Origin of the sequence: Streptomyces sp. NBC_00076 (genome assembly GCF_045041235.1) — a bacterium.
Taxonomy (GTDB): Bacteria; Actinomycetota; Actinomycetes; order Streptomycetales; family Streptomycetaceae; genus Streptomyces.
The window spans coordinates 2,793,256-3,249,021 of sequence record NZ_CP108242.1; the positions used below are offsets into that span (position 1 = coordinate 2,793,256).

At 70.3% G+C, this 455,766-nt stretch carries 394 protein-coding genes, 1 tRNA gene, 1 other RNA gene, 12 pseudogenes and 3 riboswitches (2 of these 411 cut by a window edge); of the genes and pseudogenes, 208 read left to right on the forward strand and 200 right to left on the reverse strand.

What is annotated here, in order from left to right; genetic code table 11:
- Together OHA64_RS12775 and OHA64_RS12780 are read left to right on the forward strand one after the other, a co-directional pair.
- On the forward strand, positions 1–766 hold the 3' portion of the coding sequence (locus OHA64_RS12775) for an alpha/beta hydrolase (protein WP_405623954.1). It extends 14 nt beyond the left edge of the window; 766 of the gene's 780 nt are visible here — the last part of the coding sequence; its start codon lies off the left edge, out of view; it ends in the stop codon at positions 764–766.
- Positions 759–1,439, forward strand: a complete 681-nt coding sequence (locus tag OHA64_RS12780; RefSeq protein ID WP_405612271.1) for a hypothetical protein — start codon at positions 759–761, stop codon at positions 1,437–1,439. The genes OHA64_RS12775 and OHA64_RS12780 overlap by 8 nt, the downstream gene beginning before the upstream one ends.
- Before the next feature lie 54 nt (positions 1,440–1,493).
- On the opposite strand, the gene OHA64_RS12785 is transcribed toward OHA64_RS12780, so the two are convergent.
- From OHA64_RS12785 to OHA64_RS12810, 6 genes are all read right to left on the reverse strand, one after another.
- Positions 1,494–2,249 carry an endonuclease/exonuclease/phosphatase family protein gene (locus tag OHA64_RS12785; RefSeq protein WP_405612273.1) on the reverse strand — a complete coding sequence of 252 codons (756 nt, stop codon included), beginning with the start codon at positions 2,247–2,249 and terminating at the stop codon, positions 1,494–1,496.
- A gap of 162 nt (positions 2,250–2,411) precedes the next feature.
- Positions 2,412–3,365: an ROK family glucokinase gene (locus OHA64_RS12790; protein WP_405612275.1), complete on the reverse strand. Its 954-nt coding sequence runs from the start codon at positions 3,363–3,365 to the stop codon at positions 2,412–2,414.
- Between the two features lie 133 nt (positions 3,366–3,498).
- Complete coding sequence (locus tag OHA64_RS12795) at positions 3,499–3,996, reverse strand: DUF5304 domain-containing protein (RefSeq protein ID WP_405612277.1); 498 nt, start codon at positions 3,994–3,996, stop codon at positions 3,499–3,501.
- A 57-nt stretch (positions 3,997–4,053) separates the two neighbouring features.
- Positions 4,054–5,223 carry an ArsA family ATPase gene (locus OHA64_RS12800; protein WP_405612279.1) on the reverse strand — a complete coding sequence of 390 codons (1,170 nt, stop codon included), beginning with the start codon at positions 5,221–5,223 and terminating at the stop codon, positions 4,054–4,056.
- A gap of 59 nt (positions 5,224–5,282) precedes the next feature.
- On the reverse strand, positions 5,283–5,726 hold the full coding sequence (locus OHA64_RS12805; RefSeq protein ID WP_405612281.1) for an SRPBCC family protein: 444 nt from the start codon (positions 5,724–5,726) through the stop codon (positions 5,283–5,285).
- 125 nt (positions 5,727–5,851) lie between these two features.
- Positions 5,852–6,607 carry a metallophosphoesterase gene (locus tag OHA64_RS12810; RefSeq protein WP_405623955.1) on the reverse strand — a complete coding sequence of 252 codons (756 nt, stop codon included), beginning with the start codon at positions 6,605–6,607 and terminating at the stop codon, positions 5,852–5,854.
- Positions 6,608–6,993: 386 nt separating this feature from the next.
- On the opposite strand from OHA64_RS12810, the gene OHA64_RS12815 reads away from it, so the two are divergent.
- The gene (locus tag OHA64_RS12815) at positions 6,994–8,790 is read left to right on the forward strand and encodes an AMP-dependent synthetase/ligase (RefSeq protein ID WP_405612283.1); all 1,797 of its coding nucleotides are present in this window, start codon (positions 6,994–6,996) and stop codon (positions 8,788–8,790) included.
- A 22-nt stretch (positions 8,791–8,812) separates the two neighbouring features.
- Here OHA64_RS12815 and OHA64_RS12820 read toward each other — a convergent pair whose 3' ends face one another.
- Both OHA64_RS12820 and OHA64_RS12825 read right to left on the reverse strand, forming a co-directional pair.
- Complete coding sequence (locus OHA64_RS12820; RefSeq protein ID WP_405612285.1) at positions 8,813–10,399, reverse strand: GMC oxidoreductase; 1,587 nt, start codon at positions 10,397–10,399, stop codon at positions 8,813–8,815.
- Between the two features lie 137 nt (positions 10,400–10,536).
- Positions 10,537–11,679, reverse strand: a complete 1,143-nt coding sequence (locus tag OHA64_RS12825) for a glycosyltransferase family 4 protein (RefSeq protein ID WP_405612287.1) — start codon at positions 11,677–11,679, stop codon at positions 10,537–10,539.
- Positions 11,680–11,800: 121 nt separating this feature from the next.
- Between OHA64_RS12825 and OHA64_RS12830 the strand changes: the two genes are divergently transcribed.
- Complete coding sequence (locus OHA64_RS12830; protein ID WP_405612289.1) at positions 11,801–13,036, forward strand: glycosyltransferase 87 family protein; 1,236 nt, start codon at positions 11,801–11,803, stop codon at positions 13,034–13,036.
- A 26-nt stretch (positions 13,037–13,062) separates the two neighbouring features.
- On the opposite strand, the gene OHA64_RS12835 is transcribed toward OHA64_RS12830, so the two are convergent.
- From OHA64_RS12835 to OHA64_RS12855, 5 genes are all read right to left on the reverse strand, one after another.
- The gene (locus tag OHA64_RS12835; protein ID WP_405612291.1) at positions 13,063–14,256 is read right to left on the reverse strand and encodes a hypothetical protein; all 1,194 of its coding nucleotides are present in this window, start codon (positions 14,254–14,256) and stop codon (positions 13,063–13,065) included.
- A gap of 31 nt (positions 14,257–14,287) precedes the next feature.
- Entirely contained in the window at positions 14,288–15,319 is a 1,032-nt protein-coding gene (locus OHA64_RS12840) for an NlpC/P60 family protein (protein ID WP_405612293.1), read from the reverse strand.
- A gap of 236 nt (positions 15,320–15,555) precedes the next feature.
- Complete coding sequence (locus OHA64_RS12845; protein ID WP_405612295.1) at positions 15,556–16,593, reverse strand: NlpC/P60 family protein; 1,038 nt, start codon at positions 16,591–16,593, stop codon at positions 15,556–15,558.
- Positions 16,594–16,802: 209 nt separating this feature from the next.
- Positions 16,803–18,146, reverse strand: a complete 1,344-nt coding sequence (locus OHA64_RS12850) for an NYN domain-containing protein (protein WP_405612297.1) — start codon at positions 18,144–18,146, stop codon at positions 16,803–16,805.
- Between the two features lie 34 nt (positions 18,147–18,180).
- Complete coding sequence (locus tag OHA64_RS12855) at positions 18,181–18,420, reverse strand: hypothetical protein (protein WP_362442252.1); 240 nt, start codon at positions 18,418–18,420, stop codon at positions 18,181–18,183.
- Between the two features lie 293 nt (positions 18,421–18,713).
- On the opposite strand from OHA64_RS12855, the gene OHA64_RS12860 reads away from it, so the two are divergent.
- Together OHA64_RS12860 and OHA64_RS12865 are read left to right on the forward strand one after the other, a co-directional pair.
- Positions 18,714–19,457 (forward strand): rhomboid family intramembrane serine protease, encoded by a 744-nt coding sequence (locus tag OHA64_RS12860; protein ID WP_405612299.1) that lies wholly within the window; start codon positions 18,714–18,716, stop codon positions 19,455–19,457.
- The gene (locus tag OHA64_RS12865) at positions 19,454–19,735 is read left to right on the forward strand and encodes an Lrp/AsnC ligand binding domain-containing protein (protein ID WP_356776441.1); all 282 of its coding nucleotides are present in this window, start codon (positions 19,454–19,456) and stop codon (positions 19,733–19,735) included. Before OHA64_RS12860 ends, OHA64_RS12865 begins: the two co-directional genes overlap by 4 nt.
- A gap of 73 nt (positions 19,736–19,808) precedes the next feature.
- On the opposite strand, the gene OHA64_RS12870 is transcribed toward OHA64_RS12865, so the two are convergent.
- From OHA64_RS12870 to OHA64_RS12895, 6 genes are all read right to left on the reverse strand, one after another.
- Entirely contained in the window at positions 19,809–21,170 is a 1,362-nt protein-coding gene (locus OHA64_RS12870; RefSeq protein WP_405612301.1) for an aminotransferase class V-fold PLP-dependent enzyme, read from the reverse strand.
- A gap of 177 nt (positions 21,171–21,347) precedes the next feature.
- A riboswitch (SAM riboswitch) is annotated at positions 21,348–21,464 on the reverse strand.
- A 71-nt stretch (positions 21,465–21,535) separates the two neighbouring features.
- Positions 21,536–22,600: an anthranilate phosphoribosyltransferase gene (gene trpD, locus OHA64_RS12875; protein ID WP_405612303.1), complete on the reverse strand. Its 1,065-nt coding sequence runs from the start codon at positions 22,598–22,600 to the stop codon at positions 21,536–21,538.
- Positions 22,601–22,739: 139 nt separating this feature from the next.
- The gene (locus OHA64_RS12880; RefSeq protein WP_405612305.1) at positions 22,740–24,398 is read right to left on the reverse strand and encodes a cytochrome bc complex cytochrome b subunit; all 1,659 of its coding nucleotides are present in this window, start codon (positions 24,396–24,398) and stop codon (positions 22,740–22,742) included.
- Positions 24,395–25,462 (reverse strand): Rieske 2Fe-2S domain-containing protein, encoded by a 1,068-nt coding sequence (locus OHA64_RS12885; RefSeq protein WP_405612307.1) that lies wholly within the window; start codon positions 25,460–25,462, stop codon positions 24,395–24,397. The genes OHA64_RS12880 and OHA64_RS12885 overlap by 4 nt, the downstream gene beginning before the upstream one ends.
- Positions 25,459–26,268, reverse strand: a complete 810-nt coding sequence (locus OHA64_RS12890; RefSeq protein WP_405612309.1) for a c-type cytochrome — start codon at positions 26,266–26,268, stop codon at positions 25,459–25,461. The genes OHA64_RS12885 and OHA64_RS12890 overlap by 4 nt, the downstream gene beginning before the upstream one ends.
- Before the next feature lie 62 nt (positions 26,269–26,330).
- Entirely contained in the window at positions 26,331–26,951 is a 621-nt protein-coding gene (locus OHA64_RS12895; protein WP_405612311.1) for a heme-copper oxidase subunit III, read from the reverse strand.
- Between the two features lie 200 nt (positions 26,952–27,151).
- On the opposite strand from OHA64_RS12895, the gene OHA64_RS12900 reads away from it, so the two are divergent.
- Positions 27,152–27,553 carry a hypothetical protein gene (locus OHA64_RS12900; RefSeq protein WP_405612313.1) on the forward strand — a complete coding sequence of 134 codons (402 nt, stop codon included), beginning with the start codon at positions 27,152–27,154 and terminating at the stop codon, positions 27,551–27,553.
- 132 nt (positions 27,554–27,685) lie between these two features.
- Here the strand turns inward: OHA64_RS12900 and OHA64_RS12905 are convergent, their stop codons facing one another.
- The 4 genes from OHA64_RS12905 to coxB all read right to left on the reverse strand — a co-directional run bounded on the left by OHA64_RS12905 (position 27,686) and on the right by coxB (position 32,188).
- Positions 27,686–28,963 carry an Ig-like domain-containing protein gene (locus OHA64_RS12905; RefSeq protein WP_405612315.1) on the reverse strand — a complete coding sequence of 426 codons (1,278 nt, stop codon included), beginning with the start codon at positions 28,961–28,963 and terminating at the stop codon, positions 27,686–27,688.
- A 131-nt stretch (positions 28,964–29,094) separates the two neighbouring features.
- The gene (locus OHA64_RS12910) at positions 29,095–29,493 is read right to left on the reverse strand and encodes a cytochrome c oxidase subunit 4 (protein WP_405612317.1); all 399 of its coding nucleotides are present in this window, start codon (positions 29,491–29,493) and stop codon (positions 29,095–29,097) included.
- A complete protein-coding gene (ctaD, locus tag OHA64_RS12915) occupies positions 29,490–31,232 on the reverse strand; it encodes a cytochrome c oxidase subunit I (RefSeq protein WP_405612319.1) in 1,743 nt (580 codons plus the stop codon). Before ctaD ends, OHA64_RS12910 begins: the two co-directional genes overlap by 4 nt.
- Entirely contained in the window at positions 31,229–32,188 is a 960-nt protein-coding gene (gene coxB, locus OHA64_RS12920) for a cytochrome c oxidase subunit II (protein ID WP_405612321.1), read from the reverse strand. The genes ctaD and coxB overlap by 4 nt, the downstream gene beginning before the upstream one ends.
- 298 nt (positions 32,189–32,486) lie before the next feature.
- Between coxB and OHA64_RS12925 the strand changes: the two genes are divergently transcribed.
- Complete coding sequence (locus tag OHA64_RS12925; RefSeq protein ID WP_405612323.1) at positions 32,487–33,866, forward strand: cysteine desulfurase/sulfurtransferase TusA family protein; 1,380 nt, start codon at positions 32,487–32,489, stop codon at positions 33,864–33,866.
- Between the two features lie 104 nt (positions 33,867–33,970).
- Here the strand turns inward: OHA64_RS12925 and OHA64_RS12930 are convergent, their stop codons facing one another.
- Positions 33,971–34,945 (reverse strand): carbohydrate kinase family protein, encoded by a 975-nt coding sequence (locus OHA64_RS12930; RefSeq protein WP_405612325.1) that lies wholly within the window; start codon positions 34,943–34,945, stop codon positions 33,971–33,973.
- Positions 34,946–35,128: 183 nt separating this feature from the next.
- Between OHA64_RS12930 and OHA64_RS12935 the strand changes: the two genes are divergently transcribed.
- Together OHA64_RS12935 and OHA64_RS12940 are read left to right on the forward strand one after the other, a co-directional pair.
- The gene (locus OHA64_RS12935) at positions 35,129–35,338 is read left to right on the forward strand and encodes a hypothetical protein (protein ID WP_405612327.1); all 210 of its coding nucleotides are present in this window, start codon (positions 35,129–35,131) and stop codon (positions 35,336–35,338) included.
- Between the two features lie 150 nt (positions 35,339–35,488).
- Positions 35,489–37,678 carry a hypothetical protein gene (locus OHA64_RS12940; RefSeq protein ID WP_405612329.1) on the forward strand — a complete coding sequence of 730 codons (2,190 nt, stop codon included), beginning with the start codon at positions 35,489–35,491 and terminating at the stop codon, positions 37,676–37,678.
- Positions 37,679–37,788: 110 nt separating this feature from the next.
- Here the strand turns inward: OHA64_RS12940 and OHA64_RS12945 are convergent, their stop codons facing one another.
- On the reverse strand, positions 37,789–38,145 hold the full coding sequence (locus OHA64_RS12945; RefSeq protein WP_030794551.1) for an iron-sulfur cluster assembly accessory protein: 357 nt from the start codon (positions 38,143–38,145) through the stop codon (positions 37,789–37,791).
- A gap of 276 nt (positions 38,146–38,421) precedes the next feature.
- On the opposite strand from OHA64_RS12945, the gene nadA reads away from it, so the two are divergent.
- On the forward strand, positions 38,422–39,606 hold the full coding sequence (gene nadA / locus OHA64_RS12950; RefSeq protein ID WP_405612331.1) for a quinolinate synthase NadA: 1,185 nt from the start codon (positions 38,422–38,424) through the stop codon (positions 39,604–39,606).
- A gap of 439 nt (positions 39,607–40,045) precedes the next feature.
- A complete protein-coding gene (locus OHA64_RS12955) occupies positions 40,046–40,774 on the forward strand; it encodes a pectate lyase (protein WP_405623956.1) in 729 nt (242 codons plus the stop codon).
- A gap of 68 nt (positions 40,775–40,842) precedes the next feature.
- On the opposite strand, the gene OHA64_RS12960 is transcribed toward OHA64_RS12955, so the two are convergent.
- The 5 genes from OHA64_RS12960 to OHA64_RS12980 all read right to left on the reverse strand — a co-directional run bounded on the left by OHA64_RS12960 (position 40,843) and on the right by OHA64_RS12980 (position 47,238).
- Positions 40,843–43,947: an efflux RND transporter permease subunit gene (locus OHA64_RS12960; protein WP_405612333.1), complete on the reverse strand. Its 3,105-nt coding sequence runs from the start codon at positions 43,945–43,947 to the stop codon at positions 40,843–40,845.
- A gap of 159 nt (positions 43,948–44,106) precedes the next feature.
- Entirely contained in the window at positions 44,107–44,790 is a 684-nt protein-coding gene (locus OHA64_RS12965; RefSeq protein ID WP_405612335.1) for a response regulator, read from the reverse strand.
- The gene (locus tag OHA64_RS12970; protein WP_405612337.1) at positions 44,787–46,016 is read right to left on the reverse strand and encodes a sensor histidine kinase; all 1,230 of its coding nucleotides are present in this window, start codon (positions 46,014–46,016) and stop codon (positions 44,787–44,789) included. Before OHA64_RS12970 ends, OHA64_RS12965 begins: the two co-directional genes overlap by 4 nt.
- Positions 46,017–46,118: 102 nt before the next feature.
- Complete coding sequence (locus OHA64_RS12975; protein WP_405612339.1) at positions 46,119–46,397, reverse strand: hypothetical protein; 279 nt, start codon at positions 46,395–46,397, stop codon at positions 46,119–46,121.
- A 73-nt stretch (positions 46,398–46,470) separates the two neighbouring features.
- The gene (locus OHA64_RS12980) at positions 46,471–47,238 is read right to left on the reverse strand and encodes a PspA/IM30 family protein (protein ID WP_405623957.1); all 768 of its coding nucleotides are present in this window, start codon (positions 47,236–47,238) and stop codon (positions 46,471–46,473) included.
- Positions 47,239–47,534: 296 nt separating this feature from the next.
- Between OHA64_RS12980 and OHA64_RS12985 the strand changes: the two genes are divergently transcribed.
- Together OHA64_RS12985 and OHA64_RS12990 are read left to right on the forward strand one after the other, a co-directional pair.
- On the forward strand, positions 47,535–48,164 hold the full coding sequence (locus OHA64_RS12985) for a DUF3043 domain-containing protein (RefSeq protein WP_405612341.1): 630 nt from the start codon (positions 47,535–47,537) through the stop codon (positions 48,162–48,164).
- Between the two features lie 83 nt (positions 48,165–48,247).
- Positions 48,248–48,949, forward strand: a complete 702-nt coding sequence (locus OHA64_RS12990; RefSeq protein ID WP_405612343.1) for a methyltransferase domain-containing protein — start codon at positions 48,248–48,250, stop codon at positions 48,947–48,949.
- Between the two features lie 96 nt (positions 48,950–49,045).
- Here the strand turns inward: OHA64_RS12990 and OHA64_RS12995 are convergent, their stop codons facing one another.
- Positions 49,046–49,261, reverse strand: coding sequence for a hypothetical protein (locus OHA64_RS12995; protein WP_405612345.1), 216 nt, complete (start codon positions 49,259–49,261; stop codon positions 49,046–49,048).
- A 203-nt stretch (positions 49,262–49,464) separates the two neighbouring features.
- On the opposite strand from OHA64_RS12995, the gene OHA64_RS13000 reads away from it, so the two are divergent.
- Positions 49,465–50,667 carry a bifunctional adenosylcobinamide kinase/adenosylcobinamide-phosphate guanylyltransferase gene (locus tag OHA64_RS13000; RefSeq protein WP_405612347.1) on the forward strand — a complete coding sequence of 401 codons (1,203 nt, stop codon included), beginning with the start codon at positions 49,465–49,467 and terminating at the stop codon, positions 50,665–50,667.
- Here OHA64_RS13000 and OHA64_RS13005 read toward each other — a convergent pair.
- A complete protein-coding gene (locus OHA64_RS13005; RefSeq protein ID WP_405612349.1) occupies positions 50,656–51,366 on the reverse strand; it encodes a class I SAM-dependent methyltransferase in 711 nt (236 codons plus the stop codon). The two genes, OHA64_RS13000 and OHA64_RS13005, sit on opposite strands and share 12 nt — an antisense overlap.
- A 138-nt stretch (positions 51,367–51,504) precedes the next feature.
- On the opposite strand from OHA64_RS13005, the gene cobT reads away from it, so the two are divergent.
- From cobT to OHA64_RS13020, 3 genes are all read left to right on the forward strand, one after another.
- Positions 51,505–52,707, forward strand: coding sequence for a nicotinate-nucleotide--dimethylbenzimidazole phosphoribosyltransferase (cobT, locus tag OHA64_RS13010; RefSeq protein WP_405612351.1), 1,203 nt, complete (start codon positions 51,505–51,507; stop codon positions 52,705–52,707).
- Positions 52,708–52,856: 149 nt separating this feature from the next.
- Positions 52,857–54,686, forward strand: a complete 1,830-nt coding sequence (locus OHA64_RS13015; protein WP_405612353.1) for a phosphatidylglycerol lysyltransferase domain-containing protein — start codon at positions 52,857–52,859, stop codon at positions 54,684–54,686.
- Positions 54,687–54,735: 49 nt separating this feature from the next.
- Positions 54,736–55,422 (forward strand): hypothetical protein, encoded by a 687-nt coding sequence (locus OHA64_RS13020; RefSeq protein ID WP_405612355.1) that lies wholly within the window; start codon positions 54,736–54,738, stop codon positions 55,420–55,422.
- On the opposite strand, the gene OHA64_RS13025 is transcribed toward OHA64_RS13020, so the two are convergent.
- Positions 55,374–56,126: a hypothetical protein gene (locus tag OHA64_RS13025; protein ID WP_405612357.1), complete on the reverse strand. Its 753-nt coding sequence runs from the start codon at positions 56,124–56,126 to the stop codon at positions 55,374–55,376. The two genes, OHA64_RS13020 and OHA64_RS13025, sit on opposite strands and share 49 nt — an antisense overlap.
- Positions 56,127–56,262: 136 nt before the next feature.
- Here OHA64_RS13025 and OHA64_RS13030 point away from each other — a divergent pair, with 136 nt between their 5' ends.
- Entirely contained in the window at positions 56,263–57,039 is a 777-nt protein-coding gene (locus tag OHA64_RS13030; RefSeq protein ID WP_405623958.1) for an adenosylcobinamide-GDP ribazoletransferase, read from the forward strand.
- Positions 57,040–57,051: 12 nt separating this feature from the next.
- Here OHA64_RS13030 and OHA64_RS13035 read toward each other — a convergent pair whose 3' ends face one another.
- Entirely contained in the window at positions 57,052–57,840 is a 789-nt protein-coding gene (locus tag OHA64_RS13035) for an endo alpha-1,4 polygalactosaminidase (RefSeq protein ID WP_405612359.1), read from the reverse strand.
- A gap of 260 nt (positions 57,841–58,100) precedes the next feature.
- Here OHA64_RS13035 and OHA64_RS13040 point away from each other — a divergent pair, with 260 nt between their 5' ends.
- The 7 genes from OHA64_RS13040 (at position 58,101) to OHA64_RS13070 (ending at position 68,623) form a co-directional block, all read left to right on the forward strand.
- The gene (locus OHA64_RS13040; RefSeq protein WP_405612361.1) at positions 58,101–59,639 is read left to right on the forward strand and encodes a leucyl aminopeptidase; all 1,539 of its coding nucleotides are present in this window, start codon (positions 58,101–58,103) and stop codon (positions 59,637–59,639) included.
- A gap of 248 nt (positions 59,640–59,887) precedes the next feature.
- The gene (lpdA, locus tag OHA64_RS13045) at positions 59,888–61,276 is read left to right on the forward strand and encodes a dihydrolipoyl dehydrogenase (protein WP_405612363.1); all 1,389 of its coding nucleotides are present in this window, start codon (positions 59,888–59,890) and stop codon (positions 61,274–61,276) included.
- Positions 61,277–61,341: 65 nt separating this feature from the next.
- On the forward strand, positions 61,342–63,129 hold the full coding sequence (gene sucB / locus OHA64_RS13050) for a 2-oxoglutarate dehydrogenase, E2 component, dihydrolipoamide succinyltransferase (RefSeq protein WP_405612365.1): 1,788 nt from the start codon (positions 61,342–61,344) through the stop codon (positions 63,127–63,129).
- Between the two features lie 218 nt (positions 63,130–63,347).
- Positions 63,348–63,971 carry a GntR family transcriptional regulator gene (locus OHA64_RS13055; protein WP_405612367.1) on the forward strand — a complete coding sequence of 208 codons (624 nt, stop codon included), beginning with the start codon at positions 63,348–63,350 and terminating at the stop codon, positions 63,969–63,971.
- A 286-nt stretch (positions 63,972–64,257) separates the two neighbouring features.
- Positions 64,258–66,963 (forward strand): pyruvate dehydrogenase (acetyl-transferring), homodimeric type, encoded by a 2,706-nt coding sequence (gene aceE / locus OHA64_RS13060; protein WP_405612369.1) that lies wholly within the window; start codon positions 64,258–64,260, stop codon positions 66,961–66,963.
- Positions 66,964–67,056: 93 nt separating this feature from the next.
- Entirely contained in the window at positions 67,057–68,031 is a 975-nt protein-coding gene (locus OHA64_RS13065) for a helix-turn-helix transcriptional regulator (protein ID WP_405612371.1), read from the forward strand.
- A gap of 73 nt (positions 68,032–68,104) precedes the next feature.
- On the forward strand, positions 68,105–68,623 hold the full coding sequence (locus tag OHA64_RS13070) for a DUF4240 domain-containing protein (protein ID WP_405623959.1): 519 nt from the start codon (positions 68,105–68,107) through the stop codon (positions 68,621–68,623).
- Between the two features lie 3 nt (positions 68,624–68,626).
- Here the strand turns inward: OHA64_RS13070 and OHA64_RS13075 are convergent, their stop codons facing one another.
- Both OHA64_RS13075 and OHA64_RS13080 read right to left on the reverse strand, forming a co-directional pair.
- Positions 68,627–68,836, reverse strand: a complete 210-nt coding sequence (locus OHA64_RS13075; RefSeq protein ID WP_405612373.1) for a hypothetical protein — start codon at positions 68,834–68,836, stop codon at positions 68,627–68,629.
- 101 nt (positions 68,837–68,937) lie between these two features.
- Positions 68,938–69,762 carry a peptidoglycan recognition protein gene (locus OHA64_RS13080; RefSeq protein WP_405612375.1) on the reverse strand — a complete coding sequence of 275 codons (825 nt, stop codon included), beginning with the start codon at positions 69,760–69,762 and terminating at the stop codon, positions 68,938–68,940.
- A gap of 204 nt (positions 69,763–69,966) precedes the next feature.
- On the opposite strand from OHA64_RS13080, the gene OHA64_RS13085 reads away from it, so the two are divergent.
- Complete coding sequence (locus tag OHA64_RS13085) at positions 69,967–71,151, forward strand: MarP family serine protease (RefSeq protein ID WP_405612377.1); 1,185 nt, start codon at positions 69,967–69,969, stop codon at positions 71,149–71,151.
- Between the two features lie 66 nt (positions 71,152–71,217).
- Here OHA64_RS13085 and OHA64_RS13090 read toward each other — a convergent pair whose 3' ends face one another.
- On the reverse strand, positions 71,218–71,715 hold the full coding sequence (locus OHA64_RS13090) for a GNAT family N-acetyltransferase (protein ID WP_405612379.1): 498 nt from the start codon (positions 71,713–71,715) through the stop codon (positions 71,218–71,220).
- Positions 71,716–71,790: 75 nt separating this feature from the next.
- On the opposite strand from OHA64_RS13090, the gene OHA64_RS13095 reads away from it, so the two are divergent.
- Both OHA64_RS13095 and OHA64_RS13100 read left to right on the forward strand, forming a co-directional pair.
- The gene (locus tag OHA64_RS13095) at positions 71,791–72,687 is read left to right on the forward strand and encodes a TIGR01777 family oxidoreductase (RefSeq protein WP_405612381.1); all 897 of its coding nucleotides are present in this window, start codon (positions 71,791–71,793) and stop codon (positions 72,685–72,687) included.
- A gap of 158 nt (positions 72,688–72,845) precedes the next feature.
- The gene (locus OHA64_RS13100; protein WP_405612383.1) at positions 72,846–74,357 is read left to right on the forward strand and encodes an NAD(P)/FAD-dependent oxidoreductase; all 1,512 of its coding nucleotides are present in this window, start codon (positions 72,846–72,848) and stop codon (positions 74,355–74,357) included.
- 7 nt (positions 74,358–74,364) lie between these two features.
- Here OHA64_RS13100 and OHA64_RS13105 read toward each other — a convergent pair whose 3' ends face one another.
- On the reverse strand, positions 74,365–75,801 hold the full coding sequence (locus OHA64_RS13105) for a regulator (protein ID WP_405612385.1): 1,437 nt from the start codon (positions 75,799–75,801) through the stop codon (positions 74,365–74,367).
- Between the two features lie 254 nt (positions 75,802–76,055).
- Here OHA64_RS13105 and lipB point away from each other — a divergent pair, with 254 nt between their 5' ends.
- The 4 genes from lipB to OHA64_RS13125 all read left to right on the forward strand — a co-directional run bounded on the left by lipB (position 76,056) and on the right by OHA64_RS13125 (position 79,239).
- On the forward strand, positions 76,056–76,862 hold the full coding sequence (gene lipB, locus OHA64_RS13110) for a lipoyl(octanoyl) transferase LipB (protein WP_405612387.1): 807 nt from the start codon (positions 76,056–76,058) through the stop codon (positions 76,860–76,862).
- A gap of 133 nt (positions 76,863–76,995) precedes the next feature.
- Entirely contained in the window at positions 76,996–77,985 is a 990-nt protein-coding gene (lipA, locus tag OHA64_RS13115) for a lipoyl synthase (RefSeq protein WP_405612389.1), read from the forward strand.
- Between the two features lie 282 nt (positions 77,986–78,267).
- On the forward strand, positions 78,268–78,468 hold the full coding sequence (locus OHA64_RS13120; protein ID WP_405612391.1) for a hypothetical protein: 201 nt from the start codon (positions 78,268–78,270) through the stop codon (positions 78,466–78,468).
- A gap of 69 nt (positions 78,469–78,537) precedes the next feature.
- A complete protein-coding gene (locus OHA64_RS13125) occupies positions 78,538–79,239 on the forward strand; it encodes a DUF4191 domain-containing protein (RefSeq protein ID WP_405612393.1) in 702 nt (233 codons plus the stop codon).
- A 146-nt stretch (positions 79,240–79,385) separates the two neighbouring features.
- On the opposite strand, the gene OHA64_RS13130 is transcribed toward OHA64_RS13125, so the two are convergent.
- Positions 79,386–79,853, reverse strand: coding sequence for an RDD family protein (locus OHA64_RS13130; protein WP_405612395.1), 468 nt, complete (start codon positions 79,851–79,853; stop codon positions 79,386–79,388).
- A 198-nt stretch (positions 79,854–80,051) separates the two neighbouring features.
- On the opposite strand from OHA64_RS13130, the gene glnA (OHA64_RS13135) reads away from it, so the two are divergent.
- The 3 genes from glnA (OHA64_RS13135) (at position 80,052) to OHA64_RS13145 (ending at position 82,365) form a co-directional block, all read left to right on the forward strand.
- A complete protein-coding gene (gene glnA / locus OHA64_RS13135) occupies positions 80,052–81,461 on the forward strand; it encodes a type I glutamate--ammonia ligase (RefSeq protein ID WP_405612397.1) in 1,410 nt (469 codons plus the stop codon).
- Positions 81,462–81,609: 148 nt separating this feature from the next.
- Positions 81,610–82,140, forward strand: a complete 531-nt coding sequence (locus OHA64_RS13140) for a hypothetical protein (RefSeq protein ID WP_405612399.1) — start codon at positions 81,610–81,612, stop codon at positions 82,138–82,140.
- A 3-nt stretch (positions 82,141–82,143) separates the two neighbouring features.
- Positions 82,144–82,365 carry a hypothetical protein gene (locus OHA64_RS13145; RefSeq protein WP_405612401.1) on the forward strand — a complete coding sequence of 74 codons (222 nt, stop codon included), beginning with the start codon at positions 82,144–82,146 and terminating at the stop codon, positions 82,363–82,365.
- 24 nt (positions 82,366–82,389) lie between these two features.
- Here the strand turns inward: OHA64_RS13145 and OHA64_RS13150 are convergent, their stop codons facing one another.
- From OHA64_RS13150 to OHA64_RS13215, 14 genes are all read right to left on the reverse strand, one after another.
- On the reverse strand, positions 82,390–83,616 hold the full coding sequence (locus OHA64_RS13150) for a tyrosine-type recombinase/integrase (RefSeq protein ID WP_405612403.1): 1,227 nt from the start codon (positions 83,614–83,616) through the stop codon (positions 82,390–82,392).
- Positions 83,617–83,692: 76 nt separating this feature from the next.
- Positions 83,693–83,932: a helix-turn-helix domain-containing protein gene (locus OHA64_RS13155; RefSeq protein WP_405612405.1), complete on the reverse strand. Its 240-nt coding sequence runs from the start codon at positions 83,930–83,932 to the stop codon at positions 83,693–83,695.
- A 431-nt stretch (positions 83,933–84,363) separates the two neighbouring features.
- Entirely contained in the window at positions 84,364–85,839 is a 1,476-nt protein-coding gene (locus tag OHA64_RS13160; protein WP_405612407.1) for an ATP-binding protein, read from the reverse strand.
- A complete protein-coding gene (locus OHA64_RS13165) occupies positions 85,832–86,674 on the reverse strand; it encodes a bifunctional DNA primase/polymerase (RefSeq protein ID WP_405623960.1) in 843 nt (280 codons plus the stop codon). Before OHA64_RS13165 ends, OHA64_RS13160 begins: the two co-directional genes overlap by 8 nt.
- Before the next feature lie 5 nt (positions 86,675–86,679).
- Entirely contained in the window at positions 86,680–87,420 is a 741-nt protein-coding gene (locus tag OHA64_RS13170; protein ID WP_405612409.1) for a DNA methylase, read from the reverse strand.
- A gap of 88 nt (positions 87,421–87,508) precedes the next feature.
- Positions 87,509–87,970 carry a hypothetical protein gene (locus OHA64_RS13175; protein ID WP_405612411.1) on the reverse strand — a complete coding sequence of 154 codons (462 nt, stop codon included), beginning with the start codon at positions 87,968–87,970 and terminating at the stop codon, positions 87,509–87,511.
- A 238-nt stretch (positions 87,971–88,208) separates the two neighbouring features.
- Complete coding sequence (locus tag OHA64_RS13180; protein ID WP_405612413.1) at positions 88,209–90,386, reverse strand: FtsK/SpoIIIE domain-containing protein; 2,178 nt, start codon at positions 90,384–90,386, stop codon at positions 88,209–88,211.
- A gap of 14 nt (positions 90,387–90,400) precedes the next feature.
- Complete coding sequence (locus OHA64_RS13185; RefSeq protein WP_405623961.1) at positions 90,401–90,736, reverse strand: hypothetical protein; 336 nt, start codon at positions 90,734–90,736, stop codon at positions 90,401–90,403.
- Positions 90,737–90,738: 2 nt separating this feature from the next.
- Positions 90,739–91,056 carry a hypothetical protein gene (locus OHA64_RS13190; RefSeq protein WP_405612415.1) on the reverse strand — a complete coding sequence of 106 codons (318 nt, stop codon included), beginning with the start codon at positions 91,054–91,056 and terminating at the stop codon, positions 90,739–90,741.
- A gap of 2 nt (positions 91,057–91,058) precedes the next feature.
- The gene (locus OHA64_RS13195; RefSeq protein WP_405612417.1) at positions 91,059–91,406 is read right to left on the reverse strand and encodes an RRQRL motif-containing zinc-binding protein; all 348 of its coding nucleotides are present in this window, start codon (positions 91,404–91,406) and stop codon (positions 91,059–91,061) included.
- Complete coding sequence (locus tag OHA64_RS13200; RefSeq protein WP_405612419.1) at positions 91,406–92,506, reverse strand: conjugal transfer protein; 1,101 nt, start codon at positions 92,504–92,506, stop codon at positions 91,406–91,408. Before OHA64_RS13200 ends, OHA64_RS13195 begins: the two co-directional genes overlap by 1 nt.
- On the reverse strand, positions 92,503–92,949 hold the full coding sequence (locus OHA64_RS13205) for a Pycsar system effector family protein (protein ID WP_405612421.1): 447 nt from the start codon (positions 92,947–92,949) through the stop codon (positions 92,503–92,505). Before OHA64_RS13205 ends, OHA64_RS13200 begins: the two co-directional genes overlap by 4 nt.
- Positions 92,946–93,215 carry a DUF6284 family protein gene (locus OHA64_RS13210; RefSeq protein WP_405612423.1) on the reverse strand — a complete coding sequence of 90 codons (270 nt, stop codon included), beginning with the start codon at positions 93,213–93,215 and terminating at the stop codon, positions 92,946–92,948. Before OHA64_RS13210 ends, OHA64_RS13205 begins: the two co-directional genes overlap by 4 nt.
- 129 nt (positions 93,216–93,344) lie before the next feature.
- Positions 93,345–93,509, reverse strand: a complete 165-nt coding sequence (locus tag OHA64_RS13215; RefSeq protein ID WP_405612425.1) for a hypothetical protein — start codon at positions 93,507–93,509, stop codon at positions 93,345–93,347.
- A 352-nt stretch (positions 93,510–93,861) separates the two neighbouring features.
- Between OHA64_RS13215 and OHA64_RS13220 the strand changes: the two genes are divergently transcribed.
- The 3 genes from OHA64_RS13220 to OHA64_RS13230 all read left to right on the forward strand — a co-directional run bounded on the left by OHA64_RS13220 (position 93,862) and on the right by OHA64_RS13230 (position 96,286).
- Complete coding sequence (locus OHA64_RS13220; protein ID WP_405612427.1) at positions 93,862–94,620, forward strand: GntR family transcriptional regulator; 759 nt, start codon at positions 93,862–93,864, stop codon at positions 94,618–94,620.
- Entirely contained in the window at positions 94,617–95,288 is a 672-nt protein-coding gene (locus OHA64_RS13225; protein ID WP_405612429.1) for an AAA family ATPase, read from the forward strand. The genes OHA64_RS13220 and OHA64_RS13225 overlap by 4 nt, the downstream gene beginning before the upstream one ends.
- Positions 95,289–95,416: 128 nt before the next feature.
- The gene (locus tag OHA64_RS13230) at positions 95,417–96,286 is read left to right on the forward strand and encodes a hypothetical protein (RefSeq protein ID WP_405612431.1); all 870 of its coding nucleotides are present in this window, start codon (positions 95,417–95,419) and stop codon (positions 96,284–96,286) included.
- Positions 96,287–96,628: 342 nt separating this feature from the next.
- Here OHA64_RS13230 and OHA64_RS13235 read toward each other — a convergent pair whose 3' ends face one another.
- Positions 96,629–97,822: a PIN domain-containing protein gene (locus tag OHA64_RS13235; protein ID WP_405612433.1), complete on the reverse strand. Its 1,194-nt coding sequence runs from the start codon at positions 97,820–97,822 to the stop codon at positions 96,629–96,631.
- 391 nt (positions 97,823–98,213) lie between these two features.
- Between OHA64_RS13235 and OHA64_RS13240 the strand changes: the two genes are divergently transcribed.
- The 4 genes from OHA64_RS13240 to OHA64_RS13255 all read left to right on the forward strand — a co-directional run bounded on the left by OHA64_RS13240 (position 98,214) and on the right by OHA64_RS13255 (position 101,437).
- Positions 98,214–98,471 carry a hypothetical protein gene (locus tag OHA64_RS13240; RefSeq protein WP_405612435.1) on the forward strand — a complete coding sequence of 86 codons (258 nt, stop codon included), beginning with the start codon at positions 98,214–98,216 and terminating at the stop codon, positions 98,469–98,471.
- A gap of 147 nt (positions 98,472–98,618) precedes the next feature.
- Positions 98,619–99,539: a zinc metalloprotease HtpX gene (gene htpX, locus OHA64_RS13245; protein WP_405612437.1), complete on the forward strand. Its 921-nt coding sequence runs from the start codon at positions 98,619–98,621 to the stop codon at positions 99,537–99,539.
- Between the two features lies 1 nt (position 99,540).
- Entirely contained in the window at positions 99,541–100,125 is a 585-nt protein-coding gene (locus tag OHA64_RS13250; RefSeq protein WP_405612439.1) for a hypothetical protein, read from the forward strand.
- 127 nt (positions 100,126–100,252) lie between these two features.
- A complete protein-coding gene (locus OHA64_RS13255; protein ID WP_405612441.1) occupies positions 100,253–101,437 on the forward strand; it encodes a winged helix DNA-binding domain-containing protein in 1,185 nt (394 codons plus the stop codon).
- A 176-nt stretch (positions 101,438–101,613) separates the two neighbouring features.
- Here OHA64_RS13255 and OHA64_RS13260 read toward each other — a convergent pair whose 3' ends face one another.
- Complete coding sequence (locus tag OHA64_RS13260) at positions 101,614–101,928, reverse strand: hypothetical protein (RefSeq protein ID WP_405612443.1); 315 nt, start codon at positions 101,926–101,928, stop codon at positions 101,614–101,616.
- 175 nt (positions 101,929–102,103) lie between these two features.
- Between OHA64_RS13260 and OHA64_RS13265 the strand changes: the two genes are divergently transcribed.
- Both OHA64_RS13265 and OHA64_RS13270 read left to right on the forward strand, forming a co-directional pair.
- Positions 102,104–102,466 (forward strand): ArsC/Spx/MgsR family protein, encoded by a 363-nt coding sequence (locus OHA64_RS13265; RefSeq protein WP_405612445.1) that lies wholly within the window; start codon positions 102,104–102,106, stop codon positions 102,464–102,466.
- 136 nt (positions 102,467–102,602) lie between these two features.
- Positions 102,603–103,298, forward strand: a complete 696-nt coding sequence (locus OHA64_RS13270) for a hypothetical protein (RefSeq protein ID WP_405612447.1) — start codon at positions 102,603–102,605, stop codon at positions 103,296–103,298.
- Positions 103,299–103,519: 221 nt separating this feature from the next.
- Here OHA64_RS13270 and OHA64_RS13275 read toward each other — a convergent pair whose 3' ends face one another.
- On the reverse strand, positions 103,520–105,151 hold the full coding sequence (locus tag OHA64_RS13275; RefSeq protein ID WP_405612449.1) for an IS200/IS605 family accessory protein TnpB-related protein: 1,632 nt from the start codon (positions 105,149–105,151) through the stop codon (positions 103,520–103,522).
- A gap of 398 nt (positions 105,152–105,549) precedes the next feature.
- Between OHA64_RS13275 and glnII the strand changes: the two genes are divergently transcribed.
- From glnII to OHA64_RS13300, 5 genes are all read left to right on the forward strand, one after another.
- Positions 105,550–106,578, forward strand: a complete 1,029-nt coding sequence (gene glnII / locus OHA64_RS13280) for a glutamine synthetase (protein ID WP_405612451.1) — start codon at positions 105,550–105,552, stop codon at positions 106,576–106,578.
- Between the two features lie 370 nt (positions 106,579–106,948).
- Entirely contained in the window at positions 106,949–107,572 is a 624-nt protein-coding gene (locus tag OHA64_RS13285; RefSeq protein ID WP_405612453.1) for a winged helix-turn-helix domain-containing protein, read from the forward strand.
- A 131-nt stretch (positions 107,573–107,703) separates the two neighbouring features.
- Positions 107,704–108,981, forward strand: coding sequence for a sensor histidine kinase (locus OHA64_RS13290; protein WP_405612455.1), 1,278 nt, complete (start codon positions 107,704–107,706; stop codon positions 108,979–108,981).
- Entirely contained in the window at positions 108,966–109,619 is a 654-nt protein-coding gene (locus OHA64_RS13295) for a LuxR C-terminal-related transcriptional regulator (RefSeq protein WP_405612457.1), read from the forward strand. Before OHA64_RS13290 ends, OHA64_RS13295 begins: the two co-directional genes overlap by 16 nt.
- A 203-nt stretch (positions 109,620–109,822) precedes the next feature.
- Entirely contained in the window at positions 109,823–111,406 is a 1,584-nt protein-coding gene (locus tag OHA64_RS13300) for a DUF1996 domain-containing protein (RefSeq protein ID WP_405612459.1), read from the forward strand.
- A gap of 66 nt (positions 111,407–111,472) precedes the next feature.
- Here OHA64_RS13300 and OHA64_RS13305 read toward each other — a convergent pair whose 3' ends face one another.
- Positions 111,473–111,922: a hypothetical protein gene (locus OHA64_RS13305; RefSeq protein WP_405612461.1), complete on the reverse strand. Its 450-nt coding sequence runs from the start codon at positions 111,920–111,922 to the stop codon at positions 111,473–111,475.
- 136 nt (positions 111,923–112,058) lie between these two features.
- On the opposite strand from OHA64_RS13305, the gene OHA64_RS13310 reads away from it, so the two are divergent.
- From OHA64_RS13310 to OHA64_RS13320, 3 genes are all read left to right on the forward strand, one after another.
- On the forward strand, positions 112,059–112,559 hold the full coding sequence (locus OHA64_RS13310) for a tetratricopeptide repeat protein (RefSeq protein ID WP_405612463.1): 501 nt from the start codon (positions 112,059–112,061) through the stop codon (positions 112,557–112,559).
- A 49-nt stretch (positions 112,560–112,608) separates the two neighbouring features.
- Entirely contained in the window at positions 112,609–114,558 is a 1,950-nt protein-coding gene (locus OHA64_RS13315; protein ID WP_405612465.1) for a hypothetical protein, read from the forward strand.
- A 202-nt stretch (positions 114,559–114,760) separates the two neighbouring features.
- Positions 114,761–115,450, forward strand: coding sequence for a TetR/AcrR family transcriptional regulator (locus OHA64_RS13320; RefSeq protein ID WP_405612467.1), 690 nt, complete (start codon positions 114,761–114,763; stop codon positions 115,448–115,450).
- 36 nt (positions 115,451–115,486) lie between these two features.
- Here OHA64_RS13320 and OHA64_RS13325 read toward each other — a convergent pair whose 3' ends face one another.
- From OHA64_RS13325 to OHA64_RS13345, 5 genes and pseudogenes are all read right to left on the reverse strand, one after another.
- Entirely contained in the window at positions 115,487–115,840 is a 354-nt protein-coding gene (locus OHA64_RS13325; RefSeq protein ID WP_405612469.1) for a 5-carboxymethyl-2-hydroxymuconate Delta-isomerase, read from the reverse strand.
- A gap of 40 nt (positions 115,841–115,880) precedes the next feature.
- Entirely contained in the window at positions 115,881–117,503 is a 1,623-nt protein-coding gene (locus OHA64_RS13330; protein WP_405612471.1) for a SpoIIE family protein phosphatase, read from the reverse strand.
- Positions 117,504–117,674: 171 nt separating this feature from the next.
- Positions 117,675–119,369 carry a glycoside hydrolase family 13 protein gene (locus OHA64_RS13335; protein WP_405612473.1) on the reverse strand — a complete coding sequence of 565 codons (1,695 nt, stop codon included), beginning with the start codon at positions 119,367–119,369 and terminating at the stop codon, positions 117,675–117,677.
- A 157-nt stretch (positions 119,370–119,526) separates the two neighbouring features.
- A pseudogene (locus OHA64_RS13340) lies at positions 119,527–119,754 on the reverse strand (ABC transporter permease); the annotation flags it as partial.
- A 98-nt stretch (positions 119,755–119,852) separates the two neighbouring features.
- Positions 119,853–120,056, reverse strand: a pseudogene (locus tag OHA64_RS13345) (sugar ABC transporter permease); the annotation flags it as partial.
- Positions 120,057–120,058: 2 nt separating this feature from the next.
- Between OHA64_RS13345 and OHA64_RS13350 the strand changes: the two are divergent.
- Positions 120,059–120,543: pseudogene (locus OHA64_RS13350) on the forward strand (LacI family transcriptional regulator); the annotation flags it as partial.
- A 112-nt stretch (positions 120,544–120,655) separates the two neighbouring features.
- Entirely contained in the window at positions 120,656–121,588 is a 933-nt protein-coding gene (locus OHA64_RS13355; protein WP_405612475.1) for a phosphatase PAP2 family protein, read from the forward strand.
- Positions 121,589–121,672: 84 nt separating this feature from the next.
- Here the strand turns inward: OHA64_RS13355 and OHA64_RS13360 are convergent, their stop codons facing one another.
- Complete coding sequence (locus OHA64_RS13360) at positions 121,673–124,669, reverse strand: bifunctional [glutamine synthetase] adenylyltransferase/[glutamine synthetase]-adenylyl-L-tyrosine phosphorylase (protein ID WP_405612477.1); 2,997 nt, start codon at positions 124,667–124,669, stop codon at positions 121,673–121,675.
- Between the two features lie 160 nt (positions 124,670–124,829).
- Between OHA64_RS13360 and OHA64_RS13365 the strand changes: the two genes are divergently transcribed.
- Both OHA64_RS13365 and OHA64_RS13370 read left to right on the forward strand, forming a co-directional pair.
- Positions 124,830–125,426: a pyridoxamine 5'-phosphate oxidase family protein gene (locus tag OHA64_RS13365; RefSeq protein ID WP_405612479.1), complete on the forward strand. Its 597-nt coding sequence runs from the start codon at positions 124,830–124,832 to the stop codon at positions 125,424–125,426.
- Positions 125,427–125,475: 49 nt separating this feature from the next.
- Entirely contained in the window at positions 125,476–125,916 is a 441-nt protein-coding gene (locus tag OHA64_RS13370; protein ID WP_405612481.1) for a VOC family protein, read from the forward strand.
- A 12-nt stretch (positions 125,917–125,928) separates the two neighbouring features.
- Here OHA64_RS13370 and OHA64_RS13375 read toward each other — a convergent pair whose 3' ends face one another.
- From OHA64_RS13375 to OHA64_RS13395, 5 genes are all read right to left on the reverse strand, one after another.
- Entirely contained in the window at positions 125,929–126,423 is a 495-nt protein-coding gene (locus tag OHA64_RS13375; RefSeq protein WP_405612483.1) for a hypothetical protein, read from the reverse strand.
- Positions 126,424–126,503: 80 nt separating this feature from the next.
- The gene (locus OHA64_RS13380) at positions 126,504–128,549 is read right to left on the reverse strand and encodes an NAD(+) synthase (RefSeq protein WP_405612485.1); all 2,046 of its coding nucleotides are present in this window, start codon (positions 128,547–128,549) and stop codon (positions 126,504–126,506) included.
- Positions 128,550–128,897: 348 nt separating this feature from the next.
- Positions 128,898–130,838 (reverse strand): protease pro-enzyme activation domain-containing protein, encoded by a 1,941-nt coding sequence (locus OHA64_RS13385; protein WP_405612487.1) that lies wholly within the window; start codon positions 130,836–130,838, stop codon positions 128,898–128,900.
- 162 nt (positions 130,839–131,000) lie between these two features.
- Positions 131,001–131,618 carry a DUF305 domain-containing protein gene (locus OHA64_RS13390; protein WP_405612489.1) on the reverse strand — a complete coding sequence of 206 codons (618 nt, stop codon included), beginning with the start codon at positions 131,616–131,618 and terminating at the stop codon, positions 131,001–131,003.
- Complete coding sequence (locus OHA64_RS13395) at positions 131,615–132,295, reverse strand: DUF3105 domain-containing protein (RefSeq protein WP_405612491.1); 681 nt, start codon at positions 132,293–132,295, stop codon at positions 131,615–131,617. The genes OHA64_RS13390 and OHA64_RS13395 overlap by 4 nt, the downstream gene beginning before the upstream one ends.
- 339 nt (positions 132,296–132,634) lie before the next feature.
- Between OHA64_RS13395 and glnA (OHA64_RS13400) the strand changes: the two genes are divergently transcribed.
- Positions 132,635–133,996 carry a type I glutamate--ammonia ligase gene (gene glnA / locus OHA64_RS13400; RefSeq protein WP_405612493.1) on the forward strand — a complete coding sequence of 454 codons (1,362 nt, stop codon included), beginning with the start codon at positions 132,635–132,637 and terminating at the stop codon, positions 133,994–133,996.
- Positions 133,997–134,199: 203 nt separating this feature from the next.
- Here glnA (OHA64_RS13400) and OHA64_RS13405 read toward each other — a convergent pair whose 3' ends face one another.
- The 4 genes and pseudogenes from OHA64_RS13405 to OHA64_RS13420 all read right to left on the reverse strand — a co-directional run bounded on the left by OHA64_RS13405 (position 134,200) and on the right by OHA64_RS13420 (position 139,154).
- Positions 134,200–135,417 (reverse strand): MFS transporter, encoded by a 1,218-nt coding sequence (locus OHA64_RS13405; RefSeq protein ID WP_405612495.1) that lies wholly within the window; start codon positions 135,415–135,417, stop codon positions 134,200–134,202.
- Positions 135,418–135,520: 103 nt separating this feature from the next.
- Positions 135,521–136,481: pseudogene (locus tag OHA64_RS13410) on the reverse strand (endonuclease/exonuclease/phosphatase family protein); the annotation flags it as partial.
- Positions 136,482–136,825: 344 nt separating this feature from the next.
- Entirely contained in the window at positions 136,826–137,479 is a 654-nt protein-coding gene (locus tag OHA64_RS13415; protein WP_405623963.1) for a TetR/AcrR family transcriptional regulator, read from the reverse strand.
- Positions 137,480–137,570: 91 nt separating this feature from the next.
- A complete protein-coding gene (locus tag OHA64_RS13420; protein ID WP_405612497.1) occupies positions 137,571–139,154 on the reverse strand; it encodes an MFS transporter in 1,584 nt (527 codons plus the stop codon).
- Positions 139,155–139,335: 181 nt separating this feature from the next.
- On the opposite strand from OHA64_RS13420, the gene panB reads away from it, so the two are divergent.
- The 3 genes and pseudogenes from panB (at position 139,336) to OHA64_RS13435 (ending at position 141,970) form a co-directional block, all read left to right on the forward strand.
- A complete protein-coding gene (gene panB, locus OHA64_RS13425; RefSeq protein ID WP_405612499.1) occupies positions 139,336–140,214 on the forward strand; it encodes a 3-methyl-2-oxobutanoate hydroxymethyltransferase in 879 nt (292 codons plus the stop codon).
- Between the two features lie 139 nt (positions 140,215–140,353).
- Positions 140,354–140,521: pseudogene (locus OHA64_RS13430) on the forward strand (IS5/IS1182 family transposase); the annotation flags it as partial.
- A gap of 138 nt (positions 140,522–140,659) precedes the next feature.
- Positions 140,660–141,970: a hypothetical protein gene (locus OHA64_RS13435; RefSeq protein ID WP_405612501.1), complete on the forward strand. Its 1,311-nt coding sequence runs from the start codon at positions 140,660–140,662 to the stop codon at positions 141,968–141,970.
- 325 nt (positions 141,971–142,295) lie between these two features.
- Here the strand turns inward: OHA64_RS13435 and OHA64_RS13440 are convergent.
- Positions 142,296–142,605, reverse strand: a pseudogene (locus tag OHA64_RS13440) (ATP-binding protein); the annotation flags it as partial.
- Between OHA64_RS13440 and OHA64_RS13445 the strand changes: the two are divergent.
- Genes OHA64_RS13445 through OHA64_RS13455 form a run of 3 tightly spaced genes read left to right on the forward strand, consistent with a single transcriptional unit; the run spans position 142,580 to position 144,869 of the window.
- The gene (locus tag OHA64_RS13445) at positions 142,580–142,972 is read left to right on the forward strand and encodes a DUF397 domain-containing protein (RefSeq protein ID WP_405612503.1); all 393 of its coding nucleotides are present in this window, start codon (positions 142,580–142,582) and stop codon (positions 142,970–142,972) included. The pseudogene OHA64_RS13440 and the gene OHA64_RS13445 sit on opposite strands and share 26 nt — an antisense overlap.
- Before the next feature lie 56 nt (positions 142,973–143,028).
- Positions 143,029–144,054 (forward strand): ATP-binding cassette domain-containing protein, encoded by a 1,026-nt coding sequence (locus tag OHA64_RS13450; RefSeq protein WP_405612505.1) that lies wholly within the window; start codon positions 143,029–143,031, stop codon positions 144,052–144,054.
- A complete protein-coding gene (locus OHA64_RS13455) occupies positions 144,051–144,869 on the forward strand; it encodes an ABC transporter permease (protein ID WP_405612507.1) in 819 nt (272 codons plus the stop codon). The genes OHA64_RS13450 and OHA64_RS13455 overlap by 4 nt, the downstream gene beginning before the upstream one ends.
- Positions 144,870–144,921: 52 nt before the next feature.
- Here OHA64_RS13455 and OHA64_RS13460 read toward each other — a convergent pair whose 3' ends face one another.
- A complete protein-coding gene (locus OHA64_RS13460; protein ID WP_405612509.1) occupies positions 144,922–148,293 on the reverse strand; it encodes an AfsR/SARP family transcriptional regulator in 3,372 nt (1,123 codons plus the stop codon).
- Between the two features lie 208 nt (positions 148,294–148,501).
- On the opposite strand from OHA64_RS13460, the gene OHA64_RS13465 reads away from it, so the two are divergent.
- Positions 148,502–149,302, forward strand: coding sequence for a site-2 protease family protein (locus tag OHA64_RS13465; RefSeq protein ID WP_405612511.1), 801 nt, complete (start codon positions 148,502–148,504; stop codon positions 149,300–149,302).
- Here the strand turns inward: OHA64_RS13465 and OHA64_RS13470 are convergent.
- Both OHA64_RS13470 and npdG read right to left on the reverse strand, forming a co-directional pair.
- Positions 149,292–149,471, reverse strand: coding sequence for a hypothetical protein (locus OHA64_RS13470; RefSeq protein WP_405612513.1), 180 nt, complete (start codon positions 149,469–149,471; stop codon positions 149,292–149,294). The genes OHA64_RS13465 and OHA64_RS13470 overlap by 11 nt on opposite strands.
- Before the next feature lie 57 nt (positions 149,472–149,528).
- Positions 149,529–150,239: an NADPH-dependent F420 reductase gene (npdG, locus tag OHA64_RS13475; protein WP_405612515.1), complete on the reverse strand. Its 711-nt coding sequence runs from the start codon at positions 150,237–150,239 to the stop codon at positions 149,529–149,531.
- A gap of 154 nt (positions 150,240–150,393) precedes the next feature.
- On the opposite strand from npdG, the gene OHA64_RS13480 reads away from it, so the two are divergent.
- Both OHA64_RS13480 and OHA64_RS13485 read left to right on the forward strand, forming a co-directional pair.
- Positions 150,394–151,026 carry a hypothetical protein gene (locus OHA64_RS13480; RefSeq protein ID WP_405612517.1) on the forward strand — a complete coding sequence of 211 codons (633 nt, stop codon included), beginning with the start codon at positions 150,394–150,396 and terminating at the stop codon, positions 151,024–151,026.
- A 103-nt stretch (positions 151,027–151,129) separates the two neighbouring features.
- The gene (locus OHA64_RS13485) at positions 151,130–152,461 is read left to right on the forward strand and encodes an MFS transporter (protein ID WP_405612519.1); all 1,332 of its coding nucleotides are present in this window, start codon (positions 151,130–151,132) and stop codon (positions 152,459–152,461) included.
- Between the two features lie 8 nt (positions 152,462–152,469).
- On the opposite strand, the gene OHA64_RS13490 is transcribed toward OHA64_RS13485, so the two are convergent.
- A complete protein-coding gene (locus OHA64_RS13490; RefSeq protein WP_405612521.1) occupies positions 152,470–152,700 on the reverse strand; it encodes a hypothetical protein in 231 nt (76 codons plus the stop codon).
- A 58-nt stretch (positions 152,701–152,758) separates the two neighbouring features.
- Between OHA64_RS13490 and map the strand changes: the two genes are divergently transcribed.
- Entirely contained in the window at positions 152,759–153,616 is an 858-nt protein-coding gene (map, locus tag OHA64_RS13495) for a type I methionyl aminopeptidase (RefSeq protein WP_405612523.1), read from the forward strand.
- A gap of 97 nt (positions 153,617–153,713) precedes the next feature.
- Here map and OHA64_RS13500 read toward each other — a convergent pair whose 3' ends face one another.
- Complete coding sequence (locus OHA64_RS13500; RefSeq protein WP_405612525.1) at positions 153,714–154,358, reverse strand: PhzF family phenazine biosynthesis protein; 645 nt, start codon at positions 154,356–154,358, stop codon at positions 153,714–153,716.
- Positions 154,359–154,670: 312 nt separating this feature from the next.
- Between OHA64_RS13500 and efeO the strand changes: the two genes are divergently transcribed.
- The 4 genes from efeO to OHA64_RS13520 are packed head-to-tail and all read left to right on the forward strand — an operon-like array spanning position 154,671 to position 158,946.
- Complete coding sequence (gene efeO, locus OHA64_RS13505) at positions 154,671–155,813, forward strand: iron uptake system protein EfeO (protein ID WP_405612527.1); 1,143 nt, start codon at positions 154,671–154,673, stop codon at positions 155,811–155,813.
- 42 nt (positions 155,814–155,855) lie between these two features.
- Positions 155,856–157,118, forward strand: a complete 1,263-nt coding sequence (gene efeB, locus OHA64_RS13510; RefSeq protein ID WP_405612529.1) for an iron uptake transporter deferrochelatase/peroxidase subunit — start codon at positions 155,856–155,858, stop codon at positions 157,116–157,118.
- A gap of 3 nt (positions 157,119–157,121) precedes the next feature.
- Positions 157,122–157,994 carry an iron uptake transporter permease EfeU gene (gene efeU, locus OHA64_RS13515; protein WP_405612531.1) on the forward strand — a complete coding sequence of 291 codons (873 nt, stop codon included), beginning with the start codon at positions 157,122–157,124 and terminating at the stop codon, positions 157,992–157,994.
- Positions 157,954–158,946 carry a hypothetical protein gene (locus OHA64_RS13520; protein WP_405612533.1) on the forward strand — a complete coding sequence of 331 codons (993 nt, stop codon included), beginning with the start codon at positions 157,954–157,956 and terminating at the stop codon, positions 158,944–158,946. The genes efeU and OHA64_RS13520 overlap by 41 nt, the downstream gene beginning before the upstream one ends.
- A gap of 13 nt (positions 158,947–158,959) precedes the next feature.
- Here OHA64_RS13520 and OHA64_RS13525 read toward each other — a convergent pair whose 3' ends face one another.
- Complete coding sequence (locus OHA64_RS13525; protein ID WP_405612535.1) at positions 158,960–159,694, reverse strand: bifunctional DNA primase/polymerase; 735 nt, start codon at positions 159,692–159,694, stop codon at positions 158,960–158,962.
- A gap of 117 nt (positions 159,695–159,811) precedes the next feature.
- Positions 159,812–160,438, reverse strand: coding sequence for a TetR/AcrR family transcriptional regulator (locus tag OHA64_RS13530; protein ID WP_405612537.1), 627 nt, complete (start codon positions 160,436–160,438; stop codon positions 159,812–159,814).
- A 94-nt stretch (positions 160,439–160,532) separates the two neighbouring features.
- Between OHA64_RS13530 and OHA64_RS13535 the strand changes: the two genes are divergently transcribed.
- Positions 160,533–160,724, forward strand: coding sequence for a DUF6243 family protein (locus OHA64_RS13535; RefSeq protein ID WP_405612539.1), 192 nt, complete (start codon positions 160,533–160,535; stop codon positions 160,722–160,724).
- On the opposite strand, the gene OHA64_RS13540 is transcribed toward OHA64_RS13535, so the two are convergent.
- The 3 genes from OHA64_RS13540 to OHA64_RS13550 all read right to left on the reverse strand — a co-directional run bounded on the left by OHA64_RS13540 (position 160,725) and on the right by OHA64_RS13550 (position 164,649).
- On the reverse strand, positions 160,725–161,708 hold the full coding sequence (locus OHA64_RS13540) for a small ribosomal subunit Rsm22 family protein (protein ID WP_405612541.1): 984 nt from the start codon (positions 161,706–161,708) through the stop codon (positions 160,725–160,727).
- 425 nt (positions 161,709–162,133) lie between these two features.
- Positions 162,134–163,354: a serine hydrolase domain-containing protein gene (locus OHA64_RS13545; protein WP_405612543.1), complete on the reverse strand. Its 1,221-nt coding sequence runs from the start codon at positions 163,352–163,354 to the stop codon at positions 162,134–162,136.
- Positions 163,261–164,649 carry a multidrug effflux MFS transporter gene (locus tag OHA64_RS13550; RefSeq protein WP_405612545.1) on the reverse strand — a complete coding sequence of 463 codons (1,389 nt, stop codon included), beginning with the start codon at positions 164,647–164,649 and terminating at the stop codon, positions 163,261–163,263. Before OHA64_RS13550 ends, OHA64_RS13545 begins: the two co-directional genes overlap by 94 nt.
- An 86-nt stretch (positions 164,650–164,735) precedes the next feature.
- Between OHA64_RS13550 and OHA64_RS13555 the strand changes: the two genes are divergently transcribed.
- The gene (locus OHA64_RS13555) at positions 164,736–165,743 is read left to right on the forward strand and encodes a Gfo/Idh/MocA family protein (RefSeq protein ID WP_405612547.1); all 1,008 of its coding nucleotides are present in this window, start codon (positions 164,736–164,738) and stop codon (positions 165,741–165,743) included.
- A gap of 126 nt (positions 165,744–165,869) precedes the next feature.
- The gene (locus OHA64_RS13560) at positions 165,870–166,658 is read left to right on the forward strand and encodes an SDR family oxidoreductase (protein ID WP_405612549.1); all 789 of its coding nucleotides are present in this window, start codon (positions 165,870–165,872) and stop codon (positions 166,656–166,658) included.
- 268 nt (positions 166,659–166,926) lie between these two features.
- Here the strand turns inward: OHA64_RS13560 and OHA64_RS13565 are convergent, their stop codons facing one another.
- Complete coding sequence (locus OHA64_RS13565; RefSeq protein WP_405612551.1) at positions 166,927–167,958, reverse strand: aldo/keto reductase; 1,032 nt, start codon at positions 167,956–167,958, stop codon at positions 166,927–166,929.
- A gap of 58 nt (positions 167,959–168,016) precedes the next feature.
- The gene (locus tag OHA64_RS13570) at positions 168,017–168,343 is read right to left on the reverse strand and encodes a nuclear transport factor 2 family protein (RefSeq protein ID WP_405612553.1); all 327 of its coding nucleotides are present in this window, start codon (positions 168,341–168,343) and stop codon (positions 168,017–168,019) included.
- Between the two features lie 159 nt (positions 168,344–168,502).
- On the opposite strand from OHA64_RS13570, the gene OHA64_RS13575 reads away from it, so the two are divergent.
- The gene (locus OHA64_RS13575) at positions 168,503–169,060 is read left to right on the forward strand and encodes a DoxX family protein (RefSeq protein WP_405623965.1); all 558 of its coding nucleotides are present in this window, start codon (positions 168,503–168,505) and stop codon (positions 169,058–169,060) included.
- A gap of 146 nt (positions 169,061–169,206) precedes the next feature.
- Positions 169,207–169,563, forward strand: a complete 357-nt coding sequence (locus tag OHA64_RS13580) for a MazG-like family protein (protein WP_405612555.1) — start codon at positions 169,207–169,209, stop codon at positions 169,561–169,563.
- Here OHA64_RS13580 and OHA64_RS13585 read toward each other — a convergent pair.
- Positions 169,505–171,196 carry a PQQ-binding-like beta-propeller repeat protein gene (locus OHA64_RS13585; RefSeq protein WP_405612557.1) on the reverse strand — a complete coding sequence of 564 codons (1,692 nt, stop codon included), beginning with the start codon at positions 171,194–171,196 and terminating at the stop codon, positions 169,505–169,507. The genes OHA64_RS13580 and OHA64_RS13585 overlap by 59 nt on opposite strands.
- Positions 171,193–173,016: a flavin-containing monooxygenase gene (locus OHA64_RS13590; protein ID WP_405612559.1), complete on the reverse strand. Its 1,824-nt coding sequence runs from the start codon at positions 173,014–173,016 to the stop codon at positions 171,193–171,195. The genes OHA64_RS13585 and OHA64_RS13590 overlap by 4 nt, the downstream gene beginning before the upstream one ends.
- Positions 173,017–173,259: 243 nt before the next feature.
- Between OHA64_RS13590 and OHA64_RS13595 the strand changes: the two genes are divergently transcribed.
- Positions 173,260–173,700, forward strand: a complete 441-nt coding sequence (locus tag OHA64_RS13595; protein WP_405612561.1) for a hypothetical protein — start codon at positions 173,260–173,262, stop codon at positions 173,698–173,700.
- Positions 173,700–175,310, forward strand: coding sequence for a multicopper oxidase family protein (locus OHA64_RS13600; protein WP_405612563.1), 1,611 nt, complete (start codon positions 173,700–173,702; stop codon positions 175,308–175,310). Before OHA64_RS13595 ends, OHA64_RS13600 begins: the two co-directional genes overlap by 1 nt.
- Before the next feature lie 154 nt (positions 175,311–175,464).
- On the opposite strand, the gene OHA64_RS13605 is transcribed toward OHA64_RS13600, so the two are convergent.
- Positions 175,465–176,280, reverse strand: a complete 816-nt coding sequence (locus OHA64_RS13605) for a BTAD domain-containing putative transcriptional regulator (protein WP_405612565.1) — start codon at positions 176,278–176,280, stop codon at positions 175,465–175,467.
- 268 nt (positions 176,281–176,548) lie between these two features.
- On the opposite strand from OHA64_RS13605, the gene OHA64_RS13610 reads away from it, so the two are divergent.
- Entirely contained in the window at positions 176,549–177,157 is a 609-nt protein-coding gene (locus OHA64_RS13610; protein ID WP_405612567.1) for a DNA-binding response regulator, read from the forward strand.
- 168 nt (positions 177,158–177,325) lie between these two features.
- Here OHA64_RS13610 and OHA64_RS13615 read toward each other — a convergent pair whose 3' ends face one another.
- Genes OHA64_RS13615 through OHA64_RS13630 form a run of 4 tightly spaced genes read right to left on the reverse strand, consistent with a single transcriptional unit; the run spans position 177,326 to position 182,639 of the window.
- Complete coding sequence (locus tag OHA64_RS13615) at positions 177,326–178,513, reverse strand: sensor histidine kinase (RefSeq protein WP_405612569.1); 1,188 nt, start codon at positions 178,511–178,513, stop codon at positions 177,326–177,328.
- A gap of 36 nt (positions 178,514–178,549) precedes the next feature.
- Positions 178,550–180,145 carry a SagB family peptide dehydrogenase gene (locus OHA64_RS13620; protein ID WP_405612571.1) on the reverse strand — a complete coding sequence of 532 codons (1,596 nt, stop codon included), beginning with the start codon at positions 180,143–180,145 and terminating at the stop codon, positions 178,550–178,552.
- Between the two features lie 29 nt (positions 180,146–180,174).
- Positions 180,175–182,454: a TOMM precursor leader peptide-binding protein gene (locus tag OHA64_RS13625; RefSeq protein WP_405612573.1), complete on the reverse strand. Its 2,280-nt coding sequence runs from the start codon at positions 182,452–182,454 to the stop codon at positions 180,175–180,177.
- Positions 182,451–182,639, reverse strand: a complete 189-nt coding sequence (locus OHA64_RS13630; RefSeq protein WP_405612575.1) for a hypothetical protein — start codon at positions 182,637–182,639, stop codon at positions 182,451–182,453. The genes OHA64_RS13625 and OHA64_RS13630 overlap by 4 nt, the downstream gene beginning before the upstream one ends.
- A gap of 242 nt (positions 182,640–182,881) precedes the next feature.
- On the opposite strand from OHA64_RS13630, the gene OHA64_RS13635 reads away from it, so the two are divergent.
- The 3 genes from OHA64_RS13635 to OHA64_RS13645 all read left to right on the forward strand — a co-directional run bounded on the left by OHA64_RS13635 (position 182,882) and on the right by OHA64_RS13645 (position 185,392).
- On the forward strand, positions 182,882–183,238 hold the full coding sequence (locus OHA64_RS13635) for an SCP2 sterol-binding domain-containing protein (RefSeq protein WP_405612577.1): 357 nt from the start codon (positions 182,882–182,884) through the stop codon (positions 183,236–183,238).
- Positions 183,235–184,866 carry an acyl-CoA carboxylase subunit beta gene (locus tag OHA64_RS13640; protein WP_405612579.1) on the forward strand — a complete coding sequence of 544 codons (1,632 nt, stop codon included), beginning with the start codon at positions 183,235–183,237 and terminating at the stop codon, positions 184,864–184,866. The genes OHA64_RS13635 and OHA64_RS13640 overlap by 4 nt, the downstream gene beginning before the upstream one ends.
- A 100-nt stretch (positions 184,867–184,966) precedes the next feature.
- Entirely contained in the window at positions 184,967–185,392 is a 426-nt protein-coding gene (locus OHA64_RS13645; protein ID WP_405612581.1) for a DUF3291 domain-containing protein, read from the forward strand.
- Between the two features lie 122 nt (positions 185,393–185,514).
- Here the strand turns inward: OHA64_RS13645 and OHA64_RS13650 are convergent, their stop codons facing one another.
- The 9 genes from OHA64_RS13650 to OHA64_RS13690 all read right to left on the reverse strand — a co-directional run bounded on the left by OHA64_RS13650 (position 185,515) and on the right by OHA64_RS13690 (position 199,735).
- Positions 185,515–186,126 (reverse strand): hypothetical protein, encoded by a 612-nt coding sequence (locus OHA64_RS13650; RefSeq protein ID WP_405612583.1) that lies wholly within the window; start codon positions 186,124–186,126, stop codon positions 185,515–185,517.
- Between the two features lie 2 nt (positions 186,127–186,128).
- Positions 186,129–186,875: an SDR family oxidoreductase gene (locus OHA64_RS13655; RefSeq protein ID WP_405612585.1), complete on the reverse strand. Its 747-nt coding sequence runs from the start codon at positions 186,873–186,875 to the stop codon at positions 186,129–186,131.
- Positions 186,876–186,899: 24 nt separating this feature from the next.
- Entirely contained in the window at positions 186,900–187,757 is an 858-nt protein-coding gene (locus OHA64_RS13660) for a lysophospholipid acyltransferase family protein (protein WP_405612587.1), read from the reverse strand.
- A gap of 7 nt (positions 187,758–187,764) precedes the next feature.
- Positions 187,765–188,802, reverse strand: coding sequence for a tetratricopeptide repeat protein (locus tag OHA64_RS13665; protein ID WP_405612589.1), 1,038 nt, complete (start codon positions 188,800–188,802; stop codon positions 187,765–187,767).
- 98 nt (positions 188,803–188,900) lie between these two features.
- Positions 188,901–189,809 carry a hypothetical protein gene (locus OHA64_RS13670; protein ID WP_405612591.1) on the reverse strand — a complete coding sequence of 303 codons (909 nt, stop codon included), beginning with the start codon at positions 189,807–189,809 and terminating at the stop codon, positions 188,901–188,903.
- Positions 189,810–189,817: 8 nt separating this feature from the next.
- Positions 189,818–192,709, reverse strand: coding sequence for a beta-ketoacyl synthase N-terminal-like domain-containing protein (locus OHA64_RS13675; protein WP_405612593.1), 2,892 nt, complete (start codon positions 192,707–192,709; stop codon positions 189,818–189,820).
- Complete coding sequence (locus OHA64_RS13680) at positions 192,696–193,532, reverse strand: 4'-phosphopantetheinyl transferase family protein (RefSeq protein WP_405612595.1); 837 nt, start codon at positions 193,530–193,532, stop codon at positions 192,696–192,698. Before OHA64_RS13680 ends, OHA64_RS13675 begins: the two co-directional genes overlap by 14 nt.
- Positions 193,504–198,528 (reverse strand): SDR family NAD(P)-dependent oxidoreductase, encoded by a 5,025-nt coding sequence (locus OHA64_RS13685; protein WP_405612597.1) that lies wholly within the window; start codon positions 198,526–198,528, stop codon positions 193,504–193,506. Before OHA64_RS13685 ends, OHA64_RS13680 begins: the two co-directional genes overlap by 29 nt.
- A 16-nt stretch (positions 198,529–198,544) precedes the next feature.
- Complete coding sequence (locus OHA64_RS13690) at positions 198,545–199,735, reverse strand: aminotransferase class I/II-fold pyridoxal phosphate-dependent enzyme (protein WP_405612599.1); 1,191 nt, start codon at positions 199,733–199,735, stop codon at positions 198,545–198,547.
- Positions 199,736–199,980: 245 nt separating this feature from the next.
- Here OHA64_RS13690 and OHA64_RS13695 point away from each other — a divergent pair, with 245 nt between their 5' ends.
- From OHA64_RS13695 to OHA64_RS13705, 3 genes are all read left to right on the forward strand, one after another.
- The gene (locus OHA64_RS13695; RefSeq protein ID WP_405612601.1) at positions 199,981–200,556 is read left to right on the forward strand and encodes an RNA polymerase sigma factor; all 576 of its coding nucleotides are present in this window, start codon (positions 199,981–199,983) and stop codon (positions 200,554–200,556) included.
- 11 nt (positions 200,557–200,567) lie between these two features.
- A complete protein-coding gene (locus tag OHA64_RS13700; protein WP_405612603.1) occupies positions 200,568–202,064 on the forward strand; it encodes a DHA2 family efflux MFS transporter permease subunit in 1,497 nt (498 codons plus the stop codon).
- Positions 202,065–202,274: 210 nt separating this feature from the next.
- On the forward strand, positions 202,275–202,484 hold the full coding sequence (locus tag OHA64_RS13705) for an acyl-CoA carboxylase subunit epsilon (RefSeq protein ID WP_405612605.1): 210 nt from the start codon (positions 202,275–202,277) through the stop codon (positions 202,482–202,484).
- A gap of 108 nt (positions 202,485–202,592) precedes the next feature.
- On the opposite strand, the gene OHA64_RS13710 is transcribed toward OHA64_RS13705, so the two are convergent.
- Positions 202,593–203,102: a hypothetical protein gene (locus OHA64_RS13710; RefSeq protein ID WP_405612607.1), complete on the reverse strand. Its 510-nt coding sequence runs from the start codon at positions 203,100–203,102 to the stop codon at positions 202,593–202,595.
- Positions 203,103–203,787: 685 nt separating this feature from the next.
- Between OHA64_RS13710 and OHA64_RS13715 the strand changes: the two genes are divergently transcribed.
- Together OHA64_RS13715 and OHA64_RS13720 are read left to right on the forward strand one after the other, a co-directional pair.
- Positions 203,788–204,621, forward strand: coding sequence for a PIG-L family deacetylase (locus tag OHA64_RS13715; protein ID WP_405612609.1), 834 nt, complete (start codon positions 203,788–203,790; stop codon positions 204,619–204,621).
- A gap of 142 nt (positions 204,622–204,763) precedes the next feature.
- Positions 204,764–204,847, forward strand: a pseudogene (locus OHA64_RS13720) (cupin); the annotation flags it as partial.
- A 37-nt stretch (positions 204,848–204,884) separates the two neighbouring features.
- Here the strand turns inward: OHA64_RS13720 and OHA64_RS13725 are convergent.
- Both OHA64_RS13725 and OHA64_RS13730 read right to left on the reverse strand, forming a co-directional pair.
- Complete coding sequence (locus OHA64_RS13725) at positions 204,885–206,354, reverse strand: APC family permease (protein WP_405612611.1); 1,470 nt, start codon at positions 206,352–206,354, stop codon at positions 204,885–204,887.
- A gap of 142 nt (positions 206,355–206,496) precedes the next feature.
- Entirely contained in the window at positions 206,497–207,234 is a 738-nt protein-coding gene (locus tag OHA64_RS13730) for a FadR/GntR family transcriptional regulator (RefSeq protein ID WP_405612613.1), read from the reverse strand.
- A gap of 366 nt (positions 207,235–207,600) precedes the next feature.
- On the opposite strand from OHA64_RS13730, the gene OHA64_RS13735 reads away from it, so the two are divergent.
- Both OHA64_RS13735 and OHA64_RS13740 read left to right on the forward strand, forming a co-directional pair.
- Positions 207,601–209,067 (forward strand): amino acid permease, encoded by a 1,467-nt coding sequence (locus tag OHA64_RS13735; RefSeq protein ID WP_405612615.1) that lies wholly within the window; start codon positions 207,601–207,603, stop codon positions 209,065–209,067.
- A 348-nt stretch (positions 209,068–209,415) separates the two neighbouring features.
- Positions 209,416–210,360 carry a hypothetical protein gene (locus OHA64_RS13740; RefSeq protein ID WP_405612618.1) on the forward strand — a complete coding sequence of 315 codons (945 nt, stop codon included), beginning with the start codon at positions 209,416–209,418 and terminating at the stop codon, positions 210,358–210,360.
- 77 nt (positions 210,361–210,437) lie between these two features.
- On the opposite strand, the gene OHA64_RS13745 is transcribed toward OHA64_RS13740, so the two are convergent.
- From OHA64_RS13745 to OHA64_RS13770, 6 genes are all read right to left on the reverse strand, one after another.
- Positions 210,438–211,238 carry an aminoglycoside phosphotransferase gene (locus OHA64_RS13745; RefSeq protein ID WP_405623967.1) on the reverse strand — a complete coding sequence of 267 codons (801 nt, stop codon included), beginning with the start codon at positions 211,236–211,238 and terminating at the stop codon, positions 210,438–210,440.
- 91 nt (positions 211,239–211,329) lie between these two features.
- A complete protein-coding gene (locus OHA64_RS13750; RefSeq protein WP_405612620.1) occupies positions 211,330–211,542 on the reverse strand; it encodes a hypothetical protein in 213 nt (70 codons plus the stop codon).
- Positions 211,539–212,657: a radical SAM protein gene (locus OHA64_RS13755; RefSeq protein WP_405612622.1), complete on the reverse strand. Its 1,119-nt coding sequence runs from the start codon at positions 212,655–212,657 to the stop codon at positions 211,539–211,541. The genes OHA64_RS13750 and OHA64_RS13755 overlap by 4 nt, the downstream gene beginning before the upstream one ends.
- Before the next feature lie 134 nt (positions 212,658–212,791).
- Positions 212,792–213,160 carry a DUF6415 family natural product biosynthesis protein gene (locus OHA64_RS13760; RefSeq protein WP_405612625.1) on the reverse strand — a complete coding sequence of 123 codons (369 nt, stop codon included), beginning with the start codon at positions 213,158–213,160 and terminating at the stop codon, positions 212,792–212,794.
- Positions 213,153–213,656, reverse strand: coding sequence for a hypothetical protein (locus OHA64_RS13765; RefSeq protein WP_405612627.1), 504 nt, complete (start codon positions 213,654–213,656; stop codon positions 213,153–213,155). Before OHA64_RS13765 ends, OHA64_RS13760 begins: the two co-directional genes overlap by 8 nt.
- A 50-nt stretch (positions 213,657–213,706) precedes the next feature.
- Complete coding sequence (locus OHA64_RS13770) at positions 213,707–213,859, reverse strand: hypothetical protein (protein WP_405612629.1); 153 nt, start codon at positions 213,857–213,859, stop codon at positions 213,707–213,709.
- A 224-nt stretch (positions 213,860–214,083) separates the two neighbouring features.
- On the opposite strand from OHA64_RS13770, the gene OHA64_RS13775 reads away from it, so the two are divergent.
- From OHA64_RS13775 to OHA64_RS13800, 6 genes and pseudogenes are all read left to right on the forward strand, one after another.
- Entirely contained in the window at positions 214,084–215,439 is a 1,356-nt protein-coding gene (locus tag OHA64_RS13775; protein ID WP_405612631.1) for a tetratricopeptide repeat protein, read from the forward strand.
- Positions 215,440–215,474: 35 nt separating this feature from the next.
- Positions 215,475–215,972, forward strand: a complete 498-nt coding sequence (locus OHA64_RS13780; RefSeq protein WP_405612633.1) for an NUDIX domain-containing protein — start codon at positions 215,475–215,477, stop codon at positions 215,970–215,972.
- A 47-nt stretch (positions 215,973–216,019) separates the two neighbouring features.
- Positions 216,020–216,154: pseudogene (locus OHA64_RS13785) on the forward strand (IS110 family transposase); the annotation flags it as partial.
- 146 nt (positions 216,155–216,300) lie between these two features.
- Positions 216,301–216,720 (forward strand): hypothetical protein, encoded by a 420-nt coding sequence (locus tag OHA64_RS13790; RefSeq protein WP_405612636.1) that lies wholly within the window; start codon positions 216,301–216,303, stop codon positions 216,718–216,720.
- 224 nt (positions 216,721–216,944) lie between these two features.
- A complete protein-coding gene (locus tag OHA64_RS13795; protein WP_405612638.1) occupies positions 216,945–218,837 on the forward strand; it encodes a DNA/RNA helicase domain-containing protein in 1,893 nt (630 codons plus the stop codon).
- Between the two features lie 383 nt (positions 218,838–219,220).
- Entirely contained in the window at positions 219,221–221,287 is a 2,067-nt protein-coding gene (locus OHA64_RS13800; protein ID WP_405612640.1) for a DUF2075 domain-containing protein, read from the forward strand.
- Positions 221,288–221,332: 45 nt separating this feature from the next.
- Here OHA64_RS13800 and OHA64_RS13805 read toward each other — a convergent pair whose 3' ends face one another.
- Positions 221,333–221,470: a hypothetical protein gene (locus tag OHA64_RS13805; RefSeq protein ID WP_405612642.1), complete on the reverse strand. Its 138-nt coding sequence runs from the start codon at positions 221,468–221,470 to the stop codon at positions 221,333–221,335.
- 394 nt (positions 221,471–221,864) lie between these two features.
- Here OHA64_RS13805 and OHA64_RS13810 point away from each other — a divergent pair, with 394 nt between their 5' ends.
- Both OHA64_RS13810 and OHA64_RS13815 read left to right on the forward strand, forming a co-directional pair.
- Positions 221,865–223,295: a restriction endonuclease subunit S gene (locus tag OHA64_RS13810; protein ID WP_405612645.1), complete on the forward strand. Its 1,431-nt coding sequence runs from the start codon at positions 221,865–221,867 to the stop codon at positions 223,293–223,295.
- Complete coding sequence (locus OHA64_RS13815) at positions 223,292–224,833, forward strand: N-6 DNA methylase (protein WP_405612648.1); 1,542 nt, start codon at positions 223,292–223,294, stop codon at positions 224,831–224,833. The genes OHA64_RS13810 and OHA64_RS13815 overlap by 4 nt, the downstream gene beginning before the upstream one ends.
- A gap of 128 nt (positions 224,834–224,961) precedes the next feature.
- Here OHA64_RS13815 and OHA64_RS13820 read toward each other — a convergent pair whose 3' ends face one another.
- Positions 224,962–226,548, reverse strand: a complete 1,587-nt coding sequence (locus tag OHA64_RS13820) for an HNH endonuclease (RefSeq protein ID WP_405612650.1) — start codon at positions 226,546–226,548, stop codon at positions 224,962–224,964.
- A gap of 220 nt (positions 226,549–226,768) precedes the next feature.
- On the opposite strand from OHA64_RS13820, the gene pglW reads away from it, so the two are divergent.
- Both pglW and pglX read left to right on the forward strand, forming a co-directional pair.
- Positions 226,769–231,469, forward strand: a complete 4,701-nt coding sequence (pglW, locus tag OHA64_RS13825; protein ID WP_405612652.1) for a BREX system serine/threonine kinase PglW — start codon at positions 226,769–226,771, stop codon at positions 231,467–231,469.
- A gap of 71 nt (positions 231,470–231,540) precedes the next feature.
- Entirely contained in the window at positions 231,541–235,266 is a 3,726-nt protein-coding gene (gene pglX, locus OHA64_RS13830; protein WP_405612654.1) for a BREX-2 system adenine-specific DNA-methyltransferase PglX, read from the forward strand.
- On the opposite strand, the gene OHA64_RS13835 is transcribed toward pglX, so the two are convergent.
- Positions 235,267–235,875 carry an ATP-binding protein gene (locus OHA64_RS13835; RefSeq protein ID WP_405612656.1) on the reverse strand — a complete coding sequence of 203 codons (609 nt, stop codon included), beginning with the start codon at positions 235,873–235,875 and terminating at the stop codon, positions 235,267–235,269.
- 253 nt (positions 235,876–236,128) lie between these two features.
- On the opposite strand from OHA64_RS13835, the gene OHA64_RS13840 reads away from it, so the two are divergent.
- From OHA64_RS13840 to OHA64_RS13855, 4 genes are all read left to right on the forward strand, one after another.
- Positions 236,129–237,013: a helix-turn-helix domain-containing protein gene (locus tag OHA64_RS13840; RefSeq protein ID WP_405612658.1), complete on the forward strand. Its 885-nt coding sequence runs from the start codon at positions 236,129–236,131 to the stop codon at positions 237,011–237,013.
- Complete coding sequence (locus tag OHA64_RS13845; RefSeq protein ID WP_405612661.1) at positions 237,010–237,213, forward strand: DUF397 domain-containing protein; 204 nt, start codon at positions 237,010–237,012, stop codon at positions 237,211–237,213. Before OHA64_RS13840 ends, OHA64_RS13845 begins: the two co-directional genes overlap by 4 nt.
- Before the next feature lie 195 nt (positions 237,214–237,408).
- On the forward strand, positions 237,409–239,040 hold the full coding sequence (locus OHA64_RS13850) for a restriction endonuclease fold toxin-2 domain-containing protein (RefSeq protein ID WP_405612663.1): 1,632 nt from the start codon (positions 237,409–237,411) through the stop codon (positions 239,038–239,040).
- A gap of 27 nt (positions 239,041–239,067) precedes the next feature.
- Positions 239,068–239,502: a hypothetical protein gene (locus OHA64_RS13855; RefSeq protein ID WP_405612665.1), complete on the forward strand. Its 435-nt coding sequence runs from the start codon at positions 239,068–239,070 to the stop codon at positions 239,500–239,502.
- Positions 239,503–239,631: 129 nt separating this feature from the next.
- Here OHA64_RS13855 and OHA64_RS13860 read toward each other — a convergent pair whose 3' ends face one another.
- The gene (locus OHA64_RS13860; protein ID WP_405612667.1) at positions 239,632–240,726 is read right to left on the reverse strand and encodes a macro domain-containing protein; all 1,095 of its coding nucleotides are present in this window, start codon (positions 240,724–240,726) and stop codon (positions 239,632–239,634) included.
- 39 nt (positions 240,727–240,765) lie between these two features.
- Positions 240,766–241,524 (reverse strand): DUF4433 domain-containing protein, encoded by a 759-nt coding sequence (locus OHA64_RS13865; RefSeq protein ID WP_405612669.1) that lies wholly within the window; start codon positions 241,522–241,524, stop codon positions 240,766–240,768.
- Between the two features lie 195 nt (positions 241,525–241,719).
- Here OHA64_RS13865 and OHA64_RS13870 point away from each other — a divergent pair, with 195 nt between their 5' ends.
- Positions 241,720–245,646 (forward strand): phage resistance protein, encoded by a 3,927-nt coding sequence (locus tag OHA64_RS13870; RefSeq protein ID WP_405612671.1) that lies wholly within the window; start codon positions 241,720–241,722, stop codon positions 245,644–245,646.
- 49 nt (positions 245,647–245,695) lie between these two features.
- Positions 245,696–248,578 carry a BREX-2 system phosphatase PglZ gene (gene pglZ, locus OHA64_RS13875; RefSeq protein WP_405612674.1) on the forward strand — a complete coding sequence of 961 codons (2,883 nt, stop codon included), beginning with the start codon at positions 245,696–245,698 and terminating at the stop codon, positions 248,576–248,578.
- A 56-nt stretch (positions 248,579–248,634) separates the two neighbouring features.
- Here pglZ and OHA64_RS13880 read toward each other — a convergent pair whose 3' ends face one another.
- Together OHA64_RS13880 and OHA64_RS13885 are read right to left on the reverse strand one after the other, a co-directional pair.
- Entirely contained in the window at positions 248,635–249,684 is a 1,050-nt protein-coding gene (locus OHA64_RS13880; RefSeq protein ID WP_405612676.1) for an HPP family protein, read from the reverse strand.
- Between the two features lie 7 nt (positions 249,685–249,691).
- Entirely contained in the window at positions 249,692–251,500 is a 1,809-nt protein-coding gene (locus tag OHA64_RS13885; protein WP_405612679.1) for a DUF262 domain-containing protein, read from the reverse strand.
- Positions 251,501–251,739: 239 nt separating this feature from the next.
- Between OHA64_RS13885 and brxD the strand changes: the two genes are divergently transcribed.
- Together brxD and OHA64_RS13895 are read left to right on the forward strand one after the other, a co-directional pair.
- Positions 251,740–253,077 carry a BREX system ATP-binding protein BrxD gene (gene brxD / locus OHA64_RS13890; RefSeq protein ID WP_405612681.1) on the forward strand — a complete coding sequence of 446 codons (1,338 nt, stop codon included), beginning with the start codon at positions 251,740–251,742 and terminating at the stop codon, positions 253,075–253,077.
- Between the two features lie 20 nt (positions 253,078–253,097).
- Positions 253,098–255,203 (forward strand): DEAD/DEAH box helicase, encoded by a 2,106-nt coding sequence (locus OHA64_RS13895; RefSeq protein ID WP_405623969.1) that lies wholly within the window; start codon positions 253,098–253,100, stop codon positions 255,201–255,203.
- A 194-nt stretch (positions 255,204–255,397) separates the two neighbouring features.
- Here OHA64_RS13895 and OHA64_RS13900 read toward each other — a convergent pair whose 3' ends face one another.
- Genes OHA64_RS13900 through OHA64_RS13915 form a run of 4 tightly spaced genes read right to left on the reverse strand, consistent with a single transcriptional unit; the run spans position 255,398 to position 259,087 of the window.
- A complete protein-coding gene (locus OHA64_RS13900) occupies positions 255,398–255,790 on the reverse strand; it encodes a hypothetical protein (protein WP_405612684.1) in 393 nt (130 codons plus the stop codon).
- On the reverse strand, positions 255,790–258,258 hold the full coding sequence (locus OHA64_RS13905) for a DUF4132 domain-containing protein (RefSeq protein WP_405612686.1): 2,469 nt from the start codon (positions 258,256–258,258) through the stop codon (positions 255,790–255,792). The genes OHA64_RS13900 and OHA64_RS13905 overlap by 1 nt, the downstream gene beginning before the upstream one ends.
- Positions 258,255–258,704 (reverse strand): hypothetical protein, encoded by a 450-nt coding sequence (locus tag OHA64_RS13910; RefSeq protein WP_405612688.1) that lies wholly within the window; start codon positions 258,702–258,704, stop codon positions 258,255–258,257. Before OHA64_RS13910 ends, OHA64_RS13905 begins: the two co-directional genes overlap by 4 nt.
- Positions 258,674–259,087, reverse strand: a complete 414-nt coding sequence (locus OHA64_RS13915) for a hypothetical protein (protein ID WP_405612691.1) — start codon at positions 259,085–259,087, stop codon at positions 258,674–258,676. The genes OHA64_RS13910 and OHA64_RS13915 overlap by 31 nt, the downstream gene beginning before the upstream one ends.
- Positions 259,088–259,140: 53 nt before the next feature.
- Between OHA64_RS13915 and OHA64_RS13920 the strand changes: the two genes are divergently transcribed.
- From OHA64_RS13920 to OHA64_RS13950, 7 genes are all read left to right on the forward strand, one after another.
- A complete protein-coding gene (locus OHA64_RS13920) occupies positions 259,141–260,481 on the forward strand; it encodes a radical SAM protein (RefSeq protein ID WP_405612693.1) in 1,341 nt (446 codons plus the stop codon).
- Entirely contained in the window at positions 260,478–261,494 is a 1,017-nt protein-coding gene (locus OHA64_RS13925) for an aminotransferase class I/II-fold pyridoxal phosphate-dependent enzyme (protein ID WP_405612695.1), read from the forward strand. The genes OHA64_RS13920 and OHA64_RS13925 overlap by 4 nt, the downstream gene beginning before the upstream one ends.
- A gap of 198 nt (positions 261,495–261,692) precedes the next feature.
- Entirely contained in the window at positions 261,693–262,253 is a 561-nt protein-coding gene (locus tag OHA64_RS13930) for an RNA polymerase sigma factor (protein WP_405612697.1), read from the forward strand.
- A complete protein-coding gene (locus OHA64_RS13935) occupies positions 262,250–263,068 on the forward strand; it encodes a zf-HC2 domain-containing protein (protein ID WP_405612700.1) in 819 nt (272 codons plus the stop codon). The genes OHA64_RS13930 and OHA64_RS13935 overlap by 4 nt, the downstream gene beginning before the upstream one ends.
- Positions 263,069–263,100: 32 nt before the next feature.
- Positions 263,101–263,910, forward strand: coding sequence for an ABC transporter ATP-binding protein (locus tag OHA64_RS13940; RefSeq protein ID WP_405612702.1), 810 nt, complete (start codon positions 263,101–263,103; stop codon positions 263,908–263,910).
- Complete coding sequence (locus OHA64_RS13945) at positions 263,907–265,301, forward strand: hypothetical protein (protein ID WP_405612704.1); 1,395 nt, start codon at positions 263,907–263,909, stop codon at positions 265,299–265,301. The genes OHA64_RS13940 and OHA64_RS13945 overlap by 4 nt, the downstream gene beginning before the upstream one ends.
- Positions 265,298–265,873, forward strand: coding sequence for a hypothetical protein (locus tag OHA64_RS13950; RefSeq protein ID WP_405612707.1), 576 nt, complete (start codon positions 265,298–265,300; stop codon positions 265,871–265,873). Before OHA64_RS13945 ends, OHA64_RS13950 begins: the two co-directional genes overlap by 4 nt.
- A gap of 170 nt (positions 265,874–266,043) precedes the next feature.
- Here the strand turns inward: OHA64_RS13950 and rnpB are convergent.
- The 4 genes and pseudogenes from rnpB to OHA64_RS13970 all read right to left on the reverse strand — a co-directional run bounded on the left by rnpB (position 266,044) and on the right by OHA64_RS13970 (position 268,874).
- Positions 266,044–266,463, reverse strand: an RNA gene (rnpB, locus tag OHA64_RS13955) — RNase P RNA component class A.
- Between the two features lie 151 nt (positions 266,464–266,614).
- Positions 266,615–267,397 (reverse strand): annotated as a pseudogene (locus tag OHA64_RS13960) (DMT family transporter); the annotation flags it as partial.
- 18 nt (positions 267,398–267,415) lie between these two features.
- Positions 267,416–268,246, reverse strand: coding sequence for a helix-turn-helix domain-containing protein (locus OHA64_RS13965; protein WP_405612710.1), 831 nt, complete (start codon positions 268,244–268,246; stop codon positions 267,416–267,418).
- Positions 268,247–268,295: 49 nt separating this feature from the next.
- Positions 268,296–268,874 carry a Uma2 family endonuclease gene (locus OHA64_RS13970; protein ID WP_405612713.1) on the reverse strand — a complete coding sequence of 193 codons (579 nt, stop codon included), beginning with the start codon at positions 268,872–268,874 and terminating at the stop codon, positions 268,296–268,298.
- A gap of 164 nt (positions 268,875–269,038) precedes the next feature.
- Here OHA64_RS13970 and OHA64_RS13975 point away from each other — a divergent pair, with 164 nt between their 5' ends.
- Both OHA64_RS13975 and OHA64_RS13980 read left to right on the forward strand, forming a co-directional pair.
- On the forward strand, positions 269,039–269,803 hold the full coding sequence (locus OHA64_RS13975) for a MerR family transcriptional regulator (protein WP_405612715.1): 765 nt from the start codon (positions 269,039–269,041) through the stop codon (positions 269,801–269,803).
- The gene (locus tag OHA64_RS13980; RefSeq protein WP_405612718.1) at positions 269,800–270,402 is read left to right on the forward strand and encodes a hypothetical protein; all 603 of its coding nucleotides are present in this window, start codon (positions 269,800–269,802) and stop codon (positions 270,400–270,402) included. The genes OHA64_RS13975 and OHA64_RS13980 overlap by 4 nt, the downstream gene beginning before the upstream one ends.
- On the opposite strand, the gene OHA64_RS13985 is transcribed toward OHA64_RS13980, so the two are convergent.
- The gene (locus OHA64_RS13985) at positions 270,353–271,792 is read right to left on the reverse strand and encodes an RNB domain-containing ribonuclease (RefSeq protein ID WP_405612721.1); all 1,440 of its coding nucleotides are present in this window, start codon (positions 271,790–271,792) and stop codon (positions 270,353–270,355) included. The two genes, OHA64_RS13980 and OHA64_RS13985, sit on opposite strands and share 50 nt — an antisense overlap.
- Positions 271,793–272,165: 373 nt before the next feature.
- Between OHA64_RS13985 and OHA64_RS13990 the strand changes: the two genes are divergently transcribed.
- The gene (locus OHA64_RS13990) at positions 272,166–273,857 is read left to right on the forward strand and encodes an alpha/beta hydrolase (RefSeq protein WP_405612724.1); all 1,692 of its coding nucleotides are present in this window, start codon (positions 272,166–272,168) and stop codon (positions 273,855–273,857) included.
- Between the two features lie 222 nt (positions 273,858–274,079).
- On the opposite strand, the gene OHA64_RS13995 is transcribed toward OHA64_RS13990, so the two are convergent.
- A complete protein-coding gene (locus OHA64_RS13995; RefSeq protein WP_405612727.1) occupies positions 274,080–274,814 on the reverse strand; it encodes a phosphotransferase in 735 nt (244 codons plus the stop codon).
- Positions 274,815–274,999: 185 nt separating this feature from the next.
- On the opposite strand from OHA64_RS13995, the gene yaaA reads away from it, so the two are divergent.
- Together yaaA and eda are read left to right on the forward strand one after the other, a co-directional pair.
- Positions 275,000–275,782 (forward strand): peroxide stress protein YaaA, encoded by a 783-nt coding sequence (gene yaaA / locus OHA64_RS14000; protein ID WP_405612730.1) that lies wholly within the window; start codon positions 275,000–275,002, stop codon positions 275,780–275,782.
- 74 nt (positions 275,783–275,856) lie between these two features.
- A complete protein-coding gene (gene eda, locus OHA64_RS14005; RefSeq protein WP_405612732.1) occupies positions 275,857–276,546 on the forward strand; it encodes a bifunctional 4-hydroxy-2-oxoglutarate aldolase/2-dehydro-3-deoxy-phosphogluconate aldolase in 690 nt (229 codons plus the stop codon).
- Here eda and OHA64_RS14010 read toward each other — a convergent pair.
- From OHA64_RS14010 to OHA64_RS14020, 3 genes are all read right to left on the reverse strand, one after another.
- Positions 276,529–277,851 (reverse strand): bifunctional RNase H/acid phosphatase, encoded by a 1,323-nt coding sequence (locus OHA64_RS14010; RefSeq protein WP_405612735.1) that lies wholly within the window; start codon positions 277,849–277,851, stop codon positions 276,529–276,531. The two genes, eda and OHA64_RS14010, sit on opposite strands and share 18 nt — an antisense overlap.
- A 149-nt stretch (positions 277,852–278,000) precedes the next feature.
- A complete protein-coding gene (locus OHA64_RS14015; RefSeq protein ID WP_405623970.1) occupies positions 278,001–278,744 on the reverse strand; it encodes a zinc ribbon domain-containing protein in 744 nt (247 codons plus the stop codon).
- On the reverse strand, positions 278,741–279,655 hold the full coding sequence (locus OHA64_RS14020; RefSeq protein ID WP_405612738.1) for a Nif3-like dinuclear metal center hexameric protein: 915 nt from the start codon (positions 279,653–279,655) through the stop codon (positions 278,741–278,743). Before OHA64_RS14020 ends, OHA64_RS14015 begins: the two co-directional genes overlap by 4 nt.
- 187 nt (positions 279,656–279,842) lie before the next feature.
- Here OHA64_RS14020 and OHA64_RS14025 point away from each other — a divergent pair, with 187 nt between their 5' ends.
- A complete protein-coding gene (locus tag OHA64_RS14025; RefSeq protein ID WP_405612741.1) occupies positions 279,843–281,090 on the forward strand; it encodes a hypothetical protein in 1,248 nt (415 codons plus the stop codon).
- Positions 281,091–281,387: 297 nt separating this feature from the next.
- Complete coding sequence (locus OHA64_RS14030; RefSeq protein ID WP_405612743.1) at positions 281,388–281,540, forward strand: hypothetical protein; 153 nt, start codon at positions 281,388–281,390, stop codon at positions 281,538–281,540.
- 77 nt (positions 281,541–281,617) lie between these two features.
- On the opposite strand, the gene OHA64_RS14035 is transcribed toward OHA64_RS14030, so the two are convergent.
- The 3 genes from OHA64_RS14035 to OHA64_RS14045 form a co-directional block, all read right to left on the reverse strand.
- A complete protein-coding gene (locus OHA64_RS14035) occupies positions 281,618–282,556 on the reverse strand; it encodes a 3-oxoacyl-ACP reductase (protein ID WP_405612745.1) in 939 nt (312 codons plus the stop codon).
- Between the two features lie 9 nt (positions 282,557–282,565).
- Complete coding sequence (locus tag OHA64_RS14040) at positions 282,566–283,642, reverse strand: Zn-dependent alcohol dehydrogenase (protein ID WP_405612748.1); 1,077 nt, start codon at positions 283,640–283,642, stop codon at positions 282,566–282,568.
- A 64-nt stretch (positions 283,643–283,706) separates the two neighbouring features.
- The gene (locus tag OHA64_RS14045) at positions 283,707–284,588 is read right to left on the reverse strand and encodes a MaoC/PaaZ C-terminal domain-containing protein (protein WP_405612751.1); all 882 of its coding nucleotides are present in this window, start codon (positions 284,586–284,588) and stop codon (positions 283,707–283,709) included.
- A 509-nt stretch (positions 284,589–285,097) separates the two neighbouring features.
- Between OHA64_RS14045 and OHA64_RS14050 the strand changes: the two genes are divergently transcribed.
- Both OHA64_RS14050 and OHA64_RS14055 read left to right on the forward strand, forming a co-directional pair.
- Positions 285,098–286,549: a sensor histidine kinase gene (locus OHA64_RS14050; RefSeq protein ID WP_405612753.1), complete on the forward strand. Its 1,452-nt coding sequence runs from the start codon at positions 285,098–285,100 to the stop codon at positions 286,547–286,549.
- 84 nt (positions 286,550–286,633) lie between these two features.
- Positions 286,634–287,266 (forward strand): response regulator, encoded by a 633-nt coding sequence (locus OHA64_RS14055; protein WP_405623971.1) that lies wholly within the window; start codon positions 286,634–286,636, stop codon positions 287,264–287,266.
- Positions 287,267–287,498: 232 nt separating this feature from the next.
- Here OHA64_RS14055 and OHA64_RS14060 read toward each other — a convergent pair whose 3' ends face one another.
- The gene (locus OHA64_RS14060; protein ID WP_405612756.1) at positions 287,499–288,926 is read right to left on the reverse strand and encodes an MFS transporter; all 1,428 of its coding nucleotides are present in this window, start codon (positions 288,924–288,926) and stop codon (positions 287,499–287,501) included.
- Between the two features lie 261 nt (positions 288,927–289,187).
- On the opposite strand from OHA64_RS14060, the gene OHA64_RS14065 reads away from it, so the two are divergent.
- The 5 genes from OHA64_RS14065 to OHA64_RS14085 all read left to right on the forward strand — a co-directional run bounded on the left by OHA64_RS14065 (position 289,188) and on the right by OHA64_RS14085 (position 294,878).
- Positions 289,188–290,927 carry an MFS transporter gene (locus OHA64_RS14065; protein WP_405612759.1) on the forward strand — a complete coding sequence of 580 codons (1,740 nt, stop codon included), beginning with the start codon at positions 289,188–289,190 and terminating at the stop codon, positions 290,925–290,927.
- A gap of 140 nt (positions 290,928–291,067) precedes the next feature.
- Positions 291,068–291,721: a class I SAM-dependent methyltransferase gene (locus OHA64_RS14070; RefSeq protein WP_405612762.1), complete on the forward strand. Its 654-nt coding sequence runs from the start codon at positions 291,068–291,070 to the stop codon at positions 291,719–291,721.
- A 95-nt stretch (positions 291,722–291,816) separates the two neighbouring features.
- A complete protein-coding gene (locus OHA64_RS14075; protein WP_405612765.1) occupies positions 291,817–292,776 on the forward strand; it encodes an N-acetylmuramoyl-L-alanine amidase in 960 nt (319 codons plus the stop codon).
- A 158-nt stretch (positions 292,777–292,934) separates the two neighbouring features.
- On the forward strand, positions 292,935–293,753 hold the full coding sequence (locus OHA64_RS14080) for a DUF5336 domain-containing protein (RefSeq protein ID WP_405612768.1): 819 nt from the start codon (positions 292,935–292,937) through the stop codon (positions 293,751–293,753).
- A 114-nt stretch (positions 293,754–293,867) separates the two neighbouring features.
- The gene (locus OHA64_RS14085) at positions 293,868–294,878 is read left to right on the forward strand and encodes an LLM class F420-dependent oxidoreductase (protein WP_405612770.1); all 1,011 of its coding nucleotides are present in this window, start codon (positions 293,868–293,870) and stop codon (positions 294,876–294,878) included.
- A gap of 24 nt (positions 294,879–294,902) precedes the next feature.
- Here OHA64_RS14085 and OHA64_RS14090 read toward each other — a convergent pair whose 3' ends face one another.
- Genes OHA64_RS14090 through OHA64_RS14100 form a run of 3 tightly spaced genes read right to left on the reverse strand, consistent with a single transcriptional unit; the run spans position 294,903 to position 298,487 of the window.
- Positions 294,903–295,679, reverse strand: a complete 777-nt coding sequence (locus OHA64_RS14090; protein WP_405612773.1) for a hypothetical protein — start codon at positions 295,677–295,679, stop codon at positions 294,903–294,905.
- Entirely contained in the window at positions 295,666–297,246 is a 1,581-nt protein-coding gene (locus tag OHA64_RS14095; RefSeq protein ID WP_405612775.1) for a substrate-binding domain-containing protein, read from the reverse strand. Before OHA64_RS14095 ends, OHA64_RS14090 begins: the two co-directional genes overlap by 14 nt.
- The gene (locus OHA64_RS14100) at positions 297,243–298,487 is read right to left on the reverse strand and encodes a hypothetical protein (RefSeq protein ID WP_405612778.1); all 1,245 of its coding nucleotides are present in this window, start codon (positions 298,485–298,487) and stop codon (positions 297,243–297,245) included. Before OHA64_RS14100 ends, OHA64_RS14095 begins: the two co-directional genes overlap by 4 nt.
- A gap of 296 nt (positions 298,488–298,783) precedes the next feature.
- On the opposite strand from OHA64_RS14100, the gene OHA64_RS14105 reads away from it, so the two are divergent.
- The gene (locus tag OHA64_RS14105; protein ID WP_405612781.1) at positions 298,784–299,077 is read left to right on the forward strand and encodes a hypothetical protein; all 294 of its coding nucleotides are present in this window, start codon (positions 298,784–298,786) and stop codon (positions 299,075–299,077) included.
- A 90-nt stretch (positions 299,078–299,167) separates the two neighbouring features.
- Here the strand turns inward: OHA64_RS14105 and OHA64_RS14110 are convergent, their stop codons facing one another.
- From OHA64_RS14110 to OHA64_RS14120, 3 genes are read right to left on the reverse strand one after another with little or no spacing between them, the layout of a single operon-like run.
- Positions 299,168–300,238 (reverse strand): prenyltransferase/squalene oxidase repeat-containing protein, encoded by a 1,071-nt coding sequence (locus tag OHA64_RS14110; RefSeq protein ID WP_405612784.1) that lies wholly within the window; start codon positions 300,236–300,238, stop codon positions 299,168–299,170.
- Entirely contained in the window at positions 300,235–301,011 is a 777-nt protein-coding gene (locus tag OHA64_RS14115; protein WP_405612787.1) for a class I SAM-dependent methyltransferase, read from the reverse strand. The genes OHA64_RS14110 and OHA64_RS14115 overlap by 4 nt, the downstream gene beginning before the upstream one ends.
- A complete protein-coding gene (locus tag OHA64_RS14120) occupies positions 301,005–302,411 on the reverse strand; it encodes a glycosyltransferase family 4 protein (RefSeq protein ID WP_405612790.1) in 1,407 nt (468 codons plus the stop codon). Before OHA64_RS14120 ends, OHA64_RS14115 begins: the two co-directional genes overlap by 7 nt.
- A gap of 210 nt (positions 302,412–302,621) precedes the next feature.
- On the opposite strand from OHA64_RS14120, the gene OHA64_RS14125 reads away from it, so the two are divergent.
- The gene (locus OHA64_RS14125; RefSeq protein WP_405612793.1) at positions 302,622–303,239 is read left to right on the forward strand and encodes a TetR family transcriptional regulator; all 618 of its coding nucleotides are present in this window, start codon (positions 302,622–302,624) and stop codon (positions 303,237–303,239) included.
- Between the two features lie 9 nt (positions 303,240–303,248).
- Positions 303,249–303,424: riboswitch (TPP riboswitch) on the reverse strand.
- A gap of 80 nt (positions 303,425–303,504) precedes the next feature.
- Here the strand turns inward: OHA64_RS14125 and OHA64_RS14130 are convergent.
- On the reverse strand, positions 303,505–303,738 hold the full coding sequence (locus tag OHA64_RS14130; protein ID WP_405612796.1) for a ferredoxin: 234 nt from the start codon (positions 303,736–303,738) through the stop codon (positions 303,505–303,507).
- Positions 303,739–303,744: 6 nt separating this feature from the next.
- Complete coding sequence (locus OHA64_RS14135; protein ID WP_405612799.1) at positions 303,745–305,202, reverse strand: aldehyde dehydrogenase; 1,458 nt, start codon at positions 305,200–305,202, stop codon at positions 303,745–303,747.
- A 225-nt stretch (positions 305,203–305,427) separates the two neighbouring features.
- Here OHA64_RS14135 and OHA64_RS14140 point away from each other — a divergent pair, with 225 nt between their 5' ends.
- The 6 genes from OHA64_RS14140 to OHA64_RS14165 all read left to right on the forward strand — a co-directional run bounded on the left by OHA64_RS14140 (position 305,428) and on the right by OHA64_RS14165 (position 312,555).
- A complete protein-coding gene (locus OHA64_RS14140; RefSeq protein ID WP_405612802.1) occupies positions 305,428–306,456 on the forward strand; it encodes an MBL fold metallo-hydrolase in 1,029 nt (342 codons plus the stop codon).
- Between the two features lie 104 nt (positions 306,457–306,560).
- Positions 306,561–306,633: riboswitch (cobalamin riboswitch) on the forward strand.
- 128 nt (positions 306,634–306,761) lie between these two features.
- Positions 306,762–308,006, forward strand: coding sequence for a prenyltransferase/squalene oxidase repeat-containing protein (locus OHA64_RS14145; protein ID WP_405612805.1), 1,245 nt, complete (start codon positions 306,762–306,764; stop codon positions 308,004–308,006).
- Positions 308,003–308,674, forward strand: coding sequence for an SCO2322 family protein (locus OHA64_RS14150; protein WP_405612808.1), 672 nt, complete (start codon positions 308,003–308,005; stop codon positions 308,672–308,674). Before OHA64_RS14145 ends, OHA64_RS14150 begins: the two co-directional genes overlap by 4 nt.
- A complete protein-coding gene (locus OHA64_RS14155; protein ID WP_405612811.1) occupies positions 308,664–309,893 on the forward strand; it encodes an energy-coupling factor transporter transmembrane component T in 1,230 nt (409 codons plus the stop codon). The genes OHA64_RS14150 and OHA64_RS14155 overlap by 11 nt, the downstream gene beginning before the upstream one ends.
- The gene (locus OHA64_RS14160; protein WP_405612814.1) at positions 309,890–311,731 is read left to right on the forward strand and encodes an ABC transporter ATP-binding protein; all 1,842 of its coding nucleotides are present in this window, start codon (positions 309,890–309,892) and stop codon (positions 311,729–311,731) included. Before OHA64_RS14155 ends, OHA64_RS14160 begins: the two co-directional genes overlap by 4 nt.
- The gene (locus tag OHA64_RS14165) at positions 311,728–312,555 is read left to right on the forward strand and encodes an ECF transporter S component (RefSeq protein ID WP_405612817.1); all 828 of its coding nucleotides are present in this window, start codon (positions 311,728–311,730) and stop codon (positions 312,553–312,555) included. Before OHA64_RS14160 ends, OHA64_RS14165 begins: the two co-directional genes overlap by 4 nt.
- Positions 312,556–312,640: 85 nt before the next feature.
- Here OHA64_RS14165 and OHA64_RS14170 read toward each other — a convergent pair whose 3' ends face one another.
- On the reverse strand, positions 312,641–313,810 hold the full coding sequence (locus tag OHA64_RS14170) for a steroid 3-ketoacyl-CoA thiolase (protein ID WP_405612820.1): 1,170 nt from the start codon (positions 313,808–313,810) through the stop codon (positions 312,641–312,643).
- Between the two features lie 255 nt (positions 313,811–314,065).
- Between OHA64_RS14170 and OHA64_RS14175 the strand changes: the two genes are divergently transcribed.
- Positions 314,066–315,301, forward strand: coding sequence for a cytochrome P450 (locus OHA64_RS14175; protein ID WP_405612823.1), 1,236 nt, complete (start codon positions 314,066–314,068; stop codon positions 315,299–315,301).
- A 93-nt stretch (positions 315,302–315,394) separates the two neighbouring features.
- Here the strand turns inward: OHA64_RS14175 and OHA64_RS14180 are convergent, their stop codons facing one another.
- Both OHA64_RS14180 and OHA64_RS14185 read right to left on the reverse strand, forming a co-directional pair.
- Positions 315,395–316,975 (reverse strand): glycosyltransferase family 39 protein, encoded by a 1,581-nt coding sequence (locus OHA64_RS14180; protein WP_405612825.1) that lies wholly within the window; start codon positions 316,973–316,975, stop codon positions 315,395–315,397.
- 94 nt (positions 316,976–317,069) lie between these two features.
- The gene (locus tag OHA64_RS14185; protein WP_405612827.1) at positions 317,070–319,133 is read right to left on the reverse strand and encodes a bifunctional glycosyltransferase 87/phosphatase PAP2 family protein; all 2,064 of its coding nucleotides are present in this window, start codon (positions 319,131–319,133) and stop codon (positions 317,070–317,072) included.
- Positions 319,134–319,505: 372 nt separating this feature from the next.
- Here OHA64_RS14185 and proP point away from each other — a divergent pair, with 372 nt between their 5' ends.
- Together proP and OHA64_RS14195 are read left to right on the forward strand one after the other, a co-directional pair.
- Positions 319,506–320,867 (forward strand): glycine betaine/L-proline transporter ProP, encoded by a 1,362-nt coding sequence (gene proP / locus OHA64_RS14190; protein ID WP_405612829.1) that lies wholly within the window; start codon positions 319,506–319,508, stop codon positions 320,865–320,867.
- Between the two features lie 313 nt (positions 320,868–321,180).
- On the forward strand, positions 321,181–321,852 hold the full coding sequence (locus OHA64_RS14195; protein ID WP_405612831.1) for an O-methyltransferase: 672 nt from the start codon (positions 321,181–321,183) through the stop codon (positions 321,850–321,852).
- Positions 321,853–321,891: 39 nt separating this feature from the next.
- On the opposite strand, the gene OHA64_RS14200 is transcribed toward OHA64_RS14195, so the two are convergent.
- Positions 321,892–322,284 carry a hypothetical protein gene (locus OHA64_RS14200; RefSeq protein ID WP_405612833.1) on the reverse strand — a complete coding sequence of 131 codons (393 nt, stop codon included), beginning with the start codon at positions 322,282–322,284 and terminating at the stop codon, positions 321,892–321,894.
- An 89-nt stretch (positions 322,285–322,373) separates the two neighbouring features.
- Between OHA64_RS14200 and OHA64_RS14205 the strand changes: the two genes are divergently transcribed.
- Positions 322,374–322,784 (forward strand): DUF1992 domain-containing protein, encoded by a 411-nt coding sequence (locus OHA64_RS14205; protein WP_405612835.1) that lies wholly within the window; start codon positions 322,374–322,376, stop codon positions 322,782–322,784.
- 165 nt (positions 322,785–322,949) lie between these two features.
- Here the strand turns inward: OHA64_RS14205 and OHA64_RS14210 are convergent, their stop codons facing one another.
- The 3 genes from OHA64_RS14210 to OHA64_RS14220 all read right to left on the reverse strand — a co-directional run bounded on the left by OHA64_RS14210 (position 322,950) and on the right by OHA64_RS14220 (position 326,865).
- Positions 322,950–323,798 carry a hypothetical protein gene (locus OHA64_RS14210; RefSeq protein ID WP_405612837.1) on the reverse strand — a complete coding sequence of 283 codons (849 nt, stop codon included), beginning with the start codon at positions 323,796–323,798 and terminating at the stop codon, positions 322,950–322,952.
- Between the two features lie 5 nt (positions 323,799–323,803).
- Positions 323,804–324,526 carry a hypothetical protein gene (locus tag OHA64_RS14215; protein ID WP_405612839.1) on the reverse strand — a complete coding sequence of 241 codons (723 nt, stop codon included), beginning with the start codon at positions 324,524–324,526 and terminating at the stop codon, positions 323,804–323,806.
- A 236-nt stretch (positions 324,527–324,762) separates the two neighbouring features.
- Complete coding sequence (locus OHA64_RS14220) at positions 324,763–326,865, reverse strand: DHA2 family efflux MFS transporter permease subunit (protein ID WP_405612841.1); 2,103 nt, start codon at positions 326,863–326,865, stop codon at positions 324,763–324,765.
- Between the two features lie 603 nt (positions 326,866–327,468).
- On the opposite strand from OHA64_RS14220, the gene OHA64_RS14225 reads away from it, so the two are divergent.
- Positions 327,469–329,277 (forward strand): peptidoglycan-binding protein, encoded by a 1,809-nt coding sequence (locus OHA64_RS14225; protein ID WP_405612843.1) that lies wholly within the window; start codon positions 327,469–327,471, stop codon positions 329,275–329,277.
- A gap of 369 nt (positions 329,278–329,646) precedes the next feature.
- Here OHA64_RS14225 and OHA64_RS14230 read toward each other — a convergent pair whose 3' ends face one another.
- Both OHA64_RS14230 and OHA64_RS14235 read right to left on the reverse strand, forming a co-directional pair.
- Positions 329,647–330,315 (reverse strand): HAD family hydrolase, encoded by a 669-nt coding sequence (locus OHA64_RS14230; protein WP_405612845.1) that lies wholly within the window; start codon positions 330,313–330,315, stop codon positions 329,647–329,649.
- A gap of 340 nt (positions 330,316–330,655) precedes the next feature.
- Positions 330,656–331,243, reverse strand: a complete 588-nt coding sequence (locus tag OHA64_RS14235) for a TMEM165/GDT1 family protein (RefSeq protein WP_405612847.1) — start codon at positions 331,241–331,243, stop codon at positions 330,656–330,658.
- 447 nt (positions 331,244–331,690) lie between these two features.
- Here OHA64_RS14235 and OHA64_RS14240 point away from each other — a divergent pair, with 447 nt between their 5' ends.
- From OHA64_RS14240 to OHA64_RS14260, 5 genes are all read left to right on the forward strand, one after another.
- Positions 331,691–332,335: an HNH endonuclease family protein gene (locus OHA64_RS14240; RefSeq protein WP_405612849.1), complete on the forward strand. Its 645-nt coding sequence runs from the start codon at positions 331,691–331,693 to the stop codon at positions 332,333–332,335.
- Positions 332,336–332,524: 189 nt separating this feature from the next.
- A complete protein-coding gene (locus OHA64_RS14245; protein WP_405612851.1) occupies positions 332,525–334,198 on the forward strand; it encodes an alkaline phosphatase D family protein in 1,674 nt (557 codons plus the stop codon).
- Positions 334,199–334,502: 304 nt separating this feature from the next.
- Positions 334,503–336,437 carry an FAD/NAD(P)-binding protein gene (locus OHA64_RS14250; protein WP_405612853.1) on the forward strand — a complete coding sequence of 645 codons (1,935 nt, stop codon included), beginning with the start codon at positions 334,503–334,505 and terminating at the stop codon, positions 336,435–336,437.
- Positions 336,438–336,523: 86 nt separating this feature from the next.
- Positions 336,524–336,976: a DoxX family protein gene (locus tag OHA64_RS14255; RefSeq protein WP_405612855.1), complete on the forward strand. Its 453-nt coding sequence runs from the start codon at positions 336,524–336,526 to the stop codon at positions 336,974–336,976.
- A gap of 271 nt (positions 336,977–337,247) precedes the next feature.
- A complete protein-coding gene (locus tag OHA64_RS14260) occupies positions 337,248–337,874 on the forward strand; it encodes a DedA family protein (protein WP_405612857.1) in 627 nt (208 codons plus the stop codon).
- Between the two features lie 168 nt (positions 337,875–338,042).
- Here the strand turns inward: OHA64_RS14260 and OHA64_RS14265 are convergent, their stop codons facing one another.
- Positions 338,043–338,273 (reverse strand): DUF2277 domain-containing protein, encoded by a 231-nt coding sequence (locus tag OHA64_RS14265; RefSeq protein WP_405612859.1) that lies wholly within the window; start codon positions 338,271–338,273, stop codon positions 338,043–338,045.
- A 109-nt stretch (positions 338,274–338,382) separates the two neighbouring features.
- Between OHA64_RS14265 and OHA64_RS14270 the strand changes: the two genes are divergently transcribed.
- The 3 genes from OHA64_RS14270 (at position 338,383) to OHA64_RS14280 (ending at position 340,926) form a co-directional block, all read left to right on the forward strand.
- Complete coding sequence (locus OHA64_RS14270; protein WP_405612861.1) at positions 338,383–339,330, forward strand: ketopantoate reductase family protein; 948 nt, start codon at positions 338,383–338,385, stop codon at positions 339,328–339,330.
- A gap of 143 nt (positions 339,331–339,473) precedes the next feature.
- Positions 339,474–340,487, forward strand: coding sequence for an alpha/beta fold hydrolase (locus tag OHA64_RS14275; RefSeq protein WP_405612863.1), 1,014 nt, complete (start codon positions 339,474–339,476; stop codon positions 340,485–340,487).
- Positions 340,488–340,572: 85 nt separating this feature from the next.
- Positions 340,573–340,926 (forward strand): hypothetical protein, encoded by a 354-nt coding sequence (locus OHA64_RS14280; protein ID WP_405612865.1) that lies wholly within the window; start codon positions 340,573–340,575, stop codon positions 340,924–340,926.
- Positions 340,927–341,018: 92 nt separating this feature from the next.
- Here the strand turns inward: OHA64_RS14280 and OHA64_RS14285 are convergent.
- Positions 341,019–341,090, reverse strand: a tRNA-Val gene (locus tag OHA64_RS14285).
- A gap of 225 nt (positions 341,091–341,315) precedes the next feature.
- Here OHA64_RS14285 and OHA64_RS14290 point away from each other — a divergent pair.
- A complete protein-coding gene (locus OHA64_RS14290; protein ID WP_405612867.1) occupies positions 341,316–342,086 on the forward strand; it encodes a DUF4097 family beta strand repeat-containing protein in 771 nt (256 codons plus the stop codon).
- 74 nt (positions 342,087–342,160) lie between these two features.
- Entirely contained in the window at positions 342,161–343,663 is a 1,503-nt protein-coding gene (locus OHA64_RS14295; RefSeq protein ID WP_405612869.1) for a hypothetical protein, read from the forward strand.
- 95 nt (positions 343,664–343,758) lie between these two features.
- Here the strand turns inward: OHA64_RS14295 and OHA64_RS14300 are convergent, their stop codons facing one another.
- The 3 genes from OHA64_RS14300 to OHA64_RS14310 form a co-directional block, all read right to left on the reverse strand.
- Positions 343,759–344,907, reverse strand: coding sequence for an amidase domain-containing protein (locus OHA64_RS14300; RefSeq protein ID WP_405612871.1), 1,149 nt, complete (start codon positions 344,905–344,907; stop codon positions 343,759–343,761).
- A gap of 28 nt (positions 344,908–344,935) precedes the next feature.
- Positions 344,936–346,216, reverse strand: coding sequence for a hypothetical protein (locus OHA64_RS14305; protein WP_405623972.1), 1,281 nt, complete (start codon positions 346,214–346,216; stop codon positions 344,936–344,938).
- Positions 346,217–346,282: 66 nt separating this feature from the next.
- Positions 346,283–348,301, reverse strand: coding sequence for a transglycosylase domain-containing protein (locus tag OHA64_RS14310; RefSeq protein ID WP_405612873.1), 2,019 nt, complete (start codon positions 348,299–348,301; stop codon positions 346,283–346,285).
- 143 nt (positions 348,302–348,444) lie between these two features.
- On the opposite strand from OHA64_RS14310, the gene OHA64_RS14315 reads away from it, so the two are divergent.
- Together OHA64_RS14315 and OHA64_RS14320 are read left to right on the forward strand one after the other, a co-directional pair.
- Complete coding sequence (locus OHA64_RS14315; RefSeq protein WP_405612875.1) at positions 348,445–348,669, forward strand: zinc ribbon domain-containing protein; 225 nt, start codon at positions 348,445–348,447, stop codon at positions 348,667–348,669.
- A 60-nt stretch (positions 348,670–348,729) separates the two neighbouring features.
- Positions 348,730–349,407, forward strand: coding sequence for a DedA family protein (locus OHA64_RS14320; RefSeq protein WP_405612877.1), 678 nt, complete (start codon positions 348,730–348,732; stop codon positions 349,405–349,407).
- A gap of 51 nt (positions 349,408–349,458) precedes the next feature.
- Here the strand turns inward: OHA64_RS14320 and OHA64_RS14325 are convergent, their stop codons facing one another.
- The 3 genes from OHA64_RS14325 to OHA64_RS14335 are packed head-to-tail and all read right to left on the reverse strand — an operon-like array spanning position 349,459 to position 353,950.
- Positions 349,459–350,274, reverse strand: coding sequence for an HAD family hydrolase (locus OHA64_RS14325; RefSeq protein WP_405612879.1), 816 nt, complete (start codon positions 350,272–350,274; stop codon positions 349,459–349,461).
- Positions 350,274–352,745: a phosphoribosyltransferase gene (locus tag OHA64_RS14330; RefSeq protein ID WP_405612881.1), complete on the reverse strand. Its 2,472-nt coding sequence runs from the start codon at positions 352,743–352,745 to the stop codon at positions 350,274–350,276. The genes OHA64_RS14325 and OHA64_RS14330 overlap by 1 nt, the downstream gene beginning before the upstream one ends.
- A 38-nt stretch (positions 352,746–352,783) precedes the next feature.
- Positions 352,784–353,950: an HpcH/HpaI aldolase/citrate lyase family protein gene (locus OHA64_RS14335; protein WP_405612883.1), complete on the reverse strand. Its 1,167-nt coding sequence runs from the start codon at positions 353,948–353,950 to the stop codon at positions 352,784–352,786.
- A gap of 208 nt (positions 353,951–354,158) precedes the next feature.
- Here OHA64_RS14335 and OHA64_RS14340 point away from each other — a divergent pair, with 208 nt between their 5' ends.
- Positions 354,159–355,016 carry a TerD family protein gene (locus OHA64_RS14340; RefSeq protein ID WP_405612885.1) on the forward strand — a complete coding sequence of 286 codons (858 nt, stop codon included), beginning with the start codon at positions 354,159–354,161 and terminating at the stop codon, positions 355,014–355,016.
- A gap of 57 nt (positions 355,017–355,073) precedes the next feature.
- Here OHA64_RS14340 and OHA64_RS14345 read toward each other — a convergent pair whose 3' ends face one another.
- The 7 genes from OHA64_RS14345 to OHA64_RS14375 all read right to left on the reverse strand — a co-directional run bounded on the left by OHA64_RS14345 (position 355,074) and on the right by OHA64_RS14375 (position 360,044).
- The gene (locus OHA64_RS14345) at positions 355,074–355,811 is read right to left on the reverse strand and encodes a Tellurium resistance (RefSeq protein ID WP_405612887.1); all 738 of its coding nucleotides are present in this window, start codon (positions 355,809–355,811) and stop codon (positions 355,074–355,076) included.
- A 132-nt stretch (positions 355,812–355,943) separates the two neighbouring features.
- Positions 355,944–357,092, reverse strand: a complete 1,149-nt coding sequence (locus OHA64_RS14350) for a DUF475 domain-containing protein (protein WP_405612889.1) — start codon at positions 357,090–357,092, stop codon at positions 355,944–355,946.
- 169 nt (positions 357,093–357,261) lie between these two features.
- Positions 357,262–357,456 (reverse strand): hypothetical protein, encoded by a 195-nt coding sequence (locus OHA64_RS14355; RefSeq protein ID WP_405612891.1) that lies wholly within the window; start codon positions 357,454–357,456, stop codon positions 357,262–357,264.
- 120 nt (positions 357,457–357,576) lie between these two features.
- Positions 357,577–358,152: a TerD family protein gene (locus tag OHA64_RS14360; RefSeq protein WP_405612893.1), complete on the reverse strand. Its 576-nt coding sequence runs from the start codon at positions 358,150–358,152 to the stop codon at positions 357,577–357,579.
- A 99-nt stretch (positions 358,153–358,251) separates the two neighbouring features.
- On the reverse strand, positions 358,252–358,827 hold the full coding sequence (locus OHA64_RS14365) for a calcium homeostasis/redox stress adaptation protein (protein WP_405612895.1): 576 nt from the start codon (positions 358,825–358,827) through the stop codon (positions 358,252–358,254).
- Positions 358,828–358,940: 113 nt separating this feature from the next.
- Positions 358,941–359,399: a peroxiredoxin gene (locus OHA64_RS14370; RefSeq protein ID WP_405612897.1), complete on the reverse strand. Its 459-nt coding sequence runs from the start codon at positions 359,397–359,399 to the stop codon at positions 358,941–358,943.
- Between the two features lie 207 nt (positions 359,400–359,606).
- On the reverse strand, positions 359,607–360,044 hold the full coding sequence (locus tag OHA64_RS14375; RefSeq protein WP_356766479.1) for a DUF3052 domain-containing protein: 438 nt from the start codon (positions 360,042–360,044) through the stop codon (positions 359,607–359,609).
- Between the two features lie 400 nt (positions 360,045–360,444).
- Here OHA64_RS14375 and aceE (OHA64_RS14380) point away from each other — a divergent pair, with 400 nt between their 5' ends.
- A complete protein-coding gene (aceE, locus tag OHA64_RS14380) occupies positions 360,445–363,192 on the forward strand; it encodes a pyruvate dehydrogenase (acetyl-transferring), homodimeric type (RefSeq protein ID WP_405612899.1) in 2,748 nt (915 codons plus the stop codon).
- A 93-nt stretch (positions 363,193–363,285) separates the two neighbouring features.
- Positions 363,286–364,095 (forward strand): potassium channel family protein, encoded by an 810-nt coding sequence (locus OHA64_RS14385; RefSeq protein WP_405612901.1) that lies wholly within the window; start codon positions 363,286–363,288, stop codon positions 364,093–364,095.
- Between the two features lie 102 nt (positions 364,096–364,197).
- Here OHA64_RS14385 and OHA64_RS14390 read toward each other — a convergent pair whose 3' ends face one another.
- The gene (locus OHA64_RS14390; protein WP_405612903.1) at positions 364,198–364,503 is read right to left on the reverse strand and encodes a small hydrophobic protein; all 306 of its coding nucleotides are present in this window, start codon (positions 364,501–364,503) and stop codon (positions 364,198–364,200) included.
- A 336-nt stretch (positions 364,504–364,839) separates the two neighbouring features.
- Entirely contained in the window at positions 364,840–366,459 is a 1,620-nt protein-coding gene (locus OHA64_RS14395) for an MFS transporter (RefSeq protein WP_405612905.1), read from the reverse strand.
- 137 nt (positions 366,460–366,596) lie between these two features.
- Here OHA64_RS14395 and OHA64_RS14400 point away from each other — a divergent pair, with 137 nt between their 5' ends.
- From OHA64_RS14400 to OHA64_RS14415, 4 genes and pseudogenes are all read left to right on the forward strand, one after another.
- Positions 366,597–367,238: a TetR family transcriptional regulator gene (locus OHA64_RS14400; protein ID WP_405612907.1), complete on the forward strand. Its 642-nt coding sequence runs from the start codon at positions 366,597–366,599 to the stop codon at positions 367,236–367,238.
- A 90-nt stretch (positions 367,239–367,328) separates the two neighbouring features.
- Positions 367,329–368,546 (forward strand): alpha/beta hydrolase, encoded by a 1,218-nt coding sequence (locus OHA64_RS14405; protein ID WP_405612909.1) that lies wholly within the window; start codon positions 367,329–367,331, stop codon positions 368,544–368,546.
- Between the two features lie 66 nt (positions 368,547–368,612).
- Positions 368,613–369,227, forward strand: a pseudogene (locus tag OHA64_RS14410) (DUF4429 domain-containing protein); the annotation flags it as partial.
- 93 nt (positions 369,228–369,320) lie between these two features.
- Positions 369,321–369,464, forward strand: coding sequence for an SHOCT domain-containing protein (locus OHA64_RS14415; protein WP_405623973.1), 144 nt, complete (start codon positions 369,321–369,323; stop codon positions 369,462–369,464).
- Between the two features lie 64 nt (positions 369,465–369,528).
- Here the strand turns inward: OHA64_RS14415 and OHA64_RS14420 are convergent, their stop codons facing one another.
- Both OHA64_RS14420 and OHA64_RS14425 read right to left on the reverse strand, forming a co-directional pair.
- A complete protein-coding gene (locus OHA64_RS14420; RefSeq protein ID WP_405612911.1) occupies positions 369,529–370,545 on the reverse strand; it encodes an aldo/keto reductase in 1,017 nt (338 codons plus the stop codon).
- Positions 370,545–371,006, reverse strand: a complete 462-nt coding sequence (locus tag OHA64_RS14425) for a MerR family transcriptional regulator (protein WP_405612913.1) — start codon at positions 371,004–371,006, stop codon at positions 370,545–370,547. Before OHA64_RS14425 ends, OHA64_RS14420 begins: the two co-directional genes overlap by 1 nt.
- Before the next feature lie 95 nt (positions 371,007–371,101).
- Between OHA64_RS14425 and OHA64_RS14430 the strand changes: the two genes are divergently transcribed.
- Both OHA64_RS14430 and OHA64_RS14435 read left to right on the forward strand, forming a co-directional pair.
- Positions 371,102–371,581, forward strand: a complete 480-nt coding sequence (locus tag OHA64_RS14430) for a GNAT family N-acetyltransferase (RefSeq protein WP_405612915.1) — start codon at positions 371,102–371,104, stop codon at positions 371,579–371,581.
- 19 nt (positions 371,582–371,600) lie between these two features.
- Positions 371,601–372,416 (forward strand): serine hydrolase domain-containing protein, encoded by an 816-nt coding sequence (locus OHA64_RS14435; RefSeq protein ID WP_405612917.1) that lies wholly within the window; start codon positions 371,601–371,603, stop codon positions 372,414–372,416.
- A 21-nt stretch (positions 372,417–372,437) separates the two neighbouring features.
- Here OHA64_RS14435 and OHA64_RS14440 read toward each other — a convergent pair whose 3' ends face one another.
- Entirely contained in the window at positions 372,438–373,088 is a 651-nt protein-coding gene (locus OHA64_RS14440) for a pirin family protein (protein ID WP_405623974.1), read from the reverse strand.
- Positions 373,089–373,160: 72 nt separating this feature from the next.
- Between OHA64_RS14440 and fasR the strand changes: the two genes are divergently transcribed.
- From fasR to fabF, 5 genes are all read left to right on the forward strand, one after another.
- A complete protein-coding gene (gene fasR / locus OHA64_RS14445) occupies positions 373,161–374,363 on the forward strand; it encodes a fatty acid biosynthesis transcriptional regulator FasR (protein WP_405612919.1) in 1,203 nt (400 codons plus the stop codon).
- 89 nt (positions 374,364–374,452) lie between these two features.
- Entirely contained in the window at positions 374,453–375,409 is a 957-nt protein-coding gene (locus tag OHA64_RS14450; protein WP_405612921.1) for an ACP S-malonyltransferase, read from the forward strand.
- Between the two features lie 17 nt (positions 375,410–375,426).
- A complete protein-coding gene (locus OHA64_RS14455) occupies positions 375,427–376,458 on the forward strand; it encodes a ketoacyl-ACP synthase III (RefSeq protein ID WP_405612923.1) in 1,032 nt (343 codons plus the stop codon).
- Between the two features lie 81 nt (positions 376,459–376,539).
- Entirely contained in the window at positions 376,540–376,788 is a 249-nt protein-coding gene (locus OHA64_RS14460; RefSeq protein WP_057583001.1) for an acyl carrier protein, read from the forward strand.
- A gap of 98 nt (positions 376,789–376,886) precedes the next feature.
- Positions 376,887–378,167: a beta-ketoacyl-ACP synthase II gene (gene fabF, locus OHA64_RS14465; protein WP_405612925.1), complete on the forward strand. Its 1,281-nt coding sequence runs from the start codon at positions 376,887–376,889 to the stop codon at positions 378,165–378,167.
- Between the two features lie 84 nt (positions 378,168–378,251).
- Here the strand turns inward: fabF and OHA64_RS14470 are convergent, their stop codons facing one another.
- Positions 378,252–378,746: a DUF3145 domain-containing protein gene (locus OHA64_RS14470; RefSeq protein WP_405612927.1), complete on the reverse strand. Its 495-nt coding sequence runs from the start codon at positions 378,744–378,746 to the stop codon at positions 378,252–378,254.
- 315 nt (positions 378,747–379,061) lie between these two features.
- Here OHA64_RS14470 and OHA64_RS14475 point away from each other — a divergent pair, with 315 nt between their 5' ends.
- Both OHA64_RS14475 and OHA64_RS14480 read left to right on the forward strand, forming a co-directional pair.
- Positions 379,062–379,949 carry an SGNH/GDSL hydrolase family protein gene (locus OHA64_RS14475; protein WP_405612929.1) on the forward strand — a complete coding sequence of 296 codons (888 nt, stop codon included), beginning with the start codon at positions 379,062–379,064 and terminating at the stop codon, positions 379,947–379,949.
- Positions 379,950–380,024: 75 nt separating this feature from the next.
- Positions 380,025–381,014, forward strand: coding sequence for an aldose epimerase family protein (locus OHA64_RS14480; protein ID WP_405612931.1), 990 nt, complete (start codon positions 380,025–380,027; stop codon positions 381,012–381,014).
- Positions 381,015–381,125: 111 nt separating this feature from the next.
- On the opposite strand, the gene OHA64_RS14485 is transcribed toward OHA64_RS14480, so the two are convergent.
- A complete protein-coding gene (locus tag OHA64_RS14485) occupies positions 381,126–383,564 on the reverse strand; it encodes a beta-glucosidase (RefSeq protein ID WP_405612933.1) in 2,439 nt (812 codons plus the stop codon).
- Positions 383,565–383,668: 104 nt separating this feature from the next.
- On the opposite strand from OHA64_RS14485, the gene OHA64_RS14490 reads away from it, so the two are divergent.
- On the forward strand, positions 383,669–384,244 hold the full coding sequence (locus OHA64_RS14490) for a TetR/AcrR family transcriptional regulator (protein WP_405612935.1): 576 nt from the start codon (positions 383,669–383,671) through the stop codon (positions 384,242–384,244).
- Positions 384,245–384,382: 138 nt separating this feature from the next.
- Positions 384,383–385,633: a pyroglutamyl peptidase gene (locus OHA64_RS14495; protein ID WP_405612937.1), complete on the forward strand. Its 1,251-nt coding sequence runs from the start codon at positions 384,383–384,385 to the stop codon at positions 385,631–385,633.
- Here the strand turns inward: OHA64_RS14495 and OHA64_RS14500 are convergent.
- Entirely contained in the window at positions 385,584–386,411 is an 828-nt protein-coding gene (locus OHA64_RS14500) for an EI24 domain-containing protein (protein ID WP_405612939.1), read from the reverse strand. The genes OHA64_RS14495 and OHA64_RS14500 overlap by 50 nt on opposite strands.
- A gap of 252 nt (positions 386,412–386,663) precedes the next feature.
- On the opposite strand from OHA64_RS14500, the gene OHA64_RS14505 reads away from it, so the two are divergent.
- On the forward strand, positions 386,664–387,815 hold the full coding sequence (locus tag OHA64_RS14505) for a serine hydrolase domain-containing protein (RefSeq protein WP_405612941.1): 1,152 nt from the start codon (positions 386,664–386,666) through the stop codon (positions 387,813–387,815).
- 227 nt (positions 387,816–388,042) lie between these two features.
- Here OHA64_RS14505 and OHA64_RS14510 read toward each other — a convergent pair whose 3' ends face one another.
- On the reverse strand, positions 388,043–389,065 hold the full coding sequence (locus OHA64_RS14510; protein WP_405612943.1) for an NADP-dependent oxidoreductase: 1,023 nt from the start codon (positions 389,063–389,065) through the stop codon (positions 388,043–388,045).
- A gap of 94 nt (positions 389,066–389,159) precedes the next feature.
- On the opposite strand from OHA64_RS14510, the gene OHA64_RS14515 reads away from it, so the two are divergent.
- Positions 389,160–389,603, forward strand: a complete 444-nt coding sequence (locus OHA64_RS14515; protein ID WP_405612945.1) for a MarR family winged helix-turn-helix transcriptional regulator — start codon at positions 389,160–389,162, stop codon at positions 389,601–389,603.
- Between the two features lie 122 nt (positions 389,604–389,725).
- Here OHA64_RS14515 and OHA64_RS14520 read toward each other — a convergent pair whose 3' ends face one another.
- Positions 389,726–390,877 carry a hypothetical protein gene (locus OHA64_RS14520; protein ID WP_405612947.1) on the reverse strand — a complete coding sequence of 384 codons (1,152 nt, stop codon included), beginning with the start codon at positions 390,875–390,877 and terminating at the stop codon, positions 389,726–389,728.
- Between the two features lie 246 nt (positions 390,878–391,123).
- Here OHA64_RS14520 and OHA64_RS14525 point away from each other — a divergent pair, with 246 nt between their 5' ends.
- The 8 genes from OHA64_RS14525 to OHA64_RS14560 all read left to right on the forward strand — a co-directional run bounded on the left by OHA64_RS14525 (position 391,124) and on the right by OHA64_RS14560 (position 401,771).
- Positions 391,124–392,284, forward strand: a complete 1,161-nt coding sequence (locus OHA64_RS14525) for a mandelate racemase/muconate lactonizing enzyme family protein (RefSeq protein ID WP_405612949.1) — start codon at positions 391,124–391,126, stop codon at positions 392,282–392,284.
- Positions 392,281–393,285 carry a zinc-binding dehydrogenase gene (locus tag OHA64_RS14530; protein WP_405612951.1) on the forward strand — a complete coding sequence of 335 codons (1,005 nt, stop codon included), beginning with the start codon at positions 392,281–392,283 and terminating at the stop codon, positions 393,283–393,285. The genes OHA64_RS14525 and OHA64_RS14530 overlap by 4 nt, the downstream gene beginning before the upstream one ends.
- A gap of 112 nt (positions 393,286–393,397) precedes the next feature.
- Positions 393,398–394,366 carry a hypothetical protein gene (locus OHA64_RS14535; RefSeq protein ID WP_405612953.1) on the forward strand — a complete coding sequence of 323 codons (969 nt, stop codon included), beginning with the start codon at positions 393,398–393,400 and terminating at the stop codon, positions 394,364–394,366.
- Between the two features lie 145 nt (positions 394,367–394,511).
- Entirely contained in the window at positions 394,512–395,624 is a 1,113-nt protein-coding gene (gene chvE / locus OHA64_RS14540) for a multiple monosaccharide ABC transporter substrate-binding protein (RefSeq protein ID WP_405612955.1), read from the forward strand.
- Between the two features lie 41 nt (positions 395,625–395,665).
- On the forward strand, positions 395,666–397,216 hold the full coding sequence (gene mmsA / locus OHA64_RS14545; RefSeq protein WP_405612957.1) for a multiple monosaccharide ABC transporter ATP-binding protein: 1,551 nt from the start codon (positions 395,666–395,668) through the stop codon (positions 397,214–397,216).
- Positions 397,213–398,460: a multiple monosaccharide ABC transporter permease gene (gene mmsB / locus OHA64_RS14550; protein WP_405612959.1), complete on the forward strand. Its 1,248-nt coding sequence runs from the start codon at positions 397,213–397,215 to the stop codon at positions 398,458–398,460. Before mmsA ends, mmsB begins: the two co-directional genes overlap by 4 nt.
- Positions 398,461–398,599: 139 nt before the next feature.
- The gene (locus OHA64_RS14555) at positions 398,600–399,748 is read left to right on the forward strand and encodes an aldose epimerase family protein (protein ID WP_405612961.1); all 1,149 of its coding nucleotides are present in this window, start codon (positions 398,600–398,602) and stop codon (positions 399,746–399,748) included.
- Positions 399,749–399,932: 184 nt separating this feature from the next.
- The gene (locus OHA64_RS14560; RefSeq protein WP_405612963.1) at positions 399,933–401,771 is read left to right on the forward strand and encodes an aminotransferase class I/II-fold pyridoxal phosphate-dependent enzyme; all 1,839 of its coding nucleotides are present in this window, start codon (positions 399,933–399,935) and stop codon (positions 401,769–401,771) included.
- Positions 401,772–401,911: 140 nt separating this feature from the next.
- Here OHA64_RS14560 and OHA64_RS14565 read toward each other — a convergent pair whose 3' ends face one another.
- Together OHA64_RS14565 and OHA64_RS14570 are read right to left on the reverse strand one after the other, a co-directional pair.
- The gene (locus OHA64_RS14565) at positions 401,912–402,916 is read right to left on the reverse strand and encodes an arabinan endo-1,5-alpha-L-arabinosidase (RefSeq protein WP_405612965.1); all 1,005 of its coding nucleotides are present in this window, start codon (positions 402,914–402,916) and stop codon (positions 401,912–401,914) included.
- 198 nt (positions 402,917–403,114) lie between these two features.
- On the reverse strand, positions 403,115–403,408 hold the full coding sequence (locus OHA64_RS14570) for a hypothetical protein (RefSeq protein ID WP_405612967.1): 294 nt from the start codon (positions 403,406–403,408) through the stop codon (positions 403,115–403,117).
- Positions 403,409–403,555: 147 nt separating this feature from the next.
- On the opposite strand from OHA64_RS14570, the gene OHA64_RS14575 reads away from it, so the two are divergent.
- Entirely contained in the window at positions 403,556–404,341 is a 786-nt protein-coding gene (locus OHA64_RS14575; protein ID WP_405612969.1) for an intradiol ring-cleavage dioxygenase, read from the forward strand.
- A 78-nt stretch (positions 404,342–404,419) separates the two neighbouring features.
- Here the strand turns inward: OHA64_RS14575 and OHA64_RS14580 are convergent, their stop codons facing one another.
- Complete coding sequence (locus OHA64_RS14580) at positions 404,420–404,914, reverse strand: ATP-binding protein (protein WP_405612971.1); 495 nt, start codon at positions 404,912–404,914, stop codon at positions 404,420–404,422.
- A gap of 130 nt (positions 404,915–405,044) precedes the next feature.
- Between OHA64_RS14580 and OHA64_RS14585 the strand changes: the two genes are divergently transcribed.
- The 3 genes and pseudogenes from OHA64_RS14585 to OHA64_RS14595 form a co-directional block, all read left to right on the forward strand.
- Positions 405,045–405,884 carry a Scr1 family TA system antitoxin-like transcriptional regulator gene (locus OHA64_RS14585; RefSeq protein ID WP_405623975.1) on the forward strand — a complete coding sequence of 280 codons (840 nt, stop codon included), beginning with the start codon at positions 405,045–405,047 and terminating at the stop codon, positions 405,882–405,884.
- Positions 405,881–406,126 (forward strand): DUF397 domain-containing protein, encoded by a 246-nt coding sequence (locus OHA64_RS14590; RefSeq protein WP_405612973.1) that lies wholly within the window; start codon positions 405,881–405,883, stop codon positions 406,124–406,126. The genes OHA64_RS14585 and OHA64_RS14590 overlap by 4 nt, the downstream gene beginning before the upstream one ends.
- 16 nt (positions 406,127–406,142) lie before the next feature.
- A pseudogene (locus OHA64_RS14595) lies at positions 406,143–406,791 on the forward strand (transposase family protein); the annotation flags it as partial.
- 319 nt (positions 406,792–407,110) lie between these two features.
- Here OHA64_RS14595 and OHA64_RS14600 read toward each other — a convergent pair.
- Both OHA64_RS14600 and OHA64_RS14605 read right to left on the reverse strand, forming a co-directional pair.
- A complete protein-coding gene (locus OHA64_RS14600) occupies positions 407,111–407,437 on the reverse strand; it encodes a hypothetical protein (RefSeq protein ID WP_405612975.1) in 327 nt (108 codons plus the stop codon).
- Positions 407,438–407,518: 81 nt separating this feature from the next.
- Positions 407,519–412,666 (reverse strand): DUF6531 domain-containing protein, encoded by a 5,148-nt coding sequence (locus OHA64_RS14605; protein ID WP_405623976.1) that lies wholly within the window; start codon positions 412,664–412,666, stop codon positions 407,519–407,521.
- A gap of 506 nt (positions 412,667–413,172) precedes the next feature.
- Here OHA64_RS14605 and OHA64_RS14610 point away from each other — a divergent pair.
- Positions 413,173–414,087: a hypothetical protein gene (locus OHA64_RS14610; RefSeq protein WP_405612977.1), complete on the forward strand. Its 915-nt coding sequence runs from the start codon at positions 413,173–413,175 to the stop codon at positions 414,085–414,087.
- Positions 414,088–414,177: 90 nt separating this feature from the next.
- Here OHA64_RS14610 and OHA64_RS14615 read toward each other — a convergent pair.
- The 8 genes and pseudogenes from OHA64_RS14615 to OHA64_RS14650 all read right to left on the reverse strand — a co-directional run.
- Positions 414,178–414,247: pseudogene (locus OHA64_RS14615) on the reverse strand (PadR family transcriptional regulator); the annotation flags it as partial.
- A gap of 4 nt (positions 414,248–414,251) precedes the next feature.
- Complete coding sequence (locus tag OHA64_RS14620; RefSeq protein ID WP_405612979.1) at positions 414,252–415,175, reverse strand: phosphatase PAP2 family protein; 924 nt, start codon at positions 415,173–415,175, stop codon at positions 414,252–414,254.
- Between the two features lie 94 nt (positions 415,176–415,269).
- Positions 415,270–416,226: a hypothetical protein gene (locus OHA64_RS14625; RefSeq protein WP_405612981.1), complete on the reverse strand. Its 957-nt coding sequence runs from the start codon at positions 416,224–416,226 to the stop codon at positions 415,270–415,272.
- Positions 416,223–416,564 (reverse strand): PadR family transcriptional regulator, encoded by a 342-nt coding sequence (locus tag OHA64_RS14630; protein ID WP_405612983.1) that lies wholly within the window; start codon positions 416,562–416,564, stop codon positions 416,223–416,225. The genes OHA64_RS14625 and OHA64_RS14630 overlap by 4 nt, the downstream gene beginning before the upstream one ends.
- 120 nt (positions 416,565–416,684) lie before the next feature.
- Entirely contained in the window at positions 416,685–417,098 is a 414-nt protein-coding gene (locus OHA64_RS14635; RefSeq protein WP_405612985.1) for a hypothetical protein, read from the reverse strand.
- 82 nt (positions 417,099–417,180) lie between these two features.
- Complete coding sequence (locus OHA64_RS14640; RefSeq protein ID WP_405612987.1) at positions 417,181–417,831, reverse strand: DUF4360 domain-containing protein; 651 nt, start codon at positions 417,829–417,831, stop codon at positions 417,181–417,183.
- A 144-nt stretch (positions 417,832–417,975) separates the two neighbouring features.
- Entirely contained in the window at positions 417,976–418,893 is a 918-nt protein-coding gene (locus tag OHA64_RS14645; RefSeq protein WP_405612989.1) for a sulfite exporter TauE/SafE family protein, read from the reverse strand.
- Positions 418,894–419,024: 131 nt separating this feature from the next.
- On the reverse strand, positions 419,025–419,483 hold the full coding sequence (locus tag OHA64_RS14650) for an RrF2 family transcriptional regulator (protein ID WP_405612991.1): 459 nt from the start codon (positions 419,481–419,483) through the stop codon (positions 419,025–419,027).
- Positions 419,484–419,569: 86 nt separating this feature from the next.
- On the opposite strand from OHA64_RS14650, the gene OHA64_RS14655 reads away from it, so the two are divergent.
- Positions 419,570–422,620 (forward strand): glycoside hydrolase family 35 protein, encoded by a 3,051-nt coding sequence (locus OHA64_RS14655; protein ID WP_405612993.1) that lies wholly within the window; start codon positions 419,570–419,572, stop codon positions 422,618–422,620.
- A gap of 10 nt (positions 422,621–422,630) precedes the next feature.
- Here OHA64_RS14655 and OHA64_RS14660 read toward each other — a convergent pair whose 3' ends face one another.
- The 4 genes from OHA64_RS14660 to OHA64_RS14675 form a co-directional block, all read right to left on the reverse strand.
- Complete coding sequence (locus OHA64_RS14660; protein WP_405612995.1) at positions 422,631–424,145, reverse strand: alpha-N-arabinofuranosidase; 1,515 nt, start codon at positions 424,143–424,145, stop codon at positions 422,631–422,633.
- A gap of 111 nt (positions 424,146–424,256) precedes the next feature.
- Complete coding sequence (locus OHA64_RS14665) at positions 424,257–425,126, reverse strand: carbohydrate ABC transporter permease (RefSeq protein WP_405612997.1); 870 nt, start codon at positions 425,124–425,126, stop codon at positions 424,257–424,259.
- Entirely contained in the window at positions 425,123–426,064 is a 942-nt protein-coding gene (locus OHA64_RS14670) for a carbohydrate ABC transporter permease (RefSeq protein WP_405612999.1), read from the reverse strand. Before OHA64_RS14670 ends, OHA64_RS14665 begins: the two co-directional genes overlap by 4 nt.
- Entirely contained in the window at positions 426,061–427,410 is a 1,350-nt protein-coding gene (locus tag OHA64_RS14675) for an extracellular solute-binding protein (protein WP_405613001.1), read from the reverse strand. The genes OHA64_RS14670 and OHA64_RS14675 overlap by 4 nt, the downstream gene beginning before the upstream one ends.
- 196 nt (positions 427,411–427,606) lie before the next feature.
- Between OHA64_RS14675 and OHA64_RS14680 the strand changes: the two genes are divergently transcribed.
- The 5 genes from OHA64_RS14680 (at position 427,607) to OHA64_RS14700 (ending at position 432,158) form a co-directional block, all read left to right on the forward strand.
- A complete protein-coding gene (locus OHA64_RS14680) occupies positions 427,607–427,774 on the forward strand; it encodes a hypothetical protein (protein WP_405613003.1) in 168 nt (55 codons plus the stop codon).
- A gap of 33 nt (positions 427,775–427,807) precedes the next feature.
- The gene (locus OHA64_RS14685; protein WP_405623977.1) at positions 427,808–428,326 is read left to right on the forward strand and encodes a toxin; all 519 of its coding nucleotides are present in this window, start codon (positions 427,808–427,810) and stop codon (positions 428,324–428,326) included.
- Entirely contained in the window at positions 428,323–429,504 is a 1,182-nt protein-coding gene (locus tag OHA64_RS14690) for an MAB_1171c family putative transporter (RefSeq protein ID WP_405613005.1), read from the forward strand. The genes OHA64_RS14685 and OHA64_RS14690 overlap by 4 nt, the downstream gene beginning before the upstream one ends.
- Before the next feature lie 63 nt (positions 429,505–429,567).
- Positions 429,568–430,746 carry an MAB_1171c family putative transporter gene (locus tag OHA64_RS14695; RefSeq protein WP_405613007.1) on the forward strand — a complete coding sequence of 393 codons (1,179 nt, stop codon included), beginning with the start codon at positions 429,568–429,570 and terminating at the stop codon, positions 430,744–430,746.
- 14 nt (positions 430,747–430,760) lie between these two features.
- Positions 430,761–432,158 carry an NAD(P)/FAD-dependent oxidoreductase gene (locus OHA64_RS14700; protein WP_405613009.1) on the forward strand — a complete coding sequence of 466 codons (1,398 nt, stop codon included), beginning with the start codon at positions 430,761–430,763 and terminating at the stop codon, positions 432,156–432,158.
- 139 nt (positions 432,159–432,297) lie between these two features.
- On the opposite strand, the gene OHA64_RS14705 is transcribed toward OHA64_RS14700, so the two are convergent.
- Together OHA64_RS14705 and OHA64_RS14710 are read right to left on the reverse strand one after the other, a co-directional pair.
- Positions 432,298–433,146 carry an SMP-30/gluconolactonase/LRE family protein gene (locus OHA64_RS14705; RefSeq protein ID WP_405613011.1) on the reverse strand — a complete coding sequence of 283 codons (849 nt, stop codon included), beginning with the start codon at positions 433,144–433,146 and terminating at the stop codon, positions 432,298–432,300.
- Complete coding sequence (locus OHA64_RS14710; protein ID WP_405613013.1) at positions 433,143–433,916, reverse strand: IclR family transcriptional regulator; 774 nt, start codon at positions 433,914–433,916, stop codon at positions 433,143–433,145. The genes OHA64_RS14705 and OHA64_RS14710 overlap by 4 nt, the downstream gene beginning before the upstream one ends.
- Positions 433,917–434,220: 304 nt before the next feature.
- Between OHA64_RS14710 and OHA64_RS14715 the strand changes: the two genes are divergently transcribed.
- On the forward strand, positions 434,221–436,074 hold the full coding sequence (locus tag OHA64_RS14715) for a glycine-rich protein (protein WP_405613015.1): 1,854 nt from the start codon (positions 434,221–434,223) through the stop codon (positions 436,072–436,074).
- A 197-nt stretch (positions 436,075–436,271) separates the two neighbouring features.
- Here OHA64_RS14715 and OHA64_RS14720 read toward each other — a convergent pair whose 3' ends face one another.
- Together OHA64_RS14720 and OHA64_RS14725 are read right to left on the reverse strand one after the other, a co-directional pair.
- Positions 436,272–437,537, reverse strand: coding sequence for a PucR family transcriptional regulator (locus OHA64_RS14720; RefSeq protein ID WP_405613017.1), 1,266 nt, complete (start codon positions 437,535–437,537; stop codon positions 436,272–436,274).
- 3 nt (positions 437,538–437,540) lie between these two features.
- A complete protein-coding gene (locus OHA64_RS14725; protein WP_405613019.1) occupies positions 437,541–437,693 on the reverse strand; it encodes a hypothetical protein in 153 nt (50 codons plus the stop codon).
- A 175-nt stretch (positions 437,694–437,868) separates the two neighbouring features.
- Here OHA64_RS14725 and OHA64_RS14730 point away from each other — a divergent pair, with 175 nt between their 5' ends.
- The 9 genes from OHA64_RS14730 to OHA64_RS14770 all read left to right on the forward strand — a co-directional run bounded on the left by OHA64_RS14730 (position 437,869) and on the right by OHA64_RS14770 (position 449,277).
- Entirely contained in the window at positions 437,869–438,858 is a 990-nt protein-coding gene (locus tag OHA64_RS14730) for a DUF3068 domain-containing protein (protein WP_405613021.1), read from the forward strand.
- Between the two features lie 193 nt (positions 438,859–439,051).
- Positions 439,052–440,206 (forward strand): glycosyltransferase family 4 protein, encoded by a 1,155-nt coding sequence (locus tag OHA64_RS14735; RefSeq protein ID WP_405613023.1) that lies wholly within the window; start codon positions 439,052–439,054, stop codon positions 440,204–440,206.
- Positions 440,207–440,274: 68 nt separating this feature from the next.
- Complete coding sequence (locus OHA64_RS14740; protein ID WP_405623978.1) at positions 440,275–440,985, forward strand: class I SAM-dependent methyltransferase; 711 nt, start codon at positions 440,275–440,277, stop codon at positions 440,983–440,985.
- Positions 440,982–445,187: an alpha-(1->3)-arabinofuranosyltransferase family protein gene (locus OHA64_RS14745; protein ID WP_405613025.1), complete on the forward strand. Its 4,206-nt coding sequence runs from the start codon at positions 440,982–440,984 to the stop codon at positions 445,185–445,187. The genes OHA64_RS14740 and OHA64_RS14745 overlap by 4 nt, the downstream gene beginning before the upstream one ends.
- The gene (locus OHA64_RS14750; protein ID WP_405613027.1) at positions 445,184–446,548 is read left to right on the forward strand and encodes a condensation protein; all 1,365 of its coding nucleotides are present in this window, start codon (positions 445,184–445,186) and stop codon (positions 446,546–446,548) included. The genes OHA64_RS14745 and OHA64_RS14750 overlap by 4 nt, the downstream gene beginning before the upstream one ends.
- Positions 446,545–447,288 carry a methyltransferase domain-containing protein gene (locus OHA64_RS14755; protein ID WP_405613029.1) on the forward strand — a complete coding sequence of 248 codons (744 nt, stop codon included), beginning with the start codon at positions 446,545–446,547 and terminating at the stop codon, positions 447,286–447,288. Before OHA64_RS14750 ends, OHA64_RS14755 begins: the two co-directional genes overlap by 4 nt.
- A gap of 23 nt (positions 447,289–447,311) precedes the next feature.
- On the forward strand, positions 447,312–448,217 hold the full coding sequence (locus tag OHA64_RS14760; RefSeq protein ID WP_405623979.1) for a hypothetical protein: 906 nt from the start codon (positions 447,312–447,314) through the stop codon (positions 448,215–448,217).
- Entirely contained in the window at positions 448,214–448,447 is a 234-nt protein-coding gene (locus OHA64_RS14765; RefSeq protein WP_405613031.1) for a Trm112 family protein, read from the forward strand. The genes OHA64_RS14760 and OHA64_RS14765 overlap by 4 nt, the downstream gene beginning before the upstream one ends.
- Positions 448,444–449,277, forward strand: a complete 834-nt coding sequence (locus OHA64_RS14770) for an FkbM family methyltransferase (RefSeq protein WP_405613033.1) — start codon at positions 448,444–448,446, stop codon at positions 449,275–449,277. Before OHA64_RS14765 ends, OHA64_RS14770 begins: the two co-directional genes overlap by 4 nt.
- A gap of 32 nt (positions 449,278–449,309) precedes the next feature.
- Here the strand turns inward: OHA64_RS14770 and OHA64_RS14775 are convergent, their stop codons facing one another.
- Positions 449,310–450,524, reverse strand: coding sequence for an RNA-guided endonuclease InsQ/TnpB family protein (locus OHA64_RS14775; protein ID WP_405613035.1), 1,215 nt, complete (start codon positions 450,522–450,524; stop codon positions 449,310–449,312).
- Positions 450,525–450,576: 52 nt separating this feature from the next.
- On the opposite strand from OHA64_RS14775, the gene tnpA reads away from it, so the two are divergent.
- Together tnpA and OHA64_RS14785 are read left to right on the forward strand one after the other, a co-directional pair.
- Positions 450,577–451,005: an IS200/IS605 family transposase gene (gene tnpA, locus OHA64_RS14780; RefSeq protein ID WP_405613037.1), complete on the forward strand. Its 429-nt coding sequence runs from the start codon at positions 450,577–450,579 to the stop codon at positions 451,003–451,005.
- 172 nt (positions 451,006–451,177) lie between these two features.
- Positions 451,178–451,300, forward strand: coding sequence for a hypothetical protein (locus OHA64_RS14785; RefSeq protein ID WP_405624441.1), 123 nt, complete (start codon positions 451,178–451,180; stop codon positions 451,298–451,300).
- Here the strand turns inward: OHA64_RS14785 and OHA64_RS14790 are convergent, their stop codons facing one another.
- Complete coding sequence (locus tag OHA64_RS14790) at positions 451,301–452,212, reverse strand: RimK family alpha-L-glutamate ligase (RefSeq protein ID WP_405613039.1); 912 nt, start codon at positions 452,210–452,212, stop codon at positions 451,301–451,303.
- A gap of 157 nt (positions 452,213–452,369) precedes the next feature.
- Here OHA64_RS14790 and OHA64_RS14795 point away from each other — a divergent pair, with 157 nt between their 5' ends.
- The 3 genes from OHA64_RS14795 (at position 452,370) to OHA64_RS14805 (ending at position 455,127) form a co-directional block, all read left to right on the forward strand.
- Positions 452,370–453,446, forward strand: a complete 1,077-nt coding sequence (locus OHA64_RS14795; RefSeq protein ID WP_405613041.1) for a MerR family transcriptional regulator — start codon at positions 452,370–452,372, stop codon at positions 453,444–453,446.
- A gap of 73 nt (positions 453,447–453,519) precedes the next feature.
- Positions 453,520–454,035, forward strand: coding sequence for an ArsR/SmtB family transcription factor (locus OHA64_RS14800; RefSeq protein WP_405613043.1), 516 nt, complete (start codon positions 453,520–453,522; stop codon positions 454,033–454,035).
- 3 nt (positions 454,036–454,038) lie between these two features.
- Positions 454,039–455,127: a serine hydrolase domain-containing protein gene (locus tag OHA64_RS14805; RefSeq protein ID WP_405613045.1), complete on the forward strand. Its 1,089-nt coding sequence runs from the start codon at positions 454,039–454,041 to the stop codon at positions 455,125–455,127.
- A gap of 122 nt (positions 455,128–455,249) precedes the next feature.
- Here the strand turns inward: OHA64_RS14805 and OHA64_RS14810 are convergent, their stop codons facing one another.
- Positions 455,250–455,766 carry the 3' portion of a FadR/GntR family transcriptional regulator gene (locus tag OHA64_RS14810; protein WP_405613047.1) on the reverse strand. It continues 191 nt past the right edge of the window, so the window shows 517 of its 708 coding nt (coding positions 192–708); the start codon falls outside the window, past its right edge; the stop codon is at positions 455,250–455,252.

Sequence of the window (455,766 nt, forward strand, 5' to 3'; positions counted from 1 at the left end):
TGGAGCCGAGCCGTTCCGCCACGAGGGCGGGGAAGCGGGTGTCCTCCTCTGTCACGGCTTCACCGGTTCCCCCCAGTCGCTGCGCCCCTGGGCGGAGTTTCTGGCCGGGCGCGGTCTGACCGTCTCGCTGCCCCTGCTGCCGGGCCACGGCACACGCTGGGAGGACATGCAGCTCACCGGCTGGCAGGACTGGTACGCGGAGGTGGACCGCGAGCTGCGTGCCCTGCGCGAGCGCTGCTCGCAGGTGTTCGTGGCGGGCCTGTCGATGGGCGGCACGCTCGCGCTGCGGCTGGCCGCGAAACACGGGGACACGGTCAGCGGTGTCGTCGTCGTCAACCCGGCGAACCGTATGCACGGGCTGGCCGCGCACGCCCTCCCCGTGGTCCATCACCTCGTCCGGTCGACGAAGGGCATCGCGAGCGACATCGCCAAGGAGGGCAGCACCGAGCTGGGGTACGACCGGGTGCCGCTGCGCGCGGCGCACTCGTTGCGGTCGTTCTTCCGCCTCGTCGACGGTGAGCTGCCGCAGGTCACCCAGCCGCTGCTGGTCCTGCGCAGCGTCCAGGACCATGTGGTGCCGGGGGCAGACTCCGCGCGTGTCCTGAGTCGGGTCTCGTCCACGGACGTACAGGAGTTCGTGCTGGAACAGAGTTACCACGTCGCGACGTTGGACCATGAGGCGGACCGGATCTTCGAGGAGAGCTACTCGTTCATCAGCCGGCTCGCCCCCAGCATCGGCAAGGAAGGGACGGCCGCCCGTGGCTGAGCACGACTCCGATCGCGAGGAGCGCGAGGAGCGCGAGCCCGAGGAGCAGAGCGTCCCGTTCGACGAGGCCGCCGCGTGGGCGGCCATCGTCGCCGGATACGGCGAGGAGCCGCCGGACCCGCCGGGCGTCAAGCCCTTCAAGTCGGTCGAGGACCTGGCGCTGCTGGAGACCGAGACGAACGACGGCGGTCCCCAGGCAGCCGGGGACACCAAACGGACGAAGGAACCGAAGGAAACGAAGGGACCAAAGGAGGCGAAGGAGGCCGGGGCGGCCAGGGAGGCCACAGACTCCCCGGACTCCCCCGACTCCCGTGACGAGAAGCCCGCGAAGCCCCTCGGCGGCTCGGTCGCCTTCGCGCCCGGGGTGGGCCCGCGGGACTACAGCATGCCGGAGCCTGCCGACGAGGACCTCGGCGAGGACGACGAGGGTCACTTCGTACCGCCGGAGCCGCCCCCGCTGCCCGCCGCCGACACCACCGCGAAGTTCGCCTGGCTGGGCGTGCTCGGTGGGCCGGTCCTGCTCCTGCTGGCGGTCCTGCTCGGCTGGGAGATGACCTGGTGGCTGACCACGGTCGGCATCGGCGGTTTCCTGGGCGGCTTCGCCACGCTGGTCCTGCGGATGCGCACGGGCGAAGAGGACGACGACGACCCCGGGCGGGGAGCCGTCGTCTAGACCCCGGGCCGGGAACCGTCGTCCGGATCTCGGCCGAAGGAACTCCGCCAGGCCTCAGTTCGCTGGAATTCTGAGGGCGGCCAGGACCGGAAGGTGGTCCGTGGCCGCCCTCAGGTCGGTCTCCGTCACCCCGGGGTGGCCGAGCGGGACCCCGCAGCCCAGCACCTCGATGCCCTTCGTCGCGAAGATCGCGTCGATGCGGCGGTGCGGGTCGGTGCGGATCCAGGTGTGCTCGCTGCCCCAGGGGGCGGTCGCCCAGCAGTCCTGGAGACTCTCGGCGAGACGGGCGAAGGTGCGACCGCCGGGGCGTTCGTTGAGGTCGCCGCCCGCGATCGCGTGCTCCGCGCCCATTCCGGCGAGCCGGTCCAGGAGCATCCCGCCCTGCGCGTACCGCTCTTCCTTCTCGAGTGAGAGGTGGCAGCTCAGCACGCCGAGGCGGGCGCCGCCGAACCGTACGACCGCGGTCGCGAAGCCGCGCCGGTGCCGGCCCGGGGTGAGGGGGAGCAGGACGTCCTCGGTGCGTTCGACGGTGGCCCGGAGCGTACAGAGGATCGCCGGGCCCGCGGCCGTGCCGCCACCGGAGAGGATCACCTGACCGGACGCCGTCGCGAGGCGGGCCAGCTTCTTGCGCCAGCGGAAGAAGCGGGGCGCTTCCTGGACGAGGACCAGGTCGGGTGCGCAGGCGCTGATGACGCGGGCGAGGGCGGTGGTGTCGTCGCGCATCGAGCGGATGTTGTAGCCGAGGACACGGATGACGGCGGAACCATCGGGTTCGGTACGGGAGTTGGGGAGCAGGGGTGGCGTCACCATGCCGTCACGATACGTGGTGAGCGTGGGTGGAGGGGGCAGCGACAGGTCGTACGTCGGCTGCGGGGTTCGTGAGGGCTGTCGCGCTCACGCGGCGGAGCCGCACAGGGACACAGCCCCGCGCCCTGGAAGGACGCGGGAACTGCCGTACCTCCGAAAGGTGCCCTACATGATCGGGTCGGGCTCCCGGGCCAGGTCGGCCGCGCCCACCAGTCCCGCCTTGTTGCCCAGCTGGGCGGCGATGACGTCCGCCACCGGACGCCAGTTGCCGCCCACCAGCCAGCGCTTGTACGACTTGCGGATCGGGTCGAGGACCAGTTCGCCCTCGTCCGAGAGGCCGCCGCCGACGATGAAGGCGGAGGGGTCGAACAGGGAGGCGAGGTCGGCGAGGCCGGCGCCGGCCCAACGGGCCAGCTCCCGGTAGGAGTCGACGGCGACCGGATCGCCCTGACGGGCGGCCATGGAGATGTGCTTGCCCTCGATGCCTTCGGGGGTGCCGTCGCCGAGGCCGAGCAGGATGTCCGCGTTCTCGGGGGTGGCGTTGGCGCGCTGCTTGGCGTATCTCACGAGGGCGCGCCCGGAGGCGTACTGCTCCCAGCAGCCCTGCGAGCCGCAGCCGCACAGCAGCCCGTCCGGCACCATGCGGATGTGGCCGAACTCGGCGGCCACGCCGAAGTGGCCGCGGCGCAGCTTGTTGCCGATGATGATGCCGCCGCCGAGGCCGGTGCCGAGGGTGATGCAGATGACGTTGCGGTGGCCCTTGCCGCCGCCGAACTTGTACTCGCCCCAGGCGGCCGCGTTGGCGTCGTTCTCCACGACGACCGGAAGGCCCACGCGGGCCTCGACCTTCTCCTTCAGCGGCTCCTGGCGCCAGTCGATGTTCGGCGCGAAGTAGACCGTCGAGCGCTGACGGTTGACGTAGCCGGCGGCACCGATGCCCACGCCGACGATCTCGTGCCCGACCCGCGCCCCGTCCACCGCCGAGGCTATGGCGTCCACGATGCCCTCGGCCGTGCCCGGGGTCGGCACCTTGTGGGTCGAGAGGATGTTGCCTTCCTCATCGACCACGCCGGCCGCGATCTTCGTGCCGCCGATGTCGACGCCGATGGTGAGTCCCATGAATCCCTCAGTTTCGGTCGAGCCCCGCTATGGCCAACCGTACCCGAGGCCCTGTCGTCGGGTCCCCGTCGTCCGCCCGGTGGGCAGGCCCTCACTGGGCAGGCGGGAAGCCGGCGACAGGCGGTCCGAGGGCTCAGTCCAGGTCGATGCGTTCGCCCGGGCCGGGCTCGTCGCCCTTGCCGTCGCGGGGCTCGTCCAGGTCGCGTGGGTCGTTGTCCCGGGCAGTCCAGCGTCGCTCCTGGGCCTGGACGGCCGACCGGTACGCCGCTAGCAGCTCGTTCCCCGCGGCGGCGAGATGATCGAAGATGTCCGGGTTGCGCTCGATCACGGGTTCCACGGCGGACTTGGCCTGCTGGACGACCTGCTTCACGACCTGCTGGGCGGCCGGACCGGCGACGGCACCGAGCAGGGGGGACTGGAAGCCGGACAGCTTGTCCGCGACCGTGTCGACGAGCTTGCGCAACTCCTCGGCGGCCGAGCCCGGCGGCGGACCGTACTGGGTGCGTCGGCGGGCCTTCTCCGCCGCGAGGTCCTCGGCGCACGCCGTCGCCCAGGCGTCGGCGTCGGTCGCCCGCACCTCGTCGACGGTCTCGCGCCCGCCCTCCTCGGACTGGGGGAGCTCTTCGCTCATGACGGACTCCTGACTACGGTTCGTCTCTACGACGTTACCCGAACGGGCGTATCCGGTTCACCGGGTCCGCGGCCAGAGTTCCGGGTCCGGCGCGAACCGGATGCGCAGCTCGCCCTCGCGCAGGGCGGCGCCTGCGACGGTGCAGCGGCGCAGGGCGGACGGCAGCGGGACGATCCGGCGGCACCGGCCCGCGCTGACGACGAGTTCGTCGCCGCGCCGGATCAGGTCCAGCTCGTCGCGTATGGCGCCGGGCAGCGGGATGTGCCAGACCAGCACCCCGTCCTCGGCGAGCCGGTCGGCCACGGGCCACTCGACGGTGGAGGTCGTGTCGTTGACCCCGGGGACGGCGAGCGCGTCGAGGTCGTCGGTGCCCCGGGGGTCGTGGCCGAGATGGGCGACGGTCCGGACGTCGTACGCCGCCCGCCACTCGTCCAGGGTCTTGCGCTGCTGCGCGATCAGATGGGCGGACCAGGTGTCCTGCGCGGCCTCGGGCAGGACCCGGCTCGCGACCAGGACGTCGGGCCGCAGGCCGCGCAGGGCGAGGGCGAGTCCCGCGCCGCGGACGGCGTCGGCGCCGGCCGGGCCGGGTTCGGCTGCCAGCCGTACGACGGTGTCGCGGTCGGCGAGGACCGCCTCGACGGCCGCCAGCTCGACGTCCCAGCGGGCAGCCGTCTCGTACAGCCACTCCGAGGGCATGGGCACGCCGGCCAGCCGGCCGAGGACGGGGCGCAGGGCGCGGGCCGCCTGTCGCTCGCTCGGCAGCAGGCGGCGCAGGTAGCGGCGCAGCTCCTCGGGCAGCGCGAGGAGGGCGAGCGCCTGCGGGATGGGCGGGAGGTCGACGACCACCAGGTCGTGGGCCTCGCTGAGGACGGCGTCCCGCAGGGCGCGCAGCAAGGAGAGTTCCTCGGCACCGGGGAGGGGGGTGACCTCCTCGGGGTCCAGGGGGGAGGCGCCGAGCAGGTCGAGGGCGGAGGCGGCGCGGTCCTGGAACGCGGTCAGATCGTCCCGGAAGCGTTCGACCGCGTCCGGACGCCAGGCCGTGAGGTTCGGCGCGACCTGCCGGGGGGCCGGGCCCGTCGCCGTGCCGAGTGCCGCGCCGAGGGTGTCGGTGCGGTCGGCACCGAGGAGGATGGTGCGGGTGCCCTCGCGGGCGGCGGCGAGGGCGGTGGCGGCGGCGACGGTGGTACGACCGCTGCCGCCGGGGCCCGTGATCAGGATGGTGCGCATGGGGGTGACCGTAACCGAGGCGGGGGCGCGGCCGCGTCGGGCCGGTGCCCCGCTGCCGATCAGGCCTCCTTCGACTCCACCCGCTTCTTCAGCCCCGCCAGCGCCCGGTCGATGATGACCTTCTCCGCCTTGCGCTTGATCATGCCGAGCATGGGGATCTTGACGTCGACGGTGAGCCGGTAGGTGACCTCCGTCGCCCCCGCGCCCGCCGGCTTCAGGAGGTAGGAGCCGTCGAGGGACCGCAGCATCTGGGACTTGACGAGGGTCCAGGAGACCTCGTGGTCGCCCGTCCAGGTGTAGCCCAGGGTCTGGTCGTCCTTGATGGCACCGGCGTCCATGACGAGACGGACGTGCTCGGCGCGGCCCTGCGCGTCCGTCTTGAGGACCTCCGCCTCCTTCACCTCTCCGGTCCAGTCCGGGTAGCGGGCGAAGTCGGCGATCACCGCCATGACGTCGGCCGGTGGCGCCTCGATCGTGATGCTCGAGCTGGTGTGTTCCGCCATCGCCGTGGCTCCTCCAGATACGGGCCGGTACTGAGGTCGTCGTGCGCACGTGTGTGCAGCGTGAAGGCTACCGCGCAGCCGACCAGCCGCCTTCACCCCCGTCCGCCCCGGTCACCGGGAAACGCTCACCACTCCAGCGCCCACGGCTGTCCGCTGCCCGCGAAGTGCCCCACGTTCACGCATTCGGTCGCTCCGATCCGCATCCGCCGGGCCAGCGGCTGGTGGACATGGCCGAAGAGCGCGTACCGGGGCCGGGTGCGGCGGATCGCGTCCAGCAGCGCCCGGCTCCCCCGCTCGAAACGGCGCGCGACCGTGTCGTAGACCAGCTCGGGCACCTCCGGCGGGATGTGCGTGCACAGCACGTCCACCTCGCCCACCGCCTCGATCTTCGCCGCGTATTCCTCGTCGCTGATCTCGTACGGCGTCCGCATCGGCGTCCGCAGTCCCCCGCCCACGAAGCCGAAGACCCAGCCCCCGATCTCCACCCGCTCCCCGTCCAGCACCGTCGTGCCGGGCCCGGCGTACTGCGGCCAGAGAGTAGGCATGTCGACATTGCCGTAGGTGGCGTACGTCGGTGTCGGGAACGCGGCGAACAACTCGGCGTACTGCTTGCGCACCGCTTGCTCGATCACGTCCGCCCGGTCCCCGGCGACCCCCGCCCACAGCCGGCCCCCGAGCTCGCGCGCCTCCTCGAAGCGGCGGGCGGTGCGCAGTTCGACGAGGCGGTGGGCGTTCTCGGCGCCGAAGAGGTCGGGGAAGATCCCGCGCGAGTGGTCGGCGTAGTCGAGGAAGAGGACGAGATCACCCAGACAGATCAGCGCGTCCGCACCTTCGCCGGCGCGGGCCAGGTCACGGGCGTTGCCGTGCACGTCGCTGACCACATGGACGCGCGTCCTGTCGTTACCGGGCGGTGTGGGTGCCATGACGATCAAGGGTAAGGGTGTGCGGCAAACGTGAACAGTGGCGGCGGGCCTTGCGGTTACTGGCCAGTCAGTTAGTGCGTCGACTACTGTGCGCGAAGAAAGACAACGAAGAAACACCACGAAGAAACACCAATCCGTGTGACGCGACGAACATCTCGCCGGGCCCCCTGTCAAAGAAGCCATACCGGCGGGTAACGTCCGGGCAGTCCAGTCGTGCTCAGGATTTCAACCACCGAGCCCCCCACGGCCCGTGGTGAGGCCCTTGAGCACCTGCCCGAGCCTTGGACCCACACCGTCGCAGCACACAACGTCGTGGCGCCGGCGCCCTATGAGGAGCAGCAGTCTTGCGCGAGTTCAGCCTTCCGGCTTTGTACGAGGTCCCTTCGGACGGCAATCTCACCGACATCGTCCGGAGAAACGCCGCGCAGCACCCGGACGTCGCCGTCATCGCCCGCAAGGTGGGCGGCACGTGGCAGGACGTGACGGCCACCGTGTTCCTCACCGAGGTGCACACGGCCGCGAAGGGGCTCATCGCCTCCGGTGTGCAGCCCGGTGACCGGGTCGGTCTGATGTCCCGCACCCGCTACGAGTGGACGCTGCTGGACTTCGCGATCTGGAGCGCGGGCGCGGTCACCGTGCCGGTGTACGAGACCAGTTCGCCGGAGCAGGTGCAGTGGATCCTCAGTGACTCGGGGGCCACCGCCTGCGTTGTCGAGCAGGGCAGCCACGCGGCCACCGTCGAGTCGGTGCGCGAGAGCCTGCCCGCCCTCAAGCACGTCTGGCAGATCGAGGCCGGCGGCCTGGACGAGCTGGGGCGGCTCGGGCAGGACGTCACCGACGAGGCGGTCGAGGAGCGCTGCTCGCTCGCCAAGGCCGACGACCCGGCGACCATCGTCTACACCTCGGGCACCACCGGGCGCCCCAAGGGCTGTGTGCTCACCCACCGCAGCTTCTTCGCGGAGTGCGGCAACATCGTGGAGCGGCTGCGGCCGCTGTTCCGCACCAGCGACTGCTCCGTCCTGCTCTTCCTGCCGCTCGCGCACGTCTTCGGCCGGCTCGTGCAGATCGCGCCCATGATGGCGCCGATCAAGCTGGGCATGGTCCCGGACATCAAGGAGCTCACGGACGAACTGGCCGCCTTCCGGCCGACGCTGATCCTGGGTGTGCCGCGCGTCTTCGAGAAGGTGTACAACTCGGCGCGCGCCAAGGCGCAGGCGGACGGCAAGGGCAAGATCTTCGACAAGGCCGCGGACACCGCGATCGCGTACAGCAAGGCACTGGACACGGCGTCGGGCCCGTCCCTCGGGCTGAAGATCAAGCACCGGACGTTCGACAAACTCGTCTACAGCAAGCTGCGCGCGGTCCTCGGCGGCAAGGGCGAGTACGCCATCTCGGGCGGCGCCCCACTGGGCGAGCGCCTGGGACACTTCTTCCGCGGCATCGGCTTCACGGTCCTGGAGGGCTACGGCCTGACCGAGTCCTGTGCCGCCACCGCCTTCAACCCGTGGGACCGCCAGAAGATCGGCACGGTCGGCCAGCCGCTGCCCGGCTCGGTGGTGCGGATCGCGGACGACGGCGAGGTGCTGCTGCACGGCGAGCACCTGTTCAAGGGGTACTGGAACAACGAGGCCGCGACCGCGGAGGCGTTGGCCGACGGCTGGTTCCACACCGGTGACATCGGCACCCTCGACGAGGACGGCTACCTGAAGATCACCGGCCGCAAGAAGGAGATCATCGTCACGGCGGGGGGCAAGAACGTGGCCCCGGCCGTGATCGAGGACCGGATCCGCGCGCACGCGCTGGTGGCGGAGTGCATGGTGGTCGGCGACGGACGGCCCTTCGTGGGCGCGCTGATCACCATCGACGACGAGTTCCTGGGCCGTTGGGCCGCCGAGCACGGCAAGCCGGCCGACTCCACCGCGGCGTCGCTGCTGGCCGACGCGGACCTGAACGCGGCGATCCAGGCCGCGATCGACGACGGCAACGCCGCGGTGTCGAAGGCGGAATCGGTGCGGAAGTTCCGCATTCTCTCCTCCCAGTTCACGGAGGACTCGGGCCACCTCACGCCGTCCCTGAAGCTCAAGCGCAACGTGGTGGCGAAGGACTACGCAGCCGAGATCGAGGCCATCTACCAGAAGTAGCCCGGCCCGGCCCCACGACGGCTCATGGCGCGGTGTCCTCCACCAGGACCCGCGCCATCGTCCGTTCGGCGAGCGCGGTGATCGTCACGAACGGGTTCACCCCGATCGAGCCGGGCACGAGCGAGCCGTCGGTGACGTACAGCTTCGAATACCCCTTCACCCGGCCGTAGTTGTCGGTCGCCTTCCCCAGCACACAGCCGCCGAGCGGGTGGTACGTGAAGTCGTCGGCGAAGATCTTGTTGGAGGACCCGAACAGGTCGTACCGGTAGATCGTCGAGTTCGCCGCGTTGATCCGGTCGAACAGCTTCTTCGCCATGCCGACGGAGACCGCGCTCTGGGCGGCGGACCAGCCGAGCCGCACCCCGCCCGTGCCGCTGTCGTACGAGAACGACGCCCGTTGCGGGTTCTTGGTGATCGCCAGATAGAGGCTGACCCAGTGCTCCAGTCCCGCCGGCAGCGGGGCGATCTCGGCGAAGACCGGGTTGGCCGCGTTGGCCCAGTCGTCGATGCCCATCACCGGCATGGTCGACTGGTTGGCGCCGACGGTGTCCCACAGGTGGTTGGCCCGCCCGAGCATCACGTTCCCGTTGGTGCCCCAGCCCGCCCCGACGCTCGCGTCCAGCCTGGGCAGGGTGCCCGTCGCCCTCGCCCGGACGAGGAGTTCACTGGTCCCGACGCTGCCGCCGCCGAGGAAGAGGTACGTGCAGCCGTACTGCTTGGTCTCGACGACCGCGCCGGTGTCGTCGATGCGGTCGGCGGTGAGGACGTACGTTCCGTCGCTCGCCCGGCTGATCGCGCGCACCTTCTCCATGGTGTGGATGGTGACGTTGCCCGTGCCCAGCGCCTGCGCCAGATACGTCTTGTCGAGGCTGCGTTTGCCGTGGTTGTTGCCGTAGATGACCTCCCCTCCGAGGGCCGACTTCGTCGCCGTGCCGGCCGCCTCGCGCTGCATGTAGCCGAAGTCGTAGACGCTGGGGACGAAGGTGGTCTTCAGCCCGGTGTTCGCCGCGTGCTTCCGGGAGACGCGGGAGAACTGGTACCACTCGGTCGACTCGAACCAGGCGGGGTCGACGTTGTTGACGCCGAGCATGGCGCGGGCGCGCGGGAAGTACGTGGAGTACATCTCCGTCGCGTCGACGGTGGGGAACTGCTCGGTGAAGTAGGACTGGAGCGGGGTGACCGCCATGGAGCCGTTGACCAGGGAGCCGCCGCCGACCCCACGGCCCACGAAGACGGACATGTTGTCGAAGTGCACGCGGTCCAGGACGCCGGGGTAGCGGCTGATGTCCCGGTTGACGACGTCCAGCCACAGGAAGGAGGCCAGCGGCGCCTCGGTGCGGGTGCGGAACCACATGGACCGCTGGTCCGGGGCGGTGGTGGAGCAGAAGATCTTGCCGTCGGGACCCGGGTTGTTCCAGAGCCGGCCCATCTCGATCACGAGGGTGCGGATGCCGGCCTGGCCGAGTCGGAGGGCGGCGACGGCTGCGCCGTAGCCGGAGCCGACGACGATCGCGGGGGCGGTTTCCACCGCGTCGGGTTCGGCCGCCCGGGCCGACTCGAGGCCGACACGGGTGAAGCCGAGGGTGGCGGCGGTCTGCAGGGCGACCATGCCCAATATGTGACGTCGAGTCAGCTGACGTTGCATCAGTTTTGCTGTCATGTGCGCAGCATGTGCGGATTATCGCGTTCCGCCTAGTACCGCGGCAGGATTGGATCGGACCTTTGAAGGGCTCTTTGCGGAGTCCCTCACAGCAGAGCCCTCAGCTTCTCGGCGAGCAGGTCCCAGCGCCACTTCTCCTCGACCCAGGCGCGCCCCCGGTCCCCCATCCGCCGGCGCAGTTCGGCGTCCCCGAGGAGCACGACGATCCGCTCGGCGGTCTCCTCCACGGAGCCGCCGCGCACCACCCAGCCGCTCTCGCCGTCGAGGACCGCGTCGGGAGCGCCGCCGGAATCACCGGCGACGACGGGCAGCCCGGTCGCCGAGGCCTCCAGGTACACGATCCCGAGCCCCTCGACGTCGAGCCCGCCCCGCCGGGTCCGGCACGGCATCGCGAACACGTCCCCGGCGCCGTAGTGCGCGGGCAGTTCGGCCCAGGGCACGGAACCGGTGAAGCGGACGGAGCCGGCGACCCCGGTCCCCCGCGCCAGCCGGCGCAGATCCTTCTCGTAGGGTCCGCCGCCGACGATCAGCAGCACGGCGTCCGGCTCGGCGGCCAGGATCCGGGGCATGGCGAGGATCAGCGTGTCCTGCCCCTTGCGCGGGACCAGCCGGGAGACGCACACCACCACGGGCCGGTCGGTCAGCCCGAGCCGGGCTCGGACCTCGTCCCCGCCGGAGCCCGGGTGGAAGGTCTTCTCGTCTACCCCCGGCGGCAGCTGCGTCATCCGCCCGGCAGCGTCCGGCGTCAGCGCGGTCGCGATCCGCGAGCGGGTGTACTCGCCGAGGTAGGTGACGGTGTCCGTGGATTCGCCGATCCGGCGCAGCAGCTGCCGGGCGGCGGGCAGCTGCGCCCACCCGGCCTCGTGCCCGTGGGTGGTGGCCACCAGCCGCTCGGCGCCCGCCTTCCGCAGCGCCGGCGCCATCAGCCCGAGCGGCGCCGCCGCCCCGAACCACACCGACGTGCACCCGTGTTCGCGCAGCAGCCCGACGGCCCGCCGGGTCGCCCCGGGCGTCGGCAGCAGCATCGTGGTGGCGTTTCGTACGACGGTGAAGGGCTGCTCCGCGTCGAACGCGGCCGTCGCCTCGGCCCCCTCCCGGCCGCGCTTCCAGGTGGAGGCGTACACGACCAGCCGCTCGGGGTCGAGCCGCAGCGCCATGTTGTGCAGGAACGCCTGGATCCCGCCGGGCCGGGGCGGGAAGTCGTTCGTGACGACGAGAGTCTTGTGCATCGCGGCCGACCCTACCGAACCGGCCGCTCCCAGCCGCCCGTGGCCGTGCCTGTGGCACGCTCACAGCAGGGCGGGACATCATGTTCCCCTCAAGACAGGAAATCGAACGGCAGGGGATCACGTGGAGACGACGGGCGCGCGGCGGTCACTGACCTGCCTGCTGCTGACCTGGGGCGTGACCAGGCTGCTGCTGTTGCTCTTCGTGTTCAAGGTGTACGTCTTCCCCGGCCCGGACGTCACCAGCGACGTGTCGGTCATCTACCAGGACTGGTACGACGTCCTGCGCACCGGCACCTTCCCGCTGGACGACGTCACCTGGCAGTACCCGCCCGCCGCCGCCCTCGCGATCCTCTCCCCCGCGCTGCTGCCCGGCCTCGACTACGCCTCGGCGTTCTTCGTCCTCGCCTTCCTCGCCGACCTGGTCGTGCTGGCCCTGCTGGTGTACGCGGGCCTGCGTCCGGGCAAGCGGCTGCGCGGCGCCTGGGTGTGGGTGGCGGGCGTCCCCCTGCTCGGCCCGACCGGCTACGCGCGCTACGACGTGATGGTCACCGCGGTCGCGGTCGCCGCCCTGCTCGCCGGGTCCCGGCACCCTCGTCTGATGGGGGCCCTCGCGGGATTCGGGGCGATGCTGAAGGTGTGGCCGGCGCTGCTGCTCCTGGGCACCCGCGGACGCGGCATCTGGGCCGCGGCGGCGGTGACCGTGTCCGGGCTGGCCGCGCTGTTCGCCGTCACGATGCCGGGCGCCTTCGACTTCCTGACCTTCCAGCGCGACCGGGGTACCGAGGTGGAGTCGCTCGGCTCCCTCGTCTTCCATGTGGCCCGGCACCACGGCTGGGGCGGCGAGGTGCTGCTGAACTACGGCTCGGTCGAATTCCTCGGCCCGTGGGTGACCGTCGTGAGTACGGTCGCGCTCGGGCTGACCGGCATGGCCTTCGGCTGGCTGCTGCTGTGGCGGCTGCTGGCGACCCGGTTCGAGGCGCACACGACGGCCGACGCGGCGTTCGTGGCGGTGCTGATGTTCACCACCACCAGCCGGGTGATCAGTCCGCAGTACCTGGTGTGGCTGGTGGGCCTGGCGGCGGTCTGCCTGAGCTTCCGGGCGAGCCGGATGGTCGTGCCGGCGGCCCTGGTACTGGCGGCGTGCTTCGTGACCGTGCTGGAGTTCCCTCTCTGGTTCGCGCACGTCGTGGCGAGCGACCCGCTCGGCGTCGCCCTCCTCGCCGTACGCAACGGCCTGCTGGTGCTCGCCACCCTCGCCGCCGCCCGCGTCCTGTGGCGCGCGACGGTACCGAAGCCGACGACAGCCCTGGCCCCCGATCAGGCCGCCCCGGCCAAGGAGGCGTCCGCCTCCTCCTGAGCCGACCGGCCCGGACCGGACCGGCCTCAGCCCAACTCCGCCCGCAGATAGTCCCGCCACCGCACGGTGAACTCCTCCGGTGTCGTGTCGAGCACCCTGCGCATCGCGTCCTCGACCGCGCCCGCCCGCGTCTGACGCGTGCCCACGGCCCGGTAGAACTCGCCGAGCCGCGCCTCACCCCATTGGTCGGCGATCATCCGGCAGGCCATCCAGCCGCCCTCGTAGGCCTGCGCCAGACCGGTCGCGGCCCCGCTGAAGCCGAAGTCCCGGTCGGAGGGCAGGGCGTTCGGCACCTCGCCCCCGCTCACGGACTCCGACAGCTCCGGCGCGGCCTGCGCGGGCGTACGCCCGCTGTCGCGATAGCCGACCCAGTCCGCGTACCCCTCGGACAGCCACAACGGCGTCGCGGGCGTGGTGTCGGCGCGGGTGGCGACATGGGTGGTCTCGTGGGTGAGCACGACCTGCTTGCCGAGGGCGCCGAGCACGCCGTACGCCTCGGGGTTGACGATGATCCGGTCCGCGGGCGCCCGCGCCGGGGCGCCGGTCTCGCCGGTGGTGACGGCCGCGATCCCGCGGTACCCGGAGGCGGGCGAGCCGAGCAGGCCCGCCATGCCCGCCAGCGACTTCGGCACCAGGACCACGACGTGCCGGGACCAGTGCGTGCCCCACGCGTCCGACACGGCGGGCACCGCGTGGTCCGCCAGGTCCGCGTAGGAGTGCAACGCCTCACTGCTCTGCCCGACCCCCAGGACCAGGCTGTGCTCTCCGCGTACGGCGATCACCTCGCCCTGCTCCCACAGCTGCTGGGAGGCCTTCCGGGCGGGCCGCTCGGCGTCCACGTACCACTGTCCGCCCGCGTCCAGGGACAGGTCCAGGACGCGGGCGACGGTGACCGGGGCCCGGTCGTAGCCCTGGACGCGATAGCTGAGTTCGGCGGTGGCGGTGGCCGTGTCGGCGGTACGGTGCAGGGCGGTGACGCGGTAGGACCAGGCGGCGAGCGGGACCGCGCCGAGGTTCCCGAACCAGCTCAGCGCGCCGGTCCGCACGAACGCCGCCCGGTCCCGGTCGAGCACCGCGGTCGCCCGCCTGTCGAGGACCCGCTGCACCTCGGCCTTCGCGCTGTCGGTGGCGGGCCCGCCGCCACAGCCCACCAGGGCCAGCAGCAGCGCCAGGCACAACGCCACGACTCCACGTCCCGACGCCCGCCCTCGACCTGCCACGCTCCGATCGTACGGGGGCGTGGGCGCGCGGTCAGACCCGTGTGACGGTCGCGCCCGGAATCATGTCCACCGGGTCGTAGCGCACGGGGGCCCCGGGGTAGGGCGCGTGGATCACCTGACCGTCGCCCATGTACATCGCGACATGGCTGGCGTCGTTGCGGTAGGTGACCAGGTCACCGGGCTGGGCCTGGGACAGCGGGACCTGACGGCCCGCGAAACGCTGGGCCTGCGAGGTGCGCGGCAGGGAGACGCCGGCCTGCGCGTACGACCACTGCATCAGGCCCGAACAGTCGAAGCCGGAGGGCCCGTTGGCACCCCAGACGTACGGCTTGCCGAGCGCGGAGCGGGCCGCGGCGAGGGCGGCCTCGGCCCGGGACGAGGCCGGGGCGGCGCTCCCGAGGTCGGGCAGGTCGGCGCGGGCCGAGCGCCCGGAGCGGGAAACCCGGTCGTAGGCGGCACGCTCGTCGGACGGCAGGGAGCCGAGCAACTGCCGGGCCCTCGCGAGCTTCTTCTCGACGGTCCGCTTGTGGGAGGCGACGGCCTTGCGGCTCTTGTCCAGCTCGCCGAGCTTGCGGGTCGCCTCGGAGCGCTCCTGGGCGAGTTCGCGCATCGCCGTCTGGAGGTCCTTGAGCTCCTCGGCCTGGTGGACGCTGATCCGGTCGAGGGCGGAGGCCTTGTCGAGGTAGTCGTCCGGGTCGTCGGAGAACAGCAACGCGAGGGAGGGGTCGAGACCGCCGGAACGGTACTGGGCGCCGGCCAGCGAACCGAGCGTCTCCCGCAGGGAGTTGATGTGCTCCTGCTGCCGGGCGATCCGGTCCTGGGACCCGCCGACCTCCTCGCGGAGCGCGTCGGCGTTCTCGTCGGCCTCGTTGAAGGCCTCGGTGGCCTTCTCGGCCTCCTCGTAGAGGCGGTCCACCTCGGCACGGGTGTCGTCGTGCGGTGCGGCGACGGCCGAGGTGGCCGGGAGGACTCCGAGGGCCGCGGCCGCGGCTGACATGACACAGAGCGCTGCACCGGCGCCCCGGTCGAACCCGGACGGTGCAAGACGGCGATGGGACCCCACGGGAAGCCGCACTCCTTCCGACTGGCGGACAGGGAAACGCGGCAGACAGTAGCCCCGCGCAGGGGGCACCACCAAAGACCTCGGGGGACGAATAAAGCGACGCCCCGCCTCAGACGCAGGTCATGGGCGGGGCGCGGGGTCAGGTCACCTCACCGTGATTCGCCCGTTCGGGCGGCACGGTGTGTTGATCTTCCAGAAGTCCGAGAGGTCCGAGAAGGGCGGACCGGGCAGGACGGTCAGACCCGGACACCGAACATGAACGGGCCGCCGATGGTGCCCATCGACTCGTAGCGGACGACCGTGCCGGTGCGCGGCGCGTGGATGATCTGGCCGTTGCCGGCGTAGAGCCCCACGTGGTGCAGGTCGTTGAAGAAGAAGACGAGGTCGCCGACCTGGAGTTGGCTCTGCGAGTAGATCTTCGTCCCGATGGTCGACTGCGCCTCGGAGGTGCGCGGGATGCCGACGCCGGCCGCCGCGTACGCCCGCGAGGTGAGGCCCGAGCAGTCGTAGGAGCTCATGCCGGTGGCGCCGTAGACGTACGGCTTGCCCAGCTGGCTCTGCGCCCAGGCGTAGGCCGCGCCGGCCCGGCCGGAGGCGGCGGTGCCGGAGCCGAGGACCTCACGCCCGCTGTCGCGGCTGGCGCGTTCCTGCTCCGCCTCGAGCTTGGCCTTCTCCGCGGCCGTCAGCGAGTTGTAGAGCGTGCGCGCCTCGGAGAGCTTCGTCTGGACCTGCTGCTTCTTCTTGCCCAGTTCGGTGCGGGTGGAGGCGAGGTCCTTGAGCTTCTCGGACGCCTCGGAGCGCTCCTGGGCGAGCTCGCGCTGCTTCTCCTGGATCTTCTTCAGCGCCTCGACCTGCTGAGCACTCAGCTGGTCGGCGGTGGACGCCTTGTCCAGGTAGTCGTCCGGGTTCGACGACAGGAAGAGCTGGAGGGAGGGGTCGACGCCGCCCGAGCGGTACTGGGCGGCGGCCGCCAGGCCCATGGAGTCGCGCAGCTCGTTGAGCTCGTCCTGGCCGCGGGCGACGTTGTCCTGGATGGTGGAGATCTCCTTCTGGAGCTTCTCCTGCTTCTCCTTGGCCCCGTTGAACTTCTCGGTGGCCTGCTCGGCCTCCTCGTAGAGCTTGTCGACCTTCGCCTTGACCTCGTCCTTGCTCGGCTTCTCGCTCGGCGCGGCGTTGGCGGCCTGCGAGCTCAGAGCGACGGCAGCGGCTGCTGCTGTGGTCAGCACGGTCACGCGTGCACGGCTCGGTTGTTTGGGTCGACGATGGGACGCCACGGAGGTGAACTCCTTCTTTTGAGTGATCACCCGCTCGGAGGTTCGAGCCCAGACCTTAGTGACCCTCTTGTGATCAGTTCAAATCCTCACGAGAAAAACTTCGTCACACCCTGCATTCTTTGCACTCAATTCACATGGCGTTACGCTCGATTGACGCTACGTTGCGTGACAGAGCCGTCAATTCGGGCAATAGGTCCGCACGTTGACCTTCAGGACAGTCGCTTGAGAAGCACCACGGAAGCGACCGGCCGCGCCCCCGCCCGGGCCACCCCGTCGGCCACCTCACGGTCGGTCGACGCGACGATGACCGGACGCCCCGGAGGCTCCGCGCGCACCAGCTGGCGGATCAACTCGTCGGCGGTGACACCCGGCTTGGAGAACAGCACCCGCACCCCGCGCGGCGGCGCCAGCAGCACCGGCGCGGCCAGCTCGGCCCCGTCGAAGACACAGGTCACCTCGGCGCCGGTCTGCGCGGCCAGCTGCGAGAGCTGCCCGAGGAGCCGGAGCCGCTGCTTCTCCAGGGGCATCTGGGGATAGCCGGTCTTGGTGACGTTGTAGCCGTCGACGACAAGATGGGCCTGCGGAAGCGCGAGCAACTGGTCGAGGATCGCCGGGTCGTTCTCGGACAGCGCCCGCGCGGCGATGTCCTTCGGGGTCATGCGCCCCGGTTCGACCGCGTCCACGGTCTCCGCCGGCCGCACGGACACCGGCGGCAGCGCGAGCTCCCGGCGCAGCCCCTGGGTGGCGTCGAGCAGGGTGTCCAGAAGCAGCCGTACCCGCATGTCCTCGACGCTGCGCCCCTCGCGGGCCGCCCGGCGGGTGGCCTCCAGGACCGCCTCCGCCTCCCCGAGGCGCGCCTTCAGCCGTCGGGTCTCGCTCTCGGCCGCGGACAGCTGGGACTGGCCCTCGGAACGCAGGGTCTCCATCTCGCCGTGCACCTTGCGCAGCGCCGCCTCGCCCCGCTTGACGTCGCTCACCGCCGCGCGCAGTTTGCGGTGCAGCGAGTCGGCTTCCTTCTTGGCCGAATCCAGCTCGGTGCGCAGCCGCTCGGTCTCGGTCCGGGTATGCTCACGGGCCCGGTCGAGCTCCTCGCGCAGTCGCTCCAGCTCGGCCCGGTTCTCCTCCTCGACCCGCTCGGCGTCGGCCCGCTGCGCCTCCTCGCCGGCGGCCGTCACGAGCTTGACCCAGTCGGTGGGCCGCAGCACATAGGCCGCGGCCGCCACGTCGAGCGGGTCCGCGGCCGGGGGCGGCGAGCCGGAGTCGAGGGCGCCGGACAACTCCGGCTGCGCCTCTCTGAACTTCTCCCCGATGCGCTGCCGGAACAGCGGATCGGTCTCCAGGGCGGCGGCCATGGCATTGCCGGCGAACTTGGCGCGCCGGTTCGGCGCGAACCGGGCGTACTGCCTGAGCTGGGCCGGCAGCTCCGCGACGGTCAGCCCGCCGAAACCGTCGGAAACGATCTGCACGACCCGGCGGCGCACGCCGTCGGGCAGCGGACGGTCGAGCACCTCAGCGGCGCCGTCGGCCGGCCCCCCGCCCGTGCTCTCCACCATCGTCACCCCAATGCCTGTGCGGGGCCGGCTCCCGTCAGGAGCCGGCGCCCGGCCTGTCCACGAGTTCCACCTGGTCCACGGCGTTGCACCAGCGGCAACGCACCGACTCGATCGTCTCACTCACCACGTCACGCTCCTCGACCTTCGGCTCTCCGGCCAGATCGAGGTGGACGTACTCGACGACCTTCGACGAGCGGGTCACATCGAAGCGGGTGAGGTTGCCGCAGAGGGTGCAGCGCCACCGTGTCGTGGTGGTCGGCAGGGGAACCGTCATCGTGACTGTTCGCTTCCTTCTGGTGTCGGTACGTGTGGTGCCGGTGGTTCTGACGTCAGTACTTCCGAAGTCAGCACTTCCGATGTCAGTACTGATGTCAGTTCTGATGTCAGTTCTGATGTCAGTACTTATGGTGCCGGTATTTCTGGGTGCTTCCAGTGTCGACGACGCGCCGGAGTCTCCCGGTACGTGTGGCTCGTTACCCTACGGCCTGGCGAGGACTCGCCGCTCGGCCGTCCAGGGCGGCGAGGCGGTCTCTCCCGTTGTGTCCCCTTGCGTCATGCTCTGTGTCCATGATCAGAACCTGGAGCGAGACAGTCGGCAGGGCGCGCAGATCGGTCCGTAGGTCACCGGCACCGGTCACCTACGGGCTGATCGCACTGTGCTGTCTGCTCTTCCTGATCGGTCCGGCCGCCGGCCTGAATCCGGCCTACGGCTCCGGCGACACGCTGCTCACCGCGCAGCGGGCCTACTTCCACCGCTGGGGCGTGCTCCCCACCGAGCTGTTCGAGGGGTCACCGCGAGCCGCGCTCACGCCCGCCACCGCCCTCTTCGTGCACGGCAGCTGGGTGCACCTGCTGGGCAACATGCTCTTCCTCTACGTCTTCGGGGTGATGACCGAGGAGCGCATGGGCCACGTCCAGTTCACCCTCTTCTACGTCGGCTGCGGCTACCTCGCCCTGCTCGGTTACGCCGCCGCCAACGCGGACTCCGAGCAGTCCCTGGTCGGCGCGTCCGGGGCGATCTCGGCGGTCCTCGGAGCGTTCCTGTACCTGTTCCCCGGGGCCCGCGTGACCAGTCTCCTGCCTTTCCTTTTCTTCCTGCCGCTGCGCTTCCCCGCCTGGGTCGTCCTCCCCTTCTGGGCGGCCCTTCAGTGGCTGGCGGCGGGCCAGGCGGCCGGGGGGCCGGGGGTGGCGTACCTGGCCCACCTGGTGGGGTTCGGGCTGGGGTTCGGTTACGCGTGGGTGCGGTTCGGACGTGGGACTAAAGTGAGATCCGCCCCAGCTCCGGCTCCCGAGGGAGAGAACCAGCCGTGATCACCGCGATCGTGCTCATCAAGACCAGCGTGGACCGGATCCCCGAGATCGCCGAGTCGATCGCCTCGCTGGAGAGCGTGAGTGAGGTCTTCTCCGTCACCGGGACGTACGACCTGATCGCCATGGTGCGGGTGCGGCGGCACGAGGACCTGGCGGAGGTCATCCCCGGCCGGATCAGCAAGATCCCCGGCGTGGAGGGCACGGACACGCACGTGGCGTTCCGTACCTACTCGCAGCACGACCTGGAGGCGGCGTTCGCGATCGGGCTGGACTCCTGACCCACTGAACACCGCCTCACCGTCCCAGCGCCCCAGGCCCTACGGAACCTCAGGCCCCAGAGCGGAACGCTTCTCAGACGGCCGGCACGCAGCGGCCGTCCTCCGTCCGGTACCGCCACTTCGCGCCCTCCCGCACGAGCTCCCGCACCGCGGTGACGAAGCGCTCCACATGCTCGTCCGGGGTGCCCGCGCCGAAGCTCACGCGGATGGCGTTCAACGACTTCTCGCCGGGCGCGGCCTCGGGCGCGCCGCACTCGCCCTGGGTCTGGGGCTCGCTGCCGAGCAGGGTGCGGACCAGCGGGTGGGCGCAGAAGAGGCCGTCGCGGACGCCGATGCCGTACTCGGCGGAGAGCGCGGCGGCGAAGTGGGAGCTGTTCCAGCCGTCGACGACGAACGAGATCACGCCGACCCGGGGGGCGTCGTCCCCGAACAGGGACAGGACCCGGACCTCGGGCACCTCGGCGAGGCCGGTGCGGACCTTCTCGATCAGGTACCGCTCGCGCTCGACCAGGGTGTCGAAGCCGGCCTCCGTCAGCGCCTTGCAGGCGGCGGCGATGGAGTAGGCGCCGATGACGTTGGGCGAACCCGCCTCGTGCCGGGCGGCACTCTCGTGCCACTCCACGTCCACTCCCCCGTCCTCGCGTCGCGTGACCTTGCGGCTGGCGCCGCCGCCCGCGAGGTACGGGTCGGCCGCGCGCAGCCAGTCGGCCCGGCCGGCCAGGACGCCGGAGCCGAAGGGGGCGTACAGCTTGTGCCCGGAGAAGGCGATCCAGTCGACGTCGAGGTCCCGCACCGAGACCGGGTGGTGCGGGGCCAGCTGAGCGGCGTCCAGGACGATCCGGGCGCCGTGGGCGTGGGCGGCGGCCGCGAGCTCCCGTACCGGCCACAGCTCCCCGGTGACGTTCGAGGCGCCGGTCACGCAGACCAGGGCCGGGCCGTGCGGGTCCCGCTCGGCGAGGGCCCGCTCCAGGGTGGCCACCGCCTGCTCGGGGGTGCGCGGGGCGTCGAGGTAGCTGACCCGGGCGTGCTGCCAGGGCAGCAGCGAGGCGTGGTGCTCGGTCTCGAAGACGAAGACCTGACAGTCGGCCGGAAGCGCGGCGGCGAGGAGGTTGAGGGAGTCGGTGGTGGACCGGGTGAAGACCAGCTGGTCGTCGGCGCGGCAGTCCAGGAACTCGGCGACCGTCCCGCGGGCGTTCTCGAAGAGGTCCGTGGAGAGCTGGGACAGGTAGCCGGCGCCGCGGTGCACGCTGCCGTAGTAGGGCGCGTAGGCCGCCACGTCGTCCCAGACGCGCTGCAGGGCGGGCGCGCTGGCCGCGTAGTCGAGCGCCGCGTAGGTCACCTCGCCACCCGTGACGAGCGGAACGGTGACATCGCTACCCAGAACAGGCAGAGGGGCACAAACGGACTGGGCGGCGACAGCGGTGGGGACAGACATGGCGAACTCCCGTGAGTGGCAGCTGAGTTCCCACGCGAGCGGGTACGGCTCGAGCGTGGGTGAAGGTGAAAAAGGGGGTGCGGAGGCGGGGCTCTGCGGCCCTATCGCATTCGCTGGCTCACGGAAGGCTCCTCGACGACCAGGACCCCTGGTGCGCTCACTCGGAAGAGTGCGAGGGGTCCGCGCTTGCCGCAGACCTCGCTGCCTGCGGCCTGGTCTTCACCCGGGGCACCCCGCCACGGACGGAGGGTTGCCGGACAGTCGGCCGGGGCCTCATGACTGTCACTCATGACCTGGTGCAAAAACGTACGTGAGTGATCGTGGTCCCGCAACCCGTGTCCGGATCGCGGGACATCGCCACGTCGTCAGGCGTTGCTGGCCGCCGCCCAGCGCTCCAGCGTCCGCTTGGCCGCACCGGAGTCGACGGACTCCGCGGCCTTGTCCATGCCGGCCCGGATCTGCTCCGTCAGCGGCGCCCCGGTCGGCTCCAGCGCCGCCAGCGCCGCCGCCGAGTTCAGCAGGACGGCGTCCCGTACCGGCCCCTTCTCGCCGTCCAGGAGGCGGCGGGCGACCTCGGCGTTGTAGGAGGGGTCGGCGCCTCTCAGCGCTTGCACCGGCACCAGTTCGAGGCCGACGTGCCGCGGGTCGAAGGCCTCCTCGGTGACCTTGCCGTCGCGCACGATCCACACCCGGGAGGTGGCCGTGGTGGTCAGCTCGTCGAGACCGTCGTCGCCGCGGAACACCAGCGCGGACGAGCCGCGCTCGGCCAGTACACCGGCGATGAGCCCCGCCATCCGGGTGTCGAAGCAGCCGATCGCCGAGGCGGTGACCCGGGCGGGGTTGGTCAGCGGGCCGAGCAGGTTGAACGACGTCGGAATCCCCAGATCCCGCCGGACCGCGCCGACGAACCGCATCGAGGGGTGGAACCTGGCCGCGAAGCAGAAGGTGATCCCGGCCTCCTCCACCACCCGGGCCACGCCCTCGGGCGACAGGTCCAGGTTGATGCCGAGCTTCTCCAGCACGTCGGAGGATCCGCTCGCCGAGGACGACGCCCGGTTGCCGTGCTTGACGACCTTCGCCCCGGTGCCCGCGATCACGATGGCGGACATCGTCGAGATGTTGACCGTCTTGGCCCGGTCGCCGCCCGTGCCCACGATGTCGACGGCCGGTCCGGGGATGTCCAGCGGCTGCGCGTGCGCGTACATCGCGTCGACGAGACCGGTGATCTCCTCGACCGTCTCACCCTTGGCCCGCAGCGCCACCATGAAGCCCGCGATCTGGGCGTCCGTGGCCTCGCCACTCATGAACCGGTCCATGGCCCAGGCCGTGTCACCGGCGCTCAGGTCCCGGCCGCCGAGCAGCGCGCTCAGCACCTCGGGCCAGGAACGGCCCGCCGCGGTGCCGCCTCCAGCGGGGGTCACAGCGCTCATAAGCCGCTCCTGGTTCGGTCCCGTACGCCGGGACACCGTTCTTCTCGTCGGCTCCACCCTATCCAGCGCCGGGCACGGCGAAGGGCCCCCGTCCGAAGACCGGACGGGGGCCCTTGCCGTGGTGTGGCGACGCGGTGGATCAGTGGTGGCCGTGGCCGCTGGTGATCTCCTTGTACTCCTCGACGCTCGGCTTGGGGATCTGCCCCTCCTCGCCGTAGTACGCCTCGCTGAGCTTGGCGCGCAGCTTCTCGGAGCCCTTCACCTTGCGCTCCACGCCGTTCTCGTCGACCGTCGGGCCGATCTGGGCCGGCACGTACTGCTCGTGCGCGGTGAGCGTGTGCAGCTGCTCCTGGCTGAGCGGCTCGTGCACCTCGATGAACTCACCGTGCGGCAGACGCTTGATGATGCCCGACTCGCGGCCGTGCAGCACTTTGTCCTTGTCGCGGCGCTGGAGGCCGAGGCAGATCCGCTTGGTGGCGATGAATGCGAGGACCGGTCCGACGAAGAACGCGATCCGGACGAACCAGGTGATGGCGTTGATCGACAGGTGGAAGTGGGTGGCCCAGAGGTCGTTTCCACCACCGATCAGCAGGATCATGTACCAGGTGATCCAGGCGACGCCGAAGGCCGTACGCGTCGGGGCGTTGCGCGGGCGGTCCAGGATGTGGTGCTCACGCTTGTCGCCGGTGACCCAGGACTCGATGAACGGGTAGACCGCGATCGCGACCAGGACCAGCGGGAAGATGATCAGCGGGATGAACACGCCCAGGACGAGCGTGTGCCCCCAGAAGTTGATCTCCCAGCCCGGCATGACACGGATCAGGCCCTCGGAGAAGCCCATGTACCAGTCGGGCTGGGCGCCGGTCGACACCTGGTCCGGACGGTAGGGACCCATGGCCCAGATCGGGTTGATCGAGGCGATCGCCGCGATGGCCGCGATGACACCGAAGACCAGGAAGAAGAAGCCTCCGGCCTTCGCCATGTAGACCGGCAGCAACGGCATGCCGACGACGTTGTTGTTGGTCTTTCCGGGACCCGCGAACTGCGTGTGCTTGTGGTAGAAGACCAGGATCAGGTGCGCCACCAGCAGGCCGAGCATGATGCCCGGCAGCAGCAGTACGTGGATCGAGTAGAAGCGGGCCACGAAGTCGCCGCCCGGGAACTCGCCGCCGAAGAGGAAGAACGACAGGTACGTGCCGACGATCGGCACGGACAGGATCGCGCCCTCCATGAAGCGGACACCGGTGCCGGACAGCAGGTCGTCCGGGAGCGAGTAACCGGTGAAGCCGGTGAACATGCCCAGGACGAACAGCAGGAAGCCGAACAGCCAGTTGACCTCACGGGGCTTGCGGAACGCGCCCGTGAAGAACACGCGCATCATGTGCACGAACATGCCGGCGAGGAAGATCAGCGCCGCCCAGTGGTGGATCTGCCGGATCAGCAGACCACCGCGCACATCGAAGGAGATGTGCATGGTCGAGTTGAACGCCTCGGACATCAGCTGTCCCTGCAGCGGGACGTAACTGCCGTGGTACTCCACCTCGTTCATCGACGGGTGGAAGAACAGCGTCAGGTACACACCCGTGAGGATGATGATGATGAAGCTGTAGAGGCAGACCTCACCCAACATGAACGACCAGTGGTCGGGGAAGATCTTGCGCATGTTGGACTTGGCCAGGGAGTAGATCCCCAGTCGGCCGTCGGCCCAGTCGGCGACCTTCTCGCCGGCCGGTGCCTTCCCGCGGGAGCGGCTCGCGTCCCCCGAAGAGGGATTCGTGTTGCTGGCTGTAGTGCTCATCCGCGCTCCCAGAATGCAGGACCGACAGGCTCATCGAAGTCGCCGAGCGCCTCGAGGTAGCCCGCGTCGTTCACGCCGATGCGCAGCTGCGGCAGGGCGTGACCGGCGGGGCCGAAGATCACCCTGGCGCCGTCGGCGAGGTCGAAGGTTGACTGGTGGCAGGGGCAGAGCACGTGGTGCGTCTGCTGCTCGTAAAGGGAGATCGGGCAACCGACGTGGGTGCAGATCTTCGAGTACGCGACGATGCCCTCGTGCGACCACTCGAGCTCGCGCTTGTCCTTGATGTTGTCCGGCTGGATCCGGACGATCATCAGGGCCGCCTTGGCGATCTCGGTCTGGAACTCCTCGTCGTGCTCCTCCAGGCCCTCGGGCTTGGCGAAGGTCAGCGAACCGACCGCGACGTCCGACGCACGCAGCGGCTCGTTGGTGTTCATGTTGACGAGCAGCTTGCCCTTGGACCACAGGGTGTGGCGGAGCTTGGTCCCGGGGAGCGGCCCGAGGTCACGCAGGAGCATGACGCCGGACAGCGGGAACAGGGCCAGCGCGCCGAACATCGTGTTGCGGATCAGCTTGCGGCGACCGAGCGCGGACTCCTTGGCGCCTTCCGCGAAGTCCGCGTGGACCTTCGCGCGGACCTCGGGGGATGCCTCGATCGGGTGCCGGTCGTCCGCGACCTCCACGTCGGACATCAGCGTGCGGGCCCAGTGGACCGCCCCCGCGCCGATCGCGAACAGCGCCACGCCCAGCGTCAGGCCCAGCGCGAAGTTCAGCGCGTTGACGTGCCCGATCGGGAAGACGTAGATCGCCTTGTCGTGCGGGATCGTCACATACGAGGCGATGAAGCCGACGGTGGCCAGCATCGACAGCGTGAACAGCAGGGCGACCGCGCGCTCGGACCGCCGGGCGGCCCGCTCGTCGATGTCCTGGACCCGGTGCTCGTGGGGCGGCAGGCCGGGGTCGGCGAACGGGTTCTTCTCGTCCGCGACGCCCACCGCGCCGTGCTCGTGGTGTCCGGCGGAGTGCTCGGCCGGCAGGTTCTCTTCTGGAATGTCTTGGCTACTCATGACTTCTTGGCCTTTGCGGTCCGAGCGGCGACCCACACGGCGACCGCGATCAGCGATCCGAGGCCGAAGATCCAGCCGAACAGGCCCTCGCTGACCGGACCGAGTCCGCCCAGCTCGAGACCGCCGGGGCTCTCGGTGTCGTCACCGTTGACCGCGTCGAGGTACGCGATGATGTCCTGCTTGTTCTGCTCCGACAGCGTGCTGTCCGGGAAGGAGGGCATGTTCTGCGGGCCGGTCTGCATGGCCTCGTAGAGGTGCTTCGGGTCGACGCCCTCGAGGTCCGGTGCGAACTTGCCGTGCGTGAGCGCTCCACCCTTGCCGGTGAAGTTGTGGCACTGCGCGCAGTTGGTGCGGAACAGCTCGCCGCCCTTGGCGATGTCGGCGCCCTCGGGGCCGTACTGCGAGCTGGTCGGGACGGACGGGCCCGCGCCCAGGGAAGAGATGTACGCGGCGAGCTGGTCGATCTCGGCCTGCGTGTAGATGTTCTTCTTCTTCGGGATCTGCGCGCCTGGCTGCTGGGCCGGCATACGGCCGGTTCCCACCTGGAAGTCGACGGCCGCGGCGCCCACGCCCACGAGGCTCGGACCGTCACTGCTGCCCTGACCGCCGGTGCCGTGGCAGCTGGCGCAGCCGACGGCGTAGAGCTTCTTGCCCTCGTCGATGGCAAGCGACTGGGCGGTTTCGTCGGCCGCAGCCTTGTCCGTGGGTGCGAACAGGACGTACAGCCCCCCGGTGCATGCCAGCGCGAGGAGTAGTACGACGACCGCCGCCAGCGGATGGCGTCGTCGTGCGGAGAGCTTTTTCACGGATTACCCCGGTGTCAGGATCTTCTGCGTCGATGCTTCTGGAATTGCGGGAGCGGTCCCGGCTACTTGATCAGGTAGATCGTGGCGAAAAGGCCGATCCAGACGACATCGACGAAGTGCCAGTAGTAGGACACGACGATCGCGGCGGTCGCCTGCTCGTGCGTGAACCTCTTCGCCGCGTAGGTGCGGCCGAGGACGAACAGGAAGGCGATGAGGCCGCCCGTCACGTGCAGGCCGTGGAAACCGGTGGTCAGGTAGAACACCGAGCCGTACGGGTCGGAGGACAGCGAGATGCCGTCCTTCTTCACCAGCTCCGTGTACTCGAAGATCTGACCGCCGATGAAGATCGCACCCATGATGAAGGTGACGATGAACCAGCCTCGGAGCTTCTTCACATCACCGCGCTCGGCGGCGAACACGCCGAGCTGGCAGGTGAGTGAGGAGAGCACCAGGATCGTGGTGTTCGCCGACGAGAAGGGCACGTTGAGAGCGTGCGCCTGCTCCTTCCAGTGATCAGGACCCGTCACCGATCGCAGGGTGAAGTACATCGCGAAGAGGGCCGCGAAGAACATCAGCTCGGAACTCAGCCAGATGATGGTTCCGACGCTGGTGAGGTTCGGCCGGTTGACCGACGGGTGCGCGTGCCCGGTATCTACTGTCGTTGCTGTCGCCACGACCGACATTATGTCGGTCGCTTATCCCGCCCTCACTCCGGGGGGTGCCGTTCGGAGTGTTCGCAGCTCGTGCTGTGCCCGGAAAGTGCCCGGATGGACCATGGATGCGGCGTTCCGACAGGTGTTGACGAACTGCTCGAGGGAGTAGCATCCGCGGCATCGGGCTGAGCCCGTCTGGGTCCGTACGACGCCGATGTCACGGAGGAAGCATGCAGCCGACCGCCACCGTGCTGGTCTACAGCGACGACTCCAACACCCGCGAGCAGGTGCGGTTGGCCACCGGCCGCAGGCCCGCTCCGGATGTGCCCGTGGTGGAGTTCGTGGAGTGTGCGACTCCGGCGGCTGTGCTCAAGGAGCTCGACAGGGGCGGCATCGATGTCTGCGTCCTGGACGGCGAGGCCGTGCCGATGGGCGGCATGGGGGTCTGCCGGCAGATCAAGGACGAGGTCTTCCACTGCCCGCCGGTGCTCCTGCTGATCGGCCGGCCTCAGGACGCATGGCTGGCCACCTGGAGCCGTGCGGAGGCCGCTGTGACGTTGCCCGTGGATCCGGTGGAGTTCGCGGCGGCGCTGGCCGGGCTGCTGCGGGAGAAGAAGGCTCTGAGCGCCTGAGACCCGGCTCCGGGTGCGATGCGGCGGCCGGCAGCCGTGGGAGCTTGTCGCGCCCACGCGGCGGAGCCGCCTTCCGATACGGCGCGGAGCCCCTCTTGGTCCGCTGCCGCCGGGTCGGCTCTGGACGCGGCTCTAGACGCTCTGTGGCCGCAGTCGTGCCGCTTCCTCCGAGCTCGGGCCCTGCGGGTCGCCGGCCACCAGGGCGCTGCCGCCGCGCCACTTGTCCCAGTCGAGGTTCCACTCGCCGAAGCCGTTGCCGAAGGTCTCCATGGTGTTGCCGGCCGAGTTGATGACCTTCACCACGTCGCCCTCACGGACGGTGTCGAAGAACCACTCGGCGTTGCCGGTGCTCATGCCGGTGCAGCCGTGGCTGACGTTGGCAGAGCCCTGGGAGCCGACCGACCAGGGGGCGGCGTGGACGTACTCGCCGCTCCAGGTGACCCGGGTGGCGTAGTAGACGGGCAGGTCGTAGGAGTCCGAGGAGCCCTCGGAGATGCCGACGGTCGCACTGCGCATACGTACGAAGTACTCCTTGCCCAGTACGACCTTGACGCCGTTGCGGGTGTCGAAGCCGGGCTTTCCCGTGGTGACCGGGATCTCTTTTATGACCTCGTCGTTCTTGTAGACGGTCATCGTGTGTGACGCGGCGTCCGTCACCGCTATGACACTGTCGCCGGTGGTCAGCTTGAGCGGTTTGCTCTTGCCTCCCCACAGGCGGTCGCTGATCTTTATGCCCTCCAGGTTGCTGCGGACCTGGACGACGGCGTGGGCGGGCCAGTACTCCTTGGGCCGGTAGTGGAGTTCCTTGTCGTCCACCCAGTGCCAGGCGCCCTGCGCGGCGGGTGTGGAGTCCACCTTGAGGGCCCGTTCGACGACGGCGCGCTGCGCCTTGTCCCTGACGGGCTTGTTCAGCTTGGCGGTGATGGGCTGGCCGACGCCGTACTCCCCCGTCTTCGGCCCGAACGTCACGCCCAGGCGCTTCTGCGTGACGGGCTTGCCGGTGGTGAAGGTGAAGGTCTTGCGGCCGGGGGCCCCGTCCTCGTCCTCGGTGCTCACCCGGACCTTGTAGTGGGCGTTGGCGGCCAGCGGGGAGGTGCTGTGCCAGCGGGTGCCGTCGGCGGAGAGTTCGCCCGCCACATAGCGTCCCGTGGCGTCCAGGGCCGTCACGTCCGTGATGCGGCCGTCGTCGTCCTCGGCGGTGACTTCCAGGGGCTTGTCGGGGTCGGCTTTCTTGCCGTCCTCGTCGGGGCCGTTGAAGGCGATCTGGTCCGCCGCGTCGTACGGCTCGGCGGATAGCGAGTGGTCGTCGCTGCTGCAGGCGGCGACACCGACGCCCAGGGCGGTCAGCAGCAGTGTGCAGCCGACGGCCGTGCGCGCTCCTATGCCGCGAAAGGGCTCATCGTGGTTCATGACCTCAAGCTAGGAAGCTTTGTCAAGCACGGCGCGCTGGGTAACTCGGACGGGGTACCGATTGTGCTGCAAAAGCAGGAGCCCGGACGCTCCTCTACGGAGTGTCCGGGCTCCGGAGAGCTCGAGCTGTGCTACTGGGTGCGGTTCTCACCGCGGTAGTACTCGAAGACCCAGCCCCAGAGGCCGATCAGAAGCAGCGGCGCCGAGAAGTACAGCAGCCACCAGCCGATCGCCACGCCGAGGAAGCCCAACGCGCCGCCGATGGCGAGGGCGAGCGGCTGCCAGCTGTGCGGGCTGAAGAACCCGACCTCACCGGCGTCGTCCGCGACATCGGCCTCTTTGTTGTCCTGCGCGCCGGCGTCCACCCGCTTGGCCGTGAAGCCCAGGTAGAAGCCGATCATGATGGACAGGCCGAAGGCCAGGAAGAGGGCCGTCGTGCCGGCCGGCTCCTTCGACCACACGCCATAGACGATCGCCATGGCGAGGATGAAGACGCTCAGCCAGATGAACATCCTGCCCTGGATCTTCACTTGCCGGCCTCCTTGCCGCCGTTGCCGGCCAGAGCCTTGTCACCGTGACCGGCGTTCTCCAGCTGGTCGAGCGCGGCGATCTCCGGGTGGTGCAGGTCGAACGCCGGGGATTCGCTGCGGATCCGCGGCAGGGTGAGGAAGTTGTGCCGGGGCGGCGGGCACGAGGTCGCCCACTCCAGCGAGCGGCCGTAGCCCCACGGGTCGTCGACGTTGACCGGCTTGCCGTACTTGGCTGTCTTCCACACGTTGTAGAGGAACGGCAGGATCGACAGACCGAGCAGGAACGAGCTGATCGTCGAGATCGTGTTCAGGGCCGTGAAGCCGTCGGCCGCGAGATAGTCCGCGTAACGACGCGGCATGCCCTCCGCACCCAGCCAGTGCTGGACCAGGAAGGTGCCGTGGAAGCCGATGAACAGCGTCCAGAACGTGATCTTGCCGAGGCGCTCGTCCAGCATCTTGCCGGTCATCTTCGGCCACCAGAAGTGGAAGCCGGAGAACATCGCGAAGACCACGGTGCCGAAGACGACGTAGTGGAAGTGCGCGACCACGAAGTACGAGTCCGAGACGTGGAAGTCCATCGGCGGCGAGGCCAGGATGACACCGGTCAGACCACCGAAGGTGAAGGTGATCAGGAAGCCGGTCGCCCAGAGCATGGGGGTCTCGAAACTCAAGGACCCCTTCCACATCGTTCCGATCCAGTTGAAGAACTTCACGCCCGTTGGCACGGCGATGAGGAACGTCATGAAGGAGAAGAACGGGAGCAGGACGCCGCCGGTGACGTACATGTGGTGGGCCCACACCGTGACGGACAGGCCGGCGATGGAGATGGTGGCCGCGACCAGGCCCATGTAGCCGAACATCGGCTTGCGGGAGAAGACCGGGATGACCTCGGAGATGATCCCGAAGAACGGCAGCGCGATGATGTACACCTCTGGATGGCCGAAGAACCAGAAGAGGTGTTGCCACAGCAGGGCGCCGCCGTTGGCGGAGTCGAAGACGTGAGCGCCGAACTTCCGATCCGCCTCCAGCGCGAACAGCGCGGCGGCGAGCACGGGGAAGGCCAGCAGGACCAGGACCGCGGTCAGCAGCACGTTCCACACGAAGATCGGCATGCGGAACATGGTCATGCCGGGGGCGCGCATGCAGATGATGGTCGTGATGAAGTTGACCGCGCCGAGGATGGTGCCGAAGCCGGAGAAGGCCAGGCCCATGATCCACAGGTCGGCGCCGATACCCGGCGAGCGGACCGCGTCGGAGAGCGGGCTGTAGGCGAACCAGCCGAAGTCGGCCGCACCCTGCGGGGTGAGGAAGCCGCCGACCGCGATCGTCGATCCGAACAGGTACAGCCAGTAGGCGAACATGTTCAGCCGCGGGAACGCCACGTCGGGCGCGCCGATCTGAAGCGGCATGATCCAGTTCGTGAAACCTGCGAACAGCGGCGTCGCGAACATCAGCAGCATGATCGTGCCGTGCATCGTGAACGCCTGGTTGAACTGCTCGTTCGACATGAACTGCAGGCCCGGACGGGCCAGCTCGGCGCGCATGAACAGCGCCATCACGCCACCGATGCAGAAGAACGCGAACGACGTGACCAGGTACAGCGTCCCGATCGTCTTGTGGTCAGTGGTCGTCAGCCACTTGATCACCACGTTGCCGGGCTGCTTGCGCCTGACCGGCAACTCGTCCGTGTAGTGGGGCTCCGCCGCCGCGGCACCCTGGGGTTCGTTGAGGATGCTCACAGGTTGTTCGTCTCCCGGTTCTTCTCATGGGCCGTCTGCTCGATGCCCGCGGGAATGTAACCGGTCTGCCCCTTCTTGGCGAGGTCCTTGAGGTGCTGCTCGTAGCGCTCAGGGGAGACGACCTTCACGTTGAACAGCATCCGGGAGTGGTCGACGCCGCACAGTTCGGCGCACTTGCCCATGAAGGTGCCCTCCTTGTTCGGAGTCACCTGGAAGGCGTTGGTGTGGCCCGGAATCACGTCCTGCTTCATCAGGAACGGCACCACCCAGAAGGAGTGGATGACGTCACGCGAGGTGAGGACGAAGCGAACCGTCTTGCCCTTGGGGAGCCACAGGGTCGGGCCGGGGTTGCCGTTCTGCGGGTTCTTCGTGGCGGGCGTACCGACGTCGTAGACACCGCCGGCGTTCGCCGGGAAGGCCTCCTTGAACCTGTCCGGAATCGCGTCCAGGTTCTTGTCGGTCTTCGCGTCACCGGTGGAACCGGCGACGGGCTCGATGTAGTTGAAGCCCCAGTTCCACTGGAAGCCGACGACGTTGATCGTGACGTCGGGCTCCTCCTTCAGACTGAGGAGCTTCGACTCGTCGCGGGCCGTGAAGTAGAAGAGGACCGAGACGATGATGAGCGGGACCACTGTGTACAGCGCCTCGATGGGCATGTTGTACCGGGTCTGTGGAGGGACCTCGACCTTGGTGCGGCTGCGCCGGTGGAAGATCGCACTCCACAGGATCAGACCCCACACCAGCACGCCGACGGCGAGCGCGGCGGCCCATGATCCCTGCCACAGGGAGAGGATCCGCGGAGCCTCTTCGGTGGTCGGGGTGGGCATACCAAGGCGGGGGAAGTCCTCGTATGTGCAACCGGTTGCGGTAGCCAGGACCAGGCCCGCGGTCAGTGCCTGCAGCAGCTTCCGCCGCATCGGGCGCCGCGGCGAGCGGTCGGAGCCGTTGGGACTCACGTAGCGCCTTCCCGAGAGTCTCGCCCGCGCGGTCGGCTGCGGCCTTCTCGCTGGTCGGTCGCCGCCCTGCGTCGGGCAGGGGTTTGGATGTTTATGCGGACCAAACCCTAGCCGACGCCGTTCGGGGGTTCGCGGGGAGGGTGGCATACGCGCCGCGGGTCGCCCCGAAGGGACGGGACGCGCGCCTGATAGCTCGGGGATGCGGCTTGTGGTGCGGGTGCGGGTGGTTTGTGGTTCGTCGCGCAGTTCACCGCGCACCTCGGGGACATCGCACCGACCGGCGGCTTAGCGTTGCCGTGTGGCCTACTTCGATGCTGCTTCCGGCGCTCCCCTTCATCCCGTCGCCCGTCAGGCGCTACAGGCTTCGCTCGACGAGGGGTGGGCGGATCCCGCACGTCTGTACAGGGAGGGACGCCGGGCACGGATGTTGTTGGACGCGGCGCGGGAGGCCGCCGCCGAAGCCGTGGGCTGCCGTACGGACGAACTCACCTTCACCTCCTCCGGATCCCGCGCGGTGCACACCGGGATCTCCGGTGCTCTGGCCGGCCGTCGTCGCGTCGGACGCCACCTGATCGTGTCCGCTGTCGAACACTCCTCGGTAATTCATTCGGCCGAGGTGTTCGAGGCGGGCGGTGGATCGGTGACCGAGGTGCCGGTGCTGCGGACCGGCGCGGTGACCGTGGATTCGTACGAGGGCGCGCTGCGGGCGGACACCGCGCTGGCCTGTCTGCAGTCGGCCAACCACGAGGTGGGGACGGAACAGCCGGTGGAGGCCGTCGCCGAGGTGTGCCGGGCGGCGGGGGTGCCGTTGCTGGTGGACGCGGCGCAGTCGCTGGGGTGGGGTCGGGTGCCCGGTGACTGGTCCCTGTTGGCCGCGAGTGCCCACAAGTGGGGCGGGCCCTCCGGAGTCGGGCTGCTGGTCGTGCGCAAGGGGGTGCGGTTCGCTCCTCAAGGGCCCGCGGACGAGCGGGAGTCGGGGCGTGCGGCCGGGTTCGAGAACATTCCGGCGATCGTGGCGGCGGCGGCCTCGCTGCGGGCGGTACGGGCCGAGGCGGCTCAGGAGTCGCTACGACTGCGGGAACTGACGGAGCTGATCCGGTCGCGGGTGCCGCGGCTGGTGCCCGATGTGGAGGTGGTCGGCGACCCGGAGCGGCGGCTGCCCGGGATCGTCACCTTCTCCTGTCTCTATGTCGACGGGGAGACACTGCTGCACGAGCTGGACCGCTCCGGTTTCTCCGTCTCGTCCGGATCGTCCTGTACGAGCAGCACGCTGACGCCCAGCCATGTGCTGAAGGCGATGGGCGTCCTGAGTGAGGGAAACGTGCGGGTTTCGTTGCCGGCCGGGACGACGGCCCAGGACGTCGAGCGGTTCCTGGAGGTGCTCCCGGGGGCGGTGGCCGACGTGCGGGAGAAGCTGGGGGCGCCGGTCGCCACCGCGACCTCCGCACGGGCGGACTCCCTGGTCGTGGACGCCCTCGGCAGGCGGTGCCCGATCCCGGTGATCGAACTGGCGAAGGTCATCGGGGACGTACCGGTGGGCGGCACGGTCCGGGTCCTCTCGGACGACGAGGCGGCCCGGCTGGACATCCCGGCCTGGTGCGAGATGCGGGGCCAGGAGTATGTCGGTGAGGAGCCGGCGGACCACGGGACGGCCCATGTGGTCCGCAGGGTGACCTGACCTGACCGTCCCGGGGCGCGGGGACCGTGCGGCCTGCCCTCGCGGACCCGCTGCCCGGGGCGAAGGCCCGTCCGCCGGAGCGGACGGACCTTCGCCGGGCGGGATCAGGCCAGGTGCGTGCGGACCTCCGTCGCGGCCTCATCGCCGTAGGCCTTGGTGAAGCGGTCCATGAAGTGGCCGCGCTGGAGCTGGTACTCCTGGGTGCCGACCGTCTCGATGACGAGGGTGGCGAGCATGCAGCCGACCTGGGCGGCGCGCTCCAGGCCTACGCCCCAGGCGAGACCGGAGAGGAAACCGGCGCGGAAGGCGTCGCCGACGCCGGTGGGGTCGGCCTTGCGCTCCTCCTCCGCGCAGCCCACCACGATCGGGTCCTCGCCTTCGCACTCGATGCGCACGCCCTGCGCGCCGAGGGTGGTGACGCGGTGGCCGACCTTGGCAAGGATCTCGGCGTCGGTCCAGCCGGTCTTGGACTCGATGAGGCCCTTCTCGTACTCGTTCGAGAAGAGGTACGTCGCGCCCTCCAGCAGTATCCGGATCTCGTCGCCGTTCATCCGGGCGATCTGCTGGGAGAAGTCGGCGGCGAAGGGGATCGAGCGGGAGCGGCACTCCTCGGTGTGGCGGAGCATCGCCTCCGGGTCGTCGGCACCGATCAGGACCAGGTCGAGACCGCCGACACGGTCGGCGACCGTCTTCAGCTCGATCTGGCGGGCCTCGCTCATGGCACCGGTGTAGAAGGAGCCGATCTGGTTGTGGTCGGCGTCGGTGGTGCAGACGAAGCGGGCGGTGTGCAGCGTCTCGGAGATGCGCACCGATTCGGTGTCGACGCCGTGCCGGTCCAGCCAGGCGCGGTACTCGTCGAAGTCGAAGCCGGCTGCGCCGGCCAGGATCGGCCGGGTGCCGAGCTGGCCCATGCCGAAGGCGATGTTCGCGCCGACGCCACCCCGCCGGACATCGAGGTTGTCGACCAGGAAGGAGAGCGAGACCGTGTGCAGTTGGTCCGCGACGAACTGGTCGGCGAAGCGGCCGGGGAAGGTCATGAGGTGGTCGGTGGCGATGGAGCCGGTGACTGCGATGCGCACGGTGTTGACTCTCCTGTGAGATAAGCAGGGGCGCGCGATAGCGCTCAGTGGAGGGCGGGTTGCGGGCGACGGGAGGGCGGATTGACAGTTCACGCTACCGGGTCGGCGAGGGGCACTGAAGCAGCCGAAACTACCCGATAGTAGATCTTTCTTCGCAGGCGTGTGCGTGCCTACGGTGCCGCTATGACGAACCTCGAGCTTCACGCTCCCGCTCTGGCCGGCCTGGAGGGCGACCTGGCGTCGCTGCGCGGCGACTGCGCCCGGATGGTCCCCCACTGGTCGGCGCCCGACCGGATCGTCTCCCTCCCGGTCTCCCCGTCACTCATCCACGGCGTGACCGTGCCGTCGAGGTCGGCCCGGCTGCTGGACGCGATGTCGGAGTACGGCGACTGAGGCGGCGCTCTTCAGGGAACCGCGCGCTCCCCCGCTGCGTCCCATCGCTGTCCCCCGTAAAGGGGATGCGGGATACGACCCGGTGGCCGACCTTTTTGACAGGGTCGGGTCAGGGTCAAGGGACAGAAGCGCAGCCGAAGGAGCGATGCGGTGAACACCGAGCGACCCGACAACGACGACGCCGACGGCTCCGTGGAGGAGCGGGGCGCCGGTGGCTCCACCGAGGAGCAGGGCGCCGCGGAGACGAAGGGCGCAACTGCTGAGGCCTCCGACGCCGCGCAGTCTTCCGGAGCCGGCTCTGTCGAGGGCGGTGCGGAAGACGCCGGTGCGAGCACGGGCGGTGCTGAGGAAGCCGGTGCGAGCGCGGGCGGTGCAGGCGCGGCCGGTGCAGGCGCGGCCGGCGCGGCCGGTGCGGAAGAGGCTGGTACGGAAGAGGCCGACGCACGCGCGGCCAGCACGGAAGACGCCGGTGCGATAGAGGCCGACGCAGGCGCGGGCGGTGCGAGCGCTGCCGCTGCGGGTGAGGCCCACGCGGGTGAGGCCGGTGGTGAGGAGACCGGTGCGAGCTCGGCCGGCGCGGAAGAGGCCCGTGCGGAAGAGGCCCGTGCGGCGGAGGCCGGTGTAGCCGCGGCCCGTACGGAAAAGGCCGGCGAGGAAGAGGCCGGTGCAACCGCGGCCCGTGCGGAAAAGACCGGAGCCGGCGTGAGCCGCCCCGACGGCGCCGGTTTCGACAAGGCCCTTCCCGACGACGCCCGTGCCGAGGATGCGCGTCCCGACGGCGCCGTCGCCGAGGGGCCCGCGTCCGTCCCCTCCCTCGTTCCCCATGCCGAGATCCCCCGGGACCATGACGCCGAGGGCAGCGGCGGCGGAGTCCGCTCGGGGCGGCACCGTTCGCCCGCCGTCGTCGTCTCCGTCGCCGCCGCCGTGCTGCTGGTCGGGGGCGGTGGGGCGTACTTCGCCACGTCGGCCGCCGACGGATCCGCGGGCGCGGGCGGGCGTACGACGTCCGGGGCGTCCGGTGACGGCACTCCCCCGCCGCTCGCTCTGGACGGCTACTCCGAGGGCGGCGGCGGTACGAACGGCATCGCGCCCGGAGAGCCCAACCCCTACGGCGTCACCTACCGCGCCGACGGCACGCTCCCCGACGGCCCCGGCTCGGCGCCCGTGTACCGGACGCAGGGCCAGGTGAGCGAGGGCGAGGTGGCCGAACTGGCCCGGGCCCTCGGGGTCGACGGGAAGCCCGTGGCCACGGGGCAGGCCTGGACGGTCGGGGCGAAGGACAGTATGGGAGCGAGTCTCCAGGTGAACCGGCAGGCGCCGGGCACCTGGACCTTCCACCGCTACTCCCCCGGCACCGACAACTGCCAGGGCGCGACCACGTGCGCCAAGACCCCCGCCGATCCGAGCGGTGACCCGGTGAGCGAGGCGGTCGCGAAGAAGGCGGCCGCGCCGGTCCTGAAGGCGGCGGGTCAGGACGACACGAAGCTGGACGCGAGCCGGACCCTGGGCGCCCAGCGGATCGTGAACGCCGAACCCGTGGTCGGCGACCTGCCCACGTACGGCTGGACGACGGGTGTGACCGTCGACGCGCAGGGCCAGGTGCTGAGCGGCAACGGCCAGTTGAAGGCGCCGGTGAAGGGCGACACGTATCCCGTGCTGAGCGCGAAGGAGACGCTGGCGCTGTTGAACGCGGCGCCCGGGTCCGGCCACCGCATGGGCATCGGCGGCTGCGCCACTCCGGTACCGATGAAGGACCGGCTCGAAGCGCCCTGTGGCTCTTCCACCGCAACCCCGGCGAAGGAGACGCTCACGGTCGACAAGGCCGTGTTCGGGCTGGCCCCGCACACCGTGGACGGGCGTCAGGCGCTGGTGCCGTCCTGGCTCTTCGACGTACGGGCGGCGGGCGCCCAGAACGACTTCACGGTGACGTATCCGGCGGTCGACCCGGAGTACGTGACCTCGCCCACACTGTCCGCGCAGCCGAGCAGGCCGTCCACACAGCCGTCCCAACCGGGCGACCGGCCGACCGCCGCACCGGCTCCGCGGAACGTCCACGTGGACGGCTACACGGCCGAGGGGCGGGAGCTGACCGTGACCTTCACGGGCGGTGTGTGCGCCGACTACAAGGTGACCGCGAGCGAGAGCGGGGACGAGGTGACCGTGAAGGTGACCGAGACCCGGTGGCCGGACAAGGTCTGCATCATGATCGCCAAGGAGTTCCAGAAGACCGTGCAGTTGGACGAGCCGCTGGGCGACCGGGCGGTCGTGGGCTCGGACGGCAAGGGGATCCCGCTGCAGAAGGCGGGGGCACGACTGCCTCAGACGTCCGAAGCGCGCTGACCCGAGGACGTCCGGGACGGGACGCGACGACCCCGTCCCGGACATGCGCGAAGGCGGCGACCCTGTCGGAGGGGGTCGCCGCCTTCTCGCTGTTCAGCTGCCGGTGGGGGTCAGCTGAAGGAGTCGCCGCAGGCGCAGGAGCCGGTCGCGTTCGGGTTGTCGATCGTGAAGCCCTGCTTCTCGATGGTGTCGACGAAGTCGATGGACGCGCCGCCCAGGTACGGGGCGCTCATGCGGTCCGTGACGACCTTGACGCCGTCGAAGTCCTTGACCACGTCGCCGTCGAGGGAACGCTCGTCGAAGAAGAGCTGGTACCGCAGGCCGGAGCAGCCGCCGGGCTGAACGGCGACGCGCAGCGCCAGATCATCGCGGCCTTCCTGGTCGAGCAGGGCCTTGACCTTCGCCGCGGCGGCGTCGGACAGGATGATGCCGTCGGTGACGGTGCTGGTCTCGTCCGATACGGACATCTACATCTCTCCCGGGTTGTACGGAGACTGCCTTGCCGACGGTTGCAACCGACGGGGCCGCGGATTCATTCCGGGCCGAGGACTCGGATTCCCACTTCTTTCCTTTTCCTGTCATTCATGCTCGCACACCCGCGCTCATGCGAACAGCGGCCTCCATCCCCGGTGCCGGGATTCACGTCACATCGACGTTATGACCATCGTCAAAGTGACGTGAAGCGGGTTATCATAGATAACGTCAATTCGACGAAAAGTAGAGAAAAGTAGAGGGTTAGTGTCGTGACCACCGTCCAGACCCCGGAGCTCGACGTACAGCCGACTCCTCTTGCCCTGCTGCTCCTCGGCCGTGAGGCCGACCCGAAGAGCGAGCGGGGTGTCGAGTGTCCCGGCGACCTGCCCTCGCCGTCCGACCCGGACCTGGTCGAGCGCGCCCGCGCGGCCAAGGCGAAACTCGGCGACAAGGTGTTCGTCCTCGGCCACCACTACCAGCGCGACGAGGTCATCCAGTTCGCCGATGTCACGGGCGACTCCTTCAAGCTGGCCAAGGACGCGGCCGCCCGCCCGGAGGCCGAGTACATCGTGTTCTGCGGTGTGCACTTCATGGCGGAGTCCGCGGACATCCTGACGAGCGGCGACCAGAAGGTCGTGCTGCCGGACCTCGCCGCCGGGTGCTCGATGGCCGACATGGCCACCGCCGAGCAGGTCGCCGAGTGCTGGGACGTGCTGACCGAGGCCGGCATATCCGAGCAGGTCGTGCCCGTCTCGTACATGAACTCCTCCGCGGACATCAAGGCGTTCACCGGCAGGCACGGCGGCACGATCTGCACGTCCTCGAACGCCCAGCGGGCCCTGGAGTGGGCCTTCGAGCAGGGGTCGAAGGTGCTGTTCCTGCCCGACCAGCACCTCGGCCGCAACACCGCCGTGCGGGACATGGGCATGTCCCTGGAGGACTGCGTCCTCTACAACCCGCACAAGCCGAACGGCGGGCTGACCGCGGAGCAGCTGCGCGACGCGAAGATGATCCTCTGGCGGGGCCACTGCTCGGTGCACGGCCGCTTCAGCCTGGAGTCGGTCGAGGACGTGCGCGCCCGGATCCCCGGTGTGAACGTGCTCGTGCACCCCGAGTGCCGTCACGAGGTCGTGGCCGCGGCGGACTACGTCGGCTCGACCGAGTACATCATCAAGGCGCTGGAGGCGGCTCCGGCCGGCTCGAAGTGGGCCATCGGCACCGAGCTGAACCTGGTCCGCCGCCTCGCGAAGCGTTTCGCGCCCGAGGGCAAGGAGATCGTCTTCCTCGACAAGACGGTCTGCTTCTGCTCGACGATGAACCGCATCGACCTCCCCCACCTGGTGTGGACCCTGGAGTCCCTCGCCGAGGGCAACCTGGTCAACCGGATCGAGGTGGACCAGGAGACCGAGGCGTTCGCGAAGCTGGCGCTGGAGCGGATGCTCGCCCTGCCGTAACCGGCACTCGCTCACGGCGGGGCGGGCGTGGAGCGCCCGTCACCGCCGGGCCCGGATTTTTGCCAACGATTTCCAGCCACCACGGCAACCTTCGTGTCCTCGGTGGCGACACGGGGGGGGTAATCGGGCCTGCGAAGGGGACCACGTGAGCAAGAGAACAGCCGCCCCGCGCCACCGGCGGGGCGTACCGAGCGGTCGCCGTCGGCCTGTCCTGATCGCCGTACTGGCCACCGTGCTCACCGGAGGGGTGGTGCTCGGCGCGGCCCTGTTGGCGCGCCCCGGTGCCACCCCGGTGGTCGGGGCATCCACGCCGTCGCCCACGACGTACCGCACGCAGTCGTCGCCCACCGCAACCGAGCAGGCGTCCCCGTCCGCTTCCGCGTCACCGTCGGTCTCCGCATCACCGACGAAGCCCGCGAAGAAGCGGAGCCCGGTTGCGGTGAGAGCCTCCGGCCCGTCCACACCCCGCACCTCGTACGGCGCCTGGCCCACCGCCTCCGGTGAACGCGGGGTGACCGCGACCATCGAGGTCTCCGGCACCTATGACGGCGGTCTGAAGCGCTTTAGCGGCTCCGGCAGCCTCGGCACCGACGGCCAGTCCGAGGACCAGGGCCCCCTGTTCGAACTCGCCGACGGTGCCGTGCTGCAGAACGTGATCCTGGGCGACCCGGCCGCCGACGGCGTGCACTGCCTGGGCAGCTGCACCCTGCGCAACGTCTGGTGGGAGGACGTCGGCGAGGACGCGGCCACCTTCAAGGGCACGTCCGCCTCGGCCACGTACCTGGTCGACGGAGGCGGTGCGCGAAACGCGGACGACAAGGTCTTCCAGCACAACGGCGCCGGCACGCTGACCATCAGGAACTTCCAGGTGGCCGCCTTCGGCAAGCTCTACCGCTCCTGCGGCAACTGCGGCACCCAGTACCGGCGCCACGTCGTGATCAGCGGCGTGCGGGCGGCCGGCCCCGGCAAGGTGCTGGCCGGCATCAACGCCAACTACGGGGACACGGCCGTCATCTCGGGTGTGACGCTCACGGGCGGCGCCAGCCGGGACATCACCGTGTGCGAACGATTCCGGGGCAACGACAGCGGCGCCGAACCGACCGAACTGGGCAGCGGCCCCGACGGCACGAACTGCCGCTACAGCGCCTCGGCCGTCACCTACCGATGATCCGCGTCGGCAGCGCACGCACCGAACGAGGAGGGCCGGGTCTCGTACGAGACCCGGCCCTCAGTCACTCACACCCCGGCCGGCTCGGGTGTCTTCTCCGGCTCGGCGGCCTGCCTCTTCGCCGCCCGCTTCTTCGCCCGGCGCTCCTTGCGGAGCTCCAGCATCGCGTAGAGCGTCGGGACCAGCAGCAGGGTGAGCAGGGTCGAGGTGATCAGACCGCCGATCACGACCACTGCGAGCGGCTGGGCGATGAAGCCGCCCTCGCCGGTGACGCCGAGGGCCATCGGCAGCAGGGCGAAGATCGTGGCCAGGGCCGTCATCAGGATCGGGCGCAGCCGGTGGCGGCCACCCTCGACGACCGCCTCGACGACGCCGTATCCCTGCTTTCGGTACTGGTTGATCAGGTCGATCAGCACGATCGCGTTGGTGACCACGATGCCGATGAGCATCAGCATGCCGATCATCGCGGGGACACCCATCGGGGTGCCCGTCGCCACCAGCAGCCCGATCGCGCCCGTCGCCGCGAACGGGATCGAGACCAGCAGGATCAGCGGCTGGGCCAGCGAGCGGAAGGTCGCGACCAGGAGCATGAAGACGATCGCGATCGCCGCGAGCATCGCCAGGGCAAGGTTCTTGAACGCGTCGTCCTGGTCCTGGGAGACCCCGCCGATCTCGGCCGTGGCGCCCGCCGGGAGCTTGAGCGAGTTGAGCTTCGACGTCAGGTCGGCGCTCACCGCGCCCGTGTTGTCGCCGGTCGGCTTCGCCGTGATGGTCGCGGCGCGCTGACCGTCGATACGGGTCATCGCGACCGGGCCGTCGACCAGCTTCACGTCCGCGATGTCACCCAGCTTCACCGGACCCAGCCGAAGGTTCCGCAGCGCGTCCAGCGTCCGGGCCGGCTTCGCCGACCTGATGACGACGTCCCGCTCCGTGTCGTCCAGGATCGCCTGGGCCGCCGTGGTGCCCCGGACGGCTTGGCCGACGGCCGCGCCGAGGGTCTGGTCGTTGAAACCGGCCGCCGCCGCCTTGGAGTTGGCCTTGACCGAGATGCGCGGGACGCTCTGCGAGAGGTCGCTGGTGACGTCCGTGACGTCGTCCAGGCCGGCCACCGTCTTGCGGACCTCCTCCGAGGCCTCGCGCAGGACGTTGGCGTCGGCGGACTTCACGACCACGCTCAGGTCCTGGCTGCTGAAACCGTCACCGGCGGCGACCGTGGTGGTGCCGATGCCGGACAGCTTGTGCAGGCCGTCCTCGATGGCGTTCTGCACGTCGTCGAACGACGCCGAGTCGTTGAGCATCACCTGGTACGACGCCTGGTTGGTGTCCGTGCCGCCGCCGAAGGCCGCCAGGAAACCGGAGGAGCCGATGGTGACCTGGTAGTCCTTCACGCCCTTGGTGGCGGAGAGCAGCTTCTCGACCTTCTTCGCCTGGGCGTCGGTCGTGGCCAGGCTGGCGCCGGGCTTCAACTCCTGCTTGACGGTGAGGACTTCCTGCTCGCCCTGGTCGAAGAAGTTCGTCTTCAGCAGCGGCGCCATGCCGAAGGTGCCGACGAGGATGACGGCCGCGAGCGCCAGGCTCGTCAGACGGCGCCGGGTGGCGAACCGCAGGACGGGGACGTAGAGGCGCTGGAGCCTGCTCCTCGCCTCCTTCTCCTCGGCCTGGCGGCGGGCCTCCTCCGCGTCCTCGGGGGTGCCCTTCGGGACGCGCAGGAACCAGTACGACAGGACCGGGACGACCGTCAGCGACACCAGCAGGGAGGCCAGCAGGGCCGCCGTGACGGTCAGGCTGAACGAGCCGAACAGCTCGCCCACCATGCCGCCGACCAGGCCGATCGGCAGGAAGACCGCGACCGTGGTGAGCGTCGAGGACGTCACCGCGCCGGCCACCTCACGGACCGCCTTCAGGATGGCGTCCTGGCGCTCCTCGCCGTAGCCGAGGTGCCGCTTGATGTTCTCCAGCACCACGATCGAGTCGTCGACGACCCGGCCGATGGCGATGGTCAGCGCGCCCAGCGTCAGCATGTTCAGGGACAGGTCGCGGGTCCACAGCACGATCAGGGCCAGGACCACGGAGAGCGGGATGCTCACCGCCGTGACCAGCGTCGAGCGGATCGACGCGAGGAAGACCAGGATGACGAGGACCGCGAAGAGCAGACCGAGCGCGCCCTCGGTGGTCAGGCCCTCGATGGCCTTGGAGACCGCCGGGCCCTGGTCGCTGACGACCGTGACGGTGGCGCCGGAACCGACGTCCCCCCGCATGTCGGACAGCTTGTCCTGGACCGCGTCGGAGATGGCGACCGCACTGCCGTCGTGGTCCATGGTGACCGTGACCGCGAGGCTCGGCCTGCCGTTCGTCCGGGTGATGGAGTCGGCGACGGCCTGCTGCTGCTCGACCGCGGCCATGTCGGCGAGGCGTACGGGCTTCTTGGTGCCCTGGCCCGTGACCATCAGGTCCTGGATCTGCTTCAGCGAGGTGAAGCCGCCGCCCACCTGGACGGTGCGGTTGCCGCCGTCCTCGTCGAAGGAGCCGGCCGGGACGGTCGCGCCGCCCGCCTGGAGCGCCTGCGAGAGGTCCTGAGCGGTCAGACCCGCCTTCGCCAGCTTCGCGTCGTCGGGGGTGACGGTGACCTGGAGGTCCCGTACGCCGTCGACGGTGACCTGGCCGACGCCGTCGATGTCCTTCAGAGCCGGTACGACGGTCCGGTCGAGCCGGTCGGACAGGGCCTGCTGGTCCTGGTCGGAGGTGACGGCGAGGACGACGGTCGGGATGTCGTCCGTCGACCCGGCGACGACCTGCGGCTCCACGTCGTCCGGGAGCTGGACGCGGGCCCGGTTGACGGCCTGCTGGACGTCGGCGACCAGCTGCGGGGTGTCGATGCCGTAGTCGAAGGACGCCATGATCAGGGCGTTGCCCTCGCTCGCCGTGGAGGTGACGGACGAGATGCCGTCGACTGCCTCCAGGCTGTCCTCGATGGGCTCGACGACCTGCTTCTCCACGACGTCGGGAGACGCGCCCTGGTAGGGCGCCAGCACGGACACGACCGGCAGTTCGATGGTGGGCAGCAGTTGCTGCTTCAGCTGCGGGATCGCGATCGCCCCGAAGGCGATCGCGATGATGGACATCAGGCCTATCAGGGCCCGTTGCGCGAGACTGAATCTCGACAGCCAGGACATGGGGTGAGGGTCTCTCCTCTGGAGCGGCAGAAGTTCACGCGGCCGCACATGTGAGCGCCCGCCCCTACACCCTGTGCCATGCGGGGGTGCCGATCCGTAGGCCCCAGGTCCAGTTCCTTATGCGGCGCATACTCCGGGCGCAGTACGGCGAGGTCGAGCTCACTCCACCCTTGGACGTACCAGGCCCGACTCGTACGCGATCACCACCAGCTGGGCCCGGTCCCGTGCGCCCAGCTTGGACATGGCCCGGTTGACGTGCGTCTTCACGGTGAGCGGGCTGACCTCCAGCCGCTCCGCGATCTCGTCGTTGGAGTGCCCGCCGGCGACCTGGACCAGTACCTCGCGCTCCCGGCCGGTGAGCGCGGCGAGGCGCTGCGCGCGGGCGGGGTCCCGCTCGTCGTCCGCCGCGTCGCCCTGGGCGAGGAAGCGGGCGATCAGACCCTTGGTGGCCGCCGGGGACAGGAGGGCCTCGCCGCCGGCGGCGATCCGGATGGCGCTGAGGAGTTCGTCGGGTTCGGAGCCCTTGCCGAGGAAGCCGGAGGCGCCCGCGCGCAGCGACTGCACGACGTAGTCGTCGACCTCGAAGGTGGTCAGGATGACCACGCGGACATGGGCGAGGGAGGCGTCGGCGCTGATCATGCGGGTGGCCGCGAGGCCGTCCGTGCCGGGCATCCGGATGTCCATCAGGACGACGTCGGCGCGCTGTTCCCGGGTCAGCCGCACCGCCTCCGCTCCGTCGGACGCCTCGCCCACGACCTCCATGTCGGGCTCGGAGTCGACGAGCACGCGAAAGGCGCTGCGCAGCAGGGCCTGGTCGTCGGCGAGCAGGACACGGATGGTCATACGGGCTCCCCCGGCGTTCCGGTGACGGCTGTGCTGGTCTTGACCGGCAGGATCGCATGGACGCGGAAGCCGCCGCCGTAGCGGGGACCGGTGGTGAGGGTGCCGCGCAGGGCGGTCACCCGCTCCCGCATGCCGAGCAGGCCGTGGCCGCCGCCGGTCTGCGGGGCGTCGTCCTCGCCGGTCCCGTTGTCGAGGACGGTGATCTCGATGTCCGGTCCCACCCGGACGACGCTGACCTCGGCCTTCGCCTGCGTCCCGGCGTGCTTCTGGACGTTGGTGAGGGCCTCCTGGACGATCCGGTAGGCGGCCAGACCGACGGCGGCGGGCAGGGTGGTGCCGTGGTCGGCGCGGGCGACCTCGACGCGCAGTCCGGCGCTGCGGAAGGTGCCGACGAGTTCGTCGAGCCGGTCCAGGCCGGGGGCGGGTTCGGTCGGCGCCTCCGGGTCCCCGGACTGGCGCAACAGGCCGACGGTGGCGCGCAGTTCGTTGAGCGCGGAGCGACTGGCCTCCCGTACGTGGGCCAGGGCCTCCTTGGCCTGGTCGGGCCGCTTGTCCATGACGTGGGCGGCGACCCCGGCCTGGACGTTGACCAGGGCGATGTGGTGGGCGACGACGTCGTGCAGGTCACGGGCGATGCGCAGGCGTTCCTCGGCGACCCTGCGGCGGGCCTCCTCCTCACGGGTGCGCTCGGCCCGTTCGGCGCGCTCCCTTATGGCGTGGACGAAGGCGCGGCGGCTGCGGACCGCGTCGCCGGCGGTGGCGCCGATGCCGGTCCAGGCGAAGATCGCGAGGTTCTCCTGGGCGTACCAGGGGAGCGGGCCGGCGAGCATGGAGGCGCCGGTGAGGACGGTCATGGTGAGCAGTCCGGCGCGCCAGGTGGTGGGGCGGTCGGTGGTGGCGGCGACGGTGTAGAGGGCGATCACCGCGGACATGGCGACGGGGGCACGCGGGTCGCTGGTGACTGCCTCGACGAGGGAGACGGTTCCGGTGAGGGCGAGGACCGTCAGGGGGGCTCGCCGGCGGAACACGAGGGCGACCGAGCCGAGCACGATCAGGACCAGGCTGAGGGTGTCGGGGGTGCGCAGGCCCCAGCTGACGTCGCGCTCCGAGTGCGGGTCCACGAACGAGCCGGCCACCATGCAGACGAGGACGCCGGCTGCGATCGCCGCGTCCAGCGCCATGGGGTGCGCCCTGACGTGACGCCGGGCGCGGTCGAGGGTGCTCACGTCTGCCAACGGTACGGGGGCCCCGACGGGGGCGGAACGGGGGCCACCTGTACGTTTCCTGTCTGCCTCAGGTGCGGAGCCGGGCTTGCGGAAGGCGGGGGCTCAGCCCGGGATCAGCCCGTCGTCGCTCAGTAGTTCCTGGACGTCCTCCAGGGTCGCGTCCTGCGACGGGAGGATGAGTTCCGACGGTTCCAGGGAGTCGTCCGGGAGCGGCTCGCCCAGTTCGCGGACCTTGGACAGCAAGGCTTCCAGGGTGCGGCGGAAGCCGGGGCCGTCGCCGTTCTCCATCTCGGCGAGCAGCTCGTCGTCCAGCTTGTTCAGCTCGGTGAGGTGGCCGTCGGCCAGCCTCACCTGCCCCTCCCCCATGATCCGTACGATCATGTCGCCCTCCTCAGGCGTGGGCCCTACTGTTTGTCCCTGCTCGTCACACTGTGCGACTGCTTGTCACTGCTTGTCACTGCTTGTCGAAGCGGGGGGTGTCCTGCGGCTGCTGCTGGGACTGCTGCTGGCTCGTGCCACCTTCGAGGGCCTGCTGCCCGGAGGTGCCGCCGGCCAGCTCCGCCTTCATGCGCTGCAGCTCCAGCTCTACATCCGTACCACCGGAGAGCCGGTCCAGCTCGGCCTGGATGTCGTCCTTGTGCATGCCGGACTGGTCGTCGAGCGCGCCGGAGGCGAGGAGTTCGTCGATCGCTCCCGCCCGGGCCTGGAGCTGCGCGGTCTTGTCCTCGGCGCGCTGAATGGCCAGGCCGACGTCGCCCATCTCCTCGGAGATGCCGGAGAACGCCTCGCCGATCCGGGTCTGCGCCTGGGCCGCGGTGTACGTGGCCTTGATCGTCTCCTTCTTCGTACGGAAGGCGTCGACCTTGGCCTGGAGCCGTTGGGCCGCCAGGGTGAGCTTCTCCTCCTCGCCCTGCAGCGTGGAGTGCTGTGTCTCCAGGTCGGTCACCTGCTGCTGGAGCGCGGCACGACGGGAGAGCGCCTCACGGGCCAGGTCCTCGCGGCCCAGCGCCAGCGCCTTGCGGCCCTGGTCCTCCAGCTTGGACGACTGCGACTGCAACTGGTTCAGCTGGAGTTCCAGGCGCTTGCGGCTGGTCGCCACGTCGGCGACTCCACGGCGCACCTTCTGCAGCAGCTCCAGCTGCTTCTGGTACGAGTAATCGAGGGTTTCGCGCGGGTCCTCGGCCCGGTCAAGGGCCTTGTTCGCCTTCGCGCGGAAGATCATCCCCATACGCTTCATGACACCGCTCATGGGCTTCGCGCGCCCCCTTCTGACGGACTCCAGCTCAGCTGCTGCGACAGAACCCACAGTACGGGCCCTGCATCCATTACCGCACTGTTCAGGGACTGATGCGCTCATCCCCAAGGACGACTGCGCCAGGCCCCGCTCCCGCGTAAGGAGTAGGTGACCTTCAGGGTGAGCACCGGGTCACCGAGTGAGTATTGGGTCACCGACGTCCCCATCTGTCCCCAGTACAGACGACTGGTGTTGCCGGATCGTTCCCCACCGGGCTGGGGTCCATGCCCCCGCACCCCGTACCCTTGGTTTTTGTGTTCCGTAGCCGTGCGAAGGATGAGAAGGCCCCCGCCGCCGACAAGGCGCCGCTGACCGACTCCAAGCTGACCCGTGACCCGCAGGCCCCGAAGGGCCGGCCCACACCCAAGCGGAGTGAGGCCCAGTCGGTGCGCCGCAGCGTGGCCAACACGCCGACGACGCGCAAGGAGGCCGCCAAACGCCAGCGCGACGAGCGCCGCGTCCAGATGGACAAGCAGCGCCAGGCCCTGGCCACCGGCGACGAGCGGTACCTGCCCGCGCGTGACAAGGGCCCCGTGCGCAAGTTCGCCCGCGACTACATCGACTCGCGGTTCAACGTGGCGGAGTTCTTCCTGCCGATGGCCGTGGTCATCCTCGTGCTGAGCATGGTGCGGGTGGGTTCGCTGCAGAGCATCGCGCTGCTGCTGTGGCTGGTCGTGATCGTGCTGATCGTGCTCGACTCGATCCTCACGGGCTTCCGCCTGAAGAAGCGGCTGGCCGAGCGCTTCCCGGACCAGGGCCGTAAGGGCGCGGTCGCCTACGCGCTGATGCGCTCCCTCCAGATGCGTCGGCTCCGACTGCCGAAGCCGCAGGTCAAGCGTGGAGAGCGGCCCTGAGCACGACGCCGTTCACCGGGGGCGCGGCGGATGCCTGGCTGAACAAGCTGGGTGAGCTGCGGGATGTCGTACGACAGGAGCTGGTGGCCCGGCAGCTCGACGAGCAGATAGCCGGGCGGTTCCCGGTGGGGCGACGGCTGCGGGTACTCGACGTGGGGATGGGCCAGGGCACGCAGGCGCTGCGGCTGGCCCGGGCCGGGCACCAGGTCACCGGGGTCGAGCAGGATCCCCAGATGATCTCTGTCGCCAGGGAGGCGCTCGCCGCCGAGCCGGAGGGGATCCGGGCGCGGATGCGGCTCGTCCAGAGCGACGGCCGGGACACCGGGGTGCACTTCCTGCCGGGCAGCTTCGACGTGGTGCTGTGCCACGGCGTGCTGATGTACGTCGAGGAGCCGGATCCGCTGCTGGCGGGGCTGGCCCGGATGCTCGCCCAGGGCGGGCTGCTCTCGCTCCTCGTGCGCAACGGGAACGCGCTGGCGATGCGGCCGGGACTGTCCGGGGACTGGGCCGGGGCGCTCACCGCCTTCGACACCACCGCCTACCTCAACCGGCTGGGCCTCGACGTCCGGGCCGACCGGCTGGAGACGCTGACCGCGACGCTCGCCGGCATCGGGGCGCCTTTGCAGGCCTGGTACGGCGTGCGGGTCTTCACGGACACGGCGGCGGACGGGACGGATGTCCCGGACGACTTGTCGGATCTGCTCGCGGTCGAGGAACGGGCGGGGCGCTCGGACCCGTATCGCGGAGTGGCGGCCCTGCTGCATCTGTGCGGAGTGCGCGGCTGAGCCCATGCAGGCCGCCCCTGGCCGCCCTGGCCCCCCGGGATGTGACACCGGCGAGCAGTGAGAAGGGGCGACCGGTGCACGGCCGCCCCCGCCCCCCTATGCCTCTTCCGCCGCGCGCAGGCTCATCGGCCCGTAGATCTCCGTGGCGTCCTCGAACAGACGCACCTGTTCCGCGCCGCCGGCCAGCAGGTCCTTCCAGTACTCCCCGAGCCAGGACTCGGCGTCCCCCTGCGTGGTGAATTCCTCGGGCTGCACCGCGGGCTGGACCTCCGCCCCGTCGGCCGTCTCGAATCGCCACGTCCATGCCGCCATGTACGCCTCCCACGTCTGAGCACGAGCAGAGCAGGAGCCGGATCTTGGTCCGGCTCCTCTCCGCACCCTATTCGCTCCGCTGGGTCAGCTGTGCAGAACCGGGGGAGGTTCACGATGCGGCGGAGCCGCATGTAGCGGCGGTCCCGCGTCCCTCGGGGGACTCGGGCGCGCACGAGCAGCGGCGACCGGCGAGAATCGGGGCCGTGGAAGCAACTTTGCTCGGTACCGGCGCCCCCGCGGGGCTTCCCCGCCCCGACTGTCCCTGTGCTGTCTGTGCCACCGCCCTCGGGGTGGCCGCCCGGGCGGCCACCGCGGTGCTCGTGGACGGGACCTTGCTGCTCGATCTGACGCCCGGTGCGGCGTTCGCGGCGGCCCGGGCGGGGCATTCGCTGAGCCGGGTACGGCAGGTGCTGCTGTCGCATCCGCACGACGGGCCGGCGGTCGAGGTGCCTGCGGGGCTGCCGCAGCCCGGACGGGTGCCCGACGGGCGGGAGTTGGCGCTGCTGACGGGGCATCGGGTGCGGGCGGTGGCGATGGACACGCCGGGCACCGGGTACGCGGTGGCCGGGCCGGGCGGGCAGCGGCTGCTGTACCTGCCGCCCGGGGGTGCGCCCGCCGGACTGGAAGAGGGTGCCACGGAAACGTACGACATGGTGCTCGCGGATGTCGTGGGGCGGCCGGACGCCCTGGCGCGACTGCGGGCCGTGGGGGCGGTCGGGCCCACGACGGACGTGATCGCCGTGCATCTCGACCACGACGCTTCGCCGGGGCCCGAGATGCGACGCCGGCTGGCCGCGGCGGGGGCGCGGGCGGTGCCGGACGGGACGACTCTTGCGGTGGGCGTGTACGAGGACGTACCGGATGTGCCGCGGCGGACGCTGGTGCTGGGCGGCGCCCGGTCGGGGAAGTCGGTGGAGGCCGAGCGGCGGCTGGAGGCCTTTCCGGACGTGCTGTATGTCGCGACCGGCGGTTCCCGCAACGAGGACAGCGAGTGGGCGGCCCGCGTCGCCGCGCACCGGGAACGGCGGCCGGGGTCGTGGCGTACGGCCGAGACGTGCGACCTGGTGCCGCTGCTGAAGGAGGACGGGCCGCCGTTGCTCGTGGACTGTCTGTCGCTGTGGCTGACGGACGCAATGGACGCCGTCGGGGCGTGGGACGACGCCCAGTGGGCCGACGGCGGCGAACGGGCGTTGCGGGCGCGGGTACGGGAGTTGACGGAGGCGGTCCGCGCCACCGGGCGGACCGTGGTCGCCGTGTCGAACGAGGTGGGCTCGGGGATCGTGCCGGCCACCGCGTCCGGACGGCGCTACCGGGACGAACTCGGGCGGCTGAACGCGGCGTTCGCGAACGAGTGCGAGCAGGTGCTGCTGGTGGTCGCTGGTCAGGCGCTGGTGCTACGGGGCTGACGCATCGCGGCGGGCGATGAGTCGGTAGGTGTTCGAGAAGCGGGTGCGTCCGAGCAGGGGGGCCAGGGCGTGGTCCAGCGCCTTCGCCGCGGCCACCAGGGGGCTGGTCGCCCACGGGGGCAGATACCGGGGCAGGGACAGGGACAGCGCGGCCGACAGGTCGTGGGGGAGGTGCGCGGCCCGGCGGTCCGTCCTGACGATCGTGCAGCCCTGGGACTCCAGTTCCGTGCACAGGTCGTCCAGGGACAGCAGCCGCAGCCGGCGGGCCCGCGGGAGCCATCGTTCGCCGAGGAGTGAGGCGAACGCGCACTGCGGGTCGGGGGCTTCGAGCAGGAGGTGACCACCGGGACGCAGGACGGCCAGCGCCGCGTGGAGTTCCTCGCGGGGGTCCGGGGTGTGCGGCAGGTGGTGGAGCATGCTGACCACGTCATAGCGGGCGCGCAGCCGGGTCGTGATCCGCGGGTCCGTCAGGAGCCCCACATGGGCCTCCTCGACGTGCTCGGCGCGCCGGGCCAGCTCGACCCGGTGGGTGGCGTCCAGGCCGTCGAAAGACGTGTAAGGGAAGAGCTCCTTCGCCGCCTTCGGGAAGCGGGCCTCGCCGGTGCCGACGTCCAGCCAGCTCTCCGGCTCGGGGAACGGCAGTATCGCCCGGGCCGTGGAGCGCAGGCGCCGCGCGGAGAGGGCGGACGGTGCGGGCATGGGCGGCTCCCGGAGACGTATGACAATCCGCTGCAAAACGGAACGTATGGGATGGCGATCTGGAGCGCAACGACGTCGCTCCGTCGTCGTGGCGACATGACGCCGTCGTGTTCGATCGCGGCCGGTACTGTTCGGCGAATGAGCTCGCTTAATCTCGACGACTTCACCGATCTGATCGAGCGCCCCGACGGTGGTGTGCGCCGCGACGCCGAGGCGCGCCGGGAACGTCAGATCGTGCCGCCCGGAGCACTGGGCCGCCTCGACGAACTGGGTGAGTGGCTGGCCGCGGCACAGTCCGCCGTGCCGGTACGCACGGTCGACCGGCCGCGGGTCGTGCTGTTCGCCGGGGACCACGGGATCGCCGAACTGGGCGTCTCGGCACGACCCGCGGGCACCGCCGCGGAGTTGGTGCGGGAGGTCCTGGAGGGCGGCCGCCCGGTGTCGGTGCTCGCGCGGCGGCTCGGGGTGCCGGTGCGGGTGATCGACATGGCGTTGGACTGCGCGCCGGAGGCCCTGCCCGGCGAGGTCACGCGGCACCGGGTGCGGCGCGGCAGCGGGCGTATCGACATCGAGGACGCGCTGACCCTGGAGGAGGCGGAGGCCGCCTTCCGGGCCGGGGTGGCGGTGGCCGACGAGGAGGCCGACTCCGGTACGGATCTGGTGGTGCTCGGCGATGTGAGCGTGGGCGGCACCACGGCGGCGGGCGTGCTGATCGCCGCGCTGTGCGGGACGGACGCGTCCGTGGTGACCGGGCGGGGCGGTCAGGCCATCGACGACCTCGCGTGGATGCGCAAGTGCGCGGCGATCCGGGACGCGCTGCGGCGGGCCCGGCCGGTGCTCGGGGAGCAGTTGCAGTTGCTGGCGACGGTCGGCGGGGCGGACCTCGCCGCGATCACCGGGTTCCTGCTGCAGAGCGCGGTGCGGAAGTTGCCGGTGATTCTGGACGGGGTCGTGGTGGCCGCGTGCGCGCTGGTGGGGCAGCGGATCGCGTTCCGGGCGCCGGACTGGTGGCTGGCCGGGCAGAGCAGCGGGGAGCCGGGGCAGGCGAAGGCGCTGGACCGGATGGCCTTGGAGCCTCTGCTGGATCACGGCGTGACCGTCGGGGAGGGCGCGGGCGCGCTGTTGGCGTTGCCGCTGGTACAGGCCGCGGCGGCGCTGGCCGCGGAGCTTCCTGAGAAGCCGGAGTTTTCTGAGAAGCCGGAGGATTCGGGAGAGCTGGAGGGGCCCGAGGGACTGGAGAAGACCGAGGGGTTGGAGGGGTCCGAGGGGTTGGAGAACTCCGGAAAACTGGAGGACTCCGGCGAGCTGCGAAAGGACGGGGCACCGGGGAAAGAGGCGTAGCCTCCGGCCGGTTCGGCACCGTGGGACCACGCGGTCACGGCCGGGCACCGACGCGGCCGGGCGCCCTCACGCCCCGGCGCCGCCCTACGCCGCCGTACGCCGTCGTGGCTGAGCGTCACGGCGGTGGAAAACGGGCATGATCCCCATTCATGGGAGATGTCCGAATTGCCACGGAACAGGACCGGCCCCGCACCCCACCGGGTACGACGGCCCGACCGGGTACGTCGGCCCCACCGACCGTGCCGGACCGGCACGCCACGGTGGACCGGCGGTCCACGGCCGCTTCGCGGCGGGCCGCCGGGCTCGCCGTGTGGTACCTGCGTGCCGTCGCGTTCGTCAACTTCCTCAGTGCGGTGTGGGTCTCCCTGGGGCAGGACGTGCGCCGCCACAACCAGGAGAACTACTTCACGCCGTATCTGCTGACCGCCGGCTTCGCCTCCGGTGTGTTCACGGTGTTCCTCGCGATCACCATGGGGCGGCGGAAACGGGCGGCCTGGATCCTGAACCTCGCGCTGGCCGGGCCGTTCCTGCTGCTGTTCGGCTGGGCCATGGCGGCCCCGGAGGTGCGGCAGTACGCCCAGAACTGGATGTCGCTCGTCCTCACCTCCGCGTTCGTGGCCGCGCTGCTGGTCGGGCGGCGGGAGTTCTACGCCAAGGGCGACCGGTCCAACCCGAAGCTCGCCGCCGCCGTCGCGGTCGGCGGGCTGCTGGTGTCCTCGCTGCTCGCCGCGCTGCTGGTGACGGTCACCGACCAGGCGCCCGGCCCGTCCGCCTTCGCGGAGCGCTGGCGCTACGGCACCCTGCGGCTGGTCTCGGTCGCCGCAGACGACTCCCACCTCCCCGGGATCGCCCCGCCGAACTGGGTGAACGTCGTCGTCAACGTGCTCAGCACGGTCCTCGTCCTCGCCGTCCTGTACGCCGCCTTCCGCTCCCGGCGGGCCGTGGACCCGCTCACCGAGGACGACGAGCGACGGCTGCGGGCGCTGCTGGAGCGGCACGGTGAGCGGGACTCGCTCGGGTACTTCGCGTTGCGGCGGGAGAAGAGCGTCGTCTGGTCGCCGACCGGCAAGGCGGCCGTGGCGTACCGGGTCATCGGCGGGGTGTCGCTGGCCTCCGGTGATCCGCTCGGCGACCCGGAGGCCTGGCCCGGCGCGATCGAGCCCTGGCTCGCCGAGGCGCGGGCGCACGGGTGGATCCCGGCGGTGATGGGCGCGGGCGAGGAGGCGGGAACCGTGTACGCGCGGCACGGTCTGGACGCCCTGGAACTCGGGGACGAGGCGATCGTCGAGGTGGCCGAGTTCACGCTGGAGGGGCGGGCCATGCGGACCGTGCGACAGGCCCACAACCGGGTCGGCCGGGCGGGGTACGCGGTGCGCGTCCGACGGCACGAGGACATTCCGGCCGCCGAGATGACGTGTCTGCTGGAACGCGCCGACGCCTGGCGGGACGGAGCCACCGAACGCGGGTTCAGCATGGCGCTGGGGCGACTCGGGGATGCGGACGACGGGCGGTGCGTGATGATCGAGTGCACCGACGCCAGGGGCGAGTTGAGGGCCCTGCTGTCCTTCGTGCCCTGGGGGCCGCACGGGCTGTCCCTCGACCTCATGCGGCGCGACCGGAACTCCGACAACGGCCTGATGGAGTTCATGGTGATCGAACTCCTGCGCCGCGCCCACGAGATCCAGGTCACCCAGGTCTCGCTCAACTTCGCCATGTTCCGGTCGGTCTTCGAACGTGGCGCACGTCTGGGTGCCGGGCCGGTGCTGAGGCTGTGGCGCTCGCTGCTCAGCTTCTTCTCCCGCTGGTGGCAGATCGAGTCGCTGTACCGCGCCAACGCCAAGTACCGGCCCATCTGGGAGCCGCGGTTCCTGCTCTTCGAGAAGAGCGCGGACCTGCCGCGCATCGGCATCGCGTCGGCGCGCGCGGAGGGGTTCCTCCAGGCGCCGGGACTGCCGAAGCTCACGGCGACACGGACGTGACGAGGACGGAGAGGGGGACGGGGGCGGGGACGGAAACGGGGAGCACCCGATGAAGACGCTCACCCGCTGGGTCCGCGCCGAATGGGGGCTGCTGTACGTCACCGTGCGTGAGCCGCTGCTCCGGCGCGGGTGGCGGGCGATCCCGATGACGATCGGCGCGGTGTGTCTGACGGCGCTGCTGCACTACGTGCAGAACCAGTCGTGGGGTTACCGGTTCGTGCAGGACATCGGGGCCGTGCGCGCCGTGGATCCCCTGTGGCCGGCGCTGCTGCGCACTCCTCTCTCCCTGTTCGTGCCCGCGCTGGACCTTCCCGTGTGGGGTGCCCTGGCGCAGCTCCTGCTGGTGTTCGGGATCGCCGAGATCTGTCTGGGCCGGTGGCGGACGCTCGCTCTGGCCTACGCGGCCACGCTCGCCGGGACCCTCTACGCGCGCCTGGGCATCCGGCTGGGCCCCGACCACGCCCTGGGCCTGCCCGGCTCGGACGCGTACGTGGTGGACACCGGCCCGTCGGCGGCCGTGGTGGGCCTCGCGGTGTTCCTGGGTTGGCGCTACGGCGCCCGTGTCACCGCGGGCGGGGTGATCGCGGCGATGGTGGTCGAGGCGGTGGTGGCGGAGAACCTGGCCGGCAAGGAACATCTGGCGGCCATCGCGGTGGCCCTGGTGCTGTGCGGGGTGTCGGCCCTGCGTCACCGGCGGGCGACCACCGGGTCCGGCTTGCCGCCGATCAGGTCCTGAAGCCTGCGGCGGGGGCCCACCCAGCGGCGGTCGTGACGGTAGGCACGCAGGATCGCCTTCGCGCGGGCCCGCGGGCGACGCCGGTAGAAGCGCTTGGCCCAGAAGGAGCCGGGGCGGGCCAGGCGGACAAGTCCGAAGAGACCGACAAGGGGGATGATCACGCTGAAGATCGCCATGCGGACCTTGCCCTTGCTCAGCACGAGCAGGGCGAAGAGGAAGTTGACCACCACGCCGGAGATGACGCCGCCGCGGTCCTGTAGCTCCTCCTGCGACATGTCGTCGACGCCGAACGGCAGGAACCCGACGAGGGCCAGGCCAACGAGGGCCGCCGTGAGCACCACCACCTCGACGCTCTGCCGGCCGGCCTCGGTCCAGTAGACGTCGTCGAGGTGCAGGATCAGCGCGAACTCGTCCAGCACCAGGCCCGTGCCGATTCCGAAGACGACCGCGAAGGCGGACGAGCCGAAGCCGTGCCGATGGCTGGCGACCGCCCCGAAGCCGCCGAGGACGGTGAGGATGATCCCGGGGACCACGTGGTGGATGTGCACTCCCCCGGTGCTGACGTTGCCGAAGGGCCCCTTGCCCGCCCGGATCATGCGGGTGATGACCCGGGTGATCAGGAAGGTGAGGACGAAGGCGGTCAGGGCCAGCAACAGCGGGAGTTTGCCCGGTTCGACGATGTTGCGCTGCAGCCAGTGGCCCATGCTCCCAGTCTTCCTGGGGGCGGGGAGGGCCGCCCGGCGGATGTGGCGTCCGGGCTAGGACCGTGGCGGAGATGTTTGTGGGGCGGACGGGGCGAACATTGCCTGCCGCGGCACTGGCTAGTCTGCGGAGGTGTCCATGGTCCTGCCGCTCGACGGTTTCCGTTTCGCCTTCGGCACCCTCAGTGTGCTCCCCGTCAGGGTGAGCCGCTGGGACCGGGAGGCCGCCCGGGGCGGAATGCTCTGCGCTCCGCTGGTCGGAGTGGTGCTGGGGGGCCTCTCCGCCGCCGTCGGGCTCCTGCTGCTCCTCCTCGGTGCCTCGTCCCTCCTGGCCGCCGTCGCCACCGTCGCGGTGCCCGCCGTCCTCACCCGGGGTCTGCATCTCGACGGGCTCGCGGACACGGCGGACGGGCTCGGCAGCGGCAAGCCCGCCGAGGACGCCCTGCGGATCATGAAGCAGTCGGACATCGGGCCCTTCGGGGTGATCGCCCTCGTCCTCGTCCTGTTCGCGCAGGTGGCCGCGCTGTCGCAGCTGTACGGCGCCTCGTGGACCGGGGGCGCGGTGGCCGCCGTCGTCTCGGCGACCGCCGCACGCCTCGCGCTCACCCTGGCGGCCCGCGCCGGGGTGCCGGCCGCGCGGCCGGAGGGGCTGGGCGCGGCGGTCGCGGGCGTGGTCCCGGCGCGCGCCGCCCTGCTCACCGCCCTTGGCACCGTCGTGGCCGCCGCCGGCGCGGGCGCGCTCCTCGGGGCGTACGACATCGGTCGCACGGCACTGTCGGTCGTCGTCGCCGTCGGGATCGCCGAACTCCTCCTGCGGCACTGCACCCGGCGGTTCGGCGGAGTGACCGGTGACGTGTTCGGAGGGCTCGCCGAGACCGCGGCCACCACCGCGCTCGTGGTGCTGACGCTGAGGTGAGCGCCGGGGTGGTCAACAGGCCTCGCGCCACACCCCCAGTTCGTACTTCTTGAGCATCGAACTCAGCTTCAGGCGACGGGAGTCGGCGCAGAATCGGTCGGTCGGCAGTTCGTACTCGACGTGGAACACGGCCTTGTCCGCCGTGATGAAGGGCTTCAGGGCAGCGCATTCCCCGTACTGGGCGCACTGTTCGTTGACCGCGAAGTCGAAGTCGGCCACCAGCTGCGGGATCTGGTCGAGGTCGTTCTTCAGGCCCACGGCCAGACCGCGGTCGTGGGCCAGCTCGGCGACCAGCCGGTTGTAGCGGAGCTGGTCCGAGGCCGTCAGCGGGAAGCCGGTGCGGTTGCGGTAGCCGTCCATGTTGTCCGGCTCCACCGCGTCGAAGCCCTTCTCGCGGCACATGTCGATGCGGGCCGCCATCAGGGGCTTCAGAACGTCCGTGCGACGGATGTCGAGCCAGCGCTCCCCCTTCCAGCCGTTGCCCTTGCCCAGCACCGACCTGGGGAACTCGTCGGCGTCGGGCCGCCAGTCCTCCCAGGCCCCGGTCGAGAGGTAGCAGATCACCTTGCGGTCCTCGTCGTGCAGCGCGGCGACCGTCGCCCCGGACTGGTCGAAGCCGTCGATGTCGTAGACCGGGACGTCGACGCCGGTGTCGACACGGCCGCTGAGCTGCCACTGCCAGGCCACTCCCGGGTGCGGCCGCCAGCGGTCGCCGGCCTGCCCGCCGGCGTCCCGACCGGGGGCTGTCGTGCAGGCCGTCAGCAGCAGGAACAGGGCAGCGAACAGGGCGGGGCGTCTCACCGGGCGGGCTCCAGAGTGTGCGGGAAGTGGTGTTTCACCTCCAAGGATGATCTACGGGGCGGGCACGTTCCCCCGGGTCCGCCTTCGTAGAGCTCAGGACCCGTGTGAGCGGCAGCGGTCCCGAGCGTAGGCTCATGCCGGGGCTTTGCCCGCCCTGTCAAGACCGTTCCGCAGGAGGGCTCCAGGGTCGCTTGTCGGGCCCGGTCGACCCACCCGTGTTCGGCCACAGCACACTTCAACGGAAGCGAGATTTCACCACCGTGACTGCTCTCACTCTCAGTACCGCCGCGGCGCCCGGCCTGCGGGCCGACGCGATCGTGATCGGTGTTGCCAAGGGTGCCGAAGGCCCGGTCGTCGCACCGGGCGCCGAGGCCGTGGACAAGGCGTACGACGGCAAACTCGCCGGCGTCCTGGAGACCCTCGGCGCCGCCGGTGCCGAGGGCGAAGTGACGAAGCTGCCCGCACCGGCAGGCTTCAAGGCGCCGCTCGTGGTGGCGGTGGGCCTGGGCGCCGAGCCCGAGAAGGACTCCGGGTTCGACGCGGAGGCACTCCGCAAGGCCGCCGGTGTCGCGGCCCGCGCCCTCACCGGCACGAAGAAGGCCGCGTTCGCGCTGCCGCTCGCGGACGCCGCCGACGCCGGCGCGGTCGCGGAGGGCGTACTGCTCGGGGCGTACAGCTTCGACGCGTACAAGGCCGGCGCGGCCGCCAACAGCAAGGGCGCCAAGGCCAAGAACGGCAAGGCGCCGCTCGCCGAGGCCGCGCTGCTCGGCGGCAAGCCCCGCGACCGGGAGTACAAGGCGGCGCTCGAACGCGCCACCGCCGTGGTCGAGGAGCTCAACCGCGCCCGCGACCTGATCAACATGCCGCCGAACGACCTCGACCCCGAGGCGTTCGCCGCCGTCGCGCAGACCGCGGCGAAGGAGCACGGCATCAAGGTGCAGGTGCTCGACGAGAAGGCCCTGGTCAAGGGCGGCTACGGCGGCATCCTCGGAGTCGGCGCCGGGTCGGCGGCGGGTCCGCGGCTGGTGAAGCTGTCGTACACCTCCTCCAAGGCGAAGAAGCACCTCGCCTTCGTCGGCAAGGGCATCACGTACGACTCGGGCGGCATCTCGCTGAAGCCGGCCGGTCACAACGAGACGATGAAGTGCGACATGAGCGGGGCGGCAGCGGTCTTCGCCGCGGTCGTCGCCGCCGCGCGGCTCGGCCTGGAGGTCAATGTCACCGGCTGGCTGGCGCTGGCCGAGAACATGCCGTCGGGTTCCGCGACCCGGCCGGGTGACGTGCTGCGCATGTACAGCGGCAAGACGGTGGAGGTGCTCAACACCGACGCGGAGGGCCGGCTGGTCCTGGCCGACGCGCTGTGGGCGGCGTCGGAGGAGAAGCCGGACGCGATCGTGGACGTGGCGACGCTGACCGGCGCGATGATGCTGGCGCTGGGCAGCCGGACGTTCGGGGTCATGGCGAACGACGACGCGTTCCGCTCCGCGGTGCACGAGGCCGCCGAGGAGGTGGGTGAGCCGGCGTGGCCGATGCCGCTGCCGGAACACCTGCGCAAGGGGATGGACTCCCCCACCGCCGACATCGCGAACATGGGTGAGCGGATGGGCGGCGGACTGGTCGCCGGGCTGTTCCTGCGGGAGTTCGTGGGTGAGGGGATCACCTGGGCGCACCTGGACATCGCCGGGCCCGCGTACAACGACGGCGGCCCGTTCGGCTACACACCCAAGGGCGGTACGGGTACGGCCGTGCGCACGCTGGTCCGGCTGGCCGAGCTGACCGCGGCGGGCGATCTGGGCTGAGTCGTGGTCGGCGGGGCCTCGCGTGCGGGTGGTGCGAGGCCCCGCCGGCCGACTGCCCGGTGTGTGGTCACAAATGAGCGTGGTGCGTCTCACAGCCCGGCCCGGCGTCTCTTTCACCGGCGACAGGTGCGAAGATGGGGCTCGGCAGGACAGGGCCCCCACCGAAGGGCCGAAGAACGAGCGGCCGGACACCAGCCGCCGACCGGTCACTGGAGACCGGCGTGGCGCACATGCATGGAGGACGTGACGTGGCGAACGACGCCAGCACCGTTTTCGACCTAGTGATCCTCGGCGGTGGTAGCGGTGGTTACGCCGCGGCCCTGCGCGGGGCGCAGCTGGGCCTGGACGTCGCCCTGATCGAGAAGGACAAGGTCGGCGGTACCTGCCTGCACCGGGGTTGCATTCCCACCAAGGCCCTGCTGCACGCGGGCGAGATCGCCGACCAGGCCCGCGAGAGCGAGCAGTTCGGTGTGAAGGCCACCCTCGAGGGCATCGACGTACCGGCCGTCCACAAGTACAAGGACGGCGTCATCGCGGGCCTGTACAAGGGTCTGCAGGGTCTCATCGCCTCGCGCAAGGTGACGTACATCGAGGGCGAGGGACGTCTGTCCTCGGCGACCTCCGTCGATGTCAACGGTCAGCGCGTCCAGGGCCGCCACGTGCTCCTCGCGACCGGCTCCGTGCCGAAGTCGCTGCCGGGCCTGGAGATCGACGGCGACCGGATCATCTCCTCCGACCACGCCCTCGTGCTGGACCGTGTGCCGAAGTCGGCGATCGTCCTCGGCGGCGGTGTCATCGGCGTCGAGTTCGCCTCCGCCTGGAAGTCCTTCGGCTCGGACGTCACCGTGATCGAGGGCCTGAAGCACCTCGTCCCGGTCGAGGACGAGAACTCCTCCAAGCTTCTTGAGCGCGCGTTCCGCAAGCGCGGCATCAAGTTCAACCTGGGCACCTTCTTCTCGAAGGCCGAGTACACCCAGGACGGTGTCAAGGTCACCCTCGCCGACGGCAAGGAGTTCGAGGCGGAGGTCCTGCTGGTGGCCGTCGGCCGCGGCCCCGTGTCCCAGGGCCTGGGCTACGAGGAGCAGGGCGTCGCCATGGACCGCGGCTACGTCCTGGTCGACGAGTACATGCGCACCAACGTCCCGACCGTCTCCGCCGTCGGTGACCTGGTCCCGACGCTCCAGCTCGCGCACGTCGGCTTCGCCGAGGGCATCCTGGTGGCGGAGCGCCTGGCCGGTCTCAAGACCGTTCCGATCGACTACGACGGTGTCCCCCGGGTGACGTACTGCCACCCCGAGGTCGCCTCCGTGGGCATCACCGAGGCCAAGGCCAAGGAGATCTACGGTGCGGACAAGGTCGTCGCTCTGAAGTACAGCCTCGCGGGCAACGGCAAGAGCAAGATCCTCAACACCTCGGGCGAGATCAAGCTCGTCCAGGTCAAGGACGGTGCCGTGGTCGGCGTCCACATGGTCGGCGACCGCATGGGCGAGCAGGTCGGCGAAGCCCAGCTGATCTACAACTGGGAGGCGCTGCCCGCCGAGGTCGCGCAGCTCATCCACGCCCACCCGACCCAGAACGAGGCGATGGGCGAGGCCCACCTGGCCCTGGCCGGCAAGCCCCTCCACGCGCACGACTGACCCTCGGTCGACGAACTCCGCGACGAACACAGACTTCCGCAATTTCGTAAGGAGCAACCGAAACCATGGCGGTTTCCGTAACCCTTCCGGCGCTCGGCGAGAGCGTCACCGAGGGCACCGTCACCCGCTGGCTGAAGGCCGAGGGTGAGCGCGTAGAGGCCGACGAGCCGTTGCTCGAGGTCTCGACCGACAAGGTCGACACCGAGATCCCGTCGCCCGCCGCCGGTGTCCTGGCGTCCATCAAGGTCGCCGAGGACGAGACGGTCGAGGTCGGCGCCGAGCTGGCCGTCATCGACGACGGCACCGGCGCACCGGCTGCCGCCCCGGCCCCCGCGGCCGAGGAGGTCGCCGCTCCGGCTCCCGAGCCCGAGCCGGCCGCCCGGCCGTCCACCGAGCAGGCCGCCCCGGCGCCCGCTCCCACCGCGGAGGCCGCTTCCGGCGGCGGCAGCGCCGAGGGCACGGACGTCGTCCTGCCCGCGCTCGGCGAGTCCGTCACCGAAGGCACCGTCACCCGGTGGCTGAAGGAGGTCGGCGACTCCGTCGAGGCCGACGAGCCGCTGCTCGAGGTCTCCACGGACAAGGTCGACACCGAGATCCCGGCGCCCACCTCCGGTGTGCTGCTGGAGATCACGGTCGCCGAGGACGAGACGGCCGAGGTCGGTGCCAAGCTGGCCGTCATCGGCGCCCCGGGCGCGGCTCCGGCCGCCGCACCGGCCCCCGCCGCCCCGGCTCCGGCCCCGGCTGCCGAGGCCCCCGCTCCGGCTCCCGCCCCGGCCGCCCCCGCGGCCCCGGCGCCGGCCCCGCAGGCGCCCACGGCTCCGGCCCCGCAGCAGCAGACCACCCCGGCTCCCGAGCCGGTCCCGTCCGCTCCCGCGCCCGCGCCCGCCGCAGCTCCGGCTCCGGCCGCCACCTCCGGTGACGACGGCGCCTACGTGACCCCGCTGGTGCGCAAGCTCGCCGCCGAGAACGGCGTCGACCTGGCCACCGTCAAGGGCACCGGCGTCGGCGGCCGGATCCGCAAGCAGGACGTCACCGCCGCCGCCGAGGCCGCGAAGGCCGCCGCAGCCGCTCCGGCTCCGGCCGCCGCCGCTGCACCGGCCGCCAAGAAGGCGCCGACCCTGGAGGCCTCTCCCCTCCGCGGCCAGACCGTCAAGATGCCGCGCATCCGCAAGGTCATCGGCGACAACATGGTCAAGGCGCTGCACGAGCAGGCGCAGCTGTCCTCGGTCGTCGAGGTCGACGTCACGCGTCTGATGAAGCTGCGCGGCCGGGCCAAGGACTCGTTCGCGGCCCGTGAGGGCGTCAAGCTCTCCCCGATGCCGTTCTTCGTCAAGGCGGCGGCCCAGGCGCTGAAGGCGCACGCGCCGATCAACGCCAGGATCAACGAGGCCGACGGGACCATCACCTACTTCGACACCGAGAGCATCGGTATCGCGGTGGACTCCGAGAAGGGCCTGATGACCCCGGTCATCAAGCACGCCGGTGACCTCAACATCGCCGGTATCGCCAAGGCCACGGCGGAGCTCGCGGGCAAGGTCCGCGCCAACAAGATCACTCCGGACGAGCTGTCCGGCGCGACCTTCACCATCTCCAACACCGGTTCGCGCGGTGCGCTCTTCGACACGATCATCGTGCCGCCGGGCCAGGTCGCGATCCTCGGTATCGGTGCCACGGTCAAGCGTCCGGCGGTCATCGAGACGGAGGAGGGCACGGTCATCGGCGTCCGCGACATGACCTACCTGACCCTCTCCTACGACCACCGTCTGGTGGACGGCGCCGACGCGGCCCGTTACCTGACCGCGGTCAAGGCGATCCTGGAGGCGGGCGAGTTCGAGGTCGAGCTCGGCCTGTAGCCCCCAGCGGCAGCTGTACGGTGCCCCCGCCCGGAGTTTCCGGGCGGGGGCACCGCTTTTCCCGTCTCGGCCGAAGACTCCCAGCTGAGAGCGTGTAAGCCTCGTCTCACCTGCGCGAAAGCACCCCCGTGCGACCCTCCCGGACGTGTACTCGGCCGTATTGTCTAAACGTCAAACGCGCCAGGGGCCGAGGGGCGGCCCCTCCCTAAGGAGCTCTCATGACCGCGCCCGTCGTCCACTCGCTGCGCGAACAGATCCGCGAGCACATCGTGGAGGGGATCGTCAGCGGCCGCTGGCAGCCGGGCGAGCGGATCGTGGAGCGGCGGATCGCGACCGAGCTGGAGGTCAGCCAGACTCCGGTGCGGGAGGCGCTGCGCGAGCTGGAGTCGCTGCGGCTGATCGAGTCCGCGCCGAACAAGGGCGTGCGAGTGCGCAACCTGACGGCGGCGGACCTCGAGGAGAGCTACCCGGTCCGGGCCGGTCTGGAGGCGATCGCGGCGGAGCTGGCGGCGGTGCGGCTGGCGGAGGACTGCTCGGCGCTGGAGCCCCATGTCTCCGCCCTGTACGACGCCGACCGGGAGGCCGACGGCACGGCCCAGGTGCGGCACACGGTGGGTTTCCACCGGGAGCTGGTCCGCGCGGCCGGCAACTCGGTCCTGCTGCACACCTGGGAGGGCCTGGGCATCGAGGTGTTCACGGCCTTGTCGATCCGCTGGCTGGGGACGGTGCAGCAGTCGTACGCGGAGGAGCACGAGGAACTGGTGCAGGCGTTCCGGAGGCGGGACCCGAGGATCGCGGAGCTGGTGAAGGCGCACGTGCTGGGATGCGCGCCGCGGGCCTGACGCAGCCGAGCACACCCCTGCTCACCTGCGAAAAGTCCCAACTGGCCCGGCACGGCGTGCCTGGTCGAAAGGCACCCCGTGCCTACTTTCTCGTTATCAAGAAGTTTTACCCCGCAACCCTTTGATCGATCATCGATCAGGGAGTTAAGGTCACCGACGGGCCACGCGGCGCAAGCCGCAAGGTGTCACAGCACCGAGGCCCTCGCCCTGTCCTGCCAAAGACCAAGGGCAACCCCGAACCCTTACCGATGAGGGAACCCCCCTTTCGACGGAGGAAGGCGGCGACATGACCGACCCCCACGCCATCCAGCCGAGCGCGCTCGACCAGCTCCCGGACCGGGACCCGGAGGAGACCGCCGAATGGCAGGCCTCCCTGGACGCCGTCACCAAGGCGGCCGGGCCGCACCGTGCCGCGTACCTGATGCGGCGCACGCTGGAGCGTGCCGAGGGCAACGGCATCGCGCTGCCCAAGCTGCTCGAGACGGACTACGTCAACACCATCCCCACCGCCGGCGAGCCGTCCGTGCCCGGTGACGAGGAGATGGAGCGGAAGATCACCGCGTGGAACCGCTGGAACGCGGCCGCGATGGTCACCCGGGGCGCGAAACACGGAGTCGGCGGCCACATCGCCACCTTCGCCTCCGCGGCCTGGCTCTACGAGACCGGCTTCAACCACTTCTTCAAGGGCAAGGAATCCCAGGAATCTCCTGGGTCCGGCGACCAGCTCTACATCCAGGGCCACGCCTCCCCCGGCATCTACGCCCGCGCCTTCCTCGACGGCCGGCTGGACGAGTCGCACCTCGACAACTTCCGCCAGGAGGCGGGCGGCAACGGCCTCCCGTCGTACCCGCACCCGCGCCGGCTGCCCTGGCTGTGGGAGTTCCCGACGGTGTCGATGGGCCTCGGCCCGCTGTCGGCCATCTACCAGGCGCGCTTCAACCGCTACCTCACCAACCGCGCCATCAAGGACGTCTCCGCGTCCCACGTGTGGGCGTTCCTCGGTGACGGCGAGATGGACGAGCCCGAGTCGACGGCGGCCCTCGCGCTCGCCGCCCGCGAGGAGCTCGACAACCTCACCTTTGTCATCAACTGCAACCTGCAGCGCCTCGACGGCCCGGTCCGCGCGAACTTCAAGATCGTGCAGGAGCTGGAGGCCCAGTTCCGCGGCGCCGGCTGGAACGTCGTCAAGACGCTGTGGGGCACGGCCTGGGACGAGCTGTTCCAGCTCGACACCACCGGCGCGCTCGTACGCCGCCTGCGTGAGGTACCCGACGCCCAGGTGCAGACGTACCAGACCCGCGACGTCGCCTACATCCGCGAGGACTTCTTCGGCTCGGACCCGGCGCTCGTCGAGATGGCGAAGCTGCTGAGCGACGACAAGATCCTGGAGTGTTTCCACCTCTCCCGCGGCGGCCACGAGGCCCGCAAGGTGTACGCGGCCTACAAGGCGGCCGTGGAGTTCAAGGGCGCACCGACGGTCATCCTGGCGCAGACGGTCAAGGGCCACACCCTCGGCGAGGGCTTCGCGTCGAAGAACGCCAACCACCAGATGAAGAAGCTCTCGGTGGACGAGTTCAAGTCGATGCGGGACCTGCTCGAACTGCCCATCTCGGACAGCCAGTTCGTCGACGGCGTGGTGCCCTACGGCCACCCGGGCGCCGACTCCCCCGAGGTCCGCTACCTCCAGGAGCGCCGCGCGGCCCTCGGCGGCCCGGCCCCGGCCCGCCGCGTCCACCCGGTCGCCCCGCTGCCCGCCCCGGCGGACAAGGCGTTCGCCTCCTTCGACAAGGGCTCGGGCTCGCAGAACGTGGCGACCACGATGGCCTTCGTCCGGCTCGTCAAGGACCTGGTCCGCGACAAGGAGACGGGCAAGCGCTGGGTGCCGATCGTTCCCGACGAGGCGCGCACCTTCGGCATGGAGTCGCTGTTCCCGTCGCTCGGCATCTACTCGCCCAAGGGCCAGACGTACGAGCCGGTCGACCGCGACCAGCTGATGTACTACAAGGAGGCCAAGAACGGCCAGATCCTGAACGAGGGGATCACCGAGGCCGGTTCGATGGCCGACTTCATCGCCGCTTCGACGTCGTACGCGACGCACGGCGAGACGATGATCCCGTTCTACATCTTCTACTCGATGTTCGGCTGGCAGCGCACGGCCGACCAGATGTGGCAGCTCGGCGACCAGCTCGGCCGCGGCTTCCTGGTCGGCGCCACGGCCGGCCGGACCACCCTGACCGGTGAGGGCCTCCAGCACGCCGACGGGCACTCCCCCGTCATCGCGGCGACCAACCCCGCCGCGCTGTCGTACGACCCGGCGTTCGCCTACGAGATCGCGGCGATCGTGAAGGAGGGCCTGCGCCGGATGTACGGCGAGGCGGCCCCGGGCGAGGACCAGAACGTCTTCTACTACCTGACCGTGTACAACGAGCCGATGCCGCAGCCGGCCAAGCCGTCCGGTGTCGACGAGGGCATCGTCAAGGGCCTGTACCGCTTCAACACGGCGGAGTCGGCCGGGCTGTCCCCCATGGCCAACGCCCCGCGGATCCAGCTGCTGGGTTCCGGTACGGCGATCCACTGGGTCCTCAAGGCGCAGCGGCTGCTCGCCGAGGAGTGGGGTGTGGCCGCCGACGTGTGGTCCGCGACCTCCTGGACCGAGCTGCGCCGGGACGCGCTGGAGGCCGACGCGGACCTCCTGCGCGGCGAGGAGCGGATCCCGTACGTCCGTCGGGCGCTCCAGGGTGCCGAGGGCCCGGTGCTCGCCGTCTCCGACTACATGCGCCAGGTCCCGGACCAGATCGCGCAGTGGGTCGAGCAGGACTACTCGTCGCTGGGCGCCGACGGCTTCGGCCTCTCGGACACCCGTGAGGCGGCCCGCCGCCACTTCGGTGTGGACGCCGAGTCGGTCGTCGTGGCGGCCCTGGCCCAGCTGGCCCGCCGCGGCGAGGTCAAGGCGGCCGCGGTGAAGGAAGCCCGGGAGAAGTACGGCCTGTAGGGCATCGCTTCCGTTCGGAGGGGCACGGCGTTCTCGCCGTGCCCCTCCGTCGTGGGTGACGTCGGTGTCGGTGGCTCCCGGCATCATGAACGTATGCGTGCCGCCCGTCTCATCAAAATGGTGTTGCTGCTCCAGTCCCGGCCGTCCATGACCGCCGCCGAGCTGGCACGGGAGCTGGAGGTGTCCGAGCGGACCGTCACGCGCGACGCGCAGGCGCTGTCGGAGGCGGGGGTGCCGGTGTACGCGGACCGGGGGCGGGCGGGTGGCTACCGGCTGATCGGCGGGTACCGCACCCGGCTGACCGGGCTGGCACGCAGCGAGGCCGAGGCGTTGTTCCTGTCGGGAGTGCCGGGGGCGCTGCGCGAGATGGGCCTGGAGGACGTGGGCTCGGCGGCCCGGCTGAAGGTCTCCGCGGCCCTGCTCCCGTCGGTGCGGGACGCCTCGCGTACGGCGGCGCAGCGGTTCCATCTGGACGCGCCGAGCTGGTTCAAGGAGCCGAAGACACCCGAGTGGTTGCCGGCCGTCGCGGACGCGGTGTGGGACGACCGGCGGATCACCGCGCGCTACTGGCGCGGCGAGGGCGAGGTCGTGCGGGAGCTGGAGCCGTACGGGCTCGTCCTGAAGGCGGGTGTCTGGTACCTGTGCGCCCGGGTGGCCGGGCACGGGTCCTACCGGGTGTACCGGATCGACCGGTTCACGGCGGTGGAGGCGGGCGTGGAGCGGTTCGCGCGGGACGAGGAGTTCGACCTGCCGGGTTTCTGGGAGGAACGGGCCGAGCAGTTCGCTCGCTCCATCCTGCGCGCCGAGGTCGTCGTACGGCTGTCCCGGGACGGCTTGCGGGCCCTGCCGTACGCCGTCGACGGCCCGTCCGCCCGGGAGGCGCTGCAGGCCGCCGGTCCCCCGGACGCGTGCGGGCGGGTGACGGTGACCCTGCCGGTGGAGTCCGAGGAGGTCGCGCACAGCCAGCTCGCGTCACTGGGGCCGGAGGCGGAGGTACTGGCGCCGGAGAGTCTGCGGGCACGTTTCGCCAAGGACGCGATACGCCTTGCCGCCCTCTATGGGACATAGCGCCGTACGGGACATAACAATCCGTCGCACTCCACGTGCGCCCCACCCTTCCAGGGCCGATGCTGGACCCGTGATGGACGAGACGGAGTTCTGGGAGCTGGTGGACGCCACCCGCGAGGCCGCCGACGGCGACCCCGAGGAGCAGGCGGACCGGCTGGTGGACCGGCTGCTCCAGCTGGATCCGGACATGGTCCTCGACTTCGCCCGTCACTTCGAGGCCCGCTACAACCGCGCGTACACCTGGGACCTGTGGGGCGCGGCCTGGGTCCTGCTGGACGGGGCGAGCGACGACGCCTTCGACTTCTTCCGGTGCTGGCTGATCGGCCAGGGCCGCGAGGTCTACGAGGGGGGCGTGCACGTCCCGGACGCGCTCGCCGACCTCCTGAACGACTTCGACGAGGAGCTCGACGGCGACGGAGAGGAGCTCGGCTACGCCGCGGACGAGGCCTACGAGCAGCTCACCGGTGCCGTCGCCCCCGACCTGGGCATCCCGCCCGCGCCCTCGGAGCCGGCCGGGACCCCCGTCGACTTCGAGAACGAACGGGCGCTGGCGGAGCGCTACCCCAAGCTGTGGGAGCGGTTCAGGGACTGAGGGTTATGCGGTGGCCCGGCGGCGGGTGGGGTCCGTCGGGATGTACGCCTGCGCCTGGTCGGCTGTCGGGCCGACCCGCACCGCGTGGTGCATCGGCGCCTTGTTGGCCTGGTCGAGGGCGGACGCCGTGACGGCGGCCGGCCCCAGGACGACGGTCGCGACCGCGCAGACCACCGTCCACACCCGCCTGTTGCCGCTCATGCTGCTGTTCATGATCCCCACCTCCGGTCGGCTTCTGGTGAAGACCGTAGGGAGCGGATCTCGCAGGACCCTGCGCACGGGCTGTGCCCCTCCTGTGGATCTCGGCACCCGCCTCACGTCCTGCCCTGGAGCCGTGCCGCCAGTTCCCTGATCGCCTGCAGCCGGGCGTGGAGGGCCGCGCCGGGGCAGGTCGTCCTGTAGGCGTCGTCGTGGCCCGCAAGGGCGTGCAGCAGGGCGGGGGTGCCGGACGGGTACCGGCTGAGGCTGTTGCTGGAGACCAGGCGGACCTTCGCGCGGGGGTCGATATCGGCCAGGCCCAGCTTCCAGGCGGCCAGCGCGGCGATCGAGTCGGTCATCGCCTTCGGCACCGGAACACCGGCGGTGAACGTGCCGAGGGCGGCGATGCCCGTGGTGCGGTGGTTGAAGCCCTGGGTGTGGGCGCCGGTCACCGGCCGGCCGGGGCCGCCCGCGCGGCCCTCGTAGATGGTGCCGCAGCGGTCGACGAGGAAGTTGTAGCCGATGTCGTCCCAGTCCCGGGCGTCGGTCTGGCCCGCGTACAGGTAGCGGATGATGCGGGGCGTCTCGGCGCAGTCGTAGCTGTTGGGCGAGTCGGTGTGGTGGATGAAGACGGCGACGACCTTGTCGTCGTAGCGCGGCGGCGGCTGGGGGCGGCGGGTGTCGTCGTCCAGCCAGGCCGCGCGGGGCCTGATGGGCGGCCTGGTCGCGAAGTGCGGGGCGGCGGCCCGGGGGGTGACGGCGGTCTGCCGGGCGGCGTGGGCCTCGGCCGCGTGCTCGACGCCCCGCGCGCACAGCACCAGCGCGCCGGCCGCGGCCAGGCCGGGCAGGCAGCCCAGCAGCACGAGTGCGGCGCCCGGTATCCGGCCCGTGCGTCGTCTCCGTGCCCGCCGCTGTCGCCGCGGTCCTCGCGAGACACACATGCTCCCACTGTCGGCGGGATCCGGTGCGCCCGCGATGTGTGCTGTGCCACCCGGTGGAACCATCGTCCGGGTCCGCGACGTTTTTCCAGGTGCACGCACGCGTGGCCGGTTCCGGTGGCCACGCGCGCGCGTGACTGATCACTGGGACCGTCCCGCGCGTACTAGGAGAGACGCCCTCTGAGGGTCCGACAGAAAGGCGGCTCCGTGGACCTGCTCGACATCCTGCTGTTGCTGGTGATCTTCGCCTACGCGGCGTCCGGCTACCGGCGCGGACTGGTGGCCGGCTGCGTCTCGTTCGCCGGTTTCGTGGGCGGCGCGGTCATCGGCGTGTGGGTGCTGCCGTGGATGATGGACCTGGCCACACCGGGGACGACCGCGGCGACGGTGACCGCGGTGCTGACGGTGCTGGTTCCGGCGGTGGTGGGGCACGAGCTCGCGGGGCGGCTGGCGCTGAAGCTGCGCCGGGAGCTGGACCGGGGAGTGCTCAGGGCGGCCGACGGGGTCGGCGGGGCCGCGGCCAACTCGGTGGCGGTGCTGATCGTGGCGTGGGTGGTCGCGAGTGTGCTCGGCGCGTCCTCGTCCCCGCTGGTCACGACCGCGATCCGGGACTCCGCCCTGCTGGGCGCCGTCCAGGACACCATGCCGGACACGACTCCCGCCTGGTTCTCGCGGGCCACGTCCGCGCTCACCCAGGCGGGCTTCCCGCAGGTCTTCAACCCGTTCGAGAACGAGTCGACGGCCGAGGTCGCCAAGCCGACCGGCGACAGCGTCACGGCGAGCGCGACGAACGCCGCCAAGCGGAGCACCGTGAAGATCGAGGGCGTCGCGGGCACCCAGGGCCGCGAGGGCAGCGGCTTCGTGTACGCCCCGCAGCATGTGATGACCAACGCGCACGTGGTGGCCGGCATCGACAGTCCGAGCGTCCGAATCGGGGGTGTGGGGCGGACCTACGAGTCACGGGTGGTGCTCTTCGACCCGAACAGGGACGTGGCGGTGCTGTACGTCCCCGAGCTGAGCGCCCCGGTGCTGAAGTTCGACGGCAACGCCACGCGCGGCGACTCGGCGGTGGTCGCCGGCTATCCGCAGGACGGCGACCTGAACCTTCAGGCGGCAACCGTGGCGAACCGGGTGCGGGCCACCGGCCAGAACATCTACAGCGACGCGACCGTCACCCGCGAGATCTACTCGATCCGCTCCACCGTCCGCCCCGGCAACTCCGGCGGCCCGCTGCTGACCACCGGCGGCCAGGTGTTCGGCGTCGTCTTCGCCCGCTCCACCTCGGACGACGAGACGGGGTACGTGCTCACCGTGGCCGAGGTCGCCGGCGACGCGGAGCGCGCGGCGGACGCGACGGCACCGGTGGACACGGGCGACCTGGTCACGTCCTGAGGGCCGCGGATCCGTGGGGCGTCGCGCAGGGGCCCCGACGCCGTACGAGCGCCACCACCGAGCAGGTCAGAGCGTGCGGCCCATGAGCACGTCGTCGACGTAGGCGCCCTCCAGCAGGAACTCCTCGGGCAGGATCCCCTCCACCACGAAGCCCTCGGACTCGTACAGCTTGCGGGCGGGGGTGTTGTGCCCCAGCACGCGCAGGGTGAGCCGGCGCGCCCCCTGCCCCCGGGCCTCCTCCTGCGCGGCCCGCAGCAGAGCCCGGCCGACCCCCGCGCCGCGCGCCTCGTCGGACACGACGAGCCCCTGGATCTGGCGGACGTGGGCGTTGCAGGCGAGGGAGGTCGGGTATGCCAGCCGGATGTAGCCGACGAGGGTCCCGGCCAGTTCCGCGACGAGGTGGTCCCGCGGCCCGAACCGCTCGTTGTAGAAGGGGTCGTACGGCGGCCGGGGGCGCGGCTGGACGGAGTGCAGCGGGGACCAGGCCTCGCGGTCGAGGCGGCCCAGCGTCTCCTCGTCGTCGGGGGCGGCGCGGCGTATGTGGGGTGTGTGGGGTACCGGCATGACGGTCACCCTAAGTCGGAGCACCGACGGACCCCGATCGGGCCGGAGTGGGACGGCTGAGCGAGGATGGCGCTCATGACAGGTTCGCGAATCGCGGTGGCCGGTGCGTCCGGTCTGATCGGCGGTGCTCTGGTGCGGTCCCTGACCGCGGACGGGCACGAGGTGGTGCGTCTGGTCCGCCGGGCGCCCCGGACGCGGGACGAGGTCCGGTGGGACCCCGCGGGGAAGTACGTCGACCCGGCCGGGCTCGCCGGGTGTGACGCCGTGGTCAACCTGGCCGGGGCGGGTGTGGGCTCGCGCCGCTGGACGGACGCGTACAAGGCGAAGATCCGGGACAGCAGGGTGCTGGGCACGGCCGCCCTCGCCGAGGCGGTCGCGTCCCTGGACGAGCCGCCGCGGGTCTTCGTGAACGGCAGCGCGATGGGCATCTACGGCGAGACCGGTGACCGGCCCGTCGACGAGGACGCGCCGCCCGGGGAGGGTTTCCTGCCCGAACTGTGCGTGGAGTGGGAAGGCGCCACGGCACCGGCCCAGGAGGCGGGCGTACGGACCGTGTTCACTCGAACGGGTCTGGTGGTGGCCCGGCAGGGCGGGGCCTGGGGGCGGCTGTTCCCGCTGTTCCGTGCGGGGCTCGGCGGGCGGATGGGCGACGGGCGGCAGTACTGGTCGTTCGTCTCGCTGCACGACGAGGTCGCGGCGATCCGGCATCTCATCGACACCGACGGCCTGTCCGGGCCGTTCAACATCACCGCTCCGCGGCCGCTGACGAACGCTGAGATCACCGCGGCGATGGGGCGGGTGCTGCGCCGGCCGACCCTGTTCGCGGTGCCCGCGCCGGTGCTGCGGATCGCGCTCGGGGAGATGGCCGGGGACGTCCTGGGCAGCCAACGGGTGTTGCCGATGCGGCTGTTGGAGTCGGGGTTCACCTTCGCGTTCCCGGAGATCGAGGAGGCGATCCGGGCGGCCCTGTGACATCTGCGATCGAATGCGACCGTCGTGCGACCGTGCCCTGTCGATGCGCGACTGTCCCCGACCGATCACGGCCCTACCCTCGACCCGAACTCGGGTAATCCTGAAGCCAGTTGGAGGCAGGACGTCTCCACCGGCCGCGCAACCTCGAGGAGGGGCACGTGCTTGAGCCCGCGTACCAGGTGGACGTCGTGATCGTGGGGGCCGGCGTCGCCGGGCTCTCCGCGGCGCATCGACTGACCAGCGCCGGAGTGACGACCGCGGTGCTGGAGGCCGCCCCATGGGTCGGCGGCCGCATGTCGACGGAGAAGGTCGACGGCTTCCGGCTCGACCGCGTCGGACAGCTGCTGTCCACGGCGTATCCCGACCTACGGCTGACGCCAGGGCTGGACGCCCTGGTGCTGCGCCCGTTCGCCCCGGGTGTCCTGCTGCACAGCGACGGACGCCACCACCGGGCGGCCGCCCTCGCCCACCCTGGGGGCGCAAGGGGCGCACTCCATACGGTGCGCGCCCTGGCAAGCGCCCCCAGGCCGTCCGTGGCGCCGAAGGGCCGGGTACTGCCGCGGCAGGCCTCCGCGTCCAGGGACTGGGGTGATCCGGCGCCGGCCGCCGCGCCGCGAGGTCGGGGGCTTCCTCGGCCGGGCACCCCGTCGAGGGGCCGGGCGGGTTCTCGGCCCGTCGGCGCTCCCGGCGCCGTCCGCAACGCCCCCCGCGGCACGTCCCCGCTCGGCACCGCCGTCGACCAGGCACGGCTCGGCGCCGCGCTCACCCGGATCGGGGGGCTGCCGGTCGAACGGCTGCTGAGCCGGCCCGAGTTGCCTGCCGGACAGGCCCTCGCGGAACGCGGGGTGCCCGCCCGCACGATCGACGGCTTCCTGCGCCCGCTGCTCGCCGCCCTGCTGTGCGACCCGGAGCTGACCACGTCCAGCCGGTGCGCGGACCTCGCGCTGCGGGCCTTCGCCCGGGGGCGCCTGTGCGTGCCGGAGGGCGGTGCCGAGGCGCTGCCGGAGCTGCTCGCGCGGACGCTGCCCGCGGGCACCGTGCGGACCGGTGTCCGGGTCACCTCGGTCTCCACGACCTCGGTGAGGACCGCCGAGCACGGTGAGATCCGCTGCCGTGCGGTGCTCCTGGCGACCGACGCGCGGGCCGCGGCCGGGCTGCTCCCCGGCCTGCGGGTGCCGGAGTTCCACCCGGTGACGGTGGTGCACCACTCGGCGGACGAGCCGCCGGCCACGGGGGCGTCCCTGCTGCTCGACGCGGACCGGGGCGGCCCGGTCGCGCACACGGCGGTGGTCAGCCGGGTCGACCCGTCGCGCGCACCGGCGGGCCGCACCCTCGTCTCCTCGACGGTCCTGGGACGGCCCCCGGCCGACCTCGACGCCGCCGTACGCACGCATCTGGCACGCCTGTACCGCACCTCCACCCGGCGCTGGGAGACGCTCGCCGTCCACCACACCGCCGAGGCGGTGCCCGCCATGCGGCCGCCGCACGACCTGCGCCGTCCGGTACGGCTGCTGGCGGGCCTGTACGTGTGCGGGGACCACCGCGACACCAGCACGGTCCAGGGCGCGCTGCACTCGGCCCACCGGGCGGCGGCGGCGATCCTGGCGGATCTCGGGTCGGCCGGTTCACTGCACAGGGCCGACCCGCTGCCGACCGCCCGAGCCGCCTAGCGGGAGGTCAGCCGAGCGCCGCCACCTTGTCCCGGTAACCCCTCACCGGCGCCGCGTCCTTGTACGGCTCCAGCCTCCGCTCGAAGTCCCGTACGTACTCGATCGCCCGGACCGAGCGCATCTCGACCGCCGCGCCGGCCGCCTCGGCGCCGAGGGCGCAGGCCTGGTCGAGTTCGCCGAGGCCGAGGCGGGCGGAGGCCAGGACGACCCGGCTGAAGAGGCGGCTGCGGGCGTAGGTGGGGGCGCGCAGTTGCAGGGAGCGTTCCGCGTGCTGGGCGGCCGCGCGGAACTGCTGGAGGTCCCGGTGGCAGTGCCCGAACTCGTCGGAGAGCTGCGCCTCGTCGAAGAACCGCGCCCAGTGCGGGACCTCGTCGGCGGGGCGGGCGGCCTCCAGCGCGCGTTCGGCCCGCACCAGGGAGGCGGTACAGGACCGCACCTCGCCCAGGACGCCATGTGCGCGTGCCTCGACGGCGTGCAGCAGCGCCTGGACGAGTGGCGGGGCGTTGGTCCCGACGCCCTGCTGCGCCACCCGGGCGAGCTGCACGGCCTCCCGCCCGTGCCCGAGGTACACGGCCTGCCTGCTCATCGTGACCAGCACATAGGAGCCGTACGCCCGGTCCCCGGCCGCCTGCGCGAGGCGCAGCGCCTGCACGAAGTAGCGCTGGGCGAGACCGTGCGCCGCGATGTCGTACGACGTCCAGCCCGCGAGCCTGGTCAGGTCGGCGGCGGCGGCGAACAGCCGGCGGCCGGTCTGCTCGCCGTAGGTGCCGCGCAGCATCGGCTCGCACTCGTGCTCCAGGTAACGCACGAGGGCCTGCCGGGCGTGGCCGCCGCCGTACATGTCGTCGAGGGAACGGAACAGCTCGCCCACCGAGCGGAGGGCGGAGATGTCGCCGCCGGTGACCTTGTGGCCGGGGCCGCGCTCGGCATGGCCGCGCTGCCGCGGGACGGCCGGGCGGCCCTGCGGGGCCACCCGGAGGGGCATCTCGCCACGGGTCACCCGGTCGTCGGGGCGGCCGATCAGCCAGTCCCGGCTCGGCACCACCAGCCCCGCCGGGGTGAACGCGATCTTGCGGAGCTCGGCGTGACTGCCGGAATCCTTGCGCCACAGCCCGCTGACGATGTCGACGGCCTCCTCCGGGGAGGCCGCGAATTCGAGGCCCGCGTAGACCGGTGCACACGCGTCCAGCCCGAGGTCCTGGGCGGAGAGCCTGCGGCCGAGGCGACGGGTGAAGACCTCGGCGATCAGCGCGGGGGTGGTGCCGCGGGGCTGCTGCCCGCGCAGCCACCGGGTCACGGATGTCTTGTCGTATCTGAGGTCCAGCCCGTGTTCGAGACCGAGCTGGTCCACTCGCCGGGCGAGACCCGCGTTGGAGAACCCCGCTTCTGCGATGAGCGCGGCGAGCTGGCGGTTGGGAGTGCGCTGCGCGGGTCGTTCCGTCATCTGCGGTGCGGTCTCCTGCCTTCGGGCCTCGCGGCGGCCGCTGCGGTGCCTGCGTTGCCCGGATTGCCTGTGAGCAGCCCTTATGGCCTCTGCGAACGGCGCGAATGTAGCGGAGAGTGAGGAGTCGATCGCACACTTCGATGTTCGTTCATCCGATCGTGTGAGGATTGGCCATCGGGCTGACGTCCGGTTGCCGGTCGTACAGTGGCGTAGGCACGCCTCGTGCCTTACGACCTTCTAGGGAGGCGCTTGTCGTGAGTGGGTTGCGGTTCGTCCGCATGGGGTTCGGTGCGGACCTGGTCGACTACCAGGAGGCGTGGGACGAGCAGCGCCGGGTGCATGCCGCCCGATTCGCCGACGAGGTCCCCGACACCGTGCTGCTCCTCGAACACCCGCCGGTCTACACGGCCGGCCGGCGCACGGCGGACAACGAACGACCGCTCGACGGCACCCCGGTCGTCGACGTCGACCGCGGCGGCAAGATCACCTGGCACGGCCCGGGCCAGCTGATCGGCTACCCGATCCAGAAGCTCCCGCGTCCGGTCGACGTGGTCGCGCACGTACGACGTCTCGAAGAGGCCCTGATCCGTACGTGCGCGGAGTTCGGCCTGGAGACCACCCGCGTCGAGGGCCGCAGCGGGGTGTGGCTGCTCGGCGAAGCCCGACAAGCGGCAGCGCAGGGCCCGCAGCTCGGCGGACTGTCCCTGGACTTCGACCCGCGTCTGCACGACGAGGAGTTCGACCCCCGCATGAACGGCCCCGAGTACGCCCCGTCCAACGCGGGCCAGCGCCGCGAGGACCGCAAGATCGCGGCGATCGGCATCCGCGTGGCCAAGGGCGTCACGATGCACGGCTTCTCGTTCAACGTGAACCCGGACAACAAGTGGTTCGACAAGATCATCCCGTGCGGCATCCGCGACGCGGGCGTCGCCTCCCTCGCGGACGAGCTCGGCCGGGACGTGACGATCGACGAGGTGCTGCCCGTCGTCGAGCGGCATCTGAAGGACGTACTCGAGAACGCGGAACTGAAGCCGCGGGAGATCGAGAAGGCGACCGCCTGAGCCCGGGAATGGGCCCCGCAGTGCGGCCCCAGTCCTGGGGGCGGCCTCACGTGTAGGGCACAACAAGCACGGGCGTACGCTGGTGTACACCGAAGAATCGAAGATTACTCAGAGCAATCAGCAGGGAGCCGATGTGTCCGCAGTCGCACCCGACGGACGCAAGATGCTGCGCCTGGAGGTCAGGAACGCCCAGACCCCCATCGAGCGCAAGCCCGAGTGGATCAAGACCCGGGCGAAAATGGGTCCCGAGTACACCAAGATGCAGAACCTCGTGAAGAGCGAGGGCCTGCACACCGTTTGCCAGGAAGCCGGCTGTCCCAACATCTACGAGTGCTGGGAGGACCGCGAGGCGACCTTCCTCATCGGCGGCGACCAGTGCACCCGGCGCTGCGACTTCTGCCAGATCGACACCGGCAAGCCCGAGGCCCTGGACCGCGACGAGCCCCGACGGGTGGGCGAGTCCGTGGTCACCATGGACCTGAACTACGCCACCATCACCGGTGTCGCGCGCGACGACCTGGAGGACGGCGGCGCGTGGCTCTACGCCGAGACCGTGCGTCAGATCCACCAGCAGACGGCGGACCGCGAGACCGGCCGCACCAAGGTCGAGCTCCTCGCCCCCGACTTCAACGCCGTCCCGGAGCTGCTCCAGGAGGTCTTCGCCTCCCGGCCCGAGGTCTTCGCGCACAACGTCGAGACGGTCCCCCGGATCTTCAAGCGCATCCGCCCCGGCTTCCGCTACGAGCGCTCGCTGAAGGTCATCACCGAGGCCCGCGACTACGGCCTGGTCACCAAGTCGAACCTGATCCTCGGCATGGGCGAGACCCGCGAGGAGGTCAGCGAGGCGCTCCAGCAGCTGCACGACGCCGGCTGCGAGCTGGTCACCATCACGCAGTACCTGCGTCCGAGCGTGCGCCACCACCCCGTGGAGCGCTGGGTCAAGCCGCACGAGTTCGTGGAGCTGAAGGAGGAGGCCGAGCAGATCGGCTTCTCCGGCGTGATGTCCGGCCCGCTGGTCCGGTCCTCGTACCGCGCCGGTCGGCTCTACCGGATGGCCGTCGAGCAGCGTGAGTCGGCCGCTCCGCAGCGAGGCGCCTCCTACGTCGCCTCGCAGGCCGTGTGACCTGCGCGACAAACCGACGCCCACCCCTGCCCGGCAGCGAGTGAGGCAAGCGTGTGAATTCGCGCACAAGTAGCTACCGGCCAGTAACGGCCGATTCGACGCGGTCCTGACCGTTCTCGCAGATGAGGACGCCCATCAGGACCGCGTCGGCTTGCGAGGTCCACGCATCAAGGTTTCATTGGTGTTTGACCGGCTGGTCATGCCCTGGTAACACCAATCAGTGACCCTGTCTTTACACCACGTGCACCCGTACCCGAAGCGGTATCAAGGGGGACCTCCATCATGCAGGCCGCGCCCGTTCGCGCCACAGCGATTCCTTCGTTCACCGACGCGCTCCGCGTCGTCGAATCCCTGCTCATGAGCAGCGGCCAGCGCACCGCTCGCCGCAACGCCTGGACGTCCGTGCTGGAGGACCGCCGCCGCGCCAAGGACAGGGTCGAGGCGCAGCGTGTCCTGGAGCAGACCTTCGCCGTCCGTCCCTGACACACCCCTTTCGCCGTCCCGCGGGCACTGCCGTCGTCGGCGCTTGTGGGGGCACGTAGACTTCGTGCCATGGCGAGGAAGGACACGGCAGCGAACGCTGCGGACCCCGGGCGACTCAAGCAGATCGCTCTGACCTACAAGATGACTCGCAAGGCCGACAAGAAGATCGGTCTTGTACTCGCGGCTGTCGGAATCGTCACCTTCGGTGTCTTCCTCGCGATCGGTTTCTTGATCGGTCACCCCGTATATCTCGGCATCCTGGGCCTCCTGCTCGCCTTCCTCGCGTCGGCGATCGTGTTCGGGCGCAGGGCCGAGAGGGCAGCCTTCGGGCAGATGGAGGGACAGCCGGGCGCCGCGGCGGCCGTACTGGACAACGTCGGCCGGGGCTGGTCGACGACCCCCGCGGTCGCGATGAACCGCAGTCAGGACGTGGTGCACCGGGCGGTCGGCAAGGCCGGCATCGTGCTGGTCGCCGAGGGCAACCCGAACCGGGTGAAGAGCCTCCTGGCCGCCGAGAAGAAGAAGATGAACCGCATCGTGGCCGATGTGCCGGTGCACGACCTGATCGTCGGCACGGGTGACGGCCAGGTCGACCTGAAGAAGCTGCGCACGACGATGCTGAAGCTTCCGCGCGTACTCACCGGTCCCCAGGTCACCGCGACCAACGACCGGCTGCGGGCGCTGGGCGACCTGATGAGCAACATGCCGCTGCCGAAGGGGCCGATGCCCAAGGGCATGAAGCTCCCGAAGGGCGGGCCCAAGGCCCGCTGACTGCCTCCCACGTCAGAAAGGGGGCGCCCGGATCACTCCGGGCGCCCCCTTTGTCGTTCTGCTCGACCGTCCTTCTTGGTCGCTCTTCTTGCGTCCTTCTTGCTCGTCCTCCGCCATACGAGGAGTACGGCTGTCGGATACGACGGTCAGATCCGTACCTCGACCGTGCGGGCCAGCCGGTCGTGCAGGCCGCGGCCGTCGCGGTCCCAGATCAGGGCGGGGACGGCCAGGCACAGCAGGGCCGTGCGGAGCAGCCCGCGCCAGGGATTGACCCTGCCGGTGTCCTGGGCGACCACCCGCACGCCGAAGAGGCGCTTGCCCGGGGTGAAGCCGACGGTACCGACCGTGAGGGCACCCATCACGAAGAAGACCAGCAGCGCCCAGTTGGAGGTCGTCTGGTCATAGCTCTGAGTGATCAACTGGGATGCAATCAGGACGCTCATCGCCCAGTCCGCCACCAGCGCCCCGAGGCGCCGCCCCGGGCGCGCGATCGACCCCGGCCCCTCCTCCGGCAGTCCGAGGTCCTCGCCCCGGTATCCGAAGGCGACACCGGCCTGCTCGGCGGTCGCGCGGGGCCCCGAGAGCCACGAACCGATTGCTTCCCTCTTGTCCACGCGTACACCGTACTGCGCCCGTTTCGCGATACGGACAGGTGGGGTTGGAGTGGGCCGCGTCCGGTTAACTTGTGCGAAACAAATGGGTCACGCCTGAGAAATCACCCGTCCCTAGGGTCGACGACAGCGTGTGCCACCGCACTGGCCGCACGAACGAACTACCACCCCGGCTCGACCGTCGGGAGTAGGAGGAGCTGGATGTTCCAGAACGCCGACGAGGCCAAGAAGTTCATCGCGGACGAGGGCGTCAAGTTCGTCGACGTCCGCTTCTGCGACCTGCCAGGCGTGATGCAGCACTTCACGCTGCCCGTCGAGGCGTTCGATCCGGACGACGAGCTCGCCTTCGACGGCTCGTCGATCCGTGGCTTCCAGGCCATTCACGAGTCCGACATGGCGCTGCGCGCGGACCTGTCGACCGCCCGCGTCGATCCCTTCCGCCGCGACAAGACGCTGAACATCAACTTCTTCATCCACGACCCGATCACCGGCGAGCAGTACAGCCGTGACCCGCGCAACGTGGCGAAGAAGGCCGAGGCCTACCTGGCGTCGACCGGTATCGCGGACACCGCGTACTTCGGCCCCGAGGCCGAGTTCTACGTCTTCGACTCCGTCCGCTTCGCGACCAGCGCGAACGAGTCCTTCTACCACATCGACTCCGAGGCGGGTGCCTGGAACACCGGCGCCGTCGAGGACAACCGTGGTTACAAGGTCCGCTACAAGGGCGGCTACTTCCCGGTCCCGCCGGTCGACCACTTCGCAGACCTGCGTGCGGAGATCTCCCTGGAGCTGGCCGCCTCCGGTCTCCAGGTCGAGCGTCAGCACCACGAGGTGGGCACCGCCGGCCAGGCCGAGATCAACTACAAGTTCAACACGCTGCTCGCCGCGGCCGACGACCTCCAGCTCTTCAAGTACATCGTGAAGAACGTGGCCTGGCGCAACGGCAAGACCGCGACCTTCATGCCGAAGCCGATCTTCGGTGACAACGGCTCGGGCATGCACGTCCACCAGTCGCTGTGGACGGGTGGCTCCCCGCTGTTCTACGACGAGGCCGGTTACGCGGGCCTGTCGGACACCGCCCGCTACTACATCGGCGGCATCCTCAAGCACGCTCCGTCGCTGCTGGCCTTCACCAACCCGACGGTGAACTCGTACCACCGCCTGGTGCCGGGCTTCGAGGCCCCGATCAACCTGGTGTACTCGCAGCGCAACCGCTCCGCGGCCATGCGTATCCCGATCACCGGTTCCAACCCGAAGGCCAAGCGCGTCGAGTTCCGTGCGCCCGACTCCTCCGGCAACCCGTACCTGGCGTTCTCCGCGCTGCTGCTGGCGGGCCTGGACGGCATCAAGAACAAGATCGAGCCGGCCGAGCCGATCGACAAGGACCTGTACGAGCTGGCTCCCGAGGAGCACGCGAGCGTGGCGCAGGTCCCGACCTCCCTGCCGGCCGTCCTCGACCGCCTCGAGGCCGACCACGAGTTCCTCCTCCAGGGCGACGTCTTCACGCCGGACCTGATCGAGACGTGGATCGACTTCAAGCGCACCAACGAGATCGCGCCGCTGCAGCTGCGTCCGCACCCGCACGAGTTCGAGCTGTACTTCGACGTGTGATATCGCCCCAGGTCAGAGCGGGTAACCGTGCTCCTGGGCCGCCTGTGGGCCGTCGGCCGCTCCTCTCTCAGCGAAGAGGGGGGCGACCGACGGCCCAAACTACCTCGGCGGAGTCGCGGATGGGTGCATAGGTGGTCATTCTGGTCATATGACCACACCGCCCCCAGCGAACCCTATAAACCCAGATGTCACAAAGCGCGTGGAGTACCTCTGGGAAGAACTCCGTGACGAGCGCGCCAACCAGTACGCCAGCGTGGACGCCATCCATGTGGTGTGCACGGCTCTGGTGGGTTTCCAAAGTGTTCTGCTGACGCTCGTGCCCAGCGTCGGACTAGCGATTGGGTGGCGTCTGGCGTCAATGATCGCTCTGTCTCTAAGCGTCGCGGTCTTCCTCTGGACGCTCCTTAGGAGACCTCCTGGCGTCCCCAAGCAGTGGTGGCAAAGGAGTGGCGGAACCCTTACCACGATCGATCCTAATCACCTCGCGACACTGATCCAGAAACCATCGGACGATGTACTCCTGCGGCTCTACCGTGCGGAACGCGCAATGGTGAAACAGAACCTGCTGTGGCTGATCAAACCGAAGCGCGTACTGATGAACCTAGGCGCATACTTGTTCGTGGTGGCCCTCTTCATCTTGGGACTGGGTTCTGTCATCGAGTGGTCCGGAGGCAAGTAGAAAATGAGTACTCTGTTCACGATGCCAACACATGAACGCCGGCACTTCCGGGCAAACGCAGACGCCAGGGCCGAGCAGGCCGCAGAACAGCTTGACGCGGAAGCCACCGAGGAGCAGACCGAGTGGGTCACTCTCCCTGATGGCTCTCGAGAAATGCTCGTGCTGCCACCAGCAGACGACCTGATCACCTACCTTGGTGCCCCAACAAGCGACGACGATGATTAGACCGTCGCCGCGATCCATGCATCGCTACGCTTCACCCAGCGCTTGATCCACGGCCTTGCGCGCTCGCGCCTGGCTATTGGGCATGAGGTGCGTATACGTCCGCAAGGTGAACCCTGGATCGGCGTGACCCAGGAACTCGGCAAGCGCTTTCACGCTCTCCCCCGCGTCCAGAAGCACTGACGCATAGTAGTGCCGTAGGGCATGCATGCCGTGATCGCGTGACTGTGTGAACTTCTCACCCGGCAACCGCTCCGGAATAACGCCAGCGGAGACCAATGCCGGTTTCCACAGGTACATGTTGAAGTAGTTCCGGTTCAGCGCCTTACGCTCCCGCGAGTAGAACAGCAGCTTCGCTGTGACCGGTGGCCCGTCCGGGGTCTTCCACGGCAAGGTGACGTCGATAGGGGGCCGACGGGTGATGTGCGCGGCAAGCGCATCCGACACCACGTCGGGAAGCGGAACGTCTCGCAGCTTGCCGCCCTTGGGTGGGGCGAACACCATCTGTGGGCCGACCAGCTTGACCTGTCGCATGACGTGCACCACTCCCCCGACGAAGTCGACTTCGTCGACGGCCAACCCGAAGATCTCCCCCTGCCTCAGACCGCACCCAGCCCCGACGTCGACGGCCGTCGCGTACTGGCTCGGAAGTCCGCCCCGGACGGCGACCACCCGATCACGCGTCCACGGCTTGATCTTCCGCCGGTCCAGCTTGGGCGCCCGTACGGAGCCTGCACGGCAGGGATTCCGGGTCAGAATGCCGTCATCCACGGCGGCGCCGAACACGGCGGAGACGTTGGCGAAGACAGTCCGCTGATACGAGGGTGCCATGCCGGAGTCTGCGAGGGCCCGTGCCCACGTGCGGATATGGCCGGGTTGGAACGCGCTCAGGGAGCGAGAACCGATGTAGGGAAAGGCGTGCAGCCGGAACCTCAGCTCCATGTTCACGATGGTGGAAGGGTCCGTGGTCTGGGATGCCAGCCATTGAGTCGCGAACTCCCTGAACGTCTCCTTGCCGGCCGACGGGTCGATGTACTGGCCTCGGGTCATGTCAGCCGCGATCTGCGTCAGCCAAGCCTCCGCGAGACGCTTCTGTTTGTCCGGGAACGACTTGCTGCGCTCGCTTCCGTCCGGAGCGACGTAGCGGGCCCTGTAGCGCAAGCCCGTGCCGTAACGGTCGGTCTTTGTCCTGATCGTCTTGCCGTTGGATGCCGTCTCGGTCTTGTACCAACGGTCTTGGATGTGGCCAGCCATACGGCGGCGGTCCTCTCGACATGCAGCAGGGAGAGACACCCGCGGCGGCTCTCCCTGCTGTCTGGGGCGTGGTTGGCTACGCAGCGCCCTGGCAGGCGCTCTTGCGCTGCATGACGTAGGCGCGCACATCGGCTGGGTCGTAGCGGAGGTGCTTACCGATACGGAACCCGGGGGGTCCGGTGCGCTTCCTGCGCCACTGGTAGACGGTTTCGAGCGGCACGCCGAACATGTCGGCGATGTCGTCGGGGGTGAGGTACCGGTCGGGGAGGCCGCCTCGGAGAGTGGCGAGGGGCGCGGGGGCTATCGGCTTTGCCATATGGACTCCAGGGGGGAGGGCGAGGCCGCGTTGTCCGAGGTGCGGATTTCTGCGTCATTGCGTCATCAGCGTCATTTAGGCTTCTGACCTGCGACTTTGTGTGACGTAGCGGCTAGGGGGTGCGTCATCGCAGCGTCATGGTCTGCGTCATCGGATGACGCAGATGACGCAGGATGACGCAGACTCCGCCGTCTGCGTCATGCCTGTACCCGCAGGTCAGGGATCGTTTTTCGGCTTTCATGACGCAGATGACGCAGCGTCTTCCCTCTTAGGACAAGAGAGGGGGTGTCTGTTGCGGTGCGGTGCCGCCTCGAAGCGTGAAGAAGGAGCCGCTGCGCGGCGCGACCTTGGGCGGCGTTCCGCCGAACAGCAAGAGGAGCACGCATCGCCGCTGGTGCTCTTCTTGCTTGTCCGGGCGTGCGGATCGCGGGTTAGAGCATCCGCTTCTGCTCGTGTGGGGGCGGGGTGGCCGGGCGGGTCATTTCGAGGTAGCGGCCCTCGCTGGTGCGGCCCGTGTCGATGAGGACACCGCGAGCGGCAAGCGTCGGCTGGAGGCGCTTGAGCCGGTCGGAGAGGACTTTGCCCGTGGTCGGCCAGCCCTTGGGCAGGGGACGGCAGTCCTCGCCCGCGTAGAGGCGACTGAGGCAGTGCAGCCACTCGGTGGAGGTCATCCGCTGCGCCGCGCCCGGATCGATGGTGTCGGCATACTTGAGGACGGTCTGAGCGAGGAGATCACCCTCGATCACGTCGTCGTTCAGGTCGTCCAGACTGGCCCGGTACGCGGTGAGCGCCCCGAGGCCGGTTGCCGCGTCGAGCTGCGCGCACAGGTGGGCGAAGTCCGCCATCCGCAGGTCGGTGGGGGTCTCCGCCTCGGCTGCACGGACCTTGACCGTGAGATCGAGGAGAGAGCCGAGAACGACGGGCAAAACCTCCGCGTACTCCGCCCACAGTTCGGCCTCGGTACGCCGGACACGGGGCCGCTCCAAACGCAGCGGCAGAAGCCGTTCCGCCAGGTCGGGGCGGATGACGCCTACATCGATGCCGGTGAGGAGCAGGGGGCGGCGGTAGCCGACGCGGAACACGTCCCCGTCGGTGAACAGGGCCCGCTTGACGCTCTCTGCTCCCGTCACGATGCAGCACATCGCGTCGGACAGATCCGGCGTCATGTGGGAGAGGTTGTCCAGGGCGGTGACCCATCCGGCCGCCACCGCCGCGATCAAGTTCTCCTCATCCTTCGGCGCCCGCCGAAGGTCACCGCTCATGCCCTCGATGATCCGCACGAGCATCCGCCCACCCGTGGACTTGCCCGCGCCCTGCGGCCCCGTGAGGAACGGAGCCGGTACGGGCACGGACGGCCCGAGGCAGCCGATCAGCCATGCGATGGCCAGGCACTCGGTCTCCGCGTTGGCGAAGTTACACAGACGCATCAGCAGGTCGATGCCCTTGCCGTCGGTGTCCTTGGCCGGCAGGGGCAGTTCCCCGGTGAGCTGGGTGCGCCGCCAGCAGACTTCGCGCGGGTCGGGGGTGAGGATGTCCCAGCCGCTGGGGTGGATGCGAACGGACTGCCCGTCGTCGCGGCCCAGGTCCAGCCACGTCGCCCCGTCGAACCCGGGGGCGACGCGGATGTTCACGGCGTGCGTGTCCTCGTACAGCGCGAGCGCTTCGATCAAGTCCAATGCCTCCTTGAGCGCGGTCCCGTTGAACACGCCGACCCCGTCCCTGTACATGCCGACGATGAGTTCTTGGCGGTGGCTGCCCGTGGTGCCCTGGGAGCGCATCGGCCGGGCCACGGGGTGGCCGTTGCGCTGCGCGTACACGGTCCCGTCGGCGGTGCGGAAATAGCGGAAGTAGGCCTGCGCGTAGTCCGCGATGACTTCGCGGGCGGGATTCTTCTCGTCCTCAGACATGGCTCAGTCCCAACGTGGTCAGGGCGTTGGTCCACGCGTCGGTGCAGTGCCGGGCCGATTCGCCCTTGGCCTGCGCGGCGCTGAACAGCCGCGTGGTGTGCGCCTCGGTGAGGCAGCCGCACCGGCCGTGCGTGGAGAGCACGGCGAGGAACGTCCGGTAGACGGTGGCGTGCACCGCAGTAGAAGCCGCGGTGATGCGCTGCTCTGCCATGGCGATGCCACGGTCCAAGTAGGCGGGCGTGCGGTGAGGGCACTCCCCACCCCTGGCCATTGCGGGCACGGTAACGGCCGCCGGTCGGACTGCGGTGGGCTCCTTCACGGCCAGCGTGCGGACGATGTCCGGCAGGGCGGTCATGGTGCCGGTGCCGGGGCCCAGCCACCGGGCGTAGGACATGGTCGACTTGATGTCGACGCCGGGGCGGACCGCGTTGTGCGACGACATGGCGCCCCGGTAGATCCAGTGCTCACCGCGCGTCGTCTCCACGACCCGCGTGGCGGGCAGGGTCTCGCGGGCCCAGTCGACGGCCGCCACGTTGTCCAGGTCCACCACGATCAGCCCGGCGGCGCCGGGGTGATACGCCACGGTGACGGCTCGCCGCCATGCGGCCGTCCACGGCGGGGAGGTGAGGACGGCCGGGTCGGTGGTGGCGGCGGCCCAGGCGTGGCAGACGCCGGGGCACCGGCACGGACCCGCGCTCTTCATGTTCGGCCGGCCGCCGCACGCGTTGTTCGCGCACCGGTGGCAGTTGCCGAACGGCGCCTTGCCCGCACGTAGGGGCAGCACCGGCACCCCGTCTGCCGCCAGCGCCAGAGCGGTCTGCAGGGGTTCGGGCAGCGTGCTCACGCGGCCACCTCCAGCCGGGGGGCGAGGGTGGCGAGGTAGGCGCGTGCGATCCACTCGGTGTAGGCGGGCGGGAGCGCCTCCCGGAGCCTCAGGTGATCGGTCGACCAGTTGATGCCCTTGGCCGCGCGGATCTCCTCGACGGTGGCCTTGCCCCCGCCGGCGCCGTACGCGGCGACGTAGGGGCCGTCGCGGTAGACGCCGTGGCGCCAGCCGCGCACGTAGCCCCGGTGCTGGGGGTGGGCCGGCTGCGCGGTGGTCCAGCCGCCCAACTCGAAGTAGCGGTGCATGAGCACGCCCAGGCCGAACATCTCGCCGCACAGGCGCAGATCTTTGCGGACCTCGGAGCCGGCCACGTTCTCCATTACGTACGGCCGCCCCGTCGACTCCAGCGCGGCCCGGGTCGGGGCGATGAGCCGGGGGTAGGTCCGGCCGATGGCCGCGTTACGCGCCCGGTTGGTGCCCTTGGTCGGGGCGCCCTCCCCTTGGCACGGCGGGGAGGCGTGGATGAAGTCGAATTCGTGGCCGTGGGCGCGGATGTACTCGATCGCCTCGCCCTGGTGGAAGACGTCGCCGCAGTAGTCCGGCTGTGCCTGGATGTCGACGCCGGTGACGTGCACTCCGGGGATCGCGCGCTTGATGCCCTTGGTGGCGCCGCCGATGCACGAGTAGGCGTCCAGCACCCGGAAGCGCGGGAGGAACGTGTCCGGCACTCGCCGGATGATGGTGGGTTGCGTCATGCTGGGAGACCTCCAACAGGTCTGTTGCGGACGGGTTGGACAAGAGCGGCCCCGGACTTTGGCGAGACGGGGGCCGCTCTTGGCGTAGCTAGCCGTAGAACTTGTTGCGCTTGATCACGGCCTTGCGGATATGGAAGGTGTTGCCGCCCTGGTGGCCAGTGCTGAAGACCTGCACGGCGATCCATCCGCCGAAGATGACGGCGGCGAGGGTGATCAGTTGGGTGATGAACGCGGTGAGGGCCGCGATGAATGACGTGAGCAGCAGCAGTCCGCCGCACACGGCGAGGAATCCGACGCCCCCGAGGGCGACGTTCACCGCCGCCCGTGAGACGGGCGGCTTGGCCGCGAGCGGTTCGGGCTGGGCGGGGTTGATGGCGTAGCCGGTGACGACGCGGCCGTCCGGGAGGACGATGCTCGCCACCGCCGGAACGGCCTCCGGCTGCACGTGCACCATCGGCGTCGGCGTGGCCACGGCGCGTGGGAGCGGGGTGGGCTGGTGGACGGTCACGGCCCGTTCGGCGGGCGCGTGGCTGTGGTGTTCGGGGTACATGCGGGGTCCCTTCCGGTGCTGGGTCGGGGTGGCGGGGTGCGCCCTTGAGAGGGCGTTGTGGAGGGGGTTGGGCAGGGGCCGCGGGCCCCCTTTACCGGCCTTACCTTGCAGGTCAGAGCCCTCTACCTGCCCCTCTACCGGGGTAAAGAGCCCCCTCTACTCCGAGGCGTCTACGAAGAGCCACGGGCGGCGGGTTGGAGGGGGCGCCCGGTAGGGGGCGGGGTAGGGAGGGGGCCCTTTACCTGCCGGTGCTCAGCAGGACTTCGGCGGGCACGGCGGCTTCGATGTCGCGCCGCTGGTATCCGGCGCCGTTCGCGCCGCTGATCTTGACTTGCTTGCTGGTCCGCTTAACGCCGGCGCTCTCCAGTTCTGAGGCGAGGCGCTCGGCGTTGAAGTCGCCGTAGACGTCCTCATCGAGGTTGACGAGACCGGCGAGCAGGTCGGTGGTGAACATGCGCGGCGAGTGCCGCATGACCTCCAGCGCGTCGGAGACGATCGCGGGCACGGTCAGACCGGCCGCGTCGGCTGCGGCGGTGACGTCGCCGGCCGCGTCGCCGGTGAGCTGTCCGGCGGCCTCGCGCAGGGCGCGGCCCTTGCGGCACAGCGTGGCGAACGTGGGGCCGTCGAGGTAGTCGGCGCGCACGGTCACGTACGAGGCGGGACCGGTGACCAGCACGCCGACGCCCTTGTGGTCCTCGGACAGCACGGACGCATCGGCGCCCTGTGCGGCCTTGCCCTTGCCGAGGACCATGTCGGAGCTGGTGCGGTCGACGACCTGCGTCGAGTAGCGGATGGTGATGATCTCCCGCAGCTTCGACGGTACGGACTCCGCGTCGGGGCGCTGGGAGGCGAAGTTGGAGACGAACCCGGCGGCCGGACCGCGGCGGGCGACGCGGCACAGGTCGTTGATGACCTGCTCACGGTCCTCGCGCTCCATCGCGGTGAAGTACTCCTGCAGCTCGTCGATGGTCACGAAGATGACCGGCAGGTTGTACTTGACCATGATGTCCGGGGTGAGCTTGCCCTCCGGGCACACCGAGGTGGGCAGGTCCCGCAGCAGCGCGAAGCGGCGTTCCATCTCCGCCAGCAGCTCTTGCAGCATGGCCTTGAGCGCTTCGATCGCGTCGTCTTCGGCGCCCATGATCAGGCGGTGGGCGACGGACTTCATGGGCATCCAGTCGGCGCCGCCCTTGCCGTCCGCGACGTAGTGACGCACGTAGGCGTCCAGCAGACCGGCCGCGGTCAGCAGCCGCTGCGAGAACGTCTTGCCCCGCCGCGGCAGACCGCCGAAGAACATCGACTGCCACATCACCGGCACGCTGATCCGGTTGCCGCGGGCATCCTGCCCGAAGGGGACCGCGTCCCAGATGGAAAACTTCTCCACCTTCTCCAGCGGGGACGGGTTGAGCGGACCGAGGTAGGGGTCATCGTCGGCCACCCACATGGAGACGCGGCCGGCGTTGCCGCCCTTGGCCGCGCGGACGCGGGACATGATGACCTGGATCTCGTCGACTCCGAGTTCTTGCGCGATGACTTCCCGCTTGGCGAGCACGTCGGAGGCGGTTTTGCCGCCGCCGCGGGGCAGGTCGAAGATCACAGCCCAGCCGCGGCCGTCACGGACCGGACCCATGGTGCACGCCACCCGCGGAAGGTCCTTCTCGTCCTTGCCGGCGCCGCTTTTGAGGAGGCCGGCGGCCCGCAGGGCGTCGTTGAGCTGCTGCGCGGACATGTCCACCCGCAGCGGCGGCGCGGCCTGGTCGAGGAGGCGGGTTTCCTTTCCGCGGCCCAGGTAGGCCAGCGGGGTGACGACGGCGGCGGCCGCTCCTGCCTGAAGCAGCGGCGGCGCCAGCGCTATCCCGACGGCCGCCGCGGTGACCGCCGCGGCGGCGGCCCCGAACCGCCAACGCCGGGTCTGGGTACGGGCGTAGTGCGCGGCCTGCAACCGGGCGGCCAGGTCGATGTCTTCGGGCCGGGCCTTCACCTGCACGCGCAGGGCTTTGACGGTGGCGCTGTGGTCCTGCGCGGACAGCGTCGGCCACAGACCGGCTGTGGCCCGGAAGAAGCCACGCGCGGCCAACAGCACCGTCTTGACCAGGTACTTGGGGGTGCGGAAGCCGTGGTAGCGGGTGTGCCACCAGGTGAGGCGGACGAATGCTCGGGTGTTGGCGAGGACGGCCGCGCGTGAGCGTGCCCATGCGGGCAGGACGGGGGCGTCCGGGACGGTGAGCCAGTCGGCCAGCGGGTTGTCTGCCCGGTCGACGGCCTCACCCTCCGCCGGGGCGTCCGGGCTTGCCCGTACGGCCGCCAGGGGCGGCTTGGTGAGGTCGACCGGTGCCCCGTCGGTGCGGGGGGTCCGGTGGTCGTCGAGGTGGTGGACGGTTCCCATGTCGGGGCCGTCCGGGGCGAGTTCGGTCATGAGGGAAGGTCTCCTTACTGGCCCGAGGGGGCGGGAGAGGGGAAGGCAGGGCCGCGGTCGTTCCGGGCGCGGTTCTCGATCGCGCTGAGCTGGGACGGCTCGGTACGCGGGCCGTCGGCCCAGCAGAACGGGCGGATACCGCTCGCGGCCTTGTGCACGCGGATCGCGGCGCCGGGCGGCGCGTCGGGCAGGGCGTAGACACGGCCTCGTTCCAGGGAGGCCAGCAGCCGGGCGCCGTGGTGCTCGCAGCCGTCGGCCCCGGCGTTGTGGACGTCCAGCACGGTCACGGCGACCGGCCCGGCGCAGGGCGTCGGGTCCTCCGGGTGGGCGGCGGGGCAGCGGCGGTCCATGCTCACCACCAGCCCGAGGACTTCTTGGCGGCCTTGGCGGTGGCGGCCTCGGCCACGATCCGCCCCCGCTCCTTCTGCAACGCGGTGATCTCGGCCGTCAGCCGGGTCAGGACCGAGTCCCACACGGTCTCAAGCCGCCGTTCCTGACGGCCGGTGCTCTTGCCCCGCATCACGCGGTAGGAGCCACCTGCCAGAGCACCGAGGACCGCGCGGCGTTCGGCACCGGTCAGCGGCCACATCTCCTCACGGCGGACCGCTTCGAGCTTGCGCTGTGTGTTCTGGATCTCGCGGTCCAGACGGCGGGTGTCGGGCTTACCCATGGTCAAGCACTCCTCGGAGAGTCGGAGTTGTCGGGGAAGGCGCAGCTCCCGCACATGCCGAGCGATGGGGGGATGACGTATCCGGCATCCCGAAGGCACTTGGGGCAGGTGCGGCGCGCGGTATTGGCCTTGGCCAGCGCCGCCCACCGGCCGGGCGTCATGGGCCGGACCGGTTGGGCCAGGTCGACGCGGTAGAGGTAGGCGACCAGCGGCGGCCGGCGGCGGCGCGGCCGCTCCAGTTGAGCGGCCACGTCCTGACCACCGGGGCGCAGGTCCAGGGCGCGGAGTTGGCGGCGGGTGGCGTAGCCATCCGGGGCCAGGCGCCACCGGAACACCGGCAGCGCCCCCACTACGCGGCCTCAGCCGATGCGGCGCGTTCGGCGAGCAGGGTGTCCCGCAGCGATCGGGCGTTCGCCGGCGACGTGCGCACCGCGCGGCGAATGCCCTCGCCGGTCACCTTCTCGTCAGGCCAATCGGCCGTCACCTTGCGCGCTTCAGCGAGCAACTGATCCGGCGTGCGCTTCGGTCGACGCGGCTTCGCCGCATCCGGGACACGGCCCGTGGCGCGACGGGGGGAGGTCGACTCAGCGGCTACCGCGCGCCGCTCGATCGAGGCGACCGGGGCGGGGTCGACCGGGAGCGGCTTGAGCGGAGGAGTCGACTTGCCCAGGTCGACCGCGACCGGATCGGGCACCGTGAGCCGGGTGAGCGTGACGACCGGGTCCGGACTCGATTCGGGCAGGTCAGCCATAGACCGTTTCATATCGGTCTTGACTGATTCCTCCGCATTAGTGACTGGGGTGGGATCGAAGGCGATGCCGCCGAACATCGAGGCGAGCGCGGCGTCCGCACCGGCGGTGACGCGGTCGCGCTGCACGTCCAGCAGCCTCGATCCGAGCGCCACATCCCCGACCCCGACCTTGCGGGCCAGGCGCCACGATTTCCGCTCGGACCACTTCTTGACCCGGTCACTGGGGTGCTGGGTGGCGCGGGCACGATGGTAGGCGAGCGCCTGCACCAGATCGGCCGTGCGCCGCTCGTTCTCCGCGTCGCGGCCGTCGGTGTGCACCACGATCCGCCGGGCCAAAAACGCCATGCCCTCAGCTGAGACGGACATGCCCATCGGGGTCAGGGCGTAGATGACCGTCCGCCCGGGGTCGGGGGCGGCCATCGCTCCCATCACGGCGGCGGCGGCCGGCAGCGCCCACAGCCCGAGCCGGACGATGCGCGGGGAGGACTGGCCCAGCATGGTCAGTCCCAGCAGGACCAGGGCGAGCACGGCGGTGGCACCCTCACCGGCGGCGAGCGCCCCGAGCGCGGTGCCCTTGCCGTAGGCGTGGCCGATGTTGCTGTACGTGCCGATCCCGCCGAACACGCCCGTGGCCAGCATCGGCACGAACGCGGCCGTCAGGACACCGATCTGTACCCGGGTCAGTTTCGTACTGCTCATCGGGTACCCCCGGCGGTGAGCAGGGCGGCGAGGATGAGCAGGGCGCCGCCGGTCATGGTGAGGTCGACCGCACGGCGCAGGCACGTGAACTTCACGACCGCCAGCCGGGACAGGCCTGCGATGTCGGCAGCCAGGTCACGCGCGACCGCGTCGGTGATCTGCTCCGGCGTGAGGGTCGCCCACAGCGGGAAGCCATGTCGGCCACCCAGGTTGGGGCGCACCGACCGCAGCAGCAGACCGGCCGCCGCGACCAGCAGCACCAGACCGAGGCCCCCCGTGACGATGCCGGGCCAGTTCAGCGGCACATCGCGGGCGATCGTCCAGGCGCCGGCGAGGACCGCGCCGACGAACGCCAGCAACAGCGCGGTCTTGGTGTCGGTCCGCGTGATCTCCGCCTTCACCTCAGCGTGAGCGGCGGTCAGGTTCCTGTCGGTCGCGCTCATGCCGCGCCCCCGGGAAGGCTCGTGTCGGCCGCGCGGTTGACCAGCGCGACCCGGGCGGCGAGCGCCCGGCGGCGGGCCCGGCGGATGCGGCGGGCGTCCAGCTCGGTCGGGGTGCGGTCGAGGGTGAGGATCTGCGCGTCGAGCAGGTCGACGTCCGCCAGGATGACGGGCATCTCCTGCTCGATCGCGTCCAGCTCAGCGGCCGTCGGCTCCATGAAGTCGGCGAACGCGGTAACAGCGTCCTGAACAGTGACGATGTGCTTCATTGGGTCGCGTTCTCCCTCGCAGGTGGTACGGCCCGAAAGCGGCCCCGGAGTTGCACCTCCGGGGCCGCGCGCCGTTGATGATGGAAGGCCGCGTGAACCACACGCGGCGGTGAAGCATGGGGTGCGGTTCTACTCGCTGTCGGTGTCCTCGGTGCTGACGCCCTCGCCCATCACGACGTCGCCGTAGACGACACCGCCGGACACGCCCACCTGGTCACCCAGCACCACGGACCCACCGAAGGTGACGTCACCGTCACCGAAGTTGAAGACGGCTCCGCTCTTTTTGTCGCCCATGAGGGCCCCTCTCGGATGTGAGCTCGGGTCTTTCCCGGCTCCCCTCAGCGCTGCTCGTACGAGACGAGCAGCGGAGGCAACCGGCCGCAGCAGTCGAGCTGCGGAAAGGTCGAGTCGCGCTGTACTCGCACGCAGGGACAGAACCCCACGCACGCCGCCCTCTTGCTCGCAGAGGTGGGGCGGCTTCCCTCAGCACGCTGTTCAGTTCTCAAGGCACAAGCGCTCACTTCGTACTCACCCCACGGGGCGGGGCTTTCCTCCGAACACATCCTTAGGGTTCCCTAGGGTTCCCTGCGGTGTCAAGCAGTAAGCTAGGGAACCGCAGGGAAGAGCAGACAAGGGAGCTGACGAAATGGCCGGTCAGGCCGACAATCGGGCGCCGTACGCAAAGATTGCCGCCCACTACGCAGAGCTGATCGAGTCCGGCCAGCTACCGCCGGGATCACTCCTGCCCAGCATTAAGAACCTCTCGGAGGAGTGGGGCGTGAGCACCGCAACGGCCGAGAAGGCGCTACGCAAGCTGCGCAACGAGGGTCTAGTCAGGGGGATCCATGGGATCGGGACGGAAGTTCTGGACCGACCCGCTCCCATGTCCTCGGGATCTCAACGTCAGGACCGGGGCCGCCGTACTGGCTCAAGTTGGGGATCAGGCGAAAGGTCCGACTCGCACCAGGCCGCTGTAGTGCCTGCGCCTCCAGACGTGGCGCAGGCACTCGGCATTGAGCCGCGCTCCGACGTGATCCGCCGACGCCGGGTGTACAGGGACCGGCACGGCATCGTGGCGCACAGTACGTCTTGGATCCCGGCTCGGTACGGGAAGCTGATCCCGCAGTTGGCGGTGAGCGAGCGACTGACCGGGGGTACATCGCTCCAGCTCATCGCCGAGTTGACCGGCCTCCCGATCACTCATCGAATCGACACCGCCTCAGCGCGCCTGTTGACAGCGGAGGATGCGCAAGTCCTGGAGCTGGATCCTGAAAATCCGCCCACGGAACCCGTGGTCGTGATGACAGCGAAGTTCATCGACAGCGAGGGCAACGTCGTGGAGTACGGCGTCGACCTTGGAGGCCCCGGTCGCACCTGGCAGACAGAATCGGAAGTTTCCCCGTGACAGCCATCGACGACACGCTCATGAGTGTGCTGGAAGATCGCATGGGCACTCTGCTTGCCGCTCGCCGTACTGGCCAGCTCACCCCCGAAGCCGAAGCGGAGATGTCTGCGATCTCCCAGACCCTCACGAGACCGATGCCCACACGCCCTCCGTTCTGCGTCCTTATGGCCGGCCTCCCCGGTTCCGGCAAAACCACCCTCTCCCGCACCCTCACGGCGCGCGGGTTCCTGCGCCTGTGCCCGGATGAGGAGATGTACCGACGTCACGGGGTGTACGGGGTGGACTTCCCCCGAGGTACTTTCCCTACCCTAGAGCGTCCGGTCCTTGAGGACCTGGCGGTTGAGCTACGGGAACTACTTCGAGCAGGTCACGACGTCGTGGTCGACCATGGCTTCTGGACCCCGGACGACCGCAACCGATGGCGAGCCATGGCGACCGAAACCGGCGCAATCCCGGTGCTCGTCTATCTCGAAGCAAGCCACGATGAACTCTGGTCCAGGGTCAGCAAGCGCAATGAGGCTCACGCACACGATCCAAATTCGATCTACTTCTCCGAAAGTGACCTTCGGCGGTACCGCACCCGCTTCGTACCTCCTGGACCGGACGAACCACATCTCACGTACGACGGCGATCCTTCGGCCGTGATCGCTACGCTGGACGCCGTCTGACCCTGAGGCGCGCGTCCCCACCATGGCATGGGCCAGCAGCAGCCTCCGTGCACGGCTGAGCAAGGTCAGCGGCCGAGCGAGCACAACAACTCTCCCGGTCCGGCAGGATGTTGCGGCATCATCAGATCATGGACTTGCAGGGGATTGGCGCCGTCTCGGCTGCCACTGTCGCAGCCGTAAGCATTCCCATCACTGCTCTCGTCGGACGCTGGCAGATGCGAGGCGCCATGCGCGCCGCAGAGGAGACAAGTCGGGCAGCCGTCACCCAGGCCAACTCGGCTTACCGCGCCGCCCTTGACTCTGTCCGCGCGGAAGCATCCAACGCACATTCTCAGTGGCGTCGCGGCCTACGCCGCGACGCATACGCAGCACTCCTTCTTGCAGCTCATAACGTGGAGACCGCAGGCACCCTTCTCACGTCGGGCAACCTTGCATGGCGCGTCGAACAGAACGTGTTCGCCACTCAGAATGCTGCAATTTCCGAGGCAATGACTTCCGTGCGAGGAGCCGCACTCGTCGTGCAGCTAGAGGGTCCGGACACTCCTGCCACATACGCCGCTTCGCTGGTGAGTGCTTGCGGGCACTATGTCGATGTACACGTACAGAAGGCCGAAGCAGATCAAGCCGAGTACGTCATCCGGACTGAATGTGCCGCAAGACCCCCAGACGATCCACTTAACTCCTTCCTTGACATAACCAGCGAAATATCATCAATAGTCACCAGGTATTCGCCGGACGACGAGTCTCTAGACCATGACTTAGGCAACGAACTCGGACCATCGCGTCTACGTGAACTGCAGGACACTGCCTTAAGCCTCCTGCGCGAAGTGCCAGACTTTCGCAGTTATGGGATTGTGCTGCTTGTAAACGAAACGACGCATCCACAGGTGCTATTCGACTCGTTGATGAACAGCCACAGCACCCTGTTGCAGGCTCGGGGGGATTTTCTTGCTGCTGCGCGCGATGCTGTGGACAAAGCGTCTGACGGCACTAGCTGACGGCAACACCGGCGCACGTTGCTGTATTCGGGTGGCCAGCCGCACACGGGTCAGAGCAGGCAGAGAAAGCCACACCCTGATCACTGGATCACCCGGATGAACTCCTAAAACGGTGCCCCTACGACCGTCGGGCACATGCGGGCTATCGCTGCTTGGCTTCCTGCTCGACAGTCACTTGAACAGGAAGGTTCACCCTTACTCTTTCGAACTCGTCCGGCAGGCGACCGTTGGGGCTGCCTGCCGTAAGAGCACGGCTAGTCCCTTTAGTGCGACCGCCTGGCCGACTTCTCCCTCGACGCAACCACAGCAGTTGCAAGGTCGCGGCTCACAGGCAGACCTGGACTACTCACTGTCTGCGTCTTCTTCTGCCATCGCATCCGCCATCGCATCCCACTCGACTTGCTGACGTATCTTGGCAGCTCGCTCATCCTCAAGAAACTGCCTTGCGCTCTCAGGGCGGACCATGCGAGAGACCAGCGGAGTCACCTCTTCCAGCACTTCAGCCGAGGGGAGCTGTGGCGATTCAGACCTCAGCAATGACGGCTCCGCGCCCTGCTTGGTTGTGCTGATAAGGATGCGCGTCTGCCAGGAGCACACGATCAACCGCGGTCCCCGCCTGCGGAGGTCGGCGATGCCGACGAGGGTCCATCGCGCCTCCACCGAGGACCAGACGTGGTCCTCGATGCTGTGTGCCTTTGCCTCCCCGATCTGCTCCAGCGAGCCGAGCGGCTCGTTGATCCAGCCCCGGGCGATAGCGGGACCCTCATCGTCCGCTTCCGTATCGATGCACTCGAAACGGGCCCTCGTTAGGTTTGTGTGACGGAAACGCGAGCTTCGCATCCGCCTGAATGCCTCGCGCCCTATGAGGCGAGCAGTGTTTGGCGATTCAAGTACTGCTTTGACCGCGTCATTATCCGGTGCCGTCCCCTTAGTGAAACGATCGACCAGTTCGTTCATGTTCGTAAGATGAACAAACCGATCCTCTATCCCTGCAAGATCTTCATTCATTGGGTGCCGATAAGGGGCGCCGTTGCCAAAGTCGTGAGTGTTGGCACTGACGAAATAGATCGTCTCGTCGGGGTGAGCCCGCGCGTAACTGACCGCGGTGAGCCAGATTGCTGCGTCCCTCGCTCCAACCTTATGACCCTTGTTATCTGCATCGGCGCCTACGAGCTTGCACGGAGGTAGAACGTTCATCTCTCGGGCCAGCGCCTCGTCGAGGATGTCTGCGTCGGCCGCCAGATTGTCGGCAACTGACTCAAACCGCTGACGCCAGTGGCGGGCATACCGGTCGATGTCCACGCGGGGGAGTTCCTGCGGCAGGGACCACGGGGTGTCTTCGGCGATCTTCTTCCACGCTGCCGAGGCCGCCGCGTACCGTTCCCGATATGGGTTGACGCGCTGGGCCACAAGCTCCTCCAGCGCTACCGAGGGAATGCCCACCTTCTCTGCGCCCGCGGCCCGAATGGTCTTGAGCAGGTCTGTCGTGACGGTGTCTGGCCCTTTGAAGAGGATGTTCGCGTCCAGAATGATCAAGGTGAGTGGCTCCGCCTTCCTCGGATCGGGGTCCTACGGCCACACTCTCTCAAGATCTGACAGCCGGGCACAGCCGGTGGTCGAGAGTGGAAGCGGCCGAGCGGCTTCCCCCACATGAGCCATGCGAACCGCCGGGCCGTCTCTGGGCCGTCCGGGGGCGGCCAACGACTACCAACGACGACAGACAACGACCGCGTTCCCGCCGGTCAGAGCGACTCCGCGACCAGGGCTCCAAGGTAGCGGCGCCGCACCATCACTTCTTCGACGTGTGATCGGACCACGCCTCCCCGCGTGAGCCGTTCGGCGCCCCCGCTCCTGATTACTCAGGGCGGGGGCGTCGTCGTATGGTTTCCTGCACAGCTGTTCGAGACGAATGACGGGGGATGCGGGGATGCCCGAACAGGACGACGCGGAGCGGGAGTTCGACCTCAGGTGGGCCGACAGCGCCGAGCACAAGGAGCCTTCCGCGCGGGCCCGGATGCTGGCCGCGCGCTGGAAGGAGAACCCGCCTCGGCCGCAGCCGTTCCGCGCCGATCCGGATAGCTCGGGACCGCGCCGGTCCTCGTGGATCTCGACGGTCGTCGTGCTCGGGAGCGTGGCGGCGATCATTCTGCTGCTGGGGTACGCGAACTTCCGGGCGCCGTACTAGCCCCCCACCGGCTCCGTAGTCGGAGATTCCGGCCGTCACCCCCGACCTGAGCCTTTGCTGGTCCTAGAGCTGATCGCGACCGCTTCATGGCTGGGGCGGGTGCACACTGGGCTGTGGGACGAGTGCCTGAGTGCGGGGTGATGCGAGATGCAGAGCCGCTTTAGGAGCGACCGACGACTGACCGTGCGGATGACGGTCACCATGTTTCTGCTGGGGCTGCTGTACGTGGCCTTCGTCGTCGCGCTGATCGTGCTGCTGAAGTCGTGGCTGTTGGTCGTCGGACTGATCGCGGTGATGTTCGTCGCGCAGTTCTGGTTCTCCGACCGGATCGCGCTGTTCGCGATGCGCGGGCGAGTGGTGCAGCGGGAGGAGTATCCCGAACTGCACGCCGTGGTCGACCGGTTGTGCGCGATCGCCGACATGCCCAAACCGGTGATCGCCGTGTCGGCGATGGACATGCCGAACGCGTTCGCGACCGGCCGGAATCCCGACAACGCGGTCGTCTGCGTCACCACCGGTCTGCTGCGGCGGCTGGAGCCCGCGGAGCTGGAGGGCGTCCTCGCGCACGAGCTGTCGCACGTGGCGCACAAGGACGTCGCGGTGATCACCATCGCGTCCTTCCTCGGGGTGATCGCCGGGCTGGTCGTGCGGTTCGCCTTCTACTCGCAGATCTTCGGCGGCGGGCGCAGGGACCAGAACACGGCTGTGATCTTCGCCGCCGTGATGGGGGTGTCGGCGGCCGTGTACGCGATCAGCTTCCTGCTGATCAAGGCGCTGTCCCGGTACCGGGAGCTGGCGGCGGACCGGGCGGCGGCGCTGCTCACCGGCCGCCCCTCGGCGCTGGCGTCCGCGCTGACCAAGGTCTCGGGCGACATCGCCCGGATCCCGACCAAGGACCTGCGGACGGCGCAGGCCTTCAACGCCTTCTACTTCACCCCGGCGCTGGGTTCCGAGCCGGGCGTCGCGCGGCTGTTCTCGACCCACCCGAGTCTGGAGCAGCGGCTGGAACAGCTGGGCAGGATCTCCGGCGAACTGGGTGAGGCGACGACCCCGGGGAGGGCAGGCTGAGGTGGGGCTGCTGGACATCCTGCTCGGCCGTACGAAGCCGGTCGTGCCCGATCTCGACCAGCTCTTCGCGCTGCCCTCGGCGGCGGTGACGCTGGAGGCGACCACCTCCTTCACGGCGACCGGGCGCGGCGCGGTGTGCTTCGCCACCGTGGAGGGCGCGGCCTTCGAGCAGACCCACCGCGAGGTGCAGGCCCTGCTGGACGCGGACACCGACCGCGACGGTCCGCCGGTGGAACTGCGACGGGACGAGTACGGGTACTCGTGGCTGGTGTCGGAGCGCGCCCCCGACCAGCTGCCGCTGCTGGTCAACGATCTGCACGCGGTGAACAGCTCCATGGAGGTCAACGGCTTCGGGCCGCAGCTGCTGTGCTCGCTGGCCGGGTTCCAGGACCCCCAGGGCCGGTCGCTCGCGCTGGTCTACCTGTACAAACGGGGCACCTTCTACCCCTTCGCGCCACTGCCCGCTCAGGGACAGCGGCGCGACAACGCGCTCGAGCTGCGGGTGAAGGCGGCGCTCTCGAACGACGTGCGGATCGAGCAGGACCTCAACCGCTGGTTCCCGGTGTGGGGCGCCCCCGGTCTGTGACCGGGGGCCACGGCCGGGTACGGCGAACCGGGTGACCTCCCTTGACGGCCGTCGTGCCGCCCGATTGTCAGTGGTGTCGGGCAGGATGCCCTCACGGAGGACGTGACGGGCGAGGGCGGAGGCCGGCATGGGCGGCGGGGAGCGGTACATCGACGTGGCGGAGCGGCGGGCGCGGCTCGCGCTGCGGCACCGGCTGACCGCGGCGGCCCGGGCGGCGACCCCGGAGGAGGTGGCCGCCTCCCTGGTCGCCCTGCACGGCACGGATCCCGCGACGGTGTATCTGGCGGTGGGCGCACGGCTCGCGGACCCGGCGCGCACGGTGCGGGAGACCGGCCGGGCGCTGTACGAGGATCGCGCGCTGGTCCGGATGCACGGCATGCGGCACACCGTCTTCGTGTTCCCGACGGACCTGACCGCGGTGGTGCACGCCTCCACCGGGCTCACGGTCGCGGCCCGGGAGCGGGCCGCGCTGCTGAAGCACATGGCGACGGCCGGGGCGCCGGACGCGGCCTGGCTCAAGGAGGTCGAGGAGTCGGCACTGGCCGCGCTGGCCCGGCGCGGCCAGGCGACGGCGGCGGAGCTCGCCAAGGACGAACCGCGTCTGCGGGAGCAGTTCGTGTACGCGGCCGGGAAGCGCTACGAGGGCGTCCACACCGTCTCCACGCGCCTGCTGAAAGTGCTGGGCGTCGAGGGCAGGGTCGTCCGGGGCCGGCCGCTCGGGTCCTGGACCTCCAGCCAGTTCCGCTGGGCGGTGGCCCCCGCGCACCCCGAACTGGACCCGGCCGAGGCCCAGGCGGCCCTCCTTCGCCGCTGGCTCACCGCCTGCGGCCCGGCCACGGAGGCCGACCTGAAGTGGTGGACCGGATGGCGGGTCACGGAGGTCCGCCGGGCCCTGTCGGCGATCGGGGCACAAACGGTGTCCTTGGACGAGGGCGTCGGCCATGTCGTCGACGGCGACACCGACCCGGTGACGGGGCCCACGGAACCCTGGGCCGCGCTGCTGCCCGGGCTCGATCCGACGGCCATGGGGTGGCAGCAGCGGGACTGGTACCTCGCGCCGGAGCTGCGGAGTGCCTTGTTCGACGGCAGCGGCAACGTGGGGCCGACGGTGTGGTGGAACGGCCGGGTGGTGGGCGGGTGGGCCCAGCGGCCGGACGGCGAGATCGTCTGGCGGATCCTCGACACCGACGGCGTGGGCCGTCAGGCGCGGGCCGCGATCGCGGTGGAGGCGGAGCGGCTACGGGGCTGGGTGGGGGCGACGAGAGTGACGCCGCGGTTCCGGACGCCGCTGGAGAAGGAGTTGGCGAGCTAGGAGCGGGAGCGGCCATACGGAAACGGGCTGTACGGCAACGGGCTTGTACGGGAACGGCCCACGCAGGCGTGGGTTGTACGGACGTTGGATGTACGGGCGTTGGAGCGGGCGGGCGTTGAAGCGGGCGGGCAACGGCGCCGGGCGCCCTGAGTACACAGGATGCCCGGCGCCACGGCTCACCTCGAGTACCGCATCAGCGCCCGCACCATGTGGCACGTGGTGTCCGACGGCGGATGCACACCGATCATCTCGGCAGCGCTCCGGATCGTCTCGTTGCGTGCCTGGTTGGGCAGGTACACACCCGAGTCGAGCAGGGCGATCGCAAGGCGCATCGCCTTGAGACGCCGGTTGTGGCTCACGTACCACTCACGCGGACGCCCCGGGGGCAACGGCCGCTTCTCCACCGGCCCGTAGGGCATGTCGAGCAGAACGGCACGCTTCGCGGTGGACTGGGTCGGCAACGGCTTCGGCTTCAGTGCGGCAGCGGGCACAGGCATCCTCCTGTCGCGGTCAGGGCGCCACGCCGGGGACATCGGCGAACCCGGCAACACCCTCGAACACTGCTTCTATTCTACTGCCCACCACTGACAAAAGGCCCTGGCCACAAGGGCTTTCGGGGTTGCTGGGGCGCACGTGGAGAACGGGTTTTCGCGTACCGTGGGCGGCATGGAAATCTGGATCAACCCGGCCTGCTCCAAGTGCCGCAGCGCCGTCTCACTGCTCGACGCCGAAGGTGCGGACTACACCGTCCGCCGCTACCTGGACGACGTACCGAGCGAGGACGAGATCCGGGGCGTACTGGACCGTCTGCGTCTCGAACCCTGGGACATCACGCGGACCCAGGAGGCCGTCGCGAAGGAACTCGGGCTGAAGGAGTGGCCGCGTGACGAGAGCGCCCGCGGCCGTTGGATCGAGGCGCTCGCCGCGCACCCGAAGCTGATCCAGCGTCCGATCATCACGGCGGAGGACGGGACGGCGTTGGTGGCCCGCAGTGACGAGGCCGTGCGGGATGCCGTGTCCCGTCGCTAGCCGGCCCGCGCACCAAAGGACACCCCAACTCCCATGTGACGCAGGTTACTTCAAGTGACTCCTGTAACCGCTGAGTAACATCGTTCGGTATCTCGTACATAGCGGCGCACGCTCCCCGACCTCCCAGGAGGCGCGCATGTCGCGTAGGAGAACTCTCGGCACCAGAAAGAAGATCGCGCTGCTGGTGAGCGCGGCAGCGGTGGCGGGAGGTGGCGCCTTCGTCATGGCGAGCACCTCGAACGCCGCCGCTCCGCAGACGGCCGCGGAGTCGACCGTCTGTCAGGGCCTCGCCACCGCCCTCGGCAACAACCAGAAGTTCATCGCGGATCAACAGGCCGCTCCGGACGCCCAGTCCGAGGCCAGGATCGCCAACCGCGAGGCGGTCATCGCTCAGATCGAGCGCCAGCAGGAGGGGTCCGGTTGCGTCGCCGGGGAGTCGGCTCAGGGCTCCCAGGCCACGCAGCCCTCGCAGGCGACGCAGCCCTCGCAGACCGCTCCGCCACCGCAGGCCGGTCAGCCCGCGAACAGCGCCCCCGCCTCGCAGCCCCCGGCCGCGGGGAACGGTGGCGATGCCGCCGTCACCGGAGAGCAGGTGTGCAACGGCTCGACTGTCACCCTGTCCGGCGAGGACGGCGCCCCGGCCGCGTCCAGCAACCAGTTCCCGGCGGGCACCAGGTTGAAGGTCACCAACCTGGACAACAACAAGTCCACGACGGTGGAGGTCACCTCGGTCTCCGGCAGTTGCGCCCTGCTGAACAACGCGGCCTTCGAACAGGTCCGTGAGCCCGGCAAGTTCCTGATCCGCCGAGCCGTGATCGAGAAGGTCGGGTGAGGCTGTCCACGTAGGAAACCGCTGAGGCGGCGGCCCAGGGCCCGGCGCCGGACGCGGGTCGGTCACCGGCTTCACTACGGAGGGGAAGCTGGCGGCCGCCTCCTGGAGCGGGAGCCAGTCGAGGTCCGGGACCGCTTCCCCGCGTGAACGGGGTTCGGGAGGCCGCCTCGGAGGGTTCCCGAGCGGGGCTCCTGACCCCGTGCAGGGCTTCTCAACCGTTCCTAATCAGTGAGCAGGAGTGAGTCTTGGACCCATACCTGGTCGCTGCGGACATCCCGACCGGTGTTGGATGTCCTGGTCGCCCGCTTTCGCTCCGTGTCCGGTGACACGGATCGCGTCCGTGGTCCGGGGCTACGGGGGCGGGGTCCCTCACGCCGCCGGGTGTCCGGTCGGGCCTGGACGGTCCGATGCCCACGACGATCACTCTGGTCGTCGTGGGGCGGTGCCGTCCGTCGCCTGATCGGATGCCCGAGGGCGCGTCGCCCGACCGCGATGCTCGCCGCATCGTGCCGGGACGTCTTGCGAGTCGGTGTGGTCAGTGGTTTCTGCCAGTGCTGGGCACCCCACCGGCTCGTGTAGGCGGGGTCGACCGCAACGATCGCGATGTTCTGTTCGGCGGCCATCGAGATCAGCCGGGCTTTCAGTTTCGCGGTGGGGAAGCGGGAGAGCAGGCGGCGGAAGCGTTTGTTGCGGCCGTGCTTCTCCCGGCTTGTGCCCTCGCGGAAGTCGAGGTCCTCGATGGCGATCGCGGCCACCCCGCAACGGCGCGTGTAGTGCAGCAGCCGGGTCAGGGCGTGCCGGATCTGCGCGTCCCGGTGCTGGGCGGTGCCGGTCAGGTCGTAGAAGTAGCGCTGGGGTTCGCCGACCGGGTTGCCGTGCACGTCGAGGTGCCAGCAGGCGAGGTGGTCGTCGTTCATGTCCACCGCCACCACACCCCGGGCCAGCGCCGCCTCCCATGGCAAGACGGGGGTGGCGGCGCGCTGCCAGGAGGCGGTGACATACCAGCGTCCGCGTACCGGGTCGTGGTGGATGCGGTAGGCCACCGCCCGGTTCGCGGCGATCCGGTCCAGCCACTCCTGCCCTCGATGCTGGAACCGTACGGTCGCGTCCAGCAGATACCGGCCGTGGGGTGCGTTGGCCAGGTGGGCCAGCGGGGCCGGGAGCTTGAGGGAGACCTGCCCGGTGTCGGTGACACGGATCGTTTCGTTGCCGAAGCGTTTGCCGGACTCTCCGTCGGCGGCCAGGAACATCCGCTCCGCCCGCCAGCGCTCCCTCCATTCCTGCTCGGCCAGCCCGGCCGCCTCCAAGTGGTGACGGGTGTTCGCGAGGCGTTTGCCGCCGCGCACCACATGCACCCGGCCCGCCGCCCAGTCCGCCTCCACCACCGCGAGCCGGCCCTTCAACGTCTGCAGGCGGCGGGACTTGGCATGCCACTCACCACGCGAACCGTAACCGCGTACCAGGCCGTCCCTCTTGTCGGCCTTGGCACCGAGCGGCCGGGACAGCCGCGCCTCGACCGAGTCGATCTGCCTCCGCAGCCAGGCCATGTGGGCGGCCTGTCCACGCCGCGCCAGCGCCCACTGATCATGCGTGGCCTTGGTGATACTGCCCGCCCAGCGTGCCGAGGACTTCCCTGTCAGCTCGCGCTTGCGCACCGCCCAGGAGGCCGCATCATGCGCCGGCCCCTGCCGGGACCGTACAGCGAGATCCCCGGCCGCCAGCGAACCCAGGAACATCCCCACCCCGGCAAGTACAGCCGCGTCCGACTCACTCACCCGCAGCCGGTCCCGCACCGCCACACCGGCCGGACCGGGCACCACGAACGCCGCCACCAACTCCCTCAGCCCGCCCACCCGTCCACCCCCGCCCGCGGCTCGAAGGCCCCCTGTCACCGCAGTCAACGAGCACCGCCCGCAAAGGTCACCCATTCGATGAGGGAACTTCCGTTCCCTACGCCCCACCACACCCCAGACACTCACTCATGCATGCCAGAACACACTCGTGCACTGTTCCGCGGCAGCAGTTCACAACCCCATCGCATACGAGCCGTCTCCGAACCACTAGCTCCGCCGACCGGGTCCTCACGCCGTGAGTCGTGACACAGAACGGCCCGGTAACACGGGGTTCACACTCGAGCAATGATCGGGAAATCGCCTGTTGACAGGCTGCCCGGCATCAACCGCGGCGTCCCAGTGCCGCAGCGCCGCAGCACCCGCACGTGCGTGTAGACACACCCCGAAGGAAGTGGCCCGTGACCTTCAAGGCTGAGTACATCTGGATCGACGGCACCCAGCCGACGGCCAAGCTCCGTTCCAAGACGAAGATACTTGCCGACGACGCCAAGGGTGCCGAGCTGGGGATCTGGGGCTTCGACGGGTCTTCCACGAACCAGGCCGAGGGCCACTCCTCGGACCGTGTCCTCAAGCCGGTCTTCTCCTGCCCGGACCCGATCCGCGGCGGCGACGACATCCTCGTCCTGTGCGAGGTCCTCAACATCGACATGACGCCGCACGAGTCCAACACCCGTGCCGCGCTCACCGAGGTCGCCGAGAAGTTCGCCGCGCAGGAGCCGATCTTCGGCATCGAGCAGGAGTACACGTTCTTCAAGGACGGCTACCCGCTCGGCTTCCCCAAGGGCGGCTTCCCGGCCCCGCAGGGCGGCTACTACTGCGGTGTCGGCGCCGACGAGATCTTCGGCCGTGACATCGTCGAGGCGCACCTGGACAACTGCCTCAAGGCGGGCCTCGCCATCTCCGGCATCAACGCCGAGGTCATGCCCGGCCAGTGGGAGTTCCAGGTCGGTCCGGTCTCCCCGCTGGAGGTCTCCGACCACCTGTGGGTGGCCCGCTGGCTGCTCTACCGCACCGCCGAGGACTTCGGCGTCGCCGCGACGCTGGACCCGAAGCCGGTGAAGGGCGACTGGAATGGCGCCGGTGCGCACACCAACTTCTCCACCAAGGCGATGCGCGAGACCTACGACGCGATCATCACCGCCGCCGAGTCGCTCGGTGAGGGCTCCAAGCCGCTCGACCACGTCAAGAACTACGGCGCCGGAATCGACGACCGCCTGACCGGTCTGCACGAGACCGCCCCGTGGAACGAGTACTCCTACGGTGTCTCCGACCGTGGCGCCTCGGTCCGTATCCCGTGGCAGGTCGAGAAGGACGGCAAGGGCTACATCGAGGACCGCCGTCCCAACGCCAACGTGGACCCGTACCTGGTGACCCGCCTGATCGTGGACACCTGCTGCTCCGCCCTGGAGAAGGCCGGCCAGGTCTGATCCGCGGCTGATCCGCACCGCGTCTTCGCGAGGGGCGCCCACCGCCACGGTGGGCGCCCCTCGCGTATGCGTTCCCCGTCGGCCGACGTCGCCTACTTCACGCCGAGGTGCGTCCAAGCTGTGGAAGGAGGGTCCTCTTGACGCCGTCCGTCTGCTTCAATGAACCCATGGCCAGCTTCCAGAGGAACACCGCGACGGGTCGCCACGACCTGGAGCCGTTCTGGCCTTCCCGTCAGCACCACGACTTCGACCGGGTGTGTTGCCGCGCGACGAACGCGCCGGCCCTCTAACGCCGTACTTCCCGGCCTTCGGCCAGCGCGACACGACGTACGTCCCCTCGACGACTCCTCGCGCGAAAGAGCTGACACTCATGGCGACCACTCGTTCCCTCTCCGCCGCCCGCACCGCCCCCTCCGTCCCCTCCCCCTCGGCCAACGGCTCCGCCCGGCACCGTCTGCGTGCCGTCGACCGGGACGAGGTGGTCGAGATCGCGGGCTTCCTACCTCCGGGGGCCACCTGGCTGCCCGCTCCCCCGCACACCCTGCCGACGCTGCCCGGTCAGCCGCCGATGGTCGGCTACCTGGTGCTGGTGCCGGCCGACCAGCAGCCGCCGTTCCTGCCGACAGCGGTGCCCGACCGTCCGGACACGCCGGTGGTACCGATGGTGCCGGAGGCCGGCGACAAGGCCGCCGGCGCGGTCGACCCGCTCGTCCGGGTCGACACCGTGCAGCGCACCGCCGCGGTGGACGGACGTGAGCTCGACCTCACCTACCTGGAGTTCGAGCTGCTCGCCCACCTCGTCGGCCACCCGCACCGGGTGCACACCCGCGATCAGCTGGTCACCACCGTCTGGGGCTACGGACACGTAGGCGACGGCCGTACCGTCGACGTCCACATCGCCCGGTTGCGCCGCAAGCTGGGCGCCGAGCACCGCCGGGCGATCCAGACGGTGCGACGAGTCGGCTACAAGTACACGCCGCCGACCGGGCGTTGATCTTCTGCCGGTTGGTTCCCTGGCCGGCGGGACCGGGGCAGGCCCCGGCGGCCAGGAGTGTATCTGGCACCACCCCTGACCGGCCGTTCAAGCCCCGTGTCCGGTGGCGGTGCCTCGGCCAGACTGACGGCATGACCATAGAGACGAAGAGCGACAAGGGCCACACCCGGGTGCGGGGGTTCGTTCGGGCGGCGCTGCGGGGACTCGGGCTGGCACTCGTGGTGTTGCCGGTGGCGGTGGTGCTGTTCACGTTGTCGCTGGTGTCGATCGCGCTGATACCGATCGGGGTCGGGATCGTCACCACACCGTGGGTGCTCACGGGGGTGCGGGCGTTCGCGGACCGGCGGCGGATCCTGGCGGCCGAGTGGTACGGGGTGCGGATCCCGTCGGCGTACCGTGCGATGCCCGAAGGCGCCAACCCGTGGACGCGCACCTTCGGGATGCTGGGCGACCCGGCGACCTGGCGCGACCTGAGGTGGCTGCCGGTGGACATGACGGCCGGGTTCCTCACCGCGCTGCTGCCGGCCGCGCTGCTGCTCTACCCCTTCGAGGGGTTCGCGCTGGCGGCCGGGCTGTGGCGGGTGTTCCCCGACGACGTCTACTGGTACGCCTTCGTGCCGGTGACCGGGCAGGTCTCCGCGTTCGGCGCCGCCGCCCTCGGGCTGGTCCTGCTCTTCTTCGCCCACTTCCTCACTCCGCGACTGCTGGAGGTCCACTTCCAAATGACCCGGGCCGTGCTCGCCTCCGGCCAGGGCGAACTGTCCGAGCGGGTGAGGGTGCTGACCGAGACCCGGCGGGACGCGGTCGACACCTCGGCTGCCGAACTGCGGCGCATCGAGCGGGACCTGCACGACGGGGCACAGGCCCGGCTGGTCGCCATGGGCATGGACCTCGGCACCATCGAGGTACTGGTGGAGAAGGACCCGGAGCAGGCCAAGCGGCTGCTCTCGCAGGCCCGCCAGTCCTCCGCCGAAGCACTCGCCGAACTCCGCGACCTCGTCCGTGGCATCCATCCCCCGGTGCTCGCCGAACGCGGACTGGGCGACGCCGTACGGGCGTTGGCGCTGCGGCTGCCCCTCACCACCGAGGTGGACGTGGACCTGTCCGGCCGGGCGGACGCGCCGGTGGAGTCTGCCGCGTACTTCGCCGTCAGCGAGGTGCTGACCAACGCGGTCAAGCATTCCGGCGCCGACCGGATCTGGGTCGACCTGCACCACGTCGACGAGGGCGGGGGGATGCTGCGGATCTCCGTCACCGACAACGGCAAGGGCGGCGCGGTGATCGAGGCCGGTTCGGGCCTGGCCGGGGTCGAGCGACGGCTGGGTACATTCGACGGCGTCCTGGCCGTCAGCTCTCCCGCGGGCGGTCCCACCATGGTCACCATGGAGATCCCTTGCGCGTTGTCCTAGCCGAAGACCTGTTCCTGCTGCGCGACGGCCTCGTCCGGCTCCTGGAGGCCTACGACTTCGAGATCGTCGCGGCCGTCGAGACCGGGCCCGAGCTGGCCCGTGCACTGGCCGAACTGGAGCCGGACGTCGCCGTGGTCGACGTCCGGCTCCCGCCGACGCACACCGACGAGGGCCTGCAGTGCGCGCTCGACGCCCGCCGGGCCAGACCCGGGCTGCCGGTACTGGTGCTGTCCCAGCACGTGGAGCAGCTGTACGCGCGCGAACTGCTCGCCGACGGCACCGGCGGGGTCGGCTATCTGCTCAAGGACAGGGTGTTCGACGCGGAGCAGTTCGTGGATGCCGTACGACGGGTCGCGGCGGGCGGGACGGCGATGGATCCGCAGGTGATCCAGCAGCTGCTGTCCCGGCGGGCGGCCGACGACAAACCGCTGGGCCGGCTGACCCCGCGGGAGCGGGAGGTGCTGGAGCTGATGGCGCAGGGCCGGTCCAACGCGGCGATCGCGGCGCAACTCGTCGTCACGGAACGGGCGATCGCCAAGCACACCTCCAACATCTTCATGAAACTGGGACTTGAGGTGTCGGACGACGACAACCGGCGCGTCCTGGCGGTTCTCGCCCATCTGGACCAGGACCACTGAAAACGGACCCTGATGCGCACGTGTCGTAGAGGATCAACAACTCTCGGTATCCCGGAGGAAGTTGACACCTCAGTTGGCACACGAATCTCTCACCAATTTCTGAGACGGCTGAACACCCGTGGGGCCCCCCGCGTATGAAAGGGAGCCGCTTCACTCCTGTCGGGCGCCTCGATGCTGCCCCGCAAGGAAGTCAGAGGAGTTCCATGGGACGCAACACACGTAAACGCCGTTCGTCGATGGCCACCAAGGCCGTAGCCGCGTCGGCGGCCCTAGCGCTCGGGGGGGGCGGGCTGATCTGGGCGAACTTCTACGCTTCGGCACACGAGTCCAACGACGGGGCGCAGAACCAGACGAAGGCCGCGAGCGCGCAAGTCGCCACGATTCAGTGCCCGGACGTCGGACAACAGCTGACTGACGTACCTGACGGCGCGCGCGCCGGAGTCGACAAGGAGCTGGCCGACCTCGACAAGCAGATCACTGAGGCGTACTCCCGCCTCGCCTCCACGCGTCAGGCGCAGACCGGTGACTCGGGCTTCGTCAACAACTCGATTCTCGGTCCGCTGAAGTCCAAGAGGACCGCGGTCATCGACCGGATCGGGATCGATATCCGGCGCGTGGGCGGCAACGCTCCGGGCAACCTCGCCGAGCTCGCCGAGTGCAAGGGCATGGCAGCCGAGCAGCCGGAGACCACCGCCGGTGGTCAGGACCAGGGTCAGGACCAAGGTCAGGACCAGGGTCAGGACCAGGGGCAGGACCAAGGGCAGGACCAGGGCCAGGACCAAGGGCAGGACCAGGGCCAAGGGCAGGACCAGGGCCAAGGGCAGGACCAGGGTCAGAACCAAGGTGACAACGGCAACGGGGCCGCCGGCCCGGTGGCCGCCGACTTCGTCGACATCAACCAGGTTCAGCCCAACTCCCGGGGCCTGCAGAACGGGTTGGCCGCCAACGGCGGCGGTGGTTCCGCCGGCACCTTCACCACCAAGTGCGGTGTCAACGAGAACAACCTGTTCAACAGTGACAACCTGATCGTGGCCCCTGGTGTCGACAACGGCGCGCACCACACGCACGACTACGTCGGCAACCAGGGCAACACCGCGTTCGCCAGCGACGACGACCTGACGAAGGCCGGTACGTCGTGCGAGAACCAGGGCGACAAGTCCACCTACTACTGGCCAGTACTGCGTCTGCAGGACGGGACTCAGGAGTTCGACGCCGGTGACCTGGGCGGTGGCGCCGAGGGCAACGTAGGCAAGATCCTCAAGGCCAGCCAGGCCGAGATCAAGTTCGTGGGCAACAAGAAGAGCGACGTCGTCGCGATGCCGAAGCTCCTGCGCATCATCACCGGTGACGCCAAGGCGTTCACCAACGGCGACGCGAACGCCAACACCTCGTTCAGCTGCACCGGCTTCGAGGACAGGCAGGTGACGGACAAGTACGTGATCTGCCCCGAGGGCAGCCAGGTGGTGCGTACCTCGAACTTCCAGAGCTGCTGGGACGGCCAGAACATCGACAGCGCCAACCACCGTGACCACGTGGCCTTCGTCCAGCAGGACGGCAGCTGCCCGAACAATTTCAAGGCGATCCCCCAGCTCCAGGTCCGCCTGGTGTACGACGTGCCGGCCCCGACCGTCGAGAACGGTCAGGTGAAGGCCCCGTACGCCGTGGACGGCTTCCCGGAGCAGCTGCACAAGCCGATCACCGACCACAACGACTTCATCAACGTCATGGACGAGAACCTGATGAACAAGGTGGTCACCTGCATCAACGACGGGCAGAACTGCCAGTAGCAGCTGACGTGATCCAATGAAGAAGGCCGGTGACGGAGTTCCCGTCACCGGCCTTCTTCGTGTGGGTCAGCCGTCGTGTCCGGCGTGCGACGCCTCCTCGCCCGGGGAGTGCGAGGAGTGCGAGGAGTGCGATGTCCCCTCCTCCAACGTGCCGCCCAGCCGGCCGCGCAGCGACGCCACCACATCCTCGTGGCCGACGGCCACCCATTTGCGACCGACGAGGTAGAAGCCGCCGTAGTCCTTCGCCCCGTTGATCCACTCGCGCTGGCCGCGGTCGGTGGCGAAGGTCGCGAGGATGAACTTGCCGTCGGGGTTCTTGCAGATCGCCTGCCGGATCTCGTCGGCGTCGGTCTGCATGTCCGGTGTGCACTTCACCTCGGCGGCCAGGTGCTCCAGACTGCCGGTGGCCGCCTCTGGTACGGCGGCCTCTTTTTTCGTGTCGCCGGAGCCGCAGCCTGCCAGCGCCAGCACCAGCGCCGCGCCGCCCAGCGCGAGTATCGGTCGGGTCAGCCTCATCTGTTCCTCCGGTCGCATGTATCAGACCATGCCTCAGGCGGCCCCGGCGAGGGGCCCGTCCCCTTCGATACGGCTGTGAAGCCCGCCGCGCTCAAATCGGATGCCCCGATGAGCACGCGCATGCCAAGGTGGCCCGATGAACCGAGACTGGGAAGATCGCGTGACCGCCGCCTGGGCGACCTTCGACGACTACGCGGAAGAGGACGCGGCCGACTTCCGAGCCGTGATCGACACCCTGGTCGCCGAACTGCCGGCCGACAGCCCCCTCGGCCCCTTCGAACGGGCCTGCGCCTGGGACTCGACCGGTCACTCGGACCGGGCCGTGCCGCTGTACCAGGAGGCCCTCGCTCGCGGACTGAGCGGCTACCAGGGCCGGCGCGCGAAGATCCAGCTCTCCAGTTCGCTGCGCAACGTCGGGCGGGCGGAGGACGGTGTCAAGCTGCTGACGCCCGAACTGGACGCGTCTTCCGACGAGTTGGACGACGCGATACGGGCCACTCTGGCGCTGTGCCTGTCCAGCCTGGGCCGCGATCGTGAGGGCCTGTCCCTCGTGCTCGGCGCCCTGGCCCCCCATCTGCCGCGGTACCAACGGTCGATGGCGAACTACGCCCGGGCCCTGGTCACGCCGGAGGCATGAGTCACCCGGGTGGTGGTGACCATCCGCCGATTCGCTCGTTCTGCTGAACGTGCAGTCACAGGATGTCGCCCCGCGCCCCGGCCGCCCCTCCTCCTCCGCAGCCTCGTCAGCCTCGTCGTGCGATCCGCTCGTGGACGTCGAGCAGGCCGAGGCCGCGCTCGTCGAGCACTATCCGCGGCTCGTGCGGCTCGCCTATCTGGTGCTCCCGCCGGGTCTCGGCCGGGGCAGGCGCGTCCTGACAGCGCACGCCCTCGCCCAGCGTGCCCTGCCCCGCGGCCGCACGCCCGCGCCCGTGATCCCGGCCCAGTCCACCGGCCGTGACGGTGACCCGGGGTACGCCCTCGTCCGCCTCCAGGTGCTGCGTACGGCACTGGAGGCGGGCCTGCCGCTGAGGCGCCTGGCCTGGCCCAAGCGCTCCCAACTGCCGCCGGCCCTCCCCCAGGTCTGGGGGCTCAAGCTGTTCCCGCGCTCGGGAGGCGCCGACGAACTCGCCCTGGACCAGGAGCTGTCGGCCCTGTCCGGCCCGGCTCGCGCCGCGTATGTGCTGCGCGGCCTGGAGAAGCTCCCGGACAGCGACGTACGCAAGGTGCTGAAGGCCGCGGGTGTCGACGGCGTGGACGCCGCACTGAGCGAGGCGGGCGGTGTCGCCGCACGGTACGAGCTGCTCGAATCCCCCGAGTTCGACCCCTGTTCGCTGCAGGCACGGCCCACCGACCTGATGCGGCGCAGGCAGCACACCAAGGCGGCGCTCGCCGCGGTGGCGGCCGTCGCCGTGTGCGGGGCGCTGCTCGGCCTGCCCGGCGACGGCTGGGGCCCCAACGGCGCCGCCGCACCCGCGTACGCGCGCAACCCGGCCGCCCAGGCCGCCCTGGACCCGGCCAGGGTGACCAAGGTCGCCGCCACCGCGTGGGAGACCTCCGCGCGCACCGACTTCTCGGTGTGGCCGGCCCGCGGCGGCCTCACCGGCGACCGGGCACTCCTCCGCCGCGCCCTCGCGGTCTGGGCACGCCCCGGTGGGAGCGTCCGGGTCTCCGCGACCCCCGGCACCCCGTCGGGCGGCCCGGCCGGACCGCCCCAGCTGCTCTACGCGGGAACCGTGGACGCCGTGCGCGTCGTGATCCTCTACGACGGTCTGCGCATCGCCCGGTACGCGGAGTCGAAGGACAGCACGAAGGGGGCCGCCCTCGACTTCGCGCGGGTCGACGGTGCGACCGGTGCCGAGGCGAATTCGGTGGTGCTGAGCCGGACCGACGGCAACGTCCGCTATCTGACGGCTCCCTGGGTGAAGCAGGCGGCCGAGCGGGACCTGCTGAAGCCGGGCTCCGGGGCGATGGACCTCTCCCTGACCGGCGGCGTCACCGCACCCCTGTCCGGCCCGGCCGCCCAGAGCGGCACGTGCACCTCGTGGAACGTGCTCCAGCTGACGGACGTCTCCGGCAGCACCCGGCTGATGACAGACCTCAACGAGCTGGTTCCGGCCCACCTCACCACCGGCCGGCCCGGCTCGACACACGAGGCGTCCGCGGCCGCCGGGCTGCGTACCTGGGCCCCGTTCGCCTGCTCCCTGTCCGCCGTGCGCGCCGCGGGCGTACGCGGCGTGAACGCCTGGGAGTACGCCACGCAGCCGCTGCCCGACACGAGGGGCTCGGCCGCCTGGGCGTGCACCCGGGCCGAGACCTGGCGGGGCGACGGCACCCGGGTACTGGCGCAGTTCCAGACGCCGGGCGCGGCGTCCGGGGCGGTCGCGACGATGGCCGAGAACGTGCCGGCCTGCGGCCCGCGCGACCCGCATGTGCTGGCCGGGGTGTTGTGGAAGTCGGAGGCGGGGTCCTGGTACCTGCTGGCGGCCGGCAGCCGGGGCACCACGTCGATCACGGCGACGGGCGCGGCCGGCGGGACCGCACAGGGCAATCTGCTGACCGTGAAGACCAAGCAGGGCGCTCGGGCCGACCTGAAGGGCACCCTGCGGGGCGGGCGGTCGATCAACGGGCTGGGGTAGTCCGTGCACTGGCTGCCACGGACGGACCGGTCGCCGGCGGGAGCGGCGCCTTCGACGTCGAACTCCCCTGCGGCGGGCGGACGTTGAGGGTCGCGGCGGACCCGGTGCCACGGACGTAGGGTGCGGGTCTCGTGCCGAATATGTGAACACCGCTGGCCGGTCCGGTCCGTTCGGGGCCGGATCCGATCGGTAAGGTGTTCGCATGACTACCGAGGTACGCCGCAGAATGGGTGTCGAAGAGCGGCGGCAGCAGTTGATCGGCGTCGCGCTCGACCTCTTCAGCCGCCGGTCGCCGGACGAGGTCTCCATCGACGAGATAGCTGCGGCGGCGGGCATCTCACGGCCTCTGGTCTACCACTACTTCCCCGGCAAACTCAGCCTGTACGAGGCCGCGTTGAAGCGCGCCGCCGAGGATCTGGCGGGCCGGTTCGTGGAACCGCACGAGGGGCCGCTGGGGTCGCGGATGCTGCGGGTGATGCGGCGGTTCTTCGACTTCGTCGACGATCACGGGCCCGGTTTCTCGGCGTTGATGCGCGGCGGTCCGGCGGTGGGCTCCTCGGCGACGAACGCGCTCATCGACTCCGTACGACAGGCCGCGTACAACCAGATCCTTTCGCATCTCGGCGTGCCGGATCCGCCCGCGCGACTGGACATGGTCGTCCGCTCGTGGATCTCGCTCGCCGAGTCGACGGCACTGATCTGGCTGGACGGGCGCCGCATCCCGCGTGCCGACCTGGAAGTGCAGCTCGTACACGACTTCGCCGCGCTCGCGGCCGTGAGCGCGGCGCACGACGAGGAGATGAGCGGGCTGCTGAACCGCATGCTCAAGGACGAGCCGGGCGACGGGCCGTTCGGCGACCTGGTGACCCGGCTCATCGCGCTGGCGTCCTAGAGCTCCCCAAGGCTTCCCAGGGCTCTTTCCCCGCGCCTAACGTTCGAACTTCCGGTACGACGGGTCGAGTTCGCGGGTCTCGGCGGAGGCGTGCACCGTCAGGCCGTCGGTGGGCTCGACGTACTTGCCCAGCAGCTCCAGAACGGCCTCGGTGAGCCGCGCCCTGGTCTCGTCGGTCCGGCCGGCCAGCAGGGCGATGGTGACATGGACGATGGCGTGCCCCTCCGCCTCAGCTCCCACGATGTCGTCCTCGGTCCGCAGGATCCGCGTCTTGCACGCCTCCAGCCGTGCGGCCGCTGTCTCGACGACGACGGGGTGCAGCTCGCGGGCGAATCCGCGCCAGTCGACGTGGTCGAGCCCCGAGGAGACTTCGACGATGATCTGCGGCATGGGCAGGCACTCCTGTTCTCAGGCGGCGGACCTGCCCACCCTAGTTCTTCAGTTGCAGCGCCAGCATGGCGATGTCGTCCTCGCGTTCGTGGCCGAAGCAGGCCAGCAGGGTGTCGCACAGGGCGGCCGGGCCCGGCAGGGCACCGCAGGCGGCCGAGCGGAGGTGTTCCATCGAGACCTCCAGGTCCGTGCCCCGGGTCTCGATCAGGCCGTCGGTGACCATGAGGAGCCGGTCGGTGGATTCGAGGTACAGCTCCGTGGGCGGCGGGTGGGGCAGGCCCAGGCCGAGCAGCGGGCCCGCGGCCTTGGCGTAGTCGGCGACGCCTACGTCCCGGATGATCAACGGCGGAATGTGGCCCGCGTTGGCGATCCGGGTGCGTCCGGTGCCGGGGTCGATCAGGGCCAGGCAGACGGTGGCCGTGACGTCGGGGTGGTAGTGCTGGAGCATCCGGTCGAGGCGCTCGGCGAGCACCGCGGGGTCGCTCTCGTCGACACAGTAGGCGCGCAGCGCGTGCCGGATCTCGACCATGACGGTGGCCGCCTCCAGCGAGTGCCCCACGACGTCGCCGACCGCGGCGAGCACACCCTCGGGGGCGCGCAGCGCGGCGTAGAAGTCGCCGCCGATCTCGGTGTCGCGGGACGCGGGCACATAGCGGACCACGACGTCGACGCCGGGCAGCTCGGGCAGCCGGTGCGGCTGGGGCAGGAAGCTGTGCTGGAGAGTGAGGGCGACATGGCGCTCGACCTGGTACATGAGCAGCGGTTCGGCGGCGAGCGCGGTGGCCTGGGCGAGCCGGGCCAGCAGGGCCTCCGCCTCGGGGCCCGCCCGGCGCAGCCCCCGCGTGGGCACGGCCAGGCACACCGGGGACTTGCCGTCCTGGGTGAGAACCAGCGCCAGCCGGGCGTCGTGCTGCACACCGGGCCGGAAGAACCCGGCGGGCCACAGCGGCGCGGGCACCGTGGTGATCTGCACCCCGGCCTGCCCCCGGGCGAGCCGCCGCAGCAGGCCGGCGACGGTCAGGTGGGCGCTCTCGTCCGGCAGCGCGACCGAGGTGCGGTCCCGGGAGAGGCCGCAGTGCAACTCGTCGTCCTGGTCGAGGACGAAGACGGCGGCGGGAGAGCCGATGAGCCGCGCGGTGCCCTCGGCGGCGGCGTCGGCGAGTTCCCGCGGGGAACGCGCGGCCTGGATGGTGACGATCGTCTCCGAGAGCAGGGTCAGCCGCCGTACCAGCGCCCGGTCGTCGGCCCGCAGGCGAGCGCCGCGCGCCGCCCCCCGGACCGCCGCCTCGATCTCCTCGGGCTCGGCGGGCACCGTCAGATACGCCTCGGCGCCCTCGTCCAGGCCCTGGCAGCGATTGCCCGGAGGCACCGTGAGGGCCGAGAAGTGCACGACGGGCAGCCCGGCCGTGTGCGGCCGCTCCTTGAGCAGACGGCACAGTTCGAAGCCGCTCATGTCCGGCAGGTTCACGTCGATCAGGGCCACATCGGGCAGGCTCCCCTTGCGCAGCCGTGCGTCGACTTCGGTGAGCGCCTCGCCACCGGTGGCGACCGGGACGACCCGGTGACCGGCACGGCTCAGCACGGCGGCCATGGCGTACCGGCTGTCCGCCACGTCGTCCACGACCAGGACGGTCGTACCTGTCCGCTTGCCGTCGACATCCATTTGCCAGCCTTTGGACACACCGGTGGGACAGACCGGGGATCTGGGTCTGCCCCACCAAGGTAATGCCCTTGTCAGGAAATCGGGGAGAATACGGCCACGGTCCGCCCCGGAACGGTGAACGTGCCCGACGCCCGCCGACAGGACATTGACGCGCGATCTTCGGAAGGGCTGTCAGGCCCGCGTCCACCACACCGTCGTGTCCGCCGGCAGCTTCGCCTCGCCGTCCGTCTCGGCCACTTCGCCGCTGGCGAGGAGCAGCCGGCCGTACGCCGGAGTCGTCACCGACTCGCCGCCGGTGTTGGTGACGCAGACGAACTCGCCGCGGCGGAAGGCCAGCAGGCCCTCGGGGGCCTTGAGCCACTCCACGCGGTCGCCCGCGCCCAGGTCGGGATGGTCGCGGCGGGCGGCGAGGGCGGCACGGTACAGCTCCAGCGTGGAGCCGACGACGCCGGTCTGCGCCTCGACGCTCAGTTCGCCCCAGCCGATCGGCTGCGGCAGCCAGCTGCCTCCGTCACCGAAGCCGTACGACGATCCCGTGCGCGTCCACGGGATCGGCACCCGGCAGCCGTCCCGGAAGCCGTCCTGGCCGGCGCCGCGGAAGTAGGCCGGGTCCTGACGGACCTCGTCCGGCAGGTCGACGACGTCCGGGAGGCCGAGTTCCTCGCCCTGGTAGACGTACGCCGAACCGGGCAGCGCCAGCATGAGCAGGGTGGCGGCGCGCGCCCGGCGCAGGCCCAGGTCGCGGTCGCCCGCGGTGCGGATCTGGGTGCCGAGGCCGGGTGGGTTGGCGAAGCGGGTGGCGTGGCGGGTGACGTCGTGGTTGGACAGGACCCAGGTGGCGGGGGCACCCACCGGGCGCATGGCCTCCAGGGTCCGGTCGATGACCTCGCACAGCTCGGCCGCGTCCCACTCCGTGCTCAGATACTGGAAGTTGAACGCCTGGTGGAGTTCGTCGGGACGGACGTAGTTGGCGGTGCGCTCGACCGTCGGTGTCCAGGCCTCGGCCACGAAAACGCGCTCGCCCGCGTACTCGTCGAGAACGAGCCGCCACTGGCGGTAGATCTCGTGCACGCCGTCCTGGTCGAAGAACGGCATGACATCGTTGCCCAGCAGCTTCACCTGATCATGGGATCCGAGGTCCGGGAGCCCGTCCGCCTTCACCAGGCCATGGGCCACGTCGATACGGAAGCCGTCGACACCCATGTCGAGCCAGAAGCGCAGGATGGAGCGGAACTCGTCGCCGACGGCGGGGTGTTCCCAGTTGAAGTCGGGCTGCTCGGGGGCGAAGAGGTGCAGGTACCACTCCCCCGGTGTGCCGTCCGGTTCGGTGACCCGCGTCCACGCGGGGCCGCCGAAGATCGACTCCCAGTCGTTGGGCGGGAGTTCGCCGCCCGCGCCCTTGCCGGGGCGGAAGTGGTAGCGCTCCCGCAGCGGTGAGCCGGGGCCCTCGGCGAGGGCCCGCTTGAACCACTCGTGCTGGTCGGAGGAGTGGTTGGGGACCAGGTCGACGATGATCCGCAGGCTCAGACCGTGCGCGTCACGGATCAGCGCGTCGGCGTCCAGGAGGTTGCCGAACATGGGGTCCACGGCCCGGTAGTCGGCGACGTCGTAGCCGGCGTCGGCCTGCGGGGAGGCGTAGAAGGGGCTGAGCCACACGGCGTCCACGCCGAGGTCGCGCAGATACGGCAGCCGGGTACGGACACCCTCCAGGTCGCCCATGCCGTCGCCGTTGCTGTCGGCGTAACTGCGCGGATAGACCTGGTAGATCACCGCGTCCCGCCACCAGTCGCGGCGCCCCGCGACGGTGACGACAGCTGCTTCGCGAGAGGAGGTGGGGGCCTGGTCGGCGGAGTGGTGCTGGCTCATGACGTCCTTGGTACGTGAAGGGGTATTTCGGTCATCGAGTCTTGTGTGTGTACGGCGGCGGGTGACGAGGCAGCCTCGGGGTCCGGGTTCCCCTTTGGGGGAGGATCCCGCGGCCGCCGCCCGCCCGGGCAGGCTCGGGGGTCCGTCCTGACCGCGGTGTTCGCAGGCCGACGGCGAAGGTGTACTTCGTGTCGGACAGCATGAACGTGGCCGCGGAGGCGACCTCGCCGAAGGCGGTGAGGAAACTGTAAAACGCCGCGACCGCCAGGCCCGACTTGGCGATCGTCAGGATCAGCCGCGCGGACGTGCCGAACGGGGGCAGCCCGTCGACGCGTCCCGCCTCGTCGATCTCGAACGGGATGGTGTCGAAGTAGCCCTTCGCCGCTCTCGCCGCGGCGGGTTCCCCGTTTCGGGGCGGCCGGAGAATCCGGCTCGGTCACGGCGGTGGTCTCGACAGTGGTCGTGCTCATGGGGACTCCTGCCTCAGATCGCGAGCTGCTCGTCATGGGCGGTTCAGCCAGCGGCGGTAGAAGGAGGTGAAGACGATCAGGATGTCAGCAGCAGGATGCCGTAGGCGGCCGACTGCGCGAAGTCACGCGGCTGCTGTCCGAAGTCGAGGTAGCACGCCCAGGTGACGAGGATCTGGGCGTCGGGGGCGGTGTTCCCGCCCAGCGGGAAGACGATGGCATCTGCGGCAGGGCAGCGAGGGCCTGGTCGGCCTGATCACTCCGGAGCCGGAGAACTCGATGTTCCCCGCTTTGGCCCAGGTCATCGGCCAGGCGCTGACCAGGCTGGGCTACACGCCCGTGCTGGCCACCCAGACCCCGGGCGGCTCCACCGAGGACGAGCTCACCGAGATGCTCGTCGACCGGGGCGTGGCCGGAATCATCCACGTCTCCGGGCTGTACGCCGACACCACCGCCGACACGCAGCGCCACGAACAGCTGTGCGCCCAGGGCGTTCCCTTCGTCCTCGTGGACGGCTTCTCGCCGCAGGTGCAGGCGCCCTTCATCCCCCCGACGACCGGGCCGCGATGACGCCGGCGGTGACCCATCTGGTCTCCCTGGGGCACACCAGGATCGGCCTGGCGCTGGGGCGACCGAAGCGGTTCATGCCCGTGCAGCGCAAGATCGAGGGCTCCGTGCGCACCACGCAGGACCTGCTGGGCCTGGCCACGACGTGATCGTGTCGTAGCTTCCAGCCCGCTTCCGCGTTGAGGAGGTGCGTCCCGGACCCGACCGAGGGATGATCGGTGGGACATGGCTTTTCTGGCACACTCTGCCCCTATGGGCGAGACGACCGTTACGACACAGGATGGCCGCGAACCGGCCGTTCCGTCCCCCGCCGCGACCGAAACGAACCGGGGCTTCCTACGCCGACTGCGCACTCCGCGTCGGCCTCGCCTCTGGTTCGAGATCCTGCTGATCGCGGTGAGCTACTGGACGTACTCACAGATCCGCAACGCGGTCCCGGAGCAGCGGGCCGAGGCGCTGCGCAACGCCGACTGGATCTGGAAGGTCGAGCACGGTCTCGGCGTCGCCGTCGAGCAGTCGGTCAACCACACGGTGAACTCGATGACATGGCTCATCGTGGGCATGAACTACTACTACGCGACGCTGCACTTCGTGGTGACGCTCGGGGTACTGGTCTGGCTCTACCGCAGTCATCCCGGTCGCTTCGCCGCGGCCCGTCTCGTGCTCTTCGCGACCACCGGGGTCGCCCTGGTGGGCTACTACCTGTATCCGCTGGCCCCGCCGCGTCTGATGAACGGCAGCCACTTCGTCGACACCGTCATGGTCCACCAGACCTGGGGCTCGATGGCCTCCGGCGACCTGAAGCACATGTCGAACCAGTACGCCGCGATGCCGTCGATGCACATCGGCTGGTCTGTGTGGTGCGGTCTGACGATCTTCGCGCTGGCGTCGGTGCCGTGGGTGCGGGTGCTGGGCATGCTGTACCCGGCGCTCACCCTGGTGGTCATCGTCGCCACCGCCAACCACTTCTGGCTCGACGCGGTGGGCGGCGTCCTCTGCCTGGCCTTCGGCTTCACCGTGGCGCGGCTCTGGTACGGCGCCCTGCCGTACGCGCTGCCGCGCCGGGTCCCGGAGAAGGAGAAGGAGAAGGGGACGGGGAAGAAAAAGGGGACGGAGAAGGAGACGGGGACGGGGACGGGAAAGGGCAAGGAGACGGACCGCCCCTTGCTGCCGACGAGGGTGTAGCACCGCCCCTCGGGCGGCGGCCCTCGGGCGTCGAGCGTCGGGCGTCGGGCGTCGGGCGGCGGCCCTCGGGCGTCGGGCGTCGGCTCAGCCGCCGTAGAACAGCTCGTCCACCACGCCCCGGGCCCGGCGTGCCGTCCGCCGGTAGTCGTCCAGCATGTCCCCGACGTGCCCCGGGCCGTACCCGAGGTAACGCCCCACGGCGGCCAGTTCGCGGACCTCCGACGGGAAGGTGTCGCCGGCCCGCCCCCGCACCAGCATCACCGCGTTGCGCACCCGGGTCGCCAGCACCCACGCCTCGTCGAGGGTCGCGGTCTCCTCCGCCGTGAGGAGGTCGGCGGCGCGGGCGGCGGTGAGGGCGGCGCGGGTGCGGGTGGTCCGCAGTCCGGGCACCTGTGCCCCGTGCCGCATCTGCAGCAACTGCACGGTCCACTCGACGTCGGACAGCCCGCCGGGCCCGAGCTTGGTGTGCAGTTTGGGGTCGGCGCCGCGCGGCATCCGCTCCGACTCCATGCGCGCCTTCAGCCGCCGGATCTCGCGTACCGCGTCGTCGTCCAGCCCTGCCGGCGGGTACCGCAGCGGATCGATCAGCTCGACGAATCGGCGCCCCAGCTCCTCGTCCCCGGCGACGTGTTCGGCCCGCAGCAGGGCCTGCGCCTCCCAGACCAGGGCCCAGCGGCGGTAGTACGCCTCGTAGGACTTGAGTGTGCGGACCAGCGGCCCCGACTTGCCCTCCGGCCGCAGATCCGCGTCGATCAGCAGCGGCGGGTCGGCGCTCGGGATCTGCAGCAGCCGGCGCATCTCGGAGACGACCTTGTTGGCCGCCTGGGAGGCCTCGCGTTCGTCGACGCCCTCGCGGGGCTCGTGGACGAACAGCACGTCGGCGTCGGAGCCGTACCCCAGTTCGTGGCCGCCGAAGCGGCCCATGCCGATGATCGTGAACCGGGTGGGCAGGGTCTCCCCCCAGTTGTCCCCCACCACCGCGCGCAGGGTGCCCGCGAGGGTGGCCGCCGTCAGGTCGGACACCGCGCCGCCGACCCGGTCCACGAGGGCGCCCTGGTCGGCCTCGGCCTGCTGGGCCTCGGTGCCGTAGGTGCCGACGATGTCCGTGGCGGTCGTACGGAACAGCTCGCGGCGGCGGACGCCGCGAGCGGCCGTGACCGCCTGTAGGGCCCCGTCCGCGCGGCCGACCGCGGCGAGGATCTCCTGCTCCAGGTGGGCCCGCCCGCGCGGTTCGAGGCCGCCGCCGTCGCCGTCGCCGAGCAGGGCGACCGCCTCGGGCGCGCGCATCAGCAGGTCGGGGGCGAGCCGGCCGGCGGACAACACGCGCGCCAGGTTCTCCGCCGCCGCACCCTCGTCCCGCAGCAGCCGCAGGTACCAGGGCGTCTTGCCCAACGCGTCCGACACCTTGCGGAAGCCCAGCAGTCCCGCGTCCGGGTCGGCGGAGTCGGCGAACCACCCCAGCAGCACCGGCAGCAGGGTGCGCTGGATGGCGGCCTTCCGGCTCACGCCGGACGCCAGCGCCTCCAGGTGCCGCAGGGCCGCCGCCGGGTCAGCGTATCCGAGGGCGACCAGCCGCTCCCGGGCCGCCTCGGGACTCAACCTGGCCTCGCCGGAGGCGAGTTGGGCGACCGCGTCGAGCAGCGGACGGTAGAAGAGCTTCTCGTGCAGTCGCCGTACGACGCCGGTGTGCCGTTTCCACTCTCGGATCAGCTCGGTCACCGGGTCGGCGCGCAGGCCCAGGGAACGGCCCAGCCGCCGCAGGTCGGCCTGGTCCTCGGGAACGAGGTGGGTGCGCCGCAGCCGGTAGAGCTGGATGCGGTGTTCCATGGACCGCAGGAAGCGGTAGGCGTCGTCGAGCTGTACGGCGTCGGAGCGCCCGACGTACCCTCCGGTCGCGAGCGCCTGGAGTGCCTTCAGGGTGGTGCCGCTGCGCAGCGAGACGTCGGCCCGTCCGTGCACCAACTGGAGGAGCTGCACGGCGAATTCGACGTCCCTGAGGCCGCCCGGGCCGAGCTTCAGTTCGCGTTCGACCTCGGCGACGGGGATGTTCTCGACCACCCGGCGGCGCATCTTCTGCACGTCGGGGACGAAGTTCTCCCGCTCGGCGGCCTTCCAGACGAGGGGCTGGAGGGCTGCGACGTACTCCTCGCCGAGGTCGATGTCGCCGGCCACCGGGCGGGCCTTGAGCAGGGCCTGGAACTCCCAGGTCTTGGCCCAGCGCTGGTAGTAGGCGAGGTGGCTGGAGAGCGTGCGCACCAGGGGGCCGTTCCTGCCCTCGGGGCGGAGGTTGGCGTCGACCGGCCAGATGGATCCCTCGACGGTGGTCTCGGAGCAGATCCGCATCATGTGCGAGGCGAGCTTGGTGGCGGACCTGACGGCCTTGTCCTCGTCGGCGCCCTCGACACCCTCGCCGACGAAGATGACGTCGACGTCGGAGACGTAGTTCAGTTCGTGGCCGCCGCACTTGCCCATCGCGATCACCGCGAGCCGGCACCGCGCGGCGTCCTCCGGCGCGGCGGCGCGGGCCAGGGCGAGGGCGGCGCGCAGGGTCGCGGTGGCCAGGTCGGCGAGCTCGGCCGCGGTCTCGGAGAGGTCGGTGGTGCCGCAGACGTCCCGGGCGGCGATCGACAACAGGCAGCGCCGGTAGGCGACGCGCAGGGAGACCGGGTCGGTGGCCTCCGCGAGGCCGTCCTCGAACTCCTCCACACCGGGGTGCAGGTCGCGCGGCTCGTACATGAAGAGGACGTGCCAGTCGTTCGGGTGCCGGGCCAGGTGGTCGGCGAGCGCGGCGGACGCTCCGAGCACACCGAGCAGCCGGTCGCGCAACGGCTTCGCCGCTATCACCGTGTCGAGCAGTTCACGCCGGGCCGTGGGATCGGGCTGGGCCTCCAGCAACCGTACGAGGCCGTGCAGCGCGAGATCGGGGTCGGCGGTCGCGCCCAGCGCCTCCAGCAGGACCGGGTCGCGGCTGATGGGTGCGAGCTCCACGCTGTCGAGCAGGCGTTCGGCGGCGGAGGGATCGGTGAAACCGTGCCGCAGCAGTCGCGTGAAGGTACTGCTCCTGCGCCCCGGCGCCGTCATCCCGGCCTCCTGTCCGATCAAGGTCGTACGCGCCCGAGCCTAACCGGAGAGGTGGCGAGAAGCGCCGGGGTGTGCGCCGATGAGTTGTGACAGCTCGGCGGGTCTGTACCGGGGCGGCCGGGGAAGGCCTGGGGGTAGGACATGTCTGGAGGGCCAACTGATGACGGACAAGGACACGGGGACGGATGCCGCCGTCGGCGCCGGCGCCGAGACGGGTGTGGGTCCAGGTGAGGGCACGGGTGCGGACGCCGGGCGGACCCCCGCGTCCCGGCTCGATCCGCGGTACAGCGACGAGACGGCCGTCGCGATCCCCTGGCCGGACGCCGAGGCGCTGCTCGCCGCGGCCGAGCTGTTCTGGATCTCGACGGTACGGCCGGACGGGCGACCGCACGTGACCCCGCTGCCCGCGGTCTGGGCGTACGGCGCGCTGCACTTCTGCACCGGCCCGGACGAGCGCAAGGCGAAGAACCTCGCACACAACCCGAACGTCGTGCTGACGACCGGCACCAACATCTGGGACATGGGCTACGACCTGGCGGTGGAGGGCGAGGCGGTGCGGGTGTCGGACGACGGCCGTCTGCGGGAGCTGGCCGCCGCGTGGGAGACCAAGTACGGCGACTTCTGGCACTTCGAGGTACGGGAGGGGTATTTCCACCACGGTCCCGGACACGCTGTCGTCTATGCGGTGGCGCCCCACACGGTTTTCGGCTTCGGTAAGGGGGAGCCGTTCAGCCAGACGCGGTGGCGGTTCGTGTGACGCGACCGGGTGGCGGGACGCGGGTGACGTACGACGAAGGAGTCGTTCCATGCACATGAGCCTCGAAGTGGTCCTGCTGCCGGTGTCCGACGTGGACCGGGCCAAGGAGTTCTACCGGGACAAGGTCGGCTTCCACGTGGACCTCGACGGGGATGTGATGCCGGGCGTACGGATCGTCCAGCTGACCCCGCCCGGCTCCGGCTGCTCGATCGCCCTGGTCGACGGCCTCCAGGTGCCGACGGGAACCCCGCAGCCGGGGACGTACCACGGCCTCCAGCTGTGCGTCACGGACGCGAAGGCCGCGTACGAGGAACTCACCGCTCGCGGCCTCGACGTCAGCGAACCCCAGCAGTTCGCCCCGCAGGACGGCGCGACCTTCATGTACTTCAAGGACCCGGACGGCAACGGCTGGGCGATCCAGGAGTACCGCCGCCGGCAGAGCGAGCCGCTGCACAAGGTGCTGGCGGATCTGGCCACACGGGGCGAGTGACGGCCGCCGGCATCAGACGCGCCCGCTCTGCGCGTACCGGCACCCTTCCAGCCTGCGGTACCACCAGACGTGGGGGCGCCACTCCCGACGGTCGAGGACGAACGGGTCCGGCAGGGTACGGGCGAGATAGTCGGCGTCCAAGGCGTCGACCAGGCGCCCCAGCTCGGCGCGGGCCCGCGGAGGCAGGTTCCGCAGTGCCGTGCCGAGCATGTCGCGGGCGTGTCTGACGTCCCTGAGGAAGCAGCCCCGGCAGTCGCAGTCGTCCAGGTACGGGTACCGGATCCCCCGCCCCGGCGGACTCAGGAAGGCCCGGTAGCGGCGCAACGCGGCGTCGGTGACGCCGGGGAAGACGTAGTAGTCGGCCGAGAGTGCCTCGTACCGGTGAATCGCGAGACTGGTGCGGGCGGAGAGGCCGTGGATGCGGTCCGGAACGGGGGTCTGCCAACCGCGCGGACGGTGACGAAGCCGCTGCGTCCCCCGCAGCGCGCCGGGCCGGTTACGCGGCATCGGCCTTTCGGTGAGGGGTCATGGGGTCATTGTGCCGGCGAGCGCCCTCATCGAGAAGATCACCAGGGGCCACTGAACCGTCAGCCCTCCGTCTCCGGCAGGTCGAAGCGGGCCAGGTCGTGTAGCCAGGCGCGGGCCGTGCCGTCGGACGGTGCGCGCCAGTCTCCGCGTGGGGAGAGCGAACCGCCGGCCGAGACCTTCGGCCCGTTCGGCATGGCGGATCGCTTGAACTGCGCGAACGCGAAGAAGCGACGGCAGAACACCTCCAGCCACTGCCGGATCTCGGGCAGGTCGTACGCCACCCGCTTGGTCTCCGGGAAGCCGGGCGGCCAGGCGCCGGCCTCCGCGTCGTGCCAGGCGTGCCAGGCCAGGAAGGCGATCTTCGAGGGCCGGAAGCCGTAGCGCAGCACGTGGAAGAGGGTGAAGTCGTGCAGCGCGTACGGGCCGATCTTGGACTCGGTGGACTGCATCTCCTCGCCCGGTACGAGTTCCGGGCTGATCTCGGTGTCGAGGATCGCGGCGAGCGTCTTCCCGGTGTCCTCGTCGAACTGGCCGCTGCCGATGACCCAGCGGATCAGATGCTGCATCAGGGTCTTCGGGACGCCCGAGTTGACGTTGTAGTGGCTCATCTGGTCGCCCACGCCGTACGTGGACCAGCCGAGCGCAAGTTCCGACAGGTCACCGGTCCCGAGCACGATGCCGCCGCGCTGGTTGGCGAGCCGGAACAGGTAGTCGGTGCGGAGCCCGGCCTGCACGTTCTCGAAGGTGACGTCGTACACCGGCGCGCCGGAGGCGAACGGGTGGTCCATCTCCTTCAGCATCAGCCGCGCGGTCGGCGTGATGTCCAGCTCGGCCGCGGTGACGCCGAGGGAGCGCATCAGCTTGTGGGCGTTGTCCTTGGTGTGGTCGCTGGTGGCGAAGCCCGGCAGGGTGAAGGCCAGGATGTCGGTGCGCGGGCGACCCGCGCGGTCCATCGCCTGGGCGGCGACGATCAGCGCGTGCGTGGAGTCGAGGCCGCCGGACACGCCGATGACCACCTTGGGGCCGCCGATCGCGGCGAGCCGCTGCTGCAGTCCGGCGACCTGGATGTTGTACGCCTCGTAGCAGTCCAGGGCGAGCCGGTCGGCGTCGGCGGGCACGAACGGGAACCGTTCGAGGCGGCGGCGCAGCCCCAGGTCCGTGGCCGGCGGGTCGAGTGCGAAGGACACCGTCCGGAAGTCCCCGGTCCGCGCGGCGTGCGTACGGCGGTTGTCGTCGAACGTGCCCATCCGCATCCGCTCCTGCCGCAGCAGGTCGAGGTCCACGTCGGCCACCGCGTACTGGTCGCCCGTCGGGAAGCGGTCGGACTCCGCCAGCAGGGCCCCGTTCTCGTAGATCAGGGTCTGCCCGTCCCAGGACAGGTCGGTGGTCGACTCGCCGAGACCGGCCGCCGCGTAGACGTACGCGGCGAGGCAGCGGGAGGACGCCGAGCGGCACAGCAGCTTGCGGTCCTCGGCCCGGCCGACCGTGATCGGGCTGCCCGAGAGATTGACGAGGACGGTCGCGCCGGCCAGGGCGGCCTCGGCGCTCGGCGGCACCGGGATCCACATGTCCTCGCAGACCTCCGCGTGCAGCACGAGGCCGGGGACGTCCGCCGCCTCGAAGAGCAGGTCCACGCCGAACGGCACGGCCTCACCGGCGACCCGGATCGTCCCGCCGCGCTCGTCGTCGCCCGCGGCGAGCTGCCGGCGCTCGTAGAACTCCCGGTAGTTCGGTGGGTACGACTTCGGCACGACGCCGAGGACCCGGCCGCGGTGCACGATCACCGCGCAGTTGTAGATCCGGTTGCGGTGGCGCAGCGGGGCGCCGACGACCAGGACCGGCAGCAGGTCCGCCGACCCCTCGACCACGGTCCGGACCGCCTGCTCGACCTCGTCCAGCAGAGCGTCCTGCAGCAGCAGGTCCTCGATCGAGTAGCCGCACAGGCCCAGCTCGGGGAAGACGGCGACCGCGACCCCGTCCTGCGCGCACTCGCGCGCCTGGCGCAGGACCGCTTCGGCGTTGGCCGGCGGGTCCGCGATGACGGTGTGGCCCGTGCACGCGGCGATGCGGGCGAAGCCGTGCTGATAGACCGACCAGAAGTTCAACGGGGCTTCCTCGGGAGAACGGGAGAACGGGAGAAGGGGACGGGCGCACGGCCAGTGTAATCGTCAGAGCGACGCGATGGGCTGACGGCCCTTCCCGTAGCACAGCCCGCCCCGCACCGTTCGCGCTCCGGGCGAATCCGGACAGGGGGCCGCCACTGCGCTACGACTGATGGCGACGAAGGAGAAACAGTGACTGGCTGTTCGTCGCCGCCACCCTCGCCGTCGGCGGCGTCAGCAACGCCCTCTTCGCGCTCGCCCGCGCCGGCCGTTCGCGCGGGCGTACACGCGAGCGCCCGCTTCCCGACGAACCCCGTCGGGAAGCGGGCGCCCATGGCCCTGCCGCTGTCGTCAGCGACGGCGGTACGACTCCACGTAACCGCCCCCGGGCGTACCCACGCCGGTGACGTCGTCGTAGCCCTTCACGGCCTTGAGCGAGCTGTCCGCGCCGAGAGTGCGGACGGAGGTGAGCAGGCCCTCGGACGCGTCGTAGCTGTTGGCGTAGTCGACGCGGGCCACCGCGAGGCCGGAGCCCGTGGGGTTGTCCGTGACGTCGTGGTACGCCTTCGTGCCGTACTTCGCGTAGATCGACGGGTTGGCGAAACCGATCGCCCTGCCGCCGCGCGCCTGCTGGGCGAGCGCCTGGACCGCCGCGATCACCGGCGAGGCCAGCGAGGTGCCGCCCAGGCGGTACTCGCTGTACTGCTGCGACCCGTCCGGGAAGGTCTGCGTCTGGCCGACCTTGAAGCCGGTGTTCGGGTCGGCGATCGCCGCGATGTCCGGGACGACGCGGTTGCCGGCGGCGCTGTTGGCCGTGGCGAGCGCGTTCGGGACGACACCCTTCTGGTAGAAGGGCTCGGCGACCGTCTTGCTGGTGCCGCCGCCCGCGCCCGAGGTGAACGCGCCGGGGAAGTCGGTCCAGCTCTTGCCGTCCGCGGACAGCGTGGCCTTCTCGGTGCCCCAGCCGGTCTCCCACAGGTACTTGTCGCCCTTGCCGACCGCCAGCGAGGTGCCGCCGACCGCCGTCACCCACGCCGAGTTGGCCGGGGTGTCGACCTGCTTGGTCCCGGTGTTGGCGACCTCGTCGCCGTTGTCACCGGAGGAGAAGTAGAAGCCGATGCCCTCGACCGCGCCCAGCTGGAAGACCTGGTCGTAGGCGGCCGCGAGGTCCGGCGTCTGGTTGGCCTCGATGTCGCCCCAGGAGTTGGTGACGATGTCGGCCAGGTGCTTGTCGACGACCTTGCCCAGCGAGTCGAGCAGGTCGTCGTCCCCGCAGGAGGCGGCACCGACGTACGTGATGTTCGCGGCGGGTGCGACCGCGTGCACGGCCTCGACGTCGAGGGTCTCCTCGCCGTACCAGCCGGAAGCGTCACAGGCCTCGGTGTTCGTGTACTTCTTGGGCAGGACCTGGCGCAGCTGTCCGGTGGCGTAGGCCGCGTCGCCGTGCTTCTTCGCGTAGGTGGCCGCGTCGTAGGCGATGGTCGGCGAGGCGTACGCGTCGGTGATGGCGACCCGCACGCCCTTGCCCGTGTAGCCGCCGGCGCCGTACGCGGCGCGCAGCTGCTTGCCGGTGTAGCCCTGGACGGCGTACGGGATCTTCCCGCCGTAGGCGTTTGGCAGGGTGCTCGCGGGGTTCGAGCCGTAGTACGAGGAGAACGGTCCGGCGTTCTTGAACACGGCCGCCGGAGCGGGCAGTTGGTCCGCGTGCCGCGCCACGTGCGGTGCGTTGTCCAGGCCGGTGACGGTGAGGACGGCGCCGCCCAGGCTGTCCGGCGCGGAGGCCGTCTTCGCGGGCGCGCGGTAGGTCTTGGAACCCTTGGCGTAGTTGTGCAGTTGGGTGCCGAAGGCCTTCTCGGCGGCGGCCACGTCACCGGAGACGGTGAGGTAGTGCGGCGTGACCCCGGTGACCTTCAGACCGGCCGACGTCAGCCACGCCTTGACCGCGGCGACCTGCGCCTTGGTGGCGCCGAAGCGGTCCTGCGTCTGCTGGGCGCTCAGGTACTTGCCGTATGCCGCCGCGGTCGGGTCGGACACGGCCTTCGCGTACGCGGCGAGGCCGGCGGCGTCCCGGCCGGCGAGGTAGACCCGGGCGGTGACCTGGGAGGCGTCCGCGGTGGCGCCCTTGTCGGCCTTGGCCGTGGCCCAGGCGGGCCTGGTGCCCGCGAGCGTGTCCCGGCCCGTGTTGTCCGCGGCGTGCGCCGCGGGTATGCCGAGCGCCAGCGCACCGGCGAGCATGGGCAGTGTCGCTGCCATGCTCACCCCGGCGCGCACCTTGGCGCGTTTGGATCTCATGGAACCCCCTGTGCGGTTCGACGCGAGTGGATCACTCGACGGTGGCCACTCTCGCGACGAACCGTTCATGCCAGGGGAATGCAAGAGCCAAGAAGGGGCCAAGTAACCTAATGACATGGCCATTTGAGGGTTAACCCGGCACGGAGACCGAGGGATAACCCGCTATGGACGCGCTTTCGCGTTCCGCTCCTTCAACATGCCCGCCATCAGATCGATCTCCGACTGCTGCGCGGCCACCATGCCCTGCGCGAGCCGCTTCTCCACCCCGACCGTGCACTTGTCCACGCAGCCCTCGGCCATGTGGACGCCGCCCTTGTGATGGTCCGTCATCAACTGGAGGTAGAGGACCTCGGCCTGCTTGCCGCTCAGCGTGTTCAGCTTCTTCAGCTCGCTGTTGGTCGCCATGCCCGGCATCAGCGCCCCGTCCTTGCCGGCCGGCATGTCCCCCATGTCCATCCAGGTCATCGGCGGGTTGGCGGACACCTTCGGCAGCCCCCACAGGTCGAGCCAGCCCAGCAGCATGCCGCGCTGGTTGGCCTGCGTCTGCGCGATGTCGTACGCGAGACGGCGCACCTCCTCGTCGTCGGTGCGGTCGCGCACGATGTACGACATCTCGACGGCCTGCTGGTGGTGCACCGCCATGTCCCGGGCGAACCCGGCGTCGGCGGACTCGGCGCCCGGAGCGCCGTCCGAACTCCCGTCCTCGGCGACGGCGTAGCTGATGGCGCCCGCCGCGACCAGCACCCCGGCCACGGCGACGGCCACTCCCGCGAACCTCACTGCGGCAGACCTCCCGTGCACGCGGCGCCCGGCTCCGGCGTCTGCTCACCCTGCACGAACTTCTCGAAGAACTTGTCGACGTTCGGGTCGTCGGCACCGGTCACCGTGCGCTGGTGCCCCCACGCGGTCAGCATGATCGGGTCCTTCTGCTGGTCGTCCGGGCTCATCAGCGTGTACGGCGTCTTCTTCACCTTCGCCGCGAGCGCGTCCACGTCCGCCTTCGAGGCCTTGCTGGTGTACGTCACCCACACCGCGCCGTGCTCCAGCGAGTGCACGGCGTTCATGTTGTTGAGGTCCTTGGTGTAGACGTCGCCGTTGCAGTTCATCCAGACCTGGTTGTGGTCACCGCCGACCGGGGGCTCCGTCGGGTACTTCACCGTCTTGGCGACGTGGGTGCGGCCCAGCGTCCCCTTCCACGTCTTCACACCGTCCGAGCCCGTGACGAAGTGCCCCTTGCCCTTCCCGTCGGCCGCCGTGCTGCCGCCGTCGTCGGACTGCGACCGTACGAGGACGACCGTGCCCACGACGAGACCGACGACGACCACCACGCTCGCGGCTATGGTCAGGACCCGGTTGCGCCGCTCCCGGGACTGCTCGGCGCGCCGCATCTCCTCTATGCGCGCCTTGCGCGCCGTGCCACTGCCGTCTTTGGCGCTGCTGTTCTTGGCGGAGCCCATGAGATGTCCTTCTGGGGGAAGTGGGGCCGGTCGGTCAGCTGATCGTAATAGGGAGGGAAAGGGCTCTCGTGGCGAGGGCGCGGGATTGGCCGTGACCGCTCGGTCATGGCCGAAGCAAGGGCCTGAGGATCCCGGCATTACGGATGTGGGTGCGAGCAGGCAAGATGGGCAGCGGAGCAGTACACCTGCCGCATGGGAGGCGTTCACACCCGGGTCGATTTCCCGATCATGGTGCGCAATGCGCACGAAACGCGGTTGTGGTGGGATGCTCAGGTGCCCGACCGCCTCCCGTTGGACCGGAAAAAGGCGGCCTGACCAGCAAGGATGGGGAAGCGGAAGATGGACAAGCAACAGGAGTTCGTGCTCCGGACATTGGAGGAGCGCGACATCCGGTTCGTACGCCTGTGGTTCACGGACGTGCTGGGCTTCCTCAAGTCCGTCGCCGTGGCCCCGGCCGAACTCGAACAGGCCTTCGACGAAGGCATCGGTTTCGACGGCTCCGCGATCGAGGGCTTCGCCCGCGTATACGAGTCCGACATGATCGCCAAGCCGGACCCGTCGACGTTCCAGGTCCTGCCCTGGCGCGCGGAGGCCCCCGGCACCGCCCGGATGTTCTGCGACATCCTCATGCCGGACGGCTCACCGTCCTTCGCGGACCCGCGCTACGTGCTCAAGCGTGCCCTGGCCCGCACGTCCGACCAGGGCTTCACGTTCTACACCCACCCGGAGATCGAGTTCTTCCTGCTGAAGGACCGCCCGCTGGACGGCTCGCGCCCGACTCCGGCCGACAACTCGGGTTACTTCGACCACACCCCGCAGAACATCGGCATGGACTTCCGCCGTCAGGCGATCACCATGCTGGAGTCGATGGGCATCTCGGTCGAGTTCTCCCACCACGAGGGCGCCCCCGGTCAGCAGGAGATCGACCTGCGCTACGCCGACGCGCTCTCCACGGCCGACAACATCATGACGTTCCGCCTGGTCATGAAGCAGGTCGCACTGGAGCAGGGGGTCCAGGCGACCTTCATGCCGAAGCCGTTCTCCGAGCACCCGGGCTCCGGCATGCACACACACCTGTCGCTGTTCGAGGGTGACCGCAACGCGTTCTACGAGTCGGGCTCTGAGTACCAGCTCTCGAAGGTCGGACGCTCCTTCATCGCCGGTCTGCTCCGGCACGCGGCGGAGATCTCGGCCGTCACCAACCAGTGGGTGAACTCCTACAAGCGCATCTGGGGCGGCACCGAGCGCACCGCGGGCGCCGGCGGCGAGGCCCCCTCGTACATCTGCTGGGGCCACAACAACCGCTCCGCCCTGGTCCGGGTCCCGATGTACAAGCCCGGCAAGACCGGCTCGGCCCGTGTCGAGGTCCGCTCCATCGACTCCGGCGCCAACCCGTACCTGGCCTACGCGCTCCTCCTGGCCGCCGGACTCAAGGGCATCGAGGAGGGCTACGAGCTTCCCCCGGGCGCCGAGGACGACGTCTGGGCCCTCTCCGACGCCGAGCGCCGCGCGATGGGCATCGAGCCGCTGCCCCAGAACCTGGGCGAGGCACTGACCCTGATGGAGCGCAGTGACCTGGTCGCCGAGACCCTCGGCGAGCACGTCTTCGACTTCTTCCTGCGCAACAAGCGCCAGGAGTGGGAGGAGTACCGCTCCGAGGTGACCGCGTTCGAGCTGCGGAAGAGCCTGCCGGTGCTGTAGGTACTGGTCACGGCGCGGTGCTGGTCCGTTTCCGCGCCGCTGATCGCGTGTGCCGCTGATCCAACGCGTCGGGGCCGACAGTCGTTCGACTGTCGGCCCCGAGGCGTCTCACTGCCGGATCGGCCGCTGTGGCAGCGCGGCCCGGCGTGGAGGGATCGCGCAGGTCGGTTCCGTGCGGGCGGTACCGCACGGTTCGGTGCGGCTCAGTACCGCACGGCCTCCATGTCCTGCGGGACGTGGGAGGCGACCACGCGTTCCCGGCCGCTCACCGGGGTCCGGCGGCGGTCCACGGCGTACGCCGCGCCGGCCACCGCCAGTCCGAGCACGGCCAGGGCCGCTCCGGCCGTCGCCGGAGACGTCACGCCGAAGCCGGCGGCCAGTGCGACGCCGCCGATCCACGCGCCCCCGGCGTTCGCCAGGTTGAACGCGGCCTGGTTGGCGGAGGACGCCAGGGACGGGGCGGCCGAGGCCTTCTCCATGACCATCAGCTGGAGCGGGGAACCGGTGACGAACGCCGCCGAGCCGAGCAGTACGACCGCCACGGCCGCGCTCCAGGCCGTGCTCATCAGCACCGGGAACAGCGCCAGCACCGCCACCAGCGACACCAGTCCGCCGAACAGCGTGCCCCGCAGCGAGTGGTCGGCCAGCCGGCCGCCGAGCAGGTTGCCCGCGGTCGCGCCGACACCGAACAGGGCCAGCAGCAGCGTCACGCTGGAGTCCGCGTACCCGGCGGCGTCGGTCAGCATCGGCGTGATGTAGCTGTACGCGGCGAAGAGGGCGCCGAAGCCCGCGACGGTCGTACCGAGCGCCAGCCAGACGGGCAGGGACTTCAGCGCCGCGAGTTCGCCGCGCAGGCCCGTTTCGGGGGCCGCCGTCCGGTCGTGCGGGATCAGCAGGGCCAGCGAGGCGATCGCCGCCAGGCCGATGGCGCCGACGCCGAGGAAGGTGGCCCGCCAGCCCAGGTGCTGCCCCATGAGCGTGGCGACGGGGACACCCGCGACGTTGGCGACCGTCAGACCCAGGAACATCAGGGACACCGAGCGGGCCTTGCGCTCCGGCGCCACCATCGTGGTGGCGACGACGGCGCCCACGCCGAAGAAGGCGCCGTGCGGAAGGCCGCTGACGAAGCGGGCCGCCAGCAGCCAGTGGTAGTCGGGGGCGAACGCGGAGAGCACGTTGCCCGCCACGAACAGCGCCATCAGGCCGATCAGGACCGTGCGGCGGGGCATCCGCGCGGTGACGGCGGCCAGCAGCGGCGCGCCGATCACCACGCCGAGCGCGTACGCCGAGACCAGATGTCCGGCGGTGGGGATCGAGATGCGCAGATCATTCGCGACGTCGGGCAGCAGGCCCATCATCACGAACTCGGTCGTACCGATGCCGAAGGCGCCCACGGCTAGGGCGAGCAGGGCCAGGGGCATGAAGAGACCATTGCCTTTCAAAGGGAGTGCAGAGTTCCGTACGTCTTTCTTATGTTCAATTACGGAACAAAGCCGCCCTGGCCCGGTATTCCAGCCGTCCCGGTCAGGACGACGTGTCGACGCTCACACGCGCCGCGACCGGCAGATGGTCGCTCCCGGTCGCCGGCAGCGTCCACGAGCCCTCGGGCTCGATCCCCTTGACCAGGATCTGGTCGATCCGCGCCATCGGGAACGAGGCCGGCCAGCTGAACCCGAACCCGCTGCCCGCCGCACCCTGCGTGGAACGCATCTGCGAGGTGACGCCGTTGAGCGCGCGGTCGTTCATCGTGCCGTTCAGGTCACCGAGCAGCACGACCTTCGTGAGCCTCTCGTCGGCGATGGCCTCGCCCAGCGCGTCCGCGCTCTTGTCCCGCTGACGGGCCGTGAACCCGGCCTCGATCTTCACCCGAACCGACGGCATGTGGGCGACGTACACCGCGACCTGCCCCGCGGGCGCGGTCACGGTGGCGCGCATCGCGCGCGTCCAGCCGAGCTTGATGTCGACGCCCCTGACCCCGGTCATGGGGTACTTGCTCCACAGGCCGACCGTGCCCTGCACCGAGTGGTACCTGTACGTCGACGCGAGCGCCTTCTCGTACACGGGGACCGCCGAGGTCGTCAGCTCCTCCAGCGCCACCACGTCCGCGCCGGACGCGGCCACGTCACGGGCGGTGCCGGCGGGGTTCGGGTTGTCGGCGTTGACGTTGTGCGTGGCCACGGTGAGGTCGCCGCCGGTGCCCGCCTTGTCGCCGAGCAGCCCGCCGAAGAGGTTCAGCCAGACGATCGTCGGCAGCAGCGCCGCGATCAGCGCGGTCGCCGACCTGCGCACCACCGCGAGCACCATCAGGACCGGGACGCACACACCCAGCCAGGGCAGGAAGGTGTCGATGAGGCTGCCGAGGTTGCCGATCGCGTTCGGGATCTGCGCGTGCAGCAGCATGATCAGGGCGACCAGGATCGCGAGGGTGGCGAGCACCAGGCCCCGGCGCCAGATTCCCCGGTCGTCCCGCCGGCCGGCGAACAGACGGTTCGCCAGCCGGTTCATCAGGCGCCGGGTCCGGTTTCCCCGAGGCTCGTGACCCGAGCCCTGGTTGTCCGTCTCCGTCATGTACGCCTGCTGCGCCATACCGTCGCCTCACTGCCCGCCGTGCACACCGTTCGCCCCCCGTGTCCTACGACCCTAGGGGATGAACGGCACCTTCCTGTCCGCCTCTGGGGCGGCCGTACGGGCACGATGACGTACAAGTCGGCGGCGCCAGTTCCGGTCACGGGCGGGGAAAGCGCGCTCTGTGACGAAACACGCACATGCGGACCACGGACCAACTGACCACGGACCACTGACCACGAACCGCGGGCTACGGACTACGGACTACGCCGGCTGGGAACTGACGGGTGGTGAGCTCGCCGGTCGCAGTCCTTCCAGGAGTGCGTCGACGAGTTGCTCCGACAGGCCCTCCGGGAGGTCGGCGTCCGGGCGCATCACGGTCCGCACCAGCATGGGGCCGACGAACAGGTCGTTCATCAGCTCGACGTCTATGTCGGCGCGCAGTTGGCCGCTGCGCTGCCCGCGACGCAGGATCTCGACCTGGAGCCGACGGCGCGGCTCCACGACCGTCGCGTGGTACGCGGTCCAGATCTTGGGGCTGCTCTTCATCTGGGCGTAGACGTTGTGCAGGAGCACGGACGAACGGGTCATCAGGCCACGCCGACGCAGCTGTTCCAGGAGGGCCACGAGGTCGTCGCGCATCGAGGTGCCGGGAAGCTCGGGTTCCGGCGGCTCGGCCGCGCGTACGACGTCGACGAAGAGCTCCTCCTTGCCGCTCCAGCGACGGTAGATGGTGGCCTTGCCGACTCCCGCGGTACGGGCGATGCGCTCGATGGACAACTCCGCGAGCGGCACGCCCTCCTCCAGGAGCTTCACCACCGCTTCGACGATGGCGTGCTCCACGGCCTCGCTCCGGGGGCGGCCCCGGGCGGGGCCCTCCTGCCGGGGGCTGCTGTCGGCGAGACCGCTCACGTCCATCACGTCGCTCCGTCCTTTCCTGGGCTGTGGTGATTGTCCCCGGTCCACGCTGACACGCTGCCCACCGTCCGCGACCGGAACCGGTCGCCGGCTACTCCGAGGCCACCAACTCCTGCTTCTCGTCGCCCTTCTGAGGGGTCGGCGGCTTTCCCGGCAGATATACGGCCACCACGATCGCGCCGACCACCGCGACGCCCGCTCCCCACAGTGCGGTGACGTGCATCGCGTGCAGGAACGCGTCGTTGGCCGGGTCGATGAGGGCTTTGCCCCGCGGGCCGAGCTTGGCGGCGACTCCCAGGGTCGCCTCGATGGACTCTCCCGCGGTGTGCCGCAGGTCCGCGGGCAGCAGGCCGAGCTTGTCCTCGATGCCGCCGCGGTACGCCGTGGACAGGACCGAGCCGAGGACGGCGATACCGAGGGCGCCGCCGACCTGGCGGAAGGTGTTGCTGAGCGCGGAGGCGGAGCCGGCCTTCTCGCGGGGCAGGGCCTGCATGATGACGACGCTGACCGGGGTCATGATGTGCGCCATGCCGGTGCCCATGAGGAAGAAGATCACCTCCAGGAGCCAGATCGGCGTGTCCGCCTCCAGGGTGGCGAACGCGGCCAGCATCGCGGCGATGACCGCCATGCCGCCCGTGGTGGTGGCCCGGTATCCGAAGCGGTCCACGACCAGCCGGGCGCGTGGCGCGAAGATCATCTGGGCGGCGGCCAGCGGCAGCATCAGCAGACCGGTCTGCAGCGGGGAGTAGCCGCGCACGCTCTGGGTGTAGAAGACCGAGAAGAAGGTCACGCCCATCAGCGCGAAGAAGACCAGCGCGATGGCGGCGATCGCGGCCGAGAACACCTTGTTCTTGAAGTACGTGACATCGATGGACGGGTGGCTGCTGCGCTTCTCGAACACGACGAAGGCGACGAGTACGGCCAGACCGGCGCCGATGGTCGCGAGGACGGTCGCGTCGGTGAAGTCGGCGAGCTGGCCGCCCTTGATGATCCCGTAGACGAGCAGGACCAGGCCGACGACGGACAGCACGACGCCGACGGGGTCGATCCGGCCGGGGTTCGGGTCGCGGGAGTCGGGCACCAGCCACAGCATCAGCGCGAGGGCGAGGACCACGATCGGCACGTTGATGAGGAAGACCGAGCCCCACCAGAAGTGGTCGAGCAGGACGCCGCCGGTGATCGGGCCGATGGCGATGGCCAGTCCGACCCCGCCCGCCCAGATGCCGATGGCCTTGGGCTGCTCCTCGCGCTCGAAGACGTTCATGAGGACGGCGAGGGTGGCGGGCATGACGAAGGCGGCGCCGAGGCCCATCACCGCGCGGAAGGCGATCAGCTCGCCCGGCGAGCCGGAGGTGGCGGCGAGGGCGGAGCCGATGCCGAAGACGAGGAGACCGCCGAGCAGCACCCTCTTGCGGCCGAGCCGGTCGCCGAGGAGGCCCGCACTGAAGAGGAGCCCCGCGAAGACCAGGGTGTAGGCGTTGATCGCCCACTCCAGCTCGCTCTGGGTGGCGCCCAGGCCGGTCGGGGCGGGGGTGGAGATCGTCTTGATGGCGACGTTCAGGATCGAGTTGTCGAGCACCACGATCAACAGGCTCAGCATCAGCACACCGAGGATCGCCCAGCGGCGCCGGTGCACCGCTTCCGGTATGCGGGAATCAGGGACTGCAGAAGTCATACGGTCGAGACTAGAGCAATTTCGATACGACACCGTCTCGTATCGTAATCCTTTACCGAGGCCTTACGTGCCGGAACGCTCACACCGCCCTCCCCTAGCCCTCCCTGGCACGAGGTGCCACCATGGAGCTGATCCGGGGACGCCGTCAGGGCGCCTCGAGATGACTGAAGGAGCCGTTGTCATGACGCAGCTCTCGGCTGCCCAGCCTGCACCGAACAGCACCCCCGACGGCAGCGGCAGGACGCTGTACGGGGGCAAGAGCACGCGCCGTATCACCGTTCGCGACCTCACCGCCGCCAAGGAGCGGGGCGAGAAGTGGCCCATGCTCACCGCGTACGACGCGACGACCGCGTCCGTCTTCGACGAGGCCGGCATCCCGGTCATGCTCGTCGGCGACTCGGCGGGCAACTGTCACCTCGGGTACGAGACCACCGTGCCCGTCACCCTCGACGAGATGACCATGCTCTCCGCGGCGGTCGTCCGAGGCACCCAGCGCGCCCTGATCGTCGGCGACCTGCCCTTCGGCTCCTACCAGGAGGGCCCGGTGCAGGCGCTGCGCTCGGCGACCCGACTGGTCAAGGAGGCCGGGGTCGGGGCGGTCAAGCTGGAGGGCGGGGAGCGCTCGCACCGGCAGATCGAGCTGCTGGTGGAGTCCGGGATCCCGGTGATGGCCCACATCGGACTCACCCCCCAGTCCGTCAACGCCATGGGCTACCGCGTCCAGGGGCGCGGCGAGGAGGCGGCCCAGCAGCTGCTGCGGGACGCGAAGGCCGTGCAGGACGCCGGGGCGTTCGCGGTGGTCCTGGAGCTGGTTCCGGCGGAGCTGGCGGCCGAGGTGACCCGGGTGCTGCACATTCCGACGGTGGGAATCGGCGCCGGCCCCGAGACCGACGCGCAGGTACTGGTGTGGACGGACATCCTCGGTCTGACGGGAGGCCGGGTGCCGAAGTTCGTGAAGCAGTACGCGAACCTGCGTGAGGTCATGGGGAACGCGGTGAAGGCGTTCGCGGAGGACGTGGTCGGCGGCACGTTTCCGCTGGAGGAGCACTCCGTCCACTGAGTTCCCGCTGGAGGAGTACTCGGCGCACTGAGCCGAGCTGAGCCACTGCGGCACCATGGCAGCCCGCCGATCTTCCCCCGTCGGCGGGCTGCCCCGTTGGGACTACCGACCGTCCTGAGGGCTTCGGCCTGCGGTTCGACAGATCCGTATCCCTCGCACCGGCCGAAAACAACCCAGGCCCCGTCCAGCGTGGGTGGTGGCGGACAAGGGCTACTCCTCGCGGAAGGTCCGTGCCTACCTGCGACGTCGCGGCATTGCCTGCACGATCCCCGAGCGGGCCGATCAGATCGCGGGCCGACGGCGACGTACGTCCGGACACCAGCCCGACAATGTCGCCGTCGCGGTCGTCGGACAGCTGCGCGGCATCGGCCCTCAACGCCTCCTCGACCTCACGCAACGGTTTGACCCCCCGTACTCGTCCGGCCGGGCCGCCTGAGACGGTTGGATGATGCACGCACTTAATGGAACAAGGCCCGTCACCCGCACCGCGTCCGTCCTGGCGGCATTACTGCTGCTACTGTCCGGGGCTCTCGCCGCCTGGCCCGGACAGGCTCACGCGGCATCGTCGCCCGCGGACGAGTTGTCGCCCGCCACGTGGAACATGCAATACAGCCGGGACAACTGGAACAAGGCCTGGGAGTTGGGCGGGCCGCACCACGTGGTCGCGCTTCAGGAACTGCCGCAGGCTCTGCCCGCGGAGGTCCAGGGACAGCAACCACGGGTGCAGGGGAACGTCGAGCGTTACACCTGGCAGAGGGGAGATCGCCAGCGCTACCTCTACGTCCTTCGGCAGCCGTCACGGACCCTCGGTATGGTCACGTCTTTTCAGTCGGACGTGTATTTCGAGATCACCGCCCCCTACCGGTCGATGCTGGCGGTGGTCGACATGACCCGTAGCATGATGTTCGCCTCGGCTCACGCGTCCGCCGGGCGCCGCGCCCCGTACAGCCCCGCCGGTGCGGACGCGCCCGCGCTCCTTCGCCGAGCCGAGGACACTGCACGGATCGCCGGAATCGACTGGATGGTGCTGGGCGACTTCAACCGTGAGCCCCGGCAGCTGTTGCCGGACATACCGAACGGCAGCCGCATCTACAACAGCGGTCGGGCAACCCATCGAAGCGGCCACGAGTGGGACTACGGCGTGTCCAACGTGACCACCGACCGGTGGCGGGCGGGTGTCGGGCCGAACGCGGCCAGCGACCACTGGCCCGTCGAGTTCGGCACGCTGCGGGCCGCCGGGGAGCACGGAGTAGCGGTCCACAACGTCGGCAACGGCGAGGATCTGGGCGTCTGGGGCCCCGGGTCACGCGACGGCACCCCCGCGAGCACCGAACCAGTGTCCTCGAACCGGGACGAGGACTGGGTGTTCCAGCCGTCCGGTGTCTCCCAGGACGGCAAGAAGAAGACGTTCCGGATCGTCAGCATGACGTCACCGCCCGACAAGCCCAAGTGCCTCGATGTCGAAAACGGCCCGTTGGGACGGCCCGGCGATCGCTACGTCCTCCAGGACTGCCGCCCCCTCGAGCACCCTCCGGGCCTCCCGGACCTTGGCGCCAGCCAGAACTTCAGCCTGACCTCCCCTGACCCGCGCCTTCCCAACATGCACGTGCTCACCAACGAGGCCACCGGCTTCGACGCCTCCGTCCTGGACCGGGCCCCGGCCCTCGGACACTGGATCGGCCAGGGAGACAAGCACCCGGAAGACGCCCGCAAGTACTACTTCTACCTGAACCCGGTGACGGCCGGTCCCTCGTAACCAGTCCCGCGAAGTCCCACCCCCGGCCGCAGCCGCCCCGGCGGCTGCGGCCTCACGACCGTGACGCCCTGGGCGTACGGCTCCCCTTCGCGGCCACGCGGCGGCGCCGTCGAGCGGGGCCTCTGGTTCGCAGTGGCGTGGACCGTCGCGCTGTCCACGGTGGGCCGCTACGGCTTCTCCTCGCTGAGCGTGCGGCACAGCGGCGTCACGCACACCTCCGCGCCAGGGGGCGTCCGCAAAGTCGCGTTGGAGCAGCCCGCGGTTCGGGGTGCCGGCTTTGTTTACGCTGTCGATCGCTCGAACAATGGGCGGCAGGACACCACGCCTACCGGGAACTGCGCGCCGACGTGACGGCCTCGACCCGCTCCTCACTCGGCGCGGCGCCCTCCAGTTCGCACCAGACCGTTTTGCGGTCCGCCCCTTGTTCCACGCCCCAAGACCGCGCGAGCGCGGTGAGGAGAGCGAGGCCGCGGCCGGACTCTTCAGTGGCGGTGGCATGCACGAGTACGGGCAGGGCGCGCGGATCGGGGTCGGTGACCTCGACGCGGGTGCGGCCGCGGTCCGTGCCGGTGACTCGGACGGCCACCGGGGTGCCCTCGCCGAGAATCGATGACGTTCGTCACCAACTCACCTGCGCCGGAGTACTGGGCGATCCTGCACGAGTCGTTGATCGTCGATCCGATCCTGCCGCCCCAGGAGATGGCCGGCGACTTCCCCGGCGCCGCCCTCTGGCGCAAGTCGAGCTACAGCAACGGTGACGGCGGCGACTGCGTAGAGGTCGCCGACAACCTCGCCGGCCTCGTCCCCGTGCGCGACTCCAAGGCCGTCCCCGACGGCCCCGCCCTCCTCCTCACCGCCCACGCCTGGGCCCCCTTCGTCGCCGCGCTCAAGGACGACGAACTGACCGGCCGGTGGGCAGGCCTGTTTCGCGCACGGGGCGGAGCCCCCAGCGACGGTCGTACCCGCTGTCGGTGCCCTGTAGGGGCTGTCGGTCCCCTGTAGGTGAGTGTCGGCGCGGTGTAGGCGGTTTGTCGGTGGTGCCTGACACCGTCCTTGTCATGACGCGAATCGACAAGAACCCCAACGACGGGAAGACAGCCGTCACCGTGCGGGGGATGGTCAAGCACTATGGCGAGACCAAGGCGCTGGACGGCGTCGACCTGGACGTGCGGGAGGGCACCGTGATGGGTGTGCTCGGGCCGAACGGCGCCGGCAAGACCACCCTCGTACGCATCCTGTCCACCCTGCTCGCCCCCGACGCCGGCCAGGCGACGGTGGCCGGATACGACGTCGTGCGGCAGCCGCGGCAACTGCGCCGGGTGATCGGACTCACCGGGCAGTACGCATCGGTGGACGAGAAGCTTCCCGGCTGGGAGAACCTCTACATGATCGGGCGGCTGCTCGACCTGCCCCTCAAGGAGGCCCGCAGGCGCGCCGACGAGCTGCTGGAGCGGTTCTCGCTGACCGACGCCGCCAAGCGGCCGGCGAGCACGTACTCGGGCGGCATGCGGCGGCGGCTCGACCTCGCCGCCTCCATGATCGGGCGCCCGGAGGTGCTGTTCCTCGACGAACCGACCACCGGACTCGACCCTCGCACCCGCCAGGAGGTGTGGACCGAGGTCAAGGCCATGGTCGGCGACGGGGTGACGGTCCTGCTGACCACCCAGTACATGGAGGAGGCCGAGCAGCTCGCGTCCGAGCTGACCGTCGTGGACCGCGGCAAGGTCATCGCGAAGGGCGCCATCGACGAGCTGAAGGCGACGGTCGGCGGCCGCACGCTGCGGGTCCGGCCCGCCGATCCGATGCAACTGCGGCCGCTCGCCTCGGCGTTGGACGACCTCGGCATCACCGGCCTGGCGACCACCACCGTGGACGCCGACAGCGGCACCGTCCTGGTCCCGATCCTCAACGACGAGCAGCTGACCGCCGTGGTCGGCGCGGTCATGGCGCGCGGCATCACGCTCTCCTCCATCAGCACCGAACTCCCCAGCCTGGACGAGGTGTTTCTGTCCCTCACCGGCCACCGCGCCAGTGCCCCACAGGACACCGTGCCCGCCGAGACCCGCGAGGAGGTCGCCGTATGAGCGCCGCCACCGCCACCACGACAGCCGACGCCGACGCCCGTATCCCGCTGCGCGGCCACCTGCGCCACACCGGCGCGCTGATCCGCCGCAACCTGCTGTGGATCCGGCAGGATCCCGAGTCGATGTTCGACGCCATCCTGTTCCCGGTCATCTTCACCCTGCTGTTCGTCTACGTCTTCGGCGGTTCCATCGGGCAGTCGCTCGGTGGCGGCCAGGAGGCCTACGTCCAGTACGTCGTGCCCGGGCTGATGGCCATGATGGGCATGAACATGGCCCAGGGGGTCGGCACCGGCTTCAACACGGACTTCAACAGCGGAGTCATGGACCGGTTCCGGTCCCTGCCGATCGGGCGCGGCTCCGTGCTGTTCGCCAAGATCGCGGTGGAACTGATGCGGATGCTGATCGCGACCGCCGTTCTGATGGTCATCGGCGTCCTGGTCGGCTTTCACATCACCAACTGGGCCGGACTGCTGGCCTCCGTGGGTCTGTCCGCGGTGTTCGGCTCGGCCCTGATGTGGGTGTTCCTCACCCTCGGCGTGGTCATGAAAAGCGCACAGTCGGTGCAGGCGATGGGCTTCCTGGTGCTGATGCCGCTGCAGTTCGGCTCGTCGATCTTCGCGCCGACCCAGTCCATGCCGGGCTGGCTGCAGAACTTCACCGACTACAACCCGCTGTCCTCGCTCGCCGACGCGGCGCGCGGACTGATGGTCGGCGGCCCGGTCGCGCACGGGCTGTGGGTGACCCTCGCCTGGTCGGTGGCGCTCACCGCGGTGATGGCCCCGGTCGCGATCCACAAGTTCCGCACCAAGAGCTGACGTCCACGATCAGTCCGCGTCAAATGCGCGTCAGATCCGCGTCAGATCCGCGTCAGACCAGGGCGGCGGCCTCCTCGGGAGAGAGGCCGCCGCCCTCCTCGTACGCGGCCTCGTACTCCTCGTCGCCGAGCACGGCACGGGCCGCCGTCGCGGCCCGGTCGTGGACGTCGCGCTCCAACGAGGAGGCGACGTGGGTGGGCGGCAGGGCGGCGTCCGCGGCACCGATGCAGCGGGCGGCGTCCCGGGCGCGACGGCCGCCGTCCACGCCGGCGAGGCCCAGCGCGGCGATCGTCAGATACGAGGAACGCATCTGGGGCGCGATCGTCCGGGACAGCTGATCGGCGGCCAGCTCCAGCGCCCGCCGGATCTTGACCAGGGACTCCTCGGCGTGTCCTTCGACCGCGTCCAGGCAGGCCTCCCCGCCCAGGATGAACGCGTCGAAGACGACGAAGTGGGCGATGCGGAACTCCTCGCGGAGCAGCCTGAACTGCTCGCGCGCCTCGGTGAGACGGCCGGTCATTCCGAGCCGGCCCGCGAGAAAGAGCCGGGCGGGGGGCACGGCGTCGCTGCCCGGACCGTCCTTCAGGGCGACCACGTCCCACAGCAGGCGCTCACCGCGCTCGGCCTGGCCGGCCTCCATGAGGGCGCTGCCCAGGCGCGCACTGAGGACGGCCTTCTGGGCACGGGCGCCGAGCCGTTCGGCGTACTCGATCGCGGCCTCGTAGTCGGCGGCGGCCGCCCGGTGGTTCCCTCTGCGCTCATGGGACTCGCCGCGGGCGGAGAGCGCCTCGGCGGTGCCCCACAGGTCCCCGAGACGCCGGTAGATCTCCAGCGCCTCGTCGGCGTCACGGGTCGCGTCACCCGCCCAGTCGCTGCGGTTGGCGAGCAGGTTGGCGCGCATCTGCAGGCTCGTGGCGAGCTCCCACTCGTAGCCGGGCGCCTCGCGGCAGGTCCGGACGCTCGCGTCGACGATCGCGCGCACCCGGTCCATGTCGGCGGTCAGCATGACGGCGAAGTACCAGAGGGAGCCGGGGCTGCGGCAGGTCTGCGGGTGGCCGGGCTCGTAGGTCGCGGCGATGACACGCAGCTTCTCCTGTGCCTCGGGGGTCTGCCAGGCGTCCAACTCCGTGTCCATCGTGAACAGATGGACGAGGTGCAGGCCCCGTCGGGCCTCCTCGAGGACCTCGCCGGTCCAGGGGAGCGGCACCTCCGTGCAGCGCTCCCACACCGGGGCGGCGTGACGGACGGGGCGGGCGAAGGGGTTGGGGCCGAGGGTCTGCACCTCACGGGACCAGTTGCGGGCCTCGATGCGCAGGTCGCGCATCTGCCAGTACCAGGCCAGCGCGAGCACCAGGAACAGCGCCTCCTGCTCGTCGCGCAGCGCGACGGCGTGGCGCAGGGCGGTGCGCATGTTCTCGTGCTCGCGCTCCAGCCGTTCGATCGCCGCGAGTTGGCGGTAGCCGCGCAGTAACGGGTCCGTGACTCCGGCCAGTTCGCGGTAGTGCGTCAGGTGCGCGCGCTCCGCGTCCGGGCGCCGCCCGGCCTCGTCGAGGCGCTCACTCGCGTACTCGGCGACGGTCTCCAGGAGCCGGTAACGCATCCCGCCGTCGCCCGAAGGAGCCGCCACCACGAGGGACTTGTCGACGAGTGAGCCGAGCGCCTCCAGCGCGGCCGGCCCGCACACGGCCTCGGCGGCGGCCAGGTCGCAGCCGCCCGCGAACACCGACAGCCGTCTCAGCACGTCCCGTTCGGCCTCGTCGAGCAGCTCCCAGGACCAGTCGACGACGGCCCTGAGCGTCTGCTGGCGGGGCAGGACGGTACGGCTGCCGGAGGTGAGCAGGCGGAAGCGGTCGTCGAGCCGGTCGGCGATCTGACGCGGGGTCAGCATCCGTAGCCGGGCGGCGGCGAGCTCGATGGCGAGGGGCAGGCCGTCGAGGCGCCGGCAGATCTCCGCGCAGGCGTCGGGATCCTCCTCGACACCGAAGCCGGGCCTGGCCGCCGCGCCGCGCTCGGCCATCAGCCGTAGCGCGACCGGCTCGGGCAGCGGCTCCACGGGGCGCAGCAACTCCCCCGGTACGCCGAGGGGTTCACGGCTGGTGGCCAGTACCGTCAGTCCGGGGCAGCGCTCCAGCAACTCCTGGACGAGCCGGGCGGCGGCGCCGACGACATGCTCGCAGTTGTCGAGGATGACCAGCATCCGGCGCCTGCCGCAGTGTTCGGCGAGCCGCTCGACGGGGTCGTCGTGCCGCTCGCCCCCGGCGGCCCGCATGGCCTCCGCGCCGGCACCGTACAGCACGGTCTCGCGCGCGCCCACGGCGGTGAGCACGGCCTCCGGTACCGCGTCCGGGTCGTCGACGGGCGCCAGCTCGGCCAGCCACGCCCCGTCCCGAGCCGCGTCCCGGACGGTCTCGGCGACCTCCTGCGACAGCCGTGTCTTCCCCGCCCCGCCGGGCCCGAGCAGCGTGACGAGCCGCGCCGCCGAGAGGTCCCCCCGGATCGCCTCGATGTCGGCCTCCCGGCCGACGAAGGAGGTGAGTCGGGCACGGAGGTTGCCCACGGGCGTCGCGGGCTCGGCAGCGCCGAGAGGAACACCGGGGCCGACGCCGGGCGCCCGGGCGGCCGAGGCGTGCGGGACGGTCCCGGGGCGGGGCGGCGGGGCGGACGGGGCGGACGCGGCGCTGTCGGCGGCGCCGGTCGAAAGGTGCAGCAACTCGCCGTGCAGGTGCCTCAGTTCCGGCCCCGGGTCCGTCCCCAGCTGGTCCGCCAGCAGTCGGCGTACGTCCTCGTAGGCGGCCAGGGCCTGTGCCGTGCGGCCGGCGTCGCGCAGGGCGCGCAGGCGCAGGGCCTGGAGGGACTCGTCCAGGGGGTGGCTGTCGCACAGGGCGGTCAGTTCGGGCAGGGACTGGTCGGCGTGGCCGAGGGTGAGGGCGGCGGTGTGGCGGGCGCGCAGCACGTCGAGGCGCCGGGTCTCCCAGCGGGCCGCCTCGGCGGTGCGGTCGGGAAGGTCGGCGAGGGCCGGTCCGCGCCACAGGGCGAGGGCGTCGTCGAGGACGACGGCCGCCTTGGCGGGGTCGCCGTCGGCCAGCGCCCGGGTGCCGTCGCCGGCCAGCCGCTCGAAACGGTGCAGGTCGATGTCGTCGGGCGGGGCGGTGAGACGGTAGCCGCCGTCGACGGAGGCGACCGCGTCCGCGCCCAGCGCCCGGCGCAGCCGGCCCACCAGCGCCTGCAGCGCGCCGGTCGCGTCGGCGGGCGGGTCACCGTCCCACACCTCGTCCACCAGAAGGCTGGTGGGTACGGTGCGGCCGGGCCGCAGGGCGAGGACGGTCAGCAACGCACGCAGCCGCGCCCCGCCGACCGGGACGGACGTACCGTCGGGGCGAAGTACCTGGGTGGTGCCGAGTATGCGGTAGCGCACGGGGTCCATTGTCTCCGGTGGCGTCGGAGCCGGTCACGTGGTTTCCGCGGTGTGGCGGGTACCGAGGTGATCGGCCGGTGATCGGCGGCGGGGTCGCGGCGGGCGTGGCCGAATGGAACCGGGAGACCGGAACCCCTGGGGCACTCCGCGACGTTCTCCCCGTACGCCCGGTACGGTCGGGCAGTCCCACTGCGTGCACGACTGTCCAGGGAGCCCCATGACCACCGCCACCACCCGTCACAGCGACCGGCGGATCAGCCCCGTCTTCGTCGGGATCCTAGCCGTCACGGCGGTCACCGGCTGGGCCACCTGGACCGGGTTCGCGGCACAGCCCGGCGTGGCCGTGTTCCTGTTCGTGACGGCCGCCTGGATCGTCTCGCTGTGTCTGCACGAGTACGCGCACGCCCGCACCGCCCTGCACAGCGGCGACATCTCCGTGGGCGCGAAGGGCTATCTCACGCTGAACCCGCTGAAGTACACGCACGCCCTGCTCAGCATCGTGCTCCCGGTGATCTTCGTGATCATGGGCGGTATCGGGTTGCCCGGTGGTGCCGTGTTCATCGAGCGGGACCGGATCCGGGGGCGCTGGCGGCACAGCCTGATCTCGGCGGCCGGTCCGCTGACGAACGTCCTGTTCGCGATCGTGTGCACGGCCCCGTTCTGGCTGGACGCGCTGGACGGGGTGCCGTCGGACTTCCGGTTCGCGCTGGCCTTCCTCGCCCTGCTCCAGGTCACGGCCGCGATCCTGAACTTCCTGCCGGTGCCGGGCCTGGACGGCTATGGGGTCGTCGAGCCCTGGCTGTCGTACAAGATCAAGCGCCAGGTGGAGCCGTTCGCGCCGTTCGGCCTGCTGTTCGTGTTCGCGCTGCTGTGGTTGCCCGCGGTCAACAGCGCGTTCTTCGACGTGGTCGACGCGATCCTGAAGAGCCTCGGGATCAGCGATCTGGACACGTACTGCGGGCAGGAGTTCTACCGCTTCTGGCAGGGCACGAACGAGTTCTGCTCGGTCAGCCCGTGACGGACTTCCGGTCCTTCTCGCGCTTCACGTAGTACCAGCACATGTTGGACGAGAGGCCCGCGAGCAGTACCCACACGATCCCGAGGAGGTTGCCCCGCGTGAAGGAGACGACCGCCGCGGCGACGGCGAGGACGCAGACGACAAGGGCGTAGAGGGCCAGGCGGGGCATGCGGGGGTTCTCCTGTCGGGGGACACGGGCCGGGTTCGACCAGTGTCCCCCATCCCCTCACACGTCCGTGACCCGCAGTCCCGCGTGCGCCTTGTAGCGGCGGTTCACCGAGATCAGGTTCGCGACCAGCGACTCGACCTGGTGGGCGTTGCGCAGGCGGCCCGCGAAGACACCGCGCATGCCGGGGATCCGGCCGGCCAGCGCCTGGACGATCTCCACGTCGGCGCGCACCTCGCCGAGGACCATGACGTCCGTGTCGATCTCGTCGATCTCCGGGTCCTGCAGGAGGACCGCCGAGAGGTGGTGGAAGGCGGCGGTGACCCGGGAGTCGGGCAGCAGGGCGGCGGCCTGCTCGGCGGCGCTGCCCTCCTCCGGCTTGAGCGCGTAGGCGCCCTTCTTGTCGAAGCCGAGCGGGTTGACGCAGTCCACGACGAGCTTGCCGGCCAGTTCCTCGCTCAGGGACTCCAGGGTCTTGCCGTGGCCGTCCCAGGGCACGGCGACGATCACGATGTCGCTGCGGCGGGCGGTTTCGGCGTTGTCGGCGCCCTCGACGCCGTGCCCGAGTTCCCCGGCGGCGGCCTCGGCCCGGTCGGCGGCGCGCGAGCCGATGATCACCTTCTGGCCGGCCCTGGCGAGCCGGTAGGCGAGTCCCTTGCCCTGCGGGCCGGTGCCGCCGAGCACGCCGACGACGAGCCCGGAGACGTCGGGAAGGTCCCAGGGGTCCTTGGCGGGGGCCTTCTGTGCATTGTCGGTGTCGGTAGAGGTCATGGGCCGACTTTACGTCCGCCCGGTCGGCCTCGATCGGTCAGGTGAGCGGGGTCACGGGGACCCGCTCGAGGGCGCTCCTCACCGCCTGCCCAAAGGGGCGAATTCGGGGTGAACCCGGGGTTCCGAACGCTCGCGTGCGGCAGGATGCGGTCGCATGGATGCCGTACGGGTCGCATTGCTGCGCGAGGTGCTCGCCGGGACCGAGTGGTTGGGGGCCACGCGGCGGTTCGCGGGGACGCTGCGCGCGTCCGTGGTGTCGCACGGCGGGGGGCTGCTGCTGGTGGGCGGCCCGGAGTACGAGCCGTGGCATCTCGCGGCCCATCTGGTCGACGAGGCGGCGTGGTCGGGGACGCCGGAGCTGGCCCCGACTCTCGTACGCCAGGACGCGCGCCCGTCGGACCCGGCCCATCTGGCGGTCGGGCCCGGGAGGCTGGCCGCGGCACGGCGTGGCGAGACGCTGCTCGTGGTGTCCCCGACGGAGCCGACGGCGTCGCTGCTGGAAGGGGTGCACGACGCCCGCCGGGCCGGGGCGACGGTGCTGGCGCTGGGCGGGGGCGCGGGCGGCGGGGGCGAGGGGCGCGGTGCGGGCGAGTTGGCGGCGATGGCGCACGAGGTGCTGGCCGTCCCGGACGGCGCGGAGCTGGACCTGGACACCGTGCAGCATCTGGTGAGCGCGGCGGCCGGGGAGAACGCGGTGCCGTCTCCCGCACGGGGGCGCCGGCGTTTCCGGGACAGGTTGTCCCGGCTGGCGGACGAACTGACGGCACCGCCTCCGGCCCGTTGGTGACTCGTACCCGCTGCCCCGAACAGAGACCGGGCGAGCTGCCCCGAACGGAGGCCGGGCGAAAAGCAGTTGCCCGTCAGGGGCGGGCGTCCAACGATGGCCCGTCGTGACCGATGACTCCCCCACGCCTCCCGTTCCCGTCGACGCCCCGCCCTCCGGGCTCCGTGCCCTCCTCCCCGATCTCGCTCCCTGGCGGGCGTCCGTGGACTTCCGACGGCTGTGGTTCTCGGGGCTGATCTCCAACTTCGGGACGTTCCTGACGTTCGTCGCGCTTCCGGTGCAGCTGAAGGAGCTGACCGGGTCGGCCGCGGCGGTGGGGGCGATCGGGGCGGTGGAGCTGGTGCCGCTGGTGGTGTTCGGGCTGTACGGCGGGGCTCTCGCGGACGCCTTGGACAAGCGGAAGCTGATCGTGTGGACGGAGGCCGGGCAAGGTCTGCTCTCCGCCGTTCTGCTGCTGAACGCGCTGATGCCGGCGCCCGCCGTCTGGCCGCTGTATGTCGTCGCCGCGCTGTCCTCCGCCCTGTTCTCCGTGCAGCGGCCCGCGCTCGACTCGCTGTGGCCGCGGATCGTGGCCCATGACCACATGCCGGCGGCGGCCTCGCTGAACTCGCTGCGCTGGACGGTCGGCGGGGTCGCGGGCCCGGCGGTGGCGGGTGTGGTCGTCGCGTACGCGGGCCTCGGCTGGGCGTACGCGGCGGACGTCGCCACCTTCGTCGTCTCGGTGCTCCTGGTCGTGCGCATCGCCGCCTCCCCCGCCTCCCACGAGGCCGCGAAGCCCTCGTTCCAGGCGATCGCCGAGGGTGCCCGCTACGCGTGGCGCCGCAAGGAGCTGCTCGGCACCTATGCCGTCGACCTCGCGGCGATGTTCCTGGCGATGCCGCTCGCCGTGCTGCCGTTCCTCGCGGACGAGTTGGACGCCGAGTGGTCGCTCGGGCTGATGTACTCCTCGGTCCCGGCGGGGGCGATGCTGGTGAGCCTGACCAGCGGCTGGACCTCACGGATCCAGCGGCACGGGCGGATGGTGGTGCTGTCGGCCGCGCTGTGGGGCCTGGCGATCGCGGGCGCCGGGCTGGTCGGCAACGTTTGGCTGGTGCTGCTGTTCCTGACCCTCGCCGGCGGCTGCGACATGGTCAGCGGGATCTTCCGCGCGGCCATGTGGAACCAGACGATCCCGGACGAGCTACGCGGCCGGCTCGCCGGGATCGAGCTGCTGTCGTACTCGGTGGGGCCGACGCTCGGCCAGGTGCGGACCGGTGGTTTCGCGGTCTGGCTGGGGGTGCGGGCGTCGGTCTGGTCGGGCGGGCTGCTGTGTGTGGGCGCGGTCGGGCTGCTGGCCCTGTGCCTGCCGAAGCTGATGACGTACGACGTGCGGACGAACGAGCACGCGGTGCGGCTGCGTGAACAGCGTGCGGCAGCCGCACCGGCCGAGGCGGCGTAGCCGGAGGGTCAGTCGTCGTCCCGGTCCGCCGCCGGGGCGTCGTGCCACTTGGGGTCGTTCTCCCACTCGAGGTTGCGCTCGCGGGCCGTGGCCATCGCGTGCTCGGCCTCCTTTCGGGTGGCGTACGGCCCGAAGCGGTCCTTGGCCGGGCACTCCGGCCCCTCCTCGACCTTCTGATGCTCCAGGCAGTAGTACCACTCGCCCGGCTTTCCGCCCGTGCGCTTCTTGAACAGGGCCATGACCGGCTCCTTTCGCCACGGACATGGTGCCCCACGTCCGCTGGTTAGACTCGCTGGCATGTCTGGCCAGTCGCTGCTCGTACCAGGGGAGCTGTCTCCCACCCGTTCCGTACCCGGAAACATCCGCCGGCCCGAGTACGTCGGCAAGCCGGCGCCGACGCCGTACACCGGACCGGAGGTGCAGACGCCCGAGACGGTCGAGGCGATGCGCCTGGCGGGCCGGATCGCGGCGCGGGCCATGGCGGAGGCCGCGAAGCTGATCGCGCCGGGTGTCACCACCGACGAGCTGGACAGGGTGGCGCACGCGTACATGTGCGACCACGGCGCCTATCCCTCCACGCTGGGCTACCGCGGCTTCCCGAAGTCCCTGTGCACCAGCGTCAACGAGGTGATCTGCCACGGGATCCCGGACTCGACGGTGCTGCGGGACGGCGACATCGTCAACCTGGACGTGACCGCGTACATCGGCGGAGTGCACGGCGACAACAACGCCACGTATCTGGTGGGGGATGTCGACGAGGAGAGCCGGCTGCTGGTGGAGCGGACCCGGGAGTCCCTCGACCGGGCGATCAAGGCGGTCCGGCCGGGCCGGCAGATCAACATCATCGGCCGGGTCATCGAGTCGTACGCGAAGCGGTTCGGGTACGGCGTGGTCCGGGACTTCACCGGACACGGGATCAACTCGTCGTTCCACTCGGGCCTGATCATCCCGCACTACGACAGTCCGCACGCGACGACCGTCATCCGCCCCGGGATGACCTTCACGATCGAGCCGATGCTGACGCTCGGGACGCACGAGTACGACATGTGGGACGACGGCTGGACGGTCGTGACGAAGGACCGTCGGCGGACGGCCCAGTTCGAGCACACGCTGGTGGTGACGGAGTCGGGGGCGGAGATCCTCACGCTGCCGTAGCCGTGTCGTAGTCCTGCCCGTAGCCCTGCCGCAGCCGTTCGGGCGAGGAGTTCCGGCTGCCCGCCCGAACGGCTGTCCCTGCCGTTCGCCGTCCCGGTCACCGCTCCAGGAACACGCGACCGCCGACCTCCACCCAGCCGCCGGGCTGCGGGGCGGTGAGGATCTGCGAGCCGGCGCCCTGCGTGATGTTCAGGGCGCGGCCCAGTCGGTCGGTGAGGAGCAGGGCCGCCGCGCCGGTCGCCTCGTCCTCGTCGATGCCGTCGTCGCGGCCGGGGAAGGCACGGGCCCGGACCCGGCCGGCGGACTCGTCCTCCCAGGCCCAGGCGTAGATCCACTCCCCCGGCGGCGGGACGGTCAGGTCGTCGACCTCGGCGGCCGTGGCGTACTGGCGCAGGGTGCGCGGCGGGGCCCACTCGGCCCGCGCCTCGATCCAGCTGAACTCGCCGTCCAGGCGGGTGCCCACGACTCCGGCCGGGGTGACCAGTTCGGGCACGTCGAGCAGCCAGGCCAGGCCGACACAGGGGTGGCCGGCGAACGGCAGGCGCAGGGTCGGTGTGTAGATGTCGATGACCCCGCGCTCGGGGTCGTCCACGAACACGGTCTCGCTGAACCCGAGTTTCCCGGCGAACTCCTGCCGCTCGGCCGGGTCGGGCAGGACGGAGCCCTCGCGGACGACGCCGAGTTCGTTGCCGTATCCGCCGTTCGCTCCGCAGAAGACGCGGAGCACGTCGTAGTCAGTCACGCGGAAAATTGTGCCCGGAGTGGCGGACCCGCGCCGACCACTCGTCCATGACCAGCGGGTTGAGGTGGTGCGGCGCCCGCGCACGGGGGCGTTTCCGGTGCCCCCGAAGCGGAATCTTTGAATCTCCTTTGACCTGCCTTTGACGTCTGTTTTGAGCCTCCGTGATCAAGTCGTGCCCATACAGCGTCCATGAGAGCTGAATCACGGCACATGGGGGTATCACACAGGTAAGGCTCGGATAAGTTAGGTGAGCCTCACCAATCCTTGTGAGCCCCGTCACGTGATTTTTCAGCCAGACACCGGGAGCCCGAAATGCGCGCCGCCAGACTCTCCGTCGTCACCGCCACCGCCGCCGTGGCGGCTCTGACAGCCGTCACGGGGTGCACCGAGAAGGGCAGTTCCGACAGCAGCGGTGAGCGCGTGATCAACGTGACCGCCACCGACGACAAGTGCGAGATCTCCAAGAAGGAGTTCCCGGCCGGACACCTGGAACTCGCCATCGAGAACAAGGGCTCCAAGGTCACCGAGGTCTACGTCCTCTTCCCGGACGATCGGATCGTCACCGAGCGGGAGAACATCGGCCCCGGCACCAAGCAGAAGGTCACCGCCGAGGTGAAGGCCGGCGACTACCGGATCGCCTGCAAGCCCGGCATGAAGGGCGACGGCATCCGCCAGGACGTCAAAGCCACCGGCGGCAAGGTCGCCAAGCGCGACCCCCGCCTCGACAAGGCCGTCGCCGCCTACCGCACCTACGCGCAGGAACAGGCCGACGAGACGCTGCCCAAGGCCGAGGCGTTCGCCAAGGCGGTCAAGGACGGCGACATGGAGGCCGCGAAGAAGGCCTACGCGCCCTCCCGGATCGGCTGGGAGCGCACCGAGCCGGTCGCGGAGTCCTTCGGCGACATCGACCCGAAGGTCGACGTCCGCGCGGACGGCCTGGAGGACGGCCAGAAGTGGACCGGCTGGCACCGGCTGGAGAAGGCCCTCTGGCAGGACAAGAAGATCGGCGCCACCGAGAAGACCCTCGCCGACCAGCTCGTCACCGACCTGACGGACTGGCAGAAGCGGGTCGGCAAGGCCGACATCACCCCGACCTCGATGGCCAACGGCGCCAAGGAGCTCCTCGACGAGGTCGCCACCGGCAAGGTCACCGGCGAGGAGGAGCGCTACTCGCACACCGACCTCGTCGACTTCAAGGCCAACGTCGAGGGCGCCGAGAAGTCGTACGAGCTGCTGAAGCCGGTCGCCAAGGAGAACGACGCGCCGCTGGTCACCGAGCTGGACAAGCAGTTCGCCGCGCTGAACACGCTGCTGGACAAGTACCGCGCCAATCCCTCGTCCTACGACTTCGTCTCGTACGACAAGGTCGGCGAGGCGGACCGCAAGAAGCTGTCGGACGGGGTGAACGCGCTCGCCGAGCCGCTGTCCAAGCTCGCCGCCGCCGTCGCGAAGTAGGGAAGCAGGGAAGCAGGAACAGTGGAAGCAGGGGACGACGTCATGACGGACGACACCCAGGACACCGCCGCGCCTTCCCGGCGCGCTCTGATCGGCTGGGGCGGTGCCGGGCTCGCGCTCGGCGCCGCCGCGGCCGGCGGCGCGGTGGCGATGACACGCACCGGCGAGTCCACCGACGACGCGGCCCCGGCCGGCGCCGAGACGGGCGCCGCGGTCGCCTTCCACGGCGCCCACCAGGCCGGCATCGCCACGCCGGTGCAGGACCGGCTGCACTTCGCCGCGTTCGACGTGACCACCGACGACCGCGCCGAGCTCGTCCAGATGCTGAAGGACTGGACCGAGGCCGCGCGGAGGATGACCGGCGGGCAGGCGGTCGGCGAGGGCGCGTACGGCGGGCTCGCCGAGGCTCCGCCGGACGACACCGGGGAGGCGCTGGGGCTGAAGCCGTCACGGCTGACCCTGACGATCGGCTTCGGGCCCGGCCTGTTCGACCGGTTCGACCTCGGGGACCGACGGCCCGAGGCCCTGGTCGACCTACCCCAGTTCGCCGGCGACAACCTCGACAAGAACCGCAGCGGCGGCGACCTGTGCGTCCAGGCCTGCGCGGACGACCCGCAGGTCGCCGTGCACGCGATCCGCAACCTGGCCCGTATCGGCTTCGGCAAGGTCGTCATCCGCTGGTCGCAGCTCGGCTTCGGCAAGACGTCCTCGACCACGCCGGACGCGCAGACCCCGCGCAACCTGATGGGCTTCAAGGACGGCACCCGCAACATCGCGGGCACGGAGACCGACCGGCTGAAGAAGTTCGTGTGGGCGGACTCCGCCGACGGCTCCGCGTGGATGAGCGGCGGCTCCTACCTGGTCGCCCGCCGTATCCGGATGCACATCGAGACCTGGGACCGCACCTCGCTCCAGGAGCAGGAGGACATCTTCGGCCGCGACAAGGGCGAGGGTGCACCGGTCGGCAAGGCGAAGGAGCGCGACAAGCCGTTCCTGAAAGCGATGAAGCCCGACGCGCACGTCCGGCTCGCCCACCCCGACTCCAACCACGGGGCGACGCTGCTGCGCCGCGGCTACTCCTTCACCGACGGCACCGACGGTCTGGGGCGGCTGGAGGCGGGCCTGTTCTTCCTCGCCTACCAGCGGGACGTGCGCGAGGGATTCATCCGCGTGCAGCGCAACCTCGCGACCGACGCGCTCAACGAGTACATCCAGCACGTGGGTTCGGCGGTCTTCGCCGTCCCGCCGGGCGTCCGCGACAAGGACGACTGGTGGGGCCGGACGCTGTTCTCGAAGGAGGCGTAGCCCGTGTTCTCCAACTATCTGATCGGTCTGCGCGAGGGGTTGGAGGCCAGCCTCGTCGTCTGCATCCTCATCGCGTACCTGGTGAAGACGGACCGCAGGGAGGCGCTGAAGCCGGTGTGGGCCGGCATCGCCATCGCCGTGCTCATCGCCCTGGGCTTCGGCTGCGTCCTCGAATTCGGCTCGCAGGAGCTGACGTTCGAGGCGCAGGAGGCGCTCGGCGGCTCCCTGTCGATCGTCGCGGTCGGTCTGGTGACGTGGATGGTGTTCTGGATGCGGCGCACCGCCCGGCACCTGAAGTCGGAGCTGCACGGCAAGCTGGACGCGGCTCTCGCGATGGGCACCGGCGCGCTGGTGGCCACGGCGTTCCTCGCGGTCGGCCGGGAGGGGCTGGAGACGGCCCTGTTCGTGTGGACGTCCGTCCACGCGGCCGGCGACGGCACCCCGCGTCCGCTGATCGGCGCGGCGCTGGGCCTGGCGACGGCCGTCCTGCTGGGCTGGCTGTTCTACCGCGGGGCGCTGCGGATCAACCTCGCGAAGTTCTTCACCTGGACGGGCGGCATGCTCGTCGTCGTGGCCGCGGGCGTGCTGGCGTACGGCGTCCACGATCTCCAGGAGGCCGATTGGATCGCGGGTCTGACGGACAAGGCCTTCGACATCAGCGACACCATCCCTCCGGACAGTTGGTACGGCACGCTCCTGAAGGGTGTCTTCAACTTCCAGCCCGACCCGACGGTCCTCCAGGTCACGGTGTGGCTGCTGTACCTGGTCCCGACGCTCGCGCTGTTCCTCCTCCCGGTAGGGTTCGCCTCCGGGAAGGGGAAGGTGAAGGAACCTGATGAGCAGGGATCGCGGCCCTCTAAGGCTCCGCAGGCTTGACCGGAGCGCACTGATAGCGGCCTCACTGACCGCTTTGTCGTTGACAGCGAGCGGCTGTGTGGTGGTCCACGGGGAACGGGAGGTACTTCCCGCGTCCACCCGGGCGGAGGCCGCCAGGGCTCTCCGGCAGTTCACAACCGCGTACAACGCGGCCGACAAGGCGTACGACAGTTCGCTGGACGCCGACCATGTCACCGGCGCCCTCTCCGACATCGACAAGGCCCGGTTGAAGGCCGGCGCGGTGAACAACCCAAACGGCAACCCGACGCACACGGCACTGAAGCTGTCGGACGCGAAGTTCACGATTCCGAAGAAGGCGGGCTGGCCACGCTGGTTCGTCGCCGACGCGGCCGGCAACAAGGGCGGCACCGCGCGGTGGCTGATCGTGTTCACCCGGGGTGGCCTGGACGAACCATGGCAGGCGGCCTATCTGACGCTGGTCGCGCCGGACCAGGTGCCCAAGTTCAAGAAGGACGCGGACGGCTGGGCCGAGACCGTGCCCGTGAACTCGGCCGAACTCGCCGTCGCGCCCGGGGACTTGAGCAAGGACTACACGACGTATCTGAAGAACGGCGGGAAGTCCTTCGCGGCCGGTCCGCACACCGACCAGTGGCGTGCGCAGCGCAAGAAGAGCTCCAAGCGGCCCGGCCTCGCCACCCAGTACATCGACGAGCCGCTGGCCAGTGGCGACTACGCGCCGCTCGCGCTGCGCACGGCCGACGGCGGGTCGCTGGTGTTCTTCGCCACGCACCACTACGAGAAGCAGACGGCTGCCCCGAGCTCGTCGGTGCCCGACCCGGGTCAGGATGTCCTGGCCCTGACGACCGGTGAGATCAAGCAGTCGCTCACCATGGAGTTCGTCTCCAACGAGGTGGCTCTCGACCCGGCGAAGGGCTCGAAGGTGAACCTGCTGGGGCGGATCCAGGGTCTGACCTCGGCGCAGGGGTCGTAGCGGATCCGTCGGCTCAACGGCGTGAGGGCCAGGCCGCGTTCGCGTGGTCGGGCTCCTCGCCGATGTGGCGGGCACAGGCGTCGGTGAGGACTTCCAGGAGGGTCAGCGGGTCCGGCAGCGGGTGTTCGAGGCCGCGGACCCAGCTCACCCTCTGGTCGCCGGGGAGCCGGGCGGGCGGGACGAGGACGTAGGAGCCGCGGCAGTGCCAGCGCAGGCCCGGGTGTTCGTCCATCGTCTCGGGGTGGCAGTCCAGTTCACAGGGCCACCACTCGTCCTCGTCCTCGGGGGTGCCGCGGGTGAGGGTGAAGAAGAGCAGCCTGCCGTCGTCGCTCGCGGCCACCGGGCCGACGTCGATGCCGGCGTCGAGCAGCCGCTCGAGGGCCTCCGCACCGGCTTCCAGCGGCACGTCGAGGACGTCGTGCACCATGCCGGTCGCGGTGATGAAGTTGGCCTGTGGCTGATGGCGGGCCCAGCGCTCGATCTGCGCGGGGTCGGTGGTCGACTGGGTCTGCCAGGCGAACGACACCGGGTGCCGGGCGGGGGTGGGACAGCCGACGCGGTCGCAGGAACAGCGGTAGCCGGGCGCGGGATACGCGGCGGGGGCGAGCGGCAGGCCCGCTCCGGCGGCGGCGAGCAGCAGGGCCTCACGGCCGCCCTCGTCCGCGGCGGCCTCCTTCGGGCGGCGTCCGCGCAGCCATTGGGAGAGTTTGCCCTGCCGGCCGGTACGGCCGCCGAACTCCGCGCTCATCTATCCCCTCGCCTCGCTGTCGTGCGGAACAGCATGCCCCATTGTCCCACCATCCCGTGCTCCGGGGGGCCGGAGCCGACAACTGGGCCAGGTGGGACGAAGAGCACAACTGAGGGGTCAGCGGGGCCCGATACCGTGGAGGGCGTAGTCGACGAGGGTGTCGGTGTACTCGTAGGAGATCGGGCCCGTGTACTGGAGCCAGCGCTGGGCGAGGGGTGAGACCCACAGTTCGAGGGCGATACGCGGGTCGATGTCCTGGCGGACCTGTCCGGCCTCCTGCGCGGCACGCACCCGGTCGACGTACAGCTGGAGCGACGGTTCGAGGAGCTTGGCCATCATGATCCGCCCGAGCTCCTCGTTGACGACACCTTCGGCGGCCAGCGCGCGGGAGGGAATCTCGAACCGGGGGTCCTGGAGCTGGTCGACGGTGAGCCGCAGCACGGTCTTGAGGTCGGCGGCGAGGTCGCCGGTGTCGGGGATCTTGAACGCGTACTCGGGCCCAGCCTCCCGCGACGCCTGCTCGGAGAGGTCGAGGAAGGCCTCCAGCAGGACGTCGGCCTTCGACGACCACCAGCGGTAGATCGTCTGTTTGCCGACGCCCGCGCGGGCGGCGATGCCCTCGATGGTCGTCCTGGGGTAGCCGACCTCCCCGACGAGGGCGAGGGCGGCGTCGTAGATCGCACGGCGGGACCGCTCGCTGCGTCGGGTGGTGTCGGGGGCGTGGACGGACTTCTTGACAACCATGGCTCGAATTTATCAGTTGACAAGACGGATCGTCTCGCCGGACAGTGAACTCTGAACCGAGACGACCCGTCTCGTCATCGTTAAGGAGACCCCCATGTCCCGTGGTGGATCAGGAAACATGCTGGGAGTCGGCGGCACCCGCAGCAACCTCGGCCGCAAGGCGCTGCGGGGCGGTGGGCGCGGCAGGCAGATCGGCGGCGGCCTCGACCCCCAGGCCCAGAAACGGGAGTTGCTGCGCAGGCTCCAGGAAAATCGCCAGGAGGAGGCCGGCGAAGAGACGACGTGACTAACGCTCCGCCGGGGGCCAGTCGTCGCCCCAGTCCGCGTCGCGGGCCGCCTTGTAGAGGTCGCCGTGTCGCTTGGTGACCGTGCGGCGGCTCAGCCGCTCGTCGGTCTCGCACAGGTCGAGCAGGACCTGGCCCTTGCGGATCTGGGGGCGCCGGACCACCCGGGAGGGGGCCGGCGTCACCGGGAAGCGGGCGGCGGCGACATAGGAGAACTTCTCGTCCTCGTAGGCGAGGGAGCCGCCCTTGATCTGGCGGTGCAGGGAGGAACGGCTGACCCGGGCGGAGAAGTGGCACCAGTCCTCGCCGGGGACGATCGGGCAGGCGGCGCTGTGCGGGCAGGGCGCGGCGACCTGGAAACCAGCGGCGACGAGTCGGTCACGGGCCTCGATCACGCGGGCGTAGCCGTCGGGAGTGCCCGGTTCGACGATCACGACGGCCTGCGCGGCGGTCGCGGCGGCGTCGACGAGAGCGGCGCGGTCCGGGGCGGTGAGTTCGTTGAGGACGTACGAGACGGTGACGAGGTCGGTGTCGTCGAGCGCCGTTCCGATCCGGGAGCGCTGCCAACGGACGTCCCGCAGAGCCGGATTGGCGGCGGCCACCTCGCGCCCCAGGGCGAGGGCGGGTTCGGACCAGTCGATCACGGTGACCGGCCGCACCCCGTCCCAGGTGGCACTGACCGCCCAGGTCGCCGCGCCGGTGCCACCGCCGACATCGACATGGCCGGCGGGGACCCACTCGGGTACGGCCGCCGCGAACGCGTCCAGAGCCGACCGTACGGCCTCGAAGGTGGCGGGCATCCGATAGGCGGCGTACGCGGCGACGTCCGCGCGGTCCCGGAGGATCGGGGTGTCGGTGGGAGTGGCGCCCCGGTAGTTGGCGATCAGACGCTCCACCGCCTGCGCTGCCTGCCGGGCCGGAAGCCCGTCGAGCAGCACGGCAAGGGCGGCACGCAGGGTCTCGGCCGGGGCTACGGGGGCGTTCACCCGGCGATTCTATGACCGCCGCACTTCGCGTTTCCCACCGGCCAACCGGCCCGGAACCGCGCACGCTCCCCCACCCGCGTACGACGGAAAGGTGACTGGACGGGCGGACCGTCCGCCCGACGGGACGAGGGTTTCGCCCATCGGCACCCGCGCCCGCGTACGGCGGGAAGGGGACGGGACGGGGGTGTCCGCCCGCAGCGGTTGTCGCGTCAACACCGCCCCCTCACCAAGAAACCGATTCCGCGACGTTCCGAGGACGGACACCCCCGTCCCGGCCCCAACCCACCCCCGAACCGCAGGCGCTACAGCCACCCCCACCGAACCCGCACAGGCGCCGCAGGCACCGCCCCACCGAACCCCGCACAGGCGCCGCAGGCATCACCTGCCCCCACCGCCGGAGGCACCCGCACCCACACCCACCCCCCCTAAGCCCCCCGCACAGCCCGAGCCACCCGCGTCCCCGCAGCCGCCCGGGGCCGGCTGTCCGGCGGCCGTCTCCTCGGATGGACCGAGTTGGCCAGCAGGACCAGGAACGTGTCCGAAGCCCGGTCCAGCACCAGTGACGTGCCCGTGAAACCGGTGTGCCCGGCCGCTCCCCGTCCCGCAAGTTCACCCATGAACCACGGCTGGTCGAGGGCGAAGCCCAGGCCCGGCGGGGTGAGCAGCAGTTCGACGAAGTCGGGGCCGAGGATGCGGGCCGGCCCCGACGAGCCGCCCGCGAGCAGGGTGCGGCAGAACACCGCCAGGTCCCGGCCGGTCGAGAACAGGCCCGCGTGACCGGCCACCCCGCCCAGCGCCCAGGCGTTCTCGTCGTGGACCTCGCCCCGCACCATCCCCCGGTCGGTCTTGGCCCAGGGCCGCCGCTGGTCCTCCGTGGCCGCCGCGTCGGGACAGGGTCCGAAGCGGGTCGCCGTCATGCCGAGCGGGCGGGTGATGCCGTGATGGACGAGGTCGTCGAGGGTGCGGCCGGTGACGCGTTCGAGGACGTACTGGAGAAGGAGCGGGTTCAGGTCGGAGTAGGTGTACGTGCCGGGCCCCCCGGCCGGGGACTCCGCGCGCAGCAGCGCCAGGCGTTCGTCGGCGTCCAGGCAGTCGTACAGCGGGAGTTCGGGCCGCAGTCCGGAGGTGTGGGTGAGCAGTTCCCGCACGGTGACGCCGTGTTCGGCGGCGGCCCGGAAGTCCGGCAGGAACGCCCCGACCCGCGCGTCGATGCCCAGCGTGCCCCGCTCGATCTGCTGGACGGCGGCGACGGCGGTGAACAGCTTGGTGAGGGAGGCCAGGTCGAAGGGAGTGTCGACGGTCATCGGAACGCGCGCGTCGGGCGGGAGTTCCACGCCGGCGTCCGCCTCGGGGTCGTAGGACGCGTAGCGGACGGCCCAGCCCGCCGCCTCTTCCACGGCGATCACCGGACCGCGCCCGGCGACCACCACGACGCCCGGCGCCCACGGGCGCTCACCGGTCGTGAGCTCGTGGACGTCCGCGACGAGGCGCCGCAGTTCCCTCGGGTCGAGTCCGGCCCGTTCCGGTGTGTCGTGGCGCAGTCTCGGTGCGCTCAGCTCTCCTCCTCCACCTTCTCCACCTTCGGCTCCGGTCGAGCGGGGTGACCCCCACCCTCCACGATCGCACGTGTGTTCCAAGGACGGCACATTCCCACGAAGCAGGCACCCGCCACCAGTACGGCAGCCAGTTGGACGAGCGCCATCGGCACGGCGGTCTGCTCGCCGGCGATCCCGACGAGAGGCGCGGCGACCGCGCCGACGAGGAAGGACGAGGTGCCCAGCAGCGCGGAGGCGGCGCCGGCGGAGTGCTCGACCCGCATCAGGGCAAGTGCCTGGGCGTTGGGCATGGTCACGGCGATCGCGGACATCACCACGAACAGCCCGACCGCGATCGGAGCGAGCCCCACCTCCCCGAAGACACCCGTCGTCATCAGCAGCAGCGCGGTCGCCGCGAGCCCGAGGACCACGAGGCCGACGGCGAGCACCTTGTCCAGGCTGACCCGGCCGACCAACAGCTTGCCGTTGATCTGGCCCATGATCACCAGCCCCACGGAGTTGGCGCCGAACAGCAGGCTGAAGGTCTGCGGGGAGGCGCCGTAGATCTCCTGGATGACGAACGGGGACGCCGAGATGTAGGCGAAGACGACGACGAAGGCGAAGCTGCCGGTGAGGACGTAGCCGCTGAAGACGCGGTCGGCGAGCAGGGTGCGCATGGAACGCAGGGCTTCTCCCACGCCGCCGCCGTGCCGGTCGGCCGGGGCGAGGGTCTCGGGCAGCCGGGTCCACACCAGGACGGTGAGCGCGATCCCGACGACGGTCAGGACGACGAACACGCCCCGCCAGTCCGTCACCCGCAGGATCTGCCCGCCGACGAGCGGCGCGAGGATCGGGGCGACCCCGGAGATCAGCATGAGGTTGGAGAAGAAGCGGGCCATGGCCACGCCCTGGTAGAGGTCGCGTACGACGGCCCGAGCGATCACTATCCCGGCCGCGCCCGCGAGGCCCTGCGCCAGCCGGAAGAGGACCAGGAGTTCGACGGTGGGCGCGAGGGCGCACACGGCGGTCGCGACGACGTAGACCACGAGGCCGATGAGCAGGGGGCGTCGACGGCCCCATCGGTCGCTCATCGGGCCGACCACGATCTGCCCGAGGGCCATGCCGACCAGGCAGGCGGTGAGGGTGAGCTGGACGGTGGCGGCGGGCGCGGCGAGGGACTCGGTGACCGCCGGGAGCGACGGGAGGTACATGTCCATCGCCAGCGGGGGCGTGGCGGTGAGGCCGCCGAGGAGGAGGGTGACGAGGAAGCCGGTGCGGCGGAGGCCGGGCGGCGGCGGACCGGCGGGGCCTGTCGCGCTCGGTACGGACGACGGCTTCGGCGTCGTGCCGGTGTGTGCCACGGCCGACTGCGCCTCGTGCGGTGTCGACGCCCCACGCTCGGGCATGTGCCCCTCCCTCTCCGGTTGATCCGCCACCTATGCTCTCAGCTCGTACAGAGTGCCGAGGGTCACGTGAGCGAGGGTGGGGCCGGATGACGGAGGAGAGCGTGCGCTGGGGGATCCTGGCGACGGGCGGAATCGCGGCGGCGTTCACCGCGGAACTCGTGGATCTGCCGGACGCGGAGGTCGTGGCGGTGGCCTCGCGGACCGAGGAGTCGGCGAAGGCGTTCGCGGAGCGGTTCGGGATCCCGCGGGCCTACGGCGACTGGGAGGAACTCGCGCACGACGAGGACGTCGACGTCGTGTACGTCGCCACCCCGCACGCGGCGCACCGGGCGGCGGCCGGGATGTGTCTTTCGGCCGGGCGGAACGTGCTGTGCGAGAAGGCGTTCACGCTGAACGCGCGGGAGGCCGAGGAACTGGTCGCGCTGGCGAGGGAGCGCGGGAGCTTCCTGATGGAGGCCATGTGGATGTACTGCAACCCGCTGATCCGGCGTCTCGCAGGCCTGGTGCGGGACGGCGCCGTCGGCGAAGTGCGCAGTGTGCACGCCGACTTCGGCCTGGCGGGGCCCTTCCCGCCCTCGCACCGGCTGCGCGACCCGGCGCAGGGCGGCGGCGCGCTGCTCGACCTCGGCGTGTACCCGGTGTCGTTCGCACAGCTGCTGCTCGGTGAGCCGGCGGACGTCTCGGCGCGGGCGGTGCTCTCCGACGAGGGTGTCGACCTCCAGACGGCCGCGCTGCTGTCCTGGGAGGGCGGCGCGCTCGCCTCGGTGCACTGCTCCGTCGTCGGCGGTACGGCCACCACCGCCTCGGTCACCGGGTCGCAGGGCCGCATCGACATCCCGTACGGCTTCTTCCACACCGACCGCTTCGTGCTGCACCGCGACGGCCGCGACCCGGAGGAGTTCACGACCGGCCCGGCGGACCGGGGCAGCCTCAAGCACGAGGCCCTGGAGGTGATGCGGGCCCTGCGCGCGGGCGAGACCGAGTCCCCGCTGGTGCCGCTCGACGGCACGCTCGCGGTGATGCGCACGCTCGACGCGATCCGGGACCAGGTCGGCGTCCGCTACCCGAGCGAGACGGAGCTCAGCCCGGCCTGACCCGCACGACCCTGCCCCGCACAGCCCTGCCCCGCACGACCTTGAACCGCACAGCCCTGACCCGCACGCCGACCCAGATCCGCACGCCGGCCTGGGCGCCGGGGGCCTCCCGTACGCTGCGGGCCCATGAATGCCATGCGAAGTGCCAAGGATTCGAGGGTCGCGGTGGTGACCGGCGCGGGTTCCGGCATCGGCCGCGCGGTCGCCGTGGAACTGCTGGGCGCGGGTTGGTCGGTGGCGCTGGCGGGCCGTCGGCCGCAGATGCTGGAGGAGACGGCGACGCTCGCGCCCAAGACCCCTGACGGCTCCGCGGGTGCCTCGATCGCCGTCCCCACGGACGTGGCACGGCCGCAGGAGGTGGCCGCGCTGTTCGCCGCCACCGTGGAGCGCTTCGGGCGGGTGGACCTGCTGTTCAACAACGCGGGCACGTTCGGTCCGGGCGGGGTTCCGGTCGAGGAGCTGGCCTACGACGCCTGGCGGCACGTGGTGGACACCAACCTGAACGGGGCCTTCCTGTGCGCGCAGGCCGCGTACCGGCAGATGAAGGAGCAGCACCCGCAGGGCGGCCGGATCATCAACAACGGGTCGATCTCCGCGCACACGCCCCGGCCGCGCTCGGTGGCCTACACGGCGACCAAGCACGCGCTGACCGGCCTGACCAAGTCCCTGTCGCTGGACGGGCGGCCGTACAACATCGCGGTCGGGCAGATCGACATCGGCAACGCGGCCACCGACATGACCGAGCGGATGGGGACCGGGGCCCTCCAGGCGAACGGGGAGGTCGTGCCCGAGCCCGTGATGGAGGTGGCCGATGTGGCGCGCACGGTGCGGCACATGGCCGAGCTGCCGCTGGAGGCGAACGTGCAGTTCGCGACGGTGTTGGCGACGGCTATGCCGTACGTGGGACGCGGCTGAGCCACGCACTCAGGTCGTCACGCGCTCAACCTTCACAAATTAAATTGTGGATTCCGCACCATTCAGGCCGGTCACGCGCATATGCTCTTCATATCCTCCACGGGAGCTTCACACTTGGGGGATATGAGTTCCGTTGACCGCTCCCGAGGGGGGAGGCGGCAGCCGCTTCACCACACCGGGTGGGGGTGGACCTCGCGTGGGACCGCGAGGTGCGCACCGGTGCGGTGGAACGGCTGCCGCTTTCATACGGAGAACGGGATGGGGCCACTCACCGCCCCAGGATCCGGTCGACCTCCGCCAGCTGCTCCGCGGTGAGCGGCCCCTTCTCCAGCGCTCCCGCGTTCTGCTCGGCCTGCGCGACCGAACGGAAGCCGGGAATCGGCACCGTGCGCGGACTGCGCGCCCACAGCCAGGCGAGGGAGCCCTGCGCGAGCGTACGGCCGTCGCTGGTGAGGATCTCCCGGAGCGCGTCGACGCGGGCGAGCCAGTCGGGGGCCGCACCGGAACCCTCGTCGAAACCCTCGAGCCAGGCCGGCGGCCGGCTGCGGATGTCCCCGGCCTCCAGCGCACCCTGGCGTTTCCCGGCCAGCAGCCCCATGGCGAGCGGACTGCGGTTGATGCTCGCCAGGTTCGACTCCTCGCACAGGGCGAGCATCTCGGGCGCGTCCTGCAACACGTTGATCGCGTGCTGTACGGCCGTGCAGTGCTCACCCTCCGCGAACACCGCCGCCCGGGCCGGATCGTCGGTGCTCCAGGCGTACGCCCTGATCAGCCCCTCGCGTACGAACTCCTCGCAGGCCTCGCGCAGTCGGGCCGCCTGGTCGGGGTGGGCATCGGAGATGTGCAGCTGGTAGAGGTCCACGTGGTCGGTGCCCAGGCGGGTGAGCGATGCGGTGAGGGCGCTGCGCGCGTGGTCGGGGGAGGCGTCCTGCCCGACCCGGGTCCGGGTGTGCTCGTCGAAGAGGTTGCCCCACTTGGTGGCGAGGACCACGTCGTCCCGGCGCTTGCCGAGGGCCCGGCCGAGGACGCGTTCGCTGTGGCCGGCTCCGTACGTGTCCGCCGTGTCGAAGAACGTGACGCCCAGGTCGAGGGCGCGCCGGATCGCCCGTACGGACTCCTCGTCGTCGACCTTGCCCCAGCCGAGCGGCTGTCCGTCCGGTGACTGCCATTCGCCGCCGATCGCCCAGCAGCCGAAGCCGAGGGCGCTGACCTCGATGCCGCTGCGGCCCAGCGTCCTGGTGGTGGTGGTCTTGTCGGCTCCGTTGGTCCTGGTGGTCCTGGTGGTCCCGTTGGTCTCCATGCCCGCGCACGCTAGGAGTTGGAGTGCACACCAACGCAAGCCCCCTGCCGCGGGTTTTTCAGGCCTGGCCGGTCTCGAAGCGGGAGATCCTGCCGTCGTCCGCCACTGTGAACTGCCACTTGGTGCGCATCTCGCCCCAGGTGTCGTTGCTGTAGCGGGCGAGGATCGCGCGGCCGCCCCGGGACTCGTTGTCGACCTCCAGGTGGCCGTGCGTGGAGAAGATCTCCCGGTCGGTCCACTCGTCGAGGTCGCGGTCGAGACCGTCGTCCGCCATGGTCGCGCCGGGGGCGAGGAGCGCCTGGAAGGCGTCGCGGTCATGGGCGTTGACGGCGGTGACGAAGGCCCGTACGACCGGGTCCCTCAGTCTGGCGGTCTGAATCGTCATGCCAGTCACACTCACACCGCTCCCCCGGCTCCGCCACCCGAACGGCAGCCCGGGGGCGCCCGGGAGGTGTGAGGGGTGCGACGGTGGACACGCGGAGGGGGTTGTTTCTCTGCTGACTGTGCTTGTCGGCTGTTTCTGCTGTCTGTTCCAGGAGACATGGTGACCTCATACGACCGACGTGATCTGGGCCTGCTGCTGCTCCGGCTGGGCACCGGCGGGGTGCTCGCCGCGCACGGCGCGCAGAAGCTGTTCGGGTGGTTCGGCGGGCACGGGCTGGAGGGCACCGGCCAGTTCTTCGAGTCCGTCGGGTACGAGCCGGGCAAGGAGAGCGCGGCGGCCGCGGGGCTGGCGGAGGCCGGCGGAGGCACACTCCTGGCGCTGGGCCTGGCGACCCCGGCCGCCGGTGCGGCGGCGGCCGGCGCCATGACGGGCGCGGCGGCGGTGCACGCGCCCAACGGGTTCTTCAACCAGGGCGGCGGCTACGAGTACGCGGCGTCCCTGGGGCTGATGGCCGCCGGTCTCGCCGTCACCGGGCCCGGCCGGCTCTCCCTGGACCACGCGCTCGGCCACGCCGTCAACCGGAACTGGATGGTTCCGGCGGCGTTCGCGGCGACCGGGCTGGCGACGGCGCTGGTGGTGGGCGCGCGGAACCGGCGACTGCGGAAGCGGGAGGAAGGCGAGCAGCAGGCGTTGTTCGAGGAGACGTTCGACGAGTAGCGGCGACGGGTGAAGCCGGGCAGCCCGCCGCGGACGAAGACGGACGGCCGGCCTCGGACAACGACGGGCGGCGGGGACGGACGCGGGTGATGGAGGCGGGTGACGCCGTCTGTCGGGGCGGGCCGGCCGCGTGGCAAGCTGCCCGCATGACTGATCAGGCCGCCCCGTCGGACGTCCCCGCCGACCTCTGGTCCACCATCGACGACCTGTACGCCTGGCTCGACGCCAACAGTCCGGTCGACGGCCAGGCGGGCCTGCTGCTGCGCATGCTGAAGCTGTCGGAGGAGGTCGGCGAGGTCTCCGAGGCGGTGATCGGGGCACTCGGCCAGAACCCCCGCAAGGGCGTCTCGCACACCTGGGAGGACGTCCAGAGCGAGCTGTGCGACGTGGTGATCACCGCTCTGGTGGCCCTGCGCACGCTCACCCCGGACACCCGTGACGTCTTCACCCGGCACCTGGCCCGGTTGCGGGAACGCTCGCTGGGCTCTCCGTCCGCAGCCTGAGCACGGTGCCCTCGCCGTTGGCCGACAGCAGCAGGGAGCCGTCCCAGTCGGCGGCGAGGCCGGCGAAGCGGCGGGCCCAGCCCGGCATGCCGCCCGCGAACAGGGCGGGCTCGGTCACGGGGACGACGCCCGGGGGCGGGCCGACCGGCAGGTCCTCGGCCTCGGTCCGGCGCTCCCCCGTGGTCAGGGAGACGGACGTCAGCCTGCGGTGCGCGGTCTCCACCGTGAACAGCTCGCCGCCCAGGACCGCGAGTCCCTGCGGTGCCCCGAGCCCGTCCGCGAGGACCGTGGTGGTCCCGTCCTCCTCGATCCGCAGCACCGCCCCGCGCCCTTCGTCGCTCACATAGCAGCGCCCCTCCGCGTCGAAGGCCACGTCCACGGGGTGGTCGAGTCCGTCGGCCCGCACGGTGAGGGTGTCGGTGTCGTCGAGGGCCACCACCCGGCCGGCGTCCGCCTCGGCGACGACGAGTGATCCGTCCGGCGCCACCGCGATGCCGAGCGGCCTGCGCAGTCCCTGGGCCCGCTGCCGGGTGGTCCCGGAGGCGGGGTCGTGGGTGCGGACCTCGCCGTACTGCGAGGTGTGGTGCAGCAGGCCGCCGTCGGCGGCGACACCGTGGGCGAACGGCAGCAGGGAGAGGGTGGTCACGCCGGCCGGTTCCAAGCCGTCGGCACCGCTGCTCGGCTCGCCCTCGTGGGAGAGCGCCGGGCTCGCCAGCCGGTAGTGGTCGGCCGCGTACACGGTCCCGCCGAGGTCGACCGTGACGCCGTAGGGGCCGTCGAAGCCGCGGGGGACGATCTCGCGGGTACGGCCGTCGGGGTGCAGTTCGGTGATGCCGCCGCCCGCGTAGCTGGAGACGAACATGCGGTTCTCGGTGTCGAAGGCCGCGTTGTCCAGGCCCTTCAGGCCGCTGGTGACGAGGGTGCGGGTCCCGGAGCCGTGCAGGTCGACGCGGGTGACGATGCCCTCGACGCCCCGGGACAGGACGTGCAGGACACCGCCCTGGTCGAAGCGGACGGCGACCGGCTGGTGCACGTCCTCGGCGACCAGCTCGGGCCCGCCGACGTCCGGGGGAATCCGCCAGACCTGGTTGGTGATCATGTGCGGGTAGTACAGGTGGCCGTCCGGGCCGCGCTGCATCGCGTTGCCGAGAGCGAGGCCCTCGGTGAGGACGACCGGATCGCCGCCGTCCGGGAAGAGCTCGAGGAGCCGGCCGTCGGGCTTCATCTCGTTGACGAAGAGCCGGTCGCCCACGCAGGTGATGCCGTTGGGGTTGATGACGTCGTCGGAGACGAGGGTGTACGTCCCGTCAGGTGTGCGGCGCCACACCCGGCCGGGGACCAGGTCGGCGATGTACATCGAGCCGTCCGCGCCGAAGGCGAGGTCGTCCGGTGACTGGACCGGGCCGTCCATCGGCACGATCACGTCGAGGTCCCCGGTGGCGATGTCGAGGGCGCTGATCCGCCCGGCCAGGAACTCGGCGACGTACAGGCGCCCGTCGGGGCCGAAGGCGACTCCGTTGGAACCCCACAGCGGGTTCGGCGGGCCGAGGCGGCTGGCCCGCCAACGGGCGCTGGTGGGGCGGTGGGAGCCGGTGTCGTCGAAGCGGCTGGGGCGCACGGCCGGGGCGCTCATTCGGCACCGGCCAGGACGTCGTCGAGGCCGCCGTCCCGGCGCCAGCGGGCCAGCAGTTCGTGGAAGACGACCGGTCCGTCGCCGAACTGCTCGCTGCGCTCCCGGGGCCGGCCTTCGTTGTTGTAGTAGCCGGGGGTGCACTCGGCGTGGAACCGGTAGAGGTCGGGCGCCTTCTGACGGATCGTCGCCACCCACTCGCCCTCGGCCTCGGCGCTCGGTTCGACGTACGCGGCTCCCCGTTCGTGCGCCTCGGCGACGACCGCGGCGATGTGCGTGGCCTGTTCGTCGAGGATGTGGACGAAGTTGACGGCGGACGCGTTCTGCATCGGGCCGAGCTGGAAGAGGTTGGGGAAGCCGTGGGTGTAGAGGCCGTGCAGGGTGCGCGGGCCGCCCTGACGCCAGGCGTCCTGGAGCGCGAGTCCGCCGCGGCCGTACGCGGGCAGCTGTCCGGAGAGCAGGCCGGAGACGCCGACCGCGAACCCGGTCGCGAAGATGACGCAGTCCACCTCGTACTCCACTGAGCCCACGACGACGGCGGTCTCGGTGATCCGCTCGACGCCGTGCGAGTCGGCGGTGTCGACGAGGGTGACGTCGGGCCGGTTGAAGGCCTGGAGGTAGTGGTCGCTGAACGTGGGCCGCTTGCACATGTAGCGGTACCAGGGCTTCAGCTTCTCCGCGGTCTCCGGGTCCTCGACGACGTCCGCCACCCGGTCGCGGATCTCGTTCATCTTCTGGAAGTCGGCGATCTCGTAGGCCCGTTCGCGTTCCTCGACCGGGACGTCGGTATAGGCGTTGGTCGGAATGAGCTTCTCCTGGAGCCGGGCGCTGCTCGTCCAGGAGTCGTTCACGAGGTCCTGGTCCGTGCGGACCCCGGTGACGACCTTGAGGAAGTTGTCCCGGCGCTCGCGCTGCCAGCCCGGCTTCAGGGAGCCCGCCCATTCCGGGTCGGTGGGGCGGTTGTCGCGTACGTCGACGGAGGAGGGCGTGCGCTGGAAGACGTACAGGCGGCGGGAGTCGGCGGCGAGGTGGGGCACCACCTGGATGGCGGTGGCGCCGGTGCCGATAAGGGCGACGCGCTTGTCGGCGAGCCCGGTCAGTCCGCCGTCGGCGTCGCCGCCGGTGTAGGCGTAGTCCCAGCGGCTGGTGTGGAAGGTGTGGCCCTTGAAGGTCTCGATCCCGGGGATGCCGGGCAGCTTGGGCTGACTGAGGGTGCCGCTGGAGACCACGACGTAGCGGGCCCGGATGCGATCGCCCCGGTCCGTGGCAACCAGCCACTCCGACCCGTCCTCGTCCCAGCGCAGTTCGGTCGCGCAGGTCTGGAAGCAGGCCTCCTCGTAGAGCCCGAAGTGGCGGCCGATCGCCCGCGCGTGCTGCCGGATCTCCTCCCCCGGCGCGTAGCGCCACTTCGGGACGTAGCCGACCTCCTCCAGCAGGGGCAGGTAGATGTACGACTCGATGTCGCAGTGGATGCCCGGGTAGCGGTTCCAGTACCAGGTGCCGCCGAAGTCGCCGCCCTTCTCGATCACCCGGATCGACTCCACCCCGGCCTGGCGCAGCCGTGCGGCGGCGAGCAGACCGCCGAACCCGCCCCCGACGATCACCGCCTCCACCCGGTCGTGCAGGGGCTCGCGGGTGAACTCCCGGTCGGCGTGCGGGTCTTCGTCGTAGGACTCGAACTCGCCGGCGACGCCTTGGTACTGGCCGCTGCCGTCGGGGCGGATACGACGGTCGCGTTCGGCGCGGTACTTGGCGCGCAGGGTCTCGGGGTCGAACCCCAGGTCACTCGGGTCAGGGAGGGAGGGGGTGGGGGGAACCGGCATGTCTCTCCTCGGTCGCGGGTGTCTTCACTCTACTTAGTGTTTGCCTGACTCAAGTAACCGTATTTTTCGCCGTGTTCGGCCGGATCCGCTCGTTCGGTCCGCGCGCCCTCATCAAGCGCCATCGAGCGGTATCGAGGCAGTTTCGCTGCGGCTTCGCGCGGTCAAGCCGGTGTCCAGTGGGCGTTGCCAGACTCGGGGCGGCGCGGCGGCTGCGGATGCCGTCGGCGATCCGGAGTGATGCAGATGCTTCCGTCACCCGACGCGGAGACCGAAGCCGAGACGCCGCCGCGGGTGGCCCGGCGCTGGCCGCTCACCGTACTGCGGGCCTGCACCTGTGTCCTGCTGCTGCTGACGCTGGCGCAGCCCGTGCTGGCCGGGATGTTCATCACCGGCGACACCGATCTGCTGGACGTGCACGCGCTCAACGCCACCCTCGTCTCCGTCATGAGCTGGCTCACGGTCGCCGCCGCCGTCACGCTGTGGCGCCCGGGCGGCGGTCCCGCGTGGCCGATCGGGCTGACGTTGCTGATCGCCGGGCTGGTCGAGGCGCAGAGCGGGTTCGGCTACGCCCGGCAGTTGTCCCTGCACATCCCGCTGGGCGTCGCGCTGGTCGCCGGACTGACCGCGCAGACGTACTGGGTGTTCGCCCACCGGCCGGGCAGCCCTACAGGGAACGGGAGTTGATGGCCATGCGGCCGAGCCGACGGACCCTGTTGAAGGCGGCCACCGCCACCGGGCTGGCCGCGGCGGGCCTCGGCACCGCGGGGTGCGGGGCGCTGACCCGGGAGGTGTCGGGGGAGCAACTGCGCAGCCGGGCGCGGCTGCCCGCCCCCTTCCGGGTGCCGCTGCCGGTGCCGGTGACGGCGACCCCCACCCGGGGGCCGGACGGCACCGACCACTACGAACTGGTGCAGCGCGCTGCCCGCGCGGAGATCCTGCCGGGCCTGCGGACCGAGGTGTGGGGCTACAACGGCCGGTTCCCCGGGACCACCCTGGTGGGCCGGTCGGGGCGGACGACGACGGTACGGGTGCGCAACGAGCTTCCCGTGCCGACCTCCACCCATCTGCACGGCGGGGTGCAGGCTCCGGACTCGGACGGCTCCCCGCTGGACCTGGTCCTCCCGCCGGGGTACGCCTCCGGCGCGGGCTCTTCGGCACACAGCGGGCACGGGGCGCACGGGTCGCAGGCCGGACACATGCGGACCCGGCCGGGCGACTGGACGTACTCGTCGGGAGCCAAGACGTACACGTATCCGCTGGACCAGCCGGCCGCGACGCTCTGGTACCACGACCACCGGATGGACTTCAGCGCGCCGCAGGTGTGGCGCGGGCTGGCCGGGCTGTTCCTCGTGCACGACGACGTGGAGGACGCTCTGCCGCTCCCCCGGGGCGAGAAGGACGTCCCGCTGATGATCTGCGACCGGGCCTTCGAGGAGGACGGCGCGTTGCGCTACCCCTCCCTGGACCCCTCGCTCACCGGTGAACCGGGGGTCGAGGACGCGTACATGGAGGGGGTGACGGGGGATGTGGTGCTCGTCAACGGGGCGCCCTGGCCCGAGTTGGAGGTCTCCGCCACCCGGTACCGGTTCCGGATCCTCAACACCTCCAACGCCCGCCGCTACCGGCTGGCCCTGGAGCCCGGTCCGCGCGAGGGCGCCGCGTTCGTGCAAGTGGGCAGCGACGCGGGGCTGTTGGATCGTCCGGTCACGCACGACTCGCTGCCGGTGGCGCCCGGGGAGCGCTTCGACGTGGTCGTCGACTTCGCCGGGTATCCGGTCGGCTCGACCGTCACCCTGGTCAACACTTTGGGGACGGGAGGCACGCGTTCGGTGATGCGGTTCCGTATCGCCCGCCGGGAGCGGGAGACCAGCCGGGTTCCGGAGCGGCTCGCCGGCGTGGCGGCGGCCCGGGCCGAACGGGCGGTGGCGGAGCGGCGGTTCGACTTCCGGCTCACGTCCGGGAGCGGCGGGGAGCTGTGGACGATCAACGGCCGGCCCTTCGACAGCGCGCGGGTGCTCGCGCGGCCCAAGCTCGGCACGGTCGAGCGGTGGCGGTTCAGCAGCGACTTCCACCATCCGGTCCATCTGCACCTGGCGCACTTCCTGGTGGTCGCCCGGGGCGGCGGATCCCCGCTGCCGAGTGACGCGGGCTGGAAGGACACGGTGGACGTGCGGCCGTACGAAGTGGTGGACGTGCTGGTGCGGTTCCGCGGGCACCGGGGGCGGTACATGGTCCACTGCCACAATCTGGAGCACGAGGACATGGCGATGATGGCGAACTTCGAAGTCGTCTGACCCGAGCGGTTGTACGACTGCTTCGCGATGCCGGCGCTCGCCGACCGTGCCGGTCGAGCCGCCGTAACCGACCGCGCGCACCAGGCCGACCGGTGGCGGGGGCGACGGCTCGTGGCGAAGCCCGGGTGGGGCCGGACCTCCCACGGCCGTCGGCTCACGCGGCGAACATGTCCAGCACCCTGCGTCCCGGCCCGCGCTGCGGGCGGTCGAGCAGCAGGTCCCCGCCGAGGATGGCCCGCTGGAGCCGCTGGAGCCGGGGCGAGGGATCAAGGCCCAGGTCCTCCACCAGGCGGTGGCGCAGCTTGGTGAAGGTCGCCAGCGCCTCGGAGGGGCGGCCGGAGCGGTAGAGGGCGATCATGTGCTGGGCGTGCAAACCCTCGTGCAGGGGCTGACGTGCCGTCAGTACCACCAATTCGGTGAGGAGTTCGGCGTGCCGGCCCAGGTACAGCTCGGCGTCGATACGGCGCTCCAGCACACCGAGCCGGCTCTCTTCCAGGCGCACCCGCTCGATCTCCAGCAGGGCGCCGCAGCGGATGTCGGCGAGGGCCGGGCCGCGCCACAGGTCGAGCGCCTCGGTGTACACCTTGACCGCGGCCTCGTCCTCGCCGGTGTCGAAGAGGCGCTGGCCGTCGGCCGCGAGGCGGTCGTACTCGAGTACGTCCACGCAGCCGGTGGGCACGATGAGGCAGTAGCCGCCGTGCCGGTAGACGAGGATCTCCTTGGCGTTGCAGCGCCCGGCGACCGAGGCGTCGATCAGCCGGCGCAGCCGCAGGATGTAGGTCTGGAGAGTGGTGGACCCGGTCCGCGGAGGGTTGTAGCCCCAGAGCTCCTCCATGATCATCGACACCGGAACCACTCGGTTGGAGTGCAGCGCCAACAGGGCCAGGATCTGGCGCATCTTGGCCGCTGACGGCAGGACCGGGGCGCCGTCCTTGTCCGCGTTGAGCGGCCCCAGCAGGGTGATATCCATCTGGTCCCCAGGTGGCTAGGAAGGGACGTACGAGCGCTCGGTGCCCCCGTACTTTGCGTAGTACATCGACAGTCCCATGGGCGGGACCTCGGCCGACAGTGCAGGCGTCCCCGGTCCGCGGTGACCCCGTCAGGGCGCCGACTATGAAGGATTCACGGCTTGTTGGGGAGACGGGACGGGCGAGTCGGCCCGGATGCGGTGACCGTTCGAATACCATGCGTGCGGGTACGTGCGCGGCATCACGGCCGTCGGACGGGGGAGGTCTGGCTTGATCCGCATCGTTATCGCCGAGGACATGCACATGGTGCGCGGTGCCCTGGTGGCACTGCTGGAGATGGAACCCGATCTCAAGGTGGTCGCCCAGTTCGATTCCGGGGACCGGTTGGTGCCGACCGCGCTGGAGTTGCTGCCGGACGTCGCGATCGTGGACATCGACCTGCCGGGGCTGGACGGGCTCAGTGCGGCCGACCTGTTACGCACGGCGGTGCCGACGTGCCGGGTGCTGATCCTGACGAGCCTCGGGCGTCCCGGTACCTTCCGGCGGGCCATGGCGGCGAAGGTGTCCGGGTTCCTGCTGAAGGACGCGCCGCCGGACCAACTGGCCGACGCGGTACGGCGGGTGGCGGCGGGGGGCCGGGTGATCGACCCCCAACTGGCGCTGGCCGCCTGGGAGGTCGAGGAGAACCCGCTGACGCGGCGCGAGGTCGAGGTGATGAAACTGGCCGCCGACGGAGCGGAGGCGATGGAGATCGCCACCCGTCTCTTCCTTTCCATCGGCACCGTCCGCAACTACCTCACCAGCGCGGTCACCAAGCTCAACGCCCGCAACAGAGTGGACGCGATCAGAATCGCCGAGGACAACGGGTGGCTGACCTGAGGGAGGCGGGAGCGGGAGCGGCGGACGGCGGACCCGCCGCCGACCCGGACAGCGGGCAGCTGCTGTGCGAGATGGAGCCGACCGTCACACGATCGGGCCGACCCGGCCTCGTGCACACGGCCGCAGCCGAGTCGTGCGGCTGGGTGACGCGCGTCGACCTGTTCGGGTTCAGGGGTGGGCGTGGTTCGGCCGGGGGGAGGTCGTCGGGGTGCGGGGGACCTCGGCGGTCAGGCGGAACCAGCCGGCGGCGTCCGCTCCCGCGGTGAGCCTGCCGCCTATCTCCTCGACGCGGGTGCGGAGGTTGCCGAGGCCGCTGCCACCGTCCTGGGAGCCGGTACGGCGGGTTTCGTCGGCCCCGTCGTTGGCCACGACCAGGCGGACCAGGGGGCCGTCCGGGCCGCTGGCCGGGCAGGCCTCGATGACGCAGTGCTGCGCCTTGCTGTGCCGCAGGACGTTGGTGACGCCCTCGCGGATCACCGTGGCCAGCACCGTCCCGGCCCGGTCGGACACCGGGCCGCAGTCCAGGTCGATCCGGGCCTCGATCTCGGCCGCGGTCAGCACGTCCTCCGCGGAGGCGGCCTCGGCGTCCAGGGACATCTCGCGGTAGCCGCGGGCCACCGACCGCACGTCGGCGAGGGCCTGTCGGGAGATCTGCAGGATGCCGACCAGTTCCTCGCGGGCGCGCTCGGGCCGCGTGGCCACCAGACGGAACGTCAGCTCGCTCTTGAGAGTGATCGCGGACAGCCCGAATCCCAGCAGGTCGTGCAGGTCCCGGGCGAAGCGGAGGCGCTCGCGGGCCACCGCCATCTCCGCCAACTCCTCGCGTGCCCGGTGCACTTCGGCCACCAGGTTGGACAGCCGGGTGAGCCCGTAGACGATGAGACCGGTGAGCACGGTGGAGACGACGAGGTAGGAGGAGTCCACCCACCCGGTGCCGTCGACCACCGCGGCCAGGCCCGTCACCGCGACGATCACCCCGAACGCCACCCAGCAGGCGGGTGCCGCGATGATCAGCAGGGACGATCCTGCAAGAAACCCTCCCATACCGCCCCAGGTGACACCGAAGAACAGCATGGGGACGTACGTCAGGACGGCCTGGCCGAGCAGTGTCCAGAGTCCGTACCGCTCCCTGAACCGCTCGGTGCCCGGGTAGCTGTGCACGGTCTGGATGGCGAACAGCGCGACGCTGGAGAAGATGCAGCCCGCCAGCAGCCAGGGCCCCGGATCACTGCCGATCACGTTGAGGACGGCGATCAGCACGAACCCGCACAGCACCATCAGGACGATGGCGAAGGCCAGTTGCGGAGGCAGGGTATCGCGCTGCTGTCTATCGGAACGCAGAAATCCCCGCGGCATCCACACACTCCCCCGTTGATGCTCACATCCGTGCGGTCATACTAGACGGCTGGAGACCGCGGTGGTGGCCCTGGCCCGGACCTTCTCCCGCTGTTCAACCGCGGCCGCCGCAGCGGAACGTTCCGGCCAGTCGGAGCCGTTGACGGGGACCCGCTCGTCGAGGTGGTGCGCATGACACCGCCGCTGCTCGTCGGAGAGCGGCCCGAGGACGAAGGACCCCACCGGCGACTCGGCCCGCCAGTCCAGTCCGAGCGCCCCGGCGCACACGGTGACGTCCTCGCTGCACACCGCGCAGCAGGCCAGCCCCATCGCGGAACCGACCAGGTAGAACGTCTGGATGAGCGCCCCCACGTGCTTGAGCACCAGCGCGTACGCCAGTCCGCTGTACTTCCACGACAGGCGCTGGAAACGCGAGGTCAGGGTGATCAGCACGGGCGGCGGTGTGGTCAGTGCCGCGGCCGCCATCGCTCCCGCGGACAGTTCGCCGGCCGCCACCGGGTCCTCGTTGACCAGCACCAGACAGTGGTCCTGCGGGTCGTAGTAGTGGATGCCCGAGGGCAGTCCGGGGCAGTCCCGGACGGTGAGGTAGAGCTCCAGGTCGTAGGCGGCGCCGCCGGTCGGGTACGGGCGGTCGCTGGCCGGGTAGGCGGTCTCGCCGTCGCCGACCATGCCGGTCGAGCGGACCCGTGCGGCCCGGTAAAGGAACTCGCCGAGGGTGCGCAGGCTCAGTGCGGACGTCCCGTACTCGCGCACGGAACGCCGTCCCTCCAGCGCGGTCGTGAACGGAGGGTCCCGGTCCAGGAGTTCGTCGAGGTCGGGCCTCGGCAGCCGGACCACCGGGCCGCTCGGCGGGTTCTTGACGGCGGGCTGCGGCTTGATCTGCGCGGCGTGCGCGAAGGTCGCGCCGTAGTCGCCGTCGTCGCGGCCCATCACCGAGCGGGTGTGGAAGAGCATGTCGTCGGCGGACCAGGTGCGCAGCACGGGGTCCTGGTCCTCCTCGAAGTCCCCGTCGGCGTTCGGCGCCACCAGCACCATCCCGGTGCCGATGAGGTAGCCGAGGATCTCCCGCACCACCGCACGGGCCAGCGGGATGTCGTCGCCGGCCTTGTCCGCGGAGACGGGCCGGCCGAGCGCCGCGACCACCCACTGGGCCTCGGGCCGGTGCAGCAGCACCCGGTGCAGCGACAGCGGGGACTCCAGCTGGAACAGGTCGCCCTCGCGGCGCAGCACCGCGAACCGGGACAGCTTCAACAGGGCGCCCTCGGGCGGGGGTTCGGGGCTGAAGCGGGCGGCATGGGTGAGCGGGACGGCGGACAGCAGCACCTGACCGTTGTCGGCGAAGGCGAGGGAGCGGACTACCAGGTCCTGGAGCCGCAGCAGCGCGCGCTGCCAGGACCGGTGGCCGCCGCCGGGGGCGACGTTGTCCAGGCTGACCGGCCCCAGGCTCATCCGGCGCAGGGTCTCCACCAGGCCGGGTTCCGGGTCGCGGACCCGCAGGTCCGACCAGCGGCCGTGGAGTTCCACCGCGGTGCCGTCCTCGGCCGTTTCGACACGGACGTCCTCACGCAGGGACCACAGCGTCGTGATCGTCTCCGGGTGGTCGTGGTCGTCGATGCGGGGTGAGTGCAGCACGGTCGGCTCCTGGGGGGAAGAGGGGCGGATCAGACGAACAGCGGCACGGGGTTCAGGTCGGCGCGGGCGACGGGCTCCGGCAGTCGCCCGAGGGCGACGGGGACGTCGTAGAGCCTGCCGGGGGCGAACCGGGTCCAGAACGAGCGCAGTCCGGGGACCAGCACCTTGACGACGGGCAGGCCGACGTCGGGGCGGGTCTGGTCGAGGACGAGCAGGTCGAGTCCGCGTGCGCGCACCGCCGCGGTGACGGCGGTGAGGTCGTCACGCAGGTCGGTGCCCGTGGGGAAGGAGAAGTCGGCCAGGGTTCTCGCGGCCGTGGAAGCGGGCCGGAGGTAGGGCTGGTTGCCCGTCGTCGCGCCCCGCCACCAGTGCAGCAGTTCGGGGTCGTTCAGGGCGTAGCCGCCGCCGTCCGGGCGGGCGTCGACCGCGGCCGGGAGCAGTTGGTTGAGCTCGGTCAGGGCCCGGCGCAGCGCGATCCTTGCGTCGAGGTGCGCGCCGAAGCCGAAGACGATGTCCTCGGCCGCCTTGTCGGTACGGCGGGACAGCGCGGCGAACACGGGGATGCCGAAGTCCGAGGTGAGGTCGAGCGCCCACACCTCGCGGCGCAGCCCCCGGTGGACGTCGATCAGCTCCTCGGTCCACAGGTCGGCTCCCGCACGCAGGTCCAGGGCGGGCCGGGGGGTGCGGTTGTACCACCACAGGGCGACGGCGTCGCGCTCGACGAGTTCCAGGAAGCCCTGAAGGACGGCGTCCTCCAGGCTGCTGCCGGCCGCGTTGCCGTTGGAGTCGGCGTGCATGAAGCGGCGGCCCGCGACGGGGTCGTGGCGTTCGGCGGCGGTGGCGAAGTAGAGCAGTGCGGTGGGCAGCATCCGGTGGCGCTGCCCGGTGAGCGACCAGACGGGGGTCCAGTCGACCTCCGCGTCCTCGTCGAAGCGTTCGGGGACGTGGTGGAACCCGGAGTGGGTGGCGTTCCACGCGTCGCGGCCGGCGTACTGCTCGTCGGCGTACAGCTGGCAGGTGTCGGGGTGTACGGCCATACCGTCGAGGTCCCGGTAGCGGGCCCGGATGCGGTACTCGTCGCCGTGCAGACAGCCGGAGTAGCGCTCGACGGCTTCGCACAGCGCGCTGACCTCGGCGTCCAGCGCGGTGACGCCCTTGCCGCCGTTGACCTGGCGCAGGCCGCCCAGCAGCGCGGTCAGGCCGGTGGCGCCGGAGACCGGGTTGGGGCCGGAGTTGAAGCTGTTGAGGAACGCCGGGCCGCCCTCGATCCGGGTGATGTCGGCGACGACACCGGTGACCGGGCTGACGAGGTGGCCGTACGTGTCGAGCATCTGCTGTGCGGAGCGGGAGCGGTGGCCCCCGCCGCCGCCCGGTGCCTTGGGCCGGGACCGAGGGACGACGGGGGCCATGGCTCTCTGGGCGCCGAGCCCCGGGTCGCCGCAGTCGGCGCACTGCGGCCGGCGCCGCACGACGTGGTGGCGGGAGCCCAGGGTCAGGGTGTCGAAGGTGAGCACCCGGTCCTGGCCGGGGTGGTGGCCCGCCAGCCACTTGGCGGCCTCGATCGCGGCGAGGTGCAGTCCGGCGCCCAGGGTGCAGGGGATGCCCGCGGCGGGGCCGGGCACCGGTCCGGTGCGGCCGAGGGCGGCGCCGACCTGGGACTCGACGCCGCGGTGCAGCCGTACCGGGTGGGCGAGGCAGGACCAGCAGGCGCCGGTGCCCGGGCGGAAGACGGGGCCGACCCAGATGGTGGCGCCGCTGGGCTTGACCAGCAGCCAGGGCCGGCCGTTCGCACGGTGTTCGGCGTCCAGGGCGGCCAGTTCCGGGGCGAGGTAGTCGTCGCAGATGACGACGGTGAGGGCGGCGCCGGGGGCCGGATCGGTGGTGACGGCGAGCCCGGAGGCCCGCAGTGCGCGGGCGGCGTACGCGGCGTCGAAGTCTCCGACGGTACGCAGCTCCACGACGGTGGACGCGGTCCGCAGTCGGGTCCGGTGTCCCTCGAGGCCCGCGAGTTCCCAGTAGGCCTCGGCGCTGTGGTTGGCCGGCTCGGAGCAGTGGTGCTCCCGGTACTCGATGAAGCCGGCGTCGGCGAGTTGGGCGAGAAGGGCGGTGAGCCGCTCGGCGGGCAGCGGTTCGGGGCTGTCCCGCAGCAGCGCGGGCAGGTCCCGGCTGCCGTCGAGCAGCGGCACGACCGCTTCCAGATGGGGTGCCCTGAGGGCGGTGATCCCGTGTTCGGAAATCAGATAGGTCGCGTCGTCCGGCACCACCTCCGCACGGAGGTGGCGCCGGAACCCGATCAACGTCCGGTTCATGAGGCGGAGTTGCTCGCATAGCAGAGAGTGAACATGGCGGGCCGGGTATGGGGTGCCGTCAGCACTTCGATCACCAGGTCCATGGGCTCGTCCTGCCCGGTGTACGGGAGGAACGTCTCCTGGTGCTGCTGCGGCGTGTTGGTGGAGCGGCTTTCCTGCGTGACGACCTGACTGATGTGCGTCATGGGGAAGCTCCTGCGTCGAAGGTGTGGTGCCCGGTGCGGACGACAACCAGCATGCGGGGCGGGCGGATCCGGGCACAGTCAAGGCGTCACCGGCCCCTTGTGAGGAATTCACACGTCCTCACGACCACTGTTCGGTCCACCGACGGTCCACTTGCCTGCCAGTCCCTGCCTGCATGGTCGTCGCAAAGGCTCCAGCCCCAGGACGGCTTCAGCCGCGAGAACCGCAGAAGGAGGGAGGACCCATGGTGGCCGCGGACCTGAGAAACGATGCGGAGCGGTCTCTCGACCAGCTCTTCGACTGGTGCTGCGCGGGCACGGGGGCCCGGCCGCCCGGCCGGCCCGGTGTGTTCCGCTTCGTCGTCACGACCCCTACCGGTACCCGCACCCGCTATGTGACCAGCACGGACGAGGGCGCCTCGGTGCTGAGGACCGCGCCGTGCCCGCCCAACTCCACCGTGACGGTGAGCCAGGAGGACCTGACCCGGCTGGTGCTCGGTGACCTGCGCGGCTCGCTGGCCTTCGCCACCGGCGCCCTCCAGATCGAGGGGGACGTCTTCCTCGCGATGACCTGGATCGACCAGCTGAGGAGGGGACTGTGACCGTCCTGTCCCAGGAGAGCGTCCCGGGCACGGGCGAACCGGGGTCGGCTCAAGTCCCCGCGGAGCCCGCCCAGTTGACCAACGGCAGCGGGCGGCTGGCCGAGCTGCGGCATGTGAAGCAGCAGGCACTGGCCGGACCCGACCCCAAGGCCACCGAACGGCAGCACGCCCGCGGCAAACTGACCGCGCGTGAGCGCATCGGGCTGCTGCTGGACGAGGGCTCGTTCACCGAGATCGAGGGACTGCGCCGGCACCGGGCCACCGGCTTCGGGCTGGAGTCGAAGAAGCCGTACTCGGACGGCGTGATCACCGGCTGGGGCACGGTCCACGGCCGTACGGTCTTCGTCTACGCCCATGACTTCCGCATCTTCGGCGGCGCTCTCGGCGAGGCGCACGCCCAGAAGATCCACAAGGTGATGGACCTCGCCGCCTCCGCCGGCGCCCCGCTGGTCAGCCTCAACGACGGGGCGGGCGCCCGGATCCAGGAGGGGGTGACGGCGCTGGCCGGGTACGGCGGCATCTTCAGCCGCAACACCCGCTCCTCCGGGGTCATCCCGCAGATCAGCGTGATGCTGGGCCCGTGCGCGGGTGGCGCGGCCTACTCCCCCGCCCTGACCGACTATGTGTTCATGGTCCGTGAGACCTCACAGATGTTCATCACCGGCCCGGACGTGGTCCGCGCGGTGACGGGTGAGGAAATCAGCCAGAACGGGCTCGGCGGAGCGGACACCCACGCGTCGATCTCGGGCGTGGCGCACTTCGTGTACGACGACGAGGCCTCGTGTCTCGAAGAGGTGCGCTATCTGCTGTCGCTGCTGCCGCAGAACAACCGGGAGCTGCCGCCCCTCGACGCGGGCGACGACCCCGACGACCGGGTCTGCGAGGCACTGCTCGACCTGGTGCCCGAGGATCCGTCGCGGCCGTACGACATCCGGAAGGTGATCGAGGAGATCACCGACCACGGTGAGCACTTCGAGGTGCAGGCCGGGTGGGCCGGCAGCGTGGTGTGCACGCTGGCCCGGCTCGGCGGGCAGGTCGTGGGCATCGTCGGAAACCAGCCGCAGTCCCAGGCCGGGGTGCTGGACATCCACTCCTCGGAGAAGGCCGCGCGGTTCGTGCAGACCTGCGACGCGTTCAACATCCCGCTGGTGACGCTGCTGGACGTGCCGGGCTTCCTGCCCGGGGTCGACCAGGAGCACGGCGGCATCATCCGGCACGGCGCCAAGCTGCTGTACGCGTACTGCAACGCCACGGTGCCGCGGATCCAGGTGATCCTGCGCAAGGCGTACGGCGGCGCGTACATCGTCATGGACTCCCGGTCGATCGGCTCGGACCTGTCGTTCGCGTGGCCCACCAACGAGATCGCGGTGATGGGCGCGGAGGGCGCGGCCAACGTGGTCTTCCGTCGGGAGATAGCCGCCGCGGACGACCCGGAGGCGGAGCGGGCCCGGCTGATCGCGTCCTACAAGGACGAGCTGATGCACCCGTACTACGCGGCCGAACGCGGCCTGGTGGACGACGTGATCGACCCGCGGGACACCCGCCGGCTGCTGATCACCTCCCTGCGGATGCTGCGCGCGAAGCACGCCGAAGTACCGGCCCGTAAGCACGGAAACCCGCCGATGTAGGGGCGGTTCGGGTGGGCGGCGCACCGGATGGGTAGGTCCGGTGCGCTGTCCGTTCGGCGCCAGATCCTCCGTAACACCACACTCTCACTGAGGAGTTCCGATGAGTCACACCCTCCCCTGGTCCAAAGGGCCGGCGGCCGGGGCCGGAGGCGGTCAAGTCGTCGTCATGGCATCCCGGTTGAAACTCAAGTCGATCGTGCGTGTGCCGCGTTTCTTCATCCTGTCCGGGGGCGTCTACAAGCAGGCGCAGAACTCCCCCGGGAACGTGGGGATCTCGCTGCGGGCCGACCCCTGGCACAAGACGTTCTGGACGCTCTCGTCCTGGGAGAGCCGGCAGGCGCTGCAGTCGTACATCCAGACCGATCCGCACCTGTCGGTGATGACGAAGCTGAAACCGGCCATGCGCGAGTCGCTGTTCACCTCCTGGAAGCAGGACGCCGCACTGCCGCCGAACTGGGAAGAGGCCGACCGGCGGCTGGCCGAGCAGGAGGCGCGCCGCGCCGCCGCCGATCCGCAGCCCGGGTGACGCGGCTCGGCTGACGCGGCACACGCACCGGCACGCACACACGCGGGTACGCACATGGGTACGGGTACGACGGCAGGGGACGCCGTCGTACCCGTACGTCTTTCACTTCGTCGTCAGTTCGCTCACATGTACCGCGGTCGGGACGCCGGCCCGAACAGGTGGCCCACCGCGTCGGCCAGCCGGCCCGCGCCGACGCCGTACCGCTGGGTGCGCAGGACGAACCTCAGGTGCGGCCGGGCCGGATCGAACTCGTCGGTCAGCAGCGGCGGGAGCAGCGCGGCCGGGGTCCGGCGCACCAACTCGGCTCCGGTGCGCAGCAGTTCGACACCGGGGCGGCGCAACGGGCCGGGCAGCCAGTCGAGGACCGGGATACGGACGTCGACGGGCTCGTCCGGGTACGGGTCGGGGCCGGGCACCAGCCGGCGTACGGACGCGGGCGCCGCGGCGAGTTCCTCGGCCAGCAGGCTGACGGTGTGTTCCGCCCCGTCGAGGACGACCAGCACGTTGCGCCGGGCGGCGAGGTGGGCGGTGAGCGCGGCGGCGTCGGCGGCCTGGGGCCAGATGCCCACGGGCCGCCACCGGCCGGGTCCGGGCCTGCTCCACAGCATGCGGCGGCTGCCCTCGAAGACGACCAGGGTGCTGCCGTGGCGTTCGGTGGCGACGGTCTGCGCGGTCAGTTCCGTCCGCGATGTCTGCGCGGTCTGTGCGGTCTGTGCGGTCTGTGCGGCCGTCATGGTCACACCGACTTCGCGACGAGGGCGAGCGGCAGGTGCCGCAGCACAGCGCCCGCCGGCGCCCACGGCCACGCGGGCACATAGGCCTTGGCCGGTTCGCGTTCCATCGCGCGCACCAGGAGTGCGCAGCCCTTGTCGGTGTCCATGATGAACGGCGTCTTGTCCAGGTGCTCGTTCATCTCGGTGCGGATGTAGCCCGGGAACAGCGCGGTGACCTTCAGCGGGGTGCCGAGGACGTCGGCGCGGATTCCGTCGGCGAGGGTGGCGAGGCCGGCCTTCGAGGCGGCGTACGCGGTCAGGTGCCGGGGCATGCCGCGGGCCGCGCTGACCGAGGACACCACCACGAGGTGGCCGGAGCCCTGGTCCCGGAAGGTCTCCATGGCGGCCTCGCACTGGGCCAGGCCCGCGAGAAAGTTGGTCTCGGCGGTGGCCCGGTTGACCTCGAACCGCCCGGTGCCGACGGAGGCGCCCGCGCCGAGGCCGGCGTTGACGACGATCCGGTCCAGGCTGCCGAACTCCCGCCGCACGGAACGGAAGGCGGCCGCGGTGGCCTCGTAGTCGCGTACGTCGAGTTGACGCACCGTCACCTGGATGCCCGGGTAGGCGCGGGTGAGTTCCTCGCGCACCTCCTCCAGTTTGTCCGCGCGGCGGGCGCACAGGGCCAGGTTCCTTCCCCGCGCTGCCAGTTGACGGGCCATGCCGCGGCCAAGGCCCGAACTCGCCCCGGTGATCAGGATGTTCTTGCGCATGTCTCCTCGTTCCTCGGGCCGGGATCAGCCCGTCGCTGCGGCGGGTGCGGGTGCGGGAGCGTCGAGGGCCGGCTGGGGGCGCGGGGCGGCCGAGGCCCGGGCGAGGCTGTGCAGGACGGCGATCCGGCGCCGTTCGGTGCGGTCGAGGCCGTGTCCTCGTACGCAGGCCGCGACGGCGATCTCGTCGGCGCGGCGCCGGATGAGGCGGGCGCTCTCCTCGTCGGGGCGGCCGTAGGTCCGGCCGGCCCGTTCGCCGAGCTGCTCCATGCGGGCCCGCGCCCGGCCGCGCAGGTCGGCGATCTGGGCGCTGCGGGTCCGTCCGCCGGGCGCGCTGGTCAGCCGGGCGCCGAACACCAGGCGCGCGGTGGCCCGGTGGGGCACGACCTCGCCCTTGGGCAGGATCCGTTCGGCGCCGTGGATCATCACGGGGACGACCGGGATGCCGGTGCGGACGGCGAAGTAGAAGGGGCCGTCGTTGAACGGGGCCAGGCCGCCGCCGGTCCAGCGGGTGCCCTCCGGGTACATGCACAGCACGTCGCCGCCGTCGAGGACCTCCGTCATGGCGGCCAGGGCGTTGCGGTCCGGGTTGTCGCTGTCGAGCGGGATGCAGCCGACGCTGAGCCGGACCAGCCGTTTGACGGGGTGGTGGAAGTTCGCGGCCTTGGCCGGGAAGTAGACGTGTTCGCCACGGGCGCCGTAGAGAACGGTCTCCAGCAGGTAGTGGTCGAAGAAGCTCAGATGGTTGGAGACCACGATGAACGGTCCCTCGGCGGGGATGTGGCCGATGCCCTCCACCGAGTCGACATGATGTCTGGCGACCCAGTGGCGGAACGACGTGGACAGCGTGTCGTTGATCTTGAAGCTTCCCTTGTGCGGGTCCATCGACGGGTCATCCCTTCCCTCGGGCCCCGGGGGCGGCGGCTGCGCTGCTCGGGGCCTGTTCGTGCTGGAGGGCGCGGCTCATCCGGATCGCGGACTGGCGGCGCCGCTGGGTGCGCGGGTGGTCGGCGGGGGCCTCGATGACGCGTTCCAGGGCGGACAACGCGGCGGTGGGCCGGTCGGCGGCCAGCAGGGCTTCCGCGTGGCCGAGGACGTAGCGGGTGTCGCCCCGGCCGAGCCGGTCGGCGGCCTCCAGGTGGGCGACGGCGAGCTCACGGCGGCCGCCCAGCAGGCCGGGCGCGGACAGATGCCAGCGGCCGAGCAGGTAGTTGGCCATGAGGTGGTTCGGATCGCGGCGCAGCGCCTCCTCGGCGCCGGCCCGCAGCCGCCACAGCGCGGCGGCCTTCACGGGCAGCGCACGGGTCTCGTTGCGCAGCGCGGTCAGCCGCAGCCGTCCGACCCGCAGGTCGATGTTGTGCGGGTCGCCGAGCCGCCCCAGGTCGAGCAGGAGCGCGGCCTGCGCGTACAGGGTGCTGTCGGGCAGCGGGTCGGTGCGGCTGAGGAGCGCCTCGAAGACCCGGTCGAGATGGCGGGCGGCGGCCCGTGCCGAGCAGGGGCCGGCGGACCACTCGGGGTTCCTGGCCTGCCCGACGAGGGTGGTGAGGGCGGTGTGCCCGGCCCTGACCCGGTGCCGGACCGAGTGCTCGATCGGGTCCTGGGGCAGCAGGGGCCCGAAGACGACCCGGGTGCGGCGGCCGTCCGGCCACAGCGCGACGGGCAGGACGGGCGCCGCGGCCCGGTCCCCCGCCGACACGGCCTCGGCCACGCCCCGGACCACCACGGTCTCGTCGTAGGCGAGGGCGTTCAGCGCGTCGGGGCCGTCGAGCCGGCGGGTGGGCCTGCCGCGCACCGCGAACAGGGCGGTGTTCAGCGGGCGTTCGCCGTCGCCTCCGGCGAGCACCACGAGGGGGCCGTGCGCGGGAACGTGCTCCAGGCCCTCGACGGCCGCCGGTAAGCCTCGTACAGCGTGCTTGTTCTGCTTGAGCATGGCCGACCTCCCTGGTCCGCGCAGTCCTACGGAGTGAAGTGGGGGTGGTGCGGTGCGTCGGCCGCCGGGGCCTGCTCCGGGCCCCGGCGGCCGGGCCGTCAGGCGCGTACGGGCTCCTCCTCACGCGCCTTCCGCTCCGCCTCAAGCGCCTCCGGCAGCGCCATGTAGCGGCCCGTGAGACCGGCCACCAGCAGGCCGACCAGCACGACGATGTAGACCCAGGTGAGCGCGTTGCCCCAGCGGACGTCGTCGGCGTACAGGCCGAGCGCGGCCATCGACAGGATGCTGAGCGTGACGTCCGTCAGGAAGCCGGCCCGCATGCGGTGCAGGTCGTGCTCCCACAGGGCCTGCCAGGCGCCGGCGCCGAAGGCGAAGAACCAGGCGCCGAGCATCCGGGCGTCCAGCGGGTCCAGCTGCCAGGCCCAGGCGTCGCCGACCGCGTCGGGGGCGATCCACAGGGCGAAGGCGAGGCCCCACAGGACGGCGCCCATGATCGCCGTGGGGATGCTGACGTCGGCCCTCATCGGGGCCGGGCCGCGCGGGTCGGCGACCTTGGGGCCGGTGTTGTGGACCTTGTAGACGAGGAAGCAGGTCACCTGGAACACCGCCAGGGAGGCCAGCCACAGCCAGGCGAAGACACGGGCGAGCGCCGGGCCCTCGGTGAAGTGGAACTGGTCGGCGTACACGCCCGCCAGCACCAGGGCCGACAGCAGCAGGGTGATCGGGGCGAAGACGGTGCCGCGGGCGCTCGTCCAGTCCTTCTCCGGCAGGGTCAGCAGGAACATCGTGCAGGCTCCCGCGTAACCGGCGCCCAGCGCGGCGGCGCTCAGCGAGTTACCGGTCTCCCAGGCGAAGAAGTCGCCGGTGCGGGAGCTGAGGAAGTAGAGCGGGACGAAGGAGAGCGCGCAGTGGATGAGCACCGGCCAGAAGAACAGGCTGCGCAGCCAGGGGTGGACGGGCCGGGCGATCCGCTCCTCGGAGCGGACCGGCTCGATGGTGGTTGCCATGGGAAAGGTCACCTCGTGACGGTGGGAGGGGTGGACGGGGCGGCGGAGCTGTCGGGACGGAGCAGACGCAGGGTCAGCTGGGCCTTGCGCGCGAGGTCGACCCACGACGCGTAGCTGAACCCGAGCCGGTAGCCGCCCGAGGTCGGGGAGTTGATGCGGTCGAGCGGGACGAGTTCGCCCCGGGCCAGCTGCTCCAGCTGGGCCAGCAACCGCTCGTAGGTGGGGGCGGTGAGGAAGCCGGTGCCGGGGTCGTCGGGCGACGCGGCGACGGGCTGGGTGCTCTGCTCACGCTCCCCGGGTACGGCGGGCTCGTCGTCGTCGACGATGGAGTCGTCCCGGCGGATGCGCAGCGAGTAGCCCCAACCGCTCTCGACCTGCGGGAGCTTGACGCGGACCAGGTCCAGCCGGGCGGCGGACTCGTTCTCCTGCTCCGCCGCCTCGGCCCGCATCCGGGCGATCACCTCGACCGAGCGGATCGCGCCGTCGGCGCCGTAGAAGAAGGGGACGCCGGGCCGGGCGACCGGGATGTCGGCGTCGGCGCAGCCGACCCCGTCGATCACCGCGAGGACCTTCTCGTCCTCGGTGACCTTGTCGAGCGGCTTGACGACCAGGAAGGCGGCGCCCTCGGCGGGTGTCAGGCCGTCGACGTCGTGGCCGGCCTCCTTGAGCCTGCGCTCGAAGAGATGGGTGAACTCGGGGGTGAGGTTGGCGTGCACACCGCCGACGAGGGCGACGTCGCACTCGCCCTGTTCCAGGTTCCGCTTGGCGAGGCCGAGGGCGGTGCCGAAGGAGCACAGGTCGTCGTCGATGACGACACCCGGGCCGCGCAGGTCGAAGATGTTCTGGATGCGGCCCGCGGTGATGTTGTCCATGTAGCCGGGCAGCGCGTTCTCCCGGGTGAGCGGGATGTAGCGGTGCACCTCGCGGGTGTAGCTCTCGACCAGTTCGGCGCGGGTCTTCTCGTCGAGCGCCCGGTACTCCGGTACGTCCTGAAGGGCCCGCTCGAACTCCACGAGGCGGATCCGGAAGTTGCGGGTCAGGCCGGATTCGAGGCCGCAGGTCGCGCCGACGAAGACACCCGCGTTGACCCGGTCGGCGGCGGGCGCCCCGTACTCCTCAAGGGCCTGCCCGGCCGCCATCACCGACAGCAGCTGCGCCCGGTCCAGGTCCTCCAGCACGTTGGGCGGGATGCGGTACGTCTTCCACGGGAAGTCCAGGTCGGTGACGACTCCGCCGCGCCAGGTGCCCTCGGGGTCGTAGATCTCGGCGGCGTCCGGGTGCCAGCGGTCCTCGGGGAAGCCGGTGACGCCGGCGCCCGGCGCCCGGTCGCCGACCAGGCCCTCGGTGTCCCGGGAGAACGGGGCGACGCAGCCGATGCCGAGCACCGCGAGCGGGGCGTTGGCCGTGCTGCGGCTGCTGTCGGTGTGGCTCTGCTGCTCCAGGGCGGCGTCGGCGTGGTGCACGGCGTCGTACTGCTCCACGATGACGCTGGTGTTGACGCCGCCGAACCCGAAGGCGTTGGTCAGCGCCCGGCGCGGCCGGCACTCCTCGGGCGCCTGCCACGGCTCGGAGGCGACCGGCACCCGGAACGGCGAGCCGTCCAGCTTCATCGCCTCGGGGGCCCGGGTGAAGGCGTGCGTGGGCGGCACCGTCTCGTGCTGGAAGGCGAGCAGGATCTTCAGCAGGTTGGCCATGCCGGCCGCCGAGAAGGTGTGCCCGATCTGGGCCTTGACCGAACCGAGCCGGATGGAGCCGGGCTCCGCCCCGGAGTCCGCGTACAGCTGCTGGAGGGAGCTGACCTCGACGAGGTCGCCGGTGGAGGTGGCGGTGGCGTGGGTCTCGATGTAGTCGAGCTCCCCCGGCCGCGCGTCGGCGAGTTCGAGGGCGCGGCGCATCGCGGCGACCTGGCCGCGCGAGGACGGGGCGTAGATCGCCTTGCCCTTGCCGTCGCAGCGGGTGGCGACGCCGCGGATCACTCCGGCGATGGTGTCGCCGTCGCGGACCGCGTCGCTGAGCCGCTTCAGCAGGACGGTGCCGGAGCCCTCGCCGTTGATCAGGCCGCTGGCGCCCTCGTCGAGCGGGGTGGAGCGGGTGGCGGACAGGCCGCCGATCTTGGCGAAGCAGACGTTGCCGGTGATGTTCATGTTGCCCTGCACACCGGTCGCCAGGACCATGTCGTGGCTGCCGTCCTGGAGGTACTTGACGGCGGTGTCGATCACGGTGAGGCCGGAGGCGCAGGCCGCGTCGCCGATCGCCGCCGGACCGGGCAGCCCGATCACCCGGGCGACCGCCTTGGCGACGCTGACCTGGAAGACATGGGCGGCGGGCCCGGAGTCGGCGTCGTACAGCCGGTTCTTCACCGCGGCCGGGAAGCCGCTCTCCAGCGCCGTTCGCTGCCCGCTGTCCAGCGCCTGGAAGGCCTCGCTGTTGCGCAGGTGGTGCAGCACCTCGGTGGCGCGGAAGGTGAGCGAGGACTCCATGACCTGCTCGTCGCCGAGCATGTTGCCGACGAACAGCGCGGTGTCGGTGGTGCTCAGCCGGCTCGGGCTGTACCCGGACATCCTGAGGGTCTGCAGGACGGTGTCGAGCACCATCAGCTGGGTGCGGTTGAGCTCGCCGACGGCCTCCCGGCCGATCCGGGTCAGTTCCTCCAGGCCCGAGGGGCCGGCGTAGTCGTCGAGGAAGCCGCCCCAGCGGCAGTACGTCTTGTCGACGACGCCCTTGTCCTCGGTGTGGTAGTCCTCCCAGTTCCAGCGGTTTTTCGGCGGCGAGTCGATGCCGATCCGGCCGCCCAGAATGTTCTGCCAGAACGTGTCGGCGTCGTACGAGTTCGGCGGGAAGACGCAGCCGTATCCCACCACGGCGATCGGGTCGAAGCCCTCGAAGTCAGTCCCAGGCACGGAGCTGCCCTTTCTGCTGGTGGCCGTCCGGCGGCCGGGGGGCCACGGAGGCGATGGCGAAGATGTGGTCGGTGACCCGGCCGTAGCGGACGGAGACCCGGTGGCCCGGATCCGCCCCCGCGGGGAGGGTGATGTCGAACACTCCGGCGGCGGAGTCGGCCGCGCGCAGCCGGGCGGTTCCCCAGCCGTACGCGAAGCCGATGCCGTACGCCTTGAGCAGTGCTTCCTTGACCACCCACAGCGCGGTACCGCGGTGGCCGGTGTCGAAGGCCTGGAACGCGGTCTCGGCCAGGGCGACCTCGCGGTCGGTGAAGACGGTGCGCCGCAGCGCGGGGCTGAAGCTGCGCAGCGGTTCCACGTCGACGCCGACCCGGCCGCCGTGGGCCAGGGCGCACACCGCGAACCGGAGGGTGTGCGCGAGCGAGATGTCCGTGACGTGCCGGCCGACGGTGCCGGCCAACTCGGGCGTACGGGAGGACAGTTCGGGTTTGCCCGCCCGGCCGCCCGGCTTGTTGCCGAGGACGGCGAGTTCGCTGGGTGTGACGGGCAGTCCGGCCCGTTCCAGGGCCAGACACACCAGCCGCTTGGCCGCGACCCTCCCGGCCAGCCACTCCACCCGCCGTTTCGGTACGGCGATGCGGCTGAGGACCGGGAGTTCGGCCGGCGCCAGGTAGTGCGCCCGGTAGGCGGCGGGGGCCGCCGCGTAGTCCCCGCGGACCTGCGCGATGGGGAGCCACTCGATGGTCACGGCGCCGCCCCCGGGCAGCGGGGTTCCGCTGCCCGGCAGGGCGGTCTCAGTCCAGGAGACCTGTATCGCCCTCATCACGCCCCACCTGTGTCACGACTAGGTCCTGGATCTCGCACAGCGGGTGGCCCGCCGCGTCGAGGATCCGGGTGCTGATGCGCAGGTCTCCGGGTTTTCCTCCTTGATCGGGTGCGACGGGTGCGACGGTCGAGTCGGTGTGCACGGTCTCGCCGGGCAGCGGGACGCGGTGGAAGCGCATCGCCGCGATGGAGACCGGCACCACATGGCTGCCGAGGTGGTGGTAGGCCCACAGCAGGGTGGAGCGCCAGGCGTTGTCGATGACGATGGGCAGGGTCCGCAGCCGGGGCGTGGGGGCGGCGGAGAACAGTCCGCGACCGGCGTCGACCACGATCTCGCTCACCATCCGCCCGTCCTCGATGTCCCCGACGAACCCGATCCGCCGCACCTGGCGGAAGCGCGGGCCGAAGGTGATCTGCCGGGCGGCCCGCTCGTAGAACCGGTCGATGTCCAACTCGGTCGATTTCTCTACGAGTTCGGCGAGTTCCGGGTCGGGTGCGGGCGCGTTGGCCGGTTGCTGTGCTTGCGGTACTTGCTGTCCTTGGGGTGCTTGCGGTGCGAAGACGTACGTGCCGCGTGAGTGCACCCGGTCGGCCTCCAGGACCCGGCCGTCGGCGGTGACCAGGTCGGAACGGATCTCCGCGCGGACCCGGCGGGTCCTGTCCGCCCGTTCCTCGTCCGTCCGTTCCGCGTCCGCCTCCATTTCCGCCTCGAACCGCAGGTCGAGGGGGAAGTTCGGCAGGTGTTTGACGAACTTCAGGAACTCGATGTTCTCCGCCGCGACGACCGTGTGTCCGGGGACCAAGAGCCCGGACGCCTGCACCTGCCCCTCGATGTGCAGCACCCCGGGGAAGGTGCCCGCTCCCTTGACCCGGTGGTCGTCGAGGTAGCGGTCGGCCCGGGGATCGAGCCGTTTAACGGCCCGCACCCGAGTGTCGGTCACCTCCAACACCCGGTCCAGCAGGGGCAGTTCGAAGCGGTCCCGGACGCTGCCGTCGGGGCCGACGGGGACGGCGACCTCGGTGTGCGTGGCGTCCATCGAGGCGTCCTGGCCGCCGTAGCTGTTCTTGCCGATCTCGCCGAAGACCAGCACCTCGGGGTCGTCGCCGCCCTGGAAGACCTCCCGGGCGAAATGCTGCACACCCTCCTCGACGCCCAGGTAGCGCAGCCCGCGCACCTCCTCCTGGACCCGCCGCACCGCCTCGGTGGCGGCCATGCCGACGTCGGCCCAGCCGGTCCAGCACAGGGTGAAGACACGCATGTCGGGGTTGCGGCGGGCAAGCAGCGCGCTGAGCTTGGAGACGAGGTCGGCGCCGGCGGTGTAGTCGACCTGGCCGTCCATGCCGAAGCGGCCGAGGAAGGAGCCGAAGAAGCCGAAGAACTTCAGCTGGTCGTTCTTGACGGCGTGCCAGAGGTGATGGGAGCCGTCGGCCTTGACCCGGACCACGTGCCGGGCGTGGTCCAGGGACTTCTTCGGCACGGTGGCGACCGAGTCCAGGCCGGCGGCGTGCACGACGCCGTCGATCCGTCCGTACCGCTGCCGTACCGAGTCGATCGCCGCGGTGACCTGCTCGCCGTCGGAGACGTCACAGACCTCGTAGACCGACAGCGGGTTGATGGCGTGCAGTTCCTCGATGTTCCGGTACAGCTCACGGGCGTTGGCGAGGGCCGCGAACTGCTTCTTCGCCTCGACCGGGGTGATGGCCGGGTTCTTCTTCTTGGCCTGCGGGAACCAGCCCTTGCCCAGGCGGGCGAAGGCCTCGTCGTCCAGCGCCATCCAGTCCTCGGTGCCCTTCGCCGGGCGGGTGCGGCCGAGGATGACGACCCGCACGCCCTCCAGCCGGGCGAGTTCCTTCGCGCATTCGTACGTGATCCCGCGCGAGCCCCCGGAGAAGACGACGACGCTGCCGGGGTCGAGACGGAGGGGCTGTTGCCGTTCGTTGGTCGTGATCTCGTGCGGGACCACCTGGACGATCTTGCGCAGTCCGCGGAGGTGGCCCACCTCGACGGTGGGTTCCGCGTCGGTGGTGATCTCCGCGAGCAGGAGGTCCGCCGCGCCGGCCGCGTCGCCCTCGGTGAAGTCGACGACCTTGACGCGGGTGTCCGGGAGTTCGAGGTCGAGGCTCTTGGCGAAGCCCGCGGTGAGGCCGCCCAGGGGGTCCATCGCGCCGTCGGACTCCAGGCCGAACACCCCGCCGACCGCGGTGGCCGCGAAGTAGCCGCCGTCGCCGCCGGCCTGCGCGAGGTCGGCGAAGTAGGCCTTGGCGGCGAGGAGGTTGACGGTGAAGTGCTGGTCGGCAATAGAGCTCCAGTCGGCGGCGGGCCGGTCGAAGGAGGTGGTCGCGGCGACCGGGTCGGGGCCGGGTCCGTAGGGGTGCAGGTTGACGACGACCTGGACTCCGCCGTCCGTACGGGCGGTCGCGAGTGCCCGGGCCAGCGAGTCGGGGTCGGTGAAGTCGGCGCGGGCGGTGGGCCATTCGTCCAGGCCGGTGCTCGCGGAGCTTCTGATGGGCCCGGCGCCGTCCGGTGCGACGACGTACGGCCGTGCGCCGCGCTCGGTGAGGCGCGGGAGCACCTCACGGGCGAGGGCCGTGTCCTGTCCGGTGATCACCACGACCGCCTTGCCGTCCAGGGAGAACGGTGTGGCGTCGGGGTGGTCGAGAGGGCTCTCGACCGCGAGGGGGACGTATCGTCCGGCGATGCGGTCGATCGTGCGCTCCAGGACAGGCGGCAGCACCGGCCGGGCGGGTGCTGCCTCGGGTATGTGGCTGTCGTCGGAGCCGTCGCCGCCCGTACCCGAGGTGCCGCCGCCGCGCGGGCTGCGTCCGCTGGCGGCCTGGAGGCCGGCGACGAACTCGGCGATCCGGTTGAGGGTGTTCAGCGACGAGGAGTCCACGTCCTCCACCACCGGAAGCCCCAACACCTCCCGCACCTCACCGAGAATCTCCGCCTGCTTCACCGAGTCGATCCCCAGATCCGCCTCCAGATCCAGATCCGCCTCCAACAGATCAGCCGGATAACCCGTCTTGGCCTCCGCCACCTCCCACACCACACGCTCCGCCTCGGCCAACTCCGCAGCCGTCGCCTCGGCAGGCTCATCCGGTACGGGGGTGTCCTGTACGGATGTTGCCGCTACGGATGTTGCCGCGGGCTTTTCCTGGGCCGGTGCCGTCCGTGCGGGTGCTGCCGGGGCGGGCCGGGTCGCGGCCTGGAGGTCGGCGACGAACCCGGCGATCCGGCTGAGGGTGTTCAGCGACGAGGAGTCCACGTCCTCCACCACCGGAAGGCCAAGCACCTCCCGCACCTCACCGAGGATCTCGGCCTGCTTCACCGAGTCGATCCCCAGATCCGCCTCCAGATCCAGATCCGCCTCCAACAGATCGGCCGGATAACCCGTCTTGGCCTCCGCCACCTCCCACACCACACGCTCCGCCTCGGCCAAATCCGCAGCCGTCGCCTCGGCAGGCTCATCCGGTACGGGGGTGTCCTGTACGGATGTTGCCGCTACGGGTATCGCCTGGGCCGTGGCGGGCTCGGGCCCCGCGGCGGTCTCCCGTGCCGTCGCGGCAGGGGTGCCGGTGCCACGGGAGGCGTCCGCGAGCTGGTCGAGCAGGTGGCCGAGCGGGGCGTCCGCCTCGGTGGAGACGGTCGTGTCCGTCAGGCCCAGATGCGCGGCGAGCGCGCCCGCCAGCTCCTCGCGGACCCGGGTGCTCAGCCCGAGGCCCGCGCCCATCAGCTGGGCGGGGTCGAGAAGTCGTACCGGATAACCGGTGTAGCGGGCGGCGACCTTGAGGAGGTCCTCGCGCAGTTGCGCGGTGGTCGGGGCGCTGTCGGCGGCCGGCTCCCGCGCGGCGGGGGTCTGCTCCTCGGTCTCGCCGCCGGTCAGTCCGTGCACCTCGGCGAAGGCGGTGAAGCGGCGCATGCTCTCCACCGCGCCCAGCGACTGGATGTTGGTCGGGGTGACCAGGGCTTCCTTGTCGGAGCCGGCGAGGATCCGCTCGGTCAGCCCGGACAGGATCGACTTGGGGCCGACCTCGACGAAGCTGTTGTGGCCGTCCGCGTGCAGCCGGCCGACCAGGTCCTGGAAGCTGAACGGCGTGACCAGTTGGCGGGCCAGCAGCAGCGGCAGGTCCTGGACGTCCTGCTCGGTGTAGTAGTCGCCGATCACCGTGGACAGCACGGGGACCTTCGGGGCGTGCCAGTCGAGCGCGGCGAGGGTGCGCTCCAGATGCGGTACGGCCTCCTCCAGCAGGTCGGAGTGGAAGCCGTGCGAGACCCTGAGCCGGGTTGCCTTGATACCGCGTTCGAGGCACAGCGCGGCGGCCCTGTCGATGGCGTCGGAGTCGCCCGAAAGCACGGTCTGGTCAGGCGAGTTGACCAGGCTCTGAACGAGGTAGCCGCCCTGGCCCCCGCGCAGCAACAGCAGCAGCCGGGAGAGCTGTTCGCGGCTGCGGTCGCTGTCGGTCTGCAGGCTGAGCATGCCGCCGCGCCGGGCCTCGGGGATGACCTTGACGGCCAGGCCCCGCCCGTACACCGCGCGGACGCCGTCCTCCAGTGAGAGCGCCCCTGCCGCGACGAGGGCGCTGATCTCGCCCAGGCTGTGCCCGATGTGGGTCTCGGCGGTGACGCCCTGACTCTCCAGCAGCCGGTGCGCGACCATGCTGCCGGCGAAGATCGCGGGCTGCATGACGACCGGGTCCTGGAGTTCCTTCGCCGGGTCGTTGCCGCCGGAGCTGAACATCCGGCTGGTCAGGGTGTGCCCGGCCAGGGAGCGGTAGGTCTCGTCGATCCGCTCGAACGTCTCCGCGGCGACCGGGTTCTCGGCGGCGAGGTCGGCGAACATGTCGGGGTACTGCGCCCCGTGGCCGGGGAACAGGAAGGCGGTGCGCAGGTCGACACCCGTGGTGCCCAGGTAGACACCCTGGGCCTGAAGGGCCCGTCGGCTGGCGGCGGAGACCTTCTCCCCGCTGCGGGCTTCGGTCGGTGTGATGGTCACTTTTCTCTACGTCCCCTCAGGCCAGTACGTTGTGCCGCCGGGCGGCGTCAGCGAGCAGTTCGACGGCGCGGTCCACGTCCTCGGTGGTCATGGCGGCGGTGACGGTCGCCCGGAAGCGGGCACGGCCCTTGGGCACGGCCGGGAAGATCGCGCCGGAGATGTAGAGGCCGTCGTCCACCAGTTCCTTGGACATGCGCAGCGCGGCGATGTCGTCGCCGACGAGGATCGGGATGACGGGCGTGACACTGCCCAGCACCTCGAAGCCGGCGCGGATGAGTCCGGAGCGGAAGCGCATGGTGTTCTCCCAGAGCTTCTCGGTGCGCCACGGCTCGCGGCGCATCAGCTCCAGGGCCTTGAGCACGCCGGCCACGGTCGGCGCGGGCAGGCTCGCGTTGAACATGTAGGCGTGCGCCGAGTGGCGCAGGAACTCGACGATGTCGTGGCTGGCGGTGACGAATCCGCCCACCCCGCCGAGGGTCTTGCTGAAGGTGCCCATCGTGATGTCGGGGATGATCCCGTAGTGCTCCCCGGCGCCCCGGCCGTTCTCGCCGAGGAAGCCGGTGCCGTGGGCCTCGTCGACCATCAGCATCGCGCCGTACTGCTCGGTGAGCCGGTGGATGTCGTCCAGCGGCGCGATCTCGCCGTCCATGGAGTAGACGCCGTCGACGACGACGAACTTCTTCTTGGCGTCGGCGTTGCGCTTGAGGACGTACTCCAGTTTCTCCATGGAGTTGTGGGCGAAGATCTTCACGGCGCCCTCGGCCAGCCGGCAGCCGTCGAGGATGCTCATGTGGTTGATCTGGTCCGTGATGACGATCGTGTCGCTGTCGCACAGCGCGGAGATCGTGCCGAGGTTGGCCATGTATCCCGAGCTGTAGGTGATGGCCGCCTCGGTGCCCATCCACTCGGCGAGCTTCTCCTCCAGCTCCAGGTGGAGCACGGTGGTGCCGTTGTTCAGGCGGGCACCGCAGGCTCCCGAACCGTAGGTGTCCAGGGCGTCCTTGACCGCCTTGTTGATCTCCGGGTGTCCGGCCAGACCGAGGTAGTTGCCGCTGGTCAGCATGATGACCTCGCGGTGGTCTATCTCCGACCGGCCGCCGGGAGCGGCGGTGAAGGGCATTTCGAAGGTGTAGAAGCCGCTGTCCTTGAGGTCCCGGATCCGGTCGTTGACGGACGCGAGGGTCCGGGCGTACTCATCCGTGATCATTAGTGATTTCCCCTCTCGGTGCGTCGCGCACCACCTCCGGCGAGCCGGACGGGCGGGGCGACCGTCACCCGACAGAGGGCACGAATCGGTGTGCGGATACCGGCCATACGCGCCGTTTCACTCCCACCCGCCGGGCCGCTACCCCGGATGCAGAGCCCGGCGACCAGGGGTCCAGTGGCCTGCGACTCGACTGTGGGACACAGGAGTTCAACAGGTCCCTACGGGGAGGACCGAGGAGGTTCGACGTGGCCGGTACGACCGTCCGGGCTCAAGTACCCGAGTCTTCCACCGAGTTGGTGGAAGCCTGCCGCGCGGGCGACCAGGCGGCCTGGGGGCGCCTCATCCAGAGGTACCGCCCGATCGTCTGGACGGTCGCCCGTTCGCACGGGCTGCGCCCCGCCGACTGCGAGGACGTCTGCCAGGTCACCTGGCTGCGCGTCATCGAGAACGTCGGCGCGCTCAACGACCCGTCCAGGCTCGGCGCCTGGATCGTCACCACGGCCCGCCGTGAGGCGCTCAAGGTGTCGGGCAACGGCGTCAAGTACCACCTGGTCGACGACCTCTCGGAGTTCACCCATGAGACCGGGCACCACCAGGCCACCCCGGAGGAGACCGTCCTCAGCAGGGCGGAGGGCGATCTCGCCCGGAGGGCCATCCGGCATCTGCCGGCTCAGCACCAGGAACTGCTGGGATTGCTGCTCCGCGATCCCCCCATGAGCTACGACGCGATCAGCGCGGCTCTCGCCATGCCGCGCGGCTCCATAGGCCCCACCCGCAACCGCATTCTCCGGCAAGCCAGGGATTTCCTGCGCGACATGTGAGAGGACGAACCATGAGTGCCCAGACACAGGGCCATCCCGTCCGTACTTTCGTCATCGCCGCCGTGGCGATGTTCATCACCTCCCTCGACAACCTCGTCGTCACCACCGCGCTGCCCGCGATCCGTGACGACCTGAACGCCGGGCTCGACGAACTGGAGTGGACGGTCAACGCGTTCACCCTGACGTTCGCCGTCTTCCTGATGACGGGCTCCGCACTGGGCGACCGCTTCGGCCGTCGTCGACTGTTCATGATCGGTACCGCGATCTTCACCCTGGCCTCGGCCGGGGCCGCCATGTCGGACACCGCGAACGAGCTGATCCTCGCGCGCGCCGTCCAGGGCATCGGCGGAGCCATCGTCGTCCCGCTGACCCTGACCCTGCTCTCCGCGGCGGTACCGCCCGCCAAGCGCGGTGCGGCGCTGGGCGCCTGGGGCGCGGTCGCCGGTCTCGCGATCGCGCTCGGCCCGGTGGTCGGTGGCGCGATCGTGGAGGGCGCGTCCTGGCAGTGGATCTTCTGGGTCAACGTGCCGCTCGGCCTCGTCCTGCTCCCCCTGTCCAAGGTCTGGCTCGCCGAGAGCCGGGGTGCCAGCGCCAAGCTCGACCTGGTCGGCACGGCTCTGCTCAGCGTCGGTCTGTTCGGTGTGGTGCTGGGCCTGGTCCGCGGTGGCGCCATCGGCTGGACCTCGGGCGAGGTGCTGGCCGGCTTCATCGCGGGCGGCGCGCTGATCCTCGCCTTCCTGGCCTGGGAGAACCGTGTCGAGCACCCGATGATGCCGCTGGGCCTGTTCCGCGGGCGGGCGTTCTCGATGACCAACCTGGCCTCGGTACTGATGTACTTCGGCATGTTCGGCGCGATCTTCCTGGTGGCGCAGTTCCTGCAGACCGCTCAGGGCTACTCCCCGCTGGAGGCGGGCCTGCGCACCCTCCCCTGGACGGCGATGCCGATGCTGGTCGCCCCGGTGGCGGGCGTGCTGTCGGACCGCCTCGGCGGCCGCAACATCCTCGCGATCGGCTTCGTCATCCAGTCCGTCGGCCTCGGCTGGTTCGCCCTGGTCGCCACCCCGACGGTCGGCTACGGGTCGCTCGTGGCCCCGTTCGCCATCCTCGGCGTAGGCATGTCGCTCTTCTACGCCCCGGTCGTCAACATGGTCTTCTCCTCGGTCCGCCGCGACCAGGAGGGCATCGCGTCCGGCGTGAACAACGCGGGCCGCGAACTGGGCGGCGTCCTGGGCGTAGCGGTCCTGGCTGCGGTGTTCGCGGCGCAGGGCGGCTACGAGACCCCGCAGCACTTCGTGGACGGCATGATCCCCGCGGTGTGGGTGGGGGCGGCGGTGGTCCTGGCGGCCGCGGTGGCCTCGATGCTGATCCCGAGCGGCCTCCGTCCCGTGGGTGCGGCGGCGGAGGCGGAGGAAGCGGCGGCGGCAGCGGCGGCGGCAGCCGCAGCGGCCGACGCACAGCCGACCGTCCAGGAGACCGGCAAGGCGTCGCAGGTCACGGTGGCGTCCTGAGCCGAGCCCGAAGACAGGGGCGCGCGGCTCCCTGAGCCGCGCGCCCACCCGAACCGGGCGGCCGGTCCACATCCCCCGGGGACCGGCCGCCCACGCACACCCCGTGTTCCGAGCTTCCTGGCCCTACCCCTGTTCCCAGCCCCGTTTTCTTTCCAGTCTTTCCAGCCTTCCAGCCTTTCCAGATCGGAGACTCCTGTGTCAGCAGACTCGATGTCCGTCGAAGAGAGCCTGTGGAAAGTCGTCTCGGGCTCACCGACCCCGGAGGAACTGGCGGCCGTGACCGTGGTCCTCTCCATGCTCTTCCGTCAGGCCGAGACCGAGGCGGCCCCCGCACCCGTCATCCCGCTCGCCCGCTGGAGGCACGCCACCGCCCCACGCACGGCGGGTTCCTGGCGCGCGCCGGAGCGCATCGCTTCGTAGCGAGGTACGCCGGTGGAGCTCCGTTGTTCCATCCGTTCTGGAAACTGGCCGGTCCCGGCCCGGGTCGCCCCTTCCAGGGTCGCTCCCCGGGCAAGGCCGGAACGTCGGCTACGACGCGCTCGGGCCCGGAGTCGCCGGCCCCACGCCGCGCAACGACTGAATGGTCCCCCCGAGCTTGGGACGAAGCTTCTCCAGCACCTCCGGCTTGGCACCCACGGCCCACTGCGGGCCGACCAGGTACTTGCCCCCGTACACGGAGGCGGCATCAAGCCAGGTCAGCTTGTACTTCTCCGCGGGGAACGTGGTGATGCGGTAGTTCCCCTGCTTCGTCTTGCACTGTCCCTCGCGCAACTCGTCCGCCTCGATACGTATCTCGGCCTTGCACCCGGTCAGCGCGGCGATCACCTCGACCTTCGCTGGGGCCACGACACCGGCGACGGGAGCGGAGGACCCTTCGGCGGACGCCTTGGCATCCCCCGCCCCGCCCCCTTCGGACCCCCCGCACGCCGCGAGCAGCGGCAGCAGAGCCAGACTCCCGACCAGCGCGGCACCCCGCGTCAGCAGACGGGCATGGTGCACTGCGAGGCCGGCACGCCCTCGCTGCGACTGCTGTGGCACGTCCCTCTCCGTATCCGGTCGACACCGTCCCGAACCGCACGAGCGGACGGGCATACGACTACGGAAGGGATACGGGCGAGCGGGGGCGAGCGTTCACCCACCTCGGACACCTCGGACGTCAGCAGGGTCCGGTGGCGAAGGCCACGAACGCGGTCCGCTTCGCCCGACGGGTGCCAGACGGGTCGCGACGACGGTGAGTACGGCTCGAAGCGACCGGAGGCCGCTAAGTCACCCTGCCCGGCGTACCGACCGGCTTCACCGACCTGGACTCCCCTCGCCAAGCACCGCCACGGCCCGACCGCGACCATGACCGTCGCCTTCGAGGGCCCACTACTCCCGCTTCGTCGACATGGCGCAGTCCTGACGCGTCTCCTGCGGGGTCTCTCGACATTCGTGTCGCCCTCGCACGGCTGGTGCCGGATGGAAGTCGGATCCAACGTGGCGCGGAGACATACAGGTCGCGCCTGTACCTCGTTCGCGTTGAAACGCCGACGTCTGGAAGGCCAAGCGGCCACGCCGGGAACAGCCGGTCCGGCGCCGCGGTTGCATCGTCCGGGGGACCGGCGCCGCACGGGCGGGGAACACGGAGACCACAAGGTCGTCCGCCCGACCATGATCCGGGCCCCATCGCGGTAGGCCTGCCGCGCACTCGGATCAAGACGTATGTCTGCAGGAGGACTGATTCATGGCTGACCGGCCCTTAACGCTCATGGCAGTACACGCCCACCCCGACGACGAGGCCACCGGAACCGGAGGGGTCCTCGCACGGTATGCGGCGGAGGGCATCCGGACGGTTCTCGTGACGTGTACCGACGGCGGTTGCGGTGACGGACCGGGGGGTGTCAAGCCAGGCGATCCCGGGCACGATCCGGCGGCGGTGGCCTTGATGCGCCGTCAGGAACTTGAGGCGAGCCGTGACGTCCTGAAGATCAGCGATCTGGAGCTGCTGGACTACGCCGACTCCGGGATGATGGGCTGGCCGAGTAACGACGCCCCCAATTCTTTCTGGCAGACCCCCGTGCAGGAGGGCGCGGCCCGACTCGCGGAACTCATGCGGCACTACCGACCTGATGTGGTCGTCACCTACGACGAGAACGGCTTCTACGGCCACCCCGACCACATCCAGGCCCATCGGATCACGATGGCGGCGCTGGAGATGACCGCGCTGACACCGAAGGTGTACTGGACCACGATGCCCCGCTCGATGATGCAACGGTTCGGCGAGATCATGCGCGAGTTTCATCCGGACATGCCGGAGCCGGATCCTGCCGAGGCCGCCGCGATGGCCGAGATCGGCCTCCCCGACGACGAGATCACCACGTGGGTGGACACCACCGCGTTCAGCGGTCAGAAGTTCGACGCGTTGGCCGCGCACGCCAGTCAGGGCGAGAACATCTTCTTCCTCAGGATGGGCAAGGAGAGGTTCGGCGAGTTGATGGGCCTGGAGACCTTCGTACGGGTCCAGGACGCCACCGGCGCGGCCGTACCCGAGACCGATCTCTTCGCCGGACTGCGCTGATCCGCCCGTCCGATCGGCCCGGGAAAGCGCATCGACCGCACGGCGCGATCGAGCGGGTCACACACCCGGAGGCCTGTCCAGGCGGGTTCCGCTCCGGCGGCCCGCGGGGACAGGCCTCGCCGGCGGCGTCGACGCGTGCACAGTCGTCGTGATCGCCCGCAGTACGCAGGAGGCCGTGGTCGTCAACCTGCCGAGCCTGTACGTGCTCCGGTCCGGGCAGGAGTAGCGCCCCGGCCGGCGTCGAGCAGACCGGCCGTGTTCACTCACTCCGCGTCCGCGACGACCGATCCGACGCGTTCGGCCAGGCCCGGGTCACGTCGGACCAGGAGGGTCGCGTAGCAGACGGCGGCGAGGAGGGTGGCCAGTGCCGCGTACGGGAACCAGCTGTACGGGGCGGGCTGTCCGGGCTTGGCGAGGTAGTAGAGGGGGATCAGGACGGCCAGGGCACCGACCGCGGGCAGCACCAGGTGCCGCACGATCCGGAACTCCTGCGGACGGTATCTGCGGTAGTACAGCGGCAGCGCGATGTTGGACGCGAGGTAGACCAGCAGGATCAGGATGGCGCCCAGACTGGAGGACTCGGCGAAGAACACCACCGGGTTCATCTGACCGCCGTCCCCGAGCACATGCCCCAGCCCCCAGCCCCCGATGATCAGCAGCGCGGTGACGGTGAAGGTGACGATCGCGTTGTTCGGCGTACGGCGGGTGGGGTGCACGTAGCCGAAGAAGGACGGGAGCAGCCCCTCGCGTCCGGCGTTGAACACCAGCCTCGCCTGGGAGTTGATGCCCGCGATCAGCACGCCGAGGGTGGAGGTCAGGCCGCCGACGTAGGCGAGGATCGCCAGCGCCCCGAGCGTGTGCTGGGCGACGTCGACGAAGGGGATCCGGGACTCGCCGAGCCGCTGCACGTCGTAGCCGAAGCCGGTCACCGTGGCGTAGGAGAAGAGGATGTAGCTCACCGTCATGATCGCGACGGAGGAGAACACGGCGCGGCCGACGTTGCGCCGCGGGTTCTCCGTCTCCTCGGCCAGTGCCGCCGAGTTCTCCCAGCCGATGAACAGGTACACCGCCAGCGGGAAACCCGCCGCGAGGCCCTTGATGCCGTGGGTGAGGTGGGAGGGCAGGAACGGAGCCACCGAGAGGTCACCCCGGTGCTCGACGATCGCCGCGACCGAGACCACGACCAGCACGAGCATCTCCACGCCGAAGAAGTAGCCGGCCCACTTGGTGGACACCACGATCCCGCGCAGCATCAGCACCACCGCCAGCCCAGTGAGCAGCAACGTCCAGATGATCCACGGCAGGTCGACGCCGGTGTAGTGGTGCAGGGTGATCTGCATGAACCCGCCCGAGATCGCGATGACGGAGGCCATCGCGATGATGTAGCCGAGTCCGGCGAGCAGAGCCGTGGTCACCGCGCTGACCGGCCCGAAGGTCTTGCCCACGAAGGTCGTGAAGCTGCCCGCCGAGGGGTGCGCCCGGGAGAACTCGGCGAGCGTGTTGCCGAACAGCGCGACCGCCACCCCCGCCGCCACGATGGTCAGCGGGGACGCGACGCCCGCGGTGGTGGCCAGGAAGGCGAACCCGAAGAAGAAGCTCATGGCCGGGCCGACGTTGGCCATCGTGGCGGCGGCGATGTCCGCCATGCCGAGGACGCCGCCACGCAGCCGCTCGGGCGTGCCGCCGACAGGACCCGACGTCGACGACGGTCCGAGAGGTCCGGGGTCAGGCATGGCGACAGCTCCTTCTGAAAGAGCGCTTTGAGCGGTGGCCTTGGGGGCCTTGAGGGGGGCCTTGAGGGTGGCGGCCTTGAGAGGAAGAGGGAGAAGAGGGAACAGGGAGGGAGGGGAACGGGAAAAGGGGGAAGGGGGCGGGTCAGTCCGGCGCGCCGGCGTACCGGTGTGCCTTCACCGCTCGTACCGCCGGGTCCATGGCGCCCCGGGTGAGTTCGTCGAGCAGGTCGGCGTGGCAACGGTTGCGGGCCTGTACGACCACGGGGTCCGGCGCGGGCCGCAGCAGGCACTGCTTTCCGAGCAGGTCGGCGGCGAACTCCCGGATCCCGGCGCCGCCGAGCGCCTCGGCGAGGTCGAGGTGGAAGCGGGTCTCCAGTTCGAGCAGCCGTGCCGGGTCGTCGGCCAGGTCCATCTCCTCGACCAGCGTCCGCAGTCCGTCGAGCCGACCGTCCGGGAGTTCACCCGCGGTGTGCGCCACGAGCCCGCACTCGAGCAGCAGGTGGAAGGCGTCCAGTGAGTCCGCCTCGTCGGCGTCGTGCAGCACGGCGACGACCGCGTCCCATTCGGCCGCGACGAAGGTCCCGCCCGCCCGGCCCCGACGGCGGTCGAGCAGGCCGTCCTGGCACATGGCCTCCAGCGCGCGGCGCACAGTGATCTCACTGATCCCGAGCTCCTCGGCGAGGACACCCGCGTCCGGCAGCCGGTCCCCCGGTGACACGGACCTCAGACGCACCCGCAGGGCGATCCGGGACCGGACGAGCTCCGCTCCCGTGGGGCCCCGGCCGGCGAGGACACGCGTGTCCCAGGGCCCACCGACCGGCGCCGGGCGCGCGGGAACCGGCTGGCTGTAGGGACCGAACTTGCCCGCTGCATTCACCACGACGCCACCCTAACGGCCTGCGGAAAGGGGGCAGGGCCGACAGCGACAGCAACGACGACGGCGTCCGCACGGAGGGTCTCGCGGCCATGCCGCGGTGTGGTGCATGGGGGCTCCCCAGGGACTGGGACCGGAAGACGGGGGCGACGCGGGGTGCTGACATGGGGACGGCGCGGGAGGGGCGACACGGGGACAACGCGGTGACCGGGCCCCGCTCGGCGCCGGTTGCGGCCACGGAACGTGTCCGGCCGCGGTTCCGCGTTGCACGAAAAATAGAGCAAGATGAACAGTTAAACAAGACTGTTCTTTCTGATCGTACTGAACTAATTTCCAGACGTCCCTGGTCCGCACTCCCCAACGGATGTCGAGATGACCACACGTCCCCCTGCCCCCGCTCCCTCCACCACGGATCCGCAGGTCACCCCCGCGGCCGACTCCGGCCTCCAGGCCGGACTGAAGAGCCGCCACCTGTCGATGATCGCGATCGGCGGTGTCATCGGCGCCGGCCTGTTCGTCGGCTCCGGCTCCGGCATCGCCGCCGCCGGCCCGGGCATCCTCGTCTCCTACGGGCTCGTCGGCGTCCTCGTCGTCCTCGTGATGCGGATGCTCGGCGAGATGGCCGCGGCCAACCCCACCTCCGGTTCGTTCTCCGCCTACGCGGACCGCGCACTCGGCAGCTGGGCCGGCTTCACCATCGGCTGGCTGTACTGGTTCTTCTGGGTCGTGGTGCTCGCCGTCGAGGCGACCGCCGGGGCCAAGATCCTGGCCGGCTGGATCCCCGCGGTGCCCCAGTGGGGCTGGGCACTGATCGTCATGATCGTCCTCACCGCCACCAACCTGGTCTCGGTCAGCTCCTACGGCGAGTTCGAGTTCTGGTTCGCCGGCATCAAGGTCGTCGCCATCGCCGCGTTCATCGTGATCGGCGGCCTCGCGCTCTTCGGCCTGCTGCCCGGCTCCGACCACCCGGCGAGCGGCTTCTCCAACCTCACCGCACACGGCGGCTTCCTGCCGAACGGGCCAGGCGCGATCCTCACCGGCGTGCTGATGGTCGTCTTCTCCTTCATGGGCAGCGAGATCGTCACCCTGGCAGCGGGCGAGACCGCCGACCCGCGGGCCGCAGTCACCAAGGCGACCAACAGCGTGATCTGGCGGATCGCGGTGTTCTACCTGGGCTCGATCCTGATCGTGGTGTCACTGCTGCGCTGGGACGACCCGGCGATCCTCAAGGACGGCTCGTACGTCGCCGCCCTCAGCTCCATCGGCATCCCGCACGCCGCACAGATCATGAACACCATCGTGCTGACCTCGGTGCTGTCCTGCCTCAACTCCGGCCTGTACACCGCCTCCCGCATGGCCTTCTCGCTCGGCCGCCGCAACGACGCCCCGGCCGCCTTCGGCCAGACCACGAACCGCGGCGTACCGCGCGCGGCCATCCTCGCCTCGGTGGTCTTCGGCTTCGTCGCCGTCGCCTTCAACTACCTGTGGCCGGACACCGTCTTCCAGTTCCTGCTCAACGCCTCCGGCGCGATCGCCCTGTTCGTCTGGCTGGTCATCTGCTTCTCCCAGCTGCGGATGCGCAAGATCATCGAACGGGAGTCGCCGGAGAAGCTGGTCGTACGGATGTGGCTCTACCCGTACCTGACCTGGGCCACCATCGCCCTCATCACCTTCGTCCTGGGCTACATGCTGACCGACACGGCGGAGGGCGGCGGCCGCGACCAGGTGGTCCTGTCCACCGCGGCGGCCGTGGGCGTGGTGGTGTTCGCGCTGGTCCGGGAACGGGTGTCTGGAAAGAACAGGGCGAACGAGACGGAGGACAGGGTCCACTTGTCCTGACGGCTTCGGTTGTCGGGACGGCTTCGGGTGGGACGGTCTGGGCCGACGCCGGCTCGGGCCGTCCCACAGCAGTTCCGCAGGCATTCCGCGGAGAATCCGCAGGGACTGCGCGGTGAGCCCGCAGGGAAAACAGGGAATCCGCTGTCAACCACACAGCACGTTCGGGCAACTCTTGCGCAGACGGGCAAGCACGACGGAGATGAGAGGCGGCTGCGCCCGGCCGGGTCACCCTGGTCACCCCGGGCACCCCGGGCACCCCGGTTGCTGGATCCCCCGTGAAGGCCCATCAACCAAGCCCTGCTCCCTCCCTCCGCCCTTCCCTCCTCCCCCTCCCCCGGACTGCCTGCCATGCTGCGACGCCGAACACCCGTGGCCACCGGCCCTGAGCTTGACGACCGCCAACTCCACCGAACCCTCACCGAGTTGCGCCCTTCGCAGCAGATGCACGGCCTCGGAACCGGGGCGACCCGCCCGCTATGGATGCCCGCGGCCGAACTGCTGCGTGCCACGGGCCGCGACTGGGACCGACGGGTGCACCGCATCTCCGTACTGGCACACATCCTGCCGCCGGTCGTCACGGACCGATGGGTCAAGGACTCCCCACGGGACCCCGACGCCCTGGTCGTACGGGCTTGCACACGGGTCGCCCAGGTGAAGGAGAAGACCGACTGGTCGGACGTATGGGATGTGTACGGCGACTGCCGGCGAGCGGCAGAGGCCGTCCCGGAGGACCCCACCCCGTGGCTGGCCGTGCTGCGGCTGATGTACTCCTGCGGATCCCCGCCGCACGCAGCCGTCCCGGTGTGGACGGAGGCGATCACCCGCGACCCGTGGAACCGCACCGCCTACCACCAGATGCTGCGCCACCTCTCCCCACGCGGCCACGGAACGCTCATGCAGATGATCGACTTCGCAGAGCGCTGCACGAGCCAGGCCCCTCACGGATCACCAGTGGCCCTACTCCCCCTCGCAGCCAGGGTCGAACTCGTCGCCTACCGAACGGCCCACGACACCGCCGGCTCCTTCGCAGCCGACGGACACTGGTACGAACCCCAGGCGGCCGTCGAGGCCAACACCGCGCTGACCAGATGGTTCCACACGGACACCCCACCGCACGCCGAAGCACTGGCCGACCTCAACCTGCTCGCGTTCGCGCTGACCAGAATGAAACGCACCGCGGACGCCACCCCCGTCTTCCGCCGCATAGGCCGCCACATGACCACCCACCCCTGGGACCTCGTCCCCGACGCCACCAGAACCTTCCGGTACTGGCAGGACCGGGCACGAGCCTGACCTGACGTCCCGTCACAGGACCTGAGACCGGGCCGCTTCGGTACCCGCGTTGCTGGTCGGGAGCGCCCATAGGATGCTCACAATGTTGGCCGGAGGAAAGTCCTGAGCTCGGCGGCGTGGCCCGACATCGCCACCTTCCAAGGCACGGGATCCGCCTCGGCGATCTCCCGCCACAGCCGGTCCACGGCGACAGCAAACACTCCCAGCGCCTTCGGATCGGACTCACGCCACGACGGAACACGCTGCACCCACGAGACCGCACGCACGGCCGGTGCCCCAGCCTCCATGATCCGCAGCGTGAGCATGAACGGGTCGATCCAGGCCGCTCCCCGTGTGGGCCACGCCCAGTCGATCAGGCGCGCCCTGCCCCGGTGGATGAGGACATTGTCCGAGGCGAAGTCCGTGTGCAACAGCGTGTCCCCGGCGAACAGCTCCGCCTGTCCTCCCTCCGCATACCTCCCCCACCGATCCTCCGCCGTCTTCAAGCCGAGGCCGTCGGGCGCGGTGACCTCCTGCAGCTCAGCGAGCGCGGCCAGGACCAGAGTGAGGTCATCCATGGTGGTGTAGTCGGCGTGGCGGCCGTCGACCGCCTCGTAGCCGAGAAGCACCCAGCCGCCTGCGGCCACGTGCCACAACAACCTCGGGCAGGCCGCAGGCAAGTAAGGACTGATCGCGATCTCCCGCTCCTGAGAGACAACCTGAGGGTTGTCGGCGGGGATGCCCTTGACGAAGACGCGGCCGGTCTCGGTGTCGAGGAGAGCGGCGATGGCACTGTTGATGCCGCCGCCAACTGTGCGGACGGCCGTGATGCGGCCGACCTCGACGGTGACCGCCTGGCGGGCGGCGGCGGGCAGCTCGTGGAAGGCAACGCGAGACATGGACACGGGGCGCAGTTCCTCAGGGAGTACGGGCCAACGGGACGCTGCCCCGGCCAGCGTAGGCCGAGGCAGCGCTGGGCGGCGATCCGGTCTAGTACGGGTTGTCGTCACCGGCCGAGCAGTTGCACTCGGCTGCCTTGGCGATGTCGTCGTCCACGTCTCCGATGATCCGGAACTCACCCTTGCCGATGGCGGGAACCTGCACGGGGACGGGCAGGGTGCCGCTCGCGGCGGCCACCGGGCGGCGGCCGATGGTGACCATCACCGGCTCGAGCCTGGGCAGCGTTGCGGTGGATGGAGTCATGATCCGTAACCTCCGTGTTGGCAGTAGAGCGATCGGTTGTCCCCCGCCTCCTGGTAGAGCTTCGCCAGCGGCCGGCACGTCCCGCATGTGGCGGCCTTCGTGCAGCCGGAGCATCCACCGGTGCGGAGCTGTAGGGACTCGGCGATGGCGCCGAGTCGAGGAAGACCTTCGAGGCCTTCCGTCATGAGGTTCACGCTCGGGTCGCGGCCGACTTTGCAGATGGACGCGATTCCGTGGGGATTGACGTGGAAGAAGGTGTGGCCGGCGTTGCACCCGTTGAAGACGCTGCGCGGCCTCAGGTGATCGGCAGCCTGCGCCGCAAGCGGGTTCGCTTCGCCGTCGATCGTCGGCGACATGCTCGAATACACCTGGTGCGGGAAGCCCCATCGTTCCTCTGCGAGCCGCACCATGCTGTCCAGCTCGTGCGCGTTGGAGTCGGACACGATCACGTTGAGCCGTACGGGCAGGCCGGCCTCTCGCGCCGCGTCGAGACCGCGCGTGAACCGGGTCCATGCGCCGCGGTTACGGGTCACCGCCTCGTACGTCTCCTCGGTCGCGCCGTACAGGCTGACCGTGAGCCGGTACGGGCGGTAGCGGGAGAACAGGTCGCGTATGGCCGTCTTGTGGAGCTGGGATCCGTTCGTCGATACCTGCACCATCAAGCCCAGCTCGTTTGCGTACTCGTACGCCGCGGCGAACTGCGGGTCGATCAGCGCCTCGCCACCGGTGATCTGCAACCACAGCACCCCGGCATCACGCAGCATTTCCAGCAGCCGCTGCTTGTCCTCCCATGACAGCCCGGCGAACCTCTTCTCGCCGAGGTAGCAGAAACCGCAGTCGTAGTCGCACCCGAGATTGATCTCCCATGACGCCTTCACGAAGTCATACGGCGACGGCTCGCGGATGAGCGCTACGGCGGACAGGTCGCCTTCCGGCAGAGTCATCCCCCATGCTTGGGAGGCTGCGGCGTGCAACCAGGCCGGTGTCTCCCGACCTTCGCTGGCCGCGTTACGCAACTCCTCGTAACTCGACGGATGGATCTGGACGCCCTGGGCGTGGCCAGGGCGCAGGACGAGGTACTGCCCGAGGAACGGGCTGGCGAGCAGGCTGTGCATCGGGTTCCTTCATGGTCGGGCGGACGTGGGGTGAGCCGAAGGTGGCGGCCCCCGTTGCCCGCAGCGAGGAGCGGCTGGCTACCGGAGCCGGGGTGAGTCAGGAGCGACGCTGGTCTGTCAGACACCGCGGGGAGCTAGCCGTTCAAGACAGGCGCGCAGGGCTGCCGACGGCACAAGGTGGCCAGAGCCCGGCAGGTCAGGGCGAGGTCTTCAACGTGGACAGCGGCCGTGCGGTGGTCCGGGCCCGGCCCGTCGGCGAGAGCCTTGCGAGTGCGGACGAGGAGCCAGCGCACGGTCTCACGGTCGCTCGTGTCCTCCGGGTGCCCTTCGATTGCCGCCTCCAGCTCGGCAGCCAGCAGTCCCACGGCCCCGCGCAGGTAGCCGGTCAGTCGGTCTACCTCGGTCCGGTCTGGGACCTTGGCAGGTAGCGCGTTGGTCAGCTCCAGGGCCTCCGTCCACGTCTGACGGAGCATGCCGAAGTCGAGTGGCCGACCGTCAGTCACTGTCGGTCTCCTTCGCCGCGGCCAGGCGAAAACGCCCCACGTTGACCAACTGCGCAACCGCGTCGGCCTGACAGACAGCTGCGGGTCGCTCCGGCGGCACGCACCAGGAGGAGCGGACCAGGTGCCAACTTGAGTCGATGGCCGGGTGCGGCACGCCAAGGAAGCTGTTCGCCACGAGGCAGGTCGTGTCGGCCACCCGCCAGCTTGCACATGCGCTGGACGGGACCAGGAAGTAGTACCGGCCTGACCGCCGGTCGACGAACACCGGCCCGCCGTGCAGCACCGTGGCCAGGTACTCGTCGACCTGGAATCGATCCTCGCTGCAAGCAGCGGCGTACACGACGTCGGCCGAGACGCGAATGGCGGAGAAGGAAACACCGCAGCGCAGCAGGGCGACGTCCATGGCCTGCCACTCGGCGCGCGCCCGGGCCGGATCGTCGGCAGCCTGCAAGAGCCACTCGGTGACGCCCAGCTCGTCATCGACGCGCGTGTGCACCAACATCCCGTCTTCTGGGTCCTGGGTTGTGGTGCTTCCGGTTTCTCTACTCATCGCTCGGCCTCCGCGACCAGGTGCAGCGCCGAGTGAGGTGACATAGTGCTCTGGCCGTTGCCCCGGATGCCGGGCAGCAGGTGGCTCCAGCGCTCGTCGAATACCTCTGGCGGGGCGACCGTGTTGGCCGTGGAGTCGATGGTGTTCACCGTGTCTCCGTCTCTGATCGGCCGTTCCGGGACATAGGAATGCCCGGACCCGGTATGGCGTACGGAACTTCAAGGGCCGCCCGGCCGAAGGGGGAGCCTGGTCACGGTGTCGGACCGGGGCCGGGCGGCTTGATGATTAGTGAACACTCCGTCACGCACAGTGGGTACGGTGAGAGGCAGTTGAAGAGGTATACGCGGTTTACAGCCCCGGACGGGAGGCGGTCTTGGCGGCGTCGAGAGATCCCAACTCCCGCCTGCGCGACACCATTGACGCGGTCGGCTGCACGTACGAGGCACTAGCGAGGTACGTCCGGCGAATCGCCGCCGAGAACGGCGAGCTCCTCCAGACCAACAAGTCGGCCGTCTCCCACTGGGTGAACGGCACGCGCCAGCCCACCGGACGGACCGGGCAGTACCTCGTCGAAGCCTTGTCCCGCCGGTCGGGCCGGACCATAACCCATAGCGAGATCGGCCTCCGTGCACCAGACCCCGACGGGCCGGACGAGGGAGATCCAGTCCTGGCCGCCACCGACCTGGGCCGGGCCGATGTCGAACGTCGCCGCTTCCTCGCAGTGGCCGCCTTCACCACGGCCGGCGTCGCCATGCCGCTCGCCCACGACCACGAGGCCACCGCCCGCATGCTCCGAGCCCGCACCGGCACGTCCGTGGTCGGGACAGAGGACGTGGATGTCGTACGCCAGATCACCGCGGCCTTCAGCGCGGCCGACGAACGCCTCGGCGGCGGCCACGGCCTGACCACGGTCACCGCCTACCTGGCCGACACCGCCGCCCCGATGCTCCGGGGCCGCTACCCGAGCGAATCCTTACGACGGTCAGCCTTCGGTGCCGTGGCCGAACTCGCCTACTTGGCAGGCTGGAAGCACCACGACCTCGGCCAGGAAGGCGCCGCTCAGCGCTATTACCAGGTCGGCTACCAACTCGCGTGCGAAGCCGACCCACACGGCCACGCCGCCTGGATGATGAGAGCCCTCGCCCACCAGGCACTCAGCCTCAAACAACCCCACCACTGCGTCGCCCTCGTCGAAGGCGCCCTCAATCGAGGCCTCGGCCACATCGACAGTCAGACCGAAGCCCTCCTTCACATCACCCACGCTCGCGCCTATGCCGCCACCGGCGGGAAGCCGGCAGCGGCCCGCGCCCTGCTCGCCGCAGAAGACGCCCTACTACGCGACGGCGGCCCCCAGCCCAGCTACTCCCATGTCAGCGGCCCCGCAGCCGGCACCGTCGCCAGCCACACCGCCCGCACGCTCACCGACCTCGCCGACCACATCGGCACCGAACAACAACACCGCGACGCGCTGATCCGCTGGGACCCCGAAAAGTACAAGCGCGTCCACGCCCTCACCTACGCCGACCTCGGCGACAGCCTCGCCGCCCAGGCCCGCGCCGACGAGGCCGTAGCCGCCTGGTCCCAGGCCCTCACCCTTATGGAGGGCATGACCTCAGACCGCACCCGCAAGGCGATCACCTCACTCCGCTCCACCCTCTCCATCTACCAGCGCCGCAAAGTGCCAGGAGCCACCGAGCTCGCCCGCCGCGCACGCGAAGTGCTGGCCTAAGCTGCCCACCAACTGGCCGATGAAGGGACGCAACCGTGGCTCAGCCGAAGACCGACGATCAGCCCAAAGCCCTGCCGCCCGCCCTCGAATCCATGACCCTGCTGGTCGCCGCCGTCATCGTCCACGACACGACCACCAACCGAGTCGTCCTCCTCCAGCGCAGCCAGAACGCCAAGTTCGCCCAGGGCATGTGGGACCTCCCCGTCGGCAAAAGCGAGCCCGGCGAGCCCATCACCGAAACGGCCGTACGCGAGCTGTACGAGGAAACTGGCCTGACCGTAAAGCCGCAGTCCCTGAAGGTCGCCCACATCATCCACGGCGCTTGGGGCGTCGAAGCCCCCAACGGCTTCCTCACCGTCGTCTTCACCACCCACGAATGGTCCGGTGAACCGGATAACAGGGAACCGCGCAAGCACGCCAAGGTCTGCTGGGTCGACGCCGACTCCATCCCCCAGGAGTTCGTGGATACCACCGCCAGCGCCCTCAACCGCTACCTCACCGACGGACCCCAGGTTTCGCTCGACGGTTGGTGAGAGAGGCGACCGCCGCTTCATACTGCGCAGGTGAGCGTGTTCTGCTGCCCGGCTCCAAGGCGTACTACGACAGGAAGCACAAGGAAGGCAAGGAGCATCAGCAAGCGGTGCTCGCCCTCGCCCGCCGCCGGACCAATGTCCTGTGGGCAATGGGCCGAGACAAAGCACCGTTCCAAGGTGCCCCCGCCCTGCCAGTGGACCGCCGCCAGCCACCTCAACGGAAGCTCTCTGTGGCAGATCCATCCGATGCGAGTAGACACAGATTCACTGCGCCCACTTATTCTGTCATCTTCATGTGCGCGTCGTTGATATCTTCTAGAGTCGGTCCATGACGAACACGCCCTTCAGGGACACTGCGAAGGCGCTCGCTGAGCGCATGGACTACATCGCCATGCAGGTTGGCTGCGACAGGGCGCGCTCCCATAGTTGGTGGCGCAACGTCGTGGAACACGGCCCGTGGAAAGGGCAGCAGGGGCGCACAGCACCGCCGACACCCGACGAGTGGGCCGGGATCGCTAAGCTGTTCGGCACGACCGAAGACCAGGTGTGCGCGATGATCTCCGCCGACTGGTTCGGCGTTCAGCCTGGCACCGACGTCTCGGCCCGTGTCATGAAGCTCGCACCCTTGTTGGACGAACTGACCGAGAAGGAAGCCGAGGCGCTCGGCGTCATCGTCCAGAGCATGAGATCACCTCTGACTCCCCACCACCCTCGCCGCGTGGTCAAAGTGCCGAGGAAGCGTGATTAGTCGGGGTCCCGCACGGCTTTGCTCCCGGGCATAGACCGCTCAGTATCGGTGAATACACCTGCCCGAGCCCTCCCCCGCCCCCTCCACGTGATCGACACCCTCACCTAGGATGGCGAGCACCATCTCAGCGGCCCGACGGGCTTCCTGATCCGCCCGCGCGGCGGACTTCGGAGGACATGCCCCCACCCGCACGAGTCTTTTTCGTGCTGCCTGGGGGCATTTTCTTGCTGTTCCGTGAGTCCGCGGCATCCGTGGCCGCCCGCCTCCTCGAAGGGTCGCTGGCGCTGCATCTGACCGAGAACTTCCGTCACCAGCACGGCCGAAGCCCCGCACAGGCGGAGATACGGTCCTGGCAACGCAGTCTGCCGGCGCTCGTCAACGCGCTGATCGAGGCCGGGCTCGACGACGTGGAGGTCCTCGTCGAGTACAGCTTGCCCCTCACCAGCAAGCGCGCGGACGCCGTACTCGCCGGCGTGCACCCGACCACAGGCGAACCGTCGTACGTCGTCGTGGAACTCAAGCAGTGGAGCGCCGCCTACCCGGAGGAGGACGAGCCACTGCTGTGCCGCATCGACGCGTACGCGCAGCCCGTACTCAATCCGATCGAGCAGGTGCGGGGCTACTGCGAGTATCTGCTGTCGTTCAACGGGGCATTGGAGCGGATGCCCAACTCGCTGGCCGGCGTGGCATTCCTGCACAACGCGACCGAGTTCCAGATCGCGGGGCTGAGGAGCGTCGAGGAGAACCAGTACGGCCGGATGTACACCGGTGAACAGCGCGGCGCCTTCCTCAACTTCCTGCGCTCACGGCTCGCCGCAAAACCAGGCGCACAGGTGGCCGACGTGCTGCTCGATGCCAAGGTACGGCCGTCGAAGCAGCTGATGTCCGTCGCAGCAGACGAGATCCGCGACCGCGAGCAGTTCGTACTCATCGCCGAGCAGCGGGTCGCGTACGAGCAGGTGATGTCCGCCGTCCGCAAAGCCAAGCGCGGCAACCACAAGCAGGTGATCGTGGTGACCGGCGGCCCCGGATCCGGAAAGAGCGTGATTGCGCTATCGGTCCTGGGTGAGCTGTACCGCCGCGGAGTACCCGCACTCCACGCGACCGGATCGCAGTCGTTCACCAAGACAATGCGCAGGGTCGCCGGGCACAAGAAACGTGAAGTGCAGCAGCTGTTCAAGTACTTCAACAGCTTCATGGACGCCGAGCCCAACGACCTCGACGTGCTGATCTGCGATGAGGCCCACCGGCTGCGGAAGACCTCCGCCAACCGCTACACCAAGGCGGCGCTGCGTACCGGACGACCCCAGGTGGCCGAACTGATCGACGCGGCCCGGGTCCCCGTGTTCCTGCTCGACCAGCACCAGGTGGTGCGGCCCGGCGAGATGGGGACCAGGCAGGAGATCGAGCGTGCCGCCGCCGCGCAGGACCTGGACTGCACGGTCGTGGAACTGGACGGCCAGTTCCGGTGCGGCGGCAGCGACGCGTACGAGAAGTGGGTCGTCGACCTGCTCGGCCTGGACGGCGGCACACCCAGCCAGTGGGAGCCCGACGGCAAGCTGCAACTACTGACCGCCGAAACCCCGCAGGAGCTGGAGGAATTCCTCGTCGCGCGCCGGGAGGAGGGCTACGGCGCCCGCATGTCGGCCGGCTACTGCTGGAAATGGACCACGAAGATCACCCCCGACATGACGACACTCCCCGAAGACGTCGTGATCGGCCAATGGTCCCGCCCCTGGAACCTTTACGGCGACCGGTCCGTGCTCGGCGCACCGCCCGCACCTCTCTGGGCCACCGACCCGGCCGGCTTCGGCCAGGTCGGCTGCGTCTACACGGCGCAGGGCTTCGAGTACGACTGGTCCGGCGTGATCATCGGTCCCGACCTGGTCTGGCGAACGGACCGCTGGGTCGTGGACCGCTCGGCCTCGAAGGACCCGTCTTTCACCAAGGCCACACCAGATGATGACGTCGACCGGCTCATCCGTAACACGTACAAGGTGTTGCTGACGCGGGGAATGGTCGGGACGATCCTCTACTCGACGGACGCGGAGACCCGCGAGAAGCTGCGGTCGCTCGTCCATCCGGCATCTCGGGCCGAGGTACCGGCGCTTGTGTAGTGCCGCATGTGCGAATGCTCTCCCCTTGTGACCGGGCTGTGCACCGCCGGGTGGCGCGGCCGTCCGCCGCCCGTGACGGACTCCGGTGCCGATGCCGCCACAAGAGGCGGCGCACTTCCTGTACAGGCCGGCAGCCGCAGGAGCTTGAGGGCGTCTGCCACAGCTCGCGAGAACCGGCCTGAACGTGGGCATCCGTCGGGCCGCAGTGACGAGGCTTTAAATCTGTCGAAGGGGCCGCTAGCCCGCACCACCCGGCCGCCGGAGTACGAGCGCCGCTCGGCGCTGTGACCGTAGAGTGATCACCTGTCGGATGCGGCCCGACGGGCTTCCCAGTGGACATGCCCCCACCCGCACGAGTTTGTCGTGCCTAGGGGGATTTCCTCGTGCTCCTGCTGCAGCTTCCTGCGGTGGACCTTCTCAGACTTGATCAGCGGCGCCTGCTGCTGTCCCATCTGGCCGCGCGCTGGCTGTCTTTCAAGAAGACAGAAGTAAGCGACGGGGAGAAGGCAGCCTGGAAGGAAAGCCTCATACAACTCGCCACCGACCTGGTGAGCGCGGGCCGTGGCGATGTACGGATGCTCGTGGAATGCGAGCCCGAGGGTGCTGACGCACCGGTGGATGTCGTACTGGTGGGACGGCACCCGGAAACGGATCGGGAGTCGGTCCTGCTGGTGGAACTCAAGCGGTGGAGTTCGGTCTCGCACAGCATCAAGAGGCCCGAAAGGGTCGACGTTCCCGGCTATGCGAGCCCCAAGCCGCACCCCAGCGACCAACTCCAAGCCACATATGACTACTTCACTGGTGACGAGGGCCCGCTCAAGGGCATGCAGATCGAGTACGCAGGCCTCTCCTACTTGCACAACGCCCGCGATTCCGATGTGGCCCCCTTGTTCTCGGCCCGCACCTCCACGGGACCGCACGCGTTGACCATCACGGCCGACTCGCGCGCCAATCTCCTCGACGAGTTGCGAGAACGCTTCGCGGAGAACGGAAGTGCCTCTGCGGCGGAGATGGTTCTGCAGCGGCTGGCAATCCGGACTACACCACTGCTAGCCGCGATGATGTCGTCGCGAGGCGAAGACACGGTTTTCACCTTGCGAGGTGAGCAGCGTCGAGTCTTCCGAGACATCCATCTGGCCGTCAAGCGTCTTCCAGAGAACGAAGAACGTGCCGTCTTCATCGTCGAGGGAGGGGCCGGGAGCGGCAAGAGCGCGATCGGACTGGAGCTGCTGCAGCGCTTCTCGGCCGCAGGAGGAAACGTCAAGTACGCCAGCGGCTCCCGTGCGTTCGACGCTGCGATGAAGAAGCACGTCGGCTACGAAGATGGTGAGTTCCAGGACAGGTTCGCCTTCTTCAGTAGCTTCATCACCCCGCCTCAGCCGCCGTTGGATCTGCTTATCTGCGACGAAGCACACCGCCTGCGCGCGCGCTCGACGTCCCGCTACCTGCCGGAGGAACAGTGGGGGAAGCAACCTCAGGTGGATGATCTCCTCGACGCCGCCCGTGTGACCGTCTTCCTGCTGGACGGAAGCCAAGTCGTACGTCCCAATGAGGTGGGGACGGCGGACCTGATCCGGAAAGCCGCGGAGAATCGTCACATCACGCCCAGGACGTACGAGCTCCACAAGCAGTTCCGCTGCGGAGGCAGCGACCGCTATCGCGACTGGGTCCACGATCTCCTCGGCATCTCGGACCGCGAGCCGGACAGCTGGATACCCGACGGCCTCATGCACGTCGAGGTGGCGGACAGCCCGGAGGAACTGGAGCGGATCATCCTGGAGGAGAACGAGGCAGGAGCGAGTGCGCGTATGGTCGCGGGTTTCTGCTGGCCGTGGACGCCGCTGCGGAAGGACAAGACGCTGGAGTCGGATGTGCGCATCGGGGACTGGCATCGCCCGTGGAACGTCAAGGGAGACAGGCCCGGTGCGAACGACGCGCCGCCCGCCAAGCTCTGGGGGGTACGACGCGAGGGCGTCGGCCAGATCGGCTGCGTGTACAGCGCGCAGGGGCTGGAGTGGGACTGGTGCGGCGTGATCATCGGTGACGACATGGTCTGGCGCGAGGACCACTGGGAGTACCGGCGCGCGGCATTGACCCGCGACAAGGAACGCGGGGTATGGCGAGTGCGGAGGCCAGGTTCGGCGGACGAGAGCATCCGGTCCAGGAACAACAAGCGGTTCGACGAATGCGTACGCAACGCCTATCACGTGTTGATGACCCGGGCCAGCCGCGCGACGGTGCTGTATTCGACGGACGCCGAGACTCAGGCGTACCTGAAGAGGATGGTCGGCCCCGTCGAGGACGACGGCCTGCGTCCCACGTGGCACAGCCTTCCGCCTGAAGCACACGGGGTCCGGCTTCCGCCGGTGCCGAAGCGCGGGCGTAGGAGAAGGAAGCGCCTGAAGGCCGGCCCGCAGGATCTGCAGCTGAGCTTCGAATCTCTGAGCTGAAAGTCAGGTTCAGTGGTGGGGTCCGAGGACCCCACCACCCTGCGGCTACAAACCGCAGACCCGTGCCGCCGTCTGCACAACGCTCCACAGCGCCTTGGCCACGAGGCCGGCGGCGATACGGAGCGCGAGCTCGCGGTGCCACGCGCGCTGCGTCTGTGCGTTCTTGTCGGAGGCGCTGCTCATGCAACAACCCTTCTGCAAAGCCGCGAGGTAGCCCCCCGCCAAGGCGGTAGAACGGGTCCTGCCCTACCGGGCGGTCCACACCACCGAAGTGGCGTCCACAAGGGATGCGCTCCACTGCCGAGCCTGTGCAGTTCCGACCGCACCTTCCGAAGAAGAGACACGGCACGAAGCAACCGTAGCCGAACTCCGTTGATCTCGCTGAGGTTTGAAGCCCAGCGACGCGGTCGGGGCGTCTCCGAACACGGTCCCAGCCGTGCCAGGGCATCTGGTAGACCTGGTACGCCTGATCGTGTGGTTGCGGCCGACTCGGCACAAGCACGAGGAAGCTTCGCATGCGCCAATCACGGCGCGTGATGCGCCACTTCTTTCAGAGCGAACTGAATGGAGAGTCGACGTGAGCGAATGGGAAATTCCGGCCGGCTGGGCGTGGGTCCGTTTGGCGGACGTACTCGGTGACCCGCTCTTCAACGGTCGATCCGTAAGGACCACAGCCGATGGATTTCCGTTTCTACGTCTTACGGCACTCAAAAGAGGAGGCGTGGACTTCTCCGAGCAGAGAAATGGCGCGTGGACGAAGGATCAAGCCGCACGATTCCTCGTCTCCGATGGAGACTTTCTTGTGAGCCGTGCGAACGGATCTCACGATCTTATCGGGGCGGGGGCCCTCGCGCGACATGTACCTTATCCCGTAGCATTTCCCAGTACCATGATTCGCGTCAGATCACATCCAGCGGTCATGATTCCAGAGTATCTGGCGAGCATCTGGGAGTCCTTACTCGTACGGCTCCAGATCGAGAAGGCCGCGCACACCACCGCCCACCGCGCCTACACGATCAGCCACAACGCCTTGGCAGATATACGCATTCCTTTGCCGCCAATAGCAGAACAACGGCGGATCGTCGAGAAACTGGAAAATAATCTCACCCGTCTCGATGCCGGACAATGCAGTCTCCAGCACGGGCTCTCACTCATACCGGAACTCCGCTCAGCGGTCCGAAAAACTGCGATTTCGGGACGCGTCCCATTTACCTCCACTCCCGCCCACTGGAGATGGGGAAACCTTGGCGACGTCATCGCGCGGATCGAGACAGGTAGATCACTTCCCCGCGAACGTCGACCTGCCCAGGAAAACGAGTGGGGCGTAATAAAAGCCAGCGCCATGACGTGGGGGAATTTCAACAACGATGAACACAAGGCCGTTCAGGCCGGCACGCACATCGACCCACGGCACGAGATAATGCAGAATGACATATTGGTCAGCCGCGCCAACACCGCCGTCCACGTAGGCGCTTCGGTCCTGGTTGGCGAATGTCGCCCGCAATTGCTACTGAGCGACAAGAGCCTTCGCCTTGTCCCGAAGGAGGGCATAGAGAAGACATGGCTCATCCACGTTCTTTCATCCCCCTATGTCCGCAAACAGATCTCAAGTATGGCCACTGGCACCCTGAAGTCCATGCGCAACATCACTCAGCAGAACCTAATGCGTGCACAGATCCCTATCCCGCCCCGCGAGGAACAATTAATAATCGGCGATGCGATCAACGATGACCTCAAGCGCATTGACCGGCTGACGGAGCAAATAGAGTCACTCCAATTTCAGTCGGAGCATCTAAGGCAGTCTCTGCTGACTCGCGCCTTCGAGGGGCAACTCGTTCGCCAGGACCCCGCCGACGAGCCGGTCAGCGCCCACCTCACTCGCATCCGAGCCGAGTGGGAAGCCCAAGGACGCAGGAGGCAATCCATGCCTCGGCGTCCCCGCCGGCCGAAGCCTTCACCATCCTCACCCCTTGCCCACACCGCTATTCAGCTGGAGTTTGAGCTTTGAGACGCACATTACCCACCCTGGCGGGCAAAAAGGCCAACCCGCTCGCCGCCAAGCTCTGGGAATATTGCAACGTCCTCCGTGACAACGGTTTGTCCACCGCCGAGTTCGTTGAGCAGCTCACGTATCTCGTTTTCCTCAAGATGGCTGACGAGACTACCGCCAGACCCTCCTCAGGGACGAAGGAACGCGCCGCCCTCGTGCCAGTGGGATACGACTGGCAATCTCTGATGGAAAAGACGAGTTCGGGACTCGGAGACCAATATCGCGTCATCCTCGCCGAACTTGCCAAGGAGGACCCGGCCACTGCAGTTGGCACTCTCTTCGCCGGGAGCCAGAATCGCATCCCGAATGACAACCTCCTCCGGGAATTGATCGTCGATCTGATCGACGCAGTGGACTGGAACGGGCTGCCCTTCCATCTCACGGCCGACGCATTCGAGGCCCTACTCGCCAAGAGCGCAGAAGACATCAAAACAGGCGCGGGCCAATATTTCACTCCACGCCCGCTCGTCAATGCAATAGTAGATGCGGTGCAGCCGCGACCGACCGACACCATCACAGACCCTTCCTGTGGTACTGGTGGTTTCCTCATCGCCGCACACCACTACATTCTCGAGCATCACGCAGACGAACTAGCCTGGGACGAAAATCGCGCCATCGGCTCGGGCCGAATCTGGGGACAAGAGCTGGTCCCGAATACAGCGCGTCTGGCTGTGATGAATATGCTGCTGCACGGCCTGGGATCCGCCACCGGGCAGTCGCTCGTGGAGACGGAGGACGCTCTCCTCACACAGCCGAGTCGACACGCCTCCCTCGTCCTCGCCCATCCGCCGTTCGGCAAGAAGGCTGCGATAACGGCTGTGGACAGAAACGGTGTGGCGGGAAAGGAGGACGTTCACTACCCACGCAACGACTTCCTGATCACCACCAACAAACAGGCCAACTTTCTCCAGCACATCATGTCGTTGATGGAGATGAACGGGCGCGCAGCCGTCATCGTCCCCGACAACGTACTGTTCGAGACCGGCACTTGTTCGACGCTGCGCCGTCGCCTGCTCGATGATTTCGACCTGCACACGATTCTGCGACTGCCTACTGGAATTTTCTACGCCAGCGGCATCAAGGCGAATGTTCTGTTCTTTGACAAGGGTGCCCGCACCGAAGGAAAGCCCAACACCTCAAAACTCTGGGTCTACGACTTGCGAACTGGCCTGCAGTTTTCTCTCAAGCATAAACCACTGCAACAAGCTGATCTTGCCGAGTTCATCGAAGCTTACCTACCGGGAAAGCCTCGGACGGGCAGGGGTGAGACGGAGCGCTTCAGGTGTTTCTCCTACGACGAACTGATCGCCCGTGAGCATCTCAACCTGGACATCACCTGGGAGGAGGACGCAAATCTTGATGGCACCCACAGCGCCCCTCCCCCAGGAGTGATCGCCAGGGAGATCGTCGAGAACCTGGAGGCCGCCCTGAGCCAGTTTGCTGCCGTCGCCGATGAACTGGGTAGGGACCCCTTGCCTCAGCCGGACACGCAATAGCCCTACCTGGGCAGCGAGTTGGCCGATACCGAACGAACAGGAGCAGTCGGTCGCACTGTGCAGGCCAGAGCGAGGCGGGGCCTGGGACTCCGTGGCCAAGCCCGCATCCATCGCTCCGGCCTGGAAAATCAGTCCGATCCGAGGCTGTAGCGACTACGGCCGCACAGTGCTCTGTGGTACTCGACGCACTCTTCGTCGATGGTGTGCTCGGGGTGGCGTTTCAGTGGGCTGATCAGTTCCCCGTCTCTGCTTCGCCGGACGTTCCAGTCCTCGTCGATGAAGAGGAAGAGCCTGTCGAACTGGACATGATGGTTAGGGCAAAGACACAACAAGTTGGACAGTTTGTCTGGTCCGTCGTGCGGGGCTCCGAGCCCTTGGATATGCGCAGCCTCGCTGTAGTGACCGAAACGTGTCTCCAGCCGCACTCCGCATACCTGGCAGCCCTGCTGGTAGAGCAACTTGATGTCCTCGACGAGGCGGAGGTCCCGATCGGGGCGCGACGAGTTCACCGGGCGACGCATTCCGCGCCCCATGGCCTCATCCGTTCCCTCTCGCTCCCCGGCCTCCTCGCCTGCGTTCCCACTGGCATGGCCGTACCCAGCCAGGCCGAGTCGGGTCAGCAGAGCCCCCTGGTCGACATCCTGGAAGTAGGTGGTGCAGAGCAGGCCGATCGCTTCGGCACGGGTGAGCGGCTGCTTCAGCAGCTTCGCCACCTCTGGCCGAAGACCTGCCGCGATGTCGGACTCAGCCGAGGCCGTCGCCAACGCCGAGTCGAGCCCCTCGCCTTCTGCACCTTCCACCTCCCACAATCCGCTGCTCCGCAGGTGCCGAAACGGGTTCTCAGGTGCAGCCCCCGTACCAGAGCCGCCGAACTCCAGGAGAAGTGGACTGATCTCGGTCTTGAAGTCGCGCCAGGACACAAGGCGGCTCTGCCCCGATACGAGACGGCTGATGGACCACAGCAGCGTCAGCGATCCGTGGCGCGTACGCGCCTCCTCCGGCACGCTGGCGTCCAAGGTCCCGAGAGCGCGAAGTAGCTCTTCGCGGCCCAGCTTGACCGCCGCCGCCACAGCAGCTTCTCCGCTCGTGGGTTGGCCTACGGGGGTTGCGTTCCCGGCCACCAGCGTGTCAAGCAGTCCCAGGTGACGCCGCCGCTCAGCAGCCCGCACCAGTCTGAGGTAGCGCACCTCCTTCCCCAGTGCCAGCGCGCTCAAGATAGGAGCCGCGGGGATCTTGAACTCCACGACATCGCCCAGAGCCATGATGTGTTCCCAGGTCCGCCCATCCTTCTGCTCCCCCCATATCGCTCTGGCCAACTCGGGATTGCGGAGCAGCCCCAGAACGCGGGCTTTGGCGATGAAGTTCTTCTCGGCGTAGAACAACACCTCGTCGCCGACCCTCCGATCCCGCAGGGCGGTTCCTTTGGCGTGCTTCGTCTTGAGAGGCGTTGCCCCCCACAGCCGGGCCAACCCATCGGGGAATAGTCGCTTGAGTTGCTCCGCGTCCTCGCCCAGGACGTGTTCATACTCCGCGAGCCAGATTCCCTTGCGTATCGAGCGATCGAAGTTCCTGGGCCCACGCACGTCGGGCCCGCCCCTGGGCTGCAGCAGCCACTGCACCGAGTCATCGGCTTCCCTGCCGGGGTCCGTACCATCCCGATTGTCCGTTGCTGCGTCGGCCTCGAAGATCGGGCGATCGCCATGCTCATTCCCCATGGCGATCAGATTTTCATACTAACGAGGGCTATCCGTCAGGGACTTGACCCAGCAGTCCCGAACGGCTCCGCTGAAGAGGCGGCCAGTCACTCCCGTATCCGAGGTCGATCACCGACGTGAGCCAGCACCTTCCGTACCTCAACCGCTACGATCTGAGCGGGGCATTTTGCTGCCTGAGCAGCAGCAATCGGCACAGAGCGACACGAAGCGGGGATGGCACATGCGGGACGGCCGGTGGACCGCGGTCACCGACTCCGAGTTCCAGCATGAACACAGGGGCCTGGAGGCCATCCGCGAGAAGCTCCCGGACAACGACCCATGGCGGGGTTGGTCGAACTTCACCTTCACCGCTCACACCGGCCACGTCAGGGAAGTGGACCTGCTGGTGATCGCCCCGGGCGGCGTCCACCTGATCGAGCTGAAGGACTGGCACGGTTCCGTCGAGTCCCGCAACGGCACCTGGCTGCAGACCCAGCCCAGCGGCCGGCAGATCCCCCACGGCAATCCGCTGCACCTGGCCAACAAGAAGGCCAAGGAGCTGGCCGCGCTGCTGCAGCAGAACGGCGAGAGGGTGTGGGTCTCGGAAGCCGTCTGCTTCACCGACTCCTCGCTGCGCAACCGACTGCCCGCCCACGACCGCAACGGCGTCTTCACGGTGCACCAGCTCACCGAGATGCTGAAGGAGCCCCCGAAGGACGAGTACCGCCGGATCGACGCAGCCCGCTCGCGCCGGATCAAGGCGGCGCTGGAGCGCATCGGCATCGCGCGCAGCGACGCCGAGTACAAGGTCGGCCCGTATCTGCTCAGCCGGAAGGCGTTCGACTCGGGCCCGACCTGGGCCGACTATCTGGCCCAGCACAGTGAGCTGCCAGAGGCCGCTCGCGTCCGTGTCTATCTGCGCGAGCGCGGCTCCGACGCAGAGCTGCGCGCATCCGTCGAGCGTGCCGCGCGCCGTGAGGCCGCTGTGCTGCGCCACTTCCGGCACCCCGGTGTCGTCCAGCTCAAGCAGTACGACCCCTCCGGCCACTCGGCGGGTCCTGCCCTGATCTTCGACTTCGATCCACGGACGCTGCGCCTGGACGAGTACCTGATCCAGTACGGCGAGAAGCTGGACATCCTCAGCCGGATGGCGCTGGTGCGGCAGCTCGCCGAGACGGTGCGCTCGGCGCACGGCCGTCGGATCTTCCACCGCACCCTGGCGGCCCGTGCGGTCCACGTCATCCCGCGCGGCCGTACTCGCCGGGGAGAGTCCGAGAGCGAGACCGGCGCCTGGTCCAGCCCGCACCTGCAGATCTCTGACTGGCAGGTCGCCGTCCAGCGCAGCTCCGAGCACGGTGTGGCCGGCAATGGCGAGCGGTTCGCACCCACGACCTTCTCGCGAGCGGGCGCGCATCTCGCCGAGGGCGCGGACCCGTATCTGGCCCCGGAGTTGACCGCGCTCAGGCCTGATCCGGTGGCCCTCGATCTGTACGGACTCGGCGTACTCACCTATCTCCTGGCCACCGGCAGGCCCCCGGCCGCCAGCCAGGCCGAACTGGTGGCCCGCTACGAGGCGGGCGAGGGCCTGCGCCCCAGCTCCGTGGTGGACGGCCTCTCCCCGTACATCGACGAGCTGGTGCAGGCGGCCACGGCCTACGACGTCTCCGCCCGGCTGTCGTCGGTCGACGACTTCCTGGAGATGCTGGAGGTCGTCGAGGCGGACCTGACCGAACCTCCGTCGGCCGAGGCCCCACGCCCGGCCGAACCCGAGAAGGACCCCCTGGACGCGGTGGCGGGCGACGTGCTGGCGGGCCGCTGGGAGGTCAGGCGCCGCCTCGGTACGGGCTCCACGAGCCGTGCGTTCCTGGTGCGGGACCTGACCGCCGGCCCGGACGTGCGCTTCTCGAAGTCTCTGGCGGTGCTGAAGGTCGCGACGTCGGACAGCCGCGGCGAGGTGCTGCGTCGCGAGGCCGAGATGCTGGGCCGGCTACGCCCGGACTCCCGGGTGATCCGCCTGGTCGAGCCGGAGCCGCAGCGCATCGGCCCGCGCACGGTCCTGGTCATGGAGTACGTCGGCGACGAGCGCGAGGAGAGCGCCGAGCCGTCCGCGCCAGGCACGAAGCGCCGACGCCGGGAGGAGACGGTCGCCCGGCAGCTGCGCGAGTTCGGCCGTCTGTCCGTGGACCAGCTCGAGGCGTACGGCGACTACCTCTTCGGCGCGGTGGACTTCCTCGAGGGCGAGGGCGTGTGGCACCGCGACATCAAGCCGGACAACATCGCGATCCGTATCCGCCCGAACCGCACCCGCGAACTGGTGTTGATCGACTTCTCGCTCGCGGGCTACCCGGTGAACGAGACCGCGGCGGGCACGGACGGCTACCTCGACCCGTTCATCGGCACGCTCACCGACCGCTCTGTCTACGACGCCCACGCCGAGCGATACGCCCTGGCCGTCACCCTGCACGAGATGGCCTCCCGCGAGCTCCCGGTGTGGGGCGACGGCAAGGTCTCGCCACGCCAGACCGACCCGGAGAAGGAACCGCACCCGAGAATCGCCGCCGACGCCCTGGACCCGGCGGTACGGGACGGCCTGGTCGCGTTCTTCCAGAAGGCACTGCACCGGGACGCCTCCCAGCGCTTCCCCGACCTCAAGCCGATGCGGGACGCCTGGAAGAAGATCTTCCTCGCCATGGACGAGGCGAAGCCCTCGTCCCGCCGCCCGTCACGGCACGTGGCGTCACCCGCGCAGGGCGAGGCGGCGCAGCAGCCCGCCCCGGACGCGGCCATCCCGGAGGCCGAGGAGGAGAGCGCCGAGCAGCAGCGCGAGCGGCTGGCGGACCGCGTCGACCGGGACACCCTGATCTCGTCGTCCGGCCTGAGCCCGGCCGCGGAGTCGTTCGTCTACGGCCTCAGCGTCAACACGGTGGGTGAGTTGCTCGACTACAGCCAGCGCCAGCTCGTCAACGCCCCTGGTCTCGGGGCCAAGACCCGCAAAGAAGTCTTGAACCGCATCAAGCAGTGGCGCCTCAAGTTCGCGGAGAAGCCCGCCGCGCCGCTCACTCCCGAGGGTCGCAAGGCCGCGAAGGAGGAACTGTCGGCCGCCGAGGCCGCGGCGGCCGACGCGGTGGCGGCGAACGGCGGCGCCGGTGCGGATTCGCTGCCCGAGCGCGCACTGCGCAGCGTCAGCCTCGACACCCTCGCCACGGTGTTCGTGCCGCCGCTGCGCAAGGACGGCTCGAACCACAACGAGTGCGAGATGGTGCGGCTGTTGCTGCGCCTGCCCAACGAGCATGGCGTTCTGCCGTCGGAGGTCGGGGTCTGGCCGACGCAGACGGACGTCTCGCGCGTACTCGGGCTGTCGCGGGGCCGCATCCCGCAGATGCTGAAAAACCAGCGGACCCGCTGGAAGAAGCACGCAGCGGTACGGGCACTGCGCGCCGAGGTCCTGGATCTCCTCCACGACCTGGGCAGGGTCGCTTCGGCTGCGGAGATCGCCGACGCGCTGACCGTGCGGCGCGGGACGCAGCTCCAGGAGCGCGAGCAGCGCCGGGCGCTGGCCTTGGCCGCCGTACGAGCCGTGGTGGAGGTTGAGCAACTCGTCCCGGAGGAGGCGGAGTTCGGGCACACCCCGAACCGCGACGCAGCCGACGAGAGCATGGGCGCGGGCTTGTTGGCGCTGGAGGTGGGCGCGGAAGACGCACCGGACACACCGTCCGCGCCGGGACTGCTCGACTACGCCCAGCGGCTCGGCCGTATCGCCGACCGGCTGGCCGGGCTCGACACCCTGCCGACGGCGGCGACAGTGGTGGCGGAGCTGGGTGCCGTGCCGCCTCCGAGTGCGGCGGTGCAGTGGGACGACAGGCGCATGGTGGAGATCGCGGTGGCCGCCTCCCGCCATGCCGCCGCGACGCCCCGCCTGGAGATCTATCCGCGCAAGCTGCCGCTCGTACGAGCGCTGCGCCTCACCCAGGCCGGCCTGGTTCCGCTCATCCCGGGTATGCCGGAGGCCGAGCAGCCGGGCCTGCCGACGGACGACGTCCACGAGCGAGTCCGGGCCCGCTTCCCGGAGCTGCTGAACGAACGCGGCGGCCATGCCCTGCCCACGGGCGGCCCGCTGACGAGGGCCCTGCGGGAGGCCGGCTTCGACCTGGTGCTGTCGACGCGCAAGAGCACGGGGACGCTGCGCTACCTGCCGAGCAACCCGGACGGCGGGTCGATCTATCTGTCGTCGGACGCCCGACGGCAGCCGACGGGCACCATCTCCGCGCACCGCTATTCCGACGACCCGGATCTCGCGGCGGCGGGCACGGCCGAGGACCGATTGAAGGCCTCGGCGCGGCGGGATGGCTTCCGCGTGCTGACGGTGCCGACGGAGTGGGCGCGAAAGGCGATAGACGAACTCGGGCGCGACGACTTCGGCGGCGGTGCTGTCGTGGTGTCGGTGGCCGACCTGTTCGTGCAGGCGCTGCACGAGTTGGTCGACCCTCGGCCCAAGCCGACGTGGGAGACGATCCTGCGTGCGGATGTGGCGAAGGCCGGGACGCCAGGGGCGATGAAGTTCGCCGAGTATGCGGGGACGGCGTGGGGACTGGTGGAGCCTCGGATCGGTGAGCTGCTGATGCCGGGGGGCGGCAGCACAGGTTCTGGGAACAGTGGCAGGGGCGGGTTGGCTGCTCCGTTGCTGCTGACGGACGGCGGGGTCTTCGCGCGGTACGACGCGATGGGCGTACTGGAGCGGCTGGCGGAGCGGTCTCGGGGTGGTGGTCGGGCGCTGTGGCTGCTGTGTCCGCAGAGCGACCCGGCCCGGCCGCCGCGGCTGGGGACGGTGGCAGTGCCGTATCAGTCGGGACTGGGTGAGTGGATCGTGCTGAATGAGTTCTGGGTACAGAACGCGCACCGCGCGAAGCCGGAGAGTGCCGTGGCTGGCGGCACGCGGGGATGATGCGCTGAGCGCGTGTGCCGCATGCGGGGCCACTCGCGTGGGGTGGGGATGACGACAGGAGACGTGACCAAGTGATCGACCGCAAGTCCAAGGCACTGCTGACGGACCTGATCAAGCAGGTGAAGGCGGTCGAGGTCGACCTGGGCCAGCAGGTACGGGACGGCGAGACCGTCCTGAAGCCGCTGCGCACGGAGTACGGCAAGCTGCAGAAGGCTGATCCCAAGGGGAGCCCGAAGTGGGATGGGTGGCTGGAGGAACGGCTGGCCGAGCTGCCGGAGGAGCGTGCCGAGGTGGTGCGGGCGGCGGAGGCGGTCGCTGGGCGGCTGCGGGCCGAGTATGACCAGGCGTTCAAGCTTGGGCGTACGGGAGCTACTTGGGGCGCTTGGCTGGAAGAGCGGGTCACGCAGGTTGCGGTGGCGTGGGTACTGGGCACTGTGTTCGTGCGGTTCTGCGAGGACAACCGGCTGATCCCGGAGCCGTACCTCACGGGCCCGGATGCCGAGCGGCGGGATCTGGCGGAGGCCCGGTACAGGCAGTACGTCGAGGAGGAGCCGGACCCGACGTACCGAGGGTGGCTGGAGCGGGCGTTCGCGGAGTTGGGCTCCGGCCAGGCCGGCAAGTTGCTGTTCGACAAGCGGCGTAACCCGCTGTACCAGATCCCCGTCTCGCACGACGGGGCGCGGGCGCTGGTGGAGTTCTGGCGGGAGCGCCGGGAGGACGATGAGCTGGTCCATGACTTCACCGATCCGCTGAGCGAGGACGGGACAAAGGGGTGGGACACGCGGTTCCTCGGTGATCTCTACCAATGGCTGTCAGAGGCCGCACGGAAGACGTACGCGCTGCTGCAGACGCCGGAGTTCGTGGAGGAGTTCATCCTCGACCGAACGATGGATCCGGTGGTGCGGGAGCTCGGCGGGCGGTTCAGCGAACTCAAGATGATCGACCCTACCTGTGGGTCAGGCCACTTTGTGTTGGGCGCGTTTCGGCGAATGGTGCAGCTCTGGGCGAAGCGGCGTCCTGACAGTGACGTGCATGAGCGGGTGCAGGCAGCGCTTAAGTCAGTGCACGGCGTGGATATCAACCCGTTTGCAGTGGCCATCGCTCGATTCCGACTTCTTGTCGCCGCAATGGCAGCCGCGGGTGTACGAACGCTGGCAGAGGCCGGGCAATACGACTGGCCAATCCATCTGGCAGTGGGCGACTCGCTCATGAAAGTTCGCCAGTTCGAACTGACTTTGATCGGCGAGGACTCAGGCGATCCACTGGCGGAATTCACGTATGCCACAGAGGACGTGGACGATTACCCTGCAATCCTGGAACAGGGGCGGTATGACGTGGTGGTGGGGAATCCGCCCTACATCACCGTCAAAGACAAGAAGCTGAACGCGCTGTACCGACAGTTGTACGCGTCGTGCGCAGGCACGTACGCCCTATCCGTTCCATTCGCCGAGCGATTTTTCCAGCTAGCGAAGAGGGGTGAGCCTTCTGGTCACGGCTATGGCATGGTGGGACAGATCACCGCGAACTCCTTCATGAAGCGGGAGTTCGGGGCCAAGCTGATTGAAGAGTACTTCGCGCACAAGGTAGAACTGACTGAGGTCATTGACACTTCGGGTGCATACATTCCCGGACACGGGACTCCAACAGTCATTCTGGTGGGCAAGCGACGCGCAGGAAGTAACCGTTCGGATTCCATCCGTACTGTGCGCAGCGTCCAAGGCGAACCTTTTGTGCCAGACAACGGAGAGGATGGGCTTGTCTGGAACGCAATCGTCAATCAGATCGACAATCCAGGATCGGTCAGCCAATGGGTCTCGGTTGATGACCTCAACCGCGGGCATTACTTTGGCAAGCAGCCTTGGATTCTGACTGATGGCGGCCTGGAAATGGTGGAGCAAGTTGAAAAAAGCTCCCCTCAACGCCTTGAAGCACGGTCAGACGCCATCGGTAGGACCACGCACACCGGTTTGGACGACGCCTTCTATTTGTCACCGTCGGCAGCTAAGACTCAGGCATTGCGTGAGAAATGCGTGGCCGTGGCGCGTGGCGATGTTGTTCGTGACTTCACCATCGGCCCGGACATCATGACAGTCTTCCCCTATGACGCAGATGGCGAACGTCGCGAGCTCAGCTCGAAGGAACGAGCGTATCTTTGGCCGAATCGCACCGTCCTACGTGAGCGCGTAGATTTTGGCCAGAAACCCGCAGAACGCGGGCTTCGCTGGTTCGACCACAGCATGTTCTTCCCGAAGCGCTACCGTTCACCACACTCCATCGCCTTCCCATTCGTCGCCACTCACCCCCATTTTGCTCTCGACCGTGGGGAGAAAGTCTTCAACCGCACTGCACCTGTCATAAAGTTGCGGGACGGGTCCAGCGAAGAGGCGCACCTGCAACTGCTAGGCCTACTCGGCAGTTCGATCGCCTGTTTCTGGCTCAAAATGGTGAGCCATAGCAAGGGGACCGAAGGCCACCAGTCCGGGATCAAGACGGAACTCTGGGAGCAATTCTACGAGTTCACTGGAACGAAACTTCAGCAGTTTCCCCTGACCTCCGAATATCCAACCTATCTTGCCACTTCCCTCGACGCTCTTGCCCGGAAACTTGCTGTCGCCAGCCCTTCCTCTGTTGCGGATGAAGGAACACCGAGCGCTTCCAACTTCCGCGAAGCCCGGGCCAAGTGGGAGCGCGCCCGCGCCCTCATGATCGCCCTCCAAGAGGAACTGGACTGGCAGGTCTACTCCCTCTACAACCTGCACTCCGAAGACCTTCGCGCTCCCGAATCCGAGGTCCCCGAACTCGCCCTCGGCGAGCGGGCCTTCGAGATCGTGCTGGCTCGGCGGGTCGAGAAGGGCGAAGCGTCCGACGAGTGGTTCAAGCGGCACGGATCCACCCTCATCACCACCCTCCCCGACCACTGGTCGGATGCATACAAGGCCACAGTCCAGAAGCGCATCGACGTCATCGAGTCGTCCCGCGCCATCGGCATGGTCGAGCGCCCCGAGTACAAGCGCCGGTGGGCGACCGAGGGTTGGGACGCACTCCAGGAGAAGGCCCTGCGTTCGTGGCTGCTCGACCGGATCGAGAACCGCGAACTCTGGTTCCAGGACGGCCAGCCGACCATCCTCACCCGGGCACAGCTCACCTCCACTCTCTCCCTCGACGAGGACTTTGTCTCCGTCGCCGAGCTGTACGCCCCCCGCAAGGAACTGGCGACCGTCGTCGCGGATCTTCTCGCTAACGAGCATGTCCCCTTCCTCGCCGCTCTGCGTTACAAGCCCACCGGCCTGAGGAAGCGCGCCGACTGGGAGCAAGTCTGGAATCTCCAGCGTCAGGAAGATGCCACCCCGGACGAACCCTCCAAGCGGAAAATCCGGGACTCGATCCCCGTACCGCCGAAGTACACGTCGGCCGACTTCCTCAAGCCGTCCTACTGGCGTGCCCGCGGGAAGCTGGACGTTCCGAAGGAGCGGTTCACCTCCTACGCCACCGGCGCGATCTCCGGCACCCCGGACTTGTTCGGTTGGGCGGGCTGGGACCACCAGGAGCAGGCCCAGGCCCTCAGCACGTACTTCACGAACCACGACGAACTGTCCGACGAGCAGATGACCCCGCTGCTCGCCGGCCTCCTCGAACTCCAGCCGTGGCTCACGCAGTGGCACGACGAGTTCGACGCCCTTTACGGCGGCTCTCCCGCAGCCTTCTTCGCGGGCTACCGAGCGACCAAGCAGGGTGAACTCGGTCTGACCGACGACGACTTGCGTGCCTGGCGTCCCGGGAAGCCGACCAAGGGCTGATCACCCCGGCGTGCCCTCCTCCCCACCTTCCCGCGCGGAGGAGGGCACGCCACCATCCCGCACGGTCAACGGCTCGGCCGCGTTTACCCGTAGCGCCGGGCCATCGTCCAGCCCGAGCACAACCGCGAGTCCACCAGCCGCGTACGGCTCAGTGCGAACCGTACGGACAGCACGCCACTCGCCCCACACCCGTACCCACTGGCCGGGCCGCACCATGACCGCCGCGACCTCTCTCCCGACGGGCTCGACCACAATGTCCGGGGCCTTTAGCTCAGCCCACACGGTCTTCCCGATCCCGGCCTCGCGCTCAACAACTCCCCAGCGGTGAGCCAACGCCTCAACGAGCAACAGCCCGCGCCCGCCGGTCTCGTCGTCTCCGGGCGCCCGCACTTCGGGCCTGCCCGGGCCCGCGTCGCTGACTTCCAGCCGCAACAGCCCGTCCTCCGGCGATCTCGCGATCCGTACGCCCACCTGCCGATCACTGGGTACCCGCACGCGCAACGCATTGGTCACCAGCTCCGAGAGCACCAACTCTGCCGATTCCAGGACGTCGTGACTGACGCCCCAGCTGCTGAGCACGGCATGCGCCAGCGCCCGCGTTCTGGGCACGCAACGACGGCTACGGGCAAACCGGAAGATGACTTCGTTATGTGCAGCCATGGCACATCCCCCCAGGGGATCGACTCGCGGTCGGAGCCCCATGAAGACGGCAAGTTGAGCCGTGGGACACCGATGTCCATGACCAGCAGCATGTACGCGCATCACTCGAATCTGCAACGTTGCCAACTAGGATGGTGGCAATCTTCCACCTTTCGGGTTAATCCCACCCTGCCGCGTCCACAGCTCTGCTAAAGGTGTTGGCATGCTTGCGAAGAGCACCACCCCGAACCCCTCGACCGTTCTTGGCCGCCAACTTGGGGACGAGCTACGCCGATTGCGGGAGGCCGCAGGGCTGACTACCACTCAGGCAGCTGAAGCGCTCGACTGCACCAAGGGCAAGATCAGCCGGATCGAGAACGGTCGGGTGGCGGTCCGTCTCCCGGACTTGACCGCGATGCTGCACGCCTACGACGTGACGGATCCCGAGCTTCGCGAGCGGTTGAGCAACCTTGCGCGCAACGCCAACCGCCGTCGCAGGCAAGGGTGGTGGAACCAGTACGGCTCGGTCCTTGCTGACACATACCGCGACTACATTGCACTTGAAGCCATGGCCGGTGAGATCCGCACCTTTCAGGCACAGCTTGTTCCTGGCTTGCTGCAGATCCCGGAGTACGCCCGTGCCGTGACGGTGGCTTCGCGCCAGTGGCAGACGGCAGACGAGATCGAGAAGTTCGTCCAGGTTCGCCTCGCCCGACAGGAACGACTCGGCGGCGACTCCCCTTTGCACCTCTGGGCGGTGCTGTCAGAAGCCGTTCTCCTCCAACAGGTCGGCGGGCCCACCGTAATGCAGGCGCAGTTGGAGCACCTTCTTGCTACTTCCGAGCATCCCAACGTGACCATCCAGGTCCTGCCGTTCTCGCGCGGAGCCCACGCGAGTATGTTCGGCCCGTACGTAGTACTGGGTTTCCCTGAGGAGGCAGCGCTCGACGTGGTGCTGGCGGACAACCCGACCGGCTCAATCTGGATGGAGCGGGAGGCGGAAGTAGCCCGTTACCAAGAACTGTTCGACGCCGCTCGCACGTCCTCCCTCTCTCCGATGGAATCCCGGGCTGTCATTCGACGCAGGGCCAAGGAGCACAGAGCATGAATCGCGCACGCCACAGCACGCCGGACCTGTCGGGCGCGACGTGGCACAGCAGCACGTACAGCGGCGGCAACAACGAGTGCGTCGAGATCGCCGACAACATCCCCGCCCTCATCCCCATCCGCGACAGCAAGCACCCCACCGGCCCGGTGATCGCCTTCACTCTCCACGCCTGGCGCCCATTCATAGCCCACCTGAGCTGAACCCGACGGCCAAGAGCTGTCAGCACGGGGCCACCCCCTCCCCCAGCCGGCGCTTGCCCACGGCACCGAGCCTCACCTCAGCCACACACCACCGGCTGAGCCGCCGCGACGCTGTGCCATGAGGATCTTTGTGCGATAGAACGGAAGTCCCATCGCCCTATCCTCTGGGCGAGTTGGAACGAAGGGACCTGTCCTGTGGGGCTGTCGCCAGACCTGAAGGTCATTGCCGAGGGCATGATCAAGGCGTCCATGGGCATGGTGGACACGGTCATGGTCGGCACCCGGGACACCGCCATCGCGCTCTTCCACGAACTCGACCGGCAGCACGGCATGGCCGGGGACGACGATGCGGGGAGCGCGTTCGCCAAGGTCTACAAGTCGGCGGCCGCCACCACGCTCGACAAGATTGGGTTCAGCGCGTACGTGATGGGCGAGACCGGCAAGGGGCTGATGCGTAACGCCCGCGAGTTCATGGCCCGGGAGAGCCGCGTCGCCTCCGCGATTCTCGAGAAGCAGGTGGATCTGACCGCCGGCATGGGCGATCCCGGGGCGGACTGCTCCGAGAGCTTCCTCGGGCTGGGGCAGGAGCTTCCGGAAGTCGTCGGCGACACTGCCTGGTACGACCAGTACGCGCCGGGCGGCATGAGTGACCGCTTCCGCGGCTCGCCGGAGAAGCTGCGGGATGTGGCGGATACGTGGCGCCGGGGCGGGAAGCTGATGGTGCGATTCCTGGAGGACGCGCAGGCTTGCGCGCACACTGCCGACAAGGCGCACTCCGGGGAGGCCGCGGACGCGTTCCGCCGTTACTTCCAGGGCTTCGTCGGCTTCGCCACCCCACCGGAGCGGGCCCAGTCGGAGGAGCCTCTGGTCGCCAATCTCGTGGCCGCGTGCAACCAGCTCGCCAAGGCCTGCGACCGATACGCCGACCATGTCGAAGCGGCCAAGAAGAAGATCGTTCAGAACCAGGCGGATCCCTTTCACATCGACGCACCGTGGGACTCGCCCATGTTCGGCGGCAATGGTGACGACGGCGGGCTCCTCGACGCCGTGCTCGACGACCCGTGGATCCACCGGCTCGGCGATGTCGCCAACGCTCTCGACGACTCCGAGAAGCGGGTCAAACTCCCCCAGGGCTCGGACGATCCCCCCGGCCTTCCCGGACTGCCGCTGCTGCCGGTCCCCGTGCCCGTACCCGTACCCGTGGCACTCGCGTCCTACAGCGGTGGCCTGCCGGGTGTCATGCCGGCCGCCTACCGGGATCCCGACACCAATGTTCCGTACAAGGACCCGCTGGCACCGGTACCGGGCACCACCCGGTTGCTCAGCGTCGGCGAGCGAAAGGCGTTCACGTCCTGGGTGAACACGCTGCGCCCCCTGGGCTTCGGAGGAAAGGGCACCAGCACGACTGATCCCGCCAACGCCTACCAGCTGCGGACTGCCGGCTACCCCGAGCGGATGATCCCTCTGCCCGCGGAGGCTCGGAAGGGAGCCATCGCCGCGGACGGAATGCGGCCGGCCGACGGCTACATGGTCGACGCCAAGCACGTGAAAGACACGGATGAAGAGTGCAGAAAGAACTCATGGCGCACACCGGACACCTTCGACCTCCAAGACAAGTACGACAAGAACGGGAAGAAGAAATGGAGCAAGAAGGACATTCTCGTCGGAAAGGATGAGGACGAACTCGGGGACTACGAGCAGGCCATGAAGCAGCATGAGCAGATCCGTGGTCTGGAGATCATCACCAACGACAAGGACGCAGCCGCCTACTGGCAGACGCTCATGGCGGCGGAGAGTGTCAAGGGCACCTCCCGGTACGAGCCGTAGCTCAGGACGACAAGGACCTATCCCATCGTGGACCTCGACGAATACCAGACGACCTACCTGCTCTACGCACCCGCCAAGAACCCCAGTGGCTGGAACCTCGACCTGGCCGCATTCGGCAACGCTCTCCAGACCGCGTTCCCCGAAGTCCGCTACGAGACGCGGCAAGGCCGACAGGTACGTCTCTCCTTCTGGGCCGTGACGGAGGACGGAATCGAGTTCACCGGCTTCGCGAGCAACGAAGGCCGTGACACCGTCGTCCTCACCGACAACACCCCCGATGAAGCCGCCGTCTTCATCGCCTGGCTCCGCGACTCCTACCTCCCCTCCCCCGACCTGATCCGCTTCAGCTCCGAGCCCGCCGTGGAAGAGGGCATCGAAACCGACTGGCGGATGCCCGCAGGCGGAGACACAGCGCGCATCGCTGAGGAACTGAAGCAGCACATTCAGGTCGTCGAACGCTGACGATCCCGCTCTGACCATCGCACTCGCCCCTTCCCCGTCCCTCCGTGCGCGTTACGATCAGGGACTGGCACCCTCAAGCTGCAGGAGCACCGCTTCGGTGCCCTTCTGCGGCGAAGGCGATGCTCGACTTCACGGCTTCTGCGCTGAAGGGTGCGTCGCAGAAGGTGTGAGTGAGCATTTCGTCAGACGTTCCCAGGCTGCCGAAAGGTGCGCGTCTGTGAACATGCGCTGCTTGCGGGGTGTCCACTTCTTCACGTATTCGGCGGCCGTGGCATAGGTCGCTGGGCGGGACACGAGCACTTCCGATGCGAAGAGGAGCGTACCGAGTAGTTCCATGCCATACGGGTGCTCATATCCGTCGACGAGCTGCTCGAGGCGCTCAATCGCAGCACTGAACTGCCTGTCGGGGCTGAGGAGTTCAGCTGCGCGAGCCACAGCTTCCGGCGCGGGTGACAGAGGGGCTGAGGCTCCTCGCGTGCCGTCTCCGTAACCGCTGATGTAGTGCCCCTCAAGTGCAGCAATGGCACGGTCCAGACTGGCCGAGTAGGGGCCGTAATGGCCTTTGGTAAAGCGCAGGCCGAGATCGAACCCTAGACGTTGCAGCAGATAGACGACCTTATGGGCCTCCAGCAGAGTCGTCTGCCGCTCCATGGAGAAGCCCCCGGCAAGTCCGCGTTTGATGTACCGGTCGAGGGCGACCAGGAAAGCCGCACGCTCACGGTTGAGTGCAGGAGGCTCCTGGTTGTTCGGCATGGCAGTCGCTGGCGGAGCACCGTGCGGGGGGAAAACCCGTACCTCGACGTCCGGCAGATCGCCCAGCGCGGCGATGATCATAGGGTGGACATCATCCCAGGCCAGCCCTCCGTTGCCACATCCCAGCGGAGGTACGGCGATGCTACGGACCTGCCGTTCGACAATGACGCGCCGGAGATCATTCAGGCCTTCCCGCACGTCTTCGAGACGGGATGGCGAGCGCCAGTGCCGCTTGGTCGGGAAGTTGACGATGTACCGAGGCCTGACTGAATCGCCTCGATCATGGACGTGCATGGAACCGGGCTGCACCTCGCCCCCCGCACACGCCTTCTCATACGCCGCGAAGTTGTCCGGGTAGGCCCGCTTGAACTGCAGAGCGATTCCCTTGCCCATGACACCGACCGTGTTGACGGTGTTGATCAGAGCATCCACTTGCGCAGTCAGGAGGTTACCCTCCGCATAGATGATCACGGCTGCCTTCCCTCCTTCTCCCTGCTGGGCGGCTTCGTCTCAGTAATACCAAGCGGGTCTGACAATCACGTCGAGCCGGAGGCCCCGGCCGTCCAGGAGTTGCCGTACAGCATCCGTCCGTGACCGCGTCCGCGCTGCCAAGTGGGTGATGGCCGCGACGGGAACACGCTCGTGTACGAGGAACTCCGCCATGCGCCGTCGCATGCGATCAGGATCTTCAGGACTATTGTTCCATCGTTCCCGCTCCATCACCGACCAGTCCACGTGGCTGCCCAGACGCGCCATGTCGCTTTCGATCTCGGTGATGTCTGCCGCGCAGTTTCCGTCGCTGAACACGCTGACGCAGCCGGCCCGCATCAGTCTTCGGGGAGTCGTCACCAGGTAGACCAGCGGATCCTGGCCGTCCGCATAGGTCTGCACCGCTCCCTTGCTGATTTTGTACAGCATGGGTGAGCGAGGGGCGAAGTAGAACGGCACGTAGTCGGCGACCACTCCGCCCGGGAGCGGGTCGACCTTCCGTAAGCGTCGCCGCTCCTTGATGAGCTGGTCTCCACACTCCACCTGGAGGCTGCGGTCCTCACGCACTATGCGGTCACAGGCGACATAGCCCTGATCCAGCACATTGGGCAGGTTGCTGATGTGCGTGAAGTGAAAGATGGGGCGATCCTCTGGAGACAGCACAGCGGGAGGGTATCCGATGGTCACATCAGCCACCCGGGCCATGCGCTGACCGTCGGGTTGAAACAGCACTGCCTCACCGGCACCCGACTGGCCCGCACCGCTCGCGTCGGCCTGCACCCGACGTCTCCTGCGCGTCGTACCCACCCGTTACGATCGAAGACGGTCCGCAGCCGTGTGAACAGCGGCGGACGGTACTTCCGGGACAGCGTGCGGGGCTGAGCGTCACGCGCCGTCCCCGGTCGTGGGGGGCCGCGTCGTGGTGCCCTGTGGACGCAGGCTTAGTAGACGGACAACAGGAGACGCGAGACAGAGATGGCCCCGACCGCCGCCACGGCCCCCCTCCTCCGCGATGTCATCGACATCAAGACGTCCATCTCCACGTCGGACTTCGTCCTGAAGCTGGCCGAGGCCGTCACCGAGGAGGGCGCCGAACGGGCGCTGCGGGACTACGTCGTCACCGAGCGCCTTCTCGAGAACTTCGACGAGGCGCTGAGTCTGATCAAGACCGCGCTGGACGGGCAGACGTCGAAGGCCGCGTATCTGCACGGATCGTTCGGTTCCGGTAAGTCGCACTTCATGGCCGTGCTGCACGCCCTGCTCCGGGGCGACCAGGCCGCACGTGCTCGGACCGATTTCGATCCGGTGCTGGCCAAGCACGAGTGGCTGAGCACCGACGGGAAGAAGTTCCTGCTCGTGCCGTATCACATGCTCGGGGCCAAGTCCCTGGAGCAGCGGGTGCTCGGCGGGTACGTCAGTCACGTCAAGGCACTGCATCCCGAGGCGCCCACGCCGCAGGTCTACCGGACCGACTCCCTCTTCGCGGACATCCGCGCGCTGCGGGATCGTATGGGAGACGACAAGTTCATCGAAGGGCTCGCCGGAGCCGCCGACGGCGAGGGCATCGTCGATGCCGACGACGAGTGGGGCGACTCCTTCGCCTGGACCCCGACGCTCCTCGACACCGCCCTCGCCGCCGAGGAACTGGACGGCGCCGAGGTCAACCTCAACCTGGTCAACCCGACCACCCCGGCCGAACTGCGCGCCAAGCTGGTGCACGACGCGAGCACCAGCTGGTTCCCCGGCTTCGCGAAGAACGCCGCCGAGGACGAACACGGCTTCATCTCGCTCGACGCCGGCCTCGCCGTCATCGCCGAGCATGCGAAGTCGCTGAAGTACGACGGGCTGATCCTGTTCATGGACGAGCTGATCCTCTGGCTCGCCAACCGCATCCACGATCAGAAGTTCGTCTCCCGCGAAGCCGACAAGATCACCAACTTCGTGGAGGGCGCCGACTCGCGCCGCGCCATCCCGATCGTGTCGTTCATCGCACGTCAGCGCGACCTGCGGGAGCTGGTGGGCCAGGAGGTCTCCGGTGCTGCCGAGACCGCGATCCAGGACAGCCTGAACCTGGCTTCCGGGCGCTTCGACAAGATCACGCTGGAGGACCGCAACCTCCCGCAGATCGCCCATGCCCGTCTTCTGAAGCCCAAGGACGCGGAGGCCGCCGCCCAGCTCGACGCGGCGTTCGCGAAGATCAAGCGGGTCGGACCGCAGGTGTGGGACGTCCTACTGGGGTCCGACGAGGGGACGACCGGCGCCGACGAGTCGTCGTTCCGGCTGACCTATCCCTTCTCCCCCTCCTTCATGGACACCCTGGTCCACATCTCCTCGGCGCTGCAGCGCTCCCGTACCGGCCTGAAGCTCATGGGCCAGCTGCTGGCCGATCACCGCGACGACGCGACGCTGGAACAGCTCATCCCGCTCGGTGACCTCTACCCGGTCATCGCCGACGGCGGCGACCGGCCGTTCGTCGACAGTCTGAAGGTGGAGTTCCAGGCCGCGGACAAGCTGTACCGCACCAAGCTGCGGCCCTACCTCCTGGCGATGTACGACGTCACCGAGGAAGACATCGAGCGCTACCGCCACCGCCGCGAGACCGTCACCGACCAGGGGCTCGTCCAGCGGTGCAAGGCGTTCGTGGGTGACGACCGGCTGATGTGCACGCTTCTGCTGTCCGCACTGGCGCCCAGCGTGCCCGCGCTGCGGGACCTGACGATCCGGCGGCTCGCGTCCCTGAATCACGGCTCGGTCATCTCCCCCATCCCGGGGGCGGAGGTCGGCGCGATCCAGTCGAAGGTCGACGAGTGGGCGTCGCGGTTCGCGGAGATCAAGCCCACCGGCACCAAGGCCAACCCGGGCGTACGGCTCGAGCTGGCGGGCGTGGACGTGGACTCCGTCATCGCCAACGCCAACGTCAACAACAACCGAGCCAACCGCCGCTCCCTCGCCAAGCGACTCCTCGCCGAGGAGCTGGGCATCGACCTTCAAGAGCGGCTCACCGCGGACGAGCTGAAGTTCGTCTGGCGGGGCTCGAACCGTACGGTGGAGGTCATCTTCGGCAACATCGCCGACCACGACGACCTGCAGGACCACGACTTCGCGCCCAGTCAGGACGGGCTGTGGCGGATGATCATCGATCTGCCGTACGACGAGGGCGAGTACGGGCCGCGCGAGGACGCAAACCGCATGGCCGACCTCCGCCGGCTTCCCGGCACCCGGCCACGGACGGTGGGGTGGATTCCCACGCATCTGTCCACCGGCCGCTTCCAGGACTTCCAGCGGCTGGTCGTCATCCACTACGCACTCGCCGACCAGCGACGCTTTGACACCAGCTACGCGCAACATCTGAACGCCGACAACCGGGCCCGAGCCAAAGCGCTGCTGGAAGACCAGCGCGAGACGCTCACCAAGACAGTGAAGGCGGCCTTCAAACAGGCCTACGGCCTTGCGGCCAAGAAGCCGGGCGACGTCAACCCGGACTTCAACGAACACCTCGAGCCGCTGCCCGACGTTCCTGAACTGCGCGTCTCCATCGGGCAGTCCCTGCACGACGCGGCCCGGCACGTGGCGGGCAAGCTGCTGGCCCACCAGTTCCCCGCGCACCCGGACTTCGACCCCGACGGCACGGGTACCGTCGTCAAACTCGCCGACGCGCGGACCGTGTTCGGGCACATCCGCGCCGCCGCGGAGGCCGGTGACCGGCAGGCCGAGATCCCGGCCAAGGAGCGTCCGCTCATGCGGCGCATCGCCGCACCGCTAGGGCTCGGCCAGCAGAAGGAGGCGTACTTCCGGCTCTCCACCCGCTGGCCGGAACACTTCGCCCTTCAAGCGCGCGGCGAGGCCGGTCCCGGCGACCTGAGCGTCGTGCAGCTGACCGAGTGGATCGACCGTCCGGCGCCGATGGGCCTGGAGCCGTTCCTCGCCAACCTGGTCATCGCGTCGTACGCGGAGATGGACGACCGGGTCTGGGTACGGGCGGGTGCGTTGCTCGATCCCTCGCCCGAGCTCTCCGCGATCAAGCCGCAGGACGCGCTGCGGTCCCAGCCACTGCCGGAGGAACACGTCTGGGAGGAGTCCGGACGCCGCTACTGGGAGATCTTCGGTGAAGAGCCGCCCAGGCTGCGCCGGGGCCGGATGGTCGGGCAGTTCGCCCGGCGGATCACTGAGCGAGCCCGCACGTACCAGCCGCATGCGGCGGATCTGGTGGCGCAGCTGGAGAAGTACGCGACGCTGCTCGGCCTGGACGGCACCGACGAGTCCGGCCGGCTGGCGATCGCCCGCCGGGCCCGGGACCTGCTGGACGAGTTGCGCGTGCTGGATCAGGGCGCGGCCGGCGGTTCGGCTGCGGCCAAGCAGGTCATCTCCGCATTCGCCGGCTTCGATCTCGGCGACGTGCCGACAAGCCGCTACGGTGCGTCGATCAAGCAGGCCGAGGCCGTCGCGGCCGCCTTGGCCACCGCGGCTTGGGACATGCTCAAACTCGCGCCCAACTACGGGCCACAGGGCGAGGCCGTGCTGGAGGAGTTGCGCGGCGCGGCGCGTGTCGATCAGCGCACCAAGGATCTCAAGGAGGCGCTGCTTGAGGCACGGCGGTCCATCGTCGCCGTCATCGAGCGCAGCCAGGCACACACCGCCGATCCGCGCAGGGCGTACGCCGCGCCCACGCCGACGGAACCTCTCACAAAGCCCGACGCGATCAGCCTGAGCACCGACACCAGCCAGCCGCCCGTGCCCTCCACCCACCCTGACACCGAGGGCGGACGACGTACGGGGCGCCGCTCGGGAGGGGGCCTGACCACGGCCTCCCGTGCGCTGGCAGAGTTGCGGGCCGAACTGGCCGAACTGGCGGCCTCCGAGCCGGACGTAGAGATCGAGATCAGTTGGCGGGTCGTGGAATGAGTGAGAGGCAGCGGGCGGAAGGGGCGTGGGAACAGTGAGTACGGCGGCTGTGACCACCACCAGCGCGGTGCGGCTCAACGCCGCGACCATCACCCAGTACCTGGCGTCGCAGCCCGGTCTTGGGCCGGGTAAGCGTCGGGTCGTACTGCTGCGGGCCGCGCCCTCGTGGGAGGGCCCGGACGAGCTGGTCTGGGGTGAGCAGCGGCGGGCCACGGTCGCCGCGGCGCCTTCTCCTCTCGGCGTGTACGAGCTCCTCCTCGCGCACCAGAAGCCGTCGGCCACCGGGCCCGAGGTGCTGGTGGTGCTCACCGACCGCGAGGAGGCGGAGCTCGGCCCCGATCTGCTGGCCAAGGTGCACCGGCAGCGGGTCAACGCCGTCGACACCTGGGACGTCGTACGGGAGGCTTTCGGTGCGAGCGCCTTCGACCACCGGCTGTTCGAGGAGAACTGGGCTGCCGAGTCGCTGCTGGACGCCACTCCCCCGCACGGCGGATGGCCGAAGCTGGCGCGCGGTGTCCTGACGCGACGCGAGGCGCTGACCTCGCTCGCTCTGCGGAGGCTGGGGATCGGCCGCTACGATCCGGACGCCGAAACCTCCCGCTCCGCGGCGGGAGGCGGTGACGAACTGGACATCCACACCCTGCTGCGATGGTCACTCGTGCCTGGCGGCCCCGAACGGCTCCTGGCGCTGCGGGCGCCCGAGCGAGCCGGGCTCGTGCAGTTCCTCGGCGAAGCGGAGCAGGCCGGGCGCGCGGGGCAGGCCCTGCTCGCCCTCGTGACAGCGGAACACGGGCCGGACGCCGCCGCGTTCGGTCTGGTCTGCGCGGCGCTGTGGGGACACGCCGACGCCGCGGCGGACGCGGAGGACTACCGGGCACGAGGGCGGGCCGAGCGCTGGTTCGGAGAGGAACCACCCGCCCAGGGTGAGCACCTGGACGCCCTCGCGGCGGCCTTCGGACGGTCCTGTGAGGAGTTCGTCTCCGCCCTGCTGCTGACGGGACGGTCGGACAGCGACGAGGCGGCGGAAGCCCGGCGGCTGACCGGCTCCGTACTCGACCGGGCAGCCGCCCTTGCGCGCCTTTTCGGAGCGGAACGGGCTGCGGGAACAAGTCCCGTGCTGGCGGCAGGACTTGAAGCACGCTTCACCGCTGCCGGCGAGGCGCTGTCGAGCCGCGCACCTGAGCACATCACACCCGCGGTGAAGGACCTCAGCCGACACCGGCTCGCCCGGGATCCCGACTACAGCGTCCGTATCGAGCGGGTGCGCATGGCGCAGCGACTGGCACGTTGGCTCGCGACCGATCCGCCGGTCGAGACCAATACGGTGGCGGATGCCATCGGCCGTCATGTCACCGAGACGGGCTGGGTGGACCTGGCGCTGGAGCACATCGAGTCCGGGGGCGACCCCGATCCGGCGCTCCGGGCCGCGTACGACGCTCTGTGCGCCGCGGCGCACGAACGTCGGCGCGAGATCGACCGGCACTTCGCCCAGATGCTTGCCGTCCGGACGGCGACCGACCGTGGTCCCGGCAAGATGCTGGCCGTGGAGACGTTCCTTCCCGAGGTCGTCGCTCCGGTGGTGAAGGCCGGAGAGCGGAGGGTCCTGCTCCTCGTGCTGGACGGGATGAGCGCCGCCATCGCCGCCGAGCTCGGCGAGCAACTGCGGGACCACTGGGTCGAGTACGACCCGGTGTCCGGTGCGGCGGACTCCCCGCGGCGCCGAGCCATGGCAGCCGCTCTCCCCACCATCACGGCCGTGTCGCGAACTTCGCTGTTCGCAGCGCGGCTGATGAAGGGCACGCAGGCCGACGAGAAGAGGCTGGTTCCCGCCCACCGCTTCTGGGGCGGAGAGGACGTGGCGGTCTTCCACAAGGACGATCTGCGCGCCGAGAGCAGTGGTGAGCCGTTCGGGGCCGAACTGCACGACGCGCTCGTCGGCGACCGTACGCATGTGGCGGTGGTCCTCAACACCGTGGACGACCGGCTCGCGTCCGAGCAGAAACTCGGTGACGGTGCCTGGCGGCTGTCCGACATAGGGGGGCTGCGGGCGCTCCTCAAGTCTGCCGCGGACCAGGGCCGGGCGGTGATCCTCACCAGCGACCACGGCCACGTCATCGACCGGCGCGCGGCGCGAGTGGACGCCGAAGACGTGCGGTCCGCGCGGCACCGCGGCCCCGGAGGTCCGCTGGTGGAGCAGGAGATCGTACTGAGAGGCCCTCGGGTTCTCGACCCGGAACCGGAGAGCGAGATCATCGCCCTCTGGGACGCCGACACCCGCTACACGTCTCGCAAGGCCGGCTATCACGGTGGCGCGTCCCTGGCCGAGTTCGCCATCCCGGTGCTGGCCTTCCTGCCCTTCGGGGCGAAGCCGCCGAGTGGCTGGCGGGAGCTGGGGAACCAGCAACCGAGCTGGTGGTCACTGGCCTCGCAGGGACCGGAGCAGGCATCGCGGGCCCACGCCGCCGCGACCTCGGCACCGGCACCGGAACCGAAGAGGTCGCCCAAGAAGGCCAAGAGCGAGGCGGAACTCGCCAAGAGCCACGACGCGCTGTTCGACGTGGCGCTGGTTCCTTCGGGACCGGAGGACGGCGCTCTATTGTCCGTAGCCCCAGTCTCTCCGAGTGATGCCTTGGTCGACGCCCTCCTGAAGTCCGAGGTCTTCACGGCACAGGTGCAGTTGCTCGCCCGTAAACCGGATCTTGCTCGGGTGCAAAAGGCCGTACACGCTCTGCTGGACGCGGGCGGAACCCTGCCGATGACTGCTCTCGCCCAGCGCGTCGGGCTCCCCGCGAACCGGCCGGCCGACGGCTTCGCCGCCGTGCTTCGGCAGTTGCTCAATCACGACGGTGTCCAGGTCCTGGAGACGCTGCCGGACGGGCGGACCCTGCGGCTCCACATGGGACTGCTGCGGGACCAGTTCGAACTCAGCTGAGCGCAAACGGCGAGGGCGGCCCCTGTCCGGGGGCCGCCCTCCGGCTTCCGCCTGCGTCAGGTGAGTTGGCGCAGCAGACCCACGAACTGGCGCAGCTCCTCGCTCCGCTGCGGCGACAGCGGCTCCGGGTCGAAGTGCGCGATCTGATTGCGAATGCCTCGTACTCGGTCGAGCTGGTGCACGAACTGAACGCGGTTCACCCCGGCCCAGCCGAGCGTCTGCCAGTTCTGGTCCGCCGCGGCGCACAGAGCTTCCTTGCGGTGGCCCTGTTTGTTCCTCTGGTCTCCGTCCAGCAGCATCACGTACTGGCCGAACATGAGGTCCGCGATCTTCCCGGTTTGCTGGTCGTTGCGCTGGACGGCGCGGACAGCGTTCTCGCCGAGCTTCGCGCCGAGGCACTTGCGGAGCCGGAACTCAATCTCTCCGACCACGAAGAACGGCCAGGCCGTGGAGTCGAAGCGCTGGGTGATGTCTGCCGCGGTGACGATGCCGCTGATCTGTCCGCTGTTCGCCCTGACCAGCACGTATCCGTGCTGGCAAATAGTGGGGAGGACGGAGAAGAAGTCGTCATGGGCGTGGACGACCGGGGGGTCCTCCACGATTGCGTTGGCAAGTGCTGCCTCTTCTCCCATGGCATGCACCTTGGCGACCGAGCGCCAGGTGACCACGCCGACCACCGTGTACTGGCCCTCCAGAACCGGAACCTGGGAGTAGTTGTGCGTGTGCATCATGTACGTCGCCTGGGTGAGGTCATCAGCGGGGGTGACCGAGGCCAGCCCGGCGTGGGCGCACGGCAGGTCGCCGATCCGCAGAGGGTGCTGCGGCAGTGCGCCGGGCAGCAGCCCTGCCTCGTCCTCCTGGTCCTCGTCCGCACTGGCGGACTCTGTGGCGGCGGACTCCCGGGCCACGATGAGAATCTCGGACTGGCTGCCGCAGGTGGCGAAGTACGGCACAGTCGACAGACCGGCGTCCTTGAGGATCCGCTCGATATGCAGGATGGCCTGGTCGTTACGGAACCGGGTGTTGAAGCATGTCAGGAGCTCAACCAGAGGTATGCGCCGGCCTTTGAGCGCCAGCAGTTCTTCGTCGGAGGGCGTCCGGAGCACGACCGCGTCACCCGGCCTTCACGTCGCGGAAGACGGTGCGCTTGCCCATGGCCGACATGACCAGTTCGAGCAGTTGCTTGGATCTGTTCTCGTAGAACTGCTCGAAATCGCCCGAGTGCAGCGCGGCAGGCTCGATGAGGTGAGTGCCGATGACGTCGTCGAACCACTCGGGTCGCATCCCCGACTCGAGCGCGAGGTTCTTGAGGTAGCCGGCGGGTGATCCGTTCATGCTTTTGCTGGCCCGCAGCGACAGGGGCGTCTTGTTGATGATCGAGTTCGCCCTGTTGCCGTAGGTCCGGTAGTTCTTGTCGATCCACGCCTTCGGGAAAATCTGGCGCACCTCCACGCTGTACTCCGCCAGGCGCGCGGCGTTCAGGGGTGCTTCCGTGAAGTACCAGTCCACCGCCCCCTGCTTGACCAGAAGGGCATAAACCCCCTTGTACGCGGCGCTGTTGCGCGTGCTGAGGGTGTCCAGCCGGTCATCCAGGAAGGCCGCCTCGGCAATGGTGTCGGGGACGACTTCAGTGTTGCCCTGGAGTCGTTCGATAAGTTGCTCGACGTCGCGGGTGAAACGGCTTTCCGTCGATCCCCCGTACATCTCGCCGAGCACACCGCACCAGTACCACTGAGTGAGCAGTTCGTCGGCCTCCACCGTTTCGGTCTGCTCGCCCAAAATTGTGCGTACGGCAGCCAGCGGTACAAGCTGAGTGCGATACGGCAAATCCTGGGTGCGCACGATGCACTGCCGCTCCAGGAAAGTCCCCACCCACTCGAAGGCTTTTGCCACCCGCGGAGCGAGCAGGCTGAAGTCCGCGAGAGGTAGTTCCAGCAGGTCACGACGCTTGCAGGAGACCGCCGCCCGCGGCTCCTGACGCTTGCGTTCCCAGGTTCGGACGAGCGCCACGGCCTGGAGGAAGTCGCTACTGCTGAGCCCGTCCTCGACACCGGCCTCCATGCGGCCGAACACCGGGTATGACGACGTGAGGCCCTTCTTGATGTCCGACCAAACGTCCGGGAGTTTGTAGTAGTCGCCGTGCTCGGCCACGTACTGCTGGTTGCCCGCGTAGGTAGCCGTCAGCAGTTCGAAGACGTTGAGCGGCACACCACCGGTGTTCACCCGCTCGAACACAGCACAGACCGCGTCCATGGTCGTGGAGGCCGCGAGCTTGATCATCGGGACCTGGAACGACTGCATGCGGTTGAGCACGTGCATCTGGAACTGTCCCCAGAAACCCCAGTTCGTGACGTCGACCTTCACGTACTCCTGGTGCCAGGCATTCACCCGCTCGGTGTCGAACACAAAGTGGAGGGGGAAGTAACCGGCGGCGCACTCACCTTCGACGGTGCTCAGGTCGATGAGGTCCCTGCGGTTGAAGCCGGTCTTGAGGATCTTGTTCTCGGGTACGGACACGATGGCGTCGTCACGTTCGGCGGGTGGCCCGATGGCCTTGGCAATGTCGACGTAGTACCAGCGCCGCAGCTCCTTGCCCCGAGCGTCCACCGTCTCCACCGGGCGATCCCGGTGCAAGGCCTGGAAGAGGGAGGTCAGCCGCTGCTGGCCGTCGAGCAGCAGCAGGTCGGGCACCCGGCCCTCCGCATCCTCGGCGCCCTTGAGTGTCCGGGTGCGGAACAGTGAGGTGCCGTTGGTCTGCAGCGCCATCACCACCCCGAGTGGGTAGTCGAGTGTCACCGTAGCGATGAGCGCCCTGATGCGCTCGTCGTCCCACTTCCACTCACGCTGGAAGTCGGGGAGCTGTAAGGCGCCGGAAGCGACGTCCGCAAGGGCGTCGCTGAGTTTCAGGCTGTCGAGTGCCACGCTTTGTCTTTCCGTCTGTGACCGAACGCTGCGTCACCGCCCCGTTACGGCGGTGAACATGCCATTGGATCAACGGGGTTGGCGACAGTCAAGGCATTCGCCGACACCGCTGCCGCACGTCGGCATCAAACGATCCCGGCCCAGCGGTCGAGCGGTCCGAACTGCGGTCCGAGCGTGTTGGTGTGCTGCCCGTTTCGCCCTGCGCCCCCGTGGTCTCAAGCCGATGGGAGACTGTTGGGGTGAGTACAGACAGCCCTGGCCAAACCGGACCCGTCAGTGCCGCCCGGCGTCGTGACGTGATCGATGCGCTGCGCCGGGGAGCCGTCCCTGAAAGCGGACTCGACCTGCTGGCCACCGGCCTGGACCGATTCCAGAGTGCCCTGGACTCCGAACTCGACGCCGTGGCGTCCGGCGCGTCGGTGTTCAAGGCCGTACGCGGCGAGTACGGGTCGGGAAAGACCTTCTTCGCACGGTGGCTCGGGGAGCGTGCAAAGCGGCGCAACTTCGCCGTCGCCGAGATCCAGGTCTCCGAGACGGAGACTCCGCTGCACAAGCTGGAGACGGTCTACCGACGCCTCACCGAGCGGCTGGCCACGCCCGGCTTCCCCCCGAGCGCACTCCGGCCGGTTGTTGACGCCTGGTTCTACGCCCTTGAGGAGGACGCCCTGGCCGCGGGTGCGCCCGAGGAGGATCTGCCGGCAAGGGTGGAGCAGCTGATGACGGCCCGGCTCACCGAGGTGTCCCGGCACGCCCCGTCGTTCGCGACGGCGCTGCGGGGTTACCGTACGGCCCTCGAGTCCGGAGACGAGGCCACCGCCTCCGCCGTCATGGCGTGGCTGGGTGGACAGCCGCATGTGGCCGCCGCGGCCCGCAGGTCCGCGGGGGTGCGCGGCGACCTGGACCACTTCGGCGCCCTGGGGTTCCTTCAGGGGCTCCTCACCGTGCTGCGCGACTCTGGGCACGCGGGCCTGTTCGTCGTGCTGGACGAGGTGGAAACCCTGCAACGGGTCCGGTCCGACGCCCGTGACAAGGCGCTGAACGCGCTGCGCCAACTCATCGACGAGGTGCACTCCGGACGCTTCCCCGGCCTCTATCTGCTGATCACCGGCACGCCGGCGTTCTACGACGGCCGACAGGGCGTGCAGCGTCTGGCTCCGCTGGCCCAACGGCTGGCCACCGACTTCACCACTGATCCGCGCTTCGACAACCCGCGTGCCGTGCAGCTCAGGCTGCCGGGCTTCACCCTCGACTCGCTGATCGGGCTAGGCCTGACCATCCGGGACCTGTATGCAGCCGGGTCCTCGGCAGCTGAGCGAGTCAAGGAGGTCGCAGACGACGTATATGTCGCCGACCTGGCCAAGGCCGTTGGCGGGGCGCTGGGGGGCAAGGTGGGGGTAGCGCCTCGCCTGTTCCTCAAGAAGCTCGTTGGCGACATCCTCGACCGCGTGGACCAGTTCGAGGACTTCGATCCGCGCAAGCACTACGCACTCACGGTGAACGCCTCGGAACTGACCGAGGTCGAGCGCAACGCCGCGGCGGTGGACAGCGCCGATGATGTCGAGCTGGACCTCCCGTGATCGACTTGACGCCCGATCCGATGGACCTGCTTCACCCGGGATTGGTCCATCACGTCGTGAACACATTGGGCTGGCCCCGCCTGCGGGCCCTCCAGGAGGAGGCCATCCCTCCCCTGACAGACGGTGCGGACGCCGTGCTGATCGCGCCCACCGCAGGCGGGAAGACCGAGGCCGCGTGCTTCCCCCTGCTCTCGCGGATGGCGCACGAGAAGTGGGACGGCACCTCGGTCCTCTACGTGTGTCCGCTGAAGGCGCTGCTCAACAACCTGCTGCCCCGACTGGAGATGTACACCTCCTGGCTCGGGCGCTCAGCCGCGCTCTGGCACGGCGACGTCACGCAATCTCGCCGCAAGCGCATCCTGCGCGAACGGCCGGATGTACTGCTGACCACTCCCGAGTCCCTTGAGGCCATGCTGGTCAGCGCAAATGTCGACCACCGGATGTTCTTCTCCGGGCTGCGGGCGATCGTCGTTGACGAGGTGCACGCTTTCGCGGGCGACGACCGGGGGTGGCATCTCCTGGCCGTGCTGGAACGGCTGGAGCGGGTGGCCGGGCGCCCGGTGCAACGGGTCGGCCTGTCCGCGACCGTGGGCAACCCGGAGGAGCTGCTCACCTGGCTGCAGGGAGCAAAGGCCGGGCGTGGCAAGGCTCAGGTCGTCGCGCCGCACCTCAAGGAGAAAGTACAAAAACTGCCCCCTCCCGGGGATGTCCAGCTCGACTATGTAGGGTCCTTGGCCAATGCGGCGACGGTGATCGCGGCATTGCACCAGGGAGAGAAGCGGCTGGTCTTCTGCGAATCGCGCAAGCAGGTCGAGGAACTCGGCGCGGCACTCCGCGTGAAGGGCTTGACCACTTTCCTGTCCCACGCGTCGCTGTCCGCCGACGAGCGGCGGCGGGCGGAGGAGGCCTTCGCGGAGGCTCGCGACTGCGTGATCGTCTCCACCAGCACCTTGGAACTTGGCATCGACGTCGGCGACCTCGACCGGGTCGTCCAAGTCGACGCACCAAGCACCGTGGCCTCGTTCCTACAGCGGCTGGGCCGGACCGGCCGACGGAATGGATCCAGCCGCAACTGCCTGTTTCTCGCCACCGACAACGCAGGCATCCTGGCCGCGTCGGCACTTCTGCTGCTCTGGTCGCGCGGCTGGGTGGAGCCGGTCGTCGCGCCTCCGGAGCCCCGGCACATCGCCGCGCAACAGGTGCTGGCGCTCTGCCTCCAAGAACATCGGGTCGGTGACCGGCTGTGGCAGGAGTGGTGGGGAGGTCTCGGTCCGTTCGGCCCTTCCGCCGAGCCGATCGTGCGCCACTTGGTCGAAGAGGGCTATCTGGACCGGGACGGCGAACTGCTGTTCATCGGCCCGGAGGCCGAAAAGCGGTTCGGTTACCGGCACTTCATGGACCTGACCGCGGTCTTCACCGCCGCCCCGGAGTTCGCTGTGCTGTCGGGCCGCACCGAGATCGGCACCACTGATCCCGTGCTGCTCACGGACGAGGTCGTCGGCCCTCGCCGACTTCTGCTCGCCGGCCGCAGTTGGCAGGTGACGTACATCGACTGGTCGCGCCGCCGCTGCTTCGTCGAGCCGGTGGAGAGTGGCGGGCGGGCCCGCTGGGGCGGTGTCGGCCTGACCCGCACCGCGTCGTACGAACTGACACGGGCAGCCCGCGAAATCCTGCTCGGTGCCACCCCGCCGGTCAGGCTCACCCGCCGTGCCGAAAGCGCCCTCGCTCGCGTGCGCGATGAGAACGCCGAGTTCGTCTACCGCGACGGCACCGTCATCATGCGCGGAGGCCACGACACGAATGTCCGGTGGTGGACATGGGCGGGCTATCGCACCAACGCCACCCTGGCCGCGACCCTCTCCAGCATTGCCGACCCCCTACAGCGTCCTACAGACACCTACGTCCGACTACGCGAGGACATCACCCCGCAGGAATGGAGAACGGCCACCGCACACGCCGCCGACCATCTGTGCCTCCCGGCGGTGGATCCCCGTGCGCTGGCAGGACTGAAGTTCAGCGTCGCTCTCCCGCCGCGCCTCGCCGAGGCCACACTCGCAGCCCGGCTGGCCGACCTGGCCGGTGCCACCGCCTTGCTCCGCGAGACCATCAGGTTCACCGCCCGATGATGGAAGACGTGCTGCGCCACCAGTCGGTCCGCGAGGCTCAGCATTCCGAGAGGGCCGCCGTCAGACACGACCGGGACGGCGGTACGTCAGCACTCCTCAGGTGCCGTGAGGACAGCCGCGCGTGGGTCCTCGGCGCCGACGAGGAGCCGGGCCGCGGCTCCGACCGTGTCGGCCTGGCGGAGAAGTGCCACTCCTCAGCCCCCGACAAGCGCGACAAGCTTGATGAACACCAGGTCCGGATCGCCCCTGAGATCCACGACCTCCTCGAGGTCCTCGACCTGACGCTCGCCGGCCAGCACGAAGAACCCGTTGGTCAGGAAGGCACGCTCGGCGATCTCGGCCTGGCGCTGCCAGTCGATGTGGCGTGGCTCGCGCAGGCGGTAGCCGTTCAGGTCTGTCTCGGCGTCGTCGGGGCGGACGAGGCCGTTGTAGCGGTCACTGGGGCGGGTGTTGTGGCGGGCGGCCTCCTCGCGGATCCGGAGTCTGATCAGCTCCCGTACGGTCATCTGCTCGGGAAGCCCGGCGACCTCCCAGTCGGTGAGCGGTTTGCCTGCCGCGGTCTCGTCCCGGAATGTCACGGTGGCCATCAGGCACCTCGCTTGATCTGCGTGAGGATGGACTTGTCGGTGATCTCGGTGTCGGCGGCCAGCAGGAATGCCTTGCTGAGGATCAAGGAGAGCCGGTCGTCGCCGAACGGCAGGAACACCTTGCCGTCCCCCGGGCGCCGCGCCGGGACGATGCACAAGTAGCTGTCGTCCGGTTCCATCAGGATGTTGGCCGAGCCCAGGTGGATCTTGTACGTGCGCAGGTCGCCGCGGACGGTCAGGAAGCGGCCGTCGAGCGTGCACCGGGCGGCGATCTTCAGGCGCGGCAGGATCCGCTGAAGGACGTCGCGGCGCGATTCGGCGCTCTCCGTCAACTCGGCGAAGGAGGCCCGCTCCCAGTAGGCGCGCTCAAGGCCTCCGTCGGTCCAGTCGGGATCGGCGGCGATCGAGGTCACGCCGACGAAGAGGTCCACGTCGCGCATCGCCTCGCTGAACACCAGCGGGGGCACGTCGGCGAGCGGTGCCTCGTGCCAGGCACCCTCCACCCGGCGGTCGAAGCGCACCTGGTCAGTCGATGCCAGTTCGTCGTTGCCCGCCCAGTCTGCCCATGTGTGGAAGAAGCGGACCCGCCACTCCCCCGCCGCCATGGTGCGCTCGGCCTCGTCGCCGTCCCCGTCGTTCCAGGGGCCGAGCAGGTCGCTCTTCCAACCACGGGCCCGGAACAGGGCGAACATCTTGCGGTAGTGCACGAGGTGCGCGGCGAATCGGTTGGAGTAGACGCGGGTCTGCTCCTCCGCCGGTGTGAGGAGGTAGATCTCGCGGAACGCCTGCTTGAACGGCTGCCGGATCCGCCGTTCGACGAGCAGGTCCCGCCAGGCCCGCACGGTGTCCGGCTCGGAGCGGAGGGGATGCCACAGCCGTACGGAGGCGTCGTCGGGCGCGTCGGGAAGGCGAGCATCCAGAAGGTGCGCGGCGGGCACGTGCGCATCAGGAGAGGGCGCATCAGGAAGGTGCCCATCGGGCACGTGCTCGTCCGTCTCGGGCAGTACGGCCCGCCACTCGCCGGGGGCGACCTCGATCTCCCAGATCAGCCGGCGTACGAGGGTCCGGGCGAGGGGGTGCCCGGCCAGCTCAGTGCGCCACCAGCCGTACGGGTGGACGGCCTCGACGGTGAAGCCGCCCTCCAATGCGCGTACGAGGGTGACGAGTTGGGCGTTGACCCGCTTCACCAGGTCGCGCAGCTCCTTGACCAGGGCGGCGTGGTCGCGGCGGACCGGTGCCGGGACGCCGCGCAGCGGGCGGCCGTCCTTCTCCCAGGTCAGCGTGGCGGTGTCGGTGACCGTGACGACGGCCTGGTAGTCGCCGGCCGTTCGGCGCAGGACGCCACACGGGGCGGAACCGCTGAGGGACGCGGTGTCGAACTCCAGCCTCGGCAGTCGTAGCGCGACGTCGGTGCGTTCGGCCAGGGCCGCGTCGACCTTCTTCAGCATCTTGTCGAGCTGCTTGGGCACCCCGGCGTGCCGGACGGTCCCGCGCACGGTGCGGATCGCGGTCACCAGCTCGGGCGTCGGGAAGTCCTGCGCGGCGCGGACCACCTCGTACAGCAGGGCCTGCGACGGAAGCGTCTTCGCCGCCGTCGGGGCGACGGCGATGCCGGGCAGGAGCCGCTCGAACAGCTGCGGCAGCCAGGGTTCGTCGCGCATCAGCGCCACCCGCAGGGCCTGTCCGAGCGAGGTGATCTCCCGGTCCGTGAACGCCTTGTCCGCCCGGTAGGGGATCTCGCCCGCCCGGATCGCGTCGGTGCGGTCGGCGGCCGCTTCCAGCGCGCGGCGGGCGAACGCCACGTAGGCGGGGTTGTCGGCCGACCTGCGCCACGCGTGCGCCATGGGCGAGACGAACCTGTGGTCCCGGTCGATCTCGGACAGCAGCGTCTGGTCGGCGGGGGCGAGGCCGGCTATCACGGCGAACTCGTCCGCCACGATGGGGCCGACGTCACGGGAGAGGCGTTCCACGGCCGCGCGCAGTGCCGTGTCGCCGGCCAATCCCGCCACCGCGAGCAGCGCGTACGGCTGGCGCACGGTGTCCTTCTCCAGCCAGAACCCGACCAGGGCGCGGGCCGGTTGGGACACGTCGGGCAGCGGTCCCGTGCAGTGCTTCAGCGCGTCCAGGCCGATGGTGAGGTCCGCCCAGCCGTGCTCCTCGCACTTCTCGACGAGCGCCTCGAACATCCGGCGGCACGCGTCGGGCGTATAACGCGGCTGCCGCTCCCTGGCCGCGTGTTCGACCGCGAAGCGGACCCTCGTCGTCGCGTGTGGGGCCGAGGCGCCCACCCGGTAGGCCGCCACGAGCAGACTGCCGAGCTCCTCGTCGGAGACCTGCGACAGGTCCGGGCGCCTGTCCCGTTCCTCAAGTTCCCGACCTCCCTCAAGTTCCCCACGTCCCTCATGCTCCTCGAGTGCGCATTCCGGGTCGGTCGTCAGGACGCGCATCAGCCGGGCGACGAGGCTCATCGGGCACTCCTCTTGATCTGGTGGAGGATGGTCGCGTCGGTGATCTTGGTGTCGGCTGCGAGCAGGAATGCCTTGCTGAGGATCAAGGAGAGCCGATCGTCCTCGAACGGCAGGAACACCTTGCCGTCCCCCAAGCGCCGCGCCGGGACGACGCACAGGTAGGCGTCGTCGGGCTCCATCAGGATGTTGGCCGAGCCCAGATGGATCCTGTACGTCGTCAGGTCACCGCGGACCATCAGGAAGCGGCCGTCGAGCGTGCACCGGCCGGCGATCTTCAGGCGCGGCAGGATCCGTTCCAGTGCCGCGCGACGGACCTCGGCACTCGCCGTCAGCGCACCGAACGTGGCCGTGCGCCAGTACACGGCATGACGGTCCTCGCCCCGGTCGGTCCAGTCGGGGTCGGCGGCGATCGAGGTCACGCCCACGAACAGGTCGACGTCGCGCATCGCCTGGCGTGCTCGGTGGCGCGGGTCAGCATCACCGCGACCTCGTCGGGCGTCCAGCCGCGCACCCTCGAGATCAGGGGCTCGATCTCGCTGTCGTACTCCCAGAAGCTCGTGTTGTCGAAGCAGGCGGCCAGCATGAGGCACAGGACCGCGGCCCTGCCCTCCTCGTCCGCGCAGGCCGCGAGCCGCCCGTCGATCTCGGCCTGCGTCGCCGCGCCCGTCGCCCTGGATCGCCGGTACTCGTGCCCCATGTACCGACGGAACTCGGTGCGCTGACGTTCCAGGAGGTCGACGAGCCAGCGGACGCGGTCGAGGGCGGCGGACCGCACGTCGTCGAGCGAGTCGTTCCTACAGGATTCGGCCACCAAGGCGTCGTACAACATGGCCGGATGATGACAGAGGGGACTGACAACAGGATCAGATGCATGATGACGCCATGAACCATGGCGACCAGCGCTTCCACGTCATCGTGCTGTCGAACTTCGCGAAGGGCTTCGACAAGTACGCGTTCTCTTACGGTAAAGCGGGGATTCCGGAGAGTACCTATCCCGACCGGTTCCACCTGCTGACCCGTGCGGAGTTGGGAATCGGCATCGGCAAGGCGCGACGCCTGCTGGACCGTCTGGCCATTCCGGGCGACCGGCTGCTGGTGCTGGAAACCATGGTGGACCCCGACAAGCTGGTGCCCAACGTGTCGACCGGCCTCGGCATGGAACTGCACGAGGCCCGCATCCGGTTGTCAGCAGTCCACGAACTCGACCAAGCAGGCGACGAGTTCACTCTGCGCCCGACAACCGTCGAGGATGCGATGGCGGCCTCTCTGCACCTGCACGGTTCGGCACTGCGACGCTACGCCGACACGCGACCGCGCTCGGTGTCGCTTCTGCCAGTCGCCTCCGCCTGCCAGGCCCGGTGTTCGTTCTGCTTCTCCGCGGCTTCGATCTCCAGCGACCAAGCGCCGGCACGGGTCCCGTGGGACGCGGTTGCCCACTGGCTGGAGCGTGCCCGTGCGGCGGGTGCCGAGCGTGCAGTGATCACTGGGGGTGGGGAGCCCACGCTCATACCGTTCGAACAGCAGCTGCGACTGGTGTCCGCCTGCTCGGCGGCCTTCCCGAAGGTCGTCCTGATCACCAACGCGCACACCCTGGCGAAAGGCCGGCATGCTGACCGGGCCGTCCGTCTCGCGGCCCTGAGCGGCGCGGGCCTGAGCGTGCTGGCGGTCTCCCGGCACCATCAGGACGACGCCGTCAGCGAGCGGCTGATGATGCTGCGCACGCCGGTGAGCTCTGTGATCGACACCTGGCGCGGGGAACGTGACCGCTGGCCGGGGCTGCGGATGAGGCTGATCTGCGTGCTCCAGCACGGCGGCGTCGCCGACGCGGCCGATGTCGCCGACTACCTTTCGTGGGCTGCGGCTCTCGGTGTCGAGGAAGTCTGCTTCAAGGAGCTCTACGTATCCACCAGCACTGAGTCGCTCTACTTCGACCGCGCCGCCAACGTCTGGAGCCGGGAGCACCAGGTCTCGCTGTCCATCGTCACCGGGTTCGCCGAACAGCACGGTTTCGAACTGGCGAGCCGCCTGCCGTGGGGCGCGCCGGTCTACCACGGCAGCTGGGACGGACGGCCGATGCGGATAGCCGCGTACACCGAGCCCAGCCTGCTCTGGGAACGCACCAGCGGGATCGCACGCAGTTGGAACGTCATGGCCGACGGGCGCTGCTACGCCTCCCTGGAAGACCGGGCCAGCGAGATCGTGCCGGAAGGCGCAGCGGCATGAGGTTCGCGGAGTTCCAGGAATTCCGGCAGCGGCAACTCAGTGCTTCCTCGTCGCTTCTGGACGCCGCCGAGACCAACGTGTACCGGGTGCTTGCTCCGGTGCGGCCGGAACCGCCGACCGACATGAGTACGGTGCACCGGTGCGATCTCGCCCGTGCCTGGCTGCGGCGCTTCGAGTTGCCGGAAGAGTGGTCCGGCCACGCCATGGTCTGTCGAGGGGTCCGGCACGGGCTCGGTGTGGTGTTCCACTGGCTGCGCGCCGCGCACGCGCGGTTGTGGCTGCCCAGCGACGTGTACCCGGTGTACTTCGAGCTGGCCCGCGCTGCGGGCCTGGCGCCCGCGTCCTACCCGACGCTACCGGCGCCGGCCCTTCCGAGGTCGCCGGCGGACCACCGGCCCGAATACCTGCTGCTCGCCAACCCCAGCAAGCCGCTCGGCCGTTACCTGTCCGATGCCGAGTGCGCCGCGGTGATTTCGTGGTTGCGGGAATCACCACGCCGCCGCCTGCTGATCGACAGCGTCTACGACCTTGGAGTCCCGTTCGCCGCCGGCACACGGCGATTGCTGGACACCGGTTGTGCGGTCCTGCTGCATTCGGTCACCAAGGGATGGCTGTGGCCACGCACGTTCGGCGTGGTCCTGCTGGGGCCGGCACAAGCCGAATTGGCCGCAGGTTTCCGGGCGGATCCGCCGACGTCGGCACAGCTGAGGCTCGCCGACCGTCTGCTGACCGAGCACCGCGACGTGCCCCGGCAGGTCGTCGACGAACTGGCCGTACGGGCTGAGCGGTTGTTCGAACGGTTGCCGGACGAAGTGCTCGAGGCGATTCCCACGGCGAGCCGGACTTGTTCCGGCAACTACTTCTTCCCGGTTGAGATCCCAGCGGAGACGCTCCAGCGCGAGTGCGGTGTGCTCGCCATGCCGGTCAGCGTGTTCGGGGAGAGCAGCTGGTCCGGCTCCATCCTGACCAGCCTTGCTGACGCTTTCGGCCCGACGCCGACGGTGGCGCGATGAAGCAGCCGGCCCACGCAAGGCTATGACCTGCACAAACGTGCAGGGAGGGCGTTTCCGTGAGGGCTGACGGCGATGTCGCGAGCAACTGGCTTCTCGCTATGCCGCTGATACCCGAAGGCCCGTGACAGCGGGCCTCCCCGCGTGACGTGGATCACCACGACGGGAAAACCTGTTGCCCGACCCGGGCGTCTAGCAGGTGTGAGATCAGTCAGAGCAGCGCTGCACGAGGTGGACGAGGAGCGCCTCGTCCGGCTGGTGGCAAAGGGCGACCGTGCCGCGTTCGAGGAGCTGTACCGGCGTACGTCGCCGTGGATGGTGGTGCGGCTGCGCCGCCGGTGTGTGGACGAGCAGATCGTCGCGGAGGTCATGCAGGAGACCTACTTGGCGGTGTGGCGCGCGGCAGGTGCGTTCGCCGGGACCGCTGTCGGGGGGACGGCCACCGGTTGGCTGTGGACGATCGCGGCACGCCGCCTGGTCGACGCGTTCCGGCGCAGGGCTCACCACGCGGAGCCGCCGCCGGCCGCCGCCGCGCCCGAAGTGGCACCCGCCGCCGAGGAGTTGGCGCTCGCGGAGACCGTCGGCGGTGACGTCGGGGACGCGTTGCGGTGCCTCGCGCCGGAGCTGAGACAGGTATTGCAGGCGATGGTGCTCGACGGGCTGTCCGTCCGGGAGACCGCGGTCCTGCTCGGGCTGCCCGAGGGCACGGTCAAGACCCGTGCCCGCCGGGCCCGTATCGAGATGCGGAGGGCGCTGGCATGAGTATCGAACACGCATCGAAGCGGATCATCGAGGGATACGTGCGCGGCGGCGCGGACCTCTCCGCCGACGAGGTGTGGGCAGTGGAGGCGCATCTGGAGATGTGCCGGGTGTGCCGTGACCGGCTGTCCGCCGCTGTCGGTGCCGGGGCGCCCGACGTGGCGCGGCTCGTCGACACCGTGTGGTCCGGCCTCGAACCCCGACTCGCGGTCACCGCCACGATGCCGCGCCGACGGCGCTGGTCGGCGCGGCTGTCGAGGTGGATGACCCCCGCGATGGTGCCCTGGCTGGCCATGGTCGTGGGCATGACGCTGCTGGCCCCGCTTCTCGACCTGGCCTACACCGGCTCCGGCGAGGTGTCGTTGGTGCTGCTGCTCGCGCCGGTCCTGCCCGTGCTCGGCGTCGCGGCGTCCTGGTCGCGCGGTCTGGACCCCGCCTACGAACTGACGGCCTCGGTGCCCAGGGTGGGGCTCCATCTGGTGCTGCGGCGCACCGCGTCCGTGCTCGGTGTGGTGGTCCCCGCGCTGCTGGTGGGCGGCTGGGCGACTGGAGTGATGGTGGTGCAGTGGTTGCTGCCCTGTCTGGCCTTCACCTCGACGACCCTGGCGCTCGGCGGTGTCGTCGGTGTGACCCGCGCCGCCTTCGTGCTGGCGGCCGTGTGGGCCGGTGTGGTCGTGGCGCCGACCCTGGCCACCAGCCGTACGACCTTCGCCCTGCAGACGGGCGGTCTGCCCGCGTGGGGGCTGATCCTCGCGGTCGGTATCGGCGTCGTGATTGCCCGCAGAGGCGCGTACACCGTGCTGGAAGCCCATCGATGACCATCAAAAAGAACATGGGAAAGGGACACCACATGACGTCCGCCGTGAGCGCGGCCGACATCGCACCGACGGCCTACGCCTGGGAGATCCAGGCCACCGGGCTGAAGGTCAGGGTCGGTAGGAACCGGATGGCCGTCGACGGCCTCGACCTCTCGCTGGGCGTCGGCGTCCACGGACTCCTCGGCCCCAACGGGGCGGGCAAGACCACCCTCATCCGGACGCTGGCCACCGTGCTGCGCCCCACCGAGGGCAGCCTGGAACTGCTCGGCGAGTCCGTGACCGGCATGGGCCAGCACCGTGCGGTGCGCCGCCGAATCGGCTATCTGCCACAGGAGTTCGGCTACTACAAACGCTTCACGGTGCGCGAGTTCGTCGAGTACATGGCGTGGCTGAAGGAGGTGCCCAAAGCAAGCATCCCCGCGGCGGTGCAACGCGCCGTGGAACGGGTGGGTCTGGCGGACCGCGCCGACGAGAGGATGAAGGCCCTGTCGGGCGGCATGGTGCGCAGGGTCGGTATTGCCCAGGCCATCGTCAACGACCCGCCGATCCTGCTCCTCGACGAGCCGACGGTTGGCCTGGACCCGGCGCAGCGGCTGCGCTTCCGCGAGCTGCTGCAGGAGTTGGGTACGGACACCTGCGTGCTCGTCTCGACCCACCTGGTGGAGGACGTCGCCGCCGCCTGCACCGACGTGGTGCTCTTCGCCGAGGGCCGACTGGTCTTCCAGGGCCCTCCGGACGAACTGGCCTCGGTGGGCGGCCCGGAGCACGTGGGTGACAGCCCGCTGGAGCGCGGCTACTCGGCCATGCTGCTCAACCCTGAGCAGGAGAGGGGGACTTGGTGAACGGCCGCGTTCTGCGCATCGAGTTGAGGCGTTCGGTCGCCCCGTTGGCGGGCGTCGTGGTCCTGGTACCGGCGCTGACATTCCTGTACGCACTGGACGGCACCTGGTGGAGCGGCACCACGGCGTGGACGGCCCAGTGGACGCCGCTGGCCATGAAGACCCGCTCCCTGCTGTTCTACCTGTGGCCGCTCACCATCGGGCTCGGGGCGCTGCAGGGACTGCGCGACCACCGCTCGAAGATGTCCGAGCTGCTGACGAGCACCCCGCGGCCCGCCCGGCACCGCGCGGCCACCTTGGCGGTCGCGACGGCTATCACGCTGGCCTCCGCTTTCGCGTTCCTCGTCCTCGTGGGCGGGGTCCAGGTGCTCGCCCACACCGAGTACACGCACCTCGGGTGGCTGCCCATCTCGCTGGTGGGGGTGCTCTTCCTCGTCTCGGGGGCCGTGCTGGGCATGGGGGCCGCGAGGGCCCTGCCATCGCCGCTCACCCCGCCCGCGCTGGCCATGGGCGCCTTCGTGTTCACAGCCCTCATACACATGTCCCTGGGCCGGACGGAGACGGGCACGACGAACGGGGTGCCGAGCACGGAGCCGAACCGGATCTCGCTGCTGTCACCGACGCTGGAGGACGTGCGCGAGGCGTTCGTCACGCTGTCCGCCCCCGTGCACGTCGGCCAGACGATCTGGCTGCTCGGCATCGCCGCGACCGGCTTCGCACTGCTCGTCGCCGCGACCCCGCGCGCCCGGCTCACCGCCCTGACGCCCGTCCTGGCGGGTGCGGCTATCGCCCTGCTCGTCCTCCCCGCCGACGCGCGCCGGATGTACGTCGTCGACAAGGCCGCCTCGGAGCTGGTGTGCGACGGCCCGGTGTGCGTGACGAAGACGCAGCAGGCACGGCTCGCGGACCTCGCGGGCCCCGGCAAGGAGGCGCTGCGTCTGCTGCACGGTGCCCTCGGTGATCAGGCGCCGGACTCGGTCCGGGAGAACACCGCCGTACTGCCGGAGGGCTCCACGCCGCGGTGGTCCCGCAGCACCGTGCTCTTCGACTTCGACGACGACATCGTCGCCACCGCGAAGGGCGAGGAGCTGACCTGGGCCCTGATCGCCAAAGGCATGGTGCCAGGGTGCACCCCCGTCGGCTGGAGCGGCATGGGCGGAGACGAATACGCGCGGACCGTCGCGCTGGGCTGGGTCCTCGGGGAACTCAAGCCGCTCGGCGGCCCGTCGGCACGTTTGCCCGCCCGGACCGAAGCCGAGACCCGCACGGTGTGGAAGGAGCTCATGGCACTTCCACGGGCCGAGCAGCTCTCGCGGATCAACGCGATGCGCGCCGCGGCACTCTCCTGCAAGGGTGACGCGTTCGACGCGCTGAAGGGCGGTGCGTCCCGGTGAGATGGCTGACGCTGTATGCGCGCTCGCGTCAGGTACCCGCGTCGCTGGCCGCGGTGCTGATCGGCGCGGTGACGGTGTGGGCACTCGCCCGGGACGGGAACGCGGGGCCCGTTGATCCGCGCATGCCCGTGCTCGTCCTCACCACGGGGGCGATGGCGGTCTCGGTCGGGCTCGGCGGGCAGGACCTCGCGCTGGACCGGACGGCCGCGATCCGCTGGATTCCCCGCAGAGCGGCGCACGTGCTGCTCGGCGGTGTGGCCGTCGCCGCGTCGCTGCTGACGGTGCAGACCATGGGCGTGTCCATGGCCACCACCACGTTCGTCGTCCGGGACAGCGCGGGCCTGATGGGACTGGTCGCCCTCGGCGCGGCGCTCTCGGGCGGCCAGTACGCATGGACGCTGCCGTTCGCCTGGCTCTCGCTGGTGTTCCTCGCCCCGCCCCCGACGAGTACACCGATGCACGTGGCGATGTGGATGCTGCTGCCTCCCGGCACGGCAGCGGGCACCTGGACAGCCCTGGTCCTTACGGTCGTCGGCACCATGGCGTACGCCGTCGCGGGTCCGAGAAGGTAGCCGGACCCCGAAACCCTCGGACCCCGAAACCCCCGGACCGGGAGACCGCCGGGCCGCATCGGCAGGCTGATCACGGCGATGCCGCGGTCGGTGGCCGCGTACACGACCAAGCCCCTGATCCAGGAAAAAGGGGCTGACCAGCATGTTCCCTGGCCATGGGCCCTTGGGGGCAGACGAGTCGGGCTGTACGCCGGGTTCTGTCGCCCGGTCGCCTCGCGGCGGCCGGGGAGACGGCCATCCATCTAGGGCCGACGTTGCCGCCGGCCTCGTGCGGTCTACCCGAGGACTCGGGCGGGCGGCCCTCGAACGTCCTCGCAGAAGCACCTTTCCAATCCTGGAAAGGCGCTTCCTTTTGACCTTGCTCCGGGTGGGGTTTACCTAGCTGCCCAGGTCGCCCTGGGCACTGGTGGTCTCTTACACCACCGTTTCACCCTTACCGGGGGCCGAAGTCCCCGGCGGTCTGTTTTCTGTGGCACTGTCCCGCGGGTCACCCCGGGTGGCCGTTAGCCATCACCCTGCCCTGTGGAGCCCGGACGTTCCTCGGGAAGTGTCCCGTCAGGGGCACTCCACGCGGCCGTCCGCCCGGCTCGTCTGCCGTGTCGACCATGCTACCCGGCGTGTGCCTTTGACCGGACCGTCAGGATCATCAGGGGCAGCAGGCGCAGCAGGTCCGGCGGCCGTCGCCAGGACCGAGCCCGCCAGGATGAGGGTGAAGGCGATCGCGATGCCCGTCGTGAACGCCTCGTCCAGGAAGAGGGCTCCCGCCGCCACCGCGACCGCCGGGTTGACGTACGTGAAGACCGTCGCGCGGGTCGGGCCGACCTCCTTGATCAGTTCCAGGAAGCCGACGAAGGCGAGGGCCGTGCAGATCACGCCCAGTCCGAGGAGGGCTGTGAGGACCGATACCGACGGCGTCTCGCTGGGCCAGGTCATTGCCGCCGCCGGCGCGTAGACCAGGGCTGCCAGCGCCAGGCAGGGGGATATGAGCTGGAGGGTCGGGACGTCCTTCAGCCAGCGGACGGCGATCAACGGCGCCGTCGCGTAGCCCAGCACCGTCAGGAACACCTCCGCCAGGGATCGGGCGTCGCCCCCGGTCAGGTGCGGCACGGTGAGGACGCCGACGCCCGCCAGGCCCAGGGCGAGGCCCGTCACCCGTCGTAGGCCGAGGCGTTCCGTGTCGCCGAAGAAGCGGGCCAGGAGCACGCCGACGATCGGGACGCCCGCGATCAGCAGACCGGCGGTCGAGCTGGACAGGTGGCGTTCGGCGTCGGTGAGGGTGAACCACGGGCCGACGATCTCGATGCACGCGAAGGCCAGCATGGGCAGCCAGTGGGTGCGGACGGTACGGATCAGGCCGCCGCCGCGTATCGCGAAGGGGAGCAGGAGGGCGGCGCCCAGGGCGCAGCGCGTGAACACCACCATGGACGTGGAGAGCGGGGCGTCCACCGCCACCTTGATCATCAGGTAGGGGATGCCCCAGACCACTCCCATCAGGGAGAACAGGAACCAGCCGCGTGCAGTCATGCGGCCATGTTCGCCGCGTCAGCAGCGGCCGTCTTGAACGCTGTTGCGGTACACCGCAGGGGTGACCCCGAGGACCCTCCTGAACCAGCGGGTCAGGTGTGCCTGGTCGGCGAAGCCCACCAGGCCCGCGACCTCGGCCGGCTTCAGTCCGGACTCCAGCAGACCGCGGGCCCGGTGCACGCGGTACTGCGCCAGCCAGGCGTACGGGGGGATCCCCATCGTCGTACGGAAGGCTCGGAGGAGTTGGTAGCGGGACATGTCCAGGTCGGCGGCGAGGTCGGCGAGGGAGGGGGGTGCCAGGAGGTCGTCGGCCAAGCGGTCGCGTACGGCGTGGGCGATGTGGTCCGCGCCGGGGATCGTGTCGGGGGCCGGGCGGGACGTGGAGTGGCGGCGGGCCAGGGCCGTGAGCAGCCACGGCACGCGGGACTCCGTCTCCAGCGGGTCGGGGCAGGTGCTGAGTTCGGCGTGGGCGCGGCTGAGGGCGGTGGCCAGTTCGGGGTCGTCGAGGAGGGGTTCGCGGAAGTGCGGGACGCCGCCGCCGAGGGTGCCGTCCGTGAGGAGGGAGGGCGCCGGGTACAGGGCTCGGTAGGCGTAGCCGTCGGACGCGGCGGGGCCGCCGGTGTGGATCTCGCCGGGGGCGAGTACGACGATGGAGCCGGGGCCGGGGCGTAGGTGGCCGCCGCGGTAGGCGATGACCTCGGAACCGTCCACGCACACGCCGATGCTGAACTCCTCGTGCGCGTGGGAGGCGTACACGTGCCGGTCGAAGCGGGCGGTGAGGAGGTCGAGGGGCGGTCCGCAGCGGCCGAGGCGGGCCCTGGTCCATCGGGCCTGTTCTTGTGTGGTCACTGCTTGAACCCCCCGTACCGCACCCCGTGTCGCGCCACCGCACAGGGGATCAGAGGAAGTCCGTCGTGTCCAGGTCGAAGGCGAAGGGCTCGGGGAGGGTGAGCGGCTTACCGAAGGGGAGGGTCGAGTGCTGGCGGTATTGATCCTTCTGCGGGTCGCTGAACAGCGTGATCGAGGAGGCGTCGCGGTCGACGAGCAGGTGGAGGGGGACGCCTCCGCGGGCGTAGCAGCGGCGTTTGGCCTCGCGGTCGGCTTTGGGCCTGGTGGACGTCACTTCCAGAACCATGGCGACGCCGTCGCAGGGCATCCATGAATCGGCGCCGCGGTAGAGCCGCAGCTCCGTAGGGGCGAAGGTACCGTCCGGGATCACATGATCCTTCGGCCAGCCGCCTCCGCTCTGCAACTTCAGTCCCTTGTTGCCGGAGTAATCCATGTCCGTTCGGGAGCGCCTGATGACCTGCTTCACGATCTGGCTGATGTAGTGCTCGTGATCCCCGTCCGGCGGCGGCGTCACAACGATCTCCCCCTCGATCAGCTGCGCCCGGAAGCCCTCCGGGGTGTCCAGGGCGAGGAAGCCCTCCAGCAGGACCTCCGCCTGCGTGAGCGGCTCATGGGCCATGGCAGTCATGTCACGCCCCTCCTTCGGTCGCTCGCCAGACTGGGACATCGGCTGATCACCTGTCCGTGAGATCGGAAACCGTTCCCTCGATCGTGGCACAGGAGCTCCGCCCTCGTCAGGCGGCGAGGCCGCGGCCTTGACCCTGCCGCGACGTCAGCGTCTGTACTGGTGCCATGAGGATCGGAGAGCTCGCCACCGCCGTCGGCGTCACCACGCGGACCGTCCGGCACTACCACCACCAGGGGCTGCTGCCCGAGCCCGAACGGCTCACCAACGGCTACCGCGACTACACGCTCCGGCACGCCGTCGTGCTGGCCCGGATCCGGCGGCTGACCGAGTTGGGGCTGGGGCTCGCGGAGGTGCGGGACGTGCTCGCCGAGGACGCCGGGAAGGATCTCGTCGAGGTCCTGACCGAGCTCGACGAGGATCTGGCGCGTCAGGAGGCGGCGATCCGGGAGCGGCGCGCGCGGTTGCGGGACCTGCTGGAGGACGGCGCGCTGCCGGCCGAGGGGCCGGTGTCGCCGGAGCTCGCGGTGCTGTTCAGCGAGGTGGGGCAGGTGCCCGACTCCCCCATGGCCGCCAAGGACCGGGAGGTCCTCGCGTTGCTCGACACCGCGGCGACCCCCGAGGCCCGCCAGAAGCTCATCGGGGTGGTGGGCGGCGTCTTCGGCACGCCCGACAGAGCGGAGCGGGCCCGTGCCGCGTACGCGCTGCTCGACGCCCTCGTCGACGCCGACCCGTCCGACCCGCGTGTGGACGAGGCCGCGCGGGCCCTCGCCGACTGTCTGCCCGGTGAGCTGCTCCCGGAGGCCGGGATCGACGAGGCCGGCATCGATGACGACCACAGTTTCCTGCGTGCCGTCTACGCCGACTTCGCGCCCGCGCAGGCGGAGGCCGTCCGGCGGGCGCTGAGGATCATCACGGAGGGACGGTCATGAGGACAGCGGGCGTTCTGGTCCGGCATGAGCTGCGGATGTTCGTGAGTCTCGCGCTGTGGGTGGCGAGGAGGAGTCACGGCGCGGGCGGCGGGCGGGCCTTCGGGTACGCGCGTGGGCAGGGTGCGGTGATGTCCGGACTCGCGTTCGTGGGCGTGGTCGAGACGCTGACGATGTCGGTGCTGCTGCGGGACTATCCGACCGTGCACGGCGTGGTGTTGGTGCTGGACGTGTACGCCGTCGTCCTCGTCGTCGGACTGCACGCGGCGAACGTGGTCCGGCCGCATGTGCTGGGGCCCTACGAGCTCCGCGTCCGCCGGGCCGTCCACGTCGACCTGCGCATACCACTGGAGCGGATCGCCTCCGTGCGCCGCGAGTTGAGGTCCGTACAGGAGCGGACCGACGGTGAACTCGACCTCGCCATGGGGGCGCAGACCTCCGTCACCCTCGAACTCAACGAACCCGTCGACCACTTGACGTTCCTCGGTCGACGACAGGAGGTCAGCCTGGTCCGATTCCACGCCGACGACGCCGACGCGCTCGTACAGGCCGTCAGGCAGGCGCGAAGCGCACCGTCGCCGCTGCCGGATCGGCCCGCGTGAGCCGTACCCGCAAGCGCTCCCCCAGCGGCAGCGGGGCTCCATCGCCCTCGATGCGGCCGATGATCGCCGGGGACTCCAACTGCACGGTCCCGACGGCAGGTTGGCGTTCCTCCACGTCCACCACCCACCCGTCGAACACCTCCCCCACCCGGTCCTCGAGCAGCGCGGCCTCGATGAGGTCGACGCACCCCCGCTCGACGACGCCCGCGCGCCGGCCGCCGTCCGCCATCTCGCCGCGCAGCGCGTCGAGCGAGGCGAGCACCCAGTCGGGCGGGTCCTGGCCGGCGACGGCGGCGAGGCAGATCTCGGCGGCGTAGCGGTCGACGAGGCGGCGCAGCGGGGCGGTGCAGTGCGCATAGGGCGCGGCGACGGCGGCGTGGGTGGTGATCTCCGGGAGTTCTCCGTCCCGGAAGGGCGTGTAGCCGGCGCCGCGCAGGAGGGTCGTGCACTCCTGGAGGAAGGCCGCGTGCCGGGGCTGGTGCGGGTCGAGGGAGCGGATGAGCCTGTCGTACGAGACGTGGTGCGGCCAGTCGATGTGCAGGGCGTGGGCGGTACGGCGCAGTCGGCCCACCGCGCCGTCGGGGGCGGCCGGGAGGGTGCGGAGGACTCCGGTGCCGTACGGGATCATCAGGTCCGCCGCCGCCATGCCGGTGAGCAGGGAGATCTGCGCGTTCCAGGCCTCGGCGGGGAGCGGGGCGCGGTACGTGAGCTCGTAGGTGTGGTCCCGTTGGACGATCTCCTGCTCGGGCACGTTGAGCGAGATGCCGCCGCGCTCGACCTCCAGCGCCTCCCGCAGCACGCCGATCTCCTTGAGGAGCGCGAGCGGCTCCTCCGCGACACCGGAGTCGATCTCCCTCTGTACGCCCGCGTAGTCGAGCCTGGCTCTGCTGCGGACGAGGGCCCGGTGGGCGTCGACGGCGACGGTACGACCGTCCGCGTCCAGGTCAAGGGTCCACAGCGCGGCGGGGCGGACCTGGTCCGGGAGCAGGCTGGCGGCGCCCTCGCTCAGGACGGCGGGGTGCAGCGGGACCTTGCCGTCGGGGAAGTAGAGGGTGGTCGCGCGCCGGTGGGTCTCCGCGTCCAGGGCCGTACCGGGTACGACGAACGCGGCGACGTCGGCGATGGCGTACCGGACGCGGTAGCCGGTGCCCCGCCGGGACAGGTGCATCGCCTGGTCCAGGTCGGTGGAGGCGGGAGGGTCGATGGTGAGGAACGGGATGTCCGTGGCGTCCTCGGTGGGGAGCGCGGGTGCCTTCGCCGCACGCTCGGCCTCGGCGAGCACCTCCGGCGGGAAACGCTCGGGCACCGCGAGTTCGGCGCGCAGTGCGGTGAGGGCGGCCCGGAGCGAGGCTTCGGGTGCGCCGGTCACGCGGATGCGGCGGCGGGGCATACAGCGAGCGTAGGGCCTGTCCGGCGGATCAGCTCGGAGGAAAGCCACAGAGCGTGACAAGCGCAGGTGAGCGGGGTGATGGGGGTGCTCCGTGCGAGGTTGTTCGAGCGTGGGGAAGCTCTCAACGGCAACGCGAGGGAGGGAGTCGATTCGCGCCGCCTGTTCGTCCCGGCGCTGAAGCCGGTACTGCCCTTCGCTGAAGCCGGTACCACTCGTCACTGAGGGCGGCCCACCCCTACAACTCTCGTACCACCCAAGGCTGTTGTGTCATTCCAAGGGTGGAGCAAGGTGCGGCCCGAAGGGGGATCCGCACGCGTGGCCCGTTCCTGAAAGATCCTTCCTGTCCGAACATGTGACCGGAAGGATCGATATCGTGCGCAGACCACGTCTCGCGCCCCTGTTGGCCGTGGGTGTCACGGCAACGCTGGCTCCCGCACTCGCCACCTCGACGGCCACCGCCGCTCCGGCCGCCACCCCGTCGACCGCCTCCCCCTCCGCCGTGTCCTCGTCCGCCCTCTCCTCGTCCGCCGCCAAGGGCGCGCTGGACCGGTACGTGAAGCAGAAGCCGCGGTGGAAGCGGTGCGAAGCCGAGTCTCCGGCGGAGTTCGAGTGCGCCACGATCAAGGTCCCTCTGGACTACCGGGATCCTGGGGGCAAGCGGATCGACTTAGCCATATCCCGGATCAGGAGCACCGCGCCCGGCAAGCGGCACGGCGTCCTGTTCTCCAACCCCGGCGGCCCTGGGGGTCCAGGGCTCTACATGCCGCTGGGGATGCAGGAGAACCTCCCCAAGTCCGCACAGCAGAAGTACGACCTCATCGGCTTCGACCCGCGCGGCGTGGGACGGAGCAGCCCGGTTTCCTGCGATCTGACGCCGGAGGAGGAGAACTGGCTGCGGCCGTACAAGGAGGAGACGTTCGACAAGGACGTCGCCTGGGCACGGGACGTCGCGAACAAGTGCAGGGAGAAGGCGGGCGACACGCTCCCGCACATCACCACGCGCAACACCGCTCGCGACATGGATCTGCTCCGGGCGATCCTCGGTGAGAAGAAGATCTCGTACGTGGGTATCTCGTACGGCACCTACCTGGGCGCCGTGTACACCCAGCTCTTCCCGGGCCGGGCCGACCGGTTCGTGCTGGACAGCGCGGTCGATCCGGGGCGCGCCTGGCGAGGGATGATCCAGTGGTGGGCGGAGGGCGCCGAGCCCGCGTTCGACCGGTGGACCGAGTGGGCCGCCGAGCGCTCGGAGACGTACGGCCTCGGTGCCACCCCCAAGGAGGTCGACCGGACCTTCTGGGGCCTGGTCGCACAGGCCGACGAGTCGCCCATCGAGGTCGAGGGGCAGCCGGCCACAGGTGATGACATCCGGAGCGGAATACGCAGCGCGGTCTTCACCCCGAAGTACGCCACCGAGGCGATCGTGGAGCTGAAGAAAGCCGCGGCCGACGAGCCCGCCTCCGCGAAGAAACTCGCGGCGTTCGCCGGATCCGAGAGGACCGGGACCGGCACGGCAGGCGACGCCGCCGATGCCGCCGATGCCGCCGATGCGCCGGCCGACAACATGACGGCGAGCTTCTGGGCCGTGGTGTGCGGCGACAACTCGGCCGCGTGGTCCCGCGATCCTGAGAGCTACCGGCAGGACGCCATCGAGGACAAGGTCCGTTACCCGCTCTACGGTGACTTCGCGTCCAGCATCAAGCCCTGTGCGTTCTGGGACAGTTCCGTGGAACCGGCAACCACGGTGCACAACAAGGTCGGTTCCCTGGTCGTCCAGAACGAGTGGGACTCGCAGACCCCGCTGCCCAGCGGTCAGGCCCTGCACGCCGACCTGAAGGGCTCGAAGATGGTCACCGTCCTCGGCGGCGAGGGCCATGGCGTCTACCCGAGCGGCAACGCGTGCACGGACGGCACGGTCAACGACTACCTGCTCACCGGCAGGCTTCCGGCGAAGGACGTGACCTGCGAGGCGACGGCCGACTCGAACGCGGAGGCACGGAAGAACCAGAAGCGGGACGCGCTCCCCGGGTCTCCGCTCACGGAGCGTGCCCCGGACCGTTTCTGAGCCCGGTCGCATGGACCGTCGCCGTACGGGTCATTGCCGCGTGACCCATTGCGGCACGACGCATTGCCGCATGGCCCATTGCCGCATGGCCCATGACCGAACGAGCCATTGCCGCATGACCTGTTGAAGACGGGGCGGGGCCTCCTCGCGGGGTCCCGCTCCGAGCGGGATGCGGTAGCGCAACCTGCTCGCCACTGCTATCTCGCCACTGCCATGTGGTCGTCACACCGCGGTCGTTCCGTCAGCTGGTGCTGTCAAGCCCCGGTCGACGGCGTCGGCGTGGTCTCTCAGCCAGTCGATCTCACGATGCAGCCAGGACCCCGGGCCGATGACGCGTCCCGCGCGGTTGTGCATGTCGCACTCGGCCTCGACCCGGGCGGCGATGCGCCCGCCGAAGCCCCGACGGCGCTCGGCCTCGAGGCCGTACACGTCGAGGAAGGTACGCAAGAGGGCCAGTTGGCGGTCGAGGGGGCCGGCGATGTCGGGGCCGAGCAGCCACAGCCAGGCGACGTAGGCGAGGTCACGCGTGCGGGGGCCGGGGGCGGCCTGGTCGAAGTCGAAGACACGGACGGGAAGGCCGTCCACGAAGGCGACGTTGAGAGGGGAGAAGTCGTTGTGGCACACCGTCTCCTCGTCACCCGCGATCCGCGTGCCGGCGGTCGCGTCGTGCAGTCGGCGCAGCAAGTGCGCCGCCGCGGTGATCTGGGCGGGCGACCAGTCACGGGCCCGGAAGGCCGTCACGACCTCACCGTGCTGGAAGCTGAGGATCTCGCGGCCCTTGGCATCGATGCCGAGCAGCCTTGGCGCGGCGTCCGTGCCGACGTCCTCGAGATGCCGCAACAGCCGGTGCACGAACGGCGAGTGCGGCCCGACCGGCCGTCGCACCGTGTCCCCGACACGGACGACCCCCACCGTGATCCGACCCCCGGTCAACGGAATCTCAGGCTCCTGTTCCATTCGCGTCAGCATAGGCACCGTGGCGACCGATCGAGCCGTGAATCCGGTCGACCGTGGTCGTGAGACCAAGCCATCCGCAGGAATCCGCAGGCAGCCGCACGGATCCGCGGGCAGCCCTACAGCGCGGGGCGCCCCGGTGGCACGCCGTACGCTGTTCCGGAGCTCAACCGAAGGAGATCGATCCCGTGCTTGTCCTGCTGCCGCCCTCCGAAGGCAAGGCGTCCTCCGGTCGCGGTGCCCCGCTGAAGCCGGAGTCGCTGTCGCTGCCGCAGCTCGCCGAGGCCCGTGCGGCCGTGCTCGATGAACTGGTCGAGCTGTGCGCCGCCGACGAGGACAAGGCGCGCGAGGTGCTCGGGCTGAGCGAGGGGCTGCGCGGCGAGATCGCGAAGAACACGGAGCTGCGCACGGCGGGCGCACGGCCGGCCGGGGAGATCTACACGGGGGTGTTGTACGACGCCCTCGACCTGGCCTCCCTGGAGACGGCGGCGAAGCGGCGCGCGGGCCGTTCCCTGCTGGTGTTCTCGGGGCTGTGGGGCGCGGTCCGGGTCACCGACCGGATCCCCTCCTACCGCTGCTCGATGGGCGTAAGGCTGCCCGGTCTCGGCGCACTGGGCGGGCACTGGCGTACGCCGATGGCGGCGGCGCTGCCTGAGGCGGCCGGGGACGGGCTGGTGCTGGACCTGCGGTCGTCGGCGTACGCGTCGGCGTGGAAACCGAAGGGTGAGGTCGCCGGGCGGACGGCGACGGTACGGGTGCTGCACGCGCCGACCCGGAAGGTCGTCAGCCACTTCAACAAGGCGACCAAGGGGAAGATCGTCCGCAGTCTGCTGTCGGCCGGGGCCATGCCGAAGGGGCCGGCCGAGCTGGTGGAGGCGCTGCGGGACCTGGGTTACGTCGTCGAGGTGGAGCCGCCGGCGAAGGCGGGGACGGCCTGGTCGCTGGACGTGTTGGTGACCGAGGTCCACTGAGCCCGCGAAGGCGCGGCGTTGCACTGTGCGCAACGACCTTTGCGCACAGTGCCGCTCCCGGGCACGATGAGGCCATGTCGCCCTCCGTGCCCTCCCCCATGCCCTCCTCCGTGCCCTCCCCGCCGTTGCCCGTGTCCGTGCTGGACCTCGCTCCCGTCGTCCCCGTGGTGGTCGTACAGGACGCCGCGGACGCCGTACCGCTCGCCCGCGCGCTGGTCGCCGGTGGGCTGCCCGCGATCGAGGTGACCCTGCGGACACCCGCCGCCCTCGACGCGATCCGGGCGATCGCCGCTCAGGTGCCGGACGCCGTGGTCGGCGTCGGCACGCTGATCACCCCGGAGCAGGTGCGGGAGTCGGTGGAGGCAGGGGCGCGCTTCCTGGTCAGCCCGGGCTGGACGGACGTACTGCTGACGGCCATGCGGGAGTCGGGGGTGCCGTTCCTGCCGGGGGTGTCGACGACGTCCGAGGTGGTCGCGCTGCTGGAGCGCGGGGTGTCGGAGATGAAGTTCTTCCCGGCCGAGCCGGCGGGCGGCACCGCGTATCTGAAGGCGCTGGCCGGGCCGTTGCCGCAGGCGCGGTTCTGCCCGACGGGCGGGATCGGTCCAGGGAACGCGCCGGAGTACCTGGCGCTGCCCAACGTCGGTTGCGTGGGCGGCACTTGGATGCTTCCCCAGGACGCGATCGAGGCGCGGGACTGGGAGCGGGTGGAGACGCTGGCGCGGGCCGCGGCGGGGCTCAGGGACGGTTCAGGGGCGCAGGTGTGACGTGTCGTTGAGGAGCCGGACGCTCGCGTTGCCGTCGGCGTAGTACGCCACCACCGACAGGGAGGCCGCCGACAGTTCCATGCGGAACAGGGACTCGGGCGGGGCACCGAGGGCGAGCCGTACGAACGTCTTGATCGGTGTGACGTGGGTGACCAGCAGGACCGTGCGGCCGGCGTGGGCCGCGACCAGTTTGTCGCGGGTGGCGGCGATCCGGGCGGCGGTCGCCACGAAGCTCTCGCCGCCGCCGGTCGGTTCTGCGTCCGGGTCGGCCAGCCAGGTGTTCAGGTCGTCCGGGTAGCGCTCGCGCACCTCACCGAAGGTGAGCCCCTCCCAGGCGCCGAAGTCGGTCTCCCGCAGCCCCTCGTCGATCGTGACGCCGAGCCCGAGGCGGGCGGCGACGGTCCCGGCGGTCTCACGGGTACGGGCCAGGGGCGAGGAGACGATCTCCTGGATCGTGCCGCGCCGGGCCAGCGAGTCGGCGGCCCGCTCGGCCTGTCCGCGCCCCACGTCGGAGAGCGAGGGATCGCTGCCGCCGCTGCCGGAGAACCGCTTCTGCGGAGTCAGCGGGGTCTCCCCGTGCCGCAGCAGCACGAAGGTCGCGGGTGCCCCCATGTCGGCGGGGGCCCAACCGGGCGAGGCCACCGCACGGGCGGCACGGACGTCGGTGCGGGCCTTGTCGCCCGCCGCGGCTCCTGGGAGGCCGGTCGACTCAGCGGCAGTCGCCGGGACATCGGGGCGGGCCCTGTCGGCCACCCTGATCCCCGGCAGACCGGACGGCTCGGCGCCCACCGCGGCTCCCGGCAGACCCGCCGGCTCCGCGGCCGTCGCCCTCGTGGCTGCCCGTGCGTCCCCCGCGTCCAGTTCGGCCGTGGATGCCGAAGCCGACCACCGCTCACCCCGCCCGCCCGCGTCCATCGCCTCGTTGGCCAGCCGGTCCGCGTGCTTGTTCCGCTCCCGGGGGATCCACTCGTACGTCACCTGGGACGGCGGGAAGACATGGGACGCCTCGGTCGCCAGGGGCTTCATGGCGGGGTGTTTGATCTTCCAGCGGCCCGACATCTGCTCGACGACGAGCTTGGAGTCCATACGGACGTGGACGCGGGCCGTCGGGTCCAGGGCGTGCGCGGCGCGCAGGCCGGCCAGCAGGCCCCGGTACTCGGCCACGTTGTTCGTGGCCGTCCCGATGTACTCGGCCGCCTCGGCCAGCGTCTCGCCCGTCGCCGCGTCGAGCACCACTGATCCGTAGCCCGCGGGCCCCGGGTTGCCCCGTGACCCGCCGTCGGCCTCGACGATGAACTCCCGCACGCCGTCAGTCCCTTACCGAATCGCTTACCGAAGTCGCTTACCCGACGTGGCTTACCCGACGCGGCTTACCCGACGCGGCTTACCGAAGTCGCTCACCCTAGGTCGCCCACTGAGGTCTCTCGCCGCGGCCGCTTACAGGCCGGACTCACTTACAGGCCGGACTCGGACGTGCGCACCAGGATGCGGCGGCAGTTCTCGCAGCGCACCACCGTGTCGGGTGCCGCCGCGCGGATCTCGTTGATGTCGGTGATCGCCAGCTCCTGCCGGCACCCCTGGCAGGAGCGCTGGTACAGCTTGGCCGCGCCGACGCCACCCTGCTGGTCGCGCAGCTTGTCGTAGAGCTTGAGGAGGTCCGCGGGGATCGTGCCCGCGATGACCTCACGCTCCTTCACGGCCGTGGCCGCGTCGCCGTCCAGCGACTCGGTGGCCGCGTCCCGGCGGGCGGTCGCGTCGTCGATCTTCGACTGGACGGAGGAGACCCGCTCGGTCAGTTCGGCGACCCGCTCCTGCGCGGACTCGCGGCGCTCCATGACCTCCAGGACCACGTCCTCCAGATCGCCCTGGCGCTTGGCGAGGGAGGTGATCTCGCGCTGGAGGTTCTCCAGGTCCTTCGGGGAGGTGACCGCTCCGGAGTCCAGACGCTGCTGGTCGCGGACGGCACGCTGGCGCACCTGGTCCACGTCCTGCTCGGCCTTGGTCTGCTCGCGGGCGGTGTCGCTCTCCTCGGTCTGCGCGGCCACGAGCAGGTCGCGCAGCTGCGTGAGGTCCTTGGACAGCGAATCGATCTCGGCGTGCTCGGGCAGCGACCTGCGCTTGTGCGCGAGCTGCTGGAGACGGACGTCGAGGTCCTGGACGTCGAGGAGTCGGATCTGGTCGGCGGGCGCGGCGTTCAGTTGGGGGCTCCCATGGGGTCAGAAGAAGAAGAGGGGCGCGAAGCGCTCGTGGGAAGAGGGGCAGCGGGCGACGGTTGGTCGGACGCCGCGTGGGCGGTCCAGGGATCGGTGACCGTCCTGGAGACATGGACCCTCAGGTCCCATCCCTCGCGGTCGGAGATCTGGTCGAGCTGCGCGGCGGCCAGCTCGCACCAGGGCCATTCGGTGGCCCAGTGTGCCGCGTCGAGCAGCGCGAGGGGGCTGGGGGCGCGGGACGCCATGAACTCGGACGCCGGGTGGTGGCGCAGGTCCGCGGTGAGGAAGGCGTCGACACCGGCCGCGCGGACCTGGTCGAACAGGCTGTCGCCGGAGCCGCCGCTGACGGCGATCGTGCGTACCGGTGCCTCCGGGTCGCCGGCCACCCGGATGCCCTGCGCGGTGGCGGGCAGCCGCTCGGCGGCACGGGCGGCGAGCTCCCCGACCGTCAGCGGGTGGTCCAGTTCGCAGATCCGGCCCAGGCCCCGGCGGCCCTCCGGGTCGGTCGGGTCCGGCACCAGCGGACGGACGACCCGAAGGTCGAGCGCGCCGGCGAGGGCGTCGGAGACACCCGGGTCCGCCGTGTCCGCGTTGGTGTGGGCGACGTGCAGCGCGATGTCGTTCTTGATCAGCGTGTGCACCACGCGGCCCTTGGAGGTGGACGCCGCGACCGTCGTCGTACCGCGCAGATAGAGGGGATGGTGGGTGACCAGCAGATCGGCGCCCAGCTTCACCGCCTCGTCCACGATCTCCTGGACCGGATCGACGGCGAAGAGGACCCGTGCGACCTGCTGGTCGGGGTCGCCCACGACGGTGCCGACCGCGTCCCAGGACTCGGCCCGCTCGGCGGGCCACAGGTTCTCCAGGGCGGTGATGACTTCAGACAGACGGGGCACGGGCAAAGGCTACCTGGCTGTTCTCCCCGGCTGAACCGGTGGCGCCGTCGGCCACCCCGCCCAGCACGGTCGTCCCGCGTTCCTCAGGCGAATCGTTCCTGGGCCATCCCTTTGTGTGAAGTAACGGTCCGCCGGTCCGACGCAAGTACGGACGAAAGCTACTTTCATCGCCGGAGGTGACCGAACGATGACAGCCTGTGTCATTGAGCCCACCACGGCGGACGAGCACGGCGGGACCCCGCAGGCAGGATGCGCGATCACGGTCGACGGCTGCTACGCCGCCAGGCTGGCGCGGGACGGCGACTCCCTGTTCCCGGAGCGCTGGACCCTGGACGGCCCGGAGCCCTACGCGGTGCCGCTGCCCGGCAACCAGCCGGAGGAGCCCGGCACCGAGGTCCAGCCGATGGGTGACGGGCGGGTGCTCATCCGACGGCTGGCGGCCGGGCGGCACATTTTCTCCCTGCTCTACCCGACCGGGCCGGACACCGGTGAGCTGCTGCTGGGGGCGGTCGAGTGCCGGGACGCGGGCACCCGGCTGCGGCTGCTGCCGCCCGCGCCGGGCGGCGACAAGGCGTACGCCCTCTCCGTGGGCCGGCACTCGAGCGCGGTGTGGCTGGTGGCGGGGGGCTCGGTCGGGCCCGAGCATCTCGCCGAGATCCCGGGGCGCTGCTCGGGCGGGGTGTGGCTGGACGGGACGGGGCGGATGCTGGCGCTGGACCGGGAGGTCGGCGGGCGGACCAAGACGGTCGTGGTGGACCTGGAGCGCGGCGGCGAGGTCTCACCGCTGCTGCAGATCGCGGCGGACAGCGACGACCGGCTGTTGCTCGCCGCCCCGGACAGCGGGCTGCTGCTGATCCGCTCGGACGCGCCCTCGCCGGGGCGGGAACGGCTGGGCTGGGGTGTGCTGGGCAGCATGCTGCCGGTGCGTTTCCCGGACTGCCTGCGGGAGGACGGCTGCACGGTGACGCCGTTCGCGATCCAGCCCGGGCAGGTCCTGATGCCGGAGGGCTGCGCGGTGGCGCTGCGGATCGACGGCCCGCTCGGCAGTTGGGTCGGTGTGTGGCGGCCCGCGACCCGGCAGGTCCACCACCTCCCGGCGCCCGAGGGGTGGTTGGCGGGTGCCGGGCACTGGACCGAGGACGGGGTGCTCCACCTGCCGTACGCGACGCCGGAGGCGCCGTGCGCGGTGGCACGGGTGACGGTGCCTTCGGGGGACACCGGAACGGCGGGGGACGGTGGTCCGGGGTGCCCGGGCGAGTGCGACGGTACGGCCGCGCGGACGGCGTCGGGGAACGCGTCCCCGGCGACGGCGGGATCGGGCGAGCCCTCGGAACCGGATGCTCCGGCACCGGTCGCGCCCCGTCCGGTGCCGTTGCAGCAGGCGCCGTTGGGGCCCGTGCGGCGGATCAGGCCTGAGGACAACCACGGCGCCTGATCCGGGCAGGTGAGCGGGGTGACGGGGGCGTCACCGCTCGGGGTCGTTCGAGCACCGGAAGCCTGCAACGCGCGTGCGGGAGTCGATGCTGGGCATCGGACAGTGACGTCGACGCGGCACCTGTCCGTGCCGAGCCCCGCCTCGACCGGGACGGCTCCGGCACGCTCCGCCGGGCAGCCGCTCGGCTTGTAACGAACTCGTGCCGGTTGGCGTGGCCGCCTGGATTCGACCCGTGGGATGACGGTTAAACTCGCCCGGCTGTAAGAAAGATCATGTTGACGGGGAGAGTTACTTCCGATGAACGACGCCAACACGAACCAGCCGACTTCCGACGTCCAGGAGCCCTCCGGCCAAGGCCGGCACCGGGGTCCGGTCGCGGTCCACGACGGTGAGGCGGCCCCCCAGGGCCGTCACCGCAAGCCGGTCGAACAGACCGAGTCGGCGGCCTGAACGAGACACGGCCCCGCCCCTGCACACAGGGGGCGGGGCCGTGGTGTGTGGTGCCCGTCTCATGTCCCGCAGCCGCCCTACTCCCGCTTGAGTCCCAGGACTTCGGCCGCCGCGAACGTCTCCCCGTCCGGTCGCCGCGCGTAGTGCGGGGTGAGATGCGCGTCCAACTCGTCGTACGTGAACGTGTCCTGCTTGCTGTCGAACTTCGCGGACACCCGCGGGCGTTCGACGATCGCCACCATTCCTCCGTGGACGACGAGCAGCTGGCCGTTGAGCCGGGCGGCGGCGGGTGAGGCCAAGTAGCCGACGAGCGGGGCGACATGCTCGGGGGCGAGCGGGTCGAGTCCGTCGTCGGGACGCTCAAGGCCGGCGAAGACGTCCTCAGTCATCCGGGTGCGGGCGCGCGGGCAGATGGCGTTGGCCGTCACGCCGTACTTGGCGAGCGCGAGGGCCGTGGAGGTGGTGAGCCCGACGATTCCGCCCTTTGCCGCCGCGTAGTTGGGCTGGCCGGCCGATCCGGCGAGGAACGCCTCCGAGGAGGTGTTCACGATCCGCCCGTACACCGGCCCGTCCGCCGCCTTGGAGCGTGCGCGCCAGTGCGCGGCGGCGAAGTGGGTGGTGTTGAAGTGGCCCTTGAGGTGGACCCGGATCACCGCGTCCCACTCGTCCTCGGTCATGGAGAAGACCATGCGGTCGCGCAGGATGCCCGCGTTGTTGACGAGGATGTCCAGCTTGCCAAACTCGGCGATCGCCAACTCCACGAGTTTCGACGCCTGTTGGAAGTCCGAGACGTCTCCGGTGTGGGCGAGGGCCGAACCGCCCGTGGCCCGGATCTCGGCGGCGACCTGCTCGGCGGGGGCGGCGGAGGCCTCGCCCGAACCGTCCCGGCCGGGCTGACCGTAGTCGTTGACGACGACGGCCGCACCGAGCCGGGCCAGCTCCAGCGCTTCGGCCCGGCCGAGTCCGCGTCCGGCGCCGGTGACGATCGCGGCGAGTCCTTCCAGCGGCAGCGACATACCGCGCCCTCAGATCTCGACGCAGGTACGGAGCGAGGTCCCCGTGCGCATCTGGTCGAGCGCCTCGTTGATCTCGGCCAGTGGCACCCGGTGGGTGATCAGGCCGTCCAGGTCGATCCGGCCGGCCCGCCACAGGGCGATGGTCCGCTCGTAGGAGCGCAGGACGTCCCCGCCGCCGTACAGGGACGGCAGGATCCGCTTCTCGTCGAAGAACAGCTCGAACATGTTGAGCTGGAGGAAGTCGTCCATGGCGCCCGCTCCGACGACGACGAGCGTGCCGCCGCGCCGGGTGTTGTCGTACGCCGTGCGGGCGGTGGCCGCCTTGCCGACGACCTCGAAGACGTAGTCGAAGCCCTCACCTCCGGTGACCTGCTGCTTGGCGTCGGGCAGTTCGTCCGGTGAAACGGCCCGCGTGGCACCGAACTTGAGGGCGGCCTCGCGGCGGGAGACGACCGGGTCGACGGCGACGATCTCGGCGGCGCCCTTGAGTCGGGCCCCCTGGATGGCGGAGATGCCGACCCCGCCGCAGCCGATCACGGCGACCGACGAACCGGCCTCCACGTCCGCGGTGTTGAGTGCGGCGCCGAGTCCCGTGGTGACGCCGCAGCCGATGAGGGCGGCGATGTCGAAGGGCACGTCGTCGGGGAACGGCACCGCGCAGCCGGCCTCGACGACCACCTCCTCGGTGAAGGTGCCGGTGCCGGCGAAGCCGAAGACGTCCCCGCCGGGGCGCTTGAAGTTGGGGGTGCCCGCGTTCATGAACCCGGCGAGACAGAGCTCGCTCTGGCCGCGCTTGCAGGCGGGGCAGGCGCCGCAGGCGGGCAACCAGCACACGACCACCCGGTCACCGGGCTTCAAGTGGCTGACGCCCTCGCCGACTTCGAGGATCTCGCCCGCTCCCTCGTGGCCGGGGACGAAGGGCGCGGGCTGCGGCAGGACGCCGTTCATCGCGGACAGGTCCGAGTGGCACAGTCCGGTGGCCCGTACCCGGATCCGCACCTTGCCCGGGCCGAAGCCCACCGCCTCGACGTCGTCGAGGACCTCCAGTTTGTCCTGGCCGGTCTCGTGCAGTACGGCTGCGCGCATGATGCGGCTCCCCTCAGCAGTGGACAGAGAAAGGGCGTTGGGCAGAGAAAGGGCGTTCTAGGAGCTAGGAGTGTTCGACGACGGTGTCGGCGAGGGCGGGCGCGTCGCCCCGCTCGGCGACGGTCACGGCCACCCGGACCGCCGCCGGGGAGTCCTGCCGCCACATCCGGATGCGCAGGGTCTCCCCCGGATACACGACCCCGGCGAACCGGGTGCCGTACGCGCGCACCCGCGCCACGTCCCCGCCGAGCAGGGTGTCGACGACCGCCTTGAGCGTGATGCCGTAGGTGCACAGCCCGTGCAGGATGGGCCGCTCGAAGCCGGCGAGCTTGGCGAACTCGGGATCGGCGTGCAGCGGGTTCCAGTCGCCGGAGAGGCGGTAGAGGAGGGCCTGGTCCTCACGGACCGGCCGTTCGACGGTCCGGTCGGGTTCTCCGACGGGGGCTTCGAGGCGGGCGGAGGGGCCGCGGTCGCCGCCCCAGCCGCCCTCTCCCCGTACGAAGATCTGGGCGTCGTTGGTCCACAGCGGGCCGTCGGCGTCGGCGACCTCGGTGCGCATCACCAGGACGGCGGCCTTGCCCTTGTCGTACACGGCGGCGATGCGGGAGGTGGCCGTCGCCCGGCCCTCGGCCGGGAGCGGACGGTGCAGGGTCAGACTCTGGCCGCCGTGCAGGACACGCGCCAGGTCGACCTCGACGCCGGGCATGGACAGTCCGCTGATCACCCCGGGCGAGCCCGCGCCGGCGACGGTGGCGAAGCTCGGCAGGACGTGCAGCCGGGACTCCAGGGTGTAGCGCAGTTCGTCGGCGTCGGTGGCGGGGCTGTCCTTGTCGGGGTTGGCGCCGGCGCCGATGCCGAGGTGGTAGAGCTGGACGTCCTTGGCGGTCCAGGAGAGCTCGCCGGAGCGGGGCTCGGCGGCCAGGGCCTTGGCGGCGTCGATGGGCATGAGGCTCCTGATCACGGGGTCTCGGGATCACGGCGGTCGCTGTCGGGAGAGACCTCGGTACGGCCGTCCGCACCGTCGGCCGCACCGAGGCGTCATCGGCCGATCTAGAACGCGTTCCAGTCCGGCGCCCCCTGTATAGCTGAGCGCTCCGCACTTGTGAAGACTCCTGACGAGGCGTCAGCTCGGGGTGTCGCGGGCAGTCGGGCCGGGCATGCCGTGACATTTGTCCCGCCGGAGTCCGTACAAGCGCCTCTGCCGTGCGGCACGGCTGGTCCGTAGCGTCGACGTCATGACAGCGACAGAGCCCACCGGACCCTTCACGGGGGCGGTCGAGACCCGGAAGTCCACCACCGTCCCGCAGCCGCCCGGCCTCGATGAGCCCGACGCGGGCACGCGGTGCGCGCCGCCTGGTTGCCGGGCCCTCGGTTCATACGCTGTGCTGTGGTACCGGTCATACGCTGTGCTGTCGTACCGGTGCGATGCCGGGAAGCTCTGATCGGGGGCGGGACATGTCGTGGTTGCGCAAGGTCTCGTGTCGCCTGGACGCGTGGCAACTGGCACACCAGCACGCGCGGGAGAACTGGCGGTTCTACCGGGAGGACAAGGAGAACAGGGACCGCCTCATGGCGGAGTGGCGCGCCGCACAGAAGGCCGGGAAGGCCGCGGAGAACCCGGGCCCGCCGCCGAGCGGCTTCAGCCTGCTGCCGTGGCTGCTGCTGGGGATGGGCGCGTTCTCCAACCTCTTCCAGGGCGACGCCCCGAACCCGTGGATCGGCGCGCTGGGTCTGCTCGCCTTCAACTCGCTCTACATCTACGTGGTGTTCCGCGCGTTCGTGCGGGTGACGCGGGAGGCGACCTCGACGCGGGTGGCGCTGGTACTGCTGGGCCTCGTGACCTGCGGGTTGGCCCTCGGGTACGGCGGCAACTGGCTGCTGTTCTTCCCGCTGTTCGGACTCGCGATGGGCGCGGTGGTGCGGCTGCCGCACCTGCGGTGGGCCGGTGCCGGGGTGGCGCTGCTGTCCGGCGTCGCCTCCGTCGCCCGGGACGGCTGGGGCCAACTCGACATCGCGTACGCCACCTGGATCTCGACGATGGTGACGGCGGCGATCCTGTCCCTGTCCGAGGCGGTACGGGAACTGCGGGCGGCCCGAGAGGAGCTGGCGCGGCGGGCGGTGGAGCAGGAGCGGCTGCGGTTCTCCCGGGACCTGCACGATCTGCTCGGTCACACGATGTCGGTGATCGTGGTGAAGGCGGAGGCGGCCCGGCGGCTGGCCGACCGTGACCTCACGGCGGCGTTGGACCAGATCACCGACATCGAGTCCGTCGGCCGCCAGGCCCTGACCGAGATCCGCGAGGCGGTGACCGGCTACCGCAACGGCAGCCTGATCACCGAGCTGGACCGGGCCCGCTCGGCCCTGTCCGCAGCGGGCGTCGAACTGGTGCTGAGCCAGTCGGGCCCCCCGCTGCCGCCGCAGACGGAGGTCCTGCTGGGGTGGGTGGTGCGTGAGGCGGTCACGAACGTCGTCCGCCACAGCCGGGCGGAACGGTGCGAGATCACGGTGGCGAGTGCGGCGGAGCGCGTACGGCTGACTGTGACGGACGACGGCACCAGTACGGAGTCCTCGGCGGCTTCGGCCTCGGCTTCGGCCTCGGCTTCTGCTTCGGCTTCGGCTTCGGCTTCGGCTTCGGCTTCGGCTTCGGCTTCGGGGGATGTGTGGGTGGGGGCGGGGTTCCGGGAAGGCCTCGGCGGCACCGGGCTCAAGGGGCTGACGGAACGCCTGGGCGCGGCCGGTGGGTCACTGACCGCCGGGCCGGGGACACGGGGCGGGTTCGCGGTGGCGGCGGAGCTGCCGGTGGAGCCGACGGAGTCGGTGGAGACGGTGGAGACGGTGGAGCCACTCGGGACGCCGGAGTTGGCGGGGACGCCGGAGTTGGCGGGTACGGATCCGTCGGCCCGCTGAGGACGCGGACGTGCCGCTGCGAACGCCGCCGCACCGCTCCGGTCCGGTGCGCCCACCCCGCTCTACGCTGGGGCCGTGAACGAGATGCCCCGTGAGCGCCGGCCCGCCAAGTCGATCAGGGTTCTGCTGGCCGAGGACCAGGGGATGATGCGCGGGGCTCTCGCCCTGTTGCTCGGGATGGAGGAGGACATCGAGGTCGTCGCCCAGGTGGCGGCCGGGGACGCGATCGTGGACGCGGCCCTGACCCACGGCCCGGACATCGCGCTCCTCGACATCGAACTCCCCGGAAAGAGCGGCCTGGACGCCGCCGCCGAACTGCGCGAGCAGGCGCCCGACTGCCGGGTGCTGATCCTGACCACGTTCGGCCGGCCCGGCTATCTGCGGCGGGCCATGGAGGCGGGCGCCGCCGGGTTCCTCGTCAAGGACGGTCCCGTGGAGGAGCTGGCCGTGTCCATCCGCCGCGTGCTGAACGGCGAGACCGTGATCGATCCGGCGCTCGCCGCGGCAGCTCTCAGTGCCGGACCCAACCCGCTCACCAGCCGCGAGCGCGACGCCCTCAAGGCATCGGCGGACGGCGCGACCGTCGCCGACATCGCCGCCCGCCTCCACCTCTCGGAGTCCACGGTCCGCAACTACCTCTCCTCCGCCATCGGGAAGACGGGCACCCGCAACCGCATGGAGGCGATGCGGGAGGCCCGCCGCCAGGGGTGGCTGTAGAGCGGGCGCACCCCGCAGCCGCCTTCGGCCGGTCCGCCGATTCGTGCGGCGCGGAAGCCGGCGCGCAACCGGGCGCGGACCACCAAGCCCCCAACGCCTGACCGGGTGGACCACCAAGGCCCCTCCTCGGCGGCTGACCGGGCGGACCACCAAAGCCCCCTCCCCGGCGCCTGACCGGGCGGACCCCCCCGGCGCCCCGCGGCCCACTCCGCCCCGCCCCCGCCCCACCGCCTCAGCCCGCGGACGTTCTCCGGGGCAGGGACACGAGCATCAGCGCCACCCCGCCCAGCAGCACCCCCGTCCCCACCCGGAACACCAGCGCGTAGCCCTCCGTCAGGGCCTCCGGGGTGGCGACGCCCGCGGTTCGGGCCGCCGCGATCGTCGACATGACCGCGAGACCCAGGGAACCGCCCATCGTGCGGGAGGTGTTGACGAGCCCGGACACCAGACCGGCCTCCCCCGGTGCCGCCCCGGATGTGGCCAGCGCGGCGAGCGGGGTCGTCGCGAGGCCCGCGCCGAGCATCATCAGGATCCCGGGGACCATGATCGCGGTGAGGTACGCGCCGTCCACCCGCAGCGTCGACTGCCAGCCGAACCCGGCCACCGCCACCGTCGTCCCCAGCACCGCGACGGTACGCGGGCCGAGTGTCCGCATGAACCGCGGTGCGAGCTTCGAGCCGAGGACCACCGCCAGCGAGCTCGGCACCAGCGCGAGTCCGGCGTCCAGCGGGGAGTAGCCGAGCACGTTCTGGGCGTAGAGGGTCAGGAAGAACCACATGCAGAACATCGCGAAGCCGCAGAGGAACATCGCCGCGTTCGCCGACCACACCGCCCGCACCCTGAGCAGTCCGAGCGGCATCAGCGGGGCCGTCGTACGGGACTCGACGACGAGGAAGAGGGCGATCAGCGCGAGACCGGCCGACAACGGCACGAGGGTGGCCGCCGCCGTCCACCCGGCGGCCTCGGTCTGCGAGATGCCGTACGCCAGCGTCGCGAGCCCCCCGGTCGCCAGCACCGCGCCCGGCAGGTCGAGGCGTCGTCCGTCGCCCGCGCGGCTCTCGGGCAGCCGGATCACCGACCCGAGCAGCACCACCGCCCCGATGGGCACGTTGATCAGCAGCACCCAGCGCCAGGACAGGACCTCCACCAGCGCCCCGCCGACAAGCCCGCCGGCGGCGCCACCGCCCGCGCCGACGGCCGTCCAGGTGGCGATCGCCCGGGCCCGGGCGGGGCCCTCCGGGACGGCGGAGGTGACGATCGTCAAGGTGGCGGGCGCGAGGACCGCCGCGCCCAGTCCCTGCACGGCCCGTGCCAGCAGCAGCTGCCAGCCGTCCTGGGCGAGTCCGCCGCCGAGCGAGGCCAGCGTGAACAGGCCGAGGCCGACCAGGAACATCCGCTTGCGGCCGTAGAGGTCACCGGCCCGCCCGCCCAGCAGCATGAACCCGGCGAAGGCGATCGCGTACGCGTTGACGACCCATTGCAGGCCCTGCTCGCTCAGTCCCAGGTCGGCGCGCATGGACGGCAGCGCCACATTGACGACGGACACGTCGAGCACGACCAGGAACTGTCCGACACACGCGAGCGCCACCACCAGCCAGGCGGGAGGCGCGGCGCGGCGACGGGCGGGGGCGATGTCCTCGGCTTCGAGCATGGATGGCATGCTCTCAACCGTCTTACGCCCCTTGCATCAGTATTTCGGCGCCCCTGACGACCGCCGGGCGAACGCAAGCTCGGGAGAGCCGGCACGCGGGCATCGTCCGCAGCCGAGGCTGACGCAGAGTCAGTTCTTCATGAGTAGGTCAAGAATTCGTTAGTACGCCAAAGCATCGGAATAGTTGCCCGGGCGCACGGGGTTCAGGCTGCACGTATACCGCACGGTTCAGCCGGCACAACCTCTCCCCAGGCCTGGAGGCCTCACTCAATGACGCACTCGTCGACCGACCAGCCCGCACGCGGGGTGAGCGGGGCCGTCGTCCCGGTGCTCGCGTTCGCGGGCATCGTGGTCGCGGTGATGCAGACCCTGCTCGTCCCGGTCATCAAGGACCTGCCGCAGCTGCTGGACACCGCCCCCAGCAACGCCACCTGGGTCCTGACCTCCACCCTGCTGTCGGGCGCCGTCGCCACGCCGATCATGGGCCGCCTGGGCGACCTGTACGGCAAGCGCCGCATGCTGATCTTCAGCCTCGCGGTGATGGTGGCCGGCGCCCTGCTCAGCGCCCTCACCAGCGATCTGCTCACGATGATCGCCGGCCGCGCCCTCCAGGGCTTCGCGATGGGCGCGATACCCCTCGGCATCGGTCTGATGCGCGACATGCTGCCCCGCGAGAAGCTCGGCTCGGCGATGGCCCTGATGAGCTCTTCGATCGGCGTCGGCGGCGGCCTCGCGCTGCCCGCCGCGGCCCTGGTCGCCCAGCACGCCGACTGGCACGCCCTCTTCTACGGCGCCGCCGGCATCGGCGTCCTCGCCATCGTCCTCACCCTCCTCGTCGTCCCCGAGTCCCCGGCCCGCGCCGAGGGCACCTTCGACGTCCTGGGCGCGATCGGCCTGTCCGCCGGTCTCGTGCTCTTCCTGCTGCCGATCACCAAGGGCAGCGACTGGGGCTGGACCTCCGGCACCACGCTCGGCCTGTTCGGCGCCGCGGCGGTCGTGCTCGTCCTGTGGGGCGTGATGGAGCTGCGCCTCAAGGCCCCCCTCGTGGACCTGCGCACCACGGCCCGCCCCGCCGTGCTCTTCACCAACCTGGCCTCGATCATGGTCGGCGTCTCGTTCTACGTCGTCTCGCTGGTGCTCCCCCAGCTGCTCCAGCTGCCGAAGGCAACCGGCTACGGCCTCGGCCAGTCGATGGTCACCGCGGGCCTCCTGGTGGCGCCGCTCGGCCTGACCATGATGCTGACGGCTCCCGTCTACGCCCGGCTGTCGGCGAAGTACGGCCCCAAGTTCACCCTCATCCTCGGCATGCTGATCATCGCCATCGGCTACGGCGCCGGCCTCGGCCTGATGAGCGCCCCCTGGCAGAGCCTCGTCATCGCGGTGATCCTGGGTGCGGGCATCGGCCTCGCCTACTCCTCGCTGCCCGCGCTGATCGTCGGCGCGGTCCCGGCCTCGGAGACGGGTGCGGCCAACGGCCTCAACACCCTGATGCGGTCCATCGGTACGTCGGTGTCCAGCGCCGTGGTCGGGATGGTCCTCGCCAACACCGCGAACGACGTGAACGGCGTGGCGATCCCGACCATGCACGGCTTCCGGGTCTCCTTCCTGATCGCGACCGCGGCGGTCGCCCTCGGCCTGGTCCTCGCCCTCTTCCTGCCCCGCACCCGCCCGGCCACCAAGCCGCAACTGCGGGCCAGCAGCGAGGAGGACGCCAACCTGGAACACGCCGAGGAGGCGCTGCGCGGCTTCCGCGGGCGGATCCTGGACGCCACCGGAACCCCGGTCCCCCGCGCCAAGGTCACCCTGATCGACCTCCGCGGCAGGCAGGCCGGCGCGACCCTCTCCGCCGAGGACGGCAGCTACGCCCTCACCGTCCCGGCCCAGGGCGCCTACGTGCTGGCCGCCCGCGCCGCCGGTCACGGCCCGCTCGCCTCGTCCGCCACCCACGCGGGCGACCACCGACAGGTCGACCTGGACCTGTCACTCCCGGGCGAGACGGTCCCCGCCTGACGTCCGGCATCCACGGGCCCACGCCCACGGCCTCCGCACCCCCTGTCGCATGCGCGGCAGGGGGTGCGGCAGCATGGGCAGCCCACGCACCCACACGCGCACAGTCCCGTTCACCCTGACGACCGACCGAAAGGACCCCCATGCCCGCGGTCCCCAAGCCCGAGATCCTGGCCGCCTTCGAGGCCGCGAAGGGCTTCATGCCGGTGCACGAGGGGCTCGCCCTGTACGCGGCGGCCGTCGAGGCCGGGCGGCTCGGGCTGCCGCTGCTGGAGGTCGGCACGTACTGCGGGCGGTCCGCGATCCTGCTGGCCGACGCGGCGCGCGGGGCCGGGGTCGTGGCGCTCACCGTCGACCACCACCGCGGCAGCGAGGAGCAGCAGCCGGGCTGGGAGTACCACGACCCGGAGACGGTGGACCCCGAGCTCGGCCTGATGGACACCCTGCCCACCTTCCGCCGCACCCTGCACCGGGCGGGACTTGAGGAGCACGTGGTCGCCCTCGTCGGCCGCTCGCCCCAGGTGGCGAAGGTGTGGGGCACTTCGCTCGGCCTGGTCTTCGTCGACGGCGGCCACACCGACGAGCACGCGGGCGCCGACTACGAGGGCTGGGCGCCGCATGTCGCCGAGGGCGGACTGCTCGTCATCCACGACGTGTTCCCGGACCCGGTCGACGAGTTCACCGGCCAGGCCCCCTACCGCGTCTACCTCCGGGCGCTGAAGTCCGGCGTCTTCACGGAGGTCTCGGCGACCGACTCACTTCGGGTGCTGCGGCGAACGGGGACGGGCCGCCCCTGATCCGCCCGCGGCGCGACCGACGCCTTCGGACCCCCGGTGCACCGTCGCCGTAGGTGTGTCTCCGGAGCTCGTGGTCGGCCCGTAAGGTGGCAGTCGTGTCGTACGTAGGCCCGGACTTCGATCCTCCCCAGCCCCGCCGTTCCCGGCGTCGCCCCCTGACTGTGGCGGTCGCCGCGCTGGTGCCGGGAGCGCTGCTCGGCTGGCTGGTGTACGAGACGGTCGGCGGCACGGGCGGGGACTCGAAGGCGACGGTCCGGACGCCCGCGTCGTCGAACGCGCCCGTCTCCCCGACGGTCTCCGAGCCGAGGAAGGCCGGGGACGGCAACGGCGAGCAGCCCAGCCCGACACCGCGCACCACGACGTCCGCGCCCGCCGCGTCCGGCCCGCTCAAGGGCAAGGTGATCGTCATCGACCCGGGGCACAATCCGGGCAACTTCAAGAACACGGCCGCGATCAACCGCAAGGTGGACATCGGGACGAACTCGAAGGAGTGCGACACCACGGGGACGGCCACCAACTCCGGTTACGAGGAAGCCCGGTTCACGCTGGACGTCGCCGACCGGATGCGCGCGATCCTCCAACGGCAGGGCGCCACGGTGAAGCTGACCCAGGACGGCGACCGGCCCTACGGCCCGTGCGTGGACGAGCGGGCCCTGATCGGCAACGAGGCGCACGCGGACGCCGTGGTGTCGATCCACGCGGACGGCTCGGCGGTCGGCAACCGCGGCTTCCACGTCATCCTGCCGGGCAGCGTGCACGCGGGCTCCGCCGACACCCGTGCGATCGTCGCCCCCTCGCGGGAGCTCGGCGAGCGCGTCGCGGGCACCTTCGTACGGGTCACGGGCAGCGCGCCCTCCAACTACATCGGCGGCGGCACCGGACTGGTCACTCGCACCGACCTGGGCGGTCTCAATCTGTCAACGGTTCCCAAGGTGTTCATCGAGTGCGGCAACATGCGCGATAGCAAGGACGCGGCATTGCTGACCAGTGGTGCCTGGCGGCAGAAAGCGGCGCAAGGGATCTCTGAGGGAATGGTGAGTTTCCTGCGCGGGTAGTGATCAGCGCGCTGATCCGGGCGGACCCCCGATCGGGCGGACGATAGTGTCGTCCCTACGATGAGGGGCCACCCCCTGCGCTTCACACCAGGGCCTGAAGGCGACATGGTGACAGCGACGCCTCTACCGACGACGAGACGACCTACGAAGGACCTGAAGTGAATATCCGCTCCCTCACTAGAGGCGACGGCGTGGTGATCGGAGCAGCGGTTTTGCTGTTCATCGCGTCGTTCCTCGACATCTACGCGATCGACGGGGCCCCCGACAGCGCCGAGCTCCCCAACTCCTGGGAGAGCGGACCGGTCCTGATGGGTGTCGTCCTCGCGGGCGTCATCGGTGCCGCCCTTGTCGTCGTCTCCCACGGCCTGCCGCAGGTCCCCAAGGTGGTCGGCCTCGACCTCGGTCAGTTCGGCGTCGCCTTCACGGTCTTCGCCGCCTGGACCGCGCTCGGGAACATCTTCGACCCGCTCGGTGGCACGGACAACGTCGGCTCCGCTTCGGACAATGGTGTCAGCGCCGGCATCGGCCTGATCCTCGCCCTCATCGCGACCCTGCTGATGGCGGCGGCGGCCGTCGCCACCCCCCTGGTCCCCGCCCTCAAGGGCGCCCTCATCCCCGCCCCCAAGCCCGCCGCCCCGCAGCCCTACGGCACCCAGCCCCCCGGCGGTTACGGCTACCCCGGTGCCCAGCAGGCCCCGTACGGCGGCCAGCCGCAGCCGGGTCAGCCGTACGCCGCCCAGCCGCAGCAGGCGCAGGCGCAGCCCCCGGCCCCCGCCGCGGACTTCTCGCCGTTCTGGTTCGCCGTGCCGGTGCCGCGTCCGCTGTTCGCGGAGGACGGTTCGCCGACGCCGATCGCCGAACTCGCCCCCGGTACCTGGTACCTGGCCGTGGAGCAGCGCGGTCCGGCGCTGGTCGCGCAGACGCAGGACGGCCGTCGCGGCGTGCTGCAGGACACCACGGGGATCCAGCGCGGCTGACGTCGCCGGCTTCGCGTACGACCACGGCCTCTCGCCCTTCCGGGCGGGGGGCCGTTGTCGTACAGTCGCTGCCCTGACCAGTAACTGACACATCGTCAGACTCCTGGAGGGCGTATGCGGCTCGGGCTGGCACTCGGTTACTGGGGTCGTGGTCCCGCCACGGACCATGTGGAGCTGGCCCGGGAGGCGGAGCGGCTCGGTTACGACTCGGTGTGGACCGCCGAGTCCTGGGGCTCGGACGCGTTCACCCCGCTCACCTGGATCGCCGCGCGCACCTCACGGATCAGGCTCGGTACCGCGGTCGCCCAGATGGCGGCCCGCTCGCCGACCACCACGGCGATGCACGCCCTCACCCTGGACCACCTCTCCGGCGGCCGGATGACGCTCGGGCTCGGTCTGTCCGGCCCGCAGGTGGTCGAGGGCTGGTACGGGCGACCGTTCCCGAAGTCGCCGCTGACCGCCACCCGGGAGTACGTCGACGTCGTACGGCAGGTGCTGCGGCGTGAGGCGCCGGTGGAACTGGACGGACGTTTCCACCCCCTCCCCTACCGCGGCCCCGACGCCACGGGACTCGGCAAGCCTCTGAAGTCCATCACCCACCCGCTGCGCCCCCGTCTGCCCGTCCTGCTGGGCGCCGAGGGACCGCGGAACGTGGCCCAGACGATCCGGATCGCCGACGGCTGGCTGCCGTTGTACTGGTCGCCGAACCGGCCCGAGGCGTACGGGGACGCCGTGCGCGACCTGCCGGAAGGCTTCCAGGTCGCCCCGATGGCCCAGGTGCGGGTCTGCGAGGACGTCGCCGAAGGGCTGCTGCCCGTCAAGGCGATGCTCGGCTTCTACATCGGCGGGATGGGCCACGCGGCCCGCAACTTCCACGCCGACCTCATGGGCCGCATGGGGTACGAGGAGGAGGCCCGGCGGATTCAGGAGTTGTTCCTGTCGGGCCGTCGGGACGAGGCGGTGCTGGCCGTGCCGGACGCGTTCGCCGACGAGATCTCCCTGGTCGGACCGCGTGAACGCATCGCGGAGCGGCTCCAGTCGTGGCGCAGGGGCCCGGTGACGGACCTGCTGGCCGTGGCACCGGACCGGACCACGTTGCGGGTGCTGGCGGAGCTGAACGGGTAGGCGCGGGCGGGGAGTTCGGCGGACTCAGTGGAAGACTGACACCGGGTCCAGGGTCAGTTCCCCGGTCGCGCCGTTCCAGACGCGGACCCGGCCGAGGCAGGTGGCCGGGAACTCGCCCTCCGCGTAGTCCTCGACCCGGAACTCCTCGCGGACCCAGTTCTCCCGGCAGGTGATCCGCACCCGCGCGGCCGTTGCGCCGGGGCCGTAGCGGGCCCGCAGCACGGTGCCGCCGCCGTCCGCGCGGTCGGCCGTGAACAGGCCGGTGACCAGGACGAAGTCCGACCGTACGGCGGTCAGCGGCGCCCCTGCCCGGTCCGGCGCGGCCCGCAGCCTCCTGGCGAGGGCCCCGTTGGGGTCGAGCCGCCCGGCGGCCAGGTCGGCCTCCACCACCCAGTCCCGGGCCCGCAGTCTCTCCATGATCAGGCTCAGCGCCTTCATCGGAGTGTTCTGCTCCAGGTACTCGACCACGCGTTCCTTGGTCTCGTCGTGCTGTGCCTTTCCGCCGGAGGCGCCGAAGCGGGCGAACACCCCGAGCCCACGGACGGTGGCGACCTTGGCGGCGACGGCCATCTCGTCGGTGTGGGGGATGCCGTGCATGTCGGCGATGTCCTTGACCCAGGTCTCGTTGACGTAGATGCACATGCCGGAGATCACCGGCCGGTCCCCCCGGCGCCCCCTGTGCGGAAGTCCCCAGCGCGTCACGGCGTACTGGAGCAGCACGCCCAGGCACGCCACCGTCCCGAACCAAACCGCCATCCACGGCCACCACAGGCTCCACCACTGACTGTCAATGACACCCACGGATCTCCTTGAACGCGTCGGAGAGCGAGGACCTGTCGGCGTCGACCACGCGGCCGCCGGTCGCGTCGGCGACCTTCCGCAGTGCGGCCGGGTCGGCCTCGCCGAAGTGGACGGGGAAGGTGGGTACTTCGCGTGCCCGCGCGCCGAGCCCGCCGTACCGGCGCAGGAACTCCTCGTAGCCGATGCCCGCGTTGTTCTCGCCGTCCGTCATCAGCACGATGGAGACGGGTCGTCGGGGCTCGTCGCGCAGGGCGTCGGCGGCGATGCGGTAGCCGTGGTCGAGGGCGGACCAGAGGGCGGTGGAGTCGCCGAAGCCGCCGTCGGCCACGGTGGCGTCGAGCGTACGGAGGTCCTTGTCGCCGCGGACGGTCACCGTGCGCTCCTCCAGCACCCGCCCGCCGAACCGCACGACGGTGAGCCGCTCCCCCCGGTAGAAGCGGGCGAACTTGCCGGTGGAGGTCGGGTCGGCGCCGCTGAGCCCGGCGAACGCGGCCCGCAGCGCGGCGATCCGCGGCCCGCGCATCGAGCCGGAGAAGTCCAGCACGAACACCACCTGATCGGTGGTGTGCCGGGCGGGGTCCCCGTAGTCGGCGACCAGGCGCTCCACGACGGACAGCCGGTCGGGGAGGGACAGCGCGTTGCCGATCGCCGCACGGAGCTGCGGCGCGGGCCGCACGTCCTGGTTCACCGGGCGCCGCCAGGTGCGCTGAGTGAGCTGTTGCTGCGCGTCGGCCCCGAGCAGCCAGTCCACCACCTTCCCGTACGCGGACCGCTCCCGGGTGTCGAGCAGCAGCAGCGGGAAGTCGGACAGCACCATGCCGTCCTCGGGGTACACGATCTCCAGGGGCTCCGGCAGTTTCTTCGTGGCGTTCAGGGACAGCAGTTCGGACTCGTGGGCGATCAGCGCGTCGGCCCGGTCCTGATGGCGTACGTAGGTGTCGACCAGGTCGCGGGAACTGGCGCCGGTGAGGGTCTGGCCGGAGCGGAAGCCACGCAACCGGTCGCAGGACACGTCCTGTTCGCGTAGCGCGCTGCCGGTGCCGACGGCCGCGGTGGCGACACCGACCAGGGCCGCCCGGCCGGTGTCGCTGGTGCGCGGGTCGGCCATCCCGAACCGTACGGTGCCGTCGGCGGCGGCGTCCGCGAGGTCCGCCCAGGAGAGGTGTCCGCCGGGGGTCCGGGACCGTAGGGTGCGCGCGGTCCCGGGGGTGAGGCCGACGACCACGGGTGAGCGCATGATCGCGGTCGACTCGGGCCGGGCCGCCTGGCCGCCCGAGTCCCGCAGTCCCAGCAGGAAGGAACGGTCGGACACGGGCCAGGCCAGGTCGTAGCCGTCGCTCCGGGCGTCCGAGAGGTCGGCCGTCGCCTTGTAGTCCATGGCCAGCCGGACGCCGGTGTCGTCCTCGAGCTGGCCCAACAGCGGTCCCAGGTCGGCGAGTTCGGGGCTGGCCAGGACCCGCAGGGTGATGTCGTCCTGGCCCTGTGTGCAGGAGGAGACGAGCGGGGCGAGCAGGGTCAGGGCGAGGCAGGCGGTGAGGGCGCGGGCGCGGCGCCGCCGGTGGCTCACGGGGTGTCCCGGACGGGCGGCGGGCAGTCACCCACGTAGGTGATGATCTTCTCCAGGACGTCCAGCTCGGGTTCGTACACCTTGGTCTGGTCGCGGTTCGGCGTCGGGACCTGTATGCCGTGGCCCGCGAGGTAGGCGTTGAGCTGCTCGCTGGTGCCGTCCTCGCCGTTGAAGCGGACGCGGAAGCCCAACTCGATGGCGCGTCGGCGCAGTTCGGGGTCGGTCGCGATCAGACTGACCAGCTTGTCGCCCTCGCCGCTGAGCGAGATGAGCTGCGGCTCGGTGAGGGCGTAGGGGGTGGGATAGAGCAGGACGCGGTTGGTGTCCTGGCGGTGGTGGTCGCGCTGGTAGTCGATCTGGTGGGCCAGGTACTGGTGCTCGTAGATCAGGGAGATCGGCGCGATGCTCTCGCCGAGAGCGGAGAGATAGCTGTCGGCCTGCTCGTCGGCCCACATGCCCTGGACGTCGATGAGAGGTTTGATGTGGGCGGCGACGGCCAGGGCCTTCTGGGCGGCCTTCTTCTTGTCGGGCTCGCCCGCGCCCGGGGTGCTGTTCCGGTTCTCCACGAAGGCGAGCGTGCTCAGGTAGGTGCCGGCCGCGTTGGACTCGCAGACGTTGGAGGTGCGGACCAGGACGCGTCCGCTGTTGCTGTGCGCTCCGCCCTCGTCGAAACCGATGCCGTTCCAGGTGTCGACCCGTTCCAGTGTGCCGTCCCGGTCCTGGTCGGCGGTGCCGTCCCGGTTTTGGCCGGCGGTGCCCCGCTCGCCGTCGGGGCCTTCCCGGCCGTCGAGCAGTTTCATGAACTCGCCCATGTCGAGGTCGTAGTAGAGCGTTCGGCCGCCGCCCTGGACCGGCTGCGGGGTGGCCACGCCCGCTCGTACCAGCGTCTCGGCGTAGTCCCGGAAGGTGCCGAGGACCAGCGGTGTGACGAAGGGCCGTACCGACCGCACGGAGCGGTCCTGCCGGTCGAGGATCAGCTTGGCCGCGAGCTGGCCGGACGGGAAGACGGCGTCCATGTCCGCCAGGGACTGGGTGGCGATGCCCCGGGAGCCGAGCCGGTGGATGTCGACCCGTATGCCGTGCTCCAGCAACAGCCGCCGCACCTCGGGGTCCCTGAAGTAGTCCGACTTGGAGGCCATGCGGGCCTCGATCGTGGCGATGGTCTCGAAGGGGCGCAGCGCGTTGCCGGAGAGGAGGAGCGAGATCAGCCCGGCGAGGGCCAGCGGGAGTGCGAGGGCCACGTGGCGCGGTAATCGCCGTCGCTCACGGTGCCGGGTGACCAGTCGGGGCTCCGCCAGTGGGCCAGGGGTCCCAGGGGTCCCAGGGGCGGACGGGATCTGCGGTCTGTCTGTGTCGGACACCGGCTCTCCTGCCTCTCCTGGGGGCAGGAGCATGAGCCATCATCTCGAACACCGGGCGCCGTCAGGAAGTATCGCGACGGAACGGATGGAGAATGGCCGGTCGCCGCCGCGGTCGTCTCCGGCCCCGCCGCGAACGCTCCAGGTTTCAAACAGGGATTCGGGGCCATCCGGAGGTCATGTCCTCTAGAAATCGCAGCGGCTCCAACTCTGCGGGGACGGTCATCGCGGTGGTCGCGGACATCATGGCCGTCATCCTCGGACTGTGGATCCTCATGTACCTGTTGGACGCGAACCGGGCCAACGACCTGGTGCAGTTCGTCCACGACGCGGCAGCCTGGCTCGCGGGCTGGTCGCGTGACCTGTTCACCTTCGACGAGGCCTGGGCACGAGTCGTGGCCGGCTACGGTCTGGCCGCCGTCGTCTACCTGTTCGTGGGCCACGCCATCGCCAACCGGATGCACCGACACTGACCGCCCCTGGTCGTGCCGGATCCACCGGCACCGAGACCCGGGTCGTACCCGATGCACCGGCACTGAGCCCGCCCCGGTCGTGCCAGGGGCTCAGGCGCAGCAGTCCGGGTCGAGGCCTCTCGGTAGGTGGTTGCCGCCGAACACCGTGCAGGTCGCCTCGTCTCCGCCGAGCGCGGCGACGGCGAGGAGCAGGGAGCCGGCCGTCCAGGTGGTCAGCTCCTTCGGCCAGAGGGCCTTGTCCTCGAAGACGTAGCCCGTCCAGTACAGGCCCGACTCGGGGTCACGCAGGTGCTGGATCGACTGAAGGATCTCCAGCGCCCGGTCGGACTCGCCCAACGCCCACAGGGCGAGGGCGAGTTCGGCCGACTCACCGCCCGTCACCCACGGGTTGGGGTCGACGCAGCGCACCCCGAGGTCCGGGACCACGAAACGGTCCCAGCCCTCCTCCACACGGGACTTGGCCTCGGCGTCCGTCAACGCGCCGCCCAGCACCGGGTAGTACCAGTCCATCGAGTAGCGGTCCTTGTCGAGGAACCGCTCCGGGTGCCGGCGGATCGCGTGCCGGAGTGCCCCGAGGGCCAACTCCCAGTCCGGCTGCGGCTCTTCACGCTGTTCGGCGATCGCGAGCGCACAGCGCAGTGCGTGGTGGATGGAGGAGGAGCCGGTCAGCAGCGCGTCCGTGACGGCGGTGCCGTCGTCCTCGCGCTTCCAGCCGATCTGCCCGCCCGGCTGCTGGAGCCGCAGCACGAACTCGATCGCCGCGTAGACGGTCGGCCACACGCGGTCGAGGAACATGTCGTCGCCGGTGGACAGGTAGTGGTGCCAGGCCCCGACGGCCACATAGGCGACGAAGTTGGTCTCCCGGCCCCGGTCGGTGACGTCGTCGAAGTCCCCGTCCATGTAGGCCGCGTACCAGGAGCCGTCCTCGTTCTGGTGCCGTGCCAGCCAGGTGTACGCCCGCTCGGCGGCCTCGTGCTCACCGGCCGCGTCCAGCGCCATGGCCGCCTCGGTGTGGTCCCACGGGTCGAGGTGGTGCCCGCGGAACCACGGGATCGCCCCGTCCTCCCGCTGTACGGCGAGCAGCCCGGCGACGGTCGCGGCGGCCTGCTCTGCGGTGAGGACCCCGGGCAGGACGAGGTGTTCTGTCCGGGGGGTGGTCACTGGGCGGCCGCCTCGGCTTCGGTCTCGGTCCCGGCGTCGTCGGTGTCCGACAGCCGGGGCAGGTGGGGCTTCGTCGCGTACGCCACGAAGCTCTTGCCGATCAGCGGGTTCAGGGCCTGTTCGGCGACTCGGGTCGCGAGCGGCTTCTTCATGATGTCCCAGACCAGCAGCTTGTGGTACGCCCGCACCGGCAGCGCCTTGTCGTTGTCGACGCCGAACGCGCACTTCAGCCACCAGTACGGGGAGTGCAGGGCGTGCGCGTGGTGGGTGCCGTACGGCTTGAGGCCGGCCTCCCTGATCCTCGCGAGGAGTTGGTCCGCCTTGTAGATGCGGATGTGGCCGCCCTCGACCTCGTGGTAGGCGTCCGACAGCGTCCAGCAGACCTTCTCGGGGCCGTAGCGCGGGACGGTGATCGCTATCCGGCCGCCGGGCCTCAACACCCTTACCATCTCGGCGAGTACGCCCTTGTCGTCCGGGATGTGCTCCATCACCTCGGAGATGATGACGACGTCGAAGGACTCGTCCGGGAAGGGCAGTGCGAGGGCGTCGCCCTCCATCGCGGTCGCGGTGGCACCCTCAGGGGCCTCCCCCGCCTCCTTCATCGCCGCGAACCACTTCGCGACCTCGCGTATCTCCTCGCCGTTCTGGTCCAGCGCCACGACCTGGGCGCCGCGCCGGTAGCACTCGAACGCGTGCCGGCCGGCACCACATCCGAGGTCCAGGACACGGTCGCCCGGGGCGAGCGGGAACCGGGAGAAGTCGACGGTCAGCACGTGGCCCTGCTTTCGCGATCGGATACAACGTCAACAACCTCTGCGACCGCCATGCGGCCGGGAAGCGCGGGCTCGGAGGGGCCGACGCCCTCTCCCGCGGCGGCGGCCATGGCCGCGCGGTACCGGGCCACCGTGCCCTCCGCGGCCTTCGCCCAGGTGAACCGCTCCAGCACGCGCTCGCGCCCCGCGCGGCCTAGCCGGGCGCGCAGTTCCGGGTCGCCCAGGAGCCGGCTCAGGCCCGCGGCCAGCGCTCCCGCGTCGCCCGGGGGTACCGCAAGGCAGGTCTCCCCGTCGGTCCCGGCGACCTCGGGGATCGCGCCGCCGGTGGTGGCCAGCAGCGGGGTGCCCGTCGCCATGGCCTCCGCGGCCGGCAGCGAGAAGCCCTCGTACAGCGACGGTACGCACGCGACCTGCGCGGAGCGCACCAGGTCGACGAGTTCGGCGTCCGAGATGCCCTTCACGAAGTCCACGGCGCCATCGAGGCCGTAGCGCTCGACCGCCTGGGCGACCGGTCCCGCCGTGGGCCGCTTGCCGACGACGACGAGGTGGGCGTCGGGGCGCTCGGTGCGGACCTTGGCGAGTGCCTCGACGAGGAAGACCAGGCCCTTGAGGGGTACGTCCGCGCTGGATGTCGTGACGATCCGGCCCGGCACGACGGGCACCGAGGGGTCGGGCGAGAACAGGTCGGTGTCGGCGCCGATGTGGACGACCTGGATGCTGTCCTGGCGTACCCCCAGGTGCTCGACTATCTCCTGACGGGACGTGCCGGAGACGGTGAGCACCGAGGGCAGCCGGCGGGCGACGCGCTTCTGCATCCGGGTGAAGGCGTACCAGCGGCGCACCGAGCAGCGGCGCCTGAAGCCGTCGGCGGCGTCCAGCTCCAACTGCCGGTCGACGGTGATGGGGTGGTGGATGGTGGTGACGAGCGGGGCGCCGATGTCGCCCAACAGCCCGTATCCGAGCGTCTGGTTGTCGTGCACGACGTCGAACTCGCCCCGCCGGGCGCGCAGTTGGCGGCGGACGCGGAGGGAGAACGTCAGCGGTTCCGGAAACCCGCCGGTCCACATCGTCGCCACTTCCAGAGCGTCTATCCAGTCGCGGTACTCGCCTCGCCCGGGGGTGCGGAACGGGTCCGGCTGGCGGTAGAGGTCGAGGCTCGGCAGTTCGGTGAGGGAGAGGCGGTCGTCGTGACCCTCGTCGAGGACGGGGTAGGGCTGGGAGCCGATGACCTCCACGCGGTGGCCCAGCCGGGCGAGTTCACGCGAGAGGTGTCGTACGTAGACGCCCTGGCCGCCGCAGAACGGGTTTCCCTTGTACGTGAGGAGTGCGATCTTGAGCGGTCGCCCGCCGTCGGCGGCGAGGTCCTGCCGGGACCCCGCCTGACTGGCCTCAGCGGTCACTCCGAGCCCCCTTCTGCCTGCACTGTCCCGCGAGACTACGACGGGACGCTAATCTAGAACAAGTTTCAGACTTGATCGTTAAGTCGGCTCTGAATCTACCGGCTGGTAGGGGTGCGGGGAGCAGTGGATCAGGTGATTCACGCCACGACCGGCCCACCCTGTCATGCTGTGTGATCACCGAGCCTCACCGAACGTCACGGAACGGGACCCATGCCTGTGGAAGCCAAGGCGAACAAGGCGCTGTCCTCGCCCCTCACCGAGCGGCAGGAGGCGCGCCGCCGCCGCATCCTGCACGCGAGCGCCCAACTGGCCAGCCGGGGCGGCTTCGACGCGGTCCAGATGCGTGAGGTGGCCGAGTCCTCCCAGGTGGCGCTCGGCACGCTGTACCGGTACTTCCCGTCCAAGGTGCATCTGCTGGTCGCCACGATGCAGGACCAGTTGGAGCACATGCACGGCACGCTGCGGAAGAAGCCGCCGACGGGCGAGTCGGCGGCACAGCGGGTGGCGGAGACCCTGATGCGGGCCTTCCGCGCGCTGCAGCGCGAGCCGCATCTGGCCGACGCGATGGTCCGCGCCCTCACGTTCGCGGACCGCAGCGTCAGCGCCGAGGTCGACCAGGTCTCCCGCCAGACGACGGCGATCATCCTGGACGCGATGGGCCTGGACGATCCCACCCCGGAGCAGCTCTCCGCCGTCCGCGTCATCGAGCACACCTGGCACTCGGCGCTGACCACCTGGCTGTCGGGCCGCGCCTCCATCGCCCAGGTGAAGATCGACATCGAGACGGTGTGCCGGTTGATCGATCTGACGGACCCGGACGGGAATTGAGCGCGCGAAGAACCTACGAGACGGGTTCCCTTCGCCGGTATTACCCGGATCAGGTGCTGGGGGTCGCCTTCCGGCCCGACCACTGCCTTCCGGCCTCTCAGCCCGACCGTCGACGTCGGCCACGGCGGATGCCTGAGCGTCGCGCCACAGTCGGCTACTCCGGTCGAACTCCCTCACTCGTCCCGTAGGCCACTTCCCATAGTAGAACGTTCACACGCAGACATAACCCCCCGATTCATGATTTTCTGCCTCCGGTGCGTGATCCCTACTCCTCCGGCGGGAACACCGGCTCCCCGCTCCCCAGCAGCGTGATCATGATGGCCTCCACCGGGCAGGCCTCCGCCGCCGCGAGGACCTTCTCGTTGGCGTCGGCCTCCGGCTCGACAGGGTTTGACTGGCGGCCCGCGTCGAGGCGGAAGCCGTCGGGGGCGTGGTGGACGCAGCTCGCGGAGCCGATGCACAACGAGCGGTCGACCTCGACCTGCCAGCGGTCACCCATGATCGCTCAGCCCTCCCAGCCGGCCGGGAGGTGGATCATCTTGTGCTCCAGGTACTCCCCGTAGCCCTCCGGCCCGAACTCCCGTCCCAGTCCGGAGTTCTTGTAGCCGCCGAACGGGCCGAGCATGTCGAGGCTGAAGGTGTTCACCGAGTACGTTCCGGTACGGACCTGTCGGGCGATCTCGATGCCGTGCTCGACGTCCGCCGTCCACACGCTGCCGCTGAGGCCGTAGTCCGAGTCGTTCGCGATCTTCACCGCCTCGGACTCGTCGCCGTAGGGCAGCAGACAGATCACCGGGCCGAAGATCTCCTCGCGGGCGATCCGCATCGAGTTGTCGACATCGCCGAAGAGGGTCGGTTCGACGTACCAGCCCCGGTCCTGGCCGGGCGGGCGCCCGCCGCCGGTGAGGATCTTCGCGCCCTCCTCCTGGCCGATGCGGATGTAGTCGAGGTTGCGTCGCTGCTGGCGCTCGGCCACCAGCGGGCCCACCTGCGTCGTCGGGTCCAGCGGGTCGCCGACCACCAGCGCGCCGGCCGCCGCCGCGAAGGCCTCGGCGAACTCGTCGTAGCGCGACCGGGGCAGCAGGATGCGGCTCTGCGCCACGCACGCCTGTCCGTTGTTCATCCAGGCCGCCGGGACGATCCCCGCCACCGCCGTCTCCACGTCCGCGTCCGGCAGTACCACCGCCGCCGACTTGCCGCCCAACTCCAGTGTCACGCGGGTGAGATGGCGGGAGGCGACCTCCATGACCCGCCGGCCGGCCGCCACCGAGCCGGTGAAGGAGACCTTGTCCACGCCGGGATGCCCGACCAGGTACTCGCTGACCTCGCGATCCGCGGGGAGGATGGAGAGCACGCCCTCGGGCAGCCCCGCCTCGCGGGTGATCTCGGCCAGCAGGTACGCGTCCAGCGGCGACTCGGGCGACGGCTTGAGTACGACCGTGCAGCCGGTGAGCAGCGCGGGCGCGAGCTTGGCGGCGGCCACGAACTGCGGGACGTTCCAGGGGACCACGGCGGCCACCACTCCCACCGGCTCGCGCCGCACGAGGATGCGGCCGAGCACGCCGGCGCGCGTCTCCTCGTAGGTGAAGTCGCGCGCGACCGTGATCGCCGAGTCCCACACCATCATCGCGCCGAGCGCCTGGGCGAGGACGCTCCAGGAGTACGGCGACCCGTTCTCGGAGGAGATCACCCGGGCGATCTCCTCGTGCCGCACGGCGATGGCGTCCTTGATCCGGGTGACCACCTCGATCCGCTCGTCCAGCGACATCCGCGGCCAGGGCCCCTCGTCGAAGGCCGCGCGCGCGACGGCCACCGCCCGGTCCACGTCCGCCGTCGAGGCGTGCGGCACGCGGCCGATGACCTCTTCCGTGTGCGGGGAGACCACCTCGATGACGTCCGTGCCCAGGGGGTCGGTCAACTCCCCGCCGATGAACAGCTGTCCGTGTTCCACGAGCTCGGTCATGGCGACTGCCTCCCCGGAGCGACTGTCTCTGACGGTTCATCAGATAGGGAACTGATACCAGTTCTACTCGGAGGAGTCCACGGGCGGGACGGGGACGAGACGATCGCCCCGGTCCGGAGGAGGAGGTCGTCCCGGGCTCCCATCGAAACGCGTTCTAGTTATACTCGGCCCCGCGTGGCCGGAACGCGGCGACAACGCTGCGATGGCGCGGCGATTGGGGAGCCCATGGCGCAGGTGTACGACCACGGCGGCGGCGTCCGGTCCCTCAGGGTCCCCATCCCGGACAACCCCCTCGGCCACACCCTGGTCCACGTCGTCGACACCGACCGCGGACCGGTACTGATCGACACCGGCTGGGACGACCCGGCCTCCTGGGACGCCCTCGCGGACGGACTGGCCGCCTGCGGCACCTCACCGGGCGAGATCCACGGCGTGGTGATCACCCACCACCACCCCGACCACCACGGTCTGTCCGGCCGGGTGCGCGAGGAGTCCGGCGCGTGGATCGCGATGCACGCGGCGGACGGCGCGATCGTACGGCGGACCCGCTCGACCCGCCCCGAACGCTGGTTCACCTACATGACGGCGAAGCTCGAAGCCGCCGGCGCCCCCGAGGACCACGTGGCGCCCCTGCGCACCGCCCGCCACCCCTCCTCCGTGCCCGGGCTGACCCCCGCGCTGCCCGACCGGGAGATCGTCCCCGGCGAACTCCTCGACCTCGCGGGCCGCCGGCTGCGCGCGATCTGGACCCCCGGCCACACTCCGGGCCATGTCTGTCTGCACCTGGAGGAGGAGCACCCGGCCGGGCTCCCGGGCCACGGCCGCCTGTTCTCCGGCGACCACCTGCTCCCCGAGATCACCCCGCACATCGGCCTGTACGAGGATCCCGACGACGCGACCGTGACCGACCCCCTCGGTGACTACCTCGACTCCCTGGAACGCGTCGGCCGCCTCGCCCCCGCCGAGGTGCTCCCGGCCCACCAGCACGCCTTCACCGACGCGGCGTCCCGCGTACGGGAGTTGCTCGCCCACCACGAGGACCGCCTCACCGGCCTGCTCACCCTCCTGGCCGAGCCCCTCACCCCCTGGCAGCTCGCCGAGCACATGGAGTGGAACCGCCCCTGGGAGCAGATCCCCTACGGCTCCAGGAACATCGCCGTCTCGGAGGCCGAGGCACATCTGCGACGCCTGGTGAAGCTGGGACGGGCGGAGGCGGTGCCGGGGAGCGATCCGGTGACGTACGTGGCCGTGTAAACCGGGCGCGACGCCCCGCGCCTAGGCCTCGTCACCGGCGGGCGGCCGGTGGGGCGTTGCGTACGGGCCAGTAGAGTGGGCAGGTCGTCATCATGCCCGTACGGGGGGAAGCCGGTGTGAATCCGGCGCTGGCCCGCAGCCGTGAGCCGTCCGTCGGGACGGCGAGCCGGATTGCCCCGCACGGACGTGACCGGCTCACGTGCACCGGCGACCGGCCGGTGTGCGGCACCGTCGAGGTATACGGAGCCGAGCCGCCGGGGTGTCCCGTGCTGTTTGGCTCCCCCAGGGAGAGGCACCCGCCGATCATGAACGTCCGCCGCAGCGCCCTGGTTCTGGCCGCCGCCACCGCCGTGATCGGCGCCGTCACCGCGCCCGCCGTCGCCGCCGGCCCCTCCCCGTCCGCGTCACCCGCGCCCCCGTCCGGGCTCTACGGCAGCACCGACCCGACGTACGACGGCGTCTGGCGTCAGTCCCTCGCGTTGCTCGCCCAGCACACCGTGGGCGTACGGCCCGCCGCGGCGGCCGTGGACTGGCTGACCGGGCAGCAGTGTGCGAACGGCGCCTTCGCTCCCTTCCGCGCCGACGTCACCAAGGCGTGCGACGCCAAGATCATGGTCGACACCAACAACACGGCCGCCGCCGTCCAGGCCCTCACCGCGCTCGGCGGCCACCGGGACGCCACCGGCAAGGCCGTCGCCTGGCTGAAGTCCGTGCAGAACACGGACGGCGGCTGGGGGTACGCGCCCGGCGGCGCCAGCGACACGAACTCGACGTCCGTCGTCATCGGCGCGCTGGCAGCCGTGGGGGACAAGCCCGCGCAGGTCGAGAAGGGCGGCCGGTCGCCGTACGACGCCCTGGTGAAGCTCACCCTGCCGTGTGAGGGCGAAGGGGCCGGTGCCTTCGCTTTCCAGCCGGACAAGAAGCGCAAGTTGGCGGCCAACGCGGACGCGACCGCGGCCGGTGTGGTGGGCGCGCTCGGCAAGGGGATGATGGTGGAGCCCGCCAAGAAGGAGGAGACCGCCGCCTGTTCGGACTCCGGCTCCCCCTCCCCGCGGCAGGCCGCCGCCAACGGCGCCGCCTACCTCACCAAAGCGCTCGGGAAGGACGGCCACCTCAAGTCCGCCCTCCCCGGCGCCACCGACCAGCCCGACTTCGGCAACACCGCCGACGCCGTCGTCGCCCTCGCCGCGCAGGGCGGGGCCGAGCAGGCCGCTAGGCCCCTGAAGTGGCTGGAGCGGAACTCGTCCGCGTGGGCGAAGCAGAGCGGGCCCGCCGCCTACGCCCAACTGGTGTTCGCCGCGCACGCGACGGGCACGGATCCGCGCGACTTCGGCGGCGCGGACCTGGTGAAGCAGCTCAACGCGACGGGGCCCGCCCTGCGGACGACGACCGAACCGTCCGGCTCGACCGGCGAGTCGGGCAAGGCCGAGTCCGCCACGGACGACGACTCGGGCAACGGGAACATCTGGTGGATGGTCGGCGCGGGTCTCGCCGCCGGGGCCGGCATCGGCTTCCTGCTCAGCGGCCGCAACAAGAGGAAGCGGCCGTGACCCGCCGCCGTGCCGCCACACTGTTCGTGACCGTCCTGTTCCTGCTGGTGGGGGTCACGGGCCAGGCGCAGGCCGCCGGTTACCGCTACTGGTCCTTCTGGGACCGCGACGGCGACCGGTGGACGTACGCCACCCAGGGCCCCTCCACCGCCCGCCCCTCCGACGGCGACGTCCAGGGCTTCCGTTTCGCGGTGAGCGAGGACTCCGGCGACGCGACACAGCCGCGCGGCACGGCGGACTTCGGCACGATCTGCGCGGACTCGCCCGCACGCGACGGCAGGAAGAGGGTGGCCCTGGTCATCGACTTCGGCACCAGGACGGACGCCCCCTCCGGCGAGAGCCCGCCGACGCGACGAACGGCATGCGCTGTCGTCTCCCCCGACGCCACGACGGCGGAGGCCCTCGCCTCGGTCGCCAAACCCCTGCGCTACGACACCGACGCCCTGCTGTGTGCGATCGCGGGCTACCCGAGGACCGGGTGCGGGGAGCAGGTGACGACGGGAAAGACGCCGGGGACCACGTCCAAGGAGCAGAACCCGAAGGAGAAGAAGGCCGCGGACCCGGCGGGCGGGGGACCTTCCGTGGGCCTGTTCGCAGGGGTCGCCGCCGTCGCCGTACTGGGCGCGGCGGCCGTGTGGCAGGCGAGGCGGCGCAGGGATGGGTCGTAGCCGCGAGCGGTCCGCGGACAGGATCGGCACCATCCGTGTGAAGCCGGTGTCCGGCCGCCGGCACCAGCGCCGCGCCGTGCTGCACCCCGGCGCCTGGTGGCTGTGGGCCCTGGGCCTCGGCACCGCCGCCACCCGCACCACCAACCCCCTCCTGCTGGCCCTCCTCATCGCCACCTCCGCCTACGTGGTGGCCGCCCGCCGCCCCGACACCCCCACCGCGCACTCCTACTCCGCCTTCGTCAAACTCGCCCTGGCCGTCCTGCTCGTCCGCCTCCTCTTCGCCGTGGTCCTCGGCTCCCCCATCCCCGGCACGCACGTGATCGTCACTCTCCCCGAAGTCCCCCTCCCCGACTGGGCGCAGGGCGTCCGACTCGGTGGCCGGGTCACCGCCGAGGGGCTCCTCTTCGCGCTCTACGACGGTCTGAAGCTGGCCGCGCTCCTCATCTGCGTCGGCGCGGCGAACGCGCTGGCGAACCCGGCCCGGCTGCTCAAGTCCCTCCCGGGCGCCCTGTACGAGATGGGCGTGGCCGTCGTCGTCGCCCTCACCTTCGCCCCGAACCTCATCGCCGACGTCCAGCGACTGCGCGCCGCCCGCCGTCTCCGCGGCCGCCCGGACAAGGGCGTCCGCGGTCTCCTGCACGTGGGGCTCCCGGTGCTGGAGGGCGCCCTCGAACGGTCCGTCTCCCTGGCCGCCGCGATGGACGCCCGCGGCTACGGCCGTACCGCCGAGGTACCCGCCCCCGTCCGCCGTACGACCGCTGCCCTCACCCTCGGCGGCCTGCTCGGCGTCTGCGCGGGAACGTACGGTCTGCTGACCGCCGAAGGCGGCACCTACGGTCTCCCCGTCCTGATCGCCGGGCTCGCCGCCGCCCTGGCCGGTCTACACCTCGGCGGCCGGCGTTCCCTCCGCACCCGTTACCGTCCCGACCGGTGGGACGTCCGCGCCTGGCTGGTCGCCGGGTCCGGTGCCGCCGTCGCCGCCCTGCTGACCCTGGCCGCCGCCCACGACCCGGAGGCGCTGCACCCCGGCGTGGTCCCTCTCGTCACCCCCAGCCTCCCGCTGTGGCCCGCGGCGGCCATCCTCCTCGGGCTCTTCCCCGCTTTCGTCGCACCGGCGCCGGTTTCCGTTTCCGCTCCAGCTCCCGCTTCCGGGCCCAGGTCTTCACTCCAGCCCTCGCTCAAGACCTCACCCAAGTCCTCACTCAAGGAACCGTCGTGATCCGCTTCGAGAGGGTCTCCGTGACGTACGACGGGGCCGCCGAACCCACCGTCCGGGACGTCGACTTCGAGGTGCCGGAAGGCGAACTCGTCCTCCTCGTGGGCCCGTCGGGCGTGGGCAAGTCCACGATCCTGGGCGCGGTCAGCGGTCTCGTCCCGCACTTCACCGGAGGCACCCTGCGCGGCCGGGTCACGGTCGCCGGCCGGGACACCCGCACGCACAAGCCCCGCGAACTCGCCGACGTGGTCGGGACCGTCGGCCAGGACCCGCTCTCCCATTTCGTCACGGACACCGTCGAGGACGAACTCGCCTACGGCATGGAGTCGTTGGGGCTCGCCCCGGACGTGATGCGCCGCCGCGTCGAGGAGACCCTCGATCTCCTGGGCCTCGCCGACCTGCGGGACCGGCCCATCGCCACCCTCTCCGGCGGCCAGCAACAGCGGGTCGCGATCGGCTCGGTCCTCACCCCGCACCCACGGGTCCTGGTCCTCGACGAGCCGACGTCCGCGCTCGACCCGGCGGCGGCGGAAGAGGTCCTCGCGGTGCTCCAGCGGCTCGTGCACGACCTCGGCACGACGGTCCTCATGGCCGAGCACCGCCTGGAACGCGTCCTCCAGTACGCCGACCAGGTCGCCCTCCTCCCGACGCCCTCAGCCGCGCCCGTCCTCGGCACCCCTGCCGAGATCATGGCCGTATCGCCGGTGTACCCGCCGGTGGTGGGCCTCGGCCGCCTCGCGGACTGGTCCCCCCTGCCCCTGACGGTCCGGGACGCCCGACGCCGAGCCGGTGACCTTCGGGAACGACTGACCGGACGGGAGGGAACGCACGACGAACCGGTTGCCGGCCTCGTCGCCGAACCCGACCCAGGCCCCGACCCCGGCCCCGGCCCCGTCGCCGTCGCCGTCGCCGTCGCCGAACCATTCCGGTCATCCGCTCCCCGCCCCACCACCACCGCCAACACCCCCGCTGCCGACGCCCCCGCCCGAGCCTCCCGCTGGCGCCTCCGCAAAAAGCCCCCGGCCGCCCCGGCCCGCACGGGCACACCCACAAGCGGCCCCCGCACGCCCGGGACACCCACACCCGGCACCCCCACAGCCGACGTCCGCTCCCTCGCCGTCCGCCGCGACCGCGTCCAGGCTCTCCGCCACATCGACCTCACCGTCTCCCCCGGCGAGACCGTCGCCCTCATGGGCCGCAACGGCGCCGGGAAGTCCACGCTGCTCGCGGCGCTCGTCGGGCTGGTCGCGCCGGCCGCCGGGTCCGTCCGGGTCGGCGGAGCCGTACCGCACCGCACGGCCCCGCGTGACCTCGTACGCCTGGTGGGTCTCGTACCGCAGGAACCCCGGGACCTGCTGTACGCCGACACGGTCGCCGCCGAGTGCGCGGCCGCCGACCGGGACGCGGGCGCCACGGCGGGCACCTGCCGGGCGCTGGTCTCCGAGCTGCTGCCGGGCATCACCGACGACACCCACCCCCGCGACCTCTCCGAGGGGCAGCGTCTCGCGCTCGCCCTGGCCGTGGTCCTGACTGCCCGCCCTCCTCTGCTGCTCCTCGACGAGCCGACCCGGGGCCTCGACTACGCGGCGAAGGCGCGCCTGGTCACCGTCCTGCGGGGGCTGGCGGCCGAGGGGCACGCGATCGTGCTGGCCACGCACGATGTCGAGCTGGCCGCGGAACTGGCCCACCGGGTCGTCCTGTTGGCAGACGGCGAGGTGATCGCGGACGGGCCGACGGCGGACGTGGTGGTCGGGTCACCGGCCTTCGCCCCGCAGGTCACCAAGATCCTGGCGCCGCGGAAGTGGCTCACGGTGGCCCAGGTGCGCAGGGCGCTGTCATGACCGCCGCGCACGACACCACCCGCCAGGCCCGCGCCGTCCGTCTCGGCCCTCGTTCCCTGCTCGCACTCGCCCTGGTCAGCGCGGTCGGCGCGGTCGCCTTCTGCTGGCCGTTCCTCGCCCCGCCCACCTCCCGGGTCAGCGCGCACGCGCAGGACGCGCCGTGGCTCTTCGCGGGCCTGCTGGTCCTCCTGGTCGCCGTCGTCGCCGCGACGATCTCCGAGTCGGGGCTCGGCCCGAAGGCGGTGGCGATGCTCGGCGTGCTGGCGGCGACGGGGGCGGCGCTGCGGCCGATCGGGGCCGGGACGGCCGGTATCGAGCCGATGTTCTTCCTGATGGTGCTGAGCGGGCGGGTCCTCGGCCCAGGATTCGGCTTCGTGCTCGGCTCGGTGACGATGTTCGCGTCGGCGCTGCTCACGGGCGGGGTGGGGCCGTGGATGCCGTTCCAGATGCTGGCGATGGGCTGGTTCACGATGGGTGCCGGCCTGCTGCCGGGTCCGGACCGCCTGCGCGGCCGGGCGGAACTGGGTCTGCTGGCCGGGTACGGCTTCCTCGCCGCCTTCGCCTACGGCACGGTGATGAACCTGGCCGGCTGGCCGTTCATGCAGCAGAACGCGTCGAACATCGCCTTCGCCCCGGACGCCGCGGTCCCCGCCAACCTGGCCCGCTTCCTCGCCTACTGTCTGGCCACCTCGCTGGGCTGGGACCTGGGCCGGGCCCTGGTCACCGTCGTCCTGACCTTCCTGATCGGCCCCGCGATCCTCCGCGCCCTGCGCCGCGCCACCCGCCGGGCCGCCTTCGAGACGCCGGTCGTTTTCGACGCGTAGCGCCGACCGGTTCCCTCACGAACACCGGCGGGACCGGTCCTCACCCTCGGCCCCGCCGCGTCCACCACGTTCCTGAAGTGGACGACTACAGCCGCTGAATGATCGTGCCGGTGGCCAAGGCGCCGCCCGCACACATCGTCACCAGCGCGAACTCCTTGTCCGTGCGCTCCAGTTCGTGCAGTGCCGTCGTGATGAGACGGGCCCCGCTGGCCCCCACGGGGTGCCCGAGCGCGATCGCGCCACCGTTGACGTTGACCTTCGCCAGGTCCTGTTCGAAGACCTGGGCCCAGCTCAACACCACGGACGCGAAGGCCTCGTTGATCTCGACGAGGTCGATGTCCTTCAGGGACATGCCCGCCTTCCCCAGCACCGCGCGCGTGGCGTCGATGGGTCCGTCGAGGTGGAAGTGCGGGTCCGCTCCGACGAGTGCCTGCGCGACGATCCGCGCGCGGGGCCGCAGCTTCAGTGCCCGCGCCATCCGTTTCGACGACCACATGATCGCCGCCGCTCCGTCGCTGATCTGCGAGGAGTTGCCCGCCGTGTGGACGGCCGTCGGCATGACGGGCTTGAGTCCCGCCAGCGCCTCCATCGACGTGTCGCGCAGGCCCTCGTCGCGGTCGACAAGTCGCCACATGCCCTGTCCGGCGCGCTGCTCGTCCTCGGTGGTCGGCACCTGGACCGCGAACGTCTCCCGTTTGAAGCGTTCCTCGGACCAGGCGACGGCCGCCCGCTCCTGGGAGGCGAGCCCGAGGGAGTCGACGTTCTCCCTCGTCAGTCCGCGGTGGCGCGCGATCCGTTCCGCCGCCTCGAACTGGTTGGGCAGGTCCACGTTCCACTCGTCGGGGAACGGCTTCCCCGGCCCGTGCTTCGATCCGGACCCCAGCGGGACCCGCGACATCGACTCGACGCCGCACGAGACGCCGACGTCGATGACCCCGGCCGCGACCATGTTGGCGACCATGTGCGAGGCCTGCTGGGAGGAACCGCACTGTGCGTCGACCGTCGTCGCGGCCGTCTCGTAGGGCAGGCCGACGGCCAGCCAGGCGGTGCGCGCGGGGTTCATGGACTGTTCGCCGGCGTGGGTGACCGTGCCGCCGACGATCTGTTCGACCGCGTCGGCGGGGATGCCGGTGCGGCCGAGAAGTTCACGGTAGGTCTCGCCCAGGAGATAGGCGGGGTGCAGATTGGCGAGCGCGCCGCCGCGCCTGCCAATGGGGGTGCGTACAGCCTCGACGATCACGGGTTCCGCGGCCATGGGGAGTTCCTCTCCTCCGATACCCGCGCGGCGCGGGGGCGTCCCGGCCCGGCCCGCCACGCGGAACTAGTACGTGTTCTAGTTCCGTTCCACCTGCAGTCTGCTGACCTGCCACCCGCAACCGCAAGGGGTGTGCAGGCAATTCGACGCGCCGCGCCTCTTGCTACTTGCGGAACCCGTTACTACCTTCACGGCGACCTCATTCCTGATGGTCCGTCAGAAGTATGCGACCAAGAACCCCAGCCGGAGTCGCCCATGCCCTGTCCAGCTTTCCCCGACGGGTTCGACTTCACCGATCCCGACCTGCTGCAACACCGCGTCCCCCTCCCGGAGTTCGCCGAGCTGCGCCGGGCTGAACCGGTCCGCTGGATCCCCCAGACGAGCAACCTCGCCGGGTTCCAGGACGAGGGGTACTGGGCCGTGACGCGGCACGCGGACGTCAAGTACGTCTCCACGCACCCGGAGATCTTCTCCTCGTACCTCAACACGGCGATCATCCGCTTCAACGAGCACATCGAGCGGGACGCGATCGACGCCCAGCGGCTGATCCTGCTCAACATGGACCCGCCGGAGCACACCCGGGTCCGGCAGATCGTGCAGCGGGTGTTCACGCCGAGGGCCATCCGGGCGCTGGAGGACAACCTGCGCTCCCGCGCCCTCGCGATCGCGGCGAGCGCCCGCGCCCGCACCGGCTCCTTCGACTTCGTCACGGAAGTCGCCTGCGAGCTGCCTCTCCAGGCCATCGCCGAGCTCATCGGCATCCCGCAGGACGATCGGGCCAAGATCTTCGACTGGTCCAACAAGATGATCTCGTACGACGACCCGGAGTACGCGATCACCGAGGAGGTCGGCGCCGAGTCGGCCACCGAACTCATCGCGTACGCCATGAACATGGCCGCCGATCGCAAGCAGTGCCCGGCGAAGGACATCGTGACCACGATGGTCGCGGCCGAGGACGAGGGCAACCTCAGGTCGGACGAGTTCGGGTTCTTCGTGCTGATGCTGGCCGTGGCGGGCAACGAGACCACGCGCAACGCCATCACCCACGGCATGCACGCCTTCCTCACCAACCCCGAGCAGTGGGAGCTGTACAAGAGGGAGCGGCCCGCGACGACGGCCGAGGAGATCGTGCGGTGGGCGACTCCCGTCAACTCCTTCCAGCGCACCGCCACCCGGGACACCGAACTGGGCGGCAAGCAGATCAAGAAGGGTGACCGGGTGGGGTTGTTCTACGCCTCCGCCAACCACGACCCCGACGTCTTCGAGAACCCGGACGTCTTCGACATCACCCGCGATCCCAATCCGCACCTCGGGTTCGGGGGCGGGGGCCCGCACTACTGCTTGGGCAAGTCCCTCGCCGTCCTGGAGATCGACCTCATCTTCAACGCGATCGCCGACGCGATGCCGACGCTGAAACCGACAGGGGATCCGCGTCGGCTGCGGTCGGCGTGGATCAACGGGGTGAAGGAGCTCCAGGTCAGCGCGGGTTGACGCACACCCCGAGTACTCGGGCCGACGGCTCCCGGCGCCGTCGGCCCGTCCGGGCTGCGCCCGGGGGCCGGAGGGGCTGGACATCGGATGCGGTTACGGTGCGCAGTGGCCGGGGCGGGCGTGGACGACGATCTGCGCGCCACGCACCCGGGTGCGCTCGCAGACCTCGAAGTCGGTCCTGAGCGTCTTCCGCTTGACCTCCTCCTGCGGGAACGGGTCGAGCGGCTGGCCGGAGGGGTCCGTCAGGGCGATGACACGGTCCGACGCCAGGAGGCGACGGCGGATCTCGGCGGCGGGGCGTTCGGTGCCCTGGAGGGTGCGGGAGACGGCCGGGGACTCGGCGAGCGCCAGGTCGTCGAGGCGGCCGTAGACCTCGGGGTAGGACAGCAGCCACTCGCGGCGCCGGGCCGGCATGAACAGCACGCCGTCGCCGTCGTGCGCGGTCTTCTCCACGGCGTGGGCGACCGCGACGACGTCGTCCTTGCGGCTCTCGGGCGAGCGGACCAGCAGCGACCACGGCAGCAGGACCGCGACGGCCACGGCCGCCGACAGACAGGCGGTCAGTGCGCGGGCGGCGGGGGCGAGGTGGTGCCGTAGCCCGACCGCCCGGGACAGCGCGGCTCCGGCCGGCAGCGCGAGGCCGGCCATCGCGTACAGCACGTACCGGTCGACGTACCACGGCTTGGCCAGCGACACGACCATCAGCAGGCCGGTCGGGGCGACCAGCAGCGGGAGGGAGAGGCGGGCCAGGGCGGCGGTCCCGGCATGACCCTCGCCCGAACTCTCATGGGTGAGGAACCGGCACAGCAGCGCGCCTGCCGCCGAAACGGCCAGGAACCGCAGCCACATGCCCACGCTCGGACGCCCGAGCCAGCCCAGCTGCGCGTCCGCCTGCCCCAGGCTCGCCCACGCAAGCGGCGACAGGCTCACGGCCACGCATGCCGCCGCGATCCCCCAGCTCCGCCACACCGCCCTCGGCGCACGCGACCACCACAGTGTCAGCCCGTGCGCCACCAGGGCAGGCGCCGCGAACTCATGCAGCCAGCAGGCGAGGGAGAGCGTGAGGCCGTACGCCGTCCACCAGCGGGGCCGCGTGCCGGGTGCCTCGGTGGCACGGACGAGGAAGTACGTCGCCCAGGTGACGCCCGCGGTGACCAGGGCGTAGGAGCGCCCCTCCTGCGCATACATCTGGGTGACCGGCAGCAGCGCGAAGACCAGTCCCGCGAGTGTGCCGGTCCGGGGCCCGGCGAGCCGGGTCCCGATCACCCCGACGCCGGCCGCGGCGAGGACGGTCGCAAGCACGGACGGCAGCCGCAGGGCCGCAGGACCGCCGTCCCACAGGCCGAACACGGCATGCATGAGCAGGTAGTACAGACCGTGCACCGCGTCGATGTGGTGCAACAGTCCCCACAGGTCGCCCAGCGACCGGTGGGCCACCTGGTAGGTGACCGACTCGTCGCGCCACATGCTGTCCTGCCGGCCGATCCCCCACAGGCCTGACCCCAGCGCGGTCACGGCCGGAACGAGGACCGCCACCGCCCGTCCGGTACGGCCACCCGGCCGGCCCGCACCGGGCGCGTCGGGCCGGGAGCCACCGCCCGGGAGCGTCCCCGCGGGGTCCAGATGCTGGGTGATGGTGACCTCCGGAGACATGGGGCCTGCTGGGTGCGGCACCTGATGATCCTTGCCCCGATGGGCCGCCCTCGGATCAACAGCCGTCGTCGCGTTCGCAGGTGAGAGGGCTCGAATGGGCCGGGTGGGACGGGAATCAACGGCCGAAGGGTGCCCGGTCGGCCTGCTCGGCCCGGGTGTCGGTCCGTCGCCCTTGTCCGGCGACGGCGGCCGCGGCCACGGCCGCCGCGCGTGGTCCCGTAAGCAGGTACGTCAGGCCGAAGCCCGCGCCGACCACGGCCGCGCCGCCGACGGCGTCGAGGACCCAGTGGTTGGCGGTCGCCACGATCGCGGACACGGTGAGCAGCGGATGCAGCAGGCCCAGGAGCCTCATCCACCACTTGGGCGCCAGGACCGCGATCACGATGCCGCACCACAGGGACCAGCCGAAGTGCAGTGAGGGCATCGCCGCGTACTGGTTGGTGACCTCGGTCATCGCGCCGTAGTCCGGCTTGGAGAAGTCCTGGACGCCGTGCACCGTGTCGATGAAGCCGGAGCCCGGCATCAGGCGCGGCGGGGCCAGCGGATAGAGCCAGAAGCCGAGCAGGCCGAGCAGGGTGGCGAGGCCCAGCGCGGAGCGTGCCCAGCGGTAGTGGGCGGGGCGGCGGACGTAGAGGACGGCGAGGATCGTGAGCGGGACGACGAAGTGGAAGGACGCGTAGTAGAAGTCGAAGAAGCCCCGCAGCCAGTCCACTTTCACCACGGTGTGGTTGGCCCAGCGCTCGATGTCGACGGACAGCCACTTCTCCAGCGAGTGGATCTGCCGGCCGTGGCTCTCGGCGGTGGTCTGGTCGGCGGTCACCACGACGCGGACCTGGCCGTAGGCGGCGTAGGTGACGCGGATGAGCAGCAGTTCCAGCAGCAGGCTCGGGCGGGCGAGGACCCGGCGCAGGAAGGGCAGCAGCGGGACGTGCCGGAAGCGGGCGGGCAGCTGTGGCGCGTACTCGGTGGGGACCGGTGACCGGTAGTGCGGCGAGGTGCGCGACAGGAACGGGACGACGGTGGCGGCGACGACGGCGGCCAGCAGCACCACGTTGTCCCGCAGGCCGTACAGCGCGGGCATGTCCGGCAGCATCATCTTCGCGGGCAGCGTCATCACCAGGACGACGGCGACCGGCCACACGTACCGGTCGGAGGTCCGCTTGCCGACTCGGCCGACGACCGCGAGCAGCACCCACAGCAGCTGGTGCTGCCAGGTGGTCGGCGAGACGGCGATCGCGGCGCAGCCGGTGATCGCGACGGCGAGCAGCAGCTGTCCGTCGCGGGCGTAGCGCACCGCGCGGCGCAGGCCGAGGACGGCGACGCCCGCGCCGAGCAGGAGGAAGAGACTGATCTCCAGCGGTCCGGACAGGCCCGTGCGCAGCAGGGCGCCGTGCAGGGACTGGTTGGCGAGGTCGTCGGCGTTGCCGCCCAGGCCGGTGCCGGCCAGGTGGTGCACCCAGTAGGTGTACGAGTCGTGCGCCATCGCCGCCCAGGCGACGACGGTGCATCCGAGAAACGTCAGGCCGGTGGAGAGCGCTGCCTTGCGGCGGCCGGTGAACCACAGCAGCGGTGCGAAGAGCAGCACGGTTGGCTGCAGGGCCGCCGCGAAGCCGATCAGCGCCCCGCTGGCGCGTTGGCCGCGTACGGCGAACAGGCCGAGCAGCACGAGCAGGACCGGGATGATGCTGGTCTGGCCGAGGTAGAGGGCGTTGCGTATCGGCAGCGACAGCATCAGCAGGCTGATCGCGACCGGTGCGGCGAGCAGGGAGGTGCGTCTGCTCACCGGCTGGGGCAGGGCGCGGGCGGCGACCAGGCCGAGGGCGACGACCAGCAGCAGGGTGCCGAAGGTCCAGCCCCAGCCGAGGGCCTGCTCGGCGGTTCTGGTGAGCGGCTTCAGCACCAGTCCGGCGAAGGGTGTACCGGTGAAGCTCGTCGAGTCGTACAGCGAGCCGTTCACATGGAGGACGCCGTTGGGGCCGACCCACGTCTCCAGATCCGTCAGCCGCTCGCCCCGGGGTGTCCTGAGGACGGTGGCCACCTCTCGTGCGGCGAGGACGGCGGCGACGAACCACAGGGCCAGCCGCGCCGCCCGCAGACGGGCCTGAGCAGTCACGGCCGGGCCGACGGCCGTCGCTCCGAGAGCTTCCACCGCTCGCCCGCTGTGCTCCGCGTTCGCCACGCCTCGTCGGCCTCCGCCCCGTCCACGTGTCGGATCGCCCTGCGAACTGGGAGGCTCGCGCCACCCCCGGAGAAGGACGCGTGCAGCCCCCTCTTCACCTGACGTCTTTTCCCCTTTTGTCCCGGATTGACGATAGTGCGCGGACGGAACGATTGCCTCCGCGGATCGCGAGAAGGATCACAATCCGCCCTCGTGGGAACCGCTCCGGAACTGGCCTCGAGGCCAGTTCAGAGCGCATTTACATGCCCCATGCATCGACTTGTGCGCGGACCGTGATCGGGGCATGCGCCCCTAAGGTCGCCCTTCGGCCTGTCCGCCGGCGCCGTCGCCCAGGCCCGTCCCTGTCCCCGTCGAAAGGTGGCGAGCGAAGTCTTGCCGACTGCCACAGTCGCCCCTCCCCCGTCTCCGGCCGCAGATCCGAAGAACGCCACCGTCACCGACCCCGCACTCGTGAAACGTGCCGTGCAGGCCGCCGCGCTGGGCAACGCGATGGAATGGTTCGACTTCGGTGTCTACAGCTACATCGCGGTCACCCTGGGCAAGGTCTTCTTCCCGTCCGGCAACCCGACCGCCCAGCTGCTCTCCACGTTCGGCGCCTTCGCCGCGGCCTTCCTGGTCCGCCCGCTCGGCGGCATGGTCTTCGGCCCCCTCGGCGATCGTGTCGGCCGCCAGAAGGTGCTGGCCGTCACCATGATCATGATGGCGGCGGGCACGTTCGCCATCGGCCTGATCCCCTCGTACGCCTCGATCGGCGTCGGCGCGCCCCTGCTCCTGCTGGCCGCTCGCCTGGTGCAGGGCTTCTCCACCGGCGGCGAGTACGCCGGCGCTTCCACCTTCATCGCCGAGTACGCCCCGGACCGGCGCCGCGGCTTCCTCGGCAGCTGGCTGGAGTTCGGCACACTCGCCGGCTACATCGGCGGCGCGGGCCTGGTCACGCTGTTGACGGCCCTGCTGTCCACCGACGATCTGCTGTCCTGGGGCTGGCGGGTCCCGTTCCTGATCGCGGGCCCGATGGGCGTCATCGGCCTCTATCTGCGGCTGCGCCTGGAGGAGACCCCCGCGTTCGCGGCCGAGGTCGAGAAGGCCGAGTCCCATCGCCCGAAGGTGCCGCTGCGCGAGATGATCACCGGCCAGTGGCGGGCGCTGCTGCTGTGCGTGGGCCTGGTGCTGGTCTTCAACGTCACCGACTACATGCTGCTGTCGTACATGCCGAGCTATCTGACCAGTGAGCTCAAGTACGACGAGACACACGGCCTGCTGGTCGTGCTCGGCGTGATGGCCCTGATGATGGTCGTCCAGCCCTTCGCGGGCGCCCTCACCGACCGCGTCGGCCGCCGCCCGGTCATCGCGGCGGGCTGCGCGGGCTTCCTGCTCCTGTCCGTCCCGGCCCTGCTCCTGATCCGCCAGGGCAGCCTGGCCGCCGTCGCGCTCGGCATGGGCGCGCTGGGGCTGCTGCTGGTGTGCTTCACGGCGGCGATGCCGTCGGCCCTGCCCGCCCTGTTCCCGACGCGGGTCCGTTACGGCTCCCTCTCGATCGGGTTCAACGTGTCGGTGTCCCTGTTCGGCGGGACGACTCCGCTGGTGGTGACGGCGCTGATCGGGGCGACGGGGAACATGATGATGCCCGCGTACTACATGATGGCGGCGGCTGTCGTCGGCGGGGCGGCGGTGTGGTTCATGACGGAGTCGGCGGGCAGGCCACTGCCGGGCTCGGCACCGTCGGTGGAGCGGTAGGTCTCTGCGCGGCCGGGGGCGGCAGTTTCTCCCTGCGCGGCCGCGGGGGGCTGCAGGGGGCTACTGGCCCCTACGGCCCGCCTGCCCGGCGCACGGGCCGGCGGCGGTCGCAGGGAACGGGCGGTCACCACGGCCGGACCCTACGGCTGGGCACTGCGGCCGCTCAAGCCACACCCGCGCCGCTCAGTTCGTGCCTGAGCCGATCGGCTGAAACTCGCCGAGGCGCGCCCCCTGACAGCGGTCCGGCACGGGACTATATTCGTTAGCGCAGCTAGTTAGCAGATCTAACTAGGCACATGAAAGGCACAGGTGTATGAGCGAGTCGCAGCTCTGGGACGACGTCGACGACTACTTCACCACTCACCTCACGCCCGACGACGAAGCCCTGGACGCGGCCGTCCGCGACAGCGAGGCCGCCGAGCTCCCGCAGGTCGCCGTCACCGCACCCCAGGGCAAGCTGCTCCATCTCCTCGCCCAGATCCAGGGCGCCCGCACCATCCTGGAGATCGGCACCCTCGGCGGCTACAGCACCATCTGGCTGGCCCGCGCGCTGCCCACCGACGGCCGCCTGGTCACGCTGGAGTACAGCCCCCGGCACGCCGAGGTGGCCTCCCGCAACATCGCCCGCGCGGGCCTCGACAAGCTGGTCGACGTACGGGTGGGCGCGGCGCTGGAGTCACTGCCCCAGCTGGCCGACGAGAACCCGGCCCCCTTCGACCTGGTCTTCATCGACGCCGACAAGAACAACAACCCGCACTACCTGGAGTGGGCGCTCAGGCTCACCCGCGAGGGCAGCCTGATCATCGTCGACAACGTGGTGCGGGGCGGCCGGGTGGCCGACGCGGACAACACCGCGCCGGACGTCCAGGGCATCCGGACCGCCCTCGAACTGATCGGCAAGCACCCCCGGTTGAGCGGCACGGCGATCCAGACCGTCGGCAGCAAGGGCTACGACGGCTTCGCGCTGGCCCGGGTGCTCGCGTAGGGCCTTCCGGCGGACAGTCCCTGGGACCGGTCGTCTCCGTCAGACCTCGTGGTAGAAGCCGACGTTGACACTGCGCGGGGCGGTGCGGTCCTGGATGATGATCTCGCCGCTGCCACCCTGGGGCAACGGGACCGTACCGCCGTAGGACAGGGGCTGCGCGTACTCGCCGACGGTCAGGCGGACCTCCGAGGACGGGTCGGGCTGGGAGCCCTGCAGCCAGGTCACCTGCCAGGTTCCTTCGGGGCCGCACAGGAACTCCAGATGGACCCGGGAGATGAACAGCCAGTCGTCCGGCGTGGAGAGCCGGCACACCGACTTGTCCCGGCCCAGCCGCAGCACGGCGCCCGGGTCACTGGGCGAGTCGGCCATGAGCATGCCGGCCGTGGCGCCCGCGTCCGCCGCGGAGACGGCGGCCATGGTGAGTTCGAGCACGTGCGCTCCTTCTGAAGTGCCTGAAGTGTTCCTATACAGCGGCCGAATGATAAATCGCCTGGCCATGGCACGTCCGGCACAATGGACACATGACCGAGCGAAAACCACCCGGTGTTCCGTTCGAGTCCTGGGTGGACCAACAGATCCGCGAAGCCGAGAGACGGGGCGACTTCGCCCAACTCCCCGGCGCGGGAAAGCCGTTGCCGGAAGTCACCGACACCACCTACGAAGAACTGTGGTGGGTCAAGCGGAAGTTGGCCCGCGAGGGTCTCTCCGTCCTGCCGCCCACACTGGCCCTGCGCAAGGAGGCCGAGGACACCCTCGCGGCGGCCCTGCGGGCACCCTCCGAGCGGCTCGTCCGCAAGCTCGTCGAGGACGTCAACGTCAAGATCCGGGACGTCATGTTCAAGCCGCCGCCCGGACCCCCGCTGGGACTGAAACCGTACGACGTGGACGAGGTCGTACGGCGGTGGCGGGAGCTCCGGGAGGCGGCTGAGTAGGCCCGTCGTAGGGAGTTGTACGAAGTCGGGCAGGTCATGACAGGTCGCACGAAGACGTACGGCTCCGTACGACCCCAGACGGAGCCGTACGGAGCCGTACGTCGGATGCGATCGGGTGCGCCCGATGTGATCTGGTACGTCCGATTCGATCGGGCGGTGCCGGCGTCAGAGCCGCAGCAGCCGGTCCGCCAGTTCGCGGTAGTCCCGCAGGGCCAGCCGGAGTTGCTCGGTGTCGGTGCTCGTCGCGGGCTTGCCCGCGTCGCCGCCGTCCGTGGACTGCCAGGCCCCGCGGAGCGTACGGCGCCGCTGGGTCACGGCCTCGGTGAAGCGAGCGGCCGCCTCCTCCAGTACGTGGTCGGCCTCCGCCACGGAGTCCCGCGGCCCGTCGACGAACCCGGCGACGGCGTGCTGGAGTTGCTCGGAGAGCTTGTCGCACTCGTCGCGCGGGAGCAGCCGACTGCCGTGACCGCCCGCTCCGGCATCGGAGGCGCCGAGGGCGCCGGATCCGTCGTGGGCCTCACGGCCACGGATGCCGTCGGGCTCGCCGCGCGTTCCGGTCCGGTCGCCGTGGGCGGCGTCGGCCTGGTCGCGGGTGACCGCCGGGCCCGGGCTGCCTGCCCGGCCCGGGGAGCTGTCGCGGCCCGCGGCGGTCTCGCCGCCGAACCCGCCGGGGCCACCGACCCCGCCGGCCTCGCCCGGCGCGGTGTCGGCACCGGACCCCATGCCGCCTCGTGCCGTGTCGCTGCCTCGTGCCGTGTCCCTGTCGGCCGTCGTGGCGCCGCGTGCCGCATCGGCCTCCCGCGTCCGGGTGTCCGGCTCGACCGGGGAAGTCCCGCGGGCCTTGTCACGGATCGCCGTCGTCGGGCCCTCGGGCCGCTCGGCGTGCGGGGCCGTCGAGGGCGCGTCCTTCGCCGGGTCGAGTCCGGGAGGTGTCGCGGGCCGGGTCGCCCGGCCCCTCGGCTTTCCGTCGCGCGGGGCGCCCTCGGCGCCCGGACCGGTCATTGCGTCCGTCATGTCACTCAACTCCCCTTCGCGTGGCGCCTGGTGAATCCGCGCGGCAGGTGGGCGCGCCCGTCACCGCGGGCGGGCGCCGTACCGCCGTCGGACCGTTCGACGAACTTCCGGGGCTGGGCCCGGTGTTCCTTGTGGTCGCGCTGGTCGCGGTGGTCCTCGTGCCGGGCGGGGCTCACCAGGTCCTCGAACAGGGCCCGGGCCTCGACCATGGCCTCGCGCATCTCCTCGGTGCCGGCGCGACCGTCACCGTCCTGCCCGGCGACCGCGTCCGCGCGGGCTACGCGGTGCACTCGCCGGTAGCCGTGCACATGGTGCGCGTGGTGCACCGACAGCGCGGCGAGTTGCTCCTCGTACTGCGCGCCGTCCGGGAAGCCCCGGGCGTCGGCCAGCTCGGCGAGCAGCCGGTCCGCCTCCGCCACGGCCTCCCGCGGTGAGTCGACGAAGCGCTCCTGGGCTGCCGTCCAGCGAGCCTCGTACTGCTCGCGTCGGCCCGGCTCCAACGGCCGCTCACGCAGCGACCCGTGCCGTTCCACGCGCTCGGTGAGTTCGCGCTCGGCGGCCTTGGTGTCCCCGTCGTGCCGGGACACGGCCCGGTCGTACTCGGGACCGAAGCGCCGCTTCAGGTTCTGGCCCCCGGGCCCGCGCCGGGCCCGCAGAGCCAGGACGGCCGCGACGATGACGACGGCCGCCACGATCACGATCAGAGCGATGATCACGCCTGTGGACATGAATGCCTTCCTGGGTTCTCGACCCAACCGGCTCTCCGTTCGGGCCGGTTCCGCGACCGGGTAGCCCGGGCGGCGCCTCTCAAACGGTCTCCTCATTCGTGTCGACGGCGTGCCGATTCGGCGCAGGCCCGCTCGACGGCCCAGTCGACGGCCCAGTCGACGGTCCGGTCGACGCAAGGGCGAACCCGAGCCACACAACGACGACCTGTACGCCGAACACTGGTTCCGCGGGAACCTCAGCCGAACCGGGGCACCGGGCGCCCGTCGTGCGGACGCTCCGCCTCCGACCCGCACAGCTCGCTGTTGAGCTCCTTCACCAGCTGCACCAGGTCCGTCGGCCTGTCCGGGCCCCACCAGTCGCCGAGGAGTTTGGCCAGCGACTCCGCACGGGCCTCGGCGAGCCGGTCGGCGACCTCGCTCCCCTGCTCGGTCATCACGAGGTCGAGGCCCCGGCGTTCGCCCAGCCGGCGCTCCTCGATCTGGCGGGCGGCCTCGATGACGACGGTCAGCGGGAGGGTGGTGCGTTCGGCGAGCACGGCCGGCTCGACACTGCCGTACCTCTTGATCCGCAGCAGCATCCAGCTCGCCGCGGGCAGGAGGTCGTACCCGGCGCGGGCGGTGATCTCCCGGTATATCTCACGCCGGCCCTCGCGGGTGCCGAGCACGGACAGCGCGCGGCAGACCTCGTCGTACGACGATCGCTCCACCGGGTTGCTGGCGAGGGTCTCCGTGACGTCCGGGGCCGTGACCGAGCCGCGCAGCGGGTCCTCCTTGAGGAACCAGGCCAGCACGAAACCGACGAGGGCGACGGGAGCGGCGTACAGGAACACGTCGGTGATGGACGAGGCGTACGCGTGCAGGGCCGGGGGGCGCAGGCCGGCCGGCAGGGCGGCGATACCTCGGGGGTCGGACTCCAGCGCGTCCACCGAGACGCCGGGCGGGAGCCGGGTGCCGCTGAAGGCGTCGGTCAGCTTGTCGCCGAGACGGTTCGTGAAGACGGTGCCGAAGACGGCGACGCCGAAGGAGGCGCCGATGGACCGGAAGAAGGTCGCGCCGGAGGTGGCGACGCCGAGGTCCTCGTACGAGACGGCGTTCTGCACGATCAGGACGAGGACCTGCATGACCAGGCCGAGCCCCAGCCCGAACACGAAGAAGGTGGCGCTCATGGCGGCGGTGGAGCTGTGCTCGTCCAGCCGGTGCAGGAGGAGCAGACCGAGGGTGGTCACACCGGTGCCGACGACCGGGAACACCTTCCAGCGGCCGGTACGGCTGACGACCTGTCCGGAGAACGTCGACGCCAGCAGCAGACCGAGCACCATCGGCAGCATGTGCACACCGGACAGGGTCGGGGTGACGCCCTGGACGACCTGGAGGAAGGTCGGCAGATAGGTCATCGCGCCGAACATCGCGAAGCCGACGACGAAGCTGATGACGGCGGACAGGGCGAAGGTGCGGATCCGGAACAGCTTGAGGGGCAGGACCGGTTCGGCGGCCCGCCGCTCGACGGCCACGAACGCGAAGGCCAGTACGACGCCCAGCACCGCGAGGCCCACGATCTGCGGCGAGCCCCAGCCCCATGTCGTACCGCCCAGGGACGCCACCAGCACCAGGCAGGTGGCGACGGACGCGATCAGGAACGTGCCGAGGTAGTCGATGACGTGCCGCGTGGACTTGCGCGGGATGCGCAGGACGGTGGCGATCACGGCGAGGGCGACGACGCCGACGGGCAGGTTGACGTAGAAGACCCAGCGCCAGCTCAGATGCTCGGTGAACAACCCTCCGAGGAGCGGACCGAGCACGCTGGTCGTCCCGAAGACCGCACCGAACATCCCCTGGTAGCGGCCGCGTTCGCGCGGCGGGACGAGGTCCCCCACGATCGCCATGGACAGCACCATCAGCCCGCCGCCGCCGAGACCCTGAAGAGCCCGGAAGGCGATCAGCTGGGGCATGTTCTGCGCGGCGCCGCACAGCGCCGACCCCACCAGGAAGATCACGATCGCGATCTGGAACAGCCGCTTGCGCCCGTACTGGTCGCCGAGTTTGCCCCACAGGGGGGTCGCGGCGGTCGAGGCGAGCAGATACGCGGTCACCACCCAGGACAGGTGGTCCAGGCCGCCGAGCTCACTGACGATGGTGGGCAGCGCCGTCGACACGATGGTCTGGTCGAGGGCGGCGAGCAGCATCCCGAGGAGCAGGGCGCCGATGGAGACGAGGACGTTGCCGGGTACGTGCTCTTCCCGCGCATCCGGCCTGCCTTGTCCGTCTTGCTCGCCCTGCCCGCCTTGCCCGTCCTGCCCGTCTCCCACCTTCCCGGTCACAGCGTGCGCGTCCCCGGCCATGAAGTCCTCCTGAGCGTCCCGTTTCGAGTTCCATCGTGATCGGTGTGACCAGTTATGGCCTGTTGAGTCCTTTTGGAAGCGGACGTTCCGGGGGCTCGAGGCGACGATGTGAAGGAGATCTGCATAACCTCTGAAGTTCGCGAGGGGAGGAGCGAACACGTGAACGAGTCGAAGGGGCACCTGTGCCCGGAGTGCGGAACGCCCAGGGCGGCCGACAACACCCCGTCCTGCGGCTGCACCCGACGAGCGTCCGACGCCCTGCGCGACGCGCGCACGGCGGAGGCGGCAGCGGCGGAGGACTTCGATCCGCTGCGGATACGCCCATATGTGGAACTGGAGCCGGACGGGGGGCCGGAGCCGGAGCTCGAAGGCGAGCGGGAGCAGGGGCTCGCGCCCGGAGGCGAGCGCCAGCCAGGGCCGGGGCCCCAAGGGGAGCGCCAGCCAGGGCCGGGGCCCCAAGGGGAGCGGCAGCCAGGGCCGGGGCCCCAAGGGGAGCGGCACTCGAGGCCTGAAGGAAAGTCGGACGCGGTACCGGGTGCCAGAGCGGGAACGCCGGATGCGGTACCGGGTGCCAGGGCGGGAACGCCGGATGGCACGACAGGGATGCCGGACGACACGGCGGGCGGGAGAGGCGGCAGGGCTGGAGTGCGCGGTGACGGGGGTGGAGCGCCGGGTGGCACGGCGACGTCGCCCGGCGCCGCGCGTGACGGGCTGCCTACCGCCCCGCCAGCTGCCTCGACCGACCTGGACGCCACCGCGGCGCTCCCCCGCGTAGACGCGGGCACCGAGGGCCGCGACCCCTGGCCCACCGTCCGAGGCCACGCCACACCCACCACACCGAACACCGACTCGTCCCACCTGGACGCCACCACTGCGCTCCCCCGCATGGACACGGGCACCGAGGAGCGCGACCCCTGGCCCACCGTCCGAGGCCACGCCACACCCACCACACCGAACACCGACTCGTCCCACCTGGACGCCACCACTGCGCTCCCCCGCATGGACACGGGCACCGAGGGCCGCGACCCCTGGCCCGCCGCCCGAGGCCACGCCACACCCACCACACCGAACACCGACTCGTCCCACCTGGACGCCACCGTCACGCTGCGCGCCGTGGACCCGACGTCCGCTCCTCCCGGGGCCGAGGCGCCCTCCGCGCAGGCCACAGGCGACGCGACCGCCGCGTTACCCACCATGAACGCGACAGCCGCACCCCGCGCCGCCCGCGTGACCGACACTCAGCGCGCCGCCGACGGGCCGCCCGCCGCAGGGCCGAACGGTGCCTCGGGTGCGACCCGCCCCGCCACCGTGCCCGGCGCATCCGACGCGACCGCCCTGCTCCCCACCGCCGACACCGCAGCAGCGCGGCCCGCCGCGGATCCGACCGGCACGCCGGGAGCAACCACCGCCGGCAATCCGGACCCAGACCGCCCAGCAGCCCACGCAGCAGACCGCGCGGCAGCCCACACACCCCCCTCGCGGCCCGCAGCCGACCCGCCGGGCGCAGCCGATGCCACCACCCTGCTGCCCGCCGCAGGCACGCCGCGTACGTCTCCGGCCGCAAGCGCGTCCCCTGCACGCCCCGCCGCAGGCACACCTGCCGCGCCGCCCCTCGACGCGACGTCCGTGCTGCCGACCCCCTTGGCGCCCCCGGCCACTGCTCCCAGCGTCAACGACCTGCGGATGTTCGACGCGGGCAGTGCAACGGGTGGTGCAAATGGCGGTACGGGCGACGACGCCGGGACCGTCGGATACCTGCCGGTCGAGGGCGATCGGCCTACGCGTCGGCGTCGCCGGACCGCTCTGCTCGCCGCCAGCGGAGCCGTCGTCGCCGTGGTGGCGGCCGCCGGGCTGGCCAGTGGACTGTTCGCGTACGAGACGCCCGCACGGGAAGGCGCCCCGCCGGAGGACGTCCGGGCGGCCGTTCCGGACACCTCGACCAGCGCGGCGTCGGTGTCCCCGGACACGGAGAGCGCGTCGGCGCCACCGACATCCGCCGCTCCACCCCCGACCAGTGCGAGCTCCTCGCCCTCCTCGTCGCCCTCGACGTCCGAGTCCAGCGCCTCGCCGAGCTCGTCCGCCTCCACCCCGACAGGGAGCCCGACGAGCACCGCCGACGGCGGCACCGACGCGGGGTCGGAGTCGGGCTCCGCCTCCGAGGAGGGGGTCGCGAACGGCGAACAGGGCGTCCCCGTCCTACGCCGAGGCGACAGCGGTCCCGAGGTCACCGAACTCCAGGAGCGCCTGCACCAGCGATTCCTGTACAACGGCGAGGTCAACGGCGACTTCAGCACCCAGGTCGAGGAAGCGCTGCGCAACTACCAGTGGTCCCGTGACGTCGGCACCGACAACCTCGGCGTCTACGACCTCGAGACCCGCGCCGCGCTGGAGAAGGAGACCTCGGAGCCGTAGGCCCGCCGGCTACTCGGAGGAAGGGACCGGCCCTGGCCGACGAAGGCGGCGGTCAGGCCGAAGAACGGGCCGGCCCGCCGGACGTGCGAGCCCGCCTGGCCGAGGAACGGGCCGGCCCGGCCGACGTGTGGAGCCCGCCTGGCCGACGAATGGGCCGCTCTGGCCGACCAATGAACCGGACCTGCCGACGTGGGGAGGCCACCTGCCCGACGAATGGGCCGGGCCGGCCGCCGAATGGGCCCGTCCGGCCGCCGAAGAAGCCGGTCCAGCCGACAAATGGGCCGGTCCAGGTGCGGAAAGAGCCCGTCCAGGCGCGAAAAGAGCGTCCAGGCGCGAAAAGGACCGGTCCAAGCGCGGAAAGCGCCGCCCCTAACCGACGTACAGCCTGATCGTCCCGTCCCCCGCCGACTCCACCCGCACCTCCGTCAGGTCCCGCACCAACGCGTCCGGCCGGTGGACGCCGGCCCTCGGGCCGACTCCGACGACGCGCATCCCGGCGTCGCGGCCGGCCTGGATGCCGGCGGCGGAGTCCTCGAAGACGACGCAGTCGGCGGGGGCCACGCCGAGTTCCGCGGCGCCCTTGAGGAACCCCTCGGGGTCGGGCTTGCTCGCGCCGACGGACTCGGCGGTGACGCGGACGTCGGGCAGACCCAGCCCCGCCGCGGCCATGCGCGCGGTCGACAGCGGGACGTCGGCGGAGGTCACCAGGGCGTGCGGCAGCCCGCGCAGGGACGCGAGGAACTCCGGCGCGCCCGGGATCGCGACGACCCCGTTCATGTCCGCGGTCTCCTCGGCGAGCATGCGCGCGTTGTCGGCGTGGTTGTGCTCCATCGGGCGGTCGGGCAGCAGCAGCGCCATCGAGGCGTAGCCCTGTCGGCCGTGGACGACCTTCATGACCTCGCCCTCGTCCAGCCCGTGCCGTTCGGCCCAGCGACGCCAGATCCGTTCGACCACGGCGTCCGAGTTGACGAGCGTTCCGTCCATGTCCAGCAGGAGAGCGCGGGCGGTGAGCACGGTGGGCGCGACGGGGGCCGTCATCGGCAGCTCCAAGGCACGGTGGCGAGGGGGCGCCGGGGTGTCTCCCGCTGTCCCCCGGAGGGACAAGGTGGCCCCGCCCGCCGGTCAGGGAGAACGAGCGGGAGCCACTTTGTTTCTTCACGGTACAAAACAAGTACGGCTTCCCGCTACCGTCTCCCGAAACAGTTCACACACCGTTCAGCTCAGCGGGCGGACCCGCGGCACCCGACCCACGGACCGTGGCACCAACCCACGGACCGCGGCGCCCACCCCCACGGACCCCCGCCGCTCAACCTGGCGGACACGCACGGCCCCCAACCGGCAAACCCGGACGGCCTTGACCGGCGAACCCGGACGCCCCTCAACCGGCCGCCGCCTCCCACAGGCTCCACACCCCGAGCCCCAGCATCAGCACCGCCGCGATCTTGGTGATCAGCCGCAGCGGCACCCTCTTCATCAGGGCCTTCCCGCCGACGATGCCGAGTCCGGCCACCGCCCACAGCGCGAGCACCGCACCAAGGCCGACGGAGATCGGGTCGTCGTAGCGGGCCGCGAGGTTGGCCGTCATGATCTGGGTCAGATCGCCGAACTCGGCGACCAGGATGAGCATGAACCCCGCGCCGGCGACCTTCCAGAAGGACTGGTTCTCCGGCTTGCGGATCTCCGCGTCACCGTCGGCCTCGTCCTTCGTCCTCAGCAGCACGGCCGCGCCGCCCAGGAACAGCACACCCGTGATCGCGTGCACGATCTGCTGCGGCAGCAGGGTCAGCACGCTGCCGGCCGCGACGGCCAGCACGACATGCAGCGCGAAGGCCGCGGCGACGCCCGCGAAGACATAGGAGGCGCGGTAGCGGGTGCCGAGGACGAGACCGGCGAGCGCGGTCTTGTCCGGCAGTTCGGCAAGGAAGACGACGCCGAAGACGACCGCCGTCACGGTGAAGCTGATCAAGGTTCCTCAATCGGTCGGGGCCGCCCCACCGAGAGTGCTGAGCCTTTCGAAGAGTTTCGAGTTCGAGTCTTCGAAGCGACACCTCGGCACGGCAGCGCACTCATCGCCCGTACCGGGACGGCACGGGCAGGCACTGCTTGCCGAAGGTCTCGCTGGCCGACCTCACGATCAAAGGATCGGAACGATCAAAAGATCCGAACGACCCAAAGGATCCGAGGTCCACCTCCGGGCGCCGGCTCAGACGAGCTGAGCAGTATGTCGACGGGTCCGGCGAAGAGCTACTCCCCTTCTGCGCCGTCCATCGTACGCGAAGCCCTCACGTCGCATGCCTTGTCGTGTCATGCTCACGTCACTAACTTCTCACCGTACGCACATCTCCCCGCAATGCGGAGTCGCGAGCATGTCCTCGCTCGCACTCCAACACCCCCACACCCCAAGGGAGTTCGCATGCCGAAGTTCTACGCGCGTCGACGGATCAGCATACTCGCGGCGCTCACCGGAGTCATGGCTTCCGTCGCGCTGTTCAACGGCCCGACCGCCTCCGCCGCCCTCCCCACCCCGGTCAGCGCCGCCACCGCCCGCACCTACCTCGCCTCGCTCACCGTGGCCACCGAGAACCGCACCGGCTACGACCGTGACCTGTTCCCGCTCTGGATCACCCAGTCCGGCACCTGCAACACCCGTGAGACGGTCCTCAAGCGCGACGGTTCGAGCGTCGTCACCGACTCCGCCTGCGCCGCCACCAGCGGCAGTTGGTACTCGCAGTACGACGGCGCCACCTGGACCGCCGCCTCCGACCTGGACATCGACCACCTCGTCCCGCTCGCCGAGGCCTGGGACTCCGGTGCGAGCGGCTGGACGACCGCCCGGCGCCAGGCCTTCGCCAACGACCTGACCCGGCCGCAGCTGATCGCCGTCACGGACAACGTCAACCAGGCCAAGGGTGACCAGGACCCGGCCACCTGGATGCCGTCGCGCACCGCCTACCGCTGCACCTACGTCCGCGCCTGGGTCCAGGTGAAGTACTACTACGACCTCTCGGTCGACTCGGCCGAGAAGAGCGCGCTCACGAACTACCTGTCGAGCTGCTGACAGCTGCCGACGAGCTGCTGGCAGCTGCCGGTCGCTGCTTTCGCGAATCTCTGACGCATCTCCGACGCCCGTCCCGTGCACCGCTCACACAGGATCCGCACACCGGGATTCCCGAACCGTGATCCCCGGAACCTCCCCGACCACCTCCGTCGTTCCGTACCGTACGGTGCGACGGAGGAGGGCGATCACGTGGCGGGACTGCGCCTGGGACCACTGCTGAGGTATGTCGACGGCTCGTCCGCGACCGTGTGGGTCGAGACGAGCCGTCCCTGCGCCGCCGAGGTGCGCTGCGCGGACGGAACCGGCGGCGAGGCCCGCTCCTTCCAGATCGAGGGCCATCACTACGCCCTCGTCCCCGTGACCGGCCTCACCCCGGGCACCACGCGGTCCTACGAGGTACTCCTGGACGGCAAGCGGGTGTGGCCGCTGCCCGACTCCCCCTTCCCGGACTCCGTCATCCACACCCCGAGCGAGGGCGCCCCCGTCCGCGTCGCCTTCGGCTCCTGCCGCTGGGCGGCGCCCCCGTCCGGCGAGAAGGACCCGGTCGGCCCGGACGCCCTGGACACCCTCGCGACCCGGATCGCGGCCGACCCCGACGGCGAACGGCCCGACGTACTGCTGCTGTTGGGCGACCAGGTGTACGCCGACGAGACCTCCCCGGCGACCCGCCGCTGGCTGGCCGCCCGCCGCGACCTGAACGACCCGCCGGGCAGCGAGGTGGCGGACTACGAGGAGTACACCCACCTCTACTACGAGTCCTGGCTCGACCCCGAGGTCCGCTGGCTGCTGTCCACCGTGCCCAGCTGCATGATCTTCGACGACCACGACGTCATCGACGACTGGAACACCTCCGCCGCCTGGCTGCGGGACATGCGGGAGACCGGTTGGTGGCAGCAACGGCTGATGAGCGGCCTGATGTCGTACTGGGTGCACCAGCACCTGGGAAACCTGTCGCCAGACGCACTGGCCGCCGACCCGCTGTACGCGACCGTGCTCGGAGCTCCCGACGGCACCGACGCGCTGCGCACCTTCGCCGCCGAGGCCGACGCCGACGCCGCGTCGGTGCGCTGGAGTTACCGGCGCGACTTCGGCCGCGTGCGGCTGCTGATGGTGGACAGCCGGGCGGCCCGCGTCCTCGACGAGCAGAACCGCTCGATGCTCCACCCCGGCGAGGAACTCTGGCTGCGCGAACAGGCGCTGGACTCACGGGAGTCGTACGACCACCTCCTCATCGGTACCTCGCTGCCCTGGCTGCTGCCCCACCTGGTGCACGACGCCGAGGCGTGGAACGCGTCGCTGTGCCGGGGCGACAAGGGCGCCCGCTGGGCCCGCTTCGGCGAGGACCTGCGCCGCAAGGCCGACCTGGAGCACTGGGCGGCCTTCCCGGCGTCCTTCGACGCGCTGGCGGCGTTGATAGCCGAGGCCGGTTCGGGACCGGACGCTCCGGCCACCGTGCTGGTGCTGTCCGGAGACGTGCACCACGCGTACGTGGCCGAGGCGAAGTGGCCTTCGGAGGCATCTTCCGGGGCACGTTCGGGGACAAGTTCGGGCACACCGGACGCCCGCGTCCTCCAACTGACCTGCTCCCCCGTCCACAACTCCATCCCGCTGTCGATAAGGCTCGGCTTCCGCTTCGGCTGGAGCGCGGTGGCCAGGACCCTCGGCCGGCGCTTCACCCGGCACGGCGGCTGCGGCCGGCCGGCGGTCAGCTGGCGGAAGACGGGCGGTCCCTGGTTCGGCAACCAGCTCATGACACTGACCCTGCGCGGCCGTTCGGCCCGGCTGCGACTGGAGCAGGCACAGGAGACGCGCGGGGCGAAGCCCCGGCTTGAGACGGTCGTGGAGTCCGAACTCGTCCCGTAATCGACGTGTTGGGCCCGTTTGTTGTGCCCGTGACCCGTGATGCTCGTGACGCGCCCCACAGTCCGTACCCCCGGGGGTCGGCTCTGGCGGCAGCCGACGGCATGATGAGGCGGACGGTCCACTTCCAGCCACCCCACGAGACCTCTCCGTCCTCCGCCCCCACCTTCCAGCCTCCGCCGAGCCGTATCCCCGCCACATCCCCGCCGTCCTCCGTCGTATCCCCGCCGCCCCACCGCCGACCTCTCCGCCGCAGCTCCGCCGCGAACGAGCCCCGTCACGCGCCCCACACGCCCGGGAGTACCTCTTGCCCGCACCGACCACGGACCACGTGCCCGTCTCCGTCGCCCTGGTCGGCGCGGGGCCCCGTGGCACCAGCGTCCTGGAGCGCCTCTGCGCCTCCGCACCGGAACTCCTCCCGCCCGACGCCCGGCTGACGGTCCACGTCGTCGACCCGGCGCCGCCCGGCCCCGGCCGCGTCTGGCGGACCGCGCAGTCGTCCGAGCTGCTGATGAACACCGTGGCCTCGCAGGTGACCCTGTTCACCGACGACAGCGTGGACTGCTCGGGACCGATCCGGCCGGGCCCGAGCCTGCACGAGTGGGCGGACGGGGCGCTGGGCCCGGACGACTACCCGACCCGCGCCCAGTACGGCCGGTACCTGGAGTGGGTGTTCGCCCGGGCGGTGCGGGAGGCGTCGTCGGAGCTGCGCGTCGAGACGCACACGGCACGCGCGGTACGGCTGGACGACGCGCCCGACGGCCGTCAGTCCCTCACCCTCGACGACGGCCGGGTCCTGTCCGGTCTGTCCGCCGTCGTCCTCGCCCAGGGCCATCTGCCGGTCGTCGCGGACCCGGCACTCCGGCGGCACTCCGCGTACGCCGAACGCCACGGCCTGCGCCACATCCCGCCCGCCAACCCGGCCGACGTGGACCTGTCTCCCGTCGCCCCCGGCGAACCGGTGCTGTTGCGGGGCCTGGGCCTCAACTTCTTCGATCACATGGCCCTGTTGACGACCGGTCGCGGCGGCCGGTTCATCCGCGACGGCCGGGAACTGCGCTACATACCGTCCGGCCGCGAGCCGCGGCTGTACGCGGGCTCGCGGCGCGGTATCCCCTACCAGGCGCGCGGCGACAACGCCAAGGGTCCCTACGGCCGTCACCTCCCGCGGGTCCTCACCGACGACGCGATCGCCCGCTTCCGCAAGCGCGCCGACTCCGGCGAGGCCCCGGACTTCCTCGCGGAGATATGGCCGCTGGTCGCGAAGGAGGTGGAGACGGTCTACTACGAAGGCCTCGTCGGGGACAGCGAGTTCGGCGCCACCGAGCTGTGGGCCACCAAGTTCGGACCCACGACCTTCCGGGATCGCTTTCTCGCCACCGCGCACGGCAGCCCCGAGGAGACCGCCGTGCTCGACGAGTTCGGCGTGTCCGAGACGGACCGCTGGTCCTGGGACAGGATCTCCCGCCCGTACGCGGAACGGGCCTTCCCCGACCCCGACGCCTGGCGGGAGTGGCTCCTTGACCACCTGCGCGAGGACGCCGCCCAGGCCGCGCTCGGCAATGTCGCCGGTCCGCTGAAGGCGGCCCTGGACGTACTGCGCGACCTGCGCAACGAACTGCGGCAGATCGTCGACCACGGCGGACTCGCGGGCACCTCCCGCCGGGACCACCTGGACCGCTGGTACACCCCGCTCAACGCGTTCCTGTCCATCGGGCCGCCCCGGCGGCGCATCGAGGAGCTGGCCGCGCTGGTGGCGGCGGGGGTGGTGGAGGTGCTCGGGCCGCGTCTCGAGGTCCGCGAGGAGGACGGGGCCTGGGTGGCGCACTCCCCCGAGGTGCCGGGTTCCGGCGTCCGCGTGAGCATCCTCATAGAGGCGCGGCTCCCGGAGCCGGACCTGCGGCGGACCGCCGACGAGTTGCTCGCCCGACTGCTGAAGACCGGCCAGTGCCGACCGCACCTGGTGGACGGCTACGAGACCGGTGGATTGGACGTCACACGGCGCCCCTATCGCCTGATTGACCGTCAGGGGAGCGCCCACGCAAGGCGGTTCGCCTTCGGGGTTCCCACGGAGGGCGTGCACTGGGTGACCGCGGCGGGGGCCCGGCCAGGTGTGGATTCGGTCACGCTTTCGGACGCGGATGCGGTGGCGAGAGGCGTCCTACGTGCAGTGGCAGGCGAAACACGAGGGGAAACAGAGACAAAGTCATGGCCAAATGTTGAACTTGCAAGCATTGATTAGGCGCACCTAACGTGGGTCCTCCGCTCGGTTCCGTCCCCAGACCGGTCCCTCCCCGGACCGGCCTCACCGAAGGAGTGCCCCCCACCATGACCGGACGCCTCAACAGCGCCCAGCCGTACGTCCTCGGCCTGTTCCGCATCGTCGTCGGCCTGCTCTTCGCGTGCCACGGCGCCTCCTCGCTCTTCGGCGTCCTCGGTGGCGCCGACGGCAACGGCGCCACGGTCGATGCCGGCACCTGGCCCAACTGGTACGCGGCCGTCATCGAACTGGTCGGCGGCTCCCTCGTGTTGCTCGGCCTGGGCACGCGCGCCGCCGCGTTCATCTCCTCGGGCTCGATGGCCTACGCGTACTTCAAGGTGCACCAGCCCAACGGCCTGTGGCCGATGGAGAACAGCGGCGAGGGCGCCGCGATGTTCTGCTGGGCCTTCCTGCTGCTGGTCTTCACCGGCTCCGGCGCCTTCGGCCTGGACCGGCTGTTCGCCAAGCGCTCGGCCGCCTCGGAGGACCCCGCCAGGCAGCAGTCTCCGGTGGCTGCCTGACCCGGCCGGACCTGCCGGACTCACCCGGCACCACGGCGTCCGTCCCGCTTGGGACGGACGCCGTTCTGCTGCGCGTTCCGGACTCCTCCCGGAACGCGGCAGCCGCGTGAACGCGCTGTGCCGATCACACGAGCCCCCGGTGAACGGGCCGTCACGCCCCAGGCGTACGCTGTATGGCTGTTATGGGCCGCCCCTGCCGCACCCCCGCGACGCCCGCGGCGACGCAGCACGGCCGACCACAGGGGATCACGGGGGATCAGGGGGAGTCGCGGTGTTCGAGAGTGTGGGGGCGTTGATCGGCAGTCCATGGATCTATGCCATGGTCGCGTCGTCGGTCCTCCTGGACGTGTTCCTGCCGGTCCTGCCGAGCGGCGTCCTGGTCATCACGGCAGCCACGGCGGCGGCCGCCGGCTCCGGCGCGGCGACCGGCCAGGTACCGCACGAGGTGCCCGACATCCTGGCGCTGATCCTCTGCGCGACCACCGCGTCCGTACTGGGCGACCTGGTTGCCTACCGCCTGGCCTGGCGCGGCGGCGAACGCCTCGACCGCGCGATCGCCCGCTCGCGTCGGCTGAGCAGCGCGCAGGAACGTCTCGGCACGGCCCTGGCACGTGGCGGCGGCGCCCTCGTGGTCCTCGCCCGCTTCGCCCCGGCCGGCCGCTCGGTCGTCTCCCTGGGCGCCGGAGCCGCCCACCGGCGCGCCCGCGACTTCCTCCCCTGGTCCGCGCTGGCCGGCTTCTCCTGGGCCGTCTACAGCGTCGCTCTCGGCTACTTCGGCGCCCAGTGGCTGGGCACGACCTGGCTGGCGACGGGAGTGTCGGTCCTCGCGCTGTTCGGCGCGGGCGCCGGGGCGGCGTACGTGATGCGACGGCAGCCGGAGGCGGTGGAAGTGCCGTAACGCGCGCGTGCCGTAAGGGGCGGCGCGGGTACAGCGCGTGTGCCGTAAAGGGCGGCGGACACAGCGCGCGGCAGGCCGGTGTGGGGGCAGCTCGCAGCGGGGCCGGCCTGCGTCCCGTATCCAGCCCCGGAAGCGGATCAAGCCCCGCGCACCCGGGATCGACCCGCGCTACCCCGCCCGCCGAGCGGCAACTCCCCGTACCTCAAGACCGGCCAGCAGCTCGGCCGTGGCCTCGGCGATCACATCGACGGCTCGGTCGAACACCTCCTCGTTGTGCGCGGCAGGCGCCCGGAAGCCGGACACCTTCCGCACGTACTGCAGGGCAGCGGCCCGAATGTCCTCCTCCGTCGCCTCTTCGGGCAGGACGGGCGGACGGAGTGTCTTGATGCTTCGGCACATACCCCCAGTCTCGCCCCTCGGACTGACATCTGTCCGCGCAACCCCGCCCCTGCGATGATCACCCGAGGCGGCCACCACGAAGGGGCCGACCGACGAGAGGATCCCCACCATGGCGCACGAAACGGCGAGCGATACGGCGAGCGGCACCGTGAGCGACACCGCACCGGACCTCACCGTCGCCGTCCTGGGCCCCGGCGGCACCGGCGGCCTGCTCGCCGCGCTCCTGGCCAGGGCCGGCCACCGCGTGATCTGCCTGGCCGGCGCGGAAACCGCCGACACCCTGCGTACGGCAGGAATCCAGGTCCGCAGCGCACGGTACGGCGACTTCACGGCCCGGGTGGAGGCGGACACCGCCCTCCGCGAACCGGTCGACGCGTGCGTGGTCGCGGTCAAACACACCTCGCTGGACGCCGCCCTCGACCGGGTCCCGCCCGCCACACCCGGCGACGGACTGCTCGTCCCCCTCCTGAACGGCGTCGACCACCCGGCGGCCCTGCGCGCCCGCTACCGTCCGGACCGTGTCGCCCCGGCCGTCATCCGCGTCGAGTCGACCCGCGTGGCCCCGGGAGTGATCGAGCACACCAGCCCGTTCGCCGAGGTGGACCTGGCGGGCGACGGGGTGCCCCGCGAGCGTCTCGACGCCCTGGCCCAGGCGCTCACCGCCGCCGGTCCGGCCGCCCGGGTGCTGGCCGACGAGACGACGGCCCTGTGGGCGAAGATGTCGTTCCTGGCGCCGTTCGCCCTGCTGACGACCCGTTACGGCCTCCCCGTCGGCGACATCCGCACCCGCCACCGCGAGGAGCTGACCGCCCTGGTGGAGGAGACCGCCGCGATCAGTGCCGCGTGCGGCGGCCCGGCGGATCCGGCGCAGGCGCTGGCCCGCTACGACGCCTTCCCGCCCGCCATGAAGTCGTCGATGCAGCGGGACGCGGAGGCGGACCGTCCACTCGAACTCGACGCGATCGGCGGGTCGTTGCTGCGCGCGGCGGAGCGGCACGGGGTGCCGGCGCCGGTGACGGCCCGTGTGGTCGCGGAGTTGAGGAACACCGGCCACTGAGCGGACTCCCCGCCCGGCCGATTTGCCGGAACGGCAAGAACGTTGGCGGCGGCTCCGGCCCCGTCGCAGGATCGTCGTACGAGCAGCCGTAGCACCGCCGCGGTTTCGCCCTGCCGGTGCTCCAGACGTACGGAGGACGACGTATGCCGCAGCCGGACCCCCAGCCCACGGACGCCATCCACCGCCTGATTCCCGGCCCGGCCGGCCGGATCCACCTGGTGGAGCAGGGCACGGGGCCGCTGGTCCTGCTGCTGCACGGATTCCCGGAGTCCTGGTACTCGTGGCGGCACCAGCTGCCGGTGCTGGCCGCCGCCGGGTACCGCGCGGTCGCGGTGGACGTGCGCGGATACGGGCGCTCCTCGAAGCCGGACGCCGTGGACGCGTACCGGATGCTGGACCTGGTGGCGGACACCGTCGCCGTCGTCGAGGCGCTGGACGGGCGGCCCGCGGTGGTCGTCGGGCACGACTGGGGCGCGACGATCGCCGCGCACAGCGCCCTGGTACGACCCGACGTGTTCCGCGCCGTCGGCCTGCTGAGCGTCCCGTACACCCCGCCCGGCGGCCCGCGCCCCACCGAGATCTTCGCTCAACTGGGCGGCGGTAAGGAGGAGTTCTACGTCTCCTACTTCCAGGAGCCGGGCCGGGCCGAAGGGGAGATCGAGCCGGACGTACGCGGCTGGCTCGCCGGTTTCTACGCCGCCCTGTCCGCCGACACCATGCCCGCGCCCGGCGCCCCCGACCCGCACTTCGTGAGCCCGGGCGGCACCTTGCGCGACCGGTTCCCCGACCGCGCGCCCGCCTGGCTCGGGGAGCACGAACTGGGCTTCTACGCCGGGGAGTTCGAGCACACGGGCCTGACCGGCGCGCTGAACCGGTACCGCGCCATGGACCTCGACTGGAAGGACCTCGCCGATTACGCGGGCGCGCCGATCACCCAGCCGTCCCTGTTCCTCGGCGGCTCCCTGGACGCCTCGACGACCTGGCTGTCCGACGCGATCGAGGCCTTCCCGACCACCCTGCCCGGCCTGCACGCCTCCCACCTCCTCGCCGGCTGCGGCCACTGGATCCAGCAGGAACGCCCCGAGGAGGTCAACGGCCACCTGCTCGACTGGCTGGAATCGTGCGGCCGCTCCGCCGGCGGCGACTCCGGCCGGTGAGGACTGAGCCGTCCGGTCACATCCGTACGCATGAACCTCCCGAAGCCACTCGCCACCCAAAATCGAACAGGCGTAGCATTGTGCTGTGGCAACGACCTATGACTTTCCGAGTGACCTCCTGGCCGGTCAGGAGGAGCTGCATCAGGTCCGGGCCGAGCTGTCGGCCCTGCTCAAGCGGCTCCCCTGGTCGGTCGAGCCGCTGGACGGCTTCAGTGACGCCAACGGCTGGCGCAAGGTGGAACGCCCCGCCTCCCCCGGCTGGACGGCCGACGAACAGGCCGAGGTGGAGAAACTCCGGCAGCGCGAGCACGAACTCGCGGTCTTCGTCAGCTGCCACCGCTTCTGGGCGGAGGTCGCCGCGGCGGAGCGCGTGGAGGCCCGTACGAGGCTGAAGCACGCGCACGGGGCTCGGGGGATCCCCGACGAGGAGAAAGCCTGAACCGCGAGGTCCTGAATCCTGGAGGTCCTGGACCGAGAAGGTACTGAACCGACAAGACCCCGGCCGTGATCGGCCGGGGTCTTGTCCTGGTGTGGGCGCGGACGGTTTCGAACCGCCGACATCCTGCTTGTAAGGCAGGCGCTCTACCCCTGAGCTACGCACCCGAGACGAGTCGACAGCCTACCCTGCTCGGGGCGCTGTCCCGCAAACCCGTATCGGGGCCGGTCCGCGACGGCCGTGTGCGGGGGTTAACCCCCCTGGGAATACGGGAGTGCGCTGGATCCCGCGGCAGGTCCTGGCTCCGTACGGTCAAAGGGCGAAGAGCGGAGAAGAGCGGGCGCGCGGAGCGCCGGCCGAGCCTTCGTCAGCCGTCCCAGGGGGAATTCGTCATGACCCGTTCCGTTGTCGCCCGAACCGTCGCCGCCGCCGGTGTCGTCACGCTGCTCGTCGTGGGGGCCGCCGCCTGTGGTGTCTCCGCCGGGGACGACAAGGACCCCGAGCACCGGTCCTTCGCGCTGCAGGGACGCACGCTCACCGTCGACTCCGACGACTCGGCGCTGGAGATCGTCGCCGCGGACGACACCCCGGCGGGCAAGATCGAGGTGACCCGCTGGTTCCGGGGCAAGGTCGCCGTCGGCAAGGATCCCAAGGTCACCTGGTCCATGCGGGACGACCGGCTGACGCTGCGGATGAAGTGCACCGGAGTGGTCGCCGACTGCGCCGCCCGCCACCGCATCGAGGTGCCGCGCGGAATCGCCGTGAAGGTCGTGGACGGCGACGGCAGCGTCCGGGCCCGGGGCTTCGAGGACGCCCTGAGCATCCGTACCGGAGACGGCTCCGTACGTGTCACCGACACCACCGGACCCCTGGAGCTGCGCACCGGCGACGGGTCGATCCGCGCCGTGGTCTCCTCGCGCAAGGTCAGCACGCGGACCGGCGACGGCTCGGTGCACCTCGAACTCGGCTCGGTACCGGACCTGGTGGAATCCCGCTCCGGAGACGGCTCCGTCACGGTGACGCTGCCCCGTGCCACGTACCGCGTGACGACCCGGACCGGCGACGGCGGAGTGGACGTGTCCGTGCCGCGGAGCGACTCCAGCTCGCACAGGGTGTCCGCGGAGACCGGCGACGGCAAAGTCACGGTCCGAACCGCGAACTGACCGGCCCGTGTGTTCGTCCTTAACCGGTGGGAGAATGACACTGGGCAGGACGGAACACAGCACGGGAGAGGGATGTGACGGCGACACCACCGCAGTCGGACTCGCCGTTCGTGCCGGGCGCACACAATCCCGTGCGGCTCGCGCACCATCCCGAGCCGGGACACCATCCCTCGCCGGGTCACCATGCGGCGCGATCCGCACACGAGCCCGTAGCGGCCCCACACGCCCCCGTACCGGGCGCACACCCCCTGCGGCTCGCGCTCCGCGACACCCTCACCCTGGTCGGTCTGCCCCTCCTCGCCGTGCTCGCGCTGCCCGCCACCTTCGCCGGCGGCGGCACCCGGCGCTGGTTCGGCGGGCGCGTGGAGAGCCAGCGGGCCGAGGCGCAGGCAGCGAAGGACGCCGCGGCGGCCGCGTTCTACGAGCTGGACACCGCCCAGCGCGACCTGCGGATCTCGATCGAGACGATCAGGGCCGTCGACGACTCCCCGGCCGCCCGGCGCGCGGTCTCCGACTTCGACGCGCTGGGCCGGCGCATCGACGAGACCAGCCAGCGCTACATCGAGGCCGTCGACGCCCACGACCTCGACCGGGACGACCTGGAGGCGTCGGTCGCGGCACACGCGCGTACCGAGCTCACCAAGGCCAAGGACGACCTGACCGGCGTCAAACGGGAGCTGGACCGCTTCGGCGACAGCCTCGGGCCGCTGCTCGGCAAGGCGGAGACGCAGCTGGCCAGGCTGGCCCCGGCGGTCGAACGGGCCCGGCAGGGACTGCTCGCCGCGTCGAACGCCCTGGACGCGGTACGCGGGTCGGGGCTGACGGCGGACGACCTGGCGGCACGTCTCGCCGCCCTCGCCCCCGAGCTCACAAAACTGAACCAGGGCGCCGGACAGCACGGCGTGCCGGAGACCCTGGAGCGCGCCGAACGCGTGGCGCGGGAGGCCGAGGCGGTCCGGGTGGAGGCCGAGCGGCTGCCCGAGCGGGCCGCCGAGATCGACCACCGGCTGGTCTCCCTGCGCACCCGTGCCCAGGCCCTCACCACCCGCGCGGGCCAGGTCGAGCCGGTCCTGAGCGAGCTGCGGCGGCGTTTCACCGCCGCCTGCTGGCAGGACCTCCAGCACGTCCCGGAGCAGGCCGCGGACCATGTGGCGCAGGCCGAGCAGAAGCTGCGGGAGGCCCGCGCCGCCCGTGACGCACAGCGCTGGCCGGACGCCACCGCCCTGCTGTCGACCGTTCGCGCGCTGCTGAACACGACCGACGAGTCCGTCTCCGCCGCCGGTGACCGGCTGCGCCGTCTGAACGCCGTCCAGAAGGATCCCCAGCAGGAGATCGACCGCACCCGCTTCGCCATCCGGGACGCCCAGCGCCTCGCCATGGCGGGCCGCAACACCCCCGACCCCCGGCAGGCCCGCCCCCTGGACGACGCGGTCGCCCGCCTGGAGCGGGCGATCGGCGCCCTGGAGGGCCGCCACCCCGACTACTGGCACTTCCTCACGGAGACGGAGGCGGTGCGGCAGTCGGTGGCGCGGGTGGTCGCGCAGATCCGCGAGGAACGCGGTTCTGCGACGCCGTAAGGCGCGCGGGCTGTATCGACTTGCGGCTCCGCCGCGTGGGCGCGAACCGGCCAAGGTGGTGCCGCGGACGAAAAGCGGCACCACCGGCGGAGCGCCTAGCTGCGGTAGCCGTAGTACGCCGAGTTCGGGTACGACGCGATCAGGCTCGACAGCGACCGACGGTAGGTGTCGGTGTCGTGGTAGGTCAGGTACGGGACACCGCTGGAGCTGCGGTACGTGGTCATCATGGAGTGGTCCTTCGACCCGTCCTTGTCGAAGTCCACCTGAAGCACGTCACCGAGGTCCATCTGGTACGCGTTCGGCAGCGCGGTCGTCCGCTTGGCGGTCTGGGTGAACCAGGACCACTCGTTGACGCCGATCCAGGTGTCGGATTCGCTCGTCTTGGAGTACCAGGTGCCGTAGTCCTCTGTGGAGCTGGTGACCTGCTTCCAGCCGCCCGCGAAGAGGGACTGGCTGAGGAAGTTGGTGCAGTCGCCGCCGGAGCTGTTGTAGCGCCGGTAGGCGGAGTTGTAGTTCTTCCAGTACTTCTCGGCGTACGTCGCCATCGCCGCGTAGTTGTACGGGGTCGTGGTGGCGAGGTTCTTGGGCTTGGACGGGGCGGGGTAGACGGTCGCCGACTTGGGCGCGTCGATGACGGCGGTCGGGCGGACGGCGGCCGCCGTGGTGGCCGGGGCGGGCTGGTTGACGGGGCGGGGGCCGCGGTCGGTGAGCCGTTCGCCGGTGAGCTGCCAGGTGCCGTCCCGGCGGGCGGCGAAGGTGAGTTCGTGGTGGGCGGTGAAGCCCGTGGTGGCGGGTTCGTCGCCGCGTATCTTCGCGTACGTCAGCGTGGTGGCCTCGGTGACCTGGACCGTGGCCGTGCCGCCGCTCAGGCGGGTGCTGTCGACGGTGACCGTGGTGTCCGCGTCGGTGTAGGCCTCGCCGAGCGCGGCGAGCCGCGAGCGGGTGTTCTTCAGGGAGGTCAGGGCGGTGTTCTCGGTCGTGGCCTGGGCGGCGGCGAGCTGGACGCCGCCGGTCGCCTTCAGGACCGTACGACCGGACGAGGAGCCTTCGAGCAGGGCTGCCGTGCGCTCGGTGAGCAGGGCGTCCGCGGCGCGGCCGAACGCGTCGGTGGTGGCCGCGGTCAGGACGGGGGCCGGGGTGCCGGCCGCGTGGGCGGCGGTCATGGGGAGCAGGGCGGCGGAGAGGGCCGACGCGACCACGGCGGCACAACGGGTTCTGCTCGTGACGGACTTGCTTGATCTCACTGGATGTCTCCTTGACGCGGGGGGTGGTTCAGCGCACGACCGTCGACCAGTCGGGGGACTGCGCGGGATCGAGTCCGCGCAGGCTCGCCAAGGTCTCCGGCTTCTGCACGTCCAGCCAGTCGGCCAGCTCCTTGAAGGACACGCACTTGACGTCCTTCTTCGTGCAGACGTTCTTGATGACCTGGTCGACGGCCTTCATGTAGATGCCGCCGTTCCAGTCCTCGAAGTGGTTGCCGACGAACAGCGGGGCCCGGCTGCCGTAGTACACGCGGTTGAAGCCGGACATGTAGGACTCGACGGTCTGTTGTTCCCACTGCGGGTAGTCGGCGGGGTTGCCGTCGGTCTCGCCGTCGGACTGGTTGTAGAGGAAGTTGAAGTCCATCGAGAGGCCCTGGTACTTGCCGCCCTCGTAGGGGAGCATCTGGAGCGGGAAGTCCCAGACGCCGTTCTTCTTGGCCGGCCATATCTGGAAGTCGCCGGAGGAGCTGGCGTCGTAGCGCCAGCCGTAGCTCTTGGCGGCCTTCAGCAGGTTCTTCTGGCCCTCCAAGCAGGGCGCCCGGCCGCCGGCGACCGCCTTCTTGAAGTCGAAGGGCAGCGGGTCGATGTCCTTGTAGCCGGTGTTGGTCTTCCAGTTCTCGACGAACGAGTAGAACTGGTCGATCTCGCTCTTCCACTCGGCGACGCTCCAGTCACCGCCGCCCTTGTCACCGCAGAAGTGACCGTTGAAGTGGGTGCCGATCTCGTTCCCGTCCTCGTAGGTCCTGCGGAGCTGTTCCAGCGTGGTGCGGATGTGGTCGCCGGTCGCGAAGTCGATGGCCGCGGAGCCCACCGGGTGCTGCGGCGGCCGGTAGAGCTTCGCCTTGTCCTTCGGGAGCAGGTAGATACCGGTGAGGAAGAACGTCATATGGGCGTCGTACGTCTTCGCCAGCTCCCGGTAGTGCGAGAACAGGCCGTCGCTGCCCTCCAGCGCGCCGTCCCAGGAGAAGACGACGAACTGCGGGGGCTTCTCACCGGCTTTGAGCGGCTTGGCCTTCAACTGCCCTTTCTGCGGGCCGGTGTAGGAGGTGGAGCCGTCCCCGAGAACCTTGGTCTTCCCGTCCCACTCGGGTTTCGCGGTCTCCTTCGGGGCGGCCTCGGGGGTCCTGGCCGTTCCGGCGGAGGCGGTGGGCGCGGTGTGGTCCTGGCGGGTCAGGACCAGGGAGCCCCCGACCAGGGAGGCCACGACGAGGAAGGCGGCGAGGGTCAGGACCTCCGGGCTGGCCCGGCGGCGGGGGCGCGATCTGCGGCGCCTGCCGGTGGACGTCTTCATGCGAGGCATGCGGTACTCATTCTGCGCGTGGGGTGCGGGGTGGGGGGGCGGTGCGGGTCTCGAAGGTCAGCCGAGGCCCATGGCGCCCGACCAGACGGCGTACGGGACGCTGTCGGCCGAGCTGCCGGCCAGGCCCTCGAGCGGCAGCGGCTCGAGGGACTTGGCCAGGTCCATGCGGTAGACGACGACCGCGGTCGACACGGACGCGGCGGTGCCGGCGTACCAGGCGGCCTTGTCGTCCTCGGTGGTGCCGGGCTTCCCGGCGGCGTCGAGGGCGGGGACGGTGGGATGGGCGGCGCGCAGGGAGTCGGTCAGCGCCTGGGACACCTCTTCGGCCACCTGGGCGCCGACCGCCCGGCGCGCGGTGGGGGTGTTCAGCCGGACCGTCGAGCCGTTGCGGGTGATACGGCGCACCGAGTACGGCTCGGTGTGCTTGCCCGCCGCGGCGAAGGTCGCGTAGCCGCTCGCCATCCGGATCGCGCTCGGTGTGGAGCTGCCCACGGACAGCGCGGGCACCTGCGGCCCCATGCTGGAGGCGAGCAGCCCGGCCGCCTCGGCGGTCCTGCTCACCTTGTCCAGGCCGGTGTCCATGCCGAGTTGCATGAACGGCGTGTTCACGGACGCGGCGAGCGCCTTGCCGAGGGCGATCTGCCCGTACGACCTCCCGCCGTCGTTGCGGGCGGCGACCGTCTTGCCGCCGCGGTCCCAGTACGGCCCCTCGGGCGTGGTGACGGGGACACCGTCGTCGCCGTCGTAGAGGGTCTGCGGGGTGACCGGCGTGGCGGGACCACCGCGTGTCTTGTGGACCCCGTGTTCGAGACCGGCCGCGTAGACGAACGGCAGGAATGCCGAACCGGCCTGCACGGTACTGGCGTTGGACTCGTTGTAGCCCTGCGTACGGTGGTCGGGTCCGCCGTGGACGGCGAGGATCCGGCCGTCGGTGGCGACGGAGGCGGCACCGTAGTGCACGGTCTTCGCCGCTTTCGGGTCGTCCTTCCTCGCCCGCTCGCGGGCCTTGGCCACGGCGTCGGTGAGAGCGGCCTCCCGCTTGCGGTCGAAGGTCGTGTAGATCTGGTAGCCGCCGAGGTCGAACTGCTTGTCCGAGATGTGCGCGGACTTCTTGGCGTACTGCTGCGCCAACTCCACCAGGTAGTCGCTCTGTTTGCCGGTGTCGTAGACGCGGGCGGACTTGAGCGGTTCGGGGAACGTCGTGTACTTGGCCCGCTCGGCCGGCGACAACTTGCCGATGTCGACCATCCGGTCGAGGGTCCAGGACCAACGCTCCACGGCCCGCTGGTGGTTGGCCTTGCCCAGGGTGGGGTCGTACAGGCCCGCGCCCTTCAACAGGGATGCGAGGAACGCGGCCTGACTGGCGTTCAGGCTGGTGACGTCCTTGCCGTAGTAGGCCTGCGCGGCGCGTTGGATGCCGTACGTGCCGCGGCCGAACCAGCTGGTGTTGAGGTAGCCCTCCAGGATCTGGTCCTTGCTCATCTGGTTGTCGAGCTTGAGGGCGATCATCGCCTCGTTGAACTTGCGGCCGAGGGTCTGGTTCTGCGTCAGGTAGACGTTCTTGACGTACTGCTGGGTGATGGTCGAGCCGCCCTCGGTGTCCCCCTCGCCGACGCTGCGCCACAGCGCGCGGGTCAGACCCTTGAAGGAGATGCCGGGGTCGGAGTAGAAGCTCTCGTTCTCCGCCGCGAGCACCGCCCAGCGGACGTCCTCGGGTATGTCCTCCAGCGGCATCGCCTGCCGCCGCACCCAGCCGGTGCGGGCCATGGGGGTGCCGTCGGACCAGAAGTAGACGTTGTCCTGCTGGGTGGCGTAGCTGTTCAGGTTCTCCGGTACGTCCGTGGCCGCGTAGGCGGCGCCCAGGAACAGCCCGGTCATGCCGACGGAGGCCAGGGCGACCCAGAGCGACTGGCGCGGGGAGGGGACCCAGCGGCGCCAACCGGTGCGGCCCTGCCGCGGGTAGGCGGGGCGGAGGCGGCGTAGCGCCGTCCACGGGGGCCGCTTCGACGCGGCCCGTCGACGGCGCGGGCGGCGATGGTCAGTCGGCCGGCCCGTGCCCTGTGCTGTCCCGGTCACGACCAAAAACTACCAACGATCTTCGCAGTTTCTTCATATAAAAAGTTGACCGGAACAACCACATACCGACCGGTAGGGAACATGACGACCTTGAGACGTTGGTCACACCCCTGTCGCGACGCGCGCCCGGATACCCTGATCGCATGCCTCGCTACGAGTACCGCTGCCGGACCTGCGGCGACACCTTCGAACTGAGCCGTCCGATGGCCGAGTCCTCCGCTCCCGCCGCCTGCCCCTTGGGCCACGACGACACGGTGAAGCTCCTGTCGACGGTGGCGGTCGGCGGCGCGGCCTCCGCCCCGGCGGCCGCGCCCCGGGCGAGTGGCGGTGGAGGCGGCGGCTGCTGCGGCGGGGGCTGCTGCGGCTGACGGCCGTTCGGGCCGGGCCTCCTCAGGTTCCCTTCAGCCAGGATTTCCTACCGTGCCCGCATGACAGCGATCGCAGCGCGGACGACCACCGACGGGGGTGCGGCCCCGCAATGGGTCAACGACCTCATGGACACGCTGGGCGCCCCCGGCGCTGGCATCGCCATCGCCCTGGAGAACCTCTTCCCTCCGCTGCCCAGCGAGGTGATCCTGCCGCTCGCGGGTTTCGCGGTCGGCAGCGGGCGGATGGGCCTGCTCGCCGTCCTGCTGTGGACGACGGCGGGTTCGGTGGTCGGCGCGCTGGCGCTGTACGGGGTCGGTGCGCTGCTCGGGCGTGACCGCACGGTCGCGATCGCGGCCCGGCTGCCGCTGGTGAAGGTCGCGGACATCGAGAAGACCGAGGCGTGGTTCCTGCGGCACGGCACCAAGGCGGTGTTCTTCGGCCGGATGATCCCGATCTTCCGCAGCCTGATCTCGGTGCCCGCGGGCGTCGAGCGCATGCCACTGCCGGTGTTCCTCGGCCTGACCACGCTGGGCAGCGCGATCTGGAACACCGCCTTCGTGCTCGCCGGGTACGCCCTGGGCGACAACTGGGCGCAGGTCACGTCGGTCGTCTCCGCCTACTCGAAGATCGTCCTGGCCGTGGCCGTCGTGGCGGTCCTGGCGTTCGTCGGCGTACGTCTGCTGCGGCGACCGGGACCGGGCCGTCGCGGGCGGGGCGGCCGGGGACACGCGGCCTGAAGGCCACCCCCTCCGTGGGCGCCCTCGAGAGCGCCCTCAGAGGGGCGACCCTCAGACCGTCCCCTGCCGCGCCACCCGCAGGAACTCCCGCAGGATCCGCTCCCCCGCGAGCACACCCCGCTCGGGAAGGGCGGTGATCGCCGGCGCGGTCCAGTCGGCCTCCGCCAGTTCGCCGTGCCCCGGGCGCCAGCCCTGGTCCGCGGCGAGGAGGAGGTCCGCGTCGAGGAGCGAGTCACCGGCGGCCAGGGTGAGCGCGGCCCCGGTGCGGCGGGCGACCTCGCGCATGGCGGCGCTCTTGGTGAGCGGCTTCGGGACGGCGTAGATCTTGCGGCCCTGGAGGGAGACCGTCCAGCCCCGGTTCTCCGCCCAGACCGCGAGTTCCTTCACCCACTCCTCGGGGAGGAGTTCACGCTCGACGACCAGGTAGGCGAAGAGGTCCTCGGCAATCCGGTGCTTGCGCACCCACAGTGGGTCGGCGGTCGCCATCAGATGCTCGCGCACCTCGTCCAGCGAGGCGCACTCCTCGGCCAGCCGCGCCGTCACCCGCGCGTGCCAGTCGGCGTCGGAGACACCGTCCACCAGGATGTGCCCGCCGTTGGCGCAGATCGCGTACGTGGGCTGCGGCCCTGGCAGGTTGATGCGCTGGTACTGCTTGCGGGTGCGGGTCGTGGTCGGCACGAAGACCGAGGCGTCCCCGAGCTCCGAGAGCAGTGCGGCGGCCGTCTCCGTCATGAAGGACAGCGGCTTGGCCTCGTGCACCTCGACGCAGAGCAGCCGGGGCGCCCGCGCGTCCGGCATGGTCAGCGCGAGGGCCGCTGCGGAGTAGATGAGCGTGCGGTCGAGGTCACTCGCCACCAGCACCGGCATCAGACCGTCACCGCCCGGCCGTCGGCGCCGGTCGCGCCCCGCGTGTACTTCGGGTGGATCAACCCCACACACGTGTACGGGAGTTCGGCGACCTCTTCCACCGGGACACCTCTCTGTTCGGCGAGCAGGCGTACGTGGTCCAGGTCGGCCCCCGCTCCGGCTCGCGCAAGGATCTTCCAGGGCACCCGGCGCAGCAGCACCCGGGTGGTCTCGCCGACGCCGGGCTTGACGAGGTTCACGTCGTGGATGCCGTACTCCTCGCTGATCCGCTCGACGGCCGCCCAGCCCTCCCAGGTCGGGGCGCGGTCGCCGGACAGCAGCTCCTTGGCCTGTGCGTCCACCGCGTCCAGGACCTCCGGGAATCGGGCGGACACCGCGTCGAGGAAGGCGACGGACACATCGGTGCCGGCGAGTTCGCGGTAGAACTTCGCGCCGTGGAAGTCGTCCGGTCCGACCAGGTCGGCGCGCAGCACCGTACGGGAGATCAGGCCGGACACCGTGGAGTTGAGGCAGGCGGAGGGAATCAGGAAGTCCTCCCGGGTGCCGTACGTCCGTACGCACGAGCCGGGGTCGGCCAGCACGGCTATCTCCGGGTCGAAGCCGGTGACGCCGTCGGAGGCCTCGAACTCCTTCAGGGCGTCGGCGAGTTCGCGGGTGATGGCGCCCTTGCCGGTCCAGCCGTCGACGAAGACGACGTCACGGGGGTCGTGGTGGGCGGCCAGCCAGCGCAGCGCGTTGGCGTCTATGCCGCGACCGCGCACGATGGAGACGGCGTAGTGCGGCAGGTCGAGCCCGTGCCGGAACTGGGCCCAGCGGCGCATCAGCACGCCGATCGGTGTGCCCGCGCGGGCCAGCGACACCAGGACGGGCCGTGGCGACCGTTCGGCGAGCACGATCTCGGTGACCGCGCCCACCGCCCGTGCCAGCCGCCCCGCCGACTCCTCCAGGGCGGTGTGGAACAGCTGCTGGTACTGCTCGCTGGGCTGGTACTCCACCGGCAGCGACTCGGCGTAGTGCGCGCCGCCGCTCTGGATGGCCTCCTCGCGCTCCTCGGTGGGCGCCTCCAGCGTCACGTCCGAGAGGTCCTGGAGCAGCCAGCCGACCTCGTCGGGCGGATACGAGGAGAAGGCTGGGCCGCGGAGGGGCTCGGGCAGCATGGCGGGCCTTTCGGGGACGTACCGGGGTTCGGGGACGTACGAGGGGACCACCGCGAGCAGGACCTGGGGCACGTGTGCCGCGAGCTGGGCCAACAGGCCGCCCGGCGCGTGCAGTTCAGGGGTGTCGGCGGCCGAGTCGACGACCGCGACGACGGCGTCGAAGCCGGCGCCCGCCACGTTGTAGGTGTAGCGCTCGCCGGGGCCGTCCGCCGGGTCGTCGTGCGCCGGGAAGACCAGGCGGCTGCGTATCGCGTAGCCCGGGTCGTCGACCGCGAGGACGGGCGAGCGGGTGGTGGTCGAGTAGCGCACCTCGGCGTCCGTGACCTGCTCCAGCTCGCGGGCCAGTCGCAGGGGTGCGTACATCAGCTCCTCGAAGCCGAGGACGTGCACTCGGTGCGCGTCGTGCGGGAGCGCCTCGGCGAGGCGTGCCGCCATCGCCGGGAGGGCGTTCTCCAGGCGTATTCGATGCGCGGGGGTGAAGCCGTGTCGTCCGCCGTCGGGGAGGCCGCGGGGCCAGCGCAGGTCGACTCGGGTGACGTGGTGGGGGGTCTCCGTGGGGGCTGGTCGCGCGGTTCCCCGCGCCCCGAGGTGGGTCGACTCGAACTCTGCCACCAGGGCTTGGCCCTTCTCCAGGACCCCCTCGGGCAGCCTTACGGTGCCCGACGCCGCTGCCACCAGGTCCACCCTCGCGCCGATCTCCCGGGCGAAGTCGTCCAACCGGCCCGCGTCCGCCTCCGAGCGCATGTCCACGAGGGCGACGACCACATACCGCCGCCGCGGATACCGCTCATGAAGATCCCGGACGGTGTTCAACACCGTGTTGCCGGTGGAGAACTCGTCGTCGACCAGCACCAGCGGCCCGTCGCCCGCCAGCAGGTCCGGGTCCTGGGGCAGCAGCAGATGGGAGGTGGCGTGCGAGTGGGACTCCTCGAAGCCGCCCGCCGTGTCCACCCCCGGGACCGGACGGCGGGTGGAGTGCAGATAGGGGGCCGGGCCCAGACCGTCCGCGACGGAGTGGCCGAGACCGGTGGCGGTCTCCGCGTACCCGAGGACGACCGCCCGGCCCGCCTCGTCGGCGCCCAGCAGGTCGCGCACGCGTCGGCCGAGGTCGAAGCCGTAGCCGTACACCACGGACGGCGACTGCGGTACGTGTTTGCCGAGCACATGGGAGACCAGCAGATGGGCCCTCTTGGGGTTGCGGCGCAGTGCCAGCCCCAGCAGGTCCGTCAGGTCGTCGTCGCCCAGGAGCTCGACGCCGAGCCGCTCGGCGACCCAACTGCCGGACCACACCCCGTCGTTCACTGCGTTGTTCATACGTCCCTTGAGTAGAGGCCGGTGGAGAGAGAGCCGGTTCAGGCCGGGATCCCGGCGGCGAGGAGCTCCACGAAACCGATGTCCTCGTTCGCCACCCCGAACACCTCGGCGCGCAGCACGGTCCGCTCCGCCCAGGCGCGATGCGGCTTCACTTCGTTCATCTTGTTCGTGTACGCCGACCTCAGCACCCCGCCGCCGCCCCGCTCGGGCCGCAGGATGTCCTGGGCGTCACTGAACTCCTCGTGACTGACCACCGACAGCGCGTGCACCGGCAGCACGTGGGAGGGGTGGATGCAGGTCTTGCCGAGCAGTCCGTTGGCCTGGTCCAGGGTGATCTCGCGCAGCAGCCCGTCCATGGAGTGCTCGATGAGCGCCTCACGCAGTTCCTCGGCCTGGCCCTCCAGGAAGGGGCTGCGGCGCAGCTGCGGCTTGAACATGCGCTCCTGCACGCGGAAGTACTCCCACACCGGTCCGGTCACCGTGAATCCGGTGCCGTCGGCCCGCCCCAGCATGTTCACCACGTCGGAGATCACGGAGGCGACGATCTGCACGTCCCACGCGGTCATGTCCGGGGCCCTGCGCAGACCGTACGAGGAGCAGAAGTCGGTCACGCCCAGGCGCAGCGCCAGCACCCGCTCGCGGTACTTGTCGACCGTGCGGGAGATGCCCTCCAGGGTCTGCACCCGCGACTCGCGGTACAGCAGCTCCGGCGACTCCAGCACCGGCATGGCGAACAGCCGCCGCCCGCCCTCGGCCTCGGCGTTCTGCAGGGCCTCCAGGAAGGGGATGCCGCGTTCCTCGGTGAACTTCGGCATCACGAAACCGGACAGCAGCCGGGCGGCCGGGCCGAGACGTCGTACGAGATCGGGGATCTGCTCGGGCACCCGCACCCGGATGAACAGCAGCGGGATGTCCGCGGGGCCGCGTTCGGCGAGGTCCGTGAACTGTCGTACCAGGTTCTCCTCGGCGTCCGCGACGTCCTCGTCGCCGATGGAGTCCTCCAGGCACAGCACCATCGAGACCACGCCGCGGCCGGTCTGCCTGACGATGTCGTCGGCGAGCCGTGGCCGCGTGGCGGGACTGTAGAGCGTGGCGCCCAGGGCCGCGGAAAGCAGCCGGGTCGGGGAGTCCGCGGTGAACGCGCAGGGCTCCCGGTGGAAGAGGCGCTGCCGCACCTCAGGGGCGATGTGCCCGAAATGACGCATGGTACTCCCCCGTGGTGGCCGAGCGGCCCCTGCGAGCGGTTCACAGGTGGCCGGTAATAGTACGTAGAGATCCATGTCAAGGGTTCCCGCCAGGCATGAATTTCTGGTAACGCGGGCGAACACAGCCGCGTTGACGGACCGACGGAATCTCCGGCGATCCGCCACCCCCGCGTTGTCGTGACCAGGACCGAGAAGGCAGGATGACGGTATGACGCACGCGATGCTGAAGGGGTCGAACGTCCCGCTCGCCACCACCACGGTACGCGCAGTACTGCGCTGGGCGCCTGGGCAGGGCGTTCCGGACGTCGATGCCTCGGCGCTGCTCATCGGCGCCGACGGCCGGGTGCGATCCGACGAGGACTTCGTCTTCTACAACCAGCCCCGGCATCCTTCCAGCAAGGTCTGGCGACTGGGCAAGAAACGCGTCGCCGAGGGCCTCACCGACACGATCCAGACAGATCTCGCCGGCGTCGAGCCCGACGTCACCCAGATCTACCTGGTGGCTTCGGCGGACGACGTCACCTTCGACCGCGTGCAGAGCCTGCGCATTCTGCTGTACGACGCCACGGTCGCCGATGGTGAGCCGCTGGCCTACTTCGACGTCCGGCCGACGACGGGCGAGGAGACCGCCCTGATCTGCGGTGAGCTGTACCGGCGTGGCGACGGCTGGAAGTTCCGCGCGCTGGGCGAGGGCTACTCCAACGGCCTGCAGGGTCTGGCGACCGACTACGGCATCTCGGTGGACGAGTCGGACGGCCTCGCGGACGGACCGGAGGAGGCGTCCGAGATCGGGGCGACCGCGATCGTCCCGGCCCCGCCCGCCCCGACCCAGCATGCCTCCGAGCTCTCCTCCCAGCCTCTGCCCCCGGAACAGCCGGCCGGCGTCCCCACGCAGCCGGCTTACGGCTACCCCCAGCAGCCCGCCGCCGTGGCCACGGTCCAGCCGTCGTACGGCTATCCGCACCCGACCAGCCCGCCCGCCTACGGCTACCCGCAGGCGACGGCCACCGCACCGGACCCGGAGTTCCGTCTGCCTCCGCAGGGGCCCCAGTTCATCGGGCGGTGACGAACCCGTCCTGCGGGGGCCCAGGACACCCGCCCCCGGGGGACGCGAGCGCGGAGCTCACCGCTCCGCCTTCGTCTTGAAGCCCCTGCCCCACTGCAGTCCCCACCCGTACAACCGGTCCAGCTCCGCCTGGAAGCCGTACACGAACTTCACCTCGCGCCGGACCACCATCTCGCCCTTCACGTTCTCTATCGTCACCACCGCGCAGGACCGGGCCTGGGGATGCCGCTCGTCGAGATGTATCTCGATCCGCGGCCCGTTGCTCGGGTACAACGTGACGATCGCGTGCGTACGGTCGAAGGCCGGCGTCTGGTCGTAGATGTAGACGAAGACCAGCAACCGCTTGATGGCGTCGCGGTGGTCGAGATTGACGTACATCGTCTCGCCGGACGCCGACCCGAACCGGTCGTCGCCGCTGAGTTTTACGTACGGTGCCCCGTTGATCTCGCCCAGGTAACCCCCCAGGGGCTGCACGACGCCCTTCGTGCCGTCCTGGAGTTCGTAGAGGCAGCCCAGGTCGAGGTCGACGTTGACCATGCTCTGGCTGTGCCCGAGGACCTCCGGCGGTTTCAGCGCCTTGAAGGGATGCCGGAGCAGGCTCTCCCGCGGGGACCCGCCCATGTCGGAGGTCCGCATCCGCCAGGCCAGGTTGACGCGCAGATGGCCGTTGGCCGCGCCCTGCTTGGTGAGGGAGACCTGGCTGTGCCGTTTGGTCAGTTCGATCGAGTTGGTGGCGGCGTCGCCCGAGTCGAAGTCGGTCTCGCGCCCGCGCCTCAGTCCGTCGAAGAAGCCCATTCCCGCCCCCACGTTCCACTTGAAGGAACCGCAGGCAATCGCGCACCCGCCGTCCTTGACGACCGACGGGGCGGCACCGGGGAGTCGTCCCCGACACCGCCCCGCACAGAGCGTTCCTCACTCAGAAGCTGATCACACCCCGGACGAGACCTCAGTCTTCTCGTCCGAGCCCGCCGCTTTTCCCTCGGCCGCTGCCAGGGCCTTGTTGCGGCGCACGGAGGACCAGAAGGACCAGGCGATCAGGACGACGCCGATGAGGCCGGTGATGACCTCGTGGATCTGGTACTGGATGGTGACCAGGAGGAGCACGGCCAGCGCGCCGATCGCGTAGTGCGCGCCGTGCTCCAGGTAGACGTAGTCGTCGAGAGTGCCCTGACGGACCAGGTACACGGTGAGCGACCGGACGTACATGGCGCCGATGCCGAGACCGAGTGCCATCAGGACGATGTCGTTGGTGACGGCGAAGGCGCCGATGACGCCGTCGAAGGAGAAGGACGCGTCCAGGACCTCGAGGTAGAGGAACATGAAGAACGCGGCCTGGCCGGCCAGGACGATCGCCGGGCGCTTCTTGCCGGTGCGCGCGGCCTCTTCCTCCTGCTCGTGTTCGCGTTCCTCCTCTTCCTCGAGTTTGTCCTCGAAGTAGCCGGAGAGGCCGCCGACGATCATGTAGGTGATCAGGCCGGCGATGCCCGAGATCAGGACCGTCTGTGCCTTGTCGGCATGCGCTCCGCCGTGCTGGTGAGCATGGGTGGCGAACGTGAAGGCGGTGATCAGCAGAACGATGAGGGCGATGCAGACCGACAGCATGTCGACCTTGCCGAGCTTGGCCAGCGGGCGCTCCAGCCAGGCGAGCCACTTGATGTCACGGTCCTCGAAGATGAAGTCGAGGAAGATCATCAGCAGGAACATGCCGCCGAAGGCGGCGATCGACGGGTGGGCGTCGGTGACGAGCTGCTGGTACTGGTCCTTGTCGTTGAGAGCGAGGTCGACCGCGTCTATCGGGCCGATCTTGGCGCTGATGGCGACGATGACGACCGGGAACACGAGCCGCATGCCGAAGACGGCGATGAGGACACCGATCGTGAGGAAGATCTTCTGCCAGAAGGCACTCATCTTCTTCAGGATCCCGGCGTTGACCACCGCGTTGTCGAAGGAAAGGGAGATCTCGAGGACGGAGAGGATCGCCACGATTCCGAAGGCGGTCCACCCCCCGTAGAAGACCGCCGCGACCAGGCCGAGCGCGGTGACCGCGAACGACCAGCCAAAGGTTTTCAGAAGCACTGGCTACCCAATCGTGTGTTGGGGGCTCCCCCAGACGAAGTCTGGGGGAGGGTTTCCCCCGCGCCGTACTCGGCTTTACTCAATATTGACCACGAGTCTAGAGTGCGGCCCTCCGACCGGACCTTTTGGGGCATCCGGCCGGAGAAAGCACAGGTCGGAGAGGTTGCGACTAGCTACGCACCACCCTCTCGAAGATCACCAGGAACGGCGAGATGTAACCGGAGGCCTCGACGGGCGTGGCCCGACCGGTCACGATCAACACGACTCCGGCGGCCAGGGCGCCGCAGTACATCAGAGCGTGGGCCAGCGGGCCGAGGCGTTCGCCGACTGGGGTCGTTTCGCTGCGCTGCTTCGAACTGGGCATAATGACCGGACTCCCGTCCTTCCACGGTCGGTGAGGTTCCGGAGAGCCACCTGCCTCGTTTCCTAGGCGCAGCAGGTGGCTCTCCTCGTTACGCCGAGGTGCAGCCACCCGCACTCAGCGTTACGAAACGTTGACTCCGAAGTCTAGAGCGATGCCTCGCAGCCCCGACGCGTACCCCTGCCCCACGGCCCGGAACTTCCATTCGCCCTGGTGGCGATAGACCTCACCGAAGATCATCGCGGTCTCCGTGGAGGCGTCCTCACTGAGGTCGTAGCGTGCGAGCTCCTGGCCGTCGGCCTGGTTGACCACGCGGATGAAGGCGTTGCTGACCTGGCCGAAGGTCTGTCCCCGGTTGTCGGCGTCATGGATCGAGACCGGGAACACGATCTTGTCGATCTGGGCCGGCACCTTGGACAGGTCGATCAGGATCGACTCGTCGTCCCCCTCGCCCTCACCGGTGAGGTTGTCGCCGGTGTGCTCGACCGAGCCGTCCGGGCTCTTGAGCTGGTTGTAGAAGATGAACCACTCGTCGCCGAGCACCCGGCCGTTGTTGCACATCAGGGCACTGGCGTCGAGGTCGAAATCGGCTCCGGTGGTGGAGCGCGCGTCCCAGCCGAGCCCGACCATCACCTGGGTGAGGTTGGGTGCGGCCTTGGACAGGGAGACGTTGCCTCCCTTGGCGAGCGTGACGCCCATGTTGCTGGTCCCTCCCCGAGACGGTACTTCTCTGCTTGTCCTGCACGTCCGGCGCCGCCCCCAAACAGGGCGACGCCGGACGGTGAGACCTTCAGCAGGTCAGACGTTCACGCCGAAGTCCTGCGCGATGCCGCGCAGACCCGAGGCGTAGCCCTGGCCGATGGCGCGGAACTTCCACTCCGCGCCGTGCCGGTACAGCTCGCCGAAGACCATGGCGGTCTCCGTGGAGGCGTCCTCGGAGAGGTCGTAACGCGCGATCTCCGCCTCGCCGGCCTGGTTCACGACGCGGATGAACGCGTTGCGGACCTGGCCGAACGACTGCTGGCGGTTCTCGGCGTCGTAGATCGAGACCGGGAACACGATCTTGTCGACGTCGGCCGGGACCGTGGCGAGGTTGACCTTGATCTGCTCGTCGTCGCCCTCGCCCTCACCGGTGATGTTGTCGCCGGTGTGTTCGACGGAGCCTTCCGGGCTCTTGAGGTTGTTGAAGAAGACGAAGTTGGCGTCACTCGCGACCTTGCCGGCCGGGTTCACCAGCAGCGCGCTGGCGTCCAGGTCGAAGTCGGTGCCGGTGGTGGTGCGGACGTCCCACCCCAGACCGACGATGACCGCGGTCAGGCCCGGGGCCTCCTTGGTCAGCGATACGTTGCCGCCCTTGCTGAGGCTGACTCCCACGAGTCCTCCATTGGTGTCCGGGGGCGGGGAGCCCCGTCGTACGTCTGATGTCGGATCAACGAGTCGATCCTAGTGACGGGTTCCCGCACCCCGCAGTCCCTGGACCCGAACAATCACAGGGTGTCGAGCGCCTTGACGTACTCGTTCAGGTCACGCGCGTCCGGCAGGGCGTTGACGACGGTCCAGCGGACTACGCCCTCCTTGTCGATGACGAAGGTGCCGCGCACCGCGCAGCCCTTGTCCTCGGCGAAGACGTCGTAGGCCCGGGAGACCTCGCCATGCGGCCAGAAGTCGCTCAGCAGCGGGTACTCGAGGCCCTCCTGCTCGGCGAAGACCCGCAGGGTGTGGATGGAGTCGTTCGACACCGCGAGCAGCTGGGTGTCGCGTTCGGAGAACTGCGGAAGGTGGTCGCGCAGCTCGCACAGCTCGCCGGTGCACACACCGGTGAAGGCGAAGGGGTAGAACAGCAGTACGACATTCTTGGCACCGCGGAAGTCGGACAGCTTCACGGTGGCGCCGTGGTTGTCCTTGAGCTCGAAGTCGGGGGCCTTGTCGCCGACCTGGATCGCCATCTCCTGGATGTCCCTTCGATGGGTGGGGCTGTTCGGGTGGCACCCACCCTAGGACGTGGCTTCGGACCACCCTGGGGACGCGGGGCCGGACGGCCGCCGCGGCTCCGAGTCGGGCCGGTCCGAAGGGCACTGCCTACGCGGCGATCACCGCACGGCATCGGACGGGCCGGCGATGCCGACCCGTCCGATGTCGTGCAGCTGTCGGGGTTACTTCTTCGTCTTGGCGGCCTTCGGCGTCACCAGCCGGCTGCCGCTCCAGTCCTTGCCGACGCTGACGCTCTTCGACGCGGAGAGCCCGGCGGTCGTCGCGGCTTCGGAGATGTCGCTCGGCTCCACGTAGCCGTCCCGGCCGGTCTTCGGCGTCAGCAGCAGGATCGAGCCGCCCTCCTCGATGTACGTGATGGCGTCCACCAGCACATCTGTCAGGTCGCCGTCCTCGTCGCGGAACCACAGCACCACGGCATCGGCTACATCGTCGTAGTCCTCATCCACAAGGTCGCTGCCGATGACTTCCTCAATGGCCTCGCGGAGTTCCTGGTCTACGTCGTCGTCGTAGCCGATCTCCTGGACCACCTGCTCGGGCTGGAACCCCAGCCTGACGGCAGGGTTCGTCCGCTCCTCCGCGTGGTCCGCGGTCGCGCTCACGGGTTGCCTCCTGATCATGTTTTGGTGAATGTCTCAGCCTCGCGCGTGCGCGAAGCGTTGGCCGTAGTCCACACGGGCCGGGCGGATCGCGCAAGTACCCGGCCGCCGAGACCGCCGAAACGGTGACTTTCCGGGCGGTGTCGCCTCAACTTACGGCACACCATCCCGACCCTGGGGTGACACAGCACACACCTTTCTGCCCTGTTTGGGTGTTTGGGAACCATCCATGGGGACCAAGCCGGAGACAGAGTCCTGGACCGCGTGCTGGACCAGGACCGGGTTACCCCACAGTAGAGGTGACGTTTGCCGCCCCGAGGTACACGATGGGGAACGGTGCAGGCATAACCGAAAACTCAGCGAACCCCAGGGAAATGCAGCCCTCTGACAGGTAAGGAACAGCGTGGCTTCCGGATCCGATCGCAATCCGATCATCATTGGCGGCCTTCCGAGTCAGGTTCCTGACTTCGACCCCGAGGAAACCCAGGAGTGGCTCGACTCCCTCGACGCCGCCGTCGACGAGCGCGGCCGGGAGCGTGCCCGCTATCTGATGCTGCGGCTGATCGAGCGGGCCCGCGAGAAGCGCGTGGCCGTGCCCGAGATGCGCAGCACGGACTACGTCAACACGATCCCGACCAAGAGCGAGCCGTTCTTCCCCGGCAACGAGGAGATCGAGCGCCGGATCCTCAACGCCACCCGCTGGAACGCCGCGGTGATGGTCTCGCGCGCCCAGCGGCCCGGCATCGGCGTCGGCGGCCACATCGCCACCTTCGCCTCCTCCGCCTCGCTCTACGACGTCGGCTTCAACCACTTCTTCCGCGGCAAGGACGAGGGCGACGGCGGCGACCAGGTCTTCTTCCAGGGCCACGCCTCGCCGGGCATCTACGCCCGCGCGTTCCTGCTGGACCGCCTCAGCGAGGGCAACCTCGACGCGTTCCGGCAGGAGAAGTCGAAGGCCCCGCACGGACTGTCCAGCTATCCGCACCCGCGGCTGATGCCGGACTTCTGGGAGTTCCCGACGGTGTCGATGGGCCTCGGTCCGATCGGCGCGATCTTCCAGGCGCGGATGAACCGCTACATGCACGCGCGCGACATCGCCGACACCTCGAAGTCGCACGTCTGGGCGTTCCTCGGCGACGGCGAGATGGACGAGCCCGAGTCGCTCGGCCAGCTGTCCATCGCCGCCCGTGAGGGCCTGGACAACCTCACCTTCGTGGTCAACTGCAACCTGCAGCGGCTCGACGGCCCGGTGCGCGGCAACGGAAAGATCATCCAGGAGCTGGAGTCGATCTTCCGGGGTGCCGGCTGGAACGTGATCAAGCTGGTCTGGGACCGCACCTGGGACCCGCTGCTCGCGCAGGACCGCGACGGCGTGCTGGTCAACAAGATGAACACCACGCCGGACGGCCAGTTCCAGACGTACGCCACCGAGACCGGCTCGTACATCCGCGACCACTTCTTCGGCGACGACCACCGGCTGCGCGCGATGGTCGAGAACATGACCGACGACCAGATCCTGCACCTGGGCCGCGGCGGTCACGACCACCGCAAGATCTTCGCGGCGTACAAGGCGGCCGTGGAGCACAAGGGCCAGCCCACGGTGATCCTCGCGAAGACCATCAAGGGCTGGACGCTGGGCCCGAACTTCGAGGGCCGCAACGCCACGCACCAGATGAAGAAGCTGACGGTCGACGACCTCAAGCGCTTCCGCGACCGCCTGCACCTGCCGATCTCCGACAAGGAACTGGAGTCCGGCGCGCCGCCGTACTACCACCCGGGCCGGGACTCGGAGGAGATCCAGTACATGCACGACCGCCGGCAGGGCTGCGGCGGGTACGTCCCCACCCGCGTGGTGCGTTCCAAGCCGCTGCGGCTGCCTGACGACAAGACGTACGCGACCGTGAAGAAGGGGTCCGGGCAGCAGTCCATCGCCACGACCATGGCGTTTGTACGGCTGCTCAAGGACCTCATGCGGGACAAGGAGATTGGCAAGCGGTTCGTGCTGATCGCGCCGGACGAGTACCGCACGTTCGGTATGGACTCTTTCTTCCCGAGTGCGAAGATCTACAACCCCCTCGGCCAGCAGTACGAGGCCGTGGACCGGGACCTGCTGCTCGCCTACAAGGAGTCGCCGCAGGGGCAGATGCTGCACGACGGCATCTCCGAGGCGGGCTGCACGGCCTCGCTGATCGCGGCGGGTTCGGCGTACGCCACACACGGCGAACCGCTCATCCCGGTGTACGTCTTCTACTCGATGTTCGGTTTCCAGCGCACCGGTGACCAGTTCTGGCAGATGTCCGACCAGTTGGCGCGCGGTTTCGTTCTGGGCGCGACCGCCGGTCGTACGACCCTGACCGGTGAGGGCCTCCAGCACGCGGACGGCCACTCCCAGCTGCTCGCCTCGACCAACCCGGGCTGTGTGGCATACGACCCCGCCTACGGCTTCGAGATCGCGCACATCGTGCAGGACGGCCTGCGGCGGATGTACGGCGGCTCCGAGGAGCACCCGCACGGCGAGGACGTCTTCTACTACCTCACCGTCTACAACGAGCCGATCCAGCACCCGGCCGAGCCGGCGAACGTGGACGCCGAGGGCATCGTCAAGGGCATCCACCGCTTCAGCGCGGGCACCTCGGGATCGATTCCGGCGCAGATCATGGCGTCGGGCGTGGCGGTTCCGTGGGCGATCGAGGCGCAGAAGATCCTCGCCGAGGAGTGGGACGTCAAGGCGGACGTCTGGTCGGCGACCTCCTGGAACGAACTGCGGCGCGAGGCCGTGGCCTGCGAGGAGCACAACCTGCTGCACCCCGAGGAGGAGCAGCGGGTGCCGTATGTGACGCGGAAGCTGACCGGCGCGGAGGGACCGTTCGTGGCCGTCTCCGACTGGATGCGGTCGGTTCCGGACCAGATCGCGCGGTGGGTGCCGGGGAGGTACCAGTCGCTGGGCGCCGACGGTTTCGGGTTCGCGGACACCCGTGGCGCGGCCCGGCGGTTCTTCCACATCGACGCCCAGTCGATCGTGGTGGGCGTGCTGACCGAGCTGGCCAGGGAGGGCAAGGTCGACCGGTCGGTGCTGAAGCAGGCGATCGACCGGTACCAGCTGCTCGACGTGTCGGCTGCCGATCCGGGGGCCGCGGGCGGCGACGCGTAGCGTCACGCTCGGCTTGAGCGGCGAAGCTCGAGAGAGTAAGGGGGGCGGAGCCTGGCGGCTCCGCCCCCCTTACTTGTTCCTTACGATGCGGACATGAAGGAACTGTCGGCGCAGGCCCGGTGGGAGCACCTGACGCAGCGGCCGCTGCTGGCGCTGGCCCTGCTGTTCGCCGTGGCCTATGCGGTACCGATCGTGGACACCTCGGCCGGGCGGTCCCTGACCATGGCGTGCACGGTGGTCGAGTGGGTGGTGTGGGGGGCGTTCGCGGCGGACTACCTGGTGCGGCTCGGGCTCACTCCGAGCCGGCGCGAGTTCGTCCGTACGCACTGGCTGGACCTGTGCGCGGTCGTGCTGCCGATGCTCCAGCCGCTGCGGCTGCTGCGGCTCGTCTCGACGCTGATGCTGGTGGGGCGGCGGGCACGGATGGCCTCGCAGATCCGGGTGACGACGTATGTCGCGGGAGCCGTCGTCGGGTTGCTGATGTTCGGGTCGCTGGCCGTGCTCTCGGTGGAACGGGAGTCGCCGGACGGGAACATCCGGACGCTGGGTGACGCCGTGTGGTGGTCCTTCACGACGATGACGACCGTCGGCTACGGGGACCACGCGCCGACCACCGGACTGGGACGGATCATCGCCGTCGGGCTGATGCTCTCCGGAATCGCACTGCTGGGTGTGGTGACCGCGAACATCGCCGCGTGGTTCATCGAGCGGTTCGAGAAGGACGACGTGGAGGAACAGCGCCAGACGGAGGCGATCCGGGACCTGACGGCCGAGGTACGGGCCCTGCGCGCCGAGGTCGCGGCGCTACGGGAGCCCCCGCTCCGACCTGACACGGCGTCGTCGCCCGGAGGCTGGCCCGGCGGCGTCCCGATCCTGACGGAACGGCGGCCTGAGGGCGGCTGAATCCTGAGGGAACGGCGGCCTCAGGCAGCTGATCGACGGAGCCAGTCATGAAGGTGGGCCCCCGGTCGTCCCACCGGGGGCCCTGCCCTCACCGACCCCGGGTCAGAACATGCCCGTGCCCGGGGTGGTCGCTCCGGCGAGCCAGATGATCGCCAGGAGCGTGTCAATGGCGCCCAGGACCACGGCCACCAGGGCCGGCAATGAGCGTGTGCCCGTCCAGGCACGACCCATGGCCAGCCAGCCGCAGACCACCGCCACAGGGCCGAGGATGATCCCCAGCACGAAGAATCCGGCGACGGCGCAGATGACTCCGATGATTCCGAGCGTCGCGCGATCCAGCCCGGTCCCTGACCTGGTGCGGCCACGTGAGCGGGGGTACCTGCGCGTTCCTTGTCCGAAGCCCGCCATCGTCAACTCCCTGAACCTCTTGGTTGATTCGGGTCGTTCCGGGTTCAATGACGCGAGTACCCACGCTGTGCTTCCCAATCCTGCGGACATCCTCGGACTTGCGGCGCGCCGCCCCCCTCCGGCAGCGCGCCGCAGTACCGATCCCCCTCCTCGCCGTACGAACTCCCCGAACTTGCCTGGGGAACATGCCGTACCCGAGGGCCTGACCACTGTGACGTGTGGTGCGTACCCAGTGGGAGGAATCTTTAGCGTTGTCACCCTGATGAGGGAACTCCGCCTGTTCCTCCCCCTGTTCGGCCCCGTTCGCCCCCTGGTTCCGCGGGGACGGCGCCCGCGTCAGATGTGCCCGACGCCCGCGCCCGCATCCGCGTTCGCGCCGCGCTTGGTGAGCAGCGCGACGAAGACGGCGACCACGGCGACCCCGGCGGCGACCAGAGACGCCAGGCTCATGCCGGAGATGAAGGTGTCGTGCGCGACGTCGCCGATCTTCGCGGCGACGGCCTCCGGCGTGTTCGGGGCGACCGGTGCCACACCTACCTGGACCGCCTCCGCGGCCTGGTCCAACTGGGCCGGAGGGAGCGGCGGAAGGCCCGCGTCCTTCCAGTTGCCCGCGAGGTCGCTGTCGACCTTGGAGGCCATCACCGCACCGAGCACGGCCGTACCGAGGCTGCCGCCGATCTGCATCGCGGCCTGCTGGAGACCGCCGGCGACGCCGGAGAGCTCCATCGGGGCGTTGCCGACGATGACCTCGGTGGCGCCGACCATGACGGGCGCGAGGCCGAGGCCCAGCAGGGCGAACCAGAGGGACATCACGGCGCTGCCGGTGTCCGTCTCCAGCGTGGACATGCCGTACATGGCGATGGCGGTGGCCGCCATGCCGCCGGCCAGCGGGATACGCGGGCCCAGCTTGGTGATCATCGCGCCGGCGAGCGGCGAGCCGACGATCATCATCCCGGTGAGCGGGAGCAGGTGGAGTCCGGCGTCGATGGGGCTCATGCCGTGCACGTTCTGGAGATAGAACGTCACGAAGAACAGGCCGCCCATGAAGGCGATCGCCATCAGCACCATCAGGACGACGCCCGCCGACAGCGGCACCGAGCGGAACAGTGCCAGCGGGATCAGCGGCTCCTTGACCTTCGTCTCCCAGAAGGCGAACAGGGCGAAGCCGACCACGGACACCACGACGAAGGCCCAGGTCTTGCCGTCGCCCCAGCCCCAGGCCGGGGCCTTGATGAGGGCCCAGACGAGGCAGAACATCGCGCCGGAGAGCAGCCCGATGCCGAGGAGGTCGAAGGAGCGGGGCGCGTTCTCGGCACGGTGGTCGAGCAGGATCAGCACGCCGAGGACGACGGCGAGCAGGCCGACCGGCACGTTGATGAAGAACACCGACTGCCAGTTGACGTGCTCGACCAGTACGCCGCCGAGGATCGGGCCGCCGGCGGTGGAGGCGCCGATGACCATGCCCCAGATGCCGATGGCCATGTTGAGCTTCTCGGCCGGGAAGGTCGCCCGCAGCAGGCCGAGCGCGGCCGGCATCAGCAGCGCGCCGAACAGGCCCTGCAGGACGCGGAAGGTGACGACCAGCGCGATGCTGCTGGACAGCCCGATGGCACCGGAGGCGGCCGCGAAGCCGACCACGCCGATCAGGAACGTCTGCCGGTGGCCGAAGCGGTCACCGAGCTTGCCCGCGGTGATCAGGGAGACCGCGAGGGCGAGGAAGTAGCCGTTGGTGATCCACTGGACGTCGGCGAAGCTCGCCTTGAGGTCGCTCTGGATGGCCGGGTTGGCGATGGCGACGATGGTGCCGTCGAGGGCCACCATCATGACCCCGACCGCGACGGTTATGAGGGTGAACCAGGGATGGCCGCGCAGCCCTGCGGCGGGGGACCCGTCCGACGGGGACGTCGATGCCTCGTCCCCCGGCCCCGTCTTGTCGATGGTGGTCTGACTAGTCATGCGTTCGAGATTAATGACAGCCACTGACAATTGACAAACTGATTCACAAGTCGGTAACTGTCAGGACACTCGCGTATAGCCTGAACTGGGCGGACGGTTCAGCGGACCGGTCAGCGAGCGGTTGGAAGGAGAGGCCCATGGAGACGGCGTCACGGCCGGGGTTGCGCGAGCGCAAGAAGCAGCGCACCCGGGACGCCCTGGTGCGGGCCGCCCTGGAGCTGTTCACGACCCGGGGGTACGACGGCACCACCGTCGACGACATCGCCGACGCCGTCGAGGTCTCGCAGCGCACCTTCTTCCGCTACTTCGCCAACAAGGAGGAGGCCGCTCTCGCCCTGACCGAGATGACGGTGGCGCAGTTCGTCGAGTCGGTGCGCGCGCGCCCGCCGCACGAGGCCCCGGTGCAGGCGCTGCGCCAGGCCGTACTGGAGGGGTGGGACACCCTCAACGACATCGTGGCGGAGGTCGTCCCCGTCGAGCTCCATCTGCGGATGTACCGGGTGATCGAGTCGACGCCCGTCCTGCTCGCCGCCCATCTGCGCCGCTCCGACGAGGTGGAGGAGGAGATCGCGCGGGTGCTCGCCGACCGGGAGGGCCTCGACGTCGAGGCGGATCCACGCCCGCGCCTCGCGGTGGCCGTGTTCAGCGGCGTGATGCGCGTCACGGAACGGCAGTGGAGCACCGGCGAGGACTTCAGCCTGGAGGCGATCCGGGAACTGACGGTGCGTTACCTCGAACACGTGGGGCCCGCCCTGACTGGAAACTGGCGAACGGGCTGACCCTGTCCCAATAACACCCCTTTTATACAAACGTGATTCACGCCACTTGGTTAACGCGATACCGTCTCGTTCTCCTAGTGTGTCCTTTCAGTGACTTCCTTCGACACCTCCCCGCAACTGAACGTCTGGCGCGCACTGCTCGCGTTGGCCGTGGTGTTCGTGATGCTGGCGACCACCGGCTGGACCGCACTGCGGACCCAGCGTGGCAGCTCCCCTCTCCAGGCCTCGCTCTCCGAGTGGGAGCACGGCCGCCTCCGCGGACACCACCTGCCCGACCCGGACACGGCCCCCGGACGCCTCGCCCGCTTCTTCGCCTCGCTCACCGCCCAGGAGCGCACCGCCCTCGTCGGCCGCTATCCGCTCGCGGTCGGCAACATGAACGGCGCCCCGGTCGAGCTGCGCTATCGCGCCAACCGGATGGCGCTCGACCAGGCCCGCAAGGTCGAGCGGAAACGGATGCACGACACCCGGCTCACCCCGAACGGCCAGCAGGACGCCGGCCGGCGCATGCACCGCTACGAGTCGTTGATGACCACGAACCGCCACATCCTGGCCTTCGACCCCGGCGGCTCGGGCCGGGTCGCCGAGGTGTTCGGGAACCTGACCAAGGCGGAGCGGGTCTCCGTCGTCGTCCCCGGAGTCGACACCGACCTGCTGACCTTCCAGCGCACCAGCCGCCGGTACTCCGCGCCCGTCGGCATGGCCAAGGCCCTCTACAAGGCCGAGCGCGCGGCGAGCCCGTCGACGCGTACGGCGGTCATCGCCTGGGCCGACTACACCGCACCCGCCGGGCTCGGCATCGACTCCGCCACCGCGATGCGCGCGGCGGACGGCGCGGTCCGGCTGAACGCGCTGGTGCGAGGCCTGCCCGGCAGTTCCCCCGTCTCCCTGTTCTGCCACAGCTACGGCTCGGTGGTGTGCGGCCTGGCCGCGCGCAGCCTGCCGGGCCGGGTGGCCGACATCGCGGTGGCGGGCAGCCCCGGGATGCGTGTCGCGAACGCCTCCCACCTGCGCACCTCGGCACAGGTATGGGCGATGCGGGACGCCGACGACTGGGTCCAGGACGTGCCGTACATGGAGGTCGGCGGGTTCGGTCACGGGGCCGACCCGATGTCCTCCGCGTTCGGTGCCCGGGTGCTGTCGGCACGGGGCGCCGACGGGCACAGCGGGTATTTCGTGCCTGGCACGGAAAGCCTGTCGAACTTCGCCGAGATCGGCATTGGCGCGTACCGCACGGTGCACTGCGCGGGCGATACGGAAGACTGTCGGACGGGTTTGTCCGGTACGACGACGGCCGGACGCGCGTAGAGACGCAGGAACCGCGGTCTGCGCGGGGAGGGGACGGAGAAGCTCGTGCCGCATACGATGAGCCGCATGGGTGACGTACTGGCCGGATTTCATGCCGCCTGGGAGTTCGAGTCCGACTCCGTGCTCATCCGCTACGAACGGGGGATTCGAACCCCCAAGCTGTTTCAGGCACTGGGAGAACGGCGGGTCCCACTGTCGGCGCTCGCCGGGGTGACGCTCACCCCCGGCAGACGCGGCACGGTGGTCCTGCGGGCCGAACCACGCCCCGGCGCCGACCCGTTGATGGAGGCGGCCGCGGGACAGCTCAAGGAGAGCTGCGATCCGTACCGCCTGGTGCTGCCGGCCCAGCGCGAGACGCTCGCCGAGTACTACGCCGACGAGTTGCGGGCGCGGCTGACCAGGGCGGACGACGGGCCGGCCGAGCGGTTCCTGGTGTCGGCACCCGAGGTCCCGTTGCAGTTCAAGGCGTACGACGCGAAGGCGTCCTTCGACGGCCGGATCGTGCACTTCCGCTGGTTCTGGACGGGAGCGTCGTCGGCCAAGTGGAAGGCCGGGGACCAGAGCTTCCCGGTCGCCGAGCTGACTGACGTCGAGTGGCGCTCCCCCGAGGTGTTCGAGGGGCACCTTCGGCTGCTGCGCGGGGAGGGGTCGCCGACACAGGCCGACCAGGATCCGGCGGCCGTCGTCTTCGGGCTCGGATACGGGCCGGTGCACGAGTCGTTGCCGTTCGCCGCCGCGGTGTTGGCCGCCGTACGAAACCGCTCGGCGGGGGACGTGGTCCCGGTCGCGGCGGCGCCGCGCCGGGATCCTGCCGACATCGCCGAGCGGATTCGTCACCTCGGGGAACTGCACCAGGCGGGGCTGGTGACGGACGAGGAGTTCTCCGTGAAGAAGGCGGAGTTGCTGGCGGAGCTCTGAGGCTCGCCGTCGGGTGCGGGGGCGCCGACGCTGGTCGCGCGGTTCCCCGCACCCCTGGGAGGGTCTACTCCCGTCCGGCGGAAGCGAACCGCATGTCGGCGTACCTGTCTCCCGCCACCTGCGCCGCGATCGGCTCCAGCAGTTCCAGCTGCTCCTTGGTGAGTTCGATGTGCGTCGCCGCGATGTTCTCCTCCACCCGGCTGGGCTTGCGGGTGCCCGGGATCGGGATCACCGGCAGGCCGTGCACCGCCGCCTGCTGCTGGACCCAGGCCAGGGCGATCCGTCCCAGGGAGGCGCCCCGAGCCTCGGCCACGGCGCGGACCGGCTCCAGGAGCGCCTGGTTGGCGGCCGCGTTCTCGCCGGTGAAGCGCGGTTGCTGGCGGCGGAAGTCGCCGGTGGTGAGGTCCTTGTCGGCGTTGACGAAGGACCCCGTGAGGAAACCGCGGCCCAGCGGGGAGTACGGCACCAGGGCCACGCCCAGCTCCCGGGCCGCCGGCACGACCTGCGCCTCGATGTCCCGGCTGAACAGCGACCACTCCGACTGCACCGCGGCGATCGGGTGGACGGCCTGCGCGGTCCGCAGCTCCGCGCCCGTGACCTCGCTCAGGCCCAGGTGCTTGACCTTGCCCTCGCGCACCAGCTCGGACATGACACCGACGGTCTCCTCGATCGGCACGCTCACATCGCGCCGGTGCATGTAGTAGAGGTCGATGACATCGACGTCCAGGCGCCGCAGGCTCGCCTCGACGGCCTCGCGAATGTAGGGCGGGTCGTTGCGGATGATCCGCCGGGTGGGGTCGTCCGGGGGGATCGCCAGGGCGAACTTGGTGGCTATGACGACCTCGTCGCGGTGCGCCTTGAAGAACGGGGAGAGGAATCGTTCGTTCTCGCCCGCGCCGTAGGCGTCCGCCGTGTCGTACAGGGTCACGCCGAGTTCCAGGGCCCGCTCCAGGGTGGCCCGGGCCTCCCCCGCGTCCGTGGGGCCGTACCCGAAACTCATGCCCATGCAGCCGAGGCCCTGCACGCCCACCTCGGGGCCGTCGTCGCCGAGCCGTGCCGCGGGGATCTTGCCGTTGGTCATCAGGACCTCTCCGACGCCAGGGCCCGCCCGGCGTCCGCGTAGAAACCGATCTTCCGGTCGAGGACCGCGAGCGTGTCCTGAAGTTCCGCGATCCGGGCGAGGACGTCCTCGCGGGTCGCCTTCAGCAGCTCGAAGCGGTCCCCATAGGTGTGGTCGCCCTCGCGCACCAGTTCGGCGTAGCGCACCATGTCGGCCACCGGCATGCCGGTCAGCCGCAGCTTGCCGACGAGGTCGAGCCAGTCGAGGTCGCGGTTGCTGTAGCGGCGCTGGCCGGTGTGCGAACGGTCGATGTGCGGCATCAGGCCGATCCGCTCGTACCAGCGCAGGGTGTGCGCGGTCAGGCCGGTGATCGCGACGACCTCGCTGATCGTGTAGCTGTCCTGGCCTGCCGGACGCCTGCGGGGGTGTGGCGGGGCGGCACAGCTGTCGGTCGTGGTACCCGTGGTCTCCATCACCGTCATGACCTCAACGCTAGATCCTTGGAGTGCACTCGAAGCAAGCGAACCGGTAAGAAATCGGCAGGACGCGGCTGGGGCACTGTGGCTAGCGTGCGGGCATGAGTCTCGTACGTCGTGCCACGGTCGAGGACGCGGGGGAAGTGCTCCGGCTGCGTCAGGTGATGATCGATTCGGTGTTCTCCGGAGCGAACACGGGGGCGTCGGCGGAGTGGCACTCCGCGTCTCTGCCGACACTGCGGGCCCGGCTCGCCGAGCCGGACGGGGACTTCGTGGCGTTCGTCGTGGAACACCCGGAGCGGCCGGGAGCACTCGCGGCCCTGGTGGCCGGGACCCTGGAGTACCGCATCGGGCGGGCCGACAATCCGCACGGCCGGGTCGGCCATGTCTTCAGCGTCGCCACCGACCCGGACGCCCGGCGCCGCGGGTACGCGCGCGCCTGCATGGAGGAACTGCTCCAGTGGTTCCGTGAGCGGGGCGTCCCGCACGTGGACCTGAACGCCTCCGCCCAGGCCGAACCCCTCTACGAGTCGCTGGGCTTCACCCGCAAGCCGGACCCCTCGATGCGGCTCAGCTTGTGAGCGGCTTAGGCTCGCCCCCATGTCCTTGCAGAGCCTCGCGTTGATCGAGAACTGGCCGGTCCCCACCGCCGCGGCGGCCGTCGTACGCGCCGACGGGACGCTGCTCGGCACCCACGGCCCGGCCGGGCACCGCTTCCCGCTGGCCTCGGTCACCAAGCCGCTCGCTGCCTACGCCGCCCTCGTCGCGTACGAGGAGGGTGCCGTCGACCTCGACGAGCCGGCCGGGCCGCCCGGGGCCACGGTGCGGCATCTGCTCGCGCACACCTCCGGGCTGGCCTTCGACGAGCACCGGGTGACGGCCCCGCCCGGGGAACGGCGGCTGTACTCCAACGCCGGGTTCGAGCAACTCGGGGAGCACATCGCGAAGGCCACCGACATCCCGTTCGCCGAGTATCTGCGCCAGGGAGTGCTGGAGCCGCTCGGGATGACGTCCACGACCCTGCAGGGCTCCCCCGCGAAGGACGGCGTGTCCACGGTGGACGACCTCCTGCGGTTCGCGGCCGAGATCCAGGCACCCCGCCTGCTCGACCCGCGCACCGTCGCCGAGGCGATGACGGTCCAGTACCCGGGCAGGAAGGGCGTGCTGCCGGGGTACGGGCACCAGAACCCCAACGACTGGGGGCTCGGCTACGAGATCCGCGACGGCAAGTCGCCGCACTGGACCGGCTCTTCGTCCTCTCCGCGCACCTTCGGGCACTTCGGGCAGTCCGGTACGTTCCTGTGGATCGACCCTGACGCGCGGGCGGCCTGCGTGGCCCTCACCGACCGCGCCTTCGGCCCCTGGGCCGTCGAGGCGTGGCCGGCGTTCACGGACGCGGTGCTCGCCGAGCTGTGAGCCGCCGGGCCCAGGGCCGGCCTAGGACATCTCCCACACCAGCAGCTCCGCGCCGCTCGTCGCCACCGCCTCCAGATCCTTCGCGTCCGCGATCCGCGCCGCGTCGCCCGGCCCCAACTGCGCGCCGCCCAGGCTCACTTCCCCGTGCACGACATGCACGTACACATACGCCCCGTCCGGCACCGCCGTCCGCTCCCCCGCCCCCAGACGCCGTACGTGCAGCATTGCGCCCGCTTCCGCGACGGCGTACGGCGTCGAGTCCGCGATGCCGTGGACGATCTCGTACGCCGGGTCGCCGCCGGGCTCCAGTGGGGCCAGCCACATCTGGACGAAGGCCAGCGGCGCCGGGCCGTCGTTGCGTTCCACGTGCCGCACCCCGGCCGCCGAGCTGAGCCGCTGGACGTCGCCGGGACGCACGACCGTCTCATGGCCGGCCGAGTCGCGGTGGGTGAGCTCGCCCTCGACGACCCACGTCACGATCTCGGTGTGGCTGTGCGGATGCTCGTCGAAGCCGGCGCCAGGGGCGAGGCGCTCCTCGTTGCAGGCGATCAGCGCGCCGAAGCGGAGGTTGCCGGGGTCGTAGTGCGGGCCGAAGGAGAAGGCGTGCAGCGACTCGATGCCCGCCTCGGGGTCGCCGCCTCGGTAACGCTCCGTCGCGTGCCGTACGTCCATCACGGCACCACGGTAGCCCTCACCCGCACCCGGCGACGCGCACTCCCGTCCCGATAAGGCAGTCTTGTCCCCGTGCCCGAACCAGAGACCCGCCGCCCCGACGCCGCCGTACCCGTCCACTCGCACCCAGCGACCCTGAAGCGGCTGGAGCAGTCGTCCGGCAGTCTCGCCGCGCAGGCGATCGCGCGCATGGACGAGACGCTGCCGTGGTACCGGGCCATGCCCCCGGAGAACCGTTCCTGGATCGGGCTGGTGGCCCAGGCCGGTATCGCAGCGTTCACCGAGTGGTTCCGGCACCCGGACGCGCCCCAGGCCATCTCCACCGATGTCTTCGGGACCGCGCCGCGCGAGCTGACCAGGGCCATCACCCTGCGCCAGACCGTCGAGATGGTGCGCACCACGATCGAGGTCATGGAGTCCGCGATCGACGAGGTGGCGGCCCCGGGCGACGAGTCCGTCCTGCGTGAGGCGCTGCTGGTGTACGCCCGCGAGATCGCCTTCGCGACCGCCCAGGTGTACGCCCAGGCGGCCGAGGCACGCGGCGCCTGGGACGCCCGGCTGGAGTCGCTCGTGGTGAACGCCGTGCTGAGCGGTGAGGCCGACGAGGGGGCGGTGTCCCGGGCCGCCGCGCTGGGCTGGAACTCGCCCGAGCACGTGTGCGTGGTGCTGGGGCCGGCGCCCGACGGTGACAGCGAGCTGACCGTCGAGGCCATCCGGCGGGCCGCCCGGCACGCCAAGCTCCAGGTCCTCACCGGTGTGCTCGGCGCCCGGCTCGTGGTGATCGCGGGTGGCAGCGACAACCCGCTGGCGGTGGCCAAGTCGCTGATCGGGCCTTATGCGCCGGGGCCGGTCGTGGCGGGACCCGTGGTGTCCGATCTGCTGGCCGCGACCCGGTCCGCGCAGGCCGCCGCCGCCGGGCTCAAGGCGTGTTCCGCCTGGCAGGACGCCCCGCGGCCGGTTCTGGCGGACGATCTGCTCCCGGAACGCGCGATGGCCGGTGACCCGGGCGCGCGTGAGCAGTTGGTGGAGGAGATCTACAGACCGCTGGAGGAGGCGGGGTCGGCGCTCCTGGAGACGCTCTCCGTCTATCTGGAACAGGCGAGCAGTCTCGAAGGCGCCGCTCGTATGCTCTTCGTTCATCCCAACACCGTGCGCTACCGGCTCCGACGTGTGACTGACGTCACCGGGTGGTCACCCTCCGATGTACGGTCGGCGTTCACGTTGCGCATCGCGCTCATCCTGGGGCGTCTGGCCGACGGTGATCTCCAGCTCTAGGCTTTTGTCGGGGGTCCACAAAACCCCCTCGTGTTCTTCGTCCCTGTCCTCACGGGCGGTCGTGGCCGTCCACAAGAGAGAGTGTGAGAGTGCTCGTACTCGTCGCTCCCGGCCAAGGCGCCCAGACGCCCGGCTTCCTGACTCCCTGGCTCGAACTCCCCGGTGTCCGCGGCACCCTCGAGGCGTGGTCCGAGGCCGTGCAGCTCGACCTGATCCGCTACGGCACCGAGGGGGACGCGGAGGAGATCCGCGACACCGCCGTGGCGCAGCCGCTGCTGGTCGCGGCCGGACTTGCCTCCGCGTACATGCTCTTCGACGACCCGGCGGACCTGCCCCGCAAGGTCGGCGCGCTCGCCGGGCACAGCGTCGGCGAACTGACCGCGGCCGCTCTCGCCGGGGTGCTCCCCGACGAGGAGGTCGTCCGGCTGGTCCGGGCCCGTGGCCTGGCGATGGCCGAGGCCGCCGCCGTGACCGACACCGGCATGTCGGCGCTGCTCGGCGGTGACCCCGAGGTGAGCGTCGCGCACCTGGAGAAGCTGGGCCTGACCCCGGCGAACGTCAACGGCGCCGGCCAGATCGTGGCCGCGGGCACGCTGGAGCAGCTCGCCGTGCTGAACGAGGACAAGCCCGAAGGCGTCCGCAAGGTCGTCCCGCTCAAGGTGGCCGGCGCCTTCCACACGCACCACATGGCTCCCGCGGTCGACGCGCTGGCGAAGGCCGCCGAGCCCCTGACGCCCGCCGACCCGAAGGTCACGTACGTCTCGAACAAGGACGGGCAGGCCGTCACCTCCGGTGCCGAGGTCGTGGCGCGGCTGGTCGGCCAGGTCGCCAACCCGGTCCGCTGGGACCTGTGCATGGAGACCTTCAAGGAGCTCGGCGTGACCGCGCTGATCGAGGTGTGCCCCGGTGGCACGCTGACCGGTCTCGCCAAGCGGGCGCTGCCCGGTGTGCGGACGCTGGCACTCAAGACCCCCGACGACCTCGACGCCGCTCGCGAGCTCATCGCTGCGACTGCTACACCTGCCGCTGACGCGGCGGGCGCCTGACAAGGAGCCTGGAGAGCATGTCGAAGATCAAGCCCAGCAAGGGCGCCCCGTACGCGCGGATCCTCGGGGTGGGCGGCTACCGCCCCACCCGGGTCGTGCCGAACGAGGTGATCCTCGAGACGATCGACTCGTCCGACGAGTGGATCCGCTCGCGCTCCGGCATCGAGACGCGGCACTGGGCGAACGCCGAGGAGACCGTGGCCGCGATGTCGATCGAGGCGTCCGGCAAGGCGATCGCCGATGCCGGGATCTCCGCCGAGCAGATCGGCGGCGTGATCGTCTCGACCGTCTCGCACTTCAAGCAGACCCCGGCCATCGCCACCGAGATCGCCGACAAGCTCGGCACCGACAAGGCCGCCGCCTTCGACATCTCGGCCGGCTGCGCGGGCTTCGGCTACGGCCTGACCCTCGCCAAGGGCATGGTCGTCGAGGGGTCCGCGGAGTACGTCCTCGTCATCGGCGTCGAGCGGCTCAGCGACCTCACCGACCTGGAGGACCGTGCCACGGCCTTCCTGTTCGGCGACGGTGCGGGCGCGGTCGTGGTCGGTCCCTCCGACGAGCCGCACATCGGTCCGACGGTGTGGGGTTCCGAGGGCGACAAGTCCGAGACGATCAAGCAGACGGTGCCGTGGAACGAGTTCAACGTCGGCGACGTCTCCAAGCTCCCGCTCGACAGCAAGGGCAACGTCAAGTTCCCCGCGATCACGCAGGAGGGCCAGGCGGTCTTCCGCTGGGCCGTGTTCGAGATGGCGAAGGTCGCCCAGCAGGCGCTGGACGCGGCCGGGATCAGCCCGAGCGAGCTGGACGTCTTCATTCCGCACCAGGCCAACGAGCGCATCATCGACTCGATGGTGAAGACTCTCAAGCTGCCGGAACATGTCACGGTCGCCCGTGACGTGCGCACCACCGGCAACACCTCGGCCGCCTCGATTCCGCTCGCAATGGAGCGGCTTCTGGCGACCGGCGAGGCGAAGAGCGGCGACACCGCGCTCGTCATCGGATTCGGGGCGGGTCTCGTCTACGCCGCCACTGTCGTTACCCTCCCCTAGGCACTGCGTGCCGGATCATCAGGTCCGGGACGGAGTCCGAACAGCCAACACCCCCTGGAAAACAACGAAGGAGCGCCCACCATGGCCGCCACTCAGGAAGAGATCGTCGCCGGTCTCGCCGACATCGTGAACGAGATCGCCGGCATCCCGGTTGAGGACGTCCAGCTGGACAAGTCCTTCACCGACGACCTGGACGTCGACTCGCTGTCCATGGTCGAGGTCGTCGTCGCCGCCGAGGAGCGCTTCGACGTCAAGATCCCCGACGAGGACGTCAAGAACCTCAAGACCGTCGGTGACGCGACCAGCTACATCCTCAAGCACCAGGCCTGATCCTCAGGCCGGTTGCCTGCCCCGCCACCCGGCGGTGGCGCCGTATGTCCCCGCCTCGTCGGGGGTAGTCCTCCCGATCCGTTGGAGAAAGAATTCCCGTGAGCCCGACCAATCGCACCGTGGTCGTCACCGGTATCGGCGCAACCACACCGCTGGGTGGCGACGTAGCTTCCACTTGGGAAGGGCTGGTCGCCGGCAAGTCCGGCGTCACGGTCCTGGAGCAGGAGTGGGCCGCCGATCAGGCGGTCCGCATCGCCGCGCAGATCGCCGTGGAACCGACCGAGGTCATCCCTCGGCCACAGGCCCGCCGCCTGGACCGTTCGGCGCAGTTCGCGCTGATCGCGGCAAAGGAGGCGTGGGCCGACGCCGGCTTCACCGGCAAGGCGGGTGAGGACGGGTCCGACGGGTCGGTCGACGCCGACCGGCTCGGCGCGGTCATCGCCTCCGGCATCGGTGGCGTGACGACTCTGCTCGACCAGTACGACGTGCTGAAGGAGAAGGGCGTCCGCCGCGTCTCCCCGCACACCGTCCCCATGCTGATGCCGAACAGCCCCTCGGCGAACGTGGGCCTGCTCGTGGGCGCCCGGGCGGGCGTGCACACGCCGGTCTCCGCCTGCGCGTCGGGCGCCGAGGCCATCGGCTACGCCATCGAGATGATCCGCACCGGCCGTGCCGACGTCGTCGTCGCGGGCGGCACGGAGGCGGCGATCCACCCGCTGCCGATCGCCGCGTTCGGCAACATGATGGCGATGTCCAAGAACAACGACGACCCCGAGGGCGCCTCGCGTCCCTACGACACCGGCCGTGACGGTTTCGTCATGGGCGAGGGTGCCGGCGTGATCGTCCTGGAGTCGGCCGAGCACGCCGCCAAGCGCGGTGCCCGGGTGTACGCCGAGGCGGTCGGGCAGGGCATCTCCGCCGACGCCCACGACATCGTGCAGCCCGAGCCGGAGGGTCGTGGCATCTCGAAGGCCCTGCAGAACCTGCTGGAGCGCACCGACCTGAACCCGGCGGAGATCGTGCACGTCAACGCGCACGCGACCTCCACGCCGGCCGGTGACGTGGCCGAGCTGAAGGCGCTGCGCAAGGTGTTCGGCGACGACGCGGACCACATGGCGGTCTCCGCGACCAAGTCGATGACCGGTCATCTGCTGGGTGGGGCGGGCGGTGTGGAGTCCGTGGCGACGATCCTCGCCCTGTACCACCGGGTGGCGCCGCCGACCATCAACGTGGAGAACCTCGACCCGGAGGCGGAGGCCAGCGCGGACATCGTGCGCGGTGAGGCTCGCAAGCTGCCGGTGGAGGGCCGTATCGCCGCTCTGAACGACTCGTTCGGGTTCGGCGGGCACAACGTGGTGCTGGCGTTCCGTTCCGTGTGACGGCGCCGTGAAGCCGTGAACTGGAAATGGCCCGGTCTCCCCTTGGGAGGCCGGGCCATTTGCCGTCGCTCTGGACGACCTGCTTTAGACGACCTGGTGGAGCCACCGCACGGGCGCGCCCTCGCCCGCGTATCTGAAGGGCTCCAGTTCGTCGTCCCAGGGCTTGCCGAGCAGCTTGGCGATCTCCGCCTCCAGGTCCGTCTCGCCGTGCTGGGACCGCGTCAGCGCGGCGCGCAGGCGGTCCTCCGGGATCAGGATGTCGCCGTGGATGCCGGTGACGGCGTGGAAGATGCCGAGTTCGGGGGTGCAGCTGTAGCGCTCGCCCTCGGCGGTGGCGCAGGGCTCGGCGGTCACCTCGAAGCGCAGCAGGTGCCAGCCTCTCAGCGCGGACGCCAGTTTGGAGGCCGTGCCGACCTCGGCCTGCCAGGAGAACTCCGAGCGCCAGGTGCCGGGCGCGGCGGGCTGCCGGATCCAGTCGAGGTTGACGCGTGTGCCGAGCACCCCGGCGATGGCCCACTCGACGTGCGGGCACAGCGCGCGCGGCGCGGAGTGCACGTACAGAACTCCACGTGTCGTCACCGGGACCTCCGGGCAGAGCGGGACATCTTGCCGACTGGCGGACGGCAGTCCGTGGCGGGCAGCCACGTTGAGGGCGAGGCTACCGTGCGGCGGCGCAAGGAGTGTGACGTACCGTCCGTCCGGATGCCCCGAAACGCCCGCCATTCACCCGGCAGGACGCTAGTACGGGTGCGAACCGTTGCGTGCCGCCCCTCGGGAACTCTCGCGCGTTGTTATGGAGGGACGGCCTTTTCCGCGATTTCTGTCATCACGGCCATCACAGAACGACACAGCGGCAGACCACACAGCACCCGACGACCGAGGGGACCAACCCGGATGCGCAAGCAGGGCCATGGCTCGCGTGCCGTTCTCGCCGCCCTGGCGGCGACCGTTCTGGGCGTCACCGGCTGTGACGCCGTCGGTGGCAACTCGCCCGGGCCGAGCGGCACCGGCGCCCAGAAGGCGAAGCCGAGGCCGGCCTGGGACAGCAGCCCGGCCTCGGTCGCGGCCGTGGGTGACTCCATCACCCGCGGCTTCGACGCGTGCGCGGTGCTGACGGACTGCCCCGAGGTGTCGTGGGCGACGGGCGGCAGCGCCGAGGTCGACAGTCTCGCCGTACGGCTGCTGGGGAGGGCGAAGGCGGCCGAGCGGAGCTGGAACTACGCGGTGACGGGGGCGCGGATGGCGGACCTGCCCGGTCAGATGGGCCAGGCGGCGGCGAGGAAGCCGGGGTTGGTTGCGGTGATGGCGGGGGCGAACGACGCCTGCCGGGCCAGCACCTCGGCGATGACCCCGGTGGCGGACTTCCGCGCCGACTTCGAGGACGCGATCAGGATCCTGCGCAGGGCCGCGCCCAAGACGCAGGTGTACGTGGCGAGTGTGCCGAACCTGAAGCGGCTGTGGTCCCAGGGGCGTACCAACCCGGTCGGCAAGCAGGTCTGGAAGCTGGGCATCTGCCCGTCGATGCTGGGCGACGCGGACGCGCTGGACGCGGCGGCGACCGAGCGGCGGAACACCGTGGAGCAGCGGGTCGAGGACTACAACAAGGTGCTGAAGGAGGTCTGCGCCAAGGACCGCCACTGCCGTTTCGACGGGGGCGCGGTGCACGACTACCGCTTCGGCACCGGCCAGCTGAGCCAATGGGACTGGTTCCACCCCAGTGTGAACGGACAGGCGCGGCTGGCGGAGATCGCCTACCGGGCGGTGACGGGCAAGAAGGCGTGACCGACTTGACCGACCTCATCGACCTCGCTGTCGGAACCCGGCGTGACCTGGGGCCGGTGACCTAAAGTTCCGCACATGAACGAACTCTTCGCCACACTTCCCGACGGCACCCCGGTCCATCGCTGGACCCTGGAGCGGGCGGGGATCCGGGTACGCGTCCTGTCGTACGGCGGGATCGTGCAGTCGGCGGAGGTCCCGGACCGGGACGGACGCGCGGTGAACGTGGTGCTGGGATTCGCGGACCTGGACGGCTATCTGACCCACCCGGAGCCGTACTTCGGCGCGCTGGTCGGACGGTACGCGAACCGGATCGCGGGCGGCCGTTTCACGCTGGACGGCCGGACACACGTGCTCGCGCCCAACAACCCGCCCAACTCCCTGCACGGCGGCGAGAGGGGCTTCGACAAGCGGGTGTGGGACGTGCGGCCCGTCGACCATGGTGTGCGCCTGAGCCGGGTCGCCGCTGATGGCGAGGAGGGTTTCCCGGGGCGCCTGGAGGTCTCGGCGACGTACACCCTGACGGAGTCCGGGGCGCTGCGGATCGCGTACGAGGCGGTCACCGACGCGCCGACCGTCGTGAACCCCACCAACCACAGCTACTTCAACCTGGGCGGGTCCGGCGGCGCGGGCGGGCACGAGCTGCGGATCGCCGCCTCCCGGTACACCCCCGTCGACGCGGACCTGATCCCGACGGGTGTCCTGCCGGAGGTGGCGGGCTCGCGCTTCGACTTCCGGGAGGCACGCGAGACGGGCGCCGGGTACGACCACAACTTCGTGCTCGACAAGGGCCTGACGGCGGACCTCGTGGAGGTGGCCGAGTTGTACGATCCCGCGTCCGGGCGGGTCCTGTCCGTCGCGACCACCGAGCCGGGTCTCCAGTTGTACACGGCGGACCATCTGGGCGAGCCCTTCGCGCCCGGCGACGGCATCGCGCTGGAGACCCAGCACTTCCCCGACTCCCCCAACCGGCCGGAGTTCCCGAGCACGGTGCTGTGGCCGGGCGAGGTGTTCCGGTCGGAGACGGTGTACGGGTTCTCGGTGCGCCAGGGATCCGCTTCTCGGTAAGGCCGGAGGCTGTCGGGAGCCGGAGGCCGTCGGGTCCCGCTGAACGTCGTGAACCCCGGCCCAGGGGTCAGGTCCCGGGCCGGGGCTGCTCATGGGGGAACTTGTCCCGGATCAGACGTTAATCGTCGCGGTGAGCCGGCGGTCCGTGATCGAGCGCCCCACCTGGATCTCGTACGAACCCTTCACAAACGACCACGCTCCCCTCGTCTCGTCCCAGATCTCGAAGGCGCGGCGCGGGAGTTGGACGGTGACCTCCGCGGTCTCGCCGGGGGCGGTCGTGACGCCGGTGAAGCCGGCCAGCCGGCGGGCGGGGCGGCCCGGGTCGGACTCGGTGGGCGCCAGGTAGATCTGGACGACCTCGCGCCCCGCACGCTCGCCGGAGTTGCGGACGCGGACCTTCACGGTGGTGCCGTGGACCTCGACGGACTCGTAGGTCCAGTCGGTGTAGCCGAGGCCGTGTCCGAAGGGGTACACCGGTGTCCTGCCCGCCTTCTCCCAGGCGGTGTAACCGATGAACACGCCCTCGCTGTAGGGGAGTTCACCGTCCACGGGGACGACCTTAGTGACCGGGGCGTCGGCCAGGGCGCCCCAGGTGGTCGGCAGCCGGCCGCCGGGTTCGTACGCGCCGGTGAGGACGTCGGCCAGGGCGGCGCCGCCCTCCTGGCCGGGGAACCAGCTCAGCAGGACCGCGGCGACCTCGTCCCGCCAGGGCATCTCGACCGGGGAGCCGGAGTTGACGACCACCACGGTGCGGGGGTTGGCGGCGGCGACGGCGTGCACGAGGTCGTCCTGGCGGCCGGGCAGGCGCAGGTCCTTGCGGTCGAAGCCCTCGGACTCGACGCGCTCGGTGGTGGCGACCACGACGACGGCCGTGTCGGCGGCCCGGGCGGCGGCCACCGCCTCGGCGATCAGTTCGTCGGGGTCGCGCTGGGGTCCCTGGTGGGCGAGGGTGAAGGTGATGACCCTCAGCGGGAGGTCCTCGGGGAGCCGGACGACATGGGTGAGGGAGACCGCCACCGGTCGGTCCGCAACGAGGTCTACCTGGGCGCGGGGCTCAGGGGCGCCGAAGAAGGTGATGAAGGGGTCGTCCTTGGCCGGGTGTTGGACCTCGTCGTAGTACGTGGTGCCGTCGACGCGCAGGACGAAGGCGCCGAGGCCCTTGATGCCGAAGGTGTGGCGGCCGGCCTCGCGCGGGGTGAACGTGCCGGTCAGTTCGATGGAGTGCAGGCGGTCGTGGGTGACGCCCTCGGGGAGGTCCGATCCCATCCACTGGATGTGGCCGTTGGGTGCGGAGCCGGTTCCGATGACGGTGCCGTCGGCGTCACGGCAGACCGCCCGCAGCTCGAATCCCTTGTCCGCGACGGCGAGTTCGGTGGTCGGGTCGGCGCCGACGGCGTAGCTGAGGCTGCCGTCGGGAAGGGCGGCGGTGAGGCCGTCGAGCGGGGAGACGACCCGGGCCGGGAAGACGACGGCGGAGCCGCCGCCGAGGACTCGGGCGTCGCGGGCGGCGGCGCCGATCAGCGCGACCGTGGACTCGGGAGGCAGGGGCAGGGCCCGGTCCTCGTTGCGGGCGAGGACGAAGGCGCGGCGGGCGATCTCGCGGACGAGTTCCTCGCCGTCGACGGTCTCGGGAAGGTCGGTGACGGCCGCGGTGGCGCCCTCCAGGATGCCGACGCGGGCGGCGAGACGCAGCACGTTGCGGACGGCCTTGTCGACCGTGGACTCCTCGACCCCGCCGTCCCTCACGGCCTGGGCGAGGGCCTCGCCGTAGACGGTGTCGGGGCCGGGCATGGCGAGGTCGAGGCCGCCCTCGATGCCGCCGACGGTGTCGCGGGCGGCGGTCCAGTCGGAGACGTTGACGCCGTCGAAGCCCCATTCGCCGCGCAGGATCTCGTTGACGAGGTAGTGGTGCTCGGTCATCGTCGTGCCGTTGACCGTGTTGTAGGCGGTCATGATGCCCCAGGGGTGGGCGTTCTCGACGATCGCCTCGAAGGGGGCGAGATACAGCTCGCGCAGGACGCGTTCGCCGACCAGGTTGTTCACGGTGAAGCGGTCGGTCTCGGCGTCGTTGGCGACGAAGTGCTTGACGGTGGTGCCGACACCTCCCGACTGGACGCCCTGCACGTAGCCGGTGCCGATCTCGCCGGTCAGGAAGGGGTCCTCGCTGTAGGCCTCGAAGTGGCGGCCGCCGAGCGGGGAGCGGTGCAGGTTGACCGTCGGGGCGAGGAGCACGTGGACGCCCTTGCGGCGGGCCTCCTGCGCGAGGAGGGTGCCGGCGCGGCGGGCGAGGGCGGGGTCCCAGGTGGCGGCGAGGGCGGTCGGGGAGGGCAGCGCGACGGACGGGTCGCCGGCGGTCCAGCGGACGCCCCGGACGCCGATGGGACCGTCCGACATGACGAGGGACTCCAGGCCGATCTCCGGCAGGGCGGGCAGGGACCACATGTCCTGGCCGGCCAGGAGCCGGGTCTTGGCGTCCAGGTCGAGCTTGCCGAGGGCCGCCTCCACGGCTTCCTCGATGTCCGGGGATGTCGAGGTTCGGGTTCCCGTCATGGCGGCGCCTCCTGGTTGAAGTCCGTGCGGTCCCTCCATCCTGCATCGCCCACCCTGTAGATCGGTAGGTTTCGTTATCCATACGTTATATTTGATGGGGTGGGGTGTCGTACGGTGACGGCATGAGCGCGCGAGTCAGGAGCGAGGAGCGGCGGGCCGCGATCGTCACGGCCGCGCTGGAGGTGATCGCGGAGCGCGGTTATCGGGGTGCGAGTCTCGCGGCGGTGGCCGAGCGGGTGGGGCTGACCCAGCAGGGGCTGCTGCACTACTTCCCGACGAAGGACGCGCTGCTGGTCGCCGTGCTGGAGAAGCGGGACCGCTGGGACGCCGTGCCGCCCACGCCCCTGCGGCTGGATCTGCTGGCCTCGCTCGTCGAGTACAACGCGACGCGGCCCGGCATCGTCCAGACCTTCTCGGCGCTGCTCGGCGAGAGCGTGACGGAGGATCATCCGACGCGCGGCTACTTCACCGAGCGGTACACGCAGGTGCGGGCGAACATGACGCAGGTGCTGCGCGCCGAGTACGGCGACCGGCTGCCGAACGGGCTCACGCCTGAGCGCACGGCCCCGCTGCTCGTCGCGGTGATGGACGGTCTGCAGTACCAGTGGCTGCTCGACCCGGACTCGGTGGACATGCCGGGGGCGTTCCGGGACTTCCTCACGCTGCTCGGCGAGGGCTGACCACCGCGCCGCCCGCCTCGCTGCGGCGGCACGACCGTCCCGTACGTCACATGTCATGGCGTGGACCACTTCCGTCACGCGATACTGCGGCCGTCGGCAGCAACGCTTCCCCACGGCGACAGAAGGGCCTGAACTGCCTTGACGACTTCTCTGCGGGTTCGGATCGGTGTCCTCGGACTGACTCTCCTGGCGGGCCTGGCGACCCCCACGACCACCGCGACGGCACAGACCGCGCCCTCGCCCACCGCCGAGGAACGGCGACTCGACCGGGCCGCGCCGCAGGAGATCCTCAGGCGGTCCGGATTCGACTCCCTCACCGCCGAGTTCGCGCGGGCGCTCGGCTCGGCCGGGTCCTACGCGCAGGCCCGCCGGGTCGTCGTACGCGAGGGGTCGGGGCTGTGGCAGCGGGCCGTGGGGCGGGCCCAGGGGCGAGGGCCGGCGGGCGGGGACCTCAGCCGGGACGACGACCGGCCGCTGTACTGGGCACGGCTGACGATGACCCGCGAAGTGCGCACCTGGGAGCCGCGGTTCGGCCTGACCAGCGCTCAACGGGTTGCTCTGCTGGACGAGTTGGAGCGAACCTCGCGCGGACAGACCACCGTGCGCCATCCACTGGGCAGGAAGAAGACCAAGCGGATCCTGGTCACCGGGTTCGATCCGTTCACGCTGGACCGGGACATCCGGATCTCCAACCCCTCGGGTGCCACCGCGCTCGCGCTCGACGGCACGGTGATCGAGACGGCGGACGGGCCGGCGCGGATCGAGACCGTGGTGTTCCCGGTGCGCTGGCAGGACTTCACGGCCGGGACGGTGGAGCGGACGCTGCGGCCGTACCTGAAGAAGGTGGACCTGTTCACCACCGTGAGCCAGGGGCGCGTTGGCCGTTTCGACGTCGAGCGGACCAACGGGGCCTGGCGGGGCGGCTTCGCGGACAACGACGACATCGGCGTGACCGGGACCGTCCCGGTCACCGACCCGGCCTCGCAGCCGCAGTGGACGACCACGACCCTGCCGTACGCGAAGATCGTGGCCGCCGGCACCGGACGGTTCCCCGTGTACGACAACACGCAGGTCACCGAGATCCCGGCGGGCGGCACCGACCCCGTCGTACGGCCGGACGGGCCGACGCCCGGATCGAGCGCCCGGGAGGGCGGCGGCGGGGACTACCTCTCCAACGAGATCGCCTACCGGGCCACGCTGCTGCGGGACCGACTGGGACTCCACGACGTGCTGCCGGGCGGGCATGTGCACACGCCCGTGCTGGAGTTCGGGGCCGGGAACACCGATCCGGCGACCGGGACGGTGACCGATCCGGGGTTCGTGCGCAACCGGCTGGACATCATCGCCCAGGTGCGGGCGATCCTGAAGGTGGCGGCGGAAGCGGACTGACGTCGTCGGCGGCGGCGTCCTCGCCGTCGCCGACCTCCTCTCCCAGCAGGTCGCGGGTCATCAGCGTGGCGCCCGCGACCGCGCCCGGCATCAGGAAGACCGCGACGAACGGCACCAGGAAGGCCACGGCCAGCGGGGTGCCGAAGCCCCACACCAGGGTCTTGCGGGCGCGCAGCAGGGTGAGGCGGTCGCGGAGGTCGACGCGGCGGCGCTGGAGGGCGACCGCGGTGAGCTCCTCGGTGAGGAAGAACCCGGTGACGAAGAAGCCGATCACCGGGACGACCGTCTGGCCGACGAACGGCACGAAGCCGCACGCGAAGAGCAGGACGCCCCAGACGGCGGCGCGCAGCACGATACGGAGACTGTCGCGGGCCGAGATCCACAGCTCGCGCCAGAGCGGCAGCCCGGACTCGGGTGCGGTGCCGTCCGGGGAGACGTCCCGGTCGACCTTCTCGGAGAGGTTCTCGTAGAAGGGCTGGCCCACGAGCAGCGTGACCGCGGTGAAGGTGACGACCGACAGGAGCAGGCCGAGGGCGAACAGGACGCCGGTGAGGAGACCGCGGAAGAGTCCGAGCCAGGGGCTCGACCAGTCGTCGGCGAACGGTGTCGCCCAGGCGACGAAGTCCTCGCCCCACAGGGCCAGCGCGACGAGTGCCGCCGCGTAGAGAACGAGGGTGATCAGACCCGGGAGCAGACCGAAGCCGTACTGCCTGCCGTGGCCGGCCATCCAGCGTTGGCCCTTCAGAAGGTACTTGAATCCCGTCCCGAGATCGCGCATGGGAAAACTCTATCGGGGCCGGTTCGTGGGCCCACCTGCGCGGGGCCATGCCGTGGCTGCGGCACCAGCCACCTGTTGTTGAGGTTGAGTCGAACGGGTACACCTCGTCGTACCGATCTCAGGAAGCCTCTTTAGGAGGTACGAACTCGACACCGGCGGCGCCCGCGGACAGCTCGGGCGGCCGGGCGGGCCTCGGTGGCCGACGGCCCCGGGGCCGTACCACGCGGGTGGCGGTTCAGGTGAGGAGAGCGAATGACGCAGGAGATCCACGGCACCGTCGCGGACGGATTCGAGGCGGTACGTGAGGAGTTCGCGGCGTTCGTCGCGGGGGAACTCCCGGATTACGAGGGTCAGTTGTGCGCGTATGTGCACGGGCGCAAGGTCGTCGACCTGTGGGCCGGTGAGGGCGTCGACGGCGGCTCGCTGTACGCGGTGTTCTCGTCGACGAAGGGGGCGGCCCACCTGGTGGCCGCGCTTCTGGTGCAGGACGGCACCCTCGAACTGGACCGCAAAGTCACCTACTACTGGCCGGAGTTCGCGGCGGAGGGCAAGGGCGGGCTGACCCTGCGGGACCTGCTCGCGCACCGGGCGGGCCTGGTCGGGCTCGACGCCGGGTTCACCGCACAGGAGCTGGCCGACGACCGGGCGGTGGCCGAACGCCTCGCGGACCAGCGGCCGTTCTGGCGACCTGGCACCGCCTTCGGCTATCACGCCCTGGTCATCGGCGCGCTCAGCGGTGAGGTGGTGCGCCGGGCCACCGGCCGCACCCTCCAGGAGGTGTACGAGGAACGGATCCGCGCCCCCCACTCCCTGGACTTCTTCCTGGGGCTGCCGGACGCGCTGGAGCCCCGCTACCGCCCGGTGCAGCCGATGACCCCGACGGCGCCCCAGCAGGCCGTCCTGGACGCGCAACCGAGCGGGCCGCACACGCTGTCCTCGATCGCGTTCAACACCCATGTGCCCGAGCCCGGGGACCTGGAGGGTCACGCCAACTCCCGTGCCGTGCGCGCGAAGGGGCCGGCGTCCGCGGGCGGGGTCGGCGCCGCGCGTGGGCTCGCCGGGATGTACGCGGCGGCGATCAGCGAGGTGGACGGGCGGGCGCCGCTGCTGAAGCCGGACACCGTCGCCGAGGTCGGGCAGATCCACTCCGTCGGCTACGACCTGGTGGCGCGGGCGCACAGGTCCTACGGCCTCGGTTTCCAGGCGACGGCGGAGGCCTGGTACCCGTTCCTGGGCGCGGGGGCGTTCGGGCACAGCGGAGCGGGCGGCTCGCAGGCCTTCGCGGATCCCCGCAGCGGGCTGGCGTACGGCTACACGCGCCGCCGGATGGCCTTCCCAGGCGGGGCGGCTCCGGAGAACGAGCGGCTGGTCAAGGCGGTGCACACGGCGGCGCTGGCGAGCTGATCGCGAGCAGGGCAAGGAGCAGGGGACGGGGGCAATGGGTAGGAGCCGGGGCAAGGGGCCGGGGGGGGGCCACCGCCCGGCCCCGATCGAGAGGCCCCCGGAGTCTGCCCGTACTCGACAGCGGTTCGCGGCGACATCACCGTGACGCCGCGCCGACCCGTTCGTTGGGTACGACGGAGGCCGCATCCCTGGACGTGGGGTGCGGCCTCTGTGCTGTCCGGCTGCGCCTACAGCTTGACGATCATCTTCCCCGTGTTGTCGCCGCGCAGGACGCCGAGGAAGGCCTCCAGGTTGTTCTCGATGCCCTCGACGACGGTCTCGCGGTACTTGAGCTCACCCGAGGCGACCCAGGGGCCGACCTCCTCGACGAACTGCGGCTGAAGGTCGGAGTGGTCGCTGACGAGGAAGCCCTCGATGCGGCCGCGGGTCGCGATGAGGCGGGCGAGGTTCTTCGGGCCGGGGGCGGGCTCGGTGCTGTTGTAGACCGAGATCATCCCGCAGACCGCGATACGGCCACCCTGGTTGAGGGAGCCGATGGCGGCCTCCAGGTGGTCGCCGCCGACGTTGTCGAAGTAGACGTCGATCCCGTCCGGGGCGGCGGCGCGCAGCTGCTCGGAGACCGGGCCCTCCTTGTAGTTGAAGGCGGCGTCGAAGCCGTACTCCTCGACGAGGAGCTTGACCTTCTCGTCGGAGCCGGCCGAGCCGATGACCCGGGCGGCGCCCTTCAGCTTGGCGATCTGGCCGACCTGGCTGCCGACGGCGCCCGCCGCGCCGGAGACGAACACCGTGTCGCCCTCCTTGAAGGAGGCGGTGCGCAGGAGCCCGGCGTAGGCGGTGAGGCCGGTCATACCGAGCACGCCGAGGTACGTCGACAGGGGGGCGGCGTCGGGGTCGACCTTGACGCCCTGCTTGGCGTCGAACGTCGCGTACTCGCGCCAGCCGCCGAAGTGCAGCACATGGTCACCGACGGCGATGCCCTCGGCCTCCGAGGCGACGACCTCGCCGACCGCGCCGCCCTGCATGGCCTTGCCCAGCTCGAAGGGGGCCACGTACGACTTGGCGTCGCTCATCCGGCCGCGCATGTAGGGGTCGACGGAGAGGTACTCGTTGCGCACCAGGACCTGGCCGGGGCCGGGCTGCCGTATCTCCGCCTCCGCCAGCTCGAAGTCCTCGGGCTTGGGCCAGCCGACGGGACGGCTGAGCAGACGCCATTCGCGGCCGGCGGAGGGGAGCGTGGGGGTGTCGGACATCAGGTGTGCGCCTTTCCTGCGAATGCTTCAGTACCTGAAACAACCATGCCTCTGAATATTTCAGGGTGTCAAGTAACGGGGTACCCTGGATCCCATGGCCACACCCGAGAAAACCCGTCGTCTTGATGCGCTGTCCATGGAGGTCGTCGAACTCATCGGCGACGTCGTGGCCCGTTTCTACGAGGACTACGAGGACGCGGCGGCGGAGCACACCCTGACCGGGGCGCAGGCGCGACTGCTCAGCCTGCTGTCACTGGAGCCGCTGCCGATGCGCAAGCTGGCCCAGAGACTGAAGTGCGAGCCGTCGAACGTGACCGGCATCGTGGACCGGCTGGAGTCCCGGGGCCTGGTGGAGCGGCGCGCCGATCCCACGGACCGGCGCGTGAAGCTGGCCGCGGCCACGAAGGAGGGCAGCCGGGTGGCCCGCGAACTCCGGGAGGGCCTGCGCTTCGCCCGGGAACCGCTCGCCGGCCTCTCCGACGGGGAGCGCGGGGCCCTGCGGGACCTGCTGCGCCGGATGCTCGACGTCGACGCGTAGGAGCCGACGGGTAGGAGCCGACGGGCAGGAGCCGGCGCGTAGTAGCGCGGCGCCGCTCGGTCGACGTCGGGACACCGGGCCGACAGATTTACAGAAGCGAACGTTTTACGTGCACCACCACTTCACGTGCACCACCACAGGAACCGGTCGCACGACCGAGTCGGGGTCGGTTCCGGGGTCGGGTCCGAGGTGGTCGGGGCGGCGGTGGGGGTCGGCGCCTGGGTCGGGTTCGACCCGCCCGGGGTCGTCGCGGAGCCGCCCGGGGCGGCGTCGGACGGTGCGCCGGCGTTCTCCGTGGGTCGGTCGGCGTCCTTGTCGGACGTGTCGCCCTTGCCCTTCTTGTCGTCCTTGGCGGACTCGGAGGCGGACGGGGACGCCGAGGGGTCGGGCGAGGGCGACTCGGCCGCCCCCGCTCCGGCCCCCTTCGGGCCGTCCGACGGCCTGCCCGTCCCGCCCGCCTCCGGGGAGGCGCCGCCCTCCACCGACTCGTCACCGGCCGCGGCCGGCTTCGGGACGGTGCCCGGGGCGTCCATGCCGAGTTCCGCGAGGCTCAGTCCGCCCGCGGCCAGCGCGAAGCCCGCGACGATCAGCAGCGTCCGGCGCCGGCGGCGTCGATGCGCCGCGGCTTTGCGATCGCGGCGGCTGGCGCCGCCGGCGGGAGCGTCGGGGTCCTCGTCGGCGTCGCCCTCGTACCCGCCGGCGCCGTCGTACTCCCCCTCCCCTGTGCCGTCGGAGTCTCCGGTGTCGTCAAAGTCCTCGGGTTCCCCGCGAGTTCGTGCGGCCCGGCCGCCACGGCCCCGTGCGCGGCGCCGCGCCGCCCGGCCGCCCGTCGGCTCCGTCACCGCCTCGGCCCGGTCGAGCACCGCCCCCGCTTCCGATCCGGCCTCCGCGCCCTCGGGGACCACGGCCTCCGCCGCGCCCTCGTACGAGAAGGCCGCGGCCCCGGCGTCGTAGGGGGCGTAGGAGGCCTCGTACGCGGCCGTGCGGGCCTCACCGGGATACCCGCCACCGTGGGTCCCGTCGGCCCCGTACGCGGCTCCGTACGCCTCGTAGGGCCCGGCTCCGCCCGCGACCGGCCCCGCCCCCGTGTGCCCCGTACCCGTCGGCCCGGACTGCGCGGGCGCGTGATCCCGTGGCGCGTGCGCGCGGAGTTGTTCGACGGAGGTGCCGCACCCCGGGCAGGCGAGAGCGCCGTTGAGGTGCCTGTGGCACGGCTGGCAGTAGTCCATGACGCGTGGAAGATTAAGTTCCTCCCAGACGGCCCTCATAGTCATAGCTGTGAAAGTTGTGTAGGGAAGCGGGCGCCTCGGCGTGGCCGCTTGCGACCAGGTCGGGACATCGCGGCGAAACCGCCGCCGAAAGCCTTGCCGAAAGCAGTGTCGAAACCGTTATGTGGTGGACCCATTGACACCCACCTCACACCGTCCTTACTGTCACGCCAGCATTTCGAACGTGTGACGAAATTTCGAACACACCCAGAGAACCGAACGAAGCAGACGACGCAGCAAGGGGCAACTGCCGTGCGCATCACCGGAATCAGCACACACGTGGTCGGTACGCCGTGGCGCAACCTGACCTACGTCCAGGTGCACACCGACGAGGGCATCACCGGCGTCGGCGAGACCAGGATGCTGGGCCACACCGACGCGCTGATCGGCTATCTGCGGGAGGCGGAGACCAATCACATTCTGGGCTCCGACCCGTTCGCCACGGAAGACCTCGCGCGGCGTATGAAGTACGGCGACTACGGGCGGGCCGGCGAGATCGTGATGTCCGGGATCGCCGTCATCGAGATGGCCTGCTGGGACATCAAGGGCAAGGCCCTCGGCGTGCCGGTGTGGCAGTTGCTGGGCGGCAAGGTCACCGACAAGGTCAAGGCGTACGCCAACGGCTGGTACACCACCGAGCGGACCCCGGAGGCCTACCACAAGGCCGCGCAGGGCGTGATGGAGCGCGGGTACAAGGCCCTCAAGATCGACCCGTTCGGCACCGGGCACTTCGAGCTCGACCACGAGCAGAGCCTGTACGCCGTCTCCCTCATCGAGGCCGTGCGCGACGCCATCGGGCCTGACGCCGAGCTGATGCTGGAGATGCACGGCCGCTTCTCCCCCGCCACCGCCGTCCGGCTGGCCAAGGACCTCGCGCCCTTCAAGCCCGCGTGGCTGGAGGAGCCGGTGCCGCCGGAGAACCTGAAGGCGCTGGAGAAGGTCGCCGCCAAGGTCGACATCCCGGTCGCCACCGGTGAGCGTATTCACGATCGCATCGAGTTCCGCGAGCTGTTCGAGAGCCAGGCCGTCGACATCATCCAGCCGGACGTCGGTCACATCGGCGGCATCTGGGAGACCCGGAAGCTGGCCGCCACCGCCGAGACCCACTACGTGCTCGTCGCCCCGCACAACGTCGGCGGCCCGGTGCTCACCGCGGCCTCCCTCCAGGTCGGCTTCTCCTCGCCGAACTTCAAGATCCTGGAGCACTTCAACGACTTCGCGGACGCGGAGATCAAGAAGGTCGTCAAGGGAGCACCCGAGGTGATCGACGGGTACTTCCACCTGTCGGACAAGCCCGGTCTCGGTGTCGAGCTGGACGTCGACGCCGCCGCCGAGTTCCCGCAGCAGCAGGCCCGCTTCGACCTGTGGGCCGAGGGCTGGGAGCAGCGCAAGCCGAAGGGCGCCCAGAAGTGAGCACCGCCGTCGTCATCGAGGCGCCCGGCGAGCACCGGCTGACCTCGCACGACCCCCGGCAGCCGGAGGCCGGGGAGGCGCTGGTGCGCGTCCACGCCGTGGGCATCTGCGGCAGCGACCGCGAGGTGTACCAGGGCAACCGGCCCGAGGGGTACGTGCGTTACCCGCTCACCCCCGGCCACGAGTGGTCCGGGACGGTCGAGGTCGTCGGTACCGGGGTACCGGCGTCCCTGGTCGGCCGCAAGGTCGTCGGTGAGGGCTTCCGCAACTGCCAGGTGTGCGACCGCTGCCACGCGGGCGAGACGACGCTGTGCACGGCGGGGTACGAGGAGACCGGGTTCACCGAGCCGGGTGCGATGGCCGCCACGCTCACCCTCCCGGCGCGACTTCTGCACGTGCTGCCGGACGACGCCGACCTGACGGCGGCCGCCCTGCTGGAGCCCGCCGCCTGTATCGCGGCCGCCGCGATCAAGGCGAACGCCCTGCCGGGCGAGCGGGTCGCCGTGGTCGGCACCGGGACGCTGGGCATGTTCGCCGTGCAGTTCCTGAAGGCCGGCTCCCCCGCCGAGCTGCTGGTCGTGGGCACCCGCAACGACCGCGAGGCGCTGTCCCGCCGGTTCGGCGCCACGGACTTCCGCACGAAGGACCAGCAGCTCCCCGAGGACTTCGACGTCGTCATCGAGACCGCCGGGTCCGCGTCCGCCGCGCGCACCGCCGCCTCGCTGCTCAGGCGCGGTGGCCGGCTGGTCCTGACGGGCATCCCGGCGCCGGGCGCCGACGGTCTCGACCCGACGGATCTGGTCGTACGGCAGCTGGAGGTGCACACCGTCTTCGGAGCACCGCCCGACGCCTGGGCGCACACGGTGCGGGTGTTCGCGGCCGGACTGCTCGAGCCGCTGCCGCTGGTCACGCACGAGCTGCCGCTGGCCGAGTTCCCGCAGGCCATCGAGCTGGTCGGGTCCGGTGACCCGAAGGTCGGAAAGGTGCTGCTGCGCCCCTAGACGTACGCCGGTCCGGCGGTTACCTGACGGCCCCCGGACCGGCGTACCCCACAGTCTTTCCGTCCCCTGAGCCGCGAACTTCGTCCGACATACCGAACACTAAGGACTCCTCGTGACCGACGCTTCCACCACGGCAGCCCGCAGGCCCGGTGAGCAGGCGCTCACCGCCCTTGGCCTGGGCGCTCCCGCCCTCGACCCCGCCGACGCCTCGCCGCACACCTTCCCCGGCGGCGGCCGCTGGCGCACCGAGATCCCCTCGTGCGAGGGTCCCGAGGCGCTGGCCGTCGTCCTCAAGGAGTCCTCGCGCCTCGACGTGCCGATCCACCGGATCAGCCAGGGCAGCGGCGTGTGGATGCTGACCGACGCCGAGATCACCGAGATGGTCGAGTCCACCGCCGAACGCGACATCGAGCTCTGCCTGTTCACCGGCCCCCGCGGCACCTGGGACATCGGCGGCTCGACCCGGACCGACTCGCGCGGCGGGGGCCTGCGGGCCCGCGGCCACGACGCGGTCGCCGGATGCGTCGAAGACGCCGTGCGGGCAACGGAGTTGGGCGTCAAGTGCCTGCTCGTCGCCGACGAGGGCGTGCTGTGGACGCTGCACCGGGCGCGGCTGGCCGGCATCATCCCGGCGGACACGACCCTCAAGGTGAGCGCCCTGATCGGGCCCGTCAACCCGGCCGCGTACGCGGTGTACGAGAACCTGGGCGCCGACTCGGTCAACGTGCCCAGCGACCTGACGCTCGATCACCTCACCGAGATCCGCCGGGTTTCCGGCGCCCCGATGGACATGTACATCGAGGCACCCGACGATCTCGGCGGCTATGTGCGGATGTACGAGGTCGCCGAGCTGATCCGGCGCGGTGCACCGCTCTACCTGAAGTTCGGCCTCTCGAAGGCCCCGGCGATCTACCCGTACGGGCACCATCTGCGTGACGTGACCCTGTCCACCGCCCGGGAACGGGTGCGGCGCGGCAGACTCGCCCTGGATCTGCTCGCACGGCACGGAGTTGGCGACGACATGGCACCGCTCGGCTCCCGGCTGCCTGGCGCTCTGCGTCGGTTCGATACGCCCTCATAACGTTCCGGACAACGCCCCTTCACAAAAGCCGACGCAGCCACACACAATCCCACACACCCTTTCTATCGGTCTCTCTTCTCATCGGCGCCAGGGAACGTGCGCACGGTGCAGGAACGAGCCCGCCCCGACATCAAGGATGATGATCATGCGTACCCGTCGAGCCGCACTCGCCGCCATATCCGCCTCCGCCTCACTCGCCCTGACCCTCTCCGCCTGCGGCCAGAGCGGCGAGGGAGGCAGCGAGGAGAAGTCGGGCAGCACCAAGGGCGCCACCATCGGCATCTCCATGCCGACCAAGTCCTCCGAGCGCTGGATCGCCGACGGCAAGAACGTCGTCAAGGACCTGCAGGCCAAGGGCTACAAGACCAAGCTGGTCTACGGCGAGGACGAGCCCGACCAGCAGGTCTCGCAGATCGAGAACATGATCACGCAGGGCGTCAAGGCGCTGATCATCGCGGCGATCGACAACAAGTCGCTCAACAACGTCCTCCAGCAGGCCAAGGACGCCAACATCCCGGTGATCTCCTACGACCGCCTGATCCTCGGCTCGAAGGACGTCGACTACTACGCGTCCTTCGACAACGAGAAGGTCGGCGAGCTCCAGGGCAGCTACATCGTCGAGAAGCTCGGCCTGAAGGACGGCTCCAAGAAGGGCCCGTTCAACATCGAGCTCTTCGCCGGCTCCAACGACGACAACAACACCAAGTACTTCTTCGGCGGCGCCATGAAGGTGCTCCAGCCGTACATCGACAAGAAGCAGCTGGTCGTCAAGTCCGGTCAGACCGAGCTCAGCAAGGTCACCACGCTGCGCTGGGACGGCGCCACCGCCCAGCGGCGCATGGACGACCTCCTGACCGGCACCTACAAGAGCGGCCGGGTCGACGCGGTCCTCTCGCCGTACGACGGCATCTCGATCGGCATCATCTCCGCGCTGAAGTCGGACGGTTACGGCTCCGCGAGCAAGCCGCTGCCCGTCATCACCGGCCAGGACGCCGAGGTCGCCTCGGTGAAGTCGATCAAGTCGGGCCAGCAGACGCAGACCGTCTTCAAGGACATCCGCAAGCTCGCCGAGGTCGCCACGAACATGGTCGACTCGGTGCTGAACAAGAAGAAGGTCGAGGTCAACGACGAGAAGACCTACGACAACGGGTCGAAGGTCGTGCCCGCGTACCTGCTGCAGCCCGTGAGCGTCGACAAGGGCAACTGGCAGAAGGAGCTCGTCGACTCCGGCTTCTACAAGGCCGGCGACCTCAACTGACCGACGGGCCCACTGGCAGCAACAGATTGGAAGGCACGACCATGGCGGGACCCGTCCTGGAAATGCGCTCGATCGTCAAGACCTTTCCCGGCGTCAAGGCGCTGTCGGACGTCACGCTGACCGTCCAACAGGGCGAGGTCCATGCCATCTGCGGGGAGAACGGGGCCGGCAAGTCGACCCTGATGAAGGTCCTCTCCGGCGTTCACCCGCACGGCACGTACGAGGGCGAGATCCTTTTCGAAGGAGACGTCTGCGAGTTCAAGGACATCAGAGCCAGCGAGCATCGCGGCATCGTGATCATTCACCAGGAGCTGGCCCTGGTGCCCTATCTCTCCCTCGCGGAGAACATCTTCCTCGGCAACGAGCACGCCACCCGCGGGCTCATCAACTGGAACGACACGCTCAAGCACGCCAGTGAACTGCTGCGCCGGGTCGGTCTCTCCGACCACCCGGAGACCCGCGTCGCCGACATCGGCGTGGGCAAGCAGCAGCTGGTGGAGATCGCGAAGGCGCTGTCGAAGAAGGTGAAGCTGCTCATCCTCGACGAGCCGACCGCGGCTCTGAACGACGAGGACAGCGGCAAACTCCTGGATCTCATCCTGGAGTTGAAGAAGCAGGGCATCACCTCGATCATCATCTCCCACAAGCTGAACGAGATCCGCAAGGTCGCCGACTCGGTGACGATCCTGCGGGACGGGCAGACCATCGAGACCCTCGACGTGAAGGCCTCGGACACCACCGAGGACCGGATCATCTCCGGCATGGTGGGCCGCGACCTCGACCACCGGTTCCCCGAACGCACCGCGTACGAGGGGAAGGTGGGCACCGCCCCGGCTCTCGAGATCCGCAACTGGTCCGTGCACCACCCGATCGACCAGCAGCGCAAGGTGGTCGACGACGTGTCGATCAACGTCAAGCGCGGGGAGATCGTCGGCATCGCGGGCCTGATGGGCGCCGGCCGCACCGAACTCGCGATGAGCGTCTTCGGCCGGTCCTACGGCCGGTACGCGGGCGGCCAGGTCCACAAGGACGGCACGGAGATCCGTACCAAGACCGTCCCGGAGGCGGTCAAGCACGGCATCGCGTACGTCACCGAGGACCGCAAGCACTACGGCCTCAACCTCATCGACACCATCAACCGCAACATCTCGCTCAGCGCACTGGGCAAGGTGGCCAAGCGCGGGATCGTCGACGAGCAGGCGGAGCGGCGGGTCTCCGAGGGCTTCCGCAAGTCCATGAACATCAAGGCGCCGACGGTCTCCGAGCCGGTGGGCAAGCTGTCCGGCGGCAACCAGCAGAAGGTCGTCCTCAGCAAGTGGATCTTCGCGGGTCCCGAGGTGCTGATCCTGGACGAGCCGACGCGAGGGATCGACGTCGGCGCCAAGTACGAGATCTACACGGTCATCGACCAACTGGCGGCCCAGGGCAAGGCGGTCGTCTTCATCTCCTCCGAGCTGCCTGAGCTGCTCGGTATGTGCGACCGCATCTACACGATGGCCGCGGGGCGGCTCACCGGTGAGTTCTCGCGGGCCGAGGCCTCGCAGGAATCGCTGATGCGCCAGATGACAAAGGACAAAGAGGTAACGGGATGAGCACGGATGTGACCGCCAAGACGCCGGCCCCGGCGCCGCCCGGCAAGGGCGGAGGTGCGGCCGCCGGCGGAGGCCTGCTGCAGCTCGTGCTGGACGGCCTGCGCCGCAACATGCGCCAGTACGGCATGCTGATCGCGCTCGGCCTGATCGTCGCCCTGTTCGCCGTGTGGACGGACGGCGACCTGCTGCTGCCGCGCAACGTCTCCAACCTGGTTCTGCAGAACAGCTACGTCCTGATCCTCGCGGTCGGCATGATGCTGGTGATCATCGCGGGCCACATCGACCTGTCGGTCGGTTCGGTGACGGCCTTCGTGGGGGCGTTCGCGGCCGTACTGACCGTGCAGCACGACGTGTCGTGGCCGGTGGCCGTGGTGCTGAGCCTGGTGGTGGGCGCGGTCGCGGGCTCGGTGCAAGGGTTCCTGATCGCCTATCTCGGCATACCGTCGTTCATCGTCACCCTCGCCGGCATGCTGATCTTCCGCGGTATGACGGAGATCCTCCTGGAGGGCCAGACCCTCGGCCCGTTCCCGGACGGACTGCAGAAGATCGGCAACGGATTCCTGCCCGAGGCCGGCCCCAACACCAACTACCACAACCTCACGCTGCTGCTCGGCCTGGCCCTGATCGTCTTCGCGGTCTTCCAGGAGGTCCGCGACCGCAGGCGCCAGAAGGAGTTCTCGCTCGACGTGGTTCCGCGGAACCTCTTCCTGCTCAAGATCATCTCCATCGTCGCCGCGATCCTCGTCGTCACGCTGCTGCTCGCCAGCTACAAGGGCGCGCCGATCATCCTGCTGATCCTCGGCGTGCTGGTGGTCGGCTACGGCTACCTCATGCGCAACGCCGTCTTCGGCCGCCACATCTACGCCATCGGCGGCAACCTGCCGGCGGCGAAGCTCTCCGGCGTCAAGGACAAGAAGGTCACCTTCCTGGTCTTCCTGAACATGGGCGCGCTCGCGGCCCTGGCGGGTCTGGCGATCGCCGCCCGCCTGAACGCGGCCTCACCGAAGGCCGGCCTGAACTACGAACTCGAGGCGATCGCCTCGGCGTTCATCGGCGGCGCGTCCATGAGCGGCGGTGTCGGCACCGTCCTCGGCGCGATCATCGGCGGTCTCGTCCTCGGTGTGCTGAACAACGGCATGAACCTCCTCAGCGTCGGCAGCGACTGGCAGCAGGTCATCAAGGGCATGGCCCTGTTGGCGGCGGTCGGATTCGACGTCTGGAACAAGCGCAAGGTCGGTTCGTAGAAGGACCGGGGCCCCGCCGACCGGCGGGGCCCCGGTCCTTCCCGGACTCGATTTTGACAGGAACAGCACAATGCTGTTCGCACGACTACGCACCGCACAGTACGGGGAGGCAACTCCCCTCATTCACGAGGAGCCGCACGTGGAACTGAGCAGACGTACCGTCATCGCCGGGGCGGCCGCCGCCGGTGTCACCGCCGCCACCGTCGGTGGCACCGCGCACGCAACGGGAGGCAGGACACCGGTGAAGGAGCTCTTCGGCAAGCTCGCCGACGGCACGAAGGTCTACCGCTGGTCGCTGGAGAACGGCGGCACCCGCCTGAAGGTCCTGTCCTGGGGCGGCGTCGTCCAGTCCCTGGAGATCCCGGACCGGCACGGCGAGTACGCCAATGTCTCCCTCGGTTTCGACAACATCGAGGACTACGTCGCCAAGACCCCGTACTTCGGCGCCCTGATCGGCCGTTACGGCAACCGGATCGCCAAGGGCCAGTTCACCCTGGACGGCAAGAGCTACCAGCTCTCCGTCAACGACGGCGACAACAGCCTGCACGGCGGCACCCAGGGCTTCGACAAGCACGTCTGGGACGTCGAGCCGTTCACCAAGGGCTCGGACGTCGGCCTGTACCTGCACTACACCAGCGTCGACGGGGAGATGGGCTACCCGGGCACGCTCAAGGTGAAGGTCACCTACACCCTCACCCGGCACGGCGACTGGCGCATCGACTACGAGGCCACCACCACCAAGGCCACCGTCGTCAACCTGACCAGCCACGTCTACTGGAACCTGGCCGGCGAGGGCAGCGGCTCCATCGAGGACCACGAGCTGAAGATCGCCGCCGCCCGCTACACCCCCACCGACTCGGGCCTCATCCCGACCGGTGAACTGGCGAAGGTCTCCGGCACCCCCTTCGACTTCCGCCGGGCCAAGGCGATCGGCGACGACATCCGCGCCGGTCACCCGCAGCAGATTCTCGCCCAGGGCTACGACCACAACTGGGCCCTCGACAAGGGCATCACGGCCAAGCCCGAGCATGTCGCGACCCTCCGGGACCCGTCCTCCGGACGCACCCTGAAGATCGCCACCGTCGAGCCGGGGCTCCAGTTCTACTCCGGCAACTTCCTTGACGGCACCCTGGTCGGCACCAGCGGCAGCACCTACCGCCAGGGCGACGCGCTCTGCCTGGAGACGCAGCACTTCCCGGACGCGCCGAACCACCCGTCGTTCGCGTCCACCGTGCTGCGACCTGGGCAGACGTACCGGACGACGACGATCCACTCGTTCGACGCGTAGGGCCGGCGGCGTTTTTCCGGACACGTTCCACGGACAGGTTTAGAAGTCATCGTTCTTTCACATCTGTTGAACGGTGTCACCACTGCCCTCGTATGTAAGGGCGGCCCGTGCTCCCCCGCGCGGGCCACCCAATGACGACGGGCCCGGTCGTCCCCGCCGGGCCCGCCCCATACGGAGGCTCTCCTTGGCTGACAACGTCACCTCGCTGTTCCGCAGCACCGCGGCGCACAGCCCGTCGATGGCGGCCTTGACGCGGGAGGGCGGCGAAGGGGCCGGCCCGGTCGACTTCTGCATTCCGTGCAACCCCTACTTCCCCACCCCCGCCATGTTCGACGAGATGGCGGCGCGGCTGCGGGAGATCATCACGTACTACCCGAGCAGCGCCGACACCATCACGGCCGAGCTGTGCAGCCTGCTCCAACTGCCGCCGCAGTGCGTGGCGATGGGCAACGGCTCGACCGAGCTGATCACCTGGATCGACCACCTCCTGGTGCGCGAGTCGCTCGCCATCCCCGTGCCCACCTTCGGCCGCTGGACCGACCAGCCGATGGAGACCGGCAAGCGGGTCGACATGTTCCCGCTCCAGGAGTCCAGCGGTTTCGCCCTGGACCTCGCGCAGTACGCCGAGTTCATCCGCGCCCGCGGCACCCGTGTCGCCGTGATCTGCAACCCGAACAACCCCGACGGCGGCTTTCTGCACAAGCACGCGGTCGTGCAGTTCATGGACGCGATGGCCGACCTGGACCTCGTCGTCATCGACGAGTCGTTCCTGGAGTTCGCGGACGCGGAGGTCGAACCGAGCGTCGTCCACGAGGCCATGCTGCGGCCCAACGTGGTGGTGCTGCGCAGCCTCGGCAAGAACTTCGGCCTGCACGGCATCCGGTTCGGCTATCTGGTCGCCAACCCGGCGCTCGCGGGCCGGATCCGTTCGATGCTGCCCAAGTGGAACCTCAACTCCTTCGCCGAGCACGTGGTGTTCATCCTGAAGGAGCACGGCGCCGAGTACGCGCAGAGCCTCCAGCAGGTCCGCCGCGACCGGCTGGACATGGCCGGCCAGCTCGCGTCCCTGCCCGGACTGACGGTCTATCCGTCACAGGGCAACTTCCTCTTCGTACGCCTGCCCGTGGGCGCCGAAGGCACCGTGGTCCGGGACCGGATGCTCACCGAGCACCGGATCCTCGTCCGCGAGTGCGGCAACAAGATCGGCTCCTCCAGCCGCTTCCTGAGACTCGTGGTGCGCCCCCAGGTGGACGTGCGTCGCCTGGTGTCCGGCCTGGAACAGGTGCTCTACGGGACCAGGAGGGGAGCCGCCGTGCCCGAGCTGGCTACCGGGACCAGCTACAGCTCGGGTACGGCGGCAGTGGACCGGTTGGTCGGCGCCACCAACGGGGCCGGCATGCAGGGCCTTGCCGCTCAGGCCATGTCCGCCGGCGGGCAGGGGCTCTCAGGCTCCCCGTCCATCGGCGGCGGCATGCCGATGCCTGCGGCGGCACAAGCCGGCCAGCCGGGCCGGCCGGCTCAACCCGGCGGTGCCGGGATGCCGATGCCGGCGGTGGCCCAGGTAGCGCCACAGTCGTTCGGCATCCCGGCTCAGGCTCCCGCCCAGGCACCGGTACCGAGCCAGATGCCCAACCAGATGCCCAACCAGATGCCCAGTCAGATGCCCAGTCAGATGCCGAGCCAGATGCCCACGCCGGCTCCGGCCCCGGTACCCAGCCAGATGCCGACACCGGTGCCGGCTCCGGCCCCGATGCCCAGTCAGGTGCCGCGTCCGGTACCGGCCGCGGCCTCCGCCCCTCCGATGGCCAGTCCGATGGCCAGCCCGATGTCGGGCCCGATGACCGCCCCCATGTCCGGCGGCCCGACCCCGCCCGGTGTCCCGGCCCGCGGTGGTCTCACCGCCGCCCAGGTCCGCGGCATGACCGGCCCGGCCCCCGTACCGGACCTGACGACGGCCCCGGCCACCGGCTGGCCCAACGCCCAGAGCTGGCCGAACGCGGCGGGGATGGGCCAGGCGGGGTGAGACGCGGTCACCACGGCGACGGGGTCGGCCGCCACTGCTGTCACCGCCGCCCGTTGTCGTTCAGCCGAGGCTGGTGAACGAGGCCGCGCCCGCGCTGGGCTGTCCGAGCGACAGGACCAGTAGCGGCGCGGCCTGCCGGGTCAGTAGGCGACGGGCCATCCGCTGCTCCAGTTCAGGAGGTTGATCCCGAGCTTGGGTGTGCCGTTGTCGTTGCCGTCGTAGTAGTGGTAGACGATCAGGTCCCCGTCGGCGTCGTTCATGATCGACTGCCCGCCCGGGCCGATGACGCTGCCGTGCGACTCCAGGACCGGGGTACCGCCGTTGTTCGTCATCGCGACGCCGTTCTTGTCGCGGTACGGCCCGGTGACGCTGCTCGCCCGGCCGACCTTGACCTTGTACGTCGAGCTGGTGCCGGCGCAGCAGGTGTCGTACGAGGCGAAGAGGTAGTAGGAGCCGTTCCGCTTGACGATGTACGGCGCCTCCACCGCCTTGGTTCCGGTCGGGCGGGAGGCGAGGGAGTACCGGGTGGTGTTGGAGGAGAGCTGCTTTCCGGTGGCGGGGTTGATCTGGATCATCTTGATCCCCGTCCACCAACTGCCGAAGGACAGCCACCACTTGCCGTCGTCGTTCACGAAGAGGTTCGGGTCGATCGCGTTGTAGTCGCTCGACGTGGTCGAGGCGTAGACGGTGCCCTGGTCGCTCCAGGAACCCGGCAGCCCGGTGCTCGAAGTCGCCAGTCCGATGGCCGACTTGTTCGAGCCGAAGGTCGAGACGGCGTAGTACATCAGGTACTTGCCGCCCTGGTACGAGATGTCGGGCGCCCAGGCCTCGGAGGCGTACGACGACCACCAGCCCGGCTTGCCGCCGAAGGCGTCGCCGCCGTTCGTGAAGTTGATCCGGTCGGTGGAGGTCTTGTAGCCGAGGCCGCCTCCGGTGCCGTACAGCAGGTACCGGCCCGAGGAGTTGCGGATCATCGTCGGATCGTGGACGACGACATCGCCGGTCACCCGCCCGGGGTTGGGGTACGCGGACGCCGAGCTGGGGATCAGGGCGAGCAGGACGGCGGCGGGGACGGCGAGGAGAGCGGCTCTGCGGGAGCTGCGGGTGGTCCGGGTGGTTCGGGAGGTTCGGGAGGTGCGGATCACGCGGGGCCTCCTGGAGGGGGGAGTACGGTTCCGTTTGTTCGGTATATCGATCACCGATCAGAACTTCGGACGGACCGTAGAATCGAACCCCTTGCGCGTCAATGGTCCGCGCAGCCCCAACCGCCCGCATCTGCACCCACACCCGCACACCGGAGTCCGCGACCCGGCGGGACTGCACGCCGGGCCGCGGACGGGGCGTCACCCGGGGCCGAAGTCCACTTCCAGTTGCTCGCGCCAGCCCGCGTCCGCCAGGCCCGCCCCGACCAGGACGTCCCGCCAGTCCTCCTTGGCCAGCTGGACGGCGTCGAGGAGACGGTCCACCCGGCCCCGGCCGCACAGCAGGGTGGCGGCCGCGATGCGCTCCTTGTCCTCCCGGTCGCCCCGCTCGGTCAGGTGGTGCACGAGCTCGGCGAGGAGCTCCCCCACCACCCGGCCGTCCCGCCCCGGAAAGTCCTTGGCGATGCGCTTCTCGACCCGCACGGTCAGCCCCATCGGCACTCCCTTTCTCCCTTTTTATCCCTTTTGTCACATCACGTTACCCCGACCGGGCGGCACGGCGTCTCACAAGCGACTTGACGGCCCGTCATTTTGCCCAACTGACAGCCCATCGACAGTCTCCCCTTCTAGGGTGCCGTGTTCATGACAGACACCTCCACGAACGACACGACGGAACCACAGGCATCCCACCCGATCGGTCGCCGCACCGTCCTGATCGCCACGGGCGCCACCGCGGCCACCCTCGCCGTCGCCGCCGTACCCGAAGCCCCCACGGCCCCCGCCGCGGACGCCGCACCCGCGGCTGCCGCGGCCGTCTGCACCCTCACCAGGGAGATGACCGAAGGCCCCTACTACCTCGACGGGCAGCTCGTCCGCTCCGACATCAGCGAAGGCAAGGCGGGCTTCCCGCTCAAACTGACCCTCACCGTCGTCGACGACGACACCTGCGTGCCGCTGAACAAGGCGCTCGTGGAGATCTGGCACTGCGACGCGCTCGGCGAGTACTCCGGCTTCGTCGGCGACAACGGCCACAACGAGCCCGACAACGGCACCTTCCTGCGCGGCGGCGTGCTCACGAACTCCAGCGGCGTCGCGAGCATCACCAGTGTCTACCCGGGCTGGTACCAGGGCCGCTGCGTGCACATCCACGTCAAGGTGCACACGAACGTCACGCTCACCTCGGACGGCTCGTTCACCGGCGGCCAGGAACTGCACACCGGGCAGCTCTTCTTCAACGAGACGATCACGGCCAGAGTCGGCGCGCTGTCGCCGTACTCGACCAACACGGTCCGCCGCACCACCCTCTCCCAGGACTCCATCTACGACGAGGGAGGCGCCGCGTCCGGCCTCCTCACCCTGACCGCCCTGGGCAGCTCACCGTCCACCGGCTACGCCGGCACGCTCACGCTGGGCGTCGAACAGAGCTGACGCGATTCCCGTCCCGTAGCACCCGAAGCACCCGATGCACCCGACGCGCCCTGGGTGACCGTATGTCCGGACGTACGGTCACCCGGGGCGGTTCCCCGTGCTCTTCACCAGGGACAGCCACCCCGGCAGGTCGACCTCGGCCCGTACCGTCTTGCCCGGCGGCGGCTCCCGGTCGACCACCTCCCACCGGTCGGCGAGCGCGTCCACGAGAAGCAGGCCGCGCCCCGTTCCGGCGAGCGGACAGGGTGGTCGCCGTCGTACGTCCGCCGGGGCCGGGGGACGCGGCTGCGGGCGGGTGTCGGTCACCTCGATGCGCACGCTGCCGGTGACGAGCGCCAGCCGCAACTCGAAGTCCCGGCCGGGTACGCGCCCGTGCGTCACCGCGTTCGCGGCCAGCTCGGCGACGATCACCGCGACGGCGTCGGAGGGGTCACTGCCGTGCGGGATGCCCCAGGCGTGCAGTTGGTTCAGGGCGAGGTACCGGGCCAGGCGGGCTCCGCGCGGGGTGGGACTGAGGCGCTGGGCGAACGTACGTACGGTGACCGGGCCTTGGGAGGTGGGAAGTGCTGCCATGCGCCCAATCTGGCGTGCCCGAGGCCCACTTCACCAGGTCGGAGGCGCGTACGCGGCGGCAGCGTACGCGGTCACGGACTGGACAGTACCGATGACTTTCCGTGACCCTGTGTGCGGGAGGTGACCGGTGGTGGTCGATGGAGCGGTGGGTGCGGTCGGGAGCGAGCCGGAGTCGTCCGACAGTCTGCGGACGTTCGGGGCGGTCGTCCAGGCCTTGCGCGAGCATGCGGGACTGAACCGGGGGGAGTTCGCGGACCTGGTCCGGTTCTCCAAACATACGGTGGCGTCAGTGGAGTTGGGGCGACGCATGCCGGACCCGGCGTTCGTTGACCGGGCGGAGGAGGCCCTCGGCAACACGGGGGCATTACGGAAGGCGGCGGGGCATCTGGCTCGGCAGCCGGGGTTGGCGGCTTGGTTTCGGCAGTGGGCGCGGATGGAGGCGGGCGCCATCACGCTGTACACGTACGAATGCCGGTTGGTTCCCGGCTTGTTGCAGACGGAGGCGTACGCGCGGCAGCTGTTCGACGATCAGCTGCCACCATTGCAGGACGAGCAGATCGAGGTGCAGTGGGCAGCACGAGCCGATCGGAAGCGGCTGCTGGTCGAGCGGCCCAACACCCAGTTCAGCTTCGTCCTCGAAGAGCAGTTGTTCCTGCGGCGCACCGGCGGAACGGAGGTGACACACGAACTCATCGGTCACGTTCTGGAGATGGCGGAGCTGCGGAACATCGAGATCCAGATCATGCCGTTGGTGCGCGAGTCGCACGCCGGGCTGGCGGGCCCCATCCAGTTGCTGGAGACGCCGGACGCCAAGTGGTACGCCTACAACGAGGGCCAACGCGGCGGCCTGCTCTTCTCCGACCCGAAAGAGGTCAGCGTCCTCCAAAAGCGGTATGCCAGGATGCGTGCACAGGCTCTCACCTCCGAAGACTCCGTGAGCCTGTTGCAGCGGATGCGAGGAGCGCTATGAGCACCAGTGAACTGACCTGGTTCAAGTCGACGTACAGCAGCAGTGGCGACGGCGACTGCGTCGAAGTAGCCGTCGCCTGGCAGAAATCCAGCTACAGCAGCGCATCCGGCGACGACTGCGTCGAGGTCGCCCTGACCCCCGCCACCATCCACGTCCGCGACTCCAAGAACACCCAGGGCCCGCGACTCGCCCTCTCCCCCGCGACCTGGACGGAGTTCGTGTCGAGCCCCGCGTGCCAGTGAACTGACCTGGTTCAAACACCTGCGTCGGCAGGCCACCCTCGCGCAGATCGCAGCCGGCTTCGGTATCGCCGTTGGCACCGCCCACGCGTACGCGAGGGCCGTACTCGATCTGCTGACCGACCGCGCGCCCGGGCTGCTGCGTGTGCTGCGCGAGGCTGACCCCGACTACGTCCTCCTGGACGGCACCCTCACCAAATCCGACCGGGTCGGCGACAGCCGTGCCGGCTATTCCCACAATCACCGCCGGCACGGCGTGAGCGTACAGGTGATCACCGACCCGGACGGGCGGCTGCTGCGCCCGACCGCGCGCACGACCTGACGGCGGCCCGCGCCCACCACATCCTGCGGATCTGCGAACGTCAGGGCATCCCCACCCTCGTCGACCGCGCCTACTTGGGAGCCAGCCCGTGGGTGACGACACCTCTCAGACGCCCACCTCGACGCGACCTCACACCAAGCCAACCGTCAACCGCGCGTTGTCTGAGGCACGTTCACCGGTCGAGCGCGGCATCGCACGACTGAAGTTGTGGCGGATCTTCCGCAGAGCGTGGTGCAGCCCGAATCGAATGTCGTCCATCGCCGAGGCCATCCTCACTCTTGAGCGGCAACGCTCTTCCCGGTCCTTGTCGCCAGCGAAGTCCCGAACGGTTACAACTACCTGGTAGCGGTCGAATGGGACGCCCTTGTCCGCTTCGTAGTCGTGGCCCAGTGCGAGTTCGAGCGCTGTATTGCCGAGGTTCCCGTTGTAGTTCACTGCTTCCTGACCGGTGAGGCGCAACCTACCACCAGAAATCTCGGCCATATCCGCCAGCAATGTCTCCTCGGGGCGGCCGGGATGAATGAAGATGTCGTGGTGGGCGGTCACGGATTCCGTTCCTATAGGGGTAGGTGATGTTGTAGTCGTCACCCACCACCATGGGTAGCCGATCAGGTCAAGCGGGGTGATGTCGGCGGCGTGATATCTCAATTTCGCTGCCGTGGCCGCTATCTGTCAATTTCTTCTTCTTGCGGATCATATGTGAGAAGATTGTGAGCACGCGCAAGGGACCTCAATGAGTCGGCGACCTCATTTTTCCTGGACCAGGAGATCGCGACGATGACGCACTCCTCGTTGCAGTGCACAGGCGAGGCCCACGGCGAGTCCTCCGCATTCTCAATGGTCAAGTCGTCATACGTGCGCAGAATGGCTTTGTAGAATTCCGTCACATTTGCACTCTTGGGGGAAATTCCCAACTCGCCGTCTGTCATAGCGTCATATTTTTGATACGCGATTCCAGCGTCAATTTCTCCGTCTTCCTGCCAGAAGGCCATATCGTAACTCAATGTAACTCCCAAATGCCGCGGTGTGGGTGCCAGGTATCCGGCACCCACACCGTTCAGCTGGATGGACGCCTAGTCGTCGAGGTGCTCACGTGACTTCATGCTACCGGGTGGGATCCATGAGTCGAATACTCCGACAAGCGTTTTCCCATCCTTCGTGGTAACTGTATTGCCCGGCTGGTTCAGCCAGTCGTCGAATTTCTTCTGGTCTGGATTGCGCTTGCCATTGCCTCCCTTGGTCTCAATTCCATACCAGCGGCCATTGATCTTGACCAACCCGTCGTACTTGCGAACCTTGAAACCCGGAGCTTGAACGGGTACTTCCTTCTGGATGACTGTCGCACCATCCAGCATGAGGTTTTCCCAAGTCGTCAGCTCGTCGTTCGATCCGTCTCGTCCCTCTTCTCCGTCACGCTTGGAATATTTCCCCTTGCTGTCGCGCGGGGCTACGCCGCCTGAATTGAGGATGGAAGTCTCGGCCTCGTACGCCTGGCGCCGCCACCCTGTGAGGCCGCCGACTCCGACGGCGGCGACCTGCGCGGCGAGTTCGTCGGCCGCGTCGGCGTAAAGGTCGGAGAGTTCCTCACAGCCCTGCTGGTGGAGCATGTACGAGGCGCGGTAGAGGCGGTAGGCGGGGCGGACGGGGAGGTACTTGTCGACGAAGCCGCCGACGCCGCCGTTTTCGCCGGTGAAGGCGTCGTGCAGATCCCCGGCGAGTACGCCGGGCGACTTGAAGACGTCGACGAAGGCGTTGCCGAAGATGTCGAGTGCTTCGCCAAGGCCGTCGACCTTGCCGTTACCGTTGTTGTCGCCCGGCACAGGTGTCCGACCGCTGGGGTCGGTGTACAGGGTGGGTGCGTTGTTGGCGTAGGCGTAGGTCGAGATGTAGGGGCTGTTCCGGTCGGCAGTCGCCGGGTCGGGGCGGTTGAAGCGGCCGGTGGTGGTGGTGTATTGGCGGGCGTGAAGGTCGAGGTTGCCGGTGGTGGCCTCGTAGCGGGCGCCCGTGTAGGACGGGGTACTGGCGGGAGCGCCGCTCGTGACGGTGTTGAGGACGCGGGTGCCGTACGGGTCGTAGGCCCAACGCTGGAGCAGGGCGCCGGTGCTGCTGGTGACGTCGACCGGCGAGCCCTGGGTGTCATGGTGGTAGTAGAAGACCGCACCCGCGCCGGTCTTGGTGGCGGCCGGCTGGCCAAGGGGGTCGTAGCGGTAGGACTGCTTGACTGCTCCTGCCCCGTCGTACTCCGTCGCCAGCATCGGCAGCGGCGCGTTGGGGTCCCACTCGGTGCGGTTGGTGACGGCACCGTCATTGGCTGTGCTGAGTTGGTTGCCGCTGGTGTCGTGGTCGTAGGTGTAGTCGGCGCCCGCGACCGTGGCGGCGGAGATCTGCCCGGCCAGATCGTAGGTGTAGGTGTCGGCTCCAGCTTTGGTCTGGTTGCCTTCCGCGTCGTATTCGTAGGCAGTGGTGGCCGGGCCGGACGTCGTTGAGGTGAGCTGGTCGGCCGCGTCGTAGGCGTAGCCGGTTGACGTGGTGCCGAGGGTGGAGGTCAGGCGGTTGCCGACCTTGTCGTAGGTGTAGGACGTGGTGCGGCTTGCCGGGCAGCCGGTCACGTCCGGCTGGGGGAAGCATCCGGAGGTGAGGCGGCCCGCTGTGTCGTAGGCGAGGTCGTGGCCGCCGGTGCCGACACTGGCCCGGGTGACGTCGACGTGGGTGGGCAGGCCCGCGGCGGAAAGGGTGAGCGCGGTCTTGGTGACCGTGGCGCCCGCCTTGGCCGAAGTGACGGCCGTCAGCTGGCCGGCCCGGTCGTAGGCGCGGTCCTCCGTCTCGGTGTTGGGCAGCGCCGACTTGGTGAGGTTGCCCGCAGCGTCCCAGGTGTAGGTGGTGGTGGCGCCGTCGGCCGTCATGGTGGAGGTGCGGCCGTCGTTGTCGTAGGCGTAGGCGATGGTATTGCCGTCGGGGTACTTGCGGGTGAGCATCTGCCCGGCGGCGTCGTAGGTGTAGGAGAAGCCGCGGGTCTTGGTGAGGTTGCCGACCGCGTCGTAGACGAAGTCTTCAGAGAGCTTCGCGTTGGCGCGTGCCGTCATCCGCCCAGCGTTGTCGTAGCCGAAGGTCGCGTCGGGCGTGGCGTCCGAGTAGTCGGTTTTGGTGGGCAGGCCGCGTGGGTCGAAGGTGTACGTGGTGGAGCCGCGGGGGGTGGTCTTCTTGGTCAGGTGGTTGTCGGCGTCGTACTCGTACGAGGTGACGCGGTTAAGCGGGTCGGTGACCGTGGTCAGTCGGCGTACCGCGTCGTAGCCGTAGGCGGTGGTGTGGTCGTTGGCGTCGGTGCGCTTTGTGATATTGCCGACGGTGTCGTAGTCATAGGTGGTGACCGCGCCGTCGGGGGCGGTGACCGTGGTGAGCTGGTCGAGTTTGTTGTAGCCGTAGGTGGTCACGCGCTTGTCGGCGTCGGTGTGCTTGGTGACGTTGCCGACCGCGTCGAACGCTGTGCTGGTCATTCCGCCGAGCGGATCAGTGACGGCGGTGGAATTGCCCGCCGGGTCATAGCCGTAGGTGGTCGTGTACTGGACGGGGTCGGCGCCGGTGACGTTGCCTCGCGGGTCAACCGCGGTGGCCTGGCGGCCGTCACCGTCGTAGGTCCAGCTCTCCTTGTTGCCCAGCGGGGAGGTGCGGCTGAGCAGGTTGCCGTCGGCGTCGTAGGCGTATGTGGTGGTTTTGCTCAGCTGGTTGGTGCTGCTGGTCAGCTGGTTGTTCTTGTCGTAGACGGAGGTGACGGTCTTGCCAGCTGCGTCGGTGACCTTGGTGACGTTGTCGTTGGCGTCGTAGGCGTACGTTGTGGGCTTGCTCAGCGGGTCGGTGACCACCAGTGGCCGGTTGATCGCGTCGTAGGTCGTCGTGGAAAACGCACCGGTCGGTCCGGTCACCTTCGTGCGGTTGCCCGCCGCGTCGTAGGCGTAGCTCGTGGTGTAGGCGGCCGGGTCAGCCCCGGTGACGTTGCCCCGCGGCGAGACGCTGGTGAGCAGGCGACCGACCTTGTCGTAGGTGTAGGTGGCTTTGTTGCCGGTGGCGTCGGTCTCCGAGGCGGGGCGCCCGCTGGCGTCGTAGGTGCGGGTGACGGACTTGCCCGCTGCGTCGGTCCCCTTTGTCAGATGACCGGCGTCGTCGTAGGTGTAGGTGGTGGTGTCGCCTGCCGGGTTCTCTGCGGAGGTCAGCTGCTCGGCGCCGTTGTACTTGTAGGTCGTGGTGCGGCCCAGCGGGTCGGTGGCCGAGCTGAGCAGTCCTCGCCCGTCGTAGGCGTAGTTGGTGGTGTAAGCGGCCGGGTCAGCCCCCGCTATGTTGCCGCGTGGGTCGGTCTTGGACGCGATCCGGCCGGCCTTGTTGTAGGTGAACGTCGTCTTCTCACCCAGTGGGGTGGTGACCGAGGTCCGGTTGCCCGCCGTGTCGTAGCCGTAGGTGGTGGTTTTGCCGCGTGGCGTCGTCACGGTCGCGATGGCACCCAGCGTGGTGTACGTGTAGGAGGTCTTGCCGGCCAACGGGTCTGTGGTGGACGTCAGCTGGTTCGACGTGTTGTACGTGTACGTCGTCTTGTTGGCGCGGCCGTCGGTGTGGCTGGTGATGTTGCCCGCGGTGTCGTAGGTCCAGCTCTCCTTGTAGCCGAGCGCGGTGGGCGCGCTGCGGGTGAGCATCCGACCGGCGCTGTCGTACGTCATCGACGTGGTGTTGCCGCGCTGGTCGGTGATGGCGACCGGCCGCAGGTAGCGGTCGTAGTCGTAGGTGACGCTCTTGCCGTACGGGTCGATCGTCTCCATCAGGACGTTGCCGGCATACACGTCGGTCCACACACCGCCGTCCGGGGCCGTAGTGTGCGACTCGCTCTTGCCGTCCCACGTGAATGTGGTCGTCTTGCTGTTCTGGTCGGTCTGGGACTTGATCCGGCCCGCGCTGTCGTAGGCGTTGGTGACCTTGCCGCCTGCCGGGTCGGTGTACGAGGACAGCCGCTTGTCGGTGCCGTACGCGTACGACGACGTCTTCCCGGCCGGGTCCGTGACAGACGTCAGCAGGCCGCCGGTGTAGGTGTAGACCACCGAAGTGCCGTCCGGCAGACTGACCTTGGACAGCAGCCCGTCGGTACCGGGCGTGAAGGTGGTGGTACGGCCGGCGGCGTCCTTGACGGAGGCGAGCTTGCCGGACGCGTACGTCAGGCTCAGGCCCTTGCCCGCCTTGTCGACCATGGAAGTGAGCAGGCCGGTGCTGTCGAAGGTCCGCTTGGTGTGATCCGGTGTGGTGATCGTGTACGTGCTCGTGCCCTTGACCAGCTTGGCCGCCGAGCCCGCCGGAGTGGCGTACGTGCCGTCGCTGGCCTGCGTGAACACGAACGACGCCCCGTCGCCCGTGCGGTAGGTCGCCTTCCCCGTGGCGAGCGTCAGCTTCGCGTCGAAGGGTGTGGCCCACCCGCGCCCCAACAGCCCGACGGCCGTCAAGTCCGAACGGTAGGTCCGCTCCAGGGCCAGCGGCACGCCAGGGCTGACAAGCGAGGCGTCGGTGAGCTGCTCATAGAACATGCCGGTCGCCGTGTTGACCGGGTCGGCGCGGTTGGCCTGCGCGTAGCAGGTGCAGATGCCCGCCTGCGCGCCGGGGATGACCGGGGTGTAGAACGCTGCCACCAACGGCGAGGTGGTCCCGCCCGGGCTCGATGAACCGTCGGAGGCGGTCAGGAAGACCCAGGCGTAGTACTTCTTGCCGTCCTGTAGCTTGCCGCCTTGCGCGTTGTTCGCCCACCAGAAGCACTGGTCGGTGGGATAGGAGTTGCTCGACCACCAGTCATAACACCAGGCCCCGGTCTCCGGAGTGTCGCCGCTGGGGTCGTCCGTGGCCTTCTTGATCTCCTGCTGGACTACCGGGTTGCCCGCCTCGTCCATGACGTACAGCCACATCCCGCTGTACGTCGATCCCCGCAGCGGCAACTTCACCTGCCCGCCGATCGACAAAAGCCCCGGGTACGCGGTCGCCCAGGCCGAGACCGACACCGGATTCCCAGGAGCCGCAGCAAGGCTCGGTCCGCCCGCGCCCGAGCCGGCGGCGGGACCGCGCTTGATGCGCTTCGCGTTCGGCCGACTGTGGGGCGTGCCCTTGGCCGTTCGCTCCGGCGCGTCCATGTAGGCGCGCATGGGCGACAGTTCGTGCCGCTCCTTCGCAACCTGTCTACGGCGCTCGGCCAGCGTCATGGCCTTGGGGGGTTTGGGCAAGTCCGCCGCCGTCCTGGCGCGAACGTTCGCGGCGGCTGCCGCGCCAGTGGTGGATGGTCGGTCCCGAGGTGCCGCCCACGAGGGGGCGACGCCTGCGGTGACCAGCAGTGTCAGGGTCAAGGCGGTTATGAAAAGTCTTCGCGCTTGTGTGAGCACGGTGCATCACCTGTGGTGCAGAAGTGAAAAGGAAGGGCCGAGTGATGCCTGGTCCGTGGGCTGCGTGAACTAACACAATGGGAAGAACTCGGCTAGAACAAGGCGGTGACCCAGCGTGAGTGGACCGCCTCCTTACTGGTCACATGATCGGAGAAGCCGTCATGGCCATCGGATTGGCGTGATCGCGACTACTCACGCCCTGGGGTGCACATCGCTTCATTGAGCTTCTTCGAGTTGGCCACCGATCAGGTGACGGCCCACGAAGCGCAAACGAACGAGGCCCCCCGAGCTGTTAATCGAGATGCCTGACGTCTCAACTACGCTGCTCGGTGGCTTCGTTGGTCATTTACCCTGCTGCACTCGACCTGGCCCGGGCCACCGCCACTCTCGCGCTGGCCATGGCCACCGGCACCACCGGCCTGCTCTCCGGCACCGAAGCGCACGCCCTGCCGGTCACCGATGGCTCCTTCAGCTTCAGCGGCGACGAGGGCGACTACATCAGCGGCGGCCAGTCCTACGCCTACGCGACGGCGTCCCAGGACCACATGAACGTCTCCGCCAACACCGACAACAGGGTGGTCACCCTCTCCGTCGACGGAGCGAACGGCGACTGGTGGACCCTCAGCCTCGGGGCGCCGTCCGGCAAGACCCTGACGCCCGGGACCTACACGGGAGCCACCCGCTACCCGTTCAACGAACGTACCGAACCGGGCCTGTCGCTCAGCGGCAACGGCCGCGGCTGCAACCAGCTCACCGGCACCTTCACCGTCTCCGCGGTGGAGTTCGGTCCCCAGGGCTACGTGAAGAAGCTCGACGCCAGCTTCGAGCAGCACTGCGAGGGAGGCACCCCGGCCGCGCGCGGCGAGGTCCACATCGAGAACCCGGCCCCGCCGGCCGAACTCGGCCTGGGCCTCGGCATCGCCCTGGACGGCACCGCGTCCTCCCTCAACGGCAAGGCCACCTTCCACGGCACGGTGAGCTGCGACAAGCCGGTGCGGGTGACAGTGGCGGGCGACGTCACCCAGGTGAAGAAGCGGGACCTCATCCGCGGTTCCTTCTCCACGTCGGTGTCCTGCACCCCTGGCGCCCCGGCCGCCTGGACCGGTACGGCCGTACCCACCGGCTCGGTCCCCTTCCAGAAGGGGGACGTCGAGGTCGAAGGCCGCGCGACGGCGACAGACCCGGACTACAACCAGCCGGTAACGGTCAACGAGACGGTGGCGGTCCGCCTCACCCGGGTCTGACCCACGTCCTGACGCACAGCCACAGCCGCACCTCCCGGCCCGGGCCCCGGTCCTCTCGAGGAGCGGGGCCCGGGCCGGGTCGCGTTGTGCGGCCATCGCGGAAGAAGCTCGCGGGCTGTTCCAGGAAGTCCAGTCGCCTGCGCAGTACCGCGTGCTGGTCGTGGTCAGTCCAGTGCGGGGCGTGTGCGGCGTGCGGTGTGTGCGGGCCGCCCGACTGCGGCGTACCAGACCAGGGCCGCGCATATGAAGGCCGTCGCCGCGGAGGTCAGTGACCTTGTGAGGGTGTCGTTCCGTGCGCCGGAAACGAGGGCGACGGCCATTGCCAGCGTCAGGGTGATGACGGGCAGCGCACGGGGGCTCCGCGTGGCGCCTGGCACGGCGGCCGGCGGCAGCAGCCAGGTTGCGAGGCCGTAACAGGCACAGGCCAACAGCGTGGCTCCCAGCACTTCGCTGGGCCGGTGGCCGCCGGCGGTCGCACTGTAGGCGGCGATGCAGGCCAGCCACAGCACACCGGCCGTGCCGACGTAGGGGCGGATGCGGGGGGAAACCACCAGGACGGCGGCGAGGGTCAGCACGGCGGGGATGGCCGTGTGCCCGCTGGGGAAACCCTGATCAAGGAGGTTCTCCGGCGCGCCCACCAGATCGGGGCGGGGCAGAATGGTCGATTTGAGCACATCCTGGCTTCCGGTCGTGAGAATGACGACCGCGAGCGCCGCGCATCCCTGCCGCCAGCACCGCCGCACCAGGGTGAGGACCACGATGACGGCCAGGCCCACCATCAGGGTGGGCTTGGCGCTCAATTCCAGCGGCGGCAGGGGCGTCGAGCCGTATTCCGCTCCTGACAGGGGGTAGATCCAGGCTTCTTCGCCGCCCTGTTTACCGAGACCGAACAGGGCGTTCTCGGCTCGTTGCCCCCACGGGGTGCAGATGGCGAGCAGATAAACCGTCAGGAACCCCAGGGTGTAGAGCAGAGCCGGCATCCACGGCCGTGTCGTACGCGACGGGCTGGGGTCGTCGGGGGCCTCGGGGGCCTGCCTCGAGGCCCCCGGTCGGTGCGCGGGCAGGGACGGGGAATCGTGCTGAGTCATCGCTCTGTTTCTTCCGTTGAGGGGAGTTCGGTCACGCACGTCATGCGGCACGCCGTGGGCCGCCGGGCTCGGCCGGCCCATCGGGGGGTCGCTCCTATTCGGCGAGTGCCTGCCCCTGTCGGCGCTGGGCGGCGATCGCCACGGCGGGGAGGGGTGCGATCAGCAGGATGAGGACGACCAGGTCCGGAAAGGACTGCATGAACGCGTCCGGCCGGACGACGATCGCCTGCGTGCGGACGATCGCGAACGCCGCGACGGGGATCAGCCACCGGTGGTCGCCGGTGGCGGCCGTCGCCACCCACGCGGCGATCAGCGCGACGACTTCGAGCACGAACAACCCGCGCTGGAAAGCCGGACTGACGGAGATGATGTGCAGGCCCCCGGCCACGAACATGGCGAGCACGACGGGGGCCAGCCAGCGGTACGAGCGGCGTCGCAGACGGCTGGGACGGCAGAGCGCCAGCACGGCGCACGCGGCGCACAGTGCCCCCGACAGCACCAGGTCACGGGCCGTTATCGGGGCGCCAAGACCGTAGTAACCCAGGCCCGCCTTGCCCTCGTCGCCGAAGAGGGTGCGGCCGTGGGACGTGGCGCCGGCCCAGATCATGGCTGCCGCGGCCGGCAGCGCGATCCACGGTCTGCCGCGCAGCAGGGCGATCAGGCAGCCCAGCGGGAGCAGCCCGTAGGGCAGCAGCCGTATCCGCGTGGGACCTTCGGCCCACGGGTACCAGCCGGAGAAGTGGAAGGCGATGGCGTGCTGTCCGGGGTCGATGTGCAGTGCCCAGTGCCACACATCCTGCAAGTACGGAACCAGCGCCAGCCCGGCGAGGGCCAGGGCGGCCAGATGGATGCCGTCCAGCCACCACGGCCGGGCCGTGTCGTCGACGACGGCACGGGCGCGGGCCTGCACCCCGGCGCGCACCAGGGCGGCAACTTCCCGCGGCGGGGGCCAGGAGCGGCCGGGATACGCCTCGGACAGGCAGGCCAGCACCTCCTCTCCCTGCCGGGAACGGTAGGGCTCGGGATAGGCCGCAAGCAGCAGACGATTCATGCCGGGGCCGCTCCGGCATCCCGCGAGTGTCCGATGACGACGGCCGCCGCCTGCTGCATCCGCAGCGCCTCCCGGCTGAGCGCCTCGGTGCCGTCCTCGGTGAGCCGGTAGTAGCGCCGCGCCCGCCCGTCCACGATCTCCTCATGGCCGGCGGCCACCAGCCCGGCCCGCTCCATCCGCTCCAGCGCGCCGTAGAGAGTGCCGACAGCGATCCGGAGCCGCCCGTCGGTGGCCTGCTCGGCAGCCTTGATGATGCCGTAACCGTGCAACGGCCCATCCATGAGTGCAGCAAGGATGAAGTACTGCGGTTCCGTCAAGGGCGGATTCCGTCTGGTCATGCTTCGAGCATATATCGAGCTACGAAATATATCTGCCAGCCCTGAGTGATCACCAGCAGCACCTCCACGCCCGCGGCGAGTGGTGCGCGTTGCTGGAGTTCGCGCTCCGCGGCCCGGCGCCTAGCCCTGCAGGTCGGGCAGACCGGCCTGCTCCACCTCCACGAGGGACAGCAGGCCGCCGAGCCCCGCGAACAGGGCGAGGCACAGGACCGTGACCGTGTCGCTGACCCCGCCCTGCTCGACGAGGTAGCCACCGATGAGCCACGCCTCCGCATGGCCGGCCGCGATGAGCAGATGGTTGCCGCGCTCCCTCAGCAACCGCATGCCCGCCCACAGCAGGACCGGCAACGACAGCAGACCGATGAGGCGCACCAGCAGGGCTTCCAGAAACCCTGAGCCCAGGGTGTCGCCGCCGGACTGAGCCACGTCGTTGGACCACTCCAGCAGAGAGGTCCACATCCAGTAGCAGACGACGGCCGCCAGTGCCGCCACGATCGTGCCCTTCACCCCACGAGACGTCCTGCTCTTCGCCATGCGCTCACCGTCGCACAGGGCGGGAGTGAGGGCCTGAGTACGAGTACTCAGGCCCTCACCGAAGCGGGCCGGGGAACGTGCCCTACTTCTTCGGGCACTCCTTCCACGCCATGTGGTACACCGTGCTGATGTCCCCGTCCGTCGAGTCCATCGTCATGAAGCTGACCTTGCCGGGCGACTGCGTGCCGGCGGTCACGCGGAGCTCGGTGTTGATGTTGAAGTTGCGCTGGACTCCGCAGGGGGCGTAGACGAGTTGGGGCCAGTCCGTGGTGTCGGTGGCCTGCCAGTTGTCGTCGCGGGGACCGGTGAAGGGGTGGTTCTTGGACACCGTGTCCGAGGAGCCCTGGAAGTAGTACGAGGCTCTCTGGTTGCCGGACGCCCCGCGCTGCAGCGAGGCGAAGCCGCGGTAGTCGGCGCTGGCGATGGCGTACGTGAAACCGCCCGGGACATGGACGACCAGGCTGAGTTGGCAGTTCTTGCGGAACGCCGTGGGGTCGGAGTTGCCGCCGGCCTGGGCGAGGTAGTCGCTGTAGGTCACGGTGAAGGCGGTGTTGTCCTCGGAGACGGCCACCGCGGCCGTGCCCTGCGGACAGCCGGAGCCGTTGACCGTGGCGACCTTGATGATGATCTTGTCCGGGGGCGGGTCCTCGAACGCGTCGGCCGGGCCCGTTCCAGGCAGTGCGGTGGTGAGCAGGGCGGCTATCGCGCCGCCCAGCAGAAGTCCACCAGCCATGGTCTCTCCTCGGGTTGGGGGGTGGCTGCGCCCTCGGCTTGTGAAGAATCGATGAGATTCCTGTGAAGACCGAGGGCGATCGCATCGTAGGGAGAGACACACAAGGCAGTCAGGGCGAACTCAAGCCATTCACATACGCCAATTTCACAGGGAAACGTGCACCGGCTGCGGCTCCTCGGCGGACCCGTTCCGCGCCGCCCGTTCCCTCAGGTGGGCCCGGATCGAGTACGCCAGGGCGGCGGCCCACACCGCGTACAGCGCGACGTACACGACCGCGCTGACCGCGCCCGGCGCCGCGATCCAGTCGCTCTCCAGGAGCGTTTGGACGTTGGTGACGATGATCACGCCGCCGACCGCGGAGCCCAGCACGCGCGGCGGGACCATGCGGACCAGCCAGGCGGCGACGGGGGCGGCGATCAGGCCGCCGAGGAGGAAGGCGAGTACCCAGGTCCACTTCAGGCCCTGCGAGCCGAGGGAGAGGAGGAAGCCGAGGCTCGCGGCGACGGCCACCACGAACTCGCTGGTGTCGATGGAGCCGATCACCTTGCGGGGTTCCATCCGGCCGCTGGCCAGCAGCGCGGGTGTGCCGACCGGGCCCCAGCCGCCTCCGCCGGTCGCGTCGAGGAACCCGGCGACCAGACCGAGCGGGGTGAGGAACCGCTTGCCCAGCGGTTTGCCCAGCCGGTCCTCGGGCAGGCCGCGCAGGGTGAAGCGGGACATGACGTACAGGCCGAGGCCGAGCAGGATCAGCGACATCGCCGGCTCGGCGACCTCGGTGGACAGCTTCGACAGGACCGTCGCGCCGAGGAAGGAGCCGACGGCTCCCGGCACGCCGATCTTCGCGACGACCTTCCAGTCGACGTTCCCGAAGCGCCAGTGCGAGGCGCCCGACATCAGGGTGGTGCCGATCTCGGCGAGGTGGACGGTGGCCGATGCGGCGGCCGGATTGGTACCCATGGCCAGCAGCAGCGTGGTGGAGGTGACGCCGTACGCCATGCCGAGGCTGCCGTCCACGAGTTGGGCGCCGAGGCCCGCGAGAGCGAGCAGGATGAGCGTGCGCAAGGTCGGTCCCGTCTTCCTGGGCCCCCTCGGGTCCTTGGACCCCTGGGCCCCCTGGCTTTCCTACCGGTTGGGTAGGAATGAACGGGACACAACCCTAGGGCGTCCGTCTGAAGACGGGTCGAGGGGGGCCCTCAGGGGTTCTCCCAGGCGGCCGGTTCGGCCGCCAGTCGCCGTACCGGCTCGGGCAGCGCGTCCGCGGCGAGGTCGGCGAGCGAGACGCCTTCCAGGATGCGGCGGACGTTGGCCCGCAGCGCGATCCACAACGGCAGCAGGGGCTCGGCGGATCCGGTGTACTCCAGTCCGGTGGGGCGTTCGCCCCGTACCGAGACGATGGGCCCGTCGACCGCCCGGATCACGTCCGCGACCGTGATCTGAGCGGCCTCGCGGGCCAGCCGGTAGCCGCCGCCCCCGCCACGTCGGCTGTCGACGACACCGGCACGGCGCAGATCACCGAGAATGCCCTCCAGGAACTTGTGCGGGATGTCCTGGACGACGGCGATGGCCTCCGCCTTCACCGGTCCGTCGTCCTGCCGTACGGCGAGCTCCAGCACTGCCCGTACCGCGTAGTCCGCCCGCGCCGAGATCCTCATAAGACAATTGTGCGGCGTCGGACCGTACAGAATGACCGAGCACCCACGGGTCGCGGAAGAATTCAGGCACAACAGGAGGCGCTCCCTTGGGGCTCAGCAGAAGAACTTTCAGCGTCCTCGCCGGTACGGCGGCGCTCGGCTTCACGCTGGGCGGCAGCGAGGGGACCCCGAACAGCGCCACCGCCTCCCGCAGGGTGCTCACCGGGCCCGCGCCGGGCCCGCCCGCCGCCGACGGGGTCCGGCACACGGTCGGCTTCGACCGGTACTCGCTGCTGGTGGACGGGCGGCGGCTGGTCCTGTGGTCGGGCGAGATGCATCCCTTCCGGCTGCCGAGCCCGTCGCTGTGGCGGGACGTGCTCCAGAAGATGCGCGCGCACGGCTACAACGCGGTGAGCGTCTACGTCGCCTGGAACTACCACTCCCCCGCGCCCGGCAGTTACGACTTCACGGGCGTGCGTGACCTCGACCTGTTCCTGCGGACGGCCGCCGAGACCGGTCTGTACGTGATCCTGCGTCCGGGCCCGTACATCAACGCGGAGGTCGACGGCGGCGGCTTCCCGGGCTGGCTGACGGTCACCGAGGGCCTGGCCCGCACCGCCGACCCGGCCTATCTGAAGCACGCCGACGAATGGCTCGGCGAGGTGAACAGGATCGTGGCCCGGCACCAGTTCACCCGGGGCACGGGCACCGTCCTGCTCTATCAGATCGAGAACGAGTACGACGTGTACGTCACCGAGCCGTCCGGCCGCGACTACATGTCCCACCTGTACAAGAAGGTGCGCGCCGACGGCATCGACGTACCGCTGTTCCACAACGACAAGGGCCACGACGGCAAGGGGCCCGACGACCAGGGCCCGAACGGCTACTGGACCCCCGGCTCCTTCGACACCGGGGGCGAGAAGGGGCACTGGCTGTACGGCTTCGACGGGTACCCCTCGCCCGAGCAGGTGCCGCCGGACTGGGGGCACTTCGGGCCCGGCGGTGCCAGGGGCGGGGCGACGGCGAGCCCGAAGACGCCCGGGTTCGTCGCGGAGTTCGGCGGGGGCGGGTTCGACCCGTGGGGCGGATCCCCGTTCCAGGGCAAGGGCTACGCGCAGGCCCGGCGTACCCGGGACGCGGCCTACGAGCGGCGCTTCTACCTGACCAACCTCGCCAACGGCATCACCCTGCACAACGTCTACATGACCTTCGGCGGCACCTCCTGGGGCTGGCTGCCCGCGCCGGTCGTCTACACCTCGTACGACTACGGGGCGGCCTTCGACGAGGGGCGGATGGCCACCGCGAAGCTCGCGCCGATGCACCAGACCGGGCATCTGCTGCAGCGCCAGCCGGACTTGGCCAGGCTGCGGCCGGCCGCGGCGGTGAAACCGGCGGACGAGCGGCTCAAGGCGTACCACCTGACCAACCCGGACACCGGCGCGCATGTGTACGTCCTGCGCAACGACAGCGCCGAACGCGTCACCACGACCCTGCCCGGCACCGCCTTCGACGTGCCGGTCTCCGTCCCGGCCAAGGACGCCCGGATGCTGGCGACCGACATGGATCTCGGGCAGTGGAAGCTGCGGTACTCCACCGTGCAGCCGATGTTCTGCGTGACCGCCGGTCGGCAGGACATCGCCGTGTTCGCGGGCCCGCGCGGCGAGATGGCCCAGGTCGTCCTCGACTGCGCGCTGGAGCCGACGACGACCCGGCTGGACCCCGATCCGGCCTGGGTGTACGACCGCGGTCTGCTGCGGGTGACCGCGCCGCTCGGCGCCGGCGGGCTGACCCGGGTGAAGGTGGAGGGCGGCGGGCACGACCGGTCGCTGCTGCTGCTCTTCGTCGACGACGCGACCTCCCTGCGGCTGTTCCCCCGCGACACCCCGTCGGGCTCGGTGCTGGTGTACGGCCCGGCGCTGGTGCGTGACGTGACCCTGCGCGACAGCACGGTCCAGCTGACCGGCGACACGGTCGCGGCGACCGGCCTGGAGGTGTGGGGTCCGCGCGGGATCACCGACGTCACCTGGAACGGGAGCCCGGTGCGGTCGAGGATCAGCGGCACCGGAAGCCTGCTGGCCCTGCGTCCGCTGCCGGGCGTGGGACGGGTCGCGCTGCCTTCCCTGGACGGCGGCTGGCGGCGCCGGACGGAGAACCCCGAGTCGGCGCCGGACTTCGACGACTCGACGTGGACGGTCGCGGACCGGAAGACGTCGCACAGCGTCACGCCCGTGCCCGACGGACAGCCGGTGCTGTTCGCGGACGACTACGGCTTCCACTACGGGGACGTCTGGTACCGGGGGCACTTCACCGCCGCCGCCGACGCCGTCGAGTCCGTCTCCCTCGCCTACAGCACGGGCACGCAGGGCCTGCTGATGGCCTGGCTGGACGGGGAGCCGCTGGGCACGCACCGGATGCCGGTGCCGGACAACAACACGGCACGGAAGGGAAGTTGGGCGGCCACGGCCACGTTCGCGGTGCCGGAGGAGGTGCGCGAGAAGCTGGCCGAGCGGCTCGCCGAGTCCGACGACGAGCGCGTTCTGTCGGTCCTGGTCCGGCGAATGCAGCACGACCAGGACGGCGAGGCGCTCGACACCCACAAGGTGGCGCGCGGGCTGACCGAGGTCACCTTCAAGGGGGCCTCGCCGAAGGTGAGTTGGCGGGTGCAGGGCGAGACGGGACCCGATCCGGTGCGCGGGCCGCAGAACAACGGCGGGCTGTACGGCGAACGCGAGGGCTGGCACCTGCCGGGGTTCGACGACGCAGACTGGAAGAAGGAGGAGAAGGGGGAGAAGGCGCAGCCGTCGCGCGCCGACCGCCGCCAGGGCGTCACCTGGTACCGGACCGCCTTCCGGCTGGCCGTCGCCCCGGGGACCGACGCCTCGATCGGTCTCGTCCTGGACGACGACCCGGCCCGCGCCTACCGCGTGCAGATCTTCCTCAACGGCTGGAACATGGGCCAGTACGTCAACGACGTGGGCCCGCAGCACACCTTCGTCCTCCCGAACGGGATCCTGCGCACCCGCGGTTCCAACACCCTGGCCCTGGCGGTCCTGTCCGACGGCACCACCGAGGCGGGCCCGAAGGACGTGCGGCTGACGCTGCTGGGCGCGGCGGCCGGAGGGGTGCCGGTGACACCGGTAACCTCCCCCGGCCGCTGATCCGCGGGTCCTACGCCAGCCGGATCACGTTCCAGGACAGCGGCTCCAGGACGGCGGTCAGGGTGCCGTCCGTCAGGGTCGTGCCCTCGACCGCGTGCGGGGCGACCCGCTCGGGGTCGTCCAGGGTGTTGCGGGCGTCCGGGTCGGCGTCGGCGAGGGCGCTGTGCTCGACGACCGAGGTCAGGCCGAGGCCGGCCAGGGCGACCTCCAGCGGGAGGGCCTCGGTGCGGCCACGGTTGACCGCGAAGACGGTGACCGTGCCGTCGTCGGCGCGTACGGCGGTGGCGTGCAGCAGGTCGGCCTCGCCGTACTTCTTCGTCTCGTACGTCGGGGAGTCGACGCGGACGTCGAGGACCTGGCCGCGGCCGTGCTTCGCTGCCTGCGCGAACGGGAAGAACGTCGTCTGGCGCCAGGCCGGGCCGCCCGGCTCGGTCATGATCGGGGCGATGACGTTGACCAGCTGGGCGAGGCAGGCGACGGTGACGCGGTCGGCGTGCCGGAGCAGGGCGATGAGGAGCGAGCCGAAGACGACGGCGTCCAGGACGCTGTAGTTGTCCTCCAGAAGGCGGGGGGCCTCCGCCCAGTCCCGCGCGCCGGAGTCCTCGATCTCGTGCCACTCCGAGATGTACCAGACGTTCCACTCGTCGAAGGAGAGGTTGATCTTCTTCTTGGACTTGAGCCTCGCGCCCACGTGGTCGGCGGTGGCGACCACGTTCTCGATGAAGGACTCCATGTCGACGGCGGAGGCCAGGAACGAGTCGACGTCGCCGTCCTCGGGCTGGTAGTAGGCGTGCAGGGAGATGTGGTCGACCAGGTCGTACGTCTCCTTCAGGACCGTTGCCTCCCACTCGGCGAACGTGGGCATGGACTGGCTGGAGGAGCCGCAGACGACGAGCTCCACCCTCGGGTCCATCTGACGCATCGCCCGGGCCGTCTCGGCGGCGAGGCGGCCGTACTCCTGGGCCGTCTTGTGGCCGGTCTGCCAGGGGCCGTCCATCTCGTTGCCCAGGCACCAGAGCCGGATCCCGAAGGGGTCCTTGTCGCCGTGCGCGACACGGAGGTCGGAGAGGGCCGTGCCGGCGGGGTGGTTGGCGTACTCCTGGAGTTCGAGGGCCTCGGCGACGCCGCGAGTGCCGAGGTTCACCGCCATCATGGGCTCCGACTGGGGGCCGACCTTGCGGAGGAAGCCGATGTACTCGGAGAGGCCGAAGCGGTTGGTCTCCGTGGAGCGCCAGGCCAGGTCGAGGCGGCGGGGGCGGTCCTCGGCGGGGCCGACGGAGTCCTCCCACTTGTAGCCGGAGACGAAGTTGCCGCCGGGGTAGCGGATGGCCGTAGCGCCGAGTTCGCGGACCAGGTCGAGGACGTCCGTACGGATTCCGTCCTCGTCGGCGGCTGGGTGGCCCGGCTCGAAGATGCCGGTGTAGACGCAGCGCCCGAGATGTTCCACGAAGGATCCGAAGAGCCGGGGGTTGACCTCCCCGACGGTGAAGGCGGGGTCGAGGGTGAAGCGGGCGGTGGTGCTCATGGGGTCCTTCCGGGGGGAGTTCTGTTCGTCGCCGGGTACGGGTGGTCCGGGGCTGCTCGCGCCCCCGCGCCGGAGCCGCACACTAGTGCAGTCCGGCGCTCCCGCAGCGGGTCACTGGCCCGCGAGGCCGGTGTGCGCGACACCCGCCACGATCTGGCGTTGGAAGAAGACGAAGACGATGATCAGCGGCAGGCCCGCCATGAGACCGCCGGCCATGAGCTGGGCCCACTGGATGCCGTAGGAGTTCATGACGGTCGCGATGCCGTTCGGCATGGTCATCAGGTCGGGGTTGTTGGTCACCATGTACGGCCACAGGAAGTTGTTCCAGGAGGCGATGAAGGTGAAGATGCCGACCGCCGCCAGGGAGGGGCGGGACAGCGGCACGACGATGGTGAAGAAGACCCGCCAGCGTCCGGCGCCGTCGATGAACGCGGCCTCCTCCAGTTCGCGCGGGATGCCCTGGAAGAACTTGTAGAGGATGTAGACCATCGCGGCGGGCGCGCACTGCGGCAGGATCATGCCCCAGTAGGTGTCGACCATCCCCATCTGCTGGACGGTGGTGAACAGCGGCACGCCGAGGACCGCCGGGGAGATCATCAGGCCCGCCATGACGACGCCCATCAGGACGCCCTTGCCGCGGAACTCGGTGCGCGCGAACCCGTATCCGGCGAGTGCGCTCACGAGCAGCACCACGGAGGTCACGCACACCGACACGACGAGGGAGTTGACGAACCAGTTGGTGATGTTGCCGGTCTCGAAGAGTGCCTTCCACCCCTGGCCCGTCCAGTCCTCGGGCAGCCAGTGCGGCGGCACCTCGACGGCCTCGGTCTCCGACTTGAGCGAGGTGAACAGGGCCCAGACGAACGGGGCGAGGAAGACGACGGAGACGGCCGCGCCGAGGAGGGTGAGGACGATCTGGCTGGGCGTCCAGGGCCTGCGGGGCTTGACGGGTGTCTCCGCTGTCTGTGTGGCGGTGCTCATCGGCCGCCCTCCTCACGGTTGCGCAGCAGCCACATCCGCGCGAGGGCGACGGCCGCGATGATCACGAAGAAGATGATGGAGATCGCGGAGGCGTAGCCCACGCGGTAGCTGGTGAAGCCCTCTTCGAGGGTGTACTGCACGAAGGTGCGGGTCGATTCCTCCGGGCCGGGCGAGAAGTCCATCATCACGACGGCCTGGTCGAAGACCTGGAGCGAGGCGAGGATCTGCAGGGCGATGACGAGGCCGGTGATGTGGCCCAGCATCGGCACCGTGATGTGGACCAGGCGGTGCCAGGCGTTCGCGCCGTCGAGCTTGGCGGCCTCGTAGAGGTGCGCGGGGATGCCCTGGAGGGCGGCGAGGTAGAGCAGGAAGCTGAAGCCGATCGTCCACCACAGGGTGCAGATGACGACGGCGAGCATGGCGTACGACTTGTCGGCCAGCCACGGCGTCTCGATGCCGAAGACGTGGTTGATCATTCCGGTGCCGGGGTTGAACAGCCACTGCCACAGGTTGCCCGCGACGGTGGAGGGCAGCAGGAACGGGGCGAAGAAGCACAGCCGCCACAGCCACTTGGCGCGCTCGATGTGGTGGGCGAGCATCGCGAGGAGGAACGCGAGGACGGTGATGCAGGGCACGACCAGGAGCGTGAAGTACGCGCTGTGGCCGAGCGAGTCCCACATCAGCGGGTCCTTGAGGGCCTCGCGGTAGTTGTCGAGGCCGATGAAGTTCGCGCTGTCGCCGGCGATGTTGGCGTCCGTGAAGCTGAGATAGATGCCGCGCAGCAGCGGCCAGATCACGAACAGCGCGAACAGCGCGAGGAACGGGGCGACGAACCAGCCGCCGTGCTGGAAGCCCTGCCCCCGGCGGAGGGTGGCACCGCGCGCGGCGACCTTGGCGCGCGGAGGTGCGATCGCGGTCTGGGCGCTGGTCGCCATCATGCGGCCGTACCTCCTTGCGCGGCGGTCCTGCCGTCCATGGGGTTCTTCATGGCGAGCAGCTGGGTGAGGGCGCCCTTCATCCTGCGGGCGACGGCCTCCGGCTTGGCGGAGCCCATCGTGGAGGAGACGACGATCGGGCCGACGCGCTGGGCGAGGATGCCGGTGAAGCCCGCGAACCACACCTTCGGCTCGGTGGCCTGGTGGTCCATGGCCGACACGTACTCGCTCTGCGGGTCCAGCTTCTTGTACGCGGCCGTGGACAGGGTCGGTGTGTACGCGGGGATGTGGCCGCCGGCCGCCCACTGCTGGGCGTGCTTGACGACATAGGCGGCGAGTTGGTGGGCGGCCTCGTTGGCGGGGCCGCCGCGGTCGGACTGGTGCGGCAGGACGAAGGCGTGCGACTCGGCGTGGGTGGCCTGCTCGCCGAAGACGGGCGGCAGCGGGGTCGCGCTGTAGTCGAGCTTCGCCCCGGAGAAGACCGGCACCGACCAGTTGCCCTCCCAGGTGAAGGGAGCGCCGTTCACGAACTGTTCGGAGTTGGCGGCACCGGCGATGGTGTACCCGTCGGTGATGTGCCGCCGCAGGAACTCCAGGACCTGGACAGCCTTGTCGGTGTCGAAGGTGACCTTGGTGTAGGCGTCGTCGAACCAGGTGCCGCCGAGCTGGGTGTAGAAGGCGACGAAGAACCACCACTGGAAGTTCTGGTCGTTGGCCCACAGACCGAGGGTCTGCAGCCCCTTCTTCGTGGCCTTCTTCGCCTCCTTGAGCACGCCGAACCACTCGTCGGTGGACGTGACCGGGACGATCCGGCCGTCGTCGCCGAGCAGGCCCGCCTTCTTCAGCACGTCCTTGCGGTAGAAGCAGAGTTGGACGTGGATGTCGAGCGGGAGCGCGTAGAGCTTGCCGTCGATGACGGCGCGCTTCCACAGCTCGGGGTTGAAGTCGGCTTCCCGCACGCCGTACTTGGCGAGCAGGCCGACGTCCCAGGGGTCCAGGAGGCGGCCGGGCGAGAAGCCGGTGACCCGGCCCAGGTGCATGACACCGAGGTCCGGTGCGCGGTTGCCCGCCGCCGCCATGGCCAGCTTGGTGTAGAAGGGGTTGCCCCACTGGAAGGTGGAGTCCTTCACGTCGATGCCGGAGTTCGCCTCACGGAAGGCGTCGAGCATCGCGATCATGTTGGAGCCGTCGCCGCCGCTGAAGAGGTTCCAGTACCTCACCCGGGTCCGCGAGCCGGCGGCGAGCGCGTCGGCGCCGGTACCGAGGGCGGCGAAGCCGAAGCTGCCCGCGACGAGTAACCCGCCGAGTCCGCCCATGAGTTGTCTGCGATTCAGGTCAGGCCGTCCCATGTGCCGCCCTCACATTCGCCCCACTGTTCGACATGTCGAATAACGCCCGTAACTTCGAACGGGACCGTAGATTCGAAGCGCTTGCGCGTCAATGCTTTGGACGCGACCCGCATGACGGGGACAGTTCAGGGCGCGTAACCTCGGAAAGCCGCCGAGCGGCCGACTCGCAGCGAGAAGGGGGAGGAGGAGAGGCGCGGTGACACACGCCCTCGCCCTCGACGCGTACGCCGACTCCTTCCGCACCGCGACCGCCGTGACGGCCGCCGCGGTGGCGGTCCTTGACGCCCTCGACACGGTGCGCGCCCGGGCGGGCGTCCTGGCCTCTGCGGCGCTCGCGGCGCCGTCCGCACCGGAGGTGAGGTAACTGAAGGAACGGATGACCCGGCAGCTCGGTGCGATGCGCCGGAAGAAGGAGATGCGCCGGCTCGCCGGTGTCCTCATCGGCCCGATGCGCGTCCCGGTACCCGCCGATCCCGGGGCGCTGTTCGACGCCCTCGTCGACTCCGTCAGCCGGTGGCGGGGCCGTGAGGTCGTGGTGCGCCGGGAGGTCTTCCCGCCGCACACCGCGAGCGGGCTGTGGCTGGAGGGCGACACCCAGGACATCGTCGTCGTCGACAGACGGGCCGCCCCGTGGCACCAGATCGTGATCTTCTGTCATGAGGTGTGGCACATGTACCAGCGGGACACCGACGCCCTGTCGCCGGCCGGAGACGGTCCTCCCCGGACCGTCGCCGCGCGCACCGACTTCAGCCTGGACGACGAGCAGGAGGCCGACCGCTTCGGCATGCTGATGGGCGGTCGGCTGCGGCCCTGGCTGGAGGCCCCCTCGGACCCCGACCCCGGGGCGGGCGACGACGCCCAGGACATCGCCGGACGCATCGGCGCCGCGCTCAACTACCGCGGAACCCGAAGATGAACGGCCTGATCAACTACCTCAGTTGCGGCGCCCTGTGGCTCGGACTCGTGGTCAAGGCCCCCGACCTGATACGACACCGGCACGACCCCTATCTGCGGGCGATCTGTGCCGTCCTGGGCCTGGCCGGGGTCTGCTTCTTCCTGGGCGCCGAGCCGACCGTCGCGGCCGTCAACCACCTCAGCCGCATCCCCAACCTCGCCGCCCCGCTGACCTACGCGTCGATCACCGCGTACAGCGCCGCCTCCCAGGTGCTGATCGTCTACTGGCGGGGCGGACCGCACGTGCACCGCATCACCCGCCGCTGGATCGTGGCGTACGCGTTCGTGCTGCTCGGCATCGCCGCCACCTTCGCCCTCGGCGACGCGCCGGAGGAACGCCGCACCGACCTGGACACCTACTACGCGACCACGCCGTTCATCGCCGAGATGATCGTGCTGTACCTGGCCGGCCACCTCGCCGCCGTCAGCGTCACCTCGGTGTCCGCGCTGCGCTGGGCCCGCGACGTGCGCGGCTGGCTGCGGGCGGGCCTGGTGGTGCTGGGCTGCGGAGCGCTGTGCAACGCCGGATACAGCGTGTCCAAGCTCGCCGCGGTGGTGGCCCGCTGGTCCGGACGGGACTGGTCGGGTCTCAGTACGACCGTCTCGCCGGCCGCCGCCGGCCTGGCGGCCCTGATGACGGTCGTGGGCATCCTGATCCCGCTGGTCGGGCCCCGGACCACGCGGTGGCGGCGGGCACGGCGGGACTTCGCGCGCCTGGAACCGCTGGAACGGGAACTGGACGAGGTCCTCACCCGCCGCGCGCTGCGGCTGCCCCGGCCGCGCTGGTCCTCCCCCGTCACCCGGCTGGTGTGGCGGCAGACCAGCATCAACAACGCGCTCGGCAGCCTCGACGCGTTCTTCGACCCCGACCTGTACGAGCGGACCCTGGAGGCCGCGACCCTGGCGGCCGCCGACCCGCGGCGGGCCGAGGCGACCGCGTGGGCCGCGGTCATCGCCGCTGCCGCCGTGGAGGAACGCGACCGCGACAGCCCCCTGCTGCCGCCCGGAGCGGAACAACGGTTCCAGGACCGGGCACCCGCCCCGGGCACCCTCGCGGACATCGCCGACGCGCTGGCCGTCTCCCCGCTCGTCGCGGCCGCCCGCGTCCGCGCCGGTACGTCCCCCACTGGTACGGCATGAACACGGTGCCCGCGGCGCACCTTCCCCCCACCGCCGCACCTCGTCCGAACGGAGTTCCCGGGCATGAGCCTCGTGGTGTATCTGGCGGCAGCGGTCTTCGGACTGTCCTGTGCGGTCCTGTTCCGCCGACGGCCGCTGGCCGCCTTACGGAACCCGCTGAAGCTGTCCACCTGCGCGTCGATCGTCCTCGGCGCCCTTGTCTTCGTCTGCGCCGCCCCGGTGACCCTGGCCGCCGTCAACGACGTCACCGGCATCCCCAACTTCGGCGCCCCGCTCACCTACGGCATGCTCTCGGCGTACAGCTGCTCCCTGCTCATCCTGCTGATCAACTGGCGGGGCGGCTCACCGGAGCGGATCCGGCATCTCTCGCTGCGGGCCGTCGCCGCGTACGGCACGCTGATCGTCGTCATCGTCGCGCTGTTCACGCTGTCCGACGCGAAGGTCGAGCGGCTCACCGACCTCGACACCTACTACGCGAACACTCCGTACATGCGCGAGATGATCGTGCTCTACCTGCTGGGGCACAGCGCGGCGATGCTGGCGATGTGCGCGGTGTGCGTCAAGTGGGGCCGGGAGGTCACCGGGCTGCTGCGGGCCGGGCTGTGGCTGATCCTGGCGGGCGCGCTGCTGGACGTGGTGGGTTTCCAGCTGGCCAAGTACACGGCCGTCGTGGCGCGTTGGACGGGTCACGACCTCGACGTCCTGTCCACCGGGGTGGCCCCGCCGATGGCCGCGCTGGCCGCGCTGCTGTTCTCCGCGGGATTCGTGCTGCCGAGGCTGTGGCCGCCGGCTCTCGCGCACTGGCACAGCGTCGAGGACCATCGCAGGCTGGCCCCGTTGTGGTCCCGGGTGCGGTTCGCGTCCACCGCCCCGAAGCCGCCCTCCGCGTGGTGGCAGTCGCCCCGGGACCGGCTGCGCTGGCGTGAGGTGTCGATCCACGACGCCCTGCTGGCGCTCGCCCCCTACTTCGACGACCGGATCCGCGAACGGGCCCTGGACGCCGCCCTGCGCGACGGCCGGGACGCGCACGCGGCCCGCCTGGCGGCCGAGGCGGCGATGGTGACCGACGCCGCCCGCCGCGCCGCCGCCCGGGAGACGCCCCTGGTCACACCGAGCGCCTACCGGCTGTACGCCACGGAGGTCTCCGGCACCGGAGGGCTGGTGGAGTTGGCGCAGGCACTCACGCGTTCGGCCCGCGTCACCGCCGTACCCGAAGGTACGGTGACGGCAAACCCTGGCTGAACACGAGGAGTTCCATGACGCGGAGAGCTGTCGTCATCGGTGCCGGCCTGGCCGGCATGCTGGCCGCGGCCGCGCTGTCGGGTACCGCGGACGAAGTGATCGTCCTGGACCGCGACGACCTGCCCGACGGACCCGACCACCGCAAGGGACTCCCGCAGGGCCGGCACGCCCATCTGCTGATGGCGGGGGGTCTCGCCGCCATGGAGGACCTGGTGCCCGGCGTCAGCATGCGCCGGCACCTGCTCGACGCGGGCGCCCACGACATACCGCTCGGTTCCGGTTTGGTGGCGCTCACCCCGGAGGGCTGGATGCGGCGCTGGCGTCACGACGGTCCCCATATGCTCGCGTGCAGCCGGGCGTTGCTGGACTGGGCGGTGCGCACGGCGGTGCTGGAGCACACCGAGGTCGAGGTGCGCCGGGCGCAGGTCCTCGAACTCACCTCCCGGGACGGGAGGGTTACCGGCGTACGGCTGTCGACTCCCCAGGGGGAGAAGGAACTTGACGCCGCGTTCGTGGTTGACGCCAGTGGCCGCGGCTCGCGTGTCACGCACTGGCTGGAGGGCCTCGGCGTCACGGACGTCCGTGAACGGACCGTGGACTCCGGGCTCGTCAACGCCACCCGGGTCTATCGCGTGCCCGAGGGCGCCGAGCGGTTCCCGCTGACGATCGTGCAGGCCGACCCGTACGTGAACCGGCCGGGGCGCAGCGGGATGGTGCTGCCCATCGAGGGCGGCCGGTGGATGGTGAGCCTGGCCGGCACCCGCGGCGGTGAACCCCCGGCCGACCCGGAGGGGTTCCTCCAGTACACCCTCGATCTGCCGCACCCCATCGTCGGTCGGCTCATCTCCGGTGCGGAGCCGCTGACCGACGTGCACATCAGCCGCAGCACGTCCAATGTCCGGCGCTATCTGGAGAAGGTGCCGCGCTGGCCGGAGGGGTTCGTGGTGCTCGGGGACGCGCTGGCCACGTTCAATCCGGCGTACGGGCAGGGGATGGCGGTGGCCGCGCTGGGGGCGCGGTTCCTGGGGGACGAGGTGCGGCGGGCCGGGCTGGGGTCCGCCGGGCTGGCGCGGCGGGTGCAGCGGGGGGCGGCGCGGTCGGTGGACGCGGCCTGGGCGTTGGCCGTGGGACAGGACGTCTGGTATCCGCAGACCCGAGGCGCGCGGCCGAACGCGGGAGACCGGCTGGTCACGCGGTACTCGCGGCGCCTGACGAGGGCGGCGACGGGATCGTACCGGGCCGCCGCCGCGTTGTGGGACGTGACCAGCCTGACGGCCGGTCCGGAGCGGTTGCTGCACCCGGCGACCGTGCTGGCGGTGCTCAACGGCTCCCTGCTGCCGCCGCTGCGGGAGCCGCCGTTGAGTGCCGGGGAGCGGGAGGTTCTGCGGGGGCTGGAGCGGATGGCGGTGTGAGACCGGTGGTCGGTTGCGGTGCTGGTGCCGGTTCCGGTGCTCGTGCCGGTGCCGGTTTCGGCGCTGGTGCCGGTGCCGGTTGGTGCTCACCGTTCGCCCCGGCGGCGCGACTGACCGCGGCCGGGGCGACGTAGGACGATCAGCCCGCGAAGGCCGGTTGCAGCAGGCCCTTGCCCGCGCCCGGGACCACCAGCAGCGACCCCGCCAGCGGGTGGGGCGCGTCCAGGCCGACCCGGGCCGTCGTGATGTACAGGTCGGTCAGGTCGGGGCCGCCGAACGCGCAGGCCGTCACCCGGGGGGTCGGGAGTTCGATCACGCGGTCCAGCTCACCGGCCGGGGTGTAGCGGCGTACCGCGGCGCCGTCCCACAGGGCCACCCACACACAGCCTTCGGCGTCGACCGTGAGGCCGTCGGGGAAGCCCGCGCCGTCCTCGATCTCCACCAGGGTCCTGCGCGCGCGGGTCCGTCCGTCCGTGAAGTCGAAGACGTCCACGCGCCGGGTCGGCGAGTCGATGTAGTACATCAGGCGGCCGTCGGGGCTCCAGCCCGTGCCGTTGCTGACCGCCACGTCGTCGAGGACCACGTCGGCCGTGCCGTCGCCGGATATCCGGGACAGCGTGCCGCCGCCGGGTGCCTCGTCGTAGCGCATGGTGCCGGCCCACAGGGAGCCGTCGGGGGCGACGGCGGCGTCGTTGGCGCGGCGGCCGGGGACGGGCTCGTGGCGCAGCCAGCGGAAGGTGTCGTCGGGGTCCAGGAGACCCACGCCGTCCCTCAGGTTGAGGACCAGGCCGCCGTTCGCGCGTGGCTTCACCGCGCCGACGTGCTGCTCGGTCGTGCGGGTCGTGCGGCTGCCGGACAGCGGGTCGTACGTGTTGATCCGGGAACCCAGGATGTCGATCCAGATCAGCCTGCCCGCCGCCACGTCCCAGGTCGGGCCCTCTCCCAGGGTCGCCTCCGCGCGGACCGCCACCTCGAACGCGTACGTCATGCCACCCTCCGGTGGCCGAGGCGCTCCGACAGTTCGGCGGCGCCCTTGGCGGCGAGCTGCTCCAGTTCGCCGCGGCGCTCGTCGCTCCAGCGGATCATGGGTACGGAGATGGACAGCGCGGCGACGACCCGGCCGGTGCGGTCCTGCACCGGCGCGGCCACGCAGGAGACGTCCGGGTTGGACTCCTGGTTCTCGACGGCGATCCCGCGCTGCCGGATCCCGGCGAGGGCCTCCCGCAGGGCGTCCGGGTCGGTGATGCTGTTGGCCGTCATCGCGACCAGGGCGGCGCCTTCCGGGATGCGGGCGGAGAGCTCGTGGTCGGGCAGGGAGGCCAGCAGCATCTTGCCGACGGAGGTGCAGTGGGCGGGCAGTCGCCGCCCCGCCGCGGAGACCATGCGCACGGCGTGCGTGGAGTCCACCTTGGCGATGTAGATGACGTCGGTGCCCTCCAGGATGGCCACGTGCACCGTCTCGTCGCAGGTCTCGGCGACCGAGCGGGCGACCTGCTGCCCCTCAGCGGCGAGGTCCAGCTGCTCGGCGTACCTGCTCCCGAGCTGGTACGGGCGCACCCCGAGGCGGTAGCGTCCCGGCTGGCCCGGCACCTGGACGATGTAGGACCGGGCGGCGAGAGTGGTGACCAGCTCGTGCACGGTGGTGCGCGGCAGCTGCAGCCTGCGCACGATGTCGGGGGCGGAGAGCGTCCCGTCCCCGTCGAGGAAGAGCTCAAGAATGTCGAGAGCCCGGGTCACCGCAGGTACAAGGCGTCCCACGACCGGCCCCCTCCCTTGTTTCTCAGGCGTCTGTGTTCGAGATTTCAACAGACGATCGGCATGACGAACACAGGCTAGTCATAGAGCTTTACCCGGGCAATGGGCGCGCGACGTCACTTCCGCCCCACCAGTACAACCTTTTCTCCGCTCCACGGTCTTACTCGTGGACATATGGTGATGATCTTTGATCACCGTCATGAGCTCCTCTGGGGGGAGCTTGCCGAGCCGTCGAGCTGTGGAGTGGTTGATGAAGCGGGATTCCCTTTTAACGCGCCGGGGACGTCTGAGACGCGACGCGACGGCGGTGGCCCTGGTGGCGCTGGGCGCGGGGGGCGGCTGGGCAGCGGTGCCGGTCGCGGCGGCCGACAGCGCGGTCGCCGGCAGTGCGGTCGCCGGCAGCGCGTGCGTGCCGACGGCGGGCTTCACGGGCTGCCGACTGTACGACTTCACCGGCGACGCGGCCGGCTTCCGGGTCCCGTCCGGCGTGACCGCGCTGGATGTGCGGGCGTGGGGGCAGGGCGGGGACGGCAGCGCCCTGGCGTTCGGCGGGGCGGGCGGCTACACGGCCGGGGCACTGAAGGTCACGCCCGGTGAGACGCTGTCCGTCGCGGTGGCCGGCCGCGGTTTCGGCGACGCGCGCGGCGGCGCCGCCGGGAGCGCCTCCGCCGGCGACGGCGGCAACAGCACCGCCATCCGCACGAGCGACGGTGAGGCGCTCGTCATCGCCGCCGGCGGTGGCGGTGCGGCACACGGCCGCGGCCCGGACCGCCAGGGCTACGCCGGTGCCGCCGGCGGTGAGAAGGGGCAGGACGCCTCCGAGCCGGCCTACGGCGGCAAGGGCGCCGACAAGGGCACCGCCGGCGCGGGCGGCGGCAACGGCGCCTCGGGTGGCAACACCTCCGCCGGCGGCCGCGGCGGCAACGGTGGGAAGGGCGGCGGTGGCGGCGGCGGTGGCGGCTACGCGGGCGGCGGCGGTGGCGCCGGAGCGCCCGACATCGCCGAGACCGGCAGCGGCGGTGGCGGCTCCAGCTACACGGCCCCGGGCCGGGTGAGCGGCGTACGGCTGCTGACCGGCGACCAGTGGAAGCCGGCCGCGAAGGACGACCCGTACTGGGCGCCCAACTCCGACCCGGTGACCTCGGGGATCGGCGAGGGCGGCGTCACCAGCACCCCTGGTGGCGACGGCCGCGCGGTGATCCAGTGGAAGGGTGCCGTCGCGCCCGCGACACTGAGCCCCGTCTCCGCCCCGGAGCAGTCCGTCGAGCCGGGTTACGAGGTCCCGCCGACGGCCGCGGTGGTCCGGGACAAGGACGGCAAGCCGGTCGAGGGCGTCTCGGTGAAGTTCACGATCGACGACCCCTTGAAGCGGGACCTGATCTTCGGCGTGCGTGAGAACGCGACGTCCGTCGTGCTGGCGACCGACGCCCAGGGCCGCGTCCAGACGCCGACCATCTCCACCGGCAGCAGGAAGGGCGACTTCACCATCCACGCGACGGCGCCGGGCGGCCTGTCGACGGACTTCGTCGTCCACGTGCGGAACCTGGCGAACGAGGTGAAGGTCCTCGAGGGCGACGAGCAGCAGGCCGAGCCCGGCCAGCCGTTCCCCGACGTGCTCCAGGCCCTGGTGACCGACGAGGGCAAGCCGGCCGCCGGCGTGAAGGTGAACTTCCGCGTCGACGGCCACGGCACGGGGCTCCCCAAGTTCGAGGGCAAGTACGCGGGCACCCAGGAGACGGCCGACGACGAGGGCACGGCCAGCTCGCGGAAGCTGGTCGCCGGTGACGAGCTCGGCACGTACACCGTCACCGCGTCCGTCGACGGCGGCGCGTCCGCGACCTTCACCGTCGAGGTCGTCGAGAAGGTCGAGACCGACCCGTCCGCGTCGCCCAGCGCCAGTCCCTCCCCCAGCCCGTCCGGCTCCGCCGACGGCGTCACGGGCGGCACGGGAGACGACAACGGTTCCGGCGGCACCGGCAATGACGGCACCGGTACCGGCGGCTCCAGCGACAACTCCTCGCCGCTCTCGGGCGCCCTGGCCGGCACCGGCGCGAGCGGCATCGGCCTGATGCTGGGCGTGGCGGCGGCCCTCGCCGCACTGGGTGTCGTGGCGGTCCGTTTCTCGCCGCGGCTGCGGGTGCGGTTGCAGAACCGCCGGTGATCTCCTGAACCTCTGGCGATCTCCCGGGTCCCTGGTGATCTCCCGACCTGGTGATCTCCCGACCGGGTGATCACCGACCGGGTACCGATCCCCCGACCGGGGTGCGGGGCGTGTGACAGCGCCCCGCACCCCGGTCGTCTCATGTGCCGCCCCGGTACGCCGGTCGTCTCACGTCCCGCCCCGGTACGCCGGTCGTCTCACGTCCCGCCCAGCCCTCTCGTCTCCCCCAGAATCCCCCGCAACCGCTGTGCCCGCAGCACCAGTTCGAGTTCGAAGCGCCGGTCCGGGTCGTCGATCTCGGGGCCCCACAGCTCGCGGATCTGTCGGAGCCGGTAGCGGACCGTCTGCGGATGGACCCCCAGTCGGGCCGCCACCTCGGGCGCCCCGCCCCGCGTCTCCAGCCAAGCCAGCAAGGTCTCCGCGAGCCGCCGTCCGTGGGTGGGACCGCAGTGGGTGAGGGGGGCGAGGCAGCGCAGGGCGAGGTCGTCGAGGAGCTCCTCGGGCTGGAGCAGGACCAGCGCCTCCGTGTACTCGGTGCAGTACAGGACCTCGCCCGCCGGAAGCAGCCGCCGTTCCATCAGCCGTACGGCCGCCTCGGCCCAGCGCAGTGACTTCGCCGCGTCGGCGAGGGGGACCGGGGGGCCGATCGCTCCCGCCCATCCCGTCAGCGCCCGGTGCAGCAACTCGGGGCGGCCGCCCGCGTCCGGCTCGGGCACGACCATGCGCGGCTGCTCGTAGTCCATGTCCAGCAGCACCCCCTGCCCCACCCCCTGCCCCACGGCGGGCGCGACCGCTTCCCGCGCCGGCCGCAGCAGCACGCCCACGGCGACCTTCTCCGGCAGTGGCCAGCCGATCCGGGCGGCCCGCTCGGTGAGGGCGTCAGCCGGGTCGCCGCGGTGGTGCTCGGCGAGCAGCAGCTCCATCAGGCGGCGCTGCAGACGTAATCGTTCCCCCGCCTGGCGGGCCGCCGCCTCCGCGTAGCCCCGTACGGACTGGTCGACCAGTTTGTCCAGGTACTCGTAGCCCGCGTCGACCAGTTCGTACATCGCCGGCGGCGGGATCTCGACGCGCTGGCCGATGTCGGCGAAACAGCGCCAGGCCAGCCGTACGCCCATGCGGTAGATCGCCTGGAGGGAGTCCAGGCTGCGGCCGTCGAGTCCCTCGCCCCGGCCGAACTCCTGGAAGACGCCGGGCGGCACGGTCGGACGGCCCGCCGAGTAGTCGGCGTTCTCGAGGTGCTGGACGAAGACCTCGATGGCGCGGCGGATGCCGACCAGTGCCATCGGCTCGCCCGACTCGTCGAGGACGACGGGCAGATGGGGGTACTCGCGACGGATCTCGCGCAGGATCTCCTCGGCGAGCGCGGGCGTCTCGGCCAGCGCGATCGCCGCGAACTGGCGCACCTGGTGCCGGGGGACGTCGTGCCAGGCCGAGCGGGTGATGGTTGCCGGGCGGGCCGTCACCGGTCAACTCCCTTGGTCTGTCTGCTCGTAGGTGACCAAGGGGGTGTTCGGCTGGTCGGGTGTCGCTTCGAGCAGCGCGACGACGCCGAGTGCCGCGCCCACGGCGAGGGCGGCGCCGAGCGCCATGGTCAGTGCGGCGGTGAGGAGTCTGGACATCGCAGGGTCAGCCTCTCTGTCCGGTTCGATCCGGAGGTCGGTGCCCACCCGGCGTCCCACCCTGCCTGTCGGCCCCAGTGTCGACAGGACATTGACACTCCGTCAAGGGGCGCCTACGGTCCTCGGCCCATAGAGCGGCCCGAACTCCGTCATCTGACGACCCTGGAGTGCCCGGATGCGCCGTACCCTGTCACCTCTTTCCCTGATTCTGCTGGGCCTCGGCACGTTTCTGCTGGTCCTGGCACCTCTGCTCGCCTGGTACGTCGAGCCACGAGCAGCCGTGAACCCCATCGACATCGACACCACCGCCGTCTACGAGGGCACCGGCAGCGTCTTCGACACCGAGAAGCTGAAGACCGTGCCCGACCAGCGGATCACCGTCACGCAGCGAGTGCGGGGCAACGTGGCCGAGAGTGAACGCAGCGGCCGGGCCGCCGTGTGGGACGTGACGACCACGGTCGACACCGACAAGTCGCTGCCGGCCGCCGATCCGCACGACGCCCTGGAGTTCGTCCCGCACCGCTGGGTGATGGACCGCAGGACCACGAAGCCGGTGCACTGCTGCCGGGAGAAGCCGTACATCGAGGGCGAGGCCTATCTGAAGTTCCCCTTCGACGTGCGCAAACGCTCCTACCAGTGGTGGGACAACTCCCTGGGATCCACGGTCACTTTGCGCTACCGGGGTACCGAGAAGGTCCAGGGGTACACGGGTTACCGGTTCACCGGCACGGTCCCGCCGTCGAAGGTGGGCACCAGGCTGGTGCCGGGCAGCATCGTCGACCAGGCCGGCCGGCCGCAGGTGCTGGCCGAGGAGTGGTACTCCAACCATGGCGTCGAGCTGGTCGTCGACCAGGCCACCGGCCGGGTGATCTACGCACAGGTGGGCCCGAAGCGCACCCTGCGGGCACCCGGCGCCAAGAAGGACGCGGTGGTGCTGCTGGACAGCCGGAAGGTCGCCTTCACCACCGACACCCAGAAGGAGGCGGTGCGGCAGGCCAGGCGGGACAGCGGTCAACTGCGCACGGTGGGCGAGACGTTGCCGATCGGTGCTGCTGTGGCCGGATTCGTCCTGACGGTCGCGGGGGGCGTTTTGGTGGTACGAGGACGTAAGCGCCCCGATTCACAAGAAACACCCGATACATACCGAGTTCCGCTCACGATGTGATGTGACGTCAGCTCCAACAAAGCCGGAAATTGTCACCTCCGTGAGTAGCCGTGGCGAACGGCTGGGCTAAAACTGTCCACCCACCCGAGCACAGACCGTCCACACCCGTCTCGCAGAAAACCATGAAGCCCCCCACAGGAACACACCTTCATCCCCCACGCAGTTCCGCACCCTTAGACGAGTTGGAGCGCTCATGCCCCAGCACGTGCCGTCTTCGGTGCACGCCGCCTCCCCCAGGGCGTCGCAGCACCCCTCGGCGCTCCCCCCACCTCCGCGCCGCATCGTCTTCCTCGCCCATCGAGATCTGGACAACCCTGCCGCCGGCGGCTCCGAGCTGCTGGTCGACCGGCTCGCCGACGGACTGACCCGGCTCGGCCACCAGGTGACCCTGCTGTGCGGCGGTCCGGCCTCGTACCGCGACTACCGGGTCGTGTCGGCGGGCGGCGAGTTCGGCCACTATCTGCGCGCCCGTTCCGCCTTCGCCCGTCAGGTCGGCGACTGCGACCTGCTGGTCGAGGTCTGCAACGGGATGCCGTACCTGGCGCCCCTCTGGCACCGCGGCCCCACCCTGCGCCTGGTCAACCACGTCCACACCGACCTGTGGACGATGCGGTTCGGCGGCCCGCTGGCCCCGGCCGCCCGGATCGGCCGAAGACTCGAACACTGGGCGCTGGCCGGTGCCGCCCGGCACCGGGGCCTGCTGGTCGCCGTCTCCCCCTCCACGGCCCACGCGCTGCGCGGGATCGGCGTCGACCGCGACCGCATCCGGGTCGTGCACAACGGGGTCGAGGAGCCGGGCCCGCGTGCCGAGCGCTCCCCCGAGCCGCTGTTCGTCGCGGTGGGCCGGCTCGTCGAGTACAAGCGGATCGATCTGCTGCTGAGACTGTGGGAGCGGGTGCGGCCGGTCACCGGCGGCCGGCTGCTGATCGTCGGCGACGGACCCGAGCGGCAGCGCCTGGAGCAACTCGCCGGTCCTGGCGTGGAGTTCACCGGCCATGTCTCCGAGGCGGAGAAGCACCGCCTGCTGTGCGCGGCCTGGCTGCTGCTGCACCCCTCCGCGGTGGAGGGGTGGGGCCTGGTGGTCACCGAGGCGGCGGTGCGGCAGACTCCGTCGATCGCCTTCGACGTGCCCGGTCTGCGCGACTCGGTGGTGGACGGCGAGACGGGCGTCCTCGCCCACGGTGAGTCGTCCTTCGCCGCTGCCTGGTGCGCGTTGACGCTGTCGGGACACCGGCGGGAGCTGATGGGCAGGGCGGCTCGTGACCGGGCGGGGCGCTATCGCTGGGATCGGACGGTGAGACAGTTCCGGGCGGTGGCGGGTGAGACGGTCCGGAGGTGGCCGCCGTGACCGGCATCGAGGACACGTCGGCACGGCGCGGCGGGGATCCCTCGGCGCCACGCCTCAAGGATCCCTCGATACGCCGTTCCCTCGCCCTCTTCCGGGCCTTCCTGCGTGAGCAGGACGACCCCGATGCCTGCTACTCGTTGCTCGCCCGGGACGCCGCCGACCAGGTGGAGGCCTACGACGGGCCGCTGGCCGGCCGTACGGTCGTGGACGTCGGGGGCGGCAGCGGCCACTTCACCGAGGAGTTCCGCAGCCGCGGGGCCCACGCCCACCTCTTCGAACCGGACGGCCGGGAGCTGGGTGAGAAGCCGCCCGACGGGACGGTGATCGCCGACGGGTATCTGCTGCCGCTGTACGACGGGGTCGCGGACGTCACCTTCTCGTCCAACGTGCTGGAGCACGTGGCCGATCCGCAGACCTTCCTCAGCGAGCTGATCCGGGTGACCCGGCCGAACGGGCTGATCTACGTGTCGTTCACCAACTGGCTGTCCCCGTGGGGCGGTCACGAGTGGGCGCCCTGGCACTACCTGGGTGCCGAGCGGGCCCGCGCCCGCTACCGGCGCCGTACCGGAAGGGCCGCCAAGCACACCCTCGGCGAGAACCTGTTCGCCGTGCACATCGGCCCGACCCTGCGGCAGGTGCGCGCCCGCGACGACGTCCAGGTCGTCTCGGCGCGCTCCCGCTACTGGCCGTTCCTCGCGGAGACCGTCGTGAAAGCCCCCGGGATCCGTGAGGTGGCCACCTGGAACCTCCTCCTCATCCTCCGGCGGTGTCCACCATGACGACGTCCACGGTCCAGGCCCCTCCTCCGGCGGCCGTCCCGAGCACCGCGATCATGTCGGGCCCGCCGGAAGGCCCGCGGTCACGGCGTTGGCTGCTGGGGTTCTGGGCCGTGGTGTTCGTGCTGTTCCTGGCGGTCCAGCCGGGCCGGCAGACCTTCGACACCAAGCTCGGCGTCACCACCGCCCCGGGCCGGTTCCTCTCCGACCTGGGCCAGTTGTGGCACGACCAGGGCTCGTTCGGCGGGATCCAGGACCAGTACGTCGGCTACGTCTGGCCGATGCTGCCGTTCTACTGGCTGGGCCACGCCCTGCAGTTGCCGGTGTGGCTGGTGGAACGGCTGTGGCTGTCGCTGATCGTGTCGGTCGCGTTCTGGGGCGCGCTGCGGCTGGCCGAGCGGCTGCGCGTGGGCACCGGGGCGTCCCGACTGCTCGCGGCCCTCGCCTACGCGCTGTGGCCGGTGTTCACCATCGTCATCGGCTCCACCTCGGCCGCCGCGCTGCCCGGCGCGTTCCTGCCCTGGGTGTTGCTGCCGCTGGCCGACGAGCGTCACAGCGCCCGGGTCGCCGCCCTGCGTTCGGCCCTGGTGGTCCCCTTCATGGGCGGCGTCAACGCGTCCTCGACCCTGGCGGCCCTGCTCCCGGCCGGTCTCTACCTGCTGTCCCGCCCGCCCGGCCCCAGACAGCGCAAGCTGATCGCCTGGTGGGTGCCGGGCGTGATCCTGGCGACGGCCTGGTGGTGGATCCCGCTGCTGCTGCTCGGCTTCTACGGCGAGAACTTCCTGCCGTACGTCGAGAGCGCCCGGACCACCACCGAGACCATGTCGGCGACGGAGGCGTTGCGAGGCGGCGGGAACTGGGTCGCCTATCTGCACCTGGTGGAGGCCTGGTTGCCGGCGGGCTGGACGGTCGCCTCCTCGGTGATCGTGATCCTCTGTTCGGCGTGCGCGGCCGGACTGGGCCTCGCGGGACTGGCCCGGCGGGACATGCCGGAACGGCGCTGGCTGGTGCTGACCGTGCTGACGGCCGCACTGGTGCTGCTCGCCGGGCACGGCGGCGCGTTCGGCGCGCCCTTCCACGGGGCGGTGCAGGACTGGCTGAACGGTGCTCTGGCCCCCTTCCGCAACATCTACAAGTTCCAGGTGGGTCTCGCCCTGGCACTGGCGCTGGGCCTGGCCCATGTGGTGGGCGTGGCGGCCGAGTCGCGCGGTGCCCGTCGGATCCGGGGCCGCCGGTTCGCGCCCCTGGTCGCGGCGGTCCTGGTCCTGCCCGGCCTCATGTGGCCGTATCTCAACGGCTCGATCCTGAACCCGGGTTCCTTCCAGGAACTCCCCACGTACTGGAAGGCCACGGCCGACTGGCTGGAGAAGTACTCCCCCGACTCGCGCGCCCTGGTCGTCCCGGCGACCGCGCACGGCATCTACTCCTGGGGCTCCCCCATCGACCAGCCCCTCGACGTGCTCGCCGACTCCCGCTGGGCGCAGCGCGACTACGTCCCCTTCGGCACCCCCGGCAACCGGCGCGCCATGGACGCGGTGGAGGAGTCCCTGCTGACCGGGGGCGAAGTCCCGGGTCTGGCCGACTACTTGAGCCGGGCGGGCGTCTACTACGTCGTCGTGCGCAACGACCTCGATCCGGACCAGATCGGCAACGTGCCGACCTCGACGGTGAAGCGGACCCTGGAACAGTCCGGCTACGAGCGGGTGACGGGCCTCGGCCCGCTCATGACCGGCGGCCGGATCGCCCCCGACACCCCGCTCCAGGTGGAGGGCCTGTACCCGAGGCAGCGGGCGGTCGAGATCTACCGTCCGGCCAGCGAGAGCGTGCCGCGTCCCGGGCAGGCCGGACTGACCCCGGTCGCCGACACGGCGGTGGTCTCCGGCGGCCCCGAGGCGCTGCTGCCACTGGCCTCCGAGCTGCGCGGCCGGGCGAGCGTCCTGACCGGCGACAACCATCCGGGGCTCGGCACCCCGCCGCTCCAGGTGGTCGGCGACGGGCTGCGCCGCGCGGACACCCGCTTCGGGCTGATCAACGCCAACACGTCGTACACGTACACCCGCGACGAACGCAACGCGTCCGGTGCCGCCCAGGACGCCGGCGGGAAACCGCACCAGATCCTGCCCACCACCGGCCTGGACCACCAGACGGTCGCCGAGCTGCGCGGCGCCCGCGCGGTCACCGCCTCCTCGTACGGCAGCTGGCTGTTCCACCTGCCGCAGTTCGACCCGGTGAACGCCTTCGACGGCAACCCGGACACGGCGTGGGCGGAGGGCGTGGCGGGCTCGCCGAACGGGCAGTGGCTGCGGATCGCCCTCCCCGACGACGCGTACGACATGCCGTCATCCTTCAAGGTCACACCGCTGCCGCAGGAGAGCGTGCGGTCGGCGGCGACCCGGGTGCGGGTGGAGACGGAGAGGGGGTCGCGCAGCAGCGTCCTGCGGCCGGACGGCTCGACGCAGAGCGTCAAGGCGCCCCCGGGCGAGACGAGTTGGATGAAACTGACGATCACCGACTCGGTGGCCCGGCGGGCCGGGCTCGCAGGTGCGGGCTTCTCGGAGATCGGACTGCCGGACGTCCAGGTGACCCGTCTGCTCCGGCTGCCCACGGACGCCGCGCGCACGGACGCCTCCGCCCAGGTCGTCTCCCTGCACCGCACCGCCGACCCGGCCGGGTTCTCCCCGACGGGCACGGAGGCGGGCCTGCACCGCACCTTCTCGACGGCCACGGCGGGGACGTACGAGGTGCGGGCGAACGCGGTCCCGGTCGCCGGCGAGGAACTCGACAAGCTGCTCTACGAGATCGCGCCCGACCAACGCGACCGCATCACGGCGACCGCCGACTCCACGGCGACGCTGGGCGCCGGACTGTCGGCCCGCAACCTGACCGACGGCGACCTGACCACGGCGTGGATCGCGGGCGACCGCCCGACCATCCGTCTCCGCTGGACCGGCAGGCAGCCGATCAGCGAGATCGTGCTGGCCCCCGCGGGCGGTCTGTCCAGCCGGCCCACCAAGGTGGACATCAGCTCCCCGGACGGCGCGGCGATCGCCGGGGTCGACGAGAACGGCGCGGTGCGCTTCCCGGCGATCACCACGGACCGCCTCGACATCACGATCACCGACACGGCCCCGATGACCCTGCACAACCCGGTCGCCGACGAGGACCTGCAACTGCCGGTCGGTCTCACGGAGGCGTACCTCCCCGCTCTCGACCGCTATCGCACACCCCAGCCGAAGGCCGACCGGACGTTCTCACTGCCGTGCGGCAAGGGGCCGGTGCTGGCGGTGGACGGTGAGGTGTTCCAGACCGGTGTGAAGGGGCGGGTGCGGGACCTGACGGAACGCCGCCCCGCACAGGTGACTGTCTGTCAGTCGAGCCGTGTCGGGGACGAGTTGGAGCTCACGGCCGGTTCGCACCGGGTCGAGGGCGGTGACGCCGGGCCCCTGACCCTGACCGACGTGACCCTCACCCGCGGCACGGTGACGGAGCCCGTGGCGGCGACTCGTGAGCTTCGGGTACGGGACTGGCTGGGCGACCGGCGCGAGCTGACGGTCGGCTCGGGAGCGGCGTCCTATGTGACGACGTACGAGAACTACAACGACGGCTGGCGGGCCACCCTCAACGGCCACGAACTCACGCCGCTGCGGCTGGACGGCTGGCAGCAGGGCTGGCGGGTCCCGGCGGGGGCGGGCGGCACGGTGAAACTGTCGTACGAACCCTCGACCACGTACGACGCCGGACTGATCGGCAGCGGGGCGGCACTGGCCGTCCTGCTGGGCCTGGCCCTGTGGCGCCGCCGCGCCCCCAACCCGGACGAACCGCAGCCGCTGCCGCCGCCGCCCGGCCTGTGGCTCGGCACGGTGGCGCTCACGCTGGTCGCAGCGGTGATCGCCGGGTGGTTCGCCCTGCTGGTCCCGGCCCTGGCGCTGCTGGCACACCGTCGGCACACACTCCTCGTCCCGATCGCGTTCGTCGCCCTCGCAGGGGCGGGGATCGCGGCGGCGACCGGGGCCGGAGAACCGGCGGGCAGGGAGCAGGGGGCGTTCGGGCACCTGGCCCAACTGCTCGCGCTGATCGGGCTGTTCGCGGGACTGGTGAGTGTGCGGGAGCCCGGTGACCGGGGCGGACCGCCGCCGGAGTCGGAGGCGCCGACCCGGCACCTGCCGCCGGTCCGGGACGAGAAGGGGAGGACCGAACCCGTATGACGACCACATCCACGCCGTCCACGCACAGCGCGTACCCACGGATCCCGTTCCCGGTCGTGGACGAGGTCGCCCGGCACTGCCTCCAGGAGGAGGAGCCGGAGACGGTCCACATCGAGGTGCACCTGCCGGGGCGGCTGGATCCGGCGCGGCTGCGGAAGGCGTTCACGGAGGCGCTGCACCGGCATCCGCGGATCCTCATGCGGGAGGCCGCGGGGCCCTGGTACCGGCGCCGGTACGAGTGGGAGCTGACGGCGGAGCCGGACCTGGAGGTGGTGAGCTTTCCCGCGCCGGGCCGGGACGCGTTGCGGGACGCGCGGACCCGGGCCCTCGTTCAGGCGCCGCCGCTGTCGTTGTCGCCGCCGATCCGGTTGGAGGTCGTGGAGGGGGCGGGACGCGCGGAGGGCAGTGAGGCACCCGTGGACGGTGGGGCGGCCCCAGCGGCCGCCGTTCCCCGGGGCGAGGCGACGGTCCTGTTCCTCACCATCAACCACACCGCCCTCGACGGCCCGGCCTGCCTCCGCGTCCTCGCCACCGCGGCGGAGCTGTACGGCGGCCGGGACAACTCCCCCGCCGCACCCCCCACCCGCGCCCCCGAACCCCCGCCACCTCCCCAGGACGCCCCCTCCAACTGGTCCCGACCCGCTCGCGTGGCCGCCGGCGCCCCCGAACTCTCCCCCGGCAACGGCCTCCTCGTCTCCGAACTCCCGCTCCCGCACCGCCCCAAGGGCTCCCCGTACACCGTGAACGACCAGCTGATGGTCGCCACGGCCCTCACCCTCGCCCACTGGAACAGGGAACACGGCGCCCGCCCCCGCCCCCTGCGCATCACCATGCCCGTCGACGACCGCCCCCGGGACACCACCATGCCCATCGGCAACGGCACCCGACTGGTCGAAGTCCCCTTCACGCCGGACGAGTTGACCCGAGCCACACCGTCCGACATGCCGGCGCTCCTGCACCGCACGGCGACCCGTACCCGCGCCCTCAAGTCCCTCCCCCGCCCCCAGCTCGGCCACGGCGCGTCCCTCCTCACCGCCCCGGTCGCCCCCGTGGCCTGGCGCGCCGCCCTCACCCGGGGGCTGCGCAGAGCCGCCGCGCCCTGGACGTCGACGACCCTGCTCAGCAACATCGGCCGCGTCCCGTACCCGCTGGACTTCGGCGCGGAAGCCGGCCGCGCGCACGCCGTCTGGTTCTCCGCGCCCGCCCGGATGCCCCGCGGCCTCACCGTCACCACCGCCTCCACCGCGGGCCGCCTCCATCTCGCCCTGCGCTGGTCGCGCTCCCTGCTCGGCCACGACGACGGAGCCCACCTGCGCGACCTCTTCGAGCACCATCTGCACACCACGGAGGTCAGCACATGACCACCACCGCCCAGCAACCCCCCAAGGACCTGCGGGACTTCTACGAGAACCCGGACGTCCCCGTCGCCTCCGGCGCGCCCCGCTCACTGCGCCAGGCCCGCATGCTGGCAGCCGCCCTCGGCCCGCCCGGCGGCACCGGCACGACCCGCACCGTCCTCGACATCGGCTGCGGCGACGGCACCGCCGCGGCCACCGCCGCCCCCCTCCTGACCGGCCACCGCGTCATCGGCGTCGACTGGTCCCAGGACGCCCTCAAACGCGCCCGCGCCCATCTGACGAACCCGGTCCGGGGTGAACTCACCGGCCCCGGGCTCCCGTTCGCCGCCGACTGCGCCGACGCCGTGCTGTTCAGCGAGGTGATCGAGCACCTCGTCGACCCGGACGCCGCGCTCGACGAGATCCGCCGCATCCTGCGCCCGGGAGGCCACCTCATGCTGTCCACCCCGAACCTGGCCGCCTGGTACAACCGCGCCCTGCTGCTGGCCGGAGTACAGCCCGTGTTCTCCGAGGTCAGCCTGCGGGCCGTGCACGGCCGGCCGGGCACGGAGGTGGTGGGACACCTGCGGCTCTACACCGCCCGCGCCCTGCGGGAGTTCGTCACGGCCGCCGGCTTCGAGGTCGTACGACTCGAAGGCGCACCCTTCCACGGGGTTCCGCGCCCACTGCGTCCGCTGGACCGGCTCGCCTGTGCCAGACCGGCCCTCGCGTCGATTCTGCTGCTGCACGCGCGAAAGACATAGGGGCCCGGGCGATGTGGTGGGGAGTGGCCGCGGCCCTGCTCGCGAACGTCCTCTACAGCACCGGATTCGTCCTGGAGAAGCGGGCGCTCGCCGCCCTGCCGGAGGTGAGTGTCCGGCAACCCGCCCGGCTCCTCGGGCTCGTGCTGCGCAGCCCGCTGTGGGTCGGGGGGTCGCTGGCGCTCGCCTCCGGGTTCGGCGCGCAGCTCGCCGTGTACCGCACGCTGCCGATCGCCGCCGCGCAGGGCATCTTCGTCTCCGGGCTGGTCCTGCTCGTGCTGCTGTCCTCCCGGCTGCTCGGCGAGGAGACCACCGGCCGCGAGCGCTACGCGCTGGGCGCGATCCTGCTCGCGCTGCTCATGGTCGTGCTGTCGCTGAACGAGGACTCCGACCGGGTCGGCCAGGAGGCGCCGTACCCGTTGATCCTGCTGGTGTGCGTGCCGTCGCTGGCCGCGGGCGTGTGGCTGTACAACTCGGCCGAGCGCCGCACCCGGCACCGCCACCGCGCGCCGACCACGGGCGTGGAGTACGGCGTCGCGGTGGGCCTGCTGTACGGCGTCAGCTCGCTCGCCATCAAAGGCGTGTCGAGCTGCCTGACGTCGAGCGGGCTCCAGAGCGCGGTCCTCGACCTGCTGCGCTCCCCGTACCCCTATCTCCTGCTCTTCACCGGCGCGTTCGGCCTGGTCATGTCGCAGGCAGCACTGCAACGCTGCCGGGCCTCGCTGATCGTGCCGGTGTGCACGACGGTGACCAGTCTGTTCACGGCGGTGCTCGGCACGCTGTCGTTCGGCGAGGCACTGCCGCACGACCCCCTCAGGCTCACCCTGCGCCTGGCGGGCACCGCACTCGCCGTCTCCGTGCTGCTGAGCATGCCCAAGCACGACAAGGCACGCCAACCATCCATCACCGCCAAGGAGTTGACCCCACCGTGACACCCGACGACCCCTTGCTGAACATCCTGGCGTGCCCGCTCGACAAGGGCCCGCTGCACCTCGTCGCACCGGGCGGTCCGGACGGCCCGCACCACGCCGAGGCCCTCTACAACCCGCGGCTGCGCCGCCGTTACCCGATCGTGGACGGTATCCCGCAGCTGCTGCCGTCCTCCGGGGAGCAGGTCACCGACGACGAACACGACGACCTCCTGAAGCGGATGACCCCGTGACGGGCCCCGCGCGCACCTGGGCGGCCCGACTGGCCCCCCATCTGCCCACCCGGCTGGTCGCCGCGGCCGCCCGGGCCGTGTACCCGCGCTTCGAACCGGAACTGGCACGGCTCACCGACCTGTGCCCGCCGGGCTGCGGCACGGCGGTGGACGTCGGCGGCTGGTACGGCCCCTGGACGCGGCGCCTGGCCGGACGCGCCCGCCGGGTGGTGACCGTGGAGCCGGTGCCGCATCTGGCGCGGCTGCTGACCTCGGCGGCCCCGCCGAACGTCCGGGTGATCCAGGCCGCGGCCTCGGACCAGCCCGGCACCGCCCGGCTGTGGCTGCCGTCGGACGACGCGGGCGACCGGGGGGTCTCCTCGCTGGTCCGCCGGGACATCCACGGCCGTGCGGTGGACGTGCGCTGTGTGGTCCTGGACGATCTGGGGCTGCGTGACGTGGACTTCATCAAGATCGACGTGGACGGCAGCGAGCTGGCGGTGCTGCGCGGGGCGACCGGTCTGCTGGCCCGCGACCGCCCCGCCCTCTTCGTCGAACTGGAGTCCCGTATCCAGCCGATCGCGCCGGTGGTGACGTATCTGACCCTGCTCGGCTACGACGGCTGGGTGCTGCCCCGCGACACCTGGGTGCCGCTCTCCGGCTTCCCCCTGGAGTCCCACCAGTCGATGGCCTCGTACGTGGTCACGCACGGCCTGCTGCGCCGCGTCCTGCCCTTCCGGGACCGCCCCCGGTACATCAACTCGGTGTTCTTCCTTCCCGACGGGCGCCGTCCTGGGGAGCGGCCGGTGCGCGACGATGAACGGCATGCCCTCAGGAAACCGTCCGAGTGACTCCTCCCCCGGCTGAAGCCGGGGGCTTCTCGTTACGCCGGGTTGGCGTCGCGACGGACCAGCCCGGCCCGTAATACGTTGGTGGCTGCCACGGTGTCGGCGTGCGCGTGGTGGCCGCAGGTGACGCAGTGGAACTTTTCCTGTGTGGGCCGGTTCTCCTTGGCGGTGTGCCCGCATTCGGGGCAGGTGCGGGAGGTGTTGCGGGGGTCCACGGCGATCACTTCCCGTCCGGCGCTTTCAGCCTTGGCGTGCATGATCGTCAGGAACACCCCCCATCCGGCATCGTTGATCGACTTGTTGAGCCCGGCCTTCACGGCGGCCCCGTTGGGCAGGAAGCCGCCCGGCCGGTCGGGGTCGGGCTTCGGTGCGGGGGCCCTGCTCATGTTGCGGATCTTGAGGTCTTCGTGCGCGATGACGTCGTGCGCTCGCACCAGGCCGAGCGCCGTCTTGTGTGCGTGGTCGAGCCGCTGGCGCCGCACCTTGCCGTGCAGCTGGGCGACCTTGTCCACCGCGCGCTGGTGGTTGGCGGTCCGGTCCTTCACCTTGCGGCGCGGGAACCGGGACAGGGCCTGCTGCGCCGCCTCCAGTTTCGCGGCCGCACGGCGGCCGTGGCGCGGACTGGGCACGAAATCGCCGTTCGAGTCGGCGAGGAAGTTGGCGATGCCCAGGTCGATACCGACCACGCTGCCGGTCGCGGGCAGCGGCTGCGGCTGGTCCTGCTCAGCGGTCAGCACGACGAACCACTTACGGCCCTCGCGCTTGACGGAGATGGTCTTGACCCGGCCGGCCACCGGGCGGTGCTGGTTGACCTTGACGTGGCCGACGCCCTGGAGGCGGACGCGGGTGACGGGGTCGTGCGGGGTGGAGTTCCACCGGCAGCCGTCCCCGTCCTTGGGGAAGTCCACCGTGTCGAACCAGTTCACCCCGCGAAAACGCGGATAGCCCGGGGTGTCACCGGACTTGACCCGGCGGAAGAACGCGGCGAACGCCTTGTCGAGACGGCGCAGGGTGGCCTGCTGTGAACTGAACGACCAGCGGCCCTGACGCTCCGGGTCGAACGCCCGGATCTCCTTGAGCTGCGCCGACTGCATCCCGTACCTGACGGTGGTCTTCGATGGGTGCCGCCAGGCGTCGCGGCGCTCCTGCAACGCCCCGTTGTACAGGGAGCAGTGATCTCGCAGCATCTCGACCAGCGCCTGCTCCTGGCGGACGGTGGGCCGCATGAGGAACTTGTACGCACGGATCACCCCAAGCCCACCCCCTCCGGTCAAGTCCCCTCGATCCTACTATACTTGGCGCATGTCACCGCGCTGGGAACCAGATCCCGACATCAGACGGGGAAACCACGTCATCTCCAACCTCCACGCCCACTTGGTGTTCGTCACCAAATACCGGCGTGAGATCTTCAACGACGACATGCTGACGCGCTGCGAGGCGATCATGCGGGACGTGTGCGAGAGCTTCGGCGCCCAGCTCCAGGAGTTCAACGGCGAAGGCGATCACGTCCACCTGCTCGTGCACTACCCGCCGAAAATCGCCCTGTCCAAGCTCGTCAACTCCCTCAAGGGCGTCAGCTCCCGATATCTGCGCGCGGAGTACACGGGCCGGATCAACCGGATCGGCACCGCATCCGTGTTCTGGTCCCCGTCCTACTTCGCGGGGTCCTGCGGCGGCGCACCACTGAGCATCGTCAAGGAGTACATCGAGAACCAGAAGCGCCCAGCCTGACCGTCGCCCCGAAGAGCAGAGATCTCCGGCGCTTCGCGCCTCCGGGCCGAGGATCGCATTCCCGCCCGGCCTGAAGGCCGGGATTCCCTGCGAAGAACAAGGGTGAAGTTCCCCGCTGAGCTGGACAGTCCGGACCAAGACGTTCGGGTCCCGGAGGCGCGGCCCAGGTTGAGTGGCAGGAGCACATGAGCAAGCGATCCACGCCTACGACAAGACCCCGGACAGCCACCTCGCCGGCCTCCACCTGCGCGCCTCGATGATCTGGATCAAGGACCTCACCCGGACCACCAACTGATCACGGCTCGATACGCGCCCTGGGACCGGGCTGGAAAACGTCCTGGCCTGCCGCCGTAAGGATCGCCGTCACGACCGCCGGCACCGACCCCGGATGCAGGCTCAGGAACAGGTTCGGTTCCACCAGCTCCAGCTCCATCACCCGCGGCTCCCCGTCCTCCCCGTCCACGAGGTCGACCCGGGCGTACAGCAGCTCGGGGGCGTCCGGTACGGCGGCCAACGCGCGTTCGGCGACAGAGAGTTCGGCCGGGGTCGGGGTCCACGGCTCCAGTCCCGGGTGGGCGACCTTGTCGGCGTCGTAGGCGGTGCCGGAGGCGAGGACGGCCCGCTTGCGGCTGGCGTGCAGCAGCCGCCCTCCGTAGAACTGCAACGCCCGCTCGCCGTGCAGGTCGATGCCCTTCATGTACGGCTGCACCATCGCGGTGAGCCCCTCCTCGTGCAGGTGCGCGAGATGGCGTACGGCGGTGTCGTGCTGCTCGGGCGTGTAGCGGGCGGCGTACCGGGCGCCGGCCCCGGAGGTCGGCTTGACGACGTACTCGTGGTCCGCGGGAAGGTCGACGACATCCCCGGGGGCGAAGTATTGGGTGGGGACGACGGGCACCCCGGCCGCCGCCAGCTCCCCTATGTACCGCTTGTCGGTGTTCCACCGCACCACCTGGGCCGGGTTGGCCAGCCGCGTCATCGTGCCGCACTTGAGCGCCCACGCCACGAACTCGGCGGCCCGCCAGCTGTAGTCCCAGGTGGACCGGATCACGGCGAGGTCGAAGCCGGCCCAGTCGACCCCGGCGTCGTCCCAGATCACGGCCTCCGCCTCGGCCCCGGCCGCACGCAGCGCCGCCAGCAGCACCGGCAGGTCACGGTCCTTGCTGGGCTTGGGCCGGGGGTCGTAGGTGACGAGGGCGATACGGGGCACGGCGGGCTCCTTCTCGAACGGTGCGCGACTGGCAGGCTAACCGGCGCCCCGGCAACCGCGACCACCTGGTTGACCCTCCCCATGGGTGAAGCCCCAGCATCGGTGGCGGGGAACAAAGGCAGCCGAAGGGCTCGGACGGGACCGGGGGCTACGACGCATGGACGGCCTGCTGACGATCGGCGCCTTCTCGAAGGCGTGCCGGCTGTCGCCGAAGGCGCTGCGGCTGTACGACGAACTGGGGCTGCTGCGTCCGGCGCGGGTCGACCCGGAGACCGGATACCGGTACTACGCGGCCGGGCAGTTGGAGCGGGCGCGCCTGGTGGCGTGGCTGCGGCGGCTGGGGATGCCGCTGGCCCGGATCCGTGACGTGTGCGCCCTCACGCCTTCGGCGGCCGCCGAGGAGATCCGCGCCTACTGGGCGCTGGTCGAGACGGAGACGGCCGCACGGCGGGACCTCGCCGCGTTCCTCGTGGACCAGCTGACAGCGGCACCGAGGAAGGACACCACCATGCTGGAACTGCGCTACTTCGCCCAGTCGGACCGCGGCCGGGTCCGCCCCGCCAACCAGGACACGGCGTACGCGGGCACCCGGCTGCTCGCGGTCGCGGACGGCTTCGGACCGGCGGGCGCGCCCGCGAGCGGCGCCGCCGTGGAGGCCCTGAGGTTCCTGGACACCGAGGACGTGCCGGCGGGCGAGGTCCTCAACCTCCTGGCGGAGGCGGTGCGGGGCGCGACGGAGGCGCTCCGTGACCTCGCGGCGACCGCCGGGGCCGGCCCGGAGGACATCGGCACCACCCTGACCGCCCTGCTGTGGACGGGCTCCCGCCTCGCGCTGGTCCACATCGGCGACTCCCGCGCGTACCTGCTGCGCGACGGGGCCCTCTTCCGTATCACCCACGACCACACGGTGGTCCAGTCGATGATCGACGAGGGCCGTCTCACCCCCGAGGAGGCCACCGCCCACCCGCAACGCGCCCTGCTCCTGAAGGCCCTGACGGCCGACACGCCCCCGGCTTTGGACCTCCGCCTGCACGACGTCCGCCCCGGTGACCGCTACCTCCTGTGCTCCGACGGCCTGTCCACCGTCGTCCCCGACGCCCGCATCCGCACCCTGCTGGCCGCCTCCCCGGCCCCCGACGAGGCCGTCCGCACCCTGGTCGACGAGGCGAACACGTCCGGCGGGCCGGACAACGTGAGCTGTGTGGTGGCGGACGTGGTGGAGCGGGCGGCCTGACCGGGCGAGGGCCCACCTCCCGGAGCCCCCAATCCCCTTGCTCCGTTATTCCGGAATAACGTAATGTCGAGGCATGGCTGATGACTCCCTTGCGGAGCGAGTCGCCGCGCTCGAAGAACGGGTGTCGCGGCTGGAGTTGGAACCGGCGGCGCCCCGGGACGACGTGTTCTGGGCGCTTGAGGGGCTACGCCGGCGACTCGACGGAGACGGGCAGGTGCTGTTCACCGGCGCGCTGGACCTGCCCACCGGCGAACACTACGAATGGCAGCAGGGCGCGGCGACGGAGGGACTGCTCGAAGCGAACTGGGCGGACCACGCCGCGTCCTACGCCGCGCTGGGACATCCGATGCGGCTCACCCTGCTGCGCGCGGTGCTCCGAGGGACCCGGTCCGCGACCGAGTTGCAGGAGACAGCCGGACTGAACACCACCGGGCAGCTCTACCACCACCTCAAGCAACTCACCGCCGCCGGCTGGCTCCAGGCTGGGGGGCGCGGCCAGTACCGGGTGCCCGCGGGCAGAGTGGTGCCGCTGCTCGTGCTGTTGTCCGCGGTGATGCCGGCGCCGGACCTGACGACTACGGAGGATTAGTTCATGAACCGACGGAAGTTCCTGGGCGGGACGGCGTCCGCGGCCGGCGTGTCGCTGTTACCCGGAACCGCCGCTGCGGCCGAGGGCGACCTGGCCGCACGGGTGCGGCGTCACCTGGACCGTGCGTTGGCCGCCGGCAGTCCCAGCGTGGTGTGCGGAGTCATCCGCGGCGCGCAGAGACACATAGCGGGTGCGTCCCAGGAGGGCCCGGCACCCGACGGCAGGACGGTGTTCCAGCTCGGCTCGATAGGCAAGACGCTCACCGCCACGGCTCTCGCACGGGCCGTACATGCGGGTACGGCCCGCCTCGACGCGCCGCTCGTTCTGCCCCCTGGGTTCCGCATCCCCCGCAAGGGCCCTCGTCGGATCACCCTGGCCGACCTGGCAACCCACACCTCCGGGCTGCCCTCGCTGCCGCCGAACCTCCTCGCGGAAGCGGATCCGTACGACCCGTACGCGCACTACACGCTGGACGACCTTGCCGCCGGCCTCGCCGAGACAACCCTGGGCACCGAGCCCGGCAGCGTCCACCAATACTCGAACCTCGGGTTCGGCCTGCTCGGCCAGGCGCTGGCCTTCGACGACGTCGACGCCATGCTGCGGCGCTGGGTGACAGCACCGCTGCGCCTTGCCGACACGACGACGGCCCTGAGGCCGGACATGGCCTCACGCAAGGCCATCGGTCACCTCGCCGGGGATCCCGTGCCCGACTGGCACGATTCCGTTCTCAGTGGCGCGGGCACCTCCCTCTACAGCACCGCGGGCGACATGCTCCGCTATCTCGGTGCACAACTACGTCCGGAGCGCTCGCCGTTGCGGGACGCGATCGAACTGACCCAGCGCCCCCACTTCACCGTCGACCAAAAACTGCGGCTCGGGCTCGGCTGGCACCTCAGCACGCTGTCCGGCGGCCGGACCATGATCTGGCACACCGGCGCCACCGGCGGATTCAGCACCTGTGCCGCGTTCAGCAGGCAGAGCATGACGGCGGTGGTGGGGATGGTGAACACCTACAGCGAGGAGACCGCCACCGAGCTGCGCCCGGTCGACGCACTGACCTTCTCCCTCCTCGCCGAACTCGACGAGGCGTGAACCCGTCTGCGGGGCGGTCGGCCCGCCAGGGGCGGCGTGATCGGCGCTCCGTCGCCGCCCGGCGCCAGGATGCGGCGGATTCCTCCTGGTGATCCGGCCCCGCCAGGCCACCTGCTCCCGCTCTACCGCTCCTCCTCCGGCTCCCAGTCCAGCAGCCGCACCTTCGCCACCGTCCGCACATGCTGGCGCATCGCCGTCGCCGCCTGCCGTGGGTGCTGTGCGGCGATCGCGTCCAGGATGGCGCGGTGCTGGGAGAGGGAGCGGGTGGGGCGGCCGGGCTGGCGGAGGGACTCGGTGCGGCTCTCGGCGATCTGCTCGGCGATGGAGCGCATGAACTCGGCGAGCAGGCTGCTGTGGGCGGCCGCCGTCACCGCCGCGTGGAAGAGGCGGTCGCCCTCGATCCCGTGGCCGTCCGACTCGATCTCCTCGGCCATGTGCGCGAGCGCGGACCGCATCGCCGCGAGGTCCTCCTCGGTGCGGCGTTCGGCGGCCAGTTCGGCGAGCTTCGTCTCCAGGGCCTCGCGGGCCTCCAGGACGTCCGGGAGGCGCCGGCGCCGCTCGACCATCTCCTCGACGGGCTCGACGTCCAGGCTGTCGCGGACCAGGTAGGTGCCGCCGCCGTGCCGTGCCTCCACCAGG

Excerpts from the sequence above, each read along its gene's own strand:
- OHA64_RS14195 (WP_405612831.1), top strand. The coding sequence starts at position 321,181 with ATGAGCGAGTCGCAGCTCTGGGACGACGTCGACGACTACTTCACCACT.
- OHA64_RS14230 (WP_405612845.1), bottom strand. The coding sequence starts at position 330,315 with ATGACGGCCCCCGTCGCGCCCACCGTGCTCACCGCCCGCGCTCTCCTG.
- OHA64_RS14055 (WP_405623971.1), top strand. The coding sequence starts at position 286,634 with ATGCCCCGTGAGCGCCGGCCCGCCAAGTCGATCAGGGTTCTGCTGGCC.
- OHA64_RS14650 (WP_405612991.1), bottom strand. The coding sequence starts at position 419,483 with ATGAGGATCTCGGCGCGGGCGGACTACGCGGTACGGGCAGTGCTGGAG.
- OHA64_RS12825 (WP_405612287.1), bottom strand. The coding sequence starts at position 11,679 with ATGCACAAGACTCTCGTCGTCACGAACGACTTCCCGCCCCGGCCCGGC.
- OHA64_RS14255 (WP_405612855.1), top strand. The coding sequence starts at position 336,524 with ATGACCGGACGCCTCAACAGCGCCCAGCCGTACGTCCTCGGCCTGTTC.
- OHA64_RS13150 (WP_405612403.1), bottom strand. The coding sequence starts at position 83,616 with ATGGCTGGCCACATCCAAGACCGTTGGTACAAGACCGAGACGGCATCC.
- OHA64_RS14085 (WP_405612770.1), top strand. The coding sequence starts at position 293,868 with ATGCGGCTCGGGCTGGCACTCGGTTACTGGGGTCGTGGTCCCGCCACG.
- OHA64_RS14635 (WP_405612985.1), bottom strand. The coding sequence starts at position 417,098 with ATGGCGAAGAGCAGGACGTCTCGTGGGGTGAAGGGCACGATCGTGGCG.
- OHA64_RS13215 (WP_405612425.1), bottom strand. The coding sequence starts at position 93,509 with ATGGGCGACAAAAAGAGCGGAGCCGTCTTCAACTTCGGTGACGGTGAC.
- OHA64_RS12985 (WP_405612341.1), top strand. The coding sequence starts at position 47,535 with ATGCCCCCGCACCCCGTACCCTTGGTTTTTGTGTTCCGTAGCCGTGCG.
- OHA64_RS14725 (WP_405613019.1), bottom strand. The coding sequence starts at position 437,693 with ATGTCCAGACTCCTCACCGCCGCACTGACCATGGCGCTCGGCGCCGCC.
- OHA64_RS13550 (WP_405612545.1), bottom strand. The coding sequence starts at position 164,649 with ATGCCCGAGCGTGGGGCGTCGACACCGCACGAGGCGCAGTCGGCCGTG.
- panB (WP_405612499.1), top strand. The coding sequence starts at position 139,336 with ATGACGCAGCTCTCGGCTGCCCAGCCTGCACCGAACAGCACCCCCGAC.
- OHA64_RS14220 (WP_405612841.1), bottom strand. The coding sequence starts at position 326,865 with ATGGCCGGGGACGCGCACGCTGTGACCGGGAAGGTGGGAGACGGGCAG.
- OHA64_RS13655 (WP_405612585.1), bottom strand. The coding sequence starts at position 186,875 with ATGCGCAAGAACATCCTGATCACCGGGGCGAGTTCGGGCCTTGGCCGC.
- OHA64_RS13325 (WP_405612469.1), bottom strand. The coding sequence starts at position 115,840 with ATGCCGCAGATCATCGTCGAAGTCTCCTCGGGGCTCGACCACGTCGAC.
- OHA64_RS13075 (WP_405612373.1), bottom strand. The coding sequence starts at position 68,836 with ATGAACAGCAGCATGAGCGGCAACAGGCGGGTGTGGACGGTGGTCTGC.
- OHA64_RS14155 (WP_405612811.1), top strand. The coding sequence starts at position 308,664 with ATGGGTCGTAGCCGCGAGCGGTCCGCGGACAGGATCGGCACCATCCGT.
- OHA64_RS14460 (WP_057583001.1), top strand. The coding sequence starts at position 376,540 with ATGGCCGCCACTCAGGAAGAGATCGTCGCCGGTCTCGCCGACATCGTG.
- OHA64_RS13900 (WP_405612684.1), bottom strand. The coding sequence starts at position 255,790 with ATGGCCACCGTGACATTCCGGGACGAGACCGCGGCAGGCAAACCGCTC.
- OHA64_RS13335 (WP_405612473.1), bottom strand. The coding sequence starts at position 119,369 with ATGAGCCAGCACCACTCCGCCGACCAGGCCCCCACCTCCTCTCGCGAA.
- OHA64_RS14330 (WP_405612881.1), bottom strand. The coding sequence starts at position 352,745 with ATGAACAACGCAGTGAACGACGGGGTGTGGTCCGGCAGTTGGGTCGCC.
- efeB (WP_405612529.1), top strand. The coding sequence starts at position 155,856 with ATGACGGACGACACCCAGGACACCGCCGCGCCTTCCCGGCGCGCTCTG.
- OHA64_RS13645 (WP_405612581.1), top strand. The coding sequence starts at position 184,967 with ATGAGTCACACCCTCCCCTGGTCCAAAGGGCCGGCGGCCGGGGCCGGA.
- OHA64_RS13230 (WP_405612431.1), top strand. The coding sequence starts at position 95,417 with ATGGACTTGCAGGGGATTGGCGCCGTCTCGGCTGCCACTGTCGCAGCC.
- OHA64_RS13840 (WP_405612658.1), top strand. The coding sequence starts at position 236,129 with ATGCTTGCGAAGAGCACCACCCCGAACCCCTCGACCGTTCTTGGCCGC.
- OHA64_RS13055 (WP_405612367.1), top strand. The coding sequence starts at position 63,348 with ATGACCGCGCCCGTCGTCCACTCGCTGCGCGAACAGATCCGCGAGCAC.
- OHA64_RS13635 (WP_405612577.1), top strand. The coding sequence starts at position 182,882 with ATGGTGGCCGCGGACCTGAGAAACGATGCGGAGCGGTCTCTCGACCAG.
- OHA64_RS13940 (WP_405612702.1), top strand. The coding sequence starts at position 263,101 with ATGACGTCCGCCGTGAGCGCGGCCGACATCGCACCGACGGCCTACGCC.
- OHA64_RS14320 (WP_405612877.1), top strand. The coding sequence starts at position 348,730 with ATGACAGCGATCGCAGCGCGGACGACCACCGACGGGGGTGCGGCCCCG.
- tnpA (WP_405613037.1), top strand. The coding sequence starts at position 450,577 with ATGTCACCGCGCTGGGAACCAGATCCCGACATCAGACGGGGAAACCAC.
- OHA64_RS14135 (WP_405612799.1), bottom strand. The coding sequence starts at position 305,202 with ATGACCGAGCTCGTGGAACACGGACAGCTGTTCATCGGCGGGGAGTTG.
- OHA64_RS12820 (WP_405612285.1), bottom strand. The coding sequence starts at position 10,399 with ATGGTCGCCCTGCAGACCGCCGCCACCCTCGGCTTCACCCGTGTCGGC.
- OHA64_RS14580 (WP_405612971.1), bottom strand. The coding sequence starts at position 404,914 with ATGGCAGCACTTCCCACCTCCCAAGGCCCGGTCACCGTACGTACGTTC.
- OHA64_RS13995 (WP_405612727.1), bottom strand. The coding sequence starts at position 274,814 with ATGGAACAGGAGCCTGAGATTCCGTTGACCGGGGGTCGGATCACGGTG.
- OHA64_RS14600 (WP_405612975.1), bottom strand. The coding sequence starts at position 407,437 with ATGGCCTTCTGGCAGGAAGACGGAGAAATTGACGCTGGAATCGCGTAT.
- OHA64_RS13080 (WP_405612375.1), bottom strand. The coding sequence starts at position 69,762 with ATGTGTGTCTCGCGAGGACCGCGGCGACAGCGGCGGGCACGGAGACGA.
- efeO (WP_405612527.1), top strand. The coding sequence starts at position 154,671 with ATGCGCGCCGCCAGACTCTCCGTCGTCACCGCCACCGCCGCCGTGGCG.
- OHA64_RS14435 (WP_405612917.1), top strand. The coding sequence starts at position 371,601 with ATGTCCTTGCAGAGCCTCGCGTTGATCGAGAACTGGCCGGTCCCCACC.
- OHA64_RS13385 (WP_405612487.1), bottom strand. The coding sequence starts at position 130,838 with ATGAGATCCAAACGCGCCAAGGTGCGCGCCGGGGTGAGCATGGCAGCG.
- OHA64_RS14340 (WP_405612885.1), top strand. The coding sequence starts at position 354,159 with ATGACGCACGCGATGCTGAAGGGGTCGAACGTCCCGCTCGCCACCACC.
- OHA64_RS13565 (WP_405612551.1), bottom strand. The coding sequence starts at position 167,958 with ATGGAGACCAACGGGACCACCAGGACCACCAGGACCAACGGAGCCGAC.
- OHA64_RS14475 (WP_405612929.1), top strand. The coding sequence starts at position 379,062 with ATGCGCAAGCAGGGCCATGGCTCGCGTGCCGTTCTCGCCGCCCTGGCG.
- OHA64_RS13660 (WP_405612587.1), bottom strand. The coding sequence starts at position 187,757 with ATGGACCCGCACAAGGGAAGCTTCAAGATCAACGACACGCTGTCCACG.
- OHA64_RS12855 (WP_362442252.1), bottom strand. The coding sequence starts at position 18,420 with ATGACGGTTCCCCTGCCGACCACCACGACACGGTGGCGCTGCACCCTC.
- OHA64_RS13155 (WP_405612405.1), bottom strand. The coding sequence starts at position 83,932 with ATGGCAAAGCCGATAGCCCCCGCGCCCCTCGCCACTCTCCGAGGCGGC.
- OHA64_RS14605 (WP_405623976.1), bottom strand. The coding sequence starts at position 412,666 with ATGACGCTGGCCGAGCGCCGTAGACAGGTTGCGAAGGAGCGGCACGAA.
- OHA64_RS13185 (WP_405623961.1), bottom strand. The coding sequence starts at position 90,736 with ATGGACCGCCGCTGCCCCGCCGCCCACCCGGAGGACCCGACGCCCTGC.
- OHA64_RS13745 (WP_405623967.1), bottom strand. The coding sequence starts at position 211,238 with ATGTCTCGCGTTGCCTTCCACGAGCTGCCCGCCGCCGCCCGCCAGGCG.
- OHA64_RS14590 (WP_405612973.1), top strand. The coding sequence starts at position 405,881 with ATGAGCACCAGTGAACTGACCTGGTTCAAGTCGACGTACAGCAGCAGT.
- OHA64_RS14035 (WP_405612745.1), bottom strand. The coding sequence starts at position 282,556 with ATGTCGCTGCCGCTGGAAGGACTCGCCGCGATCGTCACCGGCGCCGGA.
- OHA64_RS14265 (WP_405612859.1), bottom strand. The coding sequence starts at position 338,273 with ATGTGCCGAAGCATCAAGACACTCCGTCCGCCCGTCCTGCCCGAAGAG.
- OHA64_RS12860 (WP_405612299.1), top strand. The coding sequence starts at position 18,714 with ATGATCAGAACCTGGAGCGAGACAGTCGGCAGGGCGCGCAGATCGGTC.
- OHA64_RS14480 (WP_405612931.1), top strand. The coding sequence starts at position 380,025 with ATGAACGAACTCTTCGCCACACTTCCCGACGGCACCCCGGTCCATCGC.
- OHA64_RS14070 (WP_405612762.1), top strand. The coding sequence starts at position 291,068 with ATGCCCGCGGTCCCCAAGCCCGAGATCCTGGCCGCCTTCGAGGCCGCG.
- OHA64_RS13555 (WP_405612547.1), top strand. The coding sequence starts at position 164,736 with ATGACGGAGGAGAGCGTGCGCTGGGGGATCCTGGCGACGGGCGGAATC.
- OHA64_RS13790 (WP_405612636.1), top strand. The coding sequence starts at position 216,301 with ATGACGAACACGCCCTTCAGGGACACTGCGAAGGCGCTCGCTGAGCGC.
- OHA64_RS13600 (WP_405612563.1), top strand. The coding sequence starts at position 173,700 with ATGGCCATGCGGCCGAGCCGACGGACCCTGTTGAAGGCGGCCACCGCC.
- OHA64_RS13070 (WP_405623959.1), top strand. The coding sequence starts at position 68,105 with ATGGACGAGACGGAGTTCTGGGAGCTGGTGGACGCCACCCGCGAGGCC.
- OHA64_RS13870 (WP_405612671.1), top strand. The coding sequence starts at position 241,720 with ATGGCCCCGACCGCCGCCACGGCCCCCCTCCTCCGCGATGTCATCGAC.
- OHA64_RS12980 (WP_405623957.1), bottom strand. The coding sequence starts at position 47,238 with ATGATCTTCCGCGCGAAGGCGAACAAGGCCCTTGACCGGGCCGAGGAC.
- OHA64_RS14400 (WP_405612907.1), top strand. The coding sequence starts at position 366,597 with ATGGAGACGGCGTCACGGCCGGGGTTGCGCGAGCGCAAGAAGCAGCGC.
- OHA64_RS14360 (WP_405612893.1), bottom strand. The coding sequence starts at position 358,152 with ATGGGCGTCACGCTCGCCAAGGGAGGCAACGTCTCCCTGTCCAAGGCC.
- OHA64_RS14570 (WP_405612967.1), bottom strand. The coding sequence starts at position 403,408 with ATGGGGCTGACCGTGCGGGTCGAGAAGCGCATCGCCAAGGACTTTCCG.
- OHA64_RS13910 (WP_405612688.1), bottom strand. The coding sequence starts at position 258,704 with ATGCGCGACGTCGACCTGTTCGTGGGCGTGACCTCGATCGCCGCCGAC.
- OHA64_RS14705 (WP_405613011.1), bottom strand. The coding sequence starts at position 433,146 with ATGACGTACGCGTTCGAGGTGGCGGTCCGCGCGGAGGCGACCCTGGGA.
- OHA64_RS12805 (WP_405612281.1), bottom strand. The coding sequence starts at position 5,726 with ATGGCGGAACACACCAGCTCGAGCATCACGATCGAGGCGCCACCGGCC.
- OHA64_RS14125 (WP_405612793.1), top strand. The coding sequence starts at position 302,622 with ATGCCTGTGGAAGCCAAGGCGAACAAGGCGCTGTCCTCGCCCCTCACC.
- OHA64_RS14505 (WP_405612941.1), top strand. The coding sequence starts at position 386,664 with ATGACGCAGGAGATCCACGGCACCGTCGCGGACGGATTCGAGGCGGTA.
- OHA64_RS14515 (WP_405612945.1), top strand. The coding sequence starts at position 389,160 with ATGGCCACACCCGAGAAAACCCGTCGTCTTGATGCGCTGTCCATGGAG.
- OHA64_RS13020 (WP_405612355.1), top strand. The coding sequence starts at position 54,736 with ATGAAGACGCTCACCCGCTGGGTCCGCGCCGAATGGGGGCTGCTGTAC.
- OHA64_RS14665 (WP_405612997.1), bottom strand. The coding sequence starts at position 425,126 with ATGAGCACCGCCACACAGACAGCGGAGACACCCGTCAAGCCCCGCAGG.
- OHA64_RS13375 (WP_405612483.1), bottom strand. The coding sequence starts at position 126,423 with ATGCCGCGTAACCGGCCCGGCGCGCTGCGGGGGACGCAGCGGCTTCGT.
- OHA64_RS13005 (WP_405612349.1), bottom strand. The coding sequence starts at position 51,366 with ATGCCCGCACCGTCCGCCCTCTCCGCGCGGCGCCTGCGCTCCACGGCC.
- OHA64_RS13420 (WP_405612497.1), bottom strand. The coding sequence starts at position 139,154 with ATGACTTCTGCAGTCCCTGATTCCCGCATACCGGAAGCGGTGCACCGG.
- OHA64_RS12905 (WP_405612315.1), bottom strand. The coding sequence starts at position 28,963 with ATGAACCACGATGAGCCCTTTCGCGGCATAGGAGCGCGCACGGCCGTC.
- OHA64_RS12995 (WP_405612345.1), bottom strand. The coding sequence starts at position 49,261 with ATGGCGGCATGGACGTGGCGATTCGAGACGGCCGACGGGGCGGAGGTC.
- glnA (WP_405612493.1), top strand. The coding sequence starts at position 132,635 with ATGGACAAGCAACAGGAGTTCGTGCTCCGGACATTGGAGGAGCGCGAC.
- OHA64_RS13625 (WP_405612573.1), bottom strand. The coding sequence starts at position 182,454 with ATGAACCGGACGTTGATCGGGTTCCGGCGCCACCTCCGTGCGGAGGTG.
- OHA64_RS14690 (WP_405613005.1), top strand. The coding sequence starts at position 428,323 with ATGAACGGCCTGATCAACTACCTCAGTTGCGGCGCCCTGTGGCTCGGA.
- OHA64_RS14390 (WP_405612903.1), bottom strand. The coding sequence starts at position 364,503 with ATGGCGGGCTTCGGACAAGGAACGCGCAGGTACCCCCGCTCACGTGGC.
- OHA64_RS12975 (WP_405612339.1), bottom strand. The coding sequence starts at position 46,397 with ATGATCGTACGGATCATGGGGGAGGGGCAGGTGAGGCTGGCCGACGGC.
- OHA64_RS13470 (WP_405612513.1), bottom strand. The coding sequence starts at position 149,471 with ATGCCCCGCCTGGCCCTCTACGCCCTTGTCGTCTGCGTCCTCGCCGTC.
- OHA64_RS13445 (WP_405612503.1), top strand. The coding sequence starts at position 142,580 with ATGACGTTCGTCACCAACTCACCTGCGCCGGAGTACTGGGCGATCCTG.
- OHA64_RS14695 (WP_405613007.1), top strand. The coding sequence starts at position 429,568 with ATGAGCCTCGTGGTGTATCTGGCGGCAGCGGTCTTCGGACTGTCCTGT.
- OHA64_RS13270 (WP_405612447.1), top strand. The coding sequence starts at position 102,603 with ATGTCGCGTAGGAGAACTCTCGGCACCAGAAAGAAGATCGCGCTGCTG.
- OHA64_RS14140 (WP_405612802.1), top strand. The coding sequence starts at position 305,428 with ATGGCGCAGGTGTACGACCACGGCGGCGGCGTCCGGTCCCTCAGGGTC.
- OHA64_RS13370 (WP_405612481.1), top strand. The coding sequence starts at position 125,476 with ATGCACATGAGCCTCGAAGTGGTCCTGCTGCCGGTGTCCGACGTGGAC.
- OHA64_RS13705 (WP_405612605.1), top strand. The coding sequence starts at position 202,275 with ATGTCCGTCGAAGAGAGCCTGTGGAAAGTCGTCTCGGGCTCACCGACC.
- map (WP_405612523.1), top strand. The coding sequence starts at position 152,759 with ATGTCTGGCCAGTCGCTGCTCGTACCAGGGGAGCTGTCTCCCACCCGT.
- OHA64_RS13220 (WP_405612427.1), top strand. The coding sequence starts at position 93,862 with ATGGCCGGTCAGGCCGACAATCGGGCGCCGTACGCAAAGATTGCCGCC.
- OHA64_RS14735 (WP_405613023.1), top strand. The coding sequence starts at position 439,052 with ATGCCCCAGCACGTGCCGTCTTCGGTGCACGCCGCCTCCCCCAGGGCG.
- OHA64_RS14420 (WP_405612911.1), bottom strand. The coding sequence starts at position 370,545 with ATGACCAACGGCAAGATCCCCGCGGCACGGCTCGGCGACGACGGCCCC.
- OHA64_RS13530 (WP_405612537.1), bottom strand. The coding sequence starts at position 160,438 with ATGGTTGTCAAGAAGTCCGTCCACGCCCCCGACACCACCCGACGCAGC.
- OHA64_RS14025 (WP_405612741.1), top strand. The coding sequence starts at position 279,843 with ATGACAGCCTGTGTCATTGAGCCCACCACGGCGGACGAGCACGGCGGG.
- OHA64_RS13460 (WP_405612509.1), bottom strand. The coding sequence starts at position 148,293 with ATGGACCCCGTGCGCTACCGCATACTCGGCACCACCCAGGTACTTCGC.
- OHA64_RS13095 (WP_405612381.1), top strand. The coding sequence starts at position 71,791 with ATGACAGGTTCGCGAATCGCGGTGGCCGGTGCGTCCGGTCTGATCGGC.
- eda (WP_405612732.1), top strand. The coding sequence starts at position 275,857 with ATGTCGCCCTCCGTGCCCTCCCCCATGCCCTCCTCCGTGCCCTCCCCG.
- OHA64_RS13300 (WP_405612459.1), top strand. The coding sequence starts at position 109,823 with ATGGGACGCAACACACGTAAACGCCGTTCGTCGATGGCCACCAAGGCC.
- OHA64_RS14805 (WP_405613045.1), top strand. The coding sequence starts at position 454,039 with ATGAACCGACGGAAGTTCCTGGGCGGGACGGCGTCCGCGGCCGGCGTG.
- OHA64_RS14620 (WP_405612979.1), bottom strand. The coding sequence starts at position 415,175 with ATGACTCAGCACGATTCCCCGTCCCTGCCCGCGCACCGACCGGGGGCC.
- OHA64_RS13755 (WP_405612622.1), bottom strand. The coding sequence starts at position 212,657 with ATGCACAGCCTGCTCGCCAGCCCGTTCCTCGGGCAGTACCTCGTCCTG.
- OHA64_RS13415 (WP_405623963.1), bottom strand. The coding sequence starts at position 137,479 with ATGGACGTGAGCGGTCTCGCCGACAGCAGCCCCCGGCAGGAGGGCCCC.
- OHA64_RS14370 (WP_405612897.1), bottom strand. The coding sequence starts at position 359,399 with ATGGCGATCCAGGTCGGCGACAAGGCCCCCGACTTCGAGCTCAAGGAC.
- OHA64_RS12885 (WP_405612307.1), bottom strand. The coding sequence starts at position 25,462 with ATGAGTAGCCAAGACATTCCAGAAGAGAACCTGCCGGCCGAGCACTCC.
- OHA64_RS13680 (WP_405612595.1), bottom strand. The coding sequence starts at position 193,532 with ATGAGGGCGATACAGGTCTCCTGGACTGAGACCGCCCTGCCGGGCAGC.
- htpX (WP_405612437.1), top strand. The coding sequence starts at position 98,619 with ATGCAGAGCCGCTTTAGGAGCGACCGACGACTGACCGTGCGGATGACG.
- OHA64_RS13170 (WP_405612409.1), bottom strand. The coding sequence starts at position 87,420 with ATGACGCAACCCACCATCATCCGGCGAGTGCCGGACACGTTCCTCCCG.
- mmsB (WP_405612959.1), top strand. The coding sequence starts at position 397,213 with ATGAGCACGGATGTGACCGCCAAGACGCCGGCCCCGGCGCCGCCCGGC.
- OHA64_RS13305 (WP_405612461.1), bottom strand. The coding sequence starts at position 111,922 with ATGAGGCTGACCCGACCGATACTCGCGCTGGGCGGCGCGGCGCTGGTG.
- OHA64_RS14060 (WP_405612756.1), bottom strand. The coding sequence starts at position 288,926 with ATGCCATCCATGCTCGAAGCCGAGGACATCGCCCCCGCCCGTCGCCGC.
- OHA64_RS14430 (WP_405612915.1), top strand. The coding sequence starts at position 371,102 with ATGAGTCTCGTACGTCGTGCCACGGTCGAGGACGCGGGGGAAGTGCTC.
- OHA64_RS13015 (WP_405612353.1), top strand. The coding sequence starts at position 52,857 with ATGGGAGATGTCCGAATTGCCACGGAACAGGACCGGCCCCGCACCCCA.
- OHA64_RS14040 (WP_405612748.1), bottom strand. The coding sequence starts at position 283,642 with ATGCGCGCAGCCGTACTGCACGAGACCGGCCAGGACAAACTGGAGGTC.
- OHA64_RS13595 (WP_405612561.1), top strand. The coding sequence starts at position 173,260 with ATGCTTCCGTCACCCGACGCGGAGACCGAAGCCGAGACGCCGCCGCGG.
- OHA64_RS14440 (WP_405623974.1), bottom strand. The coding sequence starts at position 373,088 with ATGGACGTACGGCACGCGACGGAGCGTTACCGAGGCGGCGACCCCGAG.
- OHA64_RS13585 (WP_405612557.1), bottom strand. The coding sequence starts at position 171,196 with ATGAGCGCCCCGGCCGTGCGCCCCAGCCGCTTCGACGACACCGGCTCC.
- OHA64_RS14130 (WP_405612796.1), bottom strand. The coding sequence starts at position 303,738 with ATGGGTGACCGCTGGCAGGTCGAGGTCGACCGCTCGTTGTGCATCGGC.
- OHA64_RS12870 (WP_405612301.1), bottom strand. The coding sequence starts at position 21,170 with ATGTCTGTCCCCACCGCTGTCGCCGCCCAGTCCGTTTGTGCCCCTCTG.
- OHA64_RS13650 (WP_405612583.1), bottom strand. The coding sequence starts at position 186,126 with ATGACGGCCGCACAGACCGCACAGACCGCACAGACCGCGCAGACATCG.
- OHA64_RS13255 (WP_405612441.1), top strand. The coding sequence starts at position 100,253 with ATGGGCGGCGGGGAGCGGTACATCGACGTGGCGGAGCGGCGGGCGCGG.
- OHA64_RS14685 (WP_405623977.1), top strand. The coding sequence starts at position 427,808 with ATGCGCCGGAAGAAGGAGATGCGCCGGCTCGCCGGTGTCCTCATCGGC.
- OHA64_RS14290 (WP_405612867.1), top strand. The coding sequence starts at position 341,316 with ATGACCCGTTCCGTTGTCGCCCGAACCGTCGCCGCCGCCGGTGTCGTC.
- OHA64_RS13365 (WP_405612479.1), top strand. The coding sequence starts at position 124,830 with ATGACGGACAAGGACACGGGGACGGATGCCGCCGTCGGCGCCGGCGCC.
- OHA64_RS14305 (WP_405623972.1), bottom strand. The coding sequence starts at position 346,216 with ATGAAGACGTCCACCGGCAGGCGCCGCAGATCGCGCCCCCGCCGCCGG.
- cobT (WP_405612351.1), top strand. The coding sequence starts at position 51,505 with ATGAGCTCGCTTAATCTCGACGACTTCACCGATCTGATCGAGCGCCCC.
- trpD (WP_405612303.1), bottom strand. The coding sequence starts at position 22,600 with ATGAGCGCTGTGACCCCCGCTGGAGGCGGCACCGCGGCGGGCCGTTCC.
- OHA64_RS14215 (WP_405612839.1), bottom strand. The coding sequence starts at position 324,526 with ATGTCCACAGGCGTGATCATCGCTCTGATCGTGATCGTGGCGGCCGTC.
- OHA64_RS13140 (WP_405612399.1), top strand. The coding sequence starts at position 81,610 with ATGACCACACCGCCCCCAGCGAACCCTATAAACCCAGATGTCACAAAG.
- OHA64_RS12880 (WP_405612305.1), bottom strand. The coding sequence starts at position 24,398 with ATGAGCACTACAGCCAGCAACACGAATCCCTCTTCGGGGGACGCGAGC.
- OHA64_RS14660 (WP_405612995.1), bottom strand. The coding sequence starts at position 424,145 with ATGAGCACCACCGCCCGCTTCACCCTCGACCCCGCCTTCACCGTCGGG.
- OHA64_RS13360 (WP_405612477.1), bottom strand. The coding sequence starts at position 124,669 with ATGACGGCGCCGGGGCGCAGGAGCAGTACCTTCACGCGACTGCTGCGG.
- OHA64_RS12795 (WP_405612277.1), bottom strand. The coding sequence starts at position 3,996 with ATGAGCGAAGAGCTCCCCCAGTCCGAGGAGGGCGGGCGCGAGACCGTC.
- OHA64_RS14165 (WP_405612817.1), top strand. The coding sequence starts at position 311,728 with ATGACCGCCGCGCACGACACCACCCGCCAGGCCCGCGCCGTCCGTCTC.
- OHA64_RS13310 (WP_405612463.1), top strand. The coding sequence starts at position 112,059 with ATGAACCGAGACTGGGAAGATCGCGTGACCGCCGCCTGGGCGACCTTC.
- OHA64_RS13160 (WP_405612407.1), bottom strand. The coding sequence starts at position 85,839 with ATGTCTGAGGACGAGAAGAATCCCGCCCGCGAAGTCATCGCGGACTAC.
- OHA64_RS12895 (WP_405612311.1), bottom strand. The coding sequence starts at position 26,951 with ATGTCGGTCGTGGCGACAGCAACGACAGTAGATACCGGGCACGCGCAC.
- OHA64_RS13975 (WP_405612715.1), top strand. The coding sequence starts at position 269,039 with ATGAGGATCGGAGAGCTCGCCACCGCCGTCGGCGTCACCACGCGGACC.
- OHA64_RS14630 (WP_405612983.1), bottom strand. The coding sequence starts at position 416,564 with ATGACCAGACGGAATCCGCCCTTGACGGAACCGCAGTACTTCATCCTT.
- OHA64_RS13845 (WP_405612661.1), top strand. The coding sequence starts at position 237,010 with ATGAATCGCGCACGCCACAGCACGCCGGACCTGTCGGGCGCGACGTGG.
- OHA64_RS13480 (WP_405612517.1), top strand. The coding sequence starts at position 150,394 with ATGGATGCCGTACGGGTCGCATTGCTGCGCGAGGTGCTCGCCGGGACC.
- OHA64_RS14795 (WP_405613041.1), top strand. The coding sequence starts at position 452,370 with ATGGACGGCCTGCTGACGATCGGCGCCTTCTCGAAGGCGTGCCGGCTG.
- OHA64_RS13395 (WP_405612491.1), bottom strand. The coding sequence starts at position 132,295 with ATGGGCTCCGCCAAGAACAGCAGCGCCAAAGACGGCAGTGGCACGGCG.
- OHA64_RS13025 (WP_405612357.1), bottom strand. The coding sequence starts at position 56,126 with ATGGGCCACTGGCTGCAGCGCAACATCGTCGAACCGGGCAAACTCCCG.
- OHA64_RS13665 (WP_405612589.1), bottom strand. The coding sequence starts at position 188,802 with ATGCTCAAGCAGAACAAGCACGCTGTACGAGGCTTACCGGCGGCCGTC.
- OHA64_RS13535 (WP_405612539.1), top strand. The coding sequence starts at position 160,533 with ATGTCCCGTGGTGGATCAGGAAACATGCTGGGAGTCGGCGGCACCCGC.
- OHA64_RS14500 (WP_405612939.1), bottom strand. The coding sequence starts at position 386,411 with ATGCGCGATCTCGGGACGGGATTCAAGTACCTTCTGAAGGGCCAACGC.
- OHA64_RS13065 (WP_405612371.1), top strand. The coding sequence starts at position 67,057 with ATGCGTGCCGCCCGTCTCATCAAAATGGTGTTGCTGCTCCAGTCCCGG.
- OHA64_RS13200 (WP_405612419.1), bottom strand. The coding sequence starts at position 92,506 with ATGAGCAGTACGAAACTGACCCGGGTACAGATCGGTGTCCTGACGGCC.
- OHA64_RS13435 (WP_405612501.1), top strand. The coding sequence starts at position 140,660 with ATGATGCACGCACTTAATGGAACAAGGCCCGTCACCCGCACCGCGTCC.
- OHA64_RS14425 (WP_405612913.1), bottom strand. The coding sequence starts at position 371,006 with ATGACGGTGATGGAGACCACGGGTACCACGACCGACAGCTGTGCCGCC.
- OHA64_RS14510 (WP_405612943.1), bottom strand. The coding sequence starts at position 389,065 with ATGTCCGACACCCCCACGCTCCCCTCCGCCGGCCGCGAATGGCGTCTG.
- OHA64_RS14275 (WP_405612863.1), top strand. The coding sequence starts at position 339,474 with ATGCCGCAGCCGGACCCCCAGCCCACGGACGCCATCCACCGCCTGATT.
- OHA64_RS13670 (WP_405612591.1), bottom strand. The coding sequence starts at position 189,809 with ATGGCAACCACCATCGAGCCGGTCCGCTCCGAGGAGCGGATCGCCCGG.
- OHA64_RS12935 (WP_405612327.1), top strand. The coding sequence starts at position 35,129 with ATGACGAACCTCGAGCTTCACGCTCCCGCTCTGGCCGGCCTGGAGGGC.
- OHA64_RS14455 (WP_405612923.1), top strand. The coding sequence starts at position 375,427 with ATGTCGAAGATCAAGCCCAGCAAGGGCGCCCCGTACGCGCGGATCCTC.
- aceE (WP_405612369.1), top strand. The coding sequence starts at position 64,258 with ATGACCGACCCCCACGCCATCCAGCCGAGCGCGCTCGACCAGCTCCCG.
- OHA64_RS14750 (WP_405613027.1), top strand. The coding sequence starts at position 445,184 with ATGACGACCACATCCACGCCGTCCACGCACAGCGCGTACCCACGGATC.
- OHA64_RS13120 (WP_405612391.1), top strand. The coding sequence starts at position 78,268 with ATGCAGGCCGCGCCCGTTCGCGCCACAGCGATTCCTTCGTTCACCGAC.
- OHA64_RS13285 (WP_405612453.1), top strand. The coding sequence starts at position 106,949 with ATGGCGACCACTCGTTCCCTCTCCGCCGCCCGCACCGCCCCCTCCGTC.
- OHA64_RS14675 (WP_405613001.1), bottom strand. The coding sequence starts at position 427,410 with ATGGGACGGCCTGACCTGAATCGCAGACAACTCATGGGCGGACTCGGC.
- OHA64_RS13615 (WP_405612569.1), bottom strand. The coding sequence starts at position 178,513 with ATGCCGCGGGGATTTCTGCGTTCCGATAGACAGCAGCGCGATACCCTG.
- OHA64_RS13715 (WP_405612609.1), top strand. The coding sequence starts at position 203,788 with ATGGCTGACCGGCCCTTAACGCTCATGGCAGTACACGCCCACCCCGAC.
- OHA64_RS14730 (WP_405613021.1), top strand. The coding sequence starts at position 437,869 with ATGCGCCGTACCCTGTCACCTCTTTCCCTGATTCTGCTGGGCCTCGGC.
- OHA64_RS14385 (WP_405612901.1), top strand. The coding sequence starts at position 363,286 with ATGAAGGAACTGTCGGCGCAGGCCCGGTGGGAGCACCTGACGCAGCGG.
- sucB (WP_405612365.1), top strand. The coding sequence starts at position 61,342 with ATGGCGGTTTCCGTAACCCTTCCGGCGCTCGGCGAGAGCGTCACCGAG.
- OHA64_RS14745 (WP_405613025.1), top strand. The coding sequence starts at position 440,982 with ATGACGACGTCCACGGTCCAGGCCCCTCCTCCGGCGGCCGTCCCGAGC.
- OHA64_RS14670 (WP_405612999.1), bottom strand. The coding sequence starts at position 426,064 with ATGATGGCGACCAGCGCCCAGACCGCGATCGCACCTCCGCGCGCCAAG.
- OHA64_RS13210 (WP_405612423.1), bottom strand. The coding sequence starts at position 93,215 with ATGAAGCACATCGTCACTGTTCAGGACGCTGTTACCGCGTTCGCCGAC.
- OHA64_RS13630 (WP_405612575.1), bottom strand. The coding sequence starts at position 182,639 with ATGACGCACATCAGTCAGGTCGTCACGCAGGAAAGCCGCTCCACCAAC.
- OHA64_RS12965 (WP_405612335.1), bottom strand. The coding sequence starts at position 44,790 with ATGACCATCCGTGTCCTGCTCGCCGACGACCAGGCCCTGCTGCGCAGC.
- OHA64_RS13905 (WP_405612686.1), bottom strand. The coding sequence starts at position 258,258 with ATGAGCCTCGTCGCCCGGCTGATGCGCGTCCTGACGACCGACCCGGAA.
- OHA64_RS13570 (WP_405612553.1), bottom strand. The coding sequence starts at position 168,343 with ATGACGATTCAGACCGCCAGACTGAGGGACCCGGTCGTACGGGCCTTC.
- OHA64_RS14395 (WP_405612905.1), bottom strand. The coding sequence starts at position 366,459 with ATGACTAGTCAGACCACCATCGACAAGACGGGGCCGGGGGACGAGGCA.
- OHA64_RS13580 (WP_405612555.1), top strand. The coding sequence starts at position 169,207 with ATGACTGATCAGGCCGCCCCGTCGGACGTCCCCGCCGACCTCTGGTCC.
- OHA64_RS14105 (WP_405612781.1), top strand. The coding sequence starts at position 298,784 with ATGTCCTCTAGAAATCGCAGCGGCTCCAACTCTGCGGGGACGGTCATC.
- OHA64_RS13925 (WP_405612695.1), top strand. The coding sequence starts at position 260,478 with ATGAGGTTCGCGGAGTTCCAGGAATTCCGGCAGCGGCAACTCAGTGCT.
- OHA64_RS13750 (WP_405612620.1), bottom strand. The coding sequence starts at position 211,542 with ATGACTCCATCCACCGCAACGCTGCCCAGGCTCGAGCCGGTGATGGTC.
- OHA64_RS14315 (WP_405612875.1), top strand. The coding sequence starts at position 348,445 with ATGCCTCGCTACGAGTACCGCTGCCGGACCTGCGGCGACACCTTCGAA.
- OHA64_RS13105 (WP_405612385.1), bottom strand. The coding sequence starts at position 75,801 with ATGACGGAACGACCCGCGCAGCGCACTCCCAACCGCCAGCTCGCCGCG.
- OHA64_RS13145 (WP_405612401.1), top strand. The coding sequence starts at position 82,144 with ATGAGTACTCTGTTCACGATGCCAACACATGAACGCCGGCACTTCCGG.
- OHA64_RS14145 (WP_405612805.1), top strand. The coding sequence starts at position 306,762 with ATGAACGTCCGCCGCAGCGCCCTGGTTCTGGCCGCCGCCACCGCCGTG.
- OHA64_RS13175 (WP_405612411.1), bottom strand. The coding sequence starts at position 87,970 with ATGTACCCCGAACACCACAGCCACGCGCCCGCCGAACGGGCCGTGACC.
- OHA64_RS12945 (WP_030794551.1), bottom strand. The coding sequence starts at position 38,145 with ATGTCCGTATCGGACGAGACCAGCACCGTCACCGACGGCATCATCCTG.
- OHA64_RS14225 (WP_405612843.1), top strand. The coding sequence starts at position 327,469 with ATGCCGGACGACACGGCGGGCGGGAGAGGCGGCAGGGCTGGAGTGCGC.
- OHA64_RS13690 (WP_405612599.1), bottom strand. The coding sequence starts at position 199,735 with ATGATCACGGATGAGTACGCCCGGACCCTCGCGTCCGTCAACGACCGG.
- OHA64_RS13520 (WP_405612533.1), top strand. The coding sequence starts at position 157,954 with ATGAGCAGGGATCGCGGCCCTCTAAGGCTCCGCAGGCTTGACCGGAGC.
- OHA64_RS13915 (WP_405612691.1), bottom strand. The coding sequence starts at position 259,087 with ATGTTGTACGACGCCTTGGTGGCCGAATCCTGTAGGAACGACTCGCTC.
- OHA64_RS14575 (WP_405612969.1), top strand. The coding sequence starts at position 403,556 with ATGACAGACACCTCCACGAACGACACGACGGAACCACAGGCATCCCAC.
- OHA64_RS14335 (WP_405612883.1), bottom strand. The coding sequence starts at position 353,950 with ATGCGTCATTTCGGGCACATCGCCCCTGAGGTGCGGCAGCGCCTCTTC.
- OHA64_RS14325 (WP_405612879.1), bottom strand. The coding sequence starts at position 350,274 with ATGCCGGTGCTGGTGGCGAGTGACCTCGACCGCACGCTCATCTACTCC.
- OHA64_RS13030 (WP_405623958.1), top strand. The coding sequence starts at position 56,263 with ATGGTCCTGCCGCTCGACGGTTTCCGTTTCGCCTTCGGCACCCTCAGT.
- pglW (WP_405612652.1), top strand. The coding sequence starts at position 226,769 with ATGCGGGACGGCCGGTGGACCGCGGTCACCGACTCCGAGTTCCAGCAT.
- OHA64_RS12790 (WP_405612275.1), bottom strand. The coding sequence starts at position 3,365 with ATGGGACTCACCATCGGCGTCGACATCGGCGGCACGAAGATCGCGGCC.
- OHA64_RS13725 (WP_405612611.1), bottom strand. The coding sequence starts at position 206,354 with ATGCCTGACCCCGGACCTCTCGGACCGTCGTCGACGTCGGGTCCTGTC.
- OHA64_RS14485 (WP_405612933.1), bottom strand. The coding sequence starts at position 383,564 with ATGACGGGAACCCGAACCTCGACATCCCCGGACATCGAGGAAGCCGTG.
- OHA64_RS13700 (WP_405612603.1), top strand. The coding sequence starts at position 200,568 with ATGAGTGCCCAGACACAGGGCCATCCCGTCCGTACTTTCGTCATCGCC.
- OHA64_RS14045 (WP_405612751.1), bottom strand. The coding sequence starts at position 284,588 with ATGCCCATCGACGCCGCCAAGGCCCTGGCCGCCGAGCCCCGCTCCGGC.
- OHA64_RS13560 (WP_405612549.1), top strand. The coding sequence starts at position 165,870 with ATGAATGCCATGCGAAGTGCCAAGGATTCGAGGGTCGCGGTGGTGACC.
- OHA64_RS14210 (WP_405612837.1), bottom strand. The coding sequence starts at position 323,798 with ATGACGGACGCAATGACCGGTCCGGGCGCCGAGGGCGCCCCGCGCGAC.
- OHA64_RS12850 (WP_405612297.1), bottom strand. The coding sequence starts at position 18,146 with ATGGTGGAGAGCACGGGCGGGGGGCCGGCCGACGGCGCCGCTGAGGTG.
- OHA64_RS13920 (WP_405612693.1), top strand. The coding sequence starts at position 259,141 with ATGAACCATGGCGACCAGCGCTTCCACGTCATCGTGCTGTCGAACTTC.
- OHA64_RS14800 (WP_405613043.1), top strand. The coding sequence starts at position 453,520 with ATGGCTGATGACTCCCTTGCGGAGCGAGTCGCCGCGCTCGAAGAACGG.
- OHA64_RS12800 (WP_405612279.1), bottom strand. The coding sequence starts at position 5,223 with ATGCGCACCATCCTGATCACGGGCCCCGGCGGCAGCGGTCGTACCACC.
- OHA64_RS13805 (WP_405612642.1), bottom strand. The coding sequence starts at position 221,470 with ATGAGCAGCGCCTCCGACAAGAACGCACAGACGCAGCGCGCGTGGCAC.
- OHA64_RS12960 (WP_405612333.1), bottom strand. The coding sequence starts at position 43,947 with ATGTCCTGGCTGTCGAGATTCAGTCTCGCGCAACGGGCCCTGATAGGC.
- OHA64_RS13935 (WP_405612700.1), top strand. The coding sequence starts at position 262,250 with ATGAGTATCGAACACGCATCGAAGCGGATCATCGAGGGATACGTGCGC.
- OHA64_RS13290 (WP_405612455.1), top strand. The coding sequence starts at position 107,704 with ATGACCATAGAGACGAAGAGCGACAAGGGCCACACCCGGGTGCGGGGG.
- OHA64_RS14065 (WP_405612759.1), top strand. The coding sequence starts at position 289,188 with ATGACGCACTCGTCGACCGACCAGCCCGCACGCGGGGTGAGCGGGGCC.
- OHA64_RS14205 (WP_405612835.1), top strand. The coding sequence starts at position 322,374 with ATGACCGAGCGAAAACCACCCGGTGTTCCGTTCGAGTCCTGGGTGGAC.
- OHA64_RS13820 (WP_405612650.1), bottom strand. The coding sequence starts at position 226,548 with ATGGGGAATGAGCATGGCGATCGCCCGATCTTCGAGGCCGACGCAGCA.
- OHA64_RS13465 (WP_405612511.1), top strand. The coding sequence starts at position 148,502 with ATGACCACCGCCACCACCCGTCACAGCGACCGGCGGATCAGCCCCGTC.
- OHA64_RS14175 (WP_405612823.1), top strand. The coding sequence starts at position 314,066 with ATGCCCTGTCCAGCTTTCCCCGACGGGTTCGACTTCACCGATCCCGAC.
- OHA64_RS12900 (WP_405612313.1), top strand. The coding sequence starts at position 27,152 with ATGCAGCCGACCGCCACCGTGCTGGTCTACAGCGACGACTCCAACACC.
- OHA64_RS13985 (WP_405612721.1), bottom strand. The coding sequence starts at position 271,792 with ATGCCCCGCCGCCGCATCCGCGTGACCGGCGCACCCGAAGCCTCGCTC.
- OHA64_RS14355 (WP_405612891.1), bottom strand. The coding sequence starts at position 357,456 with ATGCCCAGTTCGAAGCAGCGCAGCGAAACGACCCCAGTCGGCGAACGC.
- OHA64_RS13740 (WP_405612618.1), top strand. The coding sequence starts at position 209,416 with ATGCTGCGACGCCGAACACCCGTGGCCACCGGCCCTGAGCTTGACGAC.
- OHA64_RS13980 (WP_405612718.1), top strand. The coding sequence starts at position 269,800 with ATGAGGACAGCGGGCGTTCTGGTCCGGCATGAGCTGCGGATGTTCGTG.
- OHA64_RS13455 (WP_405612507.1), top strand. The coding sequence starts at position 144,051 with ATGAGCGCCGCCACCGCCACCACGACAGCCGACGCCGACGCCCGTATC.
- OHA64_RS14240 (WP_405612849.1), top strand. The coding sequence starts at position 331,691 with ATGCCGAAGTTCTACGCGCGTCGACGGATCAGCATACTCGCGGCGCTC.
- OHA64_RS13490 (WP_405612521.1), bottom strand. The coding sequence starts at position 152,700 with ATGGCCCTGTTCAAGAAGCGCACGGGCGGAAAGCCGGGCGAGTGGTAC.
- OHA64_RS14345 (WP_405612887.1), bottom strand. The coding sequence starts at position 355,811 with ATGGGCTTCTTCGACGGACTGAGGCGCGGGCGCGAGACCGACTTCGAC.
- OHA64_RS13190 (WP_405612415.1), bottom strand. The coding sequence starts at position 91,056 with ATGGGTAAGCCCGACACCCGCCGTCTGGACCGCGAGATCCAGAACACA.
- OHA64_RS14270 (WP_405612861.1), top strand. The coding sequence starts at position 338,383 with ATGGCGCACGAAACGGCGAGCGATACGGCGAGCGGCACCGTGAGCGAC.
- OHA64_RS13895 (WP_405623969.1), top strand. The coding sequence starts at position 253,098 with ATGGACCTGCTTCACCCGGGATTGGTCCATCACGTCGTGAACACATTG.
- OHA64_RS13240 (WP_405612435.1), top strand. The coding sequence starts at position 98,214 with ATGCCCGAACAGGACGACGCGGAGCGGGAGTTCGACCTCAGGTGGGCC.
- OHA64_RS13125 (WP_405612393.1), top strand. The coding sequence starts at position 78,538 with ATGGCGAGGAAGGACACGGCAGCGAACGCTGCGGACCCCGGGCGACTC.
- OHA64_RS14520 (WP_405612947.1), bottom strand. The coding sequence starts at position 390,877 with ATGACTATGAGGGCCGTCTGGGAGGAACTTAATCTTCCACGCGTCATG.
- OHA64_RS13355 (WP_405612475.1), top strand. The coding sequence starts at position 120,656 with ATGGGCGAGACGACCGTTACGACACAGGATGGCCGCGAACCGGCCGTT.
- OHA64_RS13590 (WP_405612559.1), bottom strand. The coding sequence starts at position 173,016 with ATGCCGGTTCCCCCCACCCCCTCCCTCCCTGACCCGAGTGACCTGGGG.
- OHA64_RS14030 (WP_405612743.1), top strand. The coding sequence starts at position 281,388 with ATGAACGACGCCAACACGAACCAGCCGACTTCCGACGTCCAGGAGCCC.
- OHA64_RS14625 (WP_405612981.1), bottom strand. The coding sequence starts at position 416,226 with ATGAATCGTCTGCTGCTTGCGGCCTATCCCGAGCCCTACCGTTCCCGG.
- OHA64_RS13180 (WP_405612413.1), bottom strand. The coding sequence starts at position 90,386 with ATGACCGAACTCGCCCCGGACGGCCCCGACATGGGAACCGTCCACCAC.
- OHA64_RS13320 (WP_405612467.1), top strand. The coding sequence starts at position 114,761 with ATGACTACCGAGGTACGCCGCAGAATGGGTGTCGAAGAGCGGCGGCAG.
- glnA (WP_405612397.1), top strand. The coding sequence starts at position 80,052 with ATGTTCCAGAACGCCGACGAGGCCAAGAAGTTCATCGCGGACGAGGGC.
- OHA64_RS14050 (WP_405612753.1), top strand. The coding sequence starts at position 285,098 with ATGTCGTGGTTGCGCAAGGTCTCGTGTCGCCTGGACGCGTGGCAACTG.
- OHA64_RS14170 (WP_405612820.1), bottom strand. The coding sequence starts at position 313,810 with ATGGCCGCGGAACCCGTGATCGTCGAGGCTGTACGCACCCCCATTGGC.
- OHA64_RS13735 (WP_405612615.1), top strand. The coding sequence starts at position 207,601 with ATGACCACACGTCCCCCTGCCCCCGCTCCCTCCACCACGGATCCGCAG.
- OHA64_RS13970 (WP_405612713.1), bottom strand. The coding sequence starts at position 268,874 with ATGACTGCCATGGCCCATGAGCCGCTCACGCAGGCGGAGGTCCTGCTG.
- chvE (WP_405612955.1), top strand. The coding sequence starts at position 394,512 with ATGCGTACCCGTCGAGCCGCACTCGCCGCCATATCCGCCTCCGCCTCA.
- mmsA (WP_405612957.1), top strand. The coding sequence starts at position 395,666 with ATGGCGGGACCCGTCCTGGAAATGCGCTCGATCGTCAAGACCTTTCCC.
- npdG (WP_405612515.1), bottom strand. The coding sequence starts at position 150,239 with ATGACCTCTACCGACACCGACAATGCACAGAAGGCCCCCGCCAAGGAC.
- OHA64_RS13330 (WP_405612471.1), bottom strand. The coding sequence starts at position 117,503 with ATGGATGTCGACGGCAAGCGGACAGGTACGACCGTCCTGGTCGTGGAC.
- OHA64_RS14700 (WP_405613009.1), top strand. The coding sequence starts at position 430,761 with ATGACGCGGAGAGCTGTCGTCATCGGTGCCGGCCTGGCCGGCATGCTG.
- OHA64_RS14755 (WP_405613029.1), top strand. The coding sequence starts at position 446,545 with ATGACCACCACCGCCCAGCAACCCCCCAAGGACCTGCGGGACTTCTAC.
- OHA64_RS13405 (WP_405612495.1), bottom strand. The coding sequence starts at position 135,417 with ATGCCCCTGGCCCTGCTCGCCCTAGCCGTGGGCGCCTTCGGCATCGGT.
- OHA64_RS13205 (WP_405612421.1), bottom strand. The coding sequence starts at position 92,949 with ATGAGCGCGACCGACAGGAACCTGACCGCCGCTCACGCTGAGGTGAAG.
- OHA64_RS13450 (WP_405612505.1), top strand. The coding sequence starts at position 143,029 with ATGACGCGAATCGACAAGAACCCCAACGACGGGAAGACAGCCGTCACC.
- OHA64_RS13265 (WP_405612445.1), top strand. The coding sequence starts at position 102,104 with ATGGAAATCTGGATCAACCCGGCCTGCTCCAAGTGCCGCAGCGCCGTC.
- OHA64_RS14640 (WP_405612987.1), bottom strand. The coding sequence starts at position 417,831 with ATGGCTGGTGGACTTCTGCTGGGCGGCGCGATAGCCGCCCTGCTCACC.
- OHA64_RS13525 (WP_405612535.1), bottom strand. The coding sequence starts at position 159,694 with ATGAGCGCGGAGTTCGGCGGCCGTACCGGCCGGCAGGGCAAACTCTCC.
- OHA64_RS13090 (WP_405612379.1), bottom strand. The coding sequence starts at position 71,715 with ATGCCGGTACCCCACACACCCCACATACGCCGCGCCGCCCCCGACGAC.
- OHA64_RS13605 (WP_405612565.1), bottom strand. The coding sequence starts at position 176,280 with ATGGATATCACCCTGCTGGGGCCGCTCAACGCGGACAAGGACGGCGCC.
- OHA64_RS12785 (WP_405612273.1), bottom strand. The coding sequence starts at position 2,249 with ATGGTGACGCCACCCCTGCTCCCCAACTCCCGTACCGAACCCGATGGT.